General features: G+C 37.5%; 428 protein-coding genes, 1 tRNA gene, 1 other RNA gene, 9 pseudogenes, 4 riboswitches and 2 other annotated features (2 of these 445 cut by a window edge). Of the genes and pseudogenes, 77 read left to right on the forward strand and 362 right to left on the reverse strand.

Annotation, left to right across the window (positions count from 1 at the left end):
• The 31 genes and pseudogenes from chvE to AC4G3N_RS01430 form a co-directional block, all read right to left on the reverse strand.
• Positions 1-274, reverse strand: partial view of a multiple monosaccharide ABC transporter substrate-binding protein gene (gene chvE / locus AC4G3N_RS01280; protein WP_066103512.1) — the beginning only. 806 nt of this gene lie to the left of the window's left edge; only the first 274 of its 1,080 coding nucleotides appear in the window; its start codon is at positions 272-274; the stop codon falls past the left edge of the window.
• Between the two features lie 221 nt (positions 275-495).
• Positions 496-1,567, reverse strand: a pseudogene (locus AC4G3N_RS01285) (GntR family transcriptional regulator).
• A 405-nt stretch (positions 1,568-1,972) separates the two neighbouring features.
• Positions 1,973-2,544, reverse strand: a pseudogene (locus tag AC4G3N_RS01290) (nucleotidyltransferase family protein).
• Between the two features lie 182 nt (positions 2,545-2,726).
• The gene (locus tag AC4G3N_RS01295; RefSeq protein WP_139891871.1) at positions 2,727-3,899 is read right to left on the reverse strand and encodes an acyl-CoA dehydrogenase family protein; all 1,173 of its coding nucleotides are present in this window, start codon (positions 3,897-3,899) and stop codon (positions 2,727-2,729) included.
• Positions 3,900-3,945: 46 nt separating this feature from the next.
• A pseudogene (locus tag AC4G3N_RS01300) lies at positions 3,946-5,059 on the reverse strand (acyl-CoA dehydrogenase family protein).
• 99 nt (positions 5,060-5,158) lie between these two features.
• On the reverse strand, positions 5,159-6,448 hold the full coding sequence (locus tag AC4G3N_RS01305; RefSeq protein WP_491089581.1) for an acetyl-CoA hydrolase/transferase family protein: 1,290 nt from the start codon (positions 6,446-6,448) through the stop codon (positions 5,159-5,161).
• A 3-nt stretch (positions 6,449-6,451) separates the two neighbouring features.
• Entirely contained in the window at positions 6,452-7,645 is a 1,194-nt protein-coding gene (locus AC4G3N_RS01310) for a thiolase family protein (protein ID WP_140461519.1), read from the reverse strand.
• Between the two features lie 32 nt (positions 7,646-7,677).
• Positions 7,678-8,853, reverse strand: coding sequence for an acyl-CoA dehydrogenase family protein (locus tag AC4G3N_RS01315; RefSeq protein WP_491089582.1), 1,176 nt, complete (start codon positions 8,851-8,853; stop codon positions 7,678-7,680).
• Positions 8,854-9,002: 149 nt separating this feature from the next.
• Positions 9,003-9,785: an enoyl-CoA hydratase/isomerase family protein gene (locus AC4G3N_RS01320; RefSeq protein WP_491089583.1), complete on the reverse strand. Its 783-nt coding sequence runs from the start codon at positions 9,783-9,785 to the stop codon at positions 9,003-9,005.
• A gap of 47 nt (positions 9,786-9,832) precedes the next feature.
• On the reverse strand, positions 9,833-10,615 hold the full coding sequence (locus AC4G3N_RS01325) for an enoyl-CoA hydratase/isomerase family protein (protein WP_491089584.1): 783 nt from the start codon (positions 10,613-10,615) through the stop codon (positions 9,833-9,835).
• A 22-nt stretch (positions 10,616-10,637) separates the two neighbouring features.
• Positions 10,638-11,408, reverse strand: a complete 771-nt coding sequence (locus AC4G3N_RS01330) for a 3-hydroxyacyl-CoA dehydrogenase (protein ID WP_066103494.1) — start codon at positions 11,406-11,408, stop codon at positions 10,638-10,640.
• Positions 11,409-11,456: 48 nt separating this feature from the next.
• Positions 11,457-12,608, reverse strand: a complete 1,152-nt coding sequence (locus tag AC4G3N_RS01335; RefSeq protein ID WP_491089585.1) for a thiolase family protein — start codon at positions 12,606-12,608, stop codon at positions 11,457-11,459.
• Between the two features lie 13 nt (positions 12,609-12,621).
• Positions 12,622-13,758, reverse strand: coding sequence for an acyl-CoA dehydrogenase family protein (locus AC4G3N_RS01340; RefSeq protein ID WP_066103491.1), 1,137 nt, complete (start codon positions 13,756-13,758; stop codon positions 12,622-12,624).
• A gap of 264 nt (positions 13,759-14,022) precedes the next feature.
• Positions 14,023-15,111: a CaiB/BaiF CoA transferase family protein gene (locus AC4G3N_RS01345; protein WP_066103489.1), complete on the reverse strand. Its 1,089-nt coding sequence runs from the start codon at positions 15,109-15,111 to the stop codon at positions 14,023-14,025.
• 91 nt (positions 15,112-15,202) lie between these two features.
• A complete protein-coding gene (locus AC4G3N_RS01350; RefSeq protein WP_066104281.1) occupies positions 15,203-17,284 on the reverse strand; it encodes a sigma 54-interacting transcriptional regulator in 2,082 nt (693 codons plus the stop codon).
• A 158-nt stretch (positions 17,285-17,442) separates the two neighbouring features.
• Positions 17,443-18,960, reverse strand: coding sequence for a class I adenylate-forming enzyme family protein (locus tag AC4G3N_RS01355; RefSeq protein ID WP_139891863.1), 1,518 nt, complete (start codon positions 18,958-18,960; stop codon positions 17,443-17,445).
• Positions 18,961-19,004: 44 nt separating this feature from the next.
• Complete coding sequence (locus AC4G3N_RS01360; protein WP_066103486.1) at positions 19,005-20,207, reverse strand: iron-containing alcohol dehydrogenase; 1,203 nt, start codon at positions 20,205-20,207, stop codon at positions 19,005-19,007.
• A gap of 35 nt (positions 20,208-20,242) precedes the next feature.
• Complete coding sequence (locus tag AC4G3N_RS01365) at positions 20,243-21,760, reverse strand: aldehyde dehydrogenase family protein (protein ID WP_066103485.1); 1,518 nt, start codon at positions 21,758-21,760, stop codon at positions 20,243-20,245.
• Positions 21,761-21,789: 29 nt separating this feature from the next.
• Positions 21,790-22,662, reverse strand: coding sequence for a R2-like ligand-binding oxidase (locus tag AC4G3N_RS01370; RefSeq protein WP_066103483.1), 873 nt, complete (start codon positions 22,660-22,662; stop codon positions 21,790-21,792).
• A gap of 869 nt (positions 22,663-23,531) precedes the next feature.
• A complete protein-coding gene (locus AC4G3N_RS01375) occupies positions 23,532-25,085 on the reverse strand; it encodes an acyl-CoA synthetase (protein WP_491089586.1) in 1,554 nt (517 codons plus the stop codon).
• A gap of 641 nt (positions 25,086-25,726) precedes the next feature.
• The gene (locus AC4G3N_RS01380) at positions 25,727-26,872 is read right to left on the reverse strand and encodes a histidine kinase N-terminal domain-containing protein (RefSeq protein WP_066103480.1); all 1,146 of its coding nucleotides are present in this window, start codon (positions 26,870-26,872) and stop codon (positions 25,727-25,729) included.
• Positions 26,873-27,239: 367 nt separating this feature from the next.
• The gene (locus AC4G3N_RS01385; RefSeq protein WP_139063809.1) at positions 27,240-27,389 is read right to left on the reverse strand and encodes a lmo0937 family membrane protein; all 150 of its coding nucleotides are present in this window, start codon (positions 27,387-27,389) and stop codon (positions 27,240-27,242) included.
• A gap of 104 nt (positions 27,390-27,493) precedes the next feature.
• Entirely contained in the window at positions 27,494-27,970 is a 477-nt protein-coding gene (locus tag AC4G3N_RS01390; protein WP_066103479.1) for a dCTP deaminase/dUTPase family protein, read from the reverse strand.
• 12 nt (positions 27,971-27,982) lie between these two features.
• The gene (locus AC4G3N_RS01395; protein WP_139891858.1) at positions 27,983-30,292 is read right to left on the reverse strand and encodes an ATP-dependent DNA helicase; all 2,310 of its coding nucleotides are present in this window, start codon (positions 30,290-30,292) and stop codon (positions 27,983-27,985) included.
• 265 nt (positions 30,293-30,557) lie between these two features.
• Complete coding sequence (locus AC4G3N_RS01400) at positions 30,558-30,974, reverse strand: CBS domain-containing protein (protein WP_066103476.1); 417 nt, start codon at positions 30,972-30,974, stop codon at positions 30,558-30,560.
• An 83-nt stretch (positions 30,975-31,057) separates the two neighbouring features.
• The gene (locus AC4G3N_RS01405) at positions 31,058-31,714 is read right to left on the reverse strand and encodes a GTP pyrophosphokinase (protein WP_491089587.1); all 657 of its coding nucleotides are present in this window, start codon (positions 31,712-31,714) and stop codon (positions 31,058-31,060) included.
• Positions 31,715-31,888: 174 nt separating this feature from the next.
• Positions 31,889-32,086 carry a cold-shock protein gene (locus AC4G3N_RS01410; RefSeq protein WP_066103474.1) on the reverse strand — a complete coding sequence of 66 codons (198 nt, stop codon included), beginning with the start codon at positions 32,084-32,086 and terminating at the stop codon, positions 31,889-31,891.
• Positions 32,087-32,167: 81 nt separating this feature from the next.
• On the reverse strand, positions 32,168-32,368 hold the full coding sequence (locus tag AC4G3N_RS01415) for a cold-shock protein (protein ID WP_066103471.1): 201 nt from the start codon (positions 32,366-32,368) through the stop codon (positions 32,168-32,170).
• A gap of 220 nt (positions 32,369-32,588) precedes the next feature.
• Positions 32,589-33,140: a mismatch-specific DNA-glycosylase gene (locus tag AC4G3N_RS01420; RefSeq protein ID WP_066103469.1), complete on the reverse strand. Its 552-nt coding sequence runs from the start codon at positions 33,138-33,140 to the stop codon at positions 32,589-32,591.
• 175 nt (positions 33,141-33,315) lie between these two features.
• Positions 33,316-34,410, reverse strand: coding sequence for an SEC-C metal-binding domain-containing protein (locus AC4G3N_RS01425; RefSeq protein ID WP_139891857.1), 1,095 nt, complete (start codon positions 34,408-34,410; stop codon positions 33,316-33,318).
• Between the two features lie 244 nt (positions 34,411-34,654).
• Complete coding sequence (locus tag AC4G3N_RS01430; RefSeq protein ID WP_066103463.1) at positions 34,655-35,524, reverse strand: 3D domain-containing protein; 870 nt, start codon at positions 35,522-35,524, stop codon at positions 34,655-34,657.
• 352 nt (positions 35,525-35,876) lie between these two features.
• On the opposite strand from AC4G3N_RS01430, the gene AC4G3N_RS01435 reads away from it, so the two are divergent.
• Positions 35,877-37,469 (forward strand): ABC-F family ATP-binding cassette domain-containing protein, encoded by a 1,593-nt coding sequence (locus tag AC4G3N_RS01435; RefSeq protein WP_066103460.1) that lies wholly within the window; start codon positions 35,877-35,879, stop codon positions 37,467-37,469.
• A 173-nt stretch (positions 37,470-37,642) separates the two neighbouring features.
• On the opposite strand, the gene AC4G3N_RS01440 is transcribed toward AC4G3N_RS01435, so the two are convergent.
• The 8 genes from AC4G3N_RS01440 to helD form a co-directional block, all read right to left on the reverse strand.
• Complete coding sequence (locus AC4G3N_RS01440; protein WP_066103458.1) at positions 37,643-38,356, reverse strand: AAA family ATPase; 714 nt, start codon at positions 38,354-38,356, stop codon at positions 37,643-37,645.
• Between the two features lie 395 nt (positions 38,357-38,751).
• Positions 38,752-39,375: an ECF transporter S component gene (locus AC4G3N_RS01445; protein ID WP_066103455.1), complete on the reverse strand. Its 624-nt coding sequence runs from the start codon at positions 39,373-39,375 to the stop codon at positions 38,752-38,754.
• A gap of 524 nt (positions 39,376-39,899) precedes the next feature.
• Complete coding sequence (locus AC4G3N_RS01450) at positions 39,900-40,463, reverse strand: HAD-IA family hydrolase (RefSeq protein WP_066103452.1); 564 nt, start codon at positions 40,461-40,463, stop codon at positions 39,900-39,902.
• A gap of 11 nt (positions 40,464-40,474) precedes the next feature.
• The gene (locus tag AC4G3N_RS01455) at positions 40,475-41,335 is read right to left on the reverse strand and encodes a CvfB family protein (RefSeq protein WP_139891856.1); all 861 of its coding nucleotides are present in this window, start codon (positions 41,333-41,335) and stop codon (positions 40,475-40,477) included.
• A gap of 47 nt (positions 41,336-41,382) precedes the next feature.
• Positions 41,383-42,288, reverse strand: coding sequence for a DUF1848 domain-containing protein (locus tag AC4G3N_RS01460; protein WP_139891855.1), 906 nt, complete (start codon positions 42,286-42,288; stop codon positions 41,383-41,385).
• A 23-nt stretch (positions 42,289-42,311) separates the two neighbouring features.
• Positions 42,312-43,067, reverse strand: coding sequence for an ABC transporter permease (locus AC4G3N_RS01465; protein WP_066103446.1), 756 nt, complete (start codon positions 43,065-43,067; stop codon positions 42,312-42,314).
• Complete coding sequence (locus tag AC4G3N_RS01470) at positions 43,064-43,972, reverse strand: ABC transporter ATP-binding protein (protein ID WP_491089588.1); 909 nt, start codon at positions 43,970-43,972, stop codon at positions 43,064-43,066. Before AC4G3N_RS01470 ends, AC4G3N_RS01465 begins: the two co-directional genes overlap by 4 nt.
• 126 nt (positions 43,973-44,098) lie before the next feature.
• Positions 44,099-46,339 (reverse strand): RNA polymerase recycling motor HelD, encoded by a 2,241-nt coding sequence (gene helD, locus AC4G3N_RS01475; RefSeq protein WP_491089589.1) that lies wholly within the window; start codon positions 46,337-46,339, stop codon positions 44,099-44,101.
• An 88-nt stretch (positions 46,340-46,427) separates the two neighbouring features.
• Between helD and AC4G3N_RS01480 the strand changes: the two genes are divergently transcribed.
• A complete protein-coding gene (locus AC4G3N_RS01480) occupies positions 46,428-46,712 on the forward strand; it encodes a hypothetical protein (RefSeq protein WP_491089590.1) in 285 nt (94 codons plus the stop codon).
• A 103-nt stretch (positions 46,713-46,815) separates the two neighbouring features.
• Here the strand turns inward: AC4G3N_RS01480 and AC4G3N_RS01485 are convergent, their stop codons facing one another.
• The gene (locus AC4G3N_RS01485; RefSeq protein WP_491089591.1) at positions 46,816-48,348 is read right to left on the reverse strand and encodes a hypothetical protein; all 1,533 of its coding nucleotides are present in this window, start codon (positions 48,346-48,348) and stop codon (positions 46,816-46,818) included.
• Between the two features lie 200 nt (positions 48,349-48,548).
• Between AC4G3N_RS01485 and AC4G3N_RS01490 the strand changes: the two genes are divergently transcribed.
• From AC4G3N_RS01490 to AC4G3N_RS01510, 5 genes are all read left to right on the forward strand, one after another.
• Positions 48,549-49,118: a biotin transporter BioY gene (locus AC4G3N_RS01490; RefSeq protein ID WP_139891851.1), complete on the forward strand. Its 570-nt coding sequence runs from the start codon at positions 48,549-48,551 to the stop codon at positions 49,116-49,118.
• 362 nt (positions 49,119-49,480) lie between these two features.
• Entirely contained in the window at positions 49,481-49,765 is a 285-nt protein-coding gene (locus tag AC4G3N_RS01495; RefSeq protein WP_491089592.1) for an SMI1/KNR4 family protein, read from the forward strand.
• On the forward strand, positions 49,758-50,513 hold the full coding sequence (locus AC4G3N_RS01500) for an SMI1/KNR4 family protein (RefSeq protein WP_491089593.1): 756 nt from the start codon (positions 49,758-49,760) through the stop codon (positions 50,511-50,513). The genes AC4G3N_RS01495 and AC4G3N_RS01500 overlap by 8 nt, the downstream gene beginning before the upstream one ends.
• A 544-nt stretch (positions 50,514-51,057) precedes the next feature.
• Entirely contained in the window at positions 51,058-52,719 is a 1,662-nt protein-coding gene (locus AC4G3N_RS01505) for an FAD-dependent oxidoreductase (RefSeq protein WP_491089594.1), read from the forward strand.
• A gap of 393 nt (positions 52,720-53,112) precedes the next feature.
• Positions 53,113-53,823 (forward strand): hypothetical protein, encoded by a 711-nt coding sequence (locus tag AC4G3N_RS01510; RefSeq protein WP_066103422.1) that lies wholly within the window; start codon positions 53,113-53,115, stop codon positions 53,821-53,823.
• Positions 53,824-53,887: 64 nt separating this feature from the next.
• On the opposite strand, the pseudogene AC4G3N_RS01515 reads toward AC4G3N_RS01510, so the two are convergent.
• The 4 genes and pseudogenes from AC4G3N_RS01515 to queF all read right to left on the reverse strand — a co-directional run.
• Positions 53,888-54,048, reverse strand: a pseudogene (locus AC4G3N_RS01515) (IS3 family transposase); the annotation flags it as partial.
• A 50-nt stretch (positions 54,049-54,098) separates the two neighbouring features.
• Positions 54,099-54,638 (reverse strand): VUT family protein, encoded by a 540-nt coding sequence (locus AC4G3N_RS01520; protein WP_066104272.1) that lies wholly within the window; start codon positions 54,636-54,638, stop codon positions 54,099-54,101.
• Positions 54,638-55,309: a 7-cyano-7-deazaguanine synthase QueC gene (gene queC, locus AC4G3N_RS01525; protein ID WP_066103419.1), complete on the reverse strand. Its 672-nt coding sequence runs from the start codon at positions 55,307-55,309 to the stop codon at positions 54,638-54,640. Before queC ends, AC4G3N_RS01520 begins: the two co-directional genes overlap by 1 nt.
• Before the next feature lie 55 nt (positions 55,310-55,364).
• Positions 55,365-55,865 (reverse strand): preQ(1) synthase, encoded by a 501-nt coding sequence (gene queF, locus AC4G3N_RS01530; RefSeq protein ID WP_066103416.1) that lies wholly within the window; start codon positions 55,863-55,865, stop codon positions 55,365-55,367.
• Between the two features lie 125 nt (positions 55,866-55,990).
• Positions 55,991-56,037: riboswitch (PreQ1 riboswitch) on the reverse strand.
• 354 nt (positions 56,038-56,391) lie between these two features.
• On the opposite strand from queF, the gene AC4G3N_RS01535 reads away from it, so the two are divergent.
• Together AC4G3N_RS01535 and AC4G3N_RS01540 are read left to right on the forward strand one after the other, a co-directional pair.
• Entirely contained in the window at positions 56,392-56,841 is a 450-nt protein-coding gene (locus AC4G3N_RS01535) for a NanQ anomerase/TabA/YiaL family protein (protein WP_066103412.1), read from the forward strand.
• A 41-nt stretch (positions 56,842-56,882) separates the two neighbouring features.
• Positions 56,883-57,197, forward strand: a pseudogene (locus AC4G3N_RS01540) (transposase); the annotation flags it as partial.
• 389 nt (positions 57,198-57,586) lie between these two features.
• Here the strand turns inward: AC4G3N_RS01540 and AC4G3N_RS01545 are convergent.
• The 3 genes from AC4G3N_RS01545 to AC4G3N_RS01555 all read right to left on the reverse strand — a co-directional run bounded on the left by AC4G3N_RS01545 (position 57,587) and on the right by AC4G3N_RS01555 (position 59,546).
• Positions 57,587-57,829: a hypothetical protein gene (locus AC4G3N_RS01545; RefSeq protein WP_066103409.1), complete on the reverse strand. Its 243-nt coding sequence runs from the start codon at positions 57,827-57,829 to the stop codon at positions 57,587-57,589.
• A 436-nt stretch (positions 57,830-58,265) separates the two neighbouring features.
• Positions 58,266-58,844 (reverse strand): metal-binding protein, encoded by a 579-nt coding sequence (locus tag AC4G3N_RS01550; protein WP_175354250.1) that lies wholly within the window; start codon positions 58,842-58,844, stop codon positions 58,266-58,268.
• Positions 58,845-58,961: 117 nt separating this feature from the next.
• Complete coding sequence (locus AC4G3N_RS01555) at positions 58,962-59,546, reverse strand: TetR/AcrR family transcriptional regulator (RefSeq protein ID WP_066103403.1); 585 nt, start codon at positions 59,544-59,546, stop codon at positions 58,962-58,964.
• Between the two features lie 129 nt (positions 59,547-59,675).
• On the opposite strand from AC4G3N_RS01555, the gene AC4G3N_RS01560 reads away from it, so the two are divergent.
• Positions 59,676-60,827: a YhgE/Pip domain-containing protein gene (locus tag AC4G3N_RS01560; protein ID WP_139891845.1), complete on the forward strand. Its 1,152-nt coding sequence runs from the start codon at positions 59,676-59,678 to the stop codon at positions 60,825-60,827.
• 207 nt (positions 60,828-61,034) lie between these two features.
• Here the strand turns inward: AC4G3N_RS01560 and AC4G3N_RS01565 are convergent, their stop codons facing one another.
• The 16 genes from AC4G3N_RS01565 to AC4G3N_RS01640 all read right to left on the reverse strand — a co-directional run bounded on the left by AC4G3N_RS01565 (position 61,035) and on the right by AC4G3N_RS01640 (position 83,493).
• On the reverse strand, positions 61,035-62,948 hold the full coding sequence (locus tag AC4G3N_RS01565; RefSeq protein ID WP_491089595.1) for an NAD(P)/FAD-dependent oxidoreductase: 1,914 nt from the start codon (positions 62,946-62,948) through the stop codon (positions 61,035-61,037).
• A gap of 328 nt (positions 62,949-63,276) precedes the next feature.
• The gene (locus tag AC4G3N_RS01570; RefSeq protein ID WP_491089596.1) at positions 63,277-64,932 is read right to left on the reverse strand and encodes a beta-N-acetylhexosaminidase; all 1,656 of its coding nucleotides are present in this window, start codon (positions 64,930-64,932) and stop codon (positions 63,277-63,279) included.
• Positions 64,904-65,158, reverse strand: a complete 255-nt coding sequence (locus AC4G3N_RS01575; protein WP_491089597.1) for a hypothetical protein — start codon at positions 65,156-65,158, stop codon at positions 64,904-64,906. The genes AC4G3N_RS01570 and AC4G3N_RS01575 overlap by 29 nt, the downstream gene beginning before the upstream one ends.
• Positions 65,159-65,234: 76 nt before the next feature.
• Entirely contained in the window at positions 65,235-68,399 is a 3,165-nt protein-coding gene (ebgA, locus tag AC4G3N_RS01580) for a beta-galactosidase subunit alpha (protein ID WP_491089598.1), read from the reverse strand.
• 269 nt (positions 68,400-68,668) lie between these two features.
• Positions 68,669-69,493, reverse strand: a complete 825-nt coding sequence (locus tag AC4G3N_RS01585; protein WP_066103387.1) for a carbohydrate ABC transporter permease — start codon at positions 69,491-69,493, stop codon at positions 68,669-68,671.
• Positions 69,486-70,301, reverse strand: a complete 816-nt coding sequence (locus AC4G3N_RS01590) for a carbohydrate ABC transporter permease (RefSeq protein WP_077248036.1) — start codon at positions 70,299-70,301, stop codon at positions 69,486-69,488. The genes AC4G3N_RS01585 and AC4G3N_RS01590 overlap by 8 nt, the downstream gene beginning before the upstream one ends.
• Before the next feature lie 275 nt (positions 70,302-70,576).
• Complete coding sequence (locus tag AC4G3N_RS01595) at positions 70,577-71,869, reverse strand: ABC transporter substrate-binding protein (protein ID WP_491089599.1); 1,293 nt, start codon at positions 71,867-71,869, stop codon at positions 70,577-70,579.
• A 164-nt stretch (positions 71,870-72,033) separates the two neighbouring features.
• Positions 72,034-73,815 carry a sensor histidine kinase gene (locus AC4G3N_RS01600; protein ID WP_491089600.1) on the reverse strand — a complete coding sequence of 594 codons (1,782 nt, stop codon included), beginning with the start codon at positions 73,813-73,815 and terminating at the stop codon, positions 72,034-72,036.
• 15 nt (positions 73,816-73,830) lie between these two features.
• Positions 73,831-75,390, reverse strand: coding sequence for a response regulator transcription factor (locus AC4G3N_RS01605; RefSeq protein WP_148629788.1), 1,560 nt, complete (start codon positions 75,388-75,390; stop codon positions 73,831-73,833).
• 770 nt (positions 75,391-76,160) lie between these two features.
• Positions 76,161-77,468: a D-arabinono-1,4-lactone oxidase gene (locus AC4G3N_RS01610; RefSeq protein ID WP_180349966.1), complete on the reverse strand. Its 1,308-nt coding sequence runs from the start codon at positions 77,466-77,468 to the stop codon at positions 76,161-76,163.
• Complete coding sequence (locus AC4G3N_RS01615) at positions 77,468-78,640, reverse strand: amino acid deaminase/aldolase (RefSeq protein ID WP_262365968.1); 1,173 nt, start codon at positions 78,638-78,640, stop codon at positions 77,468-77,470. Before AC4G3N_RS01615 ends, AC4G3N_RS01610 begins: the two co-directional genes overlap by 1 nt.
• A gap of 452 nt (positions 78,641-79,092) precedes the next feature.
• Positions 79,093-79,794: an NAD(P)-dependent oxidoreductase gene (locus tag AC4G3N_RS01620; protein ID WP_262365969.1), complete on the reverse strand. Its 702-nt coding sequence runs from the start codon at positions 79,792-79,794 to the stop codon at positions 79,093-79,095.
• A 465-nt stretch (positions 79,795-80,259) separates the two neighbouring features.
• Positions 80,260-80,580, reverse strand: coding sequence for a PTS sugar transporter subunit IIA (locus AC4G3N_RS01625; protein WP_066103365.1), 321 nt, complete (start codon positions 80,578-80,580; stop codon positions 80,260-80,262).
• Positions 80,581-80,622: 42 nt separating this feature from the next.
• A complete protein-coding gene (locus AC4G3N_RS01630; RefSeq protein WP_302621338.1) occupies positions 80,623-80,940 on the reverse strand; it encodes a PTS sugar transporter subunit IIB in 318 nt (105 codons plus the stop codon).
• Between the two features lie 163 nt (positions 80,941-81,103).
• On the reverse strand, positions 81,104-82,003 hold the full coding sequence (locus AC4G3N_RS01635; RefSeq protein ID WP_066103358.1) for a DUF7916 family protein: 900 nt from the start codon (positions 82,001-82,003) through the stop codon (positions 81,104-81,106).
• A 230-nt stretch (positions 82,004-82,233) separates the two neighbouring features.
• Positions 82,234-83,493, reverse strand: a complete 1,260-nt coding sequence (locus tag AC4G3N_RS01640) for a PTS sugar transporter subunit IIC (protein WP_066104263.1) — start codon at positions 83,491-83,493, stop codon at positions 82,234-82,236.
• A gap of 398 nt (positions 83,494-83,891) precedes the next feature.
• On the opposite strand from AC4G3N_RS01640, the gene AC4G3N_RS01645 reads away from it, so the two are divergent.
• Positions 83,892-85,094: an ROK family transcriptional regulator gene (locus AC4G3N_RS01645; protein WP_491089601.1), complete on the forward strand. Its 1,203-nt coding sequence runs from the start codon at positions 83,892-83,894 to the stop codon at positions 85,092-85,094.
• Between the two features lie 471 nt (positions 85,095-85,565).
• Here AC4G3N_RS01645 and AC4G3N_RS01650 read toward each other — a convergent pair whose 3' ends face one another.
• The gene (locus AC4G3N_RS01650) at positions 85,566-85,910 is read right to left on the reverse strand and encodes a hypothetical protein (RefSeq protein ID WP_491089603.1); all 345 of its coding nucleotides are present in this window, start codon (positions 85,908-85,910) and stop codon (positions 85,566-85,568) included.
• A 318-nt stretch (positions 85,911-86,228) separates the two neighbouring features.
• On the opposite strand from AC4G3N_RS01650, the gene AC4G3N_RS01655 reads away from it, so the two are divergent.
• Entirely contained in the window at positions 86,229-86,732 is a 504-nt protein-coding gene (locus AC4G3N_RS01655; RefSeq protein WP_491089604.1) for a hypothetical protein, read from the forward strand.
• 315 nt (positions 86,733-87,047) lie between these two features.
• On the opposite strand, the gene AC4G3N_RS01660 is transcribed toward AC4G3N_RS01655, so the two are convergent.
• From AC4G3N_RS01660 to AC4G3N_RS01720, 13 genes are all read right to left on the reverse strand, one after another.
• Positions 87,048-88,478, reverse strand: coding sequence for a glycoside hydrolase family 1 protein (locus AC4G3N_RS01660; protein WP_066106940.1), 1,431 nt, complete (start codon positions 88,476-88,478; stop codon positions 87,048-87,050).
• An 80-nt stretch (positions 88,479-88,558) separates the two neighbouring features.
• The gene (locus AC4G3N_RS01665) at positions 88,559-89,470 is read right to left on the reverse strand and encodes an ROK family protein (RefSeq protein WP_077248133.1); all 912 of its coding nucleotides are present in this window, start codon (positions 89,468-89,470) and stop codon (positions 88,559-88,561) included.
• Between the two features lie 144 nt (positions 89,471-89,614).
• Positions 89,615-90,619: a LacI family DNA-binding transcriptional regulator gene (locus AC4G3N_RS01670; protein WP_066106946.1), complete on the reverse strand. Its 1,005-nt coding sequence runs from the start codon at positions 90,617-90,619 to the stop codon at positions 89,615-89,617.
• Positions 90,620-90,709: 90 nt separating this feature from the next.
• Positions 90,710-91,552: a carbohydrate ABC transporter permease gene (locus AC4G3N_RS01675; protein WP_066106949.1), complete on the reverse strand. Its 843-nt coding sequence runs from the start codon at positions 91,550-91,552 to the stop codon at positions 90,710-90,712.
• The gene (locus AC4G3N_RS01680; protein WP_491089605.1) at positions 91,549-92,508 is read right to left on the reverse strand and encodes a carbohydrate ABC transporter permease; all 960 of its coding nucleotides are present in this window, start codon (positions 92,506-92,508) and stop codon (positions 91,549-91,551) included. The genes AC4G3N_RS01675 and AC4G3N_RS01680 overlap by 4 nt, the downstream gene beginning before the upstream one ends.
• Positions 92,509-92,594: 86 nt before the next feature.
• Positions 92,595-93,890 (reverse strand): ABC transporter substrate-binding protein, encoded by a 1,296-nt coding sequence (locus AC4G3N_RS01685; RefSeq protein WP_491089606.1) that lies wholly within the window; start codon positions 93,888-93,890, stop codon positions 92,595-92,597.
• An 850-nt stretch (positions 93,891-94,740) separates the two neighbouring features.
• The gene (locus tag AC4G3N_RS01690) at positions 94,741-95,442 is read right to left on the reverse strand and encodes an L-ribulose-5-phosphate 4-epimerase (RefSeq protein ID WP_491089607.1); all 702 of its coding nucleotides are present in this window, start codon (positions 95,440-95,442) and stop codon (positions 94,741-94,743) included.
• A 53-nt stretch (positions 95,443-95,495) separates the two neighbouring features.
• Positions 95,496-97,037 (reverse strand): FGGY-family carbohydrate kinase, encoded by a 1,542-nt coding sequence (locus AC4G3N_RS01695; RefSeq protein WP_491089608.1) that lies wholly within the window; start codon positions 97,035-97,037, stop codon positions 95,496-95,498.
• Positions 97,038-97,297: 260 nt separating this feature from the next.
• Positions 97,298-98,374 (reverse strand): alcohol dehydrogenase catalytic domain-containing protein, encoded by a 1,077-nt coding sequence (locus AC4G3N_RS01700; RefSeq protein WP_491089609.1) that lies wholly within the window; start codon positions 98,372-98,374, stop codon positions 97,298-97,300.
• An 89-nt stretch (positions 98,375-98,463) separates the two neighbouring features.
• Positions 98,464-99,435 carry an ABC transporter permease gene (locus AC4G3N_RS01705; protein ID WP_491089610.1) on the reverse strand — a complete coding sequence of 324 codons (972 nt, stop codon included), beginning with the start codon at positions 99,433-99,435 and terminating at the stop codon, positions 98,464-98,466.
• The gene (locus tag AC4G3N_RS01710) at positions 99,432-100,943 is read right to left on the reverse strand and encodes a sugar ABC transporter ATP-binding protein (protein ID WP_491089611.1); all 1,512 of its coding nucleotides are present in this window, start codon (positions 100,941-100,943) and stop codon (positions 99,432-99,434) included. The genes AC4G3N_RS01705 and AC4G3N_RS01710 overlap by 4 nt, the downstream gene beginning before the upstream one ends.
• A 63-nt stretch (positions 100,944-101,006) precedes the next feature.
• Positions 101,007-101,957 (reverse strand): ABC transporter substrate-binding protein, encoded by a 951-nt coding sequence (locus AC4G3N_RS01715; RefSeq protein ID WP_491089612.1) that lies wholly within the window; start codon positions 101,955-101,957, stop codon positions 101,007-101,009.
• A 510-nt stretch (positions 101,958-102,467) separates the two neighbouring features.
• The gene (locus AC4G3N_RS01720) at positions 102,468-103,061 is read right to left on the reverse strand and encodes an ANTAR domain-containing response regulator (protein WP_491089613.1); all 594 of its coding nucleotides are present in this window, start codon (positions 103,059-103,061) and stop codon (positions 102,468-102,470) included.
• Positions 103,062-103,297: 236 nt separating this feature from the next.
• On the opposite strand from AC4G3N_RS01720, the gene AC4G3N_RS01725 reads away from it, so the two are divergent.
• Positions 103,298-105,151, forward strand: a complete 1,854-nt coding sequence (locus AC4G3N_RS01725; protein WP_491089614.1) for a histidine kinase dimerization/phosphoacceptor domain -containing protein — start codon at positions 103,298-103,300, stop codon at positions 105,149-105,151.
• Positions 105,152-105,903: 752 nt separating this feature from the next.
• Positions 105,904-106,608 carry a type 1 glutamine amidotransferase domain-containing protein gene (locus AC4G3N_RS01730; protein WP_491089615.1) on the forward strand — a complete coding sequence of 235 codons (705 nt, stop codon included), beginning with the start codon at positions 105,904-105,906 and terminating at the stop codon, positions 106,606-106,608.
• A 58-nt stretch (positions 106,609-106,666) separates the two neighbouring features.
• On the opposite strand, the gene trhA is transcribed toward AC4G3N_RS01730, so the two are convergent.
• From trhA to sdaAB, 19 genes are all read right to left on the reverse strand, one after another.
• Positions 106,667-107,311, reverse strand: a complete 645-nt coding sequence (gene trhA, locus AC4G3N_RS01735; protein ID WP_491089616.1) for a PAQR family membrane homeostasis protein TrhA — start codon at positions 107,309-107,311, stop codon at positions 106,667-106,669.
• Between the two features lie 68 nt (positions 107,312-107,379).
• Entirely contained in the window at positions 107,380-108,840 is a 1,461-nt protein-coding gene (locus tag AC4G3N_RS01740; RefSeq protein WP_491089617.1) for an NAD(P)H-hydrate dehydratase, read from the reverse strand.
• A 462-nt stretch (positions 108,841-109,302) separates the two neighbouring features.
• Positions 109,303-109,920, reverse strand: a complete 618-nt coding sequence (locus tag AC4G3N_RS01745; protein WP_491089618.1) for a 5'-nucleotidase, lipoprotein e(P4) family — start codon at positions 109,918-109,920, stop codon at positions 109,303-109,305.
• Positions 109,921-110,150: 230 nt separating this feature from the next.
• Positions 110,151-110,636 (reverse strand): DinB family protein, encoded by a 486-nt coding sequence (locus AC4G3N_RS01750; protein WP_491089619.1) that lies wholly within the window; start codon positions 110,634-110,636, stop codon positions 110,151-110,153.
• A gap of 122 nt (positions 110,637-110,758) precedes the next feature.
• A complete protein-coding gene (gene trpA, locus AC4G3N_RS01755; protein ID WP_491089620.1) occupies positions 110,759-111,559 on the reverse strand; it encodes a tryptophan synthase subunit alpha in 801 nt (266 codons plus the stop codon).
• Entirely contained in the window at positions 111,552-112,751 is a 1,200-nt protein-coding gene (gene trpB / locus AC4G3N_RS01760; protein WP_262365992.1) for a tryptophan synthase subunit beta, read from the reverse strand. The genes trpA and trpB overlap by 8 nt, the downstream gene beginning before the upstream one ends.
• Positions 112,752-112,756: 5 nt before the next feature.
• Positions 112,757-113,374, reverse strand: coding sequence for a phosphoribosylanthranilate isomerase (locus tag AC4G3N_RS01765; RefSeq protein WP_148629795.1), 618 nt, complete (start codon positions 113,372-113,374; stop codon positions 112,757-112,759).
• Positions 113,371-114,162 (reverse strand): indole-3-glycerol phosphate synthase TrpC, encoded by a 792-nt coding sequence (gene trpC, locus AC4G3N_RS01770; protein WP_491089621.1) that lies wholly within the window; start codon positions 114,160-114,162, stop codon positions 113,371-113,373. Before trpC ends, AC4G3N_RS01765 begins: the two co-directional genes overlap by 4 nt.
• The gene (gene trpD, locus AC4G3N_RS01775; RefSeq protein WP_148629797.1) at positions 114,147-115,184 is read right to left on the reverse strand and encodes an anthranilate phosphoribosyltransferase; all 1,038 of its coding nucleotides are present in this window, start codon (positions 115,182-115,184) and stop codon (positions 114,147-114,149) included. The genes trpC and trpD overlap by 16 nt, the downstream gene beginning before the upstream one ends.
• Entirely contained in the window at positions 115,177-115,770 is a 594-nt protein-coding gene (locus AC4G3N_RS01780) for an anthranilate synthase component II (protein WP_066107002.1), read from the reverse strand. Before AC4G3N_RS01780 ends, trpD begins: the two co-directional genes overlap by 8 nt.
• Positions 115,751-117,142, reverse strand: coding sequence for an anthranilate synthase component I family protein (locus AC4G3N_RS01785; protein ID WP_491089622.1), 1,392 nt, complete (start codon positions 117,140-117,142; stop codon positions 115,751-115,753). The genes AC4G3N_RS01780 and AC4G3N_RS01785 overlap by 20 nt, the downstream gene beginning before the upstream one ends.
• A 51-nt stretch (positions 117,143-117,193) precedes the next feature.
• Positions 117,194-117,429: a binding site (T-box leader), on the reverse strand.
• 42 nt (positions 117,430-117,471) lie between these two features.
• Positions 117,472-117,720: a binding site (T-box leader), on the reverse strand.
• A 352-nt stretch (positions 117,721-118,072) separates the two neighbouring features.
• A complete protein-coding gene (gene odhB / locus AC4G3N_RS01790) occupies positions 118,073-119,326 on the reverse strand; it encodes a 2-oxoglutarate dehydrogenase complex dihydrolipoyllysine-residue succinyltransferase (RefSeq protein WP_148629799.1) in 1,254 nt (417 codons plus the stop codon).
• A 16-nt stretch (positions 119,327-119,342) separates the two neighbouring features.
• The gene (sucA, locus tag AC4G3N_RS01795) at positions 119,343-122,183 is read right to left on the reverse strand and encodes a 2-oxoglutarate dehydrogenase E1 component (protein ID WP_491089623.1); all 2,841 of its coding nucleotides are present in this window, start codon (positions 122,181-122,183) and stop codon (positions 119,343-119,345) included.
• Between the two features lie 215 nt (positions 122,184-122,398).
• Complete coding sequence (locus AC4G3N_RS01800) at positions 122,399-123,265, reverse strand: GNAT family N-acetyltransferase (RefSeq protein WP_148629801.1); 867 nt, start codon at positions 123,263-123,265, stop codon at positions 122,399-122,401.
• A gap of 175 nt (positions 123,266-123,440) precedes the next feature.
• On the reverse strand, positions 123,441-124,871 hold the full coding sequence (locus tag AC4G3N_RS01805; RefSeq protein ID WP_491089624.1) for a sensor histidine kinase: 1,431 nt from the start codon (positions 124,869-124,871) through the stop codon (positions 123,441-123,443).
• Complete coding sequence (locus tag AC4G3N_RS01810; RefSeq protein ID WP_491089625.1) at positions 124,868-126,091, reverse strand: beta-ketoacyl-[acyl-carrier-protein] synthase family protein; 1,224 nt, start codon at positions 126,089-126,091, stop codon at positions 124,868-124,870. The genes AC4G3N_RS01805 and AC4G3N_RS01810 overlap by 4 nt, the downstream gene beginning before the upstream one ends.
• A gap of 578 nt (positions 126,092-126,669) precedes the next feature.
• Positions 126,670-127,989 carry an amino acid permease gene (locus tag AC4G3N_RS01815; RefSeq protein ID WP_066107018.1) on the reverse strand — a complete coding sequence of 440 codons (1,320 nt, stop codon included), beginning with the start codon at positions 127,987-127,989 and terminating at the stop codon, positions 126,670-126,672.
• Positions 127,990-128,217: 228 nt separating this feature from the next.
• On the reverse strand, positions 128,218-129,096 hold the full coding sequence (sdaAA, locus tag AC4G3N_RS01820; RefSeq protein WP_139891823.1) for an L-serine ammonia-lyase, iron-sulfur-dependent, subunit alpha: 879 nt from the start codon (positions 129,094-129,096) through the stop codon (positions 128,218-128,220).
• A 23-nt stretch (positions 129,097-129,119) separates the two neighbouring features.
• A complete protein-coding gene (gene sdaAB, locus AC4G3N_RS01825) occupies positions 129,120-129,818 on the reverse strand; it encodes an L-serine ammonia-lyase, iron-sulfur-dependent subunit beta (protein ID WP_139891822.1) in 699 nt (232 codons plus the stop codon).
• Positions 129,819-130,559: 741 nt separating this feature from the next.
• Here sdaAB and AC4G3N_RS01830 point away from each other — a divergent pair.
• The 3 genes from AC4G3N_RS01830 (at position 130,560) to AC4G3N_RS01840 (ending at position 133,846) form a co-directional block, all read left to right on the forward strand.
• The gene (locus tag AC4G3N_RS01830; RefSeq protein ID WP_148629805.1) at positions 130,560-131,237 is read left to right on the forward strand and encodes a helix-turn-helix transcriptional regulator; all 678 of its coding nucleotides are present in this window, start codon (positions 130,560-130,562) and stop codon (positions 131,235-131,237) included.
• 328 nt (positions 131,238-131,565) lie between these two features.
• Positions 131,566-132,336, forward strand: coding sequence for an NADPH-dependent oxidoreductase (locus AC4G3N_RS01835; protein ID WP_139891820.1), 771 nt, complete (start codon positions 131,566-131,568; stop codon positions 132,334-132,336).
• A 289-nt stretch (positions 132,337-132,625) separates the two neighbouring features.
• Positions 132,626-133,846: a dicarboxylate/amino acid:cation symporter gene (locus AC4G3N_RS01840; protein WP_148629807.1), complete on the forward strand. Its 1,221-nt coding sequence runs from the start codon at positions 132,626-132,628 to the stop codon at positions 133,844-133,846.
• A 410-nt stretch (positions 133,847-134,256) separates the two neighbouring features.
• On the opposite strand, the gene AC4G3N_RS01845 is transcribed toward AC4G3N_RS01840, so the two are convergent.
• The 5 genes and pseudogenes from AC4G3N_RS01845 to AC4G3N_RS01865 form a co-directional block, all read right to left on the reverse strand.
• Positions 134,257-135,252: a hypothetical protein gene (locus AC4G3N_RS01845; protein ID WP_139891818.1), complete on the reverse strand. Its 996-nt coding sequence runs from the start codon at positions 135,250-135,252 to the stop codon at positions 134,257-134,259.
• 188 nt (positions 135,253-135,440) lie between these two features.
• Positions 135,441-136,187, reverse strand: a pseudogene (locus AC4G3N_RS01850) (SDR family NAD(P)-dependent oxidoreductase).
• Positions 136,188-136,426: 239 nt separating this feature from the next.
• Positions 136,427-136,496: transfer RNA gene (locus AC4G3N_RS01855), tRNA-Ser, on the reverse strand.
• Positions 136,495-139,938 (reverse strand): methionine synthase, encoded by a 3,444-nt coding sequence (gene metH / locus AC4G3N_RS01860; protein ID WP_491089626.1) that lies wholly within the window; start codon positions 139,936-139,938, stop codon positions 136,495-136,497. The genes AC4G3N_RS01855 and metH overlap by 2 nt, the downstream gene beginning before the upstream one ends.
• Entirely contained in the window at positions 139,935-141,794 is a 1,860-nt protein-coding gene (locus AC4G3N_RS01865) for a bifunctional homocysteine S-methyltransferase/methylenetetrahydrofolate reductase (RefSeq protein ID WP_491089627.1), read from the reverse strand. Before AC4G3N_RS01865 ends, metH begins: the two co-directional genes overlap by 4 nt.
• A gap of 94 nt (positions 141,795-141,888) precedes the next feature.
• A riboswitch (SAM riboswitch) is annotated at positions 141,889-141,990 on the reverse strand.
• A gap of 124 nt (positions 141,991-142,114) precedes the next feature.
• On the opposite strand from AC4G3N_RS01865, the gene AC4G3N_RS01870 reads away from it, so the two are divergent.
• Complete coding sequence (locus AC4G3N_RS01870; RefSeq protein ID WP_491089628.1) at positions 142,115-142,711, forward strand: SAM-dependent methyltransferase; 597 nt, start codon at positions 142,115-142,117, stop codon at positions 142,709-142,711.
• A gap of 210 nt (positions 142,712-142,921) precedes the next feature.
• Here AC4G3N_RS01870 and AC4G3N_RS01875 read toward each other — a convergent pair whose 3' ends face one another.
• The 6 genes from AC4G3N_RS01875 to AC4G3N_RS01900 all read right to left on the reverse strand — a co-directional run bounded on the left by AC4G3N_RS01875 (position 142,922) and on the right by AC4G3N_RS01900 (position 147,178).
• Entirely contained in the window at positions 142,922-143,080 is a 159-nt protein-coding gene (locus AC4G3N_RS01875) for a hypothetical protein (protein ID WP_175354299.1), read from the reverse strand.
• 566 nt (positions 143,081-143,646) lie between these two features.
• The gene (locus AC4G3N_RS01880) at positions 143,647-143,985 is read right to left on the reverse strand and encodes a hypothetical protein (protein WP_139891815.1); all 339 of its coding nucleotides are present in this window, start codon (positions 143,983-143,985) and stop codon (positions 143,647-143,649) included.
• Positions 143,986-144,135: 150 nt separating this feature from the next.
• The gene (locus tag AC4G3N_RS01885; protein WP_491089629.1) at positions 144,136-144,813 is read right to left on the reverse strand and encodes a phosphatase PAP2 family protein; all 678 of its coding nucleotides are present in this window, start codon (positions 144,811-144,813) and stop codon (positions 144,136-144,138) included.
• A gap of 30 nt (positions 144,814-144,843) precedes the next feature.
• A complete protein-coding gene (gene dapF / locus AC4G3N_RS01890) occupies positions 144,844-145,827 on the reverse strand; it encodes a diaminopimelate epimerase (RefSeq protein WP_139891813.1) in 984 nt (327 codons plus the stop codon).
• A gap of 96 nt (positions 145,828-145,923) precedes the next feature.
• Positions 145,924-146,730 carry a hypothetical protein gene (locus tag AC4G3N_RS01895; protein WP_148629809.1) on the reverse strand — a complete coding sequence of 269 codons (807 nt, stop codon included), beginning with the start codon at positions 146,728-146,730 and terminating at the stop codon, positions 145,924-145,926.
• 124 nt (positions 146,731-146,854) lie between these two features.
• Positions 146,855-147,178, reverse strand: coding sequence for a DUF4870 domain-containing protein (locus tag AC4G3N_RS01900; protein WP_066107071.1), 324 nt, complete (start codon positions 147,176-147,178; stop codon positions 146,855-146,857).
• 143 nt (positions 147,179-147,321) lie between these two features.
• Here AC4G3N_RS01900 and AC4G3N_RS01905 point away from each other — a divergent pair, with 143 nt between their 5' ends.
• Entirely contained in the window at positions 147,322-148,122 is an 801-nt protein-coding gene (locus tag AC4G3N_RS01905) for an undecaprenyl-diphosphate phosphatase (protein ID WP_139891810.1), read from the forward strand.
• Positions 148,123-148,400: 278 nt separating this feature from the next.
• Positions 148,401-148,958, forward strand: coding sequence for a GNAT family N-acetyltransferase (locus AC4G3N_RS01910; protein WP_066107075.1), 558 nt, complete (start codon positions 148,401-148,403; stop codon positions 148,956-148,958).
• 63 nt (positions 148,959-149,021) lie between these two features.
• Here AC4G3N_RS01910 and AC4G3N_RS01915 read toward each other — a convergent pair whose 3' ends face one another.
• Entirely contained in the window at positions 149,022-149,171 is a 150-nt protein-coding gene (locus AC4G3N_RS01915; protein WP_077248137.1) for a YflJ family protein, read from the reverse strand.
• Positions 149,172-149,352: 181 nt separating this feature from the next.
• Here AC4G3N_RS01915 and AC4G3N_RS01920 point away from each other — a divergent pair, with 181 nt between their 5' ends.
• On the forward strand, positions 149,353-150,717 hold the full coding sequence (locus AC4G3N_RS01920; protein ID WP_066107078.1) for an MATE family efflux transporter: 1,365 nt from the start codon (positions 149,353-149,355) through the stop codon (positions 150,715-150,717).
• 109 nt (positions 150,718-150,826) lie between these two features.
• Here AC4G3N_RS01920 and AC4G3N_RS01925 read toward each other — a convergent pair whose 3' ends face one another.
• Positions 150,827-151,591, reverse strand: a complete 765-nt coding sequence (locus AC4G3N_RS01925) for an SDR family oxidoreductase (protein ID WP_066107081.1) — start codon at positions 151,589-151,591, stop codon at positions 150,827-150,829.
• Between the two features lie 129 nt (positions 151,592-151,720).
• On the opposite strand from AC4G3N_RS01925, the gene AC4G3N_RS01930 reads away from it, so the two are divergent.
• Complete coding sequence (locus AC4G3N_RS01930) at positions 151,721-152,215, forward strand: Hsp20/alpha crystallin family protein (RefSeq protein ID WP_139063858.1); 495 nt, start codon at positions 151,721-151,723, stop codon at positions 152,213-152,215.
• Between the two features lie 41 nt (positions 152,216-152,256).
• On the opposite strand, the gene AC4G3N_RS01935 is transcribed toward AC4G3N_RS01930, so the two are convergent.
• Complete coding sequence (locus tag AC4G3N_RS01935) at positions 152,257-152,739, reverse strand: DUF6385 domain-containing protein (RefSeq protein ID WP_066107089.1); 483 nt, start codon at positions 152,737-152,739, stop codon at positions 152,257-152,259.
• Between the two features lie 861 nt (positions 152,740-153,600).
• Positions 153,601-153,960: a FixH family protein gene (locus AC4G3N_RS01940; RefSeq protein WP_139891809.1), complete on the reverse strand. Its 360-nt coding sequence runs from the start codon at positions 153,958-153,960 to the stop codon at positions 153,601-153,603.
• 227 nt (positions 153,961-154,187) lie between these two features.
• Between AC4G3N_RS01940 and AC4G3N_RS01945 the strand changes: the two genes are divergently transcribed.
• Positions 154,188-154,436, forward strand: coding sequence for a DNA alkylation repair protein (locus tag AC4G3N_RS01945; RefSeq protein ID WP_066107097.1), 249 nt, complete (start codon positions 154,188-154,190; stop codon positions 154,434-154,436).
• 82 nt (positions 154,437-154,518) lie between these two features.
• Here the strand turns inward: AC4G3N_RS01945 and AC4G3N_RS01950 are convergent, their stop codons facing one another.
• The 9 genes from AC4G3N_RS01950 to AC4G3N_RS01990 all read right to left on the reverse strand — a co-directional run bounded on the left by AC4G3N_RS01950 (position 154,519) and on the right by AC4G3N_RS01990 (position 163,937).
• Complete coding sequence (locus tag AC4G3N_RS01950; protein WP_262365971.1) at positions 154,519-156,000, reverse strand: S41 family peptidase; 1,482 nt, start codon at positions 155,998-156,000, stop codon at positions 154,519-154,521.
• Positions 156,001-156,063: 63 nt separating this feature from the next.
• Positions 156,064-156,873, reverse strand: coding sequence for a M15 family metallopeptidase (locus AC4G3N_RS01955; RefSeq protein ID WP_148629812.1), 810 nt, complete (start codon positions 156,871-156,873; stop codon positions 156,064-156,066).
• A gap of 389 nt (positions 156,874-157,262) precedes the next feature.
• Positions 157,263-157,967 (reverse strand): purine-nucleoside phosphorylase, encoded by a 705-nt coding sequence (gene deoD, locus AC4G3N_RS01960; protein ID WP_491089630.1) that lies wholly within the window; start codon positions 157,965-157,967, stop codon positions 157,263-157,265.
• A 102-nt stretch (positions 157,968-158,069) separates the two neighbouring features.
• Positions 158,070-158,390: a YodL domain-containing protein gene (locus AC4G3N_RS01965; RefSeq protein WP_066107108.1), complete on the reverse strand. Its 321-nt coding sequence runs from the start codon at positions 158,388-158,390 to the stop codon at positions 158,070-158,072.
• Between the two features lie 225 nt (positions 158,391-158,615).
• Positions 158,616-159,314: a germination protein YodN gene (gene yodN / locus AC4G3N_RS01970; RefSeq protein WP_066107111.1), complete on the reverse strand. Its 699-nt coding sequence runs from the start codon at positions 159,312-159,314 to the stop codon at positions 158,616-158,618.
• Between the two features lie 386 nt (positions 159,315-159,700).
• Positions 159,701-161,455 (reverse strand): ATP-binding protein, encoded by a 1,755-nt coding sequence (locus tag AC4G3N_RS01975; protein ID WP_139891806.1) that lies wholly within the window; start codon positions 161,453-161,455, stop codon positions 159,701-159,703.
• A 102-nt stretch (positions 161,456-161,557) separates the two neighbouring features.
• On the reverse strand, positions 161,558-161,782 hold the full coding sequence (locus AC4G3N_RS01980) for a YozE family protein (RefSeq protein ID WP_077248138.1): 225 nt from the start codon (positions 161,780-161,782) through the stop codon (positions 161,558-161,560).
• Positions 161,783-162,102: 320 nt separating this feature from the next.
• A complete protein-coding gene (locus tag AC4G3N_RS01985) occupies positions 162,103-163,566 on the reverse strand; it encodes an NAD(P)/FAD-dependent oxidoreductase (RefSeq protein WP_066107115.1) in 1,464 nt (487 codons plus the stop codon).
• 209 nt (positions 163,567-163,775) lie between these two features.
• On the reverse strand, positions 163,776-163,937 hold the full coding sequence (locus tag AC4G3N_RS01990; RefSeq protein ID WP_066107118.1) for a YjcZ family sporulation protein: 162 nt from the start codon (positions 163,935-163,937) through the stop codon (positions 163,776-163,778).
• A gap of 148 nt (positions 163,938-164,085) precedes the next feature.
• Here AC4G3N_RS01990 and AC4G3N_RS01995 point away from each other — a divergent pair, with 148 nt between their 5' ends.
• The gene (locus AC4G3N_RS01995) at positions 164,086-165,186 is read left to right on the forward strand and encodes an SGNH/GDSL hydrolase family protein (RefSeq protein WP_491089631.1); all 1,101 of its coding nucleotides are present in this window, start codon (positions 164,086-164,088) and stop codon (positions 165,184-165,186) included.
• A gap of 118 nt (positions 165,187-165,304) precedes the next feature.
• Here the strand turns inward: AC4G3N_RS01995 and AC4G3N_RS02000 are convergent, their stop codons facing one another.
• The 3 genes from AC4G3N_RS02000 to msrA all read right to left on the reverse strand — a co-directional run bounded on the left by AC4G3N_RS02000 (position 165,305) and on the right by msrA (position 167,347).
• On the reverse strand, positions 165,305-166,081 hold the full coding sequence (locus AC4G3N_RS02000) for a DUF7683 domain-containing protein (RefSeq protein ID WP_066107121.1): 777 nt from the start codon (positions 166,079-166,081) through the stop codon (positions 165,305-165,307).
• A 316-nt stretch (positions 166,082-166,397) separates the two neighbouring features.
• Positions 166,398-166,787 (reverse strand): peptide-methionine (R)-S-oxide reductase MsrB, encoded by a 390-nt coding sequence (msrB, locus tag AC4G3N_RS02005; protein ID WP_066107820.1) that lies wholly within the window; start codon positions 166,785-166,787, stop codon positions 166,398-166,400.
• Between the two features lie 35 nt (positions 166,788-166,822).
• Positions 166,823-167,347 carry a peptide-methionine (S)-S-oxide reductase MsrA gene (gene msrA, locus AC4G3N_RS02010; RefSeq protein WP_373925470.1) on the reverse strand — a complete coding sequence of 175 codons (525 nt, stop codon included), beginning with the start codon at positions 167,345-167,347 and terminating at the stop codon, positions 166,823-166,825.
• Between the two features lie 166 nt (positions 167,348-167,513).
• On the opposite strand from msrA, the gene AC4G3N_RS02015 reads away from it, so the two are divergent.
• The gene (locus tag AC4G3N_RS02015; RefSeq protein ID WP_490551376.1) at positions 167,514-168,251 is read left to right on the forward strand and encodes a DUF4397 domain-containing protein; all 738 of its coding nucleotides are present in this window, start codon (positions 167,514-167,516) and stop codon (positions 168,249-168,251) included.
• 53 nt (positions 168,252-168,304) lie between these two features.
• Here the strand turns inward: AC4G3N_RS02015 and AC4G3N_RS02020 are convergent, their stop codons facing one another.
• The 18 genes from AC4G3N_RS02020 to AC4G3N_RS02105 all read right to left on the reverse strand — a co-directional run bounded on the left by AC4G3N_RS02020 (position 168,305) and on the right by AC4G3N_RS02105 (position 185,083).
• Positions 168,305-168,901 (reverse strand): YpmS family protein, encoded by a 597-nt coding sequence (locus tag AC4G3N_RS02020; RefSeq protein WP_490551375.1) that lies wholly within the window; start codon positions 168,899-168,901, stop codon positions 168,305-168,307.
• Complete coding sequence (locus tag AC4G3N_RS02025; protein ID WP_490551374.1) at positions 168,876-169,739, reverse strand: SGNH/GDSL hydrolase family protein; 864 nt, start codon at positions 169,737-169,739, stop codon at positions 168,876-168,878. Before AC4G3N_RS02025 ends, AC4G3N_RS02020 begins: the two co-directional genes overlap by 26 nt.
• A 94-nt stretch (positions 169,740-169,833) precedes the next feature.
• Complete coding sequence (locus AC4G3N_RS02030) at positions 169,834-170,418, reverse strand: SCO family protein (protein ID WP_175354300.1); 585 nt, start codon at positions 170,416-170,418, stop codon at positions 169,834-169,836.
• A gap of 157 nt (positions 170,419-170,575) precedes the next feature.
• Positions 170,576-171,676 (reverse strand): metallophosphoesterase, encoded by a 1,101-nt coding sequence (locus AC4G3N_RS02035; RefSeq protein WP_066107145.1) that lies wholly within the window; start codon positions 171,674-171,676, stop codon positions 170,576-170,578.
• Between the two features lie 125 nt (positions 171,677-171,801).
• A complete protein-coding gene (locus tag AC4G3N_RS02040) occupies positions 171,802-173,412 on the reverse strand; it encodes an ATP-binding protein (RefSeq protein ID WP_491089632.1) in 1,611 nt (536 codons plus the stop codon).
• Positions 173,413-173,554: 142 nt separating this feature from the next.
• Positions 173,555-174,397, reverse strand: coding sequence for a DegV family protein (locus tag AC4G3N_RS02045; protein ID WP_066107152.1), 843 nt, complete (start codon positions 174,395-174,397; stop codon positions 173,555-173,557).
• A 330-nt stretch (positions 174,398-174,727) separates the two neighbouring features.
• Positions 174,728-175,471, reverse strand: a complete 744-nt coding sequence (tatC, locus tag AC4G3N_RS02050) for a twin-arginine translocase subunit TatC (protein WP_066107156.1) — start codon at positions 175,469-175,471, stop codon at positions 174,728-174,730.
• Between the two features lie 79 nt (positions 175,472-175,550).
• A complete protein-coding gene (locus AC4G3N_RS02055; RefSeq protein WP_066107160.1) occupies positions 175,551-175,745 on the reverse strand; it encodes a twin-arginine translocase TatA/TatE family subunit in 195 nt (64 codons plus the stop codon).
• A gap of 148 nt (positions 175,746-175,893) precedes the next feature.
• Positions 175,894-177,162: a threonine ammonia-lyase IlvA gene (gene ilvA, locus AC4G3N_RS02060; RefSeq protein WP_491089633.1), complete on the reverse strand. Its 1,269-nt coding sequence runs from the start codon at positions 177,160-177,162 to the stop codon at positions 175,894-175,896.
• A gap of 273 nt (positions 177,163-177,435) precedes the next feature.
• Positions 177,436-178,164 carry a lysophospholipid acyltransferase family protein gene (locus tag AC4G3N_RS02065; RefSeq protein ID WP_257469020.1) on the reverse strand — a complete coding sequence of 243 codons (729 nt, stop codon included), beginning with the start codon at positions 178,162-178,164 and terminating at the stop codon, positions 177,436-177,438.
• 26 nt (positions 178,165-178,190) lie between these two features.
• Complete coding sequence (locus AC4G3N_RS02070) at positions 178,191-178,679, reverse strand: dihydrofolate reductase (RefSeq protein WP_491089634.1); 489 nt, start codon at positions 178,677-178,679, stop codon at positions 178,191-178,193.
• Between the two features lie 285 nt (positions 178,680-178,964).
• On the reverse strand, positions 178,965-179,972 hold the full coding sequence (locus AC4G3N_RS02075; protein ID WP_066107166.1) for a glycosyltransferase family 2 protein: 1,008 nt from the start codon (positions 179,970-179,972) through the stop codon (positions 178,965-178,967).
• A gap of 91 nt (positions 179,973-180,063) precedes the next feature.
• The gene (locus AC4G3N_RS02080; protein WP_066107169.1) at positions 180,064-180,840 is read right to left on the reverse strand and encodes a GT-D fold domain-containing protein; all 777 of its coding nucleotides are present in this window, start codon (positions 180,838-180,840) and stop codon (positions 180,064-180,066) included.
• A gap of 40 nt (positions 180,841-180,880) precedes the next feature.
• A complete protein-coding gene (locus tag AC4G3N_RS02085; RefSeq protein WP_491089635.1) occupies positions 180,881-181,909 on the reverse strand; it encodes a hypothetical protein in 1,029 nt (342 codons plus the stop codon).
• Positions 181,910-181,962: 53 nt separating this feature from the next.
• Positions 181,963-182,898, reverse strand: coding sequence for a glycosyltransferase (locus tag AC4G3N_RS02090; protein ID WP_066107176.1), 936 nt, complete (start codon positions 182,896-182,898; stop codon positions 181,963-181,965).
• 193 nt (positions 182,899-183,091) lie between these two features.
• Complete coding sequence (locus AC4G3N_RS02095; protein WP_491089636.1) at positions 183,092-184,030, reverse strand: glycosyltransferase family protein; 939 nt, start codon at positions 184,028-184,030, stop codon at positions 183,092-183,094.
• Positions 184,031-184,101: 71 nt separating this feature from the next.
• Entirely contained in the window at positions 184,102-184,473 is a 372-nt protein-coding gene (locus tag AC4G3N_RS02100; protein ID WP_139891793.1) for a hypothetical protein, read from the reverse strand.
• Positions 184,474-184,723: 250 nt separating this feature from the next.
• Complete coding sequence (locus AC4G3N_RS02105; protein WP_148629829.1) at positions 184,724-185,083, reverse strand: DUF1360 domain-containing protein; 360 nt, start codon at positions 185,081-185,083, stop codon at positions 184,724-184,726.
• A gap of 121 nt (positions 185,084-185,204) precedes the next feature.
• On the opposite strand from AC4G3N_RS02105, the gene AC4G3N_RS02110 reads away from it, so the two are divergent.
• Positions 185,205-185,735, forward strand: a complete 531-nt coding sequence (locus tag AC4G3N_RS02110; protein ID WP_066107185.1) for a CotY/CotZ family spore coat protein — start codon at positions 185,205-185,207, stop codon at positions 185,733-185,735.
• Positions 185,736-185,993: 258 nt separating this feature from the next.
• Here AC4G3N_RS02110 and AC4G3N_RS02115 read toward each other — a convergent pair whose 3' ends face one another.
• The 10 genes from AC4G3N_RS02115 to AC4G3N_RS02160 form a co-directional block, all read right to left on the reverse strand.
• Entirely contained in the window at positions 185,994-186,533 is a 540-nt protein-coding gene (locus AC4G3N_RS02115; protein ID WP_491089637.1) for a hypothetical protein, read from the reverse strand.
• Positions 186,534-186,803: 270 nt separating this feature from the next.
• A complete protein-coding gene (locus AC4G3N_RS02120; protein ID WP_139892006.1) occupies positions 186,804-187,250 on the reverse strand; it encodes a MarR family winged helix-turn-helix transcriptional regulator in 447 nt (148 codons plus the stop codon).
• A 12-nt stretch (positions 187,251-187,262) separates the two neighbouring features.
• On the reverse strand, positions 187,263-188,018 hold the full coding sequence (locus AC4G3N_RS02125) for an SDR family NAD(P)-dependent oxidoreductase (RefSeq protein ID WP_066107196.1): 756 nt from the start codon (positions 188,016-188,018) through the stop codon (positions 187,263-187,265).
• 229 nt (positions 188,019-188,247) lie between these two features.
• Positions 188,248-189,027, reverse strand: a complete 780-nt coding sequence (locus AC4G3N_RS02130; protein WP_187393441.1) for a sulfite exporter TauE/SafE family protein — start codon at positions 189,025-189,027, stop codon at positions 188,248-188,250.
• Positions 189,028-189,091: 64 nt separating this feature from the next.
• The gene (locus tag AC4G3N_RS02135; protein WP_491089638.1) at positions 189,092-189,319 is read right to left on the reverse strand and encodes a sulfurtransferase TusA family protein; all 228 of its coding nucleotides are present in this window, start codon (positions 189,317-189,319) and stop codon (positions 189,092-189,094) included.
• Positions 189,320-189,341: 22 nt separating this feature from the next.
• Positions 189,342-190,469 carry an MBL fold metallo-hydrolase gene (locus AC4G3N_RS02140; RefSeq protein WP_148629835.1) on the reverse strand — a complete coding sequence of 376 codons (1,128 nt, stop codon included), beginning with the start codon at positions 190,467-190,469 and terminating at the stop codon, positions 189,342-189,344.
• Between the two features lie 2 nt (positions 190,470-190,471).
• Complete coding sequence (locus tag AC4G3N_RS02145; protein ID WP_066107211.1) at positions 190,472-191,050, reverse strand: sulfurtransferase TusA family protein; 579 nt, start codon at positions 191,048-191,050, stop codon at positions 190,472-190,474.
• Positions 191,051-191,087: 37 nt separating this feature from the next.
• Positions 191,088-191,393, reverse strand: coding sequence for a rhodanese-like domain-containing protein (locus AC4G3N_RS02150; protein ID WP_491089639.1), 306 nt, complete (start codon positions 191,391-191,393; stop codon positions 191,088-191,090).
• An 85-nt stretch (positions 191,394-191,478) separates the two neighbouring features.
• The gene (locus AC4G3N_RS02155; protein WP_066107219.1) at positions 191,479-191,955 is read right to left on the reverse strand and encodes a DsrE/DsrF/DrsH-like family protein; all 477 of its coding nucleotides are present in this window, start codon (positions 191,953-191,955) and stop codon (positions 191,479-191,481) included.
• 68 nt (positions 191,956-192,023) lie between these two features.
• Positions 192,024-192,284: a metal-sensitive transcriptional regulator gene (locus AC4G3N_RS02160; RefSeq protein ID WP_066107222.1), complete on the reverse strand. Its 261-nt coding sequence runs from the start codon at positions 192,282-192,284 to the stop codon at positions 192,024-192,026.
• A gap of 283 nt (positions 192,285-192,567) precedes the next feature.
• On the opposite strand from AC4G3N_RS02160, the gene AC4G3N_RS02165 reads away from it, so the two are divergent.
• Positions 192,568-192,897, forward strand: a complete 330-nt coding sequence (locus tag AC4G3N_RS02165) for a hypothetical protein (RefSeq protein WP_066107225.1) — start codon at positions 192,568-192,570, stop codon at positions 192,895-192,897.
• Positions 192,898-193,117: 220 nt separating this feature from the next.
• Here the strand turns inward: AC4G3N_RS02165 and AC4G3N_RS02170 are convergent, their stop codons facing one another.
• From AC4G3N_RS02170 to AC4G3N_RS02230, 13 genes are all read right to left on the reverse strand, one after another.
• Positions 193,118-194,074 carry a thymidylate synthase gene (locus tag AC4G3N_RS02170; RefSeq protein WP_066107229.1) on the reverse strand — a complete coding sequence of 319 codons (957 nt, stop codon included), beginning with the start codon at positions 194,072-194,074 and terminating at the stop codon, positions 193,118-193,120.
• A gap of 17 nt (positions 194,075-194,091) precedes the next feature.
• Positions 194,092-194,802 (reverse strand): anthrax toxin lethal factor-related metalloendopeptidase, encoded by a 711-nt coding sequence (locus AC4G3N_RS02175; protein WP_066107232.1) that lies wholly within the window; start codon positions 194,800-194,802, stop codon positions 194,092-194,094.
• A 507-nt stretch (positions 194,803-195,309) separates the two neighbouring features.
• Positions 195,310-196,074 (reverse strand): TerC family protein, encoded by a 765-nt coding sequence (locus tag AC4G3N_RS02180; RefSeq protein ID WP_139891783.1) that lies wholly within the window; start codon positions 196,072-196,074, stop codon positions 195,310-195,312.
• 102 nt (positions 196,075-196,176) lie between these two features.
• Positions 196,177-196,770, reverse strand: a complete 594-nt coding sequence (locus AC4G3N_RS02185; protein ID WP_066107243.1) for a YpjP family protein — start codon at positions 196,768-196,770, stop codon at positions 196,177-196,179.
• A gap of 87 nt (positions 196,771-196,857) precedes the next feature.
• Entirely contained in the window at positions 196,858-197,634 is a 777-nt protein-coding gene (locus AC4G3N_RS02190; RefSeq protein ID WP_066107246.1) for a class I SAM-dependent methyltransferase, read from the reverse strand.
• Between the two features lie 130 nt (positions 197,635-197,764).
• The gene (locus AC4G3N_RS02195) at positions 197,765-198,196 is read right to left on the reverse strand and encodes a BrxA/BrxB family bacilliredoxin (protein WP_066107248.1); all 432 of its coding nucleotides are present in this window, start codon (positions 198,194-198,196) and stop codon (positions 197,765-197,767) included.
• A gap of 202 nt (positions 198,197-198,398) precedes the next feature.
• Positions 198,399-199,544, reverse strand: coding sequence for a conserved virulence factor C family protein (locus AC4G3N_RS02200; protein ID WP_066107251.1), 1,146 nt, complete (start codon positions 199,542-199,544; stop codon positions 198,399-198,401).
• 72 nt (positions 199,545-199,616) lie between these two features.
• Positions 199,617-201,509, reverse strand: a complete 1,893-nt coding sequence (locus AC4G3N_RS02205; RefSeq protein ID WP_066107254.1) for an ABC-F family ATP-binding cassette domain-containing protein — start codon at positions 201,507-201,509, stop codon at positions 199,617-199,619.
• Positions 201,506-202,132 carry an HD domain-containing protein gene (locus AC4G3N_RS02210; RefSeq protein WP_491089640.1) on the reverse strand — a complete coding sequence of 209 codons (627 nt, stop codon included), beginning with the start codon at positions 202,130-202,132 and terminating at the stop codon, positions 201,506-201,508. The genes AC4G3N_RS02205 and AC4G3N_RS02210 overlap by 4 nt, the downstream gene beginning before the upstream one ends.
• A complete protein-coding gene (locus tag AC4G3N_RS02215) occupies positions 202,117-202,959 on the reverse strand; it encodes a DegV family protein (protein ID WP_491089641.1) in 843 nt (280 codons plus the stop codon). Before AC4G3N_RS02215 ends, AC4G3N_RS02210 begins: the two co-directional genes overlap by 16 nt.
• A 122-nt stretch (positions 202,960-203,081) precedes the next feature.
• Positions 203,082-203,558 carry a glutathione peroxidase gene (locus AC4G3N_RS02220; RefSeq protein WP_139063861.1) on the reverse strand — a complete coding sequence of 159 codons (477 nt, stop codon included), beginning with the start codon at positions 203,556-203,558 and terminating at the stop codon, positions 203,082-203,084.
• Positions 203,559-203,617: 59 nt separating this feature from the next.
• Positions 203,618-204,124 carry a hypothetical protein gene (locus tag AC4G3N_RS02225; protein ID WP_066107259.1) on the reverse strand — a complete coding sequence of 169 codons (507 nt, stop codon included), beginning with the start codon at positions 204,122-204,124 and terminating at the stop codon, positions 203,618-203,620.
• A gap of 37 nt (positions 204,125-204,161) precedes the next feature.
• Positions 204,162-205,850, reverse strand: coding sequence for a formate--tetrahydrofolate ligase (locus AC4G3N_RS02230; RefSeq protein WP_139891777.1), 1,689 nt, complete (start codon positions 205,848-205,850; stop codon positions 204,162-204,164).
• 151 nt (positions 205,851-206,001) lie between these two features.
• Between AC4G3N_RS02230 and metA the strand changes: the two genes are divergently transcribed.
• Positions 206,002-206,910 carry a homoserine O-acetyltransferase MetA gene (metA, locus tag AC4G3N_RS02235; RefSeq protein WP_066107265.1) on the forward strand — a complete coding sequence of 303 codons (909 nt, stop codon included), beginning with the start codon at positions 206,002-206,004 and terminating at the stop codon, positions 206,908-206,910.
• 88 nt (positions 206,911-206,998) lie between these two features.
• Here the strand turns inward: metA and AC4G3N_RS02240 are convergent, their stop codons facing one another.
• Entirely contained in the window at positions 206,999-207,985 is a 987-nt protein-coding gene (locus tag AC4G3N_RS02240) for an HD-GYP domain-containing protein (RefSeq protein ID WP_066107267.1), read from the reverse strand.
• Positions 207,986-208,197: 212 nt separating this feature from the next.
• On the opposite strand from AC4G3N_RS02240, the gene cspD reads away from it, so the two are divergent.
• On the forward strand, positions 208,198-208,398 hold the full coding sequence (gene cspD, locus AC4G3N_RS02245; RefSeq protein WP_066107270.1) for a cold-shock protein CspD: 201 nt from the start codon (positions 208,198-208,200) through the stop codon (positions 208,396-208,398).
• A gap of 24 nt (positions 208,399-208,422) precedes the next feature.
• On the opposite strand, the gene AC4G3N_RS02250 is transcribed toward cspD, so the two are convergent.
• Positions 208,423-208,638, reverse strand: a complete 216-nt coding sequence (locus AC4G3N_RS02250) for a zinc-finger domain-containing protein (RefSeq protein ID WP_066107273.1) — start codon at positions 208,636-208,638, stop codon at positions 208,423-208,425.
• 8 nt (positions 208,639-208,646) lie between these two features.
• Positions 208,647-209,312: a reverse transcriptase-like protein gene (locus tag AC4G3N_RS02255; protein ID WP_066107277.1), complete on the reverse strand. Its 666-nt coding sequence runs from the start codon at positions 209,310-209,312 to the stop codon at positions 208,647-208,649.
• A 130-nt stretch (positions 209,313-209,442) separates the two neighbouring features.
• Here AC4G3N_RS02255 and AC4G3N_RS02260 point away from each other — a divergent pair, with 130 nt between their 5' ends.
• Both AC4G3N_RS02260 and AC4G3N_RS02265 read left to right on the forward strand, forming a co-directional pair.
• Positions 209,443-209,838: a reverse transcriptase-like protein gene (locus AC4G3N_RS02260; protein WP_066107281.1), complete on the forward strand. Its 396-nt coding sequence runs from the start codon at positions 209,443-209,445 to the stop codon at positions 209,836-209,838.
• A 49-nt stretch (positions 209,839-209,887) separates the two neighbouring features.
• On the forward strand, positions 209,888-210,283 hold the full coding sequence (locus tag AC4G3N_RS02265) for a VOC family protein (protein ID WP_066107284.1): 396 nt from the start codon (positions 209,888-209,890) through the stop codon (positions 210,281-210,283).
• A 146-nt stretch (positions 210,284-210,429) separates the two neighbouring features.
• On the opposite strand, the gene AC4G3N_RS02270 is transcribed toward AC4G3N_RS02265, so the two are convergent.
• From AC4G3N_RS02270 to AC4G3N_RS02305, 8 genes are all read right to left on the reverse strand, one after another.
• The gene (locus AC4G3N_RS02270) at positions 210,430-211,164 is read right to left on the reverse strand and encodes a DUF5694 domain-containing protein (protein WP_254654728.1); all 735 of its coding nucleotides are present in this window, start codon (positions 211,162-211,164) and stop codon (positions 210,430-210,432) included.
• 140 nt (positions 211,165-211,304) lie between these two features.
• The gene (locus AC4G3N_RS02275) at positions 211,305-211,574 is read right to left on the reverse strand and encodes a DUF6123 family protein (protein WP_066107287.1); all 270 of its coding nucleotides are present in this window, start codon (positions 211,572-211,574) and stop codon (positions 211,305-211,307) included.
• Between the two features lie 139 nt (positions 211,575-211,713).
• Entirely contained in the window at positions 211,714-212,178 is a 465-nt protein-coding gene (locus AC4G3N_RS02280) for an NUDIX hydrolase (protein WP_066107291.1), read from the reverse strand.
• Between the two features lie 145 nt (positions 212,179-212,323).
• Entirely contained in the window at positions 212,324-213,214 is an 891-nt protein-coding gene (locus AC4G3N_RS02285; RefSeq protein ID WP_491089642.1) for a 5'-3' exonuclease, read from the reverse strand.
• Positions 213,215-213,304: 90 nt separating this feature from the next.
• Positions 213,305-214,144, reverse strand: a complete 840-nt coding sequence (locus tag AC4G3N_RS02290; protein WP_139891772.1) for a sulfurtransferase — start codon at positions 214,142-214,144, stop codon at positions 213,305-213,307.
• Positions 214,116-217,757, reverse strand: a complete 3,642-nt coding sequence (locus tag AC4G3N_RS02295; protein WP_491089644.1) for a dynamin family protein — start codon at positions 217,755-217,757, stop codon at positions 214,116-214,118. The genes AC4G3N_RS02290 and AC4G3N_RS02295 overlap by 29 nt, the downstream gene beginning before the upstream one ends.
• A gap of 110 nt (positions 217,758-217,867) precedes the next feature.
• Positions 217,868-217,993 carry a hypothetical protein gene (locus tag AC4G3N_RS02300; protein ID WP_257469018.1) on the reverse strand — a complete coding sequence of 42 codons (126 nt, stop codon included), beginning with the start codon at positions 217,991-217,993 and terminating at the stop codon, positions 217,868-217,870.
• Positions 217,994-218,192: 199 nt separating this feature from the next.
• Complete coding sequence (locus AC4G3N_RS02305) at positions 218,193-218,324, reverse strand: hypothetical protein (protein ID WP_257469017.1); 132 nt, start codon at positions 218,322-218,324, stop codon at positions 218,193-218,195.
• 250 nt (positions 218,325-218,574) lie between these two features.
• Between AC4G3N_RS02305 and AC4G3N_RS02310 the strand changes: the two genes are divergently transcribed.
• The 3 genes from AC4G3N_RS02310 to AC4G3N_RS02320 all read left to right on the forward strand — a co-directional run bounded on the left by AC4G3N_RS02310 (position 218,575) and on the right by AC4G3N_RS02320 (position 219,823).
• The gene (locus AC4G3N_RS02310) at positions 218,575-218,802 is read left to right on the forward strand and encodes a hypothetical protein (RefSeq protein ID WP_066107303.1); all 228 of its coding nucleotides are present in this window, start codon (positions 218,575-218,577) and stop codon (positions 218,800-218,802) included.
• A gap of 130 nt (positions 218,803-218,932) precedes the next feature.
• A complete protein-coding gene (locus AC4G3N_RS02315) occupies positions 218,933-219,364 on the forward strand; it encodes a spore coat protein (protein WP_066107304.1) in 432 nt (143 codons plus the stop codon).
• 33 nt (positions 219,365-219,397) lie between these two features.
• Positions 219,398-219,823, forward strand: coding sequence for a spore coat protein (locus tag AC4G3N_RS02320; protein ID WP_066107306.1), 426 nt, complete (start codon positions 219,398-219,400; stop codon positions 219,821-219,823).
• Positions 219,824-220,157: 334 nt separating this feature from the next.
• Here AC4G3N_RS02320 and AC4G3N_RS02325 read toward each other — a convergent pair whose 3' ends face one another.
• On the reverse strand, positions 220,158-221,474 hold the full coding sequence (locus AC4G3N_RS02325) for a nucleobase:cation symporter-2 family protein (RefSeq protein WP_491089645.1): 1,317 nt from the start codon (positions 221,472-221,474) through the stop codon (positions 220,158-220,160).
• Complete coding sequence (locus AC4G3N_RS02330) at positions 221,461-222,057, reverse strand: xanthine phosphoribosyltransferase (RefSeq protein WP_077248146.1); 597 nt, start codon at positions 222,055-222,057, stop codon at positions 221,461-221,463. Before AC4G3N_RS02330 ends, AC4G3N_RS02325 begins: the two co-directional genes overlap by 14 nt.
• 138 nt (positions 222,058-222,195) lie before the next feature.
• Positions 222,196-222,312, reverse strand: a riboswitch (purine riboswitch).
• Between the two features lie 313 nt (positions 222,313-222,625).
• On the opposite strand from AC4G3N_RS02330, the gene AC4G3N_RS02335 reads away from it, so the two are divergent.
• The 3 genes from AC4G3N_RS02335 to AC4G3N_RS02345 are packed head-to-tail and all read left to right on the forward strand — an operon-like array spanning position 222,626 to position 224,929.
• Positions 222,626-222,775: a cytochrome c oxidase subunit 2A gene (locus AC4G3N_RS02335; RefSeq protein WP_066107311.1), complete on the forward strand. Its 150-nt coding sequence runs from the start codon at positions 222,626-222,628 to the stop codon at positions 222,773-222,775.
• Between the two features lie 22 nt (positions 222,776-222,797).
• On the forward strand, positions 222,798-223,274 hold the full coding sequence (locus AC4G3N_RS02340) for a cytochrome c oxidase subunit II (RefSeq protein ID WP_066107315.1): 477 nt from the start codon (positions 222,798-222,800) through the stop codon (positions 223,272-223,274).
• Positions 223,274-224,929, forward strand: coding sequence for a b(o/a)3-type cytochrome-c oxidase subunit 1 (locus tag AC4G3N_RS02345; protein ID WP_066107318.1), 1,656 nt, complete (start codon positions 223,274-223,276; stop codon positions 224,927-224,929). The genes AC4G3N_RS02340 and AC4G3N_RS02345 overlap by 1 nt, the downstream gene beginning before the upstream one ends.
• A 528-nt stretch (positions 224,930-225,457) precedes the next feature.
• Here AC4G3N_RS02345 and AC4G3N_RS02350 read toward each other — a convergent pair.
• The 3 genes from AC4G3N_RS02350 to AC4G3N_RS02360 form a co-directional block, all read right to left on the reverse strand.
• Positions 225,458-226,966: a carboxypeptidase M32 gene (locus AC4G3N_RS02350; RefSeq protein ID WP_066107322.1), complete on the reverse strand. Its 1,509-nt coding sequence runs from the start codon at positions 226,964-226,966 to the stop codon at positions 225,458-225,460.
• A 904-nt stretch (positions 226,967-227,870) separates the two neighbouring features.
• Positions 227,871-229,010 (reverse strand): THUMP domain-containing class I SAM-dependent RNA methyltransferase, encoded by a 1,140-nt coding sequence (locus tag AC4G3N_RS02355; protein WP_066107325.1) that lies wholly within the window; start codon positions 229,008-229,010, stop codon positions 227,871-227,873.
• Positions 229,011-229,130: 120 nt separating this feature from the next.
• Complete coding sequence (locus tag AC4G3N_RS02360; protein WP_181162013.1) at positions 229,131-230,780, reverse strand: ABC transporter substrate-binding protein; 1,650 nt, start codon at positions 230,778-230,780, stop codon at positions 229,131-229,133.
• Positions 230,781-230,885: 105 nt separating this feature from the next.
• Between AC4G3N_RS02360 and AC4G3N_RS02365 the strand changes: the two genes are divergently transcribed.
• Complete coding sequence (locus tag AC4G3N_RS02365; protein WP_066107331.1) at positions 230,886-232,130, forward strand: MDR family MFS transporter; 1,245 nt, start codon at positions 230,886-230,888, stop codon at positions 232,128-232,130.
• Between the two features lie 144 nt (positions 232,131-232,274).
• Here the strand turns inward: AC4G3N_RS02365 and rnpB are convergent.
• The 7 genes from rnpB to AC4G3N_RS02400 form a co-directional block, all read right to left on the reverse strand.
• Positions 232,275-232,658: RNase P RNA component class B (gene rnpB / locus AC4G3N_RS02370), an RNA gene on the reverse strand.
• 68 nt (positions 232,659-232,726) lie between these two features.
• Positions 232,727-233,035 carry a cell division regulator GpsB gene (gpsB, locus tag AC4G3N_RS02375; protein WP_066107334.1) on the reverse strand — a complete coding sequence of 103 codons (309 nt, stop codon included), beginning with the start codon at positions 233,033-233,035 and terminating at the stop codon, positions 232,727-232,729.
• A 73-nt stretch (positions 233,036-233,108) separates the two neighbouring features.
• Entirely contained in the window at positions 233,109-233,663 is a 555-nt protein-coding gene (locus AC4G3N_RS02380) for an SLOG family protein (protein ID WP_066107337.1), read from the reverse strand.
• 68 nt (positions 233,664-233,731) lie between these two features.
• Positions 233,732-233,980 (reverse strand): CotD family spore coat protein, encoded by a 249-nt coding sequence (locus AC4G3N_RS02385; protein ID WP_175354304.1) that lies wholly within the window; start codon positions 233,978-233,980, stop codon positions 233,732-233,734.
• A 353-nt stretch (positions 233,981-234,333) separates the two neighbouring features.
• On the reverse strand, positions 234,334-235,635 hold the full coding sequence (locus tag AC4G3N_RS02390; protein WP_491089646.1) for a ribonuclease H-like domain-containing protein: 1,302 nt from the start codon (positions 235,633-235,635) through the stop codon (positions 234,334-234,336).
• A complete protein-coding gene (locus AC4G3N_RS02395) occupies positions 235,625-237,919 on the reverse strand; it encodes a DEAD/DEAH box helicase (protein ID WP_491089648.1) in 2,295 nt (764 codons plus the stop codon). The genes AC4G3N_RS02390 and AC4G3N_RS02395 overlap by 11 nt, the downstream gene beginning before the upstream one ends.
• A 91-nt stretch (positions 237,920-238,010) precedes the next feature.
• Positions 238,011-238,793 carry an alpha/beta fold hydrolase gene (locus AC4G3N_RS02400; protein ID WP_066107345.1) on the reverse strand — a complete coding sequence of 261 codons (783 nt, stop codon included), beginning with the start codon at positions 238,791-238,793 and terminating at the stop codon, positions 238,011-238,013.
• Positions 238,794-239,126: 333 nt separating this feature from the next.
• Here AC4G3N_RS02400 and AC4G3N_RS02405 point away from each other — a divergent pair, with 333 nt between their 5' ends.
• Entirely contained in the window at positions 239,127-239,567 is a 441-nt protein-coding gene (locus AC4G3N_RS02405; RefSeq protein ID WP_066107346.1) for an Hsp20/alpha crystallin family protein, read from the forward strand.
• Positions 239,568-239,600: 33 nt separating this feature from the next.
• Here the strand turns inward: AC4G3N_RS02405 and AC4G3N_RS02410 are convergent, their stop codons facing one another.
• The 3 genes from AC4G3N_RS02410 to AC4G3N_RS02420 form a co-directional block, all read right to left on the reverse strand.
• Positions 239,601-240,254 (reverse strand): YppG family protein, encoded by a 654-nt coding sequence (locus tag AC4G3N_RS02410; RefSeq protein ID WP_491089649.1) that lies wholly within the window; start codon positions 240,252-240,254, stop codon positions 239,601-239,603.
• Between the two features lie 66 nt (positions 240,255-240,320).
• Positions 240,321-240,683, reverse strand: coding sequence for a YppE family protein (locus AC4G3N_RS02415; protein ID WP_066107351.1), 363 nt, complete (start codon positions 240,681-240,683; stop codon positions 240,321-240,323).
• A gap of 70 nt (positions 240,684-240,753) precedes the next feature.
• On the reverse strand, positions 240,754-241,008 hold the full coding sequence (locus AC4G3N_RS02420; RefSeq protein ID WP_066107354.1) for a hypothetical protein: 255 nt from the start codon (positions 241,006-241,008) through the stop codon (positions 240,754-240,756).
• A 667-nt stretch (positions 241,009-241,675) separates the two neighbouring features.
• On the opposite strand from AC4G3N_RS02420, the gene recU reads away from it, so the two are divergent.
• Both recU and AC4G3N_RS02430 read left to right on the forward strand, forming a co-directional pair.
• Entirely contained in the window at positions 241,676-242,293 is a 618-nt protein-coding gene (recU, locus tag AC4G3N_RS02425) for a Holliday junction resolvase RecU (RefSeq protein WP_066107357.1), read from the forward strand.
• A 36-nt stretch (positions 242,294-242,329) separates the two neighbouring features.
• Complete coding sequence (locus AC4G3N_RS02430; protein ID WP_491089650.1) at positions 242,330-245,074, forward strand: transglycosylase domain-containing protein; 2,745 nt, start codon at positions 242,330-242,332, stop codon at positions 245,072-245,074.
• 51 nt (positions 245,075-245,125) lie between these two features.
• On the opposite strand, the gene AC4G3N_RS02435 is transcribed toward AC4G3N_RS02430, so the two are convergent.
• The 18 genes from AC4G3N_RS02435 to AC4G3N_RS02520 all read right to left on the reverse strand — a co-directional run bounded on the left by AC4G3N_RS02435 (position 245,126) and on the right by AC4G3N_RS02520 (position 261,541).
• The gene (locus AC4G3N_RS02435) at positions 245,126-245,629 is read right to left on the reverse strand and encodes a YpoC family protein (protein ID WP_491089651.1); all 504 of its coding nucleotides are present in this window, start codon (positions 245,627-245,629) and stop codon (positions 245,126-245,128) included.
• The gene (gene nth, locus AC4G3N_RS02440) at positions 245,626-246,285 is read right to left on the reverse strand and encodes an endonuclease III (protein WP_491089653.1); all 660 of its coding nucleotides are present in this window, start codon (positions 246,283-246,285) and stop codon (positions 245,626-245,628) included. Before nth ends, AC4G3N_RS02435 begins: the two co-directional genes overlap by 4 nt.
• Positions 246,286-246,368: 83 nt before the next feature.
• Positions 246,369-247,055, reverse strand: coding sequence for a DnaD domain-containing protein (locus tag AC4G3N_RS02445; protein ID WP_139891746.1), 687 nt, complete (start codon positions 247,053-247,055; stop codon positions 246,369-246,371).
• Between the two features lie 100 nt (positions 247,056-247,155).
• Entirely contained in the window at positions 247,156-248,448 is a 1,293-nt protein-coding gene (asnS, locus tag AC4G3N_RS02450; protein WP_491089654.1) for an asparagine--tRNA ligase, read from the reverse strand.
• Between the two features lie 316 nt (positions 248,449-248,764).
• The gene (locus tag AC4G3N_RS02455; RefSeq protein WP_491089655.1) at positions 248,765-249,961 is read right to left on the reverse strand and encodes a pyridoxal phosphate-dependent aminotransferase; all 1,197 of its coding nucleotides are present in this window, start codon (positions 249,959-249,961) and stop codon (positions 248,765-248,767) included.
• 17 nt (positions 249,962-249,978) lie between these two features.
• A complete protein-coding gene (locus tag AC4G3N_RS02460; protein ID WP_491089656.1) occupies positions 249,979-250,455 on the reverse strand; it encodes a cell wall elongation regulator TseB-like domain-containing protein in 477 nt (158 codons plus the stop codon).
• Positions 250,456-250,472: 17 nt separating this feature from the next.
• The gene (locus tag AC4G3N_RS02465; protein WP_066107380.1) at positions 250,473-250,643 is read right to left on the reverse strand and encodes a YpmA family protein; all 171 of its coding nucleotides are present in this window, start codon (positions 250,641-250,643) and stop codon (positions 250,473-250,475) included.
• 92 nt (positions 250,644-250,735) lie between these two features.
• Complete coding sequence (locus tag AC4G3N_RS02470; RefSeq protein ID WP_491089657.1) at positions 250,736-253,348, reverse strand: exonuclease domain-containing protein; 2,613 nt, start codon at positions 253,346-253,348, stop codon at positions 250,736-250,738.
• A gap of 261 nt (positions 253,349-253,609) precedes the next feature.
• A complete protein-coding gene (gene panD, locus AC4G3N_RS02475) occupies positions 253,610-253,993 on the reverse strand; it encodes an aspartate 1-decarboxylase (RefSeq protein ID WP_491089658.1) in 384 nt (127 codons plus the stop codon).
• A gap of 20 nt (positions 253,994-254,013) precedes the next feature.
• Positions 254,014-254,856 carry a pantoate--beta-alanine ligase gene (panC, locus tag AC4G3N_RS02480; protein WP_491089659.1) on the reverse strand — a complete coding sequence of 281 codons (843 nt, stop codon included), beginning with the start codon at positions 254,854-254,856 and terminating at the stop codon, positions 254,014-254,016.
• Positions 254,853-255,689 carry a 3-methyl-2-oxobutanoate hydroxymethyltransferase gene (gene panB, locus AC4G3N_RS02485; RefSeq protein ID WP_491089660.1) on the reverse strand — a complete coding sequence of 279 codons (837 nt, stop codon included), beginning with the start codon at positions 255,687-255,689 and terminating at the stop codon, positions 254,853-254,855. The genes panC and panB overlap by 4 nt, the downstream gene beginning before the upstream one ends.
• A 291-nt stretch (positions 255,690-255,980) precedes the next feature.
• Positions 255,981-256,973, reverse strand: a complete 993-nt coding sequence (locus AC4G3N_RS02490; RefSeq protein WP_491089661.1) for a biotin--[acetyl-CoA-carboxylase] ligase — start codon at positions 256,971-256,973, stop codon at positions 255,981-255,983.
• Entirely contained in the window at positions 256,946-258,130 is a 1,185-nt protein-coding gene (locus tag AC4G3N_RS02495) for a CCA tRNA nucleotidyltransferase (RefSeq protein WP_491089662.1), read from the reverse strand. Before AC4G3N_RS02495 ends, AC4G3N_RS02490 begins: the two co-directional genes overlap by 28 nt.
• The gene (gene bshA, locus AC4G3N_RS02500; protein WP_491089663.1) at positions 258,127-259,278 is read right to left on the reverse strand and encodes an N-acetyl-alpha-D-glucosaminyl L-malate synthase BshA; all 1,152 of its coding nucleotides are present in this window, start codon (positions 259,276-259,278) and stop codon (positions 258,127-258,129) included. The genes AC4G3N_RS02495 and bshA overlap by 4 nt, the downstream gene beginning before the upstream one ends.
• Complete coding sequence (gene bshB1 / locus AC4G3N_RS02505; protein WP_491089664.1) at positions 259,275-259,982, reverse strand: bacillithiol biosynthesis deacetylase BshB1; 708 nt, start codon at positions 259,980-259,982, stop codon at positions 259,275-259,277. The genes bshA and bshB1 overlap by 4 nt, the downstream gene beginning before the upstream one ends.
• Positions 259,983-259,992: 10 nt before the next feature.
• Complete coding sequence (gene mgsA / locus AC4G3N_RS02510) at positions 259,993-260,397, reverse strand: methylglyoxal synthase (RefSeq protein ID WP_491089665.1); 405 nt, start codon at positions 260,395-260,397, stop codon at positions 259,993-259,995.
• A gap of 13 nt (positions 260,398-260,410) precedes the next feature.
• Positions 260,411-261,205: a 4-hydroxy-tetrahydrodipicolinate reductase gene (dapB, locus tag AC4G3N_RS02515; RefSeq protein WP_491089666.1), complete on the reverse strand. Its 795-nt coding sequence runs from the start codon at positions 261,203-261,205 to the stop codon at positions 260,411-260,413.
• 3 nt (positions 261,206-261,208) lie between these two features.
• The gene (locus AC4G3N_RS02520) at positions 261,209-261,541 is read right to left on the reverse strand and encodes a nucleotide pyrophosphohydrolase (protein ID WP_066107409.1); all 333 of its coding nucleotides are present in this window, start codon (positions 261,539-261,541) and stop codon (positions 261,209-261,211) included.
• A 145-nt stretch (positions 261,542-261,686) separates the two neighbouring features.
• On the opposite strand from AC4G3N_RS02520, the gene AC4G3N_RS02525 reads away from it, so the two are divergent.
• Positions 261,687-262,559, forward strand: coding sequence for a YitT family protein (locus tag AC4G3N_RS02525; protein WP_066107413.1), 873 nt, complete (start codon positions 261,687-261,689; stop codon positions 262,557-262,559).
• Positions 262,560-262,606: 47 nt separating this feature from the next.
• Here AC4G3N_RS02525 and AC4G3N_RS02530 read toward each other — a convergent pair whose 3' ends face one another.
• The 47 genes from AC4G3N_RS02530 to AC4G3N_RS02760 form a co-directional block, all read right to left on the reverse strand.
• The gene (locus tag AC4G3N_RS02530) at positions 262,607-263,284 is read right to left on the reverse strand and encodes a zinc metallopeptidase (protein ID WP_491089667.1); all 678 of its coding nucleotides are present in this window, start codon (positions 263,282-263,284) and stop codon (positions 262,607-262,609) included.
• Between the two features lie 102 nt (positions 263,285-263,386).
• Positions 263,387-264,181: a sporulation protein YpjB gene (locus AC4G3N_RS02535; RefSeq protein ID WP_491089668.1), complete on the reverse strand. Its 795-nt coding sequence runs from the start codon at positions 264,179-264,181 to the stop codon at positions 263,387-263,389.
• A 59-nt stretch (positions 264,182-264,240) separates the two neighbouring features.
• On the reverse strand, positions 264,241-264,846 hold the full coding sequence (gene lhaT / locus AC4G3N_RS02540) for a lipoprotein heptaprenylglyceryl N-acetyltransferase LhaT (protein ID WP_491089669.1): 606 nt from the start codon (positions 264,844-264,846) through the stop codon (positions 264,241-264,243).
• 244 nt (positions 264,847-265,090) lie between these two features.
• The gene (locus AC4G3N_RS02545) at positions 265,091-265,876 is read right to left on the reverse strand and encodes a c-type cytochrome (RefSeq protein WP_491089670.1); all 786 of its coding nucleotides are present in this window, start codon (positions 265,874-265,876) and stop codon (positions 265,091-265,093) included.
• 45 nt (positions 265,877-265,921) lie between these two features.
• Positions 265,922-266,596 (reverse strand): menaquinol-cytochrome c reductase cytochrome b subunit, encoded by a 675-nt coding sequence (gene qcrB, locus AC4G3N_RS02550; protein ID WP_066107427.1) that lies wholly within the window; start codon positions 266,594-266,596, stop codon positions 265,922-265,924.
• A 13-nt stretch (positions 266,597-266,609) separates the two neighbouring features.
• Positions 266,610-267,113 (reverse strand): QcrA and Rieske domain-containing protein, encoded by a 504-nt coding sequence (locus tag AC4G3N_RS02555; protein ID WP_066107430.1) that lies wholly within the window; start codon positions 267,111-267,113, stop codon positions 266,610-266,612.
• Positions 267,114-267,295: 182 nt separating this feature from the next.
• Positions 267,296-267,748, reverse strand: coding sequence for a DUF2487 family protein (locus AC4G3N_RS02560; RefSeq protein ID WP_491089671.1), 453 nt, complete (start codon positions 267,746-267,748; stop codon positions 267,296-267,298).
• Positions 267,749-267,938: 190 nt separating this feature from the next.
• Complete coding sequence (locus AC4G3N_RS02565; RefSeq protein WP_491089672.1) at positions 267,939-268,496, reverse strand: ReoY family proteolytic degradation factor; 558 nt, start codon at positions 268,494-268,496, stop codon at positions 267,939-267,941.
• Positions 268,497-268,523: 27 nt separating this feature from the next.
• Complete coding sequence (locus AC4G3N_RS02570) at positions 268,524-269,774, reverse strand: tetratricopeptide repeat protein (RefSeq protein ID WP_491089673.1); 1,251 nt, start codon at positions 269,772-269,774, stop codon at positions 268,524-268,526.
• A 435-nt stretch (positions 269,775-270,209) separates the two neighbouring features.
• Positions 270,210-271,508 (reverse strand): 3-phosphoshikimate 1-carboxyvinyltransferase, encoded by a 1,299-nt coding sequence (gene aroA / locus AC4G3N_RS02575; protein WP_491089674.1) that lies wholly within the window; start codon positions 271,506-271,508, stop codon positions 270,210-270,212.
• A 19-nt stretch (positions 271,509-271,527) separates the two neighbouring features.
• Entirely contained in the window at positions 271,528-272,631 is a 1,104-nt protein-coding gene (locus AC4G3N_RS02580) for a prephenate dehydrogenase (RefSeq protein ID WP_491089675.1), read from the reverse strand.
• A 20-nt stretch (positions 272,632-272,651) separates the two neighbouring features.
• Positions 272,652-273,758 (reverse strand): histidinol-phosphate transaminase, encoded by a 1,107-nt coding sequence (gene hisC, locus AC4G3N_RS02585; RefSeq protein WP_491089676.1) that lies wholly within the window; start codon positions 273,756-273,758, stop codon positions 272,652-272,654.
• A 26-nt stretch (positions 273,759-273,784) separates the two neighbouring features.
• Positions 273,785-274,150, reverse strand: a complete 366-nt coding sequence (gene aroH, locus AC4G3N_RS02590) for a chorismate mutase (RefSeq protein ID WP_066107448.1) — start codon at positions 274,148-274,150, stop codon at positions 273,785-273,787.
• Positions 274,147-275,262: a 3-dehydroquinate synthase gene (aroB, locus tag AC4G3N_RS02595; protein ID WP_491089677.1), complete on the reverse strand. Its 1,116-nt coding sequence runs from the start codon at positions 275,260-275,262 to the stop codon at positions 274,147-274,149. The genes aroH and aroB overlap by 4 nt, the downstream gene beginning before the upstream one ends.
• The gene (aroC, locus tag AC4G3N_RS02600) at positions 275,262-276,434 is read right to left on the reverse strand and encodes a chorismate synthase (protein ID WP_140461596.1); all 1,173 of its coding nucleotides are present in this window, start codon (positions 276,432-276,434) and stop codon (positions 275,262-275,264) included. Before aroC ends, aroB begins: the two co-directional genes overlap by 1 nt.
• Positions 276,435-276,595: 161 nt before the next feature.
• Positions 276,596-277,399: a CheR family methyltransferase gene (locus tag AC4G3N_RS02605; protein WP_066107456.1), complete on the reverse strand. Its 804-nt coding sequence runs from the start codon at positions 277,397-277,399 to the stop codon at positions 276,596-276,598.
• A 192-nt stretch (positions 277,400-277,591) separates the two neighbouring features.
• Positions 277,592-278,038, reverse strand: coding sequence for a nucleoside-diphosphate kinase (ndk, locus tag AC4G3N_RS02610; protein WP_139891732.1), 447 nt, complete (start codon positions 278,036-278,038; stop codon positions 277,592-277,594).
• Positions 278,039-278,127: 89 nt separating this feature from the next.
• Positions 278,128-279,090 carry a heptaprenyl diphosphate synthase component II gene (gene hepT, locus AC4G3N_RS02615; RefSeq protein WP_491089679.1) on the reverse strand — a complete coding sequence of 321 codons (963 nt, stop codon included), beginning with the start codon at positions 279,088-279,090 and terminating at the stop codon, positions 278,128-278,130.
• Positions 279,091-279,123: 33 nt separating this feature from the next.
• On the reverse strand, positions 279,124-279,837 hold the full coding sequence (locus AC4G3N_RS02620; RefSeq protein ID WP_139891730.1) for a demethylmenaquinone methyltransferase: 714 nt from the start codon (positions 279,835-279,837) through the stop codon (positions 279,124-279,126).
• Between the two features lie 45 nt (positions 279,838-279,882).
• Positions 279,883-280,641, reverse strand: coding sequence for a heptaprenyl diphosphate synthase component 1 (locus AC4G3N_RS02625; protein WP_066107470.1), 759 nt, complete (start codon positions 280,639-280,641; stop codon positions 279,883-279,885).
• A gap of 127 nt (positions 280,642-280,768) precedes the next feature.
• Entirely contained in the window at positions 280,769-280,996 is a 228-nt protein-coding gene (gene mtrB, locus AC4G3N_RS02630; RefSeq protein ID WP_066107475.1) for a trp RNA-binding attenuation protein MtrB, read from the reverse strand.
• Positions 280,997-281,028: 32 nt separating this feature from the next.
• Complete coding sequence (gene folE, locus AC4G3N_RS02635; RefSeq protein WP_066107479.1) at positions 281,029-281,595, reverse strand: GTP cyclohydrolase I FolE; 567 nt, start codon at positions 281,593-281,595, stop codon at positions 281,029-281,031.
• A gap of 173 nt (positions 281,596-281,768) precedes the next feature.
• The gene (locus AC4G3N_RS02640; RefSeq protein WP_049670554.1) at positions 281,769-282,041 is read right to left on the reverse strand and encodes an HU family DNA-binding protein; all 273 of its coding nucleotides are present in this window, start codon (positions 282,039-282,041) and stop codon (positions 281,769-281,771) included.
• 394 nt (positions 282,042-282,435) lie between these two features.
• Positions 282,436-283,914 (reverse strand): stage IV sporulation protein A, encoded by a 1,479-nt coding sequence (spoIVA, locus tag AC4G3N_RS02645; RefSeq protein ID WP_066107482.1) that lies wholly within the window; start codon positions 283,912-283,914, stop codon positions 282,436-282,438.
• A 284-nt stretch (positions 283,915-284,198) separates the two neighbouring features.
• Positions 284,199-284,942, reverse strand: coding sequence for a YphF family lipoprotein (locus AC4G3N_RS02650; protein ID WP_491089680.1), 744 nt, complete (start codon positions 284,940-284,942; stop codon positions 284,199-284,201).
• A complete protein-coding gene (locus tag AC4G3N_RS02655) occupies positions 284,935-285,135 on the reverse strand; it encodes a DUF2768 domain-containing protein (RefSeq protein WP_066107485.1) in 201 nt (66 codons plus the stop codon). The genes AC4G3N_RS02650 and AC4G3N_RS02655 overlap by 8 nt, the downstream gene beginning before the upstream one ends.
• A gap of 264 nt (positions 285,136-285,399) precedes the next feature.
• Entirely contained in the window at positions 285,400-286,434 is a 1,035-nt protein-coding gene (locus tag AC4G3N_RS02660; protein ID WP_066107488.1) for an NAD(P)H-dependent glycerol-3-phosphate dehydrogenase, read from the reverse strand.
• 21 nt (positions 286,435-286,455) lie between these two features.
• Complete coding sequence (der, locus tag AC4G3N_RS02665; RefSeq protein WP_066107491.1) at positions 286,456-287,766, reverse strand: ribosome biogenesis GTPase Der; 1,311 nt, start codon at positions 287,764-287,766, stop codon at positions 286,456-286,458.
• Positions 287,767-288,051: 285 nt separating this feature from the next.
• Positions 288,052-288,678 carry a YphA family membrane protein gene (locus AC4G3N_RS02670; RefSeq protein WP_066107492.1) on the reverse strand — a complete coding sequence of 209 codons (627 nt, stop codon included), beginning with the start codon at positions 288,676-288,678 and terminating at the stop codon, positions 288,052-288,054.
• A 414-nt stretch (positions 288,679-289,092) separates the two neighbouring features.
• Positions 289,093-290,232, reverse strand: coding sequence for a 30S ribosomal protein S1 (gene rpsA, locus AC4G3N_RS02675; RefSeq protein ID WP_066107495.1), 1,140 nt, complete (start codon positions 290,230-290,232; stop codon positions 289,093-289,095).
• 141 nt (positions 290,233-290,373) lie between these two features.
• Entirely contained in the window at positions 290,374-290,955 is a 582-nt protein-coding gene (locus tag AC4G3N_RS02680; RefSeq protein ID WP_066107498.1) for a lysophospholipid acyltransferase family protein, read from the reverse strand.
• The gene (gene cmk / locus AC4G3N_RS02685; protein WP_066107501.1) at positions 290,952-291,632 is read right to left on the reverse strand and encodes a (d)CMP kinase; all 681 of its coding nucleotides are present in this window, start codon (positions 291,630-291,632) and stop codon (positions 290,952-290,954) included. Before cmk ends, AC4G3N_RS02680 begins: the two co-directional genes overlap by 4 nt.
• 128 nt (positions 291,633-291,760) lie before the next feature.
• Positions 291,761-291,940, reverse strand: coding sequence for a DUF5359 family protein (locus AC4G3N_RS02690; protein WP_139891728.1), 180 nt, complete (start codon positions 291,938-291,940; stop codon positions 291,761-291,763).
• Positions 291,941-291,989: 49 nt separating this feature from the next.
• A complete protein-coding gene (locus tag AC4G3N_RS02695) occupies positions 291,990-292,649 on the reverse strand; it encodes a flagellar brake protein (protein ID WP_066107509.1) in 660 nt (219 codons plus the stop codon).
• Positions 292,650-292,770: 121 nt separating this feature from the next.
• Positions 292,771-294,132, reverse strand: a complete 1,362-nt coding sequence (gene ypeB, locus AC4G3N_RS02700) for a germination protein YpeB (protein WP_066107512.1) — start codon at positions 294,130-294,132, stop codon at positions 292,771-292,773.
• Positions 294,133-294,142: 10 nt separating this feature from the next.
• Positions 294,143-294,991, reverse strand: a complete 849-nt coding sequence (gene sleB, locus AC4G3N_RS02705) for a spore cortex-lytic enzyme (RefSeq protein WP_066107513.1) — start codon at positions 294,989-294,991, stop codon at positions 294,143-294,145.
• A gap of 419 nt (positions 294,992-295,410) precedes the next feature.
• Positions 295,411-296,091 carry a glutamic-type intramembrane protease PrsW gene (gene prsW, locus AC4G3N_RS02710; RefSeq protein ID WP_066107516.1) on the reverse strand — a complete coding sequence of 227 codons (681 nt, stop codon included), beginning with the start codon at positions 296,089-296,091 and terminating at the stop codon, positions 295,411-295,413.
• Between the two features lie 107 nt (positions 296,092-296,198).
• Positions 296,199-297,164, reverse strand: a complete 966-nt coding sequence (locus AC4G3N_RS02715; RefSeq protein ID WP_066107519.1) for an asparaginase — start codon at positions 297,162-297,164, stop codon at positions 296,199-296,201.
• Positions 297,165-297,201: 37 nt separating this feature from the next.
• Positions 297,202-298,176: a YpdA family putative bacillithiol disulfide reductase gene (locus AC4G3N_RS02720; protein WP_491089681.1), complete on the reverse strand. Its 975-nt coding sequence runs from the start codon at positions 298,174-298,176 to the stop codon at positions 297,202-297,204.
• A 181-nt stretch (positions 298,177-298,357) separates the two neighbouring features.
• On the reverse strand, positions 298,358-299,623 hold the full coding sequence (locus AC4G3N_RS02725) for a Glu/Leu/Phe/Val family dehydrogenase (RefSeq protein ID WP_066107527.1): 1,266 nt from the start codon (positions 299,621-299,623) through the stop codon (positions 298,358-298,360).
• A 263-nt stretch (positions 299,624-299,886) separates the two neighbouring features.
• Complete coding sequence (locus AC4G3N_RS02730; RefSeq protein ID WP_490558129.1) at positions 299,887-300,477, reverse strand: adaptor protein MecA; 591 nt, start codon at positions 300,475-300,477, stop codon at positions 299,887-299,889.
• Between the two features lie 74 nt (positions 300,478-300,551).
• Positions 300,552-301,337, reverse strand: a complete 786-nt coding sequence (locus AC4G3N_RS02735; protein ID WP_066107533.1) for a metallophosphoesterase — start codon at positions 301,335-301,337, stop codon at positions 300,552-300,554.
• Positions 301,338-301,420: 83 nt separating this feature from the next.
• The gene (locus tag AC4G3N_RS02740) at positions 301,421-302,071 is read right to left on the reverse strand and encodes a CBS domain-containing protein (protein WP_066107536.1); all 651 of its coding nucleotides are present in this window, start codon (positions 302,069-302,071) and stop codon (positions 301,421-301,423) included.
• A gap of 93 nt (positions 302,072-302,164) precedes the next feature.
• Positions 302,165-302,623, reverse strand: coding sequence for a YpbF family protein (locus tag AC4G3N_RS02745; RefSeq protein WP_491089682.1), 459 nt, complete (start codon positions 302,621-302,623; stop codon positions 302,165-302,167).
• Between the two features lie 113 nt (positions 302,624-302,736).
• Positions 302,737-303,330, reverse strand: a complete 594-nt coding sequence (locus AC4G3N_RS02750; RefSeq protein WP_491089683.1) for a CPBP family intramembrane glutamic endopeptidase — start codon at positions 303,328-303,330, stop codon at positions 302,737-302,739.
• A gap of 4 nt (positions 303,331-303,334) precedes the next feature.
• A complete protein-coding gene (locus AC4G3N_RS02755) occupies positions 303,335-304,810 on the reverse strand; it encodes a RecQ family ATP-dependent DNA helicase (RefSeq protein ID WP_491089684.1) in 1,476 nt (491 codons plus the stop codon).
• A gap of 2 nt (positions 304,811-304,812) precedes the next feature.
• A complete protein-coding gene (locus AC4G3N_RS02760) occupies positions 304,813-305,868 on the reverse strand; it encodes a YpbB family protein (RefSeq protein WP_066107549.1) in 1,056 nt (351 codons plus the stop codon).
• 219 nt (positions 305,869-306,087) lie between these two features.
• Between AC4G3N_RS02760 and AC4G3N_RS02765 the strand changes: the two genes are divergently transcribed.
• Entirely contained in the window at positions 306,088-306,336 is a 249-nt protein-coding gene (locus AC4G3N_RS02765; protein WP_066107552.1) for a ferredoxin, read from the forward strand.
• 54 nt (positions 306,337-306,390) lie between these two features.
• On the opposite strand, the gene AC4G3N_RS02770 is transcribed toward AC4G3N_RS02765, so the two are convergent.
• Entirely contained in the window at positions 306,391-306,978 is a 588-nt protein-coding gene (locus AC4G3N_RS02770; RefSeq protein WP_066107555.1) for an ECF transporter S component, read from the reverse strand.
• A gap of 177 nt (positions 306,979-307,155) precedes the next feature.
• A riboswitch (FMN riboswitch) is annotated at positions 307,156-307,286 on the reverse strand.
• A gap of 383 nt (positions 307,287-307,669) precedes the next feature.
• Here AC4G3N_RS02770 and serA point away from each other — a divergent pair.
• Positions 307,670-309,253, forward strand: a complete 1,584-nt coding sequence (gene serA / locus AC4G3N_RS02775; RefSeq protein WP_066107558.1) for a phosphoglycerate dehydrogenase — start codon at positions 307,670-307,672, stop codon at positions 309,251-309,253.
• A gap of 87 nt (positions 309,254-309,340) precedes the next feature.
• Here the strand turns inward: serA and AC4G3N_RS02780 are convergent, their stop codons facing one another.
• The 16 genes from AC4G3N_RS02780 to AC4G3N_RS02855 form a co-directional block, all read right to left on the reverse strand.
• Complete coding sequence (locus tag AC4G3N_RS02780) at positions 309,341-309,814, reverse strand: mannitol dehydrogenase family protein (RefSeq protein ID WP_491089685.1); 474 nt, start codon at positions 309,812-309,814, stop codon at positions 309,341-309,343.
• A 132-nt stretch (positions 309,815-309,946) separates the two neighbouring features.
• A complete protein-coding gene (locus tag AC4G3N_RS02785) occupies positions 309,947-311,719 on the reverse strand; it encodes an ATP-binding protein (RefSeq protein WP_066107565.1) in 1,773 nt (590 codons plus the stop codon).
• A complete protein-coding gene (locus AC4G3N_RS02790) occupies positions 311,719-312,438 on the reverse strand; it encodes a response regulator transcription factor (protein WP_066107568.1) in 720 nt (239 codons plus the stop codon). Before AC4G3N_RS02790 ends, AC4G3N_RS02785 begins: the two co-directional genes overlap by 1 nt.
• A 338-nt stretch (positions 312,439-312,776) precedes the next feature.
• A complete protein-coding gene (ccsB, locus tag AC4G3N_RS02795) occupies positions 312,777-313,955 on the reverse strand; it encodes a c-type cytochrome biogenesis protein CcsB (RefSeq protein WP_066107571.1) in 1,179 nt (392 codons plus the stop codon).
• Positions 313,936-315,594, reverse strand: a complete 1,659-nt coding sequence (gene resB / locus AC4G3N_RS02800) for a cytochrome c biogenesis protein ResB (protein ID WP_491089686.1) — start codon at positions 315,592-315,594, stop codon at positions 313,936-313,938. The genes ccsB and resB overlap by 20 nt, the downstream gene beginning before the upstream one ends.
• Positions 315,595-315,609: 15 nt before the next feature.
• Positions 315,610-316,137: a thiol-disulfide oxidoreductase ResA gene (resA, locus tag AC4G3N_RS02805; RefSeq protein ID WP_066107578.1), complete on the reverse strand. Its 528-nt coding sequence runs from the start codon at positions 316,135-316,137 to the stop codon at positions 315,610-315,612.
• A gap of 86 nt (positions 316,138-316,223) precedes the next feature.
• Entirely contained in the window at positions 316,224-316,952 is a 729-nt protein-coding gene (gene rluB, locus AC4G3N_RS02810; RefSeq protein WP_066107581.1) for a 23S rRNA pseudouridine(2605) synthase RluB, read from the reverse strand.
• Positions 316,953-317,176: 224 nt separating this feature from the next.
• Positions 317,177-317,707 carry a spore maturation protein gene (locus tag AC4G3N_RS02815; RefSeq protein ID WP_139891721.1) on the reverse strand — a complete coding sequence of 177 codons (531 nt, stop codon included), beginning with the start codon at positions 317,705-317,707 and terminating at the stop codon, positions 317,177-317,179.
• The gene (locus AC4G3N_RS02820; protein WP_066107588.1) at positions 317,707-318,300 is read right to left on the reverse strand and encodes a nucleoside recognition domain-containing protein; all 594 of its coding nucleotides are present in this window, start codon (positions 318,298-318,300) and stop codon (positions 317,707-317,709) included. Before AC4G3N_RS02820 ends, AC4G3N_RS02815 begins: the two co-directional genes overlap by 1 nt.
• Positions 318,293-319,420, reverse strand: a complete 1,128-nt coding sequence (locus AC4G3N_RS02825) for a D-alanyl-D-alanine carboxypeptidase family protein (protein ID WP_066107848.1) — start codon at positions 319,418-319,420, stop codon at positions 318,293-318,295. Before AC4G3N_RS02825 ends, AC4G3N_RS02820 begins: the two co-directional genes overlap by 8 nt.
• Positions 319,421-319,743: 323 nt before the next feature.
• Positions 319,744-320,400: a molybdate ABC transporter permease subunit gene (gene modB, locus AC4G3N_RS02830; RefSeq protein ID WP_140461605.1), complete on the reverse strand. Its 657-nt coding sequence runs from the start codon at positions 320,398-320,400 to the stop codon at positions 319,744-319,746.
• A gap of 9 nt (positions 320,401-320,409) precedes the next feature.
• Positions 320,410-321,192 carry a molybdate ABC transporter substrate-binding protein gene (modA, locus tag AC4G3N_RS02835; RefSeq protein ID WP_139891720.1) on the reverse strand — a complete coding sequence of 261 codons (783 nt, stop codon included), beginning with the start codon at positions 321,190-321,192 and terminating at the stop codon, positions 320,410-320,412.
• 255 nt (positions 321,193-321,447) lie between these two features.
• Positions 321,448-322,464, reverse strand: coding sequence for a GTP 3',8-cyclase MoaA (gene moaA, locus AC4G3N_RS02840; protein WP_219847589.1), 1,017 nt, complete (start codon positions 322,462-322,464; stop codon positions 321,448-321,450).
• 132 nt (positions 322,465-322,596) lie between these two features.
• A complete protein-coding gene (moaD, locus tag AC4G3N_RS02845) occupies positions 322,597-322,830 on the reverse strand; it encodes a molybdopterin converting factor subunit 1 (protein ID WP_066107599.1) in 234 nt (77 codons plus the stop codon).
• The gene (locus AC4G3N_RS02850) at positions 322,827-323,273 is read right to left on the reverse strand and encodes a molybdenum cofactor biosynthesis protein MoaE (RefSeq protein ID WP_066107853.1); all 447 of its coding nucleotides are present in this window, start codon (positions 323,271-323,273) and stop codon (positions 322,827-322,829) included. Before AC4G3N_RS02850 ends, moaD begins: the two co-directional genes overlap by 4 nt.
• Positions 323,274-323,454: 181 nt before the next feature.
• Entirely contained in the window at positions 323,455-324,711 is a 1,257-nt protein-coding gene (locus tag AC4G3N_RS02855) for a molybdopterin molybdotransferase MoeA (protein ID WP_491089687.1), read from the reverse strand.
• Positions 324,712-324,775: 64 nt separating this feature from the next.
• Here AC4G3N_RS02855 and moaC point away from each other — a divergent pair, with 64 nt between their 5' ends.
• Positions 324,776-325,264 (forward strand): cyclic pyranopterin monophosphate synthase MoaC, encoded by a 489-nt coding sequence (moaC, locus tag AC4G3N_RS02860; protein ID WP_491089688.1) that lies wholly within the window; start codon positions 324,776-324,778, stop codon positions 325,262-325,264.
• A gap of 141 nt (positions 325,265-325,405) precedes the next feature.
• Here moaC and AC4G3N_RS02865 read toward each other — a convergent pair whose 3' ends face one another.
• The 7 genes from AC4G3N_RS02865 to AC4G3N_RS02895 form a co-directional block, all read right to left on the reverse strand.
• Positions 325,406-326,425 (reverse strand): ThiF family adenylyltransferase, encoded by a 1,020-nt coding sequence (locus tag AC4G3N_RS02865; protein WP_491089689.1) that lies wholly within the window; start codon positions 326,423-326,425, stop codon positions 325,406-325,408.
• 201 nt (positions 326,426-326,626) lie between these two features.
• Complete coding sequence (locus AC4G3N_RS02870; protein WP_139891716.1) at positions 326,627-327,139, reverse strand: MogA/MoaB family molybdenum cofactor biosynthesis protein; 513 nt, start codon at positions 327,137-327,139, stop codon at positions 326,627-326,629.
• A gap of 155 nt (positions 327,140-327,294) precedes the next feature.
• Complete coding sequence (locus tag AC4G3N_RS02875; RefSeq protein ID WP_139891715.1) at positions 327,295-328,164, reverse strand: superoxide dismutase; 870 nt, start codon at positions 328,162-328,164, stop codon at positions 327,295-327,297.
• Between the two features lie 148 nt (positions 328,165-328,312).
• Positions 328,313-328,801: a DUF3907 family protein gene (locus AC4G3N_RS02880; protein ID WP_139891712.1), complete on the reverse strand. Its 489-nt coding sequence runs from the start codon at positions 328,799-328,801 to the stop codon at positions 328,313-328,315.
• A 222-nt stretch (positions 328,802-329,023) separates the two neighbouring features.
• Entirely contained in the window at positions 329,024-329,401 is a 378-nt protein-coding gene (locus AC4G3N_RS02885; RefSeq protein WP_491089690.1) for a hypothetical protein, read from the reverse strand.
• Positions 329,402-329,413: 12 nt separating this feature from the next.
• A complete protein-coding gene (scpB, locus tag AC4G3N_RS02890; protein WP_066107622.1) occupies positions 329,414-329,992 on the reverse strand; it encodes an SMC-Scp complex subunit ScpB in 579 nt (192 codons plus the stop codon).
• Complete coding sequence (locus tag AC4G3N_RS02895; protein ID WP_066107623.1) at positions 329,979-330,746, reverse strand: segregation/condensation protein A; 768 nt, start codon at positions 330,744-330,746, stop codon at positions 329,979-329,981. Before AC4G3N_RS02895 ends, scpB begins: the two co-directional genes overlap by 14 nt.
• Positions 330,747-330,921: 175 nt before the next feature.
• Between AC4G3N_RS02895 and AC4G3N_RS02900 the strand changes: the two genes are divergently transcribed.
• Together AC4G3N_RS02900 and AC4G3N_RS02905 are read left to right on the forward strand one after the other, a co-directional pair.
• Positions 330,922-331,017, forward strand: coding sequence for a YjcZ family sporulation protein (locus AC4G3N_RS02900; protein ID WP_066107625.1), 96 nt, complete (start codon positions 330,922-330,924; stop codon positions 331,015-331,017).
• 176 nt (positions 331,018-331,193) lie between these two features.
• Positions 331,194-331,718 (forward strand): DUF309 domain-containing protein, encoded by a 525-nt coding sequence (locus AC4G3N_RS02905; RefSeq protein ID WP_491089691.1) that lies wholly within the window; start codon positions 331,194-331,196, stop codon positions 331,716-331,718.
• 32 nt (positions 331,719-331,750) lie between these two features.
• Here AC4G3N_RS02905 and AC4G3N_RS02910 read toward each other — a convergent pair whose 3' ends face one another.
• Complete coding sequence (locus AC4G3N_RS02910; RefSeq protein ID WP_066107629.1) at positions 331,751-332,116, reverse strand: GNAT family N-acetyltransferase; 366 nt, start codon at positions 332,114-332,116, stop codon at positions 331,751-331,753.
• A gap of 373 nt (positions 332,117-332,489) precedes the next feature.
• Here AC4G3N_RS02910 and AC4G3N_RS02915 point away from each other — a divergent pair, with 373 nt between their 5' ends.
• Positions 332,490-333,362, forward strand: a complete 873-nt coding sequence (locus tag AC4G3N_RS02915) for a DUF1002 domain-containing protein (protein ID WP_066107633.1) — start codon at positions 332,490-332,492, stop codon at positions 333,360-333,362.
• 39 nt (positions 333,363-333,401) lie between these two features.
• Here the strand turns inward: AC4G3N_RS02915 and lysA are convergent, their stop codons facing one another.
• From lysA to spoIIM, 15 genes are all read right to left on the reverse strand, one after another.
• On the reverse strand, positions 333,402-334,709 hold the full coding sequence (lysA, locus tag AC4G3N_RS02920) for a diaminopimelate decarboxylase (RefSeq protein WP_140461616.1): 1,308 nt from the start codon (positions 334,707-334,709) through the stop codon (positions 333,402-333,404).
• Positions 334,710-334,815: 106 nt separating this feature from the next.
• On the reverse strand, positions 334,816-336,288 hold the full coding sequence (locus AC4G3N_RS02925; protein ID WP_066107639.1) for a spore germination protein: 1,473 nt from the start codon (positions 336,286-336,288) through the stop codon (positions 334,816-334,818).
• A complete protein-coding gene (gene spoVAEA / locus AC4G3N_RS02930; RefSeq protein WP_066107642.1) occupies positions 336,248-336,850 on the reverse strand; it encodes a stage V sporulation protein SpoVABEA in 603 nt (200 codons plus the stop codon). Before spoVAEA ends, AC4G3N_RS02925 begins: the two co-directional genes overlap by 41 nt.
• A gap of 22 nt (positions 336,851-336,872) precedes the next feature.
• Positions 336,873-337,286, reverse strand: coding sequence for a stage V sporulation protein AB (locus AC4G3N_RS02935; RefSeq protein ID WP_066107644.1), 414 nt, complete (start codon positions 337,284-337,286; stop codon positions 336,873-336,875).
• Entirely contained in the window at positions 337,279-337,896 is a 618-nt protein-coding gene (locus AC4G3N_RS02940; protein WP_491089692.1) for a stage V sporulation protein AA, read from the reverse strand. Before AC4G3N_RS02940 ends, AC4G3N_RS02935 begins: the two co-directional genes overlap by 8 nt.
• A gap of 145 nt (positions 337,897-338,041) precedes the next feature.
• Positions 338,042-338,797 carry an RNA polymerase sporulation sigma factor SigF gene (sigF, locus tag AC4G3N_RS02945; RefSeq protein WP_066107647.1) on the reverse strand — a complete coding sequence of 252 codons (756 nt, stop codon included), beginning with the start codon at positions 338,795-338,797 and terminating at the stop codon, positions 338,042-338,044.
• 13 nt (positions 338,798-338,810) lie between these two features.
• Complete coding sequence (spoIIAB, locus tag AC4G3N_RS02950; protein WP_066107650.1) at positions 338,811-339,257, reverse strand: anti-sigma F factor; 447 nt, start codon at positions 339,255-339,257, stop codon at positions 338,811-338,813.
• Entirely contained in the window at positions 339,258-339,608 is a 351-nt protein-coding gene (spoIIAA, locus tag AC4G3N_RS02955) for an anti-sigma F factor antagonist (RefSeq protein WP_066107855.1), read from the reverse strand. It lies immediately after the preceding gene.
• A gap of 123 nt (positions 339,609-339,731) precedes the next feature.
• A complete protein-coding gene (locus AC4G3N_RS02960) occupies positions 339,732-340,910 on the reverse strand; it encodes a D-alanyl-D-alanine carboxypeptidase family protein (protein WP_491089693.1) in 1,179 nt (392 codons plus the stop codon).
• Between the two features lie 762 nt (positions 340,911-341,672).
• Complete coding sequence (locus AC4G3N_RS02965) at positions 341,673-342,497, reverse strand: purine-nucleoside phosphorylase (RefSeq protein WP_139891702.1); 825 nt, start codon at positions 342,495-342,497, stop codon at positions 341,673-341,675.
• 14 nt (positions 342,498-342,511) lie between these two features.
• Positions 342,512-343,687 (reverse strand): phosphopentomutase, encoded by a 1,176-nt coding sequence (gene deoB / locus AC4G3N_RS02970; RefSeq protein ID WP_490551301.1) that lies wholly within the window; start codon positions 343,685-343,687, stop codon positions 342,512-342,514.
• A 313-nt stretch (positions 343,688-344,000) separates the two neighbouring features.
• Positions 344,001-344,891: a site-specific tyrosine recombinase XerD gene (xerD, locus tag AC4G3N_RS02975; protein WP_491089694.1), complete on the reverse strand. Its 891-nt coding sequence runs from the start codon at positions 344,889-344,891 to the stop codon at positions 344,001-344,003.
• 6 nt (positions 344,892-344,897) lie between these two features.
• On the reverse strand, positions 344,898-345,128 hold the full coding sequence (locus AC4G3N_RS02980) for a YqzK family protein (RefSeq protein WP_066107661.1): 231 nt from the start codon (positions 345,126-345,128) through the stop codon (positions 344,898-344,900).
• Between the two features lie 112 nt (positions 345,129-345,240).
• On the reverse strand, positions 345,241-345,726 hold the full coding sequence (gene fur, locus AC4G3N_RS02985; protein WP_066107665.1) for a ferric iron uptake transcriptional regulator: 486 nt from the start codon (positions 345,724-345,726) through the stop codon (positions 345,241-345,243).
• A 179-nt stretch (positions 345,727-345,905) separates the two neighbouring features.
• The gene (gene spoIIM, locus AC4G3N_RS02990) at positions 345,906-346,547 is read right to left on the reverse strand and encodes a stage II sporulation protein M (protein ID WP_066107668.1); all 642 of its coding nucleotides are present in this window, start codon (positions 346,545-346,547) and stop codon (positions 345,906-345,908) included.
• Positions 346,548-346,684: 137 nt separating this feature from the next.
• Between spoIIM and AC4G3N_RS02995 the strand changes: the two genes are divergently transcribed.
• Positions 346,685-347,254, forward strand: a complete 570-nt coding sequence (locus AC4G3N_RS02995) for a GNAT family N-acetyltransferase (protein ID WP_066107671.1) — start codon at positions 346,685-346,687, stop codon at positions 347,252-347,254.
• Positions 347,255-347,300: 46 nt separating this feature from the next.
• Here AC4G3N_RS02995 and AC4G3N_RS03000 read toward each other — a convergent pair whose 3' ends face one another.
• Complete coding sequence (locus tag AC4G3N_RS03000) at positions 347,301-348,476, reverse strand: endonuclease Q family protein (RefSeq protein WP_066107675.1); 1,176 nt, start codon at positions 348,474-348,476, stop codon at positions 347,301-347,303.
• The gene (locus tag AC4G3N_RS03005; RefSeq protein WP_139891700.1) at positions 348,477-349,028 is read right to left on the reverse strand and encodes an NUDIX domain-containing protein; all 552 of its coding nucleotides are present in this window, start codon (positions 349,026-349,028) and stop codon (positions 348,477-348,479) included.
• 80 nt (positions 349,029-349,108) lie between these two features.
• Here AC4G3N_RS03005 and mciZ point away from each other — a divergent pair, with 80 nt between their 5' ends.
• Together mciZ and AC4G3N_RS03015 are read left to right on the forward strand one after the other, a co-directional pair.
• The gene (gene mciZ / locus AC4G3N_RS03010; protein ID WP_077248152.1) at positions 349,109-349,243 is read left to right on the forward strand and encodes a Z-ring formation inhibitor MciZ; all 135 of its coding nucleotides are present in this window, start codon (positions 349,109-349,111) and stop codon (positions 349,241-349,243) included.
• 64 nt (positions 349,244-349,307) lie between these two features.
• The gene (locus tag AC4G3N_RS03015) at positions 349,308-350,228 is read left to right on the forward strand and encodes an aldo/keto reductase (protein WP_139891698.1); all 921 of its coding nucleotides are present in this window, start codon (positions 349,308-349,310) and stop codon (positions 350,226-350,228) included.
• Positions 350,229-350,282: 54 nt separating this feature from the next.
• On the opposite strand, the gene AC4G3N_RS03020 is transcribed toward AC4G3N_RS03015, so the two are convergent.
• From AC4G3N_RS03020 to AC4G3N_RS03030, 3 genes are all read right to left on the reverse strand, one after another.
• Complete coding sequence (locus tag AC4G3N_RS03020; RefSeq protein ID WP_491089695.1) at positions 350,283-351,782, reverse strand: aminotransferase class V-fold PLP-dependent enzyme; 1,500 nt, start codon at positions 351,780-351,782, stop codon at positions 350,283-350,285.
• A gap of 130 nt (positions 351,783-351,912) precedes the next feature.
• Entirely contained in the window at positions 351,913-353,610 is a 1,698-nt protein-coding gene (locus AC4G3N_RS03025) for a methyl-accepting chemotaxis protein (protein WP_066107687.1), read from the reverse strand.
• Positions 353,611-353,847: 237 nt separating this feature from the next.
• A complete protein-coding gene (locus AC4G3N_RS03030; protein ID WP_306821548.1) occupies positions 353,848-354,090 on the reverse strand; it encodes a YqkE family protein in 243 nt (80 codons plus the stop codon).
• Positions 354,091-354,271: 181 nt separating this feature from the next.
• On the opposite strand from AC4G3N_RS03030, the gene AC4G3N_RS03035 reads away from it, so the two are divergent.
• Complete coding sequence (locus tag AC4G3N_RS03035) at positions 354,272-354,907, forward strand: class I SAM-dependent DNA methyltransferase (RefSeq protein WP_139891998.1); 636 nt, start codon at positions 354,272-354,274, stop codon at positions 354,905-354,907.
• A 131-nt stretch (positions 354,908-355,038) separates the two neighbouring features.
• The gene (locus AC4G3N_RS03040; RefSeq protein WP_308810535.1) at positions 355,039-355,962 is read left to right on the forward strand and encodes an alpha/beta hydrolase; all 924 of its coding nucleotides are present in this window, start codon (positions 355,039-355,041) and stop codon (positions 355,960-355,962) included.
• 111 nt (positions 355,963-356,073) lie between these two features.
• On the opposite strand, the gene AC4G3N_RS03045 is transcribed toward AC4G3N_RS03040, so the two are convergent.
• The 5 genes from AC4G3N_RS03045 to AC4G3N_RS03065 all read right to left on the reverse strand — a co-directional run bounded on the left by AC4G3N_RS03045 (position 356,074) and on the right by AC4G3N_RS03065 (position 359,500).
• Positions 356,074-356,352, reverse strand: a complete 279-nt coding sequence (locus tag AC4G3N_RS03045; RefSeq protein WP_066107697.1) for a DUF3784 domain-containing protein — start codon at positions 356,350-356,352, stop codon at positions 356,074-356,076.
• 117 nt (positions 356,353-356,469) lie between these two features.
• On the reverse strand, positions 356,470-356,958 hold the full coding sequence (locus AC4G3N_RS03050) for a WapI family immunity protein (protein ID WP_491089696.1): 489 nt from the start codon (positions 356,956-356,958) through the stop codon (positions 356,470-356,472).
• Positions 356,959-357,415: 457 nt separating this feature from the next.
• Positions 357,416-358,219 (reverse strand): hypothetical protein, encoded by an 804-nt coding sequence (locus tag AC4G3N_RS03055; RefSeq protein WP_491089697.1) that lies wholly within the window; start codon positions 358,217-358,219, stop codon positions 357,416-357,418.
• Positions 358,220-358,462: 243 nt separating this feature from the next.
• Complete coding sequence (locus AC4G3N_RS03060) at positions 358,463-358,987, reverse strand: DUF2199 domain-containing protein (RefSeq protein WP_066107705.1); 525 nt, start codon at positions 358,985-358,987, stop codon at positions 358,463-358,465.
• 243 nt (positions 358,988-359,230) lie between these two features.
• A complete protein-coding gene (locus AC4G3N_RS03065; RefSeq protein WP_066107708.1) occupies positions 359,231-359,500 on the reverse strand; it encodes a YesK family protein in 270 nt (89 codons plus the stop codon).
• Positions 359,501-359,789: 289 nt separating this feature from the next.
• On the opposite strand from AC4G3N_RS03065, the gene AC4G3N_RS03070 reads away from it, so the two are divergent.
• Positions 359,790-361,439 (forward strand): DUF2339 domain-containing protein, encoded by a 1,650-nt coding sequence (locus tag AC4G3N_RS03070; protein WP_491089699.1) that lies wholly within the window; start codon positions 359,790-359,792, stop codon positions 361,437-361,439.
• Between the two features lie 83 nt (positions 361,440-361,522).
• Here the strand turns inward: AC4G3N_RS03070 and AC4G3N_RS03075 are convergent, their stop codons facing one another.
• The 4 genes from AC4G3N_RS03075 to AC4G3N_RS03090 all read right to left on the reverse strand — a co-directional run bounded on the left by AC4G3N_RS03075 (position 361,523) and on the right by AC4G3N_RS03090 (position 364,067).
• Positions 361,523-361,843: an iron-sulfur cluster biosynthesis family protein gene (locus tag AC4G3N_RS03075; RefSeq protein ID WP_066107713.1), complete on the reverse strand. Its 321-nt coding sequence runs from the start codon at positions 361,841-361,843 to the stop codon at positions 361,523-361,525.
• Between the two features lie 143 nt (positions 361,844-361,986).
• Positions 361,987-362,199 (reverse strand): hypothetical protein, encoded by a 213-nt coding sequence (locus tag AC4G3N_RS03080; protein ID WP_066107718.1) that lies wholly within the window; start codon positions 362,197-362,199, stop codon positions 361,987-361,989.
• 241 nt (positions 362,200-362,440) lie between these two features.
• Positions 362,441-362,779 carry a YolD-like family protein gene (locus AC4G3N_RS03085; RefSeq protein WP_066107721.1) on the reverse strand — a complete coding sequence of 113 codons (339 nt, stop codon included), beginning with the start codon at positions 362,777-362,779 and terminating at the stop codon, positions 362,441-362,443.
• Positions 362,780-362,807: 28 nt separating this feature from the next.
• Complete coding sequence (locus AC4G3N_RS03090) at positions 362,808-364,067, reverse strand: Y-family DNA polymerase (protein ID WP_139891685.1); 1,260 nt, start codon at positions 364,065-364,067, stop codon at positions 362,808-362,810.
• Between the two features lie 724 nt (positions 364,068-364,791).
• Between AC4G3N_RS03090 and AC4G3N_RS03095 the strand changes: the two genes are divergently transcribed.
• On the forward strand, positions 364,792-365,130 hold the full coding sequence (locus tag AC4G3N_RS03095; protein ID WP_148629933.1) for a heme oxygenase: 339 nt from the start codon (positions 364,792-364,794) through the stop codon (positions 365,128-365,130).
• A 79-nt stretch (positions 365,131-365,209) separates the two neighbouring features.
• On the opposite strand, the gene AC4G3N_RS03100 is transcribed toward AC4G3N_RS03095, so the two are convergent.
• The 20 genes from AC4G3N_RS03100 to AC4G3N_RS03195 form a co-directional block, all read right to left on the reverse strand.
• Positions 365,210-366,055 (reverse strand): aspartate/glutamate racemase family protein, encoded by an 846-nt coding sequence (locus AC4G3N_RS03100; RefSeq protein WP_491089700.1) that lies wholly within the window; start codon positions 366,053-366,055, stop codon positions 365,210-365,212.
• A complete protein-coding gene (locus AC4G3N_RS03105) occupies positions 366,052-367,428 on the reverse strand; it encodes an FAD-dependent oxidoreductase (protein WP_139891679.1) in 1,377 nt (458 codons plus the stop codon). The genes AC4G3N_RS03100 and AC4G3N_RS03105 overlap by 4 nt, the downstream gene beginning before the upstream one ends.
• Positions 367,429-367,432: 4 nt before the next feature.
• Positions 367,433-367,876: a GlcG/HbpS family heme-binding protein gene (locus AC4G3N_RS03110; protein WP_139891677.1), complete on the reverse strand. Its 444-nt coding sequence runs from the start codon at positions 367,874-367,876 to the stop codon at positions 367,433-367,435.
• Positions 367,877-367,896: 20 nt separating this feature from the next.
• Positions 367,897-368,631, reverse strand: coding sequence for an SDR family NAD(P)-dependent oxidoreductase (locus tag AC4G3N_RS03115; protein ID WP_139891675.1), 735 nt, complete (start codon positions 368,629-368,631; stop codon positions 367,897-367,899).
• A gap of 15 nt (positions 368,632-368,646) precedes the next feature.
• Complete coding sequence (locus AC4G3N_RS03120; RefSeq protein ID WP_139891673.1) at positions 368,647-370,062, reverse strand: FAD-binding protein; 1,416 nt, start codon at positions 370,060-370,062, stop codon at positions 368,647-368,649.
• Positions 370,059-370,952, reverse strand: coding sequence for an isocitrate lyase/PEP mutase family protein (locus tag AC4G3N_RS03125; RefSeq protein ID WP_225983586.1), 894 nt, complete (start codon positions 370,950-370,952; stop codon positions 370,059-370,061). Before AC4G3N_RS03125 ends, AC4G3N_RS03120 begins: the two co-directional genes overlap by 4 nt.
• A gap of 14 nt (positions 370,953-370,966) precedes the next feature.
• Positions 370,967-371,752, reverse strand: coding sequence for an adenylyltransferase/cytidyltransferase family protein (locus tag AC4G3N_RS03130; RefSeq protein WP_491089701.1), 786 nt, complete (start codon positions 371,750-371,752; stop codon positions 370,967-370,969).
• Between the two features lie 24 nt (positions 371,753-371,776).
• Positions 371,777-372,727 (reverse strand): VOC family protein, encoded by a 951-nt coding sequence (locus AC4G3N_RS03135; protein ID WP_139891669.1) that lies wholly within the window; start codon positions 372,725-372,727, stop codon positions 371,777-371,779.
• A gap of 141 nt (positions 372,728-372,868) precedes the next feature.
• Positions 372,869-373,822: an SMP-30/gluconolactonase/LRE family protein gene (locus AC4G3N_RS03140; protein ID WP_139891667.1), complete on the reverse strand. Its 954-nt coding sequence runs from the start codon at positions 373,820-373,822 to the stop codon at positions 372,869-372,871.
• A gap of 316 nt (positions 373,823-374,138) precedes the next feature.
• The gene (gene dmpG, locus AC4G3N_RS03145; RefSeq protein WP_490551293.1) at positions 374,139-375,140 is read right to left on the reverse strand and encodes a 4-hydroxy-2-oxovalerate aldolase; all 1,002 of its coding nucleotides are present in this window, start codon (positions 375,138-375,140) and stop codon (positions 374,139-374,141) included.
• Entirely contained in the window at positions 375,137-376,024 is an 888-nt protein-coding gene (locus tag AC4G3N_RS03150; RefSeq protein WP_139891663.1) for an acetaldehyde dehydrogenase (acetylating), read from the reverse strand. Before AC4G3N_RS03150 ends, dmpG begins: the two co-directional genes overlap by 4 nt.
• A 9-nt stretch (positions 376,025-376,033) precedes the next feature.
• Positions 376,034-376,804, reverse strand: coding sequence for a 2-keto-4-pentenoate hydratase (locus tag AC4G3N_RS03155; protein ID WP_491089703.1), 771 nt, complete (start codon positions 376,802-376,804; stop codon positions 376,034-376,036).
• A 14-nt stretch (positions 376,805-376,818) separates the two neighbouring features.
• The gene (locus tag AC4G3N_RS03160; RefSeq protein WP_139891659.1) at positions 376,819-377,289 is read right to left on the reverse strand and encodes a flavin reductase family protein; all 471 of its coding nucleotides are present in this window, start codon (positions 377,287-377,289) and stop codon (positions 376,819-376,821) included.
• A 16-nt stretch (positions 377,290-377,305) separates the two neighbouring features.
• Complete coding sequence (locus AC4G3N_RS03165) at positions 377,306-378,259, reverse strand: VOC family protein (RefSeq protein ID WP_139891657.1); 954 nt, start codon at positions 378,257-378,259, stop codon at positions 377,306-377,308.
• Positions 378,260-378,282: 23 nt separating this feature from the next.
• A complete protein-coding gene (locus AC4G3N_RS03170; RefSeq protein ID WP_140461635.1) occupies positions 378,283-379,491 on the reverse strand; it encodes an acyl-CoA dehydrogenase family protein in 1,209 nt (402 codons plus the stop codon).
• A gap of 27 nt (positions 379,492-379,518) precedes the next feature.
• The gene (locus AC4G3N_RS03175) at positions 379,519-380,376 is read right to left on the reverse strand and encodes an alpha/beta fold hydrolase (RefSeq protein ID WP_140461636.1); all 858 of its coding nucleotides are present in this window, start codon (positions 380,374-380,376) and stop codon (positions 379,519-379,521) included.
• Positions 380,377-380,398: 22 nt separating this feature from the next.
• Positions 380,399-381,901: an FAD-dependent tricarballylate dehydrogenase TcuA gene (gene tcuA / locus AC4G3N_RS03180; protein WP_140461637.1), complete on the reverse strand. Its 1,503-nt coding sequence runs from the start codon at positions 381,899-381,901 to the stop codon at positions 380,399-380,401.
• Between the two features lie 42 nt (positions 381,902-381,943).
• Positions 381,944-382,798 carry an alpha/beta fold hydrolase gene (locus AC4G3N_RS03185; protein WP_140461638.1) on the reverse strand — a complete coding sequence of 285 codons (855 nt, stop codon included), beginning with the start codon at positions 382,796-382,798 and terminating at the stop codon, positions 381,944-381,946.
• Between the two features lie 14 nt (positions 382,799-382,812).
• Positions 382,813-383,763 (reverse strand): VOC family protein, encoded by a 951-nt coding sequence (locus tag AC4G3N_RS03190; RefSeq protein ID WP_148629939.1) that lies wholly within the window; start codon positions 383,761-383,763, stop codon positions 382,813-382,815.
• 98 nt (positions 383,764-383,861) lie between these two features.
• Positions 383,862-385,061 (reverse strand): acyl-CoA dehydrogenase family protein, encoded by a 1,200-nt coding sequence (locus tag AC4G3N_RS03195; RefSeq protein WP_148629941.1) that lies wholly within the window; start codon positions 385,059-385,061, stop codon positions 383,862-383,864.
• 365 nt (positions 385,062-385,426) lie between these two features.
• Here AC4G3N_RS03195 and AC4G3N_RS03200 point away from each other — a divergent pair, with 365 nt between their 5' ends.
• The 4 genes from AC4G3N_RS03200 to AC4G3N_RS03215 all read left to right on the forward strand — a co-directional run bounded on the left by AC4G3N_RS03200 (position 385,427) and on the right by AC4G3N_RS03215 (position 391,024).
• The gene (locus AC4G3N_RS03200; protein WP_491089704.1) at positions 385,427-387,259 is read left to right on the forward strand and encodes a XylR N-terminal domain-containing protein; all 1,833 of its coding nucleotides are present in this window, start codon (positions 385,427-385,429) and stop codon (positions 387,257-387,259) included.
• 328 nt (positions 387,260-387,587) lie between these two features.
• Positions 387,588-388,802 (forward strand): MFS transporter, encoded by a 1,215-nt coding sequence (locus AC4G3N_RS03205; protein WP_139891640.1) that lies wholly within the window; start codon positions 387,588-387,590, stop codon positions 388,800-388,802.
• Between the two features lie 326 nt (positions 388,803-389,128).
• On the forward strand, positions 389,129-390,091 hold the full coding sequence (locus AC4G3N_RS03210) for a fumarylacetoacetate hydrolase family protein (RefSeq protein ID WP_139891638.1): 963 nt from the start codon (positions 389,129-389,131) through the stop codon (positions 390,089-390,091).
• A 12-nt stretch (positions 390,092-390,103) separates the two neighbouring features.
• Positions 390,104-391,024 carry a VOC family protein gene (locus AC4G3N_RS03215; protein WP_148629944.1) on the forward strand — a complete coding sequence of 307 codons (921 nt, stop codon included), beginning with the start codon at positions 390,104-390,106 and terminating at the stop codon, positions 391,022-391,024.
• Between the two features lie 181 nt (positions 391,025-391,205).
• Here the strand turns inward: AC4G3N_RS03215 and AC4G3N_RS03220 are convergent, their stop codons facing one another.
• The 5 genes from AC4G3N_RS03220 to AC4G3N_RS03240 form a co-directional block, all read right to left on the reverse strand.
• Positions 391,206-391,409: a transcription initiation factor TFIIIB gene (locus tag AC4G3N_RS03220; protein WP_491089705.1), complete on the reverse strand. Its 204-nt coding sequence runs from the start codon at positions 391,407-391,409 to the stop codon at positions 391,206-391,208.
• Between the two features lie 97 nt (positions 391,410-391,506).
• Positions 391,507-393,309, reverse strand: a complete 1,803-nt coding sequence (locus tag AC4G3N_RS03225) for a S9 family peptidase (protein ID WP_491089706.1) — start codon at positions 393,307-393,309, stop codon at positions 391,507-391,509.
• An 80-nt stretch (positions 393,310-393,389) separates the two neighbouring features.
• Positions 393,390-393,803 carry a VOC family protein gene (locus AC4G3N_RS03230; protein ID WP_490551284.1) on the reverse strand — a complete coding sequence of 138 codons (414 nt, stop codon included), beginning with the start codon at positions 393,801-393,803 and terminating at the stop codon, positions 393,390-393,392.
• A 28-nt stretch (positions 393,804-393,831) separates the two neighbouring features.
• Complete coding sequence (locus AC4G3N_RS03235) at positions 393,832-394,284, reverse strand: GNAT family N-acetyltransferase (RefSeq protein WP_490551283.1); 453 nt, start codon at positions 394,282-394,284, stop codon at positions 393,832-393,834.
• A gap of 33 nt (positions 394,285-394,317) precedes the next feature.
• On the reverse strand, positions 394,318-394,674 hold the full coding sequence (locus tag AC4G3N_RS03240; RefSeq protein ID WP_490551282.1) for a VOC family protein: 357 nt from the start codon (positions 394,672-394,674) through the stop codon (positions 394,318-394,320).
• Between the two features lie 173 nt (positions 394,675-394,847).
• On the opposite strand from AC4G3N_RS03240, the gene AC4G3N_RS03245 reads away from it, so the two are divergent.
• Positions 394,848-395,015 carry a DUF4083 domain-containing protein gene (locus tag AC4G3N_RS03245; RefSeq protein ID WP_491089707.1) on the forward strand — a complete coding sequence of 56 codons (168 nt, stop codon included), beginning with the start codon at positions 394,848-394,850 and terminating at the stop codon, positions 395,013-395,015.
• Between the two features lie 86 nt (positions 395,016-395,101).
• On the opposite strand, the gene AC4G3N_RS03250 is transcribed toward AC4G3N_RS03245, so the two are convergent.
• Entirely contained in the window at positions 395,102-395,677 is a 576-nt protein-coding gene (locus tag AC4G3N_RS03250) for a hypothetical protein (protein WP_491089708.1), read from the reverse strand.
• A 67-nt stretch (positions 395,678-395,744) separates the two neighbouring features.
• Positions 395,745-396,319 (reverse strand): annotated as a pseudogene (locus AC4G3N_RS03255) (DUF6434 domain-containing protein).
• A 577-nt stretch (positions 396,320-396,896) separates the two neighbouring features.
• On the opposite strand from AC4G3N_RS03255, the gene AC4G3N_RS03260 reads away from it, so the two are divergent.
• Positions 396,897-397,487, forward strand: coding sequence for a DUF421 domain-containing protein (locus AC4G3N_RS03260; RefSeq protein WP_491089709.1), 591 nt, complete (start codon positions 396,897-396,899; stop codon positions 397,485-397,487).
• Here the strand turns inward: AC4G3N_RS03260 and AC4G3N_RS03265 are convergent.
• Positions 397,468-397,668, reverse strand: a complete 201-nt coding sequence (locus AC4G3N_RS03265) for a cold-shock protein (protein ID WP_066107773.1) — start codon at positions 397,666-397,668, stop codon at positions 397,468-397,470. The genes AC4G3N_RS03260 and AC4G3N_RS03265 overlap by 20 nt on opposite strands.
• Positions 397,669-397,996: 328 nt before the next feature.
• On the opposite strand from AC4G3N_RS03265, the gene AC4G3N_RS03270 reads away from it, so the two are divergent.
• Together AC4G3N_RS03270 and trhO are read left to right on the forward strand one after the other, a co-directional pair.
• Positions 397,997-398,995 (forward strand): acrylyl-CoA reductase family protein, encoded by a 999-nt coding sequence (locus AC4G3N_RS03270; protein WP_066107774.1) that lies wholly within the window; start codon positions 397,997-397,999, stop codon positions 398,993-398,995.
• A gap of 213 nt (positions 398,996-399,208) precedes the next feature.
• Positions 399,209-400,174, forward strand: coding sequence for an oxygen-dependent tRNA uridine(34) hydroxylase TrhO (gene trhO / locus AC4G3N_RS03275; RefSeq protein ID WP_066107775.1), 966 nt, complete (start codon positions 399,209-399,211; stop codon positions 400,172-400,174).
• Between the two features lie 119 nt (positions 400,175-400,293).
• Here trhO and AC4G3N_RS03280 read toward each other — a convergent pair whose 3' ends face one another.
• The gene (locus tag AC4G3N_RS03280) at positions 400,294-401,013 is read right to left on the reverse strand and encodes an SGNH/GDSL hydrolase family protein (RefSeq protein WP_066107778.1); all 720 of its coding nucleotides are present in this window, start codon (positions 401,011-401,013) and stop codon (positions 400,294-400,296) included.
• Positions 401,014-401,316: 303 nt separating this feature from the next.
• On the opposite strand from AC4G3N_RS03280, the gene AC4G3N_RS03285 reads away from it, so the two are divergent.
• Positions 401,317-401,583: a ribosomal maturation YjgA family protein gene (locus AC4G3N_RS03285; protein ID WP_306821545.1), complete on the forward strand. Its 267-nt coding sequence runs from the start codon at positions 401,317-401,319 to the stop codon at positions 401,581-401,583.
• Positions 401,584-401,625: 42 nt separating this feature from the next.
• On the opposite strand, the gene AC4G3N_RS03290 is transcribed toward AC4G3N_RS03285, so the two are convergent.
• Entirely contained in the window at positions 401,626-402,243 is a 618-nt protein-coding gene (locus tag AC4G3N_RS03290; protein WP_491089711.1) for a histidine phosphatase family protein, read from the reverse strand.
• 196 nt (positions 402,244-402,439) lie between these two features.
• Here AC4G3N_RS03290 and AC4G3N_RS03295 point away from each other — a divergent pair, with 196 nt between their 5' ends.
• Both AC4G3N_RS03295 and rarD read left to right on the forward strand, forming a co-directional pair.
• Positions 402,440-402,877, forward strand: a complete 438-nt coding sequence (locus AC4G3N_RS03295) for a hypothetical protein (protein ID WP_491089875.1) — start codon at positions 402,440-402,442, stop codon at positions 402,875-402,877.
• 160 nt (positions 402,878-403,037) lie between these two features.
• Entirely contained in the window at positions 403,038-403,949 is a 912-nt protein-coding gene (rarD, locus tag AC4G3N_RS03300) for an EamA family transporter RarD (protein WP_066107787.1), read from the forward strand.
• 504 nt (positions 403,950-404,453) lie between these two features.
• On the opposite strand, the gene AC4G3N_RS03305 is transcribed toward rarD, so the two are convergent.
• A complete protein-coding gene (locus tag AC4G3N_RS03305) occupies positions 404,454-406,094 on the reverse strand; it encodes a hypothetical protein (RefSeq protein WP_491089713.1) in 1,641 nt (546 codons plus the stop codon).
• 292 nt (positions 406,095-406,386) lie between these two features.
• Between AC4G3N_RS03305 and AC4G3N_RS03310 the strand changes: the two genes are divergently transcribed.
• Positions 406,387-407,562 carry an ROK family protein gene (locus AC4G3N_RS03310; protein WP_491089714.1) on the forward strand — a complete coding sequence of 392 codons (1,176 nt, stop codon included), beginning with the start codon at positions 406,387-406,389 and terminating at the stop codon, positions 407,560-407,562.
• 252 nt (positions 407,563-407,814) lie between these two features.
• Here AC4G3N_RS03310 and AC4G3N_RS03315 read toward each other — a convergent pair whose 3' ends face one another.
• Both AC4G3N_RS03315 and ypfJ read right to left on the reverse strand, forming a co-directional pair.
• Positions 407,815-408,252, reverse strand: coding sequence for a VOC family protein (locus AC4G3N_RS03315; RefSeq protein ID WP_139891619.1), 438 nt, complete (start codon positions 408,250-408,252; stop codon positions 407,815-407,817).
• Between the two features lie 113 nt (positions 408,253-408,365).
• Positions 408,366-409,193 carry a KPN_02809 family neutral zinc metallopeptidase gene (ypfJ, locus tag AC4G3N_RS03320; RefSeq protein WP_066107798.1) on the reverse strand — a complete coding sequence of 276 codons (828 nt, stop codon included), beginning with the start codon at positions 409,191-409,193 and terminating at the stop codon, positions 408,366-408,368.
• Positions 409,194-409,448: 255 nt separating this feature from the next.
• Here ypfJ and AC4G3N_RS03325 point away from each other — a divergent pair, with 255 nt between their 5' ends.
• Entirely contained in the window at positions 409,449-409,739 is a 291-nt protein-coding gene (locus tag AC4G3N_RS03325; protein WP_066107799.1) for a hypothetical protein, read from the forward strand.
• Positions 409,740-410,024: 285 nt separating this feature from the next.
• Here AC4G3N_RS03325 and AC4G3N_RS03330 read toward each other — a convergent pair whose 3' ends face one another.
• The 3 genes from AC4G3N_RS03330 to AC4G3N_RS03340 all read right to left on the reverse strand — a co-directional run bounded on the left by AC4G3N_RS03330 (position 410,025) and on the right by AC4G3N_RS03340 (position 424,220).
• Positions 410,025-417,542 carry a Cna B-type domain-containing protein gene (locus AC4G3N_RS03330; protein WP_491089715.1) on the reverse strand — a complete coding sequence of 2,506 codons (7,518 nt, stop codon included), beginning with the start codon at positions 417,540-417,542 and terminating at the stop codon, positions 410,025-410,027.
• A gap of 416 nt (positions 417,543-417,958) precedes the next feature.
• Entirely contained in the window at positions 417,959-422,908 is a 4,950-nt protein-coding gene (locus tag AC4G3N_RS03335; protein WP_491089716.1) for a Cna B-type domain-containing protein, read from the reverse strand.
• A gap of 556 nt (positions 422,909-423,464) precedes the next feature.
• The gene (locus tag AC4G3N_RS03340; protein ID WP_491089717.1) at positions 423,465-424,220 is read right to left on the reverse strand and encodes an aminoglycoside adenylyltransferase domain-containing protein; all 756 of its coding nucleotides are present in this window, start codon (positions 424,218-424,220) and stop codon (positions 423,465-423,467) included.
• A 1,024-nt stretch (positions 424,221-425,244) separates the two neighbouring features.
• Here AC4G3N_RS03340 and AC4G3N_RS03345 point away from each other — a divergent pair.
• Genes AC4G3N_RS03345 through AC4G3N_RS03365 form a run of 5 tightly spaced genes read left to right on the forward strand, consistent with a single transcriptional unit; the run spans position 425,245 to position 427,321 of the window.
• The gene (locus tag AC4G3N_RS03345) at positions 425,245-425,550 is read left to right on the forward strand and encodes an antibiotic biosynthesis monooxygenase family protein (RefSeq protein ID WP_491089876.1); all 306 of its coding nucleotides are present in this window, start codon (positions 425,245-425,247) and stop codon (positions 425,548-425,550) included.
• Entirely contained in the window at positions 425,550-425,918 is a 369-nt protein-coding gene (locus tag AC4G3N_RS03350; protein ID WP_491089718.1) for a hypothetical protein, read from the forward strand. The genes AC4G3N_RS03345 and AC4G3N_RS03350 overlap by 1 nt, the downstream gene beginning before the upstream one ends.
• 4 nt (positions 425,919-425,922) lie before the next feature.
• A complete protein-coding gene (locus AC4G3N_RS03355) occupies positions 425,923-426,573 on the forward strand; it encodes a cobalamin B12-binding domain-containing protein (RefSeq protein ID WP_491089719.1) in 651 nt (216 codons plus the stop codon).
• Entirely contained in the window at positions 426,560-426,745 is a 186-nt protein-coding gene (locus AC4G3N_RS03360) for a hypothetical protein (RefSeq protein WP_491089720.1), read from the forward strand. Before AC4G3N_RS03355 ends, AC4G3N_RS03360 begins: the two co-directional genes overlap by 14 nt.
• 9 nt (positions 426,746-426,754) lie before the next feature.
• Positions 426,755-427,321 (forward strand): STAS domain-containing protein, encoded by a 567-nt coding sequence (locus AC4G3N_RS03365; protein WP_491089721.1) that lies wholly within the window; start codon positions 426,755-426,757, stop codon positions 427,319-427,321.
• A gap of 198 nt (positions 427,322-427,519) precedes the next feature.
• On the opposite strand, the gene AC4G3N_RS03370 is transcribed toward AC4G3N_RS03365, so the two are convergent.
• Together AC4G3N_RS03370 and AC4G3N_RS03375 are read right to left on the reverse strand one after the other, a co-directional pair.
• Complete coding sequence (locus tag AC4G3N_RS03370; protein WP_491089722.1) at positions 427,520-429,985, reverse strand: DUF2357 domain-containing protein; 2,466 nt, start codon at positions 429,983-429,985, stop codon at positions 427,520-427,522.
• A pseudogene (locus AC4G3N_RS03375) lies at positions 429,960-431,072 on the reverse strand (McrB family protein); the annotation flags it as partial. The gene AC4G3N_RS03370 and the pseudogene AC4G3N_RS03375, both read right to left, overlap by 26 nt.
• 683 nt (positions 431,073-431,755) lie before the next feature.
• Between AC4G3N_RS03375 and AC4G3N_RS03380 the strand changes: the two are divergent.
• Positions 431,756-433,366, forward strand: a complete 1,611-nt coding sequence (locus AC4G3N_RS03380; protein WP_491089723.1) for an McrB family protein — start codon at positions 431,756-431,758, stop codon at positions 433,364-433,366.
• A gap of 1 nt (position 433,367) precedes the next feature.
• Complete coding sequence (locus AC4G3N_RS03385) at positions 433,368-434,591, forward strand: 5-methylcytosine restriction system specificity protein McrC (RefSeq protein ID WP_491089724.1); 1,224 nt, start codon at positions 433,368-433,370, stop codon at positions 434,589-434,591.
• A gap of 53 nt (positions 434,592-434,644) precedes the next feature.
• On the opposite strand, the gene dcm is transcribed toward AC4G3N_RS03385, so the two are convergent.
• Positions 434,645-435,934 carry a DNA (cytosine-5-)-methyltransferase gene (gene dcm, locus AC4G3N_RS03390; protein WP_491089726.1) on the reverse strand — a complete coding sequence of 430 codons (1,290 nt, stop codon included), beginning with the start codon at positions 435,932-435,934 and terminating at the stop codon, positions 434,645-434,647.
• A gap of 673 nt (positions 435,935-436,607) precedes the next feature.
• On the opposite strand from dcm, the gene AC4G3N_RS03395 reads away from it, so the two are divergent.
• Together AC4G3N_RS03395 and AC4G3N_RS03400 are read left to right on the forward strand one after the other, a co-directional pair.
• Complete coding sequence (locus tag AC4G3N_RS03395) at positions 436,608-436,727, forward strand: IS3 family transposase (RefSeq protein ID WP_491089877.1); 120 nt, start codon at positions 436,608-436,610, stop codon at positions 436,725-436,727.
• 429 nt (positions 436,728-437,156) lie between these two features.
• Positions 437,157-437,300 (forward strand): annotated as a pseudogene (locus tag AC4G3N_RS03400) (IS3 family transposase); the annotation flags it as partial.
• A gap of 728 nt (positions 437,301-438,028) precedes the next feature.
• Here the strand turns inward: AC4G3N_RS03400 and AC4G3N_RS03405 are convergent.
• The 14 genes from AC4G3N_RS03405 to AC4G3N_RS03470 form a co-directional block, all read right to left on the reverse strand.
• On the reverse strand, positions 438,029-441,019 hold the full coding sequence (locus AC4G3N_RS03405; RefSeq protein WP_491089727.1) for a type I restriction endonuclease subunit R: 2,991 nt from the start codon (positions 441,017-441,019) through the stop codon (positions 438,029-438,031).
• 14 nt (positions 441,020-441,033) lie between these two features.
• On the reverse strand, positions 441,034-442,344 hold the full coding sequence (locus AC4G3N_RS03410; protein WP_491089728.1) for a restriction endonuclease subunit S: 1,311 nt from the start codon (positions 442,342-442,344) through the stop codon (positions 441,034-441,036).
• Positions 442,344-444,350: a type I restriction-modification system subunit M gene (locus AC4G3N_RS03415; protein ID WP_491089729.1), complete on the reverse strand. Its 2,007-nt coding sequence runs from the start codon at positions 444,348-444,350 to the stop codon at positions 442,344-442,346. Before AC4G3N_RS03415 ends, AC4G3N_RS03410 begins: the two co-directional genes overlap by 1 nt.
• Positions 444,351-444,639: 289 nt before the next feature.
• On the reverse strand, positions 444,640-447,069 hold the full coding sequence (locus AC4G3N_RS03420) for a DEAD/DEAH box helicase family protein (RefSeq protein ID WP_491089730.1): 2,430 nt from the start codon (positions 447,067-447,069) through the stop codon (positions 444,640-444,642).
• Complete coding sequence (locus AC4G3N_RS03425) at positions 447,066-447,389, reverse strand: nucleoside triphosphate pyrophosphohydrolase (RefSeq protein WP_491089731.1); 324 nt, start codon at positions 447,387-447,389, stop codon at positions 447,066-447,068. The genes AC4G3N_RS03420 and AC4G3N_RS03425 overlap by 4 nt, the downstream gene beginning before the upstream one ends.
• Positions 447,390-447,575: 186 nt before the next feature.
• Entirely contained in the window at positions 447,576-448,445 is an 870-nt protein-coding gene (locus tag AC4G3N_RS03430) for a GIY-YIG nuclease family protein (protein WP_491089732.1), read from the reverse strand.
• A gap of 52 nt (positions 448,446-448,497) precedes the next feature.
• Positions 448,498-451,773: a helicase-related protein gene (locus AC4G3N_RS03435; RefSeq protein ID WP_491089733.1), complete on the reverse strand. Its 3,276-nt coding sequence runs from the start codon at positions 451,771-451,773 to the stop codon at positions 448,498-448,500.
• Positions 451,770-453,563, reverse strand: a complete 1,794-nt coding sequence (locus AC4G3N_RS03440; protein ID WP_491089734.1) for a phospholipase D family protein — start codon at positions 453,561-453,563, stop codon at positions 451,770-451,772. The genes AC4G3N_RS03435 and AC4G3N_RS03440 overlap by 4 nt, the downstream gene beginning before the upstream one ends.
• A complete protein-coding gene (locus tag AC4G3N_RS03445; protein ID WP_491089735.1) occupies positions 453,557-454,765 on the reverse strand; it encodes a DUF6361 family protein in 1,209 nt (402 codons plus the stop codon). The genes AC4G3N_RS03440 and AC4G3N_RS03445 overlap by 7 nt, the downstream gene beginning before the upstream one ends.
• Before the next feature lie 445 nt (positions 454,766-455,210).
• A complete protein-coding gene (locus AC4G3N_RS03450) occupies positions 455,211-455,663 on the reverse strand; it encodes a hypothetical protein (protein ID WP_491089736.1) in 453 nt (150 codons plus the stop codon).
• Between the two features lie 4 nt (positions 455,664-455,667).
• Positions 455,668-457,698: an AAA family ATPase gene (locus AC4G3N_RS03455; protein WP_491089737.1), complete on the reverse strand. Its 2,031-nt coding sequence runs from the start codon at positions 457,696-457,698 to the stop codon at positions 455,668-455,670.
• Complete coding sequence (locus AC4G3N_RS03460; RefSeq protein ID WP_491089738.1) at positions 457,685-457,867, reverse strand: hypothetical protein; 183 nt, start codon at positions 457,865-457,867, stop codon at positions 457,685-457,687. Before AC4G3N_RS03460 ends, AC4G3N_RS03455 begins: the two co-directional genes overlap by 14 nt.
• Positions 457,864-459,897, reverse strand: a complete 2,034-nt coding sequence (locus tag AC4G3N_RS03465; protein WP_491089739.1) for a DEAD/DEAH box helicase family protein — start codon at positions 459,895-459,897, stop codon at positions 457,864-457,866. Before AC4G3N_RS03465 ends, AC4G3N_RS03460 begins: the two co-directional genes overlap by 4 nt.
• A 4-nt stretch (positions 459,898-459,901) precedes the next feature.
• On the reverse strand, positions 459,902-461,373 hold the end of the coding sequence (locus tag AC4G3N_RS03470; RefSeq protein ID WP_491089740.1) for a sigma factor-like helix-turn-helix DNA-binding protein. Its footprint extends 1,759 nt past the window's final position; 1,472 of the gene's 3,231 nt are visible here — the last part of the coding sequence; the start codon falls outside the window, past its right edge; the stop codon is at positions 459,902-459,904.

Consider the following 461,373-nt stretch of genomic DNA (forward strand, 5'->3'; position numbering starts at 1 on the left):
CTAAAATGTCTACTTCTTTAGTAATCATGTTTTCAATTTGGGCAATTTGATTTTCAATAACGTCTTCGCCATATTGCAGATCTGTCTTGTAGCCTAACTTTTCAAATTCCTTGACCATATTTTCTCCATCAAATACCCAGCGCTCCGATGACTTTGTTGGCATGGCAATTCCAACAAACCCTTTTTCTTCCCCACTGGATTTTTCATCGCTGCCACATGCCGCTAAGGTAAATACCAGTACAAACATCATCATTGCAGTAACAAACTTCCTCATGTTATTAACCACTCCCTTTTGTAAAATAAGGCTCTCATTCAATTTATTCCCAAAACATTATGAATATAGAAACCTTTCAAAATAATGCATGCGCTTACATTAATATCCTACTACTTGTTAGTACAAGTACGCTACATAAATTATTCTCCTTTGCATATTTTTTACAACCATTTGTGAACAAAATAAAAAACCCATTTTGGTGGGTTTTTAAAAAGAAATTCCTATAATTTTCTCGTTGAATTTCGTAATATTAACTCTGGTTTATAACGGATTGAAGGATCTCCATCTACTTTATTTTCAATCAGCTGGATAATTGTTTCTGCAGCTTGTCTACCCATTTCAAATTGTGGATGTCTGATGGTCGTTAATTTCACTTCAGATGCAGTCGCTAAATTTGAGTCATCGAACCCTACAATGGATAGATCATCAGGTACACTAATTCCATATTCCCTAATAACATCAAGAGCAGACAAAGCTATTTCATCGTTATAACAGAAAAGCCCTGTAGGTCTTTGTTCAGAATTTAGAAGACCCATAAATTCTTCATTCAGTACTTTATCTTTTTCTATTGTTGTACAAGGTAGGATCATATTGGGTAAGATGGGGATGCTATACTCCCTATGCGCTTTGATAAATCCCTGCATCCTCTTAACACCTTGCTGGTCATCCGTTTTAAAAATACCAGCAATGCGTCCATGCCCCAATTTAATCAAATGTTCTGTTGCCATATAAGCGCCTAATTCATCATCTACCGTTAATCTATAAGGGTGTAGCTCTGGATAAATAAGCATTAATCATTAAATATGGTATTTTTTTCCTCTCTAAATTTAAATAATATTTCAGGTTCGGATTATAATAATTACTTTTAGTCGGTTCTACAATTAAACCGGCAATCCCCCTGTTTGAAATATTCTCCAAACACAACTTTTCTTTATTTAAATCATTATTTGTACTATAAAGGAGCAGAGTATATCCTTTACTGCTTAGATAGGACTCAACTCCATTAATGATGGAGGGGAAGATGTAATTGGATATATATGTAGTCAAAAGAGCAATTGTTTTTTCAGATGGTTGATTTGTGTTCCGGTCAGCACAAAAGGTGCCTGAACCTTGCTCTGTATACAACCAGCCTTCATTTACAAGATCATTAATTGCTTTACGCACTGTATGTCTGCTAACTCCAAATTGCTGAGTTAAACTATATTCAGAACTTATACGCTGATCGCGTATATAATCGCCTTCTTCGATGAGCTTCTTAATCTCCATCTTTACTTGTTCGTATTTTTTCATTATATGAATCACCCCTCACTATGAACAAACGCGAATCAAGAATAGTTTACCATAACTTGTAAGTACATGTTAGAGGCGTGAGTCATCCAATTCTTACGATTCTGTAGAGTTTTATAGTTACAGTTTGATTGCCCATTTCAGCTTCCCTGCTAAATAACCTTGAATATACCCCATGTTTATTCTCAAACAGTTCCCTATGTGTACCTGTCTCAATTACTTTTCCATTTTCCATAAAAATAATTCGGTCGGCTGATAGGACAGTGGAAAGTCGATGTAAAATGATCAGGATGGTTTGCGAATTTTACATTTCAAAAAAAAGAGGAGATTAATAAACGGTAAAATATCAAAATGATAGATTTTATAGAGATACTATTAAAAAGAGGGAACGTAAATGAGAGTCTATCATTCTTAATCAGATATATCGCGAACTTCAATTTTATGCCAAATAGACTTCCAATTCTTTTTTGAAATTCGGTCCTTATAAATAACAGCCAGTTCTTTTGACTCACGAAAATGGGGAGTTGGCTTAACCTCTAAATTTATGACATCATCTAATCCATATGGAGCAATAAGGATTAATTTATTCTCATGATCTAACTTTATCCCTAGAGCTGTCGCTGTTTCTGGGAATTTTGATATGGCATCTTGCGAAGAAGTATATGGAGAAAAGTTATTAATCGTATGCATTCTAGCCTCATTTTTCACAGACCAAGGTATATTAGGCATAATACTAATCAATTTATCTCAAATTCTTTTTCCATATCCTCATTAATTATTGATTTATCAAAATAGATAACATCAACATCCGGTGTTTCAGTACGATCTTTAAATCCGTGCAAAGCATCCCAAATCTTTGAACGTATAAATCCTGCACATATCCACCAGTCAGGTAAATTTAATGTGCTTACAGCCTTTATAATCTCCATCATTTTTTCATCGTTTTGAATTAACCTAATAACATCTGCTTCATTCTTTAACATCTTAAAACCACCCACCTTCCACAATCGAACATATATTCCAATTTTAACAAAAAATATAATCAGTATGCCGTAATATTTTATGCTTTTAAAAAAACACCTCAAAGCAAAAAAATAGATTCCACTCATCCGTTGGAATCCTGCCCATTTTTATTTTGATATCAATGCCTCTGTCTTAATAAGAATTATGTATACATCATTTGTGAATGATTATAGAAATCTTTCTTTATTTGAGCAGCAATGATATTTTTCTGGATTTCTGAAGTACCTTCATAAATTTTGGTGATTCTTGCATCACGATAAAATCGCTCGATTGGATATCCTTTCATATATCCTAGGCCTCCATGAATCTGAACGGCTTTATCAGCTACTCGATTAAATATTTCTGAACCTAGCAATTTAGACATAGCCGCTTCTTTAACAACATTCTTTCCTTGGTCTACCATCCAGGCAACCTTATAGGTTAATGCACGGAGCGATTCAATGTCCAAGGCCATATCAGCCAAATAGTGCTGGATGATTTGCTGTTCAAAAATCGGCTTTCCGAATTGGTGCCGTTCAAATGCATATTGGACCGATAATTCCAATAATTTTTGACAGGATCCAAGATTCCTAGCGGCCAGACCTACGCGGCCATTAGCTAGAATCTTTAGAGCATTCACATATCCCATTCCTTCTTGCCCCAGAATATGATCTGCCGGAACCTCGCAGTCTTCAAAAAAGATTTCGAAAGAATGAGAGCCTCTCAAGCCCATTTTTTCTTCCTTTTTCCCAATAATCATTCCTTTTGTACCCTTTTCAATCAAAAAGGAAGTAATTCCTTTAGGACCTGCAGCCGGATTGGTCACAGCCATCACGGTAAATAAACCGGCAATTGATGCATTTGTTATATAGTGCTTGGACCCATTTAGAAGATAGCTGTCTCCTTTTCGAACGGCTCTCGTTCTAATCGCAGCAGCATTTGAACCAGCTTCAGGCTCTGTTAAAGCAAATGCACCAATTAATTCTCCAGTTGCCATTTTGGGTAAATATTTTTGCTTCTGTCTATCATTTCCCATCTCAACAACCCCAACAGAGCCAATACCGGTATGTGCTCCAATGATGGTCGTATAGCCATTATGCGTACGGCCAAGCTCCTCATATATGGCACATTTTCCAACCATATCGAGGCCAAGTCCGCCATAGCCTTCCGGAATACTCAAACCAAATAGACCCATGTCCCTGCTTAGCTGCATGATGTCCTCAGGTATATGATCATTTTTCTCGATTAAGTCTGCTTTCGGATCGACCGTTTCATCAATGAAATGTTTGATCATCTTTTTCATTTTTATCGTTTCATCTGATAAGGTAAAGTCCAAACTCGTTCTCTCCCTTCTCTTCTTTTTAATTTGATCTATCCAGCTTTCAAGTGAGTCCCAATTGTTTAGAGATAATGACCCATAATTTCATTCGAGCCTGCAAAAATGGATGTGACTGGTATATCTCTATACCGTCTGGCAATTTTGTATTCCTCCATATAGCCATAACCGCCATGAAGCTGCATACATTGGGTGGAGACACGTTTTGCCATCTCTGTCGTCCACCATTTAGCCATACTTACTTCCTTCACAATTTCTTTTCCATCAATATGTTTTTTGATTAAATCATCGACAAAAGTCCGACCAAACTTTATTTCTGTAGCAATTTCGGCCAGCGTAAATTGAGTGTTCTGAAATTGGCTGATTGGCTTTCCAAAGGCATCTCTCTCTTTTACATATTGTATGGTTAATTGAAGCATATCTTCAGCAGCTACGACCGCATTTGTTGCGCATAAGAGCCGTTCCTCCTGAAGATTCATCATCATATAGCGGAAGCCTTTTCCTTCTTCTCCTAATCGATTTGAGACTGGCACTATACAATCTTCAAATATTAGCCCACTCGTATCCTGGCTGTGCATTCCCACCTTATTTAACTTCCTCCCACGCGTAAACCCTGGGGTATCTCGTTCAACTAATATAAGACTGATTCCTTTATGTCTTGGTTCAGCTTTTGGATCCGTTTTACAGGCAACAATTATCAAATCAGAATGGATTCCATTTGTAATAAATGTTTTCTGACCATTTAATATATACTGATTACCTTTACGGATAGCCGTCGTTTGGATGCTTGCCAAATCTGATCCAGCCCCTGGTTCTGTCATTGCAATCGAAGTAATCAGTTCCCCTTTAACGCATTTTTTCAAAAATCTATGCTTTTGTTCCTCATAGCCAAATGTATGTAAATAAGGAACAATGATATTGCTGTGAGTTCCTATGCCCGTCAAACCAGCTCCTATTTTTGCTAATTCTTCACTTAAAATAATAGCAAAGCCAAAATCAGTACCCATTCCGCCATACTCCACACTGACCCACGGGCAAATAAAACCTTGTTCACCCATCTTCTCCCAAAAGGATCGAGGGATCAATCTCTCCTCTTCCCATGTTTCAAAATAGGGAACAGCTTCTTTTTGTAAAAAACTCACGAGTGATTTCCTGAACATTTCATGTTCATCAGTAAAAAATGGCCGTCTTGCCCTTTTTATCTGATCCTGTTTCACCTTGATTGACACCTAAACCCCTCCATGTAAAAAAGATTATTGCTACAACTGTGATGTAAGATTAGCACTTAAACTTTCTCTGAAATTCGGGTGTACGATGTTCAGCATTTGCTGTCTTCGTTCTTTAAGTGATTTGCCAAACAAGGAAACAATTCCGTACTCTGTCACAATATAATCAATCTCTGATTTTAAGGATGTAACAGAAGATACAGTATTTTTTATTCTCGACCTAGTACCTCCCATTGCAGTCGCTGGAAGGGCAATAATAGCTTTTCCACCTTTTGAAAGTCTGGCCCCACGAATAAAATCCATTTGGCCGCCAACTCCAGCTAATGGATAATTGCCAATTTGCTCAGCATTTATTTGTCCTGTCAAATCGACTTCCAAAGCTGAGTTAATTGAATAGAAATCCGTAATCTTTGAAATTTGTAAGCTATTATGTGTAAAATCTGCTGGGTATAAGCAAATATCCTTATTGAGGTTGGCGAAGCTATATAACTGCTGACTTCCAGTTAAAGTGGTACAAACCGTTTTACCAGTCATCACTTCTTTTCTTTCATTAGTAATAACTCCTCGCTTCATCATTTCCATGACACCGTCTGTTATAGTACCGGAATGAACACCCAATCCCTTCTTTTCCTTAAGGGCCAAAAGAACGGCATCTGCAATTCTACCTATCCCAACTTGAATCGTTGCATAATCAGGGATTAATTGTGCAACATTTTTACCGATTGCCTCTTCTATTTTGTTTGGAATTCCAGATGAAATCGTCAATAAACTATCATTTGATTCAACAAAATAATCAATCTCTGATACATGAATTTCTGAATCCCCAAATGTCCTGGGAAGATTGCTATTGACCTGAGCAATGACTTTACCAGCATGTTTACTAAGTGAATGGATAATATCGACTGAGATTCCCAGATTACAATAACCATTTTGATTGGGAGGAGTAACCTGAATCATGGCAAAATCAATTTTATTTGTTTCCACCCATACCGGTAACTCGGATAAATTCAAAGGTATATAATCACCATTTCCTGCATGAAAAACTCCCTTTAATAATGAAGATCCAAGGAATGTCCTGATAAAAAAATGAGGATTCCCCTCCGATTCAGCATACAAGCAGGGACTTCCAACAATACAAGTGTATAAATTTAATAAATGAAACCGTTCCTTTTGCCGAATAAGTTCCTTTACCAGCTGTTGCGGTTCATTACAAAAAGGTGCCAAAAAGACATTGTGAGAGGAGTCTATAAGAGAGATTGCTTTTTCTGCAGTGACGATACGTGAACGGTAAAGATCCAAATCCAACTCTTTCTTCTCTTGCATGGCCTAAACCTGGAGATTCTCAACAATGGAGGATATTCCCAAACCTCCGCCGATGCAAAAGGTGACCAATCCATATTTTTCTCCCCTGCGCTCCATTTCATGAATAAGCTTGGTCATTAAAATACCTCCAGTACCTCCGATTGGATGGCCAAGCGCAATCGCTCCGCCATTTACATTCAATCGTTTCGTATCCAAATCCATTTCTTTAATCACAGCTAAGGTTTGAGCAGCGAATGCTTCGTTTAATTCTATCAGCCCTATATCCTCTAACTTCAATCCGGCTAGCTTCAGTGCTTTTCTCGTAGCTGGTGCAGGACCGATTCCCATAATATCTGGAGAAACACCAGCAACTGCCTGAGCAATGATTTTTGCTTTACATTTATAGCCCTTTTGAATAGCTGTTTCTTCTGCCATTAGCATAACCAACCCCGCGCCATCATTCCGTCCGCTTGAATTCCCTGCCGTTACAGTCCCATTTTTCTTAAAAACAGGTTTAAGCCGCGCCAATTGCTCCATACTCGTTTTTCTTGGATGTTCATCCACTTTAAATATTTCTGTCCCTTTCTTCGTCTTTATCTGATATGGAATGATCTGATCATTAAACAGGCCAGAAGAAATAGCACGTTCAGCCTTTTCTTGACTTAAAAGCGCATATTCATCCTGCTCTTCTCTGGTGATTGAATATTTTTCGGCAAGGTTTTCTGCTGTCATCCCCATGGTTAAATGACCGTATGTCTCGATTGGTTGTGCACGCGGCTGACTTTCCGTATTGGAATCAAGGATTTCCGTATTACCTGTGCCAAACCCATAACGAGCATTACGTAAATAGAATGGTGCCTGACTCATACTTTCAGCACCACCGGCAATTACTATGTCCGATAAACCGCACATGATTTGCTGGACACCATTATGAATAGCCTGCACTCCTGATCCGCATTGACGATGGACCGTATAACCCGGTGTTTCTATTGCAAGTCCGGCACGCAATAAAGCTAATCTTGCCAGGTTTGGCTGATCTGTGCTTTGTTTCGCCTGACCGATAATGACTTCATCAATCTCATCTTTCTGTACTCCTGTGCGTTCAATCAATCCGTTTATGGTGGCAGAAGCAAGATAATCCACTTCCTCATTTTTTAACGATCCGCCTATCTTGCCAACCGCCGTCCGAACAGCCTCAACAATCACCGCATTTCTCATACTACATCCTCCCATCAACCTTGAGTATCATACTAGTAAGACTTAGGCAAACCTAAGACATGCTCCGCTACATAAGAAAGAATCATATTAGTTGAAATTGGTGCCACTTGATAAAGGCGTGTTTCTCTGAATTTCCTTTCTACATCATATTCAGCCGCAAAACCAAATCCTCCAAACGTTTGCAGTGCTGTGTTAGCAGCATCCCAAGACGCATCAGCGGCAAGCAATTTTGACATATTCGCCTCAGCCCCACATTTTATACCTAGATCAAATAGCCTTGATGCCTCCTTACGCATTAAGTCCGCTGCCTCTATTTGGATATGTGCCTTCGCCAACGGGAATTGAATTCCTTGATTTTCCCCAATTTGCCGATCAAAAACGACTCTTTCGTTTGCATATTGAGTTGCTTTCTCTATAAGCCATCGTCCATCCCCTATACATTCGGCCGCAATTAATATTCGTTCTGCATTCATACCATCTAAAATATAGGAAAAACCTTTTCCTTCTTCACCAATCAAATTTTCGGCTGGTACCTTTAAATTTTCGATAAATAATTCAGTGGTAGAATGGTTCATCATCGTCTGAATGGGACGGATGGTAATACCATTGTTTATTGCTTCCTTCAAATCAACAAGCAGAACAGATAATCCTTCCGTTTTTTTCTTAATTTGACTGACTGGCGTAGTCCTCACTAGCAGCATCATTAAATCAGAATGCTCTGTTCTTGAAATAAAGACTTTCTGACCATTCACGACATAATGATCTCCTCTTCTTTCTGCAAAGGTCCGTAATTTAGTCGTATCGGTTCCTGTCGTTGGTTCTGTGACTCCAAAAGCCTGCAATCGTAATGTACCGTCAGCGATACGAGGTAAATAGTTTGACTTTTGTTGCTGGTTTCCATGCCGGGCTAACGTCCCCATTATGTACATTTGAGCGTGACAGGCACCAGCGTTGCCTCCACTTCGATTAATTTCTTCAAGAATAATAGAAGCCTCCGCAATACCTAATCCAGAACCACCATACTCTTCTGGGATCAAAGCTGATAGAAAACCATTTCTCGTTATTTCATTTACAAACTCTTCAGGGTATGCATTTTTCATGTCTAGCTCTCTCCAATAAGAGCCGGAGAATCGTTGACATACTCTTCGTACACTGTGACGCAGCTCTTTATTAAATTGGATTGTTTTTTCCAGCGGAACAGATTTCACCAATCTCACCTCCTATCACCTATTGTTTACTTAACACGTCTAACCAAGAGAAAAATTAGAATAAGTGCTCCTGTTTATACAATTTATTAATGTTTGCTTAAAGGTAGCTCACCGGAAACATATTTTAATAATGACAGGCTCTCCTGATTTTACTTACCGATAAACTTAGGCGACCGTTTCTCGACGAATGCTCTTACTCCCTCAAGTCGATCCGAGGTTGATAAACATCGGTTATAGTACTCTTGTTCTATAATTTTTGCTTCATTATTCTTTAATACAAACAAGGAATCTATTGCTGCTTTTGCTTGCTGGACAGCTATAGGGGCATTACGGGCAATACCCCCAGCAAATTCGAGTGCTGATTCATATAATTCAGCAGAACTGGTCATCCTGTTCAATAATCCATCCTTTTCCGCTTCTAAAGCCGACACAATCCGTCCTGTACATATCCATTCCTTTGCACGGTGAACCGGTATTCGCTTTGATAGCAATCTCGTTCCGCCACACCCAGGCATAATTCCACGCGTCACTTCTGGCAATCCAAACTGTGCCGTATCTGCCGCAATTAAAAAATCACAATTCAAAACGAGTTCAAATCCTCCAGCCAACGCATACCCATCCACTACCGCGATAACCGGTTGCTTAAGAGATGCTATAGCAGTGAACATTTCCCGAAATAGCTGGTGCTGATTTTTCCACTCTTCCTCATTCAGCTCGTTGCGCTCTTTCAAATCTGCACCGGTACAAAAAGCTTTCTTATTGGACGATGTGATTAAAACCACCCTTGCATCACTTTCAGAAATAATTTGAGTCGCGCCAAGAATTTCTTTAGCCATCTCTGTATCAAAGGCATTAAGCGCTTTAGGTCTGTTTAATCGTATTTCGGCTATATGCCCCTCCACACCGACCCGTTTCCATTCAACATACTTCATACAGATGATTCCCCCAGACTTCTTCCCAATAGCACACACTTAAATGCTTATTGATGAGTAAATACCGGACGGCGTTTTTCAAGGAATGCAGTGACTCCCTCTTTCATATCCTCCGTTGTAAAGATTTCCTGGAACAGGTTTGATTCCAATTCGAGCCCATCCTGTAAATGGCCGTCTGTTCCCTCATTGACTGCCTGCTTGATTCTTCTTAAAGCCTGAAGAGAATGCCTGCTGATTTTTCGGGCCAGTTTTCGGGCAGCTTCAATCTCTTCTTCTTCTGTAGCAATTTGATTAATGATCCCGAGCTTCAGCGCTTCTTCAGCCGTTATCGAATCACCGGTAAACATCAGCTCTTTTGCTTTAGCTGAACCAATTAAACGGGGCAGCCTTTGCGTTCCCCCTCCACCTGGAAATAGGCCGAGCTTCACTTCAGGCAAGCCAAGTTGGGCCGTCTCCTTGGCAATACGCAGATCACATACAAGTGCAAGTTCAAACCCACCGCCCAGTGTTATTCCATTTAAATAGGCAATAGTAGGCTTCGGAAAATCGGATATCAATTGAAAAACCTCATTTTTCTTACTGGGCTGTACTTTGGCTTCGGTGCTTTGGTTAATCATGTTGGGGAACTCCTTAATATCTGCTCCCGCCATAAATGCCCGGTCACCTTCCCCTGTTAAAATAACCGTAACCACTGAATGGTCATCTCTCAGTTCAGTAAAGGCATCACAAAGCTCACTTGCCAGTAGTTCACTCAGAACATTCATCGGTGGATTATTAATAACGACCGTTGCGACATTATTCTCTTTTTCAACACGCACCAATGAATACATAGCACTACCTCCTCTTAATCTATTATTTTGGCTGCATACGAATTGCCCCATCCAGGCGAATTGTTTCTCCATTCAGCATTGGATTTTCAATAATACTTTTGACGAGCATGGCATATTCTGAGGGATATCCGAGCCTTGGCGGGAATGGTACCATCGCACCGAGAGCCATCCTGGCCTGCTCTGGTAATCCCCCAAACAAAGGTGTGTCAATCAAACCCGGAGCAATCGTCATAACACGAACTCCGCTTCTCGCTAAATCTCTTGCCAACGGCAAGGTCATGCCAACAATTCCACCCTTTGAAGCACTATAGGCTGCTTGGCCAATTTGTCCATCAAAAGCTGCTACTGAAGCTGTATTAATGACAACACCTCTTTCCCCTTCTTCATTAGGTTCATTCTTAATCATTTGTTCTGCAGCCAGACGAATTACATTAAATGTCCCAACCAAATTGACCTCAATCACTTTTTTAAATCTGCCAAGATCATGAACTTTATCCTTAGAGACGACTTTTTCACCTACTCCAATTCCTGCACAATTGACGACCGTATTGATTTTCCCAAACGTTTCAACACTTTTCTCAATGGCAGTCCGAATCTCATCCTCACTGGTTACATCCGCTTTTACAAAGATCACATTTTCATGACCGAGTGATTCGGCTAATGCCAACCCTTTATCTTCCGAGCGATCGATAATCGTTACTTTCCCGCCATTTTCCACAATATTCTTGACTGTAGCCTCTCCCAGACCCGAAGCTCCACCTGTTACAACAGCAATTATATTTTGCATCTTCATACAACCAACCTCCATTTTTTAGTTTTCAATCATACCTGTTTGATTGTTCTATTCAATTCGTTTGATAATCGTTGCATTGGCCATACCGGCACCCTCGCAAATAGCCTGTAATCCATATCGTCCACCCGTTCTTTCAAGTTCATGCATTAAAGTAACCATGACCCTTGCCCCACTTGCACCAAGAGGATGACCGAGTGCAATCGCTCCTCCGTTTACATTTAACTTATTCATGCTTGCTTCAAGTTCTTCCTTCCAACAGAGCGGAACTGGTGCAAAGGCTTCATTGACTTCATATAAATCCATATCCTGTATCGTCAGTCCTGCTCTATCAAGTGCCATTCTCGTCGCCTCTATCGGTCCAGTTAACATCAGGGTTGGATCGGATCCTACAATCGTTCGGGCAATTATCGAAAATCTTGGTTTTAAGCCTAATTCCAACGCCTTCTCCTTAGACATGATTAACAGGGCTGCAGCTCCGTCACTCATTTGACTGGCATTCCCAGCGTGTATCACACCATTTTCTCTAAAAACTGTAGGCAAAGTGGCCAGCTTTTCAAGAGACGTTCCCCGACGTGGGCCTTCATCCTGTGTAACTAAAGTCTTTGCTCCCAAATCATCCAATACTTCCACTGGCACGATTTCACGATCAAAGCGCCCCTCATTTTGGGCTTGAATAGCTCTCTGATGACTCAATAGAGAAAATTCATCAAGTTTATTGCGGCTAAAGCCCCATTTCTCAGCAATTCTTTCTGCTGATAGTCCTTGATTGATTAATTCATAACGGGAAGACAGCTGTTCACTAGGCTGTGAATGCTTTCTTGTTGAACCCATCGGCACTCGTGACATACTCTCCACTCCACCCGCTATAACGATATCCATATCTCCACTCAAAATGGCTTGTGCGGCAAAATGAACCGCTTGTTGACTGGAACCGCATTGTCGATCAATCGTCGTGCCAGGTACTTTAATGGGGAAATCAGCCATCAAGGCAGCTGAACGTGCAATATTTAACCCTTGTTCTTCCACTTGGGATACACACCCAATAATGACATCCTCAATCAAATCAGAAGAAACACCTGCCCTGTTTACTACTTCTTTTAAAACGTTTGCGAGCAAATCATCCGGGCGGATGGAGCTCAATACTCCATTACGCTTTCCTACCGGTGTTCTGACTGCTTCAACAATTACGGCCTCCCTCATATAACTCTCCCCCTTATAATCCAATTTTTTTAGCGATTATTTGCTTCATAATTTCATTTGTACCTGCATATATCGAGGTGACCGCTATATCCCGATATCTTCTCGCAATCGCATATTCTTCCATAAAACCGTAACCACCGTGCAATTGCATACATTGGCTGACCAATCTCTTTGCCATATCGGTTATCCACCATTTAGCCATGCTCACCTCGGTGACAATATCCTGACCCTCCATATGCCTCACGATTAAACCGTCGATAAATGTACGGCCTATCTCCACCTCAGTCGCCATTTCAGCAATCTTAAATTGTGTATTTTGAAATTCACTGATTGATTTACCAAAGGCAGTCCGCTGTTTGACATAATCAATCGTGATTTTTAACGATTCCTCGGCTGCTGCTAAGGCCTGAATCGCACACATTAACCGCTCCTGCTGAAGTTTGGCCATCAAATAATAGAAGCCTTTATTTTCTTGTCCTAATAAATTACTAACCGGTACTCTTGCATCCTCGAAAATTAACTCAGTCGTTTCACCCGCAAGCTGACCGATTTTATTCAGCTTTTTACCACGTATAAATCCAGGTGTTTCTTTTTCGACTACAATGAGACTGATTCCTTTATGTCCCGCTTCTGGATTTGTTTTACAGGCTACGATGGTTAAGTCGGACCTGAGCCCATTTGATATAAACGTTTTTTGCCCATTAATAATATAGTGATCCCCATCTCTAACAGCTCTTGTCTGCAAATTCCCTAAATCTGATCCCGTTCCCGGCTCAGTCATTGCAATAGCCGTTGAATATTCACCCGTAATGCACTTTGGAATCCATTTTTGTTTTTGTTCTTCTGTACCGAATTCATATAAATATGGAACAACAATATCATTATGTAAAACACATCCTCCAATTCCGCTTCCGACTCTTTCAAACTCCTCAGCAAGAATGACTGAATAGGCAAAATCTGCATTAAACCCACCATATTTTTCATCTGCCCACGGTACAAGAAACCCTTGGTCTCCCAACTTTTTCCACAAATCTCCAGGTGTGCTTTTCTCCTTCTCCCAATCAAGATAGTAAGGAATCACTTCCTTATCTAGAAATTTCCGAACTGATTCACGAAAAATACGATGCTCTTCCTTTAAATAACCGGTCATATTTGTACTCCCTTTCTATTCATAGTCTTATATCTGTACACCCTATATACATGCAATTATCATGCCAACTTGTTAAATGGGTATTCCGCCAGATTGTGAGATTGGTTGTATGAAATCTGTACACCTTCCCATTCATTAGTGTCTCGTTTCGTCCATTGTCGCTTGCTGTAGCAGGTTGGTTTAAACGGCGCCTAGCAAAATACGCTAATTATCAATCTATAAAGAAAATACTGCCGGTATTCATACACAGCAGTTTACTAGCGTTTATTTTTGATAGGTTCGATTATGCTGGCCAAGCTTTGGATAGGTACCGATTATTTCATTTGAAAATGCTCCTGATTGAAATCCAGTCACCATATATCGATATGAATCTTTCTCGTGAATTAGATTTCTGTCCTTCATATAGATATGTTCGCTTAGCTCATCGGCTTCAAGGACAGGCGCCATGCAGCAATCCACTTCCATAGAGAAATGAATCCATTCCTCGAATGTTTTACTTGCAAACAATTGAACTATTTCCTGATAAACTTCATTTTGCTTAGTCGGCTTAGAAAATTGAGCATTTATCCATACATCCTGTCTTGTTGCCGCGCAAAAATTTCTCCAAAACTTTGTCTCCAACGCACATAACGTCATATACCTGTGATCTTTGGTTTCATAAATCCCATAACAAATCACATTACCATTTAAAGTAGGGATTCCGTTTTTTCTGCCTGTTGCTGATTCAATAAACACATGGTAATTCATTAATGCAGCAGTCGTGTCCAATAAAGCAATATCTAAATAGCTTCCACTGCCTGATCGTTCTCTTTGAAAGAGGGCACCTAGTATAGCTTCGGTTGCTGAAGTTCCACCGATCAAATCAGCAAATGTAAGTGACGGTTGAATGGGTCTGCCATTCCCATCCTTTAACTGAGCTAATACACCGCTAAGAGCCATGTAATTCAAATCATGGCTGCCTAGTTGGTGCATGGTTCCTTTTTGACCATAGCCGGATAAGGAGCAATAAATAAGCGATGGATGCAGGACTTTTATATCTTCGTATCCAAGCCCTAAGCGAGCCATTACACCAGGACGGTAGCTTTCAATTAAAATGTCTGAATTACGGATCAACTCAATCGCCAATTCTTTGTCCGCTTCATTTTTCAAATCCAGGGCCAAGCTATTTTTATTTCGGTTCATACACCGGAAAAGATAATTTTCTTTTTGATCATCCTCCAATGGCATACGCGCATGATCTCCAGTTGGAGGCTCTATTTTAATGACTTCTGCTCCTAAATCTGCCAGCCGCAGGGTTGCATAGGGTCCGGGCAAGTTTTGGGTGAAATCAACTACTTTAATTCCCTTAAGCATGTACGCTTCCTCCTTAAATTCACCTAATTCATATCCTGTTAAAATATAGAATTTATCCCATCCATAAAGAATGTCTGATTTTCAAACACCTTCATTTCTGCTGTTTTAAGTGGGAAGATTCAGGCAGTAACCAATCATACTTCTTTAGCTTGTCATACAATACAGATCGGCTGATTCCAAGCAGAAGACAGGCCTTACTTTTATTCCCTCCTGACATTTCCAATGCTTTTTGTATGGCCATCTGCTCCGCTTTCTCTAATAAAGGCTGTGTTTCATCTTCCTCCTCTTCATTCAAGAAAAAATCATAGCCAACTTTCTGCAGAATATATTCTGGAATGTCCTCTAGGCCGACTTTGCCATCCTCTGCAAAAATCATGGCTCTCTCCCAAACATTCCGCAATTCCCGGATATTTCCGGGCCAGTCATACTCCAATATTGCTTTCTCGAACAATGGGTTCCACCCTGTAATACTTGTCCCGTTTTGTTTATTAAATTCTTTAATAAAAGCTTCGCTTAGGAGGAGAATATCCTTTTTTCTCCGCCTTAACGGAGGAATCTCGAAGGATATGACATTCAAGCGGTAAAATAAATCCTCCCTAAATTCCCCTTCAGCAACCATTTTTTCCAAGGGACGATTGGTAGCGGCAATGATTCGGACATTTACACTGATCCGTTCTGTTCCGCCTACTCTGTAAAACTCTCTTTCTTGCAGGACACGAAGCAGCTTGGCCTGAATGGGTAAGGACATATCCCCAATCTCATCGAGAAAAAGTGTGCCACCATTAGCCATATCAAATTTGCCGATCTTCCCTTTATGTTTAGCGCCTGTAAAAGCGCCTTCTTCATATCCAAAAAACTCTGACTCCAATAAATGCTCTGGTATAGCTGCGCAGTTCACCGTAATAAACGGACCCTTTCCAAATGGACTGGCACTATGGATGGCATGGGCAAACAACTCTTTACCTGTTCCGCTTTCCCCAAAAATTAATACCGTGGTCTTTACCTTGGCTGCTTTCATCCCACTCCTCATAAGCTTATCCATTTGCTTATCGTGTGACAGGATTTGATCAAAAGTAAATCTTGATTTCTCAAGCTTGGTAGGATTCAGATTCTTCCTATCATTTATCTCTGCACTTTTGAATAACTCACGGACTTCGTGCAGTTGGCGATAAACGATTTTACCAATGGCACCGATAATTTGCTCATCCTGATAAACGGGTATACGGTGAACGATATAGTCTATTCCTTTAACCTGCATAAACTCACTTACTTCCGCTACACCCGTTTTCATCACATGCGGCAAATGAAGATGTGGTAAAACCGATTCGATTTCCCTCATATCCAATTGCTGTTCATAAAGATCAAACAGCTCAATTAACGAGGGGCTGATAAAAGTAACTTCTTCGTTTTCATTAATCATGACGAGGCCATCATAAGCATTATGGATAACTGATTGCAAAAGTGTTTTCCATTTCTTTTGAAATTTTAATTCTCTTGTTAAATTCTCTAATTCAGATACATTTTGAAAAAGTGTGATATACCCCTGTTTACCATTTTCTAAATCATACTTCGACAGACGTACCATATAATGTTCGGATTGAAAAACCATTGGAAAATGAGCTTCCATTTTCTCGGAAAAGTGATCTAATTGAGGGATATAAATCTCGAGGTTCTCATTGATGAGTGATGAATAAGGGATTCCAATCATCTCAGTGATTTTTTCATTCACAAAGATAATTTGATTTTTTCCATCTGTCATAATGGCTCCCAAATTGGATGTTTGTAAAACTTTTTCAAGCTGTTCTTTTAATAATTTCGTTTCTCTCACGTAATTCATAACCGCATTTGTTTTTGTAAAAATACCTACAGGTGCACCCTGTTTGTTCACAACAATCCCCGTGCCAACCCTGCTTTTTGATATTAACTTTTCCAATAGTTCAGCATTCACATCCTCCAAAACCGTTCCTACATCTTTTTTGATATACTCACTGATTGTCGTATCTTTTGAAACATCAGTCAGAATCATTTGGTACAATGAACTTCTTGTAAATACGCCAATCAGTTTACCTGAACTGTTTGTCACCGGGATTGTATTCCACTTTTGCTTGTACATGATAGATAGCGCTTCCATCAATGTGTTCGTTGGTGATAAACAATGTTCGAGCGGACTCATAATTTCTTTAACGGGCTTTATAGTTTTCTCCCCCTTTTAGATTCTATATACGTTTTCCACAAATACGTGTAAAACTCCTCTAAATATAGGAAGGGAATAAAAATCGGCAAAATCCTTCTCCATAAAGAATCAGGATTTTGCCCCACTGAAATCATTTATTATTTAATAGTATTTTTATCGTAATCTTTTAAAACAGTTTTTAGCATTTTTCCTGTTCCTGATTTCGGTAGTTGGTCAATAAAACAAATATAATCAGGAACCTTATACTCTGCCAGTCTCTCTTTACAATAGGAAACTACCTCTTCTTCCTGTAACTCTGGTTTTTTCTTTGCTACATAGGCCACCGTTTTTTCGCCAAAGACCGGATCAGGCCTGCCAATAACGGAACACTCCAAAATATCAGGGTGCGTGTACAATACTTCCTCTAACTCACGCGGGTAAATATTAAAGCCACCTCTGATGATCATGTCCTTCTTCCGGTCCACAATAAAATGGTATCCATCTTCATCATAATAGGCCAAATCACCAGTATATAACCATCCATCTTTAATCGTGTTAATCGTATCATCTTCCTTCTTATAGTAGCCCTTCATCATGTTCGGTCCTCTGAAAATAATCTCCCCTACCGCGTGAGACTCTACTTCCTCACCTTCCGGGTCAACAATTTTCAAATCGACGCCAGGAATAGGCACTCCAACAGAATTCAATTTTTTAGCCATATCTCGAGGTGTGGTCATTAGCATAACTGTACTTTCTGTCAGACCATATCCTTCTGATATTTCTACACCAAGTGATTGATTGGTCTTATGGAGGATCTCAGCAGGCAAACTCGCACCACCACAACCAGCTGTCCGAAGATGAGAAAAGTCTAAATCTGAAATGGCTGGATTTTGAAGAAAGAAAGCATACATAGTTGGGACGCCCAAGAATATCGAGATTTGATAGTTTGATATCTTTTCAAGTGTATCAACAGGATGAAAACGTTCCTCTAAATAAATCGTACTTCCGTGGGCAATCGGCGCTAGGAATCCTTGTAATTTGGCATAAGCATGAAAAAGAGGCAATACACAAAGGACCCTGTCTTTTGGCGTTAATTGATTAATGACGGCTGCCGTAATTGTCATCCAATTCAAGTTGGCATGTGTAATCATGGCTCCCTTTGGATTACCGGTTGTCCCGGATGTATAAATGATTTGCGCGACATCCTCCGCATGAACAGGGGCCACCTTGCTGATAGGAGATAGAGACTGCAATTCCTGCCAGTCAGTAAATGGATGATTTTCCTCTTCTCCAAAATAATAGATTTCTTTCATCTGTTTAAAGTCATTCATAGAGTTTTGAATGACAGCGGATGCAGCAACTTCCGTAATTAAATATTCCGATTCCGAATCATTAATAATATAGGTTGTTTCTTTTTCTTTAAAGGTAGGGTTAATGGGTACGACTGTTGCACCAGTTGCTAATATAGCAAAATACGTAATGATATATTCCGGTCGATTGGTCATCATCAACGCTACTTTTGTCTCCTGAGTAATGCCTTTATTTTTTAACCCGGCTGCAACACTGAAAATTTGATCTCTCAGCTCTTGATAAGTCATCACTTGTTCCCGGTAATGAATAGCGGGCTGATTGGGCAAACGCGACACAGTGGACGTTAGCAGTTCAACAATATTCAAAAATTAACTACCTCCTTAAAATATAGAATCTATATTTCCGCCTATTAAACACTTACTTTTGTGCCTAAAACCTCTCGGCAAACCTGCTCAATTACCTCTTCTGGCAAACGATAGGTTTGACCAGAAGGATCATTTTGGACAGCAGATATAAGTTCCGATATATCGGCAGATTCAATGTTATATTCAGAAAAATCATCTGGTAAGTTTACAGCTTTACGAAGTGCTTCAATTTCTTCTATACATTGCTGTAAGCACTCTTCCTCGGTATCGGCAATATTCTCAATGCCAAGCGCCTGAGCAAATTCTTTTATCTTAGGTAAATAGAGAGGAGCTAAGTTTTTCATAACACTCGGCATTAAAACAGCATTGGCTAAACCATGTGGGATGCCATACTTTGCACCAAGAGTATGGGCTATATTATGGATTGGCATTTCAGCAAATGCCAAGACAAAGCTTGTAATCGCCATCGCACTCGCCTGCAGCATAGTAGCACGTGCTGCGATGCTACTGCCTTCATGTACAGCTGTTTCCAAATTAGCTCTAATTAGTTTAGCAGCATGGAGTGCAAATGCATCTCCCATTGCACTTGAATTATTGGAAAAATACCCTTCGACTGCATGGGTTAAGGCATCTAACCCAGTAAAAGCCGTAATTTTTGGCGGTAAGCCAACAGTTAACTCTGGATCAAGAATTGCGATATCTGAATTGATAAATGGATGGAGCAAATTACACTTCACCCCTAATTGCTCATTGTAGACGACCGAGATGCCTGATATCTCCGCACCTGTTCCGGCTGTAGTTGCAATCGAAATGTGGGGAATACCCATATGCTGAGCCTCTGGCCAAACTTCTAAAACATTTCCATTCATGGCATGTTCGATCTTGTTCACTTTCTTATGAAGACACCATTTAATGGTTTTTGCTGTATCCAAAACTGAACCACCGCCGATGGCAATCAAAGAATCACCATTGCACTCTTTGTAATATTGCAGCCCTTTATTAATATTGGAGGACTTGGCATCCTGTGTAACATCATCAAATACCCCTGCCAATTGGATACCAGGTACCATCTCAAATAAACGCTGGATTTTTTTCGTCAATCCAGCCTGGGTTAAGCCTTTATCTGAATATAGAACCGGGCGTTTACCGCCCAATGATTGAATTAAGTCTGGAATAAGTATATGCGACCCTGCCCCATTCTTAATGATTGATCGATGGATAAATTCATAATACGAAGTGACCTTCATCTTATCTCCCCATTCCTATTAGTTTTAAAAGAATGCTAGAATATCAGCCCTAAAGCTGCCCGTTGTTCATTTTCAGTTGTCAGTGCTGTAATGATGCTCTTCAGCTCTGTATATTCATTGAAAACCTGGCTTCCCAGTTCACGTCCAAGTCCACTTTGCTTATAACCGCCAAATGGCGCATCATTTCTGAACGCATGCCATTCATTAATCCAAATCGTGCCTGCTTTAAGCTGTGTTGCTATTTCATTAGCTTTGACGACGTCACGAGACCATACACCTGCCGTCAAGCCATAAATGGTATCATTGGCAATTTCAATTGCTTCCTCAACCGTTGAATACTTCATCACGCAGAGGACTGGACCAAAAATTTCTTCCTGTGCTATCTTCATATCATTTGTGACATCTGCAAAAATAGTTGGTTCGATGAAATAACCCTGATCTAGTCCTGGTCCTTCTGCTTTTTTGCCACCGCATACAAGACGCGCACCCTGTTCCAATCCGGATTCTATATATCCCAGGACCTTATTCATTTGTTTCTCAGAAATGACTGGACCCATTCCGGTACTTGGATCAAGTGGATGGCCTAATTTTATTTTTGCAGTCATGGCCACCAATTTTTCAACGACGATATCGTACATCGATTCATGAACCAGGACACGTGTGCTTGCTTCACAAACTTGACCGGCATGGAAGAATACGCCAAGTAAAATCCCAGGTATGGCCACTTCCAGATCAGCATCCGGAAGAACAATTGCAGGTGCCTTTCCGCCAAGCTCGAGCGTAACTTTTTTCACACCTGAAGAGGCTAACTCCATTATTTTCTTTCCTGTTTCAGTTGAACCTGTGAACGCAATTTTCTGTACCTCCGGATGCGTCACAAGCGCCTCGCCTATCTCTGCACCTGAACCGGTAATGACATTGAAAACTCCTTTAGGAAGTCCTGCTTCAACAGCAATCTCCGCCAGTTTTAATGTCCCAAGCGGGGTATCAGATGCCGGCTTGACAATAATGGAATTCCCCATAGCAATGGCTGGAGCAATCTTCCACATTGCTAAGACAAGCGGGAAATTGAACGGTGTAATCGCGGCTACAACGCCTAATGGTTCCCGAACCAATTGAGCTCTATTTGCCCCGAACACTTCCCTTACTGGCAATGCTTGAACAAATTCATATTCAAGGGCCATATTGGCTGTTTGCTGAAGAGATAAGATGAGCTGCATAATATCTGCTCCACCAATTTTACGTAAGGTCGCTCCGGTACTGATACCTTCCAAATAAATTAACTCCTGTGCATGTTCCTTTATTTTACCGGCAAAATTCACCATGATTTGTGACCTTTCTGCCTGTGTTTTCCTTGACCATACACCTGATTCATAAACTTCCTTTGCATTGAGAACAGCTTTATTTACATCAGCTGATGTACCTTTAGGGACTTTAGCAACTACTTCGGAAGTAGCTGGATTTATGACATCGAACATTTCACCCGTAGATCCGGGTGACCATTCTCCCCCAATAAATTGTGCAAATTCCTGAACCTTCACGTCTGTACTCATCCCATATCCTCCCTTTTTCACCTATTTTCTTACTCAAAAATTACTTCCGTTTCATGAATTTCTTCCAGCGTTTTCTCCTGGGCACGTGAAAGTACCTCAATCCGGGCACTCAATTGTTTCAGTGCATATTCCATTGCTTTTCCTTCCTCGATACCGAGACTAGTCACTTTTGCCCCGTCTTCCCTCGCAGTCAGCTCATAGGCAATTGGAAGCAGCTCCTGAAGTCTTACTTGGACACGATCAAATAACTCGGGCTTTTCATGAATCAAGCGCTGAATAAGGAATGTGCCGAATCCAATATGGCGTCCTTCGTCCCTCTTTACATTCCGTATTCCTTCAATAAATCCAGGGAACAAATTCGCTTTTGATAAAGCTTCATAGAAGAACCAATATCCCGTTTCCGCCAATACACCTTCAGCAAAGATATTGTATGTGACCGCAGCATCCAGCATTGCTTCAGGTGACTGATCTACGAGTAATCTATTCATTGTCTTAGGGAGGACATCGTCAAATAATTTCCTGTGCCCGGATGTCAGGAGATGGCTGAGATCCTCAGTCACGCCTATTTCTTCTAAAAATAAACTAAAGAACTCCGCATGCTTAGCTTCTTCAAATAAGAATGTAGATAGGTAAGATTCCTCTTCAAACCATCCTTTTTTGGATACAGCCATAATCATCGGCAGGATATCCTCCGAGACAGCTTCCTCCCCGCCAATAAACTGTGCAAATTGAATCAGAACTTCCTGCTGTTGGTCAGGACTTAGCTTTTTCCAATCCTCTTTATCCTGGCTAAAGTCAATATCAACCGGATTCCATATCCCATGTCTTTTTGCCTTTTGGTATAGCCTATATGGGAGTGAATCCTTTTTAATCATTTGTTTGGTAGTTACATATTCACGCATTCGTATCCCTCCTTTAAGAATAATTAGTTTTATTTTCATGGATACTTTTCGTATGTATTCCCTCCTCCCACCAATAATAAAGCGCTTACATTATGTTGCATCCACTTGGAACAGCCTTCACTTAACTAATTGCAAGTTCCGTGCCAACACACCATCCATGTGAGAATCAGGAAAATAGTATGGCTTTTATGTAGAAATGATTGATTTCCAAACAACCTTTTTTCCTTGCTGTTTGAATATCAATCATAGGCTTTTTGACCTGCAGACGGAACTTCTTTACTTAAACTGTAACTTAAAACCTATACATAATATGTTGTAATTTGTAAGCTAACTAAAAAAAGATAGAATAAATCTATCATCAATTTCCACACTTCTATTCATAGGATTTAATTTTGAAACTATTATTCTTTGGAAACAGTGATACATTACTTCTTTTATTAAGACTTGTTAATTTAGAAAAAACGATTTCCCATTTAAAATCAATCCATATACATAGCTTAAAAGGTACTTTAAGTAAATAATAAAGCGTGGATTAATAGTAATAGAGCGGATTTAATTAATTATTGAGCCGAACTTCAACATAATTGAGCCAAACCACTTTGTAATGATCAAATTAGTGAGAGTATGTGTGAAAAGAAGCCAAATAAGCGCAGATTTTCATTTTTGATATACTTCTATATTTAAGCCACTATAACGATTATTATTCTACCGTGCCTATTAGTATAGATAATTACCCGATAGACACATATAGTTGATCCTTTTTTCTCCCTTATAAATTAAAATTCAACTAGCAAAGTCGCATAAATAAAGGCAGTGATTAGCCACTAAATATGCCTCTCACTGCCTCATGCTCAAATGACTGACCTTATCTACTTTTCTGTCTCTAAATATCCCTTTCTAAGGACTGTCTTAACAATTTTCCCAGCTGCGTTTCTTGGCAATGAATCTACGAAATGTACCAGCTTAGGCTTTTTATAGGATGCCAAATGATTCTGGCAAAAGAGAATGACTTCTTCCTCTGTCATTGTTTCACCAGACTTCAGAACGATATATGCTTGAACCACTTCTCCCCATTTTTCATCAACTGCACCGACCACAGCACTTTCAACCACTTTGGCATGCCTATTTAAGACTTGTTCGATTTCGGCTGGATAGATATTCTCTCCTCCACTAATAATCATATCTTTTTTACGGTCAACGACATAAATAAACCCTTCATCATCCATCCGAACTAAATCCCCGCTATGAAACCATCCTCCATGGAATGCCTCTCTTGTTGCCTCTGGGTTTTTATAATATTCTTTCATAACGGTTGGTCCACGGTAGACAATTTCACCTACATCCCCGAGCGGAACATCATTCATATGGTCATCAACAACCCGGACTTCTACGTTGACCACCGGCTTACCAACGGATGAATTTTTCCTAATAGAGTCCTCTGGCTGAAGACAGGTGGTAACTGGGCTCATTTCTGTTTGTCCAAAAGGATCGCGCAGTTTCCCATTTGGAAAATATTTTGTTATCTTCTCTTTCAATAATAGAGAACAGGGTGCACTCCCAGCGGCACACCTTTCTAATGATGTTAGATCATAGTCTTCAATCGAAGGGAATTCTACAAGCATATGCCACATGGTCGGTGCTAAAAAGATAAAATTAATTCGCTCTTTCTCGATGGTTTGAAGTACTGCTTCGGGGTTGAATTGTGAATGAATCACGGTAGTTCCATTAATGGGGTATAAAAGAGTTGATAGAGCAGCAATGTGAAATAAGGGAGCAACTAATAATTGCTTAAAATTCGAGCTAAGTCCTGCTGTGACGACTTGGTTCATCCCATTCATGCACATATTTTGATGAGTTAAAACTGCTCCTTTTGGACGCCCAGTTGTACCTGAAGTATACATAATAAGCGCACCATCATCACCCGATAATGAATTGCATGGGCGATACGTTGAGGAGCGGTCATATATTGTCTCATATGGTATATGGGAAGAGGAAGAATCTCCATTCACGATAACTATACTGTCTACAAGCTGAATTTGTGATCGTATCGACTCAATCACAGGTAAAAAAACGTGATCAACAAATAATATTTTACACTCAGATTGCCCTATGATATATGCTAGCTCATCTTTTGTGAGGCGAAAATTTATTGGAACTCCCAATGCTCCCACCAATGAGGTGGCAAAGAAAACATCAATAAAAGTAAGTCCATTCAAGAGCATAAATCCAACCTTATCCTGATATCCTATTCCATTTTCCTGCAACCAACCCGCTAAGTGGGTTGCTCTTTTCTCTGCCTCACGATAGGTCCGTCTCTCACTGCCAAATATGTATGCCTCTCTCTCATGAGCTGTGTGTGCTGACCTGCGTAGATACTCTCCGATCAACAATGATCTGGATAAATCCAAATTAGATGTCGTCACATAAATCCCTCCATATTTAAACTTTAATTTATTTGAACAAAATCACTTAAATGGTTCAATATGAAATCATCCTCTATGGGGAATTGGCAAGCATCCATTGTATTTTGCCATCACTTACAATAATGCAATTATGATGCCAATCTGTATTTTGGCAATCACACGCTAATGTTCAATTATTCATGTCTTCAAATCACACACATCAATGATTACAGGTGTTTGATAGTCTAACACATTTATCCACGTCTATTTTTATAATGATAATGGAATCTGATGGAAAAATAATGAATTTCTCGTATTCTATACTGTCCATTGTGTAAAACGACGTGCCTTAAAAGAATCTAAATCCGAGCGCCATGATAAACTCCTTCTGCTGTTCCTGTGGGCCAATTTATATGAGTATTCTCTTGCTCTTTTTCCTTTTAGAACATAATAAACAGCACCTGCCCATATTGGGTAAGTGCTGCTTAATTTCTATTACATATACAAATAAACAGCGTATTGATCCTGAGTCATTCATACAGCCCTGTCAGCCTCTCCGGACTGCTTTTAGAGGTATTTTTAATTACTAACCGAATAAATGTAAATGACCCATATCAAATTTGAAAAACGAATCCGAACAATAAAGAGCTCTTAAATAGAACTCACTGCGGAGGATTGATAATGATAGAATCGGGCAGATAAATACTGAATTCCGTCCATTCTGGATTGGATGTGCATAATAAGTCTCCATTATAACTATCAATAATTTTTTTGCATACATACAGGCCAATACCCGTACCTAATTCCTTCGTAGTGAAAAATGGCTCAAAGATCGACTCAATAATATCATTTGCAATCATTGGCCCATTATTGGACAAACTTATCACTAATTGATTGTTCTTAATTGTGGATTTTACTTTAATCACACGCTGAGGCGGCTGATTTTTCAAGGCATCAATTGAGTTAACAAACAGATTAAGGGCAACCTGCTTCAATCCATTTCTGCTTGCTTTTATAATTAAATCTTCCGGAACATCGATTTCAACCTTAACATTGGTGTCGATAATGTTCGCATAGCTTAATTGTTTAATCTCTTCAATCAGATCTCTGATTGATATATCCATGATAATCTCTTCATTGAATTCAGCCTTTGATGTGTGCAAAAATTGGCTAATGCGAAAATTTAATTGATTAAGCTCATATTCCATGATATCCAAGTATTTCATATCCGGAAATTCTTTTCTCAAAATCTTATTAAAGCCCATTACAGCAGTAAGCGGATTACGGAATTCATGCACAAAGCTTGATGATATTTGGCCGAGCAGTGCTAATTTATCCTTATGGTTTTCATTGATGAACGTAGTCTTCTGATCAATGACTTGATTTTTTAAGTGTATACATGTCGAAACCATTTCATAGCTGAATGTGTCAAATTGTCTATTGATATTATTAACTGTACTTTGTAGTACATAAGACGGTATATCCATCTTCAGCACAAAATTCACAAATATTCTGCGCCCCTGATTGATATTATATAAGACATCTCCTATATTAATATCATCCATTCGCTCAACGGCTGTGCTTGCCGCCATTTCCTTAATTTGGCTTTCAGATATTTTCCCGTTTATCGTGTCAATCAATTGCATAAACATAATCTTACGCGGTTGTTTCAAAGATTCTAGATAATCCTCTTTATTTGGCGCCTTAATCGAATCTAAATACTCCTGAAATAAACTCGCCTCTTCTTTAATCAATAAATCCTCAATCAGCTGTTGATATTCACTTTGCTTTAATAAAATTGGCTCCATTCCATTAGACCACCATTTCACTTAGCTTTACATGTATGTTCTATATTCGACAAATACACCTGATATCCTTTACTAACTTTAAAACATCTCCAGATTGAGAATATTGTAATATTCATGTAAAATAATTACTTTCGTGTAATTCCATTTTTTCGCTTAAAATATACTTTTCTTTGCTTTATCGTCTATGTAAAGAGGTAAAAAATAAGGTCAGATGTTTAATGATAATCAAAAAACAACTCGAGTAACGAAACATACTCAATTCTGTCCATCTAAAAAGGACTATATATAGGAAGCAATGTCCTTATATAGTCCTCAATTAATTGGCTGATATAGTTAATGTGATTTCTTTAGTTTTAGATCTGCCTATTCACCTTTGCGAAATTCTGTTTTTAATAATATTATAAACAAGTACTAACGCAGCCACTATTAAGAAAACATGGATAATTGCTCCGCCAATTTTAAATATAAGACCTAATAACCATATAGCCAATAAGATTCCAACTAATGTCCAAAGCATTTGAATCATCTCTCTTCCAATAAGGGTTTCATTTACCTATTTTTACCCATTTGAAAAGATTTAAAACAAAAGCGATTATTAATAACAATTTATTACCGTACCAATCAGCGTTTGGTTGAACCAAATCCACCGGTTCTGCTTGCATGTAGTACTTGATCCTCATCTGCTAATAGATACTGTTTAAAAATACCCTGTGCAATCCTGTCCCCTTTTTTTACAAGAACCGGAGCTTCTCCGCGATTAGTAATGGAAATACCAATATTCCCATCATTTTCAGGGTTTCCATAGTAGGAAGAATCAATAATGCCTGTCCCATTTGATAGAACTAGCCCATATTTCACTCCCAAACTACTTCTGATATGTATCTCCAATAATTCATTTTGCTGCATATAGGCTTTGACGTTAGTCCAAAACAGATGCTTTCCTCCAACATTCAATGTAATGGTTTCGTTTGAAAAAAAATCATATCCTGCTGATCCGGCATCTCCGCGCATTGGGAGCTTGACTTCATCCTCCGTCATTTGAACCTTGATATACGCAGAATTAACAACTTCGAATCCTCTTACTTTTTGCTCTTTCATATAAATCTCCTTTTATGTAACAATATCCTTGTAACTATTAATAATTTTAAACTGACTCCACATTTCAGGAAACAAAGATTGATATTTATCGGTTAAAAATCGATCATCTATTAAAGTAAGCGTACCTGTATCCTGTTCACTGCGAATTAATCGACCTGCAGCCTGCAATACTTTGTTCATCCCCGGATAAACATACGCGTAATCAAATCCATTTTTACTTTTTGAGTGATAATAGTCGCGAATTAAGTTTCTTTCTTCATTTAATTGAGGCAATCCAACTCCAATTATGATAACCCCACTCAATCTATTGCCAACCAGGTCGATTCCTTCAGAAAAGATTCCGCCTAATACTGTAAAGCCAATTACAGGAATATCTAGGTTCTCTTCAAAGGCTGACAGAAAATCTTCTCTTTCCTGCTCACTCATTCCTTGATTTTGTATCAGAATTTTAGAAGGTTCCTCAAATTCCTCCAGTTCGTCCATAACCATTCTTAAAAATTGGTAGGACGGGAAAAACACTAAAAAATTACCTCTGTTTTTTGTAATTGCATGAATGGTTCTGGCAATTTGAACACTAGATACCGAGCGATCATGGAATCTTGTAGAAAGCGGCTGTATTGCTATATCCAACTGATCTGGGGAAAATGGTGAACCGATTTGAATCCGATAATCCCCATCACCACTTCCTAATGCATCCATGTAATAGCCAATTGGCGTCAATGTAGCCGAGAAGAATAGAGTGGAAGCAAATCCCTTCGTCATCTTTTGCAAATTTAAAGCAGGATCCAAACAAAACAGCTTTAAGTATACATTATTGCTTCCCTTTATTACATGCGTCGTATAATGCTCATTATAATACTTAGCTATCCGTAGGAAATTCTGTGATTGAAAAAAGGTTTCTAATAAATCAATTTCATTTGACGTATGATTTTCTCCATACCTGGTTAATTGAGCACCGGCATGAAGTACGAAATCTTCCAGTGCATCCAGCAACTCGTCCGGCTTTTCCGAATAAGCAGCTGATTTCCTTTCGCCCAATTTCTTCCTTTGCTGAATCAATAATGCATTAATTACTTTAGCTGCATTTGATAGCTCTGGATTCAATTGGCCGTACGCCCTTTTTATATCTAGAAATGCTTTCTTTTCCAACTCTGCAGAAAACATTTCCCGGCCGCGTTCCACCAGATTATGCGCTTCATCAACCAGAATTACAGTTCGTTTCTTTTGCTCATCAGATAGTCGTTTCAAGAATACTCGTGGATCAAAAATATAATTATAATCGCAAATCACAATGTCTGCCAGGTATGCTAATTCAATCGAATATTCAAAAGGACATACTCGGTGGCGCTGAGCGTATTCCAGAATTGTTTCTCTATCCATTAACCATTCATTTTCTAAAATATCCAAAACAGCAGCATTAATTCGGTCATAATGCCCCTCCCCATATATACATTGGCCAGAGGTGCAATCAGGACACATTTTATCCTTAGCTGTAAGGGTAACAGTTTTCACTTTTAAACCTTTGCCAATTAAGATGTTTAGTGTATCCTCAGCCACTTGCCTCGTAATTGTTTTGGCTGTTAAATAGAAAAATCGTTCAATCTTATGGTCTATTTCTCCCATCATTTTTATGGATGGAAATATAAAAGAAATGGTCTTTCCAATGCCAGTTGGCGCCAATGCGAATAATTTTTTTCGTTCAGAAATGGTTTTCCAGGCTGCTCCTATGAGCTTTCGCTGTCCCTTTCTAAAATTTCCGAACGGAAATTCAATTTTTGCTGCTGAATTGAGCTTTTCTCTCCGTATCTTTAATTGCAGGATTGCAAATGGTGTAAAGTTTTCGAGTACTTGAGTTAGAAATTGTTCTAATTCTTTAAATGTTAGGGTTTTGCGAAACGAGGCTGTTTGATTAGTCAATATTTGTACGTAAGTCAATTGTATATCAATATGTTTCAGACCTTCATTCAAACAGTATATATAGCCATAACACATTGCCTGAGCCCAGTGTACAGGGTATGTATTTTCATCAATCCCATCAAGAGCTCCAGAGGTTGATTTAATTTCCTCAATGACTGTTCCTTCTCGCCTATGTAAAATACCATCACATCTTCCTTCAATCTCATAAAGAATATCCCCGTATTCCATTATCAGATTAAGAGGTACCTCTTTTTCATCGTTCTCCTCATATTCTGCTTGTCTTCTTTGATGAATTCTTGTCCCCTCAATCATAGAACTGGCCGTGCGAAAACGTCCGTCCAAATCGCCGCCCCGATAAACATATTCAACTAACTGTCTAATGGATATATGATACTCACCTAACATGTACACTCACCCAACCTGCGTCATAGTACCATTATCATACCATATAGGGTACAGATGTTCTTACTTAAATGAAATTGAAAGAACATCATTCATATAAAGTAGGGACTATTGAAATCTCTTTGCTTCACCCTTAATAGTAACTAAAACAGGGTATTCTCAGATTTTGAGAATACCCTGTTTTGTTTGATTGCCTTGTCACATAATCACTTAATATGAATATTTCTAATTTCCGCTTTTATGAAGAATATATATACTCGGCTTTTTCTTAATTTTCTTCTGAAATATCCTGCAAAGCTTCACCGGCTTCGTCATTACCGGTATAGCTTACGGCCAAATCACCTAAGGATACAATTCCAACAAGTTTACCGTTTTCCAGGACAGGCAGACGCCTAATTTGATGTTGAGCCATTAGTGCAGCTGCTTCCTCCTCTGTTGTATCAGGGTTTGCAGTCACAACATTTTGATGCATCACATCTGTTACCCTAGTTGAACCTGGCCGTTTTTCAGCAATTCCGTCCACAACCAGATCGCGGTCCGTAATGATGCCAATCAATGTATTATCCTCACAGACAGGAATGATTCCTACATTATCTTCTTTCATTTTCAAAGCAACCTCATATACATTATCAAGCGGTGTAACATAGTCTACATTTGTGGTCATAATTTCTCTTAACATCGTCATGAGCTATACCTCACTTCCTTTTACCTCTATCTTCCCCTTTTTTACCTTTTTGACACATTTTTTTAATGGAAGAAGGAGGTTAATTAAAGTTTGGTTTCACTCATTAATTTATCAATATCTTTATATATCTGAACTTCTTCATTAATTCTGAGCATTTTATCGTCCAATTCTGCAATCATATCGGCAGACCCTTTTAATTCTTGGAGTAGATGCGCAGGTACATCCTTAGAGAATTTATAATAAATTTTATGTTCCAAGCTCGCCCAAAAGTCCATGGCAATGGTTCTAATTTGTATTTCCACCGGCATCCATTTTTTACAGTTCGAAAAAAACACTGGTATTTCCGTAATCAAATGAAGGCTCCTATACCCGTTTGACTTAGGGTTTTTAATATAATCTTTAATCTCAATAATATGTATATCATCCTGTTTTCCAAGGGCATCTACAATCGCATAAATATCCGTCGTAAACGAACAGGAAATACGAATCCCGGCTATATCACGGACATTCTGCTGTGCATTTTCAACCGTAATATCTAGGTTTTTTCGTTTTAATTTTTTCATAATACTCTGTGGACTTTTCATTCTCGATTTAATATGTTCGATTGGATTGTAATTGTGAATCAATTCAAACTCCTGATTTAATATTTCCAGTTTTGTATTCATTTCACTTAATGCAAACTTATAGCCAATTAAAAATTCTTTCCATTCATTTAATTCTTGTTCATAAGGCAAATTCACAGTTGGGATACCTCTTTTCTGTAGTGTTTACATACCCCTACATACGATTAAGACGAATAAATGGTTTCATTTTGATCTATTGAAAATACTGTTAAATTCACAAAATAAAAAACAAGACAAAAAAAAAACAGACCACATATTCAATGGTCTGTTTCTGTGAGAAAGCTGGACGGCTTAATCGTTCCGTCTAGGATTATTAATCGCTTGAAGCATTTTAATTCCTTCTGTCATCTCACTACCACATAATGGACACTTAGGTGTTGCTGTAGCTTTGAAATTGTCACGTACCCAACCGTTACAATCATCAGAAGTACATTCCCACACCTTCGTTTCTTCAGGGATTATTTCCTCAACATTTTTTCGATTATACATAACCGGCACACCTTTCTTTTAGAAGTTAATTATGTAGTAAAAGACTATCCATACCTGGGATAGCCTTTATTCGCATACTTCTTAAAGCTTAATTACGTTTTCAGCTTGAGGTCCGCGAGCGCCTTCTGTTACGTCGAACTGTACGCTTTGGCCTTCTTCTAGAGATTTGAAACCTTCGCCTTGAATAGCGGAGAAATGTACGAATACATCATTTTCGCCTTCAACTTCAATGAATCCGAAACCTTTTTCTGCATTAAACCATTTTACTTTACCGTTTTTCATTTTGTTACCTCCAAAAATGTGTGATAAATAAAGATTCACCTATTATAAAAAGTACCGCTCTGTAAAAAAGAGAACACTTTATAATAAGTGAATGTCTATTTACGGTCAATTTTATAAAGATAAACATTATACCTTATAATACGGCACATTTTCAGAAATGTCAATAATCTGCTGAACTTTCTAACCATATCATGCCTCTGTCAGCAGATATTATACCTATTTATTTTTGAGATTTATTCCACTCATATAATTGCCGGAAATAGTCTATTCGTTCTTCTCTCGTATAATGGGCATTTACCCCGCTTGTAGATGGAACAACAAAGATATAGCAGCCTTCCCAATCAGGTGTAGCAAAAAACAAGCCGTCCTGAAGACCTGGTTCTACTTTGCCTTTAAGACGGTTTGTTGCATAGCGGAAGGCAGTAATCCCAATGAAGCATAAACATTTAGGCTTGTATTGAGTGATTAAATTCCTTAGGTCAGCCGCACCCTCTATAAATTCATCTTTTTTCAAATCAGAAGAAGATCTTGTTGCCCTGCCGACAATATCAGTTATTCCGTAACCATAGTCCAAGAGCTTTGCCGTCTCCTCAGGTTTAAACTGATACGGCGTAATGCCACCCAAATACAAACCCTTCCAAAACAAATTCGCTGGATTCGCAAAATGATACCCTTTTAGAGCAGAAATTCTGCCAGGATTAATCCCACAAAATACAATATCCAATCCAGGCTTGATATAGGTTGGCAATGTTAAAGATTCAAAATCCTCCATTCATACCCTCCTCGCTCTATTTTGGATGATTATAACGCATTTAAGAATGATGATAAAGTAATCAACTTATGACTGTTCTTACATCTACTTCTTTGTTAAAAATAAAAAACACGGCATATCCCCCGTAGCAAACGCCACGAGGTACACACCATGTTCACAAGTTACCTGTATGAGATTAAGCTTTACCGCAGCATTTTTTATATTTTTTGCCGCTGCCGCATGGGCAAGGTTCATTTCTGCCTACTTTTGGTTGAGTTTTTAGAACTGGAGCAGAAGCTGCAGGTTTACTAGCAGATGGAGAGGATAATTCAGAAGGTGTGTGACCTTTTAAAATCCATAGTCTTGTATTGTTTACGACAGTAACCATTTTTTCAACCAGTGCATTAATATCTTTTTCTGACTCAAATTCAATTTGTTCTCCAAACCATTTCACCACATCAGGCAAGGATTCTCCGAATTGAACTTTAAAGATAAAACGGTCTGCCAATTCTGCTGCTTCTTCTTGTTTCAAAGAATACGTATCTGATAAATAGTGAATGAATTCAACCATTTGCTCTGTTCTTTCAAATGGCTCGTACCGGTTCACGTTTACCATAGTTTCAGCAGGAATATGGTAGTATTTCAAGCCTACTCTGCTTGCCTGAGCCTGTTTAAATCCATCTAATTCCTTGATAGTATCATGAATAATATATTCATCATCTAGACGGAAATCTCCATAGAAATCTTCCAAATATCGAATGTAATTGTGCAGCCATTCAATATCCACTTCTTCCTGGATATATCCTTCAATCAATTTATGAGCTTTTTCAACCTCTATAAATCCATAATAACGAATTAACCCAAAAAGAATGTTTGTCACTTTTTGATTACGGTTAATGACAGTCATGATTTCTTTTGGATTTAAATTGTAAAATTGTTTCATTACTTCAGTCGGCATTACAACCACTGGTTGATCTTCCACTTTGGAAGGGTGGATATATCCGATACTTGATAAGTAAAATACATTTTCAAGTCCAATTTGTTCGATTGGCATAATCCCGCTTTTTGTCATCATCGCTACAATAGCTGTGTATTGATGAAGATCCATCATTTGAACCTTCTCAGGGACAGAAGCTGGTATTTTCTCAGCCAGTGCTGCTACCAATTCTTTTTTTCTTAATGAACTCATGTTTTTTAAATTTAGATTTCTGCGGATATTCTTTAAAGCATCCATCTTTAATGAATCCAGCAAACTCTCTAAATTATATTCATCTACAGTTGCAGTTGTCATCAGAATTCCTCCATATTGATTCAAAAACTAAAAATATAATAATTCCCCGTCAAAGAATTAAATTTTACTACAAATCACGAAAAAAATAAACTGTCGCTCTATTCCTAAATTTTAAATTCCTTCTATACACTTATGTAATTGACTAAAACATATGGTATTGATACTACCCCTCTTTTACTAGAATAGAAAGGAAAAAGCAATCCAGCGTGCTTGGATTGCTTTTCATGACCAATCAAAAAACCTATCAGTCTTCCAAAATTTTCACATCAACTGTTTTAATACCCCAGTCTTCCGCTTCACTTTGTGATGGAATAAAAACATCAATTTTATTACCTTTAATTGCTCCTCCAATATCTCCGGCAATTGCATGTCCGTACCCTTCCACATAAACTTTTGTGCCCAGTGGAATTACAGATGGGTCAACAGCAATTACTTTTTGATTAGGATTAGCTTTAAGATCTATACCAGTGTATGTGACACCAGTTCCACCTTCACAATCCGCGGTATAAGCTGTTGCCTTAACAGTAATGATTTTCTCATCCTGCTCAGAGTTTTCAGCAGATGTATTTATTTCTTCATCTACTTCTTCAACTTCAGAAGTTACGGCAGTTTCTGTATTTTTATTTACCTCTTCTTCAATTGGTGATTTTACAGATGTTTCTTTTACCTCATCTTTATCTTCAACTGCAGGTGTTTTAATAACCTTATTTTCCTGAGTCTTTTCCGTCTTTACAGCCTTTTCTATCTTAGATAAGTCTGTTCTACGTTCAGTCGATTGCACGTCTTTCGTTTCGACTCGATCTGTTGCATCGGCAGCAGCGTTAGCAGATGATTGTATGTTCATCTCTGTATCTTTAATGCTTGAATTAATAGATTCATATGAAGTATGCTCAAACTCTTTATCATTCTGAATGATTGTAGAGCTTGTCTTTTTTTCAGGCATATCTATAAACATAAAATCAGTCAAATCATCTTTCACTACTTGACTTACTTCAGCTGTTGGCTGCTGATCTATATGTTGAGTTTTATTATTATTGGATGAGGAAACGAAGCCACCTTGTATGACTCCCGCAAGTGATGTTGAGATTAATACTGCAATAATCAATTGATTCATCGGGCTTAACCTCCTTTATTTTGACCGAATGAATTTCAGACATTATCCTACCAGCTAACTAAATTAGTTGTTAAGAACAAATAGATGTTAAACCTATTACATATATGTCGCTAACATTACAATAATGTAACAAATTTACAGAAAAGTAACTAAGTAAGCGCTTTATCTATTGATTCTGTAAGTACTGGATTTTTTGTCTTTATAGCTAAAGAAGTAGTTGTTTTACATAAATTACCACCGTCAAAGTACTGTTTTCTGACTAAAACACGAGAATGTTAGTACTTCTCTTTCAAAATGTGTACATGTGGTGATATAATTTGCTAGATACCAGCAAACGGAGGAAATGAAATACATGATTACTGTAAATAACGTAGGTCTTCGCTTTGGAGACCGAAAATTGTTCGAAGATGTAAATATTAAATTTACACCTGGAAACTGCTATGGATTAATTGGCGCCAACGGTGCCGGAAAATCTACTTTTCTTAAAATCTTATCAGGTGAGCTAGAGCCTCAATCTGGAACTGTCAGCCTTGGCCCTGGAGAGCGCCTTACAGTCTTAAAGCAAAACCACTTCGAATATGAAGATATTGAAGTGATTCAAGTAGTTATTATGGGACATGCCCGACTTTATGAAGTTATGAAAGAAAAAGATGCTATTTATATGAAGGAAAACTTCTCCGACGAAGATGGTATGAGAGCAGCAGAACTTGAAGGTGAATTTGCTGAACTGAATGGTTGGGAAGCAGAACCTGATGCAGCAATCCTACTTAAAGGGTTAGGGATACCAGAAGAATTACACAACAAAAAGATGGCTGAGCTAGATGGTGGAGAAAAAGTAAAAGTATTGCTTGCACAAGCTTTATTTGGCAAACCGGACGTATTATTACTCGATGAGCCTACCAACCACCTTGATATCAAAGCTATTCAATGGCTTGAAGAATTTTTAATCAACTTTGAGAATACGGTAATTGTTGTATCCCATGACCGTCATTTCTTGAATAAAGTATGTACACATATTGCAGACCTTGATTTCGGAAAAATCCAATTGTATGTCGGAAACTATGATTTCTGGTATGAGTCCAGCCAATTGGCACAAAAATTAACAGCTGAGTCCAATAAGAAAAAGGAAGAAAAGATTAAGGAATTACAAGCATTCGTTGCCCGTTTCAGTGCTAATGCTTCTAAATCTAAACAGGCCACTTCCCGTAAAAAATTATTGGAAAAGATTACGCTCGATGATATTAGACCTTCATCCCGCCGTTATCCATATGTACACTTCACTCCAGAGCGCGAAATTGGTAATGATCTTCTGCGTGTAGAAGGTCTATCCAAAACGATTGATGGAGAAAAGGTACTGAACAATGTTAGCTTTATTATGAATAAAGACGACAAAATCGCTTTAGTTGGTCAAAATGATAATGCCAAAACAGCTCTATTTAAAATCCTAATGGGTGAAATGGAAGCTGATGAAGGAACATTCAAATGGGGAGTTACAACTTCACAATCCTACTTCCCTAAAGACAACTCTGAGTTCTTTGAAGGAAACGAGCAAACTCTAGTGGATTGGCTTCGTCAATTCTCTCCACAGGATGAAAGCGAATCATTCCTTCGCGGTTTCCTCGGAAGAATGCTCTTCTCTGGTGAAGAAGTAATGAAGAAACCGTCTGTTCTTTCCGGTGGCGAAAAAGTTCGTTGTATGCTATCCAAAATGATGCTCAGCGGAGCAAATGTTCTTCTTTTGGATGAACCGACGAACCATCTAGACTTGGAATCCATCACAGCAGTCAATAACGGTATGATTAATTTCAAAGGTGCCATGATCTTCACATCTCATGACCACCAGTTTATCCAAACGATTGCAAACCGTATTATCGAAATTACTCCAGATGGCATCATCGACAAACAAATGACGTATGATGAGTATTTAGAGACAGTTAAAAAGTAATGAATGCAAAAGACTATCAGTGAATTTTAACTGATAGTCTTTTTCTTATAATTTGGATTAGTGCCTTGTTAAATATAAAAATTACAAAACAGCTTAAATCCTTCTGTATTTCATACTCCATAATTAAAGCCTTAATCTTAATCAAACGACTACATACGGTGTCTTCTGGATGATTAATCTTCTAATATCTCTCGCAAAAACTTGTGTCTATTTTGTAAAAAGTAATTCGTTATTTGATAGTGATCTGTCATTTCATAATCTATCTCTTTAATTGTATCGTTATCAAAACTTAGAATTGTGGCGTTGGGATATCCTAAAAGAATTGGAGAATGTGTAGCGATTATAAATTGACTGTCCCCTGCAGTGACTAAATCATGTAAGATTTTCAAAAATGAAAGTTGTCGCTGGGGTGATAAGGCAGCTTCTGGTTCATCTAATAAATAGATGGCTCTCCCTTTAAATCGGTTTAAAAAGAGGGACAAAAAAGACTCGCCATGAGATTGTTGATGCAAAGAACGTCCGCCATAGGCATTATAAGCTTTTACTTCATCAATATGAGAAGCAAAATTATAAAATGACTCTGCTCTAAGAAAAAAACCGTCTGTGACTTTAGGAAGCCACGAAAGCCTTATATATTCGCCAAGTGCGGATTCTGAAGCATGAACATTATAAGTATTATTCCGCCCTCCACCTGCTGTATTAAACTGACATTTATCAGCAATTGCTTCTAGAAGTGTAGATTTTCCTGAACCGTTTTCCCCAACAAAAAATGTAACATTGATTTTCAAATTCAATTGGTGAAGATTCTTTATTGAAGGAATAGAGAAAGGATACTCATTATAAGAAGGTATGTTTTCATGCTCAAGTTGAATTCTCTTTAAGAACAACACTATCACCTACGATTTCCTTTTTTACTTTTTTTTCGAATAAAACGTCCCTTTAACTGAATGAAAAAGACAATAAACCATGCATAGCATTCGACAATCAAATCGGATCGCTTTATTTAACAATTATATACAAAATATCATTACTTTTCACAATTTAATCCCACGAAAATAGTATAAAGCCGCGTAGTTGGAAAAATTGATTATAGACGACACGTACTGCTTATTTTCCTTGAAATTACTCTATACTTAGTAACTTCTATAACACTTGATAATAAGTTCAATCCAAACAGCAACTATAAAAAACGCCATTTTGAATATTGATATTCAAAATGGCGTTCAAATTAATATGTGAGTTTGACATTTCTTAATTGATATTCAGAAATAGTGACATGAGTTTATCTTCTCGAAATCTTTAATAAAGGCGGAACTACCGCCATCGTTACCATCCCGGCAAGGAGTGCTTCGGCAAGTCCATTTGTAAAAAACACAGTTAAAACAGCTTTATAAATGGCACTTGTACTGCCAGCGTTAATAGCCTCTGCATAGGCATCCTGAAATAGAAAGGTAATAGAACCCATAACCAAGAATGTATGCATAAAAGTGGACACTAAAGCTGTAATAAATAAAGCAGGTTTTTGAAGCGAATTTTTCTTTGTTATAGCATTACGAAATGCTTTAAAAATATAGTAAGGTATAAATCCAATCATTACTCTTGGAACAATGGCAATAAATAACGCCCAAAAACTTCCTTGATCTGTTCCTAATACGGGAATTGCTGGTGAAAAAGCAAATGATAATAATGTCGGAGTAATCGTATTTACAGCAATACTAGTAAATCCAAATACTAATCCCAATAACGCACCTATCTTTGGGCCTAAAATAATAGAGGCAATAATAATTGGAATATGAATTAAGGTTGCTTTAATTACACCTAAATGAATAAAACCAAATGGTGTAAACGCAAATAATAGAATAATAGATAAAAAAATGGCTGTTAAAGTAAAGTCTTTTATTTTCAACTTTCTAACTCCTTCAGTAATCAAATTTCTTTAAATTATCTTTTGATTAGTAAATTAAATTATAAGGATAAATTATTTGGTATGTAAAGATATTTCGCTTTGAGGATTCAAAATTTAATGTAAATCTTAAATATGTGAAATAACCCTTACAGATACTGAATTACATAATTGTACTCATGGGATGTTCATTTATCGCTATACATCCTAAAGATTGAGAAAATATCCAATGGAAAACTAATCCGCTCTATTTCCTTACTGATTCGCTCAATTATTGCTGAATTCGGCTGAATTCTAGTCAGAATCGGCTCTATTATCACTAAAATTGGCTCTATTATTCTGAATAACGGCTCTATTAATGGCTATTTAACCTCATATCTATTCTTTTCTCCTAATCCAGCAATCTTATTAGTAAAGTATATATGTTAAAAATCTATTTCCAGCAAGGGATTCGTTATAATCTATCCATAAAAAGCAAAACAGGTGGGAAAGAACAATTTGTTCTCTCTCCACCTGTTGAACTTAACTTATCTTTTAACAATCTCAAAAAACGTTTCATAGCTATTAACATAATAATCCGCACCTGGCGTATCATTCTGAAATAAGCAGGTTTTGATTCCAATACTTTTGGCAGGTAAAATATCTAACTCCCTATCCCCAACCGCGAGATCAATACGGTACTTATCGTGCAGGTACTGATAGCTTGCCGGATGAGGTTTTTTTGGATATCCGTCATCAATGGCTACTATTTCTGTGAAATATTGATCCATTCCGTTTGCTTTTAAAATACTCTCGGCACCTTCACGGTATTTATGCGTCATGATTACATTTAAATCCGCTGCCTCCAGCACATTCTTCACTCCCGGAAACGGTTTGAAATCCAAGGGCTTTAACTGCCTTTCAAGTATATGAATATGTTTAATTTGTTCTTCGGTTAGCTTAAGTTCGTTGAACGCATGGCCAAACGACACCTTTAGCAAGGAAAAGATTTCTTCCTCCGAAAGAGGTGTCTCCACTGCACTTTTGACCATTCTCGCATAACCGGGATAGGTATCAAATAAAGTGCCGTCAAAGTCCCAAAGTATATTCATATCCATTCCCCTTATTGTTTCGTTATCTTCGTCCAGCCATCCTCTTGTGTAATTCTGCGATCCTTCATTAGTCGGCCGAGTGCACGTTTAAAAGCTGCTTTACTCATACCAAAACGTTTTTGGATAGACTCCGGATCCGATTTATCCCAATAAGGCATGCTGCCCCCGCGGCTTTCAAGATAAGTAAAGATTGCTTCCGCATCTTCATCAAGGCGTTCATGCGTACGTGGCAGCAACGAGCCGTTTGTACTGCCATCAGGCTTAACTTCAATAATTCTGCCCTTGACCAATTCACCCAGCCTTGGTTCATTCGCACGTTCACTCTCATGAATGAAACAGCGGTACCCTTCTGTTGTTAAAATAAAGGTGCCTACTTTTAATAAACGGTAAGCTCTTCCCTCAAAATCTTTATTTTTTATTGATTCAGGAGCATGCTCGCTTAATTCCTGTACAACGGTTTCAGTAGCAAGACGACCAAACATTCTGCCTCTATTGTCGACTTTTAATGTAACATAAAGCTGGTCTCCTACTTCTGGCCATAGGCTTTTTAATTTTGGTAAATCGTCACTGGAGATCAATAAATCCTTTTGAAGTCCGATATCAAGGAAAACCCCGTGGCTTGGATGAACATCCACGACCGGAACCCAATCATATTCACCTTCAGTAATGGTTGGCAATTTCATGGAGGCTGTCAATCGGCCTTCTTTATCGTTAAATAAGAAAACCTCTATTTCTTGCCCTATTTCAAGATCACCAACGATTTCATGTGTGTGAAGCAAAACATCTTCTTCACCATTAGAAAGAAAGTATCCGAATGAAACCTCTCTTTCCACTGTTAATGTTGCTTTAATACCTGGTTGTAAATAACTCATTAACTCTTCACCGCTTCCTTTATACGATCCTTAAGTATATCATTATTTTACCCGTTTATCAGTAAATAAGGACTAGTTGGATCATGTTTTTGTCTATTTGTCTGCACCAGCTTCGGACTTCTTACCGCATAGCAATATACGCAGCCAAATGGGCATGTATCATATGAACCCATCTCTTCTGCCTCCATGCACCCACATTCAGCCCGTTGGTATTTATCCTTTTTACCGGATAATTGCAGGTTAAATACTTCTTCAATAAAGTTTTTATCAATACACGCGCCATGTTTGATTCCGTGTGTATCCAAGTCAATAATCTCCGAACAAGTCTCTGGTACCATTCCATATTGCTTGCAAACTGAACCAATGGTACGGGTCAATGCATTTAAAGCTGACCGATTGTTAGGGTCAAGCCAGTCATCGAATTGATAGCCCTCCACCTTTTCCAGATTAGCAAGTCTACCTTTTGTCTTCGTATAAAAATCTTGAAAACTAATCACTACACGCGTAGTAAACCCGGATAATTGTTTTGCTATATGAGTAAATCGCTCGATATGATACTCCACATTCGTTTTATTGCTTAACACAATGGGATCGTATCGCCAGATTACTTTCTCCTGCCCGATTAAATCAGATATATACTGGAACTCTTTCATTCTGTTAGATAAACTTGGCATCCCTGGCTCAATCTCTTTTGGATAGTCATTTAGAGTATATTGAAACATTAAACGGTAGCCCATCTCCACCAATTCAGGAATATAGGGATTCATCGGTTTTGGATTCTTTGTCCAAAAACAAATTGCATCCACATCTACCGGCAAAAGTGAAACCTTCTTTGTTTGATGACGATTAAAAGGATTCACCTTCATATAATAGCCTTCTCTGATTCGATTCATAAACCACTCAGAGTAAAACGCAGGTATATCTGTTCTCCTGCTGGCACTAATAATCATCATTCTCACCCTTTCAGGCCTTTACTTTATACTGTTATATCCCTTTTTGCAAAGAAAAACCAAGCAACACCATAAAAGAAAATGAAATGCATGATAAGGATGATGATCGAAAAGCCTGGTGACATTCCAGACAGGATAGGTGTATTACCGAATAAGTATTGGTCCCACTGTGTATTGGCAAAGAGCAAAATCTTGCCAAGGGACAGCTCCAGCAACTCTGCAATTTCCGTTACAAACTTCCCGCCAAGTAACGCAGCTATTCCAAACCCAATTGCAAAGGCACTATTTTTAAATACGACAGATACTGCATATGTAAAGGTTGAAATCAGCATCAATTCCAAAAACGTAATTCCATACGTTAACAATAACTTTTGAAACATAAGCCCATAGCCCGCTCCAAAGCCGTAAATGATTCCTCCAATAAGCCAGGAAAAGATAAATGTAGTGGTTAATAAATATATACCATACAATTGAATCGTAAGCCATTTGGCAAATAAGACCATTGACCTTGTTCTCGGACGGATCAATAACAGTTTAATTGTTCCTGTTTGAAATTCATTAGCCAGTATACTCCCCGCCAAACCAATCGCTAGAAATATCGTGATGATTAGGAAGTTGGATAGCACAGACATAAAGTCAATCACATTTCCGTCTGTTCCTTTAATCAGTTTTGTAAAAAAGAATGGTAATAAACAAATCAACAAAGGCATCACCAGAAAGGAGTATCTGACCATTTTGTTATTTGTCATTTTATAGTGTTCGTTATAAAGTAATGACCTCACGAAATTCCAACCTCCCTCGCTGAAATCGTCTGTAAAAAGGTGTCTTCCAACTGATTTTGGTCATAAGCAAGCTGATACACGCTCACTTTATTCAGAACCAGCATTTCATTAAGCATCGGGATATCCTTTTTCTCAACTGATAAGCGAATAAGATTTCCCTTATATGAAATAACCTCATAATTTGCATCTAATACAGCCAGAGCATGTTGGATATCATCCACCTCAATAATAAGCACATGATGATCCATTTTTACATTTGTGATCTCCAATAATTCACCCGCTTTTATGATGCCAATTCGATCACAAAGCATTTCAACCTCAGATAATAGATGAGTGGAAATGAGAATCGATATATTCTCTTCTTTGGCCAAATAGAGAAGATGATTGCGTAAGTCACGCATTCCTTCTGGATCCAACCCGTTTGTTGGCTCGTCCAACATCAAAATCTTCGGTTTGTGCAAAATGGCCTGGGCGACTCCTAATCTCTGTTTCATTCCTAACGAATATGTATGTACCTTGTCATCGATTCTTTCTGTCAGGTTGACTAATTCAACAACTTCTTCTATTCTATCAGATGATATATTCGAATATAAATTAGCGTATAATTCTAAATTTTGCCACCCAGTTAAATAATCGTAAAAGGCTGGATTTTCAATAATAGCTCCTACATGTTTGATGGCGTCAACAAAAGACGTTCCTACCTCGTGATTCATGATTCTAATCTGGCCGGCATTTTTCTTCATAAGTCCGCAAATCACTCGAATTAAGGTCGTTTTTCCAGCACCATTGGGTCCAATTAAGCCGAAAATTTCGCCTTCTTCTATTTCAAAGCTGATATTTTTAAGGATATCAGAACCAGCTATTTGTTTGCTGATTGATTTGACTTCTAAAACTGTATTTCTCATTCTCCCTGCCTTACCTCCCTAATCCAATCTACTTATCTATTTTACACTACTTACAACCGCTTACCTATATACGGTAAACGTGTTTTCCAAAACAAATAGAAAAAGGGACATTTTCTCCAACAAATGTTAGAGAATAAATGCCCTCTTCTGTTTCCCCATTAGTATCAGTCGGTGAAGAGCTCTGGTCATTACAACATACAATAGTTTAATATCGATCTCATGGTTATCCGAGTATACTTCATTATATGCGACAGCAAATACAGCATCAAACTCCAATCCCTTCGCTAAGTACGACGGTACAATTACTATTTTATCCTTTGGAATAGATGTCGTTTCTTCAAGTAAATAGAGGTCTAGCTCAGTATGCTGTTTAAGAATGGAATTTACAATCGCTGCATCTTCCTCAGTCTTTGTAATAATCGCGAAAGTATTGAATTTTTCTTCCTTTAACTTCCTTACTTGATTAGACATCTGTTCAGCCCATTCCTCATCAGATGTGATCTCTAAAAATACAGGTGGTTTGCCATGTCGAATGATTGGTTCAACCTCCGGAAATGAAGTGGATAGCCGTTTTAATAATTGATTGGCTTCATTCATAATCTCGACGGTTGTTCGGTAACTCTTTTTCAGCTCTCGATAAATGGCTCTTGGAAAAATGGATTTTCTTACTTCCTGCCAGTCGGTTATTCCCCGGTAAGAATGGATGCCCTGCGCCAAATCACCGACAAGGGTAAACATATCTGTTTCCAAAGCTGTTTTAAGCCCTTGAAGCTGCAAAAAGCTATAATCCTGCGCCTCATCAATCACTACATTCTTTGCCTTTTTCTCCGGCTTAACTCCATAAATTTTTGCATATAAATACAGAATAGGGCCCAAGTCCTCAAGCTCATATTTTTTCTTAGAAAAGATATTCTGACTGCTTTCGCAAAGCTCTAACGCCTCTTTTTTACTGAGTTTATGATCTGAGTATTGAACCAGCCTGTCCGGGTCGCTGTATAATTCTTTATAAAGTGTCCATATATCTCTCTTATCAAAATAGCTCATATAATCCTGGACGGCTTTTTTGATTTCCATTTTCAGATCATTGATCCTCGCCTCTTTTTTATCCAAAGCCAGCGAAATGTATTGCTTCCGCTTTTTCTCATCACCCTTCCAGTTTAAGGCCCTGTCAATTCTGACCTCATAATGCTGAACTACTTTTTTCAGCATTTTATCTTTATTCAAACGTACTTGATTTTGAAGGACTTTTTTTAGTTTCTCGATTCGTTTATAAAGCGGCAAATATGTATACTCATTGTATAAAAGATGATTAAACTGTTTTGCTGTATACAATTTAAACTTATCAACCCGAAAGTCTTCATGCACCATCAAACCGGTTTTTATTTCTTCTACATAATGGTCAAGCACCCTTTGAAATAGAGAGGAACCTTTGATGCTTGAGATGTGAACGAATTGTTGATCCTTAAGGATGTCACGAAGCTTAGTATCCTCTGTCAATTTAATTTTCTTCCCCAGCACCTCTTCCACATATCCCTGAAAGGTCATTTGTCTTACTTTCTCAACACCGAGTTCTGGGAGTGCCTCTGAAATATAATCAAGGAATAAAAAGCTTGGTGCTAATATTAATAATTGTTCAGGCTGGAATACATCTTTATAGTGATACAAAAAATATGAAATACGGTGCAAAGCAATCGTTGTCTTCCCACTTCCTGCTGCTCCCTGCACAATAATAGGTTTATTTAAATCCGCTCGTATGATTTGATTCTGCTCCTCCTGAATCGTTGCAACAATCTCTGTTAATCGATTGGCAGAACTGCCGGCAAGAGACTCCTGCAATAATTCATCCACCGTCGTAACATCGATATCCCGTATGTCGAGCAGCTCTCCATCTTCAATGATGAATTGCCTTTTTAGACTAATGGTACCGTCATAAGTTTCACCTTCTGACGTATAACTCACTTCTCCCAACCGGCCTTCATAGTATAAATTAGCAATAGGTGAACGCCAATCGATAATCAATTGCTCCTGATTGTCACGCTGAAATAAGGATGTCTTTCCAAAATAAAGCTTTTCCATTCCGCCAGCCTCACGAGAAGTAAAATCCACCCGTGCAAAATATGGTTTAGGTATTGCCTTAATCAAGCTTTCCAGTTCGGACATTGAGAGCTGATAGAAGCTGGCACTCGTTAAAAGCTGCGAATACCCCGCACTCTCTACCCAGTCTTCATCTTTAAAGATGTCCTTCATCTTTTCCATAAATTGTTCTTTGTTTGTTTCAGCTGTATCAATGACAACCTGCATATATTTTTTTATAAATTCGAGCCGTTGTTTCTCCTCTTCAATCTCCTGATTTATACTATTTATCACTCTTTCACCTAACCTTTCTTTATATATTTCAAGAATTCCTGTTTGAAAGACTAAACAAATCACCATACTGCTTATTGGAGGTGGGATCATGTATAGAAATAAAATTGCTTTGGTCTTTTCTGATTTTGGGTTAGATCATCTTTATTTAAAATTTGAAGTGCCGCTTGAAGTTCATGGAATATTGAATGACCCGGAGACATGTGAAATAATGGAACAATTTTTGTCCGTGTATGACTTTAATTCACAGGAAACTCTCTTATTTGATGAATTTTTTACTCATTTTAAGATATTTAAACGAATAATTACATTTACTAGGGATTTACCCATCCATTATATTGATTTATATAAACCGAGCAGTGAAATATTTTACTAAATCGATTTTGGGATTTTGCAGGTACCGTTATATTCATACTCCCGATACGACAAAATAACCAGACAATCGTTTCCTGATTGCCTGGTATTCTTCTTAACGGTATTCACAATAAGTATGGCCCAAATAAACAGGTCATAACTAATAAATTATAGCCTATGTAGTAAAATAATCCAGTAAATAAACCTGTATCTTCCTTCATCACCCAGCGATAGATCATATACGTAACAATACTGATGATTAAAGGCCAAATAATCAAGCTACCATCAAAGTTTAAATATGATGGTGCGGCAAAGAATGACCTTTCTGATAAGACCTCATTGAGCATATAGATCATAGTACCGATATAGAGCAGAATTCCCACCGGCTCTACCCAACTGCGTTCATTCCTTTCGAAAATATCACTCTTGATAAACGACAGGATTCCGTAAAAGACTAATGGAGGAACAACCCATACCAGTCCGAGCACTAGCATAAAAAAGCCGCTGAATATGCCAGAAATAGAATAATATAGAGCGGAGGTATAATCTTCTTTGGTTATTTTTTGTGAAGATTCGACATATCGTTCATCATCCGTTGTGACGTTCAACACATATTCCTTGCCATCAAACGTTTGCCAAGTTATATAATTCTGATCAAGCCATTGAGGTCTGGCAGGTGTGTCTTCCGTATTACTTCGCCTCTCAGCTACCCAGGCTCCTTTTTGCTGCGTGGCATAGTAAACATTATATCCAGAACGCTTTGCAACTCGACTGCCCTCAGCAACAAATAAAATTGCCGGTTTATCATCCTGGTAGAAAATTTGCAAATAGCGAGGATTATCTAACTCACTCCCAGTCTTCTCATCATAAAAAGTATACTTCTCATTTTTCTCAACTTTTGAAGTAGCTAAATCAAAGCTCAACTCCAATGCTTGATAGGCCCTTTGTCCCTGTGCCATCGAATATTTTTCGATAATAGCTGTAGCTTTTTTGTCTCCGGCATCATAGATGATATTCTCAATTGATTGCCCGCCAGTTGCTGAATGCTCGAGCAACTTTTTAAATTTTCCATTATACAATGAATAAAAATGAACCTCGGAATCAGATATTTGAAGTCCTACTAAAAAGGACTTACCATTTTTAGCCTGCAATCCTGTGTAAATAGGTTGATCATATGTATGTATAAGCTTTGTTTGACCTGTACCTGCATTATATTCTTTTAGTTCATTCTGATTCCAAAAGAGAACTCCAGCTTGGGTAGGTGAAAAAGAAGTAATGTCTTGAGCGATTACCTGATCCGTTCCCTCTTGGTTGATGGTTAACTTATCATCATCCATATAAATCAGCTGACCCTCGGACGCCCAAATTGGTTCTGCCGGCGCCACTTCGGCTTGGATAGATTCTTCTTTTAACATGTTGAAATTTTGATCCAATACTTTGTGAGAAACATCTGTCTCATCCGGCATAAAAATGTGTAACTCATCATCTATTTGATAACTGTAATATTCCATTGGATATTTTGATGATGCTTTCAAATTGCTTGATCTTCCCCACCCATCATCAGGCAGAGTTGTTTCCAGTCTTACATTGTACACATAATAAAGCAGCAACATGATAAAACCTGTAATAATTGGTATAATTATAGCCTTCTTACTCAAATGAATCCCCCTTAATCTCTAGATCTTTATACTCATTTAAATAATATCACTATATTAGTTTAATTTGGTAGAATTTTCAATAAATTATAATAGTTTAAATTTTACATTTATTTATTAAACAAATCTTGTTAACTTCCCATAAAATATGTTAACCTATTATTTAAATTGGTTTACTTATTTTTCAGTTGAGGTGACTGTCTATGGCTCATGATAAAACGAAAAAGCTAGTTCTCGCAGCAATGTGTGCATCCATCATCTGTCTGTTAGCCCAAATCACCATTCCTTTGCCTCTCATTCCTATTACAGGACAAACATTAGCCGTTGGGATTGTGGCAACCATCTTGGGATCCAGACACAGTACGATTACAGTATTAGTCTATTTAACACTCGGTCTTATAGGCTTACCTGTATTCTCTCAATTCACAAGCGGATTAGGTATTTTATTTGGACCAACGGGCGGTTACTTAATCGGATTCATTCCGACAGCCTTTCTGATTGGGCTATGGTTAGAAAAAACATCCTATACATACAGTCAAGCTTTTTTCGCAAACCTAATCGGTATGTGTATCACCTTAACCGTTGGATGCGTTTGGTTAAAACTATTTGCAGCACTTACCTGGCAGGAAGCTTTAGTAACAGGTATTTATCCTTTTTTACCAGTCGGCATCATTAAAGCATTCCTAGCCGCATGGTTCGGCATCACTATAAGGCAGCGCTTGAACTCTGCTAAACTATTACCAGCTCAAGCTAAAAGATACTCCTCCCTTTGAATTAGGTGGAGTATCTTTTGCTATATTGGGAAGGTATTATCTGTAAGCCGATATAAAGTATGTTTTTATCAGCTTCTCTATTACTGATTATATTTCTACTAGTTATCATAAAAGCAACTAGATACTCCATAGAAAATATGCAAAACTATATAATTCGTGCTGTAAAACCAAATAAAAGGCACCCTATTTGAGTGCCCACTAGTCAACATTTCCTCTATACTCCTTTCATTTTTTCTTAAAAACAAATTTTATTTAAAGTCACACAAAAGATTATCCATCAACCAATATATGTAAAGGATTAAATGGAACTTTGTAGAATTATATATTGAGCAATAATTTATATGAAATTAGGTGAAGAGATTTTGAAAAGCAGCATATGGGATAAAGATGTAGGTTACAAACCACTACCGGTCACTGATTCAATTATTGAAATGGCCGAAAAAAAGCTGGGTGTTAAACTTCCAGAATCCTACATAAAATTATTAAAAGATCAAAACGGCGGGAGTATCATCTACAATGCTCATCCCGCTCCCAAGCATGAAGTATTTGACGATTTATTCATAGAAGTAGAATACCTCGATGGAATTGGCAAAAATGGAGGAATACTAGATAGTGAAGAATTAATAGAAGAATGGGAAAATGCCTAAAGGCCTTGTTTTGTTTAATGGTGATGGTCATTACTGGCTGGCCTTTGATTATCGGCATACTTCTTCAAATCCGCCAATTGTGTACGTAGATAATAATGATGAGATTTCACAAGTAATAACACTCGCTAGAAACTTTGACGATTTTCTAGAAAACTTATATGTAGTGGAAATAGAATTACCAGATGACGAAGACTATTCTATTGTGACATATAGTAAGGAAGACTTTGAATCGTTAATCGAACAAGATGATGCTGAAACACTTTCTGAAATTATCCAATTTGATACTATTGATGAGGAAGCAGATTTAGATTGGTATGGCGAAAAGTTATTACAATTGAGCGAACATCCTGATGATGATTTAAGGATCTCTATAGCTAATAAAATTTGGAATGATTATACTTACCAATTTAGTGAAGATACCTTAAAGAAATTCATTGAACTATTTAAAAATGATACAGATTCTGATGTGAGAAGCTATGCTGATATGATTACAGAAAAAATTAATTACTCTATAGAAGATTTAAAGATGGAAATGGTAAGAGAAAATACTGATTATGGTTACAATGTCGTATCCAGCTTTATGTATAAAGACAATAGCTACCATGTTATACAGAAAGATAATAAATGGATATTGGAAAGTCTCACTGGTGCAGATCAGTCATTCGATTCAATAGAACAATTCTTTAAAGAGGCAACATTGGGGGGAATCCCTCTTACCGATGCTTGGGTAGAAGTTAAGATAATATAAGCTTTTTTAAGAAAAGAAAAAATTACAGTGTACTAATTAGAGCACTCTAACCTATAAAAAGATCCTGACCTCTAAAGTTGATCGGGATCTGATTATTTTGGATTATTTCCCTTCACATATCTAGACGATAAAACATATCCAGAGATCCTCCTTTATCTAATCTTCATCAATTCTTATTTATCTACCATTTTGTAATTTTCAAAGTGCCAACTCAATAACAACTATTATTTTCTTTTGAGCATCCATTGGTAAACTAACCTTCCACCCTATTGGAATGGCATTGTTCGTTAAATTATTCTTAAATACCAGGTGTAACATTATATATTTTTCTACAATAAACTCTCGTTTCACTCTCTATGCTTATCTCATTTATTAAGTATGGGTCAATTCAGTCCTTCTACTGATTGATATTTAATAAATATTTCCAAATATTATTGTATAATCTGTTCTAAATACTGTAAAATTTAATTGTCTGAATATTTAACGGTTTCTATTTAGGGGTTTTGTTATTTTGCGCAGATACTACTCAAAGGGGGATTTTTTAATGGGTTGGGATTACGAATATGATGTAGTAGTAGTCGGTTCTGGAGCAACAGGTTTTTCTGCCGCCATTACTGCAAAAAAAGAGGGATTAAGTACACTGCTAATTGAAAAGGAAAAGCATTTTGGAGGAGCTTCTGCTTTATCAGGCGGCGGTGTATGGGTTCCGAATAACAGATATTTAGTTGAGGCTGGTGTAGCCGATAGTTTTGAAGAGGCTAAATTATATTTAGATTCCACTGTAGGTGATTTAGTAAGTGATACAATTAAAGAAACCTATTTGAAAAAAGGGATCGAAATGCTGGATTATATGCATAATTTAAGCCCACATATGAGATTCTCCTATGCAAATAATTACTCTGACTATTACCCGACACATCCGGGTGGAAAAGGGATCGGCCGGTCGATCGAGCCCAAAGTAATTGATTTAAATAAATTAGAAGATTGGAAGAGCAAGCTTCTCCCTCCTGCTATGGATACAAAAGGTTTCGTTATGACAGGACAGGATTTCGTTAAAGTGAATATGATCACCAGGTCCTGGGCAGGAAAAAGAGCTTCTTTAACAATTGGATGGCGATTAATTAAGCATAAATTATTCAAAAAAGATTATGCCGCATTAGGTAGAGCTTTAATAGCTCGATTGGCTCTAACTTACAAAGATTTAAACGGTGAAATTTGGCTTGATTCACCATTTGTTGATTTTATTTACGAAAACGATAAAGTAACAGGCCTAATCGTAAACAAAAACGGTAAACAAGTAACAATCAAAATCAATAAAGGCTTAATTTTTGGATCAGGTGGATTTTCTCGGGATCAAGAAAAGAGAGATAAATATCTTCCAAGTCCACAAGATGTGAGTTGGACAAGCTCACCAAAAGGTCAAACTGGTGATATTATTGAGCCTTTCGCAAAATTGAATGCGAAGTTTGGTTTAATGGACAGAGTTTGGGGTGCACCTACTGTCATTAATCATTTGGGTATGCCATTTTTCTTAGTAGCGGATAGAGGCTTGCCGAATATGATTATCGTTGACCAAGACGGAAATCGATATATTAATGAACCGACTCCATATCATGAATTCGTTGATAAAATGTATGAACATAATGAAAAAACAGACGGTAAAGCCATCACTTCCTGGATTATTTTAGATGCAAGAGCCAAGAAAAGATATATATTTACTGGCCTATTCCCCGGGCAAGATTTCCCTCAAGCATACTATGAGAATGGTGTTGTTTTGAAAGGAAATACAGTCGAAGAATTAGAAAACAAATTAAATATTCCACAAGGAAATTTAGTTAAAACAATGAACAGATTCAATGAATTTGCACGAAACGGAAAAGATTTAGATTTCCATAGAGGAGAAACACCACATGATCGATATTACGGGGATCCTTCTTTGCCAAATCCAAATTTACTTGAAATCAATGAGGCTCCCTACTATGCAATGAAAGTCTACCCAGGGGATATCGGCACTAAAGGCGGGGTAGTTACGGACGAATTAGCAAGAGTTGTTAAAGAAGACGGTACAGTATTTGATAATGTATACGCTTGTGGTAACTGTTCATCATCCATTATGGGTCATTCTTATCCTGGGCCAGGAGCAACATTGGGACCGGGTATGACCTTTGGTTATGTAGCTTCCATGCACTGTAAGGATAAAAAATAAGAGACTTTTTAAACCCAGACAAAAGCATTTGAACAACTAAAGTTCTTATGCTTTTGTTATTTCTATTAATATCTCTTTTCTTTTATACAAAAGGAGAAAATACCTCCATTTTTAAAATGATTAACCATACTAAAGACCGTTCCATGGTAATACAGACAAAAAGAACAACCAGATACTTTTTCTTTTTTACTCAGTGCTTCATTCACGTTTTTTAGATTCTTTGGAAATTCATATGCCAGTTCTCAAAAAAATTATTCATGTTGTTCTCCACCTTCGTTCTTCATTAATGCAACGCTTCTAACTGGTAATTATTTGTAAATGGAAATTACAGTAAAATACCTTTCCCTTCCATGCTACAATAAGATCCTAATTTCACCAAAGGAGTGCACAACAGTGATGAAGCGATTTTTCATTATTATGTTTGGAGCGTTGTTGTTGACGGCTTGTTCGAACGCAACAAAAGACACAAACAATGAAACAACTTCTACCACCACTAACGTTCAAGAAAACGATCAGCAGGAAGTCAACTTGGAATTCACCCAAGAAAAATATTATATCGAAACCGGTGATGACACGACCATTTACTACTATGCCGAACTGGAAAATACCAGCAACATCCCAGCAGTGTTGTATTCTTCTGACTTAGCGGCAGAAGACAAAGACGGAAATGTATTAGGTGCCCAAATGGGCGGAAGCAGTTACCCGCACATTGTCAATCCAGGGGAGAAAACCTATATTTCGAATACCCTCTTTATTGAAGAACCTATCAAACAAGAGAACATCGCCAAAGTGTATTGCGTGCCTGAGTATGACAAGGCATCTGAGGAATATGTCGGTGTTAATGTGGAAAACCCTGTATTAAAAGAAGATGAGTACAAAATGTACACAGTAACAGGCAAACTTGTGAATTCGACAGATGAAGAGTTTGATGCATCCTATGCAGCCGTTTTACTAGATGAAAATAACCAAATGGTCGCAGTCTTGTCAGGCTATGCGGACAGCTTGAAAAAAGGCCAACCAAAGCCATTTGAAACGTATGAATATCTGCCAGAAGCGGTAAAAGGAAAAGTCAAAAGTGTAAAAGTGATTTCCTGTAAACATTAAGAAATAAAAGCGGTTCCCGTGTGATCTGATTCAAGAAATTTAGACATATATAATTAGGCTGCTTCAAGACCTGAGTTCTGTATTCAACTGGACTCAGGTCTTTTAATTTCGCCTTCATTTGTTTTTGTGATTGTAATAATGGATATAGTCCGCCATTTCTTTCTCAAAATACTCCAAACTCTTAAATTCCCGGAGAAAAAGAAGCTCGGACTTCAATAAGCCCTTAACCGTATCGGAAAAGCCATTTGATAGTTCTTTTTGTTTATTGTACTTTTTTATACTTTCGCCAGATATTTTTCTTTATAAGACAACCCTTGCCCTAATAGATATGCACCAATCATTTGCATAACCGTTTTCACGATAATCTGACCAATAATTGCAGCTGGTACAGCTGACCAAGGAATATATCCAGCTCCTAATGGGCTTAGTCCTACAATGACGAACACAACTGAATCTAATAAACCACCAACCATTCCACTATAAAAGACACGCCAAGCCATCGGAAGTTTTAAACGTGTATAAATTTCTGTATCTGTTGTTTCTGCGATTAAGAATGATAGCGCAGAGGCTGCGACGATAATTAGAGTATCTCCTAATAAATAAGATGCAGTTGCTGATAATACTAAAGCTAAGAAAATAAAACCATAGGTCCTCTTACGACCAAGTTTATTTTGAACCAAATCACGGAAGATAAAGGTTGCACCAATTAAGAACGATCCCATTGGAATAATGAATATCCAAAATTCTAATGGAGCAAAGCGCGCTGTCAGTACATTTGCCGTTACAATTGATACTAAATAGAATAGAATGCGTATCATATTGATCCTCCTATATGCTGTTTGGTATGTAAATATGTGTGCATTCCTTGCAGACGCAGCTTACAAGCGGGACATTCACCACAGCCGTCCGCTTTAATACCGTGATAACACGTTAAGGTCTTTTCTTTCACAAAATCAAATGCACCTAATTCATCTGCTAAGGACCATGTTTCTGCTTTGTTCAACCACATTAAAGGTGTGTGTATAACAAAGGCTTCTTCCATTGATAAATTGATTGTGACATTAAATGATTTTATAAAAATATCACGACAATCTGGATATCCGCTAAAATCTGTTTCACAAACACCTGTAATAATATGCTTTGCACCAATTTGTCTCGCTAATACACCTGCAAAAGATAAAAATAATAAATTGCGACCCGGTACAAACGTTGATGGCAACTCTCCTTCCGCACCATCCTTCACCTCAATATCAGCGCGTGTTAATGCATTCGGAGCAAGTTGATTAAGTAATGACATATCTAAAATATGATGATGGACGTTTAATTCATTAGCGATTTGTTTTGCACATTCAATTTCTAATGCATGTCGTTGCCCATAATTAAATGTCACAACCTCTACCTCTCCAAAATTTTTCATTGCCCAGAACAAGCATGTCGTACTATCTTGTCCGCCGCTAAACACGACTAATGCTTTTTCTTGCTTCATGATCTTTCCCCCCTCCCAAGATAAAAGGATTTTAACGAATTGTGGTAACACTCAGTTAGCGATTATCAATTTTTTCGGGATATAAATCGTGATTCATTAAGCGATGATTTGCGATTTCTTCATATTTCGTACCTGCACGGCCATAGTTACACCAAGGGTCGATTGATATACCCCCGCGTGGAGTAAATTTGCCCCATACCTCGATATAACGAGGATCCAGCAGTTTAATTAAGTCATTCATAATGATATTGACACAGTCTTCGTGGAAGTCTCCATGATTGCGGAAACTAAATAAATATAATTTTAGTGACTTACTTTCTACAATTTTTTTATTTGGAATATACGAAATATACATGGTCGCAAAATCCGGTTGCTGCGTAATTGGGCAAAGACTTGTAAACTCAGGGCAATTAAACTTAACAAAGTAATCACGGTCTGAATGTAAATTATCTACAGACTCTAATACTTCAGGTGCATAATTAAATGCATACTTCACATTTTGATTTCCCAATAACGTTAAATCCTCTAATCCTTCTGTTTGTTGTCGACCAGACATAAATAACCCTCCTTGAATTAGATATCTAATCATTCCAAGGAGGGCCATACTCTTTTTCTATAAAAATAACTACTTAGAAAGTCAAAAAAGCCACGTCCAATATATGGACATGGCGAGAATGACATGTATCCATAGTTTTTTATAGAGGGTATCCGCTATGAACCTCTCCTGAAAATCTTCAGATATTATTTTAATTACATCTTATCATATCACACCCGATAATGGTTATAAAAGGAAAAAAGTTAACAGATGTAAGTTGAATCACGGGTGTTTCATAAAATATGGAGCTGAGCTAAAAATGATAAACACAAGTTAGACGATAAAAGTATTTTGGCAATTTTACACAAATAAATGGCCAGATGACTATTATCTAAAGGTTTGATGGTTTATTAATCAAACTCAATTATTTCTTTCTCCTTCGGTTTTTCATATCATACGAACCAGACTTGTATACAAGTTCTTGTATCGCTATTACTGGTTATGTTACTATTTTATATACTTATATTACGTATCGGAGGAAACATATATGATTATCGATCAGTTATCAAATGCTCCATTATATGATGGAGTGCATCCTAGATTAAAGAAAGCCTTCGCTTTTTTAATGGAAAATGATTTGCAAGCCTTGCCGGTAGGAAAGTATGAAATTGAAAATGACAAGGTCTTCGTAATGATTCAAGAGTATGAAACAAAGCTCATTGAAGACTGTCGCCTGGAAGCTCATTACTCATATACGGATATCCAATACGTCATTAAAGGCGAGGAAAGAATGGTTTATACAAATAAGGAAGATACAGAAGTCGTAGAGGAACAAAAAGAAAATGATGTTATGTTCTTGAATGGCGAGGGTAATCATCTTATCGTGAAAGAAGGATGTTTTGCTGTGTTTATGCCCCAAGATGCTCATATGCCAGGTGTTTGTGTGCAACAACCGCAAACTGTAAAAAAAGCAGTAGTAAAAGTATTGTGTGATTAATGGAAGAGGCAAAATCAATTCATGATTTTGCCTCTCTTAATCTTTGTCGTGATTGCGGAAAGTTTTTCAACGACCTAACTAACACTCCTATATCTGGCACTCGTTATCTTGGAAAGTGGTCTACTTTCTTTCATTTAATAGTTGAGGGTTACACCTTGCCGAAGATTGCCAAAAGACTAAAAATCCATTTGTCTACCGCATTTTACTGGCGACATAAGGTGCTTTTTGCCCTTCGTTCATTGGGATTTCAAACTTTAAAAGGAATTATCGAAAGCGATGAGACCTTTTTCAAAGAGTCTTTCAAAGGCCGAGAAGTAATTGATAGAAAGGCTAAGAAGCGTGGAGGTAGAGATGAACCAGCCTCAAACATATTTCTACAAGTAGGGGGTGAACAGTTTAGCGGACGGGATCATTTGTCCCACTGCCCCTTACGTTCTACCCTGGCCACTGATAGATTAAATTCAAATGAAAAAAGTTCAACCAGAAAGTTCTGGCTGAACTATATAATACGAACCTGCCCCTTTACTTCAACAAGATATTCAACCACAAAAAAGCATTAATCTTTCTAGGATGAACGCCACTGTTTAATAATTTGGGATCTAACCTGTCCCACTGCTCGGGCAGGAATCGCCCGTCTTTCACTGCCATCCTGTCTTTGTATAATCAACATTGATATATAAAAGATCCTTATTTATAAATTTCTAGCAGCGTCTTTTATAGCCAAATCTCCGAGGAATGAATTTGTTTATTTATTTTTACCGTTTTTTTCGTTGCCGTGTTTAAAGTTCCCTGTAATTTTAGCTAATAAAAGCTGTACTTCCATTATATCTTCTGCTGCATTTAATTTTTCTATAAGTTGCGCAGCCTTCCCATCCTTTACAATTTTGATTTGCTTGCCTTCGTAATAGATGATCACTGTCCCTTTTTTCGTTATTTGGTAATTGAATGGCTCTTCCTTTAATCTGTTGCGTTTATCTATTTCACTCACCATATTACCCCCTAATCGTTCGACAAAATAGCTTACAAGCCATTTTGTATAAATATATTCTCTTTGAGGACATTCTTTCTTGAACTTAATTATAATGCCTTGGTCAAGCTTGATGTCTTTATATATGTCGTTTATTTTCCCGGTGGTATGTAAAACCATTATTATATATATGTCTTTAAAAATAATATAAGTCCTTTTTTCGCTAACCTGCCCCGTTTGTTCAATAAGCTACTATAATCTAACCGTACCATAAAATGGATATAAATCAACCTTTTTTATAAAGCAACAATCTTTACGAAAACAGCCTATTTTTAAGACGAAGAGTATTTAAAATGGCTTCGATTTGAGAGAACATATTGAAGTTTGACGAACGACAAGCCATCTTGAAATGCTAAAAATCCCTTTTCTCCTAGCAGAAAAGGGATTTGGATTTTGGCTAAAAGACCTTTTTGAAAGTGGTTGAAGCATGGTCGGTCAAAATGTGTGCGGTAGATGAAAGCATATTCCCGACAATAAAGGATAAGAAAGACAACTTATGTTGAATAACGAATTCCTCTAAATGATTGATATAAATTCCATATGGCACATCTGTCAGGATACTCATCGCTCCTGCTCCCAGCATGATCCAAGCCATCACATACAGATATCTGATGATATCTCCAATCACATACCCATGTGTCCAGATGGAGCGATGCTTAAATTTTTGGTAGGGAATCCACATGAACCGTAAGAATCCCCACCTCCGATACGGATTGCTTTTTATATCCAAATCAGGGTTCATCCAATAAGTGCCGAAGAGATATCCTATAATCACGGAAATCCCATGCACATATTGTTGAGAACTGATCAATACGGCCCCAATTCCAATAGCTAAAAATACTAGGTTTATTTTCTTATGCGCTTTCCCGTTTGCCACCCTAATCCTCCGTTTTGTTCTTTTATGACGGTTCTCCTGAACCAGCCATTGTTTTCCATTATAGGGGATAATCAGAGCTGGGAACACATTTTCGCTCAAAACAAGTGTTCGCTCTTCTGTTCGTCGTCGAAAAAACAAAAAAGCCAATAATTTTGGTTTTTTATCTAGGCATGATTCAGAATTGTAGAATGAATTTTCCCAGATTCAAAAGTCGCATTACTTCTTTTGAATAAAAGAAATAATATCAATATATAGAGCTGTCATTTCTTCTGGTGTTTTGTCTAAACCATTTTGAACCCATTGTTCGACTAATCCTAAAAAAGCAGATGTGATAAAAGATAAAAAATATTCCATAGGGGCCTTTAACCTTGCATTAATGCTATCATTTTTCTCTAAATTCAAACGTACTTTTTCTGAAAAGGCATCCCTGAATCTAATATGAAAACCTGCTCTACCATGATTGCTTAAGAAAATTTTTAATATTGGTGCATGCATTTTAATTGAACTAAATAGAGAAGCAGCTATTTGCTCTTGTCCATTTTCAAATGTATGTATGGAAGAGTAGCGAGATTGTAATTCGTCAATATGATTTCCTAAATCTCTAAACAATTGTTGTTCTATTTGATCAAGCAAATCGAATTTATCTTGATAGTGTAAATAAAAAGTTCCTCGATTAATTTGTGCGGTTTTTGTTATATCCCCGATCGTAATTTGTTCAAACGGCTTATTCTCTAAAATTTGCAAAAATGACATTTGAATTAGTTGTTTAGTTTTACGGTTTTTTTCTTCATAAATACTCACAAAAATCCCTCTATTTCTAAAAATGAACAAGCTGTTCACTTTTGTTCATTGCTTCTGTTTATACCTTGATTATAAAATGAATAAATATTACTGAACAATATGTTGTTTATTAAGAAAGGAAGAAATTGATTGAGATTATTTAAAGAAAAATTAGCTTGGGCTGCTCCTATTGCAGTAATTTTAATTATTGCGTTATTCTCATTAAATTTATTTGCTCAAGGTAACCCACAAGTAAGAAATTTACCAGTTGCACTTATAGTAAATGATGAAGGCGTACATGTAGATGCCGTGAAATCGGCAGTTGAACAAATGAGTAAAGGCACTGACGGCGAAGAACCAATGTTAGCTTTTACAAATGAAAAAGAAGAAGATATTGAAGATTTATTTGATGATAAACAGTATTATGCTGCATTAGTCATTCCTGAAGGTTATAATGATACATTGCAAAATGCGCTGACTAACAACTCTCCAGCAACTTTACAGGTATATATTAACCAAGGTTATAACATAACTGGTGCGAACTATGCTAAGACTGCTTTAACTGCTTTAATTACCCAATTAAACAACCAATATTCTTCAAATTTTATTGCGCAAATGGACGGTCAACAAATCGAGGCTAACAAGGCAGCTGTACTTGTGAATCCGATTGTTTCTGAAGAAAAAGTATTCAATGCCGTTACAGCCTCAACTGCAAACGGAAGTGCTCCAACCTTAATGGCAGTTCCTGCTTGGGTAGGTGCGTTAATCGGTGGTTTCATAGTATTTTTAGCTTCTTCAAACATTTTGAAAAAAGAATTATTAACTCGGAAACAAGCGTTACACCTAATGGGAGGTCAAGCATTATTCGGCATAATTATTGCCCTATTCTCTGGTTTTACCGTTGCAACGCTTGGTTTAATCGCTGGTATTAATATGCCTAGCTACTTCTTGGTTGGTTCGTTCGTATCGTTTGCAGCCTTCTGTTTCTTTTTATTAGTCTCCGGAGTAACTGCATGGATCGGTAAACCAGCCATTACCTTATTCATGGTTGTAATGCTGTTAGGTATGGGTGTTTTAATGACACCACAAGAAATGCTTCCTGATTTCTTTGTAAACTTCATTCGCCCTTGGGTTCCTATCCGCTTTGCCTCTGAAGGTTTACGTGAAATTTTCTACTTCGGCAGCGGCTTCTACACTGGCCAATCATTCAACACCATTTTAGGAATTGGTATTGCAGGGTTAGTGATGTATGTTCTATCTATTTTTAAACCAGTGCGTGCAAAAAAAACTAATGCTAAATAAGCTTATTTATAATGATGTGCTCTGACAACATTATAAATATTCGACTTCAGTCATTCCAACTGGATCTGCGCTCTTATATAAATAAAGCTGAATAGAGGCAGGGACATCACTAGATTCAAAATCAAAGCCGGCAGATTTTTACTCCTCGTAAAATTCTGCCGGCTTTTTTGTTCATTCGTAGATTTGTCTCAGCTTTTTATTATAATTCTACAAATTTAAGACCGCATCATATGCTTCGTGTACTGCATCAAGTACTTTTCTAACCTTCACGCTATCACCAACGTTAACAATATTCGTTTTATTTTTTAAAGAGTGATATAGATGATTGTTAGGCGAAAATCCTGCTGCTACCACAACGCTATCACAATCATTCCATTCTTTATTGCCGTTTACCTCAATTTCTACGGCTTGATCTAGTACTTCTGTTACTTTAGCAGATGTTTTAAACGTGATATTTGGGTGCTGCAAAAGCTGGTTTAACATCATTGCATTTTGTATAAATAAAGGTTCAGGTAACATTTTTTCAGCCATTTCGATAATAGTGATCTGCATTCCTTTATTTGCAAGCACAACTGCGGTTTCACAGCCGACTAGCCCGCCGCCAATAACCGATATCTTTTTTCCAAGAAGAGCTTGATTTTGCAGAACGTCTGTTGCTGTGTAAACATGGCTCTTATTCAGTCCCTTGATTGCACTTGGCATTATAGGATTGCCACCGGTAGCATGAACCACCAAATCTGCTTTATAGGATAATATCGCTTCTTCCGTTGCCTCTTTACAATACCTAATCGAGATATTTAACCGGTCAAGTTTTGTCCGATAATAATCGAGAATTTTCATTCCATCCCGCTTAAACGGAGGCATACAGGCATTATGAAAGTTCCCTCCTAGATAGGCTTTTTTCTCCCATATTTCCACATCATGACCTGCTTCTGCAGCAGTTATGGCAGCTTGACAGCCGCCAGGACCAGCACCTATCACTAGAACCCGCTTCGATTCATCTGCTGCTTTCAATTCTTTCAATCCCTCATAGCCCGTAAGAGGATTGACGGCGCAGTTTATGCTCTTACCAGCAGCAACGGTAGCAATACAGCCTTCATTACAATAAATGCAATGTCTGATTTCGTCCGTTCTATTTTCCATCACTTTCTTTGGAAAATTTGGGTCTGCCAAAAACTCTCTTCCAACTCCCGCGATATCAATCCAACCATTTCGAAGTGCAGCTTCAGCCTTTTCAATGTCACCCAGGCGCCCATTTGAAAGAACTGGCAAAGACGTGACAGCCTTAATTTTAGCAGATGAAATCATTTGTGGAACCATATCCTGCTGGTAAATAGGCGGCATTGCTATGTACCAATTATCATGACAGCCAGCGTCAACATGTAATGCATGGACACCCTTGCTTTCTAATAGTTTGGCAATCTCTATTCCTTCTTCAATTCCCCTGTACCCTTCTTCTACTGGCAAGAAATGATCCGGGGTAAATTTAACAAGGAGAGGGAAGTCACTTCCAAGGTCTTCCTTGATGACATCGATTATTTCTGTTAAAAATCTCATCCTGTTTTCAAAGCTTCCGCCATATTCATCCTGGCGGATATTCCATCGTTTGGTCATGAATTTATCTGTCAGGTACCCGCCATAAGCATGGATTTCAATGGCGTCTGCTCCTGCTCTCTTCACTAATTTTACTGTTCTCGAGATTTCACCTTGTATAAACTTAATTTCATCAATCGTCAATTCTTCAAAGGTTATATTAGCACCGGGATACAATGGTAAAGCTGATGCTGAAGCGGGCTTTAGCCTGCCCTCTCCTATACCACCTAATCCAATTCCGGGCACCACTTGAAGGCAGATTTTACAATCAAATTCATGGGCCCTATCCACTAGCTCTTTAAAGCCTGCAAAACTTTCTTCTGTCAATGTGGATGCAGGGGTATGGCCATCGATAGCTTCTGTTGCAATAACGGTTGTCATCACCATCGATGCTCCGCCCTTTGCTCTGGTAACATAGTAATCTACTGTTCTTTGATCAAAATTTCCGAGTTCTGCTCCCATTGGAACCATAACAAATCTGTTTTTCAGTTCCAAATTTCCGACTTTAATAGGTTCTAATACCAACATTTTGTGGCCACCTCATTAAAAGGGACGAATTCGATCAAAACCATGCCAGAAGCGTCCCCTTGCTTTCATATATTATTAGATAATTTTATGTGATATATTTCACATAAAGAATGATGACTGGATTTTAAAGATAAGTACCATCCATACAATTATTGTAAATTTTTCTATAAATTTAATCAATGTGATTTAAACGCTTTATTTGTACGGTTTGTGAAAAAAACAGCAGTCATACTCTGCGTGACTGCTGTTTACACAGGTTTTAGAACATATTATGATTTCTTATATTGTTTATTCATTTCTATATAACTTTAAATCGGATAAAGATATGCTATATTCCTGCTATAACAGAAGGTGTTGCAATTGTATGCCATAAGTTAGCACTGATAGCGCTTGTTTCTTCATCTTTTTCCCGGCCATCAAAATAGAGAATCTCTTGTTCTAATTCTTCCAACTCGTTTATCCTGCCTTTAAGGTAGTCATTGAGCCGGTTAATGGCGGATTGAATCCGCTGCAGCAGGCCGCCCATCCGAAGATCGAATACATCAAGACCGAATATTTTATTCTCTTCCATCCACTGCGTTTGATAAGCTTTCATGAATTCCTCTGCTAACTTTTTCATTTCAGGTAAGAAGGTATTACAATAGTCCTCCATAATTTCACGATTTTGATTATGATAGGCTTGCCGAATGTTTATCCCTGCCTCACACTTAATTGCTAATAAACTGCTTAAGGAATACTGTGTCAGAAACAATGCCTGCCAATCGGGATTTCTATTGATACACTTTTTAAAACGATCTGCACAGTTTTGAAAGTGCGAAGCATACTCATTAGGTATCACATGTCTATCAAATAACCCGAATAATACATCTTGATACAATAGATACTTAGCCGGGTTAATTGAATGGTTATTCGGCAATTTATTACCAGGTACCATCATCGTCATATCCAAGCTCATAAAATCAGAGTAATTCCCTCCGACACATGTGGTAAAGCGCTCCTCCAGGCGGCTTGTTTCAGCATTATCCGTATAACAAAGCTCTGCCCAAAGCTGTAAGGTCGGAAGTATGGAATAAATTGATGCTTCCGCGCCGTTATCACCCCAGGCTGTAATAAATACATCTTTAACTCCATTACGAAGGCAGCTTTTATGAGCAATTTCACCTGCATGATGACTAAAATGATTATTTGAGGAAAAGCCAGTCCATTTCCAAGCGCCGCCAGCAAAAATTATGTTGTTACTGAGTTGTTTATGTTTTTTCAACATACCATCATATTTTTCCGACTCAACCGAATAGTAATCCCAATAAACTAATGATATGTCATCTGGGATCATTTCTATAACATCCTCTCGAATTGGGCTTTCGGTATCGTAATACTCTCCCGAACTCGCCAACCGGAAAAACATATCACTCCACATCATCGGCTCATAGCTGTACTTTCTGGCAATTTCCATCAAGCGGCCAAAATGCTTAAGCAACAAAGTCGACCGGTCCCGAAAACCATGTTTATCCAGATACTTGCCAAGCCCGACCATATGGGCCTCATCCATTCCAATATTGATTTTTCTGCTGGAAATATGTTTGGACATAGTCCTGAACATTGCATCAATCAAATCGTACGTTTTCTCTTCATCAATAAGCAGGATATCATCACAATCCACGATATCGGAAAATGTCTCCCATTTTAATGCTGTACCCAAATGTGCCAGCGTTTGAATACAGGGAATCAGCTCGATTCCGAAGCTGCTTGCATACAGATCCATACTTTTTAATTGTTCTCCCGAATAACGGCCACGCATATAGCCAAAATACGGATACTCTTTTATCTCATACGTGTCTTCAGTATATAGCTGCACAGAAGAATACCCCATTAAGGCCAAATGTTTGATCAACTTTTGAAAGGTTTCGACTTTTAAAACGGCATTTCTGGAGCAGTCAATTAAGACCCCAAGGGAATTATAAACTGGTTTCTCCGAAGAGCTCATCCTTTTTCATCTCTTCTATCAATAGGCCTAGTGCACGGAAGAATTGGCACGGTTCTTGATAGGCAATCGTTCCACTTTTACCATCATATTGAACGTGAATTCCAGATTCTGAAGATTCCACTAAAATGGTAATCCCATTGTCTGATTGCTTGATGTTTAATAGATTTAAGATTTCCTGAGAAGCTGAATCCAATTGCTCATCCAACCCAATTAATTGTATTTGCATGGCTACCTCCACCTCTATTCAAAATCAGCGAAATCCTAATGAGCGTACGTACTCTCACGGGATTTCGCTGCTTTTTTTAGTTATTGTTTTGAATCAAAACCTTGCTCAGTTCGATTGGCGAAAATTGAAAGTTGTTATACGGCCTGAAACGCACTTTAAATTCAAAAGCTTCAGGTCTTAAACGATATTTTTCCAGTACATCTGGACCACAGCTGGAAGAGCCAAGACCGTGTTGTTTATAATCCAAATTAAAGGTAATAAAATCCTGTTTTTTCAAGTCATACGTATGGTTAGCTCTTTCAAAATTTTCAGCAGTATAGTAGTGGGCACTGAAATCTATTTCTGGTTCACCGACCGCTAAAAGACCAAAACCGTTTGTATCCGTTAATGATACCCATTTAACCTGATGACGGTTTCCATTTTCTTGCGGCCAGACATAAGGTGTATATAACCCTTCAACATCACTGGACCATACTCCTACTTTATTGGCCATCCGGCTGTCTGCATAAGCTTCTCCAGGACCCCGGCCGTACCAGCTGACATTCTCCAACGTTTTTGGCAGTTTCATCGTTAACCCAATTCTCGGCATCGTTTCCGGCAGTTCTCCATAAGGTTCACCTTTTACCTTCAGAAAAACATCGCCGCTGCCTAAAATGGTATAGGTGTATGTGGTGTTGATCCCCCAAGCAATTCTTGGCGGCGCAATTCGGACAGTGACATGAATATCCACGCTCTTCTTATCAGATGAAACATCATACGTTACATCAGTGATTCTATGCTGCATCCAGTGCAGACCATATTTTTGCCATACTTCCTTTGAACTTATACCTTTATGAATAGCCAGCTTGTCATTATCTGTCGGTGCCCGCCATACATTCAATTTCGGCCCTGATCCAAAAACCTTCATTCCCTCAACAGTCCATGAATCTATGACGCCAAAGATTTTACTAAAGGCAAATTCAAAATGATCTCCAGATACCGTAATCAACCGGTCACACTCTTTAACCGCTATAGGATAAGAAAACGAGGTATTATTTTCAGTTACTGTCGCTAAAACTGGAAGTTTAAATTGCTCCCATGCTATTTCATGACCTGCTTTAGCCCATAAGGTATCTACAGTCGTCCGGAAATTTACATTTAACCAGTAATCAGTGTGATCCCTTATAATAGTAGGTAGCGTAAACGGTATAGTAATGCACTTTGATTCACCTGCTTGAATACCTTCAACAGATTGCATCCCCTGATCAAGAATTTGATCATCACATATAATAGACCATGATAATTGCAGATGATCTAAAGGAATAAAATCATATCGGTTGGTAATTTCAATTATCCCTTTCTCTAAATCAACTGCTTCTGCCTTAACTGGCTCAATCACCTTCTTGTATTCTATTAACGCAGGTGATGGTGTCCGGTCAGGCCTGATTAGGCCATCAATGACAAAGTTGGAATCATGCGGTGTTTCGCCAAAATCTCCACCATAGGCAAAGTACTCTTCCCCATTATCATTTATCTGTCTAATCCCTTGGTCAATCCATTCCCAGACGAAACCTCCCTGCAATCTTCTATATTTATAGAAGGTTTCCCAATATTCTTTAAATCCTCCAGGTCCATTCCCCATCGCATGAGCATATTCACAAAGAATATGTGGCTTATTCAGGTCGTCTCTCTTCCCTAATTCGTCCATGATCTCGACTGGTGTGTACATAGTTGTGTGGACATCTGAAGCAATTGGATCCCTGGTCGGTATATTTTCGCCTTCTTCCATAATGAAACGGCATTCACCTTCATAGTGAATAGGTCTTGTTGGATCTTTTGCTTTGGACCATTCAGCCATCGCTACGTGATTTCGACCAAATCCTGATTCATTCCCCAGCGACCACATAACAATGGAAGCATGATTCTTATCCCGTTCAACCATCCGTTTCATCCGATCCACGTAGGCCTCTTCCCAAGCTGAGTCATCACTGATTTGATTATAGTTATTTATCTCCTCAAATCCATGGCATTCTAAATCCGCCTCATCGATGACATACAATCCATAAATGTCACATAAATCATAGAAACGTGGATCATTGGGATAATGGGATGTCCTTACCGCATTTATATTGTGAAGTTTCATCAGTTGGATATCCTCAATCATCGAATCCATCGGAACAGCTCGTCCAAGATCAGGATGATGATCGTGGCGATTGACCCCCTTAAACATGACCGGTATCCCATTTACTAGCAAAACTCCATCTTTTACTTCTACTGTTCGGAAACCGACTTTAGTTGGGATGACTTCTATCACATTCCCTTTCTCATCTTTCAGGGTAAGAAGCAGATGATAAAGGTAGGGATTCTCAGCCGACCATTTATTCGGATTGTCAATCGGGATAACAGCAGATATTTTTGCTTCATCCATCACATCAATCGTAATATTTTTTAAATCTCTTATTTCAACTTCTTCATATAAATGGTTTACTAATTTTATTTCAAGCTGATAATTAGTTATCGGATTATTCTTTTGGTTTAATATATAGGTTTCAATTTCTAATTCGCCATTTTCGTAGTTTTCATCGAGAGTTGTTTTGATAAAATAATCTCTGACATGCGCCTTTGGTCTTACAAGCAAATAAACGTCTCTATATATACCGCTGAGCCACCACATATCCTGGTCCTCGATATAACTCGCCTCAGACCATTGATAAACCTGAACAGCTATTACATTTTTTCCTTCATGAACCAACTTGGTAATATCAAATTCACTTGGAAGACGGCTGCCCTGGCTATAGCCAACTTCCTTGCCGTTTACCCAAACATGAAAGGCACTATCCACACCTTCAAATCGTAGGATAATTGCTTGATCTGCCCAATCACTTGGAACGGTAAACTCACGTCTATAAGAGCCTGTTGGATTTTCAGTTGGAACATGAGGCGGGTCTACTGGAAATGGATATTGTACATTTGTATAATGAGGCCTTCCATATCCATGCATCTGCCAGTTTGATGGAACTTGCAGATCATCCCACTGACTAGTATCATATGATTCTTCAATGAATTGCTTCGGTGTCAAAGACGGATTCTCAGCGTAGTGGAATTTCCATACGCCATTTAACACCTTAACCTCCTCAGCTTTTCCTCTGTCGTAAGTCAATGCGGATGACTCACTGGTATAAGGAAAGAAGTAAGCCCTCTCTTGCAAACGATTCACATGAAGAACAGATAAGTTTTCCCAATCGTACGACTCTTTTTTCATAACTCTTCACCCTTCTTTCTACATAATCGAATACTTACTTACTTTTTGATTGCTCTGTATTTTCTCATCATTCATTCGCCATTAAGTTCATCGGCAGTTAGCAAATTAAACGGAAACGAAAAGTTTATTCGTCCAGTAAAAGCGTGAAATCGCTTATAGAAACTGAGCATAATCTCATTAAGTCAGCCATTTTAGAGTTGCATGAATGATGAAGAACAACTTGTTTCTCAGCCTTTTATCCAATTCCTTTTTGAATACTCGAAAATCAACTACTTCACTGACCCCATCATGCCGGCAACGAAATGTTTTTGGAGAAGGAAGAATATCAGTGCAGTTGGCAGCGTTGCAATAACAATCGTTGTCATAATCACTCCAAAGTCTGGAGAATATCCTGACCCAAGATTTGATATCAACAACGGCAAGGTATGGTTCTCTGGTGACTGGAGCACTACAAGCGGCCATATGTAATTGTTCCAGCTTGCCATAAAAGTAATAATGGCGGCTGCAGCATATGTTGTTTTCATTGTTGGAATATAAATCCTAAGGAAAACCCCTAGCTCCGATAATCCATCAATTCGGCCAGCCTCAATAATTTCCCTTGGGAACATCTTTGTACTTTGGCGGAAGAAAAATATCAGAAAGGCTGTTACACTTGTTGGTAAAATAACTGCAGCAAGTGTATCAATACCCACCATTGGAGTAGCTTCGGAAATAGTTCCAAACATCCGAAATAACGGAACCATTAAAGCAGCAAAAGGAATCATCATGGAAAGTAATAAGAAATTAAAAACATAGTCCTTCATTTTGCTTCTGAAAATTTCAAATCCATAACCAGCCAAAGAGGCAATCAACAAGGAAAGCACTGTTGTAATAACTGCTATTTTAATAGAATTACTTAATACAGATACAAGATCGGTGGTATTCAGCAAACTTCGAATATTTTCCACCAGATGACTCCCTGGTAATAACCGACCCTTTGTTACATCCACCGACTTATTAGTCGAACTGACTACCATCCATATAAATGGAAAGATGGAAATAACGGAGACTATGCTTAAAAAAGTATAGTTAAAAATACTTTTAAGTTTACTCATTTTTATCACCTGCCATTTTAAATTGAAGGATGGAGAAGAATACAATCATAATCACAATTGCATACGAGACGGTGGCTGCATAACCGAAGTCAGGGGTATATTTAAATGACAGATTATAAATATACTGAGAAATGGTCATCGTTGCATTCCCAGGTCCGCCTTGTGTAATATTCATGACTTCATCAAACAATTGAAGTGTCCCTATTGTTGAGATAATGGACGTAAACAAAATAATTGGTTTTAGTAATGGTATGGTTATTTTAAAAAACTGTTGAAATGAGGATGCCCCGTCAATTTTTGCTGATTCATAAATAGAATAATCAATATTTTGCAGAGCAGATAAGTAGAAGATCATATTATAACCAGTCCATCTCCAAGTGATGGCAATAATAATCGTTATTTTTGCCCAAAAGGGATCAGTCAACCACTGGATTGGTTCAGAGATAAGAGCTAATTTCATTAACATGGTGTTTACAATGCCATCCATAGAAAATAAATATTTAAAAATAACAGAATAGGCAACAAGTGACGTTACACATGGTAAGAATATGGCTGTTCGAAATAATCCCCGATACTTTAATTTCGGATTGTTCAGTAAAACCGATATAAACAAAGCAAAAATAATCATAATCGGGACCTGAATAATGAGATAGATCACCGTATTTTTTACTGTTGTCAAAAAAGTAGGATCCTTAAATAAACGTGCATAATTGTCCAATCCGACAAAGGAAAGATTTGTACCCGTGCCAGATTGTAAAGACATTATAAATGCCTGAATCATTGGATAGAAAGTAAATGTGCAAATCATGATGACTGCCAGTACGACAAAAGACCATCCAATCGTTGCATTTTTCACCCGATGCTTCCGACTGTTTTTTTGGGGTATTACATTCTGGCCGGTTGTGTTCGTATGATAACTTTGTTTGGTTTTAGCCGGGAACAATATACATCAACTCCTTACTAGATTGATAAAAAAGTCGGGAAACGCGCCTGTTGATCAAAGTAGCTCCTATCCTTATAGGAGAAGCCGGCAATTTCCCGAGGCTTGAATTTTCATTTGCTAGATTAGCAGAGACCAACCTATTATTTAATTTGCTGTTCTGCTTGTGTTTGTGCGTCATTCAAGACTTTATCAAGTTCTTTTCCTTTTAAGAAATCCTGCATTCCCACTGCTAATATATCTTCAATTACATACGTGTGCGCACCATAGTTTACTTGTGGTATTTCAGCCACCCATTTAGAAAAATCTTCTGTGATTTTCTGACCGTCAAAGAATTCATCTGCTGCTTTATAAGCCTCACCTTCTGCAGCAGGCTTATACGTACCAATTGCACCAATCTCTTTATTTAGATCCTGATAAAAATTAACGTTCGAACCGAAAGTTTTTGCCAACAAACCTGCAGCCTTCTCTTTGCCCGGAATATCAAGAACATACCAAGAGCTTCCGCCAAGGTTAGTAGCATTAACAGAATTTGCATTACCAGATTGTTTAGGGAAAGGAACAATTGCCCACTTACCTTTTTGAGATACTTCCTGCTTTACTGAAGCTGTCATCCAGTTACCTGTTAGAATGGATGCTGTTTCACCGCTATTAAAGGAAGCAAGATATTGACCCCAGTCGGAAACCGGTTTTGATATATCTGCTTCTACAATCTCTTTGTAAGTTTGAAATGCTTCTTTAAGATACTCATTGTCTGCCAAGTTCGGGGTAACGCCATCTTCCTTCAAATACCATGAACCGCTCGTCTGAATCATTTGACGAATAAGACCAAGATCTTTAGGATCCATTGAAATCATAGATTTGCCAGTGGCTTCTTTAACTTTTTTGCCTATTTCTATATATTTGTTCCAGTCTATACCCTGCAAATCTTCAACAGTGTAGCCTGCTTTCTCTAAATAATCTGTTCTTACATAAAATCCAGATACTCCTGAATCAAATGGAATACCATAATGCTTATCTTCTAAACTGGTAGGAGCAAGTTTGTATTCTGCAAAATCTTCCGCTTTATAATATTTTGATAAATCGAAGAATGCATCTGGATACGCTTTAAGAAAGCTTTGCGCACGATAATCCTCAATTAAGACAATATTCGGCATTCCTTTAGTTGTACCGGAGCTTAAGCTGGTATTAAGTTTTTGGACAATGTCTGCTTGTGCATTTTCAATGATTTTTAAACTAAGCTCGGAATTTTCCTTATTATAATAGTCCTTTGCCATATCGATAGCTTTCACGTTGAAATTTGGATCCCAAGTCCATACCGTTAATTCATTGCTACCCTTTTCTGTGTCGGAAGCCTCTTCGTTCGTTTTTGATTCAGAAGAACAAGCTGATAACAAAAGAATACTGGCTAACAATAATGCATAAATCTTATTCATTGACATCCCCTCCATCTCTAATTGTAAGCGTTATCAATCCTACATGTATTATGTTAGCACCCCTTTGCTACAACTCGATAGGAAGATATTTTCGTAAACTTGTATTATTTTTGCCAATTGAAAGCGTATTCATTTTTGGGAATTTGGAATATCTTTAGATTTTATTACGATTTTTGTTCCATATGAGAAGGAATGATAATCCGTACCTTTGTTCCTTCTCCCTGTTTGCTGGAAATGGTTACTCCATATTCTTCTCCATATATAAGTTGAATACGCTCATGAACATTCCTAACACCGATTCCTGAGAAAAGCTGTCGTTTGTACGTTTGATTAGGAAGATTTTCACCTTGCTCATCCGCTATTCCGTCACCATTATCTACTACTTCACAAATCAGGTTGTTCTCTTCCTGCCAAATAAGGACATGGATAGATCCCCCCGCTTTACGATTGAACCCATGGAAAAATGAATTTTCCATAAAAGGTTGAAGAATTAGCTTAGGCAGATGAAAATCCATACAATCTGGCGAAACCATATAGCTTACATGTATTTTATTTCCATAACGTTTTTGATTAATGAAGACATAGTTTTTCAAATTATCCAGTTCCTGTTTAACAGTAACCGTTTCATTCACATTGCCTATTGTATTTTGAAGTAAGGAAATCAAAGCAGTAATCATAGCTTCCGTATCTTCCTTGCGGTCTTGCTGAACCATAAATTTAATTGAAGCTAATGTATTGTACAAGAAATGTGGATTGATTTGTCGCTGCAGGGCTGCCAGCTCCGCATTCCGTTTCTGTTTTTGCGACAGCATTAACTGCTCAACATATTCATGCAGCTCATCCAGCATGGAATTAAAAGCATTTCCGATTTGCCTCGTTTCATATGTACCTAAAACAGCCACGTTTTGACGAAATTTAGATTTTGGCGCATTTTCAATCTGTCTAACAAGTCTTGATAAAGAATTAGTCAATCTTTTTGATACGAAAAATATACTGACCAGACCTATCAAAACAATCCCTAGCGAGATGAATACAATTTTTCTCTTATCAATTAAATTTCCAAATGTCTTTTCTTTATCGATAATATTAAATAAATACATATCAAAAGAGGGAAGTGCTTCTACAAAAATGACCTGATCCTTCCCTTTAAAACTACCAATCATATAATTATTTGAGTTGTTTTTACTCTCTTTCGCATACCGAAGGAGTTCCACTTCCTTTTGCCCAATAAATTGAGACTGGTTACTGGAAACAATCCTCCCTGACTTATCAATAATGAAAATATCATTCCCAGGGCTAGTATAGTTGGAATAGACCTTTTTGAATTCACTTTCCCTATAAGAAAAATACATGGAGCCATAAACAGTACCGGAAAGTCGATCCATTAACGCTTTTGTAGCTACAACATACCTTCTATCCTCAATACTTCTCGTTTCGCTCTTACGTTCATCATATTGATACAGAAGCCGTTTCGGTTCTTTAAATGTATTGCTTGTTAAGATACTTTCATTAAGCTCCTGATCAGATATCGGCCAGTGGGTACGATTGGTCGTTAAGGTAACCCCATTTTCTCCTTTAACGATGATTTCAAGCTCGTAAGCTTCAATATTCGATTGAATTTGTTTAATATATTCCCCCATCGTATAAAATGAGATCATTTTTTGAGCATTCGTTTGCTCCTCAGTTAGGTTGGTCTTAATTGTGCCGCTTTGTAAAATATTATTTGACGCAATGACAATAGAATAATGAAAAGACTCAAAGCGTTCTTTTATTTCGTTTATTATTTTCGCATTCGTAATACTGAATTTTTCAAAAAAGAATTCCTCCGACATGCGAATTGTTGTCCATGTAATCGTCACAGAAACAAGAATGATAATGGTGAAGGTGATAAGGGAAATCGTAATAAATAAAGTGTGGTGTTTAAATCGCTCGGGTATAAGTCTCATATTTAATCACGTCCCTTATCCTATAAATTGTTTTCTTTTGTATTGACTAGGGGACATCCCCTTTATTTTTTTAAATACTTTGCAAAAATAGCTATGCTCCGAGAAACCGACCATTTCACTTATTTCTGCGATAGTAGCTGTTTCGTTAAGGAGTAGCTTACATGCCTCTTCAATCCGGATTCTATTCAAAGAATCTATAAATCCTTCATGATTATGAGTTGTAAAATAGCTTGAAATATAAGAAGGATTAAAATGAAAATAAGTAGCCACATCGGTTAAGGTAAGCGGCTCTGCATAATGACTCTTAATGTAGTCCATAAACTTCTTCATAGTGATATTCTCTGCTCGATTTTCCATTAAGAATATGCATTTATTCGCTTCCTCAATAAAACAATCCAAAAGTTTAATTGTCTCATTTACAGAATGTGCTTCATCAATGAGCTTGAAAAACGAGTACCTGCTCTGTTCAAGCTCTTTGATATCATAATTCATATTGCCAAGGAGGATTGTAATGTTAAATATGATGTTACTGATAAATGATTTATACTCGAAAACATCCACAAAAAAACAATTAGATAATTTTAGGGCATGATTCCTTAAATAGTGAAAAGCCGAATCAAAGTGCTTATTTCTGAACTCTTCTGTAAACCAATCCAGATTGAATTTTTCACTCCTATGTACAGTCTTAGGTAAAGATCGTTCAGTTAGAACTAAGATATCAGGAAAATAAAAGCGATAGTTTAACAGTTTTAGAAGGCTGTTCTTTAAAATTCCTCCTAATTGACCAAAACTTTGGAATCCCTCCGTTAAAGCAAAACCACATGCGACCTGTGAAGCTGCCAATTGATTAGCAACATCCTTAACCCTTGTCATATGATCTTGATTTGTATTCAAAAGAAATACAATGATATGCGGATCATAGTTAAAAGAATAGTAAGAGACCTCGCTTATCTTTTTGTTGAATACGTTTTCAACCTTAGTTTTGACTTGAATTAAAAATTCAGCAGCACCCTTGGATGGGTGTTTTTTTAAGTCCACACCCAATAAACTGTAATGACTGTAAGGAAAAGCTCTAATAATCTGTTTTGAATCAAAATGTACATCATACCCTAAAACTAACCTGTTGATAATTTGATCGATAGATAGACTTACATTCAGTTCCTTTTCCCTTGATTGAAAACCTGGTATTCTTTTAACAGCGGTTTTTAAAACTTTTAATAGACTTTGCGCCTCGAGCTTTGGTTTTAAAATATAATCGACCACTCCACATTGAAAGGCCGAGCGTACATAGTCAAATTCGCCATAACTGCTCAGGATAATGACCTCTATTTGGGGATATTTTTCTTTAACGACTCGTGTTAATTCTTCTCCATTCATGATAGGCATGACGATGTCTGTAATAATGATTTGCGGACTCAAAACTTCTATCATTTCCAATGCTTCCTGACCATTTGAAGCTTCTCCAACGATTTGAAAACCTTCAGACTCCCAATCTAAATAATGCTTAATTCCCTGTCTAATTAGTATTTCATCATCTACAATCAGTATTCTGCAAATTCCATCGTCTTTTACCATAATCTACCTCCAAATGCTGACAACTTTAATCGTTCAATTTATTATTTATAAGCTTTTAAGTAGTAACATTAGTTGTTGCTACCATATCTTCTATGATAATACCTACAGAAATAGCTTAATGAAGCTGTATATTTTATACCTTTTTAAGAACAAAGGAGTAACTTATCCTAGTTAGGACGCTTCAAATAGCTGCCTCTGATGGAATAGAAGTTTCCGTATTATACCTTAAATTATAAATTCTGGTTCTCTGTATGATAAGTCTCTTTTTATTGCTGAAATGCTTTTATTGATTCAAAATTACCTTGAGTGATATCAGCGGCATAATAAAGTTCGACAGGCAGTCTAAAATGTAGTTTTTGTCAATTCATGGAAAAACAAGTCGAAACCACTCGTGAAAAAAAACATTTAAGCAGGTTGTTATTAGGGTCTTAGTGTTTGTCTGATAACATACTTATTTCGACATTTTGGAAAGGCACTCCTTTTTGCATTACAACGGGGACTCTATTGTTCCAAATAAAGTGGAAACTTCCGAGTAATTGAGGAACATACAAGAATAGCAGCAATATAGCAAACGAAACAGCCCGATCCGATAACATCGAATCGGACTCCAGCTTTTTTTCTGTTTGATAGGCGTTGAAGATTTCACTTGATAGGCAACTATACTTAGTAGCGGTAGGGAGCATACCACTGATTCCGTACCCTCCTCTTGCTGAACATCTGGCCGCCATTTCACTTGTAAAGAAGAATTAGATTATAGTAAGGCCATTCTCTTATTCATCAATAATTATCTTTTTAATATAGTCGTTTAGGAAAATTCCTTGCGGGTCAAGTTCATACCTTATGGCTTGAAAATCCGGCAGTTTGGGGTAGCAGGAATATAATTCTTTTTTACCTAGGCTATGCATTTTACCCCAATGTGGTCTTCCTTCATACTTCCGCATAATCGCTTCCATCTCTTGAAAATATTCTTCATATGGCATGCCTTTATACATATGGAAAGCAATATAGGCGGAATCTCTCTGATAAGAAGGACTAAACCAAATGTCGTCTGCCTTGACCGTCCTGCATTCTATCGGAAAATGAACCTTATGCTTCTTTACTTCAATACACTTCCGAATCTCTTGAATGGCCGGCTTAAAGTAATGAAGTGGAATACAATATTCCATTTCCCTGAACTTCACAAGTCTTGGACTAGCAAAAATCTCATAGCTTTTTGCCGTAATGGTTGTTGTTCCTACGGCCTTTGCAGATATTCTGCTTATGGTTTGACTGCTCCTTGGTAACACACGACATACCTCTGACAGTACAAAAAATAAATAGTTTTCAAAAATGAGATTTTTTAAGTTATGAAAGAATAAGCCCTTTGGTTTACGATTTGTAATATTCATCGTTTTAACTTGTACACAATCTGAATATGGGAATAGAAAAAATTCAAAGTGACGGTTTTCATGGATATAGCATTCAAGCTGTTGCTCAAAAAGTGGATATTCTTTTCTTTCACTTCTGTATTCATATATAAGTGTTTTAATTATCTTCAGTTTTACTTTTACAATGATTCCAAGAACTCCAAGCGATATGAGACAAGCATTGAAATATTGAGGATTTTGTTCCTCAGAAACGGTAAGAACATCTCCAGATGCTGTAACAATGACGATTTCTACTACTTGGGTTGGAATATTACCAAACTTCAGTCCAGTTCCATGCGTTCCAGTTGAAATAGCACCCGCAATACTTTGGACATTGATGTCGCCTAAATTTTCCTGAGAATATCCTTCTTGTCCAAGCACTTCTCCTAATTGAAATAACCGGGTACCACCCAGGATGGTAACTGTACTGGCTGCCTCATCGAGTTGTTCAATTCCACTAAGTAAATCAAGAGATATGAGCCAATCATCCGTTTTTACTAAACTCGTAAATGAATGCCCAGCTCCTACAACTCTGATTCTTTTCTCTTGTTTCGACGCTTCTTTAACGATTGAAGCAACCTCCTCAATTGAGGATGGATACAGGATTTTTTCCGGGATACTTTCACATGTTTGAGACCAATTTCTCCATCGTTTGCCTTGTATCGTCTTCATTACAGAAAGCATTTCCCTTCCCCCCGATAGGTAAGAAATCGATCAACGATTTGTTGATTAGCAAGACAAATGATTTCATTAAACCGTTCACAAATTTCTCCAGCTTTCGCTGCCCTGAAGATAATGACATCTCCAATTTCCAACGTTTCCTTTTCATAATAAACAGGGGTTTGCACCTCCCCAGCTCCTTCAAATGACAATAATTTACCACCCGGCGGGTAAATAGGCAATGGCACCTTATCCTGACCATGCACTCCAGATGAGACATATCCACCTCCAAGACAAGTATAAATATTTGGAGTTGGTTTTCTAACGACTGGCAATGCGAAATATAAGGCAGGTGTGAAGCGAAAATTTCGGTAATAATCAAACAACAAAGGAGCATAGAAACCTGATCCCGCTGTCAGTTCCGTAACAACCTCTTCTTTTGATGTAGTTTCAAGACTTCCCGTTCCTCCTCCATTAACAAATACTAATTGTACACCCTCACTCTTAAGAGATTGAACAATCCTCTCCCTTCGCCGTTTGATTTTATCAATTGATTTCTTTTTCATAAAAGCAACAGCCATATTTTTAAGCCTCTGAGATGGCAAATGATCACCTACCCCAGCTATTTGTGCTTCATAACCCATGATTCCCAGAAGCTTTAGCGATGGATATTCCTGTATAATTCGTACTAGCTGAATCACGCCTTCTTCTGTTTTTAATGGGGAACGTCTTACTCCAAAATGGAGATTACCAAATGTGGTGCTCATATCAATATCGATGCATAAATAAAAAAATCCATTTGCTTCCTTAGCAATCGCATTTAAATGTTTAATCTGTTCAAAGGAATCGACCATACAGGTAATTTGATGACCTTTTCCATTTAGTTCAGCTATTTTGCTAAGAGGTTTGGAATCCCAGCATGGATAACCTATCAGGATATCCTCAATGCCTTGTTCTGCAAGAAAAATAGCTTCATAGGGGCTATAACACATTACTCCTTTATAGACAGGATTGGATTGGAGAATTCTTTTTAAAACTGGAATAGACCGTATCGACTTAGTAGCAATTCTGATCGTTTTTCCATTTGCTTTTTCAGCGATTCTCCTGCAATTTTGATCTAAAGCATCTAAATCCAGCAAAAGGGCTGGATAAGATAACTCCTTTGATAATTCATATAGCACCACTAACACCACCACCTCTCATTCTCATAATAAACGAGGAGCATGATTAAAAATAGAACTTATTCAAAATATTCAGACTTATTATAACAATTACGTTTTCAAGGAAAGATAAACGCATAAAAAGTTTATCTTATATTATAGCGGTAGATGTTTTTTAACGGTGTTACCAATACTTTTTCATGGAGTTAAAAAAGCCATTGATATAGTGAACTCATCAATGGCTTTAGACTTAATATAGGAAGTTTTAATAAACAAACATACCCATCAAAGGGGAGACCCTTATTTACTAGCTACTATACAGACCGCTCTTACTTATAATGCAGTTGCTGTAATGTATCTAGCGGGAATTTTTGAATCTCCCATTAAAGTAATAGTTAATAATATACACAGTACTGAGTAGTTTAAGATTAACACCCTGACCCTCTCAGTTTGTTAAAACGAACGTGTTTTGGAACTCAAGTAGAGATGCCGATTGACGTATGTTCATAACGGCTATCCTTTAATGCTTTTAAGATAAAATGTGCGACGTCAGCACGCGGTATTGATCTTGATTTCTCTGGTACACTTGTTGCAGATTCTCTATACTTTCCTGTAAAGGTATGATTCGTTAGCCCCATCGGTCGAACAATGGTGTAGTTCAATCCATGTGATTGAATATATTCAACTGCAGCCCGATGATCAATTAGAGGATTCTTAAGCATTCTCATGACCAATTTACCACTTAGCCCTGTTAATTCTTTATGGACTCCCGCAGATGCAGTGTAGATAATCCGCTCTACATGTTGCTCCTTCATACCAGTAACAATATTTTTTATCATCTCTTGAAGCTCGATTGATTTTTTCATCCCTTGATTCGAGCCTAAGCAAGATATAACAGCATCATGACCTGCAATCGCTTCTGTTACTTCCGCTAGATTAAAAGCATTTCCTTGTATAATCTTTAAATTTTCATGGGAAAAGTCTAGCTTGGCCGGAGTACGTACAAACGCCGTCACCTCAAAACCAGCCTCAACTCCTTGACGCACAACAGATTGACCTACACCACCTGTTGCACCAAACACGATAATTTTCATAACAATCCACCACCCTTTCTTATTATCATCCCAACATTCCCAGAATGCCCACTGCACATTTCTTGGACCAATACTTTTATCCATTCCTGAGTCATTCTAAGGAAAACTATGGATTGTTCTCTGTATTAAACATACCTACTTACACTTGATTGACTATTTAATATAATCATATAATTATCTGTTGGTTTTATCAATTTTCACTACTTATAAAAACAATTCTTTATCAGTGACGTTCATTATAGTAGAATAGCTCAAAATGACTAGCGTAAAATCGTATGCTAGGGTATTCAATTAGGGATTCTTTCCATATTTAGTACTCCTTTAATCTACTACGATAATAATCGGACTAGAACATCCAGTGCCAGCCTATTTCCGCACTACTCTAGTGTCCATATCTGGGAACGATGTGATTTAGAAGAAATCTTTTATACAAACTGGGTTTAAAAAAACCGTAACTAAATATAAGCCGAAATACACATAGCCCTTTTTGTGGCTATGTGTATTTCAGCTATTTTAAATGTATGCAAATTTGTAAGCAGTCCACATCTTCTATGCTGTACGCTTATATAGTTCAATCATTTCTGTAACTAGAATTGTAATCGTATCAACACTCATTATCTGGTCTTCCGCATGCATAAATATAAGCGAGAACTCAAGCTTTTCTCCATTTGCCTCTCTTTGAATTAAAGAGGCGTGCGTTTTATGACCTTCTACAAAGAAATGTTTTGATTCAGCTAACTTTTCTTCTGCTAATTCATATTTTCCTTCTTTCGCCGCATAAAGCGCTTCCATTACTAAGCTTTTAGCCGCACCTACGTTACTAATAATCTTAAACGCCACAGTATAGTAATCATTTGCTTCTAATGACATAGTATCCCCCCTTCTCGCCTTCCATTAACAGCTATCCTTTTATTACTTGTTTTCAATTATTTGCAGTGCTTGATCAAGGACCTTTTCACCATTCATCATACCGTAATATTGCATATTAATTGCTGCTACAGGAATGTTTTTCCCGACCAGTTTTGATTCAATTTGATTTTGCATATATTTCACTTGAGGTCCTAATAACAATACATCTACATTTTTCTGTTCGAGAGTAAATTCCATTTCTTGTGCTGATTGGGCAAAAATATCAGCTTGGATTCCACGCACTTCTGCTGCCTTTTGCATTTTTGTCACTAATAAACTTGTACTCATTCCTGCTGCACATACTAACATAATAGTTTTCACTGTTAGTTCCTCCTTTGATTTCATTCTTTAGTTTAAAGATGTCAGTTAATAAGGATATATAAATATCTGTTCACGCAAATTTCTTCCAATGAAAATAACGAACTATAGCAGGCAAGGCATTGGGCTTATGCCTCTATTGTCTAGTAAACTAAGTATATGAGCCTTACCTATTGATAGAACGAGCAACCATAGAGACTGTATGCCGAATACCACGAATAGCTTTACTCATCGCAAATATATTTTCTACAGGAGCAAGACCGGCGTACCCCGCGTCACCGATATGTTGAATATCCACCCCACAAATTTTATTCCGGATAGCAATTTGTTTAACCGTGTCTTCATCAGAACTTTCTTGGCTTGTACCAATAGCAGATAAAACAAGGGCACCATGTTGATGGGCACTTTTTACAATCTTCTTTAGTTCTTCATCATCAAAGCCTGGAACAGTCCCCACTGCAGGAACTAAAATAATATCTGCACCTGAATCAATATAACCTTTCACCACTTCTGCATCTGCAACTGGCTCATCCACTCCTGCTCCATGCATTTTTCCTGCGATAATTAATCCCGAGAAATGTTCTTTAGCAAGCTGTATCGTTTTTTGGATCTGCTCATTTGTTACACCCGTGCCAGGATTTCCTGTAAAACATACAAAATCAAGTCCTAATTTTTCAATTTCCTGTATGGTTTCTAGATTAGCTTGACGACCTTTTGAAATGATTAATCTTTCTTCTGCCATATTCGCTGAATTGTCCACTGGCTCTAGATTAACACCAATAGGACGGCCGACCAATCGGTGAAGTGCCTCTACGAATGAACCTTCTTCGTTTTCTAATCCTGCAATATGTGGCGAAAGCACATCAACACCATTCAAGAGAATTAAGTCTGCTCCAAACGAGCGGGCAATTTCTGCATTTGTAATATCTTCAATATAAGGTTCACGAACCGCAACATTTTCAGACATAATAACGCGTCCTTCGCATGCTTTAATACTTTGCTTCAACTCTACTGCAGTCATTTCCAATATTTCTGATGCATTTGCACTGATTAATCGTTTTTTCATTTTTAAAGTCCCCTTCATTGCTTTTTTGAACTAATCCACTAATCCTGATCATTCATACTTTTACACTTCAATCTCTTCATTAATAGTGGTAGCCCAGAGTATGTTTTCATTCTTAATTAATCAAGAATCATTATTTGCATTGGAACTATCATTTGATCCCTATATTTTTTAGTTTCATTGAGAACAAATCAAAAGATAAATTAGTAGTTCAGTAACTTTATATAGTCAAACTATTCTTGCGATTTGAAACGCTTTTCAACAGCTAAAACGAATGGCAAGTAAAGTAAGATATCCAGTATTATTAAAACAATCTGCAAAATCGCCCCGCTTATATCACCTGTAACTAAAAATCCACTGAATATTGGAGGCATTGTCCAGGAGGCTGCTGCTCTAGTTAACGGTACTAAACCCGAGGCCATTGCTAAATACGTGACCACTACATTTATCATTGGAGCAAGAATAAATGGAATGAACAACATTACATTCAATACTACTGGTATACCAAACATAGTCGGTTCATTAATATTAAATAAACCTGGTACAACGGTAATCGGTGCCAATGCTTTTGTTTGTTTGCTCGTTTTCTTTTTACGTGCTAAATATCCGAGAACTAAAACTAAACCAATCGTAGCTCCGCCCCCGCCAATATAGACGAAGTTATCCATAAAGGGTAGTGTAATAATATTTTGTAATTCTTGACCAGCTTGATAAGCCACACGATTTTCATCTAAGTTGGCAATCCATACAGGCTGCATAACTGAGTTAACTACATTACCTCCATGGATACCAACAAACCAGAATAAACTATTGAGACCTACCACGATGATTGTACCAAAAACGTTATTTCCCAATAACCCTAATGGTTTACCTAAGATGACTTGCGCAATGTCATGTACATTTGGTAAATCAAACGTACTTAGAATAGAATAAATAATTAACCACATCGTTATAATTACTGCACCCGGAATAATGGCACTGAAGCTTCTGGCTACAGCTGGCGGAACGCTTTCCGGAAGTTTAATCTGAATATTACGATTAATGAACCATTGATATATATAGCCATTAAGCAAACCCATAATTATAGCAATAAATAAACCTTTCGCTCCCATATAAGCAATTGGCATTCCAGCTCCAGCATCAGAAGAAATAAATGGAGTTGCAATAATAAATGCAGACAATGAGATAATGCCTGAACCGATTCCGTCTACATTAAACTGCCTTGTTAAACTATAAGCAATCCCAAAACTGGCTATTAAACCAATTAACCCAAAACTACTGTCAGTGCCTTTCCATAAAAAGTCTGCGATTCCCATCTTACCCAACCATGCTTCCCAACCTGGCACCGGGAAACTAGCTATAATCATAAAAAGTGAGCCAATAATAATTAACGGCATTGCAAACGTAATACCATCTCGTATAGCAATCAGAAATTTATTACTACCTAATTTTCCAGCAATGGGCATCATTTTATTTTCCAACAGTTCATTCATTTTGCTCACTGTTTAATTCCTCCTCAAGGTTCATATCCAAATGAATTACATTTATAGAATGCTTTTAATCTTATAAGTAATCCTTGTATCGTTCTTAGCCTCCTTTGAAAATCAAAATATCTTCCTTTATTTATAAATTATTATCAAAGACTATAAAAATACCTTATTTTTATCATTTAAATAATAATAAAATATAATTAACTATCTTAACACTAATTAATGAAAGCGCTTTTGTCAATCAAGAATTTTCAATTTATTGATAGTATTAGTATTTTTTTACTTCGCACATTTACCTTTCCATATATAAAGGAAGAAAAAGTTTTTTGAAAATTGATTTTAAATAGTAAATTAATTATAATTTATAATTAATTAAGATAAGAATAAGAACGGAGATTATCATGACACTCACAACTAAACAAAGAGAACTGCGTACTAAAATTTTAGATAAAATTTATGTCCATGGTCCTATCTCACGAATAGAGATTTCAAATCATACAGGTATTACCCCTGCTACAGTTAGTGAGATAACTGGATCTTTACTTAAAGAAAACCTAATTTATGAATTAGGAGAAGACTCTTCTGAAAATAATAAATCGGGACGTAAACGGATTCTTTTAGATATTGCCGCACATCACAGTTTTTATATTGGATGTGAATTATCTGAAAAATATTTTTCGTTTTGCCTAAGTGATAATATCGGAAAAATCTATGCTGAGAAGGTAATTAAGTTTAATGCAGGAAATAAAAATGATGCTTTAACAGAAGCTCATTTTATAGAGGAGTTAAATCATTTTATTCATTGTCATCACAGCTATCAGCCAAAGGCCGTCGGAATTGCATTGCCTGGACATTTTAATGATAAAAGTAAGACCATTTACAGCAACAATACACACTGGAAAAACTTTAATCTAGGACTTCTACTGGAAAATGTAGAATTACCAATCTACTTTAAAAATAATGTTCATTGTATGGCCAACGCGGAGAGACTATTCAGCAAGAATCATATAGATGATAATTTCATTTTCTTTCATGTCAGTAGAGGGATGTTCTGTTCTTATATTTATGAGGGACATACTTATGGAGAAAACAAATTTTTGGTAGGCGAAATAGGTCATACGATTGTTCACCCAGACGGAGAACTATGTGAGTGTGGAAAAAGGGGCTGCTTGCAGACATACGCTAGTGAGGCTTTGATTATAAAAAAATCCCGCATACTTTATGAGAGTTCGAATACAACTTTTTTGGGGCAATTAACCCCAGATAAACATAGCATCACAATTGAAACCATTTTAAGTGCTTATAAAATGGGGGATGAAGGAGTCACCAACATCCTTAATAACGCCATTAAATACCTGTCTATTACAATCAATAATTTACCGATGTTGATTGATACAAATAAAATCATTTTACACGGAGAGCTATTTAACGAACCCGTATTAAACAATCTGCTTAGCCATTGTTTAAATCAAAATAACATTCTACTTCCCCTCAGCCATACTTGGGACATTGCATTTAAACAATATTCCGATATAAATGGCGCTCTTGGAGCATGCAGTTTCGCTATCTCCAACTTTTTGTTAAAGGGTAAAATAAAAAGCTAGTAAGAAAAGATTAGAAGTAGCTCATACTTAATTAAAGAGGCTGGGACATAACTAAATTTATTATGTCTAAAGCCGAATGATGTATTGGATTTTTATTAATCTAAATAGAAAAAGCCGAACTATTATAAATAATGCTAACACTGCATTTAATAATAGTTCGGCTTTTTTAGTTACTGGAAACCTTTTGTCCCAGCCTCTTTTAATAAATGTATAGGAGTATTTTTTAAAATAAAAATGACTTACCTTTTTGGCAAGTCACTCCCCTGTGGATACCCTGATAACCAATCTGAGATGATACTTTTATTGTTTTTCTAAATAATTGAATTCGTCATAAATTCGTTATATGAGGGATTTTAAGAGAAAGACTTGGTCTATTCTTCTCTAAATGAGATAAACATAACAAACATTTGTGGGTGTCTGATGAAAATTTCAATATGCGGTAACGAACTCTTCACAAATTATTATACAATCTTAATCAGCAATTGATCCACCACTTTTTTCTATACTTGAATTACCATTAATACTGATGATTTTTATAGACAGTAATGTATTTCTTTCTTTTGCAATAATCGACTCATGTTTAATATTATTCGGCAAATTATGGATAGATTGAGGATTGTTGTTATTTGAATATTTTATTGAACTCAAAGGATTATTTTGTTCTTGTATTAAATCTACATCCGCTGTTTTCTCGCCTTTAATATCTAAAGGTGGATTGGGTACAATGACTCTTTCACTTTCTAATGGTGATTCATCATAAGATTTATTTGATTTGTGTGTCACATTCACATCTTGAATTCCTTTGTTTTTTTCCATTTTAGGACATAACCTAGGAAACGATGCTAATGTTCCGAATCCAAATATACAATGAATACAAAGTATCATTTGCATACCAAAACAATCGTAACCTCTTACAGATCCATTCCGACTATTAACATGTGTTATTTTCAATATTATTTTTTTCCGTTTTTAAAGTAAATGAAAATGGGAATGCAAGTGTTAAACAAAGTGGAAATGGTATTGTATATATTGATAATACTGGGATTGCCTATGCGATGATCTTATTTTATCAATATTTTATTGGAAAGAACGATGGTTTATAATACAACCATTGGCTAAATTATTTTCTAGCCCTTGAATTACCACTATTTTGAACAAACGCGTTACCATTTTTCACATCAAAATGGAATTTTTGTTCAGTTCGTTGATTTTGTTCTTGGTCTTGGTCTTGGTCTTGGTCTTGGTCTTGGTCTTGGTCTTGGTCTTGGTCTTGATCTTGGTCTTGGTCTTGGTCTTGATCTTGGTCTTGGTCTTGGTCTTGGTCTTGATCTTGGTCTTGATCTTGATCTTGGTCTTGGTCTTGGTCTTGGTCTTGATCTTGGTCTTGATCTTGATCTTGATCTTGATCTTGGTCTTGGTCTTGGTCTTGGTCTTGATCTTGGTCTTGGTCTTGATCTTGATCTTGATCTTGGTCTTGGTCTTGGTCTTGATCTTGGTCTTGGTCTTGATCTTGATCTTGATCTTGATTTTGGTCTTGATCTTGGTCTGTTTCTTGATCTGTTTCTTGATCTTGATCTTGATCGTTTTCTTGATTGCTTAATTGTTGCTGTTGTTGCTTTTGTAGTTGAGCTTGTATAAATGCAAGTAAATCCTCAATTCTTATTGAACTCATTGATATTTCCTCCTTTCTTGTTGGTATAAAATATTGTATGTAGACAAGCATTATTTGCATGGTCAAGTAGACTGAGTTAAATCCATCATTTTCGATGAAAGCTATTATAAATGCTTTTTTGCCCTTAAAAATATACTTTGTGCCTTTCGTCGACCCTATTTACCTTCAATTCATATACTTACTTTTTCAAAGAAATGTATACAGAAGTTTTTTAATCGCAATAGAAACAAAACTCTTAATTGATTGCATAAAAAAGAAAGCGAAGTATTCCTCCGCTTTCTCTAAATTCCATTCGATTCAATGACTTGCTTGTACCAATAGAAGCTATCCTTTTTGATACGGCGTAAGTCATGCGTGCCTTCTTCGTGCTGATTAACATAGACGAACCCGTAGCGTTTTTGGAAACCATTCAACCAACTTAGTAAATCTGTGAAAGACCAGACACAATAGCCAATCACTTCGGAACCATCAGAAATGGCGTCTTGAATTGCTTTCACATGAGCCTGAAGGTACTCGATCCGGTAATCATCATGGATTTGGTCATGTTCCTCTACCTTATCAAATGCACCGAGTCCATTTTCACTTATCAATATCGGCAAATCATATCGGTTTGTGATTCGGCGCAGCGCAGTTCTCAGCCCTTGCGGATCAATATTCCAATCCCAATTCGTCCGTTCAAGGTTTGGATTCTTCGTAGTTTTGTATAGTCCTGGAATTCCAGAATCCTTTGATGTCCCTTTGATCCCGGTTGTATTCATTTCACCGGCACCCACTCCGCCTTCTAAAGGATTGACTTCAAAGGTCGAGCTTTGGTAATAGTTTAAGCCCATAAAGTCTGGCTTACCTTCTCTTAATAAAACAAAGTCCTCCTCTTCCACTTCAGGAGCAAGACCTTCTTCAACCAAGTAGTTCCATGCTGCCTTCGGGTATTTTCCCCAAGTATATATATCCATCCACCAATGGCTATTCAACTCCTCTGCATTCTCAGCAGCCAAAATATCTTCCGGCTTTGAAGATGCCGGGTAAGCTGGACCATAGGCAAAGCTCGGACCAATCTGTCCATCCGGGACATATTGACGGAATGCTTTGATGACACTGGCATTGGCCAGGTTTGCGTGATGATTCACTTGGTAGAATAACTTTGTATCCTTTACGCCCGGTGGATGTGAACCTTGATCATATCCATGGCGAGTAAAAATATTTTGTTCATTTAAGCTGACCCAGTACTTCACACGATCTCCAAAGCGTTTAAAACATTCCACACTATAATTCGTAAAATCCTCAATGATTCTTCTGGACTCCCATCCGCCATATTCGTCCTGAAGTGCTTGTGGTAAATCCCAATGGTACAAGGTTAAGATAGGCTCAATTTGATATTTTCGCAGCTCATTAATCAAATCATCATAAAAGGCGAGTCCCTGCTCGTTGATTTCACCTCTTCCATTTGGAAAAATACGCGGCCATGATACAGAAAAACGGTACGCCTTTAAACCCATTTCTGCCATTAAACGGACATCTTCCTTATAACGATGATAATGGTCTACTGCGACATCTCCCGTCGTCCCTTTATATGTCTTACCCGGGATACGTACAAATTGGTCCCAATTACTAACCCCTTTTCCGTCTATATCCCATGCACCTTCAATTTGATAGGCAGCAGAAGCAGCTCCCCATAAAAAGTCTGTCGGAAACGGTTTTAATGTTTTATACATATCGCTTTAGTCTCCCTTCCGTCTGAATGTTGTCTTTTCCTTTTATAACATAGTCACTTAGACATTCTCCCAATCTAGCTTTAAACCAAAATGGAGTCCTTCTGCCGCTGTAAAAAATGATACAAAGCACCAATTAGATTCGAATCATTTCCAAACTGACATTTTTCAACTTTGACCGTTAATCCATCTGTTTCATATTTCATTTCGTTTAATGTTTCATTAATCTTGTCGATAAATGCTTCGCGATTACTGATTGCACCGCCAATCAAAATCTTATCCGGATCCAGAATAAATTGTAGATTATATATGCCAACAGCAAGCCGACGCATAAACTTATCAATCTCTTCCTGTACCTCTGTGTCACCCTGTTCAGCAAGCTCAAAGATCATCTTACCGGTAAAAGTATCGGGGTCTCTCTCTTTTCGTTTAGCAACCTGCTTGATCAAGCCTCCTACGGCTGCCAACGTGCTATAGGTTTCTGCTGGTTGTGTTCCCAAATAGCCCTCCATCTTCATATATCCGAATTCTCCAGCAAACCCATTTCTCCCATGCCGAACTTTTTTATCGAGTACGACGGCACCGCCTATACCGGTGCCAATCACTATACAAAGATAATCCTGTACATCCTTTGCTGCACCAATCCAGCCCTCCGCCAAACCAGCACAATTAGCGTCATTCTCCAATTCTACCGGTAAATTTGTCCGTTCCTGAAGGAGTTCTTTTATATTAGGGCCATGGATATAAGGGAGTGCTGTGATCCCCTCTATGATCCCGGTTTCAATATTTACCGCACCAGGCATACTCACCGCCAGACCTTTTATCACATATTTATTTTTAAAATCCTTCACGATCATATCAATTGTATTTATAAATTCGGTAAGACTCTCTTTAGGAGTTGGAAGTGAGGATTTTTCAATAAAACATCCCGTTTCATCCATAAGTGCATATTTAATGGCAGAGCCACCAACATCAAGTACCGCATAGTAATTCACTATATAACCTCCAGCAACCCAATTTTTCATACAATTATCATATCCAATATATCTGTGTTTCTTATGGGTTATAAAATAGCTTCATACATCGAAAACATCAGAATTTATCAGCTTCTGTGAACCTCGAAGTCTATGAAACTTTGATTAACAGGATTCTCGGATAATTAATTCGGAATCAATAAATACCGGTTTTAATTGGGATCTATCATTAATTAAATCGTCGAGCATATAGGCGGATAATTTACCGAACTTTTCCTTATCCTGTTTCACCGTTGTTAATTTTGGAGAACTATAACGGCAGGCTGCAATATCATCACAGCCAATTAACCGGATATCATCTGGACAGCTTAAGCCTGCTTCTTTAATAGCTTGCAAAGCTCCGAGGGCCATCATATCTGATGTCGCAAAAATTGCTTCTGGCAGCGTTTTAGAGCACAGGATTTTCTTCATTGCCGCATACCCGCTTTCCTCATGAAAATCACCGTATTGAATCCAGTCCTCACAAATTTCGAGTCCAAATTGATTCAGTGCTTCCAGGAAACCTTTTTTGCGAAAGATCGAAACAGGAGAATCAAATATACCGCCAATAAAACCAATCTTTTTAATAGCATGAAGATACAGATATTCCACCACTTTTCTCGACAAGCCCAAATTATCAGTCATAATATAGCTAGCCTTTGGCCCTTTTAATTCAATATCGATTCCGATACAGGGCAGGCCGGCTAAAGCTAAAGCGTAGGTAGATTCCTCCACCTCTTCACCAGCAATAATTAAACAGCCATCCACATTAAAATGCCGGCATCTTGCTAAATAACTTCCATTATCCGACTGAAAATGTTCGTTTGAAAACATTAAAATATCGTAACCCAGTAAACCTATATTCTTTTTAAATGAAGAGATAACCTCATTAAAATAAGGATGGGTCATATCAACATTAATTCTTCCGGCATAAATTAACCCAATTAGATTTGACTTTTTCGTAGCCAATGATCTGGCAGAAAAGTTTGGCTCGTAACCACTTTGGTTAATAATATCCATCACTTTTTTTTTCGTTTTTTCACTTATTCCCTCATAATTATTGATTACTTTTGAAACTGTACCTTGAGATACATTGGCCATTTGTGCAATATCTTTAATCGTTAAATTCATGTTAATCCCTTCTAAATGCGAGTAGTTTGGTTACCCATTTTTAGGTTAATAGGAGTTTCAATAGTTAAGCATAAAATTTGGAAGGAATGTTTATTTAACTGAGCCTTCAGTAATACTCGAAATAAACAACCTGTTGAAAAATAAAAATACTAGTAATAACGGTACTGTTGCCCAAAATACACCTGACATAATCATTCCAAAATCCACATTATGTGTATTGCTTAATTGAGCCAATGCTACCTGAATCGTATAATTTTCCGGATCTCTTAACACGGTAAACTGCCATAGGAACTCACCCCATACTGCCGTAAAGACAATAATACCCAACGTTGCAAATGCAGGGAGAGTAATCGGCACGATGATACTGCGATAAATTCTAAAGTTCGAACAGCCATCTAACTTTGCTGCTTCGATAAGTTCATCAGGAACCGATTTACTAATATATTGCCTCATGAGAAAGATACCCAAAGGATTTAAAAAGAACAGCACCATTACCCCTGGTAATGTATCAAGCATGCCCGCCTTTGATATAAGGAAATATTGAGGGATTAAACCCAATTGCGGCGGAATAATCATCGTTAGCAAAATCGCGATAAATAGTACATTTTTTCCCCGGAATGTAAACTTAGCAAAGGCAAAACCGGCCAATGAACTAATGAATAGAACAACGATTGTTACAATGGCACAAATGACAAATGAGTTCCACATCGAACCGAAGAAATCAATTTGATTTAATACCTTTTTAAAATTTTCAACTAACATATTCCCCGGTGTAAGGGTGGGAGGAATCGAGTTAAAGGCCGAGCTTGGACTAGTCGCCATTACAAACATCCAATAAAACGGGAACAAGGATAATAAGGAGGAGATGCCCAATAAGGTATAAACTAATAGTTTGCTTATGGAAAATTTCCTCACTTTTTTATTTTTATTCATTTCCCACCCCTCCTTTTTCTTCCAACTCCAGAAGTTACGTATACATTGATTGCTGCAATCACTGAGATTAATACCAGCAAAATAATAGCTGTTGCAGAAGCAGTACCAAAGGATTGCAATCTGAAAGCATCACGATACAGGTACATAACGATCGTCATAGCCTCATCTCTTGTAAAGGCGCCTGTTCCCATAAATATAGTAGGCTCGGAAAACAGCTGCAAAGCTCCAACGGTAGAAGTAAAGACAGTCAGTATAATAAATGGTTTTAACATAGGAATGGTTATGTAACGAAATTGTTGGGTTTTATTTGCCCCATCAATCGTGGCAGCTTCATACAAATCATTGGGAATACTCTGAATCCCTGCTAGGTAAATGATTGTATTATAGCCAACCCATCGCCAAAAGACCATAATGGATATCGCAATTTTCGTTCCCCATTCTGAACTTGCCCAGCTTACTGGATCAAGACCTGCTAAACTAAGAACATAATTGGCTAAGGAGGATTCATGATTACTAAACAGCACACTGAAAATCAAGGCTACCGCAACCATTGATGTAATATAAGGCATAAAAATAGTGACTCTGAAGAAGTTTTTAAATCTTAGGAAGGCTAGATTTAACAGATAAGCAAAAATGATTCCAAACACAATTTGCGGAGCCGTGCCCATAATGCCCATAACAATCGTATTATAAACAGCCTTCCAAAATAGAGGGTCTGTTAAAACAACCTTAAAATTATCCAACCCCACTGAGACCATGGGACTGAGACCGTTCCACTTTTGAAATGCTAAATAAATACTGAAAATCATAGGATATAAACCAATAATCGCAAAAATGATAAAGAAAGGAGCAATGTATAAATAAGCGGAATACATATCTTTTTTTGCCTCAGATCTAGCTCGCTTCTTTTTAACTTTGATTTCGTTCATACTAGGATTCGCTTTCACTGGATCCATTTTCACACCTCTTTTCTTATCAAAGATGGGAGCGACGTATCCATGAAAGTCACGCCGATTCCCACCTTATTAGTAATCTATTGAAATTACCGGTTTAGTAAGCCCTTGGAGCGTTTAACAGCGGCTTTCCATTCTTTTTCAGGATCCGTTCCTTTATTTTGAACGTTCTTTAAGCCATTCAATACTTCTGAATAGATTGGGAAGTATTTTTCTCCTTTATAAACAGCCCCACTGATATCCTGTGCTGCTTTTGCAAATACAGGTGCTGTTGCTTGACCGCCAAAGAAAGCATCTTCGTTTGTTTTGAAAGCATCCATTTCATATACAGCTTGTGCGGAAGGGAAAAGTCCCTTGTCTTGGAAGGATTTTAGTTGATTGTCTGGAGAAACTAACCATGAAGTAAATTTATATGCTTCTTTCGCATTTTTCGTTTCGCTTGGTATGGAGATGAATGAGCCACCCCAGTTTGCCGCAAATTCAGATGGCAATGTCGCAACTCTCCATTTACCGGAAGCTTCTTGCGCATTCCCTTCCATCCAGCCTTTTAACCATCCAGCCCCTAATTCAGCAGCAAATTCACCTTTATTTACAGCATTTGCCCACTCCGGAGACCACATTTCAAATTTACCAACAATACCCATTTCATTCAATTTCACAGCATAATCATAAGCTTCTTTAACAGCGTTACCGTCCTCTTCGATCAATAACTCCCCTTTAGAATTAAGGAATGTTGTTTCTGCACCATCCAAGTAAGCTCTGAATGCCATTTCGATACTATCTATAAATACCTTGCCTGTTTTTTCCTTCACCTTCACACCAGCTTCTTCAAAAGCTTTTGGTGAATTAATCAGTGTGGCTACTTCCTCTGGATCTGTTGGAAGACCTGCAGCTTCAAATAAATCTGCACGATAGTACAAGGCTTTCGGTCCAATATCTGTTGGCAGACCAATCAAGAAATCGCCACTATCATTCTCACCTGTTTTCCATTTCCAATCTAAGTACTGATCCTGAATATCTTTTGCACCAAGGTCATATAAGTTTTCAAAGCGATCCTGTGCTGCTTTAAAACGGTCTAATTGGTCAATTTCCAACATCGTGATATCAGGCGCTCCACTTCCAGCCGATAAAGCGGTAAATAAAGCATCATGATGGTCTGCTGTTTCAGCTGCTCTTACTTTAATAGTGACGTTTGGATTTTCCTTCTCATATTCCTTCGCAAGATCCTCATAATTCGTAGCTCCGAATGTCCAGAAATCCAGAGTAACTTTTTCACCACTTTTACCACCGTTTGAAGAAGTCTTTTCTTCATCCTTACATGCTGCCAATGACAGCGCCAGGACCGTTGATAATCCGATTGCAGCCAATTTTTTTAAGCTTTTCAATTGTAAAACCCCCTATTATTGTTTTTTCAAACGTTCATCAAAAAGAATATGAAAATTTTGAACCATACTTATACGCTTCCTACCTCCTTTACCATACTATTCATTTAAAAATATGATAATAGCACCACTTTTTAGAAACCGGTTTCTAAAAGGCTGGTATCATTCCATAATTCACAGTAAAGAAACCGCTTTCACAAGAAATTATAAATGTAATTATCTGAAAAATCAACTACTTATTTGAATTTTTACCCAATTTCATGGAAATCGCTTTCGTAATAAACGATACTAAAAATAAAGTTTTTTTCGAATTGCATTCTAGATAGCGTAAACCACAAATCATACGTCCTATTATTTGTTTCGTCCTATAAGCTCAACCAATGAAACCTGCCCTTCTATGAGGATTGTATTCATAGGTAGGAAATTCACGGCTCGTTTCCTTCAGATTCCACGAAACCAAGAAAAGTTTTCTTAAAGCAAACAACTACTACTCCTTCAATGGATATCGAAATTACACCATGTTGGGCTTATAAATAAAATGACTTACCAATAAAGTAAGTCATTTCTTGTAAAGGTATTTGTACTACCTTATGTTAAAAATATCGATATCCCTGTTTAGTATTACGAATCACCCTAATATATTTTCTAGTAAAGAATCTAATCGAGATAATGCATTTTTATAAAAGTCTGAAGGCAATATTATTTATCCTCTACTTGGTTCCATTGATACTTTTTTTAATAAGTGACCTTATTAATATTTCCCTTAATTATCAAGTGCATTAGAGATAACCTAATAAGGTTTACAATTCTGCTCGTTCTGCGTATAACAGCCATTATGTTATAGCCAATTACATTAACTTTCAACTCTTTTTTGACCGTAATATGCATCTTTTCCATGCTTACGCAAAAAATGTTTATCCAGTAAATATTGGTCTATGGAATCAATTTTTGGTGATAGACTTTGAGTATAGTAGGCAAATTTCGCAACTTCCTCCATTACTAATGCATTTTCAACTGCCTTCATTGGATCTATTCCCCAGTTAAAAGGACCGTGGCTATTTACAATTACACCTGGAATAGAAGTTGGGTTAATACCATGGAAAGTTTCTACAATAACTTTACCCGTATTCTTTTCATATTCATTTTCAATTTCAAACGAAGTCATTTGTCGAGTACAAGGAATGTCTCCATAAAAATAATCCGCATGTGTAGTTCCGTATGCAGGAATAGATCGTCCTGATTGTGCCCATTTTGTGCACCATGGAGAATGGGAGTGAACTACCCCTCCTATTTCCGGAAATGCCTTATAAAGGATTAAGTGCGTCGCAGTGTCTGACGATGGATTAAGATCACCTTCAATGATATTACCTTCTAAGTCTACTACCGTCAGATCCTCTTCTCTTAAATCTTCATAGGAAACTCCACTTGGTTTAATGACAACAAGTCCTTTTTTACGGTCAATTCCACTGACATTCCCCCAAGTGAATATGACTAAATCTCTTTTCGGCAACTCTAAATTTGCTTCTAATACTTTTTGTTTTAATTCTTCTAACATATAAAAATCACTCCGTTCTATAAAGAAAACTCGGCAAATGCCGAGCTATCTTTTTATTTATTTTCGATACTATTAACAGCTTTCATAATATGTTTTGTATTTTCATATAATTCTTTGTACTGTTCATAGTATTGGTCATATTTCTTCTTATTTTCAGGGTTTGGCAATATCATTTCATCAAATTCTAGCCAATCTATAACAATTTTAGGATCTGTGATGACACCTGTTGCAAGTCCAGCCAAAAGAGCATCCCCTAATGGGGCCTCTACGTCATTTTTGATTATTCTTACCGGATGGCCAGTTACATCAGCATAGATTTGCGGCCAGTTCATTGATTTAGAACCACCACCGCTTATGATAATTTCTGCATCTAGTTTCGCCTTTGTACCTGCAACCATTTCCATGTTGTGACGAAGAGAATAAGCCACACCTTCCATAAATGCTTTATACATATGACCTTTCGTATGTACTAAGCTTAATCCGAGAATTAAACCACGAGCGTCGCTGTCCCAAATAGGGCTTCTTTCGCCCATGAAATACGGAAGAACCAATAATCCATCAGAACCTGCCGGAATGTCTTTTGCGTGTAAATCCAATAACGTATAAGCGTTGATGCCTAACCTTTTCTCTGCTTCTATTTCACTTTCGCCAATAACATCTCTGAACCATCTTAATGCAGCTCCTGCTGTCGCCGCGCCACCGAAGGTATAAATATAGTCATGGGAATCAATGCTATTAGGGAAGCTTACTAGATTTGGAGATAAGTTTGGAGTCTTTGTGATAAAGCCCCAACACATCGAAGTGCCCAGCATAGCAACATGATTGCCTTCAATGAGCGCTCCTGCTCCTAATGTTGCAACAGGCGCGTCAACACCACCACAAATCACAGGAGTACCTACCTTTAAGCCCGTCTTTTTAGATGCTTCCTCAGTAATTCCACCAACAATTTCAGTGCATTCTACAAGTCGATCAGGAAAAAAACTTAAAGGAATGCCTAGTTTTTCAGTCATTTCTTTTGACCACTTTCTTCCCTTAAGGTCAAATACACCACCAATATTACCCGCAGAAGAATAGTCCACTGCTACTTCCCCTGTTAATGTGTACACAACATATGGTGCTGGCGGTAAAAAGTATTTCGTTTCTTCCCAAACCTTTGGTAGATTATTTTTTATCCAAAGAATTTTTGTGAAACCAAAGTAAGAATTAACAGAGTTTCCAGTTACCTCGAATAATTCATCAAGATCAATGTTTTCCTTCACCCATTCCACTTCGTTCTCAGCTCTTCGATCCATCCAAATTAAACAAGGTGACAACGGGTTCATATCTTTATCAACAGGGATACCAGAACCCCCATATAAACTACTAATTGCAACACCCTTAATATTTTCCGGGCCAATATTTGATTTCTCAACAACAGATTTAATGGTATAATTTGTTGCCTCTACCCATGGTTCTGGCCACTGATGCGCCCATGAAGATTTAGGTTTTTCAACGTCATATCCCTTATAGCTATGTGCAAGCACTTTCCCATTAGGATTAATTAGGACTGCTTTTGTTCCTTGAGTACCTATATCAACACCTATTAAATAATCCATCTTATCACCCTTCATCCGCTTCCCATAAAGTGGAAGCTGCAATTTCGTGAAAAAGTATACTAATGGTCACTGTTCTATATTTTCATTTTGGTACATTACTAATTTTGGTACGGGCAGTCGCCTTCTGCAGAAGCGGTCCACGACCTTTATGTCATATGCTTTCACCTGGATACATCATTTATTCTCAGAAGCCGCTGCCCTGCATCCCATTCAGCAAAGTTATTTTACCGAACGTAAGATCAATATTTTCAGATTATTAATTAAGGTTTTAATAAAACTTTAATAGCTTCTGGATTGTGCGCCATTTCCATAGCTTCTTCAAAGTCTTCGACTTTGTAGCTATGAGTTACAATCCCTTCAGCAGTTAATAGACCACGTTCAAATAAATCAATCGCAATTGGATATGTGTATGGACCTAAGTGTGACCCTCTAATATCCAATTCTTTTCTATCACCAATTACGCTCCAGTCAGTTGTTACATCTGAACCAAACACGCTAAATTCAATGAATCTTCCAAGCCTTCTAATCATTTCTAGCCCTTGTGTAACACCACTTGGATGACCGGTAGCTTCAATATATACATCACAGCCGTAGCCATCTGTTAAATCTTTAACAATTTTAATGGCATCCTCTTTAAGCGGATTAATCACAAGATCAGCACCGAATTTTTTCGCAACAGCTAAGCGATTATCATTTCCATCTAATACGATTAATTTCTTAGGTGTTTTTAATTTGATGAGTTGAAGCATACATAATCCAAGTGTTCCAGCACCTGCTAGTACAACAACATCTTCAAATTCAATTGTTGCTCTTTGAATTGTATGAACTGCACAAGCCATCGGCTCAACTAAAGCCGCTTCTTCAGGCGTTACTCCATCAGTAATTTTATAAATAGTTGCAGTATCGCTGAATCTCATGTACTCAGCCCATGCTCCTTCAGCAACATCTTTTTGGAAACCGTAAATATTGTGAATATCACACATCCAATACTTACCAGTCTTACAGAACTTACATTTTCCACAAGGATTTATTTGATCTGTTGTTACTCGATCGCCAACCTTCAACCCATGCTTCTCAGCTGATCCCTCTCCTAGTTCAGCAACAATTCCATAGAATTCATGTCCTGGAATGACAGGTGCTTTCATCCAAGGATCCTCTCCACCCCAGTACATTGCAGAACCATGGTATGCCTTTAAGTCACTCCCGCAAATACCACAAGCTTCAACTTTTATGATAACTTCCCCCGGCCCTGCCTTAGGAACTTTCACTTCCTCCACTCGATAATCCTCTGGACCATATGCTACCACTGCTTTCATTGTTTCCGACAAAACTGACATTTTTCAACATCTCCCTATTGATTAAATTTAACAACCAATGTAATTGAATCACTTTGTACTCACAAATGTTTACTTGCTATTCTAGTAGCTTAGTCTTTTTGTCGCGAGCTACTATAATAGATGGCCGCAACGATAATTACACCTTTTAGTACACGTTGAACATATGGTGAAACACCCATTAGGTTTAACCCATTACTCAATACTCCTATTAGAAGCGCTCCTAATAATGTTCCAAAAATATGGCCGCGCCCACCTGCAATACTCGTTCCACCTAATACTACTGCAGCGATTGCATCTAATTCATAACCTTCTCCTGCCATTGGCTGTCCAGAAGAAAGCCTTGAAGTCATGATCATTCCGCTTATCGCAGCCGTTACACCACTGACTACATAGACAAAGGTTTTGATACGCTTAACTTTTATCCCAGATAACCTTACAGCTTCTTCATTACCACCCAGTGCGTATATATAACGACCAATAGGTAAATGGTTCAAGATAATATAAGCTGCTATAAAAACTAAAATCATGATAACGGCGGGCATTGGGATAACTCCGAATAAATATCCTCTGCCAATAAAACCATATGAGCTTGGCAGACCTGAAAGAGGATAACCACCTGTATAAAGAAGTGCCAAACCACGTGAAGCTTCCATCATTGCTAATGTAATTATAATCGCCGGTATTTTTGCATATGCAGTAAATACACCATTGATATATCCAAGAACAGCACCTAATACAATACCAATCAGAACAGCAACAATCGGCGATAATCCGACATTTATCATCATTCCGGCAATGATTGTTCCTGCAAGTGCCATAACAGATCCAACTGACAAATCAATACCACCAGTTAGGATAACAAATGTCATACCAACTGCTAATATTCCGTTGATAGAAACCTGCCTAATTATATTTGAGATATTATCTGCTGTAAAAAAACTGTCAGCTGTGAAAGTGAAGAATATACATAATACTAAAAAGCCTAATAACGTTAGCATTTCAGGATTTTTAAATAATCCTTTAATGTTTACTCCATTTCTTTTAATATCTAATTCTCTCATCCATTCGCACCACCCGTTGCAAAATACATTACTTTTTCTGGAGTCGCTTCACTTCCCTGAAGTTCTCCCTTAATTCTTCCTTTGTGCATAACAAGAATTCGATCACTCATCCCCAAAATCTCAGGTAACTCAGAGGAAATCATAATTATCGAAAGTCCTTCATTTGCTAATTTCCTCATAAGCTTATAAATCTCTTCCTTAGCCCCTATATCAATTCCACGGGTAGGTTCATCGAAGATCAATATTTTGCAATCTGTATTTAACCATTTGGCTAAAACCACCTTTTGCTGATTACCTCCACTAAGGTTTTTAACCAGTTGTGAACTACTTGGTGTTTTGATTAGCAAATTATATATTGATTGCTCAACAATTTCATTTTCTTTCTTTTTATTTATAATCCTTATGTAGTTAGTTAAATCTTTTAAAATAGGAATACTAATATTATTTTTTACAGATTGACTTAGTACTAGTCCTTGTGTTTTTCTGCTTTCTGGAATCAATGCTATTCCATGTGCCAGTGCGTCAGTTGGGTTTTTAATAATCGCTTTTTGCCCATTGATATACACTTCTTTATCTTTAGCTTCATCAGCGCCCATCAGTGCTCTAACAACCTCTGTTCGACCAGAGCCAACAAGCCCAGCAATTCCAATGATTTCTCCCTTTTTCAGGGTGAATTGTATTTCATGGATTTCTTTGTTATTCATCCGTTTAACTTCTAATAACATTTCTCCATTTCCTGTTTTGACCGGGTTATCAGGGAACGCATTGATTATTTCACGACCTACCATCATCTTTACAATTTCTTGCTTTGTAGATTCCTTTATATTCCGGGTTCCAACAAACTCTCCATCACGCAAACAGGTAAAGCGGTCACATATTTCAAGGATTTCTTCTAAGTGATGCGATATATATATAATGGTTACACCATCGGCCTTCAATTTCTCGATTAACTCAAATAATTTATCGATTTCTTTACCAGTTAAACTTGCAGTTGGTTCATCAAAAATCAAGACTTTTGTATCAATAGCAATCGATTTTGCAATTTCTATAAATTGTTGATTTGCTACACTTAATTTTGTTACAGGTATATTAATATCAATATCTGCATCTAGTCTTTGTAAAACTTCTGTTGCTTTTTTCTTCATCTTCTTTTTATTTAACAATCCATTAGCTTGCTTTATCTCACGACCCAGGAAAATATTATCTACACCACTTAAAAAAGGAATTAAACTGAATTCTTGGTGGATAATACTTACTCCTAATTGTTGTGCTTGCTTTGGATCCTTGAATTCAACTTCTTGGCCATCTAAATGAATTTTTCCGGTAGTTGGAGCATACACACCAGAGAGAATTTTCATTAATGTTGATTTACCAGCGCCATTTTCTCCTACTAATGCATGAACTTCTCCACGTTTAATATTGAAACTTACATCCTTTAGCGCTTTTACTCCAGGAAATTCCTTTGTTATATTCTTAATTTCCAATATGTTATCCACAGCAATCACCATCCTTCTATACCATCTGTAGGATAGGCGCTCTGCAAAATTAGCATGAACGCCTAATCGTAAAGATTACCAGCTAAAACCTGAAGCGTTTTCTTTTGTTTGTAGCTCTACATCAATTGGAACTTCAGTTGGAACCACTTCAGAACCCCAAAGTTTAGCCAACGCCATACCAAGTCCTATTCTTACTTGGTCTCTTGGGAATTGTGCAGTAGTTGCCTTAAATACTCCACCCTTTGTAATCGCTTCAATAGCTTCTGGATGTCCATCAACACTATAAATCCATATATCTTTGCCTGATGCTTCAATAGCTCCTTGTGTACCTAATGCCCCTTCGTCATTAACACTAAAGATTGCTTTTAAATCTGGATTGGCTTGAATCATGTTTTCTGTTACCTTCATTGCTTCCGCCCTATCCTGCTTCCCATTTTGCATGTCAACAATTTCAATTCCTTTGTGTTCTTTAACAGCATCCTCAAATCCACGCACACGCTCTAATATAGGGACAACTGGAATTCCATCCAGAACTGCAACTTTCCCTTTCCCACCTAAATCTTCAGCCATTTGTTTCCCAGCTAAATAACCAGCATCATAGTTTTTTGAACCTACAAAAGAGTCAATTGGACCTTTAGCTTGAGCGTCAATTGCTACTACAATAACTCCTGCCTTTTTCGCAGCTTCAACTGCTCCCTCGACACCTTCACTATCAGTAGGATTGATTAATAGGATATCAATATCTTTTTGGATCATGTCATCAATATCATTAATTTGTTTTGTTACGTCATGTTGAGCGTCAGCAATGTATGTTTTTTCAGCACCAATACTTTTAGCTGCCTCTTCAAAAGCCTCTTTCATCGAAATGAAATATGGATTATTCATTTCTTGAAATGACATACCAATTTTAATTGAACCCGCTTTCGATTTCCCCTCTGCTTCACTATTGCTTTCTTTGGAACATCCTGCTGCAATAAGTAAAAGTGATGCTAGAAAAAGTACTATTGCTTTTTTAAAATTTTTCATTTACATTTACCTCCATTTTATTTAATTAATATGTTAAAAATAAAAAGAATGGTATAAAAAGAGAGAATATAAAGCGTTTACATTTTTATTTCATTAAAAAGGCCAGTGTTTTTTAGATTAGGCCAAAATACTTTTATAAATATGTTCGCTTTTTTATTTCATTCCTTTTACAACCTTCGTATCACCCCTTTCAGAATAAATCTTTAGCATAAAAACAAATATGGGTACCTTAAAGCACGCAATACAATTACACTCCCAATTAAGAGAATAAAAGATTACATATTTAAGGCACCCATAGCCATAATAAACCTTATACCAATCCTAAGTATAAAATTTATAATATTTAATTAATTTTAAATAACTTTACTCCTATACCAGACATGAGTATAGTAATCGAAAAAATCACTTTTTATCACTGTGTCTATATTGTATTATAATATTCCCCCCCTGGTCAATAGATATTTTGAATTTTTTAAAAAACACTCTTGTTAAATTTATTAGTATAACTATTTACTCATTAATACGAAATAATGAATCTGCTTCAATAAGCTCTTTTGCAATTATAACTAATTTTTTGTTATTATCGCGGCTCATTTTCTGTAAACGTCTCATTGCTTCTGCCTCTTTCAAATTCATTCGTTCCATTAAAATCCCTTTTGCTTTTTCAATATGTTTTCGAGCTTCCAATGTATGCTTTGTATTTTTTAACTCTTCCTGCAAACTCTTTATTTCTTCAAAATTAGCTAAGCTTATAATTATGGCGATTTTCAAATCTTCAATATCAATAGGCTTTAATAAATAATAAAGTACAGCTTCTTTTTTTGCTCTGTTAATTAGTTTTTCATCGTGGTAACCGCTTACAATAATACTTGGGATAAATAGGATTTCATTAATCTTTCTAATCGCTTCAATTCCATCAAGGTTAGGCATATTAATATCCATGATTACAAGATCCGGCTTTTTTTCTAATGCTAATTCAACCGCATTCTCTCCATCTGTCGCAATTCCAACAACTTCATGACCTAGCGTTTCTACATAGGACTTTATTGCCATTAATACTAAAAATTCATCTTCAGCTATCAAAATTCGTAAAGACTGGAACAAGCTTATCACCACCCAATTAATCATTGTTATATATTTATAGAAGATTTTTTAGCTGAAAGACCTATGTCGTTATGATTAAATTATATAGATACTTTTCTAAGAAAGAAAGAAAAATCAACCATATGCCAATTATGGTACAATAAGGATTGAATAGGAAGAGTCTGTAATCATATACCAATAAATTCATAATCACTTTTCTAATATTACTATCTTTTTCTTTGGTTGGAGGTTTTCACTTGAGTGAGTTTATTTTAGAGTGTAATAATGTAAAATTTACAAGTCCTGATGGAGATATAGACAATCTTAGTTTTAATCTCATGTATTCAGAAATTCACGCGTTTATTATGAAGAATAGTTCTGAGCAAAAGGTTTTCATGCAAGCAATCAATAGATTAATAGAAAAACCTAGCCTAGAAAGTGAAATTAAATTTAAAAACAAAATACTAACAAACACAAAACAAGCTAGTAATAAAATTTCCATTTTACATCATGAGCCCTTATTGATAAACAACTTTTCTATTGCCGAAAATCTTAATTTATCTAGTCTTCCAAAACATAAATTTATTCCTCTTATTGATTGGCAAAGAGTGAAGAACAGTGCTAAGAATGTCTTAACTGATTTGGATTTTCAGTTTGACCATACAATGAAGGTTAAATATTTATCCGATGAAGAAAGAAGATTAATATATATTGCAAGAGGTTTTATTCAAAAACCCGAAATTATTATTATACATGAGCCAATGGAAGGACTATCAACTACTAATGCTTCTAAATTATATAACATAATGAAAAAATACAAAGAACTGGGCAAAAGCATAATCTATATTACAAAACAATGGGAGGATGCTTTAAAACTAGCCGACCGAATTTCAATATTCTCTAAAGGTAAAATCACGGCAGAAACTACAGCTGATGAAGCAAAAGCCGACCCTAAAAATTTCCTTAATAAAATTGAAGATTACAGTTTTAATAGGAATGATGAATATAAAGATGATGAGACTAAAGCTGTTCTTGACGCTGTTTTTAAGGCTGCAGAATTCCTGACATCGGAATATGAGTTAAAGGATGTATTATTGCTCTTAGCAAAAGAAGTTACACGCGTTATGAATGCTGACAGCAGTTCGATTAAATTAATTGATGAATTTACTTGGAGTATTATTGATGATTTCGAATTTAAAAATAAACAAAATTTGAAATCTCAATTGTCAAATGAAGCTCTTGTAAAAATAGCGAAGCAGAATGCTATCTACTACGCTAATAAAAATGATATAATTTTCACCTCACTGTTTAAAAATATAGAAAATGTAAAAACAATTATCTGTATCCCAGTTTTGATTCGTTCCCAAGTAACAGGTATTATTCAGGTTTCATATGAAAACTTATATGTTCATTCAAGTGAAGAAGCAAAGTTTTTATCAGCTTTAGCTCGTCATGCCGCTATTGCAATCGAAGATACGAGATTAATGGGAAGATCCGCTCTTCTGCAAGAAAGTCACCATCGGATCAAAAACAATCTTCAATCAATCGTGGGACTTATCTCATTACAGAAAACTTTTGTTAGAAACAATCCTGATCAATCTATAGATGATTTACTTGACAGTATTATTGCAAGAATAAAAAGTATTGCTTCTGTACATAATCTACTTTCAAAAAATAAATTAGGCAGAAGTATTATTAATGTTAAACAAATAATTGAGGAAATCCTAAACATTATTAATCACAATCCACGGATAACAATTCATTTTGAACTTGATGATATTTTTATCCCCTATAATAAAGCCACTTCTATTGCATTGATAATCAATGAATTAGCCATTAACTGTTTTAAGCATGCTTTTTCTATTAATGATACCGGCATAATTATTATAAAATGTAAAAAGATCAACGATATAATTTACTTGTCTGTGAGAGATAATGGAAGTGGTTTTCCTGAAAATTTCGATATGTCCAATCCACTCACCTTAGGACTATCCATTATTCAAGGGATTGTGATAAGTGACTTTCAAGGGAAAATGACCTACGAGAGTAAAAAAGGAAACACCATAGTTGAGATCAAGCTTCCTACTAACCGTATTTTTCTTCACAAATAACAGGCAAAAAATAAATTCGGTCCTATAATGGAATCTAAAAAGCACCTTGTTCGTGTTTAATGGGAGAAAAGGCAAATATTTTTATCATGGTATGAATCAAGAATAGAAACAATTACGTACAAATTTTCTATATTACTACCTCACTTTATTAGATAGCTCCATTATTGTTAGTTTAAACGGAACTAGACTATACAGCAAAACGATCAAAATATAATATACGAATGAATTTACTACCATGTCATTTAGTTAATAACTCGGCAGTCTAATATGAATCTAATAGAAGAAAAACTCAATTTAAATTGAGTAACTGATTTTCTTTCCCCCCCTTTGCGCCTTGCTGCTGGCCTGTTTAATGGAGACAGTGAAGTGCTCCCTGTCAAGTAGACATTAGAAATAATAAAAATACTTTATGGCGGCTAGAGCCCTGAATTCCAGTTGGCTTAGCCGTTCATTTTTTTGATAGCGATCAAAATCAAAAAAGCAATATTTTCTTCTATTTTTTAGCGTTTCATATGTTTCATTCCAGATTGAAGCGTATCCTAAAGACCCACGAATAGTCCGTCACCTATACAACATCCCATACTAGAAATAATAGGTACCATCCCCATCAAAACCGCAACCTATCTAATTTAATTCCATGAAGCGCGAAAACTGATCACCACCCACCATTTCCTTTTCTTTACAGCACCATATCAATATGTCTTAGAGTCAATTTATGTTAAAATTACACTTTATAGATAGGAGGATTTTAAATGGCGAAAAAGAAAGTTTTGGCTGTTGTAACGAGCCATGAATATATGAAGAATGAAAAAGATAAAACGGGTTTATGGTTAAGCGAGCTTGTACATTTTTATGATTGTTTGAAACTTGCTGGATACGAGGTTGATATAGTATCCACAAAAGGAGGTAAAGTTCCTCTGGATCCGAAAAGCCTTCTCCCTATCTTGCTGGACAACAGGACGAAGGAATATTATCTGGATCCTTACTTTATTAGTAGATTGGATAAAACTGCTTCGATTGACGAGATTAAATCTGATGAATATGGCTGCATCTATTTTGCAGGCGGACATGGAACAATGTGGGATTTCCCTAACCAGTCCAGCATTCAAAAATTGACTGCTGAAATATATGAAAAAGGTGGTGTCGTTTCGGCTGTTTGCCACGGACCTGCTGCTTTATTGAATATTGAATTATCAGATGGGACTCATCTATTGGAAGGAAAAACAGTAACTGGTTATACAAATATGGAAGAAACGATCATGTTTGCATCACATAAAATACCATTCAAGCTTCAAAATGAGTTGACAGCTAAAGCTAGAAAATTCACAAAATCAGCCATTCCTTTCACCTCTCATGTGGTGGAAAATGAACGCGTGATTACAGGACAAAACCCACAAAGCGCGCGAGCAGTTGGTGAGAAAACATTACATTTCTTACAAAATCAAAGAAGATATTAAAAAATGTCGATTCAAACTCCAAACCTTTGTTGGAGTATTGAATCGACATTTTTTTAATTCACATAGGTAATACATATAAAAAGATGGACAAAAAGTGTAGGATAGAAGCAATCAATACCATCAGATGCCAAATTGCATGGTGATAAGGAAACCCTCTCCATACATAAAAGATGCTTCCTAGCGTGTATAATAAACCACCATACACAAGCATCATTAATCCGGTTGGAGGAACTGCCATTTTTAACGGCTCCCATGCTACAACAATTAACCAGCCCATGATGATATAGATTATTGTAGAGAGAATGACAAATTTTCTAAGGAAAATGGCTTTAAAAACAATCCCGACTATTGCCAACGTCCAGATAATCGCCAATAATGTATATCCTGTTTTCCCTCCAATTGCAATGATTGCATATGGTGTATATGTCCCTGCAATAAATAAATAGATGGAGGTATGATCAAAGAATTCCATAATCACTTTGACTTTGCCTTCAGGAAATGCATGAGTCAGAGTCGAGAATGTAAAAAGCATCAACATCGATATTCCATAGACCAAAACAACTGATAGCCTATCGCCGGCTCCATTCGTTATAGAAAAAACAATCATTAAGATGAGGGCCGCAAAGGATAAAGCTGCTCCTATCCCATGAGTAATCGCATTGACGACTTCTTCTTTCTTGGTGTACGTATAGACTCGATTCATCAAGAGACTCCTTTCCAAGTTTTTATTTGTCTATTCCCGTTTTTTTGCTAAATTAATACCTTTCTTTCCTATTTTTTTAAATTTAATTCTTTTAAAAGATATGGCCAAACCTCCATAATATCTGTTGCTAGCATTGCACTCGGTTCACGTTCAATCGCCCAATATTCTGACGATTTACCGTGAAGATAAACCGCATTCGACACGGCTGTTGTATAGTGTGAGAAAGGTTCAGATTGACACAGTAGTCCTAAAATAATTCCAAGCAAAGTGTCTCCAGAACCGCCTTTTGAAAGACCTCGATTTCCCGTTTGATTGATATAGCCAGTACCATCTGGAAAAGCGATAACCGTATTTACTCCTTTTAAAATAACTGTAACCTCATGTTCAATAGCAAATTCACGAGCAACCGAAATGCGGTTTTCATTGATCAACTTAGAAGATAATCCTGTAATTCGAGCCATCTCTCCAGGATGAGGTGTCAAAATAACCGGTGCAGGACGCCCTTTTGGATAATCTCTTTTTTGCAGGGCAGCGGCATCTAAAATAAGAGGCAAATCAGGTTGATTCAATAAAAATTGAACTTTATCCTCCAATTGTTCATCCAAATCCAAACCTGGACCGATTGCTGCTGCTTTCATACTGGATAGCTGTTTATTTTCTTTTAATTGTTGAAGCGAATGATACCAATAGGTTGCTTCAGGAAGTCTCTGACAAACAATTTGTGCTACACTTTTATCGGTTGCGATAGTCAGTTTGCCAATTCCTGAACGCATAGCACCTAGCCCGGAAAGAAGTGCACAGCCTGGCATTTCTTCACTGCCTGCTATTAATAAGCCCGTTCCAAATGATCCTTTGTGCGGATTATTCGGTAAAGCAGGCCATGTTTGTTTAACATCTTCCTCTGTCCATACTCTCCAGCCTGATTGCTGCACCAATCCAATATCCAACGATTTGACTGTCCCATAGTATTCGGCCGAAGGTACTAAAAAAGCTGAAGGCTTAACCCCATGTAAGCATAATGTGTAATCTGCTTTAAAGGCAGTCACTACATTACCTCTATCTGCTTCAACACCTGAAGGAATATCAATCGCAATTTTCAGAGCCAATGATTGGTTCCAGTAGGCAAGCACTCGATCCGCATGACTGGAAAACGGCGGTTTAAACCCAATTCCAAAGAGCCCATCTACCAGAACATCATATTCATTTTCAATCGTTTGGGTGTATGGATATCCACAAGTAATAAAATAAGAAAAATGCTGTTGAGCAACTTCAGACTTTGGCAATCCAAACGGCAAAATAAGCGTAGTCTTGTAACCGTGATTCAGCAATAGTCTCGCAAGGACAATCGCGTCACCTCCATTATTTCCTTGCCCAGCGATGATTCCAACTTCATCTTCCCTCTGAATTAAACTGGATACTTCTCTGAACAATGCCTGTCCAGAGTTTTCCATTAAAGTAAAGATGGACATCCCATCCGCTTCAGCTTTACTGTCGATTTTTCTGATATCATTCGCAAAATAAATATTCATCACCGACCACCTCTCTTCTTATATTTTTAGTATACAACAATAGGAATAGGTTATTTAAACGATATAGTAAGGTAAGAGATCAGCTATCTATTGATCAAAAACAGGTTTAGGAGAGATGTAGCATAGATGTTGAAATAGGTGGGGGATAGGTTGGTCCATAGCCGGGGAAAAACTCCTTTCCTCCATCTCTCCCACACCTTTACACCATCTTTGACCTGGGATAGGTGCGGTATAGGTGGGGCCATAGCTACTCTAAAGCTCGGGTATAATTTTCGATAGCTTTTGAAAATAAAATAGTCAGCTCCACAATTGGAACTGACTTTGTTTAACCATCGCTTCCAGTAAATAACGTATCTCCTTTTTTCAGTTCCCCTGCATGGAGTTGATAACACAATCTACTTGTTTCCTTCCTATTCTTTATTCCACCTGCCGCTTCTGTTCTAGAGGATCATAAGTATCAATTTACTTGGAAAAATTAATCAAATTATCACCGAGGTGCAGAATGACGCTATGATTCTTTTCGATTGCTTTCCTTCTTGATTCTGTATTCACTTCATCTGTCAGTAAAATAAGATGTCCCTGATCCGTTTGCGGTAATCCAGCCCTTTTTAGATTTTTTTCTGTAGCCTCATATAAATGTTTTTTCCTATTTGATACATAAAAGATTTGGACTCCTTTCATATCCGCATATTGAAGAAACTCTGATGCACCAGGCAGCGGTTTGGCATTTGCTTGGTAGACCCATGCATCCCATTCTTTATCATTAAAAGAGCTTTTCTTTTGATCCAACTTAGCTAAAAAAGGACGGTTATTCAATACGGTTTCATCTAAATCTAAAATAATGGCTTTATCCTCATCCGTCTTTTGTTGCAGAGCTCGATCGAGTCTATGTTTTGCCACCTTATAACCTTTCTTAAATGACGCGTCGGCCGTAGATTGTTGGTACCTAAGAACGTGCATGATATTTTTTTCTTGTTGACTCATATATGGACTGGCTTCTATCCCGTTCATAGGTAAACTTAGCCAAACACTAAATACAGCAATAAGTAAACTTCCTTTTCTGATGCCACTCTTTTTCATTCCAATCACCTCTCGAACAGTTTTTCCAAATACTTTTCATTTCATGAAAAATTTATATTGGAATAACGATTCTGAAGGGCTCGTACACTAGAAACAGGCGCAAATGATTTATCAGATCTTTTGCTTAATAAATAAACAGATACATAAAAGAAGCGGGGAATACGGTACCGACCCCTAAATGTTAATTTTCACTCTAACTTTTAAGGTATGGCACCTTCCCCGCTCTTTTTTTAATATTGGTTAGTCGTTTTATGTCGTTCAACTAATTTTTTTAATGATTGAATCTGCCCTAAATGCATCGCTTCATGGCTCAGTAATAAGTGAAACAAATCGCTTTTTGTTTGTACACCAAACTTAGTGAGAGGACCGCTTACTTCTTCTTTCCAATAATCGATTGGTAGTTCTTTAATTCTCTTTTCCTGAGATTGATAATTTGATTTGATATCATTCAAGGAAGGCGCACTTCTTTGCCAATATTTTGGCGAAGTTCCGCTACTGAAAAATTCTCCATATAACTCTGAAAGCGGTGAACCGCTGCCAGGATAGCCAAACAAGAAGGATTCCGCACTTACCAGCACATGCCCTAATTGCCAGCGAATCGTATTATTAAAACCTTCTGGTTGAAGATCAGCCTCCGCTTCAGATAAATCCTCTAAAATTTCCTGTAGCTTACTTCTGGTCAACTCAAATTGTTTTTGCATACCAGTCGTTTCCATATAATCCCCTCCACTAATTCTTTTTGCCCTTCACAAGATATGGGTTGCTATCCTTTATACCCTATCTTTCCTGAAAAAAAACAGAAGTGAAACGGCTTATTGGACTGATAACATACAAATTGTTAGCTGGTTGTTTGTTTTGCCTTATTTCTAATCAATTCTTTAACAAAGGACTCCAATTCCTTATGGCCCTTTTGATGCAGTAAACTTACAACCTTACTCCCTACAATAATTCCATCACAATAGTCATACAATTGATTGGCCGTCTTTGCATTGGATATTCCAAATCCCGCATAGATTGGACAATCCGTATTCTGCTTAAGTTGTAGGATTTGTTCTTTAAAGGCTTCATCATTCAACTGTGCCTGTTCTCCTGTTGTCCCATTTACCGTTACTGCATAAATAAAACCTTCCGCTCCATCACAAAGCTTTGCCATTCGAGTTGGATTTGCTGTTAAAGGTAAGATTCTGATTAACACAATGCCTTCCTTACTGAGCTCTTTCTTAAACATCTGCTCTTCCTCCAGCGGAACATCTGGTATGATACAGGCACTAATGGAGGCTTCTCTGCATTTTGCAGCAAACGTTGAAATCCCAAGTCGTAAAACAGGATTTGCATACGTCATAATAATTAACGGAATTTCAATAGTTTCCTCAGTATTCCCTAATTCATTTAATATATCCTCCAAATTAACATCTTGTTCCAGGGCACGTAAACCTGCTTCCTGAATACTTGGTCCATCAGCTACTGGGTCAGAAAATGGAATTCCAATTTCAATGGCGGATGCCTCTAATCTTTCAAAGTACTTTATAGTCGGAACAAGCTGATCGATCCCTCCATCACCGCCCATAATATAGGGTATAAACCCTTTTTCTCCACTCCTTTTAGCCTCTGAAAAACAGTCTACTAGCTTATTAGGCATGCTCCACACCTCCAATTACATTCATGACGGTATCCATATCTTTATCTCCTCTCCCGGATAAACAAATTACAATAGACTGATCTTTCCCCATATCAGGTGCCCTTTTGACTGCTTCCGCTATCGCATGCGAGCTTTCCAGCGCAGGTATAATTCCTTCCTTTCTTGTTAACAGCTTAAAAGCTTCCAATGCTTCATCATCCCTAATAGATGTATACTCAACTCTTCCCTCATCCTTCAAAAAGCAGTGCTCTGGCCCGACTCCCGGATAATCAAGTCCAGCCGATATAGAGTGGGCTTCCTCTATCTGTCCTGCTTTATCCTGCAGGAGATACATGAGTGCGCCATGTAAAATCCCCTTTTCTCCTTTTGTAAGAGACGCTGCATGCTCATTCGTATCTAACCCTTGGCCAGCCGCTTCCACGCCTACTAAAGTAACCTGTTCATCCTCTAAAAATTCGTAAAACATCCCCATCGCGTTACTGCCACCGCCGATACAGGCAATAATTTCATCTGGCAATCGATTGTGTAAAGCTAAGAATTGCTCCCTGGTTTCCCGACCTATTACACTCTGGAAATCTCGTACAATTTGCGGGAAAGGATGGGGTCCCATCACAGATCCCAATAAATAATGTGTATCCTCAATATGACCGACCCAGTAACGTAAAGCTTCATTTACGGCATCCTTCAGTGAACAGCTTCCTTGTTGTACAGGCACTACCTTTGCACCCAACAATTCCATTTTCAATACATTCGGTTTTTGCCTCTTCACATCTTTTTCACCCATAAAGATTACTGCTTCCAAACCAAGCAAGGCACAGGCTGAAGCAGTCGCGACTCCATGCTGGCCGGCACCTGTTTCCGCAACAATTCTTGTTTTGCCCATCGCTTTGGCAAGCAGGGCCTGACCAAGTGTATTATTAATTTTGTGAGCCCCGGTATGATTTAAATCCTCCCTTTTAAGGTAAATCCGCGCACCACCTAAATGTTCGGTCAAATTTTCCGCATAGTATAACGGAGTCTCTCTTCCTACATAATCCTTCAAAAGTAATTGATATTCAGTAATAAATGACTCTTCCTGCGCAATCGTTTTATAGGCTTCCTCCAATTCGAACAAAGCCGGCATTAATGTTTCCGGTACAAATCTTCCTCCATATTCCCCATATCGGCCAGTTTTATCTGGATATTCTTTTATTTGATTCACTTGATTTCCCCCTCTTTTGCCATTTTTATAAATTCAAAGATTTTTCTCGTATTTTTTCTCCCATTTACCTCAACACCACTGCTCACATCAACCATAAACGGATTTACAACCTCAATCGCAACTCTTACATTTTCAGAATTCAAGCCTCCCGCTAGAATGATAGTAGGATATTTAGCTCCCAGTCCTCTAACCTTTTCCCAATCAAATGCCACTCCGTTTCCACCTCTATATTCCCGTGCTTCAGCATCCAATAAAATATAATCAGCATGCTTAACATCACCAACATCTAAGTCTGCTTGAGCAGGCTTAATTCCTATCGATTTAATGATCGGCAATCCAACCTCCAAATAGTCTGCCGGCTTTTCTTCTCCATGAAGCTGAATGGCTGTCAATCCACAATATCGTGCCACTTGTTTCACCGTTTCTACCTCTTCATTAACAAAGACACCGACCTTCCAGATTTCACCTTTCAGTTTGGAGATGATTCGTTTGGCCTTCTCAGGAATAATTCTTCGCTTGCTTTCGGCGAACATAAATCCAAGGGCATCCGCACCTGCTTTTTCAGCTGCTAATGCATGCTCGACGGTTTGTATTCCACAGATTTTCACCTTCACCGACTGTACCTTCTTTCAATTTTCTTGATTTCTTTTACAAATTGAGCGGGATCTTGATGCATCATCAATGCCTCCCCAATTAGGATTGCATCCACGCCTGCATTGGCAACACGTAAACAATCATTAACATTCTTGATTCCACTTTCACTAATGACAATAGTCGACGGATCGTCAATCAATTTGATTAAATTTTCAGTAACAGCTAAATCCGTGTTAAATGTTTGAAGATTTCGGTTATTTATGCCAATCAATTGCGGTTTAAGGGACAGAGCTGCCATTAAATCCTCCTCATCATGCACTTCCAGTAAAACTTCCAAATGTAGATGGAGAGCATACTCATACAATGCTTTTAATTTTCCAGGTGATAAAATTCTTACAATCAACAGGACTATACTTGCCCCCGATAAAAAGGCTTGATTAATCTGAGATTCTTCCAATATAAAATCCTTGCATAAGACTGACAGATCTATATGACTGCTTACAACCTGTAAATCTTCAAAGCTTCCATTAAAATATTCTTTATCCGTTAAAACAGATATGCCGTCAGCGCCGCCTTCCTTATATTGATTAGCTACCTCTATTGGGTCGGCCAAAGATTGAATGATTCCTTTTGATGGAGATGACCGTTTAAATTCTGCAATCACACCAAGGGTAGACTGACTTCTGATTCGTTCAGCAAAAGTATCTCTTACCTGCATTCGTTTGATGTCATTTGACAATTCAATTGCGGTTGATTTGCTTAACTCTCTCCTCTTGTGCTCCACGATATTCATTAAATAGGTTGGCATATATCATTGGCCCCTTTCGTTTGAACCGGTCCCCTAACTTCAAGTAATTTCCGATAGACAGCACCTGAATCAATTAATTCAGCCGCATACATGACTCCTTCCTGGATCGTAGAAACTTTCCCTGATACAAATAAACCAATTCCTGCATTTAGAAGGACGGCATCACGACATGGATTCTTTTCCCCACAGAAGATACCAATCATTTTTTTTGCATTTTCAGACGGCTCACCACCGGTCAAACGGCTATTGTCCGATACTTTCAATCCAACGTCATTGGGATGGATGGCTTCTTCTGTTATTAGACCACTCTGAACAAAATATAGCTTGTTTTCGCCAGACAATGAAGCTTCATCCATATTACCCGCTCCATGGATAATGGCAGCCTTTTTTCTCCCAGCCTTCAACAATACTTCTCCATACAGCTTTAATAGTTTTACATCATACACACCAACCATTTGATAGGTTAAATGGACTGGGTTTGTTAAGGGTCCGATTGCATTGAAAATCGTAGGAATACCCAATTGCTTCCGAACTGCAGCGATTCTTTTTAATTTTGGGTGGATATGTCCAGCATTCAAAAATACTAAGTTAGCTTGATGAATAGCTTTCCTGGCTTCTTCCTTTTGATTAATCGTATTAATGCCCAATGCGTTCAGCACATCCATGCTGCCGGATTGACTCGTCATATTTTTGTTTCCGTGCTTCACCATTTTGATTCCGGCACTTGCCAAAACAAATGCTGATGCCGTACTGATATTAAAGCTATTGCTGCGATCGCCTCCGGTACCACAATTATCCATGGCTTCCGGGATAGTTCCTAGCTGATGTGTCGATTCCTTTCGAATCATTTCTGCGATAATATACAGTTCCTTACTCCCGTATCCCTTCAATCCAATAGCCATCAAAAATGCAGCCAATTCCGCTTCAGAAACAGTTGGATTTAACATTTGTTTTGCAGCATCTGTCATTTCGCCCTCTGATAAACTCTTTCCTTTACTTAATTTGAAAAGATACTCATTCATGCAAGACTGCCTCCTTCACAGTACTATTAAGAAAATTAGTTATTATTGTTTTTCCATAGGGCGTTCCTATTGATTCAGGATGGAATTGAACGCCGTATAAGGGATACTGCTTATGACGAATGGCCATAATCTCGTCATCATCCTCTGAAGTTGCTATAATCTTAAACTCATTTGGCAATGTCTCTTCTTTTATAATTAGAGAATGGTATCTCATTGCCTGAAACCCTTGAGGTGTACCCTTAAAAATTTCATCTCCTGTATGGATGATCTTTGATGATTTACCATGTTTGATCTTTCCAGCTCGACTTACCGTAGCACCAAACACCTGGCCAATGGCCTGATGCCCTAGACAAACGCCTAAAATAGGAATATGGCTATAAAAAGCTTTAATCATTTCTTTACATATCCCACTCTCTTCAGGCCGACCAGGTCCGGGTGATAAGACAATTGATGTTGGTGATAAATCTTTTATTTCTTGAATCGTAAGGGCGTTATTTCGTTTAATCAGTACCTCTTCCCCCAGTTCTAATAAAAGCTGATAGAGGTTATACGTAAAGGAATCAAAATTATCGATAAGTAAAATCATTTATCCCATCCTCCTTAAATCCAACTTTATGAAGTGTTTCATACCATTCATTTTCCGGAATGGAATCATAGACAATACCAGCGCCAGCCTGGAAATGAATTTGTTGATCTTTAATTACCATCATTCGGATTGCTAAGGCGAGGTCTAATTCCCCACCGTAGGAGATAAAACCAACACCGCCGCCGTAAGCGCCTCTTCTTTCCTGTTCAGCCTCTGAGATTAACTGCATTGCTCTTATCTTTGGCGCGCCCGATACGGTTCCAGCCGGCAAACAGGCTTTAATTGCATCCATTGGATGAATCGCTTCGTTTAATAGGCCTGTAATTTCTGAAACAAGATGGATCACATTTTTAAATAATTCAATCTCCATAAACCGTTTAATATTTACACTTTCCGGCTTACAAATCTTCCCCAAATCATTTCTAGCAAGATCCACCAGCATGACATGTTCTGCCTTCTCTTTTTCATCCGCTATTAAACTGGCAATCTGTTCTTCATCTTCTTGAATAGTAGAGCCTCTTCGTCTTGTACCAGCTATCGGATTAGAGTGAATAACGCCCTGATCGATCGCAATCAATCGTTCAGGAGAGCAACCCACAATGTGATAGGAGCCAAAATTAATATGAAACTGGAATGTATCAGGATGCTCTTGCTTTAACTTCCCATAATAATCTTCCGGGTCTCCCCTAAATGAACCGGTCCATCGCTGCGACAAGACAGCCTGGAATATATCGCCGTTCCGTATTCTGGCTTTTAATTCATTAACCGTATCAATAAATTTCTCCTGATTCGTATTGCTTTTAATTCCGTGAATCAAATACATTTCATTTCCAGAAGCCTGGCTATATGTGGATAGTTTTTCCCGAAAGTACTTCATGTTTTTAGCCAATTCTTCCTCTGATCGTTCACCTTCATAGTCTAAATGGAGGTGGCTGCATTCGGAGAAATCATCACCGCTGTAAATAAAATAATCTGTGTGATAGAGAAAATGAAAATCCGGAATACCAACCGGATTCATTTCCGGCGAATCTATTTCTTCAAAGAGAAAACTGTACGAATAACCGGCAAATCCAATGGAACCTCCTATAAATGGCAGATCAGGATAAAGGGCATCATCGATTGCAAGGGACGCTTTTATAAACTCATGCGGATTATTCACTTTCTTTTTCATTTGACCTTTTTTAAAGAACGTACCATCTATACTCGTCATGATTTCTGCATATAGGTTAAAGGCAACAATTTTTGTCCTGCTACCGCTCGGAGATGGAAATTCAAGCACAGCTTTATAAGACTTAGCAATGTCTTCTATATTTCTAAGTTTGTTCTTTTCCTCGGCTTTCAGTCGTTGCCTAATTATGTTAGGTTTCCTCAATCTAATCCCCCCTGAAAATAAAAAAATCCCCCATAAGCAAATAAATTGCTTATGGAGGACGTATAATCGTGGTGCCACCCCCGTTGGATCTCTTTCAGATACGATGAGGAAGGAATCCATCATTTAATATCCTATCCTTTTAACGGCGGAATCCCGTATTCCCCTACTAATCTTTCAGGGAATCACTCGAAAGCCCATTCACATAAAGCCTGCATACCGGTTCTCACCCACTCCGGCTCTCTGTAGTGCAATGTTTTTATGCTACTCCTCTTTCTTAACGTTTTATTTATTCAATTTTATCCCATACAAAAAGGGCCTCACATCCTTGAAAAAAGGACGAGAGACCCGCGGTACCACCTTAATTGATTGCTGAATTCAGCAATCCACTTTATGACAGCCTATAGAAATAACTGTCAGCCTATTATAACGATTGGCTAAATCGGCCAAAGCATACTGAATAACTCACGTTCTGCTCGGCAACTCCGAAGTCCATTCACAAATGAAATCATACCGATTCCCACCCCCATCGGCTCTCTAAAACTCCTTCAAATGCTACTACTCTTCATCAACGCATTATTATGTTTAAGTTGTTGTTAATATTAAATTAATTATTTTGAATTGTCAATCTATTCAGTTAAAAATAGGCAAAATGATGCATTTTAGTCAGACAAAGTAAAAAATGACTATATGTTAATTAAAGGGATCATCTCTCTCATAGATTTTGTATTAATTTATCTATTAGAAACAAGCAACTTTAAGTATTATTGCGTTTTCCTATCCTCTAATTACAATACAAAGGCTTGATAGAAGGGTGTAGTTTATACGATTTTCAAAAAAAGAGTGCCAATTCAGTAAGAACTGGCACTCTTTAAGTAAATATCATTTGTATGATACAACATTAATTATTAATTTATTTTGTTAGTTAAACAATCATCCCTCAAGCAATAAAGATTCAGGGTCTTCGATTAATTTTTTCACATTCGCTAGGAAGCTAACTGCTTCTGCTCCGTCGACAATACGGTGATCGTAAGATAATGCGATATACATCATTGGGCGAACTTCAATTTTGTCATCCTCAACAGCAATCGGACGCTTTTTAATACCGTGCATTCCAAGAATACCTACTTGTGTTCCATTTAAAATAGGTGTTGACATTAAGGAACCGAAAACACCGCCATTTGTGATAGTAAAGGTTCCACCCTGTAAATCTGATAGGGCCAATTTATTATCACGTGCTTTTTTAGCCAAGCTGCCAATTTCTTTTTCAATTTCAGCAAAGTTCATACGATCCGCATCTCTAACAACAGGGACTACTAAGCCTTCTGGAGCAGATACTGCTACACCGATATCATAGTATTTTTTGATAAGCAGCTCATCACCTTGGATTTCTGCATTTAACAGTGGATACTTCTTAAGTGAACCAACCACGGCTTTTGTAAAGAAGGACATAAACCCTAATTTCACATCATTTTCTTTTTGGAATGCATCCTTACGTTTATTACGAAGGTTCATGATATTCGTCATATCTACTTCGTTAAACGTAGTCAGCATGGCTGTATTGTGTTGAACCTCAACCAAACGTTTCGCGATTGTTTGGCGTCTGCGTGACATTTTCACACGTTCTTCCGGTTTACCAGATACCTGAGCCGGTGCTGATGCTGCTTTTTTAGCTTCCGGTTTTGAAGGCTTAGGTGCAGGCGCGCTGGCTTGTGCATGACCATTGTAGGATTCTACATCCTGCTTGCGCACTCTTCCAAGTGGATCTACTGTAGGGATTTCATCCAAATCGATTCCTTTTTCTCTTGCTAATTTACGTGCAGCCGGAGAAGCAACTGTTTTATTTCCTTTTTTCTCTTCTTCTTTTGGTTCAGGAGCAGGTGCTGCTTTTGGCTCTTCTTTTACTTGTTCTTTTGCAACAGGTTCTTGTTTTTCACTCTGTGCAGGCGCTCCATCAGCATCTACCATCGCAATTGCTTCCCCAACAAGAACTGTATCTCCCTCTTCTTTTAATTGCTCTGTCAAAACTCCTTCATAGTCGGAGATGATTTCAACATTTACTTTATCTGTTTCAAGCTCAACGATATATTCACCTTTTTCAACCTTTTCACCCGGTTGTTTAAGCCATTGTGCAATTGTTCCCTCTGTAATTGATTCCGCTAATTCTGGTACTTTTACCTCTGCCATCTCTCTATTTCCTCCTCTATTCGCGAGTTAATGCGCTGTCAATAATACGATTTTGTCCTTGTTTATGAATGGTTGGATCTCCCTCTGCAGGACTGGATCGTCTTCTTCTGCCGATGTACTCAACTTTAACCCCTTCTGGTGCTGCTATTCTTAAACGTGGCTCAACGAAATTCCACGCGCCCATATTTTTAGGCTCTTCCTGTACCCATACAATCTCTTTTAGATTCGGGTAGGATGCAAATAATTCTTGAACCCCTTTAAGTGGGAATGGATAGATTTCTTCAATTCTCACAATATGAAGCCAATCAAGATTTTCTTGAGATTCAATAGCCTGAGATAAATCAATTGCCATTTTACCTGTACAGCAAACGATTCTTTTCACACTGTCTTTTTTGGTTCCTAAGCCTGGCTGTTCAATAAAGGGCTTGAATTCACCGTCACTCAGTTCTTCAGCTGTACTCGCAACAGTCGGATTTCTCAGCAAGCTCTTTGGCGTCATTAATACCAGTGGGCGTACTTCTTCTTTTCCTAAAATAGCTGCTTGTCTTCTTAAAATATGGAAGTATTGAGCTGCTGAACTTAAATTAGCTACAGTCCAGTTATTCTCTGCTGCCAATGATAAATATCGCTCCAAACGCGCACTGGAGTGTTCCGGTCCCTGGCCTTCATAGCCATGAGGCAATAGCATGACTAAGCCAGATTTTTGGCCCCATTTCGCTCTCCCTGCAGCAATAAATTGATCAAATAATACTTGAGCAGTGTTAGCAAAATCACCATATTGGGCTTCCCATAAAACGAGCGTATCCGGTGATTGAACATTGTATCCATATTCAAATCCAATCACAGCTGCTTCAGACAATGGACTGTTATGAACCGCAAAGGAAGCTTTTGCCCCTTCAAGTCCATGTAATGGAGAATAGGTTTCTCCCGTTTCACTGTCATGTAAAACAATGTTTCTATGAGCAAATGTACCGCGCTCGGAATCCTGTCCAGTAAGGCGGACCGGTGTACCATCCTGTAAGATAGTTGCAAATGCTAACGTTTCAGCCAAAGCCCAGTCTACCTTATTTCCTTCTTCCAAAGCATTCTGTCTTCTCATAAGGATTTTATCCAGTTTATTAAATACCTTGAAGTTCTCAGGTCGTTTTAAAAGCTCCGCATTTATTTGCTTTAATACGTCAAGCTCTACTTTTGTATCTACCTTCGGAATCCCGGATTCAATAATTTTTGGAACATCAGCCGCTTCAAGTGGAGAATCTTCCTTTTCACCCACTTGATTATAGTACTCTTTCAACATATCAAAATGTTCCTGATCCAGACGAGCGACCTCTTCTTCCGTTACAAGTCCTTCATCCACTAGTCTCTTTGCATACACCTCTCTAGGTGTTGGATGCTCATGCACCATCTTGTACATGGCCGGATTTGTTGTCATTGGCTCGTCCATTTCGTTATGGCCATAACGTCTGTATCCAATTAAATCTATTAAAAAGTCTTTTTTGAAATTTTGACGATATAAAATAGCTACATAAGCTGCTGCTAATACAGCCTCTGGATCATCCGCATTGACATGGATAATCGGGATTTCATATCCCTTCGCCAGATCACTTGAATATCGAGTGGATCGGGAATCCCGGCTTTCTGTTGTAAATCCAATCATATTGTTCGCGATAATATGAACGGTGCCTCCTGTTTGATATCCTTTAAGGCGACTTAGATTCAAGGTTTCCGCCACAATTCCCTGACCTGGGAATGCTGCATCTCCATGAATAATAATTGACATACTGGAATTAGAATCCTGTACAGGAAATCCTTTTCGGCTTCTGTCATCCTGTACAGCCCTTGTATATCCATTTACGATGGGATTAACAAATTCCAAGTGACTCGGGTTATTTGCCAACGTTATAACCGCTTCTCTTGTATTCTCTTCTTTAATTTTACGACCTGCGCCTAAATGGTATTTCACATCACCCGTCCATCCAAATGTAACACCAATGGATCCTTCAGATGGCACCAATTTTTTATCCGGAGCATGCTGAAACTCAGAGAATATACTTTTGTACGGTTTATCCAGCACATGAGCCAGTACATTTAATCTGCCTCTATGTGCCATTCCGATATTAATAGAAGTAGTTCCGCCGCGAACGGATCTTGAAACTAATTCATCAAGAAGTGGAACTAAAGAATCTACACCTTCAATTGAGAATCTCTTCTGTCCAACAAAGGTTTTATGTAAGAATCGCTCAAATCCATCCACTTCAGTTAAGCGCTTCAACAAATTTTTCTTTTTAGCTGCCGAGATTGCAAAACCGGAGGCTGTTTGTTCAACCATTTGTGTAAGCCACTTTTTCTCTTCCATGTCATGGATATGATCGAATTCAAAAGCAATCGTTCTCGTATATAAAACTTTTAAATATTCGATGGCTTCATGGCCATTTTGAATGTTTGCAGGCAAAACATCACTGATTAAGGAAGCTGGCATCGCTTTCAAATCATCAGTCGTTAAATCATATTTACCCAATCCTAAATTAATATCTTTCTTTACCTTACTGTACAATGGATAAATATCAGCGGCCAAATGTCCGTTTATTCGAATATCCTCAGCCAATTTGACAGCCTGCGATACTTTATACATCATTTTTGCTGTGAACTGACCGTCTGAAACTTCCTTACTTTGATTACCCCTTGTTTGTTCGGTTTCCTCTAATCTTGGAGGTCCCCATTCTTCAAATAATCTCACCAAATCCGGATCCACTTGCTCTGGGTCCTGTAAAAAAACTTCGTACATTTCCTGGACGTAACCCAAGTTTGGCCCCTGAAACTCTAGCCAAGGGTTTGTTACAGGTGTATCAAGTTTCATTATGAAATCCCCCTGTTAAACATTGTTTTGCCTTAATCCTGCGACTGAATAATATATAATAATAATGTTATCTAAAGAGTCGGAAGGATAAAACATTTCCGACATTATTCTACCATGTTTTGGTGAATATACCCAAAGGTTTGCACTTAATTTACGAGAAAATCAAAACTTTCTAAAAAATCAGCTATTATGAAATAGCAAAAAAAGAGAATTGATTATATAACCAACTCTCCTTTCTGATTAATTCCAAATTGAATCATGCTGGATTCACATACCCATTCATAGCCAATTTTTTGATAAATTGAATTTAAAGTTGGATTTGATAAATCCGTATATAAACTGCAAAATAAATAGTTTTCAAGAAGTTGTTTCGAAAAAGTGTGAACGGCCGAGCTCGCATACCCCTTCCCTCTCTCTTCATCGGGAGTATAAACCAGCGAGACTACAATTCCATTTTGCGTTGGCCGAGCCCACTTCACCATCGATACCGGTCTGTTCTGATCAATCCATAAATGTAAGGACTTCTCCTTGATATAATCATTTGCCCTTGCCTGACAATCTTCGTAAGTGAGATTATCAACCGTATATTTAGTGAACTCCTTAATCCAATCAGCTACTAAGGGAGCATCTTCATGGCCTGCCATACGTAAATACCCTTTTGTGATTTGAACAGAATTCAGTTTTGTCAGTTTATAGATTCCCTGTTCCACGCCAATAGAGCCCTCAATTCCCGTTACACACTTCCATTCATCAGCAAATAAATGCGCTAATTGCTTTTCGCCTGTTATCCCTGGAAACATGAACCCTTCTTCAACAAATTTATTTACAGCAAAGGAAATAGCTTCTTTTTGGTTTGGATCGCCTGCAATAAGCAGATTATGTGGATGAGTTCGTAAAAAAATCAGGACAGTCTGATCCTTTACCTCCACTGTACACATGAAAAGTTTTATAGTATCTGATGGATTTTGGATCAATTTATTCACCAATCCCAGGATGACATTATGCTTCACTTCTTCCTTTAAAAGAATAGGTTCGACTTTGTCCTTAAAAGGTTTAATCGTGTCATAGAATACGATATTCATTTTGGCTCATCCTCCTTGTCTCTATTATCCTTCTAATCTATATATTTCAAAACAATTTAATTTAAAATCTTGTGAGTTTACATAATATTTTTATAACTAACTACTATTGTATAACAAAAACAGCAACCCCTATAGAGGATTGCTGCTTAATTTATAGTAGACTGTGTGCTGCAAATTAGTTTATGTCTAATATTCCATTCTGTGGAAGCTCGATTATAAAATGAGTTCCTTCAGGTGAGCTTTTAGAAATTGTAATATTCCCCAAATGCTCTATGATTGTTTTCTTAACAAATGGTAATCCCAATCCCATTCCCCGCTTGTCTATTGAGATAAATGGGTCAAATACACTTTCCCAGTTAGCTGGAGGGATTCCCTTGCCTGTATCAATAAAATGAATAATAATATGTTCATTTTCCAATTCGGTCTTAATCAATATTTTCTTATCATCTCTATCTTCAGGCATAGCCTCCACGCTGTTCTTGATTAAGTTGATAAAGACTTGCCCCAAATTGGTTTTATTAATATAGGCATTCAAAGGTACGTAATTGTTAACCAATTCAATATCCACCTGATTTGTACGCAACATTTCAGAAGACATGTTAATGGAATCCAGAATAACCTCTATTAAATTTTCCTTTTTCAGTACTAGATTGGATGACTTCATATAATCCTTATAATTATTGGTCAGTTTACCTAAATGTTCAGATGACTTTTGAATCATATCTAGTGTTTTCTTATCTGACTCTGTTAAGTCATTGCTCAGACTAAGAAGATTCGAAAAACTCTTGATAATTTGATTGGTATTCTTCACTTCATGAATTAAACTTCCCGCTAAATTCCCGGTATAATCCAGCTTTTTTTGTCTTTCCAGCAGTTGATAATGACTATCTTTTAGACTCGTGTTCAGTTTAACAAAGAAATGCACCATAAAAACAGAGAATACGATTACCCCGATGCTGCTTGTTATGGCACCTGTCCCTGGTGAAAGGTTTAAATATCCCGATAAGATTAGCCAAATAGAGGCTAAACAGAAAGCATTTAAGAATTTTCTGAAACTCGTGTTAGATATATTTCTCGAAACTAAATAGACAAGAATTAGAAAGATGATAAAACCAATCATATGTAAAATGAATATCCATCCTAAAGACCCATACACTGGGTAATAAAAACTGGATGAGAAACTGGTCTTTACGGTTAACCCACTAATCCCTAATTCCGTTAGATTGATTATATACACCACTCCGCTTAAAATAATAAAAAAGATGAGTGACTTCTTATCAAGTAATAACCTCGATACCTTTGCTAACCAAGGAGTATCTGTTAACATTGTTGGCTGATCCTTTATAATCAAATATGCTACATAGAGAACAATCGGCACTCCAAAAGTTGGCCCTAAACGCAGCAATTTAAATAATACAAGAATGGTACTCTCAGAAAGAATATCTGAAAAATAAAGAACCCCAACATCAATTTGCCAAATTGAAACAAAGAGCATGTATAAAACGATACCCATTGTTAATCTTGATTCATTATACATACTTTTTATAACGAATGAAACAACCAAAGGGATCAACCCAATAGTACATATTAATAATCCGATAATCATTTATTTTTGCACTCCATTGCTGTATGATCAGGTCTATATTTTTTAATATAAGCACATGCATTATTCCCGCCATGTCCATGATTGGTAACAGCTACTTCATTGACCTCCTGATAAATCGTTTCGGTAACAATATTCATATCTTCATAGCCTTTTTTAGTTGTTCTTATTGTTGGAGGAATAAAATCATGTTCCACACTTAATAATGAAGATATCACTTGCAAGATACCAATGGCGGCTAGAGGGTTTCCATACATACTTTTTATCGAGCTGTATGGTGTTTGATGATTAAATAATTCCCTTGAGCACTTTTCTTCTATCCGATCATTCTGCTGGATCCCAAGTGCCTGGCTGTTGATATAATCTGGATTGCGGCCACTCGTGACATCTTTTAATGCATTAATCATCTGTTCTCCTGATTCATCCGAATCAAATATATAAGCTCCATCATTATTCGAGATAATATCAACAATTTCTCCTTTAATATGAGCTCCTCGCTTAATGGCATCATCTTCTCTCTCTAAAACAATCACACCAGAAGCTTCAGAAGCAGCAAACCCTTTACTATCTTCATGAAATGGAACAGCTCCTACATCCATTGCTTGATTCAAAGGTAATATTCTTGTTTTAGAAAAAGCATAAGTCATTAGTTTACCAATCGGACTCTCTGTTCCACCTACTATAGCCACATCTATTTTACCGGCTTTTAAATAGAGCAAAGCCTCTTCAATTGCTTCCAAACTGGAAGTGCAGCCAGTGCTTATTGTTTTTGTCACACCTTTTACTCCTAAAAAGTATGCGATAGATGAGGTCATACTGTGATAATTGACATAGTGAGAAAACGTAATAGGCATTTTTCTATAATCATCATTGTTCGCATGTACAACTGCGTCCAGAGAATATTGATCTACGGAGGATCCAAGTGAAGTTCCAAAGAAAACCCCTACTTTTTTACCTGCTAAATCCACCCCTGCTGATTCCAATGCCTCTCGCCCGGCCACGATTCCCAATTTAGAAACTTTGGGTAACCGATTAATTCTCCTATCTTTCTCTAACTCTTCTAATCCATTATGTATTAGACCAACTATATTGGACTCTCCTTTATACCCTTCTCCATCTATTACTTCCAGTGTGTTCACACCATGCTGTAAATTATATAAAAATTCGTCGGTATTCCTTGTATTCGGGGCTATTGTCCCGTAGCCACTAACTACTATTTTCATGTAATTTTCCGCCTTAGTTGAGAATATTTACCTAAAAAAATTATAGCAGATAATATTTCAGAATGACTATAGGAAAAAACTATTAAAAATATATTTAAATAATCTAAATAGTTTAAATAAATCATTAATACTACTTTATAAAATAATCAAAAGCGTATGTTGATACCACATGTCGTTGAGCTTTTAGTTTGGGAGATAAAGTAACTTTAATTTCAGATGTTCACAGTACCTGAAACTCTAGTGAGATTTCGGATTTCTTTCATTAAATAAGATCACAATTGGTGTATAGCAATGCTCGTATTGTGGAATCACATTACCGCCATAATAAAAGAATGCTCTAAAATATCCTTTAATACATATTCTTTATCTGTCAGATTTCCTTGCTAACATCTAGTCAATATTATAGAAAGCAGTTATGAGCTAACCAACTGGGGACAAATTTCGAGTAATAGGAATGGATTGAATATAAAAAAAGCTGCATTCAGGTAAATTCGGAATACAGCTTAATCTTAGCTAAAGTATCAACTACTTATTAACACTTGCAATCCTCTTCTAAAACCTTCATTCATTAAAGTGATTTAGAAGAATACTTTAATACTTGCTAGGATCGTAAGCAAACCTACAACAATGACGAATACGTTGCTCAATTTCCCTCTGTATTTAGCTAGTACTGGTACTTTGCGGATTGCATACATTGGTAATACACATAAGATAGCAGCAACTAGAGGTCCGCTGAGTGTATCAATTAATCCTAGAATACTTGGATTTGTATAAGCAACAAACCAACATGTTAATACCACAAATACTAGAATTGCAGTTTTAATTGTTTTTTCTTTAATACTTTTTCCGCGTGCTTTTCCTGATGCCACAATCATGTCACGCATTACTTCGTAAGCTCCTACATAATGACCAAGGAAGGACTTTGTGATGGCCACGAATGCAATAATAGGCGCTGCAATAGCAATTATTGGTGAACCAAGTTCATTCGCAAGATAAGATAGGATTGATAAATTCTGTTGCTTTGCCATGGCAAGATCACTTGGAGTTAAGCTCAAGACACTGCTCCAAACGAAGAACATGACAACAGAGAATGTCATAATATAACATACTTTTTGTATTTGGGCACATTTCGCGTCAGTCGCATCTTTTCCATAAGTTGCCCGCTGTTTCATTACAAATGACGATACAATAGGAGAATGGTTAAACGAGAATACTATAATTGGTAATATCAACAGTATAATTCCAAAATATCCGGATCCTGATGAAGCAGTAGAAACACTTGCAGAACTAAAAATCGATGTATTCCACTGTGGAATTAAAGATACTGCGATAAATAACAGAGAAGCTATAAATGGATAAACTAGCATGCTCATCACTTTTACAGTTATATCTTGTCCAAAATTTAGTATGACGATAAGACCGAGAATTAATACAAGTGATAAAATGGCTCTTGGCGGCTCGTTCATATGCAATTGATTTACCATAAAACTACTTGCTGTATTTGTAAGTGCAACTGAATACATCAGCACGATCGTATAAATAGAGAAGAAATAAACTATGTTAAAGGCTATACTTGCCTTATTTCCAAAATACTCCCTTATCGTACCGGTAATTCCCTCATCAGCAGAATCTGAAGCAGCTATCATTTTAGCAAGTGCCCTATGCGAGTAGTACATTACCGGAAAGGCTAGTATAGTAATTAACAATAATGATATTAATCCGCCTGATCCTGCATTAATAGGTAAAAAGAGTACACCCGCTCCAATTGCTGTTCCAAAAAGGCTCAAAGCCCAGGTTGTATCTTGTTTATGCCATTTCTTCGCATCTGGAAAATTCTCTTGTATTACTGAATGATCTTCAACTGGTAATTCGAGTTTTTTTGCTGTATTTCCATGCATAATAAGGTTCCTCCTTATATATACCCTAGCTTTCTGCTAAGGCTTATAAATATGGATATTTTTTTAAAATTAAATTACTTATAAGATTCGGACAATAGAGATTATTAAATTACAACGCTAGCACTGAGAAATTTGTTTATCTACCATTCTAGTGTATTTGTTGGCGTTTGCAAAATATTGTATTTGTATAGGTATAAATCCCTTTATTTCTATATTTGTCTTCTCTTCTTACTTTTCTCCAAAAATTTTATGTTTAATGGCAATACCTGTTGGTGTAGCTGCCACTCCTCCTAAACCTGTCTCTCTTAACTCGCGCGGCATTTGTCTACCTATTTTATACATAGCTTCAACTACTTCGTCGGCACTAATGATATTATCTACGCCGGCTAATGCCATGTCCGCTGCAACTAAGGCATTGGCCGTTCCAATAGCGTTTCTCTTTACACAAGGAACCTCTACCAATCCAGCGACTGGATCACATACTAAACCAAGCAAATTTTGAAGGGCAGTTGAGAAGGCTTCCGATGATTGCTGCGGTGTTCCACCGGCAACTTCTACTGCAGCTGCTGCTGCCATTGCCGAGGCACTGCCTACTTCAGCTTGACATCCTCCAAACGCTCCAGCAATACAAGCATTATTGGCTACTATCATTCCAAATAAAGCAGAAGTGAATAGAAAATGCACCATATCTTCGTGACTTAACTGCAACGTATCTTTAATACCGAATAGGACCCCAGGAACTGTTCCACTCGCGCCTGCTGTTGGAGTTGCACAAATCGCCCCTAACGAAGCATTTACTTCATTAACACCAATTGCATGCTGGACCCCAAATACCATCATATCTCCAGAAAGAGTTTTTCCACGTTCGCGATATTTTTTGATTTTAACAGCATCGCCACCAGTTAAACCGGTCGGAGAAAATACCCCGTCTCCCTCAATACTTTTATTTATGGCATTTTCCATAGTGAGTAGATTTTTTTCCATCTTGCTCCAAACTTCATCATAGGTAGATTTAGTTTGTTGGATTTCCTGCTCAATGGCTAATTCATAAATGGGTTTTTGCCTTTTATTAGCTGCATCTACGATTTCTTTTATGGTCATGTACATAAACTTTTCACCTCCCTAGGATATTAAAGAATAATAATAGTAGCTGTATTGCTAAGTTCCTTCAATTTCTGCTGAACATCGTTACGTAACTGAGAGTCCAATGTAAATGCAAAGAGGTGTTTTCCATCTTCTTTTAAACTGGTAAAACTATTAATATCCACATCATTTTCTTTAAGGATCCTGCGTAACCCAAATTCAAGGTCATCTTTTTCAGAAATCGCTAGTATAACTGGTAATGGTCCTTCAAGATTCAATCTAAACCCGTCCATTTCAATCTGTTTGACCTCAATCATACCGCCGCCGACCGAAATTCCCATCGTTCTAATACTTCTATTTTCATCCTCCAAATAGACATCTACAGTATTGGGATGACCGGCAGGACTATCAATCACTTCTTCAATAAAAACAATCTTAATTCCCTTAGATTCTGCTATTTTAATAGCATCAGGCACTCTGCTATCATCAGCGGCAAATCCTAATATACCAGCAACAATGGCAAAATCAGTTCCATGACCTTTATGAGTTTCAGCAAATGATTCATAGTACCGGACCAAAACTTTTTTTGGAAGACCTTGAAATAATTTATTGGCAACTGCTCCAATAGCTAAGGCACCTGCTGTGTGCGAACTCGAGGGCCCTATCATTACCGGACCTATTACATCAAAACAACTTTTATAATTAATAATCTTTTTTTCTTTAACGGGTGCTACATTAATACTCATATAAAATTCCCCCACCCCATTAAATTACTTGATCTTTAAAATTGATCTTGCACTGTAAACTTTCAATAGATGAACATGGCTTGTACCAGTGAGCTTAATAGAGTTTTAACTCCGCTTTAATTGAAAAGGTTTTCATTACTAACCAATAAAATCGAATCGTATTTATCTCGAATACTAACTAACATTGCCATCATTTCTTTTGCAACTTAATGCCTTCAAAACATAATTAACAGCAATTCCTAGTTGTTCCATAAATCCGATTCCAGATACACCACCTTTAGCAAAATTTAGAAAGCATAAGGTTAAAAACGGTACCGCAACTGCTCTAAAAAATCCTTATAAAGTGTTTCAAGCTGACCTTGGAAATCTATTAATTAATTTCCAATAATTTATTACAGTAGTTATTATTTACTACTCGCTCAAAGTATCACATAATTGGTTTAATATGTCAATACGATTTAATAAAAACTTATTTTTGTAAAAATTTATTATTAGAAAGCCTTTACAATCTGCTATAATTATTGGTAGATTATGTTTCAATTGGTTCTATTATCTAAGGGTTGCTTAATAACATTGATAATCCCCAACCTTCCCTAACCACTGAGCAAGCGCATAAATACAGGTGCAAAAATGAAGACTTGCATGTAGGTTTTAACTTACAATGCTTGTAGTTAAATTGGTAACTATTCTTTGATCTCGATGTTCCATTAAAAAGAGTTTCCTAAAAGGAGGAAAACCTAATTGGATAAAGATCTATTTCGACATTATCAAACTATAATGAATTATTTTGGTGAAATTTTAGGACCTAATTATGAATTTGTATTACATATTTTAAATCCTAATGGAGGTTCTCATATCGGTCATATTGTCAATGCTGACTTGAGCGAAAGGTCCTTAAATAGCCCATTGACTAACTATGCAAAAAAGTTAATCAACGATAAGGTTTATTTAGACAATGATTATGTTGTTGGATATGTTGGGGAAGGACCGCGGGGTAAAAAATTTCGTTCATCCACTTTGTTTATAAAAGATCATGAAGGTCAATTACAGGGACTTTTATGTATAAATTTTGATGCAGACGTTTATCGAAAAGTCGCCAAGGATATATTAAGTTTAGCCAATCTAAGCTTTGATATTAAACATATTGAAATGAAAACTGAACAAGAGAAACCTGTAGAAAAGCTTCAAGATAATGTAAGTAATATCATTTATACAGTAATAGATAGAGATATCCTCGAATCTGGAGCCCAATTATCACCTGACCAAAAGAAGCTTGCTATTTCAAAATTAAAAGAGTATGGGATATTTGATATGAAAGGCACAATAAGTGAAGTGGCAGATATAATGGGAATGTCCGAGTCCAGTGTTTATCGTTACCTTCAAATGGTATCACGAAGCAAAAAAGCAGTACCGGTATAATAAAGTGCATGTCAATTAAGCTGGAGAGTCCGAGGAAAGACTAGATATCTCGCAGACTTCCCAGCTTATTCTTCATTCAGTATCCCTCTATACCTCACAAAGTCCTACAGGTTGTCATCCTACAGAAAAATATACATCCCGAAACCTACCAAGAATGCTTGATTTCTTAAAAGAAGTAACTCATTCATTCATCGAAGCTCTGAGGATACCCCATTTAACACAATATAACACTTAGATAACAGTCCGACTGTATGGGTTCTATTATGAACCATATACTTGTTTGTACTATACTAATAAAGAACCCTATACCGAAGGAGGAGACCTCAACATGAACGAAGTAATGCAAACCTTATTATCTCACCGCTCCATCCGATCTTATAAAAACAAACCAGTCGAGGATGTACAACTGGAACAAATCATTAAAGCTGTCCAATCTGCCCCAAGCTGGATAAATGGACAACAGGTTTCCATTATTGCTGTTAAAGATTCTGAAAGGAAAAAGAAGTTTGCAGAGCTATGCGGCGGGCAGAAGCATATTGAAGAGGCCCCTGTATTCCTCGTATTCTGCTCAGACTTTTATAGAGCATATGTATCCAGTAAAATCGAAAAAACACCATTTGCTGTCTCAGAAAATATTGATACATTATTGGTCGGTGCTACAGATGTTGGGATTGCTCTTGAAGCAGCCATTACTGCAGCCGAATCATTAGGCCTTGGTACAGTCTGCATTGGCGGTATACGCAGAAATTTAGATAAAGTCATAAAGGAACTCAACCTTCCTCCATTTGTTTTACCCATTTCAGGTTTATGTATCGGCTATCCTGCAGAGGATCCCGGCTTAAAACCACGCCTGCCAGTTAAAGCGGTCTATCATAGCGAAACCTATCAGCATGATATAAAAGACGAAATCGAATCATATAATCAAACATTTTCAGATTACCTATCAGAACGTTCCCAGGGTACACAGACTGGGACATGGACTAAAGCAGTAGCCAGCTTTTATAGTAAAACCTATTATCAGGGCGTTGATGAAGCAATTAATCAACAAATGCAGATTCCGAAAAAAATAGATGTTAAAGATAAAGGAAGAGAAGCCTAAACGCTCCTCTTCCTTTTTTTCACTTTGTATCTCCCAAATCTCTTGATGATCCCTTCACCTTGCCTTGATTGCTTTAGTAATAAAAATCGATAGAAATATCCTCACATTATTCTAGGACTTAATACTCCTTATTTCACTATAAAGAAGATTAATATGCCCTAAAAGTTATATTAGATGAGTAATTTCAAATTCCGTGGTAAAATATCTATTAATTCTCGGAATTTGGAATATAAGGATAAATATAATAGTTTAGTGTCAGAATTTATGGCTGAGAGCTAGGAGGAATCATATGAACTTAACGAAGAAGATAATCTATGCACTGATACTTGGTGCCCTTGTAGGTCTTTCCCTAAATATTTTCTCCCCATCTTTATTTGAAACATTCAACAAATTTCTTTTCGATCCTTTAGGTACCATCTTTATCAATCTGATTAAATTGTTAGTAGTCCCAATAGTATTGTTTTCTATTATTTTAGGTGTAGCTGGCCTGGGAGATCCTAAAAAATTAGGATCCATCGGTTTTAAAACCGTTTTCTACTTCCTATGTACTACAGCCATAGCCATTATATTGGCTATCGTTCTTGCTATGGTAATTTCACCGGGAACCAAAGGTGAATTTGATACAGAAAATGCAACTTTTGAGGCTGAAGAAGCCCCTTCAATCGGAGAAACGTTCCTTAACATTATTCCTGATAATCCAATCATGGCTATGGCCGAAGGTGATATGCTCCAAATCATTTTCATGGCTGCTTTAATTGGATTTGCATTAACTGTTTTAGGAAAAAAGACAGAAGGAATTGTAAAATTGGTTGAACAAGGTAATGAATTGGTTATGTTTCTTGTAACCTGGGTTATGAAATTAGCTCCTTATGGAACGTTTGGTCTTATTGCATCAGCAATTGGAGAACAAGGCTACAGTGCAATGAAAGCGATGGCATTATATATGATAGTCGTTGTAATCGCGCTAATCCTTCATACTCTACTGGTATATGGAGGAACCATTTTCTTCATGGCACGTAAAAGTCCAATATGGTTCTTTAAAGGCTTTGCACCGGCCATGACAGTAGGATTCAGTACTTCCAGCAGTAATGCAACTTTACCTCTATCCATGGAAGCGGCACAGGACAATTTAGGAGTTAAAAAAGAAATATCAAGCTTTGTTCAGCCTCTGGGTGCGACAATCAACATGGACGGAACAGCCATTATGCAGGGTGTTGCCACCATCTTTATCGCTCAAGTCTATGGTGTAGATTTATCCTTCACTGCCTTAGTTACAGTCGTGATAACGGCAGTTCTTGCCAGTATCGGCACAGCAGGCGTACCTGGTGTAGGTCTAATTATGCTTGCAATGGTTCTAAGCTCAGTTAATTTACCTGTAGAAGGTATTGGGCTAATCCTTGGAATCGACCGTATTCTTGACATGGCACGAACATCTGTCAATATTACAGGTGATGCAGCTTGTGCTGTCATGATCAACGAACAAGAAAAAAGAAAAGAAAGCGCTGCATAGTCATAAACTCTAGTATTCTATTCTATTTTTATAATCCTTATATCCACTGCATCTTTATTGATAGAGATCTTATCGATAAAGATGCAGTTTTCTTATTATTGTTTTATTTATAATAATAGTTATATTCAATTCAAAAAAGAGCAGGTAAAATCCCAAAACAGGAGATTTATCTGCTCTTTTAGTCAGAGTTTAAGGTCTATAAATTTACTATACATTTAAAAATAAACAACTATAATGGTTGTGTTTGGTAAAGCATTTCCTTTATACCCTTATCAGTTTTAAGCTTTTAGTGTAACTGTGCAGTTTCCTTGCAAATTTTACTCCCTACTTTCACAGTTACAGCAATACAACTGGAATTCATAGTTTACGAACTACTATTAAGAATAATCCATATCCTAAGCTAGGTGGAATTAATCATTAAAAAGTAGGAATCCGCCCATTGGTCCGGTAATTCCAACAATTAATTTAGTTTCCTTATCTACATAAAAAGTGTAGTCATAACCGCCTTCTCCAAATTTAAAGTAGGAATATAAAGTTCTTTTCCCTGAATCCCTCTTACTAGAACTCTCCGGTAATTTATCCAACAAATCATCTTCTGTCATTCCTACAGTTAAACCTTTCACAAAAAATACTTGTGATTCTACTTCTGCACCTTTAATTTTAGTAATGACATCCTCATCTTTTACGCTTAAATGCACCCCAGGATTGTCACTCATAGCACCGTCAGCAGTAACATGACATTCAACTAACGGAATTGATTCACTTGTTTCCTCATAAGTAGGATTAACAGGCTCAAGAAATAATTCAAATTCATTTTTGGAAACCTTGATTAGTGGTGAGAACCCAAAACTATCGTCAATCCAAACCTCTTCAATTGATTTATCACTTTCCTGTGTCTTACTTTCCATATAGACAACATTAAATCCAGCATCAATAAAATCCTGAACAATTGTATCTTCCGTCCATATGAAGTCAAAAATTTGGATGGCTTTAGTACCTAAATCAGCATTTAGAATTTCTTTATCTGCCTCATGGAGTGCAATTTTTTCTAAACCGCTCACTTCTTTATTTACTTTTCCGTCTTTTAAGTTAACCTCTAATTCCCCTTGATCAGCCGTATAAGATACATCTGCTACAAGTTTATCTCCATTACTAATATTTTGTTCCTTATTTAACTTTATTTCTATATTCTCTTCAAGTGAAGAAAATAAAAGTTTTCCATCAATACTGAGTAATTTTTCTTCAAAACGAGATGAATCGAAATTAGCATTTGCTGTTGCTTCACCATCATAACCACTTACTTCAATTGTTACATATTCGGTTAAATCAATTTTTTCCTTTGAACTGCAACCCGATATTCCTATGAAAGTAATTAAAATAAATAATAATGCCAAGCCTTTCTTCATTTTAATCTCCACCTTCCGGAATATTAATTTTATATTGATATATTAATAATACCCAGTTTGAATTTACTTAAATATATACACATCTAAATTAAATTATTTTTATATATCAGATTGATACTTAATATACATAAAACAAAACACCCACATTCAATAGTGGGTGTTCATAGTATCTCTTTATGTATGCTTTATTATTGAGCAGTGTATCCTCCGTCTACGACAATTTCCGCTCCTGTCATAAAAGTGTTTTCAATAGCGAATATGATTGCATGTGCAATCTCCTCAGGTTTACCCAAACGTTCAAGTCCTTTTGATAGCGGATGAAGTGATTTTAACATTTCGATTCCTTCTGCTCCTGCAACATCCTCATTTACCATACCTGTAATAACATAGCCAGGATGGACACTATTTACTCGAATGTTAAAAGGAGCAAATTCTAAGGCCATTGATTTTGTCATTAATCTTACTGCACCTTTACTAGCGTTGTAGAAACAAGCACCGGCTCAACCTACTAAGCCAAGAATTGAAGAAACGTTAATAACCGCCCCACCCATGCCTTGTGCAACCATCTGTCGAATCGCTTCACGGCTGCAATAAAATACACCATTTTGATTAACCCCTATGTATTTTTCGTATTCATCAGTTGGAAGATCTAGTGTAGAACCTCCTCCTCCTATACCTGCATTGGCAATCATAATGTCAAGGTGTCCATATTTTTCAACCACGTGTGACACCATATCCTTTACTTGATTTTCGTCTGATACATCTACTTTCAAAAATTCAACGTTTAACTCTTTGGCAGTTTGATTTCCCAACTCCTCGTTGAAGTCTGCAATAACAGGGATTCCACCTTTGTTGAGAATAGCTTTTACCGCTTCTTTACCAATTCCGTTTGCCCCTCCAGTTACAATAGCTACTTTACCTTTGATTTCAAACATACTAACTTCTCTCCCTTTTTCTTATTTAAATACTTTCTAAAGAAAGATTATTTGACCATTTATTATCCACAAATAGTAGAAATATTGCTTGATTTTTTGATCCCTGCATATAAACTTCACAATAGTAGACTTCAAGATAACTAAAAAGGGGCACAAACGCTTGGTGCTAATCTCCGTTTGTACCCCATTATATTGAAATTTACTATTCATATGGACTTATTCATGCTATCTATTACATCCGAAGAGAGATTCGAACTCCCGACCGACGGCTTAGAAGGCCGTTTATCTATGCCTTTACGTTATCTCGTTACTCCTCCCGCCCCACATTAAAATACCTAGCCTCCGGATGCGAAAAGACCATCGCGGAAACAGATGCTTCAGGATTCATCATAAATCCCTCTGTCAACTGAATTCCGATATCCTCTGGTTTCAGCAACCTGAATAGCTTTTCTTGATCCTCGAGATTCGGACAGGCTGGATACCCGAATGAATAACGCTGACCTGTATATTTGGCACTCAGTCGTTCTTTCATGGTCATATCGATAGAGTCATGGATTCCCCATGCATCCCTCATGAGATGGTGGACTCGTTCGGCTAATCCTTCTGCACATTCGAGAGCGAGTGATTGGATGACATGGCTCTTTAAATACTGTCCTTCTTTTTTCCATCCTTCTGCTATCTCCTTTACACCTTTACCGGCGGTGACAATCATTAATCCTACATAATCCTGTACACCTGACTCCTGGTCCTTTACATAATCAGATAGGCATAAATACGGCTTTTTACATTGTCGCGGGAAATCAAATGTTTCAAGAACTTCATCCGGATTAGCTGGAGAACATATTTTCAGGATTTCTCCATCGCTTTTAGCAGGAAAATATTGATACATCGCTGATAATTTAATCTGATTGTTTTCGAGAATTTCATCAACTATAGCTGCAAGTTCCAATAATTTTGGATTTTCTTCCTCAAACAATCGATCCACTTTCCCCTTCATTCCAAGGTGATGGCCAAATAACATTTGTTTATTCACATATGGGTATACCAGAGATAGTGGATAATCCTGCAGAATGTGCCGGTTTAAGTCCTCGGGGACTGGTATATTCTCTTGGTCCTTCACTGGTTTTTCACGTTTTTCTGCCACTTGAATATCCCTTTTTGTTTCAATCGAAATCACTTCTGCTTGCTTATTCGCTTCTGCCTCCAGCTGAGCGAGAAAGGATGGCCTTTTCTCTTCGTCATGGAGCTGATTGATTAAATCGAGTCCATTCATGGCATCCTTTGCATAAAAGACTGGTCCATTATATTCAGGAGCTATTCGTCCTCTTGTAAATTTCCTGGTAAGAGCTGCTCCTCCAACCACAATCGGAACATCAATTTCCGCTTCTCTTAAATCCTGAGCGGTAATAACCATCTGTTGGGCTGATTTTACTAACAAGCCGGACAAGCCAATAATAGTTGGGTTCTCCTTTCGGACGGATTCAATCAAGGTTTGCGGAGCTACTTTAATGCCTAAGTCAACCACTTCATAGCCATTATTACTCATGATGATATCCACGAGATTCTTCCCGATATCATGTACGTCCCCTTTCACGGTAGCCAGCACCATTTTTCCTTTTGTAGATGTTGTACCTGATTTAGTCATTAATGGTTCAAGCTGCGAAACAGCTGCTTTCATAGCTTCCGCGCTTTGCAATACTTCAGCTACGATTAACTGGTTATCATTAAATAGTTCTCCAACCTTCGACATACCGGCCATTAATGGACCGTTGATGATATCAAGCGGCTCCATCCCTTTTTCAAGAGCTTCATCAATATCCTCCTTCAACCCGTCCTTTGTCCCTTCGATAATGTATTCAGGCAGGCGCTCCATTAATGGAAGTTTTTCTTTCGTTTCCTTTTGAACAGGCTTTTTTGTCCTATAAAAAGCAACAAACTCAGCAAGAGATTCTTCTGAGTTATGAAACAAAAGATTCTCTGATAATTTAACTTCCTCCTCAGGGATTAACGCAAATCGGGTTAATTTTTCTGTATTGACAATCGCATAGTCCAAGCCAGCCTTTGTACAGTGGTATAAATAAACGGCATTCAGGACCTCTCTTCCCTCATTCGGCAGTCCAAACGATACATTACTGATGCCTAAAATCGTTAATGTTCTCGGAAGCTCTTTTTTAATGGCCGCCAGTCCCTTTACCGTTTCCGCAGCTCCTTCCCGGTATTGTTCATCACCAGTACCAACCGGAAAAACAAGCGGGTCAAAAATAATATCCTCCGGTACGATTCCATACTTTTCTGTTAACAGTTGATACGATCTCTGGGCAACCTCCAGTTTTCGTTCTTCTGTTACGGCCATCCCTTTTTCATCAATTGTTCCAACAACCAAGGCTGCACCATACTCTTTTGCCAATGGAACAATTTTCTCAAAGCGTTCTTCCCCATCCTCTAAATTTATCGAATTAATGATTGCTTTACCCTGAGAATGGCGGAGTGCTTTTTCGATGACCATTTCATCGGTTGAATCGATAACAAAAGGCACCTTTATTTTTTTAGCCGCTTCTTTCATGAATTCTTCCATATCAGACACTTCATCGCTATCTGGATCAGCTAGGCACACATCTATTACATGGGCTCCTTTTTTGACTTGCTGTCTAGCAATCTCGGAAGCTTCTTCAAATTTCCTGTCCTTAATCAGATTCTTAAACTTTCTGGATCCAATCACATTTGTCCGTTCACCTACAAATAAAGGTCTCATTGAATCATCATAGATTAAGGCATCAATACCAGAGACAGCATGATTACCCTGTTTGCCATTAATTTGCCTCGCTTCAATTCCGGTAACCGCTTCTTTAATAGCTCGAATATGATCAGGAGTCGTTCCGCAGCAGCCGCCAACAAGATTAATCCAACCTTTTTCGGCAAATTGCTTGATCTTCTTGCTTAGGGAGGAAGGCGATTCATTATATTGGCCATTTTCATCTGGTAATCCCGCATTCGGGTAACAGCTTACTGCAGCAGTGCTTAATTCAGATAAAGACCTGATATGGTCAGCCATGAACTCTGGACCAGTTGCACAATTAAGCCCGATTGCAAGAGGATTCATATGCTCACACGATATATAAAAAGCTTCAATGGTTTGACCGGCTAGAGTAGTCCCCATTGGTTCAATCGTTCCTGAGATAATTAATGGAACTTCCCTGCCTAAAGATGAGAATGCTCTTTTCATTCCAATATAAGCTGCTTTCACATTTAATAAATCCTGCGATGTTTCCAAGAGAAGCAAATCAACTCCCCCATCAAGCAGGCCCTTCGTTTGCTCTTCATATGAATCTGCCAATTGTTCAAAAGTGACTCCGCCTGTTACGGATAAGGTTTTGGTCGTAGGTCCCATCGAACCTGCAACAAAGCGAGGGCTGTCAGGACTGTCAAACTGTTCTGTTGCTTTTCGAGCCAATTGAGCTGATTCTTTATTCAGCTGATATGCCAGGTGACCAAGATTATATTCATCCAGTACAATTGGAGTTGCCCCGAATGTGTTTGTTTCAATAATATCCGCACCTGCTGCCAAGTACTCTTCATGAATCGATTGGATTACATCCGGGCGGGTTAGCGTTAAATACTCATTACACCCATCGTATTGTTCCCCGCCAAAATCATCCTCTATTAATTGATGCGCCTGAATCATGGTTCCCATTGCTCCATCTAGAATAACTATTCTTTCAGCCAATAACTCTTTCAATTTTTCTGTTCTCATGATAGATGCACTTCCTTATTTACAACTGATTTCTGTTCTTTGATGTACCGAACCAAATGCCCGCTTAATTCATATTTCATAAAAGGTGTAATAATATAGATACCGTTAAATAGTTCACTTGCCGCGTCCACTAATTCTTTTGAAATGGCAAAGCTTTCGTGAGCACAGGCTTCCTTATCCGTTCCGGCTCTTTCCATCGCCTCTCTAACATGAACCGGCAATGAAATACCTGGCACTTCATTATGTAAAAACTCTGCATTCCGGTGACTCGTTAAAGGCATAATGCCAATAAAAATCGGCTTTGTTATATGCCTGGTTGCCGCGTATACTTCCTCTAATTTTTCAATACTAAACACGGGCTGGGTTAAGAAATAATCAGCTCCAGCCTGAATTTTCTTTTCCATTCGCTGTACGGCTTTATCTATGTACTTTACATTTGGATTAAAGGCAGCTGCGATATCGAAATTCGCCCGGCTACCCAGCGATTTTCCAGAATAGGAGCGCCCCTCATTCAATTGCTTAATCAATGAAATCAGGTCCATGGAAGAAAGATCATATACAGAAGTCGCGCCCGGAAAATCACCAATTTTCGAAGGATCCCCTGTCACCACCAACACCTCTGATAATCCAAGGGAATGCATGCCCATTAAATGAGATTGCAAGCCAATCAGATTATGATCCCGACAAGTTAAGTGAACAAGAGGCACCGTATTTAACTTTGATTGTAAAATCGACGCTACCGCAAGATTGGATATTCTCGGTGACGCCAATGAATTATCCGCAAGTGTAATCGCATCGGCACCCGAATCTAATAGGTAGCGACTTCCTATTAAAAAATCCTCCAGGCCGAACGTCTTTGGCGGGTCCAGCTCCACGATAACCGTCGTTTGTTTTTTTGCCATACCTGAAATTGTATCTGGACCTTTTCGTTTATATTGAATGATTTCATATGATATAGGCTGATGCTTTGGCTTGGCTACAAAATCTTTCACCTTTACAGGATGAAGATCTTCGATTCCTTTACGAATGGCCTGAATATGGGCAGGAGTTGTACCACAGCATCCACCTAACAGCCGGACCCCCTGCTTTACAAGCTGCCTTGAACTATTAATGAAATAATCCGCTTCTGTTGAATAGACATATCTTCCATCTGATAAATCAGGTAAGCTGGCGTTTGGATAAGCCGCATAATAGGTATCTTCCAATAAAGGTACTTCTTCGTATGAGCGAATCATATGATAGGGACCCATCCGACAATTGATGCCTACCACATCAGCGCCTGTTTTTTTCATAAGAGAAAACGCCTCACTGACATGCATACCATTTTGCAAAAGGCCTGTTTCATGCAGAGAAATATTCGCGATAAGAGGAAGATCACTCATTTTTCTAGCCGACTCTATTACCGTTAATAATTCGTCTAAATCATAATAGGTTTCAAGTAAAATGCCATCCGGCTTTTCTTCCAATAAAGCGGTCAGCTGTTCGTCGAAATATCCCTTAATTTCCGTTAGTGTTAATTCTGATTTCCTGAAGCTCCGCAAGCCGCCAATCGTCCCGATAACGAAGGTGTTTGGATCAGCAGCATCTTTCGCTATTTTCATTCCGGCTCTATTAATTTGAGAAACTTCCCTTTCGAGGCCATAGCGCTTTAGTTTGTGATAATTTGCGCCGAATGTATTCGATTGAATAACATCAGCACCAGCCTCAATATAACTTCTATGCATCTTTTTGATCTGATTGGGGTTCGTCAAATTAAGCTCTTCAAAGCAACTATCAATTCCAAATGAATATAAAAGTGTTCCACTCGCTCCATCTGCGACGAGAATTTTTTCGTTTAACGTTTCCAAGAGTTTCACTGTCTTTCCCCCTAATTAGTTGGTTAATATCTCTGATGAGGAAAACAGACTAATAGAAAAGAGCTTTCATCATGAAAGCCCTCTTTCCTAAGGTCTCTCATCTCTCAAGCATTGCTTGCTGGATTTAGCACCTTGGATTACCATCCAGGTTGCTGAGATTTCAACGGGCCAGTCCCTCCATCTCTCTAGATAAGAATATGAAATTATATATTTACTTAATTTACTATAAATTTTCAGTTATTTCAATCTATTTTGATAATTAATCCAAAAGAGTTAACGATTTAGTATTTTGGGTATGTATGGGGTAGGAGTGATGTTAGATGAAGGAAATAATAACGAATCAGTTTAAAAATCCAACTGGTGTCCTCGGAAAGATTGCAGGTAAAATAATGGCCTATGAAAATGAGGAATTATATGACTGGACATTTGATCAATTGTCTATTACCCCAAATGATACACTGCTTGAAGTTGGTTTTGGTCCGGGTGAAGGAATGCACATGCTTTTTGAGAAGTACCCTACCATCCAAATAGATGGAGTCGATCCATCAGAAGAAATGGTGAAAAATGCGAGCAAACGTAATCAAGAACAACTCAACCGCAATCAGCTTCGTTTGTTTAATGGAACTGTTCTCGAGATTCCGAATCCAATGGTGTACGATAAAATATTTAGTGTAAATAGCTATCCATTATTGGAAGATCAAGAGGCTTGTATTCAAAAAATACATTCATTATTAAAAGAAAATGGAAAATTGACTATAACCGTACAGCCAAGGCAGGAAGAAGCAACCGAAGAACAGGCTCATGCCTTTGCCGAAGAGATTAAAGAGGTGCTAACTAATACAGCCTTTAAGTCTATTAAGGTTCAAACGAAACCACTCAAACCGTGCTTATCTATAAATGTCACAGCCATCAAATAGACTTTTTTATGAATATTAGAAATTCCAATCAAGCCTACGACACTCTTTCTATCTGACCCTTTTGAACCTATAAAAACCATAAGCTCCTCCATCAGTTTTGATTGAATTTCTATTATTTAGGGTATATTATAAACATATACACATATATTAAAAAACCAGAGAGCTGGATACTCCCTGGTACAACTATAGAGCGAGTGGTATGCAAATAGTTTAGTTCTTAGAGGAACCACCCTTATGCTTTGGTCGGCGCGGGGTGGTTTTTCGTTTGCCCTTTAGCTGAAGATTGGCGAATCGCGTGGCGATGCCGGCAGCAAGGGTCGTGAAAAAGATCATTGCTACATCTTTTGCCAGAGCTATTAGAAAATCCATAAGTATATCACCTCCCTTCTCCTTTATATAAGGAAAAGAAGGTGCATACCACCCGCACCAAGTAGTTGCATGAAAATTATACCATATATGTTATTGATAACATAATTGCTCTGGTTGTCTTTTTTAGGTGATTGAAAATCCCTATTCCTTGCTAATGGATCTCTTTTATTTGCTCTCTGTTCACAAGTATTGTTGCTGATGACTTAAAGAGAGACAGCTTTTTTATTGTCGCAATTATTCAACTAATGCCCCATGTTTTTCTCCCTATTAAATTGATTTTTATCAATTCCTTATTCTTATTTAAAACTCTTTTTCGTTATCCTGAACCTTTACTGCCATAAGAAGTTCAACACAAAAAGGCATTCAACGATTATCACTTAATATTACCTTAATTAAAAATTATACTTTCTCTTCTTCAGCTATCCCAACATAACATCGTTAACCGATATTGCGGTTTTACCGCTATGTCTATTTCACACTGAAGTAACTAACTTTGGCTGCTGCATTAAGCGAAATGGGAACCCTATAAGAAAAGGAGCAGCCTAAGCAACCCCTTTTAAATAACATCAATAATTTCCCTTGTTCACAGGCCTAATAAGCACTCCTAATTTAACTATTAGTTTAAACACCCAATAAAAGAAAAAGAAGTTAAACAAAAAGCCAAACGAGACTAAAGAAAACAGCATTCCACCATGATAAACTAAAATATCAGCAGGAAAACCGAAATAATAATCACCAATACTCTTATCAAATCGATAACCTAAGGTAGGAACAACTACAACAATAATAGTTGATATAAGACTTACTATTGATAATTTTAGTTTTTGGGCATTAAATTTGTTGATGTTTAAAAACGCAACTATTACTAAACCATTGATTAACAACCCAATAATCAAATCAATCATACTAAAATCCCCTTGTTTACTTATTCCAGAATTTTTCTTTATAAATTATTATAACAAATATTTCCTTAGAAACCTTTTGTTATTTTCAGACAGCCAAGATTTCCATAAAAAATAGCCGTCCATAAGCCATTATGGCTTATGGACAGCCTATTACGATTTCGAACCTTTTGTTTTCCGATATTCCCCAAACGTAAATACAGTAGCAATGATAGCAAGCCATGCACATCCTGCAATATACCCTGCAATTACATCACTCGGATAATGGACACCCAAGTAGATTCGGCTGTAGCCCATCGTTAAAATCAAAAAAATACAAATCGCATAGACAGCCAATCTAATGGGCCAATTCTTCGTGATTCTGGTAGTTATGATCATAAGTGCGCCGTATAGGATAAAGGATGACATAGCATGACCGCTCGGAAAGCTGAAGCCATTTACCTCGATCAATGGATTCAATGTTGGTCTCTCCCGCTGGAAAATCCATTTTAAGTAATGGTTAACATAACCGCCCGATAATGTCGTGATGATTAAGAATATGACACTTAATACACGTTTTTTAAATAATAAAAACACAGAGAATAGGATAACCAATAGAATATTGCCATCAACTGATCCAAGATTAGTTATAAAGGTAAGTACTTTTGTGCTTAATTCATTAATACTCCCCTGCACAGCCTGGATGATTGTCATATCAAAATGATAAAGCTCATTCTCATTTATGTTCTCTGCAATATCTACGAATAGGATGGTACACACAATAAAGAGGGCGATTAATACGAAAAAGGTGATTACATGAACATTTGAAAAGGTATTCGTCTGCTTCTTCATTTCTGCCCTCCTATTCTAATATGTATTAGCTCAGCCTATTTTAGATTCTACAAATGCTTTAGCATGTTGTTGGAATGCTGAATAAGCATCTGCCTCTTCTTTATAGACTTTCCTTTCTCCAAAGCTAACATGTAGTGTATCCAAATTTAACTGAATAACCGTTTCATACTCATACGTTGCATTGCCAATCAAATCAATCCACGTTTCATCTGGCAAATCATGGACCTGGCACAGTACCATTCCGCCTGGATTATAGACGTGCAGAACTGCTTCATCAGCCAACTCATCAATCCATTTCGTAACAAGGCTTGAAGCTGACATTGCCGTTCCGCAAGCATCCGTAAAGCCAACACCTCGTTCAAATGTGCGAACAAAAATGGATCCTTCCTCCAGACGGGACACGAAGCTGACATTCACACCATCTGTAAACCAGTCATTCTCACCATTCAGCATAGTTGCTATTTTCTCTTGTTTATCCGAATGGATTACCTCTTTATCAACAAGACTGATCAGATGTGGATTTGGTACTGACAGGGTTGTGAACGTAAGATTCTCGTCAATAAACGGCAGTTTTTGATTGATGATTTCGTCCATTTCAGTATTCATGGGCAATGCACTCGTTGCCTTGATAACCGGAGATATTTCGACGCGGTATGTAGGGATATCCTTATACATGTCCGGCTCTTTCTTAACCTGCAGGGTGGCTTTCATCGTTTCTATCAGCAGGTTATTTTTCTTCAATTTTTCTTGAACATACCGACCTACACAACGGAGTCCATTCCCACACATGGATGCTTCTGAACCATCTGCATTAAAGACTCTCATTCTGGCATCTGAGGCCTCACTGTTTAACACAAAGAGAATTCCATCTGCTCCCTCTGTGCCCGTCCGCTTGCACATATTTATAGCCAATTGGCTTCGTTCTTCATCTGTTAATGACAGCTTGGTATCCATTTCATCGATTAAATAAAAATCATTGTTAGAACCATGTACTTTAATTATCTTTATATCCATTCTCCTGCTCCCTTCAAACAACATTCTCTTCACTATTTCACCATTATAAAACATATTGTGCAACAAGCTAAAGTTTAGCGACGTTTATAGGAGTGGTCAGTGGTTTTGCTGCTGAAGGTAATCAAGGCAAAAGCAATAGCCTATTCTCTTTTCATCCTCTGTTGCTCCTTCCGTAAATGTCAGGAGAGGTGTATTGGGATCAAGAAAATGTTTACTGTAGTATGCCGGCATCCATCCGCAAGAATAATGTACAATTTTCCGCTTATCATATGTTTGTTCAACAATGAATTCAGATCCATGAAGGATTTCACCGCCATATTGCCGGATTCCATATGGGTTTGCCACATTGCTTGTACTTTTTTTTCCCAGTTGTTTAGATTGCTTATACCTGCCTAATTGTTCTTGCTCAGACGTTAAAATTTCAATATCCCCATTTAACCCAAAACGGCTTCGATACTCACATAATACATGGCCGTTGCTGTCAGATAAGATATATCTTCTCGGTAAAAAAATAAGCAATGAAGCTGGAATAATCCACATCCAAATATTTTCCCGTTTATCTTTAAGAGATCCAACCAGATTACCTTCTGGTGAGAAAATAGCCATATGAAGGGTCGGGGCTGGTAAAAATCCAAGGAAATATTGGCTGTTCGTCAGCGGTGAGCCTTCCTCATCAGCCACTTTCGCTTCCGGAAGTTTCTTCATTCTGCTTTTCAGTCTGAAATTACGATTGATAGAAAAAAGAACCAGCACTATAAAAGGACAGGTAACACACGCAGCTAATATGATATCGAATCCATTCAACCAGGCAAACAAAAAACAGAGAAGACCGACTACAAAGTATGCAACTAATTCTGCTGTATATATGCTATGAATTTTTTGGTAATAATGCTTAGTAGTCAAGGATTTTTCACCGCCAATTTTTTAAACCTGATAACCATCCATACATTCTATGCTGGACATGTCCAAAATAGTAACGGATTTAAAAAAGACCCGGCAGAAATAATGCCAAGGTCTTTAGCTATTGCTATTTCAATATTCGAAGTGTTAATGGGATTTGATAATATTCTCCAGAATATGCCTTTACAGCAGCCACTATTGTAAATATCAACACATATATTCCAATCAGCCAAGCAAGGATAAAACCAATACCGATGAACGCCAATATAAATGCTATAAAGGTGTAAATCGTATAGCTGATTAAAAAGTTTAAATATTCCTTACCATGGTAATCGATAAAATCTGAATCATTCTTTTTAATTAACCATATAACGAGTGGCCCAACCAGCACTAAGAAAAAACTGCTGACATAGATGGCTACTGCCCATAATTTATCATTTGTATTTTGCATCATTAAAACCTCCCGTATCTTTATATAAATTTATGCGATTCATTCAACATTTAGGTTTCAAAGCTTTCATGATTTCTTTTAGTTCTTCATACACTCTATACAGAAACTATAGACAAGTATAAAAATTTGGTTTTGTAACCTGCATGAGGAGGCTGGCTAATTTGTTTGAAGAATGGAAAGCAATAGTACTGGGGATCATCCAGGGTCTTACTGAATTTCTCCCTATCTCCAGTACGGGTCATTTATATTTAGGGAGACATTTATTCGGTCTTGATGAAGCAGGATTATTACTGGATACCCTGCTTCATACAGGGACACTTATTGCATTGCTGATCTTTTATGGGCATGAAATTATAAAACTTCTTAAAAAACCATTTTCAAAAATGACATTCCTTTTGATAATCGGGACAATCCCTGCAGTATTAGCAGGTGTACTATTCAATGATTATTTTGAAGGCATTTCTAAATCCGGGGTTACAATTGGTTGGGAATTCCTTATAACTGGAATTGTTTTATGGTATGCAGATATTATGCCCAAACAAAATAAAAATTTAGAGAGCATTACTTATAAACAAGCGTTATTTATTGGAACTTTCCAGGCGGCCGCCATTTTCCCAGCCATCTCTCGATCCGGTTTTACGATGGCAGCTGGACTCTTCAGCGGGCTTAACCGTGAAACCGCTGCTTACTTTTCCTTCCTTCTCTCCATACCGGTAATATTCGGAGGAATATTATTTAAGAGTAGAGATTTATTGACAGGACCCGTCGAAGCAATTTCATTCCAAGGTTTATTTCTCGGTACAATTTTTTCTGCTATATTTGGTTATCTTGCTGTTTCCTGGATGATTAAATATATTAAAAATCATTCCTTAAAGCCTTTTGCTATCTATGTCATTCTATTGGGAGCTGTCATATTAATACTTCAGCACCTAAATATATTCTAACTTTATTTTTACGATAAATAGGCATTAAATTCCGTTAAAAAAATGTACAAAAAATGACGAAAAAAAACTATTTCATTTTACTAAAAAATCTTGTATGATACTTTCAGAAATAGTTTATTTTTGAAAATTGTATAAGCGAAAATTAGGGAAGGCAAATGGTGCGCCACCAGTAATGGTCCTAGTGGGTTCGATTCCCACCCCGAAATTTTTTGATATCACATTAAAAAATTTCGAGGGGAAATCGCAGTTAGCGGCTGCCCTCATACGGAGGGATCTGTATGTTGAAAAAACGTGAATTATCTGATTGTCCTGTATTGTTTGATTTAATGATTCACCCCGATGTCTTCCCTTTTGTGCGCCATAAAACGCATCAATATGAAGAATATCTCTTTCTTACTAAACAAATGATTGAAGCTGAGGAGCGTGGCGAACTGATTTCACGTACCATTCTCGATGAGTGGGGAAATCCAATTGGCACGATAACGCTTTATGATGTATCCAATCAGGCTGGCTTTTTAGGTACTTGGTTAGGGAAACCCTATCATGGAAAAGGATATAACCAATTGGCTAAACAGCATTTCTTTGAAGAATTGTTTTTTGAGCTTGAGATTGAAACGGTCTTTCTGAGAATAAAGAAAGAAAATATTCGTTCTTTTAAAGCAGCTCAAAAGATGCCCTATACTATGCTTGCAAACGAAAGTCGAAAAACCTTATATGAAGAAATCAACTCAGGGGAGTATTCATTTGATTTATTCGAGATAACAAAGGACCACTTCACTTTATCACAAATGCGACAACCAGCAGAGGTGTCTGTATTTGATATAAAAGAAGCTTAAAAAAGGTGTTATGCATAGTCTGCCTAATAGACTGTGCATACACCTTTTTTCGTAATAGCGGCCTTATTCTTTTGTTATCTTTTGCTGTTCGTATAATTTTCTCAAGATATATGTTTTGTACAACTCCAGCTTTCTCCGTTCAACAGGATGCCTTCTTATACCATTTTCTTTTAGCTTGGCCACATACCAACCCTTCGAACCTATGTATGCCATTCTCTCCTCACTCCACTCTGTTTTATTCGTTATACAATATATGAGTTATTTTAACTAATATGACACATAACTGAATAAACATAATCCAGCCAATTTAAGTAAAAATTAAAGTTTAAAAAGCAGAATTATTTTGTGGTATAATTTTTTATTGTCATACTTACTTTATACGGGGGGCATGGATATGAATTTATCTATTTTTACAAAGAGTAACTTTTCAAGAATAATTTCGGTATTCCTCCCGATATTAATTACACAGCTGGGACTGTTCGCTATCAGCTTTTTTGATACGTTTATGTCCGGGCAAGCAAGTCCTGAAGACCTAGCTGGAGTAGCCATAGGCACGTCTATATGGAGTCCTTTCTATAATGGACTTGCCGGCATTTTACTGGGAGTAACACCAATCGTCGCCCACTTAATTGGGGCTAAAGAAAAAGCGGATAAAATTCGCTTTTCTGTTATGCAGGCGATTTATGTAGCTGTCGCAATGTCCATCATTCTAATTGGCGCTGGTGCTTTAGTGCTTAAACCGATATTAACAGGCATGAATCTTGAGCCGGATGTTTATCAAATAGCCTATGGTTATTTAGTTGCTTTGGCATTCGGAATCTTACCAATTATGATTTACAATGTACTTCGTTCATTTATTGACGCACTAGGGAAAACTACCGTCTCCATGCTAATCACCCTTATTGCGATCCCAGTCAATGTGGTACTTAACTATATGTTTATCTATGGAAAGTTAGGTGTTCCGGCATTTGGCGGTATTGGTGCAGGAATCGCTGCATCAATTACTTATTGGGTTATCACTCTGGTTGCAGCAGTGATTATCATTAGATTACAGCCTTTCTCCGGTTTTGGCATTTTAAAATCATGGCCATTGCCCGTTTTTAAGGAATGGGTTGAATTAATGAAAATTGGATTCCCAATAGGTATGTCCATCTTTTTTGAAACCAGTATCTTTGCAGCAGTTACGCTGGCTATGAGCTCATATGATACGATTACGATTGCATCACATCAGGCTGCCATGAACTTCTCATCCTTCTTGTATATGGTACCACTTAGCTTTGCGATGGCATTGACCATCATTGTCGGCCATGAGGCAGGTGCCAAGAACTATAAAGCAGCTAAAGAATATTCAATACTTGGTGTTTTTTGTGCGATTGGTTTTGCAGGCATTAGTGCTATCTTCTTATTTATTTTCAGAGATTATATTGCTCTTCTATACACTAAAGATCCTGTGGTAGCTTCATTAACAGCTCAGTTCTTAATTTACGCCATCTTCTTCCAGCTTTCCGATGCTCTTCAGGCACCAATCCAGGGTGCTTTGAGAGGCTATAAGGATGTGAATATCACGTTCTTTATGTCCCTGTTATCCTATTGGATTATAGGGCTTCCACTTGGCATATTCCTTGCTAATTATACCGACCTTGGAGCATTTGGTTATTGGATTGGATTAATCTCCGGCCTAGCTGTTGGGGCAACTGGTTTAACATTGAGATTGTTATACGTTCAAAAAAGAAAATTTGTGCACACTTCAAATAGCTAACCATACAAAAAGTTCGCTTGAATAAACCAAGCGAACTTTTTTATTTACTATCTATTACGATGATTTTTCAGACAAAGTTACACATACTAAATTTTCAAGGCCAAGCTGCTTATCTGGTTTTTGATAAAACATCCTGCCCACCTGTTACTGGAATAACCGTTCCTGTAATAAAGTCAGCTTCTTCCGCACATAGAAACGAAATGACACGTGCGATATCACCGCCAGTTCCAGGCCTTCCAACTGGAACATTTTCTGATACTATACCTTCTTCTACACGAAAGCTTTCCTTCCAAGGATCCACAATATCCCCTGGACAAACCATATTGGCTGTGATTCCATACTCCGCCTCTTCCAAAGCCAGCGTTTTTGTCAAGGAGGTTAATCCCGTTTTGGAAGCAGCAAAAGCAGAACGGTATTTCCAGCCCGGAGCGTGGTCTGACTGATCAAACCCCATGGTAATAATTCTTCCCCATTTATTCACTCGCATATAGGGAATAACCAATCTGGCTAAGTAAAACATACTCGATAAATTCCCATTAATAAGATATTCCCATTCTTCTTCCATATATTCCATCATTGGTTTACGTTCCTGTATATATGGACCAGCATTATGTATCAGAATATCAATTCCACCACATAATTCATAGCATTGATGAATTAGTTTGCGATGATGATCTTGAACTGTTACATCATATGGCAAAGCATAAGCTTGCACGTTGTAGTTTTGAGCTAATTCCTGCATATCTTGGATGGCACTGTTTTGATTAGTACGATAGGTCGTAATGACATTTATCCCATCCATAGCTAATTGCCTTGCTGTAGCTCTGCCCAGTCCTCTTGCTGAACCAGTAATTAAAGCCGTTTTCCGAGTCAACTTCTTCTCCCCCTACAGGCAGTATTTACTATCTGTATTATACATTGAAAGATGACATTTCCGTTAATCAAAAGCTGACTTCTGCATTAACGACAATTACCCTTATCGCATATAGTAAGTTAACCTAATATGTCTCTTGAAAGTCGAGGTGATCAATTGTTTCCGTGGAACCTTTTTCCCAAAAATCAAAACCAAATGCCAGATTGGATGAAGTTCCTTAATCAGCCAGGTATGGAAAAGCAGATGGAACAATTATTCTCCATGCTATCACCTGATCAATTAGGAGGAATGATCAACCAACAATTTAAATCAAGTCCAGAACCAGATGAGCAAACGGTGGTCCATTCAAAACATTCCGTAGATATTCTGGAAACACATGATTATCTTTTCATTAGAATCCCAATAAAAGAGGATCATTTACCTAACGTTAAGGTATACCATACTTCTACAAAGCTTCTCCTATCCGGATTACCCCCGGATCCAGAGGAGAAACACTCTTTTCATCTACCTGCTCCGGTAAAAAAAAAGGGAGCGAAATCTTCATATCGGGATGAAATCCTGGAAATCATTCTCTTTAAGGTAAATGAATCAAACTATTCAGAAATTTCTATTCCTGAATGGTAAAAAAACTGGCTTGGATGACAGGGCCAGTTTTTTACTATCCTTTATTTTTCTCCCTGTAAAAATACAAGAACTTTATCTCCCGGTTTCCCATTGAATTCCACCTTCATATATTTAAGCCTGTTAGGGCAATCCAATATTTCTAATTTACCCTGGTTAACCAATCGCTTTTCAATCAAAGAGGCATAAATCGTGTTATCAGGGCTTACTGATAAGGAAACATGGATTCCTTTATCATTTGGATTTGCAGTTGCAACCGTAAAATACCTGAATTTGTGGACATCAAAAATGATATGTGCATTGCCGTTTGATTTAAAAAACAACTCTTTTTTTATATTAACAAATTCATGATTTTCCCTTTTTATATGCGCATTATTATTAAACTCTCCAACATCCAATCCTGCAATCTCTTTTATCCTGAATTCTGTTTGATTATGCGTTTCAGCGGTATATTGTTTTTCTTCCCTATGTAATTTGTACACCTGAGATGGTTCAATTACCTTTTTATCATTCTCCTGAATTGTCAAGATAGACCCTTCCTTTCTATCGATGCATAACGTAATTAACTATATGTGTATGCATCAATCTTTCGGAAAAGAAGGTATAAATGAATTCTTATCAGTGTCTACTTCTATAACTTTTTGACCAATAGAATATTTAAAATTTATGTTACTCATTTTTTATACAATATTATCACTCTCCTGGAGGAGAACATCTTCATTTAGACTGTAACTGTTCTAAACATGCTTATTGTGCTTACCTGACCAGTTTGTATTATAAGGAGTACAACATATAATGGGGCATTGATCCTACTTGGAGTAAATGTCTCGTTAACCATATTTCTATTTCTGATATTAATGCTCCGATGACTGTCCGTTTAGCCGAATAAGGCAAGATAAAGGAACAATCACACAAACATACATTTGAAAATTTCTACCCTAAGATATTCGCAGATTTCTTCTATTTATACGATTCTATTTTTAATAATTAAAATGATTCACACAGAATGTTTCTTATATTTTTCGCTTTGTAAAGCAAAGAAAACCCAAATTATCGTAATTAAAGTTACGTAACCTGTGCTATTTTCAATAGGTCTTCCGATAACCCACGCAATTATGTCTGCACTTAATAAAGCTAAAAAAGTAAGGGTGATAATAAGAATAACGGAATGAATTAACAGTTTAGTGAATCTAATCATTGTTAGTTTTGGGAAGTTAAACATTTAAAAACACCTCCTAATAATAGAGTCAGCATCAATAATCAGTAATAAAAGAAGATTATGGTACGTAAACAGAAAAAGGAGACAGCAAAGAAGCTGCTCCTCTATTTCAAACAATTAGCAATCATGGTTACGAAAGAGTAATCATCCTGAGATCATCCATTAATCGTTAATTAACAACAGTAAATTCTTTCTTTGGCATTGCATGCATTCCTCTTGCTGTCACATGAGGAATCATATAATAGTCCCCTTCCTGAAAGAATGACTTTTCAAGACTGTATATACCATCCTTTTTATGCTTAACGGCAATTTTCTCTTTATCCGAACCATCCTTTTTGCCAAATTCAAATTCGACAGATTCAGCATCCGTCACCTTATCATTCCCCTGTGTTACGGTCACCTCAAAAAGTACATTTTCATTCACTATGGCCGCCTCAGGTGAAAGTTTTACCTGGACATCAATGATAGCTGGCATTTCTTCATCCGCTTCTTTGTCCTGACATCCGAACAGGATTATTACTGTGATCATACATAGACTCAAAAATAATACATTCTTTTTAAACAACTTAATTCCAACCCCTTATCATTCACAATCCACTAATTCTAATCATACTCCAAAACTGGAATTAGAGACCAGTAATTAGTTGAAAAATTCACCAAATATTCAGGTTTTCTCTTTCTCATTTTTTTCTTTATTCCCTACTTGTATATTTCTGGATGAGGTTACAAAACCTATACTAAAAGGAGGTTAGACATGTGAGCCATCCATATTGTTGTCCAAACTGTAAAACAAACCGGTCACGTTTTAATGTGATTGAACAAACTCCCATTTACGTGAAACTTGATCCCCAATCAGGCACTGTTATTCAAATGTACGCAGACGATGAATTAGACGCCTTTCATTTACCCTATAATGGACCTGTCAGAAGAATCCAGTGCGCTGCCTGCGGTTTAATTGAAGATGAAAAAACATTTATTGCATTTGGTGAACGCTCGTTTAAATAATGTTGATTCAAAGCACATTCATATTCTTTCCTGAAACATTAACCAAAAAAATCGCCTCTCCTGGAATGGAGAAGCGATTTTTTTATTTTATATCCTCAGCCAATTTTTTCTTAGCTGCTTCTAGCTGTGGATCTTCTTCAGTAATTTTATTTCTTAATTCATTCATTAATTTATTTGTGGTGTCTCCCTGGATCATACCTGTTTCTTTTAAATCATGATCCTTTTGGAACTTTTTAACCGCTGTTACAGTGTTCTCATCAAAATATCCATCGGCTTTACCTGGATTATATCCAAGTGCTTTAAGCATTTTTTCAGCATTCTCAACTTCTGGCGACATTTTTGAAAGCTCTAGCTTTTCCTCAGGATCAATAAACGATAAATTTGCATAATCAGGCATTTTGACAGTAATGTCCGGCTTGATTCCTTTTTTATGAATCCAGTTGCCATCCGGTGTCAGCCATTTTGCATACGTAAACTTCAAATTGGATCCATCTGTGAAGTCCATTGCTGATTGAGCAGTTCCCTTCCCATATGACTTCACACCAATAATCGGAATATCAGCAGATTCATTTAACGCTGCAGCCACTATTTCAGAAGCACTGGCACTGCCTTCGTCAATTAGTACAGCCGTTGACAATTTAAATTTATAACCGGTATCTGTCGCTTTTGCTACTTGTTTATTCCCGCTGCGGTCTTCAATCTGTACGAGATTTTCACCGGCTGGAACAAACATATTCGCTATTTTTTCAGCTTGGTCAAGCAATCCGCCCGGGTTTTGTCTTAAATCAAGCACAATTCCCTTCATACCTTGCTCTTCCACTTCACGTAATACTTTTTCAAGCTCTTCAGCTGTATTCTCAGAAAAGCTGGTTATCTGTATGTTTGCAATATCATCCGTTAAGTTCTCTTTATAAACTGTATTTACAGGAATTGTATCACGTATTATTTTAACGTTCATTGTCTTACTTGCACCGGGACGCTGGATTACTAAATTAACCTCCGTCCCTTTTTTCCCACGGATTAAGAGCACGGCATCGCTGGACGACATCCCTTGCAGGCTTTTATCATTTACTTTTAAAATAATATCACCCGCTTTTAATCCGGCTTTCTCAGCAGGTGCACCTTTTATCGGTGAAACAATTACAATTTGTTCATTTTCTGACATTATTTCTGCCCCAATTCCCTCAAAAGAAGAGGAAATGCTTTCATGAAAGCTGGCGGCTTCTTCTTGTGTCATAAAGTCCGAATATGGATCATCAAGTGATTCTACCATTCCATTAATGGCACCATCAATTAATTTATCGCGGTCCACTTCTTGGAAATAACTATTTTCCAAGGTATCCATAGCACTTTTGATTTTCTCCATATCGTTTTTAGATCCGCTAAGCGGAATCTTGATTCCTGATGTTGATTGTTGTGTGTTATCCATTATGTACCTTGTTGCAAAAACACTAAGGATAATGAGTAAAGCTGATCCTAAAATAAGATAAATCCATCTAACTTTAATATAGCCCTTCGGCTTGTTTGCTTGTTCTTGATCTTGTTCTGAATCCAACTGGTTCACCACTTTCACTGAACTATACTGCCTTAAAATTAACTATATTATATCAGAACTCCAAATGATATCCTACTCTGTTGCCAGCTGGATGTATTCCTCCAAGGTCAAGCCGCGTTTTTTAATATCAGTGGCATAGGCTTTTCCCACATATCTAATATGCCAGGGCTCATACATATATCCTGTTGTTTTCTCGTCACCCTTTGGATAGCGGATGATGAATCCATATTCTGCAGAATTTTGGGCAAGCCATTGTCCGGCAGTTGTAGAGCCAAAATCTTCATTAAGCTGATAATTATTCTCTGCACTCGATACATCCATTGTTAGACCTGTTTGATGCTCACTCTTACCAGGCTCCGCTACCGATTGTTGGGCATACTCTATACCGGATGCTTCAATTTCCGCATTATATAGCTGTACCTGTCTTTCATAGGAACGAAAACCTGACACGGCTGCTAATTGTACTCCCTCTTCATTGGCTGCAGTAAACATCTTCTCAAGCGCCTCTGCAGCTTCCTTTCTCATCAGCTGTTTTTCATGCTCTCCTATAAACGAAAAAGTAACATTGGGTTTCACCAAATCATCTGCTCGGTAACCAATCGGCAGACTATTTTCTTTATTAACCAACACAAGAATATTATCAGGATTTTGGATATAGTTCACTCCATCCTCAACCTTAATATCATTTAAGAATTCAGCAGCCAGATTCACACTATTATCATCCTCTTCCGACCCTTGATTCCCTTGTTCATTTCCAATCGTTTGCTGCGTATGGTTCTCATTCTCTTCTTTTTTCGATTGATCTGTGTCAATGGATAAATCATTACATGCTGTGAGTAATAAAGCCGTTGCCATCATCATCCCAAGAAGTATCTTTCTCATTTCTCGTCCCTCACAATTCTCTCTCTCTAGCTGTTTATTGTTTCAAAAAAACCCATTAAATCAGCCTATGTTATTTATTATTTTAGTAACTTTTTAAATTGATATGTTTTTAAGTTTTGTTTGTAATATACTAAGTTTCTGAAGATTCAAACAGGTTGTTAGTCATCAAGGAGTGTACTATTTGGTCACTCGAATACATTTGCTTTAAATAGTGATATATTGATTTTTCCGCCAATCCTTTTCAAGTATAGCTGAAATGTTCCAAACCTGCTCGGTTTTTTTAAAAAATCTAAGTTGATAATCCAATACAAAAATTCAAATAATACATCAATAGTACAATTATAAAAAAAAGCTCTGGTTTTCACCAGAGCTTTCTTGTTTTTATAATATTAAGATTCAATAGCAGTATTTAAAGCAACTTCGATCATGTCATTAAATGTCGTTTGTCTCTCTTCAGCTGTCGTTTCTTCACCTGTAAGGATATGGTCACTGACAGTAAGAATGGATAATGCTTGTCTGCCATATTTAGCAGCTAAAGTGTATAACGCAGTGGTTTCCATCTCAATGGCTAGGATGCCATATTGTGCCCATTTTTCATGGTCTGCTTTATCATTGTAAAATTGATCTGCAGTAAATACATTACCAACTTTTAAATTAAGGCCTTTTTCCACACCTGTGTCATATGCCTTTTTTAATAAGCCAAAATCAGCTGTAGGGGCAAAGTCGATTCCATCAAAAAGTAATTCATTCATATTGGAATCAGTTGATGATGTCATGGCTAAAATAACATCTCTCACTTTTACATCTTTTTGAATCGCACCGCATGTTCCTACACGAATTAATTTTTGTACACCATAGCTTTGCATCAATTCATTTACATAAATAGAGATGGATGGAATTCCCATACCTGTCCCTTGAACAGACACTTTTTTCCCTTTATAAGTCCCAGTATAACCAAACATGTTTCTAACTTCATTATAACAAACAGGATTTTCCAAAAATGTTTCAGCTATATATTTTGCTCTCAATGGATCTCCCGGCAATAGCACAGCTTCTGCGATTTCGTTTTCTTTAGCGCCTATATGTATACTCATGTTTGAATATTTCCTCCTTTATGTAAAGACAAAAATGTCTATATTCAACTATAACTATACCATAGGCTTTTTAAAAAGATAAAGTTACCGATAATTCAGATTTTAACAAACGTGAATTCGGTTCACTACAGCCCAACCGCCAGATTGAAGCTGGTAATAACTCTTTTTCTCGTACTTATCCCCGATCATAATGATATCACCACTTGATATGGTTCTTCCCTTATAATTCTCAGGTATTAAATCTCTTATATTAAACTTTCTAAACAATTTATTAATGACTTCCGTATGACTTTCTCCATCTATGTAGCCTTGATATACCTGTTTATATCCTTTCTTATCCCGAGGGTGTTCTGTTTGAAAAATGGCGATTTCATATTCTCTTCTTCGCAAAGCCGACCACTTTAAAATTCTTTGTTTAAGCATAATTTCCCTCCTAATACGTTTGTTATTTAAATTTACCCTTCCTATAACAAATTCCTGCAATGAAAAACTTCTAGTTTTGTCGAATCCTAAATTTATGAGTTTTGGCCTAGTCTTTTCTTATAAAGTATGCTGTTAAATGCTTACACCCCTGTGGTTAGAGAACAATTTACAATCTGCATATATTTGTTGAATCAAAAAACAGACCAGGAGAAGTCTGTTTTTTGTTTAGTGAGGCTCTTTTTTCTCTCTTGTTGTTTGATCGGCCACTAATTTTTCTAGTTTTTTTATAGCAGTTTTCATCACTTTCCCATAGGTTTCATCACCAAACATGTCACGTAAAATTCGATAATCATTATAAATATCGAGAAGATGATTAATTTTCTCTTGATGATCAGACTCCTGGTTACCATTTTTATTTAAATGTGCGAGCGGTGAGGGCTCTGTTAGTTTCTTATACTGATTTGATTTCAATTTTTGATTAAGAGCATGTTTCTTCAAAAATTGTTCTGCATCTTTCGCATCTGCAAGAAAAATCAAATCATCCTCATTGCATTCTAGCCATTCATTGTCTGTAATTCTAGATAATTCATAAATAATATCTTCCCACGATTCTTCTTTATATCTCCAAATTTCAGTTCGAAACCCAATGACTTTAAAGATTTCCTTTCCATACCCTTTCACTTGCACTAAATCTCCAAAAAAATACTTGTAATCAATATTTACATGTTCTGCTTCAAATAAAAGCCCTTCAAAATCCTCAACAAGCATTAAGGATGATTCCGTAAATACTCCATCAGCACCTTGGACCTCATATACATAGGTTTGATTAAATTCCTGAACAGACTTCACTTTACCCACGATTCCGTTCACAAGTATGACTACTGAATTACCAATTGCAAACTTCGGTTTATTACGCTTGCCCATTGCTGCCACCCCTCGCAGTTCGGGTAGAATTTTTATCAGTATATGCAGCTCTTTAATTGAGGGGAAGCCTATTATTTAAACTCTTTTAGCCATCTTCCCGAAAAAACAAGACTTGATTCAGTAAAAGGATTAAATTGGGGAAAGATTTATATTTTTGACTTTGGCTTAATTCACCGATTTAGACTGGATTTGTGACAGAGTTGGCTGCTTTCTTCCTGTCCCCTACTGTATTTACAGTAAATCAATTGTTACCCATTCTATGACTGTCGGAAAAAGACATAGTTTTTAATTTCAACTAATACAATCTTTTTCGTAAAAAAGAAAAGCAATCCACTTATTCAAGTAAATATGAATAAGCAGATTGCTATGAAATTTTCATGCGATAGTTAAGTAGAAATATCTTCATCGGAAGGAATGGTTAGAATAACGCTCGTTCCTTCTCCTTCTACGCTTGTTACTTCAAATGTACCTTTTAACTCTTCCATGATTTTCATGCTCGTTGCCAGTCCTAATCCGGTACCATTTTCTTTAGTCGTAAAGAATGGGGTACCAAGCTTGGATAACGTTTCTGCTGGAATACCCGGTCCATTATCCTTAATGATTAATTTCATTTTATTCTCAAAACAATCTGTTAAAATGCTGATCGTTCCGCCATCTTTCATAGCATCTCGAGAATTTTGGATTATATTTAAAATTACTTGATAAAGACGATTTCGATCTGTATAAATGATTCCTTCATGATGAATATCTTTTAATATTGTAATATTATTTTTATTTAACTCCGCTCTTTGCAGTAAAATAATTTCTTCAATCAACTCAGTAACTGAATATTTTTTCAAGAGTAATTGATATGGTTTTGATAGATTCAATAATTCGCCGACTATTCTATTCATACGGTTTAATTCTTCTATAATGATATCAATATAATTTTTAAATATTTTTTCATCATAGGGATGATCTCTTAATAGTTGGAAAAGCCCCCGAATCGTCGTAATAGGATTTCTGATTTCATGGGCTACTCCGGCCGCTAATTGGCCAACATATTTAAGCTTCTCCGTTCTGAGAATCTCCTTTTCCCGTTGTTCCAAGGTTTCTATCATGGAAATAAAGGCCCTATTAAGTACATTTAGCTCATGATATGTACTTTCAATTTGGTTATATTTTTTTCCGTTCGTATATCTCTCCACACCTTCTGCCATCCTGACAACAGGCTTAACTACTGTTTTAGATATATAATAGACAAATAGTAAAATACCAATCAGCAGTATTAACCCTATCATTAGATAACGATCAATTAATTGCAGCAATGGAGCATATACAACTTTTTTACTAGCTTCGGTAACCACATACCACTGCTCCTGGGCATCAGTTCTTTCCTTGATTGGTTTCACAGCAAATAACTGCTTGCCATCCTTAGATTGAATTAATTCATTTTGCTTATCAGAGTAAATCAATTCATCTAGTGAAAGATTATTTTCCTCCAGAAAGTTTGTTTTCATAATATTATCTTCATTTTGCTCTGATACAATCCAGCCCTCGTGATTAATCATAAAAGCTGTATAAGGAAATTTTTCACGCTCAAGTGTTAAATTGGACTCTATCGTTTTCCACAGATGAAATAAATTAAATGTTGGAGCAAATACTCCATTTATTTCATTATCATTCGTATAAATTGGTGTGCTAATCAAAAAAAATGGCTTTTCACGATCTAATTTATACACTTTAGACAAATACTGAATGCCTGCACTTGATTTTTCGAAGGATTTACTATTTATAAAATAAGGAGTGATATCATTATACTCCTCCGAGGGAATTACATCCCCGTCCTTATTAACATAGATATATCCAGAGTAAATCGGCTTTGATTCAACATATTCCTTCAAAAAATTCAATGAATGCGTTTTATTGTCACTTTCTATATCGGAATGCCGACTTAAATAAACTAGATCACTGATTCTCTCATCTATAAAACGATCTGTTGTATCTGCCGCATGGTAAGCGGCCGTTCGCAATGTCATTCTAACTTGATTTTCAATTAACGATCGCTGGGTCGAATACGAAATAATCCCAAGGCATAGTAAAGGAACCGTTGAAATAATAAGAGAATAACTTAACAAACGGGTTTGTAATCGAACTGGCATAGGAACACCTGTTTCTTTCTGTTAAATTCAATTGCTAAAAAGCTAAGAATCCTACTAAAAATTTAATAAAGCTTTGATATGGTTAATCTGATTTTCTACAAACTATAACTCACCAATATGCTGAAGGTAAAGATTCCAGGCATCGTCAAATAGGCTCATGTCCAATATATAGTCAACATTCATTTCTAGATACAGACTTATTTCATGATAATCAGACGAATTCTTAGGAAAACCGGGATCATGAAAAACATTTTCAGCAAACATGGACATCTCACTTTTCTCCAGGGCATGCCTATATGTGTTTAAAAATCGATAAAAAGATTTCACTTGCTTTCGCTCCACTCATTTAACATTAATTATGCATTATACATATTACCTAAAAAAACTACATAATGCTATTATTTACCTTGTTGATTTGGGGTACTTCACGCGAATAATGATACGAATTACCTTCATTTATATAATAATTTTGTTAATCAACAATGACACCAAATCTTTTTGGTACTATGTATATTGCGGATAATTCTTCTTTCTATTCTGTAACAAGTATACATGAATACAATACATTTCCATATATTATAAAACAATTAAATGTTGCAGAATAACATTAATTCACAAAAAAACCTCGGAATAATCCGAGGTTTTCATTATACTAAAACCGGTTCTACTTTTACTTCCTGAACTTTACGGATAATATCACGCGCTACCCAGACCCCACAGGCACTTGCCTGCGCTAATCCCCTTGTAATACCGCCTCCGTCTCCACCTACATATAAATTTAATATGTCTGACTGAAAGTGCTCATCTAAATTTGGTCTTGCTGAGTAGAATTTTGCCTCTACTCCATAAAACAATGTGTGCTCAGATGCTAATCCTGGCGTTACTTTATTTAATGCTTCGGTCATTTCTATTAAACTTTTCATTGTATTGTAGGGTAAAACCAAGCCTAAATCTCCTGGAACTGCTTCTTTCAAAGTAGGCTCGATAAAACCTTCTTTTATTCTCTTAACAGTAGATCGTCTTCCTTTTAAAATATCGCCGTACTTTTGAATAATTAAACCGCCATTTGAAAGGGCATTTGCCAGTTTTGATATCTCATGGGCATATTCTGTAGGCTTATCAAACGGCTCAGAAAATTTATGGGATACCAGTAATGCAAAGTTTGTATTATCACTGCCAAGTTCAGGATCTTTATAAGCATGACCATTCGCCAGCATAATTCCAGAATGATTTTCAACTACAACATGCCCGGAAGGATTGGAGCAGAATGTGCGAACCTGCGTACCAACAGAGGTATTGTAGATAAATTTACCTTCATATAAATGTTTATTGATTTCTTCCATTACCACATTGGATGTTTCAACCCTCACACCAATGTCAACCTGGTTACTCGTCATTTTAAATTTACGTTTTTTAAGAATCTCTGTTAACCATTTGGAACCGTCTCTCCCCGGTGCGACCACGACATAATCAGAATATAGCTTTTCTCCATCTTTAAGAACAATTCCTTTGGCTACATATTGGTTATCCTGCTTTTCAGTTAATACATCTTCTACTTCTGCCTTAAAAACCATATCTATTCTGTCTTTTAAATATTCATAAATACTTTTTAAAATTTCAAGATTCTGTTCCGTTCCTAAATGACGTACATAAGCTCGCAATAGCTTTAACCCTGCTGCATAGCCTGACTTCTCAATTCGGCGCACTTCTTCACTCATTGGATTCGTAAGCGTATCAGTAGCACCATGCTTTATGTTAATTGCATCTACATATTTTATCAGTTCCACAACTTGATTTTTTGATAAATAATCTGTCATCCACCCGCCAAATTCGCTTGTAATATTAAATTTCCCGTCAGAATACGCACCAGCTCCACCAAATCCGTTCGTAATGGAACAAGCAGGCAAACAACCCGCAAAGCTCTTTCGATTAGTAGGTGGCGGACATTTAACTATTCTCTTCTGTAATATTGGGCAGTTCCGTCTATATATATCATGACCTTTATCAATTAAAAGAACCTTCGCTTCCGGTAATTTTAGAGTAAATTCGTAGGCAGCAAATATTCCGGCAGGACCGGCACCCACGATAATTACATCATAATTCGTTTTCATATGAGGATCTCCTCCATTTATAGGTCTGCTCCGCACTAAAAATCATACCAAAGCGAACATGAACCGTCAACAGAAAATACGAACATTATTTTTGTAAATTATATTTTTGTTCGCCTTTAAAGTGTTTATATGTAGTTTTTATCCAAACACAAGATGTTTTTTTACCAATCCATTAAAAAAGGACGGATAACCGTCCTTTTTCCCTTTAATCAGCAAGGGCTGCAGAAAGAAGCACCGATAATAATAAGGAGGATAAATAACACAACAATCAATGCGAATCCGGAACCAAAACCGCCTCCGTGTCCGTAACCTCCACCGTAACCATATCCACCGCAACCGCTGAAACATCCATCTTGACCACCGTAATACATTTGTTTCACTCCTTTAGAAGTTCATCATTACATTTTTACTATATGTGTTATTCGCCCTTTAGGTATGTGCATTCGCCTAATTTGATTGCCTTTTTTATGTAAATATTGTAACATTATTGTAACATCAGACTAGATTATAGAAAGAAAAATGGGGGTTAATCGTATTTTCAAACGCAAGCAAGGGTTATTACTTGTTGTGATGGTTGCCACAGGTTTATTGTTTTTTTTCAGTTTTAATGTATTTTACAGCAAAAGCCAAACACAAGGCTTAATGGATAAATTAGAGAATGGACAAAAAATTCGCTATTTAGTATTAGGTGACAGTATTGGTCGCGGATCGGGAGCAGAAAAGCCTGAACTTACTTGGTTCTCCCAATTAGAAAACATGATTCATGAGAAATATGGAAGCAAAATGAACGGACAATATATTGTTCAAAGCGGTGCCACTTCATTTGAAGGCATCTATAAATTGCAAGAAACAAAGGTTTCCCCATACACAGATTTAATCTTCATTGTTTTTGGTGAAAATGACAGGAAATACATGCTGAAAGACGATTTTGCCGAATTGTATGAGAATCTAATCAGGCACGCTAAAATCAGTGCACCACAAGCAAACGTAATAACTGTGATTGAGAGCAGCTTGCCGGATGAGGGGTTTGCCCAAACAATCAAGGATATCAGCCAGCATTATGGAGCTGTCCCAGTAGATATGCGACCAGTCTTTAAACAGTCGCCATTATCGATTTCTGAATTAACAAAGGACTCCGTTCATCCAAATGGAAAAGGGTACTCTTTATATGCGAGTGAAATCTTTAACACCCTTAGTACATTGGATCACGCACAAAAATCAGTGACTCTGCCTAAAGCCAAATATATTCAAAACGAGTATCAATTAAAAATGAATGGGCGATACAATTATAATAACGGGTTTACGAAACATAATGGATTTCTCCATTCAAATAAAGAAAAGAGTCAATTAATCTATCAATTTAATGGACCAATTGTTGGCGCCGTTTTATTTCGCGGTCCAGATGGTGGTACGGCGAATATTTATATAGATGATCAATTTCATAGTACCATCAGTACTTGGTGGCCCTTTCAAAAAGAAAGATATATTTATCTGGCCAATAACCTCGGGGAAGGTACACATGAACTAAAGATTGTTCCTACCGGACTTCAAAGTAAATACAATTCAACGAACGAATCTTATATTAGGATTTCTGGGATACTTGAAAAGGATAAAGATTAATAAGGAACTACTGTTTGTTACGGTTTCTCTTTTTGAATTTAGAATCTCAATTCATTTTCCACTAGAAAAAATAACACGTAACAGCAAAAGAGGAAGCGAATATGCTTCCTCTTTTCAATTACTTTTCACCGCAAAAGCAATACTCATATTTACAAAAATTCATCCTGTGCTTCAAAAATGTTTGAAAAAATCCCATTTGTTCTTTTTCTATTTTAAAGTAGCCTGTAACTGGATGCTCTGCTGATAGGTTGAAAATCCTGCGATAGTCATCTAATGGAATAGATACTAGTTCCTCTTCACCAATAACGATCTTATCTTCATCACTAATTTCGTTCCATTGAATCATCCTAGTTGTTTCTTCCTCAGAGAAAAAATATGGCGACGTACATTGTTCAACAAACAGTCCATTACTTTCAGCAAATTGAATAGCGGATTGACAATTTACATTAGACCCAATATACATATAGTAATCATAGCCAAAGTGTATGAAGAATTGATCTTTACTATAGAGCTTACACCATATAAAATTTCGCAAAATCATTTTGCAAATCAAACGCAATTCATTTTTGTTTACCAACAGGTCTTCTTTGAGAACCAGCTTTTCAAATTCCTGTTCGTATAAAGGTGATGTAAGGTCTTCTTCAGAAATCTTCTTATCCAATTGCAAAATTCTTAGTGAATCAATATTACTTTCCTCCATGAATTTAATCATGGAATTTATATAAGCTGTCTCAACCTGAAGATATTCATGAAAAGTGAATTCCTTCCCATTAATAAATTCCCCTATTTCAGAAGGACAAGTCCATTCCTCCGCTATGGTATAGTACCCATTTTCATCCCTAAAATCAGGATTAAACTTTGTGACACACCACTGAAAATTTATTTGTTTAACCACCCTGTCCCTCCTCCATTCTCCGTAAGTAAAGTATATCATTTACATTAAATTTCATATTGAAATTCCAAATTGCAGGAGTTTTCTTTTTAACATCTCGTGTTTTGCAAGGGAATTTAAGGCTATAAAAGCTCTTAAAATGAAACGAGAACCCGTTAGGTATATGATGTAAAAATATATCATAAAGAAAAAATAACAGATTCACATTTTCCAAAACCCATTTGCTCTATTACGAATACGGATTACATAACAAAAAGGATAATCACCCAAGCAGGCAACGGTGTCCTCACTTAGAGAGATTATCCTTTACAATTTAATATCAGCTGAACAACTTTACATATCGCCCATATCCTTCTTTTTCCAATTCTTCTTTTGGTATAAACTTTAGTGCAGCAGAATTAATGCAGTATCTTATCCCTGCAGGACCCGGACCGTCGGGGAATACATGACCTAAATGAGAATCCGCTTCATTACTCCGGACTTCTACGCGACGCATGCCGTGTGAATAGTCGTCCTTTTCGATTACTTCAGACTCATCAATAGGTTTTGTGAAACTTGGCCAACCACACCCCGCGTCATATTTATCCTTTGAACTGAAGAGTGGCTTTCCCGAAACGATATCCACATAGATCCCTTCTTGTTGGTTGTCCCAGTATTCATTTCGAAAAGGCGGTTCTGTACCACTTCGCTGGGTTACGTCATATTGCATAGGTGTTAGTTCTTTTAGACGATCAGAATAATTGGTCAATTATTTTCACCCCAATGCTCTTTAATAAACCCAGAACGCCCTGAACCTACTTGATAGGATTCATAATGATCTTTATTCTTCTTATAGAAATGCTGATGGTACTCCTCAGCTGGATAAAAGGTTTTGGCAGGAAGAATCGGTGTTACAATTTCCTTTGTAAATCTACCGCTGTTACCCAACTCTTTTTTGGATTGCTCCGCAATTTCCTTTTGTTCCTCGGTTGTATAGAAAATGGCTGTCTTATAGGAGTCTCCTCGATCACAAAATTGTCCGCCTGCATCTGTTGGGTCAATTTGCTGCCAGAATAACTCCACAATTGATTTATATTTTATAATAGCGGGATCAAATGTAATTTCTACTGCTTCTACATGTCCAGTACTACCTGAACAAACTTCCTCGTAAGTAGGATTTTCTTTATGTCCGCCTGTATAGCCTGAAATAACACTTTTTACTCCTGGAAATGTGTCAAAGGGTTTTACCATGCACCAAAAACACCCACCGGCAAATATTGCTTTTTCCATCATCCTACCTCCTTTTGAGTTTATATTTATAAACGTATAGATATTCTACCCTTTTATTGTCAATTAAGAAAATGGTTTGCTTAAGACTTTTCTTATATAAAGACACATGCCTAAGCTCTCTTGCATATAGCTAGAATATAATTTGGAAGTGCGAGGAGTGAGACCAATGTCCTCTATGAATGGACAAAGCTATTATCAGAAGGCAAAGGAATACGATTTACTCTCCCAGTATTACAAATATACAAATCCTGATTTGTATATTAAGTATTACTATAGACATCTGCATTATATGGATCAGTTACTTCATCAAGGGGCAGGAAATGAGCGGACTACGCTTGGTAAGATAAGGTTTTTTCATGCCCTTCCATCTGTAAAAAGCATAGATTTATATATAAACGGAACACGAATTTTCAAGAACGTCCCCTCTAAATCTGTTAGTCATTATTTATCACTGCCTGAGGGGAAATATGAATTTGATCTTTATCCGAGCGGCCAATCACATTCCGCTTTGTTAAGCAGAAAAGTAGACATTAAAGAAGGAACCCCTTATACCATTATTGCTGCAGCAAATCAAAAAGGATATTCTCTCTTTTCAATCGAGGATAATCTTACTCTTCCGACCAGGGAGACAAAGTTAAACTGCCTAAATCTAAATCCTGATTCAGCTGGTATCGATATCGCTGTAACAGGTGGAGATACCATATTTTCTAATTTAGCCTATAAAAAGCCCAGCTCGTATCTTGGCTTGACTCCGATGACAGTAGAAATTTTAGTGAAATGTTCAAGATTGAAAGAAATGATTCTTGATCCTTTTTCCGTCACCCTGCATCCCGACCAAATATATACGATGGTTATTTTAAGCTCGGGAAATGAACATAAAGATCCTGAAATTGTGTTTATCTAAAAAAAGAGAGGAATTGTATCCATGGATTCATGGTACAATTCCTCTCTTTACAATTATTCCACCGGAACTAACAAGCTTAACTCAATATCATCATTTTTGAGATCAAAAGCCTTTGCTTTAACTGTGATTCCACTCTTAAGATCCATTTGGCTTAATGCCAAATATATGGTTTTTTCTTTAGGTCGTATCATAACCCATTCAGGTGTATCATATTTTTCGTTAATATAATTCAATACAAATGTTGCCGGCAAGCTCATACCGCCAATTTGAATAGCTTCATGTTTTAAAAGTAAATCCCCATTTGTGAGTGTAACTGGTTCAAATAACACCTTGATTTCGACATTTCTGCCAAACGCGGATAGTGTTCCGTACAATTCAAGACTTTCCTTTAATAGCACCTCATATTTAATTGGACTATCTGAGCTTTCTTCCTCAATATAATAATTAATAATCCGATTAAGGTCTTCCTTATTGGATGTAAACGGTATCTCTACTTTTTCATCGTTAGTGGCTAGTTTATTTAATGATTCTTCATCCTTTATCGGACGAGTCGTCCAATAAATCAGAACACAGACTGCAATTAGGTTGATTGCCAATAGCCCCAAAAAAAGTCCTTTCCACTTGTTATCTATTTTGAAGATTCTCCTCATTCTTCTCCCCCTCTTGTACCATCCTCATCGTATTTATGTTTTTAACAGTACTCTCTTTCATTTTCTCATATATACGTGAAGCAATAATCTCATAGCCCTTGTCATTCGGATGAAAATAATCCTCTTTGTATAAAAGATTTTCATTTGATTTTGAGAATGCATCATCAATTCGGATAAAAAAAGCATTTGGATCCTCAGAAACTATTCCCTCACTGACTCTATTCCAATCATCCATGATAATATCCAGTTCCTGAAATGCTGATATCCATTTCCCGAAAGGGTTATACAAGCCAACAAAATAAATTTCTGCTTCTTTATTATATTGTCTAATTATACTAAAGATTTCTTTCAGTCGCTCTTCATATTGAATAGCTTCCAGATTAAAATCCTGTATGGTTAAATTTGTAAATTGTTCTTTTACAACTCTCATGATATCGTTTCCGCCAATCGTAATGATAATGGCATCAGAAGTTTGTATATCGGCTATTAACTGTGGCGTATTCAGCCGTCTTAAAAGATCTGAAGATCGATTGCCGCGGATACCGTGGTTGGTAAATTCCGCTTCTCTTATCCCCTTATTTTGTTCTAAATAGGAGACTAAATAAGGAATATATCCCCCTTGATCACTGCTATCCCCAACACCCTGGGTCAATGAATCCCCCAGTGAAACTACCTTCACATCGGTTGGAAAGAAATCATTCGGAATTTCCCGCTTTAATGCTTTTGTTATAGATGAGGCTGAATGTTCTTCCACTTGCTTTCCAAAAAAATATTGATAAGGACTGCATCCTGAAAGCATAAATATCATAATCACAGTTATCAAGGTTTTCCAAAACATAGCTGTCACCTGCCTAAAGATTACTCTTTATTATATTCATTATAGTTACAATAAATATCCTTATCATATAAAAAAAGACAGGTTTCCCCTGCCCCTAATTTGACTGTAGTATTTTTATATGTTTAATAATATCCTCGAATGGAATACCTTCAACACCAGAATATTGCTGAACAACTGTGCCCTCTTGATCGACCAATGAAAAGCTCGTTCCATGAATTACCTGGTCCCCTTCAGCAGGCTTCTGCACCAATACTTTAAAGCTATCCTTCGCTAGGCTTTCAATCGTTTCTTGGTCATACCCTGTTAAGAAGCTCCAATTATCGAAATTCGCCTGAAAGCTTTCCCCGTATTTTTTCAAAATAGAAGGATTGTCTACTTCCGGATCGATACTAAAGGAAACAAAATGTACATCTTCAAGACCTTCTTCAGTAATCATATTTTGAAGCTTTTTCATATTGGAAGTCATCGGCAAACATACTGTATTGCAATTTGTAAAGATAAAATCAGCGATCCATACTTTTCCTTCTAAATCACCTTTTGATACTTTTTGTTCATTTTGGTCTGTAAAAGTAAAATCTTCTACCTTCCAATTTACCGCATTAGGTATTTCTTGTTGAGAGCAACCATTAATAATGAAAACCAGAAAAAATACCATTGCTATTTTGCCAAAATAGTTCATGAATTAACCACCCTGTGTTTAATCTCTAATACTGTTAATTTTATCAAAATCTGTATTTTCACAAAAGTATTTTGCCTTTGATTGACAGATTGTTTTATCCTTTTGAGATTTAAACATTGGTAGTTTCGTTTGAGTTTCTTTGACTCGTTATAAAACCCTACTCGAACTGAATTTGAATCGTCACAATTTCAGAGCGTGTACCAATCCGAATAGGCGGTCCCCAAAAACCAAAACCGGATGTTACGATCGAGTCCATCTGACCCTTTTTTAAATAGCCCCAATCATTTTCATATATCGCTTCAGTAATTAGATTTCCCGGAAAAATCTGGCCGCGATGGGTATGACCGGAAACCATTAAGTCAACGCCTTCTTGCTGCGCAATATCAAGTTCATAGGGCTGATGTTCCAACAAAATGGCGGGCTTTTCGAGATTTACACCGCTCATTAATTTTTCTAAAGGCAACCTATCTTCCTCAGTTCGATCCTTGCGCCCAATGAGAGTGAATTCTTCTTTAACCTCTACGGTTTCATCGTACAGCACTTGAATTCCGCTGCGCTCTACCGCTTCAATCAGTTCCTGCATCGTACCATCGTGCTTATCATGATTTCCAAGGGATGCATACACCCCATATGGTGCCTGAAGCTTGGATAATATCCGATCGATCTTCTGATCAAGGAATGGTTGAACATCATCATCAAATAAATCTCCAGGCAAAAGGATTAAATCAGGATTCAGTTCGTTAACTTTCTTTACAAAACGCTCCGCATGGTCTTTACCCGATAGCAACCCAAAATGTGTATCTGCAGCCATCACGATATGTAGGTTTTCGAGAGACGAGGAACCTTTATCCATCTTAATTTCATAGTTACGTACGACTGGGCTATAGGCATTATATGTACCGTATATCATAAATGTTATTAACAGCCCTAAAGTGATGATCCCTGCCCATAACTGCGTTTTCGGCCGATGCAGCCGTGTCAGGCGTAGAAGAATAACTGTAATATGAGCAAGAGGAACTAGCATTAACAGTAAGTAAAAGCATGCCATCCAATAAGCTCCAGCAATATTTAAAAATGTCAGCCCAGAAAAGCGGCCAATTATAAATGAGCTTGCTGCAAGTATAATGATGAGGCTGTATAGGATTTTAAATCGTCGGCTTGAAGATTCCGGTCGTAGCCAACGATATCCCCGCCAGCCTATATAGTAGACGAGGCCACCATAAAGCAGCAGTGCAATAATCAGAATAAGAATGAACATATGTATTCCATAAGACTCCTTTTCACATGACTTTTATCATTTTAGTTTAATAAGGTAACATCCTACTTTATTATGACTTACCTATTCTTGATTGTTAATTTATTTGATTTTTATTTTATTCCATATCAACTAAAAGGGACATACACTTTAAAAGTTGTTCCTTTGTTTTTCTCACTTTCGACTTCAATTTTCCCTTTCATTCTCTCGATAACTTGATAACAAACCATCAATCCAATGCCGGTTCCTTTATCTTTTAATGAGTAGAAGGCTGTGCCTAAACGTTTTATTTGTTCCTCACTCATACCATTACCTGTATCTGATACCGAAAAGACTATACACTCTCCTTCTTTCTGAATGGATAAAGTCAGTTCGCCGCCATCCTTCATTGCCTCAATCCCATTTTTCATAATATTGATTAATACCTGCTTCACTTCGTTTGTATTTATGTATATTTCCAAGTCAAAATCCAATTCGAAGTGTAAATGAATATTGCTGACCATTAAGGCATATCCGTTCATTAAATCAACAATATGAGCTGAGAACTCTGATAACATCACATATTCCTTCGATCCTAAGTCCGGCTTGGCAAGAGATAGATAATCGTTAATAATTCCTTCAGCCCGATTGATTTCGTCCACCATTAATTTTATATATGATAATTCCTCTTCAGATAACTTGCTTTTATTTTGGAAGATTTGCAGAAATCCTTTCACAACGGTCATAGGATTTCGAATCTCATGAGCAACAGATGCTGCTAATTGTCCAATGGCGTTCATTTTTTCAGCTTGTTGCAGCTCTTTTTGGATACTCGTCCTATATACAATATTATCAATTTCCTTTATGGCTTCATCAAAATTATTAATCAGCATTTCATTATTAGATTTAGAACCAATTTGTACTGAAGTAATTGAAAGCTTTTCAAATAAAATATGAAGCTGATGAACCATATAGTTGAATTGTTCAAAAAGCTCCTCAAATTCTGTTGAGGAATCTTCGGTTAACTTAATATTAAATTCACCCTGACTTACCTTCGTTATCCCTATAATCAACTTATGAACAGGGCCCATTAATTTATTTAAATAATGACAAAGGACACCATATGCCATACAAAAAATAATTAATATACTTCCAATGAATAGGAGTAACCAATACAAGTTTTTCGTGAACACTTCATCTGCATTGATTGTCACCGCTAATATAGCTTTATTAGACCCTTCTAATCCATCAATTCCAGCATAGGCATTGACCCATTTATTCGAAGATTCCTTATATATTTTTGTTATTTGCGGATTTTCACCATGTATGACCTTTTGAATATAAGGTAGGGTTCGTTTGCTTGGTATAAAGGGAGACCCTTCCTTTATACCATTAGGTTGAGTACCATCTGATGCACTGATGATTTCATAATGCTTTTTATTTTCGTTATATAAAATAATATGTCCGGAAAATAAGTGATTACTCTGTTTATCCATTTCGTTCAGATAGGTTTTCAGTTTAGACCTTGCACCTATTGAGGAATCAGTATTAACTGAAGCTTCATTTATTAATCGGGAGGGAATCATTGATGAGCCAAACATAACCATCCCCTTACCTCTTTCATACAATATATCTTCTGTATAAGCATTCATTAATTTATACCCAATAATCGAGATAAGAATGATAGTAATGAGCATTAACAAGACTAATAGCGTCAAAATTTTGCGTTTGATTGACATCGACTTTTTTATATTCTTCATAGATCCCTCACACAGTTTCATAGTATCTATCTATAATTAGACAAAATTAGGCAGTTTTCCTGTAATAAATATAAAATAATCGCAAAATCAAAAAAAAATACACTATCTCGATCTTGGATAGTGCATTTCTCTTACTGTTACATTAGTCGGCGTAATACATAAAGCCGATTGCCCCAATTCCCGTATGTGTACTAATAATCGGTGTTGTTTCATAAATTGGTACATCATCTATACCAAGTTCACGGATGATCATTTCTTTCAATTTTGTTGCAAGTTCGATTGCATCTGCGTGGGTTATGCCAATCCCCTTTAGAACTTTCCCCTCAATATCCTGCATAAGCTGCTTTACTAAGAATTTCACGATTTGGCCTTGACTTCTCACTTTCGCTACAGGAGTATACTCTCCTGTATCAAGTGAAGCAATCGGTTTGATATTTAAGAGAGAACTTAACATAGCTTTTCCTTTTCCAATTCGGCCGCCCTTAACTAGATTCTCAAGGGTATCCACCACCACAAAAAGTCGAGTATTTTCCCTAATATGATCCAATTTTTCAACAATCTCATCCATCGTTTTACCTTCTCTTGCCATTTCAGATGCCGCTAGTACCTGGAATCCCAGTGCATTGGATATATATTTGGAATTAACTACTGCAACTTTCCCATCAGCCATTCTGGCAGCAGTTTGAGCCGATTGCACAGTACCGCTCATTTGAGCAGTCATATGAATAGACAACACTTCACTTCCATCTTCTGTAAGTTTATTATATACTTCCAGAAATTCACCTGCTGGGGGCTGGGAACTTTTTGGCAATTCTTCTGATTGCTGCATTTTGGTAATAAATTCTTTAGATGTAATATCTACTCCATCAATGTATGTTTCGCCATTTATTGTAATTGAGAGTGGTACAACTGTTATGTCATTTTCTGCGATGATCTCCTTTGGCAGATCAAGCGTGGAATCAGTAACAATTTTAATATTTGGCATAGTTTCACTTCCTATATGTATGACTAATCATATTATACATGGTAGAAAATTAAATTTAAATGAATTTCATTTTCATTAATATAAGTTTATGCAAAATTCTTATAATTTAAATACTCAATTCCAGCAAATCCTACCATGTAAATTTGTTAATCGATTTACGTTAAACGAAAGCATAACTGGCATGCAGCTGTACTAAATATATATTTCCTAAATTTAACTATTTATTATTTCCCCTCATCATGTATATAAACTCCAAGCTATTCTATTATTAAAAATAAAAAGAGTGTGAATCACTGTAGATTCACACTCTGCTGCATTCAAATTTCGTACTTAATTTAAATCCTGTTCCAGTTCGTACTGTTCTGCTTTTATTAGCTTTCGTTTATATACAAATTTTGATAGTGAAATGCTGATTTCATATAACAGCAATAACGGAACTGAAACTACAAAATCAGATAAAAATTCAGGCGGTGTAATAATAATCGCAACCACGATTAACACAAAATATGCGTATTTCCGATACTTCGCCATAATATACGGATTCAAGATACCCAAGGACGTCAAAAACATCATGACGACTGGCAATTCAAAGAGAAATGCAAACGGCAATGACATATGAATAATAAATTTCAAATATTTATCTGCCGTATAGGATGTCGTCATCACATCATTACCCAAATCTGTCAAGAAACTCATAACGATTGGAAAGATGACAAAATAGCCAAAGGATAATCCTGCTATAAACAGAAGAAATAATGCAGGTATATAGGATAATGCAATTTTTTGTTCGTGTTTCAAAAGTGCAGGTTTTATAAACAGCCAGAGTTGAATTGCTAGAACAGGTATTGTACAGGCAATAGCCACTATGGAGGCTATTGTAAAGTAAATCCACATAACATCACTAGGGCCAAGTACAATAAGCTTCTCATCTACATTACGAGTAAAAAATTTATATATGTCTTTAACGAAGAAAAAAGATACACATAAAAACAGTATAAAAGCAGTTACTGTGATGATTAACCTTGTTCTCAATTCATCAAGGTGCTCTATCATATTTAATTCTTTCTCTTCCAAACTAGAGTCACGCCTTTCTGAATCCCTTTAAAGAGGTGCAAGAATAAATTCTCACACCTCTTTTAAATAAACTATTAAATTATTTATTGATCTCTTTTTTAACATCCTTTATATCATCCACTACATCACTGGTTAAATCTTTTGTAGAATTTTTAAATTCACGTAATGTTTGACCGAAAGCTCTGCCGATTTCAGGTAGCTTTTTAGGTCCAAAGATAATCAGGACAAGCAAAAGGATTAACAGCAATCCTGGTACACCAATATTTGAAAACATTCTTTTCTCCCTCCCAAGCTGAAATGAATCTAATTCTATTATAATTGTTTTAAAGGTAAAGAAAAGTAATAATTTCATATACAAACAGAATATACTAACTTTTACTTATTTAGGAATTCGTTTTGTTAAATAAATCTACCATTCTAACTTATATTAAAAATTGATGAAGGCTGCTTCCTTTCTTTACTTCAACAAACTGGAATCCTTTAGTCTCCATTCGCTGCATCAGTCCATTATAATCCTCTCTTTTTTGCAATTCGATGCCAACAAGTGCAGGACCATTGTCTTTATTATTCTTCTTCGTATATTCAAACCTGGTTATGTCATCATTTGGTCCAAGCACCTCATCGAGAAATTCTCGCAGTGCACCCGCTCGCTGTGGAAAATGAACAATGAAATGATGCAGGAGACCTTCATATTGAAGAGAGCGGTCTTTGATATCCTGCATTCTTCCAATATCATTATTACCTCCGCTTATGATGCACACGACCGTTTTTCCTACCAATTGCTCTTGATACAAATCCAGTGCTGCAACGGACATAGCTCCGGCCGGTTCAGCCACAATCGCGTGTTCATTATATAATTCCAGAATCGTGGTACATACTTTCCCTTCCGGCACAGTAACCACATCCTTAAGCAAGTCACGGCAAATAGCAAATGTTTTCTCTCCAACCTCTTTTACTGCAGCTCCATCAACAAAGGAATCAATTTGCGGAAGTTTAACCACCTGTCCCTCTTTGATCGCAGTTTGCATAGATGGTGCCCCAACTGGCTCCACACCGATACAGGCAGTATTGGGAGAGACACTTGCACTGTATGCAGCTATACCTGACATCAATCCGCCGCCGCCAACACTACCAAAAATATAGTCAACAGGTACATCCATATCCTGAAACATCTCAACAGCTACCGTACCTTGTCCTGAAATCACATTTTGATCATTAAACGGATGAATGAACGCCCTATTTTCTGCTTCCTCACATTTCCTTGCTTCTATAAATGAATCATCAAACGTATCACCAATCAGGATAATTTCCACATATTCTTTGCCAAATAACTCCACCTGATTAACTTTTTGTCTTGGAGTGGTCGTAGGCATATAGATTTTACCCTTTACCTTTAATTCATTACATGCGTAAGCAACTCCCTGAGCATGATTGCCGGCACTGGCGCATACTATACCATTTTGCAATTCCTCTTTCGATAGATTTAGCATCGCATAAAATGCCCCACGCAATTTAAAAGAACGTACATATTGAAGGTCTTCTCTTTTCAAATAAACATTACAATGATACTTTTCTGACAACCTCTTATTTCTTTGCAAAGGAGTGTGAGCAACCTTGTCTTTTAATTGCTGATACGCAATTAAAATTTGTTCAGGTGATACTCCTTCATTTGTTTTCACCAGATGCCTCATATGCTCTCCTCCATTACTTTTATTAATTTATAAAATTATAGCAGGTACGAATAATAAATCAACAGAATTTTTAGAAAAATCAATATAGTAGAATTCAACTGATATACTTTTAATAATTTACAAATTAATTCCGTGTGATTAATTTGGCTACATTGATGACTTGATGAAATGCTGACCACTTTTTCAAAGCTTCAAAAAACGACAAAACAGGTAGAATTTTCTCCACCTGTTTTGTCGTTCTAGCACTAATGATACGTATGCCTTTGATTTGATTTATGCACCCTTTAACAGATTGCTTCTTTCCTCTTTGATTCTAGTATGAATATGTTCAGCCACTGCTGTCATTCCCTCTTCTTCGTATTGTTCAGAGGTAATCGCAGGCAATATAACAAGTTTAACCTTCCCAGGCTTTATCTTATTATTGTTATTCTCAAACAAGTCCGCAGTACCTGTAATCATAAAAGGTACAATCGGCACCCTAGTATCTTTAGCAAGACGCAATGAGCCCGCTTTAAATTCACCAATCTCCTTACCTCTGTTGCGAGTACCCTCTGGAAAAATGAGAATTGAGTGGCCATCCTTTAATTTCTGTACCCCTTCTCTAATAGCCTGTATAGAAGCACGTCGATCCTTACGATCCATAAACACGCAGCCCATTACTTCCATCCAGCCAGCAACAATCGGAATTTTTTTTACTTCAATTTTTGAAATAAAGCCAAACGGCTTGGAGATACCAGCCATTAATACGGGTATATCAAAATCCCCTTCATGATTTCCTACAAATAATACTGGCCCATCCGGAATATTTTCGGACCCTACGACTTCCAGCTCACAGCCTGAATTCTTTAAAAATCCTTTTGCCCATTTTTTCGGAATTTGTTGAATTTCCACATCGTCATGAGCATTATTTTTCTCATAAACCTTCTTCATTTTAGATAGTCCTGGTAAGCTGTACAATAAAAAGCCACATAAATAAATAACCATATAAATTAACCGTAGCAATGTAATAAAACCTCCTGTATCTAACCCTACTTGCGTATGTATTCTTTAAAATAATAATCGTATGGATTTTTTTCGTCTTTTGGTCCTTTTTCAGATGAAAGCAATTCCCATTCTTCATCATAATTTTGAACTGGGAAGAATGTATCTCCTTCAAAATGATGATCAATATATGTCAAATAGATTTTTGATACATACGGAAGAAGCTGTTCAAATAATACTTGTCCCCCGAATATGACACATTCAGTATCGGTATCTTTTTCTATTTGAAGAATTTCATCCACTGAGTGTACGACTTTTACTCCATCAACGACCCACGATGGATCTTTCGTTAAAACGACATTCGTTCTGCCAGGAAGAGGCTTTCCTATAGACTCAAACGTTTTTCGACCCATAATTAAAATTTTACCCATCGTGGTTTGTTTCACATGGGCCATGTCGGCAGGAATACGCCATGGAAGATTATTATTGATACCGATAACGCGATTTCGATCATGTGCTACAACAATTGAAAACATTTTAATCCTCCTTTTGTTTAATCTTCTCTTGTTAAATTTTAAATATCCGTCTTCGAAAAATCATTGCTAATATCATTTTATCTCATATATCGAGTAACATATAAGAGAAAAACCGAACCACAGTCGGGAACGGTTATATTGACTTGGATATTTACGACTAACAGACTACTAAAAGTCATTTACTACTTGATATACGAAACAATTAAATATTACTGACTTCTTAATCGTCAATGGACCTATTTAACCATTTAAATAACGGATTTGCAAGGTCAAATTTCTAACAATCTATACATGTTTATTCAGTAACATGATATAAACTTCTTTCAAAATCCCCTCCGGTAGATGATTTAGATTTATTGTGTTTTTAGAAATAAAAGGTTTTTGGAATTCCGTTGTTACATAACGGGCATTATATTTTATAATTTCGTAAAATGCTAACCTCAGGTCCTTGTTGTAAAGTTGGTCATATTTATGGAGTAATTGATTAATATCTCTTATTGTTACTTGCTCGCTAATCAGCTCTAAACTCATAGCATACACTTCAATTGAAGGATGTTTATCCATGAAATAGCGATAATTTAGTAAAGATTCCTGTAATCTTTTCTTGTTAACTTCATGTTCTTGATGAATTGTCCCCACAGCACGATCCACTTTAAATGTAGCACCACACTGGTGGAGCCTGTACCCTAATTCCCAGTCCTCCCATCCATAGCCAATAAACTTTGGATCAAACCTTCCCGCCTGGTCTAATAAAGTACGCTTCACTGAAAGATTACCACCCATGCAGGCAACCCAAGGAATCAGAAATTTGTCCAATTCATCCCCATAAGGGACAATGATATTAGAATAATAATAATCTTTAAAACGGATTAAGTTTTGAAATTCTTCACTTAGGAAGTTTATATTCTGGTCCACGATTTTTTTTTGGGCTCTTTGAGTTATATAATAATAATACATGGCGCCAGTTAAAACCAAGTTTTCACATTTCTCATGCCTTTTAACATGATTTTCAATATAGTCAGGATAAACCAACATCTCCGCATCAAGAAAAATGATTAAATCCCCATCTGTATTGGCAATCCCTATATTCCTTGTTTCTGCAAGTCCCATTTTTTTATTATTTCGAACCATACGAAAATGATTCGGAAGATCAATTGTACTGGTGCGATCATCTGATGCATCATCCACAATCATCACTTCATAATTATCATGACTTTGTTTCCGTAATGCTTCAATTGTATTTTTAAGCTGTTCATACCGATTGTGACTCGGAATGACAATTGATACTTTCACGATTTTTCAACTCACTTACCTAATCATATTTTCCGATATCAATCCAATTTTCATTCTTCAAGCCCATCAATATAAGCCAGAAACAGCACATCTACATTTTCATTAATCTATCTAACCCGATTATTTCATTGATCCAAGAATCAGTAACAATTTCATCCGTAATAAATGTCTGCATTCCTGAACCTATATCGAATGCTACTTTTCCATACCTGGATGCTATATATGGGGTAAGGATAAGTGCATTTATCCCTGCTCCTAAAAAACATATATCAAAATCGATTGTTTTAAGCTGTTTTTTTACAGTTGGTATATCATCATAGGAATAGATAGGTAGTGCTCCCACTACTTTTACACCTAATGTTTTTCCATACTTATCTTCCATACCCTTTTTAGCTTTTTCAGCCAGTGATCCAATTAATAATACTTTTCTGTTACGTAATATTTCTTCAAACTTATCTTTTTGCGACTTCATAAAAACTCTTCTAATATTAGCTTCAAAATACTCTTTTGGTTGGATATTATAAATTGAAAAAACACGCTCCGTGATTTCCTTGGAATTTTCTTCAATTGTGTTATAACCCACAATATCAGCACTATTCACCGCGGCAATCCCTTCCATTTGAGCAATGGGGTTTGGAAACCTTATTCCACGATGATAAAAGCCTTCTTTCACATCTTTATTGGCTATCTTTTTTTCCTTTCTATAATGGCCTTGAAATTTATTTAAAATAGGATCCTTATCGAATTGATCTTGTCCCATCACAACGGCTTCGGTTTGACCGACTGATACAATCGATAGAGGCCTTTGTTTTTTCAAACTTCTTAAAATACGGTCCATTATTTCACCGCTTGATAATTGGTTTGACAAATTTCTCTCTCCCTTCGCTAAAAAAATCACATATATTAGATTATTTTTCTATCCATTTACAGTAGCTTAGTAAATCATTTACATGCTTTGTAACCCATGATTGCTCAGGAGTTCTCCGACTATTATTCTCAAATTTATTTAAATACCATTGAATTAAATAACATTTATAAAGGATTCGTGCTGCGAGATAACTACCATAAAATGGTTCCCATTTAACTGACTGTGAACTGTATTTATTCCATCCGTCAACATAGGACCTCAAAGCTGTTTCATTTAACTGACTTGTAGGAACATGAATATCTTCCTCACCAATATATTCCATCAATAAAGTCATCGGTCCAATTTTCATATTCTCAAAATCAATAATTAAAACCTGGTCATTAGAATAGCTGATTAACGTATTAAACTTCGAAACATCACCAGGATGCAATGTACATGGTACTCCGTATAATTTATGGATTATTTGCAATATCCATTTTTGATCCATTCTTTTAATTAAATCTAAAAATTCAGATCCGCCAATCATTTTCAAAAGATCTTCTCTGCTTTCACGGAATTTAATACCCTCATAGATTTCATCAATATGGTTACGAATAGATATTTTGTCAATAAAGTGATCTAACTTCCCTCTATAATCTTCGTTCGTATTTATCAATTTATCAATCTTATCATTATCAAACTCATTTATTTGATTTCCCCACTTAGCTGCAAACTTCCCATAATCTTTATAAACCCTTTTAACGATTGCTTGATCACTAAAATCTGGGTTTACTCCTTCTATCCACTCTAGAATCAGGACCTTTACATTATTATGGGCATCATAGGCTATGATTTTTGGGATTTGTTCTTTTACAGAGTTAGATAATTTACTATAAAAAAGCACCTCAACCAGTATCGCTGAATCTCTTCCATATTTAATTAATATTTGTTCGGGTATAGCATTTTTATTTTCCCGCCATTTGATACGCTCTATTCTCTTTGATGCGTCAAGTATCAACTCTCTTTCCAAAATCTCAAACGAATCCAAGCTCAGAATCTTTGCAATCTCATCAGAATTAAGTTCAGACATTCAATTCCTTCCTCTCATAATAAGCACAAGCATTTATGATTAATCTATCTTCCTTACTTCTGTTCATTTGTTATTATTTCCTGAATCAACTCGACAAATTGTTTTGCACGCTTTTTCGTCGTATGGTGTTCATGAACCATCAAATAGCCTTGTTTAGAAATCTTATACCTTTCTGATTCATTCTCCAGATAATACTGCGCCTTTTCCTGAAAATTATCTTCATTGATCTCCACAAAATGCACTCCTGGTACAAATCCCATGTCTTCTAACTCGTTCGATGAGGGAGCTAGCAACAAAGTCCTGGAGGCCGGTACTTCTAAATATTTTGTAAGAACATACTCATATCTTGAATTACATGTAAAAAACATTTTGGAGCGGTTTATTTCTTTTGCATATTTTTCACCAGCAAATACATTCTCTTCGTCATCATCTATATTTCGATAACCAGGATGCTCATGATAAACAAATCCAGGCTTATCTTTCATAGCTTGTACAACTTTATGTCTAATCGGATAGACCCGATGGTGTACCGCCCCCATTAACAAATAATCTATTTCTTTTTCTAACTTATAATCTTTAAAAATAGCTGGATTAATATGTTTGGGCAGCCATTTCATCATATGCGCAAACTCCGGATACCACTCGAGAAACTTATCGCGATAATACACAAATATATGCTTTACATTATCAGCATGGAGAGCTTCTTTCCTATCCTTAATATGATAATGAATATCATATAAATTAACTGCAAAAGGGATTTCCAAAGTGCTGAGGCCTGTAATTTTTGGAGAGTTACTTTCTCCGAATTCATTTATGAAAATAAAATCCGGTTGAACTTCTACTTTTTTCAGAATATCCTTAATATCGCCTGACTCATGCCAAACAGTTAAATTTGTTAGCTTGGCTACCTCCATCAATAAATAGTGAAACTCTGGGGATATATATTTGCTGAAATCACCAGTCGTCACAAGAAGGTTTATTTTTCGCACTTGTTTCCCTCCTTAAAAATATTAGAAATTACAACTTGTCTTTTCATACTATGAATAACTTCGCAAAAGGTAACTATAAATACCCAAATCGTGTATTTAGAACTGCTAAACTAATTTTTTTAAATTATTTCCGGCAAAAAAACAGCTGCCGATTTTGTCGACAGCCACAGATATAGATAAGGTGTTCATATCCTTATCTATCTCTTCTATTCGAAATAATTTCATTTACCGTAAACAGAAATTCCTCTACTCTCTTTTCCACAGAGTGTCTTTCTGCAACTAATTTATAGCCTTTATCAATTATTTGTTTTCTTTCCTCTTCATGCTCTAAATAATAATTCACTTTTTCAAGTACATTATATTCATCTACTTCAACAAATGTTTCCCCATCAATAAACCCCAATTCTTTTAACTCATTTGATCCCGTTCCCATCAATAATGTTTTGCAGGCCAGGCATTCGAAATATTTCATAAGAGGCAGCTTTTCAACAGAATCACATGTTACAAATATTTTTGCTCTTGATAATTCTTTGGCATATGTTATTCCTGTTAAACGATTCGAATTTGCTGGTAATTCTCCATAACCTGGATGATCGAAATACTTAAAGCCTGGATAATTTAACAACTGCTCATACATAGCAAATCGTTTTGGATATACCCTTTTGATTAGAATCCCCATCATTAAACAGTCAATATCCCGCTCTTGCCCATAGTCTCTGAAAATATCAAGTGGAACAAAATGGGGCAGCCAAATGTACCGTTCCTTTAATTCGGGGAGGATACGGTTGCTTGCATCCCTATAATGTGTAAAAATATGCTGAATGTACTCCCGCTCATAAAACAGTCTGCGACGGTAAGGTTTATATTTAATCTCATGTATTATAGCCCCTACAGGTATAGAGGTATCCCTTATACCACGTATTGTAGGTGTATAATCCGGCTTAAAATCATTTAAAAGAATAAATGAAGGTGACTGCGGCAGTCTACTAAGTATTCCGCTTAAATCACCATCATTTTCCCATATATATAAGTTACATTGTTTTTGAAGTTCTGAGACAAAGTATTCTGTACTTTTATTAACCCGATTATGGAATCTTTTTGTAATAAATAAAATGGTTAATTGTTTAATCAAACGCATATCCTCCTTAAAGCGGCTTCATGTGTTTATAAAAACCACATGAAGCCACATTATCTTTAAATAACTTAAGGAAGTTCAAGAGAAGTGATTTGATTAAATCTTACGATAAATGTCCTTCCTCCAAATGAAGAATCAACTTGTCTAAATTCAGCATAATCATTGCCTACATTAACAACTTGTACATTAGTTAAATCAGGTTCTCCATTAAATTGAGATCTATTGACATGAACTTCTGCAATTTCTTGACCCGTTCTTAAATAATGTCGTAGTAGCTGTCTAAAGGATACTCTTGCAATAGACCTTGATAGGGTCGATTCAGAATTATTCCTGGCCATTTCTTGAGTCGTTGTTATATACTCTGTTAACAGTTGTTTTAAGGAAGCACTTGTAATAGCTCCAGATGGAGTCTGCTTAGATTCAGGGTTCCACTCTGCCATTTTTGTTCACCTCACATATGTTTCAGCTATAATTAGCCGTAATTTAATTATATGGAGATTTTCTATGATAGCTTGTTTGCTTGTCCTATAACTTTTAAAGAATTTATTATGTAAAATGACCATTTTTATTGATGATGTACTTCACCCTAAAAGTTAGAGTTGAAATCTAACTTTTAGAGGTCACCTTATGAATCATTAGAAAATTAAACTTTTATCGAAGCTTTACGCAACTTCTTAACTGAAGTAATATTTATTCTTCTGAATTTAACTTTCCAATAATTGTTTCAATTACCGAACCAATCCCAGCTACAGACAAAACCATCAATAAAAAATAGCTAACTACTGGAATATAATAATCGACCATTACTAAGCCTATACTAACCCATATTCCAGTACACCAATGACAACTTAGTAATTCTCCGAAAAAATGTTTGATTCCCTTTTCTTTAACCATATATAAAATTATTTCATTACCTTCTTCATCAACTTCACTGATTTCCTCAAAAAATGGCTTTCTGATAAATTCAGTGATTTTATCAAACACAAATAGGCGTGTTAATCGAAAAGCTGCTAATCCTATTATGAATATTTTTACAATATCCAGCTCCATTATTAATCCCCTTTTTCTTCAATTTTTATAAATACATTTAAAAATAGGCTATATACTCAAACAACTATACTCTTATTTTCATAACCTGTTAGAGAAATGATTTCATCAAGGAGGAGAAGATATGAGCTGCGGTTCTGAATTTGAAACATCCAGTTGTATTTGTGATACTTTACTAGCTATTGTGGAAGCTCAAGATTTAGTAAAACCCGATGAAGAAACTCTTGGAAAAGGCTGCGAAAGAGCAATTAACGAATTAAATAATGGTAAACTTTTTGGAGGATACAAATATAACACGATTCCAATTATGCTTACTGTATTTAACACCGGAAAACTATTTGAGGGGCATGGAACAACTAAAAAGAAGGGAAAATGTTATTTTGTTGAATCCAAAATTTTCCGCATCGACAATGTTGATTCTGATTCTTGTTGTGCAACCTTGGAATTATTAAAGAAAAAAGATCATTTTCCAAAAGGTATAGACTCAGATGACCATCATTATGAAAATCATAAAGATGATTATAAAGATAATCATAAAGAAGATCATTATTTTGAGGAACTCGAAGGAACCGATGCTTATATTACTGTTGATTTGAAGATGTTTGGTGCAGTTACTTGCCTTTGTCCTGTAGCTATCCATCATGATTGTAAATAAACTGGCAGGTTATAATTTACTTTCATATATTTACAGCCTGGGGGTATCTCCTCAGGTTTTCTTTTTGTGTTTGATTTTTATTACCTTCACTTTTGATTCGATTTATTATCTTTAGGCTTATCCTCTTTAGGCTTATCCTTTCCTTCTGATACATCTTATGAAATTTACCTTTTTTTGATTAGGCGATAGCCAACATATTCATAAAAAGATGACCTATTTTTCAATTTCAAGAAAAATAAGGTCATTGTTATGTTTAATCTATATAATAGAAAGTTCATCAACATCATCTATGGCAATTAATCTAATTTTTTCATCTACTTTTACCTTTAAAAATTCTCCACGTTTACTCTCTATTTGCCCAACAAGGGTTTCTCCCTCAATTTTTATTTCACAGAAAGGCTTCTCCACTACTGATGGATACCTTGCTAACCTTATTAATTTCATACGAAGATTATCTTTTAGAGGATCACTTTCGACTTGAACCTCAATATTTTCATCCGACTTGAAATCTTCTTCACCTTGGCTTGTTTTTCCTATAAACAAATTTTCTGTGATATTATCAGTATCTTTTTTTAATGCTTCTTCATGCAACTTCTCTGTAAGTTCATTTTTTACAGCTGCTTCGTCCTCTTGTAGACTATATTCTTCTTGTAATTTATTATCCTCTTTTTCTTTGATACTTCCCTTACTGTGATAAACTTCCTGCATATTCTGAGCAATCAATTTACCTTTATTCACTGGTTGGATAATATAAAATATCGGTTCTTTTTTATTATTTTCCATTTCATTATCATTCATTGTTTTTCTTCCTTTCCTTAATGGGTCATTTTTATATGTATGCATATGGCCTTTGTCCTTTGACAAATTAGTTGTAACAAACAAGCCTTATCATTTAGCCTAAAGGACACATTTTCTGAGACAAGAAGTGAGGTGTGATTGGTTTACGTCTTGTTTTTGTTATAACAGTGGTAACCTTATCTTCTTATGCTTTAAGGATAGAAACTCACCCTATCGACACAGAAAAGCCGATTGCAAGTTAAAGCAATCGGCCTTGTTCTCTTTATTTTCTCACTTCTTCCCAGATAACCGCCTGTTCTTCATCCCCTCTAGCAATTTCTGTTGAAGGCGCAAATATTCAAGCAGTTCATCTTTGGAAAGTACCTCGAATAGTTCTAAAAAAATCGATTCACCAATCTTTTGGGCCTCGTTTAAAGCTATACATCCCTGCTCGGTAATCTTTAAATAAACAGTGCGTCGATCTCCTTCATCATATAGCCGCTCAGCCAGCTCAAAATGAACGAGTTTTGAGGCAATATGCGTGACTGCTCCTTTGGTGTAGCCAAGCATATCAGCGAGTTCACTTTGCCTTAATGTCTTGCCATCACTAAGTTCAGCCAGAACGAGTACTGCCGATACACCGATTGGATAAGAGTAACGCGATGTGAAATCCACGATGTGCTCATTGGAGACTTGTTCAATGGAATGAATTAAGTCAAATAGATTATCTTGTTCCATCATCATCACTTCTTAACGAAGCATAGTTGCTCCACCATCGACCATGATGGTTTGCCCAGTAATATATTGAGAGTCTGCGCTCGCTAGGAAGACTGCCACACGGCCGATATCTTCCTCTACATCGCCGAAGCGGCCAAGCGGAATTTTATTCACAACAGCCTGGTAGTATTCCGGCTGCGCTTTTGCCCATGTACGTACGCCTTCAGAATCAGCAATCGGACTGATCAGGTTAACATTAATACCATAGCGTCCCCATTCATTAGCGGCAACACGAGTGATTCCGCGGATAGCTTCTTTCGCAGCTGCATAGGCAGCTTGTGTTTGGTCACCATTAATACCCGCTCCAGAGGCAAAGTTAATAATGTTTCCTTTTGTTTCCTTCAAATAAGGAAGGGCTGCCTGCATCAAGTAGAATGTAGGAAAGAATCCTGTTCCAAGTGACAGCTCTAAGTCCTCATGTGTAATCTCTTCAAATAATTTTTGTTTACATGCATGTGCATTATTGACTAACACATCCAGTTTGCCATACTTATCAACAACTGTTTGAATAATATTTGGTAAGTTTTCACGATCCATTAAATTAGCTTTCACAAACATGGAGTTTGGAGAGATGTCCTGCAGAATTTTTTCCGCCGCTTTGCCTGTTTCTTCATTTACATCGACAATCGCGAGGATAGCACCTTCCTTGGCCATTGCTTTCGCCATACCAAGCCCAATACCTCCCGCACCACCTGTAATAATGACAACTTTTTCTTGAAGTTTCCCCATAACAATTTCCCCTTTATTTTCTTATTAAACTATATTTTAACAATAAACTATTTATTAATAAACTAATACGCTTACATTTTTAATAGCTTGCTTGTTTTTTCATTTATAAAAACTTCTTCATAAAATAAAACGTGCTGGCATAATAAAAGCAAGAAAACGATATGAGCTTTCTTGCTTCATAATTAATTTGCTTTTAACATAATACACATTTACTGATTGAGCACTTTACTTACATAAGGATATCCATCCAAAGCTTAACCGCTGTAGCTGCAATGATGACTGCAAGAATCCACTGCAAAACTTTTGTATTCATTGATTTGCTCACCCTTGCTCCAAGTGGTGCAGCAATGATACTTGAGATTATCATGATCAAAGCTGGTCCATAATCAACTTGTCCTGTCAGAATCTTACCAGTGCTTCCACCGACAGAGGAAATGAATGTAACCGCAAGGCTTGTCGCGATTGTCATTCTTGTTGGTATTTTTAGAACAACAAGCATGATTGGTACAAGCATAAATCCTCCTGCTGCACCAACAATTCCTGAAGAAATCCCTACAATAAAGGCAAGAATGGTGGCGAGTGGCTTGTTAAACGTAACTTCTTTAAGTGGTTGCCCATCAATTTGTTTTTTAGGAATAAACATCATAATTGCCGCGATAACAGCCAACAGAGCATATACAATATTGACAGCACTTTCTGATAAAAATAGAGAACCATAGCTTCCTATAAAACTTCCCGCCAGGATGGATCCCCCCATATAGAGAATGAGCTGCTTGTTTAAGTAACCGCCCTTCCGATAAGCCCAGACACCCGAAATGGAGGCAAATAATACTTGGACTGCACTAATACCCGAAACTTCATGCGGACTAAATGCGATAAGACCAAATAATGGCGGAATATATAAGAGCACCGGGTATTTGATGATTGAACCGCCAACTCCCAGCATCCCTGAGATAAAAGAACCTACGAAACCTATCATAAAAATAACTACTAAAAATAAAATATCCATATGCATTACACTCCTTTCCAATAAAAAAAGCGGACTTCCAAAGTTACGGACGTCCGCTATATTCTTATGGCTTCTGAATATAGAATTTCAGTACTCCGGCTTCTTCTGTTTGCTCTACGATGGTGTGCCCGCCAGATTTAGACCATGCGGTAAAGTCGTTCAACGCACCCTTATCTGTGGCAAGTACCTCCAGTACCTCTCCGGATTGAATTGCTGCTATTGCCTTCTTTGTTCTAACAATTGGCATTGGGCAAGCCAGCCCTTTTGCATCTAATGTTTTAGTGATTTTCATATCAATCTCTCCCTTTGTTAAATTAGCGAACTGCACAGCGGTTTGAACCAATTTCCATTTCAGTTTGTTCATCTAGTTCGGGTATAATTTTACCCATATTCACTTGACGGATTTGCTCATATGCATTTGGCTGCGGTGGCAGATTTTCTGTGACTATCTTACGGAATTCATTTTCATTATCAATATTTAAACCATGATTTTCAGTCAGCAAAGTTCTAAGCCGTTTGGCAACAGTACCGTCTTCGTTTACTTCATCCATAATCATGAAATGAGCAGGAAGGACAATTAATTCATCCGCAAGCACACGGTATCGTTCATACAATGTTTCACGTAAATCGTCCATCCAATCCTCGGCAAGACCAGCTAAATCCGGGCGCCCAATTGAATCGATGAAAAGAATATCCCCCGTAAGTAAGTAACTTCCGCCAATGACAAAAGAAGTGGAGCCGATTGTATGCCCCGGTGAGTATATAGCATTGACTTCAATCTCTGATTCGCCAAGCTTCACCGTTAACCCGTCTGTTAATGGCGTATAATTATATACAACTTCCTCAGCATCCTGCTGTGGAAGATAATACTGTGCACCTGTCTGTTCAGCAATTTGGCGCCCACCAGAGATATGATCAGCATGCAAGTGTGTGTCAAATACATGCTTGATTTTCACTCCCTTTTCTCTGGCAAAGTCGATAAATACATCCGTGAATCGGACTGCATCGATGATTGCCGCTTCCTCACCAGAGATGACCATATAGGAGAGACAGCCTTTGCCAAGGCGTACAAATTGATAGATCTCTCCTCCACCTTTCAAATCATCTACCTTTACAGGCTCAAGGTGCATACTCCATGCCTTCATACCACCTTCCAAATAGGCAACAGGTCGGCCAGCCTCTGCCAGCATTTCAGCAACCATGACAGATGATCCTTCTTTTGCACATACTACAAGAACTTCTTTATTCACCGGGATTTCAGAAAGAATTTCCTCTACACCATCTAGTAATTCAAAATAAGGTATATTCATATATTCAAAGCTCTTAGCCTCAATCTTCCAATCCTTAAATGCATCTTGATTACGAACATCCAAAATAAATAAGTCCTTATGTTCAATCACATATTTAGCCACATCGGTAGCTGTCCATTTCAAAACTTTCATTTTCAGTTACCTCCTGACGTGATTTTATTCGTTTCTTTTATTAATTCGCCTTTCCAATCTTTCATGCCAGGGAATACATTGAATACTTTTTGAAATCCGCTTTCGACAAGTTTGTGAGCAGCTAGTTCACTACGTCTGCCTGTACGGCAAATGACGTAAATATTTTGATTGGAATCTAGTTCACTCATTCTTTCCTCCAATTCCCCAAGAGGAATTGACTTTGCCTGAGGCACATGCCCAAAGGCATACTCGGCTTCCTCACGAACATCTAAAATGATACCCTCACTTGTTGCAAGATCTTCATTTGTTATTGTTCGTTCAAATGGTTTATCAACCTCGCTATCTGCACCACCCTTACGGATATAATGAATAAGGATTTCGCCATCTTCATTTGTACCAATATATTCATGGCCAGCTGATCCCGCCCAGGCAGCAAGATCGGCCTTTGATCCCTTATCTGTTGCCGTAATTTTCAATACCTTGCCCACAGCTAATTCTTTCATCGCTTTCTTCGTTTTCACGATAGGCATTGGGCACGCGAGTCCTTTTGCGTCCAAGTGAACATCTGCTTTGATTGACATTATGAGACCTCCTATACTCCATAGGGTATATTATTGTTTAAAAATTTTTGACCGTCTTCCCTTTCCAAACAAGCATACCTCCAACCATATTAGTTGCCTGAAATCCAATCGATTCCAGATAAGAGGCAGCATTGCCACTTCGAGCGCTTGAACGGCACACGAGAATGTATTCCTTATTTTTATCCAGTACACCAATACGGTCCTGAAGATCACTAAGCGGAATATGGATAATGCCTTCAATATGAGCCTCAGCCACCTCTTCTGGCTCTCGTACGTCAATTAAATTTAGTAGCTTCCCTGCTTCTAAGCGTTCTTGAACTTCTCTTGCTGTAATTTCCTTCATTTAGCTCACCCTTCCTCAAATCCTTACAAGTATTAAATTAAACCTTAGAAAACTAACAGATCTAACTAACAGATCTTACTTGAATTTAAATAAACAAGTTGACTGCTCCATTTTCTGCGTCTGCAAGATAGGCGGCAACTCCGGCATAATGAACGTCATCCAGCAACTCTTCTTTTTTTAGACCCAATAAATCCATTGTCATTGTGCACGAAACTAGCTTGATCTCTTGTTCCTGTGCCATGTCAATCAAATCTGTTAAGGTGAGTGCATTATGTTTCTTCATGACATGCTTAATCATTTTTGGTCCCATGCCCATCATATTCATTTTAGAAAGCGCTAGTTTTTCAGCACCTCTTGGCATCATAAAGCCAAACATTTTCTCAAGGAGGCTTTTCTTTACTTTCATTGGCTCCTGTTTACGTAATGCATTGATTCCCCAAAATGTATGGAAGATTGTCACTTCATGGTCATAGGCAGCCGCTCCGTTTGCAATAATATAGGCGGCCATCGCCTTATCATAATCCCCGCTGAATAAAATGATATTAGTTGATTTCTGTTCCATTGCTCCTCCTTAGAATACATATACCCCTATAGGTATTTATTATTGTAAAAAAATATAATCTTTTCCTGTTATCTGCTTTTAACGAGCAAGTTTACCGCCTGTCCAATTAATTCATTCATCTGTTCCTCATCTCCATCAATCGCACGTACACATTCAATTAAGTTTTCACTGACGACGATACCAATTGTTCGCTCTATTCCGGAACGTACCGCTGAAAGCTGGGTGATCACATCCTTACAATCCTGTCCTTCATCCATCATACGTTGTATGCCACGAAGCTGACCTTCCATTCTTCTTAATCTCACTTTCGTTTTATCATCATAATTCATTCATCATTCCCCCTCTCAGTTGTATTATATCGATATGCCCATCGTATACCCCTATGGGTAATTGGTCAATCAGAATGCTCAATAAATTCTTCACATCCTTTCATGCCCTAAAAAAATACTGACATTCTAGATTAAAAGTACCTGCTTAGATTCATATTTTATATTCATTAGTTGCCATGTATTTGTTTATGTTATGGGCTTTTTAAACACTAGCAAACCGTATATTTTTAAAAAATTTGGCCATACTATGCTTAACTTTGTTTGATTTTTCAAGGAGAAATTTATGTATAGAGGTATTATATTATTGGATGAGAAATGTCCTATTATCCAAGTCCCAAATTTTGTGAAACATTGCCCATTAAAATCTGTCAATGATTTTATCTGTCAAAAAAATATAGAAATTGCAACCTTAAATCCCCATCAGCTTACCAGCTATTATACACGCCCGTTTGCCTTATATTTTGATTTAAAAAAAACCAGAAAAGATCGTAAGGTTACTTATGATTATTTAGTAATAAATCTTCACGAAGCTTTCCAAAAATTTACGGATACCTATCCGGAATATTGGAATGAAATACAAAGTTCGTTTCACCATATCCACTTAATTAAGTGACTTAGTAACTGAGTAACCCTTTAGTCTAATCCAATTGCATCACAATATCTCTATTATTTCCACCCGATAAATGAATAGATAAGATTCGAGTACTCATTACTTTTTGAAATTATGAAACAAACTCATATCCCTGCAGTTTTATATAAAAAGGCGTACAGAATATCACTATTCTGTACGCCTTTTTGCTATCAGTTATGAGGCTGTCCGTAAGCACTCTAAATTAAACAGCAATCGGTGCTTTGATCGTTGGATGCGGGTCATATCCTTCAATTTTTATTTGATCCAGATTCATATCAAAAATACTTGTAAATGAAGAGTCAATCACCAGCTCAGGAAGCGATCTTGGTTCTCTTTCCAATTGAGTCTTCACTTGTTCTACATGGTTTAAATAGATATGTGCATCACCAAGAGTATGGACAAATTCACCAACCTCCAGACCACATTCAGCTGCAATTAAATGAGTCAGCAATGCATAGCTGGCAATATTAAATGGTACACCGAGGAAGATGTCTGCACTTCTTTGATACAGCTGGCAGGACAGCTTGCCGTCTGCCACATGAAACTGGAATAAACTGTGACATGGCGGCAAAGCCATAGTTGGTACATCCTCCGGATTCCATGCAGATACAATCAATCTTCTGGAAGATGGGTTTCTTTTAATTTGTTCAATCACATCTTTAAGCTGGTCAATCGTTTCACCTGTTGACGTCTTCCATTCTCTCCATTGTTTCCCGTATACATTGCCAAGCTCTCCATACTTCGCCGCAAAGGCATCATCATTTAAGATTTTCTCTTTAAATAAATCCATTTGTTCCAAATATAATTGATTAAAATTTTCATCCTGTAAAGAACGAATACCAAAATCAGTCATATCAGGACCTTTATACTCTGAGCTTTCAACCCATTTTTTAAATGCCCATTCATTCCAAATATTATTATTATGCTGAAGCAAAAACTTGATATTCGTATCTCCGTTAATAAACCACAGTAATTCACTTGCAATCAAGCGAAATGGTACTCTTTTGGTTGTTAATAATGGAAAACCATCCTTCAGATTAAATCTCATTTGGTGGCCGAATACAGAGATTGTACCTGTCCCTGTACGGTCTTCTTTTTTTGTCCCGTTATTTAGAACATGCTGGCAAAGATTTAAATAGGCCTGTTCATTTTTCACCATTTGTTGATCCTCCTATTTTATTGTTCTTTTACTGTGTACCCATTCTTTTCAATATTTTTTATGATTTCGTATGTGAGAGGGGCCTTTTCCAAACATTCTGCTTTAGTTTCTTGATTGAAGTAATACATCGCAAAAACCTCAGCAAAGTACTCCTCTGGATAATCAATAAAGTATGCTTGATTCGGGAATAGTTGTTGCACTTCTTTTAACCAAGCATTTTGAAAGTAGCCCGTTTCACTAATATTATTCAATATAATTTGATCGACTGAATGTCCAAGCTCATGTAGTTCTAGATTAGTTGAACCATGGCCCGCTCCTTTTTCACTGTGCCCGATTTTTACTAAGACTGTTTTACTGCCACCCATTCCGGGTACTTCATCCCAATTTTTCGAGGAATACCCTCTTGGCTGAACTCCTTTTAAATGGGCAGCCTCCCGTTGATCCGTCAATGCTCCCGTAAATAACTTAATCTTAATTCTATTCTTTTTTAATACTTGAAGTAAGCCTTCAGGTAACCCACTTATTCTTTCTATAATAACCTCAGCCTCATCCCATTGATCTTGATCATCAGGTAAAACAATTATAGTTGATACCAATGATTTATTCTCAAAGCCAGATAAATTCTTTAAATAAACTGACTCTGCATAATTTTGCCCTAATGGAAATAATATAAGAGTGGCTACCATAATGAATATAAAAATGAATACAAGTAAATTTCTGGCCTTCATCACAATTCACTCCGAAGATTAATTTTTATATCATAAAAACCCTATTACCAGTCAATGAGAATATATAGGGTTATGTATAAAACTTCGTGAAGAAATCTAGATAGGCGTATATGTATGGTTTAACCATTTATCAACAATGGCATATATCCATTTCGACAAATCATTAAAAATTATACCATATGATGAGAGTTTCGAAGTGAACGAGTGGTCATAAAAATTATGGAAGTTCATCTGACCGTTTGCAGCTAAACAGCACCATCACAGCATTCCAGCAATCCCCTTTTACAATAAAGTATCCAGGGAGAGGTGGTTAAGATACGGTTCCATCCTGATAAATATAATCTTGATGACGAATTAATGGAAGATTTGTATTCTGCTATGACAGATTGGAGATTAGTGGTATTCGATAGTCTAATTACTCTTGGATTTTGCATAGGCTTTATTTTCATTCATCTCTCTTAAAAGAATTCCTGATCATATCCTGATCAGGAATTCTTTTAACATATTCTATGCCGACTGATTCTTTCTTTTCTTATAAAAGTGCAACAGAATGGTTGCGCCAAAAATCACAATGATAATGAAAAAGAACATAGTATGATCGATATGTAGACCAAAATTGGAACCAACCATTTTAACAGCGATAAAGGCAATCAAAATATAAGCAGCACTTTCAAGCTCTGGTATTCTATCGATTAACTTTAAGAATACACCTGCCACACCCCTCATCATTAAAACACCTAATATGCCTCCAACGAACAAAACCCAGACTTGATTACTTACACCAAAGGCAGCCAGTATACTGTCTACAGAGAATGCGATATCCATCAACTCTACGGATGCAACTGTCCCCCAAAAGTTACCGAACAATCGTTTGAGCAAGCCAGATTTTTTTACGTCCGGAACATCAGGAGTCGTTTCAAAATGTTTATACTTTTTATAAAAATACTGAATGGAAAGCCATGCAAGATAACCTCCTCCAATCAGTTTCACCCACAAAATTTCAATTAAATAGACACCTACTCCTATAGCTAGGAAACGGAATAAATAAGCTCCAATCAACCCATAAAACAAAGCTCTTTTTCGTTGTTTTTCCGGAAGATCCTTTACCATTACAGCAAGGACGAGAGCATTATCGGATGATAGCAAGCCCTCCATCAGAACCAGTGTACCAATTAATCCCCAACTGACTGGGTCAGACAATACCTCTATCCACATCTGCCCATCAAAAAACATAGCGTATGTTTCTATTAACTGTGAAAAGAATTCATTCATGGTTGTCTTCATCTCCTGATTATTTTCTTTAACACAAAAAAGAAAATACGTTGATTACAACGTATTAACCTGAAAATAGTAATCTATCAATTAATGATCTGCTTAGCTAATCCACTTAGGAGGAGTGTTTTGACTCCAATAAATCCTTGCCATCGAGTGATGGGCGTCAAAATTATCTTTGTATGTATGGTAATGAAATTCAAACCAATGGCCTTCTCCAGGCGGGTTCTCTCTCCTGACATGAAATCTGATGAGGTCTTCATTGGTTTCCCGATCATAAACATGAAATATTTTTTCACTTAAACCGCCGCTTGGCTTTTCTGATATCGCCATATTCAGCAGCTTTTCTTCCGGTACATCAGATGAAAATTCCTGCAAGGCGGATTCAATGTTCGGTAATACACTCGTATAAAATTCATCTTTTATATGGGGACCAATTCTACTCCCAAACTTTTCAAAGGATTGCTCCTCAGCGCGAAGCATGGCATACGATAAAAAATCACTTTGACTAAATACCGTTACAGGAGATTCACTGCTTACATAATCAGTTTGGCCAATAACAGGATTGTTTTTGGTTTCTTTGACAGTACTTCCTTCATACCATTCCTGATACTGAGATGGAGATATAATTCCAAAGCTTAAAACAGAAAGCCCAACTACCAAGGATTTCTTAAGAATACTTGACCAATTTTTCAAATTAAAATCACCTGCCTATTCAGCAAAACGGGCTATTTCTTCACCCCGTTTTATTAATATTGGAAGAGCGAATTTTGATTTTTTTAACTATTCTAATTCTATCACACCAAAATGAAATTTTGCAGTTTTTCTTTTTTCAACGCTAAATCCAAACCGGGAAAATCGATCACTCCTGAAATGGTCCTTAAGAATAATCCTCTTTTTGGCAACTCTCTTGGCTTCCACTACTGCTTCATCTGTTAACTCCTTGTAGGAAGCAAATGAACTCAAAGACTGAATTCCAGCACTTTCAATGACTCTTTCTGTAAACATTGGATCAAAATAAACGACATCATAGGAGCGATCCTCAGCTTTTTTAAGAAAGGTTAAATAGTCTATGTTCACAGCTTCAATTCTCCCGGCAGCTTCGCCAAATTTCTCATTCTTAAAAGGATAATTTTGCAGTCCCTCCTTAATAACAAAGTAAACAAACGGATTTAACTCTAAAGCAGTTATTTTCCCGCTACTCCCTATGATATAAGAGGCAATCAAGGCATCCGCTCCCATACCAAGTGTACAATCAAGAATAGACATCCCTTGATTTAATCCGGCTGCCCTGACAAATGGATCCACTTCCCCTTTCTCAATTCTCTTCATACGGACTGCGGCCATATTTGGATGGAAAAATAATGGATCTATTCCATGCAGGTCATATAATTCTGTTTTGATCTTCCCCACTACCAGACATGGTTGGTTATAGTAAGATTGCAACTGTTTAATCGTTCTTTTATTGCGTTCAATATACGGGATCCCTAATTGTTCAGCTGTTCTTAATGCTTTTTGATTCAGCACATTATTCGTTTTTTCAATCGTAGTGACAAACACATAAAAAACTCCTTTAAAATCTGCAAGATTTCTTGTTGAGCAGGCTTCTTTAAATCTAAAGCGATAGAAACTTATTTACCCTCAGGCTCATATTAAAAAAAGGAATACTCATGTGAGCATTCCCTTACGTTTATTTACAATACTCAGAAAAAGCATTTAATAAATTCTCTTTAACGTCTTCTAAAGTATGTCCTTCAATCTCATGTCTTGGAATAAAATGAACCACTTCATTTCCTTTTAATAAAGCCATTGAAGGTGAAGATGGAACTTCCCCAAGATATTCTCTCATTCTGGCTGTTGCTTCTTTATCCTGACCGGCAAAGACTGTTACAAAATGATTCGGTTTAATTTCAGCATTTACTGCTTCTGCTGCAGCCGGTCTTGCCAAGCCGCCCGCACATCCGCATACGGAGTTGACTACAACCAATGTAGTACCTTCTGCCTTTTCCATAAATTCATCTACTTGTTCCGAAGTCGTTAATTCTTCAAAGCCTGCTTCAGTCAACTCTGCTCTCATTGGTTTAACCATTTGTCTCATATATTCTTCATATGCCATAGACATTCATAATTCCCCCATTCAAAGTCTTACATTTGTAGGATACATTAGATAGCTTACATGTGCAATCCATGTATTCCCTAATATTGTATGTAACATTACCTAATATAGATGTAAACTCCCCGTTTAAACAGAGGCATATACTCTTTCCTATGCTCAACTAAAGCAGCTGCCAAGTGATTCGACACTGCCTTCCTGATATGCTCTATTATTCTTGAACCTTGTTATTTTTTCTGGCTTCAGTCATTTGTTTCCATACAGACCCAAGGGCTTCATCACCATTTTTAATACGCTCACTGGCCATCTTCGCCTGCAGAGCCACTTCAAATTCTTCATCATTTTCCGCTTTTCGAAGCGCTGGCAAAGCATTTTCCCCACCAACCTCATACAAGTACATGGCCGCTCTCCAGCGTACTAGCTTACTTTTATCAGCTAAAGCTTCAATCATAGCCTGCTCAGCTTCTGGGAAGCCTAAATCGGACAAGCAGTCCCCTGCTGTTCTTCTGACCGTGACACTCTTATCTTTTAGTCCCTTATATAAGTATGGCAAAACGATCGTGTCTTCAATCATTCCTAAATAGACCACAGCAAGCCTTCTGATAGATGCTTTTTCATCCTCCAAAGCTTTATTGAGCAGCGGCAGATCCAAAACATCCGGATCCTCCATCTGATCCAAAGCTTGAAATCTGGCCTTCCAGTCTTCCTGATCCAAATCAGCTTCCGTTAGCTTTCTTCTTTTCACCTTAACGGGTTCTGCCTTCTTGGTGGTGGTGTCCTGAGCGTCTGCAACAAGCAGCGCTAACCGTTCTTCTGGATATAAGGCGATGATTTCATCCATCACCTCTTTCCCAATCTGCTCAAGCTCCCCGTAACGATTTCCAAAATCACTCCATTTACGGATTAACACAGCATTATCATCCTCAAGCTGAGATTTTTGGAAAGCATCCATAAATGCTTTCGGCATAGCCCATCGTTTTTCTTCCAGGTCACTATTTGCTTTAATCTGGATAGGGATTCCTTTAAAAACTTGAATTTGGACCTTCACTTCTCCAAATCCTTTGTCAGAATTAATTGGATTAGTTCCAGTGTCTTCAACTGACTCACCAAAAACGGTTCGAACCTGTGCCAATATACCAGGCCAGTCATATTTAGCATTTCTTTCAACTGCCAGGAAGTCTGCTACATGGTATACACCTTTAACACCTTCAATATGTAAAATTTCTTTTATAAATGAAGGTGCGGTATCAATTGTATCCTTTTTATAATTCGTACTTTTCCCAGCCGGCAATTCTTCATTTAAGATAACCTTCATCGTATTCGGGCTCGGTGTCGGCTCAATCGAGACAATCCTCATCATAAAATCCCCCTGATCTATTTATCTAGGGGGATTGTAGCATATCTATCAAAATATTTACATACTTACGATTTAGCCTTCTTGTATTTCTGAAAGATAGGACCATCGTTCAATCAAATGTTCCAGTTCTTCATTTAATTGAATTTCTTCCTCAGCTAATTTATTCGCCAGTTCAAAATCACTGCCTGCTTTATTTAGTTCGGCAGCTACTTCCTCCAGTCGTTTTTCAACCGCTTCTATTTTTTCATCGATGCCTTCCCATTCTCTCATCTCATGATAGGATAGACGTTTTTTCGTTTTTGTCTCTTCTGCACGTTTTATTTTAGGAGTTGACTCTTTCTCAACGGCAGTTGCAAGTCTTTCCTGCTCCTGTTTCCATTCCAAGTAATCACTTGCCTGCCCATAGTATTGCTGAATCTGTCCATTCCCTGTAAATACCCATAATTTATGACATGTTTTATCCAAGAAGTATCGATCATGTGATACGGTTATAACAACACCCGGAAAATGCTGAAGATACTCTTCCAAAACAGTTAATGTCTGAATATCCAAATCATTTGTCGGTTCGTCCAATAAAAGTACATTTGGAGACTCCATCAATATCTTCAATAAATAAAGCCTTCTTTTTTCTCCGCCTGAAAGCTTCCCGATGACCGTCCCATGCGTATGTGGCTCAAAAAGGAAACGTTCCAGCATTTGTGCGGCCGAAATTCGCTCACCATCTGCAAGCGTGACCGCTTCACTTGTTTCCCGGATATATTCAATCATTCGCTTATTGAGTGGTAAATCTTCATTTTCCTGAGTATAATAGCCAATCAATACCGTAGAACCCCGATCAATTGAGCCACTAGTTAAAGACTCAGAACCGGCAAGCATTCTTAATATGGTTGTTTTTCCACTGCCATTGGCTCCGAGGATACCAATTCGATCTCCCTTTTGTAAAATGACAGAAAACTGATCGATTAAGAGTTTATTTTCATAGGATTTTGAAAGATTAACCAGCTCCAACACCTTTTTCCCAAGTCTGGTTGAAGCAACATCCAAACTTAAATCGTCACTTGCATTACCAGCATTCGCTTCCTCCTGCAAGGATTCAAAGCGCTGAATTCTCGCTTTTTGTTTCGTCGTTCTCGCTTTTGCCCCTTTCCGCATCCAGGCCAATTCCTGTTGGAACAGCCTTGAAACTTTATGAGCTGATTTCGCTTCCATCTCGTCTCTGATCGCTTTGATTTCTAAAAATTTCTCGTAGTTTCCGTCATAAGAATGCAATTGCCCCTTATCAAGCTCCCAAATCTTTTTAGTCACGGCATCTAAGAAATATCGATCATGAGTTACAAATAAAACCGAGCCTTGATATCCTTGGATATACTCCTGCAGCCACTCGATACTGTCATAATCCAAATGGTTTGTCGGCTCGTCTAAAATAAGCAAATCTGCTTTTTCCATTAATGCTTTAGCTAAAGCACAACGCTTTTTTTGCCCTCCGGATAAAGAACCCATTCTAACATTAAGGTCTTTGATTCCTAGCTTATTTAACATAATTTGTGCATTTGAATGGATCTCCCAGCCACCGTTTGCATCCATTTCAGCCTGCAAATGAAACATTTTATCAAGAAGAGCTGAATCATTTGGGGACTCCTTCATATGTTCCAATAGCTCTTCGTACTTTCGTACAGTTTGAAATACAGGTGAGTCATTTCTATAAATAAAGGCTGATACCTTTTCATCTTCGTTTACTTCAACATTCTGTCCTAGATATGAAATCCGGTAATCCTTTGGCTTATCAATCAATCCCCCGTCCATTTCTTCAATGCCGGCAATGATTTTTAACAGTGAAGATTTCCCTGTTCCGTTTAAGCCGATTAAACCAATTTTTTCGTTTTCACTTATGCTAAAGTTAATATCCTTAAAGAGAGTCTTCTCTCCGTATTCCTTTTTAATGTCGATTCCTTTTAATACTTTCATTCCATCATATCCTTTTTAAACTGTTCTAAAAACAACAAGATAAATTGATGACGTTCTTCTGCCAACCTTTCACCTGTACGTGTATTCATCAAGGTTTTTAATAGTAGTAATTTATCATAAAAATGCGTGAATGTACTAGGGGCAGAATCATCCTTCGGTAAATAAATAGGATGCCCCTTATGACTGCCATATGCGAAAGCACGGGCTATACCAATGGCTCCCAATGCATCCAGACGGTCCGCATCCTGCACAATGGCTGCTTCAGGGGATAAGCCCTCTCTTAAACCCTCACTAAATGAGATACTGGAGACATCCCTTTTAATCTTTTCCCTAATTTCTTCATTTTTCACATTAGATTCGAGCCATTCGCTAAGTACCGCTTCTCCCGCTTTTTTTGTCCCATTTAATTTGGAATCGGATAGATCATGCAGTAGGGCGATCAGTTCAATTAGCTCAGGATCGCCTGTTTGCTCGGTTTGATAGATTAATAAGGATAGCCTTCTGACACGATCCATATGCTGCCAGTCATGGCCCGTTGTATCGTTAATAAAACGTTTTTTCACGAATTCTTCCGCTGCTTTAATAGCTTCGCGCATAATAAACTCCTTTACTTTTCTATCCATCCGATTCCTACTGTTTCAACGCCTGCGTGAAGGCAAAGGGCAGTCCCGAGCGGATGTATCGTAATTGATAATTCCTCACTGATTCTTTCAACCATCCGGACCCAATCGCTTGTTTGACTGATCTGTTTTCCATACAGCATAAAAACTTCTTCAATCTGGGAGGACCCGAGGGATTGTTTTAAATAGGATTGGATTTTTTCTGTTGCCTTTTTCCATGTACGAACCTTGGTTTTAATCTGTAGACTTCCTTCCTGAAAGGTTACGATTGGCTTTATATTCAAAAGACTTCCCAGGTAATAGCTTGAGGTGTTAAGCCTGCCGCTATTATGAAGCTGCTGAAGAGATCCTATCCAAACATACACTCTTAACTTAGATTTAAGCGCATGGATTGCTTCCACAACTTCTGTAGGTTCATTTGAAGTTTCCCATATTTTAATAGCTTTCTTTATCAATAACGTCAATGGATAAGCAAGATAATGAGTATCCACATTAAAAACCGGGATATCCACCAGCTCGGCAGCTTGAACACTTGTAGAATATGTACCGCTTAATTTATCAGAGATATGAAAGGAGAAGATAGAGTCATAGGTAACAGCCAACTTGTCGTAAAGCTTTTTGAAATCGCCAATCGATGGCTGCGATGAGGTAAGAGTGGATCCCTTTTCTATGTGTTCAACTAATTCATCGGTTGTTAGATCTACACCATCCAAATAAGACTTTCCATCAATCATCATGTGGACCGGTAAAACGTAAACATCTTTATTGGCTCTAAGTTCATCATCTAATACAGCAGAGCTGTCTGTTACCCACGCTACTTTTTTCATCATGCAACCAACCCCCATACCTCATGGAATACATAACCGATAAATGGCGTTACTCCTATTATAACCAAAAGCGTTTTTAAAAAGATACAAATATAAGACCTCTCCTTTGCTAGGAGAGGTCTGTCCTATAATAAATCAACGATACTTTTCTCTACTTCAGAAAGTTTTGTAGAGGGTGCAAAACGTTTTACAATCTTTCCATTTCGATCAATGAGAAACTTTGTAAAGTTCCATTTAATCGCCTTGGAACCCATCACACCAGGGGCCTGTTCTGTTAAATAATTAAATAATGGATGAGCTTGGTCTCCTCTTACATCCACTTTTGCGAACATAGGAAAGGTAATTCCATAATTAGTTCGGCAGAATGAATGGATTTCCATTTCATCTCCGGGTTCTTGATTCATAAATTGATTGCACGGAAATCCAAGAATAACCAAGCCCTGCTCCTTATATTTTTGGTAAAAGGATTCTAACTCTTTATACTGTGGAGTAAACCCACATTTACTGGCAGTATTCACAATAAGCAGGACCTTCCCCATATATCTTTCAAAGGAAACTTCATCTCCAGTGATTAAGTTAGCCTTAAAATCATAAATGTTCATCATCTTCACTCCCGCTAAAAATACATGACTGATCAAGTTTTACTTTCGTTCAAAAAAATCTAACCTTCTGCTTTCAGTATATGATGGATTTGGCTGACATAGGTATGTAATTGATCAATTTCATCCTCATAAATTGGCTTATCCTGCTTAATTTCAATCGTTACGAATGGATCTTCATGTTTAAATCCAATCGGAGTATGTTTAAAAACCCGGTAATGATACCCTTTATCCCAGATCTGCTTCAATATATGAATATTGCGGAGAGGATGCTCAGGATCGATATACCTAAATTTAATTTTAAGATCACATCCCGGCTCGCGTTTCGTTATGGATGATAGCTTTTCTGATGAGAAAGCTTGTAAACCTGCACTTAAAGAAAGTGTACATTCAACCGCTTTTTCCATCGAAGCATCAAGCCTTGTACTAATCTCAAAAATTCTTGACATATAGGCTAAGTCAACATAATCATGCCTGTCTATGATGGCTAACTCGCCTTCTAAGTCTAAATCATAAAAGGCACCTTCAACTACTACTTTCAGGTTTTCAAAAACTGATGGATCAAACATGAGATCACCTCCATTTTACATAATCTCCCTATCCTTATTAAAACAATCCGACCGCATTGCCATTCTCGTCGACATCCATCTTTAAAGCAGCTGGTCTTTTAGGTAATCCAGGCATTGTCATAATATCTCCAGTAAGTACCACAATAAAACCTGCTCCTACAGAAGGCTTTAGCTTTTTGATATACAATGTAAATCCTTCAGGCCTGCCCAACAAACTTGGATTGTCCGATAATGAATACTGGGTTTTAGCCATACAAACAGGGAGCTGCCCCCATCCTTCTGATTCATATTTATGTATTTGTTGCAGAGCTTCAGGAGAATATTCAATCTTTTGTGCCCCATATACAATTTTTGCGACTTTTTCAATTTTCTCTTGAATGGAATCCGTTGATTCGTATAGACGTTTAAATGTATTGGTATTCTCCTTCATAAGGTCTTCAAGTTTTGCTGCAAGGTCCAATCCGCCCTGCCCACCTTTTTCCCACACTTCTGTTAAAGAGAAAGGTAATCCATGTTTCTGACATAAAGTATTGAATCGTTCCACCTCTGCATCAGTATCTGCAGAAAATTTATTTAAAGCGACGATAAAAGGCAATCCAAAAGCTTGAATCGTTTCACAATGCTTCACTAAATTCTGGAACCCTAATTCAATCGCATTTAGATTTTCCTCTTTTAATTTATCCGATTGTACGCCACCATGCATCTTTAAGGCTCTTAATGTTGCCACGATAACGACAGCATCCGGAGTAAGATCAGCAGCGCTTGTCTTAATATTCAAGAATTTTTCTCCGCCAAGGTCCGCACCAAATCCTGCTTCTGTAACACAATAATCAGCTAGCTTAAGGGCTGTTTTTGTAGCAAGTACACTGTTGCATCCATGTGCAATATTTGCAAACGGACCACAATGAATTAGCGTAGGCGTATGTTCAATAGTTTGAACCAAATTAGGCTTTAAAGCATCCTTCAACAATAAAGTTAGTGCACCCTCTACACCCAAGTCTGAAACAGAAACAGGTGTATCCTGATAGGTGTATCCAATCACAATCTTCCCTAATTTATCTTTTAAGTCATCTAAATCTATCGCGAGACAAAGAATTGCCATGATTTCAGATGCTACGGTTATATCAAAGCCATCTTCACGGGGAATTCCGTGCTTATCCCCGCCAAGCCCGATTACAATATGCCGAAGAGCACGGTCATTCATATCAAGGACCCTTTTCCAAATAATTTTCCGCGGGTCAATCTGCAGTTCATTTCCCTGCTGTATATGATTATCAATCAGAGCTGCCAGTGCATTATTTGCTGTTGTGATGGCATGTAAATCACCAGTAAAGTGCAGGTTAATTTCGTCCATTGGGAGTACCTGTGAATAACCGCCGCCAGTTGCACCTCCCTTTACACCCATGACTGGTCCAAGAGAAGGTTCTCTCATCGCTATCATTGCTTTCTTTCCAAGAAGAGAAAACGCATCTCCTAGACCAACGGTTACCGTTGATTTCCCTTCCCCTGCTTTAGTAGGATTGATGGAAGTAACGAGAATTAATTTCCCATCCTTTTTGGTGCTGCGGGATTTTAACACATCAAGAGAGATTTTCGCCTTGTATTTCCCGTAAGCTTCCCAATCTTCTTCCTTTAATCCAATCGTTTCAGCAATTTCTTTTATGGGTTTCATTTTTGCATTTAAAGCAATCTCGATATCACTTTTTACAATTGTGTCCAAATTCATGCTGAGCCCCCTAAAAATCAATAGTCATAATTAGTTTAACAAAAAATATATATCAAACACACATTATTATTTACAACCTCTCAAAAATATGAATACAATGGTAATATTATTTAATATTTTGAAAATTTAAACAAACAAGGAGGTCCATATCTTGCCGATTACGATTCCAAATAAACTACCCGTCAAACAAATTTTAGAAGAAGAAAATATTTTCGTAATGGATGATAACAGAGCTCTTAGTCAGGATATCCGACCTTTAAACATTCTCATTTTAAACTTAATGCCTGAAAAAGAGAAAACCGAAGCACAGCTGCTTCGATTACTAAGCAATACTCCTCTGCAAGTCAAAATAACCTTTTTACGAATGGAAACACATGAAAGTAAAAACACACCCCATACACATTTGGAACAATTCTACTCAACCTTCCCCGAAGTATCAACGAAGCGCTTCGACGGCTTAATTATTACTGGAGCGCCGGTTGAAAAGCTAGACTTCGAGGAAGTTCACTATTGGAATGAGCTAATCAACATAATGGATTGGTCAAGGGAGCATGTAACCTCATCCCTTCATATATGCTGGGGAGCCCAAGCAGCCCTATACCATCATTTTGGAATATCAAAGCAATTATTAAATAAAAAATGTACAGGCATCTATAAGCATAAAGTATTGAAACCATTCGAAAGCCTTGTAAGAGGATTTGATGATGTTTTTTACGCTCCGCATTCAAGATATACAGATATTGAAGCAGAAGAGATCCGCAATCATGAGGAGTTAATCGTCTTAGCAGAATCGGAGGAAGCAGGTTTGTTCCTGGTCGCTTCTAAGGATAAACGATTAATTATGGTAACCGGTCATCCAGAATACGATTTGGCTACCTTGTCCCATGAATATAAGCGTGACTTATCAAAGAGCTCAGGTGCCCCTATTCCTCAAAATTATTTTCCTGAGGACGACCCGCTGCAGCTCCCATTTCATACATGGAAAAGCCACGCAAGTCTTCTATTTTCTAATTGGCTGAATTATTATGTCTATCAGACGACACCTTACCAGTGGAAATAATGATAAGTATTCTTACAATAGAAATTCTTATATAAAATATAAAAGACAGCCTATCAGCTGTCTTTTTCTTCTAATATCCAATATCCTCTTATACTTCATTAATAATCTTAACGATTTCAATATCCCTAAATGCCATTAAATCTATGATTCCCCTTTCAGTCTTTATTAAAGACTTAAGTGGATTATATCGATTTATGAGAAGAATCGAACCATATTCGCCATTATTCAGCTTTACTTTTTTGCCCACCAGCGCCTGAAGCAATCTATCCATGAAAACCAATAAAATATGAGCATCTAATGTTCCATATACATCATTCTGCATTTGTTTGATGATTAAATAAAATGGTGTTGCTTCGTGATAAACTCTTTCTGAGGACATCGCATGATATATATCTGCTATGGCGACAATCTTAGCAAAGTAATGAATTTGCTTACCCTTTAATCCATGAGGATACCCCATTCCATCTTCTCTCTCATGGTGCTGCAAGGCAACAATGGCAGCGGAATCAGGGATATGGTCGAGACTACTTAATAGTTCATGCCCATAGACGGTATGTTGTTTCATTATATTATATTCCTGAGAGGTAAGTTTACCTGATTTATCTAAGATGTTCTCCGGAACCATGGTCATGCCGATATCATGCAAAACAGCAGAAATCATAAGGTCTTCCAGCTCATCTATAGGCAATCTCAGCCATCTCCCGATTAGACCGGATAGAATTCCTACGCAAATGGAGTGCCAGTATGTATACTCCTCTTTACGTTTAGTTTGATGAAGCAATTCAAAAATTCGCGGACTCGATGATGCACTCTTGATAACAGGGATAATCTCCTGTTTAACCCGATTGACGGAAATTTCTCCACGTCTCTTTATATCCTTAAATATATGCCGAATATCCGTACATGCCTGATCCATGCATAAAGAAACCTCTTCTGTCGTCATCATTCGGAATTCCCCATTATCTTTGATAGAAGGTGTTTTTTGTTCCACCTTATCTCTTATTTCTTTTTGTAATTGATTCATATAAACTCTTTCCAGCAAATAATTAGAAAAACCATTATGATGTGTATCCATCAGACACCCCGACATATGTTTTCATTTCATTTTAACAATTATACCATATTTACCCAATTATCCAGTCACCTCTTAAAAATTTTCAATATTTTTTAAAATCCATTTTGACACTGTATATTTGAATGTTGTATATTGAAATTATCATGACTTATCTAAAGTTTATGATAAATAGTAATTGGCTTTTGAGCCACAGTTTTAGGAGGAATAAATCTATGCAAAACGGTAAAGTAAAATGGTTTAACAACGAAAAAGGTTTTGGTTTTATCGAAGTTGAAGGCGGAGATGATGTATTCGTACATTTCACAGCAATTCAAGGTGAAGGATACAAATCTTTAGAAGAAGGCCAAGAAGTTACTTTCGAAATCGTAGATGGAGAAAGAGGACCTCAAGCTACTAACGTACAAAAAGCCTAATAATGAACCAAAATTAACAGCCGCCTATTGGATAGGCGGCTTTTCTGTTTTCTTATTTAAATTTCCGCCTATATGTTTCAAGGATTCACCAACTGTACACTGATTGATACAAAAACGGTGTGCATGAGTACGGCCGTTATCCCGAACAAGCTGTTTGTGTAGAAAGCAGCCATCACAATACGTACTTAACAAAAAATCAACCTGTTTAAGAGCATCTTTTTTTCCCTTTTTTTTATTCATCGATAACATCACCCCATTTTTGGTAATTCAAGTTGACCGTCTATCTCAATTCCCTCTAGTGCCTGTGTTGCCAGCCGATGTGCTTCCTCATTATCTTTTCTTGGAACTGCCATTGTCTCAAAGTGCAAGCCAAGATTCTTAAGCTGTTCTTCGATCCGATCCAGCCACTTATTTAAATTTTCTTCATAACAAGGCCATTCTCCTGTTAATTGTTTCAATACGACCTGAGAATCCCCTTTTATCATAATTTTTTGATGTTTAACTCCCAGTTCATCAAGCCTTTTGACAGCTGCTAATAATGCACAATATTCTGCTTCGTTATTGTCCTCTATATAATCAAAGACTTCATTGCTCCGTATGCGAAACCTTTTATTGTTTTGTGTGTAATAAATCGCAATGCCAGCTCCTGCAAAGGTTTCACCCGGTCTGTGACTTCCATCAAAATAAATCGTTACATTCTGTGGGGTTTCTTCTATTTCCTCTGTCAGCTTTTGAAACTGTTTCTTTGTCCATTCCTGTCCCAGTTCATCAATAAAAATGAAATCTCGCCATCTTCCCGTGCTTTCGAGATCATTGACAAGCCTTAAAGCAAATTGACTTTCCATTTCTTCTGATGTGAAGGTTATAGGAGGTATTTTGGATTTATTGTAGATACCCTTTACTGTTACGTTCATTTCTTTCTCCCTTCCCAATCCTTTATACAATTAATTCATTATATATAAATTATCCTGATACCACTAAAACTATGACAGTAGACATTTAATAAAAATTCATGTACTTTTTAACTTGAAAGGATGTTTTCTTATGATAGAAGTATATGTAGATGGCGCAGCTAAAGGAAATCCAGGTCCAAGCGGTGCCGGTATTTTTATAAAAGCAGATGGTGAAGTCCACCGATATTCCATACCCCTTGGCATCCATAATAATCATGAAGCTGAATACTTAGCCTTGATCCATGCTTTGAAGATATGCCTGGATAAAAATTACGATGTCATCTCTGTTCGAACCGATTCAAAACACGTGGCGGATGCAATGGAAAAAGAGTATGTAAAAAAAGAATCCTTTAGACAATTACTCAATCAGGCACTGGAGCTTTCGTCTGAATTCTCCTTATTTTTCATCAAATGGATTCCAGAATCGCAAAACAAATCAGCTGATCTGTTATCCCGGCAAGCTGTGCAAATGAACGAGCAGAAATAATCATTCGGTTGAAACGGTATGGAATAAAAATAGAAAAGAGGAAAAATCATTGTCGCAAGGGCTTATCCATCATATTGAAATCAATGTATCAGATTTAAATAAATCCATTGACTTTTGGGGCTGGCTTCTAGCTGAATTGGGATATGAACTTTACCAGGAGTGGGATAGTGGACAAAGCTTTAGAATAGGGGATACCTATATAGTCTTCGTTCAGACGGAGGATAAATATATGGATATCCCTTATCACAGATGTGGAACGGGATTAAACCATTTGGCGTTTCATGCCGAATCCAGGCAACAGGTAGACGATCTAACAAAGAAATTAAAAGAAAAGGATATATTAATTCTTTATCAGGATCAACATCCATTTGCAGGTGGGAAAAATCATTATGCCGTTTTTTTCGAAGATCCTGACAGAATTAAAGTTGAATTAGTAGCACCCTAACCTCCCTTAGGTTAGTTGTTCTAATGTATAGTAGTTGAAATTGTAACCCTAGAACATCTTGCCAACTATTTAAGTGAGAATTTTAGTATAACCAAAATACATTGTCAGTTCAGTATAAAAAACTCAGAAAACCCTTTAGGATACGACTAATTAAAATAGTTTATAGCAGGAATAACATCCATTGTTCCACTTTCTTTGATGAACTGAGTCAGTAGGTGAATATGGGCTGAACCTATTATTAAAAGTGTTCTGTCCTCGGGTGAAACAGTCATTTCAACAAGATTCGCATAAATAATTAAATTTCGCTGATACCACCATCTTAGCCAATCAATCCCGATATAGTCTGTTCCTTTTCCTATTTGTGCAATCATCATATTCAATTCATGCTCTAGTTTAATTCTTGAGTCTGTATTGCACGCTTTAACTAACTCATAAATATCAATGTGATCAAAGCTTTTATTTAACTTTGACCAGTAATGGTCCTTAATAAATTCATATTTATCTGGCTGTTCTTCTTTTGCCCAATCATATACCTGACCAAGTCCCCTATTCCCAACCGATTCCATCCAATCGACCGCATAAACTTCCTTATGACCTAATTCAGCAGCAGTCCTGAATCCAAATTGGTGGATTTCGTTGACCTCATTTCTCAACTCACCATTCAGATATTTATCATACTCGTCATTTAGAGAAGTATGTTCTTCTTTTACGACTTCAAGGGCTATTTTAGTCGGTTTAAATTCTTTCAGACATTTAACGACTGCTTCAATTTCCCTTTGCTGATCCGTTATGATAGACTCATCGAAATCTCCGCGATGAAAATCCGGTGTATATCGCAAATGAAAAGTTCCGAGAATCATTACTTTTGGCTTTTTCGACATGATATCCCTCCTAATCATCCATTTATTAGACAATATTCAGGAAAAATCCTGCCTAAAAAGCTATCTTTTAGCAATAAAGCTGGCAATACTAGTTTATATATGGATTAATAGCCACAAAAAAATACCTTGATTTATTGAAATCAAGATACCTGTAAGCCATGTTCCTTCATTAATTGATTTGCTTCTTTTCTGTTGGAAACTTTACCATTCACCAAGGTTTCCAGCAGTGATATATAAAAACCTCCATCAAATCTCTTTTGAGCTTTCAATGTATTTTCCAGTGCAATGTTTACGATCCAGTCTGGTGCTGAAGTCAACTGTTTTCCAAAATAGATAAATCCTATTGCCTCTTCTCCAAGACGAAATCCTTTCGAAGATAATCTACAAATATAGTCTTCTAATTTTTCCATGTATCCCCCAAACACACTCCTTCACAAAATTACTCTTTTATTGTAAAACATTTTTAAAAAGTTGAATACAGGTTTTTGTCGTATTGTCTGAAAAAGGTTGATCACCCAGGTGACTTTTACAACTGAATTAACCCTTCCCTTATTTCCCGGTATCCAATTTTAATAAATATTCATCAATGATTTTTTTATGGCTTTTAACGATTCTTCCCGGTAATTCATGTGGATAAAAGAATTCAAACTTTATAGATTCACTTTCATCTACAACTAATTCACCTTCGTATTCATTTGTATAATACGCAATCGTGACACAATAGAATTCATCTCCATTAGCAGCCTTTACAAAATACTCCGGTCCGGAATATACATTAATAAAATGCAGCTTGCCCAGCGTAAGGCCGGTTTCTTCTGTCACTTCACGTCTGGCTACTTCTTCGGTCGTTTCTCCCAGCTCCATTAAGCCGCCTGAGAGCCCCCATGACTCCTTCGGAAATTTTCTTTGCTGCAACAACAGCCTGCCTTCCTTGTCAGAAATAACGACGACTGATCCAACTAATATTAAGGGACGATGACCCACAATAGCTCTTAAATCTTCAATATAGCCCAATCTCATCTCTCCTTTTATTTACCGCTCTGTAATACTAATCAATGTAACAGCGAAGATTTTGCATGTTTATATGAATCAATCAAAAAAAAAAATCGAGCCCTAAACCTTCAGGCATAAAGCTCGATCATGACTACTCAATATATTTTTAGCTGACACGAATTCTTAATTCTAATTCTTCCAGTTCATCAGCCAAAATATCATGATTAATCTCATACATGAGATGTTCATGAGTCCAATCCTCAAATACATCTATTTGACATATAATTTGGGCCAATTCTTTGCTTATAAAGGCTGATTCCTGTCCTGCCGCCAGCTTTTTCTTGCATCGATTGAATTTTGGATCTAATAATTCCAGCTGTTCATATAGCCCCTCCAGCGTTTGGTAATGCTGGATAAGTGGTAAAGCTGTCTTTTCACCAATACCAGGACAGCCCGGAATATTATCACTTGCATCGCCCAGCAGTGCTTTTACATCGACCCATTGCGCTGATTCTATTTCATAATCCTCACGAAAATCTTCAATGGTATAAACACGATCTCCTGTTTTACTGGCAATAATTTGACTCGTATGTTCATTCAGCAATTGAAACAGGTCACGGTCATTACTGTAAATTAAGCATTTCCCCATGTTATTCGTACTCCACATAGTAGAAATCGCACCGATTACATCATCTGCTTCATAGGAAGGCACAGACAGCTGCTTAACGCCAATCCGTTCTAGACTTGAACGCAATGTTTCATATTGCATAATGAGCGGTGCCGGCAATTCTCCGCGTGTCGCTTTATAAAAATCAAATTTTTGTCTGCGGGACGATTCTTCGCGCTTTACATCCCAAGCAACAGCTAAATGCGTTACTTGGTGAGTTTTAATAAGGCTGAACATTTTTTGAAAAAACACGCGCAGTGCATTGGTATAAATCCCATTTTTATTTCGATATAATTGATCTTCTGTTTTCCCATAAGCAGTTGCAAAATAACCTCTGCTAAGTAAGTTAAAACCATCTATTAATAATAATGTATTAGTATTTTGATTCATCCTAATCCCCCTGATGTTCTGATTCTCTGTTATCAGATTGTACCATATCCGGGCCTTATTCTCTTCTTAAAAATTTCCCATCAAATCAATTTACTGGTCCGTTTCTATTCTGTTTTCCGGATAGGATATCCAATCGCTAAAGCTGCCGGCATAGATTTTCACATTCGTAAAACCTGCTTCCTTGAGTGCAATATAATTAGGAGTTGCTGTAATACCGGAACCGCAATAAACAATGATTGGCTCATCTTTGTTCAAGTGATTAAAACGGTTTTCCAACTCTGGTACAGGCAAATATTTACCGTTCCTGAAATTTTCAGTCCAATCCATATTTATTGCACCGGGTATATGCCCAGCTTTATGATCAATCGGCTCATGGATTCCTTTATAGCGGTCTGATTCTCTGGAATCTATTAAATAACCTGGTCTATCATTCTCTGCCCAGTCTTTCACTTCAGGGTAAGTGACTAATAGATTCTTATTCATGACAGGGGCATAATCTGTTGGTGTCAGCACAGGAATATCCTCGGTTACTGGATATCCTTTCTCCAGCCAAGCCTTTAATCCTCCATTAAGTACATATACACGCTCATATCCAAATAATTGGGCTGTCCATAGAAAGCGACCGGCAAAAGCTCCCTCGCCGCCATCATAAGCAATAACGGTTGTCTGTTCATGTATACCGATGGCTTTCATTAGTTCAATAAAGTCTTCTCTCGCAGGAAGCGGGTGTCTTCCTCCATGTTCCTTAATTGGACCGGACAAATCCTGAGCAACATCCATAAAAGCAGCTCCCGGTATATGGCATTCTCTATATTGTTCTCGTCCCGCTGTTTTATTGGATAAATGGAATTGGCAATCGATGATACGTAAATCAGGATCACTCAAATGTTCAAATAACCATTCAGACTCTTTTACCAGCTGCAACTGCATTCTCCTCCTCCGATTCTAAAATTAACTTGATTTGCTTTTCAGCCTCCAGGTAAATTTGAGGATTAGATTTCTTGTTTAATGTCAATTCCATACTTTTCAATCGTTCATTGCCTTCGGTTTTCATCTCCTCAATGAATGAAAGACTTATATACTGAATGGCTGATTCAAAATGCTCAAACAATTTGTTCTGTTGATCTGTATAATAAACATCTAGATAGTCGTTTAACTTCTCCAAAAAGGCATCAGCCATTGGTTTTCTACCATTCTTTTCAAAGAAATGCTGGGTACCCTTGAAAAGTCTCAGTTCTTCTTTGAAATCATCTGCCGTTAAATTTAATAGCGCTCGGTCGGTATTATATTCGTTTTGTAAATCTGACTTAGGCTCACTGAATGACCAATCTTTATGGATGGTTTGAATCTCTTGAACTAACTGGACATAGGTATCATGCATGGTCTTTTTGACCATAACCTCTAAACGCAAGGATGTAGCCTGTATTTCATTGGCCAATTCAATTCTGACTTGATCAAGTAAACGATTCGTACAGGCTAAAAGGGACTGCCGATGGTCCTTTAATGTACCGGGATTAAAAAATTCTTTAAAATAATTCGGGAAGTTCAGGTTAATCCTTTGCTTACTATAATGAATCAATTCTTCTGTTTCCTGCTTCATCCTGGCCATTTCATGAGTAAATCTTTTTTCATTTAATATCGCTAACACTCGCTCCCAGTTTTCATGCAATTGGACACGTCTTTTCGTCTTCTGCTCCTCGGTTTCATTGGACAGCTCGACAAGTCGACTGGTAAGCTGAAGTGCCTTATCTAAATCCAGCATAGCTGCATTAACTAATATACCTTTAAGCTCCTCCTGAATAAATGAATAGAAAGCTGATTCAAAATGGGAAAACAGCTCGATATATGCCTCATTTCCTGAATTGAGTTCTTCAGTCCTTTGTTGTAGCGCTGCACGGCTTGAAATTGGATAAATCCGTGGATGATGGATTCCTGAAGTTTGCAATTCACTGCGTAAATAATCCTCAACCACCTTTCTCTCCTCCAGATTTTCAGCCAAATCAGCCGCATTCAAAAGGAAAAACATCTTATCCATACTGAATGAATCCTTAACCCGTCCCAGTTGATCAAGGAAATTTCGGTCAGCCCGTGCGAATGGGTGATTATAATACGTAATAAAGCAAATCGCATCTGAATGCTTTATATAATTGAAGGAGGTACCTGTATGTCTCGCATTAACAGAATCCGCTCCGGGAGTGTCAACTAAAATAACGCCTTTTCGCGTTAAATCACAGTCATAATATAAATCAATGCGTTCGATAAAGCATGATTTTGTTTCATCTATTGCATACACAGAAAACTCATCCAATGAAACGGCAAAACTTTCACCAAGATTTTCTTCAAAGGAGTCAATCCCCTTTAAAAATGCCTCCAGGAAAGAAACCTTTAATCCTAGCGCATAGCTTTGTTTCTTGAGCATGGTTTGCGCCTGTTTCCTTGCCATCGCTAGATCCTGTACTTTTAAACCATCCTCAAACCACAGTTCATTTAAATCATCGAGCAGCATGGTCTCCGTCTTAGCATGAATGGTAGCAGTACCATGTTTATGTAGGCTCGTTGGCGGCAAAATACGATTAATGACAGCGGTAGTAGGATTCGGTGAAACGGGTAAAACGTTTGCTCCTAAAAGTGCATTGGCAAATGAGGATTTCCCTGCACTGAAAGCACCAAAGAGAGCTAAAGTGTAAGTTTGATTCATCAGTGAATCTGCCCTATTTTTCAGCTCCTGCGCTAATTTCTCAAGACCAGGTAAGTGGTTCAAAGCCTGGGAAGCTTTTTGCAGCTTTAAAGCCACTTGCTCAGATGTATAAATCGGCTGTGCCGTCTCCACTTTTTTTATAATCCGTTCAGGCTTTGGCTCAGGTTCAATATCTTTAACTTCTTTAATATCCATCTCCACAATTGAACTCTCTTTTTGCTGGCTTTGCAGGAATTCCATGACTTCTGTAAGGTTATATCTGGATCTTTTAGTCAACTCATTCATAATTTTATCTTTATAGCTCCGCTGATTAGTCAGCTGTACTTGCCAATCCTGCCAAATGTGAAGAATAGAATGGTCCGATTTTAATTCCTCCTTCACCCGGGTGAGACGCTGCTCTCTTTCCTCTTCCCACTGACTCACCAAGGTATTGAAAAGAGTTAACGCTTGCTTGCCCGCAGCTTTTTTAATGGAAGATGCCAAATCCTTGGAAAAATTCAACACCAAGTCACTGGTAACAGAAGCTAACTGATCTACCTCAATGATCGTTTCATAGGGAATATCATAGTCGAATGACTGGATGATATTCTGACTCTCCTGTTTTTGTCCTGGATAATCGTTCATCATTCTTTGAAAATATTCATTTAAATTCCACAAAATTGTCGATTCAGTCTGCTGTTTAATATTTTGAATCAGATTAGCTTTACGAGTTTCTTTTTCTTGTTCTGTTTTACTTTTTCCAAATATTCTCCCGACTTTAAAAGATGTAACCATTGATTCCAAATATGATTTCGCCAGTTCCCTGGATTCATATGGAGTGATATTGCTATTTTCGATAATATGCCCAATTTGTTCATCAAATTTATCTTCCTCATGCTCACGGAAATTAATAATGCTTTTACTAAATTTTTCAGCAGAATCAATAATTTCTAACAAGTGATGATTCTGTTTGTCATGCAGCTGCTGCTCCAGATGATTTCTGGCTTGATTGGAATCCGCTTCTTTCCAATTTAGATGCTCCGTTATTAAATGGTTAAGAAGTGAATTCACATCATAAGCTGGCGCAATACCAGCTAATTCAGCTATTTTTTCAGTTACACGGTGAGCTTGGTTAAAGGGATGATCCTCCGCTTTCATAGTAGTAAAGTAAAACTCTTCTACTGGTATATCCCAATCCTTAAAAGCTTGCTTTACACTTTGTTTAAGAGATGTAAAAGAAAGCTCATCCTCCTGATGTTTATCGATTTGATTAATGATGACATATATTCTTTTCCCCATACGTGCCAGATCTCTTGTAAACTGAAAATTTATTTCTGACTGAATATGATTGTAATCGGTCACATAAAAAACCGCATCAGCCAGATGAAATGAGGAGGCAGTCGACAATTCATGGGCTTCATCAGTTGAGTCAATCCCTGGTGTATCCAATAAAACTAAGTTGTCTGCATACGGAAAATTCTGAATCATCAAATCGATTTTTTGGATGGAACCTCCGTTTTTCGCAAATTCTTTAATTTTGTTAAAATCAATTGGCGGCTGAAAGATTAGACATTTTTGATCATTTAAAGTGACCCTGGCTTCTCCATTGCCGCTCCTTATTTTCACGATATTAGCACTTGTCGGAATGGGACTGGAAGGCAATATCGGCTGTTTCAAAATATAATTAATAAGCGTAGATTTTCCGGCCGAAAAATGTCCGCAAAATGCCAAGCTATACTCATTATCATTAACCTTATTCATAATATCGATCGTTTTTTGTGCCCGTACTTGATCCCCATCTTGTTCAAAGTACTTATAAATAGCGTAAAGCTGGTTAAGTGTTACTTCCCTTGTATGCAGTCTCATACTTATCCCCTTATTAATAATCATTTATCTATCTATTTTATCGAAAATTGGAATAGTTGCCCATAAATATCTATTTTGGTAAAAAAATAAGTTCAGACTTTTGTCTGAACTTACATACTTTGATTAGCTTGTGATTGAGCTGCTATAACTTTAGGATTTGCTACATTATTTAAAACATGAACCATGACTCCGCTAAAGGCTGTTACCGTTGCACCTACAAATACCCAAATCATCATCATGCACCTTCCCTGTCATGTAGTTAATTGATAACGTCTCTCATTATAGTTCCAGTGTATCATCAATGATAATCATTTTCAATCAAAATTCTGTTCAAAACAGATATTACCTATACACGCCTGTGCTTTATGTAAGTTCTAAACAACAGGTAAACAATCTCCCCTGAATACCAAGACAGATTGTTCATGATTTTTCCGGTTAATTGCCGCTCTTCTTTTCGTTATGCTGAATCGTTATAAAAATTTCCTTCAATCGGTCCTGTCCACAGACATGGCAGACTTTCAGCATCTCATGTAATGAATGGCAATGAATACAATAATACTTTTTCATATGGTGTATCCACCTTTTTTACATACAGTATATGTAATATGATGGTTGCTGGTTCCTAATTTAGAGTATATTAATTCATTTCTCTTTGTTCTTTATTAAAACTGTAAACCACTCCAAAAAGAAGCATTATATCAATTGCATATGCCTATTTACTTTTATCTGTTCTAATTTTATGTAGATTGTACAGGAATAATATTGATGACGTACATATGATGATTCTGATTATATTTTAATAAAAGGAGTGAAATTTGTGAGTGATGACCAGAATCAATCCCCACAGTTGATCCCTCAGCAGCTAATTAATTTACTAGTAAGTGATCTTTTTCGGAAAAATGGAATTAACGCTGAGAAGGCTAAAGAAAAGTTATCCGATGAACAAAAGCAAATGATAAAAGAGTTAGTTAGTGATTTGACTAACCAGGTGGAAACATTTGTAAAATCCTCATCAACCGAAGATAACAAAAGCAATGAAAAATGATCATTTTAAAACGCCTGATTAGCAGGCGTTTTTTTTTCGATGGACAAACACATTTGAGCTTTTTGTCCAATCAAAACAAAGGACATCCTCATATTTTATAAAGACCAAATCACAAAGGAGTGGTAGAAAAATGTCAAATTATTTTGGTGACAATTGTGAAAGGGAAAGGGATGAGGAAAAGCGGCACACGGCAGAGATAGCCCAGGACGCTGATCAGTTCACTTCTGAAATCCAAGAATCAGATGAATTAATCATTATCAAGGATTCAGGTAACGTGTTTGTTCAAACTACAGAAACTCAAGCAGCAGTGTCCCTCCAATTAGCTTTGCAGCTCGCAATCGCATTGGTAATTGAAATTTCAATTGCAGATTCAGATGATAGCGATGGTGTTGTTCAAGACCTTCTTCAGCACTTTAATTCTGAGCAAAAGAGTGTACAAAAAATTCATATCGAAAATTCAAGGGACGTTAGGGTTACAACTACTGACACAGATATCTCTGCAAACCTTCAAGTAATGCTAGAAGCACTTCTAGCTATTGTAGCCAGATTAGATATCGCGTAAATTCAAAAAATAAAATAAGAGGTGAGAAGAAAAATGAGTGAAAAGAATTGGAGAGCATTAGACAATTTCAAATGTAAAAATGATGATGCGGAAGTCACCCAAGAGGCTGATCAAATCACATCAATCACACAGCAATCCTATGAATGGATCGTCGTCAAAGATTCAGAGGATGTAGAAGTGCATACAACAGATACTCAAGTGGCATTATCTTTACAAGCAGCTATTCAAGTAGCAATCGCAATTGTTATTAGTATATCAGTTGGGGATAATGAAGCCGGCAAAGGGGTAGTTCAAGATTTAAAACAATTTTTCAAATCTAAACAACGAAATACCCAAAAAACAATTATTACTGGTTCAAAGTGTGTAAGGGTCGAAAGTACGGATACTCAAATAGCTTTAAATATACAAGTATTAATCCAAATTCTTGTGGCTATTGTTGCTAGACTAGATATTGGATAAAGATGATGCTCAAGATACTAAAGATGGATAACCTGTATAATATAGTAAAAAGACATGACTAGCTCATGTCTTTTTACTTTTTAATCACTATTTTGAAATAAACTCTTGGAAATTTACTAATAAGCCGGTCACTTACATTTTCGCCATTCCCCTGCCTTCTAGCAGAGTTATGCTCTATCAAACAAATATCACTTGATTCTTCACATCTCTTTAATTATTCTGTACGTTGTTAACCAAAATGAATACTACCTTTTCAGTAATTTGATAGGATATATGGATAATCTAACAGTTTTTAGGTATTAAAATAGATAAACTTACCTTAAAATAAATCGAATTAATAAACTATTTCTTCCTTATTTTGAATCAGTGGACTATCTTTTTGGGGCTTTTTGAAGATTACATTAAACAATAGATTTAATCCTATCGCAGTTACCCCTCCAGCCACAATTCCGTTTTCAGTCAGAATTTTCAATGTATCTGGCAGATTAGCAAACATTTCCGGGACAACCGAAACCCCAAGACCGATTCCGCAGGAACATGCAATAATCAGCAAGTTTTCCTGAGATTGCAGGTCTACTTGGCTTAGCATTTTAATTCCCGCCGCTACCACCATACCAAACATAGCAACCATTGCTCCGCCCAGTACAGATGAAGGAATAATCGTTGTGATTGCTCCAATTTTAGGGCTGAAGCCAATCAGGACTAGAAATGCACCTGCCGTATAAATCACATTGTTGGAACGTACACCGGACATTTGGATTAATCCAACGTTTTGAGAAAATGTCGTGTAAGGAAGAGAGTTAAAGATACCACCGAACACAATCGCTAACCCTTCTGCCCGATAACCTTTAGCAAAATCCTCTTCTTTTAAATCCTTTTCACAAATATCAGATAAAGCAAGATAAACACCTGTTGATTCTACTAAGCTAACAAGTGCCACGAGAATCATCGTAATTATTGGTGCCCATTCAAAGGTTGGCATCCCGAAATAAAAAGGAGTAGGAGTTAGGAGTGCATCGGCATCGATTACAGCTTGGATGTTCACCTTTCCCATGAAAGCTGCTGCGACTGTACCTGCAATTAATCCAAGTAAAATAGAGATGGCTCTTATAAAACCTGTTGAAAACTTATAAAAAATAATAATAAATAGCAATGTACCAAATGCCAACAGGATATTAGATGTTGAGCCAAAATCACTCGAGCCTTCCCCACCAGCCATATTATTCATAGCTACCGGAATCAAAGTCATCCCAATAATCGTTACCACTGATCCAGTCACAACCGGAGGAAAAAATTTCAACAGCTTACTAAAATACTTACTTACCAAAATAACAAATAATCCTGATGCTAAAATAGCTCCGTATATAGCCGGTATTCCGTATTCTCCTGCAATCGCAATCATTGGACCCACTGCCGTGAATGTACAGCCTAGGACAACAGGCAACCCGATACCAAAGAATCGATTCTTCCATACCTGCAAAAGTGTCGCAATTCCACACATCAGAATATCGATTGAAACTAAATGTGTTAATTGCTCCGGGGTTAAGCCAATACTTCCACCAACAATCAAAGGTACTACAACTGCTCCGGCATACATAGCTAATACGTGCTGGATACCCAGTGAAGCGGTTTTCCATTTATTCATTTGCATTGGCTGTTTCCTCCTCCAAAAAGATTACTTTATTTTTTTCAAGGGATTGGATACGAGCGAGTGATTCCACCCGATATCCTTTATCTCTTAAAATTTCACCGCCATCCTGGAAGGATTTTTCAATAACAATTCCCAGTCCGGCAATTTTGGCGTTCGCTTGGTTCACAATATCAACCAAACCAAAAGCAGCTTGTCCTTTAGCCAAGAAATCATCAATGATTAATACAACATCTTCTTCATTTAAAAACTTTTGGCCAATGCAGATCGTATTTTCTTCTTTTTTCGTAAATGAATAAACAGTGGACGTATATAAGTCGTCTTGCAGGGTCAATGATTTTTTCTTGCGGGCAAAAATAACTGGGACCTGAAGCTCAAGCCCTGCCATAACCGATGGAGCTATTCCAGATGACTCAATGGTTAAAATTTTCGTAATCCCAGCATCCTTAAACCTCTTCGCGAATTCTTTACCTATCGCCACCATTAATTCAGGATCCAGTTGATGATTTAAAAACGTATCTACCTTTAGGACCTCACTTGAAAGGACTTGCCCTTCCTCCATAATTTTAGCTTTTAACAATTTCAACTTTTACTCCTCCAATCCCTTGCTTCAAATAAATGAACAAATAAAAAGGACCTACAAATTGTCACCTACCTAAAAGTGGGTACAACAATTCATAGGTCCTTTATATCCGGACAAATATGAACAGCGCATTATTAACTCGGGCGCTTGTTTCCCACTCATAGTCAGATTATTTCGGTGGCGAACCACACTGGTAATCTGGTAGAAACTCGCAGGCCATATCCCTGCTATTATATGAGTGCGTATGTAATTAGTATGTTGAGAATTATATCAACAAAATACTCGTTTGCAAAGTGTTTTTTCGTCAAAAACTACTTTTATATTGTCCAATATTTGTGTCCAAATAAAAGACGAATCTTCTATAAAGAAACTGTTTTTCACAATTCAGCCATATTTATTTCATTCATCCTACCCATAAAACGCTTGTTATATCAATTTTACACTATTAATACAGTAATAACCTTATCGGTGAACGATTTGTGAAAATGAAATAACTATCATCCATTTCCAATATTATCTAGTAGAATATACTCAAAGCACATTTCCATTATTTTCGAGAGGGGAGAAAAACGTGGCAAAAACTAAATTAAACGTACCCGTCAAGGTTAAGAAGAACGAAGAAACTAATCTTTCCGGAACATTGATTTCTGTCTTAACACTTGGGGCATTCATTTTAATTGTATGGGCAAGCGTTTACTTTTTATTTTTAGATCGTCTGTAGAAGAAGGGAGAGATTATCGGTCATGCATATCCATAAATTTGAAAAGATATGGCTTATATTAGGGGTAACAGCACTTTTTGTATTTTTAACTGTATTAGGGGTCAGTGCATTTTATGATGGAAACCAACCGGCAAGCTGTCTGGTGACGATCGATCCGGAAAAAGTAACAGAAACTAAACCTTTTGATAAACCGGGTTTACATAAAGTTGAAGGGAAAGAATGGGATTACGAATTAGTATTCGTTGTTTCCGCGTTTAAATTTGACCCAGGTGAAGTTCAAATTCCTAAAGGTGCAACTGTAAAATTCATGGCTACCTCAACGGATGTTGTTCATGGATTTGAAGTGGCAGGAACGAATGTCAATATGATGATTGAGCCTGGCTATGTGAATGAATATACAAAGACATTCGATAAAACCGGTGAATATTTAATTTTATGTAATGAATATTGTGGTACGGGCCATACCATGATGACGTCTAAAATCGAGGTGGTTGACTAATGAATAGGAATCAAACTGATCTTAAAGTAAACAGAGCTGATGGTAAGCTCGCTATGGCCCACTTCTATGTGGCATTTATCGCACTGGCTCTTGGAGGATTCGCTGGCCTTTTACAGGTTCTTGTCCGATCAGGAAAATACACACTGCCTGCCGGAATTACATATTATCAAGTTCTTACTGTTCACGGTGTTTTACTTGGACTTATACTGACTACATTTTTTATAATGGGCTTTCAATTTGCAGCAATCAGCAAAACAAGCGGAACACTATCTAAAAAGGCAAGAACGGTTGGTTGGATTGGTTTCTGGATGATGACCATCGGTACAGCTATGTCAGCTACAATGATTCTACTTAATGAAGCATCCGTTCTTTATACTTTTTACGCACCATTACAGGCTCATCCAATTTTTTATTTCGGGCTGGTATTTGTTGTAGTGGGAAGCTGGCTGGACGGCGGAGCTATGGTTGCAGCTTATATTAACTGGAGAAAACAAAATAAGGGTAAAGTTGGACCTTTATTATCATTCATGGTCATTATCAATAATGTATTATGGTTTACAGCTACCCTTGGTGTCGCGGCTACTGTGTTGGTACAGATTATTCCATGGTCACTTGGATGGGTTGATTCTATTAATGTTCTTATTAGCCGTACGTTATTCTGGTATTTTGGACATCCGCTCGTATATTTCTGGTTATTGCCGGCTTATATGGTTTGGTATGTCGTCATTCCGAAAGTAATTGGCGGAAAAATATTCTCTGATTCATTGGCGAGATTATCGTTTATTTTATTCTTACTGTTTTCTGTACCTGTTGGCTTCCACCATCAATTAACGGAGCCTGGGATTGATCCTGCATGGAAATTTTTACAGGTTATTTTAACTTTCCTGGTCATCATTCCATCCTTAATGACAGCTTTCTCCATGTTCGCCACTTTTGAAAGTGCAGGACGTGCAAAAGGCTATAAAGGAATCTTTGGATGGTTTAAAGCCCTTCCTTGGGGTGATGCGCGCTTTACGGTTCCTTTTATCGGAATGGTTGCTTTTATCCCTGCTGGTGCAGGAGGAATTGTCAATGCTTCCAACCAATTGAACCAGGTTGTACATAATACGATTTGGGTAACAGGACATTTCCATCTAACACTTGCTACCTCTGTTGTCTTAACTTACTTTGGTGCCATGTATTGGTTGGTTCCACATTTAACCGGCCGTAAGCTTACTAAAAAAATGAATAAATTAGCCATCATCCAAGCTATGACATGGGCAGTTGGAATGACCTTTATGTCTGGCGCCATGCATTTTGCAGGTCTGCTGGGTGCACCAAGAAGATCATCCTACTCCACATATGGCGGTTCCGCTCAGGCTGCTGAATGGATTCCATATCAAATCGCTCAGGCCGTTGGAGGCTCCATCCTCTTCATTGGTATCATTTTGATTTTAGTTATCTTCGTTAATCTAGCTTTCTTTGCCCCTAAAGGTGATGAAGAGTTTCCGATTGGTGAAGTATCAGAAAAGGCTGAAAAAACACCTTTCATCCTTGAAAATTGGAAGCTATGGATTGGTATTACAGCAGTTTTAATCATTCTCGCCTATACCCTGCCATTTGTAGACATGATCCAAAATGCACCACCTGGGTCAAAAGGATTTAAGCTCTGGTAAAGGTGCTATGACAAAAAACTATAGCAGATGCGGATGACAAATATGTTCTCTGCATCTGTTATTTTAATTATTTTGATATTTGAGAGTTTATTTGTTTATAAAATTGTATTTTCATATATTGGTGTACGCTTTAAAGTATCAATTATTCTACCTAATCTAAGAGATACCTGATTAGCTAACCATTATTGAGCGAAAAATGAAGTATATGAGCGAATTCCATCATATATGTGCGATTTTCAACTTAAATGAGCGAATTCTTAATTATATGAGCATCATCAGAATTAATTGCGCGAACGGGAAAATAATTGAGCAGTTTTGAGCCTAATTGAGCTTTAAAAATAGCCTTTGAGCGATTTATTTAAGGATTGAGCTAAACTAATTCATCCGTTCCAACCGTCATAATCAGCCTCTTTCTTCCCCTGTCATCCATTCTCCACAGCAAGTGAACAAGCCAAAACCTTTCCTCAGCAATAAATAAAGGCGCCGTCAAGCATCTAAACTTCTACTTAACGAACACCTTTTTATTGTTTATAAATCATACAGTGCAGTATATTTTTCTTTTAAATACGTTATCAAATACTGTGGATTTAATCCTTCTCCCGTAGCATCCTTTATAATCTCTAAAGGCAATTTCAACTTTCCATACTGATGGACATGCTTCGTTAACCATCCAGTAATTTTGTTATAGTCTCCATTTTCAATAGTTTCATCGAAGTTCGGAATATCCTTCAGCATTGCAGCTTTGAATTGAGCTGCATACATATATCCGAGTGCATAGGATGGGAAATACCCAAACATGCCACCTGCCCAATGGACATCCTGTAAAACTCCTTCACCATCATTTTCAGGCCGGATTCCCAAGTACTCTTCATACTTATCATTCCAATGCTTCGGCAAATCAGCTACTTTTAGATCTCCATTAAACAATCCCTTTTCTAATTCATACCGAATCATAATATGCAAAGGATACGTGAGTTCGTCAGCCTCAATCCGAATTAAGGAAGGCTTTGATTCATTAATAGCCTTATAGAACGTATCGAGGTCAATATTATCAAATTGTTCAGGCGAGACAGCTTTTAATTTATCAAAATTATGTTTCCAGTAGCTAAGATTACGGCTGATAAAGTTTTCAAAGAATAAGGACTGAGATTCATGGATACCCATTGATGTACCGGTACATAAAGGTGTTCCTTCTAATTCTTTATTAATATTTTGTTCATATACGGCATGTCCGCATTCGTGTATGGTACCAAATAGAGCAACACGGAAATCTTCCTCAACATATTTCGTTGTAATCCTCACATCATTTGCGTTTAAAGCTGTAGCAAACGGATGGACTGTATTATCCAGACGTCCCGCTTCCAGGTCATAACCTAATTCCTGAATCAATTCCATACATAATTTTTTCTGTGCTTCTTCACTAAATGACTTATATATAAAGTTCGTTTCTAGATTCTTATTCGATTCACCAATCTTTTTCACAAGCGGTACAATTTCTTCTCTTAGCCTGGCAAATACATCATCCAATATCTCAACTGTCATACCCGGTTCATACAAATCGAGTAATCCATCATAAGGATGATCAGCTTTTCCCCAATAGGATAAAAATTTCTTATTCACATCAATTAATTGTTCCAAATATGGCATAAACAACGAAAAATCAGATGTTTCTTTTGCCGTTTCCCATATACTTTCAGCCTTGGACTGTAGTTCAACATACTCCTTATACTCATTTGCGGGGATTTTACTCATCTTCTCGTATTCTTTTTTACATTCCTCAACAATGACAATTGTATTTGAATCCAACTGCTCCTTCAGTTCAGGCTTTGATAACTCTTCTATGTATCGTTCCATTTTAGTTCCGGTTGCCATTTCAAAATGTTCTTTCGATAAGATGGATAGCACTTGACTTCTCTTATCAATCGTTTTCTTTGGAGCCCCAGTGCGCATGTCCCATCCAATCAGTGCAGATGCTTCTCTGAATGCATCCATGGTATGTATATAGTCTAAAAACTCTTTTTCTAATAGGTTTGTCATATAGATCCCCCTTCTCCTTAAAGTATACTGAATATTTTACCATATTAAGTATACTAGGTAGATAGTTTTATATACGAATATGCGTACTTTTCCTACCAGTCCTGAAAAAGTCTAATTACCTAGTATTCCACCATTTCAAACTAAATAAAAAATGCCAACCCTTGGGGTTAGCGTTTACTTTTATTGCTGATTGTCTTCAAATTCCCTTTGTGTTTTTTCCGCGGCATCTTACCCCAATATTGAAAATAAATCTGTACAAATAAAATCCTTGAATACCTTTCGTTTTTTCGTGGCGTGTTTGATAACACATGAATTTCTTGATCACTTACGAGTACTATTTCAGATATTTTTACCTGATTACTTTTTCGCATATAAAAACCATAAACAGGCTGGATAAAAAATTAATTAGGACAGATAAAGCTATAGAAATATGGTATACACAAAATAAATCCCTAAAGGGTGCTTATTTCTGCCCTCAAGACTAACTTATTTCCTTTGCCTCCTTTATTTTATGAAGTCACTAATTGCGTCTCTAAGGCTTTGTATTACAAGGCAAGAAGTAAGTCCTCATATCTGGGCTTTTCTTTTTCCAAGAAGTAAACGAAACTAAAAAATGTAAATCAAACAAGCAATGATGATTAATACTACAGCGATAGTCCAAAGCATTAGAATCAACTCCTTTCAAATAGAAGAGAAGTAGTGACTATGATTATTTGTATAGCAAGACGCCGCAAAATAGACCAATTAGGCATGTACCAATTATATTTTTGACCACATAAAATAATCAGCTCCTACACAAAAAAGATGAGAAAGACAAAAAAAAGACGACTCTATAAGAATCGTCAATCTATAATGTGGTAAACGTAAAATCAGGTTATTTAATATCTCTGGAAATGACGTCATATCAACCTTTTCTCGGCGGTCTCTTTCCCCAATACTGATAGTAATCCGTACGGATAAAACCATTAAACAGCTTTCGTTTTTTAGTGGCCGGTTTGCCATAAAACTGCTCAAAGTTTTCATCAGAAGTCAGCATATAAACAGACCAAGTTTCAAATGGACGGAGTGCTTCCCCCATCTCTTTATACATTTTCTCAACGGAAGGACGGTCGCTGAGGCGTTCACCATATGGAGGATTCCCAACAATTACGCCATATTCCTTGGTCGTTGTAAAATCACGGACCTGCATTTGTTTAAAGTTAATTAAATCCCCAAGTCCTGCTTCCATAGCATTTTCTTTTGCGATTTCAATCATCTTATGGTCAATATCAAACCCCGAAATGTCTAATTCCTGATCATAATTGGCCAGTTCTTCTGCTTCCTCTCTGACTTTATCCCAAATAGATGAATCAATAATAGGCCAGTCTTCGGAAATAAAATCACGATTAAATCCAGGCGCAATATTTTGGCCGATTAACGCAGCTTCTATCGCAATCGTACCCGATCCGCAGAATGGATCAACAAATGGACGGTCCGGAGTCCAATTCGTCAGCTTCACTAATGCTGCTGCAAGGGTTTCTTTTAATGGCGCTTCACCCTGCCCTGTTCTGTATCCACGTTTATGAAGGGCCTGAGGGCCGGTTGTATCAATCGTTAATGTGGCTTTATCTTTTAAAAGCGATACTTCTACACGATATAATGGTCCATTTTCATCTAACCATCCATCTTTTTTATATGCTTTTTTCAAGCGGTCCACTATGGCCTTCTTCGCAATCGCCTGGCAATCTGGAACACTGAATAATTTAGATTTGACCGATTTACCTGATACAGGAAATTCAGCCGTGACATCCAAATAATTCTCCCAAGGAAGTTTTTTTGTACCTTCAAATAATTCATCAAATGTATAGGCCTTAAATTCGCCTACAAGAATTTTCACCCGGTCTGCTGTTCTAAGCCACATATTGGCTCTGGCAATGGCAAGCTCGTCTCCCTGAAACAGTACTCGTCCATTCTCGACTGTACATTCATACCCAAGGTCACGTACTTCCTGTGCGACAATCGCCTCAAGACCCATTGCTGCTGTAGCTATTAATGTAATCTTCATTGTTTCACCCTATCTAATCATATTACTTTTCCATTAAATTAAGTCGTTCGCGTCTTTTATCATACAACTCATACATTTTGAATGCAAACCAAATCAGCATTTCTCGTCTATATTACCGCATTAAATTGTGGTTGGTTTCATCCATAGCTTCGAAAAATCTGCATAGCCAAAATTCTTAATGCTAATATTCATAATATCATCTGAAAACAGTACACTTCGTTTGGAATAGTATAACGGCAATATTAAAGCAGATTTCATTAATCTTCGTTCCATTTGTTCATGAAGCTCACTCCACTTTTCAAAAGGAGTATTAGCATACTGGTTTAATATCTCGAATCGCTCTCCTTTATCTCCTAGGACTTGGGCAAGCGGAGAGGAACTCAACAATAAAAAATGAAAAAAAGATAAGCTATGATTCATTTCAAATACTTCTCCATGGATAAAAAAATCTGTACCATGATCTGTATATCCATTTTGCAGACTTTCTTCAAACGTGATCTCTTTTAATTTAACAGGAATACCTGCGGTTTCCAAAATCCCCTTTAACCAAAAGATAAGCTTTTCTGTATATGGAGTAGTCTGTAGAACAAGTGGTTTGGATACCTCTATAAATGGAACTTGATCCACTATGTATGGGTCAGATGGAGAGCGCAAAATACCACTTTGATTTGGTATAATTTTTGGATCCAATTGATTAATTTCATTTCTCCTTGCACTGATAACATATTGGATATAATCTCTTACTTCCTGCTTATTTATATCTGAATTGCGGTACGCATTCATAATCACAATACCAAACCCTGAATCACTCTCAACCTTATATGTTTCGATATCATCCTCTTTTACAGAGGATCGATAAATAGTCTCAAACCCCATCGGCATCTGAACAAATTCTATACAATCGAGCAGAGCTCTTTCCTTGTAATAGTCTTCAAACGCACGAAGAATTGTTTTTGTTTCATCATTTTTTTCCAGATAAAAGCTGCCCGTTCCAATTAATTTTCCATTGTTTACTTTATATATACTTGAGTTTATGGTGCTTAAGAGATGCAATATATAGCTGCACTTTTGTTTCAAGTTAATTTCTACCACATACTGTGCGGGGGAATGAATTCTTTGGACAATAAACCATATATCCCTGTGAATTGGATGATCACGCAAAGATTCCAAGCACCTTACAACATCATCTGCTGAAAGGTAGGAACCATCATGAAATTTGACTCCTTTTCTTATGTAAAGTCTTAACAAGCGATTCGAGCTTTCCCAGCTATGAGCAAGCTCAGGCCATATTTCATTATCTTCAGTCAGGTAAATCAAGCGATTGTAAATATTAGAAACTAAGTTAGCGCTATGTATATCGAGAGCTTCAAGAGGATGAAAGGACAAAAATGGATCCTTTCTAGGAATGATGAGTTTATCCTTTCCCTCATCATTAAATCCAAGCTTAGTTTGAAAGAGTCTCATCAGACGTAGTTTGCATTCAGAGGACCAATGCAGAGTTAGCCATTTTGCACTTTTTTCAATTGATTCATGATTGATTATATATTCCATTTCTTTTTCATATATGGATTCCACATTTTTGACCCACTCTATCTTAGTTGAATGTCCCCGTCCTTTTCCTGGCTGCAATCTAAACCACCCCTCCTCATGCCATCTTTGCATATATCTGGAGGTTTGCTTTGGACTAAGTTCGAGTAAATCCGCTATCTCTGCCTGTCTTACATATCCCGTTTGAATATGCTGCCAAAGAGTCAGTAGTTTAGGTTCCATCATCTACCCCTTTTCACCATAAAAGTAGACATTTATCAATTAATTGTCTATTTTCAGAAGCATCAGTCTAGTTTAATATAATCGATACAAAGGGGGTAAAACAATATGAAATTGAAGAATTTGCCACAAAATATTAAAGTACGGTTAGGCACATCTTTTTTTAACAGAATGGCATCAAGCTCTGTGATGCCATTTATGGCTTTGTATTTTGCTCATGAATTGAACAAAATCTGGGCAGGTGTCTTCTTGATTTTTACCGTCCTTATTACATTCGTTGCTAACCTGCTGGGAGGATATCTATCAGACCGTTTCAAAAGGAAGAAAATTTTATTAATGACTTCCTCTACAAGTGCCTTCATGTTTTTGATGATGACTTTGACCTTAATCCCTGAGAATGACTGGGTTTGGCTATTTGCAATTTGCTATGTTGGATATATGATTTCAAGTAGTCTTGGAAGGCCAAGCATGAGTGCAATTATTATGGATTCTACTACAAAAGAGACAAGAAAATTTGTTTATGCTCTTGATTATTGGCTCATTAATTTATCCATGGCCATTGGGGCAGCAATGGGAGGACTTTTATACAGTAATCATCAACTTGAATTATTTATCATCTTAACGTGTACATCCACCTTCATTGCCATTGCTTATAAAATTTGGCTGATTGAAGGTACGGTCCGTCAGTTAAAGCAATCACATAAAAACTTTCTGATTGATTTACTTCATAACTATAAAATTGCCCTTCAGGATACTCGCTTTGTAAAACTCGTACTTGGATTCATGTTTATCCTTTCCGCTGAATTCTCACTAAATAGTTATATTGGGGTTCGATTATCAGAATCCTTTGAAGTCGTTAACGTATTCGGATACCAAATTGGCGGTGTCCAAATGTTAAGTTTGATGAATATAGAAAATATGTTATTAGTCGTCCTTTTAACGTTTATTGTTTCCAATATTACGAATCGTTTTTCAAATAAACGTGTGTTAATCATTGGCCTGCTTATTTATGGTGTAGGGTATACATTTGTTACATCAGCCAATAGCTGGTATATGCTCTTATTATTTGGGTTTATTGCCACGATTGGCGAATTGATGTATTCACCTGTTTATAATACTGAACAGGCAAATATGATTCCTGAGGATAAAAGAGGTTCTTATTCTGCTTTTAGTAATATATCCTATAATGGCGCCGACTTAATTGCAAGATCAACCATCATAATAGGCGCTTTTGCCGCTCCGATGATGATGTCCGTTTATATCGGCCTGGTTATTGCGGTCGGAACTTCTCTTGTATATTTCAGCCTTTTTTATAAAGAAAAATATCAAAGAAACATCCAGACAAATACATAGTAATAATTTGAGTCAAGCTTTACCTGAAGCATAATGATTGTCATAAAGTACCGCATTAAAACAGGCTGCCGATCTAATCGGCAGCCTTTCATTCTTCCCTTAGTGGAAGTAGTTTTATTCAGGTAATACATTTCCAAGATAACGTCCTGTAAGCCATGTTCTGTTCCTTCGTACTGCAATCGACTGGAATGTCTCGTACTCCGGTGGTAATCATCTATCTTCAGACTCCTACGAGTCTGCCCTTTCCCCTCGTTCATTTCCTTGGGAAAGGCGCCCCTACCAAATTTGGGTTTCTCGCTCGCGGGGTTTACCTCGTTCCACCCTTTTTGTTTCCAAAAAGGCTCCGTCACTGTGGCACTTTTATAGGTACCGGTGCCATATTCTAAAAGAACTTAGGCACTTTCCCAGCCGTCAGCCTGAAACAGACTGCCCTAGCTTATTGGGCTAGGCACGAACACTACAGGCATCTCAGCCTGTGCGAGCATGGACTTTCCTCTACAATTTGCATTGCAGCGATTACCCAGACGTTATCACATGCAAAATTCATTATACCCTCATTTCAACTATAAAACAACTGTTATCATTTGGAAGATATTTTATTCGTAAAGCTTACTTCCAAACACATGCTTTTCTAAGTTGGATAAGCGTTTTAAAATATCGAAATTGGTGGTACCTGTTGCTTGCTGAACTGGTTGTACAGTTCTTTTCGGCTGTTCTTCCAATTGTTTTTTCAGCTTCATATTCTCTTGCTGAAGTGATTCAATTTCCTGATGAAAAACCTCATAATCCTTTATAACTAAATCCAGGAATTGATCAACATCTTCTTGTTTGTATCCTCTGACACCCGTTTTAAATTCTTTCTCTAAGATATCCTTTGCGGTCAACTTTGTTTTATCTGAGAGCATTTTATTCACCTCAAATTCATACGACTAATATATAATATTTTTTCAAAAAAAGTGCTGTTTGTCAATTTCCCTCTTAATAATCTTCCCATTGTGCCTCATCAATTAAACTTTGCAGGTCCCAAAATGTTATTTGAATGATAGGATAATCCTGTTTATTCTGTTTCTTTTTACCTTCAAACCAACTATATTTAGGGCTTCCGTCCTTTTCATCATCGTACAATATTAACATTTCATCGCTTTTATCGACAATAAATTGGTTCTTCAGCTTTAACTGCCATGGTCCTTCATATGGCTTCTTCGAAATAGCCTCCACATAGTCTGCCTGAAGCAGTATTTCTTCATACAGTTCTTTAACCGGTTCTTTCCAATTCTCTTCCTGATTTAAATAGGGTAATAAAACACCGAGCTTAAGATCTGGATACTCTTCCTGCAAATCAAAGACCACCTGTGCAGCCCATAGCTCCACTCCGGGCTGCCCTGTAATGATTACCCATTCCATTCCTTCCTCGAGAAGAGTTAACAGGCGACTCAGCAGTGCTTTTTTTATGTATTTTATACCCTCGTGATTTTGATCAAAAATACCAAGCTCGTGGGCCTTATATCCTGTTACGAATACGACTTTTCCCATATAAGTTCACATCCATTTATTACATTATACATTAAATAATAAAAGAAGAGGCTTTACGCCTCTTACTTTTAAAAGCCATAGCCACTGCCACTACCTGAGCAACCAGGTCGCGGGGGAGTTGGTGTACCAAATTGATTAGATTGACTATGAACACTATTGGCACTTTGGAAAGAATGTGGGAAATGATGTTGATGTTGATACACATGCTTATTCACTTCAAGAGTTTGAACTGGATGCACATGCGGTACTATATGTGTATAGCAATTTTCCTTAACAAATTGAATCGGCTGGTGGCAAACCGGTGGGCACACCTGCACTTTGTTACACCCTGGTACTTGAATAGGACCACAATGATGTTGATGATGACGACGACCGAACATACGCGTCTCTCCTTTCATTATCTATATAGCTTACATAAATAGACTATGAAAAGGTGGATAAGACTGTACTAAGGCAATCACCTATTTTCCGTTTATAAAAAAATGTTTCAGCATCAGAACTGCTACATTATAATTAAATAGAATTAAAAATTACCATCGATAACCCAATAACAACAAAGAATAAATAAAAGACAACCTTATACATCCGATTTATGTTCACTTCCTTCTGCAAATTAACAAAGGTGTATAACATTAATTTACATGGGATGCACAAACATAACAACCATTATTTAGTTTTCTTTTATTCCAATTTTTTCATTATCAAGTTTCCGCTCCAGACGGGAGATGCGGTGAAGGGTTGATTTCTCATGAATACCATGCTTATGAAATGAATATTCTCTAATTTTCACCAAAGCTTTTTTTGAATATTTCAGAGCTTTAGCATAATCCTTTTTCTTATGTTCAAAATATTTTGCCAGCTCAATCAGGGAACAGCAAACAATTACTGGCGTCTGTGCATTGCTCGCCTCTTCCCAAAGCTTTACTGCCGCTTCTTCAATTTTACTTTTTTTATATTCGTTTGCCAAATGAAAGAGTACCTTCAAGCGTTCTTCATCATGCTTGGATTCAGTAATTCCTTTCTCAAAGGAACCTATAGCACGCTCCCGATCCTTTAAATAAGAAAACCACCTTGCCAGTTCAAATGAGTCCTCATGCTCCAATGTTTTATCGTTTAATAAAAGGGCTGACAAATGAATGTACAATGTGATTAAAGATAAAATGTCCCATTCATTGTGTTTCATTATTTTAAAGACAGCTTCAGGATTCTGCCTATCAACATAATCAAAATAAATGATAGGGGCCAGGTATCCCGGTACGTCATCCTTTCTCTCGAAACCAAGTACCTCTTTTTCAACAACTGATAGTTTTACTCGATCCAATTTATTTTTCCACAGTCTTCTAGAAGCATGATATAAATCGAAATGACCGAAATCCGGTAATTTTGGCAAGTGCTGACGCAAAAGAGTATGCTGCGTAACTACTTGCGGCCAGTCAAATGCTTTTCCATTATAGGTGACCAACGTCTCATAATTCACTTTTTCTAAAAAGGTCTTATAAAACGGAATTTCAAACCCTGGTCTAGGGAGAAAATGTTGTCTGACCTTGATATGCTCATCCTCCAAAAAAGCATATCCAAGCAAAAAGATGGAAGTCCCTGCTCCGCCACCTAACCCGGTTGTTTCTGTATCGAAGAAAAACATTTGATTTGCTTCAAATCCTTTGGCGGAAAGAGGGTGCTTTAGGTCGCTCTCATTCCAAATCTTCACAATTTGTGGAAGCATATCAAATGTATACTTTCCATGCTGATAATTAAGTGGATAGCTGACCTCCCTGATTAGGCAATATTCATTCTCGTAAATAACAGGAAAGGCCCCGAATTCGCTCCATTGCTCAAAGAAAGGGATGACAACATTTTTAATAGGTGTATCGGGTTCAGGTTCAGAGCATACTTCCATACGTTTTTTTGAGCCTTCGCCAACATTTGTATTCAAATGCTTTTTCATCCGGTTTAGTTTATTTTTAATGGACATGTAATTTGTCACCGGCCATTCGGTTTCCAAGAATGGATAACACTTTAATGGAATCCTCCTTTAAAGACGAGCCAGTGCCTTCCATTCCGACACAGGATGGGCAGCCATTTTCACATGGACAGACTCTAATTGCCTGAATCGTCTCCTGAATAATTTGTTCACTGTTTTCGTACATATGCTTGCTTAAACCAATTCCTCCCGGATAATGATCGTAAATAAAAATGGTCGGAAGCTCGTTATGTGTTGCCTTTACTTGAGGGTAAACATGAATATCCCCCGGATCACACAGCACATAGACTGGAATGATGCCTCGCAGAGCGTGAGCAGCACCCATTAGCCCTTCCTCGAGCCGCTCTTCCTTCCAATCGACACTCCCTTCCTTTAGAGAGAGCATACATGCATTCGTATGAATTTCTTCTTCTGGTAAATGGATTGGTCCCGAACCAATATTTTCATGTGAGTCAAATCTGATTTTCTTGAAGATGGTTGCCATAGCTCGAACAGAAACATCTCCAAATGTAGTTTCACTTTTCGGATTAACGTTTGTTCGGTCAATTTCCAGCACATCTACCTGAACTGCAAGATTTGCATCCGTATAGTAATCCACATTGACCTCGCGTACATATGCCTTCTTTTCTTCCCAATCCAAATACTCTACCTGATATTGGATTCCTTGATGTAAGTAAATGGCTTCATCATGTAGAAGAGTCATAGCTGAGAATCGGTCCGTTTCTCCGATAACCTGCACTTTTGGATTAGTTCGGTCTATAATGACCACATTCTCCTGCGAAGCAGATCTAAGACTGATTTCATGTGCTGGGAAAGCATCATTCATCCAATGCCATGTATCTTTATTTTTGTGCAATACATGCTCCTCTGCCAAATATTCCAGAATTTCTGTAACCTCTGCAGCGCCAAATTCCTCCCCTTCTTTAAACGGGATTTCAAAAGCTGCACATTTTAGATGATCAACAAAGATTACCAGATTATCAGGATTAATTCTCGCTGTTTCCGGACTTTTATTAAAGAAGTAATCAGGATGTTGGATGACAAATTGATCTAATGGGCTGGAGCTCGCAACCATGATAATCAACGCCTCGCCGTGACGCCTTCCTGCCCTGCCTGCTTGCTGCCAGGCACTGGCTATCGAGCCTGGGTACCCCGTCATAATGCATGCCTGGAGCTGTCCTATATCCACGCCCAGTTCAAGTGCATTCGTGCTGACAACCCCATAGATTGATCCATCTCGCAATCCCTTTTCAATTTGCCTCCTTTGTGTCGGCAAATATCCCCCGCGATAACCCGTAATCGCCTTCGGTCCCAATTGTTTCGAAATTAATTCCTGTAAGTACGTAACCAATATTTCAACACGGACACGGCTGCGCGCAAAAACAATTGTTTGGATTTTATTCCTTAAAAGAGTGCTAGCTATCTTTCTGACCTCTAATATGGAGCTTCTGCGGATATTTAAAGGTTTATTGACGATTGGCGGATTATAAAACACAAAATGCTTTTTGCCTGCTGGTGCACCATTCCGCTCAATTAAGATCATTTTAGATTCCGTTAATTGTTCTGCAAGTTCCTTCGGATTGGCAATCGTTGCAGACGTACAAATAAAAATCGGATCACTTCCGTAAAAACGGCAAATTCGCTTTAACCTTCTGATCACATTAGCCGTATGACTTCCAAATACTCCCTTGTACGTATGAAGCTCGTCAATAACAATATACTTCAGATTTTCAAATAAACTGACCCATTTCGTATGATGGGGTAATATTCCGGAATGTAACATGTCCGGATTTGTCATTACGATATGGCCTGCTTTGCGGATTTTTTGCCTGATACTAGTCGGTGTATCACCATCATACGTATAGCTGTTAATATCTGCATCTGCAGCATCAATCAGTTCCTCTAATTCAGATTTTTGATCATAGCTCAATGCTTTTGTCGGAAATAAATAAAGAGCTCTTGTATCTGCATTCTCAAGAATCGATTGGAGAATCGGTAAGTTATAACACAATGTTTTCCCTGAAGCAGTAGGAGTGACCGCCACAATATTCTTATTATTTCTTATATATTTATAAGCTTCGGCCTGGTGGCTGTATAGAGCTTCAATCCCTCTTTTTTCAAGGGCAGACTTTAACTTTTCATTTAATTCAGTTGGAAAGGGTGAATACGTAGCTTTTTTTTCATCGATGGTATGCCAAAAAGCAATATTGTCTTTGTATTGTTCATCCTGTGAAAAATCATCTATGAACTCCACTAAATTTTTCTTCCCAAACATGATGCACACCTCATTTCTGTCATCATTGTACCGAATGAACGTTCCCTTGAAAAGGAAAAAGTCGCATCTTTTTCAAGATACGACCTTCCAATTATTGATTCACTTTTTCTATGAATGAGGTAATAGCCGTGGATACTTGCTCCGGGGTCTCAAATATTCCCATGTGCCCGGCTTTATCAATAACTATTTGTGTAATATGCTCTCCGCTCACAGTAAATACTTTCTCTATCGGTACAACCTCATCTCTTGCACCGGCTACGAGAAGAGCTGGGATATCGTTCCTTTGCAGCACATAATTCTTATCTTCACGATTTTTCATAGCCTTTAAAGCACCGATGATGCCTGTTGGTCTCGTTTCAACGCCAATATCATACAAAGTTTTCAGCATCTCTTGTTCGTTTTCCCTTGTTTCTTTTGACAGCAATTTAGGGATCAGATCCTTAACGAAAAAGGAAACTCCCTGTTCTTCTACTGTAGAGACACCTGCTGACCGTTTTTTCTTTGCTTCAGGGGAATCTGGTAATGCAGTGGAATGAATGAGTCCATATCCGCTGATAAGATCGGGATGGTGATCCACAAAGTCAAGGGTAATATATCCTCCCATTGAATGACCAAATAGATAAGCATCCTTTAAATCATGTTCAATAAAGAAATTATACAAATCCTCTGCCATATCATGAATATCGTATCCAATCTTTGTAGTATCTGTTTCGCCATGACCTCTTACATCAACAGCAATTACTCGGTAGAATTTCCTTAAATAAGGAATCACTTTTTCCCAGTAATCCTTGCTTCCGCAAAAACCATGCAGTAAGATAATAGGCTTTCCAGCGCCTTCTTCCTTAAAAGCTAATTTCACAAGATTATTCTCCATTTACTTCCACACCTTTTCATTTAATGATAATTAAATCTAAAGATCCGTCCCCGCATATTTTCTACGTTCAGGGTGGAGTCTTTTACATGTATGTATGATTCGATATTAAAAAGAGACAAGCTCAACTTCTAAAACTTTCTCTATATTTACCCATTCATTTTACCATTATCCCTCCTGTTATAACATTGCTTAAATATAAAGCAAAACCGCCATTATATAGCCAAATGACTATGATATCTTCGTTTACATCGTACTCCTTTATCACCCTAATTATTTAACAATTAAGAATAGCCTGCATATGCTAAAGATAGAATCATCAGAGGAGGAGAATATATGGCTCAAAACAAGAAGAATGGTGCATTTGAACCGCTCCGTAACTTCATTTCACAAATGGATGATTTGTTAACCGAGAACACAAGGAGCGGACTATTACAGTCTATGGATGATTTTTTCCAGAACCAAAAAATGTTTGCAAGCTTTCCCGTTGAATGGGAAGAAACAGAAACCCATTATATTATTCAAGCTCCTATCGCAGGTGTCGACAAAAATTACATTGAAATTGATATATCGGGTAGTAAATTAACAATATCATATGAAACTGTACGAAAAGTAAATAAAGGCGATCAAATCTATGCTACAGAAAAACAAAAGAAATCGAGAAGCTTTACATTCCATTACCCAATTGACGAAGAACAAATTGAGGCTAGCCACGAAAATGGCTTATTAACAGTCAAAGTCCCCAAATCAAAAAAGAAACGCATATCTATCCGATAAATAAAAAACTGCCGATCTATAACCGGCAGTTTTTTATGTGGTTACTTTAAATATAGAACCTACACCTTTTACTAAATTGGATACCTGATTCATTGAATTTAACATCATTCCCGCAGTATCAATCATTTTATTAAAATCGATACTGCCTTCCTGTGTTTTAAATTGATTAAGAACCGATGAAAAATTACTGCCCTGATTTTTTTGCATAAAGCTTTGTTTAGGATATGGATTAGTAATAGCTGTATTCATCTGCTGTAAAGGATAAAAATCTTCATCCTTAGAGTATAATGGGTTTTGAAATGGATTCACCTGTTCTTTTGGGTATTGATTCGGCATTTCCTGCTGCGGATAGCCGTAAAAATGTTGATCCTCCATCATACCGCCTGACATTGGCATACTTCCTGGATATTGCTCCATATAGTATGGATTAAAGGATAGCTGTTGATACATTTGGTTAGGATAGTAGGGTTGGTAAGCAAGGTTTCCTTCAAAAGGATTCAATTGTTGTTGCTGAATGCTCTCCGGCCCCCAACTACCCTGTGGTTGAACTTGAGGAGCCCCAGTTCCAGCCGGATAGATGTTTCGATATTCATATGGAGGCAAGCGGGATGCAGCCGGCATTCCATAATAAGGATTAAAATCACCATTACGCCTTCTAGCTTTCTTCTCAAGAAGTGGTTTAAGCATAACTCTCCCTCCGCTCTAACTATATACTTATACAGTATGCAGCATCTGGGATTGGGTGCTATACCGTTACTCCCCGTTCACTTCTTCCATCCGAATCTGTTCGAGTACAAACAAAGCTGCATTGCAATGTTTAATGAATCTCGACTTGCTTGACTCCGGAAAGTAACAATGGACAGAAACTTGTAAAACATTATTATGGGTATTCTTAATCTGCATGAGGGATAGATATTTAGGTCTTTTATCAGCTACCCATTGCTCAGCCTCAATAAGCCATTCATCTGCCAGCTGCTTAGTATGGTCGGCAAACGGCTTAATCACAGTGTGGAAATCTGCACGCTCTTCCGTTTCGCGTGCTTCTCTATAGATTTTTTCAGCATCTTTAACGATTTCTATCAAATCGATTGTCTTTTGATAAAAGTTATCTTTCATTTACATTACACCCTTGTTCTTTTTACCTAATCTAAACAGAATTTCCGAAAAAATGATACTATCTTGTATTTTACGTTAAATGAGCCAATTTCAATATAGACAGTTGTGTATCATGTTTGTAATCATCAATAAAATTATTCATTTTAATTTGAATATCTGCCATATCCATATCAATCTTCCTGGCTTCAGTTTTGATTGTATACGTGAACTCGGCTATTGTATCATTTACTTCATTATCTGTTTTTCTAATTATTTCTTCCTCAAGGGCTATTATTTCCTGCTCCAATTCCCTTAGCAATGTGATGATATTTTCTTTGGAACTCATGCACCTCACCCTTTCCTCATTCTTATACACTTAAGGTTTCGATTTAACTATTTCAATCCCTTCATAGACGACAAAACTAGAAGAGTATCGGCAAAGAAAACAGAGACGGCGCACGTAAATGCTTCCTTCGACAACTTGCATAAACTCTCTAAACATAGACAACCTAATGAATAGGAGGTGTAGTCATGAAGAAAAATACATCAGCTGCTCAAGAGAAAAAAAAGAAAAGCAATAACGCATCCAGCAAGCATACAGGCAATCCAAAACTAGATGGTCCAGATAAACCATCAACTTAAAACATTAGCTACCACTTACTTAATAGCCGGAGGATTTTATATTCTCCGGCTTTTTATTATTCTCTTTCACTTATGTCGCTTAAAAGATGACCTCGATAACATTCTTCTATATAATCATATACTCTAACCTTTTTATCTAAAAAGTACCTTTGACGAATCCAGCCAATTTATTATAAACTTCGAAGTGCCTTAGTTTCGTTTACATTCTATCAATTTAGTATTTATTGAAAGAGAAATACACGTTTATCTTATAATAAAATTACATAAATGAGTATCTGTACTAATTATTTAAACTTTCTATGTAAGTAATAATGAATTTTACAATTTTGATGCTATTTTTGTTATGATAAGGATGGGCTTGGAGGGATACTATGTCTATAAAATATCCTAATGGAAAACAATATAACCCGATTGCGAAAACCGGCAGCAAAGTACTGAAACAGAAAAAAGTGAATTATTCTAATCGGGGAATGACATTGGAGGATGACTTAAACGAAACAAATCTTTATTATATAGAGAATAACATCGCAATTGTTCACAAAAAGCCAACACCCGTTCAGATTGTTAATGTGTCTTATCCTAAGAGGAGCGCTGCAGTCATAAAAGAAGCCTATTTTAAGCAAGCCTCCACAACGGATTATAATGGTGTATATAAAGGCAGATACATTGACTTTGAAGCGAAGGAAACCAGACAAACAACCTCTTTCCCTTTAAAGAATTTTCATGAACACCAAATTGTCCATATGCGCAATATCATTAAACATGGTGGGATAGCCTTTATTATTATGCGCTTCAGTGTAACAGAGGAAATTTACTATTTACCGGCTGAGACACTGATCTATTATTGGGAAGAGATGCTATCTGGCGGTAGAAAATCTATACCAAAAAAGGATATTGAACATACAGGTGAAGTGATTCCGCTTGGGTTTTCACCAAGAATTGACTATATTAAGATAATTGACAAAAAATATGGTACCCAACTATTTTAAATGGTCCTTTATCCTGAAAGGAAGGTATGTAACACAATGTCAGATCAATATAAAACAAGGACAGAAAAAAGAAAATATGCAAATTCCAAAAGAAATAAAAAACAAAAGAAACAATCAAAATCATTATTAAAAAGAACCTTAATTGTTTTAGCTGCACTATTTATTATTGCAGGTATTTCAGTTGGAGGAGTTTTTGCATACTGGGCTGTCACAGCTCCTGAGATTGATGACAGCGCCCTGATTGATCCTATTTCTTCGAAAATCTATGATAAAAACGGAGATATATATACAGAAGTAGGCTCAGAAACAAGAGATTACGTCGATTATAAGGATGTTCCTAAATTGATGGAAAATGCCATCCTGGCAACTGAAGATGTGCGTTTTTATAAACATCATGGAATTGATATTATTCGCGTTGGCGGAGCTTTAATTGGAAACATAACAGGCGGCTTCGGCTCTCAGGGAGGTAGCACCATTACCCAGCAGGTAGTGAAAAACTCTTTCCTTAAATCAGAAAAAACGATTAAACGTAAAGTACAGGAAATGTACCTTGCTTTTCAACTTGAGCAAAAATATTCTAAAGAACAAATTTTTGAAATGTATGTTAACAAAGTATATATGTCATCCGGAGTCCATGGGATATCCACAGCATCCAAGCTGTACTTTGGCAAAGAATTGAATGAGCTTACCTTATCTGAAGCTGCCACGCTGGCAGGTATGCCGCAAAGCCCAAATAATTACAACCCGTTTACGTATCCGGAAAAAGCGGAAAAACGAAGAAACATCGTACTTAAACTAATGGAAAAAGCAGGTTTCATCACTGCGGAAGAACACGAAAAAGCGCAAGCCGAAAGTGTTGAAGATAGCTTAGTACCAGAAGAAAAACGCGAGAAAACAACAAACACAAAATATAATGCTATTGTTGATCAAGTCATCGATGAAGTGGAAGAAATTGGAGACTACAATATATACACAGATGGCCTTCAGGTATATACGTCCATCGATCCTGATGCACAGGAACTAATGGAGGAAATACTGAATAGCGATAAATATATCGACTACCCGAATGATAAATTCCAGGCTGGTACGGTCTTTATGGATACAAAGACCGGAGAAATCAACGCAATGGGCGGTGGAAGAAACCAAGAAGTAGCCCGTGGCTTTAACTATGCAACAGATTTAAAAACAAGGCAGCCGGGTTCAACCATTAAACCAATTCTTGATTACGGTCCAGCAATTGAATATTTGAAATGGTCGACTGCTCATATTATTAAAGATGAACCATATAAATATAGTTCCGGACAATCAATTGGTAGTGCAACGGGTACCTATAAAGGGAATGTAACGATTCGTGAGGCGCTTTATAAATCACTTAACGTCCCTGCAGTTAAAACACTCCAAGAGGTTGGTGAAGATCAAGCTGGTAAATTTGCAAAAAAATTAGGTGTTGACTTTGGGGAAATTTACGAAGCATCCGCAATCGGCGGTGTAGACAAAGCAGCATCCCCTCTACAAATGGCAGGTGCCTATGCTGCATTTGGTAACGAGGGTATCTATAATAAACCGCATGTCGTAAAAAAAGTAGTTCTAAGAGACAATGATACTGTTATTGAAACGGCACCGGAACCACAAGTTGCCATGAAGGATTATACAGCCTTTATGATTACAAACATTTTGCAGGATGTTGTGACTAAAGGTACAGGAACTGCAGCCAATATTCCAGGTCTTCACATTGCAGCAAAAACAGGAACAACAAACTACTCTGCAGAAGACCGGGCAAAATATAATATCAGTAAGAGCAGTTCACCGGATGCGTGGTTTATTGGATATACAACGAATTACACCATGTCTGTTTGGACGGGCTATGATCAACAATTAAAAAATCCGATGAGTAAGCAGGAAACAAAAATAGCCGCAAAAATCTTTAAAACAATGATGGGCAAAATGTCTGAGAATGTGACAACTGATAATTTCAAACAGCCAAGTTCGGTTGTCAAAGTTGCCCTTGAAAAAGGAACAAACGCTAAAGCAAGTGAATATACACCAAGTGATCAAATTGTATATGAGTACTTTGTAAAGGGACATGAACCTACTAAAACATCAGAAAAATATACAAAACCAAATGCGCCTTCTGGTCTCAACGCTGCTTTTGATGAAGCATCTAATCGAATAAACGTGAGCTGGAAATATGATTCTTCTAATGACGCAGAATTTAATGTTCAGGTTGCCGTGGATGGCGGAGACAGACAAACGTTAACCACTACAAAGGAAACTTCCTTTAGTCTCGATGCTCCAGAAGCCGGGAAAAAGTATACGTTCTATGTAACAGCTACTGTAGACGGCCAGGAGAGTGACTCAGCATCTACATCTGTTTCTATTCCTGAAGCTGCTCCAGAGGAGGAAGAACAGCCTGAAGAGCCGACTGAGGACAATACAGAGGATCCAAACCAACCTAACCCAGACAATGGCACAGGTAATGAAGAAGATCCGAATGAAGGTAACAATCCTGAAGAAGGTACTAATCCTGGTGAAGGCACCAACCCTGGCGAAGGCACCAACCCTGGCGAAGGTACTAACCCTGGTGAAGGAACTAACCCTGGTGAAGGCACCAATCCTGGCGAAGGTACTAACCCTGGTGAAGGCCAGCCAGAACCACAGGATGAGGATGGGCAAGAACAGCCTGCTGCGAGAAGTAATAGTACTTCCCAGCCTGACGAAACTTCCTATCTGATTCCACCTGCTATTCAAGAAATGCCTAGACATATACGTAAAATTGCCTAAAACAAAAAAAGAGATCGGACTTAATAGTCCGATCTCTTTTTTCATTCTCCTTCATGTATACTTATTTAAAGCTGCCATTTTGGCCGCAATCTTGATTTGCTCTTCCATTAGGCTTTTTAATTGCATAAAGCTTGGGTAAAAGTATGGCCTTGCCAATATAAAGGGCAAACGCTCTTCCACATTAACCGGTTTCCCCTTTAATTCCTTTAGACATGCAGGGAAGCCGCATAAATTTACAGGTACTTGATTCGACCAATACATAAACGAAACATATAGTACAATTCCTTTTAACAGATATGGTTTAATTTCCTGCTTTTCTCTGTTAGCGAACATAATTTCCAACTGTAGAACGATTTCCGCCCATTCATTCGTCAACTGCTCCCTTATAACAGAGAAATCCTCCCAGGGCCTGTACAGATCATTGCCTTTAAAATAATAATACTCATAAGGAAAACCAAAATTGAAAATATCGTTATTCCATCTCAAAAAATCATTTTTATCAAGTTGATTGTACTCAAAATTAAAAGGTTCAAGATTTAATTCAGGTATATTCATTTTCCTTTTCCTGCTGCTTTCATTCTTTTTTTCCCTTCACGGCATAGTAGAAGCATAGGGCACTCCTCACATTTTGGCGATTGGGCTTTACAATGGTATCTACCAAAGAAAATCAATCGGTGATGGGTAATCGACCATTCTTCCTCAGGGATCCTTCTCATCAGCGTTTTTTCAACCTCTAAGACTGAGTCCTTCCACCTGCATATACCTAGCCTTTTACTTACTCTCTCCACGTGTGTATCCACAGCGATTGCCGGTGTTCCATACGCTACTGAAACAACCACATTCGCTGTCTTTCTCCCTACTCCAGGAAGCTCAACTAATAAATCCCGGTCATTCGGAACTACCCCATTGTATTTTTCCAGTATAATCTGCGATAACTTCTGAATATTTTTCGCTTTATTTCTGTATAAACCAATTGAACGAATATCATTTTCCAATTCACTAAGCGGTACAGAAAGGAAATTCTCTGGTTTTTTATATTTTTGAAAGAGATTTTTCGTTACTTTATTCACCAAAGCATCCGTACATTGTGCCGATAATACTACCGCCACGGTTAATTCGAATGGATTGGAATGATTTAATTCGCAATGGGCCTCAGGAAACATTCTTGCCATTTCGTCGAGACAATATCGAATTTGTGTATTGGTAAGCATCTAAATCCCCCTCCCTTTATTCTTTATTTTTCGCGAATAAAAAGACCGGATAAAAGGATCTATCCTGGTCTATCGATTAAAGTCTATTCTAGCCAATTATATAATGGCAACTCTTTAGCAACGGGAACAGTTTTAGCAGGACTTTTTTTCGTGTAGCTTCTGAAGCGTTCACTATACGCCTTGGCTTGTTCCAACGTTTTGATACTGTGTTTCTTCCAATCGAACAAAATACGATCTATATATCTGAAACTGAGCTTTCCGGAGATAACGGCTTCTTTAAGAGCAGCCTTAACCAAATCAGGTGAATGCTTATCCTCATCCAGCCACATGGTTAATGTTTCACCCTCAAAGGGTGATAATGGACGGCCAAATTCCTTTTCAAATACGGTATATAAGGATTCACTCTTAATTACTTTCTCTTCAAAGTCGGTTTGCTTAGCTTCTTTTAAATAATGATAGGCCAATTTTTCAAATAATGGCTTGATTGAATAGCTCTCATAACCTGGTTTTTCATCCTCTGTAATATCTAAGAAACCATGCTGAACCAGTTTTCTGAGCAGGTTAGTACAGTCCATTTCAGTGAGGTTCATTACAGAAGAGATTTCAGCAGGAGTGGGAAATGAATTCCCGTTCATTGAAAAGTTTTCAACATGCAGTAAAAGCATCATCTCTTGTTCATTTAATCCCATCTCTTTGTAACTGCTTAACAAATAAGAGGGTATGACAACATTCGCCTGCTTGATCCAATTCGACAGATTTTTTATAGTCATAATTCGACACCTCACCTTTTAGTATACCATGTATGCTGATTTTGAAGTACGGAAAAATAAAACCTGACAATAAAATAAATTGCCAGGTTTTATTTGACTATTAAGGATATAGACGATTTAAAAGACGAGGGAATGGAATCGTTTCACGAACATGTTCCACACCGCTTATCCAAGCTACCGTTCTCTCTAGCCCAAGACCGAAACCAGAATGAGGAACGGAACCATATTGACGTAATTCATAATACCATTTGTAAGCATCCATACTTAAATTATGTTCATCAAGTCTTGCTTTTAATAGATCCATATCGTGGATACGTTCTGATCCACCAATGATTTCACCATAGCCTTCCGGTGCAATTAAATCTGCACATAAGACAACATCATCACGGTCAGGAGCAGGCTGCATGTAGAACGGCTTAATTCCTGTAGGATAATGGGTGATAAACACAGGCTTATCATAGCTTTCTGCAATTGCTGTTTCGTGAGGAGCACCAAAATCATCGCCCCACTCGATATCATCAAAGCCCTTCTCATGCAAGAATTTAATTGCATCATCATACGTAATTCTAGGGAATGGTGCTTTGATATTTTCTAATTTGGAAGTATCTCTTCCTAGGGTTTTCAGTTCAATCGCACAATTTTCCAGTACAGATTGAACGATATAGGAAACATATTGTTCTTGAACTTCTAAGTTCTCATTGAATTCAACAAATGCCATCTCTGGTTCAATCATCCAGAATTCGATTAAATGACGGCGTGTTTTCGATTTCTCAGCACGGAATGTTGGTCCGAAGGAGAATACTTTCCCAAGTGCCATTGCTGCTGCTTCCATATATAATTGTCCACTTTGAGATAGATAAGCATCTTCATCAAAGTATTTCGTTGCGAACAATTCTGAAGTACCCTCGGGAGCACTTCCTGTAAGAATCGGCGGGTCTACTTTTACAAAGCCCTCTTTATTAAAGAATTCATACGTAGCACGAATAATCTCATTACGAATTTTCATGACAGCATGCTGGCGCTTTGAACGAAGCCATAAATGTCTGTGATCCATAAGGAACTCAGTGCCATGCTGTTTTGGTGTAATCGGGTAGTCAACTGCTTCTGCAATTACTTCAAGTCCTGTTACAAGTAGTTCGTAACCAAATGGGGAACGCTCATCCTCCTGAACAATACCTTTCACCCATACAGACGTTTCCTGAGTAATCTTCTTAGCAGTATTGAATAATTCTTCATCTACCTCTGCTTTGACTACTACGCCTTGAATAAAGCCTGTACCATCGCGTAGCTGCAAGAAAGCAATTTTTCCTGAAGAACGTTTATTGGCGATCCAAGCACCTATCTTAACTTCTTCATTAACATATTTATATACTTCATTAATTGTACACTTCACATTTTTTCCCTCCAAAGCTTAAACAAAACCAGGTTATGTACCCTTTTCATTATACAAGTACCAAAATGGACAAGCAAATACAAAATTTCACCTATACATGAAATAATCCATTATTTCATAGATCCTTTGCAGAAAACATCCAACTCACTTACTCGTTCTTTAAATTAATCCTTTAAACCCCTTCATTTTCCATCAGTCAATAAGGTAATGAAACTGCTTAAATTAATGACCGATTCACTCAAAAAACCCCTTAAAGATTATCCAGGAATTTTCCTTAAGGGGAGATTACGTTTATCGTCTGCCTGCTAAATCCTATTTATTCAGCCTTTGTTGCTGATTTATTTATTACATATTCCTTTATACGCTTAACAGCTTCTTGAAGTGCTTCTAACGATATAGCATACGATAAGCGTATATTATCAGGTGCTCCAAAGCCAGAACCGGGAACTACAGCTACCAGAGCATTTTCCAATAGATCTTCTACAAACTCATCTACACTATTAAATCCACACATCTCTGCCGTTTTTGAGACATTTGGGAACAGGTAGAATGCCCCTTGAGGTTTTAGACAAGTCAATCCCGGTATCTCAAGCAATTGATCGTAAATAGCATCCAATCTTTGTTCAAACGCACTTCGCATAATCTCAACCTGATCTTGCGGTCCTGTATAGGCTTCAATTGTTGCATATTGTGCCGTCGTTGTAGGATTAGACGTACTGTGGCTTGCCAAGTTCGTCATTGCTTTAATTAACGCTTGGTCACCTGCTGCATATCCAATTCTCCATCCTGTCATGGAATGGGATTTGGAAACCCCGTTAATGACAATTGTTTGCTTCTTAAGCTCATTGGAAAGCTCTGCTATCGATACGTGTTCATGGTTGTGATAGACCAATTTTTCATAAATTTCATCTGAAACTATAATAATATCATGTTTTAAACATACCTCACCAATCGCCTGTAATTCTTCAGCCGTGTATATCATACCGGTAGGATTGCTTGGTGAATTGATAATAAGCGCTCTCGTTTTATTAGTAATTGCTTTTTCAATCTGTAAAGGCGTTACCTTAAATTGATTTTCTTCTTTACCTTCAATATAAACAGGCACTCCATCTGCCAATTTAACTTGTTCCGGATAGCTTACCCAATATGGAGTAGGAATCAGCACTTCATCTTCTTCATCCAAAATCGCCTGAAAAAGTGTATATAAGGCGTGCTTGGCACCTGAAGCAATAAAAATTTGGTCGTTATTGTATGTTAGTCCTTGATCTTTTTGCAGTTTGTCTGCTACAACCTTGCGCAGGGATTGCAATCCAGCAGAAGGTGTATATTTTGTGTGCCCATCCTGCATGGACTTTTGCGCCGCTTCGAGTATGTTAGCCGGAGTATTGAAATCTGGTTCTCCTGCTCCAAGTCCAATAATGTCCAGACCTTGGGCTTTAAGCTCTTTTGCTTTTGCCGTTATTGCCAGTGTTGATGATGGTGTTAATGCTGATACTCTTTTTGCTAATTTCATCCGGTTCCATCTCCATCCTACAAATTATCGTAATTACGTATTAAATTGCCTGTTTTGAAATTCAGGTAATAATACCCATAAAGGTCTTTATTATTTTTATAGGTTACTTCCCATAAGGGTTGATTATTTTCCATTCCCAAATGGGCAGACACGATTCTTTTCACATTCTTTTTTTCTTTCACGATTGCTATGGCTTTATTTTTACTGATACCTTCTGAGAGGGCAATAATCTGGCTTTTCTTTTTCTTATCATCCGGCACCCAAACACCGATTTTTTTGCCATCTCCTGTTTTGCCAGTTATTACACTCCATGTCTCATTTCCATTATATAAATAGAAATCATCCACTTCTGTCATTCCAGCTGTTTCTCTGGCAATATCTTCTGCATTCTTTTCAGCGTCTTTTCTGGTGCTGTCACCAGCATAGATAGCCTGAATAAAAAAGCCACTGCCAATCAGGATAATAATCACTATGCTCCAAATTACTTTTTTCATATCTATTTCCTTTCAAGTTATGTACGGTATATTGAAAAAACGGCTGTTTGTTGATCTTGTTTATCTAATGCCAAGCCAAACATTAAGTTCTCTTTTTTCAACGTTTTATTTAAAGAATCAACGATTTTATATAAATCATTCGTGTATGTCAATTTAACACTTGATAATAGCTCTACCTTACTCTCCATTGTAAGTCCTCCCAAAACGTAGCGCTCTCGTACACATTATACCAAAATAAAATTGCAAATAGCTTTACTTTACTAAAAAAGCGAGCCAAACATTAAATTCCTTCCATATTCCTGTATATTGGCTTTACGTAATTTAGACCATGTTCAAACATACTTCTTTTACTCTGAATCAGATTATTCTCGATCAAGACCCATTTGCTGTCTTTTTTATAATTCGGAGAAGTATTAAGCAAGCTTCTTAAATTAATGATTAACTCAGATATTAAATCCTCATCTGGAATCGTACTGTTCATTTCGACTGGAGGCTCAACCATTAAAATCATTGATTGGCCATTATAAGTATGCCAAACCTGATCCCAGCCAGTGTAATTCATTAAGAGAATTGATTGGTCAACAGCAAGATGATTTCGCAGCATTTTTATGGCAGAACCGGAGGATAGTCCCTGAGCCTGCAACTGTATGTGCGTAAATTCTGCTAATCCCTTCAAATTATTATATATTGTTTTTAATGATTCTTGTGATTGAAAAAGAAGGATTAAGGGCTTTTGTTGCTCTTTCACAAAATCAATTAACGTATATCCCGACTTTTCCTTCAATGGAGTCAATATCGTTAAATATTGCTCTTTTACCGGGGGGATCACTAGGCTACTCAACTTGTTTTCCCGAACACCTAATTGTTGTGAAATAAAATGGAAGGATCCACCTACCGTCAAGACATCTGAAATAAATAAAATATGGCTATCCGGCCGTAATAAGTTTCGATTAACCCATTTTGAGACCGATAAGGGCTTGGCATATATTTGCACCGAATTTCTATTTCCCTTTACATTCCAACTCGTCCAAACCTCATCATTTGTATTCAGGCTCTTAAAAAACCTATTTAAAGTAACTCGGATTAAATTTATTTCCCCCGATAATTTTGCTAATTCATCAATAATGTTAAATTGACTTCGCTTTAATTTTTCAATTGGTACTTGGTTCAACTCACCAAGGATTTGTTGAAATTGAACTACTAATAAACCGAGAGAGTCATACAAATCATTGGCTTCTTTTAATAATTGATCCATGTATTTTTTATTCTCAAGCTCAGAAAAATCAAGCTGGCATTGCACTCTAGGTCCTTCCATATCCTTTTTGCTTTTCATTCCATATGTGAACAATGCCTCATAAAAGCTCTCCACACTGCATGCGATTTCTTCCAATAAAACAGCCAGTTGATTTTCATTATATGAACCGGTCGTTTTTTCCTTTAAAAGCAATATGACAGATCTCAATAGTTGCCGATTATCCAAAGTACCAATTTTATTCAAGATATTCCTCACTTCTACATAGCTCAGCTCTTTCGTTAATCCGCTTTGAACAGAGGATGGAAAATAATTAGCTTCCTCAAGTACTATATTAGGGCACTCGCTTAAGAAATCCCCTGTCTGAATATCCGAAATTAGACTTTCATGAGTGGTAAGAATAATCTTTGCCTGCTTAGCAGCCAGCATTTGTCTCGAATAGAAATCCCGTTCCGTCCACGGCTTAAGCAAGCGTGGATGCAAATTGGCATGGTGGGCTACTTCCTTCCAATATTCTCTTCCCCCAGAGGATAAATTAAGCTCTTCTAAACAGCCTGTATTTGTCATGGTTAGCCAGACTAATATTTGCATTTTTGCGATTGTGCTTTCGTAATTCTGTTGTTTTTCCCGCATGGATTGCTCGAACTTCGGCAAACTTAAATACTGCTCCTTAGAATGCAATATGCTAACTTGGTTTTGAATCATTTTAGAAGAATAATCCCTCTGAAAAATACCCATTAACTGTTCAGCTGTCTGTTTAGTATGGGCAGCAATGGTTACCTGTATATGATTTTCATTGGCATATTCATAAAAGGCCTTTATATGCTCGGTAAAATCCCGTGTCCCATCTTCTACTAAACTAACGTTATGACTCTTAAAGCTCTTCTTTAATATGTTAGGTAACGCTGATTCATCAAGAGAAATATGTTTTTTTTCATTCTCCTGTTGTGTTAGGCTTTCAATTGATTTCTGCCTAACGATTGCAATACCACGATAAATATCCAGATCTGGTCTCCAAGGTTCACTCATCGTTGAATATTCATTTAATATCTCAGCCAATAATTCTTTAAGCTCGCTTTTTAATAAAAATGATAATCTGTATAATGATTTAATGGTAGGTTTCGGCAATTTTTTTAATTGCTTGTAAAACTCGATAAACAAAAGAGCCGTTACATAAGCATCACTGTCTGCTTGATGTGGTCGCTCATGAAGAAAGCCATAGGCTTTTCCTAACTCCTCTAGTTTAAAACTGGACATTCCAGGATTGACGATTTTTGCCAGTTCCACCGTATCTACGGTATATCCAAGAAACCGCTCATACCCCACCCGCTCCAATTCAGCCTGTAAAAATGTCAAATCAAATAATACGTTATGAGCAACAAAAACAGCCTCATCCAAAACACCAATAATGTAGGGTGCCAACTCTTTAAATGTCGGTGCATTCTCCACGTCTGCATCCGTAATACCGGTTAATTCCTGTATGAATAGAGGGATGGACCTCCCTGGATTTATGTAAGATGAATATTGGTATGTGATTTCACCATTTTCAATGACGTTAGCCGCAATTTGAATGATGCGATCTCCATTTTTAGGGTTATTACCTGTAGTCTCCAAGTCGATTACTACATACTTACTTTTCATATTTAACACCTGCTCACTTCTTCTCTAACTTGCTCCTGTTTAGCTGATGGAAAAATTCACAATGGCACCTAATTTTCCATTTTATTTTTGTGGGTCCCCTATCATACACTCTTCATATCATTTATCGTTACCCATTATCTACTGTTATATCAAAACCAGCCTTATTAATCAAAGAAGAATGAAGACTATTGGTTAATAAAAAATAAACGCTGGTTCCCTTAAAGATTTAAGGGGATCAGCGTTTGTTCATTAACAAAGTCATTAAATGATCGTTGCCTCCGGTTCGGCTCCAAGCATTTCAACAATTGTATTATACTTATCAAGAACAGCCACTTTAGGCCGATGGCTTCTTACATAAGCTTCTTCTATTAATCCATAGGATATAATGATAATTTTATCACCTTCCTGAACTAGACGGGCAGCAGCTCCATTTAGGCAGATTACACCACTGCCTCTCTTTCCGGGAATGATATATGTTTCAAAACGGGCACCATTATTATTATTTACAATCTGAACTTTCTCATTTGGAAGCATATCTACTGCATCTAATAAATCTTCATCAATTGTAATACTGCCTACATAGTTTAAATTTGCCTCAGTAACTGTTGCTCTGTGAAGCTTTGCTTTCATCATATTGCGAAACATAATCTTACCCCCTTGTATGACTATAAATTTATGATAATGTTGTCGATTAAACGAACAGACGTATATTGAACCGCAACTGCAAAGATGATTCTTTGATCATGCTCTGTAATCTCACTCAAGTCCGGATAGGATAATCCTTCAAAATAATCGATTTGACCATTGATATGGGACTGTAAATACTCTTTCCCCTTTTCAAGCGCTTCCGCGGGACTGGCACCTTTTTGCAGTTCAGCTTTCACTTTGCAAAGACTTTTATAGATAAATGGAGCTTCTTCTCTTTCCTGCTCTGTTAAATTAATGTTTCTGGAGCTTAATGCAAGACCATCCTCTTCACGCTTAATCTCAACACCAACCAGTTCAATCGGGAAATTAAAGTCATGGATAAGCCCTTCTATTACAGCAACCTGTTGAGCATCCTTCAGTCCAAAATAAGCACGGGTCGGATGGACAATAGTGAACAATTTTGTCAAAACAGTTGCCACTCCATTAAAGTGACCCGGTCTGGATTTTCCGCAAAGAACATCGGTGCGCTCATGCACTTTTACCGTCAGGGTTTGCTTATCCCCATACATTTCCTGAACTGTTGGATAAAACAAATAATCCACCCCTGCATTTCGTGCCAGTTCTTCATCCCGTTCCATATCGCGTGGATATTTATCAAAATCCTCATTAGGACCAAATTGAAGCGGATTTACAAATATACTGATAACTACCACCTGATTTTTCTCTCTTGCTTCTTGAATAAGCGATAGATGTCCTTCATGCAAATATCCCATAGTTGGGACAAATCCGATGGAATGTTTCTTTTCCCTCTCTAGATCAAGTACTTCACGCAGTTCGTTTATCTGGCTGATAATCTTCATTTTTCTCCTCCATACAATGAGGACAGTTCTTCTTCCTTCATCGTGAATGAGTGATCACGATTCGGAAAAACACCCGATTTCACTTCTTTTATATGCTCAGACAAAGCATAGCCAATCACATCATTTAAATTAGCATAGGATTTTACAAACTTGGCCACTCTGCCTACACCATATAATAAAACATCATGATAAACGAGTACCTGACCATCCGTACCGTTACCAGCACCAATCCCGATTGTTGGGATTATTAGTTCATTCGATATATGTTCAGCGACCTGATAAGGTACACATTCGAGCACAACGGCCATTGCCCCGGCTTCTTCACACTTCTTCGCATCCTCCAAGAGTTTAACTGCCGCCTCACTTGTTTTACCCTGGACTTTATACCCTCCAAGTACACCAACTGATTGCGGTGTTAAACCTAAATGCGCTACTACCGGTATACCTGCATCTGTCATCGCTTTTATTTTGGTAATAACATCTCCGGCACCCTCCATTTTGACCGCATCAGCCCCTGCCTCCTGCATAAGTCTTGCAGCATTTTTTAACGCTTCCTCATTTGTTGTGTGATACGTCAAAAACGGCAGATCTGTCACGATAAATGTGCTAGGTGCGCCTCTTTTAACAGCCTTCGTATGATGAACCATGTCCTCGATAGTGACAGGAACAGTAGAGTCATATCCTAAAACAACCATTCCAAGAGAGTCACCTACAAGAATCATATCGACCCCGGCTTGTTCTGCCAGTTTAGCAGATGGATAATCATACGCAGTCAGCATTGAAATTTTTTCACTGTTTTCTTTTAGTTTCAAAAAATCCGCAGCAAATTTCATTTTTTCTTTCCTCCTTTTCATTCCGAGGAGAGAAAAACCTATTTACCAAATAAAAAATCCTTCTAATTACAGAAGGATGGATTGGCATAATAGCTTTTATCCCTCTGTCCCGGTCCTTTCTTGGATACAGGCAGAATTATAAATCTATTTAAAAATGACTCCTATACAAGGTGCAGGTCGTTTCCGCTCCCGCCCTTCTTGAATTATAACATTCAGTCATTTTTATATGCCATATATTAACTCATTTTCAATTACTTTCTTTTTTTCAAAACAGCCGCTTAATATTGTCCATTATTGATGCACGGTTATATCTCCGGAATAAACCAAATGGCTTTTTTGCTCATCATCTATGATAATCAATACTCCATCATCATTAATTCCGGTTGCCAAGCCAGTTAAAGATCCTTGCAGGCTTTGGACAGTGACCTTCTTCCCAATGGTAATCGTAAGCTTTTCCCAAAGCAGTTTTATTGGTTCAAAACCTTTATCTAAATAAAGTAGATATATATCTTCAAAGTTCTTAAAAAAGCTTTGTAAAAACTCAGATCGATCTACTCTTTGTCTCTTCTCTATTAAGACAGAAGTAGCGATCTCTTTTAACTCATCAGGAAACGATTCAAGAGGCTGGTTTATATTCATGCCAATGCCGATAATCACATGATGAATTTGATCGGACTCCGCATGAAGCTCCGTTAGTATTCCAGCAATCTTCCTTCCTTCTACCAACACATCATTTGGCCATTTGATTCCTGCATTCACACCAAATTTGTTTAGTGTCTGAACAGCAGCAACAGCCGTTAACAACGTAAGCTGTGGGGCATGGTAGGGAGGAATATCAGGTCTCATAATCATACTTAACCAGATTCCTCCATTTGAAGGAGAATGCCACTTTCTTTTTAATCGCCCTGTACCTTCCGTTTGTTCATCACTAATCACAGCTGTACCATTTTTAGCTCCGCTTCCTGCAAGTTCTCTGGCAACAGTTTGAGTGGATGAGACTGTATCATAAGAATATATGGATTGTCCTACAAATTCAGTCTGTAACCCCATTAGAATATCAGTGGCCCTTAGAGAATCTAATTTTTTCAAGAGCCTATACCCCTTTTTCTTTACAGCCTCAATTTCGTAGCCTTCCTGACGCAGCTGGTCAATATGCTTCCATATCGCCACTCTTGAACAGCCAACTAAATCAGCTAATGCCTGTCCTGATATATAATCCTCTCCAGCTTTGGCAAATGCTTTGGCAATCTCATGCTTTAAAGTTTGTTCTCTTGAATGAGCCATTGTTTAATTAACTCCTTTTTATTCGGGACCTTATGATCCAGAATTCCGTTAATCACTTCATGCATAAGCTCCTTAATCCACGGTCCACCTGCTTTATCAGCCCATTTCATCAGGTCATTTCCGGAAACCTCTATAACAGTATCCTTATGGATTGGCATACGAGCATGCAGATCAGTGATTGCGTCGTAGTCTGGGTCCGCATGATGATATACTGACCAAACCCTTTCCACGCTCAGGGTGTTTTCAAGACCAAGCTGATAAATGGTAAAGGGAGTAAATGAGGAATTCTCTCTTTTCTTCGTTTCACGGATCAAAAGACCTATTTTTTTCATTTGAGTTGAAGAAAGCTTCCAATCACTGTATAGGGATTGATCCTGACCATTAAAGAGGGCAATCAAGGCCATCCATTCTTCAAATGATTCACAACGGCTTAAGGGCAGTGCAAGAAACTGCTCTATATGAACCGCAAATTGACCTAAACCCGGAAAATAGGCTAGCAAACCTTCGTCTGCAGCAATTTTTAACCCTTTTTCTGGATAATGGCCAAGAACCATTTTTTGAAACTCAGCTGTTTTCCGTTCCTGTGCTATATGCAAAAGTAAATCGGCATTTTTCCGTAATGCCGATCGTGTATTTTCATGCAATGTAAACCCTAGCTGGCTGACAAATCGAACAGCACGAAGAATCCTTAGCGCATCCTCACTAAATCGTTCATCCGCCGGACCAACTGTCTCGATTACCTTTGTATGTATTGCTTTTTCTCCGTCAAATGGATCATACAATTTTCCATCCTGGTCCATGGCAATTGCATTCATCGTAAAATCTCTTCTCTTTAAATCCTCATGCAAAGAGGTTACAAAGATGACTGAATCCGGCCGTCGATAATCTTTATATTGAGATTCTGTTCTAAATGTCGTGATTTCAAACGATTCGCCTTTATAAAGCACTAATACAGTTCCATGATCAATACCAACATCTACTGTATGAGTGAAAATTTCCTTTACTTGCTCGGGAGTGGCGGAGGTAGCAATGTCCACATCATCAATTTCCTTGCCCATTAAAGTATCCCTAACAGCTCCGCCTACAAAATAAGCTTCATAGCCCTTCGCCGTTAACTGATCCAATACAGGACGCGCTCTGATAAATTCCTGATTCATTCATCCTTCTCCCCATTTTTCAATAATGAATAATACAAGTCCTCATATTGATTCACGATATGTTCGGTTTGAAAATGATCTTTAATTTTATGAATAGCGTTATTACCCATATTTATTCTCAGCGAATCATTTTCAAGCAATTCTAACAATCGCATAGAGGCAGCTTCGATATCTTCCAACTCAATGGTGTATCCGTTAATCCCATCATCAATAACCTCAGGAATTCCCCCGATTTTTGTTCCAAGACATGGAACGCCATAAATCATCGCCTCAAGAAGTACGAGCCCAAAACTTTCTTTTTCTGACATAAGGACACATACATCACTAATGGAATAGAGCTCCTGTAGATTTTCCTGTTTTCCTAACAGAATGATTTTCTCCTGTAAGCCCATTGCTTTAATTTTTTTACTTACAAAGGACATTTCCGGTCCGTCGCCTACTAATAAAAGTTTACTCGGTATTTTGTCTGCCACGGCTCCAAAAGTGTCAATGATATCAGGTACACGCTTCACCTTCCGAAAATTCGAGACGTGAATGACAATTTTTTCATCTTCTTTAATCCCAAGCTCTGCTTTTAAATTAGCCACATTACCAGCATCCGGTTCAGGCGCCGGATAATCAATAAAATTATAAATCGTTTGGATTTCTTGATTCGGTTGAATTAATTCATATGTCTCTTTAACAAGTTCATGGGACACGGCCGTAACCGCATCGGATTTTTCAATAGCGAACTTAATCATGTCCTGCAGAGAAGAATCATACCCTAGTATCGTAATATCCGTACCATGGAGAGTCGTAACTACCTTTAGACCAGAGGAGGTCATTTGCTTGGCCAAAATTCCGCAAACGGCATGCGGCATCGCATAATGGGCATGAATGATATCAAGCCCTTCCATTTTGACTACCTCGGCTATCTTGCTGGCCAATGACAAGGTATATGGAGGATATTGAAAAACGGCATATTGATTCACTTCAACCTGGTGAAAATATATATTTGAGTATCGCTTTTTTAAACGGAACGGTACACTGGATGTTATAAAATGAATCTCATGTCCCTTCTCCGCCAGCTTAATTCCTAATTCGGTCGCAACAATTCCTGATCCGCCGACAGTAGGATAACAAACAATTCCAATTTTTAACTTTTTCATTTCTTTCCACCTAACAAATCTTGATCAAGTAAGAGAGGTTTTTTCGTTCTAAATCCTTCTGCAAATAACACGCCTGCCTCTCTTCCATATGCCCGTTCTCTGCCTTCGATTGCTTCGAGATATCCTTCGGTAAGAGGGGTCACAACCCCATCATCCGTTTTAATAAATTGAGAGGAATAGCTTTTTAAACTGGATAATTTACAATGAAAATAGCTGCTGATATCCACACAAAAATCAGGTGGATGAAAGCTATTGATCATGTAATAAAAAACATGCTTCGGCTTATGGGCCGCGAGCTTACTTTCATCCTCATATTTCCTAATACCTGCAGAAAAGACAGCCTCTTCGACCAAAGCTGCACAATGTCCATGATCTGGATGACGGTCAGGAACAGCGGGTACAAAGATGATTTCAGGTTGGTATGTTCTTATAACAGAAACAATCTTTGAGATGTTTTCAGGTGTGGGATATAATTGCCGATCCCCCATATTTAAATTCAAGCGTTCCTTTACACCTAAGATAGCAGCTGCCTGTTTGGCTTCCTTCAATCTGTTTGTGGGAGTACCATTCGATGAAAGCTCCGCCTCGGTTAAGTCACAGATGACAACGGAATGGCCTAATTCTGTATATTTTGCTATTGTGCCCCCCATTCCGATTTCTACATCATCGGAATGAGCGCCAAAACATAGTATGTCTGTCTTCATTGTGGGTATATTACTCCTTTTCCCTAACAATATTTCTCCATTTAAGGTCTCCGCGTTCTAAACCATGTATTAACATTTCAGCCGTTCCCATATTAGTTGCCAATGGAATGGAATAAACATCCGCCAATCGCATTAATGCGGACACATCCGGTTCATGTGGCTGCGCAGTCAATGGATCTCTGAAGAAAATAATAATATCAATATCATTTACTGCAACCATCGCCCCAATTTGTTGATCTCCACCGAGTGGTCCGGACTGATAACGATGAACGGACAGGCCAACTTCATCCTGTATTCGCTTTCCCGTTGTACCGGTAGCAAAAAGCTGATGCCCTTCTAGGATATGTTTATACGCAAGCGTAAATCGAATCATGTCGTCTTTCTTTTTGTCGTGTGCAATTAATGCGATTTTCATAGAACAGTGCTCCTTAATCGATAATATTTTCTAGTCCATATACTAATTCTTCTATATTCATGACGGTTTCCACCGACAATTTAACTCCGCTCATGAAAGAGTTTCGATCATATGAATCATGTCTTAGAGTAAATGTCTGACCTTCTCCGCCAAACATGACCTGTTGATGTGCAACAAGCCCAGGTAAGCGTACACTATGTATTCTCATTCCTTCATAGTCTGCACCGCGTGCACCTTTTATTGTTTCTTTTTCATTTAAATGTCCTTGTTTTTTTGCTTGTCTTTCTTCGGAAATTAATTGTGCTGTTTTTATAGCTGTTCCTGAAGGAGCATCAAGCTTTTGATCATGATGCAATTCAATAATTTCGACATCCGGAAAATATTTAGCTGCCTGCTTGGCAAATTTCATCATTAACACAGCACCAACAGCAAAATTCGGTGCAATGATACATCCAATTCCGTTTTCTTTGGAAATTCTTTCGATTTCCTTTAAATCTTCATCTGAAAAGCCAGTCGTTCCAACGACCGGGCGGATATGGTGTGTTAATGCTGACAATGTATGAATTCTTCCAGACTCCGGAGTGGTCAAATCAATAAGTACATCCGCTTTAACTTCAGAGAAACACTTTTCATGATCTGTATAAACCGGAACATCTATACCAGTAAATCCATCTATTTCACTTAATTTCATCCCATCATTCTTATGATCTAATACAGCTGTTAAATGAAAATGTTCGGTATTCATCACTAAATTTACTGCTGCTTTCCCCATTTTACCTCGCGGCCCTGCAATTATGACATTAATCATCAATCATTCTTCCTTTCTTGTCCAACGGTCTTTGTCCCTGGAATTGAATTTCTCCATCACCCTGTCATGTGCATCCTGTAAATCAATATTCAGCGAATTGGCCATACAAATTAGCACAAATAAAACATCTCCTAATTCTTCTTCAATTGCTTTTTCTGTTTCAGATTCTTTTTTTGGTTTTTCACCATAATAATGGTTAATCTCTCTCGCCAATTCTCCAAGCTCTTCAGTAAGTCTCGCTGTCATGGCAAGCGGACTGAAGTATCCCTCTTTAAATTGCCCTATGTATTGATCTACTTCCTGCTGTAAGTCAGCGATTGTTTTCTTATGTTCCATACAGTTACACCCTTTTCTCTTAATGTTAGCGTATTTCTTAGTTTTCGAACAATAAATATGATAGAATGCAAAAGGATATCATTCATTATTTTTCCTCAATTGTACACTATAATAATAATTGAGTTAGCAAGGAAGGGGTTAGAATGTGTTTTTTAACTTAAAGCTTAAAAACGTCATACTAATATTATTAGGGGCTGCAATAATGTCTTTTGGCCTTGTTCATTTTAATATGCAAAACGCATTAGGTGAAGGGGGATTTACCGGGATTACCCTTTTAATTTATAACTTAACTGGTATTAGCCCTTCGATTACCAATATTTTATTAAATATACCTCTTTTCTTTGTAGGATATAAACTGTTGGGCAAAAAAACCTTTTTGTATACGCTTATCGGTACCATCGCTGTATCTGTATTTATTGCGATTTTCGAAAAATATCAAATACATATTCCTTTAAAGGATGACCTAATGCTCGCGGCTTTATTTGCAGGTGTGTGCATCGGTGTCGGTTTAGGAATTATTTTCCGTTATGGCGGAACGACTGGCGGAGTCGACATCATCGCACGGCTCATGTTCAAATATAAAGGCTGGAGCATGGGAAAAACCATGTTTATGTTTGACTTCTGCGTTATCGTTTTATCACTCGTAACGTATTTGGAATATAAACAAGCCATGTATACACTTGTCCTCGTATATATTGGCAGCCGTGTAATTGACTTTATCCAAGAGGGTGCATATGCAGCCCGTGGTGTGATGATCATAAGCAACTCCAATTCCGTGATAGCTGAAAAGATTAATCAACAAATGGAACGCGGTGTTACATTACTCAAAGGGGTTGGCTCATATACCAAACAGGAGCGCGATGTGATTTATTGCGTTGTAGGAAGCAATGAAATTGTACGCCTTAAGAGCATTATTACATCCATTGATCCACATGCATTTGTTTCCGTATCTGTCGTACATGATGTACTTGGTGAAGGATTTACGTTGGATGAAAATAAAAATCCTCTTGAAAAATAAGCAATATAGGAAAACCCCCTTCAATATATTGAAGGGGGTTTCTCTTATTAATCTTCACTATTCATGCCGGTTAGCATAAATACAAATCGTAACAATTCAAGTACAGCGACTGCTGCAGCTGCAACATATGTTAAGGCTGCGGCATCTAAGACTTTTTTCGTTTCTTTTTCTTCATCAGCCCCGATTACACCTAAAGCAACAACCTGTTTCATAGCACGGTTAGAAGCATTGAATTCAACCGGCAGTGTAACGAATTGGAATAACACGGCTGCCCCCATAAACAATACTCCAAGCCATGCTAGATTTAAGCTGCCAAGCAACAGCCCAGCTAAAATTAAAATCCAGGAAAAGTTAGAACCGATATTAGCAACTGGTACTAGCTTATGACGGATTCTCATAAAGGAATAATCTTCTTTATCCTGAATGGCATGACCAACTTCATGAGCTGCAACAGCAGTGCCGGCTAGTGAATGACCATGGTAGTTACTTGATGATAATCTTACCACTTTATTTGTAGGATCATAGTGGTCACTTAATACTCCATGTGTTTCTTCTACACGTATATTGTATAAACCATTTTCGTCCAACAACTTACGGGCAACTTCTGCTCCTGTATAACCGTTCGATGCAGGAACCTGTGAATACTTCTTGTAAGCCCTTTGAACTTTCATTTGTGCATAAATCGGGATAATTAAAAGCAGTATAAAATAAATTAAAAAGCTCATCTATATCCTCCATTTCATCTTCTGTTATTTATAGTTGTGTTATGGTAATTGTAATAATGTCGTATAACATCTGTCAATGGATAGATATTATTCAAAATTTTATCAAAAATTCTGTTTTTTCTTTTTTGTATGAAACTGATCATCTGAGGCTTTATATTTTCTCCATCCAACATAGGATAAGGTCATAATTATAATACTTCCCGTTGAAATGATTACCCACCAAAGGGATGGATCTGCATCATCTTTTTCTGCTTCCTCAAATATATCTCGCAGCTGCTCCTCTAAGGAAATCATATCTGTTTGTGATTGGTCAGAAAAGACTTGCGGACGATATTGATCAATAAATTGAATATGGGCATCCACTTGCTGAAAACGTTCAGGTGTAACATCTATTTTCAACGATGGATATATAACATTGTAAATCGTTAATAAATGATTTAATTTTTCCTGAAAAGCAATAGAATCCTGTTTCTGGATCGATACCTTTGTTTCCCCTGCAGCAGAGATCATGCTATCCTTTAAACTCACCCATAATGGTGCGCCATCATTATGAACTGCATCAAGTACTAATCGGAATTTCGTTATTTCATTGATTACCTCATCATCTGTTTTTTCTTTATTCTTCACAGTTTGAATGGCTTCCTCATAGGCAATCGTTATAATATTAATTTCATCCATTGTATAGTTTGAGCTCTCAATTGCCTGATCATAAAATTTATCTGAAAATGCTTCCAATAAACGCTCTGCTTCATCACGTCTATCTACTTTTGCAAATTGAAGGGATTGATCAGCAAGGGTCTCTAACGAATTTTGTTTATCAGGTCCGTTAGCATAGGTCGTAATGAATCCTGATGATATTATAATGGCTATTGAGATAAATAAAGATTTAAACTTCATAAAAATATCCCTCCTCATACTACTTAATCGTATGTGTGAAGGGACAAGACTAGAACCATTTATTGCTTGAGATAAATAGAGTATATTTCCCGATTTTTACGAAGAGTAAACCAATACCCTACTCCAATCGAAAGTACACTCAGCCAAAAAGTGAAATAAGCAATTTGGGGGATATACTGATTCAAAACACTATAGGTCGGCATCATCCCATAAACATAGTCAATGATTTCATTATGTAACACGACAATCCCAGCCACGGTTAAATGCCATGGTTTAACCCGATAAAATGGAGCATAAAGAATTCCTTCAATTGCCATTGCAGCATGCGATAGAATCAGCATGACAGCGACCAAAGATACATAACCCTCTACAGAAAAAGTTAATATATTCATGACAACTGCCCATATACCATATTTAAAAAGAGAAACGATTGCTAAGGCTTCAAATAAACCAAAATTGCGCCCTAAAAGCCAGCCAATAACAGCAATACAAAAAAATAAACTGGCAGTTGGACTGTCTGGTACAAAAGCAAGAAAGGCTACTGGTGTTATTTCAAGCTGCCCTTTATACCAATAATATCCGTATATTGTTCCCAAAAGATTAACAGTGAATAAAATCCATAAAAAAGTTCGATTTCTTAATACTGCATAAAGCCAGCTATTCATAATATCCTCCATCACAATCTGAATTATTCCAAATAAATTTGCTCGATTACTTGATTTTCAGCCAAATTATCCTACTCTAAATTTCTCTCTCAATATGAATTTTTCAATTCAGGAGGAAGCTCACTGTCCGTCCCATATTATTAATAATACAAATAACTATACCTCATTTGTCAACATGATTACGACGGCTATGGCAATCTTCTTAAGACAAAAGGGGTACTCATCTGAGTACCCCTCAAAAACATTATTCCCCTTTTGAATCTCCGCCTGCATTTGCTCCCTTAATAAATTCTGCCAGAGTTTTTAATTCTTCTTCAGAACCTTTAAAAACTGGTGGCATTTTTTTATTTTCGGTACCATTTACAGCGATATGACCGATTTCATCAACCTCTAATTTTGTACCAAGTAATTTAGGACCATTTCCACCCTGTAAGGAGTCCCCATGACAGCTTACACAGCCTTGGCCTTGATATAATTTATATCCCTCTGACTCTTTATCGATTGCTACATCCTCAACAATTTGTCCTTGCAGCTTTGCTGCTGCCCAGTCATGTTGAGAAACTGTTTCCCATGTTAGGTAAAATACAGCTGCAAATGCGAGCAGCATAAAACCTACCGAGAAAATCCGTTTAGTTGGTTTGCGTTCCGGTCCGCGATCCAGAAACGGTGCAAGCAATAATGCACCAAAAGCTAGTCCCGGAATAACCAAAGCCCCGATTAAATTATATGGCCCGGAAGCATATGAATATTTAAGCAATTGATACAAAAACATAAAGTACCAGTCAGGTAAAGGTGCATATCCCGTATCTGTTGGGTCAGCAATCCTTTCGAGCGGTGATGGATGGGCAACTGTAAGACATAAAAAACCTACTAAAAATACAGCACCTACCATCCATTCTTTCAGCAAGAAATTGGGCCAAAAGGCTTCCGTTTTTCCTGGATACTCTGAATAATCTTTTGGAATATTCGGTTTTCTATCTGCGCTTATCCTTGAATCCCCTACAAATCTCATTCCTTTACCACGATGCATAAGGATATCCCCTCCTTCGTAACATTTCCATTTTCAACTAATATCTTATAGCGGTCCTGATATTCCCTGTTTGCGTATCATTAAGAAGTGAGCTGCAATTAGTCCAATAAGCGCCGCTGGAAGGAAGAATACATGAATCGCAAAGAAACGCGTTAAGGTTTGCGCCCCAACAATCGTAGGGTCACCAGCAAGCAACGTTTTTAAGTATGGCCCGATGAATGGCACCGAATCGATAATGGTCAACGTTACTTTTGTAGCGAATAGCGCTTTCATATCCCAAGGAAGCAGATACCCTGTCAATCCTAGAGCTAGCATTATAAAGAAGATTAAAACTCCAACAATCCAGTTTAATTCACGTGGCTTTTTATAGGCACCCTGGAAGAACACACGAAGAGTATGTAAAAACATCATGACAATGACGACACTTGCTCCCCAGTGATGCATGCCCCGAACAATTTGACCAAAAGCAACTTCATTTTGTAAATAATAAACAGATTCCCATGCATTTTTAATATCCGGCACATAGTACATAGTTAAAAACATTCCGGATAAAATTTGAATGACTACAATGAAAAACGTCAATCCCCCAAAACAATAAACAAATGCCGAAAAGTGATGGGCAGGGTTTACATGCTCAGGGACTTCATGATCAGCAATGTCGCGCCATAATGGCGTGATATCCAATCGCTCATCAATCCAATCGTACATTTTATTAAGCATTAATTATGCCTCCCTACACTTCGTTTTCTTTTGCATTGCCCAAGTATAATACTCCATCTTTTTCCTGCTTGTCGTAAACATCGAGCGGTCCGATTGGAGGTGTTTTCGGAATGTTTTTACCATTCTTTTCGTAACGCCCCCCGTGACATGGGCAATAAAACTCATTCTTATGATCTTCTGATCCTTCCCAGTTCACCGTACACCCCAAATGTTTACATTCCGGAGAAAGGGCAACTATCTTGCCGTTCTCATCCTTGTAAACCCATGCTGTTCTTGTCTCTTCAGCTTCGTACCATCCATCTTTTACCTCAGTTTTATAATCGACACGAGTTGGTGTTTCAGTAATCTCAGATATTTTTAATCCGGTATTAATGAACTCCCCAGATGCATTCGCTTTTAAAGCTGGATCGACTGCAAAACGCAGCATAGGCATAAGTGTTGCCGCTCCCATGAACCCCCCAACGCCCATAAGCGTATAATTCAGAAATTGGCGTCTTGATACTTTTTGGCTGCTCATAAAATTTCTCCCCCCCTTATATCGAAAAAGTCATACAAAATAGAAAATTGCACAAACTCCATAAAACTAGGACATTACAATAATATCCTAATATTTTTAATAGGTCAATAAACTCCCAGTTAAGGAAATAGATGTTTTATTTTTCCTGTTTTATACCAATATACTATTTACTTACAAAAATATTATTTATTCCAGGATTCTGCGAGGATATCAACAAGCTGTTTCGTTTGTTCACTTATAACCGTTTTAATCGCATCCAAAGGCATTTTTTCGATGGGGATTGCCGGTATCCATAGAACATGTTCGCTCTCATCTATACTTGTCCATTTACTGTCAGTAGTGAGAAATTGGATATATTTAAATCCCTGACCTCTATAATAATCTGCCCAAACAGACAAGAGATTTAATTTCTCCTCCGTCTTACTATTTTTAATATATGGCAGAGGCAGGGCTAAAAATAGACGACCCTTTAATTCTTTTTCGAGCTCATGAGTCAGCAATGTCATAAATTCATAGGATGATACCGTCTGGCTAAATGTATCATCAAAATCAACCGGATTTAACGGGATAACTATAGTATCAATATATTCTTTGGATTTACTAAATAATTCTGTATCAACTGACTGATATTTCATAATTTTCCCCCTCGACTTCTTTTTCCATTGTAAAACATAATAAGTAAAATATATACAAATAAGCTTACAATTCAGGGAGAAATCTTTGTTCCTCATCCGGCTGGGATAAGCATCTGCCAAATCAAGTGTTGAAGCAAAAAAAAAGACCACACATATTCTCTTTCTCTCAAAGAAATATGTGTGGCTGTTATTAGTTAAAAGATTCCTGAGATCGGATTCTTTTCAACTGACTGCTTAATTTATTAAATAATTCTATATCACGGTTATCGATTGCCTCATCTATCATCTGTGCTAATCGATCCTCTTCGAATCTTGATAGACTGATTTTTAAAATATTTTCTGCAATATATTGATCCTGCTCATTACCGGGGAGGTTTTTTGGCTGATAAGGATTTTCCTCGAGTACGGCTGCATACTGATAGGATGAGTAGGCTGTCCTGAAATTCAGTTGTATGTAGATATCCTCGTCCTTATTAAGCCGTATATCATGGAATGACTTCTCTGCGTCGGTTGTCATGATATTACTCTTATAGAATCTAAATGGCACATCTTCCACACAATGAGTGGACATGACCATTCCTTTTGGACAATACTTAGCCCCTTCCACGAAATGAACATTCATCATGAGCTGATCATGACTCATTAAGTAATTTAATATCCATACACATTCTCTGCGCTTTAATTGGTAATGGTTCAGAAACCAGCGTATAAATTCCTTCTTCTCATCGACAGAAACAGGGGTTTTCAAGGTGGAGCCCTCCTCTGTACAAATTAGTTAAATTCGTTCTAAAATATCAATATACTCATCATTGCTTGGGTCTTCGTGGAGTAATGTCTTAAATATCGACCTAGCTTCTTCAAATTTACTGTCTTCCAGCAAGAAATAACCGTATTCATGTAAAAAGTCTTTATTATCCCCAAAAAATTCATGTGCCTCTTTGTAACATGACAATGCTTCACTATACTCCTCGAGCTCTGAATATGCCGTTGCCAGGAGCCAATTAAATTGCGGATCATCCTCCCCCATCGCTCTAACAGAAGATACCAAATCAATGACATGGTCAAACATTTCTTCGTGTAAATAAAGCTTCCCTAAAGTTAGAATTGCCTCGAGGTAACCCGGATCAATCGCAATAGCTTCCGATAGCCATTTAATAGCTTTCTCTGTGTTTCCAAGCTTAGTTGCCAGCTCAGCACCATACAGGAATATTTCCTTATTGAATGGATCTTCCTTAATCCCTTCTTCTGCAACATCCAGTGCTTTTTCCAAATCAAGGGACTCTTCATAGGCCATGGCTAAATACAAATAAAGTGAATGATAGGCAGGGTCTATTTCCTTAAGCTCTGTAAACTTAGCTATTGCCGTTGGAAATTCTCCTGCATGATACGCAGCAAATCCATATTCAAACAATAAATTTACGTCATCATCCTCCCTGCCAGCTTTCTTGAAATAAGGGAGCGACTCTTCAAATTCGCCCAACGATACAAGTGATAAGGCTAATCTCTTATAAATTGAAACGCCATTTATTACAGTCTCATTCTTTAAGATACTGCTATATAATTCTACAGCCGAACGGAAATGTCCTTGTTGATAATAAAGTTCTGCAAGAGCAAACTTTACAATAGGTTCATCCGGTAAAATTCGATTGGCCTCTTTCAGCTTCTGAACACTGACCTCCTCCATACCCATTCCCTGATATAAATCCCCTAATAATAGGAGTGCTCCTGGGTACATCGGATCTTCCTGATCAATTTTCTCTAAATACAACAATGCTTCCTCTTCCTGCCCCAATTCAGTTGATACTTCAGCCAATGAAAATAAAATCTCTCCTTCATCGGGATAACGCTTCAGCAATTCTTCAAAAAGCTCCTTTGCCTCTTCCATAAATCCAAGTGAAGCGATTTCTTCCGCCAAGGTATAAACATCGTCATCATTGTTGGATTGCTTAATCTGATTTATATGTTTTTTAGCTTCTTCAAATTCACCTTGCATCAGTTTTTTTATAATTGATTCAATTTTCATCATTGGTATTCCTTTCTGTTTCCCTAAATCTATAACAAATCTGCTGGTCATTCGGCAAAATAATGTTCGTCCAATCCGGAGCCTCTAAAATTTTGTTATTACCCCTATTATACTCACTTTTTTTAACCTGTATAAAGAGCTAATGGAAACTCCAGAAAAAAATATTTATCTGATAAGGAAATTAAATGATTTTTTTTGTGGCATAGAGCTAGGAGTCTTAATTTTAAGGTTATATAAGTATACTTTATCAATTAACAAAAAGCGACCGAATCGTACTCTTCCATTTCGTTCTATCTATCCATTTAATTGATTACATTTTCACCGCCCTATCAACCATTTTTACATGTGTAAAGGCAAGAGTTTCATTGACTTTCTTTTAGACATGCTATGAAACTATCAGAAATTTTAGTACCAAAAAAAGAGAGGTTTCCCTCTCTTTTATTCCTGAATGGATACAAGCTTAATTAAATCATCAAAGAAACCTGGATAGGATACTGAAATGGCATCAGCATTATTTAATACTACAGAGTCTTTGGAAATGAGTGAAGCAATTGCCAATGTCATTCCGATTCGGTGGTCCCCCAGACTGTCCACCGTACCTCCATGCAAGGTTTGTTCTCCCTCAATGATTAAACCATCGTCTGTTGGAGTTATATCGACACCAAGCGCACCCAATTGAGTAGCGATGGCATCAATTCGATTTGTTTCTTTAACCTTTAACTCAGCAGCATCTTTAATGACGGTTTTTCCCTTAGCCTGTGAAGCTAACAGGGCAATAACAGGCAGCTCATCAATTAACCTTGGGATGATATCTCCGGCAATTGTTATCCCCTTTAAAGAGGAAGTTTTCACTGTTACCGTACCGGATTCTTCCGCAAGTTCTCCTTGTTGATCTAACTGAATTTCAATATTTGCTCCCATTTCTTTCAAAACATCAATAATTCCCGTTCTTGTTTGATTCAGCCCAACGTTCTTTAATATAATCTCACTATTCGGTACAATGGTACCGGCAACCATCCAAAACGCTGCAGAGGAGATATCTCCGGGAACATGAACATCCTTACCGCTCAGCACCTGATTTCCTGTAACTCTGATCATATTGCCGTCGATATGGATACTCCCCCCAAACGATTCAATCATCCGTTCAGTATGATCCCTCGTGGCTGCTTTTTCAATGACAGTAGTGGTTCCCTTCGCATGTAATCCTGCCAAAAGAATAGCTGATTTCACCTGGGCACTTGCTACCGGAAGCTCATATTCAATACCTGACAGCTCACTCTGGTTCATTTCAAGTGGTATAAAGTTACCATCTTCTTTTCCGGATATTCTTGCTCCCATTTTCCTCAGCGGATCTACCACTCTTCTCATTGGCCTTTTTGCAATGGATTCATCACCAGTGAAAGTAATAGAAAAGGGCTGGTTGGCGAGTAACCCCATAAGCAGTCGGATGGTTGTCCCTGAATTGCCGACATCAAGCAAGCCAATCGGCTCCTTTAAACCGCCATATCCATTACCCTGGATGGTGACCTTATCGCCTTCTCTTTGTATATCCACACCCATTTTTTGAAAACACTCAATAGTACTTAAGCAATCCTGGCCCTCTAAGAAATGATATACCGTCGTTTTCCCTTCCGCTATTGCCCCAAACATGACCGCTCTGTGCGAAATAGATTTATCTCCCGGCACTTCAATCGTGCCTTTCAACTGGGGGTTTTTGAATAATAGGATTTTTCCCATGCCTTTCCTCCTTTTTATCTCAGTCATAATAAGTATCGTAATTAGTTGCATCACGTAAACATTCCACCGCTAGTTTGCGATCTTCACCTGATTGGAAGGAGATCACCAATACACCGTACACTTCTTCACGCGTCTCAATGATTCTTATATTAGTTATACTTATATTAGATTTTGCTAAATAACCGGTAATCTCCGAAATGACTCCTGGATAATCCGGGACATCCACATATAAATCATAAAAGGAAGGAATTGCACCCTTTTTACGGGCCGGCATCTCATCACGAAACATTTTTGCACTTTGGAAAAAGGAATATAATCTTTCCTCATCCTTCGTACGAATCCATTCTCTCACCTCTGACATTTCATCTATCCAGGAGTCCAAAAGATCGATTAATACTTGATCATTTTGAATCAGAATATCCTTCCACATTTGAGGACTGGATGAAGCTATTCGGGTAATATCCCTGAATCCTCCGGCAGCAAGTCTTGCAACTAAATCATGTTTCGCTTCAGCCTGTTCAGCCTGATTAACAATCGAGGCTGCCATAATATGCGGCAAATGACTGATGACACCTGTCATTAAATCGTGCTCATGAGCATCCACTTCAATGAATTTGGCTTTCGTCCCCTTCAGCCACATCTTCAGCTCAGCAACCTCTTTAACACCGGCATGAGCAGCAGGAGTCAATATATAAAAAGCATTTTCAAAAAGATGCACTTTTGCCGCAGCTACTCCGCTTTTATGAGATCCGGCCATTGGGTGACCGCCTATAAACGTATAATTCATGCTAAACAAACGCTCTGCTTCTTTCATGATCTTTGCCTTTGTACTTCCTACATCCGTAATTATAACGCTTTTTTTCAGCGTACATGCTGACAGGCTTTCCATAACGGTTGATGTAGCTTGCACCGGGACTCCGATAATGATAACATCTGCTCTTCCAGCTGCCTCTTTATAATCCAAAGTCTCTTCATCTATTACTTTTAATGCTTTTGCCAGCTGCACCTGTTTTCTATCCACATCATACCCTAGTATCAACGCCTTCGGATGTTCCTTTTTAATAGATAAAGCAATGGATCCTCCAATTAAACCAAGACCTATCATTAATACATTCCCACGCATGGAGGCACCTCACCTACTATCTATTTGGTTTCTTTATTTTCTTTCATCAAAAGGAAATTTTTCAGCTCTTTCAAAACAGCTTCATTCTGCTGGTCAGAACCAACTGTAATCCGAATGGATGTCGGGAAACCCAAAGCCTGGCCGGAACGAACGATAAAGCCTTTTCTCATTAAATACTGAAAGACTTCATCCCCATCATGACCTGTATCGATTAAGATGAAATTTGCCTGTGATGGATAGTAACTTAAGTTATGAATCTTACAAAATTCATAATATTGCTGAAGGCCATCTCTATTTTTTTGTTTGCATTCCTCAATAAATTGTTGATCACTTATAGCAGCAATCGCAGCCTTTTGAGCTAATGCATTGACGTTAAACGGCTCTCTTGCAGGCTCAAGCATACGGATAATATCGGAATTAGCCACTCCATAACCAATACGCAAAGCCGCCATCCCGTAAATCTTGGAAAAAGTATGCAATAGGATTAAATTATCAAACTGATTAATTAACGGCAAGATTTCAGGATAATCTATAGCTGTGACGTACTCATAATAAGCTGCATCAAATACAACTAATACATCGTTAGGCACCTGACTCAAAAATAGGAGAAGCTCCTCACCTCTTATGTATTCGCCTGTCGGATTATTAGGAGAACAAATCCACACAATCCCCGTGTCAGCATCAATCTGACGAAGCATGCCATCAAGATCATGTCTGCCATTTATATGCGGCACCTCCCTGATCTCTGACTGCTCCAGAATGGCATTATGGCTATACTGACTAAAGGTACCCGTAGACATAACCGTATTTACACCAGGAGCAAGAATCGCCTTTGCTATCATTTGGATAATATTATCAGAACCATTTCCAAAGATAAGCTGATTTTTTTCAACTCCTAAATAGTTAGATAAGACTTCACGCAAATTAACGGCCCCGCCATCCGGATACAAGGGAAGTGACCATTCTGTTTCCTTCAGCGTTTTTGCGACCTCGGATGAATATCCATATGGGTTTTCATTTGATGCCAGTTTGATGATCTCCTCCAACCCAAACTCCCTTTTTACGTCCTCAATTGGTTTGCCTGGCTTATAAGGCTCTAATGTATATAAATGATTCTTCCATTTCAAAGCTCCAGTTCCCCCTTTTTTATTGCTTATTTCTCTGTTAAATCAGGTCTAAGGACCGTAGCCCCCTCCAGATAAATATGCTTGATATCCTTTTGGGCTGTATCCATATTGGCATGAATCATAATCCGTATGGCCAATGATAAGGAACCCGGTACTGGAATTTCACGCATGCACATAACGGGAACATATGTAAATCCATCTATTTTTCTAACAATAGCAGCTGGAAATCCTGCATCTATATCGTCTGTAACAGATATGAATATAGATGCAATAGATTCTGCCTGAAGATGATTCTGTTGAATCATTTCTCGAAGTAAGATCTCTGTTTTATTTTCAATGAGTTCTTTTTTATTTGCTTCTATGGTAATGGCTCCTCGGATGCCTCTCATCATAATGAATAACCCTTCTCCCTTCCGACTATATTGTTTAAGAAATAGGTTAATTCGTCTTGTATTTCCGTATCAGAATAGGAATGTAAGGCTGGGCTGCCATAATCATTTAAAAGGACCGTCGCTATTGTCCCTTGTTTATTTTTCTTATCAAGTTTCATAAATGGCAGCAATAATTCTGCTGATAAAATTTCTTTTGGTATTTGTAGATAGCCTAAATTGGTTAACCAATCCTTAAATGCAGTTAGATTAAAAGAAAAATCAGCATACTTTTGGCTCAAATATAGGTCAAATAACATACCAAAGGCTACAGCTTCCCCGTGGGTTACCACTCCATATCCAGCTGCCCCTTCAATCGCATGAGCTAATGTATGACCAAAATTAAGAAAAGCACGCGAGCCTTTCTCCTTTTCATCCTCCGATACAATAGTAGCTTTAACAGAAATCCCTTTTTTTATATACGAAGCCAATGATTTGGATTGCAGGTCAGAAATACTGCAATACTGATTTCTTAAATCGTCATAAAAGGATTTACTGCATAGTAGGGCATGCTTAATTAACTCGGCAAATCCTGAGCGCCATTCCTTCTCTGGTAAAGTGGATAAAAAGGAACTATCATAGAAGACTGCCTCCGGTTGATAGAAACAGCCTACTAGATTTTTACCCAGCTGATGGTTAATAGCCACTTTTCCTCCAACTGCACTGTCATGAGCCAGCAAGGTTGTTGGCAGTTGAATATAGGGAATACCTCTCATATAGGTCGCAGCTACAAATCCAGCTAAATCTCCAACCACTCCCCCGCCCAGAGCTAACACGAGGCTGTCACGATCAAGTTTATTTTCAAATCCTACCGTTAAACATTCTTCGTATACAGAGAATGATTTTGCTCTTTCTCCTGTTGGTACGGCATGGATGATTACTTCATAGCCACGTTTGGCCAACAACGTTTTAATCAGCTCAGAATAAAGAGACGATACCAGTTCATCCGATATCATATATACTTTTGGTTTTCCTTTGAAATTTTTCTCCAAAAATATGGGGAGCTCTTCAATCACTCCATCACCTATAAAAATCGGATACTCCTTTGAAGAAGTTTTAATTTGAATAGTTTCCATTAGAATTCCCTCGCATACATTCTTTGCTGATTAACGGATTCAACCAATGTCTCCATCCGATCAGAATAAAACTGTTCAATGATTGCATTGGCAAGCTCCCATGCTACCACATGCTCAGCAACGACTGCCGCTGCCGGAACAGCACATGCATCAGAGCGTTCTATCGAGGCTGTAAATGACTCTTTAGTATCAATATCCACACTTTTGAGCGGCTTATACAAGGTAGGGATTGGTTTCATGACTCCACGCACTACTACAGGCATTCCAGTTGTCATTCCGCCTTCAAAACCGCCTAGGCGATTCGTTTTACGGCTATATCCCTGTCCTTCCTCCCAAATGATTTCATCATGCACCTGACTGCCTGGAATTCTGGCCGCTTCAAAGCCAATCCCGAATTCGACACCCTTAAATGCATTAATACTAAGGATTGCACCTGCAATTTTTGCATCTAGTTTACGATCATAATGAACATAGCTCCCGACACCAGCAGGCATTCCAGTCGCCACTACTTCAACGACACCACCTAATGTATCGCCATTCTTTTTAGCCAAATCAATGGCTTCCATCATCTTCTCAGCAGCTTTTTCATCAAGACAGCGAACCGGAGAATCCTCTGCCAGCTGTTGGATCTCTTTAATATCCTTAACCTCTGTTTCAGCTGCTTTAATGCCACCGATTTCAACAACATGCGAAACAATTTCTATACCAAGCAGACTAAGCAGTTTCACCGCAACAGCTCCCGCTGCCACTCGGACAGTTGTTTCTCTTGCAGACGAGCGCTCTAAAACATTGCGCAAATCCCTATGTCCATATTTCATACCGCCATTCAGGTCAGCATGCCCTGGGCGCGGTCTTGTGATTTTACGTTTAATTTCGTCTTCTGCCTTTTCATCAATTGGCTCAATTCCCATGACATGGGTCCAATGAGTCCAGTCCCGGTTTTTAACTTGCAGAGCAACAGGTGATCCTAATGTCCTGCCATGACGAATTCCTGCTGTAATCTCTACTGTATCTTTTTCAATTTGCATTCTTCTACCGCGTCCATATCCCTTTTGTCTCCTGGCAAGATGCTTGTTGATATCTTCCTCAGACAACGGCATTCCTGCAGGTAATCCTTCTATTAAAGTTGTTAATTGGGGGCCGTGGGATTCCCCAGCAGTTATATATCTCATAAGGCTCCTCCTTCATCACTTTAAAGCATTTATGTAATAATATATCATATACTGTTATTCTTATGGTAATTTTCTTGCTTATATTGTACATCAGATTAACAAGGTACTACCATTCACTCTCTGCCGACGTCTCCTGATTATCTTTCATTTCAGTATGTCTATTAGCTATGTACCCTATGATGATTTCTCTTTTTATAAAAAAACGTATTTGTACTGATAAAATCATATACAGTTGGGTTGAAGATCTGTTCAGTACTGCCCACAAACAAAACTCCGCCAGGACGAAGTGATTGGGAAAATTTCTTATATAATAAACCCTTTGCTTCATCCGTAAAATAAATCAAAACATTACGGCATATGATTAAATCGTATGATTGGCCATACGAATCAGCCAGTAAATTATGTTTCTTGAACGTGACCGCATTTTTTATTTGTTGATTAATATGATAAAATCCATCCACGAATTCGAAATGCTTATTCTTTAACTCTACTGGTACTTCCCCCAAAGATTTTTCTGAATAAATGCCTCTCCTGCAAATTTCTAAGGCATTCTGATCTATATCGGTTGCCAGGATAGAGACACGATTCAGGGCATTTAAGCGGGTTAGCACCATGGCAAGTGAATAGGGTTCATCACCAGTTGAACAAGCGGCGCTCCAAATTTTCAAAGTCTTTTTTTCAGACAATAATTCTGGCAGAATCTCCTTCTCCAAAACCTCCCACCTTCTATAATTCCGAAAGAAGTTCGAAACATTAATCGTCATACGGTCCAGAAGCTCATTTAATAAATATTGGTCTTTACGAAGATGATTGTAATAATCCTGAAACCCATTAAAACCTTGTTTTTCATATAAGGAGGTAATTCTTCTTTTCATTTGCGCTTCCTTATATAAAGATAAATTGATTCCTGTTAAATAGTTAATCCCTTTAACAAACCCCTGATAGTCATCATTAATTTTTATCATATACCCCTACGACTCCAATAAATTCTTTTACTATAAGTATACAAAATTAGCAGATTCAATGATATAACCACACTTATTACGTATGCCCATAACGATCACATGATCTATTCTATAAACCCCCATAAACCGGTAAGATATGCAATTAAAAAAGCCGTCAACCTTGTTGACAGCCCTTAATCTTTATCTATCTACTTAATAAATCCACTCATTCGCTAATTTTGTATATTCAGCAAGCTCTTCTTCTTTAAAGAAGATTCCAAGTTCTCTCTCGGCACTTGCAGGTGAATCAGAGCCATGGATAATGTTTTTGCCTACCGTTACACCATAATCTCCGCGAATTGTACCAGGAGCAGCATCTTTTGGATTGGTAGATCCCATCATTTGACGAGCAGTCGCAATCACATTTTCCCCTTGCCATGCCATTGCAAAAACTGGTCCTGATGTAATAAAGTCAACCAATTCACCAAAGAAAGGACGCTCTTTATGTTCCTCGTAATGCTTTTCAGCCGCCTCTGTTGGAATCATCATCAATTTCGCTCCAACAAGCTGAAAGCCCTTTCTTTCTAAACGTGATACAATTTCCCCGATTAAATTTCTTTGTACACCATCTGGTTTAACCATTAAAAATGTTTTTTCCATAATTACACCTCTGTTCGTATGTATGGGCTTTCAGAAAGAATAATACCATTATTTACATGTATAAAGCAAACAAAAAAGGAAATAGCATTTTAGTATTTCCTTTTTCCGATAAATCTTGCTATTTCATATAAATAATCCGTATCCTTCGACTCTGGCAATAATTCTAGAATATCAAATGCTTTATCCAGGTAAGCATTGCTTAAGTCGATGGATTTCTCGATTGCTCCTGATTGCTTGATAGATTCGAGTATAGGCTGCAACTCTTCTAACCTCATATCTTCGTGAACAGTTCGGATAAGCTTGGCCAATTGCGGTTGCTGTAAGGCATACAAAACAGGTAAGGTAATATTCCCCTGCCACAAATCACTACCCGCAGGTTTCCCCAGATCTTTTTCAGAGGCCGTGAAATCAAGTATGTCATCCATTATTTGAAAGGACATGCCCACATAGTATCCATACAAGAATAATTTTTTGTGTATATCCTCCGATACCCCTGCACTGATCGCACCTAATTGGCAGCTGGCCGCAATTAAGACAGCCGTTTTTCGTTTAATACGCTTTAAATAGTTACGTAGATTTTGATCAAAATTGTATTTATCACGTATTTGTTCTATTTCGCCAATGCTGACTTCCATGATGGTTTTAGCTACTACCTGATGTGCCAATGGATCTTTAATATGAGTCATAAGCTCCTGAGCCCTGGCAAATATGTAATCTCCTGTATAAGTAGCCATTTTATTATCCCATTTGGAACGAACCGTCAGTGATCCCCTACGCAGTTTGGCTTCGTCAATGATATCATCATGTACTAATGATGCTGAGTGAATAAGTTCCAGAGCAACTGCAGCATGCTTAATTTGATTAATATCATACTCTCCAAATTTTGCGGTGAGCAGTACAAAAACAGGGCGTATGCGTTTGCCTCCAGCTTTCAGAGTGTGCATAGATGCTTCCTGAAGTGGTCTGCATTCAGTTTGTATCGATGAACGCAGCTCTTTTTCGATTAATTGGATATCCTGTCTGAAAATTGAATACAATTTTGGTAATTTCATAGTTCCACTTCCCGTTAAACTAATATGCGCCCTTTATTTTGATTGTTTGAATCCAAAATGAGACGCAGCTGCACCACCGGAATAAGGTTTATATTTAACCTTCACAAAACCGGCTTCTTCAAAGAGTCTTTTCAATGCCGGTGCACTTGGAAAATCAGATGCAGATTCCTGCAGCCAGGAATACTCCTTGTAACTCTTAGCCAATAATTTACCCAAGAGAGGCATAATATGCTTAAAATAAAAATAATATAGCTGTCTGTAAACCGGTAACGTCGGTTGAGAAGTATCTAAACAAACAGCCATGCCACCCGGTTTCAGAACACGGTTCATTTCTTTCAATACCGTTAAGTAGTCAGGGACATTCCGAAGACCAAATCCAATTGTGACAAAGTCAAATGTATTATCTTCAAAGGGAAGCTCCATTGCATTCCCATGAAGCAGTTCCACATTATTTAACTGCTCCTTTTTAACCTTTTGTTCGCCAATCTTGAGCATATTTTTACTGAAGTCCAAACCCGTTACCTTACCAGAATCGCCAATCTGTCTCGCCAGCGCTATCGTCCAGTCAGCTGTACCGCAGCATACATCCAGTGCCTGATCTCCCTGTTTAACATCCATTTTTTTCATCGTATCGGCACGCCAACGCTTATGTAACTGGAAACTGATTACTGAATTCATAGAATCATAATTATCAGAAATCTTTTCAAAGACACCGTGTACACGTTCCTCTTTTGTTTGTTGTTTCATTATGAATTCCCTTTCCCCACATCGTCTTTTTATATGTTTTCAAGATTACCTTATACTTGTCTCAATCCGTAAAACCATTTCATCCTTAAAATTGTATTGCAACATAGCTGATCTTAATCTATCACTTACCTTTGTAATTTCCCTTTTAAGTAAATCTGATATTTTATCAGCAGTTTCATCATTTACACTATGTATTGATTGTAAGGCTTGAATAAATTTAGAGTTACACTTATTTTGATAACCGTCCAATTCTGCCATTAATCTATTCCATAATAAAAAGTCTATAAACAAATCCTTTTGTTCAATTACGTTAAAATACTCAGCTGTTTTTTCGACCAGTATGGTTTCAATCTGTTTAAGATACTTTACTAATGTATCTATATCAGCATCCTTATCCATATATAAGTGTACCTTAGCCTCATTCACTTCCTGAACTCCCCTGGACATTAGGTTAATAAACTCGATATCTTTTGTTTTCGCCAATATATGATAATACATACTGCTATAATAATCTCCAGCCAAAATCGATAACTGCCGTTTCCTTAATTTTGCCGGACTTTCGGATTCCTCTGTGTTTGAAACTCCCTCATGGGTATCCAGGGCAATTTGCATAAGCATGACAGATACTATGTAATATGGCATAAACTTTTGATCCACATTAGCATCACGCAGAATTTTAACCATAACCGCTATCATATCATCATTTATGACTGGCCGATCAATATGATCTAATATTAAAGAATGATAGATAAGTTTCTTTATCTCACTATTAAATTGTATGACTTCATTATTGATGCTATCCAATGGTAATCACCCATGCTTCCACTTCTGATTCCGTACCATAATCGGTACATTACGTATTCATCATACTTATCTTACTATCCTTTTAAATTGCTGTCGAATGGTTTAAAAGGAGAGAATAGATAATCGGTTATTCCTTTTCACTTTCTATTTCACCGTATGGCGTGTACATAACCGCTTTTCCTCTGATTTTCATAGCTGATGTGTGTTCTGTAAATTGAACAAATAACACTTCACCTTTATCAAGCTTTTCTGAATGATGGAATTTAGTATCCTCACCTCTGGTTAATCCAATAACACTCACTCCATCTTCCAATGCTTTTATAACTACAAAATCATTTGATTGAAGGTTCTCCATTCTCTTACTCCTTTTCAACTTTTATCTCATGATTATTTATTAATTAAGCTTAATACTTCCTGACGGGAGATTGAGTCTGTCGCCAATGTTCCTCTTACTGCGGAAGTAATTGTCTTCGATCCTGGTTTTTTAACACCTCTCATAGTCATGCACATATGCTCAGCTTCAACTACGACCATCACTCCATGAGGAGCCAGTGTGTCCATAATAGAATCTGCAACAGTTGATGTAATCCGTTCCTGTAATTGCGGCCTTCTGCTCACTGCTTCGACCGCTCTGGCTAATTTACTCAAACCTGTAACACGTCCGCCTTTTGGTATGTAGGCCACATGTGCCACTCCAAAGAATGGCACGAGATGGTGCTCACACATAGAATAAAAAGGGATATCCTTAACAAGGACTAATTCTTCATGATCTTCACCGAATACCGTTTCAAAATATTCTTTAGGATCCTGTCTCAATCCGGAAAATACCTCTTCATACATTTTTGCTACACGTTTAGGTGTGTCCAGGAGCCCTTCCCTTGTTGGATCTTCCCCAAGAGCCTCCAAAATCATTGTCACTGCTTCTTCTATTTTACCGCGATTGATTTCACTCATTTTATGTCTTCCTCCCATTGCTATACCTAATTTCAACTATTTCCATAGTAGCACATTTTATTCTTAGAGCCATAGATTATGGACTTCATAATAGAAAAAGAGTCATTACCAAAGAAATTGGTAATGACTCTAATCGCGTATAGCGCTTATTCAAGTAAAATCGTATGTAAAAATTACTTAACAGCGTCTTTAAGTGCTTTCCCTGGTTTGAATGCAGGTACTTTGCTGGCACTGATTTCGATTTCTTCACCAGTTTGCGGGTTACGTCCTTTACGAGCAGCACGCTCACGAACTTCAAAGTTACCGAAACCAATCAATTGTACTTTATCTCCATTTTTAAGAGCTTCTAAAATGGATTCGAACACTGCGTCTACTGCTTTAGTTGCGTCTTTTTTAGAAAGCTCGCTAGCTTCAGCAACAGCGTTGATTAATTCTGTTTTGTTCATGCCATTCACCTCCTCCCAAAGTATGCTTCCATTCTACTTCAATACTTTTTAAGTTGTAATGAAATATTTTCAATCAGTCAAAACAAAAACTTGAAATATTTTGTCATTAATCATTTTTAACATAAAAAACCATTGATAAACATTGATATATAAGGGTTTTTGCTTTGAATTTGATTTCTGATAAAAGATTATCATAATCCATAGACCATATCAAGTAAATTGGCGAATTTACAGGCATTTATTCGAATAATGTAGGTTATTTTTCTATTTTTATTGCCATATCTTCTTATTTGAGGTATTTTGAAAGTTAAAGCATTTATAAAAACACTTGATTTTTGCAAAAAAATACAGAGGATTACGGATCCGTTACGGTCCGTAAAACCCTCTGTATCTGTTAAAGAATAATGGCAATTAATCCGCCAGATCCTTCATTAATGATTCTTTCAAGCGTTTCCTTTAATTTATATCGTGCATTCTCCGGCATCAAACTTAATTTAGCTTGGATTCCCTCACGAACTACAGTAGACAAACTGCGGCCAAATATATCTGAATTCCAGATGCTCAGAGGATTATCTTCAAAATCCGCCATTAAATAACGAACCAATTCTTCACTTTGTTTCTCTGTTCCGATTATAGGGGCAAATTCTGATTCAACATCTACTTTTATCATATGAATGGATGGCGCCACAGCTTTCAGCCTAACTCCAAACCTGGATCCCTGTCTAATGATTTCCGGTTCATCCAGACTCATATCCGCCAGAGAAGGAGAAGCAACACCATAACCCGTTTGTTTAACCATTTTAAGGGCATCCGCGACCTGGTCATACTCCGCTTTCGCGTAAGCAAAATCCTGCATTAATTCAAGCAAATGATCCTTCCCTCGTATCTCAACACCCACAATCTCTTTTAGAACCAGGTCATACAATTCATCAGGTGCTGATAAATCTATTTCAGCTACTCCCTGGCCCATTTCAATCCCAGCCAATGAAGCATGACCAACAAACTCATACTCTTCAAAAAGATGGACGAGTCTATCAACATCTCTAAGCCTTTTAATATCCTGAACCGTTTCTCTTATAGCATCCTGATAGCTGACCCTCAGCCAATGATTTTCATTAAGCACCATAACCCATCTAGGTAGATTCACATTCACTTCCAGAACAGGGAACTCAAACAATGCTTCCCGCAGGACATTTAACACATCCCCTTCCCGCATGCTCTCAACACTTATGGCAAGCACCGGGATATCATATTTTTCCTGAAGCTTAGCACGCAGAATCTCTGTATCCGGGTGATAAGGGCTGACTGTATTAATAATCATGATAAAAGGCTTTCCAACCTCTTTTAGCTCTTCTACGACCCTTTCCTCAGCATCTACATAGTCTAACCTTGGTATCTCTCCTATTGACCCATCTGTCGTCACTACAACGCCAATTGTAGAATGGTCCTGTATGACCTTACGAGTGCCAATTTCAGCTGCTTCATGAAACGGAATTGGCTCTTCATACCAAGGCGTATGAATCATCCTTGGCCCATTCTCATCCTCATATCCTTTCGCACCAGGAACGGTATATCCTACACAGTCAACCATACGAATATTGACCTCTAACCCTTCGTCTACCTGAACCTGCGCTGCCTGGTTCGGCACAAATTTAGGTTCCGTAGTCATGATCGTTCTTCCTGCTGCACTTTGTGGTAATTCATCAATCGTACGTGCTTTTTCAGCTTCACTTTTCATCCCAGGAAGAACAACCAACTCCATAAATTTCTTAATAAATGTAGATTTACCCGTCCGAACGGCTCCAACTACTCCTAAATATATATCGCCGCCGGTTCTCTCGGCTATATCCTTAAATATATCGACCCTTTCCAAGAGATCCCCTCCCGATTCCTCCATATATGAGTACATATACGTAATTATTGATAGTCTTATAAACTTGGACACTATATATTTATGCTATATCCCATTAAACTTATGACTAGTTTTTTCTCTCCTCTCCTTTTATGTAAACAACCGACTGCTATTTTGATTAAAAATGAACCAATTATTCGGAGTATCATGATAAAGCACCGAATTATTCAGGAGATGTCAAAATTTAAAATACAATCTGGAATAAAAAAAACCTTTCTTTTACAATATATTTTGTAAAAGAAAGGTTATTCCTCAATTGCCATAAAGACAGGTTTATTTGCTATTTGATCCCATGTATAAGGTAATGAATAGGCAGGAACAAAGAGGCTGTCTTTCACTAACTCTGCTCTTATATCTTCACCCTTTTTAAATCCCGCCGAACGATCAATAAGTAAATCATATAAATCCGGTGTATAGTCAATATACAATTCGCCATCTTCGCCTAAAACAAGGTGTAACGATTTACCTGTGAAGGGACTTTTCACGGTAGGTTCCTTGTCAAATCCCATATTTTTATAGTTGAGTGCATAGACATTGGTACCAATTTTTTCTTCAAACGCAGGATAGCCCTGTGATTGAACTTGCAGCTTGGTATCCCGTATTGTCTCGGCTAAACGTAAATCAATCAGCCTAACAGTTGGATTTGTTTCTTCATTAACGAGTGTGTATTCAAAAATCCCGCCATTTTCATAGGCATTTCCCGGAATTTCAGACATATATTTTGGAACCAATTTCTGAAAATCAATTATGTATTTCATATAATACGGTGTATCTTGATCCTTTGTCACAATCGGCAACAGGTTGCCGCCATTATCTTTTCTATATTCCAAAACAGCTTTCTGAACGGATTCGACCTGATCTTCATAGGGTACCTGGTTTTGCTGTAAATTCTCCTGCGGATACATACACCCGGATAGAAAAAGAATTGTACACAGCAAGAATGTCATTCCAGATATTTTATGTAGTTTCTTATTCAACACTTTATCCATTTGTAGGACCACTCACAATAATAATGACCATAATAATGGCTGCTATAAACATAGATACATAGGCTATCGTGGCTAAAAGATATTTTAATATACCCTTTAATTTATATCTGCTTAGATATATAGCCAGCACTGCGATTGCCATTAAGCCCATCCCAGCAATCGAAATCCACATTTTTTGCATTGCTATGCTCAATATTCGGCACCCCTTTTTCATCAATTCTTTTTACCATATTTTTAAAAAGAATAATATTTTTTCAACCTTTGCTATTATAACCCAAAATATACCTAAAAGAAAACAAAAACGGAAGCTCGGGTTTTATATACCCAAACTTCCGTCCTGGACTAAATATATAGACTTAGACTAAGTTTATGCTGGCTCAGTCTTTTATAAAGTATACTATGTTTAAATGACCATCTTAGCAAGTAACAAATGCCTATTTTTTGACAAAATCATTGATTAATGATTATTAATCATGCTATCCATCAAATCTTCCATTTCATGCTTCTTGCTTCTAGTCATAAGATCATCTACTTCTGTCTTAATATCCTTGTCATTAAACAGGACATCGTACAAGGCAGTCGTAATTGGCATCTTCACTTGGTATTTCTCCGACAACTGATAAGCTGCCTTCGTTGTTCTCACGCCTTCAACAACCATTCCCATGCTTTCAAGAACCTCTTCAAGATTCTTTCCTTTTCCAAGCATATTACCGGCACGCCAGTTTCTTGAATGGACGCTTGTACATGTTACAATAAGGTCACCGATACCTGTTAATCCAAGGAATGTTAACGGGTTTGCTCCCATCTTCACACCCAGACGAGTGATTTCTGCAAGACCGCGAGTCATCAAAGCGGCTTTGGCATTATCTCCGTATCCAAGTCCATCCGTAATCCCAGCTGCTAAGGCAATAATGTTTTTCAAGGCACCCCCAATTTCCACACCAACTAAGTCTTGGTTCGTATACACGCGGAAATTTTGGTTCATAAATAAATCCTGAATACGCACTGCTGCTTCCATATTTTTAGAAGCAACCGTAACGGTTGTAGGAATCCTTCTGCTTACCTCTTCAGCATGGCTTGGGCCGGAGAGAACAATGATATCTTTTGCTATATCCAAAATTTCTTCTTCTATCATTTCAGATATACGCAGCAAGCTATCTGGCTCGATCCCTTTGCTTACATGGACGATTGTCACTTTATCCTGGACAATCGCTTTAACCTTGCGGGCCACTTCACGAATTGCTTTAGTCGGTACAGCAAAAACAATAACCTCTGAGCCAGACAATGCCTCTTCCAAATCATAGTATGCCTTAATAGCGGAAGGGAGCTTGACATCAGGTAAATAACGAATATTTGCCTGTTCACGATTTATCTCATTGACATGTTCTAACTCATGCCCCCAGATTTTTACCGCATGTCCGTTATCTGCAAGGACAATTCCAAGTGCAGTTCCCCACGAACCTGCTCCCAAAATGGTGACTGATTGTTGCATAGACTCCACTCCTCAAAAAAATTATTTACGTAGTCGAGAAAATATTTTTATAGGCGTTCCTTCAAATCCAAATGCATCTCTAATTTTATTCTCCAGGAAGCGTTCATAGGAGAAGTGCATTAATTCTGGATCATTTACAAAGACAACAAAGGATGGCGGCTTAACGGCCACTTGTGTAGCATAATATATTTTCAACCTTTTGCCGTGATGGGTTGGCGTTGGATTCATTGCTACTGCATCCATTATAACATCATTCAGGACATTCGTTTGGATACGCTGTGCATGGTTTTCACTTGCCAAATTAATCATTGGAAGCAAAGTATGGATACGTGCTTTCGTTTTAGCAGACAAGAACACAATTGGAGCATAGTCAAGGAACTGGAATTCAGCTCTAATTTTCTCTTCAAACTTCTTCATCGTTTTATCATCTTTTTCAACTGCGTCCCATTTGTTCACTACAATAACGATAGCTCGTCCTGCCTGATGGGCATACCCAGCAATCTTTTTATCCTGTTCAATAATGCCTTCTTCCCCGTCGAGGACCACTAGGACAACATCTGAACGTTCAATAGCTCGTAATGCACGTAAAACACTGTACTTTTCAGTACTTTCGTATACCTTACCTTTTTTCCTCATTCCAGCGGTATCAATGATGACATAATCATCGCCATTATATTTATATGGAGAATCGACCGCATCTCTTGTTGTTCCTGCGATATTACTTACAATAACGCGCTCTTCACCCAAAATCGCATTAACTAATGAGGATTTTCCAACATTCGGTCTACCGATCAAGCTGAACTTAATCACATCTTCGTCATAGTCAGGTGCTTGGTGATCAGGGAAGCTTTGTACAACAGCATCTAGCAAATCCCCAATTCCAATTCCGTGAGAGCCAGAGATTCCTATTGGTTCACCAAAGCCCAATGCATAGAAATCATAGATCTGATCGCGCATCTCAAAGTTATCCACTTTATTTACAGCAACGACTACTGGTTTCTTTGAACGATAAAGAATTTTTGCCACTTCTTCATCAGCAGAAGTCAATCCCTCTCTGCCACTCGTCATAAAAATAATGACATCCGCTTCATCAATAGCAATCTCTGCCTGTTGACGAATCTGTTCTAAAAACGGTTCATCCCCTATATCAATACCGCCTGTATCAATAATATTGAATTCATGGTTTAACCATTCTCCAGAACTATAAATCCTGTCTCTGGTTACTCCGGCTACGTCTTCTACAATTGATATTCTTTCTCCTACAATCCGATTGAATATTGTAGATTTCCCTACATTCGGCCTGCCTACTATGGCTACAACTGGTTTTGGCATGGTCGTTCATCCTTTCAACTATCCTAGCTAAATTCCTGTTTATTTTCACTGAATTGTTAGCATGTTTAATGTATTTATATTTTATGAAAAAAGAACCCTTCTTAATCATAAAGAAGGGTCTAACTATATTATGATAGCAAACGTTTCGCAAAGTAACAACTCTTCTGCTATATTTCCTTACTATTTTTGACGTGAAATTTAAACTCCCTTGGAGTTTTCCTTTCAATATTCTCGGTAAAAAGTAAACTAAATTACTTTTCTTAATGGAATTTATCCAACAGGTTTTTATCTAACGCCCTTACCTTTTAACCCTACATGCTGCTGATGATAAATCCTTCGCCTCGGTATTCTTTTTGTCCATAGATTATTGGTTTTATTTAAAAGGATAGTAATGGTTATCGCCAGTAACAAAAGGTCCAATGATTCAAATGTACCTATCGCTTTAACTGGAAACCCGTAAACATATAAAATCCCTGAATAAACTGCTTCACCAAGTATAATGGCAACACTAAGTATACTGACCCTTTTAGTTGATTCTAAAAAGATTATACTCAGTACAACCAGCATACCGGCCGCAATATAAATCCAGTTTACAATAAACCATACTGGATATAGAACTGAATAAATTCTAATACATATAAAGGCAATAGTAATAAAAAAAATAGCGACTGTCATTCTAATTAATTCTTTATTCGTCCAATGTCTCCATTGATAAAAAGACCAAAGCAGGGCCGCAATAAAAAACAGATTTAAATGTATACTGAATATATGGATGGACAGACCGGCAAAGCAAATCCCTGCCAATAGTCTGATCATTCCTCTCCGTCTTATCTTAACCGATTCATCTGATATAAAAATAAAATACCAACACCCAAGCCACATTAAACTGAAAAATAAATAACCTTCATGCATAAAAACCTCCCTTAGCAGTATGCCAACTTTCAATTTTTTTAAACATTTCAAATGTAATAGGAAATTGATTTATTTAACACATCTTCGGTAAGCAGGGCATTCGATTCTTTTCTATAAATTCAGTAGATACCCAAAGACACCCTCACTTTCATAAACAGATATTCTACATAACAGATTTTTTCAGCCACGCTAATTCTGGCCCTTTAATCGCAATCACGACCAAGTTACACTCTAATCCTCGGGTCATTTCACAAAACTAAATAATACAGAGTGAAGCATAACGCTGATTGGTAACTTTATTCGATTTTTTGTTTATACATAGAAACAGCCCTTCTCTATACCTGAGAAGGGCTGATTTTTACTTAATATTAAACCTAAAGCATGCAAGCCTGTAAGGGCATCTAACACATTACTTTATTTTTTTAAATTCTTTAACTGCTCTCCAATCATTTCACCTAATTGGAAGCCTCTTGTTTCTTCAGGGAGTTCATAGTTATCCATTTCAGCAGCTGGATTTTCTTGCAATTCTTTAATACTTAGAGATAATCTGTGCTCATCCTCATTCACGTCAAGCACTTTAACTTTAATAACATCTCCCTCAGACATAACCTCATGAGGAGTGCCGATATGTTTATGTGAAATTTGAGAAATATGCACCAAACCTTCTACACCAGGGAATACTTCCACAAAAGCACCATAGGATACAAGACGTTTAACCGTCCCTTCCAAAACACTGCCTTTTTTTGCTTTATCAGTAATATCTGACCAAGGTCCAGGCAGGGTCTCTTTTATGGATAATGAAACTCTTTCAGTATCACGGTCAATAGATAAAATCTTGACTCGGACGTTGTCTCCCTCTGAGACAACATCTGAAGGTCTGTCCACATGTTCATGAGAAAGCTGAGATACATGAACTAAACCATCAATACCTCCAATATCAACAAATGCGCCGAAATCAGTTATTCGCTGAACCGTTCCTTCAAGGACTTGGCCAGCCTGTAAAGATTCCAGAACGCCAATTTTTTTCTTTTCTTTCTCTTCACGCACAACATCTCTGTGTGAAAGGATTAAGCGGTTTTTTTCTTGGTCCAGCTCTACAATCTTAAACGCTAGCTCTTTCCCTTTGTAGTCAGAGAAATCTTCAACGAAATAATCTTCGACAAGCGAGGCAGGTACAAATCCACGTACTCCCAAGTCAACAACTAGACCGCCTTTTACAACGTCTTTAACCTCAGTTTCAATTATTTCACCATTTTCAAATGAAACAACCAGGTCTCCCCACGCTTTTTCTGCATCTACTTTTCTTTTCGATAGAATCAGAGCTTCATCTTCGACTTTGATAATCTCAAACTCAAGCTCGTCCCCTTCCTTCACCACATCTGAAGCTTTTTCAACGTGCAGACTGGAGAGCTCACTGATAGGGACAATGCCATCATGCTTACTATTTTCAACTTCAATTACGACTTGTTTTTCTTCAACTTTAGTTACAGTCCCACGCACTCTTTGGCCTACATTAAACTCGGTTACATTAATATTGTTCATATCCTCTGTCATATGTACTCCTCCTAACGATCACGGGTTCAATTACCTTTCAATTTATATTTAATACCACTAATCCGCCAGTATTAAACTATATTCTAAATAATCTCTTTTTTCTAACTTCTTATAATTTGTACTATTTGTCAAGCAGGATGTTTAGCGGTTTTGATCAATCAATTGCTTTATATGAGCCATTATGACTTTCGTCACTTCCTCAGGGGAGGCTTTTTGACTACGGTATTCTTCCATGTCAATTGGAGGACCGTATATAACTTTTGTTTTAGAAAATGGTTTATAGGAACCAATCACGGCACAGGGAATAACTTTAGCGTCCGTTCTCAACGCAAAGAAGCCTGCACCCGCAAGACCCTCTCCCAATTCGCCTGTCTTACTGCGAGTTCCTTCAGGAAACAGACCTAAGACATGTCCATCTTTTAAAGCACCCAATCCCTTTCGCAAGGCATTCCGGTCACTCATACCTCTTTTAATAGGAATGGCATGAACACGCGGTAAAATAGTTTTAAGAACAGGTACATTAAACAGTTCTTCTTTAGCGATAAAATGAACATCCCGCGGGCACGTCATCCCTACAACTGGCGGGTCTAATTCACTGATATGATTGGAGCATAATAAAACACCGCCTGTCTCAGGAAAATGTTCTCTTCCTGAAACTGAGACACGGTATAAGGGAGTTAGAGCTATCTTTACTACGCCCCTGGCAAATCTATAAAAGCTCATCCATATACTCCTTTCTCATTCGCTATCTTCATAATAGCATCCACCACTTCATCAATTGAAAGACTTGTTGTATCAAGTTCAATTGCATCTGCTGCTTTTTTCAAAGGAGATACTTCTCTTTCTGAATCAAATTTATCACGGGCCGCAATATCTTGTTTTAATTGTTCAATATCCGAGTCAAACCCTTTTAAGATATTTTCTTCATGTCTTCTTTTGGCACGCTCATCTACACTTGCAAGCATAAAGATTTTGACTTCAGCATTTGGCATAACTTGAGTACCTATATCTCTGCCATCCATTACAACGCCGCCTTGTTCAGACAGGAGCTGTTGTCGTCGAACCATTTCTTCACGGACCAGTTTATGCTGAGAGACAGCGGAAACATTTTTAGTTACATTCGGCGTTCTTATCTCTTCAGATACAATAACTCCATCAACCAGTACATCTTGTCCTTGTTCACTATTCTGCAATTTTATATCCGTAGACATTAATAGATCATAAAGAGCTGCTTCGTTATTCGGATCTATTCCATTATTTAATGCCTTATAAGTTAAAGCCCTGTACATTGCACCTGTATCAATATATATGTATGTTAGCCTTCTAGCAATAATTTTCGCTACTGTGCTTTTACCTGCAGCAGCAGGACCATCAATAGCAATCGATAATTTCTTTTTCATTTGTTCCTCCTTGTTGTACACAAAAATTAATCATGACTATTTTAACACAGCTTTACAGGATATAAATCAATATGAATGTAAAAAAATGAGACAAAGTACTTTACTTTGTCTTTAGAAAACCTAAATATTCATTTATTGGAAATTGCATCCATAATCGCTGTATAATTATTTTCGATGACGCCTTCATATCTTGCGAGTGTTTTCCATTTAGTAAAGGTATGTTCACGATGAAAAACAAGCTGAAAAAATAATAAAAATAAAAGTTGAATGATAGCCATTTTCTTGATAAATCGCTCTACCGCATTCATATGGAACAATCCTCCTCTTACTTATGAGTTTGTCCATACAGATATGTATTTAATCCCCAAAACCTCTGTTTCTTTCCTCCAATTGCCTTTCAAAACAATAACGCAGCAAAATTTGCCGTTCTGCTTCAGTGATTTCGGTAAATTCGACAGATACTTTTTTTCTATTATTCAAAACTTCGACAATTCTTTTCACTTGTACCTGAATGGGTAGTTCACACACTTCCCTATTTCTCATCTCAAATGTAAACTGCAGTATTAGATTAGTATGAGTATCAATCTTTAAATTTTGAGGAACAATGATTGCTGCTCCTCCTGCGCTAATATCCGTTGTTAATGCCGTAAAGGGGGGGAATTCATTATTAATGGGCTGTACATTTACTTTTGTGGACAAGCTTACACGCACATATTCTCTTCGCTGAATTTTTTCCAGATATTCATCACCAGGATAATCTAAAAGCAGCAAAGGTATATTTTCCCTTACTCTTCCCTGGATTTCCGTATTAAACAGATAGGTATTTTGATCCTTTCCAACAAATGTTCCCCTGAAATTCGTTCCATTTATTAAGTAATCTATTCTGTTCGTATATATATTAACTGGATAATCAATATAAAGAATCCCATCTCTAACATCCATTAACTTGCATCTATATGTTTCAGGCTGATCTAATTGGCTCTTCTCAAGTATGATGGTCATTCCGATTGTTAACATAGTTAAACCATTTCCCCTCTGACATGTGTAAGAATATTCCAAAACAAGGACTTATGTACTATTATGACAGAGGATACAAAAAAGGAAAAGACCGTTTCCAGCCTTTTCCTTAGATTATTTTTTATGAGACATCATCATACACTTTTCTTGCTTCATGCATGATTTCTACTTTTTCTTCATGCCCGTTTTCAGCATTAATAAAAATTCGGTAGGTATCATCGCCTACTGTTCCCATAAATTCATAACAGAGTACATCTTCATATAAATTATTTGTGATAACGGCTAATCTTTTTTCCATAATCATTACTTTTCCACTGATTTGCTTTTCAGCTTCTTTTTCAGTGATAGCCGGTTTATTAATTTTTCTTTCCTTATCATGATTTTGAAGATAATCGTCTGCTCCCAATCCGATGATATCTCCATTATCTAGTGCTACTTTGATACGGATTGCTTCAGGATAGATCCTCACTTGATCTTTAACCGTTACAAACGTATAAACACCAACATTATTATATTGAGTACTTTCAAATAACTCCATATTCTGATAGCCCATGTTATTCAGATATTGCCGAGCTTTCTTATATCCATCGTTTAACCCGATCTTAGCATCGGATACTTGACGATCATTAATAATATAAATTGGATGTCCACCTTTTTTAGTCAAATCGATTCCAATCATATTACCTGTAGAAGCACTCTTCAAATTCACATGATAGAACTCGTATTTTGAACCATCCTTATTTGCAGTTACGCTGACAGTCTTAGCATTAGAGACACCTGTATATTTTTTTGCCAGTTCAATTGCTTCCTTACGGGTTATTTCTTTTCCGGACAAATTTTTATAATCTATGTTTTTTTCCTCCACAGATGTAAATGTAGGTCCATATTCACTTTTTTGTCCAATTGACTTTACATTTTTATCTATCGTTTTAAGTCCATCAATAACTTGGTTGTCCCGTTGGCTGTCCCCCTTCGTATCCGCCAAGGCTGTTTCCACATCCATCCAACGTAAATCATTGTCGCTGATTTTCCTTTGAACACTCCTTAGCTCATCTCTTATTTCCGTTGCGTCACTATACAGAGCTTTTAATGTATTATATTCTTCATCAGATAGCGGACTTTTATCTAAATCTCGCACAGATGTCTTATAGGCGAAATCACCGATATTTGTTAAAAATTTCTCCGTTTCATGAAATGGCATTAATGTTAGGGGCAAATGACCAACATTATTATGTGCTTCACTTGTTAATCTCCAAACCTCAGCCAATGCCGGAGATAGAGAATCCTTTGTATTCATAGCCAATGTCGTCCCGATTTTATCATTTAACACATCAATTTGATAGTTCAGATCATTAAAGGCACGCTGATAATTATTCTCGGTTTGATTCATGATAGCTATTTTTTCTTGATGATCCTGATATGCCCAGTACGCTGTTCCAACTAAACCGATTAGCAATACAGCAATCACGATATTTCTTATCATTACATTCACCTCAGTTGCAGAATATATGCTTGCCGATTTTTTTTATTTGCGGACGACTCCATATCCATGAACTTGTCGCTGTTTCCGGGTTAAAATAATATTCAGCTTCACCGGTCGGATCCCAACCATTGATAGCATCTATAACTGCGTTTCTTGAACTCTCATTAGGTTCAAGCCAGATTTGTCCGTCAGCTACCGCAGTAAATGCTCCCGACTGAAATATAACCCCTGAAACTGTATTTGGAAACGATGAACTTTGGACCCTATTCAAAATAACCGCAGCAACTGCTACCTGACCCTCGTATGGTTCACCTCTCGCTTCACCATGAACTGCGTTCGCCATTAACTTTATATCACTTTCCGAAAATCCAGCTGGTATATTTGCAGCTGTACCGGTCGTCTTTGTGGATGTGTTCTTTTTCGCCGTATTTGTTGATTTTGTCGTTTTATTCGATGATGATTTTGGCTTAACTTGATGCTCAATTGGAGTTCCCTGATAATAAGTAAACTCATTTCCTGAATTGATTTGTTTTTTCACCCAGGAAGCATTGTAATTAGAGGCGCTAACCAGTTTACTTTTAGTCTTTGCTCCACCTAACCCATCAATAGGTAAGCCGAATTGTTCCTGAAAATTACGCAATGCCCAGTATGTTCCCCATCCAAAGACCCCATCGATTTTTCCATGATAAAAGCCTATATTTTGAAGACGCGCCTGTAATTCGATGACATCATCTCCGACAGCTCCCCTTTGAATCACTTGATTGGTAAATGCTTCAGTCTGGATATCAAAAATGGGTGAGAGGAATAAAAAACAACCAATTATTGAAAAGGATACTAACTTCCTTACTAAACCCTTCATTTCATGCCCTCCTGTAGAATTAATGACAGTAAGGGTAGTTTTTGCAAACACATATAAAATATTCAGTCCAACATGAAAATCATTTTCAAACTAGAGGATTGATGATTATAAAAATAAGTTGCATACAAAAGCTTTTTGAGCTGATAGCAGAGAAAAGCAAAGTTGAATGGAGGTAGGGAAAAATCATTTAGGATTGTAGAAGCAGTGGGGTATGAAGCATATTCTTTGTAACATAATAAGCAACAATTTCAGGATGAATTCATGACCTTTATTTACCCTGGAGGATTAAAGCCGCAGACAACATAAATAGATAAAACATCCTTTAAAATAAAAAAAACAAACCCTAATCAAATCTACTCCTAAAAAGAAGCAGATTTAGATTTAGTGTTTGTTTCTATTTTACTGCCGTTTATAGTTTATTAAACTGATTCAAATGACTGTTTAAAAGCCTTTTCTGTTAAAATTCTTGCCTTTTTTACTTTCCAAAGTCCGAGACCCCATAGACAGAACATAAATGGAATTAAATATACATACCATTTTTCCTGCTCCATCAATATATAGTTAAAGGAACCATGCAAGGCAATCGGAATGAACAAGGCTGTCAGCATATAAGTCAGCTTTAACCTGGGCTGGGTTTGGAATTTGGCTTTCCCAAAATAAAAGCCCATGATGACCCCAAACAGTCCATGACTTGAAACAGGGAACATCGCTCTTCCCCATGCATATTCAAGCCCATTCGAAAATAAATAGAGGATATTTTCCAATGTTGCAAACCCCAAAGAAATAGAAACTCCATAAACAATTCCATCATAGGGTTCATCAAAATCAACATGGCCATAGATCAACCAAAGGAATAAAGCCCACTTAATCAGCTCTTCTACCATTCCCTTTTCAAAGAAGGCATCAGCCCAAACAGAAAGAAAAAGCCCTTCTGCCTGGATGACATATTGAATAAACATAACAGGTATGACAAATAACGCACCATAGATAAATACTTTAAATACAACTGATACAGGCTCAGTGTTATATTGATCTTTCAGGTAAAAATAAATTAGCAAGGCTATACCAGGTGCAACGCCCGCTGTTAATATATTTAACATGGATTACCCTCTCTTTTTACTCTTTCGTCCTTTAATCGTAACACGGACGAAAAAAAAAGAAAATCAAGAATTCTCACAGCTTTCATGTGATTAGTGTAATTCGAACCCTACAACTTAAACGCAGCCTTGATATCGACATTACCATTGGATAATAATATGGCCAATTTCAATCTTGCCTTCTTGCTGTCATAATCCTCACCTAGAATCACACCCCTATTTTGCAGGTCATGCGCACTGCCGTGGTATCCATAGGCAGGATACACTTTTCCTTCTTCCGCACTTGTACTGATAACAATTGTTATCCCGTTATCCAAAGCAGATTGGATTGAGTTGACCATTAAAGGTGTTACTTGCCCACGGCCGACTCCTTCTAGCACAATTCCACGTGCGCCGGCATTTACAGCGGCATCAATCATAATCCCATCTGCACCTGTATAGCATTTTACGATATCAACGCGCGGTATTTCCGGACCGATTTTGTAAGATTCATTATAGATCGGCTTTTGATAGACGCTGACTACATCATTATCGATGATTCCAAGATATCCATAACCAAATGATTCAAAGCCCTGGAGATTCGAAGCATGGACTTTTTTCACGTATCTTGCAGAATATATCCGCTCATTAAAGACAACCAAAACTCCGCTATGCTTTAAGTGTTGATTTGCGGCTACATAGATTGAATTCCGTAAATTGGAATATACATCGGTTCCGACATCCTGAGGGGAGCGCTGTGAGCCTGTTACCACTATTGGTCTTGGATCTTTAGTTGTTAGATCAAGAAAATAAGCCGTTTCCTCTAACGAATCCGTTCCATGAGTGACTACCACTCCACAAACTCCTTCATCCTCCAATTCCTTTTCAATGGCTTCTTTTATTAAAACCATATCTTCGAAACCAATATGCATGGAAGGCTTTTGCATTAAATCTATAATTTTTATATCGAAACCCTCCGGCAACTGACAGAGTGCTGCTAATTCCTCACCACTCATAGCACCCGAATTCAGAAGTCCTTTAGAGATTTCTTTACTGGCAATCGTTCCACCAGTCGTAATTAGTGAAATTTTCTTCATTTTACACCTCTTAACAAGTAATCAAGCATTCTTAATGCTACTCCAACCCTTCCTTATCTTTTACCGCATTTGCTATTTGTCCACCATGAAATCTTCCATTCTCAATAAAAATTTCATTAGCATTATTTCCGGCCACGATCACACCAGCCACAAATAGGTTCTCTATGTTTGTTTCCATTGTTTGCTCATCAATCATTGGTTTCCCTGTATCACTTTGTATTTCAACACCTACATTGGTTAGAAGGCTGTAATCCGGATGGTACCCTGTCATAGCAAAAACAAAATCATTTTGTATTTCGATTATTTGCCCCTCTTTTTCATAAATGACAGTTTGCTCTTTAATCTCTTTTACGACTGAATTAAATTCCATTTTGATAATTCCGTTGCGGACATATGATTCAAACTCGGGCAAAATCCAAGGTTTAATGCTTTTTGAATAATCATTTCCCCGATATATGACTGTTACTCTTGCTCCCGCTTTTACAAGCTCTAGCGCAGCATCTACGCTTGAATTTTTGCCACCGATCACAACCACATCCATATCGTAGAAAGGATGTCCTTCTTTGAAATAATGGTATACCTTATCCAAATTTTCACCTGGTATATTCATCATATTTGGTTGATCATAATAGCCCGTTGCAATGATACAGTATGGTGTTTCATATTCATTTTTGGTTGTTTTTATTCTAAATAATCCATTCTTCTGCTTTTCTATTACTTCCACACATTCATATGTATTTATTCTGAGATTCTTCCTCTTCGCTACTTCTCTATAGTATGTTAATGCCTGGAGTCGGATAGGTTTCCGATTTTCAGTAATGAAAGCGACATCCCCAATTTCTAATTTCTCACTGGTTGAGAAAAAGGTTTGATGTGTTGGGTAATGATAAATCGAATTAACAATATTCCCCTTTTCAATAATCAATGGATTTTTACCAATTTCCTTTAAACTAATGGAAGCTGACATACCACATGGTCCGCCGCCAATCACAATTGCTTCTTCATAGTGCATACTTCTTTCCTCCAAATAACCGTAAACTGGAATTTCAATTTGTATGTAGTATCTAGTACTTCTCAATGAATATTTAAATAACCCTTTTAGAATAACATTTTTAGAACCTAAACTCATCCACCACATGCAAAAAAGTTTTCTATCTCACGAGGGACAGAAAACTTTCTTATTGTTTGCAGTATTAAATCCAGCCTCTGAAACGCGATGCTTCGGCCATTTTCCGTACCCCAACCATATAGGCAGCGAGGCGCATGTCTACACGGCGGGATTGAGCTGTATCGTAGATGGTATTAAATGATTTAACCATTACTTTTTGTAATTTTTCCTCAACTTCTTCTTCAGTCCAATAGTATCCTTGATTATTCTGTACCCATTCAAAATAAGATACTGTAACACCACCGGCAGAAGCTAAAACGTCCGGTACTAACAGTATACCGCGATCTGTTAGAATACGCGTTCCTTCCAAAGTGGTTGGACCATTAGCAGCTTCAACGACAATCTTCGCTCGTATATTGTGAGCGTTTTCGTCTGTAATTTGATTTTCAATTGCGGCAGGTACCAAAACATCACATTCCAGTTCAAGTAATTCTTGGTTGGTTATCGTATTCGTGAATAGGTTGGTTACTGTACCAAAGCTGTCTCGACGATCCAGCAAGTAATCAATATCAAGGCCATCGGGATCATGTAAAGCCCCATTTGCATCTGAAATACCGATTACCTTGGCACCGGCATCATGCATGAATTTTGCCAAAAAGCTTCCTGCATTTCCAAAGCCTTGGACAACAACTTTCGCTCCTACTAAATCCATTCCACGTTTTTTAATCGCTTCATGGATACAAATAGTTACCCCTTTGGCAGTGGCTGATTCCCTGCCATGTGAACCGCCAAGAACAAGCGGTTTACCGGTAATAAATCCCGGAGAGTTAAATTCATCTATACGACTGTATTCATCCATCATCCAGGCCATAATCTGTGAATTGGTGAAAACATCCGGTGCCGGGATATCTTTTGTAGGACCGACCAATTGGCTTATCGCCCTGACATATCCACGGCTAAGCCTTTCCAATTCCCGAAAAGACATATTGCGCGGATCACATATGATACCGCCTTTTGCCCCTCCATACGGTAAGTCTACAATGCCACATTTCAAACTCATCCATATGGATAAAGCTTTAATCTCATTCTCTGTAACATTAGGATGAAAACGAATTCCACCTTTTGTCGGACCTATAGCGTCATTATGTTGAGCACGATAACCAGTGAAAACCGTTACAGAACCATCGTCCATTTTAACAGGGATTTTCACAGTTAGCATACGAAGCGGTTCCTTCAATAATTCAAATACCTCTTCTGGATATCCAAGCTTATCTAAAGCCTTATGGATGACAGTCTGAGTCGATTTTAAAACATCTAGTTTGTCCTCAGTGGAATGATGGTCGGCTGTCATTATAGTACCTCCTACAGATGTATAATAAGTAATATTTTCCTACCAGCATAAGTATACAACTTTGGCAATTGTCTGGAAAGTGAAATAATAGAATAATAGGGTTAAAAATTACAAAACAAAAATTTTTGAAAAAATATTCAGATTTATTATTCGCTTTTATAAATTCAGTATACTTAATAAAGCCTGGAAAGTGCAAGAGTACTGTTTTGGCCTTTATAAACACGCTTAGATTAAATAAAAATAACCACATCTTTTAGATGCGATTATGATAGGAAATATTTTTTTATAATAGTAATTATATTCTCTTTACTTATCCTGTGTCCGTAATCCGACAGGTATTCTTTACTCAAGGTCGAGAATTCTCCAAACTCCAAAAGAATAGACATAAGAGTTGCTTGGTTTATAAGAGTATCTTCTTTTATCTCTAAATAGTATTTGGACTTCCAAAAATAAAGGATTCCTTTCACATTCCAGCTAGTCTTTATAATTCTGCAAGCTTGTACCACATCATCAAACTCCGCAAATTCATATATGACTTGATCTCGCTTCATTATATTAACAGATAGGTACCCTTCTATTTCTTCTTCTTCTTCGAGATCTTCGTTTAAATTGTACGCATCCCTTTTTAAAATTATATAGATTCCGTAGCATGGATAAGAGTATACATCCATCTGAAAAAATCCAGCAACCAAATTCCCACATTCTTCAAGCACTTCTTGAATAATATGATAAAAAAAGCTATGGGTTTCCACCGAATGACTGGTTAGCACCTGACAGGTAACACCTCTGTCTTCCAATTCATCGTAGGGAATAAATAGTTTGAACAATGTCGGATTGATTTGTTTAAGCTTCATGAAAAAATCCTCCTGTAGCTACTCTCTCCATTCCATTGTATGAAGGGAGTCACAGTCGGTACCTTGTTTTAAAATCATGAAGGAGTTAACTTCTTTAAATGGATTAAATGAGTCTCAGGTTTTGCCATTAATCGCAGCGGAAGTAAGCTTGTTCCATATCCATTACTTGTTAGGATGGTCGTATCATTCCTCTCGCTGACGCCGCCCAATTTATATCTGCCCATTCCAAAAATCCTAATTTGTCCCCCATGTGTATGGCCGCTCAATACTAAATCAATTCCATATGATTTCTCAATTTCCTTTTCAATTTTCGGAGTATGACTGGCTAGAATTCTAAAACTGTCAGATTCCACTTCTTCCATTGCCAAATCAAGCCGCCCCGTTTGTTCCTCTTCATCATAAAAGTCAATTCCAAGCAGGCGTATTTTACCGCCATCCTTTGTTTCAAACAGTACGCTTGTATCTAGTAATTCATGGATATCCAACTCTACAAAAAGTGCATCCAGTTCATGTCTATCTATTTCATAATCATTATTACCCCATATGAAATAAACAGGACCTACACTTTTTAATTTAGTTAAATTTTCTTTTATTCTATCTAGCGGTACCCCTTTTTCAGCTAGGTCACCGCCAATTAAAACAAAATCAGCCTTCCCTTTTACCTGCCCAATAATTTCATTACTGATGACCCGCCTATGTATATCTGAAATAAAAAAGATTGTGATGGTCTCATCACTTGGAAATGTACTGAATTCAAACGTATGATCAATCACTCGGTCCTGATGCGCAAGCCTGTACATATATATGAGTAAGCACACACATAAAGCAATTAATAAACCAAAAAAGAACAGCACTGCCATAGTATCTCCCTTTCAATCCTTTATATCTTATAACTAAAAGAAGCCAGCCTAATAAATGACTAGCTCTACATTTATTTATATCTTTATTTTTGATCAATATGCAAAACTTTTTCATCAATATGCAAGACTCTAAAGCCTGATTCCTCTAATTTACGGATAAATTTATCTACATTCGGCGCTTTCACTACTTTAATGACAATGCGCCTTAAAAGTTTATCGGTTTCATCAAAGGTAACTAATGAAATTATTTGTTGCTGATATTGCCTTGCAATCTCAGTTAACCTGGCAATACGCCCCTTGGTTTCGACTGTAGTTAATGCTATCCTCACACCAGGTACATGAACGCCAAAGGTACTCTGGAATTGTTCAATTATATCATAGCGCGTAACAATGCCATGGAAATACTCGTAATCATCCACTACGGCTAATAAAGGTGTCTCTTTTAAGTCCAAAAATATATTTTCGTATATTTCGTCTTCTTTTAATGTTTTGTTTACCTCAGCGATCGATTCTGCTTTTGTTTCCTTTAAAAAAATATCTCTCGGCAGCTCTGATAAGAAGGCTGCTTTGTATACTCGATACCTTGTGATCGTACCTATATACTTATTTCCTTTAAGAACTGGCACTCCCTCAATTTGATGTTCATCCAGCACCGAGAAAACCTCTTGAAGAGTATCATTGTAAGAAACCGTATGACAATGATATTTTGAAATCATGATATTCTTTACAAACATCAAAGCACCCCCACCGCAATCTAGTATAAACATTCCCTATATTTGATACTTATTCGACAAATCTCAGACTTTACCTGCCTAATTTGTGAAAAATTATTTATTTTCGTGAAAAAGATTAATATCATATAAATCCTTAAATTTATTAAAGAGGATATGTCTATTTTTCCAAGCTACATCATTTTTCCATAGATCCTTACTCCTATCTATAATCTCACATCGCAGTGCGTGAAATTCCTTTTCTGCCTTGTCCATCTTTTTTTTGTAATAAAGCATCCCTCCATACATAAAGGCAAGCAATAGCATACAGAGAATGATAAACTCATTGTCAAAAAAATAGTTATACATGGACATAAAAGAATAAGAATAGAGAGGAATAATGTTCTTATATACATAAACAACTAGAATCGCTGTTAAACCTAATGTAATGTAAATAAATAAAAAATGACGGGACTTATAATGATCGAACTTGCGTTTCCTTTTCACCACATTGTTGAGCATTATTTTTGTAGCCTCATCGGTATGTTCGTCCAAATCATTGATATACGCTTCCATAAACCACCTCTCCTTTTCATAATCATGTTTATGAAAAGAAGCGGTCAATTATGTAACTCTTGTCCATTATTTATTTAGCCGTTACCTTTACATGCTTACTTTTACTAAATCTATTATAAGATTGTTTTTACCTTGCCTGCTTGCTTATTTATGACAAATCCAAGGATTAAATCAATGGTGAAATGCATCGCGATTGTAACCAATAAATTGCCTGTCCACTCATAGATAAACCCAATAAAGAAACTTAACAGCAAAATATTCACAAACAAGTACACATTATATAAATACCTTATATGGATTAGTGCAAATATGAAGCTGGCCATCCATAAACCAACATATGTTTGAATGATTCCCCTAAATAATAATTCCTCACTGATAGAGACTAAAAGGACAATAAAGACTAGTTGCCGTCCATTTAGAGAACTAAAAATACGTTGATTGATTCCGCCATCATTAAAGTATCTCTCGGGAAGATACCTCATCGAAAGTAAGTCGTAGAGAACTACCAGCAATCCGGCTGGGATTCCTATAAGAAGAATAGACCAATCTTGAAAATCAAATAACAATAAAAACTTCTGTATATCATCGAAGACCCATATACCCAAAAAAGAGGAGATTATAAGCAAAAGCAATTGAGTTTGAATCAATGCCTTGTATAGGTCCTCATCCTCTAATTGACTCACGAGCTCTGCCTGTTTATTTTCCATTTGTTTACTCTGCCCTTCCAGTAAATAATTGCTTCAATTGCATACGCCAATTTTGATCTTCCCGAGGAATGTCTTGCAGTTGTTTTGGAAGGATAGCGATAAGTTCATCCAGTGTTGCTCCACACCGGTCACAGCAAGTCTTTGTTTTATTCTGTATCTCCTGACTAAAATAGGAAGCGATGCTGCTCTTTCTGCACTCAGTGGAAAGAATCCATTTTTTCAATAGATATAATTTCATGATTTTTTCTTTTTTACGATTTTCCAGTTCTGCATCTATTCGCTCAATTCGTTCATAGGGATCAAGAATATTCCCCTTTAATAAAGCCTTATTTAATTCTTTTATCCGTTCTATTTTGTCATCACCAATAAACTCCTCTGCTGTAAGATTGGAGGCCTCATGATGAATAACCCATTCAATTTCTGAACGAATTGGAAAATCTCTTTCAATCAGATGGGAAGCTTGCCATTCATCTCCTTCTGAATATAACAATATGGCCACTGCCGGCAATCCATCTCTCCCAGCCCTGCCTATTTCCTGTACATATGCCTCCACACTCAACGGCATGTTTACATGTAAAATAAATCGTATATCATTTTTATTAATTCCCATACCAAATGCATTGGTGGCCACTATGATTCTTAACTGCCCAGATAAAAATTGCTGCTGAATCAGGATTCGGTCACTAGTTTCCATACCGCCATGATAATAAGCAACACCATCAAAGCCCTTTTCTAGTAGAAATCCACTTAATTGTTCAGCAAGTTTTCGGCTGGATACATATATAACCCCTGCACCTGGCACTTTATTCAGTGCATCAATTAAAATTTGAAGCTTATGCTGATAATCAGCGGCTTCTTCTACCAGGATACTGATATTCTCCCTGTTCACACTATGGATTACTCTCGCCGCATCCTCCATACATAAATTTTTTAAAATATCCTCTTGAACCTCAGGAGTAGCAGTAGCTGTTAAAGCTAAGGTCAATGGGTTATTCAGTTCTTCTCTAATACGGCCGAGCTGCAAATAACTCGGTCTAAAATCATAACCCCATTGTGATATACAGTGCGCTTCATCTACAACAAACAATGCAATGTTGAGCTTTTTTAATTTATCTAAAATAAATCTGGATTGCAGCATTTCTGGCGAGATATATAAAAATTTTAATAATGATAATGACCTCAGCACCATATCCCGTTCCTGCAGGGTTAAAAATGAATTTAAGGAGGCAACCTTTTTTTCGCCTTTCGCCTTCATTTGTTCTACCTGATCTTGCATAAGAGCCAACAATGGTGAAATGATAATAACCAATCCATCCATCAAGTATCCGGGCATCTGAAAACACAAGGTTTTACCGGTCCCAGTTGGCAGCATAGCAAGTGTATCTTTGCCGGTGATAATGGATTCTATCACTTCCTTCTGTCCAGTTCGAAACGTTTGGAATCCGAACATTTTTTCTAATTGAGCTTCTAGCGGCTGCATACTTACACTTCCTTTATAGTTGCCATAACGAGCCTGATTTTAAAATAAGTTATCTCAGATGGAAGGACCATTTTTAAAGATCTTAACTGTTTTGTTTCATTAGTAGCAATGGCCTGTTTGATTTGTTCTTTCTCTGTTGCACTTACAAAATCATCTATCGGAAAATCAGGTACGTTTGAAACGATTTCAACAAGATGATCTTCAATCGTATTCGTTTTTAAATTCCGTACGGCTGCTACTTCTTCTTTGGACATCCCGGCTTGCAGCATTTTTAATGTTCTTTGCGTAGAAGCAGTTAAAAGAGATTGAACAGGTTTACCTATAAGCACAAGTTCTTTCAATAGTATATAAGGAGACTGAACACTGGCTTTAAGCATATAATGAATAGTATCCCAAAAGAGAAGTCTCGCATAAAATACATCTATATTAAGCTTTCGTGCAGCCTGTTCGATTGTCAAACCCGCATGCTGGTGACCTGAGAAGGCTGAAACAATTAATTCTGCTCCGGCTTCATTTACATTACTTAATAAATCATCAAGCTCCTGATATAGAAGCTGGGCCAATTCCATTGAAGAGAGAGGAATCTTTTTAAATAATTTTTTCACTAACAGTTGTTCCTCTTGATTACGGGAAACCGCAATGAAAGAATGATTGCCATTTAGCAAACAGGACGACGTTTGTACCAATAATTGCAGCCTCATCCAAAATCCATGAGCTGCATCTTGAAAGGTACGACCATCCAGGTTAGTTAACTGAGGATAATCCTTTTCCCAAAAGGAAAGTGCTTGTTTACCATGCTGCGTACAGACATAGGTATTAATACCTGTTTCTTTTATATATCCTTTTTTGGTTAATTCAATAATCTTTTGATCCCAAGTCTCTCTTTTTAACTTTGGAAGTACGCCAAAAAACCGAGATATATTAAACAAACGAGCATCTTGAATGGGCTGAGAGGATTTTTTCCCATTAAGTATATGTAAAGGGGAATATACTGTTCTTTGCCCCTTTAATGCATTTATTAAATACAGTATTAATCCGTCAAAATATGGTATAATCATGTTTTAACCCCTTTATCCTACATGTCTGACACTTTTTATCTTACCAAATAGTTGTACCCTCATGCTTAAAATTCAATAGCCTATTTTTCCTTTATTCGCTAAAAACACGCGAAATATTGGCTATTGAAAAGTTATACCATGAGTTTTACAATAAGGTGAGGGGTTTGATATCCAGTTCGGTATCAAAATATATATTTTTTTACCTGGGAGGTATTTAGCATGGCTAAATTTACTATTGTTGACAAAGAAACTTGCATTGCTTGTGGTGCTTGCGGAGCAGCAGCTCCAGATATTTACGATTATGATGATGAAGGTATTGCATTTGTTACTTTAGATGATAACCAAGGTATTGTCGAAATTCCAGATGTTCTGCTTGATGACATGATGGATGCTTTCGAAGGTTGCCCAACAGATTCTATTAAAGTTGCTGACGAATCCTTTGACGGAGACGCATTAAAATTCGAATAGTCTCCCATTAATAAAAGCCTCTGCGGTTTCGCAGAGGCTTTTATTTAATCTATTTTATACATTTCGCAATACAGATTGCTTCGAAAACCAGCCCTGCATTTTAGTGAATAACAGCATAAATACAATGGCAATTAAGGTTCCTTTTATTAAATTGAAAGGAATGATCGCCGTGGTGATCATTGCTCGAATCTCTGTACCAGACATGTTCCAATTCATTAACACACTGTAGCTTGGCAGCAAAATGAAGTAATTGACAAGACTCATAAATAAAGCTAATACGATTGTGCCTCCTACAAGTCCGTACACCATGCCTCTTTTGGTGCCGATTTTTTTATAAAAATAGTAGGCTGGAAGGATAAACGCGACGCCTCCGATAAAGTTAGCAAAATGCCCAATCGGAATTCCTGTGTCGCTTCCTGTCATCATGTAATCCAGAATATTTTTTAATAATTCTACCAGGATACCCGCAACCGGCCCAAAAATGATGGCCGCAATTAAAGCTGGAATATCACTAAAATCAATTTGTAGAAATGTTGGAAAACCAGGGAATGGAAAATTAATAATCATCAGAACATATCCAATCGCACCCAACATCCCAATCGTAACCATTTTTTGAATCTTACTTACACCACTGCTTTTCATTATTTCCTCTCTCCTTTAGGTTTGGTACTACCTCTTCCAGAAGAAAGGCTCTGCCTAAAACGTCAATCATGAAGCCATGCCATAAAAAATCCCTTTATCTTAATTAGATAAAGGGAGAAAAAGGCAATGTGAAACAAAACGTTCACGAAAGATCGTTTTTTGAACGTTAACAGAGACCTCCATCTTCTCCCATCCAGACTATACTGTCGGCTTTGGAATCTCACCAAATCCTGCCTTTACAGGCTCGCGGGCTTAGATTATAAATCATCACCGCCGGTAGGGAATTTCACCCTGCCCCGAAGATAGACCGTATTTAATTAGTAAAATGCTTTAGAAAAATAATCAGGCTAGACATTCCACCTGTATATTTAACTAGACCATTTCTATATTGATTTTATCCCACTAAACTAAATAATACAAGAGATTAGAATCACTATATAAATAGATCAAAAAATATATATTTGTAAAAAATTCATAAATTAATGGCCTCACCTCTATTTTCCTCGAACCAACTAAGCCGTCTAAATTATAGAAAATGAAGTCTTTTTAGTATCTGCCGGCAACAAAAATTAGACTTTTCCAAAATTTTAAAATAGTAAGCGCTTGCAATGTTGAATCTTGATTGACACACAGATTATAAGTCTTGTAGAGTGGAAACAAGATTAAATACTTCTACAGGATGGTGACAAGATTGTTTAAAGTGCTCATAGCTGATTCAATAAAGCCTGATGGTTTAACACCATTCATTGGCAGGAATGACATCGAGGTTGTCCAAAAAAAGATAGATGAAGTAAGCAGTGAATTGCATCTGTTTGATGCACTTTTAGTTAGAAGTGCTACAAAAGTAACAAATGATTTACTTCAAAAAATGACAAACCTAAAAATTGTAGCCCGGGCTGGCGTAGGGATCGACAATATAGATGTTCCTTCCTGTACAAGTCGTGGAATCATTGTGGTCAATGCACCGGATGGCAATACAATTTCTACCGCTGAACACACTTTTGCCATGATGGCATCCCTGGCCCGAAACATTCCTCAGGCTCACCAATCTTTAAAAAATGGTGCTTGGGAGCGAAATCGCTTTGCCGGAGCTGAATTAAAAGGTAAGACGTTAGGAATCGTTGGTATGGGGAGAATTGGTACTGAATTATCCAAGCGGGCGAGAGCTTTTCAGATGAATATTTTTGCCTTTGATCCTTTCATTACGTCAGATCGGGCAAAAGAATTAGGCATAACGGTCGGTTCACTCGATAACCTGCTTCAAGTATCTGATTTCATCACCGTCCACACCCCATTAAATAAGGATACAAGAGGCTTATTAAACAAAAATACAATACATAAATGCAAAGACGGTGTCTATCTGATCAACTGTGCCAGAGGAGGCATAATTGACGAGGACGCTTTATATGATGCGGTTCTTGAGGGAAAAGTAGCCGGAGCTGCACTGGATGTATTTGTAGAAGAACCTCCGGTGAATAATAAATTATTGTCCTTGGATCAAATCATTGTCACACCTCACCTTGGAGCGTCCACTGCTGAAGCGCAATTAAATGTGGCTAAGCAGGTGGCAAAAGAAGTAGTCTCATTTGTGGATGGAATACCAGTGTCAAACTCCATCAATTTACCAGCTATACCTGCTGAATTATTTAATAGAATACAGCCATATTATCAATTAGTGAAAAAACTTGGCTCTTTCCTATCACAATATATAAACGAAGGCATAAAAGAAATTTCCATTACATATGGCGGTGATGCTTTTGATTTTGATTCATCAATTTTAACAAAATCACTTGTTTCTGGATTTTTTAAAGAACGGGCTGATGTCACCATCAACGAAGTAAATGCCCTGTTATACGCTAAGGAACGTTCCATCACTATAGGTGAAAAAATCTCAAACGAAACATATGGTTATTCAAATAGTATAACGGTAAGAATTAAAGGCGATACCAGACAAATTGAAATGAAAGCAACCTATATAAAAGAATATGGGCCGCGTATCATTGCCATCGATGACTTCAAAATCGACTTTTACCCTGATGGCCATATCCTATATATCCAGCACCACGACAGACCAGGTGTGATTGGCATTGTCGGTAAAAAACTCGGCGATCTTAATCTCAATATTGCCACCATGCAGGTAGGACGGAAAGAAGCCGGCGGTGAAGCCATTATGATCCTTACGTTTGATGAAAAAATTCCTCATTCCGTCATAAATGAACTTGCCGGCAATGATGAAATATCCGTCGCCAAAGCAATTAATTTGAGTGAGGCATAGAATAATAAGAATAGGGCATCTCATAAGCTGGCTTAGCTTATCGATGCCCTTTCCTCTTATATTCTATTAAAATTACTTAGTCTCAGTTCAATAAGCCACTTTATTCTCATGTTTTTGGATTTGCTCATGCAATGTCTCTCTTACAGCTCCGAGTCCCCCAATCAGTTGCTTAAAAAATTCTTCGATTGTATTTCCTAAGCCAACTTCGTACAAGTCCACCCCAAAAATTCTTTCGTTTGAAAGAATAGGCTGTAAGTGGTTACTGACTGATTCAGGTTGGCCGAACTCGATTCCATGAAGATACTGCTGCAAATCTTCTAAAATAGGATCAGGACTGATGTTCATTTTTTTACCAGCATCATTCACACCAAGTAGATACCGGCACCAAGCCGCAATCGTTAAAGGAATAAATGTTAAATCAGTTATTTGAAGGTCATTTCTTTCGGCATATAATTTGATAGTCTCCCCAAATCGGATTCCTAATTTCTGCGAAGTGTCTGTAGCGATCCTCCCAGGTGTATCCGGAAAAGTGCTTGTACACCGTTCCGTAGAGTTTTTCATGTTAAATACCAGTATCAGGATTCAATAGCTCTCCTATAAAATGTCCAGTATCAGAATGCAAAAAAGCACATCACCTAAGTGATATGCTTTCATCAAACAGTTCCTTGTGTAACAAGAATTATCTTCTTAATTCTACTTTTTCGCTGGCAGGAAAAATGTAAATGTCGTACCCTGTCCAACCTTGCTGTAGACATCTATTTTACCGCCATGACCATGAATAATATTTTTTGCTATTGCAAGGCCAAGGCCTGTGCCAGATCTCCCTCTTGTTCTTGCTTTATCAACCTTGTAAAACCTTTCGAAAACAAAAGGCAGCTCTTCCTCAGAAATACCTACACCAGAATCCTTCACGTCAAATTGAGTACCATTATCCAATGTTCTTTGGATAATTTGCACTTCACCTCCCCCAGGTGTATGGCGCAGGGCATTATCAATCAAGTTGGTGAATACCTGTTCAATGCGGTCAGGGTCCAGCTCAACAAGCGCCTCAGGATGGTCAAGGGTTGTATAGACATCAACATTTTTTTCCTGAGCTGCCCGCTGGAACTTTTTCGATATTCTACCAAGAAAGCTGCCAACTTCTACTTCCTCAATATTTAAAGTCTGATGTCCTGCTTCCATTCGAGCCAAGTCTAAGAGTTCATTAACCAAGCGTCCCATTCTTAATGATTCATCATATATGACCTGTGCCATTTCTTTTTTCTCATCTGCTGTTTCCGCAATATCATCTATAATTGCTTCACTATATCCTTGAAGCATAGCAATAGGCGTACGAAGCTCATGCGATACATTGGCAATAAAATCTTTTCTCATCTTATCAAGCCGGCGTTCCTCCGTCATATCCCTTAATACAGCTACAGCTCCACGGATATCATTTTGACGGTAAAGGGGATTCATAAGTATTACCCAATCGTGCCCCTGCGTGGTAATCTCGGCTATTTTAGCTTTTCCCGTTCCCTTAACCTCGAGGAATAAATCGCTTAATGCATCAGGGACTTGGTTTCCAGACTGTTTTTTTTGATTGGTTTCATCCAAAAAACTATACCTTAAAAAGTCATCTGCTGGAGGATTCGTTACAAGAATTTCACCGTCTCTGTTAAACATGATCACTCCATCAGCCATATTAATTAAAATATTCGATAAATTCTCTTTCTCCTGCTGTAATGCCGTCATATTATACTTCAGCTGCCGTGCCATTTGATTGAATGCAATCGCCAATTCGCCAATCTCATCGTTTGTTAAAATGGGAACCTTCATGTCAAATTTTCCTCTGGCCAATTCAGATGCTGCTTCCCTCATTTTTCTAAGCGGAGCAGTCACTCTTGATAACAGGAAGAACGCAAAAATCGTCGTTAAAACAATCCCGATCCCGACAGCTATCAAGATGAAGATTGTCGTTTGTGCGTTTGTACTCTCACTCGAGTCTACAGACTGAAATGCATAGATGGCGCCATCCATTCCGTCATTAGTGATTGGAATTCCGACAATTGTACCCTGAGTAACATTATCCCCGCCCAAAATAGACGATAGATAAGTGGTTTCTGAAACTTGTCTATCATTCACTAATGACTTTTTTAAGGTTTCATCACGAGAAAAGAGTTGATAGACTTCTTTCTTATTCAAATCATTCAAACTGCTGTATATATTGGTATCATCTAAAATAATAACAATATCCTTATTCGGATCGATGATTTGCCAAACAATTTGTGTTGATTGCTCGATATCTGAATGTTCCTCTAAAATCATTTCAACTTGTTTGGCTGTTCGAAACAAAGAAGATTTAGCTTCCTCCATACTTTGATTATGGAAAAACTCCAGCAGTAATACAGTTAAGATGAATAGAACGAAGGAAAACAGCAAAATAATGGTCATCCAAAGTTTCCCGACTACACTTTTCCAAAACATTAGTCGTTGACTACCTCGAATTTATAACCAACACCCCAAACGGTTACAATCATTCTAGCTGCATCCTCAGATACTTTATTTAATTTTTCTCTTAATCTTTTAATATGTGTATCAACGGTACGTAAATCCCCAAAGAATTCATAGTGCCAAACTTCTTTTAGCAATTGTTCCCGATCATACACTTTATCCGGGGTTTTAGCGAGAAAGTATAATAGTTCATATTCTTTAGGTGTTAATGCAACCTCTACACCGTCCGCCAATACTCTATGCGCATCATTATCGATCGTTAGATGATTAAAGACGACAACATCTTTAGTTGAGGTCTCTGATTGAATATAGGAATTTTTCGATGACCTTCTTAACAATGCTTTCACTCGTAAGACTACTTCCCTTGGACTAAAAGGCTTTACGATATAATCATCCGTGCCTGCTTCAAAACCTTGCACTCGGTTTATTTCTTCCCCTTTAGCAGTCAACATAATAACAGGTGTTGCCTTTTTTTCACGCAGTTCTTTACAAACCTCAATTCCATCCTTGCCAGGCATCATCAAATCCAGAAGGATTAAATCATAATCATTCGCCAAAGCAAGTTCTAAAGCATCTTCCCCATTAGCAGCCTCATCAATTGTATATTTTTCGCGCTCTAAATACATTTTCAATAGTCTTCTAATACGGTCCTCATCATCTACTATAAGCAATCGTATGTTGTTCTCTTCCATCACCCGGACCTCCTTAAGCATTAACTAATAACGATACAAATTTATCCACGATATCAGTTTTATTATACATGCATACTAAATATTTAGGAATAGAAAAGTGAATATTTACATAAATAAAGCGATTCTATAAAGTTAAATTTATAGAAAAATAATATCTATCATACAACCAGATTTTTTTAATATAAGATTTTGCCTAACTTCCTATTCAGTTGTCATCCAACTTAAAAATAGTAAAAGCATCATAAATCGGAATATAATTGCAGTTAATAGCTTAAGCCTGATTTTCTAAAGAAGAGTTAAGAACAAAGGGCTTCCATACTTGGAAGTCCTCTTTTTTCTTAATTGCTAGCATATGAGTGTAATCCAACGATAATTAAATTCACCGCGATAAGATTAAACATAATGATAATAAATCCTATAACTGCAAGCCAGGCTGACTTTTCGCCATGCCACCCCTTCGATATGCGCAGATGCAGAAATGCTGCATAAAATAGCCATGTAATTAAAGCCCATACTTCTTTAGGATCCCAACCCCAAAATCTTGACCAGGCTATTTGGGCCCAAATCATGGCAAATATCAACCCTCCCAAAGTAAATACAGGGAATCCGATTAGAATGGATCTGTATCCAACCTCGTCAAGTAAATCTAAATTCACTGATTTTGCCAACGGCTGTATAGCTGCTCCTATACGCTTACGTAAAATTAAACGCAGCACTCCATATAGCACGACACCTATCATGATGGACCAAACTACTGTATTCAGTTTTTTTGAATTGATTATTAATGGCAATTCAATTAACGGATCCATCCCTGTACCGGAAACCAATTTTGCTTCCTTCGGGACAAACAACGCCGGCATATTATATTCCTCTGTTTGCTCTGCACCGCTCTTATTGACCCAAGTATATTCAGTTTTATAATCAGCTATAGAAAACATAGTAGTAGATACAACAAAACCAATCGTACAAATTAATCCTAATAAAACGGCTTCCAGCCAAAACGTACTTTTTGATGCTTTCGTTTGTTTAACAGCCCGTATCAGATAAATTAATCCGGCCACAAAACTTATTGCTAAAATAGCTTCTCCCGCTGCTACAGTAGTAACATGTATATACAGCCAATCACTTTTTAATGCCGGAATAAGCGGCGAGATATCCCGTGGAAACATGCTGGCATACGCAATAACTAACAGCGCAATCGGAAGCGCGAATACTCCCAGAATGGCTGTTTTATATATGAAATAAATCATTATAAATGCTCCAACCAACATCATTCCAAAGAATGTTGTAAACTCAAATAGATTACTGACAGGAGCATGTCCTGACACTATCCAACGTGTGATAAAATAACCCAGCTGTGCAATAAATCCAATAATAGTGATAATAATTCCAGCTTTTGCCCATTTTTCATAACTCCACTTATCGTTCTTACCTTTTATGGATCCCGCAAATACAAAAGTTGCTATTAAGTACAGCACAAAAGCAATATATAGCAAATTACTGCTTAAAGTCGCCACTCTGTTTTCCCCCTCTTTCTTGAATCTCTTCCCCTTCGGCTTGATCATACGGTAATGGAATAGAAGTCCCCTCTAATATTTCATTAATCTCCCGCCTGATACCAAACCAGTTTTTATTCGTATGAGCGGCCACAAATATTTTATCCCCACTCTTTTGAATCCAAATACGCCTATGATTCCAATAAGCCCCCTGTATAACGCCAATCATAAAGATAAGCCCTCCGAGCGCAAGTACCCATAAAGTTAGGTCTTTACGTACTGTTAATACAGTTGCAAAACCTGTCTCTATATTTTTGAATTTAAGTTTATATTCGGTCTCACCCAAAGGCTCAAGGGTTTGTTTAATCGCAACAAAGCTAACTTCTCCTTCTGGATGCTCTGGTGATACCATTTTGAAGATAAACGCAGGGTTATTTGGAAATCGACTCTTTGTTGTCGGCTGCTCATTCTCATTAAATTCAAAATCAGGAAAATAACTCTCCAGGTGCACGGAGTACCCATTACCCAGGTCATAGCTATCTTTCGGATTATTCAAATCAACGGTTAAGTTGCCATGCTCCTTTTCAGTTGCTTTATCAATTAAGGTGAATGACATTTTAGTCATGTTTTCCTCGTAGGATGTTTGATATAAAGCAAAGGAATCAAATTTCAAAGGTTCATTTACACGTATCGGATAATCTTTAACTTTTTCAAGCTTTACTTCTTCCCCTGGCAAGGTATCCCCTACCGCTTGATAAAGAGTGGCATCTGTTTGATAATTTTTTACGACCGTACCAACCCGGTCAAGCGTTGCCTCAAACTCTTCTTTTTCCTTATCTTTATCATAAACTTCTACAGTAAATTTTTGGTTTTCAACAAAGTACTCACCATTCGTTCCAGGTACAGCTTTCTTTTCACCTTCTTGAATTCTGAGGTAATCATTCACATACATCCCTGGAATAAAACGCAACATTCCGCCAATTAAGAAAATGATCAGGCCTATATGATTAACATAAGGACCCCACCTCGAAAAACGGTTCTTCTCTGCTAAAATATTGCCGTTCTCTTCTCTTATGTTATAACGCTTTTCTTTTAATCTCGTTTTGATTAATTCATAGTTTTCTTTTTCCTCTGCTATATCAGCTTCACCAAAAATCCGCTGTCTGCGTAAAAAACCCTCATTCCTGATTACTCTCTGATTCTTTAAAGCTCTGAATAGCGGAATAAAGCGGTCAAGACTGGCGATAACAAGTGAAACTCCTAAGAGGGACACTAACAGTAAAAACCACCATGAACTATATAAATTATGTAATCCTAACTCATAATACACTTCACCAAACCAGCCGTACTTACTTTCATAAAACGTTTCAGCGGGTTCTCCATTTGGAATATACATTTCTTGCGGGAAGATGGTACCGATAGAAGCTGCAATTAATGGAAGAATGATTAAGGTTACGCCAACCTTTACGGATGAGAAAAAATTCCAAATCTTATCAACTACTGATTTATTGTAGGTTTGCGATCTTCTGGCACTGCCTTCATATTTCATATCCAATAATTTTTTTTCTTCTTCTTCCTTATTGAGCACCTTACCGCATGCTTCACAAAATATCGTTCCATATGGATTAACATGACCACATTCACAAGTTATTTCCTTCATCCTTATTACCCCTTGTTATGGCTGTATTTTCTCCATCATCTTTTGAATCTTCTCTTCAGTTAAACTACCAGTGGTTGAATCTACGACCTTACCATTTTTATCAATTAAAAATGTGGCCGGCAAGGGATTAATCAGATACTGATGCTGCACCTGATTGTCCTTATCGATGACAACCGGAAAAGTAAGCCCATGTCTTTGAACAAATTTATTCACGACAAAATCAGATTCATTTACATTGACAGCTAATACCTGTACACCTTTATCTTTGAACACTTCATATTGACTTTGAATATAAGGCATTTCATATTCACATGGTTTACACCACGTCCCCCAGAAATTCAGAAACACTCCCTGCCCCTTATAATCCTCTAACACATGCTTAACCCCTTCAAGATCTGTCAGAGCAAAGTTTGGAGCGGTTTCATTCATTTTAAGGGTTTTTTCCTTGTCCATGGTTAAACTCGAAAATACCACATAAATGACGGCTCCAGCTAAAAGGGCCAGAACCCCTATTCTCATCCATTTACGCTTTTGTTTGGTCAAAAAAGTTCCCTCCCGCTATGCTTTAGACACACAAGAATATAGCGCTGCCAGAAAGGCACTAATTTAGGGCAGCGCTACGGTTGTATTTACTTATCTTTATGAAGCGCCATAGAACGCAGTTGCTTTACTTCATGTGGTGTTAACTCTCTGTAATCTCCAGGACTAACACCGTGCAACGTCAAGAATCCATATCTTTCACGTTTAAGTTTGATAACGGGCATCCCAATCGCTTCAAACATACGGCGGACTTGGCGGTTTCTGCCCTCATGAATCGTCAGCTCTACAATAGAGGACTGTTTTCTGCGATCCATTGATAGCAATTTAGCTTTCGCAGGGGCTGTTTTACCGTCTTCCAATTGAACACCACGTTCCAATTTCTTTATTATTTCGCGGGATGGAATACCTTGAATTTTCGCTACGTACGTTTTTTCTATTTCGTACTTTGGATGCATCAGGGCATTGGCAAACTCACCATCATTCGTCAGCAGGATCAAACCTGATGTATCGTAATCCAGTCTGCCTACTGGATAAATCCGTTGTTTGATCAGTGGAAATAAATCTGTTACGGTCTTTCTCCCTTTGTCATCGTTGGCAGCGGAAATGACACCTCTTGGCTTATAAAGCAGAAAATATACCGGTTCTTCCTTTTCTACAGGTACTCCACTTACCTCTATTTGATCATTTGGGCCAACCTTAACGCCAAGCTCTTTTACAATCTTACCGTTAACAGTTACTTTGCCTTCTACGATTAACTGTTCCGCTTTTCTTCGGGAGGCGATTCCTGCCTGTGCTATCACTTTTTGTAATCTTTCCATTTTAATCACCTGTCTAATTTTACTTTTTCTGTATTCTTTACTCAAATAATAGGCATTCTACCTAGTTGTTCATTATACTTTGTTTTTGCAGAAAGTGATATGTCCTATCACGCATATTATTTCATTACTTACTAAGAAACACAAAAAAATCGGCTTTTTATACCGATTTTTGTTAAATCTGACTATTTTTTCACTTCTTTTAGCATTTTGTGACAAATTTGTGTCTATTGGAACATAATAGCAGCTAATAAGATTGCCGCACCAATCCCGACGAGGTCAGCTAACAATCCCACCTTTAAAGCATCTCCCATTTTCTTAATTCCTACTGCACCGAAATAAACAGTTAAGACATATAAGGTTGTATCCGTGCTCCCCTGGATTGTGGAAGCAACCTTCCCTATAAAAGAGTCAGGTCCATATGTGGCAATCAAATCACTGACCATGCCGAGAGAAGCATTTCCCGATATGGGTCTTATTAAGGCTAAAGGTACTACCTCTGAAGGCACACCTAAGAAGTTTAATACCGGTTTCATCCAGCCTATCAGCAAATCCATAGCACCTGAAGCACGAAAAATAGAAATGGCCACCATCATACCAATGAGATAGGGAATAATCGAAAATGTGATTTTTATCCCATCTTTTCCGCCTTCCACAAAACTCTCGTAGGTCGGGACCTTCTTTATGGCACCCATGACAAGGATGAGCAAGATAACCACAGGTATCATCCAAATTGATATGGTTGAGATCCAGTGCATCAATCCATCCCCTTTCTTACTCTTTTCCAGTAGAAGTACCGATCTAAAATAATAGCTGCTATCGTTGCAATGACGGTTGCCAAAAAGGTCGGGCCGACAATTTCTGTCGGATTGGCTGAATTATAATGAATGCGGATTCCTATGACGGTTGTTGGAATAAGCGTCAGCCCAGAGGTATTCAATGCCAGAAACGTAATCATAGAGCGGCTTGCTGTATCCTTTCCGCCATTTAAGTCCTTTAATTGTTCCATCGCCTTTATACCCAGGGGTGTAGCTGCATTTCCCAGTCCAAATGTGTTCGCCATTATATTGGATACGATATATCCCATTGCCGGATGATTTGGCGGCACATCTGGGAAAAGCCTGGATACGATTGGCTTTGTCAAACGTGTTAAACTATCCAATAGACCTGCCTCTTCTGCAATCTTCATGATGCCCAGCCAAAAAACAAGGACACTCATAAGGCCGAAGCATAGAGTGACCGATTCTTTTGCACTCTTAAAGATCGCTTCATTAACTTCCGCCATTGTTCCAGTAAACATCGCATAAATGATTCCAATTATACTGATTCCGACCCATATATAATTAACCATTTGTGTTTACACCTGAAAAAGTATAGAAGACGTCTTTCCATATATCGAAGACAGTTTGATCTTTTTTATGTAGATAAACCGGTTTAGATATAAGCGTTTGTCCATCAAGAATTAAATTCACCTTTCCAACCTTAGCCGGAAGATTTTTTCCTTTTTTCCACTGTTTTTTGGGCTTTTTCAGTTCATACTTTACTTCGACCTCCTCTTGTTCTTTTTGCGTAAGCGGGTAGGATAACGATGATTTTAAATAAGCTTTATTTTTATAAAATCCTTTTTTTATCGTTTTTATGTCTCCACGCGGTACTACTTCAGTTAATGTGTAATTGTTAAATCCCGCCTCAAAAAGAGCTATATGATCAGCCCAATCTGTAGAATCATCGATAGTAACCGTAATAAGATCCAATCCATCCTTGGATGCAGTTGTCACTAGCGTGCGGCGCGCTTTTTTTGTATAACCTGTTTTACCGCCTGTGGTGTATTTATATTTTTCCGTTAACAGCCTGTTTTTGTTTTTCCAAACACGGTCCCATACTTCATTCGGGTTGGGTGCCCGATGGATCTTAGTTCCGGCAATTTTCTGATACATTTTATTCCCCATCGCATACTTAGTTAGGATTGCCATATCATAGGCTGTGGAATAATGGTTATCAGAATCATCAAGACCATGCGGATTGGTGAAATGACTGTTCTTCATGCCAATCCATTCTGCTTTCTGATTCATTAATGCAGAAAAACCCTCCACACTTCCTCCCACATATTCAGCAATGGCAATCGCCGCATCATTTCCTGATCTGAGCATAAGTCCATAAACAAGGTCGCTTAATTTTATTTTTTCTCCTACCTGCAAATAGATCGCCGATCCCTCTGCTTTTAAAATCGCATCTGTCACCGTTACAGTTTTATCCATCTTCCCCGATTCAATCGCAAGAATTGCGGTCATAATTTTAGTAATACTCGCTATCCTTCGTTTTGTATGGGCATCCTTCTCATATAAAATCCGGCCGGTGCTCTGCTCAATCATAATTGCACTTTTAGCCCCTGTTTGGATTCTTTCAAGTTCTTGCGCTTGTGCAGAAACTGTTTTTATCGGCGAAAGTAAACTTGCCAAACACAAAATCATAATGAGGATGGTGCCTGCCAGCTTCCATAACACTAAGCGGATTGGATCGTTCTTTACTGAAAGATTACGTTTCGAGTTATATTTCTTACGTTTATATTTGAAAGAGTACACTTTCACCACACTCGTCCCCTTCATGTTTTTGTACAAGTCTATGCGCTTAATTTCTTAAATATTCGAAGACAGGTTATTCAGGGTGAGTGATAAGTGAATTAGATTATGTATGAAGGAGGATGCTAAAATTCTTCAGGTAATAATTACATAAAAAAAAGGCAACTAAAAGTTTATGTAAACTTCGTTGCCCATTTACGATCAGTGATGAATCTTCACTCTTTTTTTAATTGAATCACGAACAGCATGAGAAAAGATAGTAAGAATATAGCTAAAACCCACATCCATGCTATGAGCATGTTGCCCGAATCAAGGGCTGTATAAATAGCTATCGGAACTGTTTGCGTAACGCCTGGAATATTTCCAGCAAACATTAAAGTAGCGCCAAACTCCCCCAATGCTCGAGCAAAGCTTAAAATACCGCCCGTCATAAGCGCTCTCGATGCTAACGGAAGGGAAACATGAAGAAAAACCTGCCATTTACTTGCTCCATCTACTCGAGCAGCATCTTCGATTTCATGGTCAATACCTTGAAAACCAGACTTAGCTGATTGATACATAAGGGGAAAAGCCACAATCGTAGCAGCAATGACAGCCGCCCACCAAGTAAATATGACTGGCTTCTCAAAAATCCACTCAATTGCTTGTCCAATGATACTTTGCTTTCCCAACAAGACAATCAAAATAAATCCTACTACTGATGGCGGCAGAACTAGAGGCAACATAAGAAATGTCTCAAAAGCCGCTTTTCCCTTAAAAGATTTCATAGCTAAATAGCGGCCAATAAATGTCCCTGATATGATAACAATTATTCCCGAAACCACTGCTATTTCAATTGAAAGAATAATAGGTGATAAAAATTCATGTAACATATTCATTCCTCAGTTCACTATGAATCCGTATTCCTCAAATATGGCCGTTGCTTCCTTCGATTGAAGAAAGTCATAATATCTCTTTGCTTCAACAGGAAATTTTGTATCATTTAGAATACCTAAAGGATACATAATAGGTGTATGGTGTTCTTTATTTGCCGTCGAGATGATCCTACTGTTATCTGATACAAGAGCATCTGTTTTATATACAATACCAGCGTCTACATTACCTGTTTCAACATACGACAGAACTTGTCGAACATCTTTTGCTAAAATGAGTTTACTCTCTACCTCATCCCATATTTCTAGTACTTCTAATGTTTCCTTGGCATATTTTCCTGCAGGAACAGATTCAGGAATACCAATTGCGATCTTATCGATTGTTCCATTCATTAAATCTTCAAAACCACTAATTTTGTTAGTTTCATTAGGACTCGGAGCAATTAAAACAAGTTCATTTTCTAATAAATTGATATGCTCCCCGTCCGCAATCATTTCTGCCGTAATTAATGATTCAAACTTATCTTCTGAAGATGATAAAAACAAATCCACAGGAGCACCTTGCATGATTTGCTGCTGAAGCACACCGGAGCCAGCAAAATTATATGTAATATTCATTTCTGGATTTTCTTTTTCAAAAACAGCTTGAATGTCTCTTAGCGCATCCTGCAAACTAGCTGCAGCTGAAATTCTTAGTTCTACTTTTTCTTCTTTAACTTCTTGTTCAGAACATGCAACTAGAGTAATGACTAAAAGGAATAGCATTGTAAAAATCGATACAGATTTTTTCATGTAATCCTCCTTGATGTATACCTACTTAAACAGAAATCATCTCAAGATTCAGTCTAATTTTAATGAAGAGCGTTTCTGATTTCACTTAATCCAGCTTAGTCTCCTGGTTCCTCAAGGGTTTATGGATCCCCTTTAAGATGGGTAACAGGGGGTGTGGGTCACAAAGGCTTAGCCTCATAACGTGATATTCTTAGCCTATGTTCCTTGACCAGTCCTTCTTAGGACTTCACTAAAAAAATCTAGTAAATTGATCTATTAACCACCTATAAAGAACATCCCTATCTTTTTTCTATTAGATATCGTTTGTTCCGTCCGTTCATCAGAATAACGGTCCGCCCTCAATTCCCAAACTTGACGAATGTGGTCCAGCAGTTCCTCATCTGTTACACCTCTACGGATTAATTCTTTTAAATCATAGCCCTTTGAGGCAAACAAGCACGTATAAAGATGTCCATTCGATGAAACCCGTGCCCTTGTACAGGAAGAACAAAAAGAATCCGACACGGATGTGATAAAACCAATTTCGCTCTTGCTATCTTTATAGCGATAGCGTTTAGCTACCTCTCCAAAATATTGCTCATCAACAGCCTCTAAATCGAAAACCTTAGACAGCTTTTCATATAGTTCTTTTTTCGCTACAACCTCTTTGAAACTCCATCCATTATCATTACCTACATCCATAAATTCGATAAAGCGCAGAGTTACACCCATCTTTTTAAAATAAGAAGCCATTGGGATGATATCATGATCATTGACTCCCTTTTGTACGACCATATTAACCTTGACCTGAAAGCCAAGGTTAACGGCATTCTCTATATTACGAAGAATAATAGAGGGCTGAATGCCACGACCATTCAACTGACCGAATACTTCGTTATCTAAAGAATCAAGACTAATATTTAAACGTCTTAGCCCAGCATTGTATAAGTCATGAGCATACTTTGAAAGCAAAAGACCATTCGTAGTTAAACCAATATCCTCAATTCCCTCTATTTTCACTAACCTTTCAACTAATTTAGATAAATGACTTCGTAATAAGGGCTCCCCGCCTGTTAAACGCAGCTTTTTTACACCAAGACCTGCAAATAAACGGACTGTTCGTTCTATCTCCTCAAATGTCAGAAGCTCTTGTTTCTTTAAAAACGCATAATCATCTCCAAAGATTTCTTTAGGCATACAATATGTACAGCGGAAATTGCAGCGATCCGTAACTGATAGCCGCAAATCACGAATCGGTCTTTTTAATTTATCCAATAAAGACTGTGAGGTCATGGTTATTCCCTTCTTTTCATTCGGTTTCCAGGTCATTGATATTATCAAATACCACCCTTTGTATTCTCCGGCGGAATTTCATTTATCCATCTAACTCTTACTGTCCTTAACAGCTGTAAAAACGCGTTTTCTTTAACCTCCACTAACTGGAGGTATAAACACCACCACATCTCCATCTCTAATTTTCTCATCTTCTGTCACATATTCTTCGTTTATCGCAACAAGGACTGAATGCTTTTCGAAGTTTGGATAGGTTTCTTCTGCCCATTGCAGCAACTCTCGGACAGACCATTCCATTCGTTCGATGTTCTCTTCCGCTTTACCGGTCAAGTCTCGCATACTTGCAAAATAGAGAATTTTTATCATTTTATTGACTCCTCTGATAATGGCTTTTTATGTTGATTCCCCACCCATACTTCCCCATTTTCCCAAATCTCCTTTTTCCAAATTGGAACAATTTGTTTAATCCGTTCAATCGCATATTCGTTTGCTTCATAAGCATTCTTTCTGTGAGGTGAAGAAATAGCTATAACAACGGCTATATCTGATATTTCCAATTGTCCAATACGATGAGCAATCGCCACTCGTGTACCCGGCCATTTCATTTCAATTTCTCTACCAATTTCCGCCAGCTTTTTTTCAGCCATTGGTCCATACGCTTCATATGCCAAGGATAATGTTCGAACACCGTTTGTCCATTCCCTTACATGACCGGAGAACACGGTTACTGCGCCCGCTCCCTCGTGTAATACATAATCTGCATATTTTTGAACCTCTATTGGATCTTGAACTATTTCAAATGGTTTCATGATCATCACATCCCTGTATAATCTAGCATCCATCACTAGCATCCATATATTCAATGACTCTTCTTCTACCGACTGCGACATCATATGTTTACTGACGGACATAGATTTTTTGATAATATCCAACCGGTTCCCATAAGTGTTGTTTTCCCCTATTTTTATAAACCTACGATTAATCAAACTTTCATAGCATCCATCGAGATGCACCTTCCTCTACTCCCAATAGCAATAAATCAACTTCATCTCCAGCCTTCCAGCCCTTTTTTCCACCGGGGAGAACGATAAATGCATTTCCCCTAGCAATGGATGTAACCGCATTCGATTTATTAAAACCAGCAGGAGTCGCGCTTAATCCTGAAGAAGTTACTTCATACGTTGCTCGAATAAAACGAGTAAACGGATTAGCATCCAAAAAATCTTCTGCTAATGCAGCCTTTACGTTTGGCATAAACGGTTTACAGCTACCCATCATTTTTAACAGGGTAGGACGAACAAATAATTCAAAGCCCGAATAACAGGCAGATGGATTTCCAGATAAACCAAATAAATACTTTCCATTATTCACTGCTACTGTCGTAACACTACCTGGGCGTATGGCTACTTTATTAAATAAGACATTCGCTCCAAGATGTGAATAAATGACTGGCATAAAATCAAAATCTCCAACTGAAACACCACCAGTTGTAATAAGACAATCTGTCTCTTCAATTGCTCTTTCCACTGTTTGTAGGGATTGCTTTAGATTATCCGCTTGAATACCATATGTATGATTTTCAATTCCCATCCGTTTCAGCTGTGCTTCAATCATGGGTCCGTTACTATTGCGGATTTTGCCTGGTACAAGATCATCCTCTACTGCCAATAATTCTGTACCTGTAGATAAAATACCAACTACTGGCTTCTTGGCTACTTTCACGTGCGTATATCCAAAGGTCGCCAACAACGCAATCACACCTGGAGTAATGAACGCCCCCTCTTCAATAAGCCGTTCATCTTTCCTGGCATCTTCTCCTTTAGGAGAAACATTTTCATTCATTTCAAATGATTTATAAATAGATATGTGATCTTCCTGTTCTATCACCTGTTCAAGCATAACAACAGCATCTGCATCCTTAGGCATCATCGCCCCGGTCATAATCCGAATGGCTTCTCTGGGAGCAAGTGTCTTTTTAGAAATATATCCAGCTCCAACCTCATCAATTACCTGAAAGGATACGTGATGCCCGTCTGAGGCTCCAACTGAATCGGAGGAATGAATGGCAAATCCATCATATGCCGATCGATCAAATGGAGGAACATCATGTTTAGCAATAATCGGTTCCGCTAAAATTCGGCCATATGCTTCTGACAAAGGGACAATTTCAGCTGAAGCAGGTTGTATTTCCTTCATAATTTTCTCTATTGCTGCTGAAATTGGTATTGGTATTCTTTTTTCTACCATTCTTTTATCTCCTTACAAATAGAATGCTATACTATGGATAAATCATATAGAAAGGATGTTTTCCATGACAAAATTCACTCATTTCAATGAACAGGGTCGTGCCAAAATGGTTGATGTTTCCCATAAAGATAAAACCGTTCGGACTGCTCTTGCTAAATCTTCTATTCTTGTAAACCAACATATTTATGCTCAAATTTTTGATTATTCAAATAAAAAAGGAGATGTCTTTGCCGTTGCCCAGGTTGCTGGAATTATGGCTGCCAAACAAACATCTTCTATTATTCCTATGTGTCACCCTATCCCGCTATCTGGTATCAATATCGAATTCAATTGGGAAATAGATGAAGCAAACTCCCATTATGAAATTAGTATTCTTACTGAAGTTAAAACAATAGGTGCGACCGGTGTCGAAATGGAAGCACTTACGGCAGCATCTGTTTCAGCATTAACCATTTATGATATGTGTAAAGCCTCCGGTAAAGAAATGGTCATTGGGCCAACCATGCTTTTGAAAAAGACTGGTGGTAAAAACGGTGATTACACGCGTAGCTGAAGAGATAAATTGAAGGTTTAGCTACACTTTTCGGTTAGCTTATATTTTAAAAAAAGTTAACCGAATGGACTTCCTTCCATTTCTCCTGCAGCAAGCTAGACAGAGCTGTTCATTCTTCCATGGCCTTTTTCCGACACTATATTACCCAAACATTTGATGAAATAATTTTCGACCTTCCGTGCTATCCTGTAACCCATGTATTAACAGTCTCCCATTTGTAAACAAGATCATTCGATATTGTTCTGTATGAAATTGGATAAAATAAGGAGTCTTTTTAAATCGATATCCCTGCCTTATTGCCAGTCGCTCAGCATCTTCTAAAGATACACGGCGATTAGCTTGAGGGATGATTTGTATAGTGTCTCTCCCGCATAACACCATAGATTTCATTTCTTCGCTTTTTTCGAGCGAAGGATATACAGGACAATGTCCGCATGTAGGACAATCCTCTTTTTTAATACGAGATACTCCAACCTCTAAGCTGGTATGATTCCAAACATCAAAATGATATACTTTTCCCCGCAACTTCTCCGGATGACCAGTTAACCATTGCATTACCTCTGTGCATTGATGGGCTGCTGTAATTTGAACGGCTGGAGCAATAACTCCAACCGTATCACAGGTTTCATTTAACGAGGGCAAAGCCGGGAAAAGACATCTGAAACAAGCCGTTTTACCCGGTATGAAAGTGAAAACAGTGCCACTCGCACTTACACAGGCCCCATACACCCAAGGTATCCCATATTTATGTGCAGCATCATTTATAGCCATTCTTGTTTCAAAATTATCAGTTGCGTCTACCAAGATATCACATTTTTCTGCTATGTCTTCGATGAATGGACCATCTGCATTATCTAAATACGTAAAGAGGTGAACATCTGAACGGATTTCCTTCAATCGTTGCTCAGCAGCTATCACTTTAGCTGTCAGATTCAAAGCATCTTTCTCCACAAATAACTGCTGTCTATGTAAGTTGGACATTTCTACAAAGTCACGATCCACTAAATGTATCGCCCCTATACCGGCACGAACAAGTGCCTCCGCTATTACCGATCCAAGTGCACCGCAACCGATAATACCTACTGTTGATTCAGCCAAGCGTATTTGACCATCGCAGCCAATAGGCTTAAACAACTCTTGCCTAGAAAATCGGGTACCCATGTTCATTGGCTCCTTTATTTAAACGAACTATCTACTCATCTCTTTAATAGTCTTACACGTTCTCCAATCTGCCGACCAGATAATGGATTGTATTCCATTTTATATTATCAGAAAATTAAATACAATAGACCTCACCAGTGAATCATTATTTGACTAAAAAAGATGAAACCTATTACATGAAGGCTTCATCTTTTTTATACCTTATAGATCCTTTTTCAGTTCTCTTACGACATGTGCTAACTCCGGCAAAATCAATTTATTCATTGCCAGCTCCACTGCCCCAGTGGAACCAGGTGTTGCGAAGATTACCTTCCCTTGCGTTACTCCGGCGATGGCTCTGGATAAAATAGCTGCGGAACCAATATCCTCCTGATAACTCAGCATTCGAAAAATCTCACCAAACCCTGGCATTTCTTTATCTAGTAAACCCTTAATTGTTTCAATCGTTACATCCCGATAGGCAATCCCAGTACCGCCATTACAAATAATGGCATCAACCTCTTTATCCTCTAACCCAGCTGAGAGTTCCTGCTGAATCGCATCCTGCTCATCCTTCACTATTTGGTAGCGCGTAATGATATGTCCAGCTGACTGCAACAAACGCATCATAAGCTGCCCGCTTCGATCCGTATGCTCATCTCTTGTATCACTTACCGTAAGCACCATTACCTTCACACAATCCGGAGCCGATCCCCGATGCTCTATTAAACTCATGCCTATCCCTCCCTCCCATCATATTATCACAAATATTGGAAGTAATAGATTGCCCAGTAAGGAAGTATAAGGGGATAAACTAGACCTCAACTAAAAAGGTCAACCAAAGTCTTGGTCAACCTTTAAGAATAAACCTGGTGTATTTGAACGTACTTTTATTTCTTATATATTTTCCAGCCAATTTTCCGTGCCTGTTCAAATCGTTCGCTAACATCGTCCCAATTCACCAAATTCCACCAGTTGTTTATATAAGCCGGACGATCGGTCTTGTATTGTAAATAATACGCGTGTTCCCAAACATCCAATACTAATAAAGGGATTGTATCCCATTGCGTCAGTATCATATGCCGTTCAGATTGTAAAATTTCCAGCCGATGGGCTCGATTGGACCAAACTAAAATCGCCCAGCCTACACCTTCCACTTTTTTGGCAGCTTCGGTAAATTCCTTTTTAAATTTTGCAAAGCTGCCAAAATCTCTTTTAATAAAGTTCATTAATTCACCTGTTGGTTCCCCACCGCCATCAGGCTTCATATTGTACCAAAATATAGTGTGCAAATAATGCCCTGATCCGTGAAACGCAGCTTCTCTCTCCCAATGCTTTAAAAGGTCATAGTCATCCTTATCGCGGGCTTCTTTCATTTTAGTTTCGGCTTTATTCAGACCATCTACATATGTCTGATGATGAATAGTATGATGCAATTTCATAATCTCCCGGTCTATAAAGGGCTCCAAAGCATCATAGGAGTATGGCAATGGCGGCAAGGCATGTCTTCCAGGCGGTACATATGAATCGCCATTATGTGCCTTTTGAACAGATTCATCCAGCTCCTCCATCATATTTTGAAGCTTTATTAGCTCATGTTGGGATGGAGTTTTATTTTTCATGCTGTTTAAAAGGGCCGTGAGATTATCAACCCGCTCCATGATCAAGCTTCGAAATGACTCCTCTTGATTGGTTGCCCATTCAACAATCGCAGTCTTCCATTTATCTACTTCTTCCCAATACTTTTTAAAAGGATTCATATTCATCAACCTCCCCGTCATACAACAATATTCAAGAGGAGGTTGACTTAATTCTTATTTTTTCAATGAAATAGGTATGACTTTCCAATTAAAAATAAATCCAAATAAAAATGCGATTACACTATACGTAATCGCACTTCATATCCTGTTAATTTGATTGAACCATCTTTGTCCGATAATCGGTTTCATAGTATTCAAGTTCTTCTCTGATTTTTTGAACATCAAATTCCAGTTTTGTAATCAGGCTTTTCAAGCTTTCTGGTGCTTCTTCACGGAATTTTATACAATTGCGCCCTGTATACGCTGAACGGCTGTCCTCAAACCATAAATCACTTTTTGGAGCAAAATATTCTTCAATACATTTATGATATACGCGGTAAAGAACTCGCTCTGCAGCGCCTTTATTAAATGGTTCGTTTTTAAGGACAATCCTGCAAGCCTCTAAGCCTTCTTCACAATAAACCAGCAGCTTGCGGATTGTTGAAAACAAGCCCTTATAATAGAGCTCATCGCCGCTTTTTTCCTCCATCAAACGATCAATTGTCATTTCATTCATGTAAATCTCGAGAGTTTGTACTGTTTGCTCCAAAAATGTTGTTACATCCTCCAACTGGCTCTTCACTAATGTATTACCCAACCGGAACCCTCCCTTAAAAATTCAAACCCTTTGATCATGTAAAACTCCACTATTCCTTGTGTTCATTTACTTTCTAATAGGACAACAAACTCTTAACCTTCCCTGGCCATAATCGTTTCTTTTAAGCTCAGTTACTAAATAGTTTACCATATTCAACCTACTTTTTATTGTTGATTAACGTTCAGGGAGGAATAATTTACATTATTATACGACAATTCAAGCTCAAACTTCTGGATTTTTTTCCATTTTATTTAAAATTTCTTTTATTCGGGCGTATGGTAAATCTTTAAAAATAGTTAAAAAGATAGCCTCAGAATTTATATATACCCGTTTTCTTTCATGAAAATGCGAATTTTGCAACAAACAAAGGAGGGCAACAATATCTCTCAACGTATATCCTGTCAGTAATTCCTGAACCTGGGACACCCACTCACCCTCTTGTTCTAACAAAACTTCTTCAAAATACCGAAGATAAATAACCTGAAATTCTTTTATTTTTCCATTTTGCTTGTATGTCACGGTTGAACGATTGAAAAAATCCTCAGGTGAATTGGGTTTTTCCTTTTCTAACTCATATCCTATACAAGACAAGATTTTCAAGCTTCATCCTCCTTATTCCATCTCTTGGAATTTATGAAAAAACAAATCTGCTTCCTCGTCATTAAATCCATCATCTGTGTCATCCTGTAGCGCCGGCAGCTCGTCCAAAGATTTTAAACCGAAGTAATCCAAAAACTCCTTGGTCGTTCCGTATAAATAGGGTCTTCCCGCCCCTTCTGCACGACCCGTTTCCTGAATTAAAGCCTTGGCCATTAAGGTTTGTAAAGGGCGTTCCGTTTTGACACCGCGGATAGCCTCAATCTCAATTCTGGTTATAGGCTGTTTATAGGCGATAATCGCCAATGTTTCCAGTGAAGCCTGCGAAAGTGTGTGTGCCGAAGGTGTTTCAACAAGCTTTTTCAAATAGGGGGCATGCACTTTTTTTGTCGCCAATTGGTAGACACCGGCCAATTCAACAACACAGATCCCGCGATCTTCATTTTGATATAGCTCTTTAAGATCATATAACGCATCTTTTGCCTCTTCTTCTGTCACTTCCATTACGGATGAAATTTGCTCAAGAGATAACCCTTCATCACCTGCCGCAAAAAGTAATGCTTCCAATATTGATTTCCAATTAACGATATCCAACTGTAAAATCCTCCTGCTTCCATTCTATGAAAATTTCCTCGAAGTTATTTGTTTGTTCCACCTGAATTTCATTTTGCTTCATTAATTCCAGGACAGCAAGAAAGGTGACAACTAACTGCTCTTTTTCCTCTGTGTTAAAGAGAGAGGTAAATAAGACCTTTTCTCTTTTTTCCTTAAGATAATCCTTTATTTCCTGAATCCGTTTATCTATCGTAATTTCCTGACGTGTAATTCGAGTTTGTAACGGTTTTCTTAATTTTTTTCGTCTCATTAATTTTTGAAAGGCGCTCAGCATATCATAAAGGCTGACATCTAAGTCATGGCGTTCCGTTTTTACATCTTCCGTATATGGCGATAAATCAATCGGAGGTTTAGTAAATAATAACGCCCTTTCAGCTTCCATATTTTTAAACTCATCAGCTGCCTCTTTATATTTTTTATATTCAAGCAGCTGTGTAACTAATTCTTCACGAGGATCGTCACTCATCAAGAATTCATCCTCTTCCTCATCCCATTCCTCTTCATGTTTGGGTAGGAGCATTTTACTTTTAATAGCTAAAAGTGTTGCCGCCATGACTAAATATTCACTGGCTATATCCAGTTCCAGCTCCTTCATGGTGTGGATATAGGCAACATATTGTTCGGTGATTTCAGAAACAGGAATATCATAAATATCTATTTCTAATCGATTTATTAAATGCAGTAATAAATCGAGTGGACCTTCAAATGCATCTATCTTTATTTTATAACTCATCTCTTTATAGGCACTCCTACTTATTTCAACTAGTTTAAGTATAATTTAACTCAAGCTTCTTTCCAATAGAATGAACAAATTGATTTTCTAAAAGGTGGGCAAAAGCCCATACATTCCAGTATGGATTACATAGTATGACAATGTAAAGAAAAGATCCAAAGAGGAGGATTCACAAATGGGAGATGGCGCAGTTGGAGGTTACGGTAGCGGATTTGCGCTAATCGTAGTGTTATTCATTCTACTCGTAATTGTTGGAGTAGCTTGGTGTTAATTAAATGATGAATCTAAGGAACAGGCTGTCGACTAGGTTGATAGCCTGTTTCTATTGTTATCAGCTAGATAATCCCGCTCTTCTCACCATTTAAAATCCTTATTCTTTTCTTATCCATGTTCGTTCATGTATATTTATCTATAATCATAGAGAGATATTGAGGTGACAATAACCAAATGAACTACCCAATTGAGTTCATTCAGTACTTAGCCGAATTTCATGGAAGCAGAGATTATTTTGAATGCCATGAAATACTTGAAGAGTACTGGAAAAAACATCTCCCGTTAGATCGAGAATCTGTATGGGTCGGATTTATCCAGCTGGCCGTCGGTATGTATCATTACCGCAGAAATAATGAATCAGGAGCTATTCGCACCTTACAAAAATCAAAGCAAATTTTAAACAAACATACCGAAGAAGTGAATCAATTAGGTATGGATTCAGATGGTTTACTCCAATTACTGACTGACTCCATACATAGGTTAAAAAACAATGAACCATACAAAAGTCCATTTTTGCCGATTGAAGATCCAGATTTGCTCGCGGCCTGCCAAACCATTTGCAAAGAATATGGATATTCATGGAATTGCAGCAGCAATCTTACTGATCCATTATTAGTGAATAGGCATTCTACCCGTGATCGTACAGATGTTATTCAGGAACGATTCAAGCAACTTCAAAAGCGCAGCAAAAATAAATAGAGAAACCCTCTTAAATAAGGGTTTCTCTATTTTCATGCTTTATTATCGGCTTCACAATCCAGACATTTTGAAATAAACTCCGCTGTTATATCTCTGGAAATAATTTCGTATCCCTCATATAATTCAATCAGACAGTTTACCATTTCATGGCCAACTCCCAGACCCCTATGAGAGGGATTAACGGATAAATCGGTTACCGTAACCGTCTTTCCATCCAAATCTACCCCGATCAGACCTATAATGTCCTCATCTTGTTTCCAAAGATATAGTTGCCTGTCTGATTCTGTTTCATATGATTTAACAGTATTCTGGAGCTTCTTTAAATCTTTTTCATCAGGCATAAAAGATAATAAACCCATTGCGATTTTTTCAAAGCTCTTCTTGTATCTAATTAACATGTTTGATCCCTCATTAAATGAGAATAATAGAATGGTATTTAATAATCTTTCTTATCATACTAGTTTTTAACAATGAATTCAACTGACACAAATGCAAAGTCCTTTCTTTGCCATGCTAGACAACAGACATACATTTTATCCCAAAAAGGCTTTATATATACAATTCTAACGATTCGTACCCTATACAATATAGCCAAAATGGATAGAAATAACTGTAAAAGAATGCAAGAAAGAATAGACAATCTTCCAATTCCATTATAATATGACAGAGTTAACACAATTGGCAATTTGTTTGCCTAGATTACTATAACTACATAAAAAAATGAAACTTTTATCATTTTTTTACGTCTAACTGGTACGGGAGGTTATCACAATGAAAAAACAGCTTTTAAAATTAATGTCAGTTTTGTTGGCAGTTAGTTTTCTCATCCCTAGTGTAGCTTTGGCTGATATGCAAAGAGGCGACATGGTCGTTACACTTGGCGAAAACCTGACTCAGGAACAAAAAAAATTATTGTTAGCTGAAATGGACGCTCCAAAGGATGTAGAGATTGTAACAGTTTCTAATTCAGAAGAGCATAAATACTTGGATGGTAAAATTGCAAGCAGACTGATTGGAACAAAAGCAATCTCCTCTTCATCCATTACGATTGCTGCCAAAGGTTCCGGGATTACGGTCAAAACGAAAAATATCAATTGGGTAACAGAAGATATGTATAAAAACGCCTTGGCAACTGCCGGTATAAAAGATGCAGAGATTTATGTTACGGCTCCTTTTGAAGTTTCCGGTACAGCTGCCTTAACGGGCTTAATTAAAGCATACGAAGTGACAACAGACACCAAAATATCTGAGGAACAAAAACAAGCCGCCAATGAAGAAATGGTTGAAACAGCCAAACTAGGTGACCAAATCGGTACAGATGAAGCTACATCACTGGTTGAGTCCATTAAAGAAGAGATCGCTGTTAACCCGCCTCAAAATGATGCTGATTTGCGCAGCATCATCGAAAAGGCAGCAGAGCAGCTTGGCATCACGTTGACGGAGCAACAGATCCAGAGCCTAATCGATTTATTTAACAAGCTTCAGGATCTAGGAATTGACTGGAACAAAGTTGGAGAGCAAATAAATGCCGCTAAAGATAAAGTGACCAATTATCTTCAATCAGAAGAAGGGCAATCCTTCCTTGATAAATTAAAAGCATTTTTTGTAAGTCTAATCGACGCAATTAAATCCTTATTCTCCTAATACAATTAGAGGCTGCCGGAAATGGCAGCCTCTAATTATTTATTCATATAATGGCAGGTCATTTTTTATTAGATCTTCAAGACTCTCTCTTTTCACAACAAGACGCGATTCCCCATTTTCTACAAACACAACCGCAGGACGACGGAGCCTGTTGTAGTTATTGGACATTGAGTAACCATATGCACCTGTACAAAAGACCGCCAGCAGATCCCCAGGCTTAACCTTAGGCAGCGGAAGATCCCAAATTAACATATCCCCGCTTTCACAGCACTTCCCTGCTATGGCTACTTCTTCAAATACTTCATCATTCAGGCGATTGGCAAGAGCAGCTTCATAATTTGCCTGATAGAGAGCAGGACGAATATTATCACTCATTCCTCCATCAACCGCCCAATATTTACGAGTTCCCGGCACATGCTTACTTGATCCAATTTCGTAAATGGTTGTTCCGGCATCCCCAACCAATGAGCGCCCTGGTTCAATCCAAATTTCCGGCATAGACAGACCAGCTTCTTCAAAATCGGATTTTACTTCACTCACAATTTCTTCTACATAGCGAGAGACAGGAATAGGCTCATCCTCTTCTGTATAACGGATTCCAAAACCACCACCTAAATTTAAAACCTTTGGTGAAAATCCATATGTTTGATTCCAATTCGCAATTTGTTCACTAATCTTTTTAGCGGCCAAAATAAATCCGGTTGTTTCAAATATTTGTGAACCAATATGGCAGTGTATACCCAATACGTCAAAATACTCGCTCCGCAGTACAATTTGCAGAGCTTGTTCCGCCTGGCCATTCCATAGATCAAATCCAAATTTAGAATCCTCTTGTCCTGTTAGAATATAATCATGAGTATGCGCTTCAATTCCAGGAGTTACCCGTAAAAGTATGGAGCATAGTTTACCTTTCATTTTGCACAGCTCTTCTAAAATAGCAATCTCGTGAAAATTATCAATTACGATACAGCCAACCCCCGCTTCAAGCGCCATTTCTAATTCATCAACACTTTTATTATTTCCATGTAAATGAATCCGTTCAACCGGAAATCCGGCCTGGAGGGCTGTATACAATTCGCCTGCAGAAACTACATCCAAAGATAGCCCTTCTTCCATAGCAAGCTGAAACATCGCAATGGAAGAAAAGGCTTTGCTCGCATAGGCCACCTGAGCATCAACACCCAGCCTGCCAAACGTATCTCTGAACATTCTTGCCCGTTCTCTAATTAAAGCCACATCATATATGTATAAGGGAGTGCCATATTGCTCTGCAAGAGAAACAGTATCTACTCCCCCTATTTCTAAATGGCCATGTTCACTCATTTTTCCTGTCCCATAAAAGTGCATGTAAACTCCCCCTTGACGTTATAACAAAAATAGACAGCCATTAATGCTGTCTATTTTTTGAATAGTATAACTACTTTATCACACTAATACCCTAATTCAAAATGAATTATTTTGTACGATCCACCGGATGTAAAATCCGCGGTCTTAAATGTCTGCCAGGCACCGGCCTTCTGATAATAATATTCGAAAGGGCTTTGGGTGCAAATGGGATAAACGGCCATAAATAGGGTGTAGATAACGTATTTAATCTGGTTAGAAAAAAAATGAAGAGTGTATTGGCAACCATGTACCCGGGTACATGGAACAAAGCAGTAAAAATTAAAATCAGATAGCGCATATATTTATTGGCCAAGCCGAGCTCCAAGCTTGGAGTGGCAAAACTGCCAATCGATGCAATGGCTACATATAGTAATACCTCAGGTACCATCCAACCAACATCAATGGCTATTTGACCAATTAGGACGGCAGCAATAAGTCCCATGGCTGATGATAAAGGAGCAGGTGTATGTATCGAAGCAATTCTGAGCAGTTCAATTCCAACCTCCGCTACAGCAATCTGTAATAGAATATGAACATGTGCATCATCCTGCGGACCAATAAACTTCATAGTTTCTGGTAGCAAATGGGGTTCCAATACAAATAATAACCATAATGGCAATATAAAAAGAGAGGCAAAAATACCGAGAAAACGGAACCATCTAAGAATGGTGCCCACTGAAGCTGCCTGTCTGTATTCCTCTGCATGCTGGACATGATGGAAAAAGGTCGTCGGTGTAATCATGATACTTGGCGACGTATCTACATAAATAAGGACATGCCCTTCGAGTAAATGGTTGGCTCCTACATCTGCCCGCTCGGTATAGCGAACCATTGGATAAGGATTATACCCTTGATTGACCAAATATTCCTCAACCGTTTTTTCGGCCATCGTCAATCCATCAATTTCAATTGATTTCAGTTCATCCCGAATGATATTAACGAGCTTCGGATTAGCTACCCCATCAATATATCCAATCGCAATATCTGTTTTGGAGCGTTCTCCAACACGCATAATTTCGAATCGCAAACGTTCATCGCGAATTCTCCTGCGTGTTAAGGCAGTGTTAATAATAATATTTTCAACATAACCGTCCCTTGCTCCTCTTGTGATCCTCTCTGTATCCGGTTCCTGGGGCTGTCTCCCCGGATAACTCCTCACATCTACGATCAGAGCTTTTCCGCTGCCTGCAACAATAATGGAAATCAAGCCTGACAATACCTGATCTACCATTTCATCCATCGTTTGAACAACCTCGACAGATTGTTGTACTAGCCGATTTTTAACCAGGTCATAGATAGGGACATCCAAGGCATTGTCTTCTTGTTCATTAATATCAGTCAATGTCTCTAAAATCTCTATGATAAAACTGGTATCACACAAACCATTAACATAATACATTTGCATCATTGTATCGCGAATCAGGATTTCTCTTACCCCTAAATCAAAACTTACTCCAAGACCCACATTTTTCTCCATGTATTGCTTTACGGCCTGTATGTCACTCGATATGGGTGTTTTCTCCTTTTGATTGGCCTGCATGGTATCCACTCCTTTCGAGAATCAGTTTTACAGCACTAAGTGTTATGGGACTGCCTTTAGCAATATCATCATATTTAGACATTTTGCCTATATCACCAATACCGACAACAATAGGTGCATGAATAGAATCGATACTATAGACTGTATCTCCATTAATTCGTTTAACATCCATTTCTGGTATTCCAAATTTATCAACGCCAAATCCGGTAAGATTCCCTTCGCGATCAATACAGACATCTACTTTTGTCCATTCTTCCTGTTTCGTTTTTGAAGCAACGGCAAGAATTCCAAGAAGATTGATATCAGGGTGTTCCGCAACATATTTCATTAACTGCTCACCAGCCCCTTCTCCGACCAGACCACTGTCATCAAACATAACCAACACCGGGTCATGGGCTGCAGATTTAATGAGTTTAATCAGTTCAGCTCCGCCCATTTTTGTTGGATTTCCATAGGAGGATGAAATGCAGCGACCGCCGATTTCTTTTGCTACATGTTCGATCGTTCTTTTCGCATATTCGTCTCCATCTGTGATAATGATGATATTTCGCTTCCCTTTCAACTCTTTCACCGCCCTATGACTTTTATTGATTATAAACAATCCACTGAAATAGTGAGCCCATTATTTTCCCGAGAACAAGCGCCATCAGAATATATAGAATCCGCTCCTGCATTCCGATTCTTTTTGCCAAGATCGGAAAGACATTTAAAACCTCTGTCAAAGCTGCTGCTAGCATCCCGTTAAAAACGCCGCTAAATATGCCCATGATTGATAGGAGTATCGGAGTTAATCCCAATGAAAAGTCCCATAAGCTGGATATGGTCCCACCTATTGCTCCGAGTATAACCGCACTTTCAAAATAATGAACAGATTGAACCTTCGTAAGCTGTGTAAGCCTTGGTATAATATTAAGGACAGTCAGGAAAGCCACATATCCGGCTCCGACCGATACCCCACCTGAGAATCCAACTATCAGCACAAAAACGAACTCAGTCATCTTTTACGGAAGTAATCGAATGTTTGTTTTCATTCATAATGATGTATTGATCTAAATCCTGCTGATAGTTAAACATCTCTACTTCCATTGGACTTGGTTCATCATTTAATCTTTTTGTGAAAATATGATTAAAGAACAAAATCATCCCAATTCCGAGTCCAAATGAATAGGGTATTTGAAATACAAGTGGATTTGCAGAATGCTTACCGGTAATCATATAATAGAGACGTTCATGCAGCTCCCTCATACTGACATCCTCATGAAAATTCATAATCGCAAAGCCAGCCCCTATAAAAAGAACAATCCACACAAGAATAAACAAAAGGTTCGATACTTTCTTCGTTTTACGTTCTACCTCTACAATTGTTTGCGATGGGCCATAGGTGTCCATTTTCATTTCGGGAAAATGCTGAAAAATTGCTTGGAGAACAACCGTTACATCCATAATAAAAACATTTTTATTCTTCGAAAATTCACCCAGAACTAAACTTCCAACCTTTTCTTTTACTTCGTCTGTCCCAATTATATTGGCAATATCCGAAAGTCTTATCGGATGGTTCGGCAAAACTTTCGCCCGATATTTTAAACGGATATAAACACATTCCTCCATGAATATTTTCATCCCCATTTCCTTAATTCACATGTATTTATAGTATGGTTAGAAAAATCAGGAACCATACCAAAAATCATAAATTAGTTTATAGAGAGAAACATTCAATCGCAAAAAAAAAAAAAAAACCGTACGAACCAGCACTCTAGTCCATACGGTCTTTCATTTGATTTAAAATCTTTTTTTCTAATCTAGATACTTGTACCTGGGAGATTCCTAGCCTCTCTGCAACCTCCGTCTGCGTTTGATCCTTATAATACCGTAAATAAACAATTAATTTCTCTCGTTCATCCAATAAGGCGATTGCCTCTTTCAAAGCAATTTTTTCAAACCACTTTGTCTCTGAACTATCTGCTATTTGGTCTAGCAAGGTAATCGGATCGCCGTCATTCTCATAAACCGTTTCATGGATTGAAGAAGGCGATCGGCTTGCCTCCTGTGCCATAATGATTTCCTCAGGTGATAAATCCAAATACTCACTGATTTCTGTAATGGTTGGCGTCCGTCCGAAGTGCTTAGATAATTCATCCTTCGCTCTTCTGATTTTGTTGGACATTTCCTTCAATGAACGACTGACTTTTACCGTGCCGTCATCACGAATGAAACGCTGAATCTCTCCAATAATCATGGGAACTGCATAGGTTGAAAATTTAACATTATAGGATAAATCAAATTTATCTACAGATTTTAATAAACCAATACACCCTATTTGAAATAAGTCATCTGGTTCATATCCTCTGTTAAGAAATCTTTGTACAACTGACCATACAAGCCTCATGTTTTTCTGGATGATTTCGTCTCTAGCTAATTGGTCACCTTGCTGGCTTTGAAGTATAAGTGTTTTTACCTCTTCGTCCTTAAGCTGGGCGGTCTTTTTACCCTTTTTGACTTCCACATCCATTGTATTAGTCTCCTTAATTACATAAAGCTTTGCTTTTGGAAAGATTTTTCATAAGCCTTACCTCTGTTCCTTCACCTCTGGATGAATCGATATAAATCTCATCCATAAAGTTCTCCATTATGGTAAAGCCCATACCGGACCTTTCCAATTCTGGCTTTGTTGTATACAAAGGCTGCCTTGCTTCATCGATATCTCTGATTCCAATGCCATTATCCCGGATTGTCAGTTCCACTCTTTCTTCCTCAAGATCCAATATCGCAGTGATATAGATTTTGCCCTTGGCATCTCCCTCATATCCATGGATAATCGCGTTGGTGACCGCCTCCGAAACAACCGTTTTAATTTCGGTTAACTCATCAAGTGTAGGATCCAATTGCGCGATGAAAGCTGCCACCGTAATCCGTGCAAATGATTCGTTTTGACTCAATGCAGAAAATTCTATAGCCATTTCGTTTTTCATTTACGCTACCCCCAATCCCTGTATAGCTGCTTCCTCTGAAGATTCAAGACGAAGAATTTTAAACATTCCGGACATCTCAAATAACCTATGAACAGAAGGCGAGATGGCACAAACAATCATTTCCCCTTCAAATTGCTGAATTTGTTTATATCTGCCTAAGATCACCCCAAGACCGGAGCTATCCATAAAACTCAACTCGCCCAAATTTAAAATGATATGGCGAATGCCACCAGTTTCTATTAATTGAGATGCCTTGTTCTTTAAATCCTCCGCCGTATGATGATCCAATTCTCCCTTCAGGCGAATACATAATATATCCTCAATCGTCTTCATATCAATTTCTAGACTCACAGTACCTTTGCCCCCTTCAAAGAAAGTATAGTGGTGATTTTCGCCAAGCTCCACTTCAATTCCTTCTTAAAGACAAAACTAGTGATATTCTCTTTCTATTCGTTTAATTTCGCATACCAATGCTTATTCGTCGCCGGTATGGGTAAACATGCCGAAAGAACGCTTAAATAAATCAAACCAGCTTGCTCGTTTTACATCTTTTGATGCAATAAGAGGGGTTTCTGAAATTACTTTGTCGTCTCTCATCATTTTTAAGACACCAAGCTGATCCCCTTTTTTGATTGGGGCCTGTACATCTTTTTTCAGTACGATATTCGGACGGATATTCACATTGTCTTCCCCTTTTTTATTTAAAAGAGAAACTGAATCGTTTGTGACCAGACTTACTTTCTTCTGTTGACCTTTTTCAATTCTCAAAAGTGCAAGAGGCTGTTCTTTCTTATAGACCGGACGTGATTGATAATTAGCAAAGGCATAATCCAGCATTTTTGTAATTTGAGAATTTCGTTCCTTTGGATTCTCAGCTCCAAATACAACTGCAATGACTCGTAAATTATCTTTTTTAGCTGTTGCGGTTAAGCAATATCCTGCTTGATGTGTAAAACCTGTTTTTAATCCGTCCACACCTGGGTAAAATTTCACCAGTTTGTTCGTATTCACAAGCCAGAATTTTTTATCTGAATCCTCACGTAAGTAAGATTCATATAAACTCGTAAAATTTGTGATTTCCTCATGCTTTAGTAACTCTTTTGCTATGGTCGCCATATCAAATGCTGAACTGTAATGATCAGTTGTCGGTAGTCCCGTACAATTTTGAAATTTAGTGTTCTTCAATCCCAATTCCTGCACTTTGGCATTCATTCTTTTCACGAATTCCTCTTCGCTTCCAGCAATTTTTTCAGCCATGGCAACGGAGGCATCATTCCCTGAACCAATCGCAATTCCTCTAAGCATTTGCTCAACTGTCATTTCCTCACCTGGTTCAAGGAATATTTGCGAACCACCCATTGAGGCAGCATATTCACTTGTTCGAACTTTATCTTCCATCGTTATACGCTTTTGATCTAATGCCTCCATGATTAACAGCATAGTCATAATCTTCGTCATACTGGCGGGAGACAGCCGCTCATCTTTATTTTTATCATATATGACAGAACCCGTATCCTTTTCTATCAGTATTGCTGACTTCGTTTTAGGTGCTAAATCTAATTCCGCCGTTTTTGTTTTTTCGGCTGCAAATGATGGTACAGACATACTTAAAGTGAACACTACTACTAATAAAGCTGAAACATACCGTTTCATGGACAGACCTCCTACTCATGATAAATTCCAGTTTTACCAACAACACTACTTTTATACAGTCCAGAATCTTATCTCAGATAAAATTATATTTCCTGGTGAGGACCTAATTAATTTGAATGAAGATTTTAAATATGCTGTCTTAATTTCAAAGGGAATTCAGCTATTTCTGTGTTAGTAGAACCAAATTAACTAACATTAGATGTTCTGAAATTAAATTATCGAGCAAAACTCGAGAGGAGAGAAATTTGAGCCTGTAATCATAAAAACATCCTTTTTTTTAAAGGAAATTGGTTAAAGTGAAGACTTTTCAGTCTGCTTTTTATAATCAGTATTTAAATTTCATCTATATAACAGGCAACCTATAAACAATTGAGCGAAATTTTATAGCAATAGTTCGATTTTGAAAGGAATTGAGCGAAAAGGGAGTGGAATTGAGCGATATTTCAATTTATTGAGCGAACGGTAAAGCAATTAGCGGAAAATGAGGTTAATTGAGCGGGAATTCTGGTGATTGAGCGATCATGTAAGACTCTTAAGCGATTAGCATGGCTATTGTGCGATCATTAAGCATTTGAACGAACGATTTACACAGTAATTGAATCAAATTTGGACACTAGAGCAATTTATATCAGGCCAAAGTGAATTATTTATTCATTTTACCCTAGCATGTCATTACGCATGGTATCTTACTCCTACTATTAACCGTAAAAAAATAGAGGCTATCTAATAAAAACTATTAGACAGCCTCCTGTTAAAACTTACTTACGCTTCAATTTTCATTTCTGATACGATTGATTTCACTAAGTTCAAGAACGTAGATTTTACTTTTTCAGTCGTTTCAATTACCTCGTCATGTGCCAAAGGCTGATCCAGGATTCCAGCAGCCATGTTTGTAATGCATGAAATACCGAGTACCTTCATGCCTCCATGAGCAGCAACGATAACTTCAGGAACTGTTGACATTCCCACTGCATCTCCGCCTAAAATACGTGCCATTCTTACTTCTGCTGGTGTTTCATAAGTAGGACCTGTAAATCCAATGTAAACACCTTTTTGAATCGCAATATTTTGTTTAGAAGCAACTTGTTCTGCCAATTCCACTAATGATTTTGTATAAGCACTTGTCATATCAGGGAATCTTGGTCCAAACTCACTGTGATTCGGTCCAATTAATGGGTGTGCGCCCATGTAATTAATATGATCTGTGATAATCATCAAATCACCAGGCTTGAAGCTTTCATTTACTCCGCCTGCTGCATTTGTTACAAGAATATGCGTCATTCCCATTGCCTTCATAACACGTACCGGGAATGTAACTTCTTGCATGGAATATCCTTCATAATAGTGGAAACGCCCCTGCATAGCCGCTACTGTTTTGCCTGCCAGCGTTCCAACAACAAGTTGGCCGGCATGTCCTTCAACAGTAGAAACTGGGAAATGAGGTATTTCACTGTATGGGATTACAGTGGCATTTTCAATTTCATCAGCCAATACTCCCAACCCTGAACCAAGAATCAATCCTAGTTCCGGCTTTTGACCGGATACCTCTAAAATATGCGCTGCTGCTTCATTTACTTTTTCAAACATTCTGTTCTCTCCTTTTAATTTAGTTCCTTAAGGAAGCTTACTCCATGCTCAGGCATTTTCACACCGAAGTTATCAGCAACGGTTGCACCAATGTCCGCAAATGTACTGCGGATCGGCAGTTCTTTACCTTCTTTAAATTGTTTGGAGTATACAAGTAAAGGAACATATTCTCTCGTATGGTCTGTTCCAGGATGAACCGGATCATTACCATGGTCTGCTGTAATAATTAGCAGATCGTCTTCCTTCATTTTATCCAGTACTTCCTGCAATCTTCCATCGTACTCTTCTAATGCTTTACCGTACCCAATAGGATCGCGTCTGTGGCCAAATACAGCATCAAAATCAACAAGGTTCAGGAAGCTTAGACCAGTAAAGTCCATGTCCAATGTTTGGACCTGCTTATCCATTCCATCCATATTACTTGTTGTGCGAAGCGCTTTTGTTACGCCCTCGCCATCGTAGATATCAGCAATTTTCCCAATGGAGATTACATCAAAGTTACTATCCTTCAACTCATTCATTACCGTGCGTCCAAATGGTTTTAACGCATAATCATGGCGATTTGGCGTACGTTTGAAATCACCAGGCTCTCCAACGAATGGGCGAGCAATAATTCTGCCTACCATATATTCTTCACGAAGAGTCATTTCTCTGGCAATTTCACAGATACGATAGAGCTCCTCAAGAGGTACTACATCCTCATGAGCTGCAATTTGCAGAACGGAGTCAGCAGAAGTGTACACGATTAATGCTCCGGTTTTTACGTGTTCTTCTCCCAATTCTACTAGGATTTCTGTACCGCTCGCCGGTTTATTCCCAATAATTTTTCTGCCGCTCTTTTCTTCCAGCTCCTGAATTAATTCCGGCGGAAATCCATCCGGAAATACACGGAACGGTGTATCAATGCGAAGCCCCATAATTTCCCAGTGGCCAGTCATCGTATCTTTCCCATTGGATGCCTCTTGCATTTTTGTATAATAAGCCATTGGCTTTTCTGCCTTTTGAATCCCTTTAATTTCTCTGATGTTTGACAAGCCTAATTTACCCATGACAGGCATGTTCAACCCATTCATTTTTTCAGCTATATGTCCAAGTGTATCCGAACCTTTATCGCCAAATTTCTCTGCATCTGGCGCTTCACCAATCCCAACAGAATCCATTACAGTTAAAAATACTCGCTTAAATTTCATACCTGAAACCTCCAGCTTCTTTTATATGTAGGTTACCCTTTCTCAACGCCTGTAATCTTCCATAAATTTCAGTGGAATTTACGGGTCAAAAGTTGCAGGCGTCAGAGGTCTGACTTCTTTATTTTACATCACCGGGGAAACGTTGCCAATTTAAGTTTACCAAATTTTAATAGTTTTATTTTTCGGTATTCACTCAATATTCAAAAAGTCTTTAGACCTACTGCTTATTTCTTTTTAGAAACGTGTTCAAAAATAAAGACGGCATCCCTTACCGGAGGCCGCCGTAACTATCCTAAACTTAGAGAATCCCCTTTTAAGCTCGGGGATGGAACTTACTGTATACATCCTTTAAACGGACATTCGTGACATGTGTATATATTTGTGTTGTCGAGATATCAGCATGTCCGAGCATCTCCTGAACAGCCCGCAAATCCGCACCATTCATTAGTAAATGAGTGGCAAATGAGTGGCGAAGGGTGTGAGGTGTCAATGACTTTTGAATATTCGCCTGCTCAGCAAGCTTCTTGATAATTTTCCATAACCCTTGGCGGCTGAGACGTCCGCCGTGATGATTCAAAAATAAAGCATCCGATTTATTCTTTTGGCTAACCAATCTAGGTCTACCTGATGTTAAGTAGGTGGTAATCGAATCAAGGGCCATTTGCCCCACCGGGATAATTCGCTCTTTATTTCCCTTCCCTATACAGCGAACAAATCCCATTTCTATATGTACATTATCAATATTTAACTCTATTAATTCACTAACCCGCATACCAGTTGCATAGAGCAGCTCTAAAATAGCCTTATCCCGTATACCGAAAGCGTCAGCTGGGTTAGGTGTATTCAGCAATGCCTCCGTTTCCTCCTGGCTTAAAACCTTTGGCAATGATTTCTCAGTATGAGGGCTTTCAATCAAGACAGACGGATCTGTTTCCGAAATACGTTCCCTTAATAAAAATTGATGGAAGGATCGAATGGAAGCTGTATGGCGTGCCAGCGTTTTGGACGATTTTCCATCATCCCTTAATTTACCCAGGAACTGGACAATATGAACACGGGAAACGTCCTTCCAGTTGTCAATTTGTTGATTTTTCAAAAACTTATAATAGGAATCCAAATCTCGTTTATACGATAGGAGGGTGTTTTTAGCCAACCCTTTTTCAATTGTTAAATAATGGATAAAATCCTGCAATGGATCTTTCATTTTCATTTACTCCCCATCTAAATAAAATAGAAAGAGTCTTTCTCTCCATCCAGGCTCCTCTTCATCATTGATGGATTGAAAAACCTTTACAGCCGTTCCCTTAGGCTCGTCATAGCGATGATAATTTTCATATTCCTCATTAAACCAAACAATAGCAAAATAAAATAATATCGTAAAGCCAACAAACATGATGAATACCTTGCTTGTTTGCCAAAATAATTTAATCAAATTTCTCATAATTCTCTAGTCCTCCAGGCCTTTTTATCAATTTATGCCTGTTTGGACATGTTTTATACATATCATCCACGTTTTATGAGTAAAAGATAAAACCTTTCCACAACGGAAAGGCTTATCTTGCATGGTTATTCCCGGACCCTGCAGTCTCCGGCTCTTCTTTTTTATCTTGGCAACGATGGCAAACCCCATGAAATGTCAGGCGATGATCCTTAATTTTGAATCTGAATTTCTGTTCAACAATCGGTTCTACATCATCTAATAAATCTTCAAGAATTTCATCTACTGCTCCACATTCTATACAGACTAAATGGTGATGAAAATGCGCTGCTCCCTCTTGTCGCAAATCATAACGGGATACCCCATCACCAAAATTAATTTTATCTACTATTTTAAGCTCAGTAAGCAATTCAAGCGTTCTATATACAGTTGCCAAACCGATTTCCGGTGCTTTTTCTTTAACGAGCAAATATACATCCTCTGCACTTAAATGGTCTTCTTCATTCTCGAGCAACACTCTAACCGTGGCCTCTCGCTGCGGCGTCAGCTTGTAACTTGAAGAATGTAATTGCTTTTTTATTCGATCTAATCTAGATTCCAACCCTTTTCCTCCTCGCCGCTGAATCTGTCCGGATTTCATCATCATATTATAGAAGAAGGCAAAAAGGGATTATGAGTCCGGCCTTCTATCACCATTTATAGTATAGCAAAAAAAACGTCCATGTAAAATATAATAATTATAAACAACTTATAATAATGATTATTATCTAATAATTATTATTAACTCATATTATCAATTACAGCTTTCATTAGCCCCGGTGATAAAAAGGATTCAATCAAGGCTGCAACAACAAAAGACACTAAGGCCATTCCAAGCAACAGAGAATACTGGAAAAAATAAGGCCTTAATTTTTCGCGGCTTGATTTTAAAAATTGGCGTTTAATCATTTTAATGGAGATAATGACGGCGCATGATGCCATGATAATGGTTACGGGTACAAGGATGATATTCTGAGGTAAAATGGATACACACGCAAGCATAAAGCCCTGCCACCCTGTTTGGCTAACCAAAAAACCGACAGTAAAGCCGATCACGATTCCTTTTATAAAAAGAAGGATTAAAATCATTGGTAACCCGATAATCGAGATTCCAAGAATCCACATTAAGATAATAAACTTCGCATTCTCCTGAAAGCTATAGATGAAAATTTCACTGCTTGCACTGACTTTCCCTTGCTTTAATTCTCCGAAGAACTGAGACAAATAATAAAACAGGTCCTCTTTCTGAGTTAAAGATAAGCTGTTGACAATAATTGCCCCAAAAATGATTCCCATCAGGAATAGGACCATAATAAAAATGAAAATAGATAAATGATCTTTAATATGAAAAAGCAAAGCTCTTTTATAATACGATTTTTTCACAGGGGAATTCTCCTCTCCGGTTCCATTACTAGATTCTATGTATTTACTAGAGATTGTATTCTAGTAAAAAATAAATTCTTACTAGTCTAAATAGTATGATATAATCTCTTTAATTTACATAAAAGGAGGAGATTGGCATGAATCCGATCCTGATGGACATACCAGAAAAACTTGATGGAAGCCGAATTTATTTGCGTTCTTGCAAGCCGGGAGACGGGCCTATGGTCCATGATGCCATATTGGCTTCAAAAGAAGATTTAAAACCCTGGATGCCCTGGGCTAATCGAGATCAGACATTAGAGGAGACAGAGGACAATTTACGAAGAGCACAGGCAGAGTTTATTTTAAGAGAAGATATACGTCTATATGTGATGAGAAAAGAAGATAATATTTTCCTTGGTTCCACCGGACTACATAGAATGAATTGGGAAACAAGAAAGTTCGAGATCGGATATTGGATGGATTCTCGTTACACTAAAAAAGGATATATGACAGAGGCTGTTGAATTATTGACGAACTTCACATTCGATAAATTACTAGCTAACCGGGTGGAAATTCGCTGTGATTCAAAAAACATAAACTCCAGACGGATTCCTGAAAAACTGGGTTACACTCTTGAAGGGACATTAAGACACGACAGCTATGATTCTACAGGTACCTCCCTTCGTGATACATGCATTTTCTCTAAAATCAGAAGTGATTTGTAAAATAGAAAAAAGGGCAGTGAATGCTATTCACTGCCCTTTTTCTCCATTAATCCGTAATAATCTTCCCGTAAATACCGCCTCCGCCTTTTTGCAGAGACAATGTACCACCCCGTGCCTGATAGATGAGCATGGCTATTTTTTCAGGAACTAGCCCCTTTAGCTCCTCCAGGCTGGCTTCATGGATGACAGCCATTTCTGAACCAAAACCAGCTACTAATTTATCCAATGTTCTCGGTCCTAGCCCTGGAATAAACTCAAGCGGGATATGATGAATATAAGGCGGTCTCTCTTGCAGAACATCTCCCAGCTCAGCATCTGCAAGATCATTGATACGTTCAGCTACTCCACGTGTCACCTGATTAGAGCCGCAATAAGGACAGCGCTCTGAATACACAGCTAGAGTTTCGCCGCAATTCTCGCAAACTGTTTCATGGTATTTACCTAAATACGGATTCAGTCCGTAATTAGCTAAAATGGCACGTCCTTCTTCTTGTTGAAGTGCTTTATGCCATTCGGTAAAGTTAGGCTCCTGCAGCAACAGTTTTTGATATTCACGAGCCAGCTTTGGCAACGAATGTGCATCACTATTTGTTAAAAAGGGATAGCGGTTCAGCTCGCTTAACTTGGATGCCATTGTCGTATCAGCACTGAGCCCCAGCTCAACAGCGTCAATCCAGTCTGGATTCAGAACCTCGTTTAGGCTCTTTAAGACACCTCTGCCGTACAAACTTTTATGGGGAGTGAAAATATGTGCAGGGATAAATAACCCGCTCAAATCCTTTACTTTTTTCTGCAATACGGTAGCACTCTCATAAATACGCTGAGAGCTGAGAGTATTATTTTTAACTCTCGTTGCAAACCATTCCGAAAACAGCTTCATTTTTTCAAGAGTAGGAAAATAAGCCAGCACATGAATGGGCCCTTTGCAGTTTGCATCATTGATTTCAATCTCACTCCCAGGAATCAAAACGGTACCGTCTTTATGTTGAAGACCGCCGCCCTCGAGTTCTTTCATCTCTCCTTTTGCCATGAGCCCCTCAAGTTCTTCTATCACCTCAGGAACATGGCAGTCGATGACCCCAACCATATCGAGTCCTTTTCTTGTCGCAGCATATTCAAGAATAGTTGAAATCGTTAGGGTCCGCGCTCCTGTAATTTTGACAGGCTTCCCAGATTTCGTTCTCCCCACATGAATATGAAAATCCGCGTAATATGTCTTCATTTATTTAGACAGTGCCTCTTGGAGCTGTAAATATTGAACCGCATAGGCTGTTTTGGCATCCTGAATTCTCTCTTCTTTAATCAGTTCCAAAGCCTCTTCTAATGTGACTTCCATCAAGTCCACGAATTCATCCTCATCAAGGCCTCTTGCATCTTCCTTTTTAGAAAGACCCTTAGCCAGGTAAATATGTACAATCTCATCTGCAAATCCAGGCGATGTGTAGAGGGAAATAATATGTTCAATGGACTCGCAGGCATATCCGGTTTCCTCTTCCATCTCGCGAACCACACAATCTCTTGGATCTTCACCGGCATCCAATTTACCGGCAGGAATTTCAACTAACGCTTTTTCCATCGGCTTACGGTATTGCTCAACAAGCACGAGCTTATTTTCATCTGTAACGGCAATCACTGCGACCGCTCCAGGATGTTTAATTAATTCTCTGGTCGACGTCTTTCCATTCGGAAGAAGCACTTCATCCACACGTACATCTAAAATTCTTCCTTTAAAAATAGGTTCTGATTTGATCGTTTTCTCTTCATATTTGTACATCGTTAAATCTCTCCTTTTGTTCTAAAAAGCATTCCTCTGTTCATACATTTTACCATATAGCATGTCCAAAGGGGTGCGTTATGAAAATATGGATCAGTGACAATCAAATCATTTTGAGCGGAAAAGCTTGGGAAGTAAAAGAGAAATTAAAGCAATATAGCAATCAATATGTGTATGTTACGGACTGGCTGCAGGCCGCTCGGCAAATAAAATGACGGATTTAACTCCTTCCATTACAATAAAGAAAAGACACACTGTAATAGCGAAAGGAGATTTCCTGTGAAAAAGAGACAAATTGGAGAATCTGACTTATATGTTACGGAGATGGGACTAGGATGCATGTCTCTCGGCAAAGACGAAAAACAAGCCCGACTAATACTGGAGACAGCTATCGAACACGGAATCAACTATTTTGATACAGCCGATTTGTATGATTTTGGCCTTAATGAGGAAATGGTCGGAAGGGTGTTAAAACCATATCGACAGAACCTGATATTAGCTACAAAGGCAGGTAACAGATGGAATGACGAGAAAACTTCATGGTCCTGGGACCCTTCGCGAACCTATATTAAGCAGGCCGTAAAGGATAGCCTAAAGCGTTTACAGACCGATTATATCGATTTATACCAGCTTCATGGCGGTACAATAGACGATCCCTTGGATGAAACCATTTCCGCCTTTGAAGAATTAAAGAAAGAAGGCTATATACGTGAGTACGGCATTTCCTCCATCCGTCCCAATGTCATCAAGGAATTTGCAAACCACTCAAGTATCATATCGGTCATGATGCAATACAGTCTTCTCGATCGAAGACCGGAGGAATGGATGCCATTACTGGAGGAGCATCAAATCAGCATCATTGCCAGAGGTCCTGTAGCAAAAGGCCTTTTAACAGAGGAAATGTTAAATAAAGCTTCCGATTCTATCCGCGAAAATGGATATTTGGACTATACATATGAGGAGCTAGAGTCTCTGCTTCCATCCATTCAAGAAAAAATAGCGAGCCGTTCCATGAATGAACTGGCTTTACAATATATCCTCTCTTCTAAAGCGGTAGCTGCTGTGATCCCTGGGGCAAGCAGCGAAAAACAATTACTTGAAAATATAAAGGCTATAAACAGCAAACCGTTAGCAGCCGAAGAGCTGGAACTATTGCGCTCCTTAACTAAAGCAAATAAATATGAGACACATCGCGATTAAACGGGAGTCAGGCTATTTCATCTAAATAGCCTGATTCCTTTTCTTATTTTTATCCTATACATAGAATAACCAGTCGAAATCTTCCCGTTGGTAATCACAATAAAAATAATCATTCGTTTTTGGATCATACACATAATCCTGCTGGCACTCTTCGAAATGGTCAACAATCCATTTCATGGCTGAAATAAATTGGTAGGCTTCCGCATTCGTCATGGTTGGATGAATGGAAAATCGAATCCATCCAGGTTTAACCTCTAAATTGCCCTGATCAACCAATTCCATGATTTGTTGGGAACTCTCCTTGGAGATTCCCAATAAATAATGCCCATACGTTCCCGCACAGGAACATCCGCCCCGTACCTGAATTCCAAACCGGTCATTTAATAGTTTAACAATCAGATTATAGTGTACCCCCGGAATCATAAATGAAATAATACCCAATCGTTCTTCTTTCTCTGGTTCGAGAACCTTAATTTCAGGTATGGATAACAATCCCGGAAGAAGGATGGAAAGCAATTCTTTCTCTCTTGCCAACATATTGTCTACCCCCATTTCCTCCTTTAGCCTTATACATAATGCTGTTCGAATGCATTGCAGGATTCCTGGTGTTCCACCGTCCTCCCTCGTTTCAATATCCTCATAATAGCTTTTGTTTCCCCACGGATCCGTCCAATTGACAGTGCCGCCGCCAGGATGATCAGGTATGTGGTTGTGATACAAATTTTTATTAAAAATTAAAACACCACTCGTACCGGGTCCGCCCAGGAATTTATGCGGAGAAAAACAAATCGCATCCAGCTGTTCTGCAGGATTCTCGGGATGCATATTGATATTTACATATGGAGCGCATGCAGCAAAGTCTATCACACAGATACCACCGTGCTTATGCATCACGCTTGCCAGTTCATGATATGGAGTAATGAGTCCGGTTACATTGGAGCATGCGGTAAAAGCACCGATTTTCAACGGTCTGTTTGAATAGGATTGTAACTGCCGTTCTAATTGCTCCGGACTGACATGTCCTTTTTGACCAGGTTCCACGATAACTACATCGGAAATCGTCTCAAGCCAGGAGGTATGGTTGGAATGATGTTCCCGATGGGTAATAAATACAACCGGTCTTTCCTCAGGCTTTAGTTCAAGCCTCGATTCCCATTTTTCTGGTATGCGCAAGCCAAGTATACGTTGAAATTTGTTAATGACCGACGTCATTCCAAAGCCATCAAGGAGAATCGCATCATCCGGACCAGCGTTTACATGCTCTTTTATGATTTTCTTTGCATGATGATACGCATTCGTCATGAATGAGCCGGTTTGGTTTGATTCCGTATGGGTATTTGCCATAAACGGTCCAAATTCCTTCGTGATTTTATCCTCTATCGGTTTATATAATCTTCCGCTTGCTGTCCAGTCCGCATATATAATCGGCTTTTCTCCGTATGGGGTTGAAAACGTTTTGTCATTTCCTATAATGTATTTGCGAAAATCATGGAAATATTGCTCCAGCTCTCCAAACCATTCTCGCTGATGATTTCCAATTCTTGCCCTCAGCAATCCTGTTCACCTTCTATCTGCATAAGTCAGTAACAGTATATGAATAAAAAGCCTATTGGTTATTGCCGTGGAGAAAATAGTACTTTCTTACAAAAAAGCCCTATCACTTTTCAGTGATGAGGGCCTTCCATTATTCTTCCATTGATTTCTCAGTTTTAAATTTCCCTGTCAGAGCAATAAGTTCATTTGTAATTTGAGCAAGTCCATTAGCATATTCTGCTGTCTCTTTTACCATCGCATTCTGTTCCTCTGCGGATGCAGAAACTTCTTCAGCAGAAGCCGCTGATTCCTGAATGGTTGTGGATGTCTCTTCAATCATGCCCTCAACTCTTTTAACATCTTCATTAATCATTTGAAAGGACTCAGTTAATTTCTCTAAATGATTCTTTGTATACCCAACCTTTTCATTTATGATTGTCAGTGTACTGCTGCCTTCCATCACTGTTTCAACCTGAGTACGGAACTGATTTAAATTATTTTCCATAACGTTCATCGTGTTAAATGTGTCTTTTTGAATTTTATTAATTAAATCCTTGATCTCTTCAGTAGCTTTATTTGTCTGTTCGGCCAGCTTACGTACTTCATCTGCCACTACTGCAAAGCCTCTCCCTTGCTCCCCCGCTCTTGCGGCTTCAATAGCTGCATTCAGAGCCAATAGGTTCGTTTGGGCCGAAATATCTGTAATAAACCGAATTATATTTTCAATTTCATTTGCTCGTTCGCCTAAATGCTTCACTTGTTCGTTGGCATGAGCAATATCGTCACCAAGTGCTACTAATACCTGCAGTCCTTCGAGAATCATCACTTGTCCATCCCTTGCTATAAGTGATGATTCCTCTGCATTGCCCAATGTTTCTTTTGTAAAATAAGTCCCTGTTTCAACCTGTTTTGTAATATTCACCATTGTCTCAAAGATATGGTTAGCTTTATGTGATTGAGTATCAATTCCAGATGCGATATACGAAACAGTGGTGGCAATTTGATCAGCAGCCACACCGGTTTGCTGAGTACCCTCTGCCATCTTAACGGTATTGGCATGGATTTTATCAGATGATTCCTTGATGGCACCTATTAAGTACACAAGCTCTGTACGCATTTGTTCCATTCCACTCGCAAGTGTGCCGATTTCATCCTTTGTTTCTGCAACAATTGGTTCTGTTAAATTTCCCTTGGCAATCAACATGACTTGTTTAGATAACTTCTCTATTCCCCGAGTAACCGGACGTGTCACTCTATAAACCATGGTGTAGCCGATCGCTAGGTTCATAACAAAAACCGTTAACGCAGTCGTTAAGGCCTTTCTCGTCTGCTCTGTCAATTGATTTATATCCTTATGAATTCCATCAACAGCCTGTTTCTGTAAGTCACCAAGCTGCTGTTCCATAGTTTGTTCAAATTGAGTAAAGATCACCTTAGGCTCATTACCAGCTTCTATCCCCTTTTCTGTGAAACTCTCAGCCATTAGCTGCCCGGATTGATAAAACTCGGTAAAGGAATCTGCTAATGAATCCAATTTTCCGGATGATACACCCAGTTTTTTTAAATCCTCGGCATGATTCTTAAATTCTTCTGCATACGTATCAGCCAACGAATAAGTATCAATCGTGTCCGAGCCTTTCGTAGCACTGATTCCTTTGAATACCTGCTGCACCTGAATAACATTGACTTTCATTTGATCTGTTAGTAGTACAATCTCTAAGGAACTCTTATTTATTTCCTGAATGCGCTTTTCATTCGAATACAGATTGTAAGCGAGAACAGCAGCTACTATTAAACTTAAAACAGTAACGCTGATAAAAGTGATAACAATTTTTCGCCTGATATTCATCTCTAAAATTCCTCCAAAAATTCCCGATATATCTTCCCGTTATCTATATCGGCCAGTTCTGCGTAATATGTAACCATTTTGTGGAGAAACCTATAATTTTTTGCAGAAATAATGGTAAATAGTGGTTAGAACTATTTACTTATACAAATAAAAAGACCACCCTGCTTTGCAGTGCCTCGAAAAGGTAGTGTTCAACTTCCTTTTAAGAGTGCATTACATTTAGGGTGGTCCCTTCCTTTATCCCTTAAACTGCTTCCAGTTCAGATTGCTCTCATTTAATAGCTCTTCAAAGCTTTTATTTTTCTCGCGGCGTTTTCGTTCCTCACGCTTTTGTTTTTCCATTTGCTGTATTCGACGTTGCTCTTCTTCCTTTAATTCACCTTTTTTATTCTGCAATTGGCTCAAAATATCTTGATTTAGCAGATCTCCCAAGCTAATTGAGCCATCATCGTTTTTCTTGGATGGTTTATGTTTCATCATCGGATATTAGCTCCTTTTTTCTTTCTATTATAATGGGTCAGTCAAATTAAGTCAGGTATGGTTTTAATACTTTTTAATAGCCTCTATTTCCTTTTTCCTATTTAAGGCAAAAATTGTAACTTTATACCATATTATTCATATAAATATGATATGATTTATTAGGAACTAAAGGAGGGGTATGATGGGCAGAGAATTTGACCAGCTATTTGATGAATGGGCTGCTAATTATGATGAAACGGTATCCGGTTCTGATGACCAATATACCGATGTTTTTTTACATTATGAACAAATCCTAGAAACAGTTGCATCCCATGCGGAAGGCTCTGTAATCGAATTCGGAGTCGGAACAGGGAATTTGACTGCACGGCTACTGGAAAAAGGAAACCAAGTTCTCGGAATTGAGCCTTCCACAGAAATGAGAAAAAAGGCAAAGAAAAAGCTCGGATCCTTATCAATTGTAGACGGTGATTTCTTTCACTTTCCGGTTGAAAATGGAGTCGACACATTTGTAAGCACCTATGCCTTTCACCATTTAACCGATGAGGAAAAAGAGAAAGCTTTTGCTCTATACTCCAATCTTCTAACACCAGGCGGAAAAATCGTTTTTGCGGATACGATGTTTTTAACGAAAGAGGATCAGCAGGCGGTCATTGATAACGCTGAGCGCAACAATTTCGATCGATTAGCAGAGGATTTACGAACTGAATATTACACGACGATCCCTTACTTGAAATCAATCCTGGAAAAGCATCAATTTCATGTAACATTTGAGCAGCTAAATACATTTGTCTGGCTCATGCATGCCACTAAACAATAATTAAACACTAGCATCTATCCCTATAGCAATATAGGGTTTTTCGTTTGTGAATCTGCCTATTATTTCAATGTTTGTTTTCTCTGCAGAATGGTAAACTAAAGGATGATAATGTGTTTTTCGGAGGGTTTCATTTGAAAAAGAAAAGATGGTATTTTATCTTCGGTGTCATGATTGCATACATAATCGGAATTGGCGTATTCTTCTCTAACATGCTGATGTATATGAAACGAAAAGATGTTGAGGTCGTTCGGAAACGTGAAATCGAGGCAGGCCGTTTTGACACTGCTTCCTTTCAAAAACTGCCTCAGGAGGAGAAATGGATTCAATCCAAACATGGATACCGGATTCATGCTATATTTGCAGAACCACATAAGGAATCAAAAAAATGGATGATCATTGCGCACGGAATCACTGAAAATAAATGGAATTCGATTCGCTATGTCAATTTATTTGCAAAAAAAGGATTTAACACCGTCATTTATGATCATCGCCGCCATGGTGATTCGGAAGGAAAAACAAGCAGCTACGGATATTATGAAAAAGATGATCTTGCCGCTATTGTTGATGAATTAAAGGCTCAAAAGGGTCATGATATTTTGCTTGGTATCCACGGTGAATCAATGGGTGCGGTCACCCTGTTACTATATGCCGGCACCGTTGAGGATGGAGCTGATTTTTACATAGCGGATTGTCCATTCTCCGAATTCTCCGAGCAAATAGCTTACCGCCTAAAAAAAGACTTTCGTCTTCCAAAATGGATGGTTCTTCCCTTCGGGGATTGGTGGCTTAAACGGAGAGATGGCTATTCATTTAGAGAGGTTTCTCCTTTAAAGGCAGTAGAGAATATTAAAAGCCCTGTTCTTTTTATCCATAGTTTAGAGGATGCGTATATTCCCTCAACCATGAGCGAGGAATTATATGAACACAAAAAAGGACCGAAACAGCTATACCTAGCCGAAAAAGGCCAACATGCCCAATCCTATAATACGAATCCTGAAGCTTATGAAAAAGTAATCGATTCTTTTCTTAAAGCACATGTGCCCCCTTTCTTCTAGGGTGGCACTTTTTTAATGGCTGTTTTCGTAAGGATTATTTTTGCTATTGTTCATTTAACTCGTTATTCAACTAAACCCCATTCGTATTATAAGGTTGACCAAGGATATGTTCTATTTTATTTTGACATTGATAACAACAATACCAATCAAAAGCCATAAAATATATAATGCAAATACGTAATAGAAAAAACTGTCCGGAACCAAAGGAAAAAAAACAGATATAATGCCCAGGCCAATAAATAATATGCCCGCATACTTTGAAAGTTTCTTTTTATCTTTAACCTGACCTTCCACATATCCTGCTAAAATATGAACTTTCCCCTTTCCCCAAATGATATAAGCAAGCAAAAAATGAAACCCTGCAGTGATAAGACCAACAAAAAGCTCCACCATTTCTCCTCCTTTTATACAGCATTTGCATTATATATCTTATAATATTATTTCTTTCGCTAACCTGCCCCTACACAGCTCCTGATATTAGAACAATGCCCTAAGTAAGATAAGAACTTACTTTTTTATTCCATTTGTATTTCCGTAATGGTCAACAAATGATCTCAAGTCCTCTAATGTTGAGGATAAAAAAGTTTGGTCACATTCCATTTCAAAGTGTAATTCATTTTCCATATGTGCTTTTTCCTTAAAGTAACCTTGTAAAACAACTTGCCCCATTTGATTGAATACAACCTCTAATTTAAGAGAAGTTTCGTAATTCCAAAAAGTAGCCATTCCTTTAAGTTCACGATAGCACTTATCTAATTGCTTATAAAACTTATATATATCCCCAGTCGTAAACCACAATTCACCTAAGACATAATAGTTTCCGTTCTTAATTTCAACGATGCCCACAGCATCATAACCACCAAAATGACTTGTATCTTCAGGAAAACCACTTATATTTTGTGATTCAATTCGGATAAAGCCTTGATTGCCTTTAACAGTAAAACCATTCATAGTTTCAACTCGTTTCCCAGAAAGCTCATGTTCAATAATAACCATTGCGAATTCCATTTCTTCCTTAAGAGTTCAACAGAAAAGAACATTAATCCTCCCTAGATCTATGCTCCAGTTCGTTTTAATGCAACTCTCCACTATCTATCTTCCCTTTTCATCTAATCTATTGGTATAGAAATTAAAAACTTCTTCTGATTTTTCATATTCTACTAAAGTTCTATATCATATCCCTTACTTTTCGTATTACTGCCCCCCCTTAGTTAATTAAACATATGTAAAAATCAAAATATCGACATTACTTAACCATAAGAGATATGGGCTGTTCTTATCTAACACTTTAGAAGCTCGATGTATATCTAAAATTAATAACTATACTTCTTTACGTTATTTTACGTTAAAAATAGGTTCATTTTTGTACTACACAACAGAACCCCGTTAAGGATAATCTCGCCTTACATATAATTAAAACCGCCTATACATTAGGCGGTTTAATGCTTTATCATCAATTATTTTTCCCTAATTCCTCAAATATTCCAATCTTAAGCTTCACTTTTCCATTGTCATTTTCATACACATCTAATACAAACATTTTATAATCGCCGTAATTCTCATCAAAGAAATCTCTTGCGCTTTTTGGCATATAACAAATTTCTTCATAGTCTATTTCTAACGTGTCTTTGTCCTTTTCAAAATCATAGCCCGTATTTACTTCATTACCTACGTTATAAATCTCTGTAATAGCAAATTCATCCCTATGAGTGACAGTGAAAGTTTTAAGGGGTTTAGTGTCCTTGTAATAGTCCCATTCTGTTCTATCAGCTTCATTACAATATTTGCATTTTCTGTAGCCCATTTTTTCTGCTTCATCTGTTGCTATTGCTTTCCATCCTTTAAAATTTTCTTGATATTCGGCAGGCCAGTTCTTAAAACAATTAACGTGTGTATGATACGTTTTCCCGCCGTCAGATAACAAGCAAATATGGCTGTCATTAAGTGTTAAGTTAAGGTTATATTCCTTAGTTGTTCCATCTGAAAATGTAACGGTAACGGTTTCTTTTTCCAGCTTTTCAACCGGGCTTGATTGTTCAACAGGTTCAATAGATACAACGGGCGCTTGCTCTTGTTTTAAGATTTCAGCGTCTTGTGCAGTCTCATTTTTTGGCGGCATAACGGTCTGTATAGTTCCTTGTTTTATTGGTTCAGCCTCACGCGTCGTTTGTTGATTTCGATTTACTGGGCTTTCTTTTTGACGCTTAAAATATAGATACGCCGCCAAGCCCAAAATCAAAAGTAAAATACCAAGCATTTATCACATCTCCTTAAATATAATTACCATTTTGGTAAATACTAGCTCTGAAAATTTGTCCATGTCGAAAAAAGCAATTCTATTATTTAGAATCTCCTTTGATATCCTATCTTATGAGTTCTTTTATTACGCCCTATTTGTTTGATACTTCGTTGATCTTTACCAATCCAATTATAAGCCCATTATAAAAAGGCATTGACCTTCTTGAATCAATGCCTCCGTCAGCTGAATTAGAATGAGGTATTATTGTTCCTCTTCATTACATAATTCTTCAGCAACCTGCTTTATACGTTCCATTGTTACACCTTTTCTTTGTTCAATAGCTAAGGGATGGTTAGTTGGTTCCATCTCTATGTAAGGGGGGATTCCAAGTGGTCGAGTGTGTACATTTATTTTTAAATTTACTGTATTGGGGTAACAAGAAATATCAGTTGATAACCAACCAAACATCGGTTCTAGTTTATCTTCTCTTCCTTCCACAGCCCAATATTCAATTGTTTTATTAAAATTTGTTTCACTCAATGAAACCCAGACATCCCAAATAAACGGTCCATCTCCGTCTTTCACAGGAATTTCTATACATCCACGTATAAAGAAATGTTCATCGTTCACTATGCACAAATCTTCATTCATTTCAATCCGTTCTTCTTGTTCTTCTAACGGTATATCGTAGCAATAGTCAGGAACAGGGCTACTATAGCTCATAGGGAGCTCATCGTGGAACTTTCCACAGCAGCCACATAAATAACCTTCATTATATTTACTCATTTAAATATCCCCCATAAAATCGTTTTCGATTAACTTTATCTCCCCGGATTAAAACCTTAATTGGTTTTTATATACATTTATTATTGTAATTTTATCATAGTCCCTTTAGAGCTCACCTGCCCCTACTTCCATTAGAAATTCAACACAAAAAGGCATTAATTCTTCTTAAATCAACGCCCTGTTTGTTTAAATACATTTATTCTCAACGTCTAACAATTTATTGATAAAACTGTTAATCATTGTTTACAAGAATGCATCCTTTTTTTTGCCTATAGAAGACATAGCAAAGATAAACGGTGTGAAAAATAAAAGAGTAATTGCAAGTATTCCATATGCAGCACCTTCAAAACCCCTTACTTGAAAGCTGATGATGAAAATCACAACAGAAGTTAGTAAGGATAAAAAAGGGGGCAATTTTGTATAAGCGCTTTGATATTTCTTAAGAAAATAAGTTATAACAATAAAGATAATGCCAATAATTACACCTAAACCAACCGGGACAAAGACTAACATAACAAACCTCCTATAAAATTCCATTTTAAAGATGATTAATACTAACACAATAATCTGAATATTTAAAGTTGTTTTTTCCATACTCTTAGACCTATTTAGTGAAAAAGGGAAAATTTAAATAAACACATTAGGATTCGAAACGTAAATAACATAAAGATTGAATTATTAATACCCACCTCCTTTTAGCATATGACTACAGAAAAAATACTGGTATAATAAGGGAAACGAGATACTGAAAATTCTGAGTTTAGAGGTGTGTAAATGATTAAACAGAGAAGAGGCGGAATGGTTGGACGATAAAATTTATGATTTATCCAAACGAATAAGATATATGGAAGAAGAGTTAGTGGAGTTAAAAAAAGAGTTAAGAACCATACATAATGAAGTTAATCTTAATGTGGAAAACAAAAGTGAAAAAGTTGAGATAAAAAGAAATATCAAAAAACCTGAAATAAAACCAGAAAAAGAATTAATCAGCTTTGAATCTATGATCTCAACTTGGTTACCTAGAATATTTATATTCGTTTTTATTTTAGGTGTTATTTGGGCTTTTATGGCAGCATCTGAAAACGGATGGATAAATCCCGTGGTTCGTGTAATAGTTGGTTTCTTATTAGCTGGATTCTTATATATCATTGGAGAAAAGCAATATAAAAAGGCAAAGAATACGTTAGGAATAGTATTGTTAGGCGGAAGTATAATTGTTTATCTTATATCTGTCTTCTCCGGTAATGTTTTGTACCACATTATCCCATTCTATGTGACTGTATGTTTATTAGCGCTCGGAATATATATAGGAGTTTATCTATCGAGAAAATACAAATCTCAATCCTTGCTTACCATTATAGGAGTAGGTGCTTATTTTTACCCTTTCCTATTTGCAGGAGACAAAGGGAATGAATATGTATTTTATATATACGAAACTGCTGTATTTATAGGATTAATACTAGAATCTCTTAGAGGGCAATATAAAATCACTTGGAATGTGGCAAACTATGCATTTATGTTCACTGTATTATTTTTTGGATTAGTAGGCAGTGGGGAAATTTCAACCTTAACGTTCCTCACAATCGCTATTCAGCATTTCTTTATTATTTATTTAACATTTAAAACAAACAACATATTTGTTAAAAATATGTATATTCCAGCTATCACGATCGGTTCATTATTCATGCTCTTAATCGGAGTTGATGTGTTTGATCAAACACCAAGCTACCAATACACGTTCTATTCAATAATGGCCATCGTATACTCTTTGCTTAGTTACGTGAAAAATAAAAGTCACACTGAACTAAAAAACATTTTCTTTGTTATTTCGATGTTCTACATATTTATACTGCTAAACGATATAGTGATTGATCCATCATCAAAATTAATCCTCTTTACCATGCAAGCCGTACTAGTTTACTATTTTGCTCAAATAAGGAAGAGTATATTAGGGACAATAGCTAGCATAATACTGCTCTTATCCGTATTGGTACAATTATTCGACAAGCCGGGATACATGCTATCACTAGAAACTGTTGTTGTATGGATGATCATAATCAGCTTCTTCTTTGTTCTCTATATAAAAGAAACAATAACAAAAATCATCGACAGAAATATAATGGAATCTACTTTACCCTATATAATAGAAGTATTACTGATCATATTTATAAGCAAAATGGCATACTATTTCACAGATGATTCTTCTTTAATGATTAAGAATATCGGTTTGTCATTATCTTGGGTCATTATCGTTGGAGTAACATACGGGTTATTTAGTTACTTTAAAGAAAAAGTTTGGAAAAACATCGGCTTAATATTCCTGTTTATTACGCTATTAAAAGTTACTTTCTACGACCTATCAGGTATAGATGTAGTTTGGAAAGCAATATTATTCATCATACTTGGCGTAATTGGGCTGCTTATTTCTAAGGTGTTTTATACAAAAAAATGAGTGGGATTTCCCTTTGCTTTCGTTTAAAAAAAGGTTCAGTCAAAATTTCTGACTGAACCTTTTGAATTTTCTCCTTATAGAGCCTATTGAAAGATGACATTCATCATTGGATTTAAATACTGATTAGGGCTTTTCAGCTGATAGCTATTTGTACTGCTGGAATAATCAATAATAAGCTTTTCATCTAAAAAGATTTCATGATATTTATTTAACCATACAGGATAGGCATTGGTTTCCCATTTTACTTCTTGAGAAGTAGTTTCTTTAACAAAATATAAATTGGTTACACCGCTTACTACGCAGCCACAGCCTTCTGTTTCATACTTCAAACAAAATACGCCTTCTTGATCTGTCAGCTTGTCTTTTACCTTTTCTAATGCTGCGTCTGTCCATGTAATTTCCACTGTTGTCCACCATGCTTTCTCTCTATTTATCTCATAGGTTCCCGATTTCACTTAACCCGCAAACCTGTTAATAATTAAATCTGAAATAAAAAAAGCAGCATTCAATGAACACTGCCTCTATGTCTTAAAAATGAACGTTCAGCTTAATGAACTGCTCTCGTATGTTTTTGTATCAAACTTTGTAAAGCCGCCACTGCTTCATCGCCAGTATACGTACCTTTATAACTGAAACCATTCTCTGAGCAATATTTTTGCCCTAATGCTACAGCATCTTCTTTAGTCATTTCTTTTTTTAACTCTCCTATAACTAATCCATAAGGTGCTTGATAAATCGTGCTATATTTTTCTTTTTCCATTTTTCTTTACCCCTTTTGTTTTGATATCCCATGGCAAAGTTATCAGAACTGAAATCGATGTTAAAAATTCATTATCTGTATATTTCTTACTTCTAGGTCTATATACATAGTAAACTTTTTGTGGAATTTTGTCTAATATTTGCGTTTTCATGTCCTCAAAATTGGGTAGTAAAGTTTATTTAGAACAAAAAAGAAGAGCCATAACCAACATATGCATAAGCTTATAGCAAATTGCAGGCCATCAATTTTTCAATTGTACGTCCATAATTTCCTGATAAAATACAAAACAAACATCTCCGTCCTCATCAACGATATGAAGCTTTTGAGCCTGTTCATTGCAATAATGAATATGTCCTTCCACCGTACCGTACCGGCGACTGGCTGTACGGTAATAGCGGATCATCACAGGCTTCCCATATTCCAAAGCCTCCATAATTATCGTATTCATCGCTTCCACTTGCTGTTCATCAAGCTCATTCCTTGTTTCATAGCTGTCCTCATGTGCCCATGCTCTAAGCATTGTTACGTGTTCAGGCAGCATCATTGATGTCCATTTTATTTTTCCGCGATCTCGAATCATTCCCTGCAGCCTCCATTTCACTTGTCTGTTATGCTCTATGTCCTCCAACCAACGTACTTCGATGCTTGGCCGTTCCTGCCTCTGTATACGACACGGCACGTAAAATCGCATTCGATCCAAATTTTTTACGCATTCGATCCATCACAAAGCCAAGTTCGCGTTTGCGCCAGCTATCCTGGTCAAATAGACTGATTTGCATCTCTCGATCGGGGATAACATTCGAAAGTGTAATAGAAATTTTCCTAACTGTTTTGCCTGTATAAAACCGTTCAAACAAGGTTAAACACATTTCATAAATATCCATCGTAATATTGGTCGGCGTTTCTCTTGTCATAGAGCGATGAAATCCGCCTCCAAATTCATCCTGGCTATAATAAATTCCCAAGCTGACGGTTCTGCCCGCCATCCCGCTTGCACGTGTTCTTCTTGCTACTTCCTCACTCATTTCCAGAATAACATGCTTGATTTCCTCAGGCTTTTTATAATCACGCAGTAAAACCTGGCCTTTTCCAAAGCTGATTTGCCCTTCCATAATCGGAGCACCGATATCCGATAAATCAACACCCCAGGCATGGTGATACAATTGATTGCCCATAATGCCAAACTTCTTTTCAAGCGTCGCCAGATCATAACGCGCCAATTGACCGATTGAAAAAATCCCCATTCCATTCAGCTTCTTTTCCATCGGCTTTCCGATTCCCCACATTTCGCTCAAGGGGGATAAGGGCCATAATTTTTCTGGTACATCCTCATAGGTCCATTGGGAGATTCCTTTTTTCTTGGCCTCCAAATCAAGACACAGCTTAGCAAGCAGCATATTCGGACCGATTCCAATCGCGCATGGAAGCTGGAATTCCCGATCAATTTCATCCTGGATTTTTTCAGCAATTTCTACGATATCTCCCCATAGACGAGTGGTCCCATCCACCTTTAAGAAGCTTTCATCCACACTGTACGTATGAATTGCGCTTTTAGGTACATATCGATTGAATAAACGGCTGATTTCAGTAGAGATACGCAAATACGTAGCCATATTAGGATTAACCTTTATAATGCGCGGATCATCCGGAATCTCAAACAATCTCGAGCCTGTCTTAATGCCAAACTCTTTCTTCATTTTGGGAGATGAAGCCAGCACCACACTGCCGCTCCGTTCCGTATCACTCACCACAGCCAAATAACATTCAAGCGGATCCAGTCCCATCATCACCGCTGAACAGCTGGCAAAAAAACTTTTCATATCCACGCACATAACATAATGATGCGGTAAAGTACTGTAATCAATCATGTTAAAACCTTCTTTTAAATAGAATGTATGTTCGTCTTTATTATATTCTTAATGATAAGCGAATATACGTTCGTATTCAATGGAAAATTATTTACAATTTATGTATAAGAGCATGGAAGCGTGCAAATACTTTAAGACAACGGACATAGTTCACCATAAAAATTTACGAAAACGTTTTAAAAACAGTCGCTTCATCTACTATTATTTTCACTTTTCTCCTTTTCAATTCGCTCATAAATAAGTAAATTAGAGCAATTATGTTGAGTTTCGTTCAATTATTACGAAAATCGCTCAATTCCACTCCATTTCCGCTCGATTATATGGAATTCCGCTCAATTAATATCAATTTCCGCTCAATTCCTGCGAAAATCGGCTGGATTACTAGACTAATCTAGCTTATACAGTCATTTAGTCACTCAAATTTTGACTCGTAAGTCTCGAAAACTCTTAATTTAAGATCTTTTTGCAAAAAATAATAGAAAAATTGATTACTAATCTATTTGAAGGGTTATATAGAAGGATGAACGAACTATGTTGGTTATTTCATCATGCAATGCTTTTCAATCATATAGAAAAAATATGATAGAGCCATGATTAGCAAATCCTAAAGCATAATGAATTCAAAATCTTCGAAAAAGATATATAATAGCAGTGTAAGAGTGATTTTCAAAGAAGTAATCTGATATATTTTCCAGAAAAATAAAAATAAAAGGAGAATGATCACATGATTGTTGTTCAAAACAAAATTAAAACCAAACCAGGTTTCGCAGAAAAAATGGCAGGCCGTTTCACTTCCGGTAACGAATTAGATAAATTTAAAGGATTTGTTAAAGTAGAGGTTTTACTTACAGAGGGCCTGACAGAATATGATGAGATGAGCGTCAATATGTACTGGGAGGATGAAGAAAGCTTCCTTGCCTGGAAAAACAGCGACTCCTTCAAAAAAGCGCACAAACGTCCGGAAGGCAAACCGGATGAAGCTAAACAGGACTCTCCTATGTTAGGAAGCCAACAAACTACATTTAGAGTAGCGTCTGTAAAAGAAGCAGCTCCAACAAAATAATGTACGCAAAAGGTCTTTCCAAAAACTTAGGAAAGACCTTTTATGCTATATTCTATCAATATAATCATGCTCAATTGTATTAATTAGCAGCAAACTCACGCACGGATAATCCAAAATCCATTTCCTTGGTTATAGCTTGCAACTGATAATAGTCACGCAGTTTTTCAACAATCTCTTCGGGTGGTTTTGCATGATAATACCCTTTTCGCGTAGTCGTCATACCACTAATTTTCTGCAAATCGACAAGTGATTCACACATTTTAATGGCCGAGCCGAATGAATCGATAATCGGGACATCTTCAATATGATGAATACCGTGGGTTGCTAAAAATATATTCATCGGACCTTCTCCAGGAATAATGACATCTGCCCCTTCGGCAATAGCTGTTTTTGCGGCAGCTTTAAATTTCTCCAAAATCGGCTCAGGATTTTTAAATCCTTCCAAAATATCATAAAATCCAATATCCGCCTGAATAATCGGGCCCAATCTTTGTTCAAGACCATATTGCTTCGCATTAAAACGTAACTGATCTGCCAGTGGAGCTAAAAAATTCACGATGCCTATTCTTGTTCCAAGCATTGAGGCAATATGCATGGATGCCTGGCCGTAGCCAATAACCGGGATGTCCACTAATGAACGAGCCTCAATCAAGCCGACATCCGGTATGGTAGCTATAAAAACAGCATCATACCCTGCCCTTTCAGCAATCAATGTGTTTCGAATAAATTGCTCTTTATGCAGGCTTTGCAGATAGTTGTAGGTAATATAGTGCCCCGGGTATTGAGCAGGATAAGTCTCCTTTGTCATTCCATGTAAGACGACATCAACATCTGGTCGAGCAATTTTGGATACATGCTGTATGACCGCATCACGATATTCAGGTATGTCTTCAATGGAAGTTAAGCTTTGATGCCAAATTTTCATCGCGCTACCTCCTCTTCCTTTATTCGAAGGGCTTGTTCAGCAGCAATACGTCCAAAAATAGCTGCCTTTCCGAGCGAGCTCCCTGTCATATAACCCGCTCCATGGAAGCCACCCACCATTTCTCCGGCTGCATATAATCCTTTAATTGGGTCGCCGAACGGATTTAAAACTTCTGCATCCTCGTTTACACGAACTCCTGCATATGTAGCGAGCATAGCAGTCACTGTTTCCATTGCGTAAAAAGGACCGGTTTGAATCGGGGGTGGCTTACCAAATGTATGGGTCAATGTGTTACGACCGAATGGGTCATCACTGGTAATAAGATGCCTATTATATGAGTCAATCGTTTGGTGAAGAGATTGACTTGGGAGACCTGTTTTTTCGGCCAATTCCTCAAGTGTCTCAGCCTGGATAATTAAGCCTTCATTAAACAATAATTGAAAATCATATAGCGCATCATGTTCGACACCCTGATCCATAACCGTTTGATCCCAAACTTGAAATGTATGTTGATTAGGCTGCTGCAATGCAGCATCACCCAATAATTTGTAGGAAATCGACTCATTAACAAATCGTTTCCCCTGTTCATTCACAATGATGCCGCCTTTATAAAAGGCATGAGCCTGCCGTTTCTTTTGATTAGTAGAACTCGGATGAAAGCCGTATGTTCCTTTTAAGTATGGAAAATCCTCTAACCAGGCACCTACGGAAGCTGCTAATTTAATGCCATCTCCATGGTTCCCTTCTCCACCTAACCTGATTGTGTGTTCAAGCTGTGGTGCAAAGGCTCCTAATAAATCTTCACTTTGTGAGAATCCACCTGCGGTTAAAGCGACCCCTTTAGATGTATAGCATTCCTTTTGCTCGCCATTTTGTTGATAAAGTACACCCACTACTTTTTGTTGCTCAGTTAGCAAACGTACGACAGGACTATTAACATGCAGTGAAACACCATTATTCAAAGCATGGTTTTTCAGTGTTTGAATGGCCTGATCAGGAATGATCGTATGCCCCCGAGGGCTTGAATGGCCACTTACGGCCTGACAATTTTGAAATATTACTCCATGTGAAACTAACCAGTTATAAGTGGAAAGCTGATGTTTCCCATATGCCTGAACCAGATTTTTATCATTTTTAAATTGACCGACAACATACAAATCATTCATCAAACTCTCGGTAGTATCACTTATGCCAAGCTTACTTTGAAGTTCTGTTTCAGCAAACGCCATAAAACAACCGCTAAGCAATGAACTGCCACCGATGTCTGCCTGCTTTTCGAAAATGACAACATTGGCACCTCGCTCTGATGCCTCAACAGCTGCACAAAGACCTGCCATGCCAGCACCAACAATAATCAAATCAAACTGATTCAAAAAGCTACACTTCCTTTACTGCCTCGACTACACTTAATCCTGCCTCACAAAGCTGCATATCATGCGTATAGTGACCGCCGCTGACGCCTATTCCGCCTACACACTCACCATTAACGTGAATTGGATAACCGCCGCCAAAAACGACCAGGCGATTGGTATGTACTAAACCTGTCATTAAAGGTGGATCATCTTTTAAGCGATCATACCACTCATGGGTTGCACGATTGTATGCTGCAGCTGAAAATGCCTTGTTTTGAGAAATCTCCAATGCCAATACAGGTGCTCCATCCATTGCTGAAAATGCTTTTAAATTACCTGCTTTATCAACAATAGAAATCGCAAATTTCATTCCCAGTTCTCTTCCCTTTTCCTCTGCTTTTTCAAGCATAGCTTTGGCTAGTTCCAATGTAATCGTTTGTTGCGTGTAAGCATAAGTAAATTCTTTCATGATCCTATCCCCTTTATTATTTATTTTGCTATACCGACAGGCGTTCCGGCACCAAAAGCCTCAACCGAAGTAGCGGTAATAGCTTTGCTTTTTGGCAGTGCTAAATCAGCTATAACATGAGCAATATCAATCGGCTGCAGCCAGCCTGTTTTATCAATGTTAGTCCCCAATGCATCCGTCATTTGTGAGTCTACCGGACCGGGGCAAACTGCATTAACGCGTATGCCAAAAGGTTTCAATTCTTCTCCCAATGCCTTTGAAAAACCAATAACTGCATGCTTAGAGGAAATATATGCACTGCGATTGGGACCGCCTTTTGTTCCCCAAATGGAAGAAATATTTATAATAATCCCTTCCTGGCGATTTTTCATCGAGTCCACAACCTCACGGCAGAAATAATATGGTCCGTGTACATTAACATCAAACATGTTCATCCATTCTGCGGTTGTCGTTTCTGTAAATGGCTTTAGCAGCATGGCACCTGCATTGTTAATTAATATATCAATCGGTCCCAATTGCTTGTTAACCTCATATACGGCTTTTTTTACTTCCTCTTGATTGGCTACATCACAAGATACAGCTATCGCTTTTACTGAATAGGTTGTACGAATAAAATCAGCAACTTTTTCACACTCTTCCTGATCCAGTGCACAGATGGCGATATCCGCGCCACGAGAAGCCAATAAAGCGACGGTTTCTTTACCAATTCCACGGCTTGCACCTGTGACAAGAGCCACTTTTCCCTTTAATTCCACCCAATCATCTCCTTTTTACCGGGTTGTTTGGAAACTGGAAATATACGAGACCGCATGTTTACCAGCCCGTCGACCAAATACCAGACATCGAAGCACAGATGTACCACCCGGATATTTCCCGTAGTATACGCCTGAAGTTTCACCAACTGCATATAAACCCGGAATAGCAATATCGTCTCCCGTTAACACCCTTCCATCTGTATCAGTAGCTAATCCGCCATTTGTAAACACATTGCAGCAATGAACTGGGTAAGCAATATAGGGGCCTTCGTTGATAGGAATGGACCAATTGGATTTATTTAAAGTCAATCCCTTGGTTGCTAATCCATCTAACCGGTTATAGATAAATTCACCTTCCGGACAAGCGCTATTAAATTCCTCCACCGTTTTTACGAGATTCTCTGAATTCACATTTAGTTTTTCGGCCAATTGTTCAATAGAATCAGCGACAACTGCTGGTATATCTGTCTGAAGTGCTTCTTCATAGTTTGGAATCGAATACATTTTTTGATCTGTAATCATATAGGCAATATGATTTTCACAGGTATAGAAGATTTTACGGGCCACTTCTTCATATTGTTCATCAATGGTGGTTACACCCTCATCCGTAAAACGCTCTCCATTTTGATTTACTAAAATAGCATACGGAAACAACATGACTCCGGCTTCCTCACGTTTACTGCGTGGATCAACCGTTTCAGCGTGGAAGGAATCAAATTGGCCATTCCCCGCTGCCCCAATATTTAAAGCCATTCGAATAGCTTCACCTTTATTAAAGAGCCCTCCTTCTGATACGGGAGGTATTTTATGAGCGTCATGGCCTATATACCGGGCCATCATTTCTTTATTTCCCTGAAATCCACCAGCAGCCAAAACAACAGCATTTGTTTTCAAATGCATACTGCTTCCATCTGCAGAACGTACGAAGATTCCGTTAATAGCTCCTTCATCATTTAGGGACAAATTCCAGGCTGCTGCTTCATAAATAATTTCTACTCCCAAAGCACGGGCACGCTGACTTAGGGTATCGATGATGGCACGTCCACCCCCAACAGGCAGTAAACGCGGACGTGAAGCTGTCAAAAACATGGTTGGCAGAAAATCAAAATCCACCCCTTTTGATTCAACCCAACGCAGTGTCGGTCCTGCTTCGCTTTGTAAGGTCTCTGCATATTCGCGGCCCATCGCTTGATCCGAAAAATTCAACATGTCTTCAACGAAGTTTGGAGCAGGTGTATCAATGTTTTCCATGCGCATATAAGCTGCTGTCCACCGTGTATTCCCGCCTCGTTTTTCAAATGGCGCACGTTCGAGAATAGCAATTGACATATTTTCTCCTGATTCTTTAGCCTTTTCAGCAGCCGCCAAAGCCGTGGCTGTTCCGGCTGCACCACAACCAACAATAATTAAATCGTAATCTACTTCAGTCATCTGGAATCACCACTTTTTAAAGATTCGGAATATTTTACTTCCAATTCATTTATTTCATGTAATTTAAATAACTCCTGTCTTGTTTTCCATGAGCATATATAGTCATGAATATTTTCTTGTGATTGGTCCTGCTGCAACACTCGCAGTGCATCCATTGCCCCTTTAATGGCACCTCGTAACACTGTATTGGCACAAAGCACAATTTTATATCCCATTGCCTGGGCTTCTTCTTTTGAAATAAGAGGTGTTTTACCGCCTTCCACCAAGTTTAATATTAAAGGAATATCCGGCACTAACTTTGGAATGGATGCTATCTGATCGATGGCAGTTGGTGCCTCAACAAATATGGCATGTGCACCAGCTTCCTTATACGCATTCGCTCGGTCAACCGCTTCTTCAATCCCATGGACCGCCAGTGCATCTGTACGCGCGATAATCGCAAAGTCTTCATCGGCCCGAGCATCAAGGGCTGCTTTTATTTTTCCTATCATCTCCTCTTTAGAGATCACTTCTTTTCCATTAAAATGACCACATTTTTTGGGCATCACCTGATCCTCGATCTGAATGGCTGCCGCACCGGCACGCTCCAATATTCTGACCGTTCTTTGCATGTTAATGGCATTGCCAAACCCCGTATCTGCATCCACTACAAGAGGAACAGTTGTTACATCAGCCATCCAGGCAACTACCTGTGCAATTTCTGTTAACGTGGTTAAACCAACATCGGCCCAACCTAGCTGGGCATTTGATATTCCTGCACCTGTCGCATATATAGCTCCAAATCCAGCTTCTTCGACTAATCGGGCAGTCATCGCATCATAAGCACCTGGCAAAATAAATGTTTCAGAACCATTTAATAAATGTTGAAACTGTTTTGTTTTTGATATCATATCAGTTCAATCCCTTAACTAATTACTTGTTCATGCTGGGTTACTCGCTGATGAAAAATGATTGTACAATCTTGATTGGAGAATTCTCGATTAAAAAGTATAGTGTGGCAATCCTGTACATAAATTGTTTGCGAAACCATTCTTACTTCAAAAATAATGCTTACATAATACAGACCTTTTTCAGGAAGTGTATAGTACGGCGCAACGCCTTCTTTAAAGGAGTATTTGACTTGATAAGGCTTGCCCAGTAACTTTGTGACAGTGTCGATCTGACCATTTTGAAGAAGTTCCCGGATGTTGGTTGAACTCACCTTTGAGCCATACATCTCAAACTTTTCAACAACTTCAATACCAATCTTAAACTGACTGTGCGGGGCAATCGTATGAATGGTGCCAGCTCCCCTTTTACCATAGGTGTAATCAAAGCCAGCCACAGCATGTTTCACTTGCATCTTCACTAAATATTCTTGTACAAATGTTTCTGGTGAAAGAGCAGCAAAGTCCTTCGTGAACTCAGTAATATAAAAAATATCTACACCCAACTCTTTTAGCCGCTCTGCCTTTTGTTCCATTGGCATTAAATAATCAACTTCCTGGTTTGAAAACACCGTTTTGGGGTGTGGAAAGAAACTCATTACGGCAAGAGAACAATCTTTCTCATTTGCTATTTCTTTAGCACGCATAATTACTTTTTGATGACCTCTATGAACTCCATCAAAAAATCCTAAAGCCATGACATTCTGCTGACTATTCTCCTGCACTATGGATAGATTTTTCTCGTTGACAATAATCGTTTTCATATTCCTCCCCTGCCTTTTTAGGTATTACCGCGCTTCGATAGTAATATTGTTAAGCTCTTTATCCTGGACGGTATCTCCCCAATATGTGTTACATAATGAGCGTTCTTCCAATGTCCATTCAACCGGCTCCCAGTCTGGTTCAAAAATTAAATAACCGCCGGAAAACAGTTCCACCCGGCAGCCACTGCCCGGGTCCATGACATATAAGTAAATTGCTTGTGATGCACCATGTTTTCCAGGACCGATAAACGTCATTCCGTTTTCTTTTAAAATATCAGCTGCACGTAAAATATCCTGCGAATCATCCAACCAGTATGAAATATGGTGTAGGCGTGCAGGGGTTGGTAACGTGTCTTTCTTTAATAAGGCAACATCATGTACCAATGCGGTAACACTTAACCATCCTGCCAAAATCCCCTCATCCCCACGCATATACTCTCTCATATTGAATCCTAAGACATCGATTAAAAAGTCATAAGATTGATCAGCATCAGTAGATGTGTGTATATTAACATGATCAAAACGACGTGGAGAGATCCCTTTCCTCCATGACTTATAAACTTGATTTTTCAAAACGGAAGCATGCCCATTGAGTGCCTTTGGCTTTTCAACATCATAATACAATTCAAAAGTATGGCCACTTGGCATTTTAAAACGTATGGACTCTCCAATACCTACTGTTGTCCCTTTTGGATATTCTGTTACTTCAACCTCTTGATCTGCCAGCAGCTGTTTAAATCCCTGCAGACATTGAGGTGTTTTTGTACGCCAGCCGATCCGCTTAATGTAACCGCTGTCACCAGCTTCAACACTTAATGTATGATGTTGAAAATCACTGTACGCGCGTAAATAATGGACACCATCTACTTCTTCTGTTTCTTCCAAACCAATGACTTCTTTAAAAAAGAATAATGACTTCTCTAAATCACTTGTCACAAGTGCAACATGCCCAAGCTTTGCAATTTCCGGCTTCATCTTCTCCATGACCTCCTTGCTACAATTCTATTTATCTGAGCCTTCCGCTTACTTCGTTTTAATCTTACAAAACAACAATACGGATAGCTACACAGCATTTTTCTTAAAACTAATTGATTTTCCATAAAAATATACCGAATTTTATCTCTTACTATTTTCATTATTCAGTGCAAATTCATAGTTTGCTACACCGATAGATTCAATCTTCATTTGTAATAAATAACCCGCAAACGGTTCCTGCTTCACTTTTTCTTCAGAAAGTGGTTCATAGGCCGTGGTAACAAATAAGGTATCCATTTTCTCTCCGCCAATCGTACACGAAGATATATGGGATAAGGGAATCACAATTTCCTTAATAACCTGCATCTTCCTCGGATTGATACAAACAATACGAGTCGGCTTTTTTGAAATGGATGCCACAATTCCACCTTTAAAAAGGGAAACCCACAAGTTTCCCTCTCCATCTACTGCCATGCCAGCAGGAAACCCTTCATCCATCTCAAATGTATACACAATTTTTTCAAATTGAATCTGATCGTTTTCCATAAGTTGATATTGGTAAATAGAGTATTTCGACGAATCAATATGATAAAATTTATTTGTTTTCCTGTCCCAATCTAATCCATTAGATAGCGTGATTCCATCCACTTGTACTGAAACATTACCGAACGTATTTATACAATATAATTTTGAATTCGAAAAAGGATATTGCGAAAAGGCAGTATGAGGTGATTCTTTAAAGCTTTTAAAAAAGCCATCCGATGAACCAACCCAAATTTGTCCATCAGGTCCACACTTTCCATCATTCAAATAACACATATTATTCCATGATTCCTGTATAACAAAAGGAGACTTAATTCCCTGTTTAAAGTTTAAATGATATAAACCGTCTTTATATATACCAATAAATCTTCCATCCTTTAATGGAATGATCGCCTTAATCCAGCCTAAAGCATCATATACATTCTCTTGTTCAGTTGCGGGATTATACGTAATAATTCGTTTAGAAGCGATATCCAGCCACATAATTCCATACGCTTCGTGCCAAATGGGGCCTTTACCAAATTTAGCACGATACTGTCCACATTTTTTCATATTTTCATCACCTACGTTTATGGATAGTGTGTCAATTTAATCGAAGTTCTTCTATTCACCATCCCTCATTAAAATTTAACTGCATGAAATCCATTTACTCGGATGTCCGTGCCTTACAGAAGCCATCATCACCATAATCTAAAAACCAGTAAAGTATTTCCCCTACCACCTGAAACCTTATCTGCCAATTAATCTTACAAATGGTAAAATTCTTAGTGGAACTACCATTCATGATTCAAAAAATCGATAGAATTTGAAAAAAGAAGAAAGATCGCTAATTAATCTTCCTTCTTTTCTCTTAGAGATTGCTATAGATCTATTTAGCTAACATTAATTGCTGGGCAACTTCATAAATAAGATCCTCTTGTCCCCCAACCGTTTTGCGTTCACCCAATTCTATTAAAATATCTCGTTCGTCCACTCCAAATTGTCGGGCAGCTTTTTCTGTATGTAATAAGAAGCTTGAGTAAACTCCCGCATAGCCCATAATAAGGCTGGAACCTGAGATTTCTTGCGGTCTTGGCAGGATGGGCGCAACCATCTTATTGGCAACATCGATTATGTTATATAAATCAACACCCGTTTGAATACCAAGTCTTTGCAAAACAGCTACCAGGACTTCTGTTTGTGTATTGCCGCTGCCCGCCCCAAGTGCACGCAGTGAGCCGTCGATATACGTGGCACCTGCTTCAATCGCGGCTAATGAATTAGCCATAGCCAGAGATAGATTGTTATGTGCATGGAAACCAATTTCAATTCCGACATTTTCTTTCAATGCACGGATCCGCTCTGTCACCTGATGAGGTAACATATTTCCTGCCGAATCGGTCACATATACGATCTCAGCTCCATAGCTCTCAAATAATTGAGCCTGCTTCACGATAACATCTGTCGGTGCCATATGGGCCATCATTAAAAAACCAACCGTTTTCAAACCTAATTCACGGCTCATGGCTATATGTTGCGCTCCAATATCAGCTTCCGTTACATGTGTCGCAATTCTTGCCATTTTAGCACCTGCTTTTACCGCCTCTTTCAGGTCATCTTTAATCCCAATTCCCGGAATGAGTAACACAGCCACTTTTGCATTGGTGCATTCTTCTACCGCAGCTTCTATTAATTTCAGTTCATCAACCGCAGATAGACCATATTGCAGACTTGAACCACCTAGTCCATCTCCATGTGCCACTTCGAAATATTCAATATTCGCTCGCTCCAGACCACTCGCAATATTCCGGACTTGTTGCTCTGTGAAAGCATGTTTCATTGAATGGCTCCCATCACGTAAGGATACGTCTAATACGTGAATATCTCTCATGAAATAGCACCTCCCTGCATCACAATGTTCTTCGCCATTTCATTAGCTACACGGGCAGCCGCAGCTGTCATTATATCCAGATTCCCAGAATAGGAAGGGAAGAAATCTCCTGCACCCTCTACTTCGAGGAATACAGAAACCTTATTCCCTTCAAAAATAGGTTCTCCCCGCAGCCGATAACCAGGTACATATTGTTGAACTTCTTTAATCATTGTTTGAATGGACTGTGTAATTTCCGCTTCCTGTCCTGACGCTTCCACAATGGCATGAACCGTATCGCGCATGATAATCGGCGGTTCTGCTGGATTTAATATAATGATTGCTTTACCTTTCTTAGCTCCTCCGACAACTTCTATTGCTTTAGAGGTTGTCCTTGTAAATTCATCAATATTGGCGCGTGTGCCAGGTCCTGCACTTTTACTTGCGACTGTTGCTATAATTTCTGCATATTCTACAGGAACAATCCGGCCAATTGCATGAACGATTGGTATCGTAGCCTGGCCTCCGCAAGTTACCAAATTGACATTATCCTTATCTAAATGTTCCATTAAATTAACCGGCGGCACCGTGTATGGTCCAATTGCCGCCGGTGTTAAATCAATCATTTTCTTTCCCGCTGATTTAACAGCTTCATAATTTGCCTTGTGAGCATAAGCGCTTGTTGCATCAAAAACGATATCGACCAGTTCCATTTTTTCAGATAAACCCTCAATACCGTTATCAATTGTGACATATCCCCGGTCACGGGCTCGCTTTAAACCTTCCGATTCAGGATCAATCCCGACCATAACTGACATTTCCAAAGCATCGCATCGTTCGATTTTATACATTAAATCTGTCCCGATATTTCCTGAACCAATGATTCCTACTTTCAACTTTTCCATATGCTCACCTCATTCCGTAAAAGATAGTTTCACTTCTCCATAGGAACCAAAATCCACTTCAAAGACATCTCCTGATTCAAATGGTACCGCAGCCGTAATCGCACCGGCTAAAATAAAATGCCCTGCCTTCAAAGTAATATCATAGTCTGCAAGCATATTGGCCAACCAGGCCACCGCTTTGGCCGGATTTCCCATCACTGCACTGCTCATACCTTCATCAAATACTTCACCATTCTTCTTGGCGACAACTCGAATATTAGCTAATTGCTCCAATGAAGGCACAGGGTGTTTTTCCCCCAATACTGCACCGGCAGAGGATCCATTATCTGCAACCGTATCCTGAAATTTAAATTGCCAATTCTTAATACGGCTATCAATGATTTCAATGGCAGGGACAATTGCCTCAGTCGCTGCCAAAACTTGTTCACTGGTCACATCAGGACCTTTTAAATCTTCCTTCAAAACAAAGGCCAGCTCAAATTCAACTTTCGGTTCAATAAATTGAGAAACCGAAAGTGTCTGTCTATTTTCAAATACCATCGTATTTAAAATATGCCCAAAATCAGGAGTATCGACATTAAACATCGTTTGCATAACTTTACTTGTTAAACCAATCTTCATTCCTACCAAATGTGCATCTTTTAACTTCTCATTAATTTGCAAAAGCTGAATACGATAAGCATCGTCAACCGAGAGATCAGTTGACGATGTAAAAGGTTCAATCGGTGTTTTCAAACGTTCAGCTGCAAGTAAATCGAAAGCTGCTTTTTGAATATCCAATTTAAATGGCCTCCTTAAACGGTTACAGACTCTAATAACCTGTATTGCCCCGCAAAGAATACAAGGGGATTTTTATCTTCAAGCTGGATTGCCCGGACTTTACCAATAAATAAGGTATGGTCTCCTTCAACATACTCTGAAACAACGTCACAACTAATCTGTGCCAAAACACCGCTTAATACCGGAACATCCGCCAATCGATCAAATGTAATAGCAGCACCGTCTTTCTTCTGTCCAGCAAAAATCATTGAATAGTCTTGTTGATCCTCTGCCAGAATATTGACCGCAAACTGTTTACTTTCACGGATTTTATTTAAACAACGCGCTTTTTCACCGATTGAAATGACAACCAATTTCGGATCGAGTGAGACGGACATAAATGCATTTGCTGTCATACCGTGAGCCTGTCCTTCATGCTCTGTTGTTATGACGGTCACGCCCGTAGCAAACTTACTCATTGCATTTCGAAATAAACGATCATCCATTTGGTTAACCTCCTTTTTATGCTTTAATGGTTGGATTGTTTTCAGTATTGGCGTCCATTTGGTCTCCCCAATAGGTGAAACCAATCTCCATTTCTTCGACTGTCCAACGAATTGGCTCCCAATCCGGTTCAAAAATGAGATAACCATTTGTGAAGATCTCCAGCCTTACCCCACTGCCTGGATCAATGGCATAAATATACATAGCCTGCGAGATTCCGTGCTTCCCTGGTCCTTTGAAGTAAATTCCATTCTCCTTCAAAATATCAGCTGCACGCAATAAATCCTGTGCGTTATCCAACCAATAGGCAATATGGTGAACTTCATGTGTGGATGGTGAATTCGGATCAAAGCTAAATGCAATATCATGGACAAGCGGTGTCACACTTAACCAGGCACCTACATAGGTACCGTCCGGTGCTTCTACATATTCCCGTAAATTGAAACCTAAGTGTTCTTGCATAAAATCGGATAGCTCGTTAGCCGGAAGAGAGCTTAATAGATTAACATGGTCAATCCTTCGGGGTGAAACCCCACGATTCCAAGACTTATGTGTTTGGTTTTTTAATACAGAACGTGTTTCAGGTGAAGCCAAGGTTTTTTCCATATCGAAGTAAATTTCAAATGTATGATTACTAGGGAGTTTAAAGCGAAATGCCTTCCCCTGTCCTTTTTCTGCCCCTTCTTCTACCCATTCGATTGTCATACCACTATTTTGCAACTGCTCCGCAAATAGATCCACATCTTCACGACGTTTTGTACGCCAGGCAATATGATCCAAATGGGATTCTTCTCCTGCACGAATCGTTAATGTATGATGCTCAAAGTCCCCCCAAGCACGCAAATAATGCACACCATCCTGAACATCTGTTTCTTCCAAACCAATAACTTCTTTAAAGAACCATAATGATTTCTCTAAATCTGTACTTACTAATCCAAAATGCCCTAATTTTGAAATTTCCGGTTTACTCATTTTCCCTACCTCCTATTTATCAATCAAGCAAAATACGTATTTGGTTCCAAATCACACATAGTGCGTCCATATGTCTCTAATAAACTCGATGGAGTAATGAAGCCGTGTAAATGCATAGAAATAAAATCACGATAAAAGGTTTGGAATACATTATTATTGTAAGCAAATACAGATCCTGCTCCTGCAAGCATGAGATCAAAAGCTTCTTTGCAGAGCTGGTTGGCATATCCAAACATAGCTTTGATTCGAATACTTTCCTTTTGTGTGAAATCCTGTCCGCGTGTTGAATAATCATCTAAATCATTGATAGCTTGATTAAACAGCATGCGAGCACATTCCAGTTTCATATCAGTCTCAGAAATTTGTAAATGTGTCACGGCAGCCTCGCTCATTTTGGAATAAAAGGTATTTCCAATGCTTGCTTTTGACACACGCTCCTTATGTAGATCAAATCCACCTTGGGCAATTCCCAGTGCTGGGGCTGCAATAGACAAGGTTAAGGATGGCACAAACGGCGTTCGATATAATGGATTCCCCTGTAATTCTTCAATAATATAGTGACCTTGCTGTGCCAGTCGATCTAATGACACACGATGGTCAGGAATAAAGACATCCTTGACTACTACACTATTACTGCCTGAACCACGTAAACCAACTACATTCCAGTCATCCATTACTTCTACATCTCTCCGTGGGATGACTAAAATCGCCATTTCTACTCCGCCATTCCCATCATCTACCGGTGCCCCAAAGTAGAACCAGTCTGCATATGGAGATCCAGAAACAAATGGCCATTGTGCATCTTTGATAAAATAACCACCATCGACCTTTTCAATATCAATACGAATCGGTTTGAAGTTCCCGGCTAGAACGACATCCTGGTCACGATTCGGTCCAAAAATCTCGTGCAGAGCTTCGCGCCCAAATGCATATGAAATCATGTAATCACGAATATTGCTTAACGATACGAACCAGCCGGCTGACGGATTTCCGCGGCTAATTTCTGTGACTACATCAAAATACGTACGCATATCTGTTTCAAAGCCTCCGAACATTTTTGGTCGAAGGATTTTCAGTAATCCGTTCTCACGTATCGCCTGAATAATCTCGTCTGATATTTTGCTCGTTTGATCAATTTCAAGGGTTGCATCACGTAATTGCTTTTGCAGCGAACGCGCCTTTTCGATTAATACCTCGCTGATTTCTTCTCTTTTTACGATAGTTTCACTCATAAGTTCACCCCCACTTTTTGAATATTCTTAAATTTCAACTTGCGTTTTATCCTTTGTAAAGAAATGTTTGGTTGCGTGTAAAAACTCCTCACGTTGCTCAATCATGGCCCAGTGGCCGCATTTTTTAAATACGCGCAGTTCGGCATTTGGTAAGTGTTCTAAAGCGTAAAGGCTGCTTTGTAAAGGAACAAACCGATCGTAGTAACCATGGATTAATAAAAATTCATTTTTCATTCTCTCAAGTGCCGTTTGTGGAATCAGCATTTCGGTTAAGGATGACTTGGTAAAGTTTTCACGATAAGAACGGAAAATTTCTGGACGCTGGAACATTTCAAAACGTGCTTCGACCACTTGGGTCACGAAATCCTCCATTTTATCTAAATCATAAACGAACCAGCTTAATAGATTGCGTAAGTTCTCTTTACTCGGATCTAAGTGGAAGTTTGTTAATTTTAGTAATTCAGGTGTCGGCTCCTTTAACAATACACCGGCGCCCATTAATACGATTTTGTTAAACCGCTCCGGAGCCTGCATATTTAAATACATGGATACGACGCCACCGAGTGAATTGCCGACTAAATTCGCTTTTTCAATATTTAAAGCATCCATTAAATCTAAAATTTGTTTGATACGCCATGACATCCACTGTACTCCGTTTTCTGGATATACTTCAGGATGATCCGTTTCTCCAAAGCCAACTATATCAGGTGCAATGACATGGAAATCTTTCGCATAATCTTCTAAAACAAATTGCCAATTTGCTTTTGCATTTGCCCCCGGTCCGGAACCATGAATTAATATCACAACTTCTTTATTTTCCGAACCTCCTTCATGAAAATAGGTTTCATAATCTCCGGTTTTCACTTTTCTTTGTAAAATCGTCATAAGAATCCTCCTTTGTTTACAACTACATTTTATTCACAATCGACATCTTATTTTTTCGTTTCGTACTATATAGACTCGCATTCTCCCCAGCAATTTTTCCAAATACAGAACCTGAGGTTAAACCGGCTCCGCCAGGATAATTGTCATAGTATAATCCCCCTACTATTTCACCGGCTGCGTATAAGCCTTCAATAGGCGTGAAATCATTGTGGATCACTTGCGCTCGTTTGTTAATCTTCAAACCGCCGTAAGTAAAGGTAATTCCACACGTAACTTCGTATGCTTCAAACGGCGCTTCATCAATTGGATTCGCCCAATTTGATTTAGGAACAGAAAGGCCTGTTGTTTTTTTCCCATCTAACTGGTTTGGATTAAATGGTATATTCTGATCAATCGAGTCATTATACCTCTCAATCTCTCTCAAAAAACTATCGGCATCAATGCCTTCCATTTTTTCTGCTAATTCTTCGAGTGTATTTGCAGCCACTTTTGAAACATGACGACCATTATATTCTTCACGTAAATAAGGTTTAGCTCTAGCGTCATACACTTGCCATGCATGCTGACCCGGTTGTTTTAAAATTTCACGTCCTACTTTTGCATAAATATAATTGCGAAAATCAGCAGCCTCATCAATAAAACGCTTGCCATCCTTGTTGACCATAATTCCGAATGGAAAGCTCAATTTTTGAAACCCTTCTTTATAATCAGCTAAGTATCGATCACCACTTACGGCATGTGCCGCAGACCAATTGCCGGTTGTTCGTGCACCTAATGACATGGCCATTCGCAGGCCGTCACCAACATTGTATTTACAGCCGCGTGTATGGACAGTATCCCAACCAGCCCCCAAATACTTTGTTCGCATTTCAACATTGGCATGAAAACCGCCGGATGCCAGCACGACTGCTTGACAAGCTATTTTGCGCTCTTTTCCATTCGAACGGACAATCACACCTTCAATCGTCCGATTCTCAGTGACAAGCTCGACCGCTGCTGTATTATAATGAATCGTTATGCCTAAACGCTTGGCTTCATTATGCAGAGAATCTACTAAGCCCTTTCCTCCACCCACAGCTTCAATGACCATGCCGCCCCAAAACACGAATTTCCCATTCATTTTATAAGCTTGGCGCCCATAAATCGGAAGCCATTTCACATGGTGCTCTGTTAGCCATAGTACAGTCTCATAACTCTTCTTTGTCATGATGGAAGCCAAATCGTAATCTGTGCGATAATTGGACATCCGGCACAAGTCATCAAAAAATTTTCCTTCTATATATGTCCCAAACTCCGTTATTTCGAAGTCCTTATCTGTCATTTCTGGCATTAGCGATCGAACCTGTGCTCCATCATTGTAGGCGAAGCGAATCGAACCATGTGTATAAGCCGTGTTTCCCCCTTTTTCTTCTTCTGAAGAAATTTCAAGTACCGTCACATGGGCTCCTTTTTCTGCTGCCGCAATCGCAGCACACAAAGCAGCATTTCCAGCCCCAACCACCACAATGTCTGTTGCTTCGCTCATTTTATTCACTCCTATCCATCTTGTAAGCGCTTAATAAGAGTTTCATAAAATACCTTTAAAGAATTGCTGAATAAGATTGTTGAATTCATTTTTCTTTTCAATTTGTGTCCAGTGCCCACATTTACTAAAAACGTGGAGTTGGGCATCATTTAGATGCTCTAATAAATAATAACTTGACTCAATCGAACATACTTGATCATCACGGCCATGGACCAGTAAGATCTGGTTCTTAATTCTGCGTAATGCCACGGTTGGGACTGGGACAGCAGCCGTTGAAAAAATAGAATTGTTTGAACGGCGAACTTCTTCACGCATTGCATTTTCATATCGGGAATCCGTAAGCCCATCAATGACTGGCTGCATTGCTTCCTTGTCGTAGACAAACCAGCCCATAATTTGTTGAAGTCGTTTTTTTGACGGGTTATCATAAAATGCTTTAGCACGTGCCAGCTCAAAACTTAGTTTAGTATTTGGTGTACCACCCGGCCCCATCAGGACAACTCGGTCAAAACGCTCTGGATACTCCAACAGCAATTCCAGGGCTATAGAACAGCCTAAGGAGTTTCCAACAACATGCACTTTCTCTAATTCGTAATAATCGAGCAACTCTATGATTTGTTCAATCCAACAATCCATCCACATTTGGCGATTTTTTAATGGCTCAGCCGGATGATCACTTTGGGCAAAACCGTATAAATCTGGTGCTAAACAATAGAAAGAATCAGCGCATTCCTGTAATGCATAATTCCAGTTAGCCAATGATGTTACCCCTGGTCCAGAACCATGTAAAAATAAAATGGTTTCTGCATTTCCTTTACCAGCTTCGTTTATCCATGTTGTATAATGACCTGTTTTCAGATGCTTTGATGTAATGGTTACCTCTTTTGTCATTGCCATTTACCCATGCCTCCCTATGCTTCAATTGTTGGAACAATTAACGGATTTCCCGTAATGCTATCTCCCCAATACGTATTGCCAAAAGCCCTTTCTTCCGGGCGCCAAACCACTGTTTCCCAATCAGGTTCAAATATTAAGTATCCACCTGTAAATAATTCAACTCTGCATCCACTTCCCGGATCAATAACATATAAATAGATAGCCTGCGAAATGCTATGTTTACCTGGTCCTATGAATTTCAGGTCATGTTCTTTTAAAATATCAGCTGCCCGCATTAAATCCCCTGAACTGTCCAACCAGTAGGAGATATGATGGAAGCGTGCTGTTGTTTCCAATGATTCATGAGCAACAAGTGCGACATCATGCACCAATGGAGTAACGCTCATCCAACCCGCCAATATTTTCCCATCCTCGGTTTCAATACATTCATTCATGCGGAATCCTAATTCTTCAATAAAGAAATCATAAGCTGTATTCTCCGGCGCAGCTGTATGAATATTGACATGATCGAAACGCCTTGGTGAAATACCCTTTGCCCATGCTTTATACGTTTGATTCTTGAGCACAGAACGTCGATGTTCTTCTACCTCTGTCTTTACGACATCATAAAACAATTCAATTCTATGCCCGGAAGCTGCCATAAATCGAATCGCTCTGCCAATACCAGGTGTCGTTCCAGCTTGCACATATTCAATCTCATAGCCCTTTTGATTCAGTCTGCTTGCAAACGAATCCACATCTTCTGCACATTTGGTGCGAAAACTGATATGCTTCACCTTGCCCTTAATGCCGGGTGAGATTGATAATGTATGATGCTGAAAATCTCCCCAGGCTCTGAAATAGTATTGTTCGCCTACTTTTTCAGTCAGCTCTAAACCAATGATGTTTTGAAAAAAATCCACCGATTTTTCAATATCGGAAGATTCAAGAGCAACATAACCTAATTGGGCAATTCGCGGTCCCATGAGTAAGAATCCCCCTCATTTTTTATATTAAGGAACTAAGTACTGGTAAACTATATAAAAAGTTCACTAATAACTGCTTATTTTTCAATAAAATTTACTTAATAACGAACCGCATTAGGTTGTAGACCAACAAGCTGACGCCCATAATTTTCCTGGGTAATAACCGGCGACAATGAACGGTGGGAATGCAATGTAATAAAATCACGAATCAATCGCTGCATTGGGCTCGCATCATATACAAATCCTGATCCACTTGCTGCTAAAATATGTTGTACTGCCTCATTCATTAATTTGTTACTATAGCCGATATCTGCCAGTACTTTTAATCTCTCATCACTTGGCATAATTGTTTTTTTCTCTGCCCATTCATCAATTTTTTTGGCAATATTCATTAAGTAAATTTCGGCTGTTTCGATTTTTAAAGTTGCTTCAGCAATTAATGAATGCGTGCTTGCTGCATCCTTAATCATTTTTACCCCCATATGCTGGGCTGTACGATACGGCAAACTAGCATGAAACTTATCAAGCATCTCTTTTACGACCCCTAATCCCGGCAATCCAAGCGATAAAATTAAACATGGAAACAAAGCAGAATGATATAATGGGATATCCCGTAAATGCTCTGATTGAAAGTTTCCATTTAAAATGTCTACAAAGGATGTACAACGATGATCGGGTATAAAAACATTCTTCATACGGACTGCATTACTACCAGTACCACGAAGCCCCAATGTATTCCAATCATCTTCTATTTCCAATTCACTAAACGGCAGAGTTGCTAGTAACTGCTTTTCAATTTCACCTTGTTCGTTCTTCAAATACATGCCAAAATAACCCCATGTTGCATGTAAAGATCCCGAACAAAACATCCAATGTCCTTCTTCAACGAGGTAACCGCCATCAACCTTTTTCACTTCACAAGAACGTGGCTCATACACTCCGGCAAATAATACATCTTCAGGATCGTTTGCGAAAATCTCCAAATGAGCTTTTTCTGTAAATGATTCAGCCACCATCATTTCTCGTATTGCGCATAAGGAGGCAATCCATCCTGTAGACGCACAGGCTTTTGAAATTTCAACAATAACCTGGCTGTATGTTTGAATACTGACTTCAAGTCCACCATATCGTTTAGGGCGAAGCATTTTGAAAATTTGATTGTCTTTTAATTGTTTAATAGTCGATTCTGGAATTCTGCGAATTTCTTCAGTTTCCTTAACACGTTTGCGAATATCATCTGCAACCGCTTTCGTTTTTGTCATAAGATCCAATTCTGTTTCTTTTAAAATTGTATCCATATGTTCAACTCCTTATCTGAATGTATCTTTAATTTATCAAATCTACTTTCATAAAAGTCTGATTAAATTATTTGAATTTTCAACCTTATTTCCAATAAAAACTACCGAATCATAAATAAAATACAATGGTATTATCTGTATCAGTTCCTCTAATCCCATGGCCTTTCCCCTACCTAATCTGGCATTCCTTCAATCTGGCATATAGAAAAATATCACCTCAAATTTACCGATTATCTTTTAGGCACTTTGCACTAATGGATTTTAGATAAAGTATTTTCAAAATTTTTATAAAATTAAAATTATATCTGCTAATATATACTGTAAGCGCTTCAATTAAGTATTTATTAGTTAGAGGAGGTATTCTTATGACAACAAATTATACTAATATAGCAGATAAAGAACTTTTTACAACAGCCAATACGATTGGACTATTACGAAAAGAATTAATAGAAACATTAGGTTTGGAGCATGCAAAAATTTTCTTACAGCGTTATGGATGGAATATCGGGGTCGCTCATGCCAAAGAAGTAGAACAGCGTCCATTAAGTTTGCGTGAAAAACTTGATAGCGCATCAGGTTACCATCTCAATTCCGGACAAATTACAGATTTAATCTCCAATCGCATTTTAGAGCTGAATCCCGATGATACGGTTCGTTTTATGCATGCAAAGGGGGTTTGGATCAATTCTTACGAGGTAACTGAACACACCAAATATTTCGGAAAAAGCCAAACCTGTATTTGCCATACATTAGCAGGCTATTCAAGTGGTTACACATCCTACTTAACCAAACGTGAAATCTATATTGTAGAAGTCACATGTAAAGCTAGAGGGGATGATGAATGTGCCTTTGAAATGCGCATGATTGAGAATTGGGATGAAGCAACACAGGCACAATTTAAAAAAATTCACCAATCCCGTATGATTGATGAACTAAACCAGACATATGAACAATTGTATGAAGAGAAAAAACTAACCGAGAAGGTATCTTCATTCCATAACAACTTAACCCTTGGAATCGCCCAAGGTATGCGAATAGAACAAATTTTAGAAACAATCTATGATAATTTAAACGTTCCAGTCATCCTTCAGGATTTAAATTTTAATACCCATCACTTAATTGGAATTACTGAAGAAGAATTAAATGAGTTAACATTAGATTTTGCCAGCCAGATGCCCCAAACACGTTCAGGGAAAATTTTAATGCAGCATCTTGAGCCGATGCACTCTATTCAAGTAAACTGTGAAAAACATATTCGCCTGATCAGCCCCATCAATGTCCAAAACCAAATTATTGGATATATTTCGTTTATTTATCGGTCAACTGACCATAACTTCAAAGATGAAATAAATTTTCTACAGCGTGCAGCTAATTCCATATCACTATGTTATCTGAATGAAAAGTCGAGCTTAGAAGCAATCGAGAACATGAAAGCTTATTTTTTCGAGCAACTTTTACAACAGCAATATACTTCCAAAAGCAATATGATTTACCGCAGTTATTTACTCCAGATTGATTTAAATGAAGACTTCTATATTGGAAACTTACGCATTACCAAAAAGGGCATTCCTATTAAAGATTCCATCATGATTAATAAGATAATCCAGTCTTTTACCATTTATTTAGAAATGCATCAAATCCCTATATTTATTACAGAATTTCAGGAAGAAGTGACGTTTTTATTCCCAAAAATTGATGAAACACAAGAAATACTAAGAAATATATTAAAACACCTGCATCGTACATTCAAAAACCATGAATTCCGTATTGGATTAAGCCGGGCTATCCATGATATAGACGATATTCCAGAGGCAAAACGGCAATCCATTACATCACTTAATATCAATAAAGCAAGTAATATCATTTATTTCGAAGATACGAGTGTGATGGGATCAATCATCAACCAATCTAATAGCTCTATCATCATCGAAATTGCGCAACGTGAATTAGAGCCCATCTTGTCATTAAAGCCAAATAAAAAAGAGGAGTTTCTTAAAACTCTTTACGCATTTTTAAATAATTACGGGAATTTGCAACAAACCATGCTGGATTTGAATTTATCCATGAGCGGATTAGTCTATCGAATTCAAAAGTTAGAAGAACTACTACAAAAAGACTTAAGAAATTCCAAGCATTCCTTTGAGTTAATGTTACTCTTAAACTCTTTAATTATTTTAGGTGAAATTGAAATTGATTAGCTTTCTTTTTTCAATAAATTTTAGTGAAATACGCGGATTTTTATATACTTTCTAAAATAGTCTAATTTACACATCTATGCTCTTTGCCATATTCATTTTTCGTTATTTAATGGAGTAAAAAACAAATATCTTTTTGCAAAATTAATGATTTTTTCCCCTAAAAATCATTGATTTATGCCTCGATTGTCTGTGCTAATATCGAGTGTAATCTACACGTAAGAAGTTCTGCTCATCTTCATGGCGATTATCGCATGAGTTGTTATAGCCAAGAGGATAGGTATTGAGCCTACTTTCGTATAGAAATAGTAAAACAGGGGGTTATTAAAAAATGGCAAAGGCAAAGAGTACTGCTTTCTTGAAATTTTTAATTGTTTTAATTGCATTTCAGGACGTTGCTGCCGGGGTTGCAGGATCTATCATGGCCGATTTAATTAAAGCGTTCCCAAACTACAATCCGTCGGTAGTCATGTTAATTGCTACTATCCCAGGATTTTTTCAAATAATACCTTCATTGCTTTATGGGAAACTGGCTAATAAGTACTCAAAACGAGGATTATTATTTACAGGACTAGCCTTTTTCATCATTGGCGGTATCATGCCATTTTTCATTGATAATCTCTTTTTAATTATTGCCTTCCGTGGACTATTGGGACTTGGAGTCGGCATTACATTACCATTATCGGTTGATATTATCACAAGTTTCTTTGATGGTCGTGATCGTGATTTCTTAATTGGTTTGGGAACATCCACAGTTGCATGTATCGGAGCGATTTTCTTCCAAGTAGTCGGAGGTATGCTGGCTGATGCGTACAATTGGCAGTTTGGCTTTTTAGTTTACTTATTCCCGATCTTGATTTTAGCACTCACCTTCTTATATTTGCCTGAGCCTAAAAAACAAGAAGTACACAATGCATCCTTTAAAGAGATCCTGTTCTCTGCACCAAAAACCGTTTATGGTTTTACGATTGGCCAAGTTATCTTCACAGCATTGGTGTTTGGGTATGTAACAAATATTTCTATTATCATCCAAGCGGAAAACCTTGGGAATGCTACGGAGGCCGGTTTTGCCATCTCTTTATTCACCTTTGGTACCTTGGTTGTCGGACTTTTCTTTGGTCCCATGCGCCAACTTTGGCCAAACTTCAATATTCCCTTTGGAATTTTACTAACCGCTGTTGGTATCTTATGGTGTTATTATGCAAACACTTTAATGATGATCAATATGGCTAGTTTTCTTGGAGGAATGGGATTAGGAATTGTGATTCCAGGCGTACTCGCCCGAGTATCTGAATTGTCAAACCTTGCGAAGGGTATTTCCTTTGTAGGATTCGCTGCTGCGGCCCAAGGATTAGGTGGTATTACCAGTTCGTTTATGTACCAGTTTTTACTTAATATAACAGGCCAGGAAAACGGCCGATTCACTCTGCTTCTAGCATCTATTGGCCTATTCCTTTTAGCGATTGCTTGGTCTGCGGTCACGACTCTCATCAAAGAAAAAGACTCACAATCAAACGCAACCTCAAAGACCACACATATTATTTAACGGTAAGTATTTACCTAATTCGAGAATAAAAATGATCTCATAAGGAGAGTCTCTATGAGATCATTTTTATTTTATAGTACTTTATTGCCGAGTAATTCCGTAAATGTGGAATTCCGAGAAACGATATTACCAATTCCCTCCAACCTTGGTATTTTGTCCAGTCGCATAATCAGATAACGGTAAGCCAAGTTCTTCCCCCAGTTAGATTGATTCAATGATTTTTACTTAATTTCATTATGTATTTCAATAATTCTTATTCTAGTTAAGTGCCTTTTCTATCATCTACACTTAAACAAACAAATTATTTTCTGGGAGGCTATCAAAATATGGGGACAAAATTACTTCGATTCAAACAATCAGACCGTACATATTGGGGTGTTTTCAGTGAACAAATCCGCATTGTTGAACACGAGGCTGAAACCTTACATGACTTACTATCTAACGGTCGAGAGGCAATTGAGCGGGCAAAACACACCGGAACAATTATTTATACAGATGAAATCACAATCCTATCACCCGTAACAGATGATGCAAATATATTTTGTCAGGGTACAAACTATAGCGTACACCGTGAAGAAGCTGGTTTTACTAAGCAAAAGCCACCATATAACTTATTGTTCACAAAGGCATCCAGTACCTTAACATCTGCCGCTGCTGATATTATTTGCCCAACTCATGTTCAACTATTGGATTATGAAATCGAACTGGGATTAATTATTAAAACTGACATTACTGAGCCCATCCAAATTACAGAAAATAATTTAGTCCATTATATTGCTGGAATAGTGATTGCCAATGATATTTCGGCGCGTGATGTTCAAATTCTGGAACAGCAATGGTTCAAAGGAAAAAGTTATCGTGGTTTTTGTCCGGTGGGACCATATATTTATTTACTCGATGAAGATGAATTTCCTTACTTGAATCAATTGGAATTACATTTACAAATAAATGGTGAAACACGTCAAAGGGTTTTAACTGATCAATTATTATTTAAACCGACGGAAACACTGACTGAGATGTCAGAGATTTTTAATTTAAAAACTGGTGATTTAATTTTAACAGGTACCCCAGGTGGAGTATGTCTTCGTTTAAATTCTGAAATCATCAACCATATTTATGATAATACAATTTCACATCAGGATAAAATTGACCATTTTATTGAAACTCAACAAAACAATGGTTATTTAAAATCTGGAGATATCATGCTTCTCGAAATAAAAAGCACGGATGGTTCCATTGATTTAGGTGTACAAGAAAATAAAATAATACAGGCAGCTGCTGTAAAGTAAAGGGGCGTCCACATGATTCCAGTTTTCCGGTTAGGGTTTGTGACGTTTTTTTCGAAAGATGTTGAGGCCATGGTCGATTACTATATCACTGTTCTCGGATGTAAGCTTGTAGAACGCGGAGGAGACGGAGTTGCCTATATCAGTACAGGTGCAGAACATCATAATATTGTCATTCAACCAAGTAACGAAAGTTTCATGGAAGGAATCGGATGGCAAGTAAATCCTGAAGTATCATTAGAATACGTTCAATCCCTTTTAGAAGAAGAAGGAATCGTAAGTGAGCTTGTCCATGATAGACAAGTTGGAATACCTGAACAATTGCAGTTGCATGATCCGGATGGAAACCGCATTTTTTTATATCATAGTATAGACTACAGCGCTCCCGGATACGCAACATCCGGTATTATTCCTACTAAATTGGGCCACTTATCAATCAGCGTAAAAGATGCGAAGAAAACGGTGGACTTCTACCACCATATTTTAGGTTTTTACAAAACCGACCGTATACTTGATTTAGCCAACTTTTTAACATGTAATGAAGATCATCATACGATTAATATCATTCAAGGTAAAAAATCGTACATGCATCATATTGCCTTTCAATTACGCAATCCCGCTCATCAATATGACAGCTCTGATATTTTAATGAAACACAATATACCAACAATTTGGGGACCCAGCCGCCATACAGCTGGTCACAATATCGCGTCTTACCATCTAGATCCCGATAAGCATGTCATTGAGTTATATACGGATATGGATAAATACATTCCTGAATTAAATATTTTGGAGCCACGCCCGTGGCACAAAGAATTACCCTTACGTCCAAAAACATGGCAATCCTTCGAACACTGGGAAACACAATTTGGCGATACATTGCCTACAGTTGAAGATTGGAAACAAGATCGCCCTAAGGCTATCTTCCCTATATAAAAACAAACTTATATTTCTGGTACCTCATGAAATGTCCCTATTTGTTGAAACCAGACAAAAAATGCTTGGATCATATAATTCCAAGCATTTTTGATATCAGTAAGTTTATGTTCCCTGGGTTTAAGCGTTGAATAGGGTCAACACTTTATTCAGCTAATTCTTTTCTTTTTAGTCATCTTTCTCAGTAAAGTGTTTCTTTAAATTTCTCCGGCTTTTTTACATAGCCTTCGATGATAAATCCACATTCGGTGCAAAACATGTATTCAATCTCTGAACCTATACTCACTTTATTTTTGGGGTACATGACTCCATATCCGGTATATTTCCCGATCCCCAGCTCTTTCTCACCACATTGAGGACATTCTTTTACTTTAGAACGCTTCACGTTAGTCCCTCCACTCGAAAATCTCAATTCATTTTCTTCATAAGGAAAACGCCACAAACTGCAATACATTACTTTTCGCCGTTTGAGAAAATCTAGGCTAGGATTTTACTTCCACAAGACGATGCTCTTCAAAAAAAGCTAAAACCCTGCGATACACAACGATTTCATTCTCCTTTTTAGAAAATCCATGTCCTTCATCCTCCATGACCATATAGGAGATATCTCTCCCCTGTTCCTTAAGAGTCTCCACAATTTGGTCTGATTCGGCCTTTACAACTCTTGGATCATTGGCACCTTGGATAACAAGCATCGGCTTTATCATCTGCTCAATATAGGTAATAGGTGAGTATTCTATCAATTTCTCGCGATCTTTTTCGGGGTGACCTACCCAAGCATCCATGATTGGTTTCCAATCTTCCGGCACTGAATAAACAAAGGAAAATAAATTGGATGGCCCAAAAATATCTACCACAGCCTTAAAGTAATCAGCATGGCGTCCATGTAAAAGCAATGACATATATCCACCGTAACTGCCTCCGATCAGCAAGATATCGCCTTTCTTCGTATATCCACGGTCAATCAGCCAATCGAGACCAGCAATAATATCCAATCGGGCTCCTGCACCCCAGGCACGCTCCACCATTTTGGTGAATGGTAATCCATATCCAGTGGAACCACGGAAGTTAGGAGTAAAAACACTATATCCATTATCTAAGGCATATTGAAAGAATGGATTAAAACCTTTCCGTACTGCAGACTGCGGTCCCCCATGAACCCATAAAAGAGTCTCTCCGTTATCATTTTCAGGTTTTGCTTTATATAAAAGCGCTTCAATTTGGAGACCGTCAAAAGATGAATACGTAATAATCTCGGGCTCTACTATATCCTCCTTCTGAACACCAGCTAGGGTATTGTCAGTAATTGTGACCCATTCATCCTCACCAATCTGTTTAAATATATTCGCAAGTGTGTTTGAACTCTTTCCGAGCAAATAAAGGGAACCAGAATTAGAGACAACCTTTTTCGTTAGGAGGTCACATGGAGGGTTCAATTTTACCCATGCTTGATTATCAATACGATAGGCGTATAAATAATCCCGCACTCCTTTTTCAGCAGTAATATAGACTATTTTGTTTTTCTGATCGTATGTAAGATTGGTGAAGCTCTCCTGCGGTAATTCTTTAAGCTTAGTAAACTCCCTGGTTTCCAAATTAAAGCTTGCTAAATAAGAAAAATCCGCATCATAATCCGTGATTAAATAGACCTCTTGATCCGAAACGAAAACAGCTTCACTAACGGTATGCTCCGTATCAGTTGGCGGAGTCAGCAGGATATGTTCATCCGCTTTTTTCACATAATATAGAGAATTAGTATTAGAAAATTGTTTAGTATAGAGAATAACCGATTCATCCTCACTCACTTCCGCCAGGATTGTAATGCCTCCATTCCCATCCAATACTTTTGTCTCTTCCCCCGTGTTTAATTGTAAGCAATAGCTACTGAGGAAGGACGGATTTTCCTTGGTAGATGTATAGTATAATCGCTCGCCGTCCTTCGATAGGAACGGATGAAAATTACGTGTATTCTCTTGAAAAACTAGCTCCTTCAAGGCACCGCCATATGTCGGCATGGCATAAAATTGAGTATTCTCATCACCGTCATGATCAAAGCCAGCTATAACAAATCTTCCTTTTGGGTCATACAGTAAATACTCAGATGGCTGATCATTGAAGGTCAGCCGATATGGAAAGGCATTAGGCATATTCATCGCCCAAAGATTATATTTTCCACTTATATTGGTACTGATGATAATCTGTTTTTCATCGGGGCTGACAGCAAAATCAATCATAGAAACAGTTCGCAGCAATTGTTCTACATCTGGCTTTGGAAATGTAAACATAAACATACTCCTCATATTCATTTTTTGTGATACACAATCAATCTAACCAACTTTATGTAAAACATATGAAAGATAACGACTTACAGCGAATAGTTGTCCTTAAATCTTGGACTTAATTCACTCCAGACATCAAATATATGACCATCTAAATCATAAAAAACAAAATTCCTTCCTGGGTGCCCTCGATCTTCAATGTCACCTACCCTTACATTCTTCTCCGTTAATTCCATATGAAGCTCTGTTAACTTTTCCAATCCATCTACTTCAAAGGTAATCGAAAAACGTTCACTTCCATGCTTGTCTATAAAATTAGAACTTTCGCCATCTGGTGCATGAACAAGGAAAAAACTTTGATTTGCAAGATTAATAATCGATTTATCCTCATCTTTATAGCTTAATTCTGCTCCAAGCTTATCTACATACCATGCTGAAGACTCTTTAACATCCTTTACAGGAATATAAAATGTACCAACTCTTATTAACTTATTTTTCATGCCATCCTCCCTGTAATCAATCTGGTCATTACCAATCCTTCGCCATAATGATAAATCGATATGATTCTCCTCTTATGTCATTCATGAATTCTCCCACTTGTTGAAATCCTTCTCTTTCATACACTTTAATGGCCCGGTGATTAAAGTCCACTACGGACAACTCTAAATGGTCATAGTGAAAAAGGGATCTCCCTTGCTCCACAATGGCATGGAAGAAAGCAGGGCCATGTCCTTTTCCAGTCATAGATGGCTTCATCTGAATTCCAACTGCCAGTATCTCCGCTTCATCCTCATCGCTTACATCAAAAAACTCGCAGTTACCTACAAGTTCACCCCATTCATTTACTACCGATAATTCCCGTTCTTTTTGCACACTTTGCCTAAAGCTATCTATCTTTTCTTGCTGAATTGAATTATCGTACGTCCATGATAAAAAGTCCTCTATATCCTCTTCGGTACGTTTTCTTAATAAATACTCCATATTTTTGCCTCTTATCTAATTGTATTTAGGTTGCTACATCTCTTCGTTCATATTTTCAAAGAAGCCTAAACGATTTCCCCATGGATCTGTAAATGTGGCCCATTTAACTGGTACTCCTTCACGGGAGTAGATTTCAAAAAAATCAATATGCAGCTCTTCCATCATTCTTTGTCTTTCTTTTTCTATAGATGTAACCTCAAGCCGAAGCGGACCACTTCCTTCTGCCGGTGTCCCTTTAGCGACTTGCAGCCAGCCCCCGGGAATTATCTCCCACTCTGCAAAATCAGCATGCGGCTCAAGATCTGGTGTCCTGTTCAAAAATACTTCATACCATTTCCTGCCTTGTTCAAAATCAGCCACACGGACCTGATAAGTCATTTCAGCTACCAAGAATATTTCACCCCCTTTAAGAGTTCATAATATTACAAAAATTTTATATAAAACTTCAGAGGGCAACACACATACATAGGTGATAAACGATTTATTTACTCTTAACTTAATAGATTCAAGTGGAAAGTACCCACATCAAAAATGGTATAATATTCTAAAGTGAGGTGGATTTTATGTTGAACATCGGTGACATCATTTTTCAGTTAATCTCAATTTTAGTTGTTGTCTTTTTTATTGTTATAATTGTATCTTTCTTTCGTTCTTCAAAAAAACGGAAGGAACAGCTAGATCGAATTGAAAGTAAATTGGATAAACTGTCAGGGCAATCATCTAAAAATTAGCTCGGTTTATAAACCGGGCCTTTATGTTTTTCTTTGCGGGATCATTTTATAAAGCTATTACTAACTAAACACTACCAAGACAGCTACTAGTTCTTTTTACTCAAATCAAAACGAGTTATTTCTTCTTTGCCCAAGGATACAATTAAAGTTGCCTCCATTGCGTTCTCTTTTAAATGTTCTATCTTGTCTATTGAAGGTACTGGAAGAACTTCCTCTGTTTTTTCTTCAACGCCTAAATCATAATAGATGGTGAATTCTCCTGTTTCATTTTCTTCAAGAATACCAGCATAGGAATAGCCGAAACCCATGCCTGAACCATCATAATCTTCCGGTTCAAAAATATTAAAGCCCATCACTTCATTAGAAGCAGTTACTAATTTTTCGGCAGGTTCAATCCTAGCCTCCAAGCCTACTCCTTTACTTACGTCTCCAATCTTTTTATTTCCTACATTTTTAATCACAAATGTGTAATACAGGGATGTAGGCACCACTTCTTTTCCTGCGTTCTCACCTTCTTGCAGAATAGTGGATCCCGTTTTGTTTTTATCATTCACAATCTCTGCTTCTGCACTGACCAGTTCTAGAGGTGTGTTCGTTGAGCAAGCGCTAAAAATGCTGATAACGACAATTAGGAAAGTAAAAAACAAACTAAATCGTTTCATGCAACCTCCTTTTTTCATGCCTATTGCGTTTGATAGGCGAAGAACTATTTTGAATCTTGGGAATTCTTCACACTCGGTTAGATGAATAGCGATTGCTGTCAGGAAGCTGCTTGATCTTCTTCCAGGCTTCTAGCGCATCTTTGTGCTGCTTCCCTTGATTGTTCGGGTCAGCAAAATAGTCACGGATGAATTGATTGTATTCAAATTGCGGGGGGATTTTTTTCGTATAGGATGAATCTTTTTTTCGTTTTTCTTCCTCATACCAGGCATTCACCGCCTCACGGTAAGTTTTCCCGACATGATTTTTAAAATATTCCTGGATGTGGGTAGTAAAATGAAAGGTAGGAATAACCGTTTGAAAAATGCTCTTACTTCTTGACTGCAACGGTGATTTTCTTTGATGATTGTATCGAGGCTTAAGATTTTTACGGGTGTTTGTGGTTTCACATAGGCCCTTACTTTTCTAATCGGCTTTTTTATTTCTCCTGTTTCAAGAAAGGCTTCGATTCGATTGGAGATTTCTATCTTTGAGCCTGAAACAGCAAGTCGATTTTCTCTGCAAAATGATTGTAACTCTTCCTTCAGCCAATAAAATTCTCTAAAACTTTGGACACTACTATTTCTAGTAAGCTTAGGTCTCAGTATAATCCACCTCCATATATATCCATTTAATTATAGAAAACTAGTACTTATTTAGCAACGTACATGATAAAAATGAATTTACTAAAATTAACAGGAGAAATATATTAGCCACGATTTTAATTATATGCTATAATCTAGTCAACCTTTAAAACTGTTATACTATTTTATGCTTTACTGTTTCAATTGCCTTGCTCTCTTCGCCTTGAGCAGGGCATTTTTGTTTCTTCCACTAAACTATCCTATACCAACACAAAAGAAGTTCGATATAATAAGGCATTAAACCCTCATGGATTAATCCCCCGAAAACTATTGCTGAATCTCCCAGTTCTATCTACCCGTTTTAATATGGTTTACATTTCACACCTGTTACACTAATTCTCTCAGCTGTATAATGTTCTACTTTTATATTATGAGTAATGGATAATGCCATTATTCGTAACTTAGGAGACTTCACCAAAATAGCGTAAGAACCATTTTGGGTTAGCAATTACAGGTAATAGCGCATATTCGATGCTTTTTTTAAGCATAATGAGAAGATAAACACTACTGTACTGTGAGAATTTTGGAGGATAGAAACGTGGATTGGATAAGTTTAGGCTTAATAGCAATGAAAGTAATGGTTGGATTTATATCTCTAAACATCATACTCATTTTAACTGGAAGAACCTCCATTTCCCAATTAACCCCATTTCATTTTATTTTTATTCTGTTGCTCGATGATTTTTTAGGACATATCATCTATGAAAATAATGTAAGTATTTTAAAATATCTATATGCAATTGGAATATGGACTTTTTTAATGATTATTTTAGAGTATGCCACGCTTAAGTTTACAAAGATTAGATTTTTCATTCAGAGGAAGCCAGTTCTATTCATTAGAAATGGAATAATTGATTATAAAGCAGCCAAAAAAGCAAGGTTGGATCTAAATCAAATATTGAGCATGTTACGGCAAAAAAGTGTTTTTTCTGTAAGAGAAGTTGAATTTGCAATATTAGAATCTAATAGGCAAATAAGTATCGCTCTGAAATCTAAATATAAAAATCCAACAATCGAGGATTTAAACCAAATGAATCATTCAACAAAGCTTAAACAAAAGAAAAACAGATCCTGTAACCAGGATCTGTTTTATTTATGTGTCGATCAGATTAGTTTTTTTGAACGTTAGTAGCTTGTGGTCCACGTTGACCTTGTTCTACTTCAAAAGTAACTTCTTGACCTTCGTCAAGTGTTTTGAAACCTTCACCTTGGATAGCTGAGAAGTGTACGAATACATCGTCTCCACCTTCGCGCTCGATAAATCCGAAACCTTTTTCTGCGTTAAACCATTTTACTTTACCATGTTCCATTTTTTGTTGCCTCCTAGTGTGCTAACACACAATTGTATTACTATCCTTGCTTTTCGATCGTAAGACGACAATAATTGTTCAACTTTCAACCACATCAAACAAAAATAATTCTACCTAATAATAACAGGTTCTGGACTGAAGTGCAAACGATTACCTCAATTATTTTTAAATTTTTCTTCAAATCATGATTTTTTTGAAACTCTTTTGCAAGATTATACCTATTAAAGCGATGGTAAATAAAACAAATCATCAAAAATCACTTTTACAAAGACGGTTCAACGTTCATTATATAATGGTATATAGTGAAGAAAAGGAGCTGGTAAGAATAATGGAACAAAGCTATAAAGCGTTAATCGTAGATAAACAGGATGAACAAACAGCAATCAAATTCATACAAAAACCGTTACATACCCCACAAGATGGCGAAGTTCTCATAAAAGTAAAATATTCAGGTGTAAATTATAAGGATTGCCTAGCTACAATTCCGAATGGAAATATTGTGACTTCCTACCCAATGGTACCAGGCATCGACCTAGCAGGCACGATTATTTTATCGACTGACACTCGCTTTAAGGAAGGAGATGAGGTAATTGCCACAAGCTACGAAATCGGTGTATCCCGTGATGGAGGATATGCGGAATATGCTTATATTCCTGCTGATTGGGTTGTCTCATTGCCAAAAGGGCTCACTCTAAAAGAAGCAATGATCATTGGTACAGCTGGATTTACCGCCGCTTTATCCGTCCAGCGTTTGGAGGAAAATAAGGTAACTCCTGATCGAGGTCCTGTGATTGTTACTGGAGCTACAGGAGGCGTTGGCAGTTTCGCGGTCTCCTTCTTAGCAAAACTCGGATTTACCGTTGAAGCCAGCACAGGAAAATTAGAGGAAGCTGAGTACTTAAAATCCATCGGTGCTGCGAATGTGATCTCAAGGGATGAAGTATACAACGGTAAGGTTCGCGCCTTAGGGAAACAGCGTTGGGCCGCTGGAGTTGACCCTGTTGGCGGGGAACCTTTAGCATCTCTTTTAAGCCAAATTAAATATGGCGGTTCTGTTGCTGCCAGCGGACTGACGGCTGGCACGAAGATTCCCTCCTCCGTATTCCCATTTATATTAAGAGGGATTAATTTATTAGGCATTGATTCTGTACAATGCCCGATGAATACACGCCAACAAATTTGGGAACGTTTAGCTACGGATTTAAAGCTCAATCAGTATGAGAATCATATCCAGCAAGAAGTAAAGCTCGAAGAACTGCCAAATGTATTTCCTGTCCTTCTAAAAGGTGAAGCACGCGGCAGAACAATCGTTGTTTTCCCGGATTAAAGAACTCTATTCAACACCAATTCTTTTCAATAGAAGAATTGGTGTTTTTTTATGCACTAACCACCTATCTCTTTATTTTCCAGAGGAAATAAGTTGTTTAATTAGCACATTTTACTAACAATTGTTATAATGTTTTGATGTGTAAGAAAAGTATCTAAAAATCACCTTTTGAATACGTATCTTGCAAATATTAAAAAATAGGTGGTAAGAACCATGACAGAAAACAAACCATACAGAGTTTTGCTTTATTATTTTTATACTCCAATTGAAGATCCAGCTGCATTCGCGGCAGAACACCTTGCATTTTGTAAGGGGATTGAACTGAAAGGCCGTATACTTGTGGCCAAAGAAGGAATTAATGGTACGGTTTCCGGTACTGTGGAACAAACAAATGCTTATATGGATAAGATGAAGAACGATCCTCAATTCGAAGGGATTGTATTTAAAATAGATGAAGCGGACGGTCATGCGTTTAAAAAAATGCATGTGAGACCACGCCCTGAGCTTGTTCATTTATCTTTAGAAGATGATATTAATCCGAACGAATTAACTGGACAGTATTTGAGCCCAAAAGAATTTTTCGAGGGCTTACAGGATGAAAACACAATTGTTTTAGATGCGCGTAATGACTATGAATATGAACTTGGACATTTCCGCGGCGCCATCAAGCCGGACATTGAAACGTTCCGCGAGCTTCCTCAATGGGTTCGTGATAATAAAGAAATGTTTGAAGGAAAACGCGTCCTAACCTATTGTACAGGCGGAATCCGTTGTGAGAAATTTTCCGGTTGGTTAGTAAGAGAAGGATTTAAAGATGTCGGTCAGCTCCATGGCGGGATTGCCACATATGGGAAAGATCCGGAAGTACAAGGTCAATTATGGGATGGACAAATGTATGTATTCGATGAAAGAATCGCTGTTCCAATTAACCAAGTAGAACATGTGATCGTCGGAAGAGATCACTTCGATGGTGAACCGTGTGAACGCTACGTTAATTGTGCAAACCCTGAATGTAACGATCAAATTCTTTGCAGTGAAGAAAATGAGCATAAATATATGCGCAGCTGCACGGATGAATGTCGTGTACATCCTCGCAATCGTTATGTTGTAGAGCATAACCTAACTGAGGAAGAGGTTGCAGAAAGACTGCGTAAACTAGAATTAATTTCAGCTGAGTAATATAATTAAAGGAGACCTTTCGATTGAGAGGTCTCCTTTTAATTATACGATTATAACTTTTCATCTGCGGCTATTATAATCACCTTGTTCCGCTCTCGAATTCTTCATAATAACCAAAATTATTGTTCCTGCAGTACTTTTTGCGGGGCTAGCTTACCTAAGTTATCATAAATCTCAGCCGCCATAACCTTATAGCCTTTTTCGGTCAGATGAATGCCATCTTCACTAATTAAATCCTTTAACTGACCTCTGTTTTTCAGCGCATTCCTTACATCAATCAGGAATACATCCATTTCTTCTGCTATATTTTTTACGGTTCGATTATACTTACTGTGCCAGTAGGCTATTCCCCCCACCTTGCATATCCATTGACTCACTTCTGTACCGAAACGCGTGGAAATTGTCTGATAATAGCGAGCCGGATCCAATGGAGGCAGCGTGGTTAAAACCGGTGTAATTCCATTTGATTTTAATTTGGTAATAAGCTCTTTTAAATTATTGGCATACCGTGATAGAGGCACTTTTGGCTGATGCTCGTCATTCGGTTTAGCCGCTACTTCCTTCCAAACAAAGTCACAATCATTCCCGCCAATCCCAATAATCACGTAGGTCGGTTCTTCTTGAATAACATCCTTTTCAAGTCTGGATAAAAGTAAATCAGAGTTATCATTGAATACTCCCTTATTGATCACTTCTGCCCGGCTAATCTCTGGATTCAATTTATCCTCTGACATAAGCTTTTGTAAATAGGCAGGATAATTATTTCTTAAAATTCTCAAACGACCCTTAACATAGGATACTCCCCTAGTTAAACTATCACCAAAGCATATTAATTTCATAGGCCATCCCTCATATCTCTTAGTAGTTTCTGTGTTGCAAAGCATGATAATCCTTTGTTACTTTAATTATATCAAGAATATTTCAAAAATTACTTGATAGATGTTTATATTCTTATAGATTAAAATTTGCCGTTATAAAAAATAGTAAATGAGTGAATGAATATGAATCCAACCAACCATATAAATAGATTCTTTTATTTAGCAGCCATTACTCTATGTATCATTCTCGGATTAGCTTCCCGTATATATAGTTCGATCCTGCATCCTTTTGTAGCTCAGCATGCCGGAGATGCTTTATAGGCAATGATGGTCTATTTTGGGTTTCGATTTCTTTTCGTTCAAAAGAAACCATTTACTGCTTTTTGGTTCAGCGTCCTATTCAGCTTCGGGATTGAATTCAGCCAGTTATATCAAGCAGCATGGATCAACCAAATACGAAACACAACCATCGGGGCTTTAATCCTCGGTAAGGGATTTCTGTGGATAGATCTATTGCGGTATACACTGGGTATTATGATGGCAGTAATCATAGATTGGTCGAAAATAAACTCTATTAAAACAAATAAATGATAAATTCAATCAACCTACCTTTCCTCTTCTGATATAGACATCCTATATAATAATCTGTCTATGTGATAAATCCCCTTCCAGGACGATGTTAAAACCATCTTCCTCTATCTTTACAACAGTAAGACTCGTATCATGGATAAAAGGAGGATCCCATAGGCTTTCAATAGAGGCGTTTTTGAAAATAGAATAGAAGCATTTTATGACAACGGAGTGAGTAACAATCAGGATATTGCCTGTTTTATATTCTTGCTGAATCCGATTCAATGCGTTCATCGCTCGTTCTTTCACCTCATCAAACGTTTCCCCTTTTACAGGCTTATATAAATGAGGATTGTTCCAGAAAGCATCAAACTCGTCCGGATAGGTAGCCCTAATGGCTCCCTGTGTTTCTCCCTCCCATTCTCCCATATTGATTTCCTGTAAATTTTCATCAAAGACTAGCGGAATATCCCGATTACCCTTAATATAAGCTGCTGTATCTGCTGCTCTGCCACTCGGGCTTGAATAAATAGCTGTTAAATCAATATCCTGCAGTCCTTTGCTCAGTGAAATCGCATTTTGTACACCTTTTACTGTTAAAGGTGAATCTAATCTTCCCTGCATTCTTTTCTCCGTATTCCAAACTGTTTCTCCATGCCTGGTTATATAGAGTGTAATCAAAATTCCCAGCCCCCTAAATCAACGTTACTCTGTATTCTTTATAGTATCTCAGTCCTATTCTTGCAGATTCCTTTCTGGCAGTAAGTCCACTTCATTTATTCGATCCTTCATTGCCAAACCCCTCTTTGAGCCAAAAATAATATGTAACCTTCCATGGCTTAAAATGGTATTATTAGTTTATTATTTCGTATGGCATATGCACATGAATCTTGAATTAGCCGCTCTATCCAAATTCTTTATTGAAACTGAATATAAAGTAATCGATAGCGAGGCGAGCGAGCAAGATGTCATAGAATGGTGGAGGGAAATGACTGAGGAAGGACACGAAGGCATTGTCATCAAGCCTGAAACTTTTATCGCTAAAGAACGAGGCAAGCTGTTGCAGCCCGCTATTAAAGTAAGAGGCAGAAAATATTTATCGATTATTTATGGGATGGATTATTTATCCCCCGCTAATCTAGCACGCTTGAAAAATAGAAACACCTCCAAAAAACAAAAGTTGGCGTTACGTGAATTTGTTCTGGGAGTTGAAGGCATTCGCCGCTTTGTCAACGGAGATTCCCTGCAGCGCGTACATGAATGTGTCCTTGGCACACTCTCTCTCGAATCAGACCCGGTCGACCCAAGGCTGTAAGATACAGAACGAAGGAAGATGAACCTGTTGTGATTGCCAGGTTCATCTTCCTTTAGGTAAAACTATAATGATAACTATCACAATTAATATTTTCGTTTCAACTGTTCAGCAGTATAATAGGTTGATATAAATGAATGTTATAGTAGAAAGAAGTGTAAGCATGGAGAATCAAGCAAAAGAGAAAAAGCTCGGCATTTTAGCTGGTGGCGGAGCTTATTTTTTATGGGGATGCCTACCGGTCTATTGGAAATTAGCCGGTGATGTATCTGATTTGGAAATCCTGGCACACCGTATTTTATGGTCCTTTGTGTTTATGGTGCTGCTCGTCTTTTGTTTCGGAAAGTCAAAGGATGTTTTTGGGGAAATCACCACCATCCTTAAACAGCCTAAATTGACGTTAGCAATCACCCTGGCAACCCTATTAATCTCAGCCAACTGGTTTATCTTTATTTTTTCAGTCAATAGCAATAATATCTTATCCGCCAGCATGGGCTATTATATCAATCCAATCGTCAATGTCATACTGGCAACCATCTTCCTAAAGGAAAGGCTGAGCAATGGCGAAAAGATAGCTGTATTATCTGCGGCAATTGGCGTAATCATTCTGACATGGAGCCAGGGCTCAATCCCGTGGCCTGCTATATGCATGGCAATGACCTTCGGATTATATGGACTCATTAAGAAAATGGTTCAAATCAATCCGTGGACAGGCTTAACACTCGAAACGATGATCATTGCACCATTCGCACTCATTTATCTGTTATTCTTTGCTGAGCATTCCTTTTTATCATACAGTACCCAAGTTGATTTAGTTCTTATGGGAGCGGGGATTGTAACCGCAATTCCGTTATTGCTGTTTGCCGAAGGAACGAAACGAATCAGTTATACGATGATTGGATTTTTACAGTATTTAGCTCCAACCCTCATGCTAGTGATGGCTGTCGTGATCTACGATGAAACATTCACCCTGATTCAAGGTATATCATTCCTGTTTATCTGGATTGCCTTAATCATTTATACAGCATCCAATCTGTTCAGATCCGCAAAGAGCAGAAAAGCTGCAGCGAATTAATGTATTTCGTATGAATGGACCGGTGGAGGAAACCGAGATGTTTCCTTCACCGGTTTTTCGTTTGCTGCGTAAGAGTGGCTTAACGTGCGATGCCCCCGTTGCTGGCTAAATAATGTTCCGGATGCTATTTTTTATTGAATTCTAACTAGTTTGCCAGTTTTCAAGAGGTAATTCCCTCTATTAGGCCGATATAAGGCATAGAATTCAAATAATCAAGCCGATTTCTATTATAATTGCGCGAATTATTAGCATAATTGAGCGAAATTTCTCATAATTGACCGATTATAACCATAATTGAGCGGAAACGGCTTGGAATTGAGCGAATCTCATTTTTATGAGCGAAATTATAAGCATTCGAGCGAAAATTTTACCGATTGAGCGCACATAACAGTGATTGAGCGAATCTATCAAACTATACTCTGATTCCCCTCTCTTTAGACGACAAAACAGAGATGTCGATCAGCCCCCGAAAGACTAATCGAACATCTCTTATTAGTATCCCGCTTAAAAATAAGCAAGCTGATATTGTTCATAATACAGCTCAAGTTCATCTACAGTAGTTTTATAAAGAGGCAGCGGATCAGTTTCATCCCCATCAAAAATAAAGTCTAAATCCTGGTCGCTTACTTTTTTGAACATGAAGGACGTATCCTCCACATCTGTAACCACTTTAATATATTCCGAGTCGGAGTCTTCTATGTTCAGTTCCAATACAAGCTCTTCCTCTTCATCATACATAACAAGATACCCCATATTACAATCGGCACCCGTAATGATTTCGAAAAAGTATGGACCATATTCCTCTCCATACCCATCCAACTTCTCCTCTTCCGTGCCCTCTACTCCCCAAATACCGTCTATATCTGCGAGAGATAATGTCTTGCTATAGACCAGCTGATTACCGTAATAAATCCTCGTATAGGAATCAGCATGGTCAAATGTGTGTAGTTCATCCGTGTCATGAACACTTACGGATTTTATTTGGCCATCCTCGGTATTGTAAACGACATGGTCCACATATGACACGAAACCGGTGACATCATCCGCTATTTTCTTTCCATCTAGAATTAAAGAATGATTAGCAGATAAATAAATAATTTTATCATCTACAATGGACCAGCAAAGCCGGCTGCTGGAATCCATCATCACATTGGGGGCAATTTCCTCAGGAACACCTGATTGTTTTACTTTATACATCGCCTGTGTCTCATCTAAATAATAGATATCATCATTGAGTATAAAGAAGTCCACAACTCCCTCTGCGAGTAAATCAGATTTCTGATCTTCCATCTGCTTCATAAGCAATTGCTGGTTTCCATTTAAATAAATATAGGAATCTTCCTTCATTTCATAATCGAGAACATCAGAAGCGACTCGAACTGGTTCATTTTCAGCAGATAGGCTGTAAAGCTCCCCTATATCACCCTGATAATCTGCTAAATAGGAATAGTGCCCAGAATCATCAACCTGAAATCCCCCGTAATCATGGCTATCTGCATGAAGATGGACATTCTCAGTCTTTTCTAAATCCCTGATGTATAATTCACCATCATCCGTACTGATGAGTAACCTGGTACCACCCTCTGATTCCTGGAAATTAACCACCTTTGAAGCGATTTTTTCTTCACCGCTATCTTTTGTAAAGATATATAAGTCCATATTTTCATTGATATAGAATAATCGTTTACCGTCTATAGATAATCTGTATTGGACAATATCTGAACGAACTTTCCGAGGTTTACTCTCATCAAAGATCACGTATAACTGATTATTTTCATCAGTCAAATAGGCAAGAGTGCTCTCATCAAAGGAAAGCAGATACGGTATTCTACTGGCAGAAACCTGTTTAGCTATTCTTTTTTTCTCCCCATCTTTATAGCTGTACAAATCATCGTCACCATTTATATACATGAGCCCGCGATGCTCATCCCGATAATGAATCGTATCCTCCCTAACATTTGAATCAACCTTTTCGATATCAGACTCATGTTCTTTCATATACAGGTCCGTACCTTTTAACATAACATACGCATCATCATTCACTTCATGCTCCCGATAAGTGGAAGTACCATTCTTGTCCGAACAACCTGTAAGAACAATCAATAAGCATAGAGAAAGCAACATCGATGGTATCTTAATAGCCAAAGAACTCCCCTCTTCCAAATATATTAATAGATAAAAAAATTATATCATAATAATAATTATTATTTTAATATTATAAATAATTATAATATTACATTCTCGTTAGAATGCAGAGGTTCCTGAATGATTAAATATCGCGCCTTACCCATACCAGTCTTTATGAAAAGCCTCTACACATTTTTTGATCATCTATTTCGTTACATTTAGCTTACATTCCTCTGGCGGATGAACTTGTTTTTTGTTTTGAAAGAGTATGGTATAACTATCAATAGAGATAGAAAGAAGGAGTATAGATATGAAGTGGAATCAGCAAACCATTAAAATCAATAATAAACTAAAAATATTGGAGTCCATTCGAGATAATGCACCTATATCAAGAGCTGATTTAGCGCAAAAACTCGGCCTGACAAAGGGCACGGTCTCCACCCTTGTCAACGAGCTTTTGGAAGCGAATATCTGTTATGAAACGGGGCCAGGGGAATCGAGTGGCGGCAGGCGTCCGGTCATGCTTCTTTTTCAGCATTCGGCTGCTCATGTGATTGGTATTGATATTGGAGTGAATTACATACTTGGCGTTCTTACAGACCTTAATGGCAACATCATTAAAGAACTCAAACAGCCAGCTATGAATCCAAACTATGACGAAGCTGTACAGATTATAAATGAGTTAATTCGTTCTCTCCTCACTTCAGCTCCTGCTAGTACATATGGCGTTGTTGGGATTGGGCTGGCTGTTCCAGGAATGGTAAACATAGACGGGGAACTTCTGATCGCTCCTAATTTAGATTGGAAACAGAAGCAATTAAAGAACCAAATCCAGGACGAATTTAATCTGCCTGTCATAATCGAAAATGAAGCAAATGCAGGTGCCTTTGCGGAGAAAAAAATAGGTCCCGGACAATCATCAAACAATACGGTTTATATAAGTGCCGGAATTGGAATAGGAGTTGGAATGATTTTAAACGGTGAACTCTACCGTGGTTCTAATGGGTTTGCCGGTGAAATGGGCCATATGATTATTCAATATGATGGATTACCATGTTCATGCGGAAGTAAAGGATGCTGGGAATTATATGCTTCTGAAAAGGCATTGATTAAAAAGGCTTCCACCCTACTTCCATCAAGTGAAGAATGGACGCTCGAAAAATTAATTGAACAAGCAGAGAACAATAAACAGATACAAGCAATCTTTACAGAAACAGCAAAGTACCTTGGAATCGGTATTGCCAGCATTGCGAACACGTTGAATCCCGATCAAATCATTATCGGAAACCGCCTTGCTATGGCAAAAGATTTATTGAAAAATGAAGTTGAACATGTTGCAGGAGAATGTGCACTGGACGCTTCCAAATCCCAGCTGCAGATTCAGTTTTCCAATTTATCTATCTATTCAGCTGCTCTTGGAGTCTCAGCCTTCGCAGTTGAAAATTTTGTCCAATTGGTTTGTAAACAATCAAAGGTTAACCTATAAGGTTGGCCTTTTTTATTGCCTCCCGTAACAAAGTGGATAAGAATGTTTAAGCAGAAGTAAATTCTATGGTCAGACTGGAAGAAAACATTTAGACTAGCAAAATCCAATTCTAAAGGTACCCATACAGTCAAAAGAAAAATCACACAAAAATGAACTGTATGAGCGATTACCGTAACGTAGAGCCAGCAATATCGGTTCCAAGGTAACTAAAGTTTTTTTGTACCTATAAAGGTAGATTAACATCCTCCAATTCTATTCAATAACCAACATGTTGGACTCATCAAATTGCCACATCTCACCATATGCCACTTCCCAATAATATCCGTCCGGATCTGTAAAATAACCTCCATATCCGCCCCAGTCTGTCTTTTCAGGCTGTTTCACAATTTTTGCGCCAGCCTGCTCCGCTTTTTCCATAACACGGTCTACCTCCTCGGCTGATTTCGCATTATAGCCTAGCGTAATTCCTGAAAAAGCAGAAGTTAAATTGGGTGGATTACTCTTATCAAGATCACGCGCTAAATCCTCCAATGGATACAAGGAAATACGGGACCCTTCATTTTTAAAGAAAATAACATGCGGACTAGATTTCGGACCAATCATGGACATGTCAAAGCCCAATTCTTTATAAAACCGATGGGATTCTATAATATTCCTTGTGCCAAGCGTTACTAAGTTTAGACGATTCATTTTTTCTCCTCCTAAATGGTTTACTCTATTAGTTCGATATCGATTATTCTTTTCCTGTTTAAAATAGATAAAAACAAAAAACCTGCTTCGCGAAGCAGGCCTTCTTTTCTTCCTTATGGATTTTTCACATTAAAGGTGTCCCCATCCTCTAAATTCCCGGAATTAAATCCTTTTTTAAACCAGCGCATCCGCTGTTCAGATGAACCATGAGTAAAACTCTCCGGAACCACATACCCTTGAGCCCTTTTTTGGATTGTATCATCGCCAACAGCACTGGCTGCTGTGATAGCCTCCTCCAAATCCCCTTCCTCAAGTAAATCCATACTCTCTGCATGATGAGCCCATACACCGGCTAAATAATCAGCCTGTAATTCAAACCGTACTGAATAGTCATTAGAGCTTGTACGCTGCTGATTTTTGTCGGTTTCCAATAAGGTTTGTACATGGTGGCCGACTTCATGGGCGACAACATAGGCCATCGCAAAATCACCCGGTGCTTGAAACTCCCTTTTCAGCTCATTATAAAAGCTTAAATCTATGTAAAGCTTATGATCTCCTGGGCAATAGAATGGGCCAACAGATGACCCAGCCGTTCCACAGGCTGATTGAACACTGTCATTATAGATAACGAGAGTAGGCTCTTCATATACCAACCCTTCTTCTTTAAAAAGCTTAGTCCAAACCTTCTCAGTATCAGCTAAAACGACTGATACAAATTCAGCGAGTTCCTCTTCTTCCTGCGTTCCAACATACTCAGTATTTGTAGTATTGGTAGATGTTCCTCCTCCCAGCTGATTCAATAGTTCAGCAGGATTTCCACCTAGAAACGTAATCACCAACAATAGTATAATACCGCCAATCCCACCGCCGATGATCCCTTTACTGCTCATCCCTCTGCGGTCTTCCACGTTTGTACTGGCCCTTCTGCCTTTCCATTTCATACAATACCCTCCCAATCCTCTCTAATCCTATCTATTGCTTATACCCATAATTAAATGGAAGTAATTCATCGGATTGGTAGATTAGCTTATTTCATATCTGTAATATAGATGGGGCAAATCTCTCACACTGTTCATGCTTTCTAGTAATATTTTATTATTTTCTTTGAAAATTATTAAATTGAGTACTAATTTACAGCAAAGGGTATATATTTTATATAAAGAAGTATAAAAATCAATGATAAAGGATGTTTAAAGATGAAAACATTCAAGGTTGGTAATCCCGTATTTATTATGGAAAAAGGCGAAAAGGTAGAAGGGGTCATTGCCCAAATTGACAATACCAGGCAAACAGCTACTGTCTATTTCAGAAAACCAGTTTATAACCTAAGGAAAAGAACATTTCGGTACGATTATCTCCACAGCTTAGACGAAACAGCCCTAGAAACGGACGACTACTTAGACCTTATGAACCTGGCCAAGTCTTTGGGCCAAAAAGAACTTTACGAAGATTTTATGACAGACTTAAGAAATCTTAATACACACTAACCCCGGCTTACTAATCTCACATCTTAAGATTTACACCTCTACTAAACAATCTACTATCATAAATAGAAATTATATTACCTTCTAAATTTAATAGAGATATTTTCTACCTAAGCAGGACAAGGATTAGTAAGCTGGAATCATTATTATAAAGTCAATTTTTATATAAAATCGTCTTAGAGTGGATTACCATTAATACAACATTCATAAAATAAGAAAAACCAGCTTGAGGGAATTAATCCACCCAAGCTGGTTTTCTATTAATTAGTATTCGCTTATTCTGAAAGCTTAGTGTTTTCTTTTCCAAACATACAAGCCGCTACCAGCGATAAGGAATACACCTAAAACCAACAGAATATTTAATGTAGATTGGCCAGTTTTAGGATTTTCAATGAAGTTTTGTACTACTTCAATAATAGTTGGTTCTTTAGGATCTGGTGTAACAACTGCAGCATCCTCTTCAGATACTGTAACTGTTACAGAACCTTCCTCAACTATTTCCTTGCCATCGATAACCACTTTTGCTACCGCAACGTTCGTTAATTCTCCTACGTTTTCAGTAGTAGCCACATGTTTGACTGTAAATGTTTTAGTTTTGCCAACTTCAAGTTTCTCGATGACAGTATCAAGACCAACCATTTCGTCGACTACCTTCACATCAGTCAAGGCTTTATTGCCTGTGTTGGTTACATTGATTGTGTAAGTGATCGTTTCCCCAACTTTAACCTCTTCTTTATCAGCGGTTTTATCCACTTCTAAAGCGTAAGTTGGATCGACTATGATCGTAGCTTCATCAGATACCGGATCCATTTCCACACCGTCTACAGTTGCTGTAATCACGTTTGTATATGTTGTATCAGCAAGGTCTGTTTCTGGAATGACATAGGTAGCTGTGAATGTAGCTGTTTTACCAACTGCTAAATCAAAGCCATTTTCGGTATCATAGCCTTCTAATTTCAATTGATCAATATTGTCATCTCCATCTTTACTGAAGACGTCTTTAAGAGTGATACGTTTTAAATCTACATTACCTGTGTTCGTAATAGTGATTGTGTAAGTAACAGTTTCTCCTGGTTTATATTGAGATTTGTCTGCTGTTTTTTCTACATCAAGGGCTGGAGCATCTTGCTCAGATACCTTAACGATTTCAGAACCTTCCTCAACTATTTCCTCACCATTCACAACCACCTTAGCTACCGCAACGTTTGTTAATTCTCCAATGTCTTCTGTAGCAGCCACATGTTTAACTGTAAATGTTTTCGTTTCGCCTGCTTCCAGTTTCTCAATAACCGTATCGAGATCAACCATTTTGTCCACTACATTTACATTAGTTAAGGCGTGTTTGCCTGTGTTCGTAACCGTAATGGTGTATGTGATAGTTTCTCCGACTTTAACCTCTTCTTTGTCCGCTTCTTTATTCACCTCAAGAGCGTAAGTTGGATCAACGATAACAGTAACTTCATCACTTATCTCCACATCGTCTACAGTTGCAATTATCACATTTGTGTATGTTGTATCCGCAAGGTCTGTTTTCGGAATCACATAGTCAACTTTGTACGTAGCTCTTTCGCCAATCTTAAGATTAATTGGACCTGTATAGCCTTCAAGTTCCAATTGTCCAATATTAGCATCGCCATTTTTACTGAAGATGCCTTTAAGTTCGATTCCTTCCAAATCAATGTCACCTGTATTCTTCACGGTGATTGTATAATGGATGGTTTCACCTTGTTTGTACTCTTGTTTGTCTGTTGTTTTGGACACTTCAAGACTAGGCGTTCCTTTGGTATTTTGGATTGGCATTTCAACTACAGATTGATCTTCGATTGTAACTGTCCATTTTTGTCCTTCTTTAAAAATATACCCTTTAGGAGCCTTCGTTTCTGCTAATTCATACTCTCCATATGGCAAGTTCTCAAAGAACGCTACCCCTTCTTGATCGGTAGTTAGAGTTTGGACATTTCCATCTTTATCTGTAAGCGTAAATTCTGCGCCTTCCAAGACTTTCTCGTCATCTGCAGAATCGATCTTAACTACTTTCAAGTCACCAACCGGCTCATAATGATTAGTGAAAGTTACTTCCGTTCTATTGTTTTCACTTACCACTATTTGACCTTCAAGTGCTTCTACGGATTCCTCCGCACCGCTGACTTGGTAGCTTGTTCCTAGATAGTTATAAGATTCGTTACTGTAAGCTTGATCAGGCTTAACTTCTTTGATGGTATACTTGCCAGGGTTCAAGCCTTTAAGTACCCTACTATCTCCGGCAGGTATGATGATTTCTTGCTCAGAATCATCTGGGCCTGTAATAATGAAGGTAAATTCAGCAGCATCCAAATGATCCTCAGATACTCCAGTCACCTCTTTATTCACCATTACGCTACCAAGCTCATAGCTGTTAGCGATGTCGAAATCCTTAATTGTTTCTTTGTATCCAGGAACAGGTTCCTCAGTCACAGTGTACTTGATTTCCTTACCACCAGCGTACTTGTCAAGATTTTTGAAGGTATACTTCCAGTTGCCATACTCATCTGGCGTCACGTTAACACTATCGACTTTCTTGCCGTTAGCCAGCAGATTCACCGTGATAGATTCTGGACGTTTACCATCCTGATCCTTGTTGTCATCCCATGTTTTTGTTCCAGAGATATCGATTTTCTCAGGTGTATGGGTGTTGGTGATGTTATAGCCATTTACGGTTGTCTTGTATTCTTTGACCTCTTCCTCGGTTAAAGTGTACTCGACTTCCTGACCTACCTTACCCACCTTATATTTCGGTAGGTTGGTGAAACTGTATGTCCACTCATCTTCTTCAGTGACAGTCTTGCTGTCAACTTTCTCACCGTCAGCCAATAGGTTCACCATGATGCTTCCAGGACGCTTACCATCTTGGTTGTTGGCATCATTCCATGTTTTTGTACCGGAAACGTCGATTGTTTCAGGATCATGGGTGTTGGTAACCTTAAATCCTTCAGCAGCATCTCCCGTAATCGTATCGGTATAGCCTTTTGGTACGTTAGACTCAACTACAGTGTAGGAAATCTCTTGACCACCATCCCTGTACACATCGAGTTGGGCAAAAACGCCAGTCCAATTATTTTCATCATTCAACTCAATTGTTTCGCCTGTGTCTTTACCATCCGCAAATAGACTCATAGTGACTTTATCCGGACGAACTCCATCTTGGTTGTCCGCGTCATTCCAAGTCTTATTCACTTTCACTGAAGTCTGTTTCGGCAGATGAATGTTATATACTTTATAACCTTCATTTGCATCTCCAGTGATAGTATCGGTGTAGCCATTCGGCACTTCGGGTTCAACTACCGTGTAGTCAATTAACTCTCCACTTTCCTTGTACTTATCAAGCTCAGTGAACGTGTAAGTCCAATCATTTTTACCATTCAATACAATATTCTTACCTGTCTTATTACCATCAGCCAACAGGCTCACTGTTACTTCCTCAGGACGAAGTCCGTCCTGATCATCTGCATCGTCCCAAACTTTGGTCACTTTTACTGATGTCTGCTCAGTATTGGTTATTACATAACCCTGAGATGCATCTCCAGTAATAGATACACGATAGCCTTCGACATCAGACTCAGCTACGGTATAGATGATTTTCTTTCCACCGTCCTTATATACATTAAGCTCGGTGAAAGTATTGGTCCAGTTATTATCAGGGTTCAACGCAACCGTCTGGCCTGTCTCTTTTCCGTCAGCCATCAGGCTCACCGTTACTTCCTCAGGGCGGTGTTTGCCCTCATTGTCCCCGTCATTCCAAGCTTTAGTCACCGTCACAGAAGTTTGCTCAGGTGTATAGGTATTAGTTATTGTCGTTCCTTCAAAATTGGTGCTATAATCTTCAACCCTATTCTCAGTTAGGCTATAGGCAATTTCATTTCCATTTGCATACTTATCAAGATTATTAAAAGTATACTCCCAGTTGTCCTCAGCCGTTACTGTAACAGAGTTGAGCAGATTACCGTTTGCCAACAAGTTAATAGTGACAGATTCTGGACGTTTTCCATCTCGATTGTCTCCATCATCCCAGATCTTCTTACCAGAGATAGAGGTTTTCTCCACCTCATGGGTATTGGTCAACTCAAATCCCTTGGCAGCATCTCCACTAATTGAAACCTCATAGCCTTCAACAGCGGACTCGGCTACGGTGTAGGTGATTACTTCCCCATTCTCATTGTATTTATCAAGTTTGAGGAATTTATCTGTCCAGTTATTTGTATCATTTAAATTAACGGTTTTACCTGTTTCGACTCCATTAGCTAACAAGCTCACCGTGATTTCGTCAGGGCGAATTCCATCCTGGTCATCCGCGTCATCCCACGTTTTCGTCACTTCCACTGAAGTCTGCAAGGTATTGGTTAACACATATCCATCGGTCGCATCACCGGTGATAGATACCTGATAACTATCCACTTTAGATTCAGCCACAGTGTAGGTGATTACTTCCCCATCCTTATCGTATTTATCGAGTTGGTAGAATTTACCTGCCCAATTGTTCGTATCCTTTAATTCAATCGTTTTTCCAGTCTCTTCACCATTAGCCAACAAGCTCACCGTTACTTTCTCAGGGCGAAGATTGTCCTTGTTATCGGCATCCTTCCATACCTTGTTCGCTTTTATTTCAGTCTGCTCCGTATTGGTTATCACGTAACCATCAGTCGCATTTACAGCGATAGATACTCGATAACCTTCGACTTCTTCTTCAACTACGGTGTAGATGATTTCTTTGCCCTCCTCATTGTATTTATCAAGTTTGAGGAATGCGGCTTTCCATTCATTTTTACCATTCAATTCAATGGTTCTTCCCGTTTCATCCCCATCAGCCAGCAAACTAACTGATACTTTTTCTGGACGAAGCTTGTCCTTATTGTTGCTATCATTCCATACCTTCGTTACTTGAACAGAAGTCTGCTCCGTATTGGTTATCACAAAACCTATGTTTGCATCTCCAGTAATGGATGCTCGATAGCCTTCAACTTCAGACTCAGCTACGGTATAGGTAATTTTCTTCCCGCCGTCTTTATACACAGGAAGTTTGGTGAATGTGCTGGTCCAATTATTCTCAGGGCTTAGCTCAACAGTCTCGCCAGTCTCTTCTCCATCAGCCAGCAGCTTCACGGTGACTTTGTCAGGGTGGAGATTGTCCGCTTTTTGCCCGTCATTCCATGCTTTGGTCACCGTCACAGAAGTTTGCTCAGGTGTGTAGGTATTTGTGATTGTCGTTCCTTCTATCTTAGTGCTGTAGTCTTCAACTGTAATCTCTGTCACACTATAGACAATTTCCGTTCCCTTCTCATACTTATCAAGATTATTAAAAGAGAACTCCCAGTTATTCTCAGCCGTTACTGTAACAGAGTTGACTGATTTACCGTTAGCCAGCAAGTTAATGGTAACAGATGTAGGTCGCTTTCCATCCTGATCGTTGCTATCATTCCAAATTTTCTTACCAGAGATAGAGATTTTCTCCACCTTATGGCTATTGGTTAACTCAAATCCAGCGGCAGCATCTCCACTGACTGAAACCTCATAGCCTTCAACAGCAGACTCGACTACTGTGTAGCTAATTTCCGTTCCATTTTCAGAGTATTTATCAAGCTCATCGAAAATAGCAGTCCAGTTGTTATTACTATCTAACTCAACAGTCTTACCCGTCGCATTTTCATTAGCCAGTAAGTTCACCGTTACTTTTGTAGGTCGAATTCCGTCCTGGTTGTTTGCGTCATCCCAAGTTTTCTTTACTTCCACTGAAGTCTGCAAGGTATTAGTTAACACATAACCATCGGTCGCATTACCAGTAATAGAAACCCGATAGCCATCGACGTCTTCTTCAACTACGGTGTAGTTGATTGCTTCTCCATCGCTCTTATATTTATTTAACCCACTAAAAGTAGCAGTCCAGCTATTCTCTTCGTTTAATTCTACCGTCTTTCCTGTCTCTTGTTTATCAGCCAGCAGCTTCACTGTTACGTTTTCAGGGCGTTTTTCCTGGTTATTGGCATCATTCCAAACCTTGCTGACATTGACGCTCGTCTTCTCTGGTCCAGTTATGGTTGTTGTAACTTCGTTTGTGACTGTATCATCGATTAGCCCAGAGTTACGAATAATATACTGATTCCCATTATCGAATAGTGATTCTTCCACGTTAACTGTGGCTTTAAAACTTATTTCAGCCCTACTATTAGCTGCCATTTCTCCAATTGGGATTGTTAGAACTCTAGAATCTTTATCATAAGTAGCAGTATTGATACGGTTTCCATTCAAAGTTATTGAATCTGTGTCTAATGATAATCCTGGATCAAGCGTATCTGTCAAAGTAACATTTGTTGCTTTCTTTTCACCTGTGTTTAATGCAGTGAAATGATACGTTAGCTCCTCGCCGTTTAAGGCTTCTAACTTATCGACACTTTTCTCTGCAGTTACATTAGGTTCAAATTGGATAGATGTCGTAATTTTTAAGTTAGACTGAGTTGTATGTCTTTCCATATAGAAAAAATCAAAATCGTAATCTTTTTCTTTTTCAAGCCCCAACGTACTAGCCATCTCATCCAAATCTATGGTAGCTTCTTGTTCGCTATGAACCCCACCCAAATCTATAGCAAGCTTACCGTTAATGAAAACCCACACGTCATCATCACCTATAAATGTAAACTTTTCCTTACCTTTATAAGTGAATTTTGTATGCATTTCCAGGGAGAAATGATAGTTGTGATGCCTATATTCATTTCCAAACAGCTGATCATCAATTGGATAAAAGTGGTTACTGTGATAACTATATGTTCCGTCACTGTTTTTATTCAGCGGTAAATATGCTGATAGTGACATATTATTCGCTGAATTATTGAATAACTCATCAAGTTTTGCATTAATTTGTTCATCTGTAAGACTTGGAGCATTATGGTAAAACATAAACCGTGTATAATCAATCATATTCTGATTAAAAACAGGCTTTTTATCTTCACCAATTTGTCCATTTACCATATTTTTTCTACCTGAAGTAGAATTTAAACTCATTTCAAATAGATACCCATCCGCCTTAAAATCACGAATCGTAATAGGTAGCCTAATGTCTCCACTAGCAGATAAATTCGCATTAGAATCAGCAAGTTCTCCGTCATTAGATGGTACGAATTCTAATGCCCTACTTGCTTTGGAAGATTTTGAACTATCTCCTCCAGTGGAACTATCCTCATTGTTTCCACTGTCTCGAACATTTTCCTCCAACTCATTTACCGCCAGAATATCAGCAGGTACATTTTCCGTTGTTTCTTCAGTTCCTTTTTCGTCCTTGTCTTCAGTTTCTTCCTCTGTAACTTCTGCTGATTCTTTTGGTACTTCAGTTTCATCAGTTGTCACTTCTGGTTCTGGTGATGTGACCTGAATCGCAACAGATTGAGTACCTCCGTTCTGAGCAGTTAGTTGCGGCATGTATTCACCTGCTGCATCAGCTGATACTTGCACTTTCACAACTTGGTTACTTTCTTCTTTCCAAGTAAAACTTAAGGATTGAGCATCTTTATTACTGATATCAATATTGTCTTGACCTTCAGTAAATTCCTTAATACTCAAACCAGTTGGTACAGAGAATGTTAATGTACCAGAATCTTCTCCACTGTCAGTAAGTGTCGCTGTTAGCATATCTCCTTCTTGAGCAGATGGATTGTCGAAACTAATTCCAACAGTTGCAATGTCAGCATTAACATACTGAGCTACCGGAGTTAAAACAGTTTGCACAAGAAGAAAAAGCAACGTCAGAATTGAGAATGCTCTTTTTCTCGTGCGTTTTTTCATGTAGTACCTACTCCGAGTCGATCTCATGATTCACACACCCTTATGAAGTTTTTTGGAGCAGCTTTTAAAGCTCTATCTAATCAACTTCGAAGAACATCTCCTTTCTTTTATATATGTTTATCAGAATAATATTATAAAATAATTAATATTCTAACAAACTATTCACTACTCTATAGTATCAATTTTTAAACAATTAAAACTAATGTAATTATTTACAATAGTTATATTAATATATTTTAAAGTGTTATAAAACTAAATATCAGCAAGCTCTTTAGATGGATAAGGCGTGGGGTTAAAGTGGGGTATTTTTTGAATTTATGTAGTTGGGACTCGATATTAATTTAAACCTAAAAAACCAGCTTAAGGAATCTCCCAAGCTGGTTTTCTATTAATTAGTATTCACTTACTCTAAAAGCTTAGTGTTTTCTTTTCCAAACATACAAGCCACTTCCAGCGATAAGGAATACACCTAAAACCAATAGAATATTTAATGTAGATTGGCCAGTTTTAGGATTTTCAATGAAGTTTTGCACTACTTCAATAATAGTTGGTTCCTCTTGCTTTTCAGCAGAAGCACCCTGATCCACGGTTGGTTCTTCATGATCTGGTGTAACTACTGGAGCATCCTGCTCAGATACTGTTACTGTTACAGAACCTTCATCAACTATTTCTTTACCATCAATAACCACTTTTGCTACTGCAACGTTGGTTAGTTCACCAACGTCCTCTGCAGTAGCCACATATGTGACTGTAAAGGTTTCGTTTTCACCCGCTTCCAGTTTCTCAATAACGGTATCGAGACCAACCATTTCGTCCACTACGTTTACATTAGTCAAGGCGTGTTTGCCTGTGTTAGTAACCGTAATGGTGTATGTGATAGTTTCTCCGACTTTAACCTCTTCTTTATCCGCTTCTTTATTCACATCAAGAGCGTAAGTTGGATCAACGATGACAGTGACTTCATCACTGATTGGATCCATACCGTCTACAATAGCTGTTATGACATTTGTATACGTTGTATCAGGCAGGTCTGTTTTCGGAATCACATAATCAACTGTGTACGTAGCTCTTTCGCCAACCTTAAGATTAATTGGACCTGTATAGCCTTCAAGTTCCAATTGTCCAATACTAGCATCGCCATTTTTACTGAAAATGCCTTTAAGTTCGATTCCTTCCAAATCAACGTCACCATTATTTTTCACGGTGATTGTATAATGGATGGTTTCACCTTGTTTGTATTGATGTTTGTCTGTTGTTTTGGACACTTCAAGACTTGGAGTTCCTTTCGTGTTTTCAATCGGCATTTCGACTACAGATTGATCGTCGATTGTAACTGTCCATTTTTGTCCTTCTTCAAAAATGTACCCTTTTGGAGCCTTAGTTTCTTCTAACTGATATTCTCCATATGGTAAATTCTCAAAGAGTGCTACCCCTTTATCATTAGTAGTAAGAGTTTGGACATTTCCATCTTTATCTGTAAGCGTAAATTCTGCGCCTTCCAAGACTTTCTCGTCATCTGCAGAATCCACTTTTACTACTTTCAAGTCCCCAACCGGCTCATAATGATTAGTGAAGGTTACTACAGTTCTGTTGTTTTCACTTACCACTATTTGACCTTCAAGTGCTTCTACGGATTCTTCCGTACCGCTGACTTGATAGCTTGTTCCAAGATAGTTGTAAGATTCGTTACTATAAGCTTGATCAGGCTTAACTTCTTTAATGGTATACGTACCAGGTGTCAAACCTTTAAGTACCTCACTACCACCGGCTGGTATTTTGATTTCTTGCTCAGAATCCTCTGCTCCTGTAATAATGAAGGTAAATTCAGCAGCACCCAAGTGATCCTTAGATACTCCAGTCACCTCTTTATTCACTTTTACGCTACCAAGCTTATAGCTATTAGTGATATTAAAATCATTAACTGTTGCCTCGTAGCCAGGGACTGGTTCTTCTGTTACAGAGTAGACGATCTCCTCGCCAGCCTCATACTTTGGTAGACCTGTAAAGCTGTATGTCCAGTTACCTTCCTCATCAGGAGTCACTGTTGCACTGTCGACTTTTTCTTCGTTAGCTAACAGGTTTACCGTGATAGATTCAGGGCGATTATCATCCTGATTGTCCATGTCATCCCATGCCTTGGTACCAGTGATGGTAGTCAACTCAGGCGTATGAGTGTTAGTGATATTGAAGCCGTCCACCTTTGCTTCATAGCCTGCGACCGCCTCTTCTTCTACGGTATACTCAATTTCCTTACCATTTTCATAAACCGGTAGGTCCTCAAAGGTATATGTCCACTTGCCTTCCTCATTGGCTTTCACGATCGCATCCTTAACCTCTTTGCCATTCGCCAGTAGGGTCACGGTAATGGAATCTGGACGGATTCCATCTTGGTTATTGTTGTCATCCCAAGCTTTAGACACGGCAACTTTAGTCTGTTCTACTTCATAGCTATTGGTTATTGTGTAGCCATCTTTAGCAGTGCCCGTAATTTCGGCAGTGTAGCCAGCCGGTACTTCAACTTCCTTCACGGTGTAGTTGATAGCCTTACCATTTGCATTCACATCAAGCTCGGTCCAAGTATGTTTCCAGTCGTTGTCCTTGCTTAGTGTGATAGGCTCGCCTTTTGCTTCATCACCAGCATAAAGTTGAACCTGTATAGAGTCTGGACGGATTCCATCTTGGTTATTTTTGTCATCCCAAGCTTTAGACACGGCAACTTTAGTCTGTTCTACTTCATGGCTATTGGTTATTGTGTAGCCATCTTTAGCAGTGCCTGTAATTTCGGCAGTGTAGCCAGCCGGTACTTCAACTTCCTTCACGGTGTAGTTGATGGCCTTACCATTTGCGTTCACATCAAGCTCGGTCCAAGTATGTTTCCAATCGTTGTCCTTGCTTAGTGTGATAGGCTCGCCTTTTGCTTCATCACCAGCATAAAGTTGAACCTGTATAGAGTCTGGACGGATTCCATCTTGGTTATTTTTGTCATCCCAAACTTTAGACACGGCAACTTTAGTCTGTTCTACTTCATGGCTATTGGTTATTGTGTAGCCATCTTTAGCAGTGCCTGTAATTTCGGCAGTGTAGCCAGCCGGTACTTCAACTTCCTTCACGGTGTAGTTGATGGCCTTACCATTTGCGTTCACATCAAGCTCGGTCCAAGTATGTTTCCAATCGTTGTCCTTGCTTAGTGTGATAGGCTCGCCTTTTGCTTTATCTCCGGCGTAAAGTTGAACTTGAACGGAAGTTGGACGGATGTCATCCTGGTTATTGTTATCATCCCAAACTTTAGACACGTCTACTTTAGTCTGATCTACTTCATGGCTATTGGTTATTGTGTAGCCATCTGCAGCAGTGCCCGTAATTTGGGCAGTATAGCCTTCCGGTACTTCAACTTCCTTAACAGTGTATTCGATGGCTTCGCCGCTTGCATTCATATCAAGCTCGGTCCAAGTATGTTTCCAATCGTTGTCCTCGCTTAGTGTGATAGGCTCGCCTTCTGCTTTATCTCCGGCGTAAAGTTGAACTTGAACGGAAGTTGGACGGATGTCATCCTGGTTATTGTTATCATCCCAAACTTTAGACACCTCTACTTTAGTCTGATCTACTTCATGGCTATTGGTTATTGTGTAACCATCTGCAGCAGTGCCCGTAATTTGGGCAGTATAGCCTTCCGGTACTTCAACTTCCTTAACAGTGTATTCGATGGCTTCGCCGCTTGCATTCATGTCAAGCTCGGTCCAAGTATGTTTCCAATCGTTGTCCTCGCTTAGTGTGACAGGATCGCCTTTTGCTTCATTATTAGCATAAAGTTGAACTTGGACGGAATCTGGACGGATGTCATCCTGGTCATTTTCATCATTCCAAACTTTTTTGCTAGAGATGGAGGTCTTCTCAGATGTATAAGTATTGGTAACCAGAATAGATTCGCTGGCATTGTCAGAAGTCAGGGTAACAGTATCGTCCACTCCATCGCCAGTAACTGACAAGTTATATCCTTCAATTTGAGCATTATCCGCGTTCTCGACCACATAATAGGTACCGAAGTCCAGAGGGCAAATAAAGACGCTTTCGTTATTTCCCAACTGATACGTATCGACCTTACTCAGATTATCGCCATCCTTTTTATACAAAGTAATGGTATAGTCTTTTTCTGTGCTCACGCCAACGACAGATTTCGCCAAATTCAAAGAACCAACAGAAGTACTACCGGCAGACAGCTTCACATCAATTCCACTACCGTTAACGATGTTCCCCTGTTTCCAACTTTCTTGTTGGTTATAGCCATCAAGACCCGGGCAAACATTTACAGAATCCCAGTATCCTATATTGTTGACGCTCAAAGTTACCTGGACTTCAACATTTTTGCCATCAACCTCTACTGTAACGTTCTTGGTTAGCTTCACAGTATAGGTAATCTGATTATCCATGCTTCCCACAGGGAAGGTACCTTTCAGACGAACTTGAGTATTACCTTGATTATCGGTACTTGTTCCTCCGTAACTGTAGTCATCGGAGTCATAGGTATTACCCTTGCTGTCAGTAATGACGATAATCACATCGCCATTACTAATCTCTTCCGCAGTAAAAGAGAATGTTACATCTTTTGGATTTCCATTGACATACACAGTCGCTTTCAAATTCTCACAAGCGATATCTATATGGTCAACGGAACCAGTATTAGCTCTACTATCAAGGGAAAAAGTTGCTATGCCTAATTCATTTTCCTGATTTTCAGCTTTTTCTTCATCAGTTGCTTGTGCTACTTCATCTTTTTCATTTTCTGTAGCTTGTTCTGCTTTACTTTGGTTATCCGCTACTTGAGTATCCTGATTATTTGCGGACTCCTCAGTCTTTTCTTCATTAGCTGAATCCTCAGAAGTTGCTTGTTCTTTCTCAGACTCTTCTGTGCTTTCCTGAGAATCGGCTACTTCTTCTTTAGATTCATCCATACCCTCTTCAGAATCTACTACTTTTTCTTTAGATTCTTGCTTGCTTCCAACAGAATCGGTTACTTCTTCTTTTGGTTCTTCCTTGCTTCCAACAGAATCTGCTACCTCTTCTTTTGGTTCTTCCTTGCTTGCAACAGAATCTGCTACCTCTTCTTTTGGTTCTTCCTTGCTTGCAACAGAATCTGCTACCTCTTCTTTTGGTTCTTCTGTTGCTTCATCAGTTACAGAATACGTCAATACATCAGAATCTTCTCCGCTCGCAGTCAGTGCAGTTGGGAATACATCACCTTCTACAGCAGCTGAATTGCTGTAACTTTTAGCACTCACATACTGTGCCGCTGGAGTTAAAATGGTTTGCACAAGAAGAAAAAGCAAGGTAAGAATGGAAAATACTCTCTTCCTCATGCGTTTCTTCATGCAGTACTTACTCCGAGTCGATCTCATGATTCACACACCCTTATGAAGTTTTTGGAGCAGCTTTTAAAGCTCTATCTAATCAATTTCGCAAAACATCTCCCCTCATTTATATTATTTATTAGAATAATATTAAAAAATAATAAATATTCTAATAAACCATGTACACTCATTATATTATCAATTTTTAAATAATTTAAACTAGTGTAATTATTGACAATAGTTATATTAATATACAATTAGAGATATGGGATTAAGCTAGTGAAACATACGGAAATCATGGTATCTGAAGGGCTAGTTAGGAGGTTATGTTTTTTTAAGGATTGATGAATTTTTTACAAATTAGTGACAAATAAACTTGGCATTTCAATCTCTTATAGAAGATTGCAAGTTTTGATTCATTGCGGACTCTGTTATACATACAGACAAATAAAAAAAGCCTTATTAAAGGCTTTTCAAAAAGAGCTATCTATCCTTTTATACTTCTTTTAAGCATCATTTAAAATACACGGTTATACTTTCTATACTGTTAGATTTTTATAAAGCAGCATTAATTGATTTACTGTGTCAACTTAGTATCAATGTACTCTTTAAATTCCAGAAGTTCCTTATCCTCAGGCCTGTTGCCTTCCATAACCTTCTGTACCGTTTCAGCTACCATTTTAGGCAGTGTATTAATTGCCCACTGACCTGCTTCTTGCTTAGAAGTAATGATTCCTGCTTTTACATACCAATACACCCTAACCATATTTAGCACACAATACTTCGGATCCTTCTCTAAGTTAACAAGACACTCCCGATAATCTTCCATTACGGATGATAGATAATCACTTTGGGGAACTAGCGGGAAAACTTCTTCAATTGGAGGACCCTCAAGGCAAATCCCACGTCTATGAAGAATCGTGATATGGGCAGCTAAATCTGGATCTTTTAAGTCTGCTTTATTAAGATAGTAGTCTGCATCCTCTTCATACTTTTCTCTCCAATATTCACTGTAATGGAAATCATACGGACAAGGATGCTGCCAATTCTTTAGTTGATCTTTGTTTAAAAAACTGACTTCAATCGGAAATGGTTTTCCGGAATTGGATAGAAAATAATTAACTAACTCCTTTTTAGCCTCAAAGGTTAGTGGATTTTCAGTCACTACGATAAGATCGATGTCACTGGACTGCGGATTAAATCCATCCATAGCTAATGAACCATGAACATAGACCCCTTTAAAATTATCTTGAAGACTTTCTTTTATTTGCTCTAAAACCTTATAGACATAATCTTTTATTTCGGTTGTGCTTGTTTCCCATGAATAAATCATACTTACACCCCTCAATGAATTATTTACTCTTACTCTATTTTTTTACGGAATTTTGCTCATACTATCACATTATCTGTGATCAAAAAGCGAGTTAGACCGCATTCACATGAAAATTTTTCCTTCCATACTTACACAATAGTATAAAAACAAATAAATATCCATTAAAGATTGGATAATATGGCTACCAAAAAACACAAATAGTCTATTACGGACACAAAAGTGCCAAACTATTTATGATTTAAATTGAAAAATCGGTAGGAAGAGGTGGTGTTACGTTCATTCAGGTATCATTCTAGTAAATAAAAATGGCATTAACTTAAATACTGTTTGATTTTACTAAATAGTTTGTCGGAGTAAACTTATACTTCTAAAGGTGGAATATTTCGGATAATAATAAAATGCTAGATTGGATTTTAACATAAGATATAGATGACATTATATTTATAAAAAATGGACGATCGAATTAGCTTAGGAGATGCAAATGATTTTATTAATATTGCCATGTCTTTATTGGAAAACTCTTTTTCAATCTGAAAATAATAAAAAACACGACCCTGCTAGTAACGAAACAGGGTCATGCTCGATTCATCATCTAGCATTCAGCTTCATTCAGTTGCTCTAATGCTCTCATAGCTAAACTCGAAAAATAGTATGCCACTCCGGCAAGGCTTCATCTTTCAACTCAATGGTCGGATGATGCCATTCTTGCGACCATTTACGCCCATCCACATAAAGAATCACGTCTACACTCGCTTATATTACGAGCTTTTTCTTTTTTGTTCCTTTTCAACCCTCCCCCTGTCAATGGACAGGAAGGTTCAACTTTTGATAAGGTGAATATGAAACAAATCAAACCATCTGTAACAGATTAATAAGGTAAATCAACAAATTAACAAATTCTATCAAGAGTTCATCATAATATGGACTCTTTTTTCTTAATATTTTGTATTTATGAAAAGGACTCTATTTTATATAATTTTAAAAGAATGTAGTGAAAATCTTTGAATTAAAAGGGAGTGTTACTATCTTTAGCGTATTTTCTACATTTAAGGTACCAGGAGAAAAAAGCGAGGAAGTTATAAAGATTTATAGAAACCGTTCCCGGAAAGTCGATCAAGCTCCCGGATTCATTGATTTTTTCCTCTTACAGAATGAGAAACATCCTGATGAATTGACCGTTCAATTACTATTTGAAGAGAAAGAGGATTATCTTAACTGGGTAAGGAGCAGCCAATTCAAAGAGATTCACGAATTAGAAAAAAAGTATCCTGATCAAGAATTAGCCGGTGTTATACCTACAGTGACAAAATATAAGGTGGTCTGCAAGTAATGAATACAACTCTATTCATTGAACAAGTGACAGAACGAATCTATGCACTTGATCCCTCCTTACAGGATCGTTACGGGGAAAAAGGAAAAGACAAATGTAGGGCAGATAACAAACACCATCTTGATCATCTACAAACGGCCTTTGAATTAGATAATGCTAAGGTATTTACGGATTATACACTCTGGTTAAATGGAATCCTGCAAAAATACGGAATGAAGACACAAACACTGCTGGATAATTTCGTGATATTAAAAGATGAGTTGGAGCTAACCTCAAGTTTTCCAGATATACAACAGAAAATGTACCTATCATTTTTAACAGATGCCATTGACATTCTTGAGTGCGAAAAAGCCAAAGAGGAGGCATAACTATATGCAATCGATTATCGATTTCACCAGCATCTTACTTTCTGGCAATTACAATAAAGCCTGGGATTATATTAAATCTCTTAAACATCTTTCAACTTTAGATATCTATGATCAACTCCTAACACCTGCCATGCAGCGGATTGGGAACTTATGGGAAAACAATGAGATTACAGTAGCCGATGAACATATAGCGACAGCCACCTGCGATTTTGTTTTATCCAGATTGGCGTTTGAGCACAATCTGAACCCAACACCTTCTACTAAAAAAGCAATGTTTCTTTGTATAGAAGGAGAGCAACATTATATTGGCTTAAAAATGGCAGCACAATTATTCAAGGAAAATGGCTGGGAAACCAAATATTTCGGACCGAATCTTCCTCTTGAATATGCGCTACATACTGCCACCGAATGGAAACCTGATGTCATCGGACTTTCCTTGACCATTGTCACCCATTTACCAAAGTTGAAATCATATACAGACAGCTTCAAGGCATTACCTGTGCCTCCAAAAATCCTTATTGGCAGCAGATTGGGCAATAAATATGATTTAAAAACGTACTCGAGCGGAGATCCCATCATCGTAACGGATTTATCGGATATAGAGACGTGGCTAAAAGATTATTCTATAGGAGAGACAAAAAATGCAATGTATTGACACACCACTACCACTTCCCTATATAGTAGTAGACTATAACGGAAAAATTCTACAATACAATTCCCTGTCATCTAATCTATTTAATTTAAACACCTCAGATATTTCAGGGGTTATAGATGATGAAAGTATGAACAAGCTTGTCAAAGCAAGTTTATCGAATGAAAGTACGTAACAAATAGAAGTGAATGTTCATACGAAGGAGTCCTCGCTGGCCTTATTTGATGTATATCTATCAGATGACTCAACCGGAAGAATGCATATTCTTTTTGTCTCCAAGGAAAAGAACAATCAAGTATATCTTGATAAAATTTTAGAGTTGCAAGAAAGACTGGCACACACAGATTTTGAATTACTCGAGCAAAAAGAAAAACTGGAAGACGTACTTATGCGATTAAACAAACTTTCCGGGCCTTTTATCCCTCTGTCCGATAAAATGTGCTATATCCCTTTATTCGGGGACATAACATCTGAAAAAATCAATTTGATATCCGAACATGTCCTCCACTCAGTCTTTAATGGAGAGTATCAAAATATCCTGATAGATTTAACGGCTGTTGGTGAGGTAGAAGATGATGGTATCAAAAAATTAATCGACCTCATCCGTACGCTTCGATTTATGGCAGGAAGCAAGATTCAACTAATCGGCATTCAACCAAGACTGGCAAAGGTTCTCTCTACCTATGAACTTGAAAGTATAGTTGAATTCAAATCATCCCTGCAATATATCTTACAGAATGAATATGCATGATGATTAACAGCGTTTATTATAATCAGTCTTTCATGCCAATCTCTAAAAAATTACTATTCATCAAGTTGTAATCATACTGATAGGTCAGATCGTTGTCCTTTCAGTATGATGGATTAACATCTCTCCAGCCTACTTCATCCAAATATATTATCTAGATTAAAATGGATTGTTCTCTATTCAAACAAAAAAGAGACTAACTCAGTCAGTCTCCAATAATGACAAGATTAACTTAAATACCGATGTAGGGTGAGTGTTTAATTTCGTCCAAGAAACAGTGTCTTGATAATCATCTTTGATAAAAATAATTTCTTGGTTTTCTTGATTTAATAAAACCTCAATATCCTTAAAGGAAAAATCATTTATAGCAGAAGCCTGATCTGGTTCTTCATGATTTAAACCAATTTGTATTCGGTCCGAAACTCTCCTAAGCATCTTCCAAAGAATCATTTCTTCTCTTGTTTTCATATAAAGTTCAGGTAGCTCTCGAGCTTCCATCAATTGATTAAAACTGGTCATCATACTTGTGCCGATTCCGTACCGAACCGGTACAATAGTATGGTTTAGCTCTTTCCAAACATCTATATAGTAGACTACATAGTCATCTTGAATCTCTACATCCCGAATGAGTCCATACTCTTTAATCCCTTTTTGGTTTGTTATTCCTTCCTTAAGATACAAGGCAATATATTTTGCTTCCTGCCAGCCTTTTTTTAGATAAGAAATCGGTATTCTGTATGATCTTGAGTGAATAAAATCTGCATAAGCTACTTGATCAGGTACCAAACCAACTAATACTTTTTCCACTAATGAAGACTTCCACTCTTCTTCAGTACCTCTTGGCAAAATACCCTCTTTTTGTAATTCTTCCGGGCTTTTTTCAATTAACCGTTCTACAAATTGTTCGACCATATCAGTAGTGTTCGGCAAGAATGGTAGCCCTCCAATATTCACCAAGCCAATGCTTTTATAAAAGGCATGATACTTATAGGATTCTTCATCATGCCATGGGAACAAGACATAGGCACCAAAAGCAGTTCGTTCATACGGACCATTATTCATGGCTACTATGGAATCACGGTACCTGTGCATCGTATTAATATCATCTTCCATAGGCCCAGGTGTTTGATATTTACTGCCATAATAACTGTCAGCCTGTGCATACTCCACCCTATATTTAGCATCAAATATATATTGGTAATCAAATTCCTTGCCCTTCTTCTGAATACTTAGCATAGTATCCGGCTTCTGGGAGAGTGTGGGCAGTTTTCCCGTATAGCTTTGATAAACAAGTTCAATCCGCTCACCAGTAACAGGATGACGAAAGGTACGCTTTGCAGTCTTATTTGTATCCAAATTGACGAATAGCCCATTGCGATTTACTTTCACAATATCCTGATTAATTTGTTCGTATTTTCTACCAAGCAATTGTCCCAGCTTAATAAACGTCCAGTACTCATAGAGAAGTGCCACATCTTTAACAGACATTTGATAATAGTTCCCACGGAGAATAAGGCCCTTGGAAATCATAAGATATAATTGAAAAGCATCCCGATAACCAGGTGCCATTTGAAGAACCAAACTGACATTCATATTGCGATCCAATCGTTGAATCGAACGCCAAAAAGGATTTTTCATTCTCTTATCCAACGTTGATTTCATATCATTGAGACGATTCAATAAATCAGCATCAGGCTCTTTATTCCAGCTCTTCTCCTGTTTATATATGGCCTGGATCAAGTCCTCCAATTTATCAATAAGCCTACCCATTAACCATTTAATATAACGATTTTCAAACGTATCATAGCGTAATTCTTTCTTCCCTACCAATCCTTCTGTTGGCATTAGCTGCCGATTATGAATGGGGATTCCAGATTGAACATCCACCCATAAATGAGATCTTTTTTGAAGATACTTTCTCGTCGTGGAATCTGTTTTCCTCAATTGGTCTCCACGGACACGCTGATATGTTTGCTCTAATTTATGATGAGGCTGTTGTTCGATTCGAATAATAGCTTGGACGAATTGGTTAAAATGTTTTCTAACCAATTGATAAAATTCCGTTTGACTTGGTGTCCCATCAAGCTTGATCCCCGCCTGCAAATAGGTCTTTTTAATAAAGTGAAAAGCTAAATTATAGATTTCTTCGTTAACCTCATCCAGTAAACGTTCATAATCTTTCCGATAATCCAGCTTTGTAGGGAAAATTTCGAGAGTTACTCTCAATAACGTTTTATCATAAGAACGGATTTCAAAACTGGTGAGTCCCACCTCATTTTGAAAACTGAGATTTCCCATAAGGAAGGAGCCCATAGGTAATTCCGTTTTTGTAACAGCATTCCGCAGTAATGGATGCTCATGATAAAACGCTACCTCTTGTTTATTTTTAGGAACTATCATGACAAGGTATGTCCCATTTTCAAAAAAGATTGGTCGTAAAGCGCTATTCTCAGATAGCTGCATCGTTTCAATATCAAATACTTCTACACTCTCCCAGCCCTCACCCAATGCCGAAAAATGCATAAAATCATGATAGTCCATATTACGATATTGTTTTAAACCTTCATACCGTTCGTGAAAAGGTTTGCCTTTGATAACTAACGAGAAGTCACGATGCTCAATCTTCACTAATTCTATTTCATCAGACCCAGAATGAGGTAAAGCCATCGTCTCTTAACCTCCCAAGCATCTCTATTACTTTTCTTGTGCTTTGAGGATATAGGGCATTTACTGTATCTATCAGGCTTAAATCATGATCGTCATTTAACTCTCTTTGAGTAAAGATTCGATATAATCCTTTTAATAACGTCTCAATCCGGCTATCACTGCCTGAAATCCGCGGAAGTATTTTTTGCAGAATACAATAATCGAGTGCCTGCTCATACTCCATTAATTCCCCGGATTCATTATAGGCAAGGTAAAAACAAATCTCATCCCTGACACGATATCCGACATGTGCGTTGGTAATTCGCAGCTCATTATTTATTTCTTCCAGAACCATTGTTGTCTTTTTAACTAGATCTCCATATTCCTTATAAACATCTTTTAAATGAAGATATTTAGATTCAAGCACCTGATTAGAGATAGGCATGGGCTCTGTCTCTTCCAAATCTTCCAAAAAGGAAAAATTTGATAACTCCACTCTGTTAAACTCAATCGTATTCGCACGATCAAGCACCTTTTTACTGAAAGGATGAGTCGTTTCATCCATATTGACGGTCCCAATTACATATACATTGGAAGGCAAATATAAATCCTTATCATATCCTGTAACATCTTTTGATAGCAAAGGTGAGGTAATTAACTTACCATCTTTCCATTTCCTGCTTTCCATGATACTGAGAATGTCACTGAAATAGTGTTCCACCCTGGCCAGATTCATCTCATCCAGCAGGACAAAATAAGGATCATTCGGATGGTCTGTAGCTTGTCGAATCACCTTTGTAAGAGGACCTTCTTTAAACTCACCTTTAATATCCACATACCCCAATAAGTCTGAACCATCATTCCAGTCTGGTCGGACTGGGATAATCGCTAATTGTCCATTGACCTCATTCGCTCCCAGGCTCTCAGCAAACCATTGCACCATCTTTGTTTTACCCGTACCGGATATTCCGGATAGAATAACAAATGGTTTGGATTTTAAAGAGAGAAATAAGTTATTTACTTCTTCCTGACTGTAGAGAAAGCCTTTGTTTTTGATATAAGAATGGATGTGGGAAGTTAATTCATTCATGCCTTGGAAAGATTCTTTTATAATATCGCTACTATCTTTATGTGTATAATTGACTGCTACATCATGTTTATCAATATATTCTAATAAATATATAACTAATGAAAAATCATTATCTTGGTTTTTTAAAATATCTATAGCTTCTTGAATTGATTGTTCTAGGAAGATGCCTTTATGCTTTGCAACCAATCCAATATAGTGCAAAATCGCCATAGATTTATAGCCCCTACTATGACTAGGATCTAATCCTAGTATGTCTCTATCCAACCTTCTATGAGATTTTGATTTAAACAAATAATTAAAAACAATCCTGCTTCTTGTCTCATTATCATAATAATTATATTCTGAGGATCTTTCCTTCGGCTCTAAAGGAGGAACAATTAACTGTGTAACCAAAACTTTTCACCTACCCTATATATATGATAAAACAAGTATAGAACAAAATTAGACAAATTGACAAAAGCCCCTCAACTAGTAACTAAGGGGCATGGATAAAATATTCTTACAAGAAAAATATAGAAACCTCGATTGGTCTAATTTCCAAACTCTATTGTTACCTATTATATAGCCTATTTACAATTTCAAATATCGTCAGTGAATAAGAATGAAGTTTGGTAAGATGTTAAACAAAAGAAAAAATAAAGTAGTATATTAGACATAGTGAATTTTATGCACAAAATCAAAAAAGGTTAGGAGTTATGTTAATGGAAAATCATTACTTAAGCGAAACCACAATATCCGATAGTTATAATACTCTTTCAAGTATTAATTTAAAGTACGATGGCGAACTGTTTACTTTGCTAATTCTAAAACACGCAGGATTATCCCAACATGATTACCTTAATTTATCGACAGAACTGACAAAAAAGAAATTGTTAGAAGCGACACGCCAATTGGCCTACTTATTCATCTCCGATGATTATTTAAAAGAACAGCATAATTTTATTAATCCTTTAGCCATGAACGGGTGGGGAAAGAATACTAAAGAACCAATTCAATTATGGTCTACGCAAAGATTAATTAATAACGTTACAGGCGGGGGACGTCAATGGAAAGCTATTGTCGTAAACGATCCTGATGATCCTAATACAATAAAATTAAAACACAATTATTTAGATTTTTTCAAGAATATGGAAGATAAAGTTCCGCTGGATGCTTTAAGTATTTGGTTTGCGAGGTTTATTGAGTTTCCATATGAAGTACCATTATCTAATTTAATTCAAAATTTCGCTCAATTCTTCAATATCACTGAAGAGGAGAAGACTTTAATTTTTTCCACGAGTAACAGAATCACATTTGAATATGCTGAAGAAAGGGTAACTTCTAATTTTATTAGATCCTTAATTGGTAATCCTGAGAAGAATCCTGGCTGGATTGAACGTTTCAAAACTGTAGATATTGAAGCACCACAAACCCAGAATTCGCTAATCCAATATGGTAAGGGAACTCTTTCAATTCAAGGTCGCTCAATTTTAAGCATTGACTTTTACAAGGGATTAATTAACAACGCCAAACAGGTAATCTTCATGGGCCCACCTGGAACATCAAAATCATTCCTAGCCAAGAAATTATCTGAAAAATTTAACGAAGTAAAGAGAATTCAATTCCACCCTCAATATTCTTACCAAGATTTTATCGGAGGGAAAATTTTAGAAAACGGAAACTTAAGAGATAAAAAAGGTGAGTTAATCAAATTTATAGAGGAAGCAACTTCAAGAGAAAACCAAAAAAAAGAATATTTATTAATAATTGAAGAGATTAATCGAGCTAATGTTAGTCAGGTATTTGGAGAAATGATTCAATTATTAGACCGAGGCGAATCTCTCAAATTAACTTTTAATGGAATAGAAAAGGATTATTACTTACCGGATAATCTTAAAATTATCGGGACGATGAATACAACTGATAGGACGGTCGGTCGTATAGACTATGCTATAAAACGCCGTTTCTATCAAATATATTGTAGGCCAGACATTGGGATTCTTATTGATAAAACGAAAATTGAAGGAAATGATTTTTCTATTGCTGACTTATTGGCAAAAATAAACCAAAATTTACTCTCTGTTTTGAGTAATAAAGAAATGGTAATAGGACATGCTATTTTCCTGAAAGATTTTGTTTATTCTTCAGAAACCGATAAATTCGTATGGCCAGTAGAGCATTTTGAACATTTGTTTAATTATGTTGTAATACCTTTAATTGAAGATTATTGCAACGGAAACGGTGATTTAATTATGAATGTAATAGGAGAAAAACTTTACAATCAACAAACTGGTCCCGAGTTTAAAAAAGCTATAAAGGAATACTTAAGCTAATATGAGCGTAATTAATATCTACGAAAACTCTTCTTATACTCTAGACAAAAGATATATTGATGAATTTAAACAGTTTCTAAATGATAATAAAGATTTACCTATGGTATTACAAGGTGAGACTATAATTTTTGATAACTATACCATTGGCAGCATTCGTATCAGTGATTTGGTTATCAATATTCAACCACGTATTTCTAAACTTTCTTCTAATCATTATTTAGAAATGCAACTGTATAATGAGGGTTTGTTAAATGACAAAATCAGTAGCCTTTTAGGAGAAAATGAAAGTTTTGGAATTCAAGAAAATTTAATTGATCTTTTTCTGCAGGAAGCATTTGATTTAGTCCATCATGGTGTTGAAGGAGATTTTGTAAAAGTAAGAGAAGAAACAAATCAAATACGTGGGAAAATTTTGGTCGATCAGATTTCTCCTATAAATTTGTTACAAGATAAAATTCCAATTGAATATGAAGTCCATACTTTGAACACTTCATATAATAAAATCATTAAACTCGCTTTAGACAAAGTTAGGATTCTAGGAAGGAAAGATAAGCATATTAAGCTGCATGCCCTGGTGAATTCCTATTTTGATGAAATTGATGTCGATAATACTGATATAAGCCTTTTATTACAGCAAAAAGAAGATAAAATTTACTTTGAAAATGTGAAGTATCCCATAGTTTTAGGGATAGCAGAGAAAATTCTAAAGGATTTAAAAATCAATCTAAAAAGCAATCAAGTTACCAGCTCTTCTTACTTAGTTAATTCAAACAATCTTTTCGAAAAATATGTAAGAAAAGTCCTTTCGAATCATATTAAGTTAAATGTAACGAAATGGGATAAGGCCAAACCAATGGGTAAGTTTAAAGTAGGTAACAATGAGTTAATTAAATCTTATTCACCAGATATTTTAATTGATTACCATAATGATACTAACACGGCTTTTGCTGTACTTGATGCCAAAAATAAAGATATTTCCAATCACAATAAAATCGGTGAATTATCTGATTTATATCAAATACTTTTTTACTGTTACGCATTGAATTCCATTTATGGAGGATTAATATATCCATATTATGGTGCTCTTCAACCTGTAAGAATAACTATAGATAGCTTTAAAGAAACAAATTTATTTGCATTTTCGGTGGATTTTTCAAAACCGATTAAGGAGCGTAATACGATTTTTGCAGATTATATAAAAAGCACTTTACATTTAATTGATTAAACTGAAGCCGATAGAAAGATGCGTCGTAAAAATTAGGACGCATCTTTCTCACATTAGACTTCAATTAACTCCAACTGCTTCTCAGCAGGAATATCTGATTCATAAGCATGTAGCATACTTTTTATAATTTTTGAAATAACAGTTACCGTTACAGAATTACCAAGTTGTTTCTTAGCTTGGGTTGAGGAATTGGCCAATTTAAAGTTTTCAGGAAATCCTTGTAATCGTGCGCATTCTCGGTCTGAGAGATGACGTCCTAGGTCCCATAACTTCGGAGCTCTAGCTGCGATGATAGATGGAGCAAAACTGTCTAAATTACAGTAATATGCTTCTTGTATTTGAGTTTTTGCAAAATCACCTACATGGAAGCGTAAGGATTTATCAGGTTTTAAATAAGAGAATACTCCATATTTGCCTTTCTTTGTATTAGGCGCATATTTAGAGTTATCATGTTCCACTCTTATTTGGTTAAGTGATTCAAGAGGACAACAATTAAAGTGATGGTTGATCCTACTCATTTCAAACTCACTTAATTTAAGAGAAGAGTTCTTGTTTTCATCCCAATCAATTATGTCCCGAAGGGTAACTTTTTCGTTTGTAGGTCTAGGAAACTCGAAGGCTACATCCTTACTAAATCCTACACAATACCATCTTTCCCTAGATTGTGGTACTCCAAAATGTAAGCTGTTTAAAATAGTCCAATGCACGTGATAGCCTAATTGATCAAGATGCTCCATTATTGTATCTAGAGTCTTCCCTTTTTCATGAGATTTTAACCCTTTAACATTTTCTAGTAAAAACATTTTAGGTTTTTTCTCTTTTAAAATTCTCACAACATCGAAAAAGAGGGTACCACGAATTTCGTCTTCAAATCCTTGTAATTGTCCGGCATAGCTAAAAGGTTGACAAGGAAATCCGGCAAAAAGAATGTCAAAATCAGGAATATCTTTTGCTTTTATTTTAGTTATATCTCCTTCGGGCATTTCTCCAAAGTTATTTTTATATACTTCACAAGCAAATTTATCGATTTCCGATGAATAAACGCAATCCATACCATTTTCTTCACCAGCAAGTCTAAATCCACCGATACCTGCAAACAAATCTATAAATTTAAGGTTGTTATTAGTTTTCATTTTTTTCCTCTCCGGGACATACTCTATAATATCTTCAATATTGCACTCTAAATAATTACAAATTCGCTCGAGTACTTCCATTCTTACATTCTCATTTTTACTTAATCTGGACAAAGATGCTGATGTTATTCCACATTCATCACGTAATGTGGTTTTATTCATGCCTATATCCGTTGTTAATTTCCATAATCTCTCATATGAAAAAGGCATAATCATTCCTCCATTATCGTGTGTTAATTATTCTACTTATGTAGAATTTCCATACACCGAATAATATCACACGAAAGGATGTTCGTAAAGAAAAAAGTACAACCCTTTTTCAATTTAATATAGTTCAAATTTAAAAAGCAACCTTAATCTTATTCTAAAATTATCTCTCCACCTTAACAACCCATGATAAAGATATATTAATATTTGAATGCCAAGTATAGATTGCTAGGAAATTATTACTGTAACCGGAAATTATATGTTGTACTTGAACAATATTGTACTGTCATTGGCCTAACCAATCCCCTATGATTGCTTCATGGAAGAATGCTTTTCTTGAGGGGTGAACTGGACCCTGGATAACACCACCCATGTCTGATAAAGAAAAGAATAGAAGAAAATATAAGAACACGGATTCGAATGAGATGATATAAGAACAAAAAATAGAAAGAGAAAATGAACTTCTTCACTTGTAGGTCGAATACTTAAGAGCTTTTCTGATTTCGGAAGGGTATCTCGATAAACACAGGCAGCGCTATCATTCAAACTTAAAGAAACCTACCGATTAAAAAATGTGTTGCATATCGTGAATCTACCTGATCCTACCTATCATTATCATATAAAAATTATGTAGAAAAAGAATCCCGATCAGGTTCTGTAAAACTGCATTCAAGCCATTTTCGAAGAGAAACATGGTAACTATGGATATCTTGGAATTCATCTAGAATTGAGAAACATAGGGATTCATGTGAATCATAAGAGGGGTCAACGTATCATAAAGAAAACTTGGGCTTAAAGGAGAGAAATTCAGAAGGAAATCACACCGGTACAGTTCTTATAAAGGAACCTTTGGGACTGTTGAGAAAACCCATATTCAACGACGTTTCCACACAAATATTTGGCATTAAAAATTAGCAATAAATACCACAGGGTTTAAGTGTATGAATGTCATAAAGCTTTATTTAAATCCAATTATAATAGATCTGTTTAATGGTGAAATTCTTTCCTAAGGAATAGGCTCCGTCCAACCTTAGACTTGCCCTTCAACCTCTTGAGTAAGAGTTGGAATCGTGATAGACTCTTCCTATCGAACAACGGTTCATTCAGATCAGAGATGACATTATCTACATAAACTATGGGTGAAACCCCTTAAGAAAGAGAAGAATTTTCAAAACATGTCCTGAAACGGAAACTATTTGGATAACTCACTTATGAAAAACTTTTTAATCTATTAAAACAAGAGATGTATCGTGGAGAGGTATTGTGTTCCTTTGAGAATCTTAAAAAGAAGATCGAAGAATATATTCATTATTATAATTACAACCGTATTACAGTAAAATTAGTTGGCATGAGCCCCGTTGAGTACTGACTTTATAACACCAATTAGATGCTTAAAAAACTCTGATTTTTGGAGTCACCTCAATTATTGAAATCTACCCGGTAAAAGTTGAATACTTTTTTTATAATTCAGGTTGTGCATTAACATTCCTATAGTCACCTAAAATAACCAACCATGTAACATTCCTCAACACACCTAATTCCTTTTATTTAATACAATTATTTCATAAATGGTAATCGTTTTCAATCCACTTTTTTTGCAGAAAGTACCTATTATTCATTCCTTTTTAAATTGAATTAAATAAACGTAATCTATGTCCCATCATTGATAATAAGCTCTTTCTTCTGTCTTTTTATTCAACTTACAGACAGGCGTGAAAATTGAGTATCAAGAAAAAATAGTAGAGTGTGTAAGTGAGAACTATACAATTGATTTAGGTAAGAAACTTAAAGAAGTTTCGATACTAAACGATTTAACTCAGCAAATCTTACACTCTTTAGTGAATAAGGTCTCCTTTAGCCTTGAGTGTAATCCACGAATACATTAATAACGTCGTAAATCCTTTGGAGGAACAAGAATAGGCAAAAACTGCAAATGTTAGTCGCCTTCTTTTATAATGAATTGCGACACACACACTCCACATGTTTGGAATTCATGTGTCATCACATTGGATGTTGGTGAGTTCATAATTGTTCAATTAAAAATAGCTCCAAGAATAAATAATGATTCTTGGAGCCTGATTGCATTATAATTTCCTTTTACTGATTCACTTCTGCATAAACCTCATTCATCATATCTTCCATAATGAAGGTACGGAATTCTTCATTCTCTAATATCTTCATAAAAAACTTCTCATTCGTATTCATACGATCGATAACGAAGTCCATGAATGTTTTTTCAAATGCAAATTTAAAGTTGTCTTTTGTGTTATTCTTGGCTTTCTGTTGAATGTCTTCACTGTTCATCATATCTTCTTTTACCTGAACACGTGATAAAAAATCCGTTTCGGAAAAATCTGTGCCGAATCGTTCATTCAACTTATCAACAATCGAAGATAATCGCACCTTTTCATCTTCTAGTGCACCCTTCGTACCATGAGAAACTGGCGATAATTCTACCTCACCCGTTTTCTCTAACTCAATGCTTCCCTCAAATATCTTTTGATTACGATAGTATTGTAGCGCTACATCATCTGCCATATAAATATCCTTATCTATACTACTGCGTGGTAGTTTACGCAATAGATAGTTTAAGTAGATATATTGCTTATGCAACTCAACATCAATAAACGATGCAATCTGTAAGACGAAGGCATACGTTCGTGTGAATTTTGTTGCGGATGCCTTGAACGCTTCTTGTTCCTCCACCGATAAATCACGTTTAAATCGCTCTACACTTTTATCAATCACAGCATTTAGTTCCGTTTGTTCTTTGGATGATTTGTTGAAACCACCTTTAATTTCTAGTTCATTAACTGTCCGAACTTCTTCTTCGGTATATACTTGATACGGTGCAAGCTCTGCCTGTAAGTCATATAAGATGTTTGGATCTGTTACTTCCTCAAGGCCTGTTGTTTCATAATAGGGCTGGAATGAGGCTTGAATATCCTTTGGATCATTCACAAAATCGAGCACAAATGTGTCATCCTTACCAGGGCACGTACGATTTAATCGAGACAACGTTTGAACCGCTTTAATCCCGCTTAGTGGTTTATCCACATACATTGTATGGAGTAGCGGCTCATCAAAACCTGTTTGATACTTCTCTGCTACTAGGAGCACTCTATATTCATCTGAATGAAATTTTTCAGGTAACTCTTTCTCACTAAAACCATTCATATCCGATTCTGAGTATGGTATATCTCGATCTTTTACAATGCCAGAGAAAGCTACAACTGTTTTCAAATCATGATAGCCCATCTTATCAATGTACCTATCAAAAGCAATCTTATAACGCACCGCATGTAGACGGCTTGCTGTTACCACCATTGCTTTCGCTCGACCACCGATTTTATGCCGTGTAAAATTACGATAGTGTTCAATTATGATTTCCGTTTTTTGAGCAATATTATGAGGGTGAAGTGACACATATTGGGCCAGTTTTTTCGTAGCTTGTTTTTGTGACACCAACGGATCATCATCTACTTGTTTTGCAATCTTATAAAACGTCTTATACGTTGTGTAATTCTGTAGTACATCTAAAATAAAACCTTCTTCAATCGCTTGTCTCATCGTGTACTCATGAAATGCGTGTGGCTTGCCATCCTCACCCATTGTCCCAAACTTCTCTAGTGTCTTTGGTTTGGGCGTTGCCGTAAAAGCAAAGAATGAAACATTATCCTGCTTTCCGCTCTTTATGATGGTTTCGATGATTTGTTCTTCTAGATTATCCATATTTTCTTCTGCAATACGATCTTCTTCATACGCATCTTCCAACGTCTTATCCGATAAAATATTTGTCAATGCTGTGGAAGCTTTACCACCCTGTGAAGAATGGGCTTCATCAATAATGACTGCATATTTCTTCCGTTCAAGTCCAGATACTTTCTCCATGATGAATGGAAACTTTTGCAGAGTTGTAATGATAATACGTGTTTCGCCAATTATTGCCGCTGCTAATTGATTCGAGTCCTTATTAATACGCTCAACCATGCCTGCTTTATGTTCTAACTGATACACAGCATCTTGTAGTTGTTTATCCAGTACTCGACGGTCAGTAATAACAATTACACTGCTAAAAACCGCCTCATTTTGTTCATCATGCAGTTTGGCCAGACGATGTGCGAGCCAAGAAATCGAATTTGTTTTCCCACTTCCTGCACTATGTTGGATTAAATAGTTCTGACCAACATGTTTTGCTTCCACATCCACTTCGAGCTTCCGTACAACATCAAGCTGATGGAAACGTGGAAAAATAAGCAACTTACGCTCATCAACCACTTCTCCGTTTGAATCTAAAATGTCGTCCTTTTTTACATATACAAAACGAAACAAAATATCTAATAGACTATCTGGCAATAATATTTCTTCCCATAAGTAATGGGTACGGTAGTTGTTATAAACCGTTGGATTTCCTTTACCACCGTTATTGCCTTTATTGAAGGGCAAGAAATACGTTTTATCTTTATCCAGCTTCGTTGTCATAAATACTTCATCCGGGTCAACTGCAAAATAAACTACGACACGCTCATTGAAATGGAACAGTTGCTCTCTCGGGTCTCGGTCTTTTTTGAATTGCTTAATCGCATGTTCGACTGTTTGACCGGTAAACTGATTTTTCAGCTCCATTACAACTAGAGGTAAACCATTGATGAATATAACCATATCCAAGCTATTATTATGTTTATCGCTATAATACACTTGTCGGCTTACAGAAAAAATATTTTTATGGTACAAGTCATTCATCAATTTATTCATAGTTGTGGGCGGCTTATTGTAAATCAACTTTAATGTTACTCCACGATCTTTAATTCCATGACGTAAGCAATGAATGATACCTTGTTTATTCAAGCATTCGCAAATACGAGTAAGTACCTTTTGTTTACAATCCGCACCATACGACCGCTCTAGAAATTTTAACTGTTTCTCTTGTGTAGCTTCCAGAAATTCGAAGAGCTTCTCGACATCTAACGCATACTTTTTAAAAAGAAGACTTGCTTCACCTTTTAGTGCACGCTTTTCATACCCATTCATCAAAAGTGACTCTTCAATATTAGTTTCAAAGCCTTTTTCAGAAGCATCAATAGCCATACTCTTCACCTCCGTTACGAGTTGATTTCTATATCACGTACATCTATCTTGCCTGTTACAGCTTCGTATATTAGCGATTGACGGTATTCTTTTAGCTTTTGGATTTGTTCTTGTGTTGATTCAATAATACATTTCATTTCAATTTCTTGATTTTCAAGATATTCTTTGATTTTAATTTGTTCATTAATAGGAGGTACTGGGATTGGAAAGTTTTTAAATACCTCCGTCTGCAATCTCCATCTACCTAAATTTGATACCCCTTGTCCATGTCCATAAAAAATCTTTTCAAAATAACACATTTGAAAATATCTCAAATAATATCCATGGCACTCTTCGGGATATTTCAAACGATAAACACGATAATCCGGACTTGTTACCCCTTCAAATTTTGAACAATCTACATAACCTGTCAACAAATCCATTCCGTTCATTACATAATCATCAATATCCACTCGTTGATATTTTTCATATGATTCAGCATGCTGTCCTGAAAAATCATTCAAGTCCTTAACTTTTAATCCTTTTTGCGTTAGCGAAAGTACTGTTAATTCTTCTCGTGGTTCAATTACTTTTTTTATGTCGAATTTATATTTAATCTTTTTAATTTCCCAATGCTCAGGTATTTCCCCAATCCATTCCACACCTGAATCTTTCATTTTCACATTTGGATTTAACCCTTTTGTTACGGCTTCTGTGATGATTGCTTGGCGTTGTTGTTCTAATAAGTTTATTAGTTTATTTTTCTTTGAAATCAATTCTTCATTTAATAATTCTTGTTTTTTTAAATACGAAGCTAAATTTCGTTGAATTTCTAATGGCGGAATTACTAATTGAATATTTTGTATATCACCTTTAGAAATACCAAATCTTGTTACCCCTTTTGCGCTAATCCAAAAATGTTCTTTGAAACCGAATGATGATAACAAATAATATAAGTATAAGCCATCAATTTTTTCTTTATTTGGTCTTATTAAAGATAAGTGATATCCGCAAACTACCCCTGGCATATCTGCCTCAACCCAAGTAGGAATTCCTATATCCAAGGGAGATTCTGAGTCTTTAGTAAGTATTACATCATCTTTTTGTAATGTGAGCTTCTTAATTTGCTCTTTGCTTGCTGTTGCAAACATAAAGGCAATTTTATTCGTAATCGTATGATTATAATAAACATCTACATAATTACAAAGTTTTACTCGCTCTTCACCTTCCACACTTTTCTTATCTACATTACTTAAATAAATATTTGCAACTTCTTTTAAACGCTTAATCTCCCAGTTCATAGGTAATTGCTCTAGAAATGGGATTCTATCTTTTCTCAAACTCATCACAACACCTTCTTCAACTGCTCAGCAATAATTATTTCTAGATTTTTAATCTCAGCCATAATTTCTTCTGAACTGCGTAGCGCTGTATATTTGTAGAACTGTCGAGTGAACGGAATTTCATAACCTACTTTTGTTTTTGATTCATCAATCCACGCGTCTGGTACATGTGGTTTGACTTCACGTTCAAAGTACTCATGGATATCTTCTTTCAGTGGTACATTTTCTGTATCACGTAAATCTGTATCTGCTTCAATCTCATCTTTTTTCTTCATACATGCATCTGCTGTTTCATCTTTTTCGGAAAGCCCAGCCAAAATAGCTTTAAATACAGGTGCACCGATTGTAAGTGCTTCTTGTTTGAAAGCCGCTTTCACGATTTTTTCAAATGCTTCACGATTTTTATACAATATGTCACTTTCTAAGCTTCGCAACACTTCAATAATCTTTACTTGCAATTCTTTACCCGCTTCAATTTCCACAAGGCCGTTATCGCCTTTCTTCTTCGATGACGCTAAGTTTTGGAAGGCTTTTTGTTCTGCCACACGTTGAATACGTTCTTCTGAAAACATGAAATTTAAGCGAAGTGGACGTTCAACCGTAATTTTTTGATAGCCGAAATCTTCTTTATCAAAAATCTTCACGAACTCTCCTGGTTTAAAATCACCGTACAAGCGCACAATTTCATCAATTTGTTCTTGAGAAATGAAAATACGTTTACTTCCCATGCTTTTCTTCATCTTTTGTGAGAAGTCAACCGCATTCACTAGCTGTACTTTCCCTTTACGTATAGCCGTTTTATTATTGGTCAAAATCCAAATATACGTTGAGATTCCAGTGTTATAAAATAAGTCATTCGGCATTGCCACAATGCCTTCGACAAGGTCATTCTCTAAAACATAACGACGGATTTCACTTTCACCGGAACCTGCATCACCTGTAAATAAAGGTGAGCCATTCATAATAATCGCTAGACGTGAACCTTGCGGATTTTCCGCTGTTACAGGTTTCATTTTTGAGATTAAGTGCAGCAAAAATAATAACTGGCCGTCACTTGAACGAGGTGTACCAGGACCGAAACGACCGTTATAACCTTGTTCCTCATGTTCAGCTAAAATTGGCTTTTGGTACGATTTCCAGTCGACACCGTATGGAGGATTCGAGATTAAATAATCGAATTTATTACCTTTAAATTGATCATTCGAAAGTGTATTGCCCAATCGAATATTTCTTGCATCTTCACCTTTAATTAAAATATCCGCTTTACAAATCGCATACGACTCATCGTTAATTTCTTGGGCAAAGAACTCCAAGTCAGCTGTCGGATTCAATTCTTTCAAATACTCTTGCGCAACCGAACCCATACCACCTGTTCCCGCAGCACAGTCATATAATGTTTGTGTCAAACCATGCTTCGTTAAAAAATCATCATCCTGCATGAACAGAAGGCTAACCATTAAACGGACAACTTCACGTGGTGTATAATGATCCCCTGCTTCTGCATGCTCAGAGAAACGACGAATCAATTCCTCAAAAATATAACCCATTTCTACATTTGAAACTACTTCTGGATGAAGATCAAGCTCACTAAAACGTTTAATCGTTAAATATAAAAGATCATTGTTATCCATCTTCTCTATTTGGCGATCAAAGTCAAAATGGTCCATAATATCACGAGCCATTTTCGAAAACCCATTAATATAGTCACGTAAGTTATCGGCTATATTATCTGCGTCACTCAATAACTTCGTGAAATCATATTTGCTTGTATTATGAAAATTTTGCTTCGCAATACGGTTTAAAATCGGCTCACGAGCATCTTCATTCATTGTTTTGAATTTCTCAGAGTTCGATAATACATCTTCTTTTGTACTTTCTAACACACAATCAAACCGACGTAATACAGCTAAAGGTAAAATTACCTTTCCATAATCATCTGGTTTATATGGCCCACGTAATACCTCTGCAATCGACCAAATAAAACTTACTTTATCTTGAAAATTAATCATGTTGTTTTCCCTTCTTATACAAAATACAACTTATTTACTATTAGAATAACAAATTAACACTTAATAAGTAAAAGTTGTTTATTTCCTTATTATTACATCCAAATAAATCTAACTACACCTTTTCAACAATCGATAAATAAAGTGAACATCGTAACAAAGCAAATTATATCTCATTCGTTAATTTATCGCTTAAGATAACAAAAAGGCATCACCCAAAATAGGGCAACTGACATTCCACCACAAACTTCCTGATAATTTCCATATGTGTTAAGTCTGTATCATATAGGCTTTATTTTTTTCTCTCAAAGTAAGCCTGTAACCGATACTTACAGATCTCTTTTGTAAACTCATATATCAACGTTTGATTTTTTTTATTTATTTCAAATGATAGTGAAAAAATACCGTTTTTAAATTCAATCAGCCCTTTCGAACTTCCACTCCATTTAGCCATTGGCATTTTTTTAATTAATAAAGCAACTTTTCCTTCATCATAATTCCATAAGGACTTTGTAGTCTTATCATTAAAGTCAATGAGTTTTCGGTATTCTTTTTCAGTTAAATATTGATGAAAAAAGGGAGCTGCTTCTTTGGCCTTGATTGGTTTCATCCATTCATGTGAGCCTCTTTGCAACATGGCTAATAACAAGACCATTTTATAGCTTTTCGACATGCCTGTTGATTCCACTTCATAAAACCAATTGGCATATTGATCAACCACTTCATTTTCTTCTTCGGTCAGTTCATCAGCCCACTTTAAAAATGCATAATAGGATTTAAACTCCTGTTTGAAAAGTTTACTATCTGTAGAACCATTCATATGCATTTCTAAATAGGTTGGTCTTCTTCCAAGCTCAGTTTTCACTTGCAGATAGCTATTCAATAACTTTTCTTTTCTCGGCATTTTCTTTTTAGCCAGCTCATCTATTAGCCTTTTTGCTTCAAGTTCGATATGCATTTCACAACCATTTGGTAATACAGGCAACTGCTTATACTTTTTACTTTTAGCATCCTGCGGTAGATAAAACATAGACTGCTTAATATCTACATTTCGATAGTTGGCGATTAAATCAATGATGACACAATAGCTTTTTCCATCAGCCAGACGGAGGCCTCGACCGATTTGCTGGGTAAAAACAGTCAATGATTCTGTTGGCCGTGCGAATAACAAAGTATCCACTTTTGGTATATCGACACCTTCATTAAATAAGTTAACTGTCATGATAGCATCCAAATCTCCATCATTTAACTGTCTGATTGCTTTTTCACGCAATCCTGCTGGTGAATGGGAGTGTAAGCTGACTGTCCGATAACCTCTTATATTAAAGTAGTTGGATAAGAAATCAGCCTGAACAATACTGGAACAGAAAGTTAATGTTCTCGTTTGTTTATATTGTTCCCAAGCATCTAGTATCTTTTCTGCAATGCTTTCCTTCAGCTGGGCCTCGGCCAGCTGCTCAGCATCATATTTATTCCCTAACCATCTAATTTGAGAATAATCCGTTTCATCATAGATACCGTAATAATGAAAAGGAGAAAGCCATTCTTTTTGAACCGCTTCAATAAATTCAATCCGGTATGCCACGTTTCCATCACAAATGGCATAAATATCTCGATAATCATTCCGATCTGGTGTGGCTGTAATACCAAGCAAGAAGTTTGGCTGGAAATAGTTTAATACCTTTTGATAGGAGTTTGCCGCAGCATGATGGAATTCATCGACAATGATTAAGTCAAATTCATCAGGTGAAAATGTCTCTAAATGCTTTTTCCTGCTCAATGTTTGTATAGAAGCAAAGATTACATCAGCTTCAGGATTTTTTTCTTTCCCATTAAAAATACCGGTTGTTACATACGGAATCACATTTTTAAACGATGAGGATGCCTGGTTTAAGATTTCCTCCAAGTGGGCAATAAATAAAATTCGTTTGAATTGCTTGGCAAAAAAAGCGGCCAAGTAGGTTTTACCAAGACCGGTTGCCATTACAACCATTGCTTTGTCATAGCCTTCTTCCTGTATTTTCTGTAATTCTTCCAGTGCAGGCTTCTGAGCAAAACGCGGAGCAATGGCATTATATACTTCAGGTAGCTCAATGATTTGTCCGGGATTAGACGAACTTTCTTTAGGATTATCCTCTACAGGTAAAGTCAAATCAAGTTCTTCCTGTTTAGTCCACTTTGTCTGCAGTTGTGGATATTTATTATGAAACTCTGTGTATTTAGCTTCATATTCTTGTACAGTAATCTCATTCAATGGCACTGTAGCTGGATCATGAAAAGCATTAAGGAATTCAGTAATTACAGATTCTACCACATCATCCTCAACTTCACCGGCAACTGCCAGATTCCATTCAACACCCTTTGTTAAAGCAGATTTAGACATATTGGAACTGCCGATATAAAAGATACCTTCCTCTTCATTTTCAAAAATATAGGCTTTAGGATGGAAGGAGATTCCTTCACTCTTCCAGACCCTCGTTTCAATCTCTGGATGAATATTCATTAATCGTTTTAATGCTTCTGGCTGCGTAATATATAAATAATCGCCAGTACAGATTTTAATATCGGCTCCGTTTTCTGCCACTTCTTTCAAAAGAGGCTCCAGCAGCTTAACGCCTGAATTCATGACAAAGGATGTGAGGATATAACAGGATTTCGCCTGGCTGATACTCTGTGTAAGATGATCTATTAAATCATGGGTGATTAACCGAACCTTGTTCAATCTTCTACCTCGATTAAGAAAATTTTATCCTCGAATCCACCACGTTTAGCTGCTTTTTTCACACGAACCTCTTCCAACTTATCAAAATCAGCCCCATGGCATTTACTCAACGCATGAATGATTTCCAGTAAATCAGCAAGCTCCTCAATGGCACTCTCATCATCCTTCGCTTCCAAATATTCCTGCAGCTCTTCCTGGCTTTTCTTCTTTAATTCCTTAATGTATTCATCGTTATCTAAAATTCTTGTTGAGAATTTCTTACCTGTTTCTTCTATTATATTTGGAATTAAATCACGGACTAGTTTGTTGTGTATTGGCATAGTCAATTACTCCATTCAAAAGATTATATATAAATAATATCACTTAATTAATCTATACGGGATTGAATATAGTAAAATAGAACCTTCAATAAAGGTTCTATTTTACTCAACAATTCTTTGGTTAATCTTAATAAAGGAATATCATCTGGTATTGAACAAATATATGACCCGACTTAATAAGTTAGATTAATTTTTATTCCCTCTAATAATATAATCCATTGTTTCTCCATCTTTATTCTTCCATTCTCTCCACCCATTCGCATTTCTACCCAGCATTACACCTGCGGCTGTACTTGGTGAAGAAAACAAATGATCTTTTTGGAAAATATAGAACTCACCATTGTCTAATACAATATGATCTTTAACCAAAGCTTCTCTCTTTGTTATTAAATAATTATGAATACTGGCTGAGGTACTTTTAGACATTTTCGATCCTTTGAAGATTACAAAACCTTCATCGGTATATTCACCTGATGCTACTAGTCCTTTTCCCTTACAAAAGAAGATAGAGGTATTTGTATGATTAGCATCATTACTCTCTTGTGATTTTCTGATCGTTTCAAATAAATGAAAGCCTAACGTTGATAACAAGATTTTCATCGTTTCAAATATATCTAATAGATCGTACGTCCGCCATTCAGGAACAAAAGAAGATGCTGGCACAGTTTGATTGATCATATAGCGTTTAATTTCTGTAGCTTTTTGAAAAGAAAGTCGCTCAAGATATTTTACATCCGTTTTTGTAAATTGGTTTTGATTATTATTCGTTACAAAGACAACAGCGGTTTCCCAAAAATCTTTTTCCTTATTATGCTGCTTTAATCGCAGATAACAATTCTCAGCCTCTCCAATATAGACTCTTGGTAAGGCATCCTCATCATTTTGTCCAAAGAGAAAATAGATTCCAACACTTTGGATTTCTTCTCGTGATTCCGCTTCCGCTAATTGATTACGTGGAATTAAAATGGCTTGAACTGTTCGATTTGTTATTTCAGCTATCTTAATTCCACGAGGAGATCCAAAGGGTAAAAAAATCTGTATCGTTCTTCCTGCCATACATACTCCTCTCCTTCAACATTTTTTTATTATTTATCTTTTATGGTCCATTTTATTTTTGTTTATAAAACGGACTTAAATTCATAAATAGTTCCTTTAATTGATCCGCTGGCAGATTAGCATTTAAGTACTCAATTATATCTTCTTGTCTGGCTTGGCCAAGGCTTAATCGGTATAGAGAGAGAATTTGAATTAATCGCTGATATTGAGCCATATCTCTACTTAATGGATAGCCAGGGACAATTCGTTCAATCTTGTATGGCTGTTCACCAGAGAGAGACCAAAATGGAATCAGCTCACAGGAACCTTCTGTCTTTTCCTTTTCGTTTGCCTGCTTAAATAACTCGGTCCATATATCATTCTTAAAATGGATGTCACGATATTTTGTGGCTACATTTTTTCTGATAGCTAGACTTTTATATCGATTTATTCTGCCTTCTCTTTGTTCAAGATCAATTGGGTTATGAGGTAGATTCCAATGGACGATTCGGCGGCAATAATAATGGAAGTCCAAACCTTCCTGTCCGATAGATGTACTTGCTAATACAAATGGGCGAAACGGTGAGTTAAATGCCAAACGGAGATTATCCTTCCGTTGCAAGCTCTTATCTGCCACTTTCACATCATAAAAACCAACAGCATAATTCGTCCTTAGCTTCATTTGCTTATTACGCTTGGTCTTTTCTCCCTTACTTAACTGCATCACTCGAGATTTAAAATCCTCGTACGTATCAACTGTTAGACTTGCTGAATGACTTTTAAATGAAGCTTGTAGTTTTTCATGTATTACCTCATTCGCTGACTCTCTCTTGTCTGAAGATATGTCCATACCTTCATATAGCATATGGGCATACTCATCCAGCATCGCTTGTATATTACCATCCACACAATATTTCAGGACGTTCTTCCAATATGCATCCTCACCCTCTGATCCGTATTGCAGGTCTACAATCGATATCGCTTCCTGACTGTTGAATCGATCCATAAGTGTTTTACCAATCGATACAGCCTGACATAAAGATTGAACTGATTCAAAACCGAGTGTCCGATATACTGCAATCGCTGGTGAGCCAAGGACCATATTTGTTAATACCTCAAGCAAATCTTCTGGCATCGTCCCCATCTCAGGTAAATCATCTGATAAAAATTGTTCTCTTATCTTATCAAAATGCTTCGACAAAGCACTATCCTCTTCCATATCCTTTGCCGATTCACCCATAGGATTATTCTCGTTTAACCATGCACGGATTGTTTCATTTTGCTTGTCTAAAAGAAGTGGGGCCATGTAATACCAGCTTTGATCCTCCCTATTTACATCAGACTTTATATAAGAAATAGAAGCAAGCATAGTTTTGAGCTCGGAACCTATATCTTGTTTTACCTCTTCCAGAGTCCATTTATTATTTAATGTTTTAATAGGATCAAATAAGTTTGCCAGCGTAATCGAAGGATACAAGATGGACAGTAGATTCATTGTAGCTGGTTGATGTTGTTGCATTTTAAATGTAAATCGAGAAGAAGGGAAACGTTGCTTGCTGAAATACGTAATATTCTCCTGACTCACCTTTCTACTGCGCTTCTTTTTACGCTTTTTCTTACTCGGTTTGATCTCAGAAATAAGCTTGCCTACTGTCCTTCTTTCTGCTTCATAGGACATCAGGGTAGCAATCGAACGCGGCACCATTTCCCAAGCTGAGAATACAAGAGTCTTTGAAAAATCTTCAAATCCCTTGTAGCAGCCGCCAAATTCATAATATGAGAGAGAGGGGGGAATCCAAATGAGTTTTTCAGCACCCTCTGGCAAGGCATTCTCCATAATATTACCCATTCTTGCGTTTGGAATTGGAATCTCTTTATATTGGTTAATTGATTTCCTATTTAGCCATAGCAAATCATTTTTTGCTTTTTTAATTTCCTGTGGATGATCAACGAAATAGTTTAGAATCCGCTCTTTTATTTTGTAGTGTTCCATATAACTCATTACATACGGTGCCGATTTAATATAATCTGGCTGAATTTTTTCAGATAACTTACAATCCTGAACAAGTTGGCTCATCATCCTGTAAGAATTTATATCTTCTACTGCCACCTTTAAATGACCGTCCTTATTGGACACATCAATGATTCCATCTCCCTGAACAAGATTGCGTTCTGTTCTTGTAATTCCTTTATAGAGAGCATCCTCCGCAAGCTTTTTCTTGGCCGAAATGACAGAAAAATTTTCTGTGGTCAATTGACTCAGGGACATCGAATAATCATTCCAGATTGTTTGAAATTCCTTTTTACGTTGTTCATTGTTCTCAAAAAGAAAATCGGTCACCCGCATGAATTCTTTATAATGAGAGTTCTCATTGTTTTCATGCATTTCTTCCAAAGTAGAGTAAAGCTTATAGGGCGTTGCGGATAACAATAGGATTTTCACCCGTTGATCGTCTTTTTGATGAATATTAAAAAACTTCTTTGCCAGGACAGCTGTTTCACTATCAGATTCTGTATTAATAAGCTCTTTAAAACGTTGAAATTCATCCATAATGACTAAATCAGGGTCAATTAGATTTACGCTGATCTCTGTCATCATCTTACGGAGTCGGTTAATATTTCTGTTCCGATCAGCTTTGCTTTCAATTCCTTCCCTAATATCACAGCAAACTTGAAGTAAATCCTCCAGCTGTTCAGGATATTGCTCGTAATATTCATTAATTTTTTGAAACATGACTTCCAAGTATTCGCCATTATTTGCTTTATTACATTCATCCACTTTTTCCTTATAATCCTGTGTATGCCAATCCCAATATCCAACTTGATTTTGCAACAAAATACTTAGCTCTTCCCTGTATAGCTTTAAGGGGTTGTATTCTTGCAAAATAGCATAAATAAGTGCTCTTTCACGATAAAGCCCTGTTCCGGTTGTCATATTAAAAGAGGTTGTTGGAGTTAAAGGAATTAGTTGAACATAGCTTTCTAACAGCTCCGAATCCTGCTTGTTTTCAAAGATTTTAAGATGCTGCATTGATAATCGAGAGTCATTCGACTTCTCCACTTTTACATTGTCATTGATTTTTAACTTATGAAGATTTTGTTCGGCAATCGTATGGTTTGAACAAACATAAACGACTTTAAACAAATCATCCTTGAGAGTTTCTTTATGATAACGAGCCAATTGCGCAATGACTCCTCGCGCAATCATCGTTTTTCCTAATCCTACTTCATCAGCAACAAGGACACGGGCAGATTCTCCTTTTAGAAGTTCACTGACCCTATCAACTGTCGCCCTCTGAAAATCTTTTAATCCTTCCATGATTCGTTTTTCCGTTAGCTCTATACTCATGGTTGCCTCTCCTTTTTCAATGCTTCCATAAATACTTGATAAAGTTGCTCAAAATCTGCTGGTATGATTTCCTCGTTTTGAATCATCGAGACCACCTGATGAATATCAGCCAGTTTTTCTGGTGCATCAGCAGCCGCTTTTAACATACTTTCATATAACACTACGTTTTCATCTATGAGGCTATCTTTATGGGCTGCAGTCATCCCTTTTTTTCGGAGTGCCAATTGTTCCATGGCTTCATATAAATAATCATCCGCTAATAGAAAAGAGACATACTGTAGGAAAGTCTGTTTATCTTTTATGATACTTTGAAAGACCTCTTTGTCCCTTTCTTCTGGAATTCCATCTATCGGAATCTTAATAACCCGCTCAACAAATTGGTCTCCACTGGATGCACGAACCACATAAAATTCTCCCAGCTCCATGAGGCTGAGCGGGCTAATTATCGTTTCTTTTAATAATGGCTGCATCCTTCCAGTAAATAGTGGAGAAAACGAAAAGTTTATATCACTGGGTAAATCCTCAAATATAAGGGAGACCTCATAATATTGCTCTATATCTCTTACGTTACCTTTTCTAGGGATGCGAGATAAACTTTTTATTGCTTTTTCAAGTTTGACTTTTACATCATCTACATGTTCTACTTCAGACGATAACTCTGTAATTCTCTCAAAAGGATTATCCTGTTCATCCTCACCAAACAGGTCTTTTAATAGATGCTCTATCTTAAAACCATATTTTCGATAATGAAAATGTAGTAAAAATTCAATATTTCCATGAAAGGCGTTATGTGAACAATTCGCTGATCCTAAATAAAAGTGCACTCTTCCGCCTTTCCTGCGGATATACATTTTGGCATGAATATCCTGTTGCCTGGAAACCTCAAGTTGTTCCGAATCAGCATTCGATTCACTGATGGCAAACTCACCATCAACGACTAAATCCTTTAACACATATACATCAAAGTGCTCCAATATACTTTCATGAAGCTTAGCTAATTCAGATCTTCTTGTAATTAAATATTTTTTCGCTTCTTCTCCTAGAGACAGGGAATCTAATTCATCCACAGTACTTCTGCTTAAAAAGGGCGAAAAGATAATCAGATCATGATAAGTTTCAAATAACCCTGTTTCTTCCTTACCATGACCATTAATTCCTATAGGTGAAAATTCAATCTCTTTATAATTAGTCCCTTGATCCTCAAAATGTACATAGGCAAGCTCTTGAATCAATTTCTTCATTTTTTTCTTTTTTAAATTATCTGTCGCATAAGGTACCAGGTAGGACAAGAAATCTATCAGCGAAGTAGAAACCTCTGATTTTTCTTTCCTTCTCTCTCCCTCAAGACTGACCACTATATCCCAGCTTCGGTCAAAGGTTAAATTCCGACTTAGCACAATCACTCTATATAAAGCTTTTCCTTCGTCATTTGTGTATTTGATCACCCATACTTTCGGATGAAAGGACTTTTCATTAGGAAGCGCAACTTCAAAAACATTATTCTCCATTTGGGTATATAAGAAATTCCCTTTTTGCGGAACTTTTATCTGGCCAGCTTCACAGAATACTATAAAATGGTCCTTGCTTTTCCGAATAGCCTCCAGCAAGAAGATTGGATTGGACATCAAACTTTTATCCATTTCATAAGAGAGACTTAATGAAATAGGAACTCCAGTCAAGGCTTGCAAATCAAGCGAATACGTTGTGCCAATCGCAAAATCAACTTTATAACCATTAGGTGGTACTAGCATATCTCCATAATTCTTACGATCTGTTGATGGATTTAACATTCCGAATCCCCCATTGCTGCATAAATATCATCCAGTATTTTTTTCGCATCCGCAAAACGATATTGCAGAAACGTTTCTCCTCCAAACCAAGCTCCATCCTTATAGGCATAAACAGTCGGGTTATTTAATTTAGCTCTGCCTGTCCCTTTAATGGATATTTCTCTCCTAATGACTACTTCGTCCATTTCATTCTCATTTCCCGTAAGTACAGCTCTCTTCCACTCCATAATAAAATTTTTCAATTTTAAATTGTTGAGTTCTAAAGTGCTGAACACTTTATCTATGTTAAAATCAGCAAATTTTTCTTTAACAAAAGAACTATTTTTCCACTCTTCCCATCTTTGTATGGCCAATTCATTTTGACCGTTGGATAAAATCAGGTTATATCGGATGATTGCTCCGAAGATGAATTCACTGAAATCACGCGCCAGCTCATATGTTTCTCTTATTGATTCCGGTAATATATGGACTGGAATTGATGAAAAATTCTCTGCCTTATAGATTGTATTGCTTGTATCTCTAATCATTTCTGCATAAAGGGTGTTCATTGTTTCTGAAGACATGAGAATACGATTCTTCAGAAATTCTGCTTCTTCCTGAGTCAACTTTATTGAAAGCTCTTCTTTCCAATTTTCCGGAGGTCTATTAACTGCCCAGTACACACGATTTCCCAACTGAACAGCATCCTGATCGTCAGTTGATTCTTCATGGGCAAGACCTTGAGACTTAAAGATTTGCTTTTGCTGATTTAATCGGCAAACTTCTTTTGCATATCCCTCAAGTGATAAATAAGGATTCGTAAACATCTCAAAAGTTTTAAGCCCACTCCAATAGATACTGGAAGGCTTCCTCTTCAAACTTTTACCTGCACGGGCACCGATAATTCCATGTGCATTCACATCTGATGCTTTAAACAAATCTATTAACTCAATCTCGCAATTAGCCAGTTCTTTTAGGAATTTTTTATAATCTTTTATTTTGTTATCCTCTAATTCCATTAATAAATAAGGAACAACAAAAAAGTATTTTGCTCTTGTCTGGATTGTAGAAGTTCCAGGAAAAAATATATCGGCAAACCCATCACGAATTAACCCAATTCCAATTTCATCCACCGCTTCAGGAGCTGCCAAAGCATGTAGAACACTTAAAACCTTATTCCGATCTGCGTTTGAATAATCTACCCAGCCAAGTTGTAAACTCATAAGATTAAACTACTCCTTATTCTCTTTATTACTTCTTATTATACCAAACTGGAAATTTCACACAAAAAGCTCCGATTACCGCGGAGCTTTTTAACCTTATTTCTTTATAATCATTAGATACAGTTCTTGGAGATTATAGTTTTCTTTTTGAATTATTCTTTATAATTTAAAGCTTAATCTATTCAAAAGTTATTTTCATAATTAGTTAGATTATTATTTATTTCCATTTATATAGTATCATCTTATTTGGGTTGGTATCCAATAACAATTTTTAGGATGTCATTTCTTCTCAAATAACTGAAATATATTAAAAAACTTGAATGTTTCTTACTATCATTTAAAAATTTTCTCTGTGAAACCGCCATGTTGGCTTCCTTTTTCACATTAGGATTACATATAAATAGAACCTCAGAATAAATATTCTATTTTTTCATTGTTTATTTCTTTAAAACGGAATACTATTGGCATCTGAATAAATATATGACACTATATCTATTTCATACTCAGTATAGGATTCATCTAATTTATATCCATCCCATCGTCTTCTGAAAACTTCTTCAACCAGTATTTCCATACCGCCTTCTGCATAACTTTCTAGGGTTTTCCTAGCCTTTAAGCGAAAATCAGTTTCTTCAAAGGCTTCTATGTTTTTTCCTATTTCCTGATCACTCAAAATTATAGAATAGACTGTAGCCTTTTGCTTACTGTTAAAATAGTTTGTTCGTAATTCCCTTCCTCTTTCTGAAATTACATGTTTCCTGTTATTTTTAAAACCAAGACTTGCACAAAGCAGAAATATATCCTGATATTTCATCTCATATTTTGTATTTAAATGCATATAGATTGGTTCATATTTTTTACTTGTGTATAGTAGTGCTTGTTCACTTAAAAAATCCATTCCATTACCCCCTTGTTGCCATGGTCTCATTAATATTTACTGGCACTATTTCTGTGTGTCCAGGGCTCTTCTGATCTAAACGATACCATTTTCCTAATTTACCAGTTGTTTTAAATTTCATCTCTTCTGTCTTCGAAAGTTCAGTATCTGTTAAAAGAAGGATCCATTGCGATGTTAAATTTGGAATATGATCAATTAAATGATCGCGGTTATTACCACTGATTCGCCCAAATGGAGTATCCATAAATAGAGGAAAATCAATGCTTTTATTTCCGCCAGATGCAACCTTTGCCAGTGCAGTTATAAAGGAAAGTGCAACCACCTGTCTTTGCCCCTGAGAAATATCCTGCGTAATATTTACATCTTCCCAACCAATTATCTCAATTTCATATTTCTCGTTTATATCAATTTTCTTAATGAGGTCTTTATCTTTTCGATCTATTAACATTTTAAAAATCTCAGTAGCTTCATGTGTAAGCTTCAATCGCATTTCATCGCTGTATTCTATAAATATATTATCAAATTGATCCTTCAGCTTACTAATATACTCCAATACTCTATGGTCAATGAGTAGACTTTCATTCTCACGGATCATTTGTGCTAATTCTTTTTCAAGTTCTTTCTGCTTATCTTCATTTATGGATATTTGCTGCTTAAGAGTTTCAATATCCACTCCTAAATCAAGAAGCTGTCTTTGTTTATCCTTCAATGTACGTTCAAGATGCATTAAATTTTCTTGTTCCTGAGCTTTTTCTGATACTTGCTGGCTGTATTTGTCTAGCACCTTATTAATCTCTTCAATATCATCCTTTATCTGTCTGAAATCAGCTAGCTTTTGCGCTATATCGCCAAGTATTTCTTTTTCTTCCTTTTCATAATCATAGATATTGTTATTGATCATAGATATTAACGGGGTTAATTCTGAACGTTTATAATTATTTCTCAATAATTCAACATATTTATAGTTTTGCAAATGGACATTCAGGTCGTTATTACAACATGCACATTTTCCACTCTTTAATGACTTTTCAATTACTTCAAGAGGGATAAGATCCTTTTGGTCTGTCATGATCTGCTCAAGATACTGTCTAACCGAGACATAAGTATCCTTCATTACCAGGTTATATCCATTACTTATTAATTTCTTCTTTATTTCATTTTGCTTATCTTTTGCCAATCTTATATGTAGATTTTTCTTTTCCTTCTCATTATCATACTTATCTTGGATTTTTCTAACTTCTTCGTTCTCAGACAGTTTCCTTTGAATATCTTCAATTTCCTTGCTGCAAGCCAGCTGATCCGCCTCTTTATATTGCAGCTTTTCTTCCAATTGCGTTATGAGCTCTGTTGTAGTATCAATTAAATTCTGTTTGCGATTTAAATCTATATCCTTTGTATTAGCCAAAATTCTCCTTTTTTCAGAAGAATGTAACCTCTTTAATAGATTGATCGCTTCTTCAAGTTTATCAATCTGGAGTAATTTAACGATACCTGTCTTAACTTCAGCCTTTACTCGTGCATCCGTTTTAGTAAGTGTTTCAATTTTCTCAGCATCAAATAAGAAAAAATCCTTAATATTTTCATGAAGAATATCATTCATTTGCTGGTTTACTTTATCTTCATCATTTTCACTTTCTGACTCGTAATTCCCATATTCATCTACAATGTTTAATTCTACATTTGATACTCTTTCAGTGATATCACCATTAGAAGTTCGGAATCCTTGCATTTCCCTTCTAATCAAGTATCTTTTTCCTTTATATTCAAAACAAACCTGCACATATGTATCAACAGGTATATTTATATTTTCTTGCATAATCTTAAAATTGACTAAATGAATTCTTTCTTTTGGATTGTCTTGCTGGATATGAGTTGTTCCATATAAACCAAACATAAGGGCTCTGAATATACCTGTTTTACCTTTTCCATTTTCCCCGAAAATAATCGTTATGTTCTCATTCCCAGTAGCAAACTCTATCTCTTGCTCTCCATAAAATTGTCTGAAATTTTTAAGTCTAATATCAATTAGTTTCATCTTCTATCTCCTCTATGACAATCTCCCTTATCTCATCACGAATCATCTTCTCTATTTGTGATGACGAATGTCTGCCTTTATCTAATTCATGTAATAAATATTTTGCAAGTTCTGATAATTCATCAGGAAAATTATCTATCTTTCGCTTTAAATCTTCATTCATATTCATAGGACATCCTCCATATTGTTCTTGAATTCGTTGTATACTTCCCAGGGTAACTTATCCATTAAATATTCAAGTGAATGTGACTGTAGTTCTTTGCCAATTATTTCTCTTGCTTTAAACTTATTGATTGCATACCTTGAAAATTCTGCAAACCTTGGTAATTCCTTTGAAGCTATCGACTTATATAACTGGTCGCTCGCCAACCTCGGTAATACGATAAAATCATAAATAGTTGCCAGATTCTTATTTTTATATTTACGTAGAATACGGCCGCGGCGTTGGACAAATTCTCTTGGATTTGAGGTGCTTGCCAGAAAATAGGCTGTTCTGGTACTAGGAACATCTACACCTTCATCTAAACATTTAATAGCTACCAGTACTTGTATACTTCCGGTATCAAAAGCAACCAAAATTTTCATACGGTCTTCATTTGAAACTCTTGAGTCAAACCTATGTACTCGATATCCCATGTCTGCCAGCTCTCTAGTAATGACATCAACCTCACCAGGTGCACAATAAACAAGTGTATGCGATACATCATCCCTGCTCATATTTCTGAATTTCGCAAAGAGAATATCCTTCTTATTAACAGCTTTACTTAAAATCAAGCTTCTTTTTCTATTTAAAGTACTTATTTTATCACTATCTTTTTCTTTGGAGTTGTAAATTTGTATCAATCTTCTTGTGTATTTTTCATATCTTTCAAGTTCATCATCTGTCAAGTCAACTGAAATAGGATTATAAATATATTCAGTAAGTGCTCCATTATCTATTGCTTGCTGCATATTATATTCATATACAGTATCTCCAAAATAGTTTTCAACAAATGCAGTTCCCTCTTCATCCCACCAACGATCAGGTGTTGCAGATAATCCCACTTTACCATCAAACGAATTAAATTTATGATACCGTAAACTTTTAATACCAAAATAATGACACTCATCGGAAATGAAAAAAACTCTTCCTTTAATCGAAGAAACTAGGTCATTAAATTCTTCTGATGCTGCACTATTATAAGTTGTAATTACAACATGTTTATTAATAATTCCACTGTTAAAATCTCTAACATATGTCTGTAATTTGTTACTCCATATTTTTTTACTTCCATAGCAGAACGTAAAGCGATTATAACCTGCATCTTCACAATTCTTTTTCCACTGATCAACCAAATGAACAAAAGGGACCGCTATGATTAAGAAGATTTTCTTATAGTCTTTATAGTATTCGTTGGCAATCAGGAGGCTCGTGATCGTTTTTCCTGTTCCTGTTGCCATCTCCAAAATGCCTTTCCAGTCATTATTTTTTACAGCCCGGATAGCTTCCAGCTGATAATCTCTTGGTTTAATAACTTTTTGATGAGGTTGAATATTCTTTCCCTCCTTTTTATATCCGGCTATAGTATCTTTTACTACTTCAGGCATTGGTATAATAGACAATCCATTTGTATTGTCATTCCACATATTTTCAAAATCATTAATCATATCTTCTATTCTTTCAGATTCACTTTCTTTCCAAAACACATCTACCTTTTCAAAATTATCTCTTACACCGCCAGCAGTTTCATTCGCTGAACCTGAGAAAGCAACCTTATTTCCATCTGCGTCATAGAATACCCCAAACTTTTCATGATATAAGCTATTATTCTTTGTATAAGCAATTTTCATTTCAAGTTTGTCATTATATATCAGCCATGCAAGAGTACTCAATGAGTCCTTTTGTATTACTTCTTTACATAAAGAAATCTGTTTCAGCAAAGAGGCTGCTACGACATCATATTTCGCTTTAAAGCCTAGTTCTATTGCTTCAAAATCCTCTTTTGTTAAAAAGGGATTTACGATCATTCTAATTCTTCCATTTTTCTCAAAAAACTTCTCAAGCCCCTCTGCAATAATAATTAAACTATTGCTTGTAAAATAGCCGGCAGCTCGATCATAATTGATTGCTTCATTTAAACATTTGTTATAAAAATCGTCATATATACGATCGTGATCGGATCGATATTTGTATTTTAATTTAAGATCTTTGAACGACATCTATTCACTTCCTTAAGCTGACAAATCCTAGTTGGTCAAAGGTAAATAATTCACTATGCTTCAATTCATACGGCAATACTTTTTTCACTTCTACAACTTGCTCCCTTACGATTCCCTTTGCAGCCAAAAATTCATAAATAGCCTTCTCATGCATCTGTCCAGTATATTCTTCATCAATTATTTTATAAACCAACTCTGAAAATGAGTGAATTATGCTGTTTTCTCTTACAATGATCAGTTCATCATATCGGTAATCATTAATATCTTTTTCTATATGTTTAAATCCCCGGCCAACAATAACAGTTTTTATTAGATGCGGATTCCAATGATAATCAATAGAAGGTAATTTTCTTCGATATCCTTTCAACTTCATTAATGACAGATATTCTTTATCTTTCATTTGATCCTCAACATACTCTATTACAGCTTGAATCTCTTCATTTGTGAGATCCAGCATATGTGCCGGTATTAATTCATCGCGACTAATCTCTATAAACTGTCGTGAATCTAAAAGATTTCCTAAAATATTAAAAGGCATTAAGTCTTTATAACCATAACTTGTAATAAAATCTCTTATTTCCTGTCTAGTCGTCGGATGATTAAATACATGAGTAATAGCTTCTTCCATTGAAGTTATTGGACAGCCATCTAAATAAAGAAAATTAGTATGGCCATTAATTGAGTTGTTTAACACCTTCAGTAACCCGGCCAGTTTAATATGATCATCCAGCTCTTTTTCCCTGATTAATATTGAAAGATTTGAGTCAAATTTAATTTCATTAAAAATCAACCCGGAAGTCGAATAACCATCTTTTAAACAATAAGCTGCCAAGTCTAATAGATTTTTTATCTGTTCCTCTTTTAAATCTAACTTTTCTAATAGAATTACTTGATTTGTTCCCCAAGGCAATATTAAATTCGATTTAGATAGTGTTAAGTCAATTTTATGTCGCGGCCATTTTATTTTTTCTTGAATATCATCCTTAGTACATTGAGCGCCCAATGACCGAATTACTTGCACCAATGTTTCTTCAGCATTGATACGTTGTCCATCCTTACTATATATATTTAATGTGTTTCCTTGACCAATATCATATTCTTCACTTAAATAGAACTTGATAATAGAGTATAAATGCAGTTTATTTGTTATTTTCGCATGCTCTATTTTATTCTTGAACCGATCGTAAATTTCTTCTGCATTAACAACTGAGATTTCTTGCAGTCTATTTTCAAGAAATTGATCAATTTCTTCGATTAAACTTGAATCAAAGTTTTCCTGATCAAACCATTGAAAAGTTAACCGATCTACTAAAATAATATTATTTACTTCTCTAACACGTGCCTCTGTTGGTCTTGTTTTCCCCTCATAAGAGAAATTTAAAATTTTCTGTGCCAGTGATGCTATATAACTTGCACCCTCATCATCTATTCTTACTGGATGATCGATATGATATTTAAACAAAATTTCTAAGACAT

Source organism: Bacillus sp. z50 (assembly GCF_058313585.1).

Bases quoted from the DNA above. Each gene is read 5' to 3' on its own strand.
- AC4G3N_RS01585 (WP_066103387.1), bottom strand. From the start codon at position 69,493: ATGAGTAAACTTAAAAGTATTTTTAACTATACTTTTTTAAGCATAGTC.
- AC4G3N_RS03130 (WP_491089701.1), bottom strand. From the start codon at position 371,752: ATGAAAACGATTATTGTCAACGAGAAAAATCTATCCATAGTGCAGGAG.
- AC4G3N_RS01610 (WP_180349966.1), bottom strand. From the start codon at position 77,468: ATGAAGACGATACAAGGCAAACGATGGAGAAATTGGTCTCAAACATGT.
- panD (WP_491089658.1), bottom strand. From the start codon at position 253,993: ATGTTTCGCAATATGATGAAAGCAAAGCTTCACAGAGCAACAGTTACT.
- trhA (WP_491089616.1), bottom strand. From the start codon at position 107,311: ATGAATCGAGTCTATACGTACACCAAGAAAGAAGAAGTCGTCAATGCG.
- AC4G3N_RS03340 (WP_491089717.1), bottom strand. From the start codon at position 424,220: ATGATTTATTCATGGGAAACAAGCACAACCGAAATAAAAGATTATGTC.
- AC4G3N_RS02300 (WP_257469018.1), bottom strand. From the start codon at position 217,993: ATGATGATTTGGGTATTTGTAGGTGCAACGGTAACAGCCTTTAGCGGA.
- AC4G3N_RS02125 (WP_066107196.1), bottom strand. From the start codon at position 188,018: ATGGGGAAACTTCAAGAAAAAGTTGTCATTATTACAGGTGGTGCGGGA.
- AC4G3N_RS03465 (WP_491089739.1), bottom strand. From the start codon at position 459,897: ATGTCGTTCAAAGATCTTAAATTAAAATACAAATATCGATCCGATCAC.
- AC4G3N_RS01915 (WP_077248137.1), bottom strand. From the start codon at position 149,171: ATGGCATACATAGGTTCGAAGGGTTGGTATGTGGCCAAGCTAAAAGAA.
- bshA (WP_491089663.1), bottom strand. From the start codon at position 259,278: ATGAAAAAGTTAAAAATTGGAATTGTTTGTTATCCTACTGTCGGCGGA.
- AC4G3N_RS02415 (WP_066107351.1), bottom strand. From the start codon at position 240,683: ATGAAAGATAACTTTTATCAAAAGACAATCGATTTGATAGAAATCGTT.
- AC4G3N_RS02670 (WP_066107492.1), bottom strand. From the start codon at position 288,678: ATGCATGAAGGTTATTTATTTTTCAGTTTAATGTGGCTTGGGTGTTGG.
- panB (WP_491089660.1), bottom strand. From the start codon at position 255,689: ATGAAATTTGCTGCGGATTTTTTGAAACTAAAAGAAAACAGTGAAAAA.
- AC4G3N_RS03120 (WP_139891673.1), bottom strand. From the start codon at position 370,062: ATGACTGAAGTAGATTACGATTTAATTATTGTTGGTTGTGGTGCAGCC.
- AC4G3N_RS02160 (WP_066107222.1), bottom strand. From the start codon at position 192,284: ATGAATTATGATGATAAAACGAAAGTGAGATTAAGAAGAATGGAAGGT.
- AC4G3N_RS03285 (WP_306821545.1), top strand. From the start codon at position 401,317: ATGATGGTCTATTTTGGGTTTCGATTTCTTTTCGTTCAAAAGAAACCA.
- AC4G3N_RS02760 (WP_066107549.1), bottom strand. From the start codon at position 305,868: ATGATTATACCATATTTTGACGGATTAATACTGTATTTAATAAATGCA.
- gpsB (WP_066107334.1), bottom strand. From the start codon at position 233,035: ATGCTCTCAGATAAAACAAAGTTGACCGCAAAGGATATCTTAGAGAAA.
- AC4G3N_RS02045 (WP_066107152.1), bottom strand. From the start codon at position 174,397: ATGCCAAATATTAAAATTGTTACTGATTCCACGCTTGATCTGCCAAAG.
- AC4G3N_RS03450 (WP_491089736.1), bottom strand. From the start codon at position 455,663: ATGGATTTTTTAAGTGAACAAGCACTACTATACACAAGTAAAAAATAT.
- AC4G3N_RS03295 (WP_491089875.1), top strand. From the start codon at position 402,440: ATGCACATGAATCTTGAATTAGCCGCTCTATCCAAATTCTTTATTGAA.
- AC4G3N_RS02820 (WP_066107588.1), bottom strand. From the start codon at position 318,300: ATGGTTAATTATATATGGGTCGGAATCAGTATAATTGGAATCATTTAT.
- AC4G3N_RS03455 (WP_491089737.1), bottom strand. From the start codon at position 457,698: ATGAAACTAATTGATATTAGACTTAAAAATTTCAGACAATTTTATGGA.
- trhO (WP_066107775.1), top strand. From the start codon at position 399,209: ATGACAGAAAACAAACCATACAGAGTTTTGCTTTATTATTTTTATACT.
- AC4G3N_RS01635 (WP_066103358.1), bottom strand. From the start codon at position 82,003: ATGAAAAAACGATTAATCAGTGCAAATGCATCAGAAATATTGGAAATG.
- panC (WP_491089659.1), bottom strand. From the start codon at position 254,856: ATGAAGATTATCAGCCAGATAAACGAACTGCGTGAAGTACTTGATCTA.
- AC4G3N_RS01675 (WP_066106949.1), bottom strand. From the start codon at position 91,552: ATGAATAAAAATAAAAAAGTGAGGAAATTTTCCATAAGCAAACTATTA.
- msrB (WP_066107820.1), bottom strand. From the start codon at position 166,787: ATGCAATATGACGTAACCCAGCGAAGTGGTACAGAACCGCCTTTTCGA.
- lysA (WP_140461616.1), bottom strand. From the start codon at position 334,709: ATGCACTTTTATGGGACAGGAAAAATGAGTGAACATGGCCATTTAGAA.
- AC4G3N_RS02785 (WP_066107565.1), bottom strand. From the start codon at position 311,719: ATGTTTTGGAAAAGTGTAGTCGGGAAACTTTGGATGACCATTATTTTG.
- AC4G3N_RS02495 (WP_491089662.1), bottom strand. From the start codon at position 258,130: ATGAATCAGGAATTTATCAGAGCGCGTCCTGTATTGGATCAGTTAACG.
- AC4G3N_RS01730 (WP_491089615.1), top strand. From the start codon at position 105,904: ATGGCGAAAAAGAAAGTTTTGGCTGTTGTAACGAGCCATGAATATATG.
- resB (WP_491089686.1), bottom strand. From the start codon at position 315,594: ATGAAGGAAATAACTTGTGAATGTGGTCATGTTAATCCATATGGAACG.
- AC4G3N_RS02275 (WP_066107287.1), bottom strand. From the start codon at position 211,574: ATGGAAAAATTAGAAGACTATATTTGTAGATTATCTTCGAAAGGATTT.
- AC4G3N_RS02865 (WP_491089689.1), bottom strand. From the start codon at position 326,425: ATGGGTACCCGATTTTCTAGGCAAGAGTTGTTTAAGCCTATTGGCTGC.
- moaC (WP_491089688.1), top strand. From the start codon at position 324,776: ATGACAAAATTCACTCATTTCAATGAACAGGGTCGTGCCAAAATGGTT.
- AC4G3N_RS02465 (WP_066107380.1), bottom strand. From the start codon at position 250,643: ATGGAGAGTAAGGTAGAGCTATTATCAAGTGTTAAATTGACATACACG.
- AC4G3N_RS02430 (WP_491089650.1), top strand. From the start codon at position 242,330: ATGTCAGATCAATATAAAACAAGGACAGAAAAAAGAAAATATGCAAAT.
- AC4G3N_RS03195 (WP_148629941.1), bottom strand. From the start codon at position 385,061: ATGGATACAATTTTAAAAGAAACAGAATTGGATCTTATGACAAAAACG.
- AC4G3N_RS03190 (WP_148629939.1), bottom strand. From the start codon at position 383,763: ATGGGACCGCGAATTGCCCAATTAGGTTATGTTGCTCTTGAATCTTCC.
- AC4G3N_RS03415 (WP_491089729.1), bottom strand. From the start codon at position 444,350: ATGATTAATTTTCAAGATAAAGTAAGTTTTATTTGGTCGATTGCAGAG.
- AC4G3N_RS02390 (WP_491089646.1), bottom strand. From the start codon at position 235,635: ATGTCCATTAAAAATAAACTAAACCGGATGAAAAAGCATTTGAATACA.
- rarD (WP_066107787.1), top strand. From the start codon at position 403,038: ATGGAGAATCAAGCAAAAGAGAAAAAGCTCGGCATTTTAGCTGGTGGC.
- AC4G3N_RS01930 (WP_139063858.1), top strand. From the start codon at position 151,721: ATGTCTCTTGAAAGTCGAGGTGATCAATTGTTTCCGTGGAACCTTTTT.
- AC4G3N_RS01360 (WP_066103486.1), bottom strand. From the start codon at position 20,207: ATGAAGGTCACTTCGTATTATGAATTTATCCATCGATCAATCATTAAG.
- AC4G3N_RS03250 (WP_491089708.1), bottom strand. From the start codon at position 395,677: ATGAAACGATTTAGTTTGTTTTTTACTTTCCTAATTGTCGTTATCAGC.
- AC4G3N_RS03325 (WP_066107799.1), top strand. From the start codon at position 409,449: ATGAAAACATTCAAGGTTGGTAATCCCGTATTTATTATGGAAAAAGGC.
- AC4G3N_RS02460 (WP_491089656.1), bottom strand. From the start codon at position 250,455: ATGAAAAAAGTAATTTGGAGCATAGTGATTATTATCCTGATTGGCAGT.
- AC4G3N_RS02015 (WP_490551376.1), top strand. From the start codon at position 167,514: ATGTCCTCTATGAATGGACAAAGCTATTATCAGAAGGCAAAGGAATAC.
- AC4G3N_RS01330 (WP_066103494.1), bottom strand. From the start codon at position 11,408: ATGAAGATGCAAAATATAATTGCTGTTGTAACAGGTGGAGCTTCGGGT.
- AC4G3N_RS02260 (WP_066107281.1), top strand. From the start codon at position 209,443: ATGATAGAAGTATATGTAGATGGCGCAGCTAAAGGAAATCCAGGTCCA.
- AC4G3N_RS02020 (WP_490551375.1), bottom strand. From the start codon at position 168,901: ATGAGGAGAATCTTCAAAATAGATAACAAGTGGAAAGGACTTTTTTTG.
- AC4G3N_RS02360 (WP_181162013.1), bottom strand. From the start codon at position 230,780: ATGGAACCTAAACTACTGACTCTTTGGCAGCATATTCAAACGGGATAT.
- AC4G3N_RS02935 (WP_066107644.1), bottom strand. From the start codon at position 337,286: ATGACTGAGTTCGTTTTTGTGCTGATAGTTGGATTCTCAGGTGGGGTA.
- AC4G3N_RS02435 (WP_491089651.1), bottom strand. From the start codon at position 245,629: ATGAATATACCTGAATTAAATCTTGAACCTTTTAATTTTGAGTACAAT.
- AC4G3N_RS03215 (WP_148629944.1), top strand. From the start codon at position 390,104: ATGATTCCAGTTTTCCGGTTAGGGTTTGTGACGTTTTTTTCGAAAGAT.
- AC4G3N_RS03270 (WP_066107774.1), top strand. From the start codon at position 397,997: ATGGAACAAAGCTATAAAGCGTTAATCGTAGATAAACAGGATGAACAA.
- AC4G3N_RS01605 (WP_148629788.1), bottom strand. From the start codon at position 75,390: ATGGTAAAAGACGATGGAATTTGCAGAATACTGATTGTAGATGATGAA.
- AC4G3N_RS02620 (WP_139891730.1), bottom strand. From the start codon at position 279,837: ATGAAACAACAAACAAAAGAGGAACGTGTACACGGTGTCTTTGAAAAG.
- AC4G3N_RS01690 (WP_491089607.1), bottom strand. From the start codon at position 95,442: ATGTTAGAAGAATTAAAACAAAAAGTATTAGAAGCAAATTTAGAGTTG.
- AC4G3N_RS01600 (WP_491089600.1), bottom strand. From the start codon at position 73,815: ATGAGACTTATACCCGAGCGATTTAAACACCACACTTTATTTATTACG.
- AC4G3N_RS02420 (WP_066107354.1), bottom strand. From the start codon at position 241,008: ATGAGTTCCAAAGAAAATATCATCACATTGCTAAGGGAATTGGAGCAG.
- AC4G3N_RS02605 (WP_066107456.1), bottom strand. From the start codon at position 277,399: ATGATAAAAATTAATGATGACTATCAGGGGTTTGTTAAAGGGATTAAC.
- AC4G3N_RS03035 (WP_139891998.1), top strand. From the start codon at position 354,272: ATGGGCAGAGAATTTGACCAGCTATTTGATGAATGGGCTGCTAATTAT.
- AC4G3N_RS03160 (WP_139891659.1), bottom strand. From the start codon at position 377,289: ATGGATGATCGTTTATTTCGAAATGCAATGAGTAAGTTTGCTACGGGC.
- deoB (WP_490551301.1), bottom strand. From the start codon at position 343,687: ATGAAATTTAAGCGAGTATTTTTAACTGTAATGGATTCTGTTGGGATT.
- ndk (WP_139891732.1), bottom strand. From the start codon at position 278,038: ATGGAAAAAACATTTTTAATGGTTAAACCAGATGGTGTACAAAGAAAT.
- AC4G3N_RS02850 (WP_066107853.1), bottom strand. From the start codon at position 323,273: ATGAAACCATTTGAAATAGTTCAAGATCCAATAGAGGTTCAAAAATAT.
- AC4G3N_RS03230 (WP_490551284.1), bottom strand. From the start codon at position 393,803: ATGAAAAATAAGTTAATAAGAGTTGGTACATTTTATATTCCTGTAAAG.
- AC4G3N_RS02070 (WP_491089634.1), bottom strand. From the start codon at position 178,679: ATGTTTTCAATTGTTGTAGCACATGATCGAAATCGCGTTATCGGTATC.
- AC4G3N_RS01975 (WP_139891806.1), bottom strand. From the start codon at position 161,455: ATGCCAGTTCGATTACAAACCCGTTTGTTAAGTTATTCTCTTATTATT.
- AC4G3N_RS02640 (WP_049670554.1), bottom strand. From the start codon at position 282,041: ATGAACAAAACAGAATTAATCAACGCTGTTGCTGAAGCTAGCGAGCTT.
- AC4G3N_RS02175 (WP_066107232.1), bottom strand. From the start codon at position 194,802: ATGAAGGCCAGAAATTTACTTGTATTCATTTTTATATTCATTATGGTA.
- AC4G3N_RS02085 (WP_491089635.1), bottom strand. From the start codon at position 181,909: ATGTCTGAACTTAATTCTGATGAGATTGCAAAGATTCTGAGCTTGGAT.
- AC4G3N_RS02195 (WP_066107248.1), bottom strand. From the start codon at position 198,196: ATGTCTATGGCATATGAAGAATATATGAGACAAATGGTTAAACCAATG.
- AC4G3N_RS02405 (WP_066107346.1), top strand. From the start codon at position 239,127: ATGGCTCAAAACAAGAAGAATGGTGCATTTGAACCGCTCCGTAACTTC.
- AC4G3N_RS01900 (WP_066107071.1), bottom strand. From the start codon at position 147,178: ATGCAAAATACAAATGATAAATTATGGGCAGTAGCCATCTATGTCAGC.
- AC4G3N_RS02210 (WP_491089640.1), bottom strand. From the start codon at position 202,132: ATGGATAGAAAAGTAAAGGAGTTTATTATGCGCGAAGCTATTAAAGCA.
- modB (WP_140461605.1), bottom strand. From the start codon at position 320,400: ATGTTACATGAATTTTTATCACCTATTATTCTTTCAATTGAAATAGCA.
- AC4G3N_RS01700 (WP_491089609.1), bottom strand. From the start codon at position 98,374: ATGTCAGTTTTGTCGGAAACAATGAAAGCAGTGGTAGCATATGGTCCA.
- AC4G3N_RS03150 (WP_139891663.1), bottom strand. From the start codon at position 376,024: ATGGAAAAGTTGAAAGTAGGAATCATTGGTTCAGGAAATATCGGGACA.
- AC4G3N_RS02940 (WP_491089692.1), bottom strand. From the start codon at position 337,896: ATGGAGGAATGTGTTTATATCCGTTTAAAATATCGGGCGAAAGTTTTG.
- AC4G3N_RS01620 (WP_262365969.1), bottom strand. From the start codon at position 79,794: ATGGATAAAAGTATTGGTCCAAGAAATGTGCAGTGGGCATTCTGGGAA.
- AC4G3N_RS01595 (WP_491089599.1), bottom strand. From the start codon at position 71,869: ATGAATAAGATTTATGCATTATTGTTAGCCAGTATTCTTTTGTTATCA.
- AC4G3N_RS01750 (WP_491089619.1), bottom strand. From the start codon at position 110,636: ATGGAAACGACTGGTATGCAAAAACAATTTGAGTTGACCAGAAGTAAG.
- AC4G3N_RS01435 (WP_066103460.1), top strand. From the start codon at position 35,877: ATGATTACTGTAAATAACGTAGGTCTTCGCTTTGGAGACCGAAAATTG.
- AC4G3N_RS02825 (WP_066107848.1), bottom strand. From the start codon at position 319,420: ATGATTTTGTGTTTGGCAAGTTTACTTTCGCCGATAAAAACAGTTTCT.
- AC4G3N_RS02535 (WP_491089668.1), bottom strand. From the start codon at position 264,181: ATGAAGTTTAAATCTTTATTTATCTCAATAGCCATTATAATATCATCA.
- queC (WP_066103419.1), bottom strand. From the start codon at position 55,309: ATGAAGCAAGAAAAAGCATTAGTCGTGTTTAGCGGCGGACAAGATAGT.
- AC4G3N_RS01570 (WP_491089596.1), bottom strand. From the start codon at position 64,932: ATGAGCTCTTCGGAGAAACCAGTTTATAATTCCCTTGGGGTCTTAATT.
- AC4G3N_RS02770 (WP_066107555.1), bottom strand. From the start codon at position 306,978: ATGAAAAGCAGTGGTGTAAGTAAGATTCAAAAAATGGTTACGATTGGG.
- AC4G3N_RS02580 (WP_491089675.1), bottom strand. From the start codon at position 272,631: ATGCGTGGGAATGTATTAATGATAGGTCTTGGTTTAATTGGAGGATCC.
- AC4G3N_RS01810 (WP_491089625.1), bottom strand. From the start codon at position 126,091: ATGAAAATAGTAGTTAGTGGCTACGGGACAATAGCCCCGAATACAAGG.
- AC4G3N_RS03335 (WP_491089716.1), bottom strand. From the start codon at position 422,908: ATGAAGAAACGCATGAGGAAGAGAGTATTTTCCATTCTTACCTTGCTT.
- AC4G3N_RS03385 (WP_491089724.1), top strand. From the start codon at position 433,368: ATGAGCGTAATTAATATCTACGAAAACTCTTCTTATACTCTAGACAAA.
- aroA (WP_491089674.1), bottom strand. From the start codon at position 271,508: ATGGGAAAAATCCTATTATTCAAAAACCCCCAGTTGAAAGGCACGATT.
- AC4G3N_RS01340 (WP_066103491.1), bottom strand. From the start codon at position 13,758: ATGACCGGTTATTTAAAGGAAGAGCATCGTATTTTTCGTGAATCAGTT.
- AC4G3N_RS02165 (WP_066107225.1), top strand. From the start codon at position 192,568: ATGTATAGAGGTATTATATTATTGGATGAGAAATGTCCTATTATCCAA.
- AC4G3N_RS01505 (WP_491089594.1), top strand. From the start codon at position 51,058: ATGGGTTGGGATTACGAATATGATGTAGTAGTAGTCGGTTCTGGAGCA.
- AC4G3N_RS01905 (WP_139891810.1), top strand. From the start codon at position 147,322: ATGAGGAGGCTGGCTAATTTGTTTGAAGAATGGAAAGCAATAGTACTG.
- AC4G3N_RS03185 (WP_140461638.1), bottom strand. From the start codon at position 382,798: ATGGCAATGACAAAAGAGGTAACCATTACATCAAAGCATCTGAAAACA.
- AC4G3N_RS02290 (WP_139891772.1), bottom strand. From the start codon at position 214,144: ATGCAGTTGCAGCTGGTAAAAGAGTCTGAATGGTTATTTGAACATTTG.
- sdaAA (WP_139891823.1), bottom strand. From the start codon at position 129,096: ATGTACATGACCATAAAAGAAATCGTAGATGCAGCTAATAAAAGGCAA.
- modA (WP_139891720.1), bottom strand. From the start codon at position 321,192: ATGAAAAAATCTGTATCGATTTTTACAATGCTATTCCTTTTAGTCATT.
- AC4G3N_RS02115 (WP_491089637.1), bottom strand. From the start codon at position 186,533: ATGAATGATAATGAAATGGAAAATAATAAAAAAGAACCGATATTTTAT.
- AC4G3N_RS03350 (WP_491089718.1), top strand. From the start codon at position 425,550: ATGAATACAACTCTATTCATTGAACAAGTGACAGAACGAATCTATGCA.
- AC4G3N_RS01425 (WP_139891857.1), bottom strand. From the start codon at position 34,410: ATGACAACTGCAACTGTAGATGAATATAATTTAGAGAGTTTGCTGGAT.
- AC4G3N_RS02455 (WP_491089655.1), bottom strand. From the start codon at position 249,961: ATGAAATTAGCAAAAAGAGTATCAGCATTAACACCATCATCAACACTG.
- sleB (WP_066107513.1), bottom strand. From the start codon at position 294,991: ATGAAGGGTTTAGTAAGGAAGTTAGTATCCTTTTCAATAATTGGTTGT.
- AC4G3N_RS03380 (WP_491089723.1), top strand. From the start codon at position 431,756: ATGGAAAATCATTACTTAAGCGAAACCACAATATCCGATAGTTATAAT.
- deoD (WP_491089630.1), bottom strand. From the start codon at position 157,967: ATGAGTATACATATAGGCGCTAAAGAAAACGAAATCGCAGAAGCTGTG.
- AC4G3N_RS02400 (WP_066107345.1), bottom strand. From the start codon at position 238,793: ATGGAGAATAATCTTGTGAAATTAGCTTTTAAGGAAGAAGGCGCTGGA.
- dapB (WP_491089666.1), bottom strand. From the start codon at position 261,205: ATGATTAATGTCATAATTGCAGGGCCGCGAGGTAAAATGGGGAAAGCA.
- AC4G3N_RS02915 (WP_066107633.1), top strand. From the start codon at position 332,490: ATGAAAAAACAGCTTTTAAAATTAATGTCAGTTTTGTTGGCAGTTAGT.
- AC4G3N_RS02715 (WP_066107519.1), bottom strand. From the start codon at position 297,164: ATGAAGAAAATTTCACTAATTACGACTGGTGGAACGATTGCCAGTAAA.
- ilvA (WP_491089633.1), bottom strand. From the start codon at position 177,162: ATGAGGCATCTGGTGAAAACAAATGAAGGAGTATCACCTGAACAAATT.
- AC4G3N_RS02765 (WP_066107552.1), top strand. From the start codon at position 306,088: ATGGCTAAATTTACTATTGTTGACAAAGAAACTTGCATTGCTTGTGGT.
- AC4G3N_RS03000 (WP_066107675.1), bottom strand. From the start codon at position 348,476: ATGAAGACATATTACGCGGATTTTCATATTCATGTGGGGAGAACGAAA.
- spoIIAB (WP_066107650.1), bottom strand. From the start codon at position 339,257: ATGAAAAACGAAATGGCTATAGAATTTTCTGCATTGAGTCAAAACGAA.
- AC4G3N_RS01740 (WP_491089617.1), bottom strand. From the start codon at position 108,840: ATGAATATTTATTTTGCGAATGATATCAGAAAAATCGACAGTAAAGCT.
- AC4G3N_RS01670 (WP_066106946.1), bottom strand. From the start codon at position 90,619: ATGAATTTAACGATTAAAGATATTGCACAAATGGCCAATGTATCTCAA.
- AC4G3N_RS02855 (WP_491089687.1), bottom strand. From the start codon at position 324,711: ATGGTAGAAAAAAGAATACCAATACCAATTTCAGCAGCAATAGAGAAA.
- AC4G3N_RS02680 (WP_066107498.1), bottom strand. From the start codon at position 290,955: ATGAGCTTTTATAGATTTGCCAGGGGCGTAGTAAAGATAGCTCTAACT.
- AC4G3N_RS02240 (WP_066107267.1), bottom strand. From the start codon at position 207,985: ATGGATACACATCATAATGGTTTTTCTAATTATTTGCTGGAAAGAGTT.
- AC4G3N_RS03440 (WP_491089734.1), bottom strand. From the start codon at position 453,563: ATGTTAAATCCATCAACAGATCGTAAGAATTATGGAGATATGCTAGTA.
- AC4G3N_RS01625 (WP_066103365.1), bottom strand. From the start codon at position 80,580: ATGTCATTAGAAGCAAATGATTACTATACTGTGGCGTTTAAGATTATT.
- AC4G3N_RS02205 (WP_066107254.1), bottom strand. From the start codon at position 201,509: ATGAAAGTATTAAAAGGAATCGACATTAAAAAGGAATACGGAGAGAAG.
- AC4G3N_RS02365 (WP_066107331.1), top strand. From the start codon at position 230,886: ATGAAATTGAAGAATTTGCCACAAAATATTAAAGTACGGTTAGGCACA.
- AC4G3N_RS02470 (WP_491089657.1), bottom strand. From the start codon at position 253,348: ATGAAAAGTAAGTATGTAGTAATCGACTTGGAGACTACAGGTAATAAC.
- AC4G3N_RS03095 (WP_148629933.1), top strand. From the start codon at position 364,792: ATGATTGTTGTTCAAAACAAAATTAAAACCAAACCAGGTTTCGCAGAA.
- AC4G3N_RS03360 (WP_491089720.1), top strand. From the start codon at position 426,560: ATGCAATGTATTGACACACCACTACCACTTCCCTATATAGTAGTAGAC.
- AC4G3N_RS02740 (WP_066107536.1), bottom strand. From the start codon at position 302,071: ATGTTTGTAAAGAATATCATGATTTCAAAATATCATTGTCATACGGTT.
- AC4G3N_RS01745 (WP_491089618.1), bottom strand. From the start codon at position 109,920: ATGAAAAAGAGTGGCATCAGAAAAGGAAGTTTACTTATTGCTGTATTT.
- AC4G3N_RS02180 (WP_139891783.1), bottom strand. From the start codon at position 196,074: ATGAATGAATTCTTTTCACAGTTAATAGAAACATACGCTATGTTTTTT.
- AC4G3N_RS02110 (WP_066107185.1), top strand. From the start codon at position 185,205: ATGAGCTGCGGTTCTGAATTTGAAACATCCAGTTGTATTTGTGATACT.
- AC4G3N_RS01920 (WP_066107078.1), top strand. From the start codon at position 149,353: ATGAATTTATCTATTTTTACAAAGAGTAACTTTTCAAGAATAATTTCG.
- AC4G3N_RS01645 (WP_491089601.1), top strand. From the start codon at position 83,892: ATGACACTCACAACTAAACAAAGAGAACTGCGTACTAAAATTTTAGAT.
- AC4G3N_RS02410 (WP_491089649.1), bottom strand. From the start codon at position 240,254: ATGCTTAAACCACTTCTTGAGAAGAAAGCTAGAAGGCGTAATGGTGAT.
- recU (WP_066107357.1), top strand. From the start codon at position 241,676: ATGTCTATAAAATATCCTAATGGAAAACAATATAACCCGATTGCGAAA.
- AC4G3N_RS03315 (WP_139891619.1), bottom strand. From the start codon at position 408,252: ATGAATCGTCTAAACTTAGTAACGCTTGGCACAAGGAATATTATAGAA.
- AC4G3N_RS01410 (WP_066103474.1), bottom strand. From the start codon at position 32,086: ATGTATAATCGAAAAAATGTTGAGGAAATAATCCCTGAAGAAACGAAG.
- sigF (WP_066107647.1), bottom strand. From the start codon at position 338,797: ATGGATGTGGAAGTCAAAAAGGGTAAAAAGACCGCCCAGCTTAAGGAC.
- AC4G3N_RS03170 (WP_140461635.1), bottom strand. From the start codon at position 379,491: ATGAGTGAAACTATCGTAAAAAGAGAAGAAATCAGCGAGGTATTAATC.
- AC4G3N_RS01870 (WP_491089628.1), top strand. From the start codon at position 142,115: ATGAAGGAAATAATAACGAATCAGTTTAAAAATCCAACTGGTGTCCTC.
- AC4G3N_RS02030 (WP_175354300.1), bottom strand. From the start codon at position 170,418: ATGAACTATTTTGGCAAAATAGCAATGGTATTTTTTCTGGTTTTCATT.
- AC4G3N_RS01365 (WP_066103485.1), bottom strand. From the start codon at position 21,760: ATGAGTACAGACGTGAAGGTTCAGGAATTTGCACAATTTATTGGGGGA.
- AC4G3N_RS01395 (WP_139891858.1), bottom strand. From the start codon at position 30,292: ATGTTAGGTGAGTATCATATATCCATTAGACAGTTAGTTGAATATGTT.
- nth (WP_491089653.1), bottom strand. From the start codon at position 246,285: ATGCTTACCAATACACAAATTCGATATTGTCTCGACGAAATGGCAAGA.
- AC4G3N_RS03175 (WP_140461636.1), bottom strand. From the start codon at position 380,376: ATGACGATTTTACAAAGAAAAGTGAAAACCGGAGATTATGAAACCTAT.
- AC4G3N_RS03310 (WP_491089714.1), top strand. From the start codon at position 406,387: ATGAAGTGGAATCAGCAAACCATTAAAATCAATAATAAACTAAAAATA.
- AC4G3N_RS03410 (WP_491089728.1), bottom strand. From the start codon at position 442,344: ATGAGTTTGAGAAAAGATAGAATCCCATTTCTAGAGCAATTACCTATG.
- AC4G3N_RS01835 (WP_139891820.1), top strand. From the start codon at position 131,566: ATGAACGAAGTAATGCAAACCTTATTATCTCACCGCTCCATCCGATCT.
- AC4G3N_RS03060 (WP_066107705.1), bottom strand. From the start codon at position 358,987: ATGAGTAAATATAATGAAGGTTATTTATGTGGCTGCTGTGGAAAGTTC.
- AC4G3N_RS01660 (WP_066106940.1), bottom strand. From the start codon at position 88,478: ATGTATAAAACATTAAAACCGTTTCCGACAGACTTTTTATGGGGAGCT.
- cmk (WP_066107501.1), bottom strand. From the start codon at position 291,632: ATGAAAAAGAAATTATCGATTGCTATTGATGGTCCTGCTGCTGCAGGT.
- AC4G3N_RS01565 (WP_491089595.1), bottom strand. From the start codon at position 62,948: ATGTTGGTATTAGAACCTATTAAAGTCGGAAATTTGGAACTGAAAAAC.
- AC4G3N_RS03265 (WP_066107773.1), bottom strand. From the start codon at position 397,668: ATGGAACATGGTAAAGTAAAATGGTTTAACGCAGAAAAAGGTTTCGGA.
- AC4G3N_RS01590 (WP_077248036.1), bottom strand. From the start codon at position 70,301: ATGATTTGCACATTTACTTTCTATCCAATGATTCAGGCATTTATAATG.
- AC4G3N_RS02340 (WP_066107315.1), top strand. From the start codon at position 222,798: ATGCATATCCATAAATTTGAAAAGATATGGCTTATATTAGGGGTAACA.
- AC4G3N_RS02815 (WP_139891721.1), bottom strand. From the start codon at position 317,707: ATGCACTGGATCTCAACCATATCAATTTGGATGATACCTGTGGTTATC.
- AC4G3N_RS01325 (WP_491089584.1), bottom strand. From the start codon at position 10,615: ATGTATTCATTGGTGCGTGTTGAAAAAGAGAATAATGTCGCAACGGTC.
- AC4G3N_RS02325 (WP_491089645.1), bottom strand. From the start codon at position 221,474: ATGCAAATGAATAAATGGAAAACCGCTTCACTGGGTATCCAGCACGTA.
- AC4G3N_RS01345 (WP_066103489.1), bottom strand. From the start codon at position 15,111: ATGCTTAAGGGAATTAAAGTAGTTGATTTCACCCAAAACTTGCCCGGA.
- AC4G3N_RS02905 (WP_491089691.1), top strand. From the start codon at position 331,194: ATGAACTACCCAATTGAGTTCATTCAGTACTTAGCCGAATTTCATGGA.
- AC4G3N_RS02925 (WP_066107639.1), bottom strand. From the start codon at position 336,288: ATGCAGGCCAATCAAAAGGAGAAAACACCCATATCGAGTGACATACAG.
- msrA (WP_373925470.1), bottom strand. From the start codon at position 167,347: ATGGAAAAAGCAATATTTGCCGGTGGGTGTTTTTGGTGCATGGTAAAA.
- AC4G3N_RS02035 (WP_066107145.1), bottom strand. From the start codon at position 171,676: ATGTTCATTCTTATTCTGATTATTGCACTGCTGCTTTATGGTGGCCTC.
- AC4G3N_RS02200 (WP_066107251.1), bottom strand. From the start codon at position 199,544: ATGAGGATTGTCTCGATTGAGCCGACACCGAGCCCGAATACGATGAAG.
- AC4G3N_RS02570 (WP_491089673.1), bottom strand. From the start codon at position 269,774: ATGATGAAAATTGAATCAATTATAAAAAAACTGATGCAAGGTGAATTT.
- AC4G3N_RS01320 (WP_491089583.1), bottom strand. From the start codon at position 9,785: ATGAAGTATGTTGAATGGAAACGGGTCGGTGTGGAGGGGCATATAGCC.
- AC4G3N_RS01885 (WP_491089629.1), bottom strand. From the start codon at position 144,813: ATGAAGAAGCAGACGAATACCTTTTCAAATGTTCATGTAATCACCTTT.
- AC4G3N_RS02255 (WP_066107277.1), bottom strand. From the start codon at position 209,312: ATGAACGTAACAGTAAAGGGTATCTACAATAAATCCAAAATACCTCCT.
- AC4G3N_RS01400 (WP_066103476.1), bottom strand. From the start codon at position 30,974: ATGACGATGTTAAGAGAAATTATGACCACAAATGTAGACTATGTTACA.
- der (WP_066107491.1), bottom strand. From the start codon at position 287,766: ATGCCAAAACCAGTTGTAGCCATAGTAGGCAGGCCGAATGTAGGGAAA.
- folE (WP_066107479.1), bottom strand. From the start codon at position 281,595: ATGAGTGAAATCAATCGCGGTAAAATAGAAGAAGCAGTGACAATGATT.
- AC4G3N_RS03005 (WP_139891700.1), bottom strand. From the start codon at position 349,028: ATGTACAAATATGAAGAGAAAACGATCAAATCAGAACCTATTTTTAAA.
- AC4G3N_RS02755 (WP_491089684.1), bottom strand. From the start codon at position 304,810: ATGCAGCCGCTAGAAGCTCAATTAGAAAAAATGTTCGGATTCCAAACG.
- AC4G3N_RS01715 (WP_491089612.1), bottom strand. From the start codon at position 101,957: ATGAAAAATTTTAAAAAAGCAATAGTACTTTTTCTAGCATCACTTTTA.
- AC4G3N_RS03280 (WP_066107778.1), bottom strand. From the start codon at position 401,013: ATGAAATTAATATGCTTTGGTGATAGTTTAACTAGGGGAGTATCCTAT.
- AC4G3N_RS03100 (WP_491089700.1), bottom strand. From the start codon at position 366,055: ATGAAAATTTGGCATCAAAGCTTAACTTCCATTGAAGACATACCTGAA.
- AC4G3N_RS01910 (WP_066107075.1), top strand. From the start codon at position 148,401: ATGTTGAAAAAACGTGAATTATCTGATTGTCCTGTATTGTTTGATTTA.
- odhB (WP_148629799.1), bottom strand. From the start codon at position 119,326: ATGGCAGAGGTAAAAGTACCAGAATTAGCGGAATCAATTACAGAGGGA.
- AC4G3N_RS01335 (WP_491089585.1), bottom strand. From the start codon at position 12,608: ATGAGGGAGGCCGTAATTGTTGAAGCAGTCAGAACACCGGTAGGAAAG.
- AC4G3N_RS02870 (WP_139891716.1), bottom strand. From the start codon at position 327,139: ATGAGTTTAATAGAGCATCGGGGATCGGCTCCGGATTGTGTGAAGGTA.
- AC4G3N_RS02995 (WP_066107671.1), top strand. From the start codon at position 346,685: ATGAATCCGATCCTGATGGACATACCAGAAAAACTTGATGGAAGCCGA.
- AC4G3N_RS01880 (WP_139891815.1), bottom strand. From the start codon at position 143,985: ATGATTGATTTGATTATTGGGTTGTTAATCAATGGTTTAGTAATAGTT.
- AC4G3N_RS03090 (WP_139891685.1), bottom strand. From the start codon at position 364,067: ATGATTGATTACAGTACTTTACCGCATCATTATGTTATGTGCGTGGAT.
- AC4G3N_RS02345 (WP_066107318.1), top strand. From the start codon at position 223,274: ATGAATAGGAATCAAACTGATCTTAAAGTAAACAGAGCTGATGGTAAG.
- AC4G3N_RS01480 (WP_491089590.1), top strand. From the start codon at position 46,428: ATGTATAGAAATAAAATTGCTTTGGTCTTTTCTGATTTTGGGTTAGAT.
- AC4G3N_RS03125 (WP_225983586.1), bottom strand. From the start codon at position 370,952: ATGATATCAAAAACAAAACAGTTTCAACATTTATTAAATGGTTCTGAA.
- AC4G3N_RS02100 (WP_139891793.1), bottom strand. From the start codon at position 184,473: ATGGCAGAGTGGAACCCTGAATCTAAGCAGACTCCATCTGGAGCTATT.
- dapF (WP_139891813.1), bottom strand. From the start codon at position 145,827: ATGGATATAAAGATAATTAAAGTACATGGTTCTAACAATGATTTTTAT.
- AC4G3N_RS01650 (WP_491089603.1), bottom strand. From the start codon at position 85,910: ATGGAAAAAAACAAAGGAATTCAAGATGTGAATGTGACACACAAATCA.
- AC4G3N_RS01385 (WP_139063809.1), bottom strand. From the start codon at position 27,389: ATGCTTTGGACATTAGTTGGAATCTTATTGGCTATATGGTTATTAGGT.
- cspD (WP_066107270.1), top strand. From the start codon at position 208,198: ATGCAAAACGGTAAAGTAAAATGGTTTAACAACGAAAAAGGTTTTGGT.
- AC4G3N_RS01815 (WP_066107018.1), bottom strand. From the start codon at position 127,989: ATGCATGGAAATACAGCAAAAAAACTCGAATTACCAGTTGAAGATCAT.
- moaA (WP_219847589.1), bottom strand. From the start codon at position 322,464: ATGACCTCACAGTCTTTATTGGATAAATTAAAAAGACCGATTCGTGAT.
- AC4G3N_RS03425 (WP_491089731.1), bottom strand. From the start codon at position 447,389: ATGCCAATACACAACAAACTAGTCCGTGATTTAATTCCAAATATAATA.
- AC4G3N_RS02560 (WP_491089671.1), bottom strand. From the start codon at position 267,748: ATGAAATATCAGTCAGTTGATACAGAATTATTTAGTAAATCCAAAGAA.
- AC4G3N_RS01455 (WP_139891856.1), bottom strand. From the start codon at position 41,335: ATGAGTTATTTACAACCAGGTATTAAAGCAACATTAACAGTGGAAAGA.
- AC4G3N_RS01710 (WP_491089611.1), bottom strand. From the start codon at position 100,943: ATGGTGATTGCTGTGGATAACATATTGGAAATTAAGAATATAACAAAG.
- AC4G3N_RS02285 (WP_491089642.1), bottom strand. From the start codon at position 213,214: ATGAATCAAAATACTAATACATTATTATTAATAGATGGTTTTAACTTA.
- AC4G3N_RS02170 (WP_066107229.1), bottom strand. From the start codon at position 194,074: ATGGTGAAAAATGAACAGGCCTATTTAAATCTTTGCCAGCATGTTCTA.
- ypfJ (WP_066107798.1), bottom strand. From the start codon at position 409,193: ATGAAATGGAAAGGCAGAAGGGCCAGTACAAACGTGGAAGACCGCAGA.
- AC4G3N_RS02320 (WP_066107306.1), top strand. From the start codon at position 219,398: ATGAGTGAAAAGAATTGGAGAGCATTAGACAATTTCAAATGTAAAAAT.
- AC4G3N_RS01415 (WP_066103471.1), bottom strand. From the start codon at position 32,368: ATGAAAAACGGTAAAGTAAAATGGTTTAATGCAGAAAAAGGTTTCGGA.
- AC4G3N_RS02380 (WP_066107337.1), bottom strand. From the start codon at position 233,663: ATGGGAAAAGTCGTATTCGTAACAGGATATAAGGCCCACGAGCTTGGT.
- AC4G3N_RS02225 (WP_066107259.1), bottom strand. From the start codon at position 204,124: ATGTTTGATCCATCAGTTTTTGAAAACCTGAAAGTAGTAGTTGAAGGT.
- rpsA (WP_066107495.1), bottom strand. From the start codon at position 290,232: ATGACAGAGGATATGAACAATATTAATGTAACCGAGTTTAATGTAGGC.
- qcrB (WP_066107427.1), bottom strand. From the start codon at position 266,596: ATGCTTAATAAAATGTACGATTGGATTGATGAGCGATTGGATATCACG.
- AC4G3N_RS03435 (WP_491089733.1), bottom strand. From the start codon at position 451,773: ATGAGTATAGAGCTAACGGAAAAACGAATCATGGAAGGATTAAAAGAT.
- moaD (WP_066107599.1), bottom strand. From the start codon at position 322,830: ATGATAAAAATTCTCTATTTTGCAAGTATGCGAGACTTGACCGGTAAA.
- AC4G3N_RS03430 (WP_491089732.1), bottom strand. From the start codon at position 448,445: ATGGCAGGAAGAACGATACAGATTTTTTTACCCTTTGGATCTCCTCGT.
- AC4G3N_RS02960 (WP_491089693.1), bottom strand. From the start codon at position 340,910: ATGAAACGGTATGTTTCAGCTTTATTAGTAGTAGTGTTCACTTTAAGT.
- AC4G3N_RS03065 (WP_066107708.1), bottom strand. From the start codon at position 359,500: ATGTTAGTCTTTGTCCCGGTTGGTTTAGGTGTAATTATTGGCATTATC.
- AC4G3N_RS01430 (WP_066103463.1), bottom strand. From the start codon at position 35,524: ATGAATCAATTGATTATTGCAGTATTAATCTCAACATCACTTGCGGGA.
- AC4G3N_RS02155 (WP_066107219.1), bottom strand. From the start codon at position 191,955: ATGGAACAGAAATCAACTAATATCATTTTATTCAGCGGGGATTATGAT.
- AC4G3N_RS01490 (WP_139891851.1), top strand. From the start codon at position 48,549: ATGGCTCATGATAAAACGAAAAAGCTAGTTCTCGCAGCAATGTGTGCA.
- lhaT (WP_491089669.1), bottom strand. From the start codon at position 264,846: ATGAATAGCTGGCTTTATGCAGTATTAAGAAATCGAACTTTTTTATGG.
- AC4G3N_RS02720 (WP_491089681.1), bottom strand. From the start codon at position 298,176: ATGCACTATGAAGAAGCAATTGTGATTGGCGGCGGACCATGTGGTATG.
- AC4G3N_RS02145 (WP_066107211.1), bottom strand. From the start codon at position 191,050: ATGTCAATCAAAGCAGATGTTCACTTGGACGCAAAAGGACTCGCGTGC.
- AC4G3N_RS02220 (WP_139063861.1), bottom strand. From the start codon at position 203,558: ATGAACATTTATGATTTTAAGGCTAACTTAATCACTGGAGATGAAGTT.
- AC4G3N_RS01575 (WP_491089597.1), bottom strand. From the start codon at position 65,158: ATGCAAATACAATTAATTGGGTTGGATGAGCAATTGGATTCAGCTTCT.
- AC4G3N_RS01805 (WP_491089624.1), bottom strand. From the start codon at position 124,871: ATGATTATCGGATTATTAATATGTACTATTGGGTTGATCCCTTTGGTT.
- AC4G3N_RS01680 (WP_491089605.1), bottom strand. From the start codon at position 92,508: ATGGATCCAGTGAAAGCGAATCCTAGTATGAACGAAATCAAAGTTAAA.
- AC4G3N_RS03200 (WP_491089704.1), top strand. From the start codon at position 385,427: ATGACAACAAATTATACTAATATAGCAGATAAAGAACTTTTTACAACA.
- AC4G3N_RS01500 (WP_491089593.1), top strand. From the start codon at position 49,758: ATGCCTAAAGGCCTTGTTTTGTTTAATGGTGATGGTCATTACTGGCTG.
- AC4G3N_RS02490 (WP_491089661.1), bottom strand. From the start codon at position 256,973: ATGGCTCATTCAAGAGAACAAACTTTAAAGCATGAGATTGCCAAAGCA.
- AC4G3N_RS03050 (WP_491089696.1), bottom strand. From the start codon at position 356,958: ATGGTTATTATTGAACATGAGCTTTCTGGGAAACGAGTTGAAACTATG.
- sdaAB (WP_139891822.1), bottom strand. From the start codon at position 129,818: ATGAGTATTAATGTAGCACCCGTTAAAGAAAAAAAGATTATTAATTAT.
- AC4G3N_RS02315 (WP_066107304.1), top strand. From the start codon at position 218,933: ATGTCAAATTATTTTGGTGACAATTGTGAAAGGGAAAGGGATGAGGAA.
- AC4G3N_RS01470 (WP_491089588.1), bottom strand. From the start codon at position 43,972: ATGAGAAATACAGTTTTAGAAGTCAAATCAATCAGCAAACAAATAGCT.
- AC4G3N_RS01845 (WP_139891818.1), bottom strand. From the start codon at position 135,252: ATGAAGAAAGGCTTGGCATTATTATTTATTTTAATTACTTTCATAGGA.
- AC4G3N_RS02895 (WP_066107623.1), bottom strand. From the start codon at position 330,746: ATGAGTTATAAAATAAAGATAGATGCATTTGAAGGTCCACTCGATTTA.
- AC4G3N_RS02725 (WP_066107527.1), bottom strand. From the start codon at position 299,623: ATGACAGCCGACCATCATTCCACTGAGGACAAACTAGATGTTTTAAAA.
- AC4G3N_RS03330 (WP_491089715.1), bottom strand. From the start codon at position 417,542: ATGAAAAAACGCACGAGAAAAAGAGCATTCTCAATTCTGACGTTGCTT.
- AC4G3N_RS01705 (WP_491089610.1), bottom strand. From the start codon at position 99,435: ATGAGAGAATTAGATATTAAAAGAAATGGAGTAAACATTAAAGGATTA.
- AC4G3N_RS03135 (WP_139891669.1), bottom strand. From the start codon at position 372,727: ATGAAGCCGGAAATTGCAAAGCTTGGGCATGTTGCACTTGTGACAAGT.
- AC4G3N_RS03370 (WP_491089722.1), bottom strand. From the start codon at position 429,985: ATGGCTTTACCTCATTCTGGGTCTGATGAAATAGAATTAGTGAAGATT.
- AC4G3N_RS02790 (WP_066107568.1), bottom strand. From the start codon at position 312,438: ATGGAAGAGAACAACATACGATTGCTTATAGTAGATGATGAGGACCGT.
- AC4G3N_RS02555 (WP_066107430.1), bottom strand. From the start codon at position 267,113: ATGAGCAGCCAAAAAGTATCAAGACGCCAATTTCTGAATTATACGCTT.
- trpD (WP_148629797.1), bottom strand. From the start codon at position 115,184: ATGAATGAGTATCTTTTCAAATTAAGTAAAGGAAAGAGTTTATCAGAG.
- queF (WP_066103416.1), bottom strand. From the start codon at position 55,865: ATGTCTGGTCGACAACAAACAGAAGGATTAGAGGATTTAACGTTATTG.
- AC4G3N_RS02250 (WP_066107273.1), bottom strand. From the start codon at position 208,638: ATGAATAAAAAAAAGGGAAAAAAAGATGCTCTTAAACAGGTTGATTTT.
- AC4G3N_RS03445 (WP_491089735.1), bottom strand. From the start codon at position 454,765: ATGAGTTTACAACTTGGCTGGGTAGATTATTCAAACGCAGATCGGAAT.
- ebgA (WP_491089598.1), bottom strand. From the start codon at position 68,399: ATGAAAAAAGAGTCGTACGATTGGGAAAACTTATCTGTTCTTCATGTG.
- AC4G3N_RS02355 (WP_066107325.1), bottom strand. From the start codon at position 229,010: ATGAAGATTACATTAATAGCTACAGCAGCAATGGGTCTTGAGGCGATT.
- AC4G3N_RS01800 (WP_148629801.1), bottom strand. From the start codon at position 123,265: ATGAATATCGTATTCTATGACACGATTAAACCTTTTAAGGACAAAGTC.
- AC4G3N_RS02520 (WP_066107409.1), bottom strand. From the start codon at position 261,541: ATGGAACATAAGAAAACAATCGCTGACTTACAGCAGGAAGTAGATCAA.
- AC4G3N_RS01780 (WP_066107002.1), bottom strand. From the start codon at position 115,770: ATGATTTTACTTATCGATAATTTTGATTCCTTTACGTATAACCTCTAT.
- AC4G3N_RS02965 (WP_139891702.1), bottom strand. From the start codon at position 342,497: ATGTTTGAAAAAGTAAATGAAGCAGCAGCGCATATTTTAGAGGTATCC.
- aroB (WP_491089677.1), bottom strand. From the start codon at position 275,262: ATGGAAACTATTCAAATTAAAACTTCTTCAAAGGAGTATCCGATTTTT.
- AC4G3N_RS02215 (WP_491089641.1), bottom strand. From the start codon at position 202,959: ATGATGAAAAAAGTAGCGTGGGTAACAGACAGCTCTGCTGTATTAGAT.
- AC4G3N_RS02660 (WP_066107488.1), bottom strand. From the start codon at position 286,434: ATGCAACAATCAGTCACCATTTTGGGAGCAGGTTCGTGGGGAACTGCA.
- AC4G3N_RS03460 (WP_491089738.1), bottom strand. From the start codon at position 457,867: ATGAATATGAATGAAGATTTAAAGCGAAAGATAGATAATTTTCCTGAT.
- AC4G3N_RS01305 (WP_491089581.1), bottom strand. From the start codon at position 6,448: ATGCAAGAGAAGAAAGAGTTGGATTTGGATCTTTACCGTTCACGTATC.
- AC4G3N_RS02025 (WP_490551374.1), bottom strand. From the start codon at position 169,739: ATGTTTTGGAAAACCTTGATAACTGTGATTATGATATTTATGCTTTCA.
- AC4G3N_RS02690 (WP_139891728.1), bottom strand. From the start codon at position 291,940: ATGAATGCGGTAGAGCGATTTATCAAGAAAATGGCTATCATTCAACTT.
- AC4G3N_RS01940 (WP_139891809.1), bottom strand. From the start codon at position 153,960: ATGATCACAGTAATAATCCTGTTCGGATGTCAGGACAAAGAAGCGGAT.
- dmpG (WP_490551293.1), bottom strand. From the start codon at position 375,140: ATGAGAGATATTCACGTATTAGACGTATCCTTACGTGATGGGAGCCAT.
- AC4G3N_RS01995 (WP_491089631.1), top strand. From the start codon at position 164,086: ATGGGGGTTAATCGTATTTTCAAACGCAAGCAAGGGTTATTACTTGTT.
- AC4G3N_RS01350 (WP_066104281.1), bottom strand. From the start codon at position 17,284: ATGAGTCCGCTCGAACATTGTTTATCACCAACGAACACATTGATGGAA.
- AC4G3N_RS01990 (WP_066107118.1), bottom strand. From the start codon at position 163,937: ATGTATTACGGTGGTCAAGATGGATGTTTCAGCGGTTGCGGTGGATAT.
- ypeB (WP_066107512.1), bottom strand. From the start codon at position 294,132: ATGATAAGAAATATCGTGATTGCTGTATTGCTAATCGGTTTAGTTGGA.
- AC4G3N_RS01535 (WP_066103412.1), top strand. From the start codon at position 56,392: ATGATTATCGATCAGTTATCAAATGCTCCATTATATGATGGAGTGCAT.
- AC4G3N_RS03030 (WP_306821548.1), bottom strand. From the start codon at position 354,090: ATGATGAAACATAAACCATCCAAGAAAAACGATGATGGCTCAATTAGC.
- AC4G3N_RS02735 (WP_066107533.1), bottom strand. From the start codon at position 301,337: ATGGCAGTGCTGTTCTTTTTTGGTTTATTAATTGCTTTATGTGTGTGC.
- AC4G3N_RS01875 (WP_175354299.1), bottom strand. From the start codon at position 143,080: ATGGATTTTCTAATAGCTCTGGCAAAAGATGTAGCAATGATCTTTTTC.
- AC4G3N_RS01640 (WP_066104263.1), bottom strand. From the start codon at position 83,493: ATGAATGAACTGTTGGAAAATAAAATGATGCCCATTGCTGGAAAATTA.
- AC4G3N_RS02150 (WP_491089639.1), bottom strand. From the start codon at position 191,393: ATGAAGGAAATTACAGCAAGAGAAGTTCAAGAACGCTTAGAAGCAGGG.
- aroC (WP_140461596.1), bottom strand. From the start codon at position 276,434: ATGAGATATATAACTGCTGGGGAATCCCACGGCCCCCAATTAACAACT.
- AC4G3N_RS02980 (WP_066107661.1), bottom strand. From the start codon at position 345,128: ATGAGAAATTTGATTAAATTATTTTGGCAAACAAGCAAGGTATTCATC.
- AC4G3N_RS02135 (WP_491089638.1), bottom strand. From the start codon at position 189,319: ATGAAAATCACTAAAACATTAGATGCAAAAGGGCTGGCTTGCCCAATG.
- AC4G3N_RS02120 (WP_139892006.1), bottom strand. From the start codon at position 187,250: ATGGAACAAGATAATCTATTTGACTTAATTCATTCCATTGAACAAGTC.
- AC4G3N_RS03205 (WP_139891640.1), top strand. From the start codon at position 387,588: ATGGCAAAGGCAAAGAGTACTGCTTTCTTGAAATTTTTAATTGTTTTA.
- metH (WP_491089626.1), bottom strand. From the start codon at position 139,938: ATGAGAACAGAAAAATTGAAAGAGTTATTGGCTGAAAGAATAGTTATT.
- AC4G3N_RS02140 (WP_148629835.1), bottom strand. From the start codon at position 190,469: ATGAAAGTTTTGAAATGGACAGCTACCGATGTGGCTAAATATGTGATT.
- yodN (WP_066107111.1), bottom strand. From the start codon at position 159,314: ATGGGCAAGCGTAATAAACCGAAGTTTGCAATTGGTAATTCAGTAGTC.
- AC4G3N_RS02295 (WP_491089644.1), bottom strand. From the start codon at position 217,757: ATGAGACTGCATACAAGGGAAGTAACACTTAACCAGCTTTACGCTATT.
- AC4G3N_RS02040 (WP_491089632.1), bottom strand. From the start codon at position 173,412: ATGAAGAATATAAAAAAGTCGATGTCAATCAAACGCAAAATTTTGACG.
- AC4G3N_RS02445 (WP_139891746.1), bottom strand. From the start codon at position 247,055: ATGACTATAAAAAATCTGTCGAATTGGATCAAGCAGGCGAATGTTGTC.
- bshB1 (WP_491089664.1), bottom strand. From the start codon at position 259,982: ATGAAGACAGACATACTATGTTTTGGCGCTCATTCCGATGATGTAGAA.
- AC4G3N_RS01390 (WP_066103479.1), bottom strand. From the start codon at position 27,970: ATGAAAGAGCAAAAAGTAAGAGGATTCGAAGTTGTTAATTCTGCGTAT.
- AC4G3N_RS03080 (WP_066107718.1), bottom strand. From the start codon at position 362,199: ATGGAAAAAGAAAAATATAGCACGATTTATCAAGCACCTTATGGATTA.
- AC4G3N_RS02730 (WP_490558129.1), bottom strand. From the start codon at position 300,477: ATGAAGCTTAAACAAATCAATCCGACATTGTTCAAACTATTTATTCCC.
- trpA (WP_491089620.1), bottom strand. From the start codon at position 111,559: ATGCCTAATAAGCTAGTAGACTGTTTTTCAGAGGCTAAAAGGAGTGGA.
- AC4G3N_RS02745 (WP_491089682.1), bottom strand. From the start codon at position 302,623: ATGGAAGCGTATATCAATGATTTGGACGAACATACCGATGAGGCTACA.
- AC4G3N_RS01840 (WP_148629807.1), top strand. From the start codon at position 132,626: ATGAACTTAACGAAGAAGATAATCTATGCACTGATACTTGGTGCCCTT.
- aroH (WP_066107448.1), bottom strand. From the start codon at position 274,150: ATGATGAGAGGCATCCGAGGAGCCATTACCATAGAAGCAAATAAAAAA.
- dcm (WP_491089726.1), bottom strand. From the start codon at position 435,934: ATGCCTTTTTCATATGAGAGATTATGGAAATTAACAACGGATATAGGC.
- tcuA (WP_140461637.1), bottom strand. From the start codon at position 381,901: ATGAGCGAAGCAACAGACATTGTGGTGGTTGGGGCTGGAAATGCTGCT.
- AC4G3N_RS02910 (WP_066107629.1), bottom strand. From the start codon at position 332,116: ATGTTAATTAGATACAAGAAGAGCTTTGAAAAAATCGCAATGGGTTTA.
- AC4G3N_RS03355 (WP_491089719.1), top strand. From the start codon at position 425,923: ATGCAATCGATTATCGATTTCACCAGCATCTTACTTTCTGGCAATTAC.
- AC4G3N_RS02055 (WP_066107160.1), bottom strand. From the start codon at position 175,745: ATGTTTTCAAATATTGGTGTACCAGGATTGCTGTTAATCCTTTTGCTT.
- AC4G3N_RS02695 (WP_066107509.1), bottom strand. From the start codon at position 292,649: ATGTTAACAATCGGAATGACCATCATACTTGAGAAGAGCCAATTAGAT.
- prsW (WP_066107516.1), bottom strand. From the start codon at position 296,091: ATGTTAAATATATTAACAGCGGGCGTTGCACCTGGTATAGCCTTGCTA.
- AC4G3N_RS02130 (WP_187393441.1), bottom strand. From the start codon at position 189,027: ATGGATATTTTATTTTTAGTAGTTATTTTTATGATAGGTTTCGTAGGT.
- AC4G3N_RS01310 (WP_140461519.1), bottom strand. From the start codon at position 7,645: ATGAGAAATGCGGTGATTGTTGAGGCTGTTCGGACGGCGGTTGGCAAG.
- mciZ (WP_077248152.1), top strand. From the start codon at position 349,109: ATGAAAATATGGATCAGTGACAATCAAATCATTTTGAGCGGAAAAGCT.
- AC4G3N_RS03085 (WP_066107721.1), bottom strand. From the start codon at position 362,779: ATGATTCGAGATCGCGGAAAAATAAAATGGACATCAATGATGCTGCCT.
- AC4G3N_RS03140 (WP_139891667.1), bottom strand. From the start codon at position 373,822: ATGAAAAAATGTGGACAGTATCGTGCTAAATTTGGTAAAGGCCCCATT.
- AC4G3N_RS03235 (WP_490551283.1), bottom strand. From the start codon at position 394,284: ATGGAGTATTTATTAAGAAAACGTACCGAAGAGGATATAGAGGACTTT.
- AC4G3N_RS01965 (WP_066107108.1), bottom strand. From the start codon at position 158,390: ATGCTTAAACAAAGAATTTTAAAGTGGTCGGCTTTGCGAAGAAGAGAA.
- mtrB (WP_066107475.1), bottom strand. From the start codon at position 280,996: ATGGAGAACCTTCAATCAAATGATTTTGTAGTTATAAAAGCATTGGAA.
- AC4G3N_RS01955 (WP_148629812.1), bottom strand. From the start codon at position 156,873: ATGAGAAAGATACTTCTTGGGATGATGATGGCAACGGCTTTATTACTC.
- AC4G3N_RS02350 (WP_066107322.1), bottom strand. From the start codon at position 226,966: ATGACAAACCTATTAGAAAAAGAGTTTTTAGACTATATACATACCATG.
- AC4G3N_RS02650 (WP_491089680.1), bottom strand. From the start codon at position 284,942: ATGGATAAAGTGTTGAATAAGAAACTACATAAAATATCTGGAATGACA.
- AC4G3N_RS01420 (WP_066103469.1), bottom strand. From the start codon at position 33,140: ATGGAGGATTTTGAATCTTTAACATTGCCAACCTATATCAAGCCTGGA.
- AC4G3N_RS03405 (WP_491089727.1), bottom strand. From the start codon at position 441,019: ATGGCTATTGATGCTTCTGAAAAAGGCTTTGAAACTAATATTGAAGAG.
- AC4G3N_RS03055 (WP_491089697.1), bottom strand. From the start codon at position 358,219: ATGCTTGGTATTTTACTTTTGATTTTGGGCTTGGCGGCGTATCTATAT.
- AC4G3N_RS02545 (WP_491089670.1), bottom strand. From the start codon at position 265,876: ATGCATCGTGGTAAAGGAATGAGATTTGTAGGGGATTCAAGGATAAGC.
- AC4G3N_RS01460 (WP_139891855.1), bottom strand. From the start codon at position 42,288: ATGATGATTATTAGTGCCAGCAGGAGAACAGATATACCTGCGTTTTAC.
- AC4G3N_RS03210 (WP_139891638.1), top strand. From the start codon at position 389,129: ATGGGGACAAAATTACTTCGATTCAAACAATCAGACCGTACATATTGG.
- AC4G3N_RS03165 (WP_139891657.1), bottom strand. From the start codon at position 378,259: ATGAGTAAACCGGAAATTTCAAAATTAGGGCATTTTGGATTAGTAAGT.
- AC4G3N_RS02530 (WP_491089667.1), bottom strand. From the start codon at position 263,284: ATGAGCTTTTTAATTTATTTTATACTGCTTTTAATTATCCCGATTTAT.
- AC4G3N_RS01985 (WP_066107115.1), bottom strand. From the start codon at position 163,566: ATGAAAACGAATTATGATGTAATTATCGTGGGTGCCGGTCCTGCCGGA.
- AC4G3N_RS02395 (WP_491089648.1), bottom strand. From the start codon at position 237,919: ATGTTTGGGAAGAAAAATTTAGTGGAGTTCATAGATGATTTTTCACAG.
- AC4G3N_RS03025 (WP_066107687.1), bottom strand. From the start codon at position 353,610: ATGAATATCAGGCGAAAAATTGTTATCACTTTTATCAGCGTTACTGTT.
- AC4G3N_RS02230 (WP_139891777.1), bottom strand. From the start codon at position 205,850: ATGAATTTGGACACAATTGTAAAAAGTGATATCGAGATTGCTTTAAAT.
- AC4G3N_RS02780 (WP_491089685.1), bottom strand. From the start codon at position 309,814: ATGAAAAACTCTACGGAACGGTGTACAAGCACTTTTCCGGATACACCT.
- AC4G3N_RS02900 (WP_066107625.1), top strand. From the start codon at position 330,922: ATGGGAGATGGCGCAGTTGGAGGTTACGGTAGCGGATTTGCGCTAATC.
- AC4G3N_RS02875 (WP_139891715.1), bottom strand. From the start codon at position 328,164: ATGAATCCTTTTAAAAAGTATTGGGAAGAAGTAGATAAATGGAAGACT.
- AC4G3N_RS02305 (WP_257469017.1), bottom strand. From the start codon at position 218,324: ATGAAAAAGTATTATTGTATTCATTGCCATTCATTACATGAGATGCTG.
- AC4G3N_RS02105 (WP_148629829.1), bottom strand. From the start codon at position 185,083: ATGGAGCTGGATATTGTAAAAATATTCATAATAGGATTAGCAGCTTTT.
- AC4G3N_RS03245 (WP_491089707.1), top strand. From the start codon at position 394,848: ATGTTGAACATCGGTGACATCATTTTTCAGTTAATCTCAATTTTAGTT.
- AC4G3N_RS01695 (WP_491089608.1), bottom strand. From the start codon at position 97,037: ATGGATTATTTAATAGGTGTTGATATAGGTACTCAAGGAACAAAAGCA.
- AC4G3N_RS01370 (WP_066103483.1), bottom strand. From the start codon at position 22,662: ATGCGTGAATATGTAACTACCAAACAAATGATTAAAAAGGATTCACTC.
- AC4G3N_RS01450 (WP_066103452.1), bottom strand. From the start codon at position 40,463: ATGAATATACTTTGGGACTTTGACGGCACTTTATTTGATACCTATCCC.
- AC4G3N_RS01380 (WP_066103480.1), bottom strand. From the start codon at position 26,872: ATGGAGCCAATTTTATTAAAGCAAAGTGAATATCAACAGCTGATTGAG.
- AC4G3N_RS02270 (WP_254654728.1), bottom strand. From the start codon at position 211,164: ATGTCGAAAAAGCCAAAAGTAATGATTCTCGGAACTTTTCATTTGCGA.
- rluB (WP_066107581.1), bottom strand. From the start codon at position 316,952: ATGGAAAGATTACAAAAAGTGATAGCACAGGCAGGAATCGCCTCCCGA.
- hepT (WP_491089679.1), bottom strand. From the start codon at position 279,090: ATGAAATTACCAAAATTGTATTCAATTTTCAGACAGGATATCCAATTA.
- sucA (WP_491089623.1), bottom strand. From the start codon at position 122,183: ATGAAACTTGATACACCTGTAACAAACCCTTGGCTAGAGTTTCAGGGG.
- AC4G3N_RS03225 (WP_491089706.1), bottom strand. From the start codon at position 393,309: ATGTTTACATTTCCAAAGCCAGATGTAGAACAATTGCTGCGAACTGTT.
- AC4G3N_RS03110 (WP_139891677.1), bottom strand. From the start codon at position 367,876: ATGAAAGAATTTACTTATGCTTACACGCAACAAACGATTACATTGGAA.
- mgsA (WP_491089665.1), bottom strand. From the start codon at position 260,397: ATGAAAATCGCATTAATTGCACACGACAAAAAGAAAGACGACATGATT.
- xerD (WP_491089694.1), bottom strand. From the start codon at position 344,891: ATGAAAGATCCATTGCAGGATTTTATCCATTATTTAACAATTGAAAAA.
- AC4G3N_RS02750 (WP_491089683.1), bottom strand. From the start codon at position 303,330: ATGGAAAATAAACAGGCAGAGCTCGTGAGTCAATTAGAGGATGAGGAC.
- trpC (WP_491089621.1), bottom strand. From the start codon at position 114,162: ATGCCAACCTATTTAATGAATATCGTGGAGCACAAGAGGAGAGAGTTA.